The sequence below is a fragment of the Brevundimonas sp. KH_060 genome, assembly GCF_057838275.1.
Genome location: NZ_CM174463.1, coordinates 1173826 through 1619465, shown reverse-complemented (window position 1 = coordinate 1619465; position 445640 = coordinate 1173826). Strand labels below are relative to the sequence as shown.

Annotated in this window: 442 protein-coding genes, 9 tRNA genes and 2 pseudogenes (2 of these 453 only partly in view); 179 read left to right on the top strand and 274 right to left on the bottom strand. The window is 66.4% G+C overall.

Annotated features, from left to right (window positions below):
• A protein-coding gene (locus AC3IPP_RS07985; protein ID WP_256968171.1) for a YihY/virulence factor BrkB family protein crosses the window boundary here: on the top strand, positions 1-828 show its 3' portion. Its footprint begins 102 nt before the window's first position; the window shows 828 of its 930 coding nt (coding positions 103-930); its start codon lies beyond the left edge, outside the window; it ends in the stop codon at positions 826-828.
• On the opposite strand, the gene AC3IPP_RS07980 is transcribed toward AC3IPP_RS07985, so the two are convergent.
• The gene (locus AC3IPP_RS07980) at positions 794-1039 is read right to left on the bottom strand and encodes a sulfurtransferase TusA family protein (protein ID WP_489150910.1); all 246 of its coding nucleotides are present in this window, start codon (positions 1037-1039) and stop codon (positions 794-796) included. The genes AC3IPP_RS07985 and AC3IPP_RS07980 overlap by 35 nt on opposite strands.
• A complete protein-coding gene (locus AC3IPP_RS07975) occupies positions 1036-1530 on the bottom strand; it encodes a CinA family protein (protein WP_489150909.1) in 495 nt (164 codons plus the stop codon). Before AC3IPP_RS07975 ends, AC3IPP_RS07980 begins: the two co-directional genes overlap by 4 nt.
• Before the next feature lie 73 nt (positions 1531-1603).
• Between AC3IPP_RS07975 and AC3IPP_RS07970 the strand changes: the two genes are divergently transcribed.
• Positions 1604-3880: a spermidine synthase gene (locus AC3IPP_RS07970; RefSeq protein ID WP_489150908.1), complete on the top strand. Its 2277-nt coding sequence runs from the start codon at positions 1604-1606 to the stop codon at positions 3878-3880.
• A gap of 10 nt (positions 3881-3890) precedes the next feature.
• Here the strand turns inward: AC3IPP_RS07970 and mfd are convergent, their stop codons facing one another.
• Both mfd and AC3IPP_RS07960 read right to left on the bottom strand, forming a co-directional pair.
• Complete coding sequence (gene mfd, locus AC3IPP_RS07965) at positions 3891-7340, bottom strand: transcription-repair coupling factor (RefSeq protein WP_489150907.1); 3450 nt, start codon at positions 7338-7340, stop codon at positions 3891-3893.
• Positions 7340-7669, bottom strand: a complete 330-nt coding sequence (locus AC3IPP_RS07960) for an FAD assembly factor SdhE (protein ID WP_489150906.1) — start codon at positions 7667-7669, stop codon at positions 7340-7342. The genes mfd and AC3IPP_RS07960 overlap by 1 nt, the downstream gene beginning before the upstream one ends.
• 87 nt (positions 7670-7756) lie before the next feature.
• On the opposite strand from AC3IPP_RS07960, the gene recG reads away from it, so the two are divergent.
• Positions 7757-9847 (top strand): ATP-dependent DNA helicase RecG, encoded by a 2091-nt coding sequence (gene recG, locus AC3IPP_RS07955; RefSeq protein ID WP_489150905.1) that lies wholly within the window; start codon positions 7757-7759, stop codon positions 9845-9847.
• Positions 9848-9881: 34 nt separating this feature from the next.
• Here recG and AC3IPP_RS07950 read toward each other — a convergent pair whose 3' ends face one another.
• From AC3IPP_RS07950 to AC3IPP_RS07940, 3 genes are all read right to left on the bottom strand, one after another.
• A complete protein-coding gene (locus tag AC3IPP_RS07950; protein WP_489150904.1) occupies positions 9882-10454 on the bottom strand; it encodes a DUF2497 domain-containing protein in 573 nt (190 codons plus the stop codon).
• Positions 10455-10613: 159 nt separating this feature from the next.
• Positions 10614-12188: a TolC family outer membrane protein gene (locus AC3IPP_RS07945; protein ID WP_489150903.1), complete on the bottom strand. Its 1575-nt coding sequence runs from the start codon at positions 12186-12188 to the stop codon at positions 10614-10616.
• A 137-nt stretch (positions 12189-12325) separates the two neighbouring features.
• Complete coding sequence (locus AC3IPP_RS07940; RefSeq protein WP_489150902.1) at positions 12326-12955, bottom strand: protein-L-isoaspartate O-methyltransferase family protein; 630 nt, start codon at positions 12953-12955, stop codon at positions 12326-12328.
• Positions 12956-13086: 131 nt separating this feature from the next.
• Between AC3IPP_RS07940 and AC3IPP_RS07935 the strand changes: the two genes are divergently transcribed.
• Positions 13087-13160, top strand: a tRNA-Cys gene (locus tag AC3IPP_RS07935).
• A 53-nt stretch (positions 13161-13213) separates the two neighbouring features.
• On the opposite strand, the gene AC3IPP_RS07930 is transcribed toward AC3IPP_RS07935, so the two are convergent.
• Positions 13214-14023: a TrmH family RNA methyltransferase gene (locus AC3IPP_RS07930; RefSeq protein ID WP_489150901.1), complete on the bottom strand. Its 810-nt coding sequence runs from the start codon at positions 14021-14023 to the stop codon at positions 13214-13216.
• Between the two features lie 111 nt (positions 14024-14134).
• Here AC3IPP_RS07930 and AC3IPP_RS07925 point away from each other — a divergent pair.
• Positions 14135-14209, top strand: a tRNA-Asn gene (locus tag AC3IPP_RS07925).
• Here the strand turns inward: AC3IPP_RS07925 and AC3IPP_RS07920 are convergent.
• The 27 genes from AC3IPP_RS07920 to AC3IPP_RS07790 form a co-directional block, all read right to left on the bottom strand.
• Positions 14195-15748, bottom strand: a complete 1554-nt coding sequence (locus AC3IPP_RS07920) for a recombinase family protein (protein WP_223850731.1) — start codon at positions 15746-15748, stop codon at positions 14195-14197. The two genes, AC3IPP_RS07925 and AC3IPP_RS07920, sit on opposite strands and share 15 nt — an antisense overlap.
• A gap of 211 nt (positions 15749-15959) precedes the next feature.
• On the bottom strand, positions 15960-16220 hold the full coding sequence (locus AC3IPP_RS07915; RefSeq protein ID WP_128116160.1) for a hypothetical protein: 261 nt from the start codon (positions 16218-16220) through the stop codon (positions 15960-15962).
• Positions 16210-16548 (bottom strand): DUF736 domain-containing protein, encoded by a 339-nt coding sequence (locus tag AC3IPP_RS07910; RefSeq protein WP_003165138.1) that lies wholly within the window; start codon positions 16546-16548, stop codon positions 16210-16212. The genes AC3IPP_RS07915 and AC3IPP_RS07910 overlap by 11 nt, the downstream gene beginning before the upstream one ends.
• A gap of 1 nt (position 16549) precedes the next feature.
• A complete protein-coding gene (locus AC3IPP_RS07905; protein WP_003165139.1) occupies positions 16550-16765 on the bottom strand; it encodes a DUF2274 domain-containing protein in 216 nt (71 codons plus the stop codon).
• 13 nt (positions 16766-16778) lie between these two features.
• Positions 16779-18014 (bottom strand): TraB/TrbI/VirB10 family type IV secretion system protein, encoded by a 1236-nt coding sequence (locus AC3IPP_RS07900; protein ID WP_003169328.1) that lies wholly within the window; start codon positions 18012-18014, stop codon positions 16779-16781.
• Positions 18011-18997 carry a P-type conjugative transfer protein TrbG gene (gene trbG, locus AC3IPP_RS07895; protein ID WP_003163487.1) on the bottom strand — a complete coding sequence of 329 codons (987 nt, stop codon included), beginning with the start codon at positions 18995-18997 and terminating at the stop codon, positions 18011-18013. Before trbG ends, AC3IPP_RS07900 begins: the two co-directional genes overlap by 4 nt.
• Positions 18994-19758 (bottom strand): conjugal transfer protein TrbF, encoded by a 765-nt coding sequence (trbF, locus tag AC3IPP_RS07890; RefSeq protein WP_003163488.1) that lies wholly within the window; start codon positions 19756-19758, stop codon positions 18994-18996. Before trbF ends, trbG begins: the two co-directional genes overlap by 4 nt.
• Position 19759: 1 nt before the next feature.
• A complete protein-coding gene (trbL, locus tag AC3IPP_RS07885; RefSeq protein WP_076222609.1) occupies positions 19760-21115 on the bottom strand; it encodes a P-type conjugative transfer protein TrbL in 1356 nt (451 codons plus the stop codon).
• Positions 21116-21125: 10 nt separating this feature from the next.
• Positions 21126-21854: a P-type conjugative transfer protein TrbJ gene (gene trbJ / locus AC3IPP_RS07880; RefSeq protein ID WP_003165142.1), complete on the bottom strand. Its 729-nt coding sequence runs from the start codon at positions 21852-21854 to the stop codon at positions 21126-21128.
• A gap of 17 nt (positions 21855-21871) precedes the next feature.
• Positions 21872-24310: a conjugal transfer protein TrbE gene (gene trbE / locus AC3IPP_RS07875; RefSeq protein ID WP_003165143.1), complete on the bottom strand. Its 2439-nt coding sequence runs from the start codon at positions 24308-24310 to the stop codon at positions 21872-21874.
• A complete protein-coding gene (locus AC3IPP_RS07870; protein WP_003165144.1) occupies positions 24304-24561 on the bottom strand; it encodes a VirB3 family type IV secretion system protein in 258 nt (85 codons plus the stop codon). Before AC3IPP_RS07870 ends, trbE begins: the two co-directional genes overlap by 7 nt.
• Complete coding sequence (locus AC3IPP_RS07865) at positions 24558-24878, bottom strand: TrbC/VirB2 family type IV secretion system protein (protein ID WP_003168646.1); 321 nt, start codon at positions 24876-24878, stop codon at positions 24558-24560. The genes AC3IPP_RS07870 and AC3IPP_RS07865 overlap by 4 nt, the downstream gene beginning before the upstream one ends.
• Positions 24875-25840 (bottom strand): P-type conjugative transfer ATPase TrbB, encoded by a 966-nt coding sequence (trbB, locus tag AC3IPP_RS07860; RefSeq protein WP_003165146.1) that lies wholly within the window; start codon positions 25838-25840, stop codon positions 24875-24877. The genes AC3IPP_RS07865 and trbB overlap by 4 nt, the downstream gene beginning before the upstream one ends.
• 38 nt (positions 25841-25878) lie before the next feature.
• On the bottom strand, positions 25879-26280 hold the full coding sequence (locus AC3IPP_RS07855) for a ribbon-helix-helix domain-containing protein (protein WP_003168647.1): 402 nt from the start codon (positions 26278-26280) through the stop codon (positions 25879-25881).
• A gap of 199 nt (positions 26281-26479) precedes the next feature.
• Positions 26480-27514 carry a serine hydrolase domain-containing protein gene (locus AC3IPP_RS07850; protein ID WP_232623933.1) on the bottom strand — a complete coding sequence of 345 codons (1035 nt, stop codon included), beginning with the start codon at positions 27512-27514 and terminating at the stop codon, positions 26480-26482.
• Between the two features lie 158 nt (positions 27515-27672).
• Positions 27673-27948, bottom strand: coding sequence for an HU family DNA-binding protein (locus AC3IPP_RS07845; protein ID WP_003165149.1), 276 nt, complete (start codon positions 27946-27948; stop codon positions 27673-27675).
• A gap of 81 nt (positions 27949-28029) precedes the next feature.
• Positions 28030-30063, bottom strand: a complete 2034-nt coding sequence (locus AC3IPP_RS07840) for a conjugal transfer protein TraG (protein WP_003168650.1) — start codon at positions 30061-30063, stop codon at positions 28030-28032.
• 124 nt (positions 30064-30187) lie between these two features.
• The gene (locus tag AC3IPP_RS07835; protein WP_003168651.1) at positions 30188-30619 is read right to left on the bottom strand and encodes a hypothetical protein; all 432 of its coding nucleotides are present in this window, start codon (positions 30617-30619) and stop codon (positions 30188-30190) included.
• Positions 30620-30637: 18 nt separating this feature from the next.
• A complete protein-coding gene (rlxS, locus tag AC3IPP_RS07830) occupies positions 30638-32617 on the bottom strand; it encodes a relaxase/mobilization nuclease RlxS (protein WP_003168652.1) in 1980 nt (659 codons plus the stop codon).
• Positions 32618-32746: 129 nt separating this feature from the next.
• Positions 32747-33862, bottom strand: coding sequence for a TIR domain-containing protein (locus AC3IPP_RS07825; RefSeq protein WP_003165154.1), 1116 nt, complete (start codon positions 33860-33862; stop codon positions 32747-32749).
• Positions 33863-34206: 344 nt separating this feature from the next.
• Positions 34207-34437, bottom strand: coding sequence for a hypothetical protein (locus AC3IPP_RS07820; protein WP_003168653.1), 231 nt, complete (start codon positions 34435-34437; stop codon positions 34207-34209).
• Complete coding sequence (locus AC3IPP_RS07815) at positions 34437-34592, bottom strand: hypothetical protein (RefSeq protein ID WP_003168654.1); 156 nt, start codon at positions 34590-34592, stop codon at positions 34437-34439. The genes AC3IPP_RS07820 and AC3IPP_RS07815 overlap by 1 nt, the downstream gene beginning before the upstream one ends.
• A gap of 237 nt (positions 34593-34829) precedes the next feature.
• A complete protein-coding gene (locus AC3IPP_RS07810; protein WP_223850733.1) occupies positions 34830-35450 on the bottom strand; it encodes a lytic transglycosylase domain-containing protein in 621 nt (206 codons plus the stop codon).
• A 29-nt stretch (positions 35451-35479) separates the two neighbouring features.
• Positions 35480-36052 (bottom strand): S26 family signal peptidase, encoded by a 573-nt coding sequence (locus tag AC3IPP_RS07805; RefSeq protein WP_076222614.1) that lies wholly within the window; start codon positions 36050-36052, stop codon positions 35480-35482.
• Positions 36045-36293, bottom strand: coding sequence for a helix-turn-helix domain-containing protein (locus tag AC3IPP_RS07800; RefSeq protein ID WP_003169778.1), 249 nt, complete (start codon positions 36291-36293; stop codon positions 36045-36047). Before AC3IPP_RS07800 ends, AC3IPP_RS07805 begins: the two co-directional genes overlap by 8 nt.
• A gap of 174 nt (positions 36294-36467) precedes the next feature.
• Positions 36468-36797 (bottom strand): DUF736 family protein, encoded by a 330-nt coding sequence (locus AC3IPP_RS07795; protein WP_076222615.1) that lies wholly within the window; start codon positions 36795-36797, stop codon positions 36468-36470.
• Positions 36798-37189: 392 nt separating this feature from the next.
• Positions 37190-37699, bottom strand: coding sequence for a Ros/MucR family transcriptional regulator (locus tag AC3IPP_RS07790; protein WP_035285349.1), 510 nt, complete (start codon positions 37697-37699; stop codon positions 37190-37192).
• A gap of 409 nt (positions 37700-38108) precedes the next feature.
• Here AC3IPP_RS07790 and AC3IPP_RS07785 point away from each other — a divergent pair, with 409 nt between their 5' ends.
• Complete coding sequence (locus AC3IPP_RS07785) at positions 38109-38300, top strand: hypothetical protein (protein WP_003165159.1); 192 nt, start codon at positions 38109-38111, stop codon at positions 38298-38300.
• 102 nt (positions 38301-38402) lie between these two features.
• Here AC3IPP_RS07785 and AC3IPP_RS07780 read toward each other — a convergent pair whose 3' ends face one another.
• From AC3IPP_RS07780 to AC3IPP_RS07770, 3 genes are all read right to left on the bottom strand, one after another.
• The gene (locus tag AC3IPP_RS07780; RefSeq protein WP_003165160.1) at positions 38403-40184 is read right to left on the bottom strand and encodes a ParB/RepB/Spo0J family partition protein; all 1782 of its coding nucleotides are present in this window, start codon (positions 40182-40184) and stop codon (positions 38403-38405) included.
• A gap of 92 nt (positions 40185-40276) precedes the next feature.
• Positions 40277-40705 carry a DUF2958 domain-containing protein gene (locus AC3IPP_RS07775; RefSeq protein WP_003165161.1) on the bottom strand — a complete coding sequence of 143 codons (429 nt, stop codon included), beginning with the start codon at positions 40703-40705 and terminating at the stop codon, positions 40277-40279.
• Complete coding sequence (locus tag AC3IPP_RS07770) at positions 40702-41700, bottom strand: ArdC family protein (RefSeq protein WP_003165162.1); 999 nt, start codon at positions 41698-41700, stop codon at positions 40702-40704. Before AC3IPP_RS07770 ends, AC3IPP_RS07775 begins: the two co-directional genes overlap by 4 nt.
• 477 nt (positions 41701-42177) lie before the next feature.
• Here AC3IPP_RS07770 and AC3IPP_RS07765 point away from each other — a divergent pair, with 477 nt between their 5' ends.
• On the top strand, positions 42178-44016 hold the full coding sequence (locus tag AC3IPP_RS07765) for a reverse transcriptase family protein (protein WP_489177456.1): 1839 nt from the start codon (positions 42178-42180) through the stop codon (positions 44014-44016).
• Between the two features lie 178 nt (positions 44017-44194).
• Here the strand turns inward: AC3IPP_RS07765 and AC3IPP_RS07760 are convergent, their stop codons facing one another.
• The 6 genes from AC3IPP_RS07760 to AC3IPP_RS07735 form a co-directional block, all read right to left on the bottom strand.
• Entirely contained in the window at positions 44195-44572 is a 378-nt protein-coding gene (locus AC3IPP_RS07760) for a DUF2200 domain-containing protein (RefSeq protein WP_003169290.1), read from the bottom strand.
• Positions 44573-45296: 724 nt separating this feature from the next.
• A complete protein-coding gene (locus tag AC3IPP_RS07755) occupies positions 45297-46118 on the bottom strand; it encodes a hypothetical protein (RefSeq protein ID WP_003165165.1) in 822 nt (273 codons plus the stop codon).
• Between the two features lie 64 nt (positions 46119-46182).
• Positions 46183-46533 (bottom strand): hypothetical protein, encoded by a 351-nt coding sequence (locus tag AC3IPP_RS07750; protein ID WP_223850734.1) that lies wholly within the window; start codon positions 46531-46533, stop codon positions 46183-46185.
• Between the two features lie 87 nt (positions 46534-46620).
• Positions 46621-47499, bottom strand: coding sequence for a hypothetical protein (locus AC3IPP_RS07745; RefSeq protein WP_112999862.1), 879 nt, complete (start codon positions 47497-47499; stop codon positions 46621-46623).
• A 5-nt stretch (positions 47500-47504) separates the two neighbouring features.
• Complete coding sequence (locus tag AC3IPP_RS07740; RefSeq protein WP_003165168.1) at positions 47505-47822, bottom strand: hypothetical protein; 318 nt, start codon at positions 47820-47822, stop codon at positions 47505-47507.
• A 199-nt stretch (positions 47823-48021) separates the two neighbouring features.
• Entirely contained in the window at positions 48022-48690 is a 669-nt protein-coding gene (locus AC3IPP_RS07735; RefSeq protein ID WP_003169287.1) for a DUF2285 domain-containing protein, read from the bottom strand.
• 230 nt (positions 48691-48920) lie between these two features.
• On the opposite strand from AC3IPP_RS07735, the gene AC3IPP_RS07730 reads away from it, so the two are divergent.
• From AC3IPP_RS07730 to AC3IPP_RS07705, 6 genes and pseudogenes are all read left to right on the top strand, one after another.
• Positions 48921-49523, top strand: a complete 603-nt coding sequence (locus AC3IPP_RS07730; RefSeq protein WP_244911846.1) for a helix-turn-helix domain-containing protein — start codon at positions 48921-48923, stop codon at positions 49521-49523.
• Positions 49477-49632, top strand: a pseudogene (locus AC3IPP_RS07725) (LuxR C-terminal-related transcriptional regulator); the annotation flags it as partial. The gene AC3IPP_RS07730 and the pseudogene AC3IPP_RS07725, both read left to right, overlap by 47 nt.
• A gap of 172 nt (positions 49633-49804) precedes the next feature.
• Positions 49805-50044 carry a hypothetical protein gene (locus AC3IPP_RS07720; protein ID WP_003165171.1) on the top strand — a complete coding sequence of 80 codons (240 nt, stop codon included), beginning with the start codon at positions 49805-49807 and terminating at the stop codon, positions 50042-50044.
• A gap of 17 nt (positions 50045-50061) precedes the next feature.
• Positions 50062-50184 carry a hypothetical protein gene (locus tag AC3IPP_RS07715; RefSeq protein WP_003165172.1) on the top strand — a complete coding sequence of 41 codons (123 nt, stop codon included), beginning with the start codon at positions 50062-50064 and terminating at the stop codon, positions 50182-50184.
• 67 nt (positions 50185-50251) lie between these two features.
• Complete coding sequence (locus AC3IPP_RS07710; protein ID WP_003165173.1) at positions 50252-50611, top strand: hypothetical protein; 360 nt, start codon at positions 50252-50254, stop codon at positions 50609-50611.
• Between the two features lie 35 nt (positions 50612-50646).
• Entirely contained in the window at positions 50647-51102 is a 456-nt protein-coding gene (locus AC3IPP_RS07705) for a hypothetical protein (protein ID WP_003169286.1), read from the top strand.
• Positions 51103-51123: 21 nt separating this feature from the next.
• On the opposite strand, the gene AC3IPP_RS07700 is transcribed toward AC3IPP_RS07705, so the two are convergent.
• Entirely contained in the window at positions 51124-52374 is a 1251-nt protein-coding gene (locus AC3IPP_RS07700) for a type II toxin-antitoxin system HipA family toxin (RefSeq protein ID WP_003165175.1), read from the bottom strand.
• Between the two features lie 2 nt (positions 52375-52376).
• Complete coding sequence (locus AC3IPP_RS07695) at positions 52377-52700, bottom strand: helix-turn-helix domain-containing protein (protein WP_003165176.1); 324 nt, start codon at positions 52698-52700, stop codon at positions 52377-52379.
• A gap of 192 nt (positions 52701-52892) precedes the next feature.
• Between AC3IPP_RS07695 and AC3IPP_RS07690 the strand changes: the two genes are divergently transcribed.
• The 6 genes from AC3IPP_RS07690 to AC3IPP_RS07665 all read left to right on the top strand — a co-directional run bounded on the left by AC3IPP_RS07690 (position 52893) and on the right by AC3IPP_RS07665 (position 59923).
• Complete coding sequence (locus tag AC3IPP_RS07690) at positions 52893-54644, top strand: ABC transporter ATP-binding protein (protein WP_003165177.1); 1752 nt, start codon at positions 52893-52895, stop codon at positions 54642-54644.
• 289 nt (positions 54645-54933) lie between these two features.
• Positions 54934-55347, top strand: coding sequence for a hypothetical protein (locus AC3IPP_RS07685; RefSeq protein WP_128116156.1), 414 nt, complete (start codon positions 54934-54936; stop codon positions 55345-55347).
• Positions 55348-55514: 167 nt separating this feature from the next.
• Positions 55515-56177 carry a hypothetical protein gene (locus tag AC3IPP_RS07680; protein ID WP_003165178.1) on the top strand — a complete coding sequence of 221 codons (663 nt, stop codon included), beginning with the start codon at positions 55515-55517 and terminating at the stop codon, positions 56175-56177.
• A complete protein-coding gene (locus AC3IPP_RS07675) occupies positions 56174-56455 on the top strand; it encodes a hypothetical protein (RefSeq protein WP_003169279.1) in 282 nt (93 codons plus the stop codon). Before AC3IPP_RS07680 ends, AC3IPP_RS07675 begins: the two co-directional genes overlap by 4 nt.
• A gap of 94 nt (positions 56456-56549) precedes the next feature.
• Complete coding sequence (locus tag AC3IPP_RS07670; RefSeq protein ID WP_003169278.1) at positions 56550-58682, top strand: peptidase domain-containing ABC transporter; 2133 nt, start codon at positions 56550-56552, stop codon at positions 58680-58682.
• A gap of 116 nt (positions 58683-58798) precedes the next feature.
• Positions 58799-59923 (top strand): HlyD family secretion protein, encoded by a 1125-nt coding sequence (locus AC3IPP_RS07665; protein ID WP_232623931.1) that lies wholly within the window; start codon positions 58799-58801, stop codon positions 59921-59923.
• Positions 59924-59954: 31 nt separating this feature from the next.
• On the opposite strand, the gene AC3IPP_RS07660 is transcribed toward AC3IPP_RS07665, so the two are convergent.
• Positions 59955-60896: a FecR family protein gene (locus AC3IPP_RS07660; protein WP_003165182.1), complete on the bottom strand. Its 942-nt coding sequence runs from the start codon at positions 60894-60896 to the stop codon at positions 59955-59957.
• Complete coding sequence (locus AC3IPP_RS07655; protein WP_003165183.1) at positions 60893-61465, bottom strand: RNA polymerase sigma factor; 573 nt, start codon at positions 61463-61465, stop codon at positions 60893-60895. The genes AC3IPP_RS07660 and AC3IPP_RS07655 overlap by 4 nt, the downstream gene beginning before the upstream one ends.
• A gap of 320 nt (positions 61466-61785) precedes the next feature.
• Here AC3IPP_RS07655 and AC3IPP_RS07650 point away from each other — a divergent pair, with 320 nt between their 5' ends.
• Together AC3IPP_RS07650 and AC3IPP_RS07645 are read left to right on the top strand one after the other, a co-directional pair.
• Positions 61786-61914: a benenodin family lasso peptide gene (locus AC3IPP_RS07650; protein WP_003165184.1), complete on the top strand. Its 129-nt coding sequence runs from the start codon at positions 61786-61788 to the stop codon at positions 61912-61914.
• 63 nt (positions 61915-61977) lie between these two features.
• Positions 61978-62637 (top strand): lasso peptide biosynthesis B2 protein, encoded by a 660-nt coding sequence (locus AC3IPP_RS07645; RefSeq protein WP_040345549.1) that lies wholly within the window; start codon positions 61978-61980, stop codon positions 62635-62637.
• 248 nt (positions 62638-62885) lie between these two features.
• Here AC3IPP_RS07645 and AC3IPP_RS07640 read toward each other — a convergent pair whose 3' ends face one another.
• The 6 genes from AC3IPP_RS07640 to AC3IPP_RS07615 form a co-directional block, all read right to left on the bottom strand.
• A complete protein-coding gene (locus AC3IPP_RS07640) occupies positions 62886-64943 on the bottom strand; it encodes an Atxe2 family lasso peptide isopeptidase (RefSeq protein ID WP_003165187.1) in 2058 nt (685 codons plus the stop codon).
• Positions 64944-65009: 66 nt separating this feature from the next.
• Entirely contained in the window at positions 65010-67556 is a 2547-nt protein-coding gene (locus AC3IPP_RS07635) for a TonB-dependent receptor (RefSeq protein ID WP_003169272.1), read from the bottom strand.
• Positions 67557-67764: 208 nt separating this feature from the next.
• Complete coding sequence (locus AC3IPP_RS07630; RefSeq protein WP_003165189.1) at positions 67765-68187, bottom strand: type II toxin-antitoxin system VapC family toxin; 423 nt, start codon at positions 68185-68187, stop codon at positions 67765-67767.
• Positions 68184-68438 (bottom strand): FitA-like ribbon-helix-helix domain-containing protein, encoded by a 255-nt coding sequence (locus AC3IPP_RS07625; RefSeq protein WP_003165190.1) that lies wholly within the window; start codon positions 68436-68438, stop codon positions 68184-68186. The genes AC3IPP_RS07630 and AC3IPP_RS07625 overlap by 4 nt, the downstream gene beginning before the upstream one ends.
• 189 nt (positions 68439-68627) lie before the next feature.
• On the bottom strand, positions 68628-69578 hold the full coding sequence (locus AC3IPP_RS07620) for a FecR family protein (RefSeq protein WP_040345555.1): 951 nt from the start codon (positions 69576-69578) through the stop codon (positions 68628-68630).
• Positions 69578-70138, bottom strand: coding sequence for an RNA polymerase sigma factor (locus AC3IPP_RS07615; protein WP_003165192.1), 561 nt, complete (start codon positions 70136-70138; stop codon positions 69578-69580). Before AC3IPP_RS07615 ends, AC3IPP_RS07620 begins: the two co-directional genes overlap by 1 nt.
• A 436-nt stretch (positions 70139-70574) precedes the next feature.
• Here AC3IPP_RS07615 and AC3IPP_RS07610 point away from each other — a divergent pair, with 436 nt between their 5' ends.
• From AC3IPP_RS07610 to AC3IPP_RS07590, 5 genes are all read left to right on the top strand, one after another.
• Positions 70575-71507 carry a helix-turn-helix domain-containing protein gene (locus AC3IPP_RS07610; protein ID WP_003165193.1) on the top strand — a complete coding sequence of 311 codons (933 nt, stop codon included), beginning with the start codon at positions 70575-70577 and terminating at the stop codon, positions 71505-71507.
• A 119-nt stretch (positions 71508-71626) separates the two neighbouring features.
• A complete protein-coding gene (locus AC3IPP_RS07605) occupies positions 71627-72082 on the top strand; it encodes a response regulator transcription factor (RefSeq protein ID WP_003169270.1) in 456 nt (151 codons plus the stop codon).
• Between the two features lie 44 nt (positions 72083-72126).
• Complete coding sequence (locus tag AC3IPP_RS07600) at positions 72127-72771, top strand: nucleotidyl transferase AbiEii/AbiGii toxin family protein (RefSeq protein ID WP_198935244.1); 645 nt, start codon at positions 72127-72129, stop codon at positions 72769-72771.
• 445 nt (positions 72772-73216) lie between these two features.
• Positions 73217-73966 carry an IclR family transcriptional regulator gene (locus tag AC3IPP_RS07595; RefSeq protein WP_003165198.1) on the top strand — a complete coding sequence of 250 codons (750 nt, stop codon included), beginning with the start codon at positions 73217-73219 and terminating at the stop codon, positions 73964-73966.
• Positions 73967-75051: 1085 nt separating this feature from the next.
• On the top strand, positions 75052-75831 hold the full coding sequence (locus AC3IPP_RS07590; RefSeq protein ID WP_003165199.1) for an acetoin reductase: 780 nt from the start codon (positions 75052-75054) through the stop codon (positions 75829-75831).
• Between the two features lie 440 nt (positions 75832-76271).
• Here AC3IPP_RS07590 and AC3IPP_RS07585 read toward each other — a convergent pair whose 3' ends face one another.
• A complete protein-coding gene (locus tag AC3IPP_RS07585) occupies positions 76272-76703 on the bottom strand; it encodes a hypothetical protein (protein WP_223851008.1) in 432 nt (143 codons plus the stop codon).
• A 471-nt stretch (positions 76704-77174) separates the two neighbouring features.
• On the opposite strand from AC3IPP_RS07585, the gene AC3IPP_RS07580 reads away from it, so the two are divergent.
• The 10 genes from AC3IPP_RS07580 (at position 77175) to AC3IPP_RS07535 (ending at position 88563) form a co-directional block, all read left to right on the top strand.
• On the top strand, positions 77175-77480 hold the full coding sequence (locus AC3IPP_RS07580) for a hypothetical protein (RefSeq protein WP_233126665.1): 306 nt from the start codon (positions 77175-77177) through the stop codon (positions 77478-77480).
• A gap of 55 nt (positions 77481-77535) precedes the next feature.
• The gene (locus AC3IPP_RS07575) at positions 77536-78789 is read left to right on the top strand and encodes a TolC family protein (protein ID WP_035285038.1); all 1254 of its coding nucleotides are present in this window, start codon (positions 77536-77538) and stop codon (positions 78787-78789) included.
• Positions 78789-80000 carry an efflux RND transporter periplasmic adaptor subunit gene (locus AC3IPP_RS07570; RefSeq protein WP_003169264.1) on the top strand — a complete coding sequence of 404 codons (1212 nt, stop codon included), beginning with the start codon at positions 78789-78791 and terminating at the stop codon, positions 79998-80000. The genes AC3IPP_RS07575 and AC3IPP_RS07570 overlap by 1 nt, the downstream gene beginning before the upstream one ends.
• A gap of 11 nt (positions 80001-80011) precedes the next feature.
• The gene (locus AC3IPP_RS07565) at positions 80012-83233 is read left to right on the top strand and encodes an efflux RND transporter permease subunit (RefSeq protein ID WP_489150900.1); all 3222 of its coding nucleotides are present in this window, start codon (positions 80012-80014) and stop codon (positions 83231-83233) included.
• On the top strand, positions 83230-83829 hold the full coding sequence (locus tag AC3IPP_RS07560; protein ID WP_489150899.1) for a cation efflux transmembrane domain-containing protein: 600 nt from the start codon (positions 83230-83232) through the stop codon (positions 83827-83829). Before AC3IPP_RS07565 ends, AC3IPP_RS07560 begins: the two co-directional genes overlap by 4 nt.
• Positions 83826-84455: a methyltransferase family protein gene (locus AC3IPP_RS07555; RefSeq protein ID WP_003165205.1), complete on the top strand. Its 630-nt coding sequence runs from the start codon at positions 83826-83828 to the stop codon at positions 84453-84455. The genes AC3IPP_RS07560 and AC3IPP_RS07555 overlap by 4 nt, the downstream gene beginning before the upstream one ends.
• Before the next feature lie 173 nt (positions 84456-84628).
• Positions 84629-87139, top strand: a complete 2511-nt coding sequence (locus tag AC3IPP_RS07550; protein WP_035285029.1) for a heavy metal translocating P-type ATPase — start codon at positions 84629-84631, stop codon at positions 87137-87139.
• On the top strand, positions 87136-87588 hold the full coding sequence (locus AC3IPP_RS07545) for a DUF305 domain-containing protein (RefSeq protein WP_003169256.1): 453 nt from the start codon (positions 87136-87138) through the stop codon (positions 87586-87588). The genes AC3IPP_RS07550 and AC3IPP_RS07545 overlap by 4 nt, the downstream gene beginning before the upstream one ends.
• A gap of 162 nt (positions 87589-87750) precedes the next feature.
• A complete protein-coding gene (locus AC3IPP_RS07540; RefSeq protein WP_003165207.1) occupies positions 87751-88065 on the top strand; it encodes a hypothetical protein in 315 nt (104 codons plus the stop codon).
• A 66-nt stretch (positions 88066-88131) separates the two neighbouring features.
• Positions 88132-88563 (top strand): helix-turn-helix domain-containing protein, encoded by a 432-nt coding sequence (locus AC3IPP_RS07535; RefSeq protein ID WP_003165208.1) that lies wholly within the window; start codon positions 88132-88134, stop codon positions 88561-88563.
• Between the two features lie 58 nt (positions 88564-88621).
• Here AC3IPP_RS07535 and AC3IPP_RS07530 read toward each other — a convergent pair whose 3' ends face one another.
• Positions 88622-89575, bottom strand: a complete 954-nt coding sequence (locus tag AC3IPP_RS07530; protein ID WP_003165209.1) for a LysR family transcriptional regulator — start codon at positions 89573-89575, stop codon at positions 88622-88624.
• A 91-nt stretch (positions 89576-89666) separates the two neighbouring features.
• On the opposite strand from AC3IPP_RS07530, the gene AC3IPP_RS07525 reads away from it, so the two are divergent.
• The 4 genes from AC3IPP_RS07525 to AC3IPP_RS07510 all read left to right on the top strand — a co-directional run bounded on the left by AC3IPP_RS07525 (position 89667) and on the right by AC3IPP_RS07510 (position 94440).
• Entirely contained in the window at positions 89667-91001 is a 1335-nt protein-coding gene (locus AC3IPP_RS07525; RefSeq protein WP_003165210.1) for an acyclic terpene utilization AtuA family protein, read from the top strand.
• Positions 91001-91312, top strand: coding sequence for an AtuA-related protein (locus AC3IPP_RS07520; RefSeq protein WP_003165211.1), 312 nt, complete (start codon positions 91001-91003; stop codon positions 91310-91312). The genes AC3IPP_RS07525 and AC3IPP_RS07520 overlap by 1 nt, the downstream gene beginning before the upstream one ends.
• Before the next feature lie 100 nt (positions 91313-91412).
• Positions 91413-92750, top strand: a complete 1338-nt coding sequence (locus tag AC3IPP_RS07515; RefSeq protein WP_003165212.1) for a CitMHS family transporter — start codon at positions 91413-91415, stop codon at positions 92748-92750.
• A gap of 25 nt (positions 92751-92775) precedes the next feature.
• On the top strand, positions 92776-94440 hold the full coding sequence (locus AC3IPP_RS07510) for a tannase/feruloyl esterase family alpha/beta hydrolase (protein WP_081461881.1): 1665 nt from the start codon (positions 92776-92778) through the stop codon (positions 94438-94440).
• A gap of 93 nt (positions 94441-94533) precedes the next feature.
• On the opposite strand, the gene AC3IPP_RS07505 is transcribed toward AC3IPP_RS07510, so the two are convergent.
• Positions 94534-96600: an alpha/beta hydrolase domain-containing protein gene (locus AC3IPP_RS07505; protein ID WP_489150898.1), complete on the bottom strand. Its 2067-nt coding sequence runs from the start codon at positions 96598-96600 to the stop codon at positions 94534-94536.
• A gap of 19 nt (positions 96601-96619) precedes the next feature.
• Positions 96620-99535 carry a TonB-dependent receptor domain-containing protein gene (locus tag AC3IPP_RS07500; protein WP_003165215.1) on the bottom strand — a complete coding sequence of 972 codons (2916 nt, stop codon included), beginning with the start codon at positions 99533-99535 and terminating at the stop codon, positions 96620-96622.
• A gap of 504 nt (positions 99536-100039) precedes the next feature.
• Here AC3IPP_RS07500 and AC3IPP_RS07495 point away from each other — a divergent pair.
• Together AC3IPP_RS07495 and AC3IPP_RS07490 are read left to right on the top strand one after the other, a co-directional pair.
• Positions 100040-101086 carry a proline racemase family protein gene (locus AC3IPP_RS07495; RefSeq protein WP_003165218.1) on the top strand — a complete coding sequence of 349 codons (1047 nt, stop codon included), beginning with the start codon at positions 100040-100042 and terminating at the stop codon, positions 101084-101086.
• Positions 101087-101135: 49 nt separating this feature from the next.
• Entirely contained in the window at positions 101136-101747 is a 612-nt protein-coding gene (locus tag AC3IPP_RS07490) for a TetR/AcrR family transcriptional regulator (protein WP_040345568.1), read from the top strand.
• A gap of 317 nt (positions 101748-102064) precedes the next feature.
• Here AC3IPP_RS07490 and AC3IPP_RS07485 read toward each other — a convergent pair whose 3' ends face one another.
• Positions 102065-102187, bottom strand: coding sequence for a hypothetical protein (locus tag AC3IPP_RS07485; protein ID WP_003165222.1), 123 nt, complete (start codon positions 102185-102187; stop codon positions 102065-102067).
• A 360-nt stretch (positions 102188-102547) separates the two neighbouring features.
• On the opposite strand from AC3IPP_RS07485, the gene AC3IPP_RS07480 reads away from it, so the two are divergent.
• A complete protein-coding gene (locus AC3IPP_RS07480) occupies positions 102548-102871 on the top strand; it encodes a hypothetical protein (RefSeq protein ID WP_143255400.1) in 324 nt (107 codons plus the stop codon).
• 360 nt (positions 102872-103231) lie between these two features.
• Here the strand turns inward: AC3IPP_RS07480 and AC3IPP_RS07475 are convergent.
• Positions 103232-103858 (bottom strand): annotated as a pseudogene (locus AC3IPP_RS07475) (IS5 family transposase); the annotation flags it as partial.
• A gap of 16 nt (positions 103859-103874) precedes the next feature.
• Here AC3IPP_RS07475 and AC3IPP_RS07470 point away from each other — a divergent pair.
• Positions 103875-104069, top strand: coding sequence for a hypothetical protein (locus tag AC3IPP_RS07470; RefSeq protein ID WP_003165225.1), 195 nt, complete (start codon positions 103875-103877; stop codon positions 104067-104069).
• 17 nt (positions 104070-104086) lie between these two features.
• Positions 104087-104923, top strand: coding sequence for an alpha/beta fold hydrolase (locus tag AC3IPP_RS07465; RefSeq protein WP_003165226.1), 837 nt, complete (start codon positions 104087-104089; stop codon positions 104921-104923).
• Between the two features lie 567 nt (positions 104924-105490).
• Here the strand turns inward: AC3IPP_RS07465 and AC3IPP_RS07460 are convergent.
• The 3 genes from AC3IPP_RS07460 to AC3IPP_RS07450 form a co-directional block, all read right to left on the bottom strand.
• Positions 105491-107680: a TonB-dependent receptor gene (locus AC3IPP_RS07460; RefSeq protein WP_489150897.1), complete on the bottom strand. Its 2190-nt coding sequence runs from the start codon at positions 107678-107680 to the stop codon at positions 105491-105493.
• Between the two features lie 183 nt (positions 107681-107863).
• The gene (locus AC3IPP_RS07455; RefSeq protein ID WP_003165228.1) at positions 107864-108340 is read right to left on the bottom strand and encodes a hypothetical protein; all 477 of its coding nucleotides are present in this window, start codon (positions 108338-108340) and stop codon (positions 107864-107866) included.
• Between the two features lie 173 nt (positions 108341-108513).
• The gene (locus tag AC3IPP_RS07450; protein WP_489150896.1) at positions 108514-111480 is read right to left on the bottom strand and encodes a TonB-dependent receptor; all 2967 of its coding nucleotides are present in this window, start codon (positions 111478-111480) and stop codon (positions 108514-108516) included.
• A gap of 309 nt (positions 111481-111789) precedes the next feature.
• Between AC3IPP_RS07450 and AC3IPP_RS07445 the strand changes: the two genes are divergently transcribed.
• Positions 111790-113466: an FAD-binding dehydrogenase gene (locus AC3IPP_RS07445; RefSeq protein ID WP_128720146.1), complete on the top strand. Its 1677-nt coding sequence runs from the start codon at positions 111790-111792 to the stop codon at positions 113464-113466.
• 45 nt (positions 113467-113511) lie between these two features.
• Positions 113512-114375, top strand: a complete 864-nt coding sequence (locus tag AC3IPP_RS07440) for a bile acid:sodium symporter family protein (RefSeq protein ID WP_489150895.1) — start codon at positions 113512-113514, stop codon at positions 114373-114375.
• Here AC3IPP_RS07440 and AC3IPP_RS07435 read toward each other — a convergent pair.
• The 6 genes from AC3IPP_RS07435 to AC3IPP_RS07410 form a co-directional block, all read right to left on the bottom strand.
• Positions 114372-116102 (bottom strand): AMP-binding protein, encoded by a 1731-nt coding sequence (locus AC3IPP_RS07435; protein ID WP_128720148.1) that lies wholly within the window; start codon positions 116100-116102, stop codon positions 114372-114374. The genes AC3IPP_RS07440 and AC3IPP_RS07435 overlap by 4 nt on opposite strands.
• On the bottom strand, positions 116099-117385 hold the full coding sequence (locus tag AC3IPP_RS07430; RefSeq protein ID WP_128720149.1) for an acetyl-CoA C-acetyltransferase: 1287 nt from the start codon (positions 117383-117385) through the stop codon (positions 116099-116101). Before AC3IPP_RS07430 ends, AC3IPP_RS07435 begins: the two co-directional genes overlap by 4 nt.
• Positions 117385-118257: a MaoC family dehydratase gene (locus tag AC3IPP_RS07425; protein WP_223850857.1), complete on the bottom strand. Its 873-nt coding sequence runs from the start codon at positions 118255-118257 to the stop codon at positions 117385-117387. The genes AC3IPP_RS07430 and AC3IPP_RS07425 overlap by 1 nt, the downstream gene beginning before the upstream one ends.
• 20 nt (positions 118258-118277) lie before the next feature.
• Positions 118278-119588, bottom strand: a complete 1311-nt coding sequence (locus AC3IPP_RS07420) for a 3-oxoacyl-ACP reductase (protein WP_128720150.1) — start codon at positions 119586-119588, stop codon at positions 118278-118280.
• Positions 119588-121960: an acyl-CoA dehydrogenase gene (locus tag AC3IPP_RS07415; protein ID WP_128720151.1), complete on the bottom strand. Its 2373-nt coding sequence runs from the start codon at positions 121958-121960 to the stop codon at positions 119588-119590. Before AC3IPP_RS07415 ends, AC3IPP_RS07420 begins: the two co-directional genes overlap by 1 nt.
• Positions 121961-122065: 105 nt before the next feature.
• Positions 122066-122851 carry a Coq4 family protein gene (locus AC3IPP_RS07410; protein ID WP_489150894.1) on the bottom strand — a complete coding sequence of 262 codons (786 nt, stop codon included), beginning with the start codon at positions 122849-122851 and terminating at the stop codon, positions 122066-122068.
• Between the two features lie 62 nt (positions 122852-122913).
• Here AC3IPP_RS07410 and AC3IPP_RS07405 point away from each other — a divergent pair, with 62 nt between their 5' ends.
• A complete protein-coding gene (locus AC3IPP_RS07405; protein ID WP_128720152.1) occupies positions 122914-123534 on the top strand; it encodes a TetR/AcrR family transcriptional regulator in 621 nt (206 codons plus the stop codon).
• Between the two features lie 136 nt (positions 123535-123670).
• Here the strand turns inward: AC3IPP_RS07405 and AC3IPP_RS07400 are convergent, their stop codons facing one another.
• The gene (locus AC3IPP_RS07400; RefSeq protein ID WP_128720153.1) at positions 123671-124429 is read right to left on the bottom strand and encodes a hypothetical protein; all 759 of its coding nucleotides are present in this window, start codon (positions 124427-124429) and stop codon (positions 123671-123673) included.
• Positions 124430-124560: 131 nt separating this feature from the next.
• Between AC3IPP_RS07400 and AC3IPP_RS07395 the strand changes: the two genes are divergently transcribed.
• Together AC3IPP_RS07395 and AC3IPP_RS07390 are read left to right on the top strand one after the other, a co-directional pair.
• Complete coding sequence (locus tag AC3IPP_RS07395; RefSeq protein WP_076222622.1) at positions 124561-125166, top strand: LOG family protein; 606 nt, start codon at positions 124561-124563, stop codon at positions 125164-125166.
• Positions 125167-125281: 115 nt separating this feature from the next.
• Positions 125282-125575 carry a DUF8200 family protein gene (locus AC3IPP_RS07390; RefSeq protein WP_128720154.1) on the top strand — a complete coding sequence of 98 codons (294 nt, stop codon included), beginning with the start codon at positions 125282-125284 and terminating at the stop codon, positions 125573-125575.
• Positions 125576-125651: 76 nt separating this feature from the next.
• Here the strand turns inward: AC3IPP_RS07390 and gltX are convergent, their stop codons facing one another.
• The 4 genes from gltX to AC3IPP_RS07370 all read right to left on the bottom strand — a co-directional run bounded on the left by gltX (position 125652) and on the right by AC3IPP_RS07370 (position 128726).
• Entirely contained in the window at positions 125652-126986 is a 1335-nt protein-coding gene (gene gltX, locus AC3IPP_RS07385) for a glutamate--tRNA ligase (RefSeq protein ID WP_128720155.1), read from the bottom strand.
• Positions 126987-127177: 191 nt separating this feature from the next.
• Entirely contained in the window at positions 127178-127546 is a 369-nt protein-coding gene (locus AC3IPP_RS07380; protein WP_489150893.1) for a DUF4377 domain-containing protein, read from the bottom strand.
• A 130-nt stretch (positions 127547-127676) separates the two neighbouring features.
• Positions 127677-128111, bottom strand: a complete 435-nt coding sequence (gene dksA / locus AC3IPP_RS07375; RefSeq protein WP_076222624.1) for an RNA polymerase-binding protein DksA — start codon at positions 128109-128111, stop codon at positions 127677-127679.
• Between the two features lie 186 nt (positions 128112-128297).
• Positions 128298-128726 (bottom strand): flagellar assembly protein FliX, encoded by a 429-nt coding sequence (locus AC3IPP_RS07370; RefSeq protein ID WP_489150892.1) that lies wholly within the window; start codon positions 128724-128726, stop codon positions 128298-128300.
• A gap of 184 nt (positions 128727-128910) precedes the next feature.
• Here AC3IPP_RS07370 and AC3IPP_RS07365 point away from each other — a divergent pair, with 184 nt between their 5' ends.
• Genes AC3IPP_RS07365 through AC3IPP_RS07350 form a run of 4 tightly spaced genes read left to right on the top strand, consistent with a single transcriptional unit; the run spans position 128911 to position 132423 of the window.
• Positions 128911-130029, top strand: coding sequence for a flagellar basal body P-ring protein FlgI (locus AC3IPP_RS07365; protein ID WP_046654078.1), 1119 nt, complete (start codon positions 128911-128913; stop codon positions 130027-130029).
• Positions 130029-130379: a rod-binding protein gene (locus AC3IPP_RS07360; RefSeq protein ID WP_489150891.1), complete on the top strand. Its 351-nt coding sequence runs from the start codon at positions 130029-130031 to the stop codon at positions 130377-130379. The genes AC3IPP_RS07365 and AC3IPP_RS07360 overlap by 1 nt, the downstream gene beginning before the upstream one ends.
• A complete protein-coding gene (locus AC3IPP_RS07355; protein ID WP_489150890.1) occupies positions 130334-130774 on the top strand; it encodes a flagellar basal-body protein FlbY in 441 nt (146 codons plus the stop codon). Before AC3IPP_RS07360 ends, AC3IPP_RS07355 begins: the two co-directional genes overlap by 46 nt.
• A gap of 47 nt (positions 130775-130821) precedes the next feature.
• Entirely contained in the window at positions 130822-132423 is a 1602-nt protein-coding gene (locus tag AC3IPP_RS07350; protein WP_489150889.1) for an EAL domain-containing protein, read from the top strand.
• Here AC3IPP_RS07350 and AC3IPP_RS07345 read toward each other — a convergent pair.
• Together AC3IPP_RS07345 and AC3IPP_RS07340 are read right to left on the bottom strand one after the other, a co-directional pair.
• Complete coding sequence (locus AC3IPP_RS07345; protein ID WP_489150888.1) at positions 132396-133997, bottom strand: ABC-F family ATP-binding cassette domain-containing protein; 1602 nt, start codon at positions 133995-133997, stop codon at positions 132396-132398. The two genes, AC3IPP_RS07350 and AC3IPP_RS07345, sit on opposite strands and share 28 nt — an antisense overlap.
• Positions 133963-134100: a hypothetical protein gene (locus AC3IPP_RS07340; RefSeq protein ID WP_003165247.1), complete on the bottom strand. Its 138-nt coding sequence runs from the start codon at positions 134098-134100 to the stop codon at positions 133963-133965. The genes AC3IPP_RS07345 and AC3IPP_RS07340 overlap by 35 nt, the downstream gene beginning before the upstream one ends.
• A 128-nt stretch (positions 134101-134228) precedes the next feature.
• Between AC3IPP_RS07340 and AC3IPP_RS07335 the strand changes: the two genes are divergently transcribed.
• Positions 134229-134792: a group III truncated hemoglobin gene (locus AC3IPP_RS07335; RefSeq protein ID WP_489150887.1), complete on the top strand. Its 564-nt coding sequence runs from the start codon at positions 134229-134231 to the stop codon at positions 134790-134792.
• 95 nt (positions 134793-134887) lie between these two features.
• The gene (gene uvrA / locus AC3IPP_RS07330; RefSeq protein WP_489150886.1) at positions 134888-137827 is read left to right on the top strand and encodes an excinuclease ABC subunit UvrA; all 2940 of its coding nucleotides are present in this window, start codon (positions 134888-134890) and stop codon (positions 137825-137827) included.
• Between the two features lie 63 nt (positions 137828-137890).
• Here uvrA and AC3IPP_RS07325 read toward each other — a convergent pair whose 3' ends face one another.
• Both AC3IPP_RS07325 and AC3IPP_RS07320 read right to left on the bottom strand, forming a co-directional pair.
• Positions 137891-138781: a hypothetical protein gene (locus tag AC3IPP_RS07325; protein ID WP_312052548.1), complete on the bottom strand. Its 891-nt coding sequence runs from the start codon at positions 138779-138781 to the stop codon at positions 137891-137893.
• A gap of 20 nt (positions 138782-138801) precedes the next feature.
• A complete protein-coding gene (locus tag AC3IPP_RS07320; protein ID WP_489150885.1) occupies positions 138802-139740 on the bottom strand; it encodes a hypothetical protein in 939 nt (312 codons plus the stop codon).
• Between the two features lie 112 nt (positions 139741-139852).
• Between AC3IPP_RS07320 and trmFO the strand changes: the two genes are divergently transcribed.
• Positions 139853-141265, top strand: a complete 1413-nt coding sequence (trmFO, locus tag AC3IPP_RS07315) for a methylenetetrahydrofolate--tRNA-(uracil(54)-C(5))-methyltransferase (FADH(2)-oxidizing) TrmFO (RefSeq protein ID WP_489150884.1) — start codon at positions 139853-139855, stop codon at positions 141263-141265.
• Here the strand turns inward: trmFO and AC3IPP_RS07310 are convergent.
• Entirely contained in the window at positions 141262-142467 is a 1206-nt protein-coding gene (locus AC3IPP_RS07310; protein ID WP_489150883.1) for an MFS transporter, read from the bottom strand. The two genes, trmFO and AC3IPP_RS07310, sit on opposite strands and share 4 nt — an antisense overlap.
• 64 nt (positions 142468-142531) lie before the next feature.
• On the opposite strand from AC3IPP_RS07310, the gene AC3IPP_RS07305 reads away from it, so the two are divergent.
• Complete coding sequence (locus AC3IPP_RS07305) at positions 142532-143023, top strand: MarR family winged helix-turn-helix transcriptional regulator (protein WP_489150882.1); 492 nt, start codon at positions 142532-142534, stop codon at positions 143021-143023.
• Here AC3IPP_RS07305 and AC3IPP_RS07300 read toward each other — a convergent pair.
• The 12 genes from AC3IPP_RS07300 to AC3IPP_RS07245 form a co-directional block, all read right to left on the bottom strand.
• Entirely contained in the window at positions 143020-143553 is a 534-nt protein-coding gene (locus AC3IPP_RS07300) for a rhodanese family protein (protein WP_003165254.1), read from the bottom strand. The genes AC3IPP_RS07305 and AC3IPP_RS07300 overlap by 4 nt on opposite strands.
• 27 nt (positions 143554-143580) lie before the next feature.
• Positions 143581-143898: an ArsR/SmtB family transcription factor gene (locus tag AC3IPP_RS07295; RefSeq protein ID WP_003165255.1), complete on the bottom strand. Its 318-nt coding sequence runs from the start codon at positions 143896-143898 to the stop codon at positions 143581-143583.
• A gap of 65 nt (positions 143899-143963) precedes the next feature.
• Positions 143964-144590, bottom strand: coding sequence for a squalene/phytoene synthase family protein (locus AC3IPP_RS07290; RefSeq protein ID WP_489150881.1), 627 nt, complete (start codon positions 144588-144590; stop codon positions 143964-143966).
• Positions 144591-144696: 106 nt separating this feature from the next.
• Complete coding sequence (gene secF, locus AC3IPP_RS07285) at positions 144697-145689, bottom strand: protein translocase subunit SecF (protein WP_313634475.1); 993 nt, start codon at positions 145687-145689, stop codon at positions 144697-144699.
• On the bottom strand, positions 145689-147287 hold the full coding sequence (secD, locus tag AC3IPP_RS07280; RefSeq protein ID WP_003165258.1) for a protein translocase subunit SecD: 1599 nt from the start codon (positions 147285-147287) through the stop codon (positions 145689-145691). The genes secF and secD overlap by 1 nt, the downstream gene beginning before the upstream one ends.
• A gap of 48 nt (positions 147288-147335) precedes the next feature.
• Positions 147336-147650: a preprotein translocase subunit YajC gene (gene yajC / locus AC3IPP_RS07275; protein ID WP_003165259.1), complete on the bottom strand. Its 315-nt coding sequence runs from the start codon at positions 147648-147650 to the stop codon at positions 147336-147338.
• Between the two features lie 147 nt (positions 147651-147797).
• On the bottom strand, positions 147798-148904 hold the full coding sequence (locus tag AC3IPP_RS07270; protein WP_489150880.1) for a peptidoglycan DD-metalloendopeptidase family protein: 1107 nt from the start codon (positions 148902-148904) through the stop codon (positions 147798-147800).
• 127 nt (positions 148905-149031) lie between these two features.
• Positions 149032-149676, bottom strand: coding sequence for a protein-L-isoaspartate(D-aspartate) O-methyltransferase (locus AC3IPP_RS07265; protein WP_003165261.1), 645 nt, complete (start codon positions 149674-149676; stop codon positions 149032-149034).
• Complete coding sequence (surE, locus tag AC3IPP_RS07260) at positions 149673-150464, bottom strand: 5'/3'-nucleotidase SurE (protein WP_003165262.1); 792 nt, start codon at positions 150462-150464, stop codon at positions 149673-149675. Before surE ends, AC3IPP_RS07265 begins: the two co-directional genes overlap by 4 nt.
• Positions 150465-150635: 171 nt before the next feature.
• Positions 150636-151919, bottom strand: coding sequence for a serine--tRNA ligase (serS, locus tag AC3IPP_RS07255; RefSeq protein WP_489150879.1), 1284 nt, complete (start codon positions 151917-151919; stop codon positions 150636-150638).
• An 85-nt stretch (positions 151920-152004) separates the two neighbouring features.
• Positions 152005-153309 (bottom strand): YceI family protein, encoded by a 1305-nt coding sequence (locus AC3IPP_RS07250; RefSeq protein ID WP_489150878.1) that lies wholly within the window; start codon positions 153307-153309, stop codon positions 152005-152007.
• Between the two features lie 76 nt (positions 153310-153385).
• Positions 153386-154099 (bottom strand): YceI family protein, encoded by a 714-nt coding sequence (locus AC3IPP_RS07245; RefSeq protein ID WP_087140750.1) that lies wholly within the window; start codon positions 154097-154099, stop codon positions 153386-153388.
• Positions 154100-154312: 213 nt separating this feature from the next.
• Between AC3IPP_RS07245 and mutL the strand changes: the two genes are divergently transcribed.
• From mutL to AC3IPP_RS07230, 3 genes are all read left to right on the top strand, one after another.
• Positions 154313-156235 carry a DNA mismatch repair endonuclease MutL gene (mutL, locus tag AC3IPP_RS07240; RefSeq protein WP_489150877.1) on the top strand — a complete coding sequence of 641 codons (1923 nt, stop codon included), beginning with the start codon at positions 154313-154315 and terminating at the stop codon, positions 156233-156235.
• A 145-nt stretch (positions 156236-156380) separates the two neighbouring features.
• The gene (locus AC3IPP_RS07235) at positions 156381-156851 is read left to right on the top strand and encodes a low molecular weight protein-tyrosine-phosphatase (protein WP_489150876.1); all 471 of its coding nucleotides are present in this window, start codon (positions 156381-156383) and stop codon (positions 156849-156851) included.
• A gap of 185 nt (positions 156852-157036) precedes the next feature.
• Entirely contained in the window at positions 157037-157312 is a 276-nt protein-coding gene (locus AC3IPP_RS07230; RefSeq protein ID WP_003165268.1) for a YjhX family toxin, read from the top strand.
• Here AC3IPP_RS07230 and rsmD read toward each other — a convergent pair.
• Positions 157295-157870 (bottom strand): 16S rRNA (guanine(966)-N(2))-methyltransferase RsmD, encoded by a 576-nt coding sequence (gene rsmD / locus AC3IPP_RS07225; RefSeq protein ID WP_489150875.1) that lies wholly within the window; start codon positions 157868-157870, stop codon positions 157295-157297. The two genes, AC3IPP_RS07230 and rsmD, sit on opposite strands and share 18 nt — an antisense overlap.
• Before the next feature lie 46 nt (positions 157871-157916).
• On the opposite strand from rsmD, the gene AC3IPP_RS07220 reads away from it, so the two are divergent.
• The gene (locus AC3IPP_RS07220; protein WP_489150874.1) at positions 157917-158864 is read left to right on the top strand and encodes a CPBP family intramembrane glutamic endopeptidase; all 948 of its coding nucleotides are present in this window, start codon (positions 157917-157919) and stop codon (positions 158862-158864) included.
• On the opposite strand, the gene AC3IPP_RS07215 is transcribed toward AC3IPP_RS07220, so the two are convergent.
• Positions 158849-159265 (bottom strand): GFA family protein, encoded by a 417-nt coding sequence (locus AC3IPP_RS07215; RefSeq protein ID WP_489150873.1) that lies wholly within the window; start codon positions 159263-159265, stop codon positions 158849-158851. The two genes, AC3IPP_RS07220 and AC3IPP_RS07215, sit on opposite strands and share 16 nt — an antisense overlap.
• Positions 159266-159287: 22 nt before the next feature.
• Positions 159288-160778, bottom strand: coding sequence for a pseudouridine synthase (locus AC3IPP_RS07210; RefSeq protein ID WP_489150872.1), 1491 nt, complete (start codon positions 160776-160778; stop codon positions 159288-159290).
• Between AC3IPP_RS07210 and tadA the strand changes: the two genes are divergently transcribed.
• The gene (gene tadA / locus AC3IPP_RS07205; RefSeq protein ID WP_489150871.1) at positions 160767-161261 is read left to right on the top strand and encodes a tRNA adenosine(34) deaminase TadA; all 495 of its coding nucleotides are present in this window, start codon (positions 160767-160769) and stop codon (positions 161259-161261) included. The two genes, AC3IPP_RS07210 and tadA, sit on opposite strands and share 12 nt — an antisense overlap.
• A gap of 31 nt (positions 161262-161292) precedes the next feature.
• Positions 161293-161709, top strand: a complete 417-nt coding sequence (locus AC3IPP_RS07200) for an MliC family protein (RefSeq protein ID WP_489150870.1) — start codon at positions 161293-161295, stop codon at positions 161707-161709.
• Here AC3IPP_RS07200 and AC3IPP_RS07195 read toward each other — a convergent pair.
• From AC3IPP_RS07195 to AC3IPP_RS07185, 3 genes are read right to left on the bottom strand one after another with little or no spacing between them, the layout of a single operon-like run.
• Positions 161706-162293 carry a GNAT family N-acetyltransferase gene (locus tag AC3IPP_RS07195; RefSeq protein WP_489150869.1) on the bottom strand — a complete coding sequence of 196 codons (588 nt, stop codon included), beginning with the start codon at positions 162291-162293 and terminating at the stop codon, positions 161706-161708. The two genes, AC3IPP_RS07200 and AC3IPP_RS07195, sit on opposite strands and share 4 nt — an antisense overlap.
• On the bottom strand, positions 162290-163396 hold the full coding sequence (aroB, locus tag AC3IPP_RS07190) for a 3-dehydroquinate synthase (RefSeq protein WP_489150868.1): 1107 nt from the start codon (positions 163394-163396) through the stop codon (positions 162290-162292). Before aroB ends, AC3IPP_RS07195 begins: the two co-directional genes overlap by 4 nt.
• Positions 163393-163962: a shikimate kinase gene (locus AC3IPP_RS07185; RefSeq protein ID WP_489150867.1), complete on the bottom strand. Its 570-nt coding sequence runs from the start codon at positions 163960-163962 to the stop codon at positions 163393-163395. The genes aroB and AC3IPP_RS07185 overlap by 4 nt, the downstream gene beginning before the upstream one ends.
• Before the next feature lie 68 nt (positions 163963-164030).
• Here AC3IPP_RS07185 and AC3IPP_RS07180 point away from each other — a divergent pair, with 68 nt between their 5' ends.
• The 4 genes from AC3IPP_RS07180 to AC3IPP_RS07165 all read left to right on the top strand — a co-directional run bounded on the left by AC3IPP_RS07180 (position 164031) and on the right by AC3IPP_RS07165 (position 167117).
• Positions 164031-164933: a site-specific tyrosine recombinase XerD gene (locus tag AC3IPP_RS07180; RefSeq protein ID WP_489150866.1), complete on the top strand. Its 903-nt coding sequence runs from the start codon at positions 164031-164033 to the stop codon at positions 164931-164933.
• An 85-nt stretch (positions 164934-165018) separates the two neighbouring features.
• Positions 165019-165969 (top strand): acetyl-CoA carboxylase carboxyltransferase subunit alpha, encoded by a 951-nt coding sequence (locus AC3IPP_RS07175; protein ID WP_489150865.1) that lies wholly within the window; start codon positions 165019-165021, stop codon positions 165967-165969.
• A 96-nt stretch (positions 165970-166065) separates the two neighbouring features.
• A complete protein-coding gene (locus AC3IPP_RS07170) occupies positions 166066-166641 on the top strand; it encodes a response regulator (RefSeq protein WP_087141435.1) in 576 nt (191 codons plus the stop codon).
• The gene (locus AC3IPP_RS07165; protein WP_087141434.1) at positions 166638-167117 is read left to right on the top strand and encodes a chemotaxis protein CheE; all 480 of its coding nucleotides are present in this window, start codon (positions 166638-166640) and stop codon (positions 167115-167117) included. Before AC3IPP_RS07170 ends, AC3IPP_RS07165 begins: the two co-directional genes overlap by 4 nt.
• On the opposite strand, the gene AC3IPP_RS07160 is transcribed toward AC3IPP_RS07165, so the two are convergent.
• The 6 genes from AC3IPP_RS07160 to AC3IPP_RS07135 form a co-directional block, all read right to left on the bottom strand.
• Positions 167114-168994, bottom strand: a complete 1881-nt coding sequence (locus AC3IPP_RS07160) for an ABCB family ABC transporter ATP-binding protein/permease (protein ID WP_489150864.1) — start codon at positions 168992-168994, stop codon at positions 167114-167116. The genes AC3IPP_RS07165 and AC3IPP_RS07160 overlap by 4 nt on opposite strands.
• 50 nt (positions 168995-169044) lie before the next feature.
• Positions 169045-170061, bottom strand: a complete 1017-nt coding sequence (locus tag AC3IPP_RS07155) for a threonine aldolase family protein (RefSeq protein WP_489150863.1) — start codon at positions 170059-170061, stop codon at positions 169045-169047.
• A 3-nt stretch (positions 170062-170064) separates the two neighbouring features.
• Entirely contained in the window at positions 170065-171039 is a 975-nt protein-coding gene (locus AC3IPP_RS07150) for a mechanosensitive ion channel family protein (protein WP_489150862.1), read from the bottom strand.
• Between the two features lie 50 nt (positions 171040-171089).
• The gene (locus tag AC3IPP_RS07145; protein ID WP_489150861.1) at positions 171090-172787 is read right to left on the bottom strand and encodes a cisplatin damage response ATP-dependent DNA ligase; all 1698 of its coding nucleotides are present in this window, start codon (positions 172785-172787) and stop codon (positions 171090-171092) included.
• 76 nt (positions 172788-172863) lie between these two features.
• The gene (locus tag AC3IPP_RS07140) at positions 172864-174687 is read right to left on the bottom strand and encodes a response regulator (protein ID WP_489150860.1); all 1824 of its coding nucleotides are present in this window, start codon (positions 174685-174687) and stop codon (positions 172864-172866) included.
• Between the two features lie 116 nt (positions 174688-174803).
• On the bottom strand, positions 174804-175103 hold the full coding sequence (locus AC3IPP_RS07135) for a BolA family protein (protein WP_087141430.1): 300 nt from the start codon (positions 175101-175103) through the stop codon (positions 174804-174806).
• Between the two features lie 44 nt (positions 175104-175147).
• On the opposite strand from AC3IPP_RS07135, the gene AC3IPP_RS07130 reads away from it, so the two are divergent.
• Positions 175148-175822, top strand: coding sequence for a J domain-containing protein (locus tag AC3IPP_RS07130; RefSeq protein ID WP_087141429.1), 675 nt, complete (start codon positions 175148-175150; stop codon positions 175820-175822).
• On the opposite strand, the gene AC3IPP_RS07125 is transcribed toward AC3IPP_RS07130, so the two are convergent.
• Positions 175782-176054, bottom strand: a complete 273-nt coding sequence (locus AC3IPP_RS07125) for a hypothetical protein (protein ID WP_489150859.1) — start codon at positions 176052-176054, stop codon at positions 175782-175784. The genes AC3IPP_RS07130 and AC3IPP_RS07125 overlap by 41 nt on opposite strands.
• 142 nt (positions 176055-176196) lie before the next feature.
• Here AC3IPP_RS07125 and AC3IPP_RS07120 point away from each other — a divergent pair, with 142 nt between their 5' ends.
• Both AC3IPP_RS07120 and cobS read left to right on the top strand, forming a co-directional pair.
• On the top strand, positions 176197-176625 hold the full coding sequence (locus tag AC3IPP_RS07120; protein WP_087141427.1) for an organic hydroperoxide resistance protein: 429 nt from the start codon (positions 176197-176199) through the stop codon (positions 176623-176625).
• Positions 176626-176700: 75 nt separating this feature from the next.
• The gene (gene cobS / locus AC3IPP_RS07115; protein WP_489150858.1) at positions 176701-177711 is read left to right on the top strand and encodes a cobaltochelatase subunit CobS; all 1011 of its coding nucleotides are present in this window, start codon (positions 176701-176703) and stop codon (positions 177709-177711) included.
• A 59-nt stretch (positions 177712-177770) separates the two neighbouring features.
• On the opposite strand, the gene AC3IPP_RS07110 is transcribed toward cobS, so the two are convergent.
• Entirely contained in the window at positions 177771-178826 is a 1056-nt protein-coding gene (locus AC3IPP_RS07110) for a COX15/CtaA family protein (RefSeq protein ID WP_489150857.1), read from the bottom strand.
• Positions 178827-178967: 141 nt separating this feature from the next.
• Between AC3IPP_RS07110 and AC3IPP_RS07105 the strand changes: the two genes are divergently transcribed.
• Positions 178968-179219: a transglycosylase gene (locus AC3IPP_RS07105; RefSeq protein WP_087141425.1), complete on the top strand. Its 252-nt coding sequence runs from the start codon at positions 178968-178970 to the stop codon at positions 179217-179219.
• A complete protein-coding gene (locus tag AC3IPP_RS07100) occupies positions 179219-179434 on the top strand; it encodes a DUF2842 domain-containing protein (protein WP_489150856.1) in 216 nt (71 codons plus the stop codon). The genes AC3IPP_RS07105 and AC3IPP_RS07100 overlap by 1 nt, the downstream gene beginning before the upstream one ends.
• A 65-nt stretch (positions 179435-179499) precedes the next feature.
• On the opposite strand, the gene AC3IPP_RS07095 is transcribed toward AC3IPP_RS07100, so the two are convergent.
• The 7 genes from AC3IPP_RS07095 to AC3IPP_RS07065 all read right to left on the bottom strand — a co-directional run bounded on the left by AC3IPP_RS07095 (position 179500) and on the right by AC3IPP_RS07065 (position 183651).
• Positions 179500-179576: transfer RNA gene (locus AC3IPP_RS07095), tRNA-Pro, on the bottom strand.
• A gap of 72 nt (positions 179577-179648) precedes the next feature.
• Positions 179649-180065 carry a MerR family transcriptional regulator gene (locus AC3IPP_RS07090; protein WP_489150855.1) on the bottom strand — a complete coding sequence of 139 codons (417 nt, stop codon included), beginning with the start codon at positions 180063-180065 and terminating at the stop codon, positions 179649-179651.
• A gap of 5 nt (positions 180066-180070) precedes the next feature.
• Complete coding sequence (locus AC3IPP_RS07085) at positions 180071-180385, bottom strand: integration host factor subunit alpha (RefSeq protein WP_040345288.1); 315 nt, start codon at positions 180383-180385, stop codon at positions 180071-180073.
• Between the two features lie 68 nt (positions 180386-180453).
• A complete protein-coding gene (locus AC3IPP_RS07080) occupies positions 180454-181431 on the bottom strand; it encodes a beta-ketoacyl-ACP synthase III (RefSeq protein WP_489150854.1) in 978 nt (325 codons plus the stop codon).
• Positions 181428-182465 carry a phosphate acyltransferase PlsX gene (gene plsX / locus AC3IPP_RS07075; RefSeq protein ID WP_489177462.1) on the bottom strand — a complete coding sequence of 346 codons (1038 nt, stop codon included), beginning with the start codon at positions 182463-182465 and terminating at the stop codon, positions 181428-181430. Before plsX ends, AC3IPP_RS07080 begins: the two co-directional genes overlap by 4 nt.
• A gap of 134 nt (positions 182466-182599) precedes the next feature.
• The gene (locus tag AC3IPP_RS07070; RefSeq protein ID WP_087141420.1) at positions 182600-183127 is read right to left on the bottom strand and encodes a YceD family protein; all 528 of its coding nucleotides are present in this window, start codon (positions 183125-183127) and stop codon (positions 182600-182602) included.
• Positions 183124-183651 carry a ubiquinol-cytochrome C chaperone family protein gene (locus AC3IPP_RS07065; RefSeq protein WP_489150852.1) on the bottom strand — a complete coding sequence of 176 codons (528 nt, stop codon included), beginning with the start codon at positions 183649-183651 and terminating at the stop codon, positions 183124-183126. The genes AC3IPP_RS07070 and AC3IPP_RS07065 overlap by 4 nt, the downstream gene beginning before the upstream one ends.
• Before the next feature lie 89 nt (positions 183652-183740).
• Between AC3IPP_RS07065 and bamE the strand changes: the two genes are divergently transcribed.
• The gene (gene bamE / locus AC3IPP_RS07060; protein ID WP_087141418.1) at positions 183741-184220 is read left to right on the top strand and encodes an outer membrane protein assembly factor BamE domain-containing protein; all 480 of its coding nucleotides are present in this window, start codon (positions 183741-183743) and stop codon (positions 184218-184220) included.
• A gap of 118 nt (positions 184221-184338) precedes the next feature.
• On the opposite strand, the gene AC3IPP_RS07055 is transcribed toward bamE, so the two are convergent.
• From AC3IPP_RS07055 to hemA, 13 genes are all read right to left on the bottom strand, one after another.
• Positions 184339-186489 (bottom strand): sodium-translocating pyrophosphatase, encoded by a 2151-nt coding sequence (locus AC3IPP_RS07055; RefSeq protein WP_087141417.1) that lies wholly within the window; start codon positions 186487-186489, stop codon positions 184339-184341.
• Between the two features lie 174 nt (positions 186490-186663).
• The gene (locus AC3IPP_RS07050; RefSeq protein ID WP_489150851.1) at positions 186664-187089 is read right to left on the bottom strand and encodes a hypothetical protein; all 426 of its coding nucleotides are present in this window, start codon (positions 187087-187089) and stop codon (positions 186664-186666) included.
• Positions 187090-187129: 40 nt separating this feature from the next.
• A complete protein-coding gene (gene thiL / locus AC3IPP_RS07045) occupies positions 187130-188119 on the bottom strand; it encodes a thiamine-phosphate kinase (protein WP_489150850.1) in 990 nt (329 codons plus the stop codon).
• A complete protein-coding gene (nusB, locus tag AC3IPP_RS07040; RefSeq protein WP_087141445.1) occupies positions 188106-188600 on the bottom strand; it encodes a transcription antitermination factor NusB in 495 nt (164 codons plus the stop codon). Before nusB ends, thiL begins: the two co-directional genes overlap by 14 nt.
• Before the next feature lie 41 nt (positions 188601-188641).
• Positions 188642-189103: a 6,7-dimethyl-8-ribityllumazine synthase gene (gene ribH, locus AC3IPP_RS07035; protein WP_087141414.1), complete on the bottom strand. Its 462-nt coding sequence runs from the start codon at positions 189101-189103 to the stop codon at positions 188642-188644.
• Complete coding sequence (ribB, locus tag AC3IPP_RS07030; protein WP_489150849.1) at positions 189100-190236, bottom strand: 3,4-dihydroxy-2-butanone-4-phosphate synthase; 1137 nt, start codon at positions 190234-190236, stop codon at positions 189100-189102. Before ribB ends, ribH begins: the two co-directional genes overlap by 4 nt.
• Positions 190233-190835, bottom strand: coding sequence for a riboflavin synthase (locus AC3IPP_RS07025; protein ID WP_489177455.1), 603 nt, complete (start codon positions 190833-190835; stop codon positions 190233-190235). Before AC3IPP_RS07025 ends, ribB begins: the two co-directional genes overlap by 4 nt.
• A gap of 77 nt (positions 190836-190912) precedes the next feature.
• On the bottom strand, positions 190913-191674 hold the full coding sequence (locus AC3IPP_RS07020) for a RibD family protein (protein ID WP_489150847.1): 762 nt from the start codon (positions 191672-191674) through the stop codon (positions 190913-190915).
• Positions 191674-192147, bottom strand: a complete 474-nt coding sequence (nrdR, locus tag AC3IPP_RS07015) for a transcriptional regulator NrdR (RefSeq protein WP_024352817.1) — start codon at positions 192145-192147, stop codon at positions 191674-191676. Before nrdR ends, AC3IPP_RS07020 begins: the two co-directional genes overlap by 1 nt.
• 12 nt (positions 192148-192159) lie before the next feature.
• On the bottom strand, positions 192160-193443 hold the full coding sequence (glyA, locus tag AC3IPP_RS07010) for a serine hydroxymethyltransferase (protein WP_087138930.1): 1284 nt from the start codon (positions 193441-193443) through the stop codon (positions 192160-192162).
• A 126-nt stretch (positions 193444-193569) separates the two neighbouring features.
• Positions 193570-193971 (bottom strand): GFA family protein, encoded by a 402-nt coding sequence (locus AC3IPP_RS07005; RefSeq protein ID WP_489150846.1) that lies wholly within the window; start codon positions 193969-193971, stop codon positions 193570-193572.
• Between the two features lie 62 nt (positions 193972-194033).
• Complete coding sequence (locus tag AC3IPP_RS07000; RefSeq protein ID WP_489150845.1) at positions 194034-194219, bottom strand: DUF6898 family protein; 186 nt, start codon at positions 194217-194219, stop codon at positions 194034-194036.
• The gene (hemA, locus tag AC3IPP_RS06995; RefSeq protein WP_087138921.1) at positions 194216-195442 is read right to left on the bottom strand and encodes a 5-aminolevulinate synthase; all 1227 of its coding nucleotides are present in this window, start codon (positions 195440-195442) and stop codon (positions 194216-194218) included. The genes AC3IPP_RS07000 and hemA overlap by 4 nt, the downstream gene beginning before the upstream one ends.
• Before the next feature lie 178 nt (positions 195443-195620).
• Here hemA and AC3IPP_RS06990 point away from each other — a divergent pair, with 178 nt between their 5' ends.
• The gene (locus AC3IPP_RS06990; RefSeq protein ID WP_489150844.1) at positions 195621-196715 is read left to right on the top strand and encodes an agmatine deiminase family protein; all 1095 of its coding nucleotides are present in this window, start codon (positions 195621-195623) and stop codon (positions 196713-196715) included.
• On the opposite strand, the gene AC3IPP_RS06985 is transcribed toward AC3IPP_RS06990, so the two are convergent.
• The 6 genes from AC3IPP_RS06985 to glmU all read right to left on the bottom strand — a co-directional run bounded on the left by AC3IPP_RS06985 (position 196712) and on the right by glmU (position 202570).
• The gene (locus AC3IPP_RS06985) at positions 196712-197044 is read right to left on the bottom strand and encodes a hypothetical protein (RefSeq protein WP_087138919.1); all 333 of its coding nucleotides are present in this window, start codon (positions 197042-197044) and stop codon (positions 196712-196714) included. The two genes, AC3IPP_RS06990 and AC3IPP_RS06985, sit on opposite strands and share 4 nt — an antisense overlap.
• Positions 197041-197940: a 3-hydroxyisobutyrate dehydrogenase gene (gene mmsB / locus AC3IPP_RS06980; RefSeq protein WP_489150843.1), complete on the bottom strand. Its 900-nt coding sequence runs from the start codon at positions 197938-197940 to the stop codon at positions 197041-197043. The genes AC3IPP_RS06985 and mmsB overlap by 4 nt, the downstream gene beginning before the upstream one ends.
• 83 nt (positions 197941-198023) lie before the next feature.
• On the bottom strand, positions 198024-198770 hold the full coding sequence (locus AC3IPP_RS06975; protein WP_087138917.1) for a class I SAM-dependent methyltransferase: 747 nt from the start codon (positions 198768-198770) through the stop codon (positions 198024-198026).
• Positions 198771-198861: 91 nt separating this feature from the next.
• A complete protein-coding gene (gor, locus tag AC3IPP_RS06970; protein WP_489150842.1) occupies positions 198862-200259 on the bottom strand; it encodes a glutathione-disulfide reductase in 1398 nt (465 codons plus the stop codon).
• 278 nt (positions 200260-200537) lie between these two features.
• A complete protein-coding gene (gene rpiA, locus AC3IPP_RS06965) occupies positions 200538-201221 on the bottom strand; it encodes a ribose-5-phosphate isomerase RpiA (RefSeq protein ID WP_489150841.1) in 684 nt (227 codons plus the stop codon).
• Positions 201221-202570: a bifunctional UDP-N-acetylglucosamine diphosphorylase/glucosamine-1-phosphate N-acetyltransferase GlmU gene (gene glmU, locus AC3IPP_RS06960; RefSeq protein WP_489150840.1), complete on the bottom strand. Its 1350-nt coding sequence runs from the start codon at positions 202568-202570 to the stop codon at positions 201221-201223. Before glmU ends, rpiA begins: the two co-directional genes overlap by 1 nt.
• 75 nt (positions 202571-202645) lie before the next feature.
• Here glmU and AC3IPP_RS06955 point away from each other — a divergent pair, with 75 nt between their 5' ends.
• From AC3IPP_RS06955 to AC3IPP_RS06945, 3 genes are all read left to right on the top strand, one after another.
• Complete coding sequence (locus tag AC3IPP_RS06955; protein WP_489150839.1) at positions 202646-203335, top strand: HAD-IA family hydrolase; 690 nt, start codon at positions 202646-202648, stop codon at positions 203333-203335.
• A 150-nt stretch (positions 203336-203485) separates the two neighbouring features.
• Complete coding sequence (locus tag AC3IPP_RS06950) at positions 203486-204775, top strand: dicarboxylate/amino acid:cation symporter (RefSeq protein ID WP_489150838.1); 1290 nt, start codon at positions 203486-203488, stop codon at positions 204773-204775.
• A gap of 105 nt (positions 204776-204880) precedes the next feature.
• Positions 204881-204955 (top strand) — tRNA-Val (locus AC3IPP_RS06945).
• Between the two features lie 77 nt (positions 204956-205032).
• Here the strand turns inward: AC3IPP_RS06945 and AC3IPP_RS06940 are convergent.
• Positions 205033-205341 (bottom strand): DUF2834 domain-containing protein, encoded by a 309-nt coding sequence (locus tag AC3IPP_RS06940; protein ID WP_256968041.1) that lies wholly within the window; start codon positions 205339-205341, stop codon positions 205033-205035.
• A 414-nt stretch (positions 205342-205755) separates the two neighbouring features.
• Here AC3IPP_RS06940 and AC3IPP_RS06935 point away from each other — a divergent pair, with 414 nt between their 5' ends.
• From AC3IPP_RS06935 to AC3IPP_RS06905, 7 genes are all read left to right on the top strand, one after another.
• Complete coding sequence (locus AC3IPP_RS06935; protein ID WP_489150837.1) at positions 205756-206784, top strand: UDP-glucuronic acid decarboxylase family protein; 1029 nt, start codon at positions 205756-205758, stop codon at positions 206782-206784.
• A 78-nt stretch (positions 206785-206862) separates the two neighbouring features.
• A complete protein-coding gene (locus tag AC3IPP_RS06930) occupies positions 206863-208308 on the top strand; it encodes a glycosyltransferase family 2 protein (protein WP_256968040.1) in 1446 nt (481 codons plus the stop codon).
• Positions 208309-208318: 10 nt separating this feature from the next.
• Positions 208319-209455 (top strand): NAD-dependent epimerase/dehydratase family protein, encoded by a 1137-nt coding sequence (locus AC3IPP_RS06925; RefSeq protein ID WP_087138928.1) that lies wholly within the window; start codon positions 208319-208321, stop codon positions 209453-209455.
• Positions 209456-209548: 93 nt separating this feature from the next.
• Positions 209549-210274, top strand: a complete 726-nt coding sequence (bcsS, locus tag AC3IPP_RS06920) for a cellulose biosynthesis protein BcsS (RefSeq protein WP_489150836.1) — start codon at positions 209549-209551, stop codon at positions 210272-210274.
• A 160-nt stretch (positions 210275-210434) separates the two neighbouring features.
• Positions 210435-211565, top strand: coding sequence for an endo-1,4-beta-xylanase (locus AC3IPP_RS06915; protein ID WP_489150835.1), 1131 nt, complete (start codon positions 210435-210437; stop codon positions 211563-211565).
• Positions 211566-211658: 93 nt separating this feature from the next.
• Positions 211659-213164, top strand: a complete 1506-nt coding sequence (locus tag AC3IPP_RS06910) for an HWE histidine kinase domain-containing protein (protein ID WP_489150834.1) — start codon at positions 211659-211661, stop codon at positions 213162-213164.
• On the top strand, positions 213161-213538 hold the full coding sequence (locus tag AC3IPP_RS06905; RefSeq protein ID WP_489150833.1) for a response regulator: 378 nt from the start codon (positions 213161-213163) through the stop codon (positions 213536-213538). Before AC3IPP_RS06910 ends, AC3IPP_RS06905 begins: the two co-directional genes overlap by 4 nt.
• A 21-nt stretch (positions 213539-213559) precedes the next feature.
• Here AC3IPP_RS06905 and AC3IPP_RS06900 read toward each other — a convergent pair whose 3' ends face one another.
• The 4 genes from AC3IPP_RS06900 to kdsA are packed head-to-tail and all read right to left on the bottom strand — an operon-like array spanning position 213560 to position 218048.
• Positions 213560-214669, bottom strand: a complete 1110-nt coding sequence (locus tag AC3IPP_RS06900; RefSeq protein WP_489150832.1) for a DUF3089 domain-containing protein — start codon at positions 214667-214669, stop codon at positions 213560-213562.
• Positions 214669-215670: an ADP-glyceromanno-heptose 6-epimerase gene (gene rfaD, locus AC3IPP_RS06895; protein WP_489150831.1), complete on the bottom strand. Its 1002-nt coding sequence runs from the start codon at positions 215668-215670 to the stop codon at positions 214669-214671. Before rfaD ends, AC3IPP_RS06900 begins: the two co-directional genes overlap by 1 nt.
• A complete protein-coding gene (gene rfaE2 / locus AC3IPP_RS06890) occupies positions 215667-217127 on the bottom strand; it encodes a D-glycero-beta-D-manno-heptose 1-phosphate adenylyltransferase (RefSeq protein WP_489150830.1) in 1461 nt (486 codons plus the stop codon). Before rfaE2 ends, rfaD begins: the two co-directional genes overlap by 4 nt.
• A gap of 18 nt (positions 217128-217145) precedes the next feature.
• Positions 217146-218048, bottom strand: coding sequence for a 3-deoxy-8-phosphooctulonate synthase (kdsA, locus tag AC3IPP_RS06885; protein WP_489150829.1), 903 nt, complete (start codon positions 218046-218048; stop codon positions 217146-217148).
• A 141-nt stretch (positions 218049-218189) separates the two neighbouring features.
• On the opposite strand from kdsA, the gene sseA reads away from it, so the two are divergent.
• On the top strand, positions 218190-219032 hold the full coding sequence (sseA, locus tag AC3IPP_RS06880; protein ID WP_489150828.1) for a 3-mercaptopyruvate sulfurtransferase: 843 nt from the start codon (positions 218190-218192) through the stop codon (positions 219030-219032).
• Here sseA and AC3IPP_RS06875 read toward each other — a convergent pair whose 3' ends face one another.
• Entirely contained in the window at positions 219033-219917 is an 885-nt protein-coding gene (locus AC3IPP_RS06875; protein WP_489150827.1) for a DMT family transporter, read from the bottom strand.
• Positions 219918-220108: 191 nt separating this feature from the next.
• Here AC3IPP_RS06875 and AC3IPP_RS06870 point away from each other — a divergent pair, with 191 nt between their 5' ends.
• Genes AC3IPP_RS06870 through AC3IPP_RS06860 form a run of 3 tightly spaced genes read left to right on the top strand, consistent with a single transcriptional unit; the run spans position 220109 to position 221493 of the window.
• Complete coding sequence (locus AC3IPP_RS06870; protein ID WP_489150826.1) at positions 220109-220525, top strand: YbaY family lipoprotein; 417 nt, start codon at positions 220109-220111, stop codon at positions 220523-220525.
• A gap of 3 nt (positions 220526-220528) precedes the next feature.
• Positions 220529-220771 (top strand): ribbon-helix-helix domain-containing protein, encoded by a 243-nt coding sequence (locus AC3IPP_RS06865; protein WP_087138899.1) that lies wholly within the window; start codon positions 220529-220531, stop codon positions 220769-220771.
• Positions 220768-221493, top strand: a complete 726-nt coding sequence (locus tag AC3IPP_RS06860; RefSeq protein ID WP_087138898.1) for an SIMPL domain-containing protein — start codon at positions 220768-220770, stop codon at positions 221491-221493. The genes AC3IPP_RS06865 and AC3IPP_RS06860 overlap by 4 nt, the downstream gene beginning before the upstream one ends.
• Before the next feature lie 47 nt (positions 221494-221540).
• Here AC3IPP_RS06860 and AC3IPP_RS06855 read toward each other — a convergent pair whose 3' ends face one another.
• Positions 221541-221876, bottom strand: a complete 336-nt coding sequence (locus tag AC3IPP_RS06855; RefSeq protein WP_489177454.1) for a DUF488 domain-containing protein — start codon at positions 221874-221876, stop codon at positions 221541-221543.
• Positions 221877-221892: 16 nt separating this feature from the next.
• Positions 221893-222147 carry a hypothetical protein gene (locus tag AC3IPP_RS06850; protein WP_087138896.1) on the bottom strand — a complete coding sequence of 85 codons (255 nt, stop codon included), beginning with the start codon at positions 222145-222147 and terminating at the stop codon, positions 221893-221895.
• Between the two features lie 175 nt (positions 222148-222322).
• Here AC3IPP_RS06850 and AC3IPP_RS06845 point away from each other — a divergent pair, with 175 nt between their 5' ends.
• Positions 222323-224662 (top strand): ATP-dependent helicase, encoded by a 2340-nt coding sequence (locus AC3IPP_RS06845; protein ID WP_489150824.1) that lies wholly within the window; start codon positions 222323-222325, stop codon positions 224660-224662.
• On the opposite strand, the gene AC3IPP_RS06840 is transcribed toward AC3IPP_RS06845, so the two are convergent.
• Positions 224659-225819, bottom strand: a complete 1161-nt coding sequence (locus AC3IPP_RS06840; protein WP_489150823.1) for a low temperature requirement protein A — start codon at positions 225817-225819, stop codon at positions 224659-224661. The two genes, AC3IPP_RS06845 and AC3IPP_RS06840, sit on opposite strands and share 4 nt — an antisense overlap.
• Between AC3IPP_RS06840 and AC3IPP_RS06835 the strand changes: the two genes are divergently transcribed.
• Entirely contained in the window at positions 225818-227104 is a 1287-nt protein-coding gene (locus AC3IPP_RS06835; protein WP_489150822.1) for an O-antigen ligase family protein, read from the top strand. The two genes, AC3IPP_RS06840 and AC3IPP_RS06835, sit on opposite strands and share 2 nt — an antisense overlap.
• Positions 227105-227172: 68 nt before the next feature.
• Positions 227173-229269: a DNA topoisomerase IV subunit B gene (locus AC3IPP_RS06830; protein ID WP_489150821.1), complete on the top strand. Its 2097-nt coding sequence runs from the start codon at positions 227173-227175 to the stop codon at positions 229267-229269.
• Between the two features lie 62 nt (positions 229270-229331).
• Here the strand turns inward: AC3IPP_RS06830 and AC3IPP_RS06825 are convergent, their stop codons facing one another.
• From AC3IPP_RS06825 to tig, 4 genes are all read right to left on the bottom strand, one after another.
• On the bottom strand, positions 229332-229868 hold the full coding sequence (locus AC3IPP_RS06825) for a cytochrome b (protein WP_489150820.1): 537 nt from the start codon (positions 229866-229868) through the stop codon (positions 229332-229334).
• A gap of 111 nt (positions 229869-229979) precedes the next feature.
• The gene (locus AC3IPP_RS06820; RefSeq protein ID WP_003165321.1) at positions 229980-230621 is read right to left on the bottom strand and encodes an ATP-dependent Clp protease proteolytic subunit; all 642 of its coding nucleotides are present in this window, start codon (positions 230619-230621) and stop codon (positions 229980-229982) included.
• A gap of 113 nt (positions 230622-230734) precedes the next feature.
• Positions 230735-231628, bottom strand: coding sequence for a hypothetical protein (locus AC3IPP_RS06815; RefSeq protein WP_489150819.1), 894 nt, complete (start codon positions 231626-231628; stop codon positions 230735-230737).
• Positions 231629-231803: 175 nt separating this feature from the next.
• A complete protein-coding gene (tig, locus tag AC3IPP_RS06810) occupies positions 231804-233147 on the bottom strand; it encodes a trigger factor (protein WP_489150818.1) in 1344 nt (447 codons plus the stop codon).
• A gap of 172 nt (positions 233148-233319) precedes the next feature.
• Here tig and AC3IPP_RS06805 point away from each other — a divergent pair, with 172 nt between their 5' ends.
• Entirely contained in the window at positions 233320-234021 is a 702-nt protein-coding gene (locus AC3IPP_RS06805; protein WP_489150817.1) for an MBL fold metallo-hydrolase, read from the top strand.
• A 54-nt stretch (positions 234022-234075) separates the two neighbouring features.
• Here the strand turns inward: AC3IPP_RS06805 and AC3IPP_RS06800 are convergent, their stop codons facing one another.
• Positions 234076-234372, bottom strand: coding sequence for a hypothetical protein (locus tag AC3IPP_RS06800; RefSeq protein WP_087138887.1), 297 nt, complete (start codon positions 234370-234372; stop codon positions 234076-234078).
• Between the two features lie 185 nt (positions 234373-234557).
• Between AC3IPP_RS06800 and AC3IPP_RS06795 the strand changes: the two genes are divergently transcribed.
• The gene (locus tag AC3IPP_RS06795) at positions 234558-234791 is read left to right on the top strand and encodes a con-10 family general stress protein (protein ID WP_087138886.1); all 234 of its coding nucleotides are present in this window, start codon (positions 234558-234560) and stop codon (positions 234789-234791) included.
• A gap of 80 nt (positions 234792-234871) precedes the next feature.
• On the opposite strand, the gene egtB is transcribed toward AC3IPP_RS06795, so the two are convergent.
• Positions 234872-237037: an ergothioneine biosynthesis protein EgtB gene (gene egtB / locus AC3IPP_RS06790; RefSeq protein ID WP_489150816.1), complete on the bottom strand. Its 2166-nt coding sequence runs from the start codon at positions 237035-237037 to the stop codon at positions 234872-234874.
• Positions 237038-237233: 196 nt separating this feature from the next.
• On the opposite strand from egtB, the gene AC3IPP_RS06785 reads away from it, so the two are divergent.
• Both AC3IPP_RS06785 and AC3IPP_RS06780 read left to right on the top strand, forming a co-directional pair.
• Positions 237234-237845, top strand: coding sequence for a sigma-70 family RNA polymerase sigma factor (locus AC3IPP_RS06785; protein WP_489150815.1), 612 nt, complete (start codon positions 237234-237236; stop codon positions 237843-237845).
• Positions 237846-237904: 59 nt separating this feature from the next.
• Entirely contained in the window at positions 237905-238105 is a 201-nt protein-coding gene (locus tag AC3IPP_RS06780; protein ID WP_087138884.1) for a hypothetical protein, read from the top strand.
• Positions 238106-238118: 13 nt separating this feature from the next.
• Here AC3IPP_RS06780 and AC3IPP_RS06775 read toward each other — a convergent pair whose 3' ends face one another.
• Positions 238119-239321 (bottom strand): acyl-CoA dehydrogenase family protein, encoded by a 1203-nt coding sequence (locus AC3IPP_RS06775; RefSeq protein ID WP_489150814.1) that lies wholly within the window; start codon positions 239319-239321, stop codon positions 238119-238121.
• A 75-nt stretch (positions 239322-239396) separates the two neighbouring features.
• Complete coding sequence (locus AC3IPP_RS06770; RefSeq protein WP_024354161.1) at positions 239397-239702, bottom strand: SCP2 sterol-binding domain-containing protein; 306 nt, start codon at positions 239700-239702, stop codon at positions 239397-239399.
• Between the two features lie 200 nt (positions 239703-239902).
• Between AC3IPP_RS06770 and AC3IPP_RS06765 the strand changes: the two genes are divergently transcribed.
• Positions 239903-240085 carry a hypothetical protein gene (locus AC3IPP_RS06765; RefSeq protein ID WP_087138882.1) on the top strand — a complete coding sequence of 61 codons (183 nt, stop codon included), beginning with the start codon at positions 239903-239905 and terminating at the stop codon, positions 240083-240085.
• Between the two features lie 23 nt (positions 240086-240108).
• Here the strand turns inward: AC3IPP_RS06765 and AC3IPP_RS06760 are convergent.
• Positions 240109-240200, bottom strand: a tRNA-Ser gene (locus AC3IPP_RS06760).
• Between the two features lie 132 nt (positions 240201-240332).
• On the opposite strand from AC3IPP_RS06760, the gene AC3IPP_RS06755 reads away from it, so the two are divergent.
• Genes AC3IPP_RS06755 through AC3IPP_RS06740 form a run of 4 tightly spaced genes read left to right on the top strand, consistent with a single transcriptional unit; the run spans position 240333 to position 245225 of the window.
• Positions 240333-241892: an exopolysaccharide biosynthesis polyprenyl glycosylphosphotransferase gene (locus AC3IPP_RS06755; protein WP_489150813.1), complete on the top strand. Its 1560-nt coding sequence runs from the start codon at positions 240333-240335 to the stop codon at positions 241890-241892.
• A complete protein-coding gene (locus AC3IPP_RS06750; protein ID WP_489150812.1) occupies positions 241892-243343 on the top strand; it encodes a lipopolysaccharide biosynthesis protein in 1452 nt (483 codons plus the stop codon). Before AC3IPP_RS06755 ends, AC3IPP_RS06750 begins: the two co-directional genes overlap by 1 nt.
• Positions 243340-244275, top strand: coding sequence for a glycosyltransferase family 2 protein (locus AC3IPP_RS06745; protein WP_489150811.1), 936 nt, complete (start codon positions 243340-243342; stop codon positions 244273-244275). The genes AC3IPP_RS06750 and AC3IPP_RS06745 overlap by 4 nt, the downstream gene beginning before the upstream one ends.
• On the top strand, positions 244272-245225 hold the full coding sequence (locus AC3IPP_RS06740) for a glycosyltransferase family 2 protein (RefSeq protein WP_489150810.1): 954 nt from the start codon (positions 244272-244274) through the stop codon (positions 245223-245225). Before AC3IPP_RS06745 ends, AC3IPP_RS06740 begins: the two co-directional genes overlap by 4 nt.
• Here AC3IPP_RS06740 and AC3IPP_RS06735 read toward each other — a convergent pair.
• The gene (locus AC3IPP_RS06735) at positions 245222-245923 is read right to left on the bottom strand and encodes a P-loop NTPase family protein (protein ID WP_313423889.1); all 702 of its coding nucleotides are present in this window, start codon (positions 245921-245923) and stop codon (positions 245222-245224) included. The genes AC3IPP_RS06740 and AC3IPP_RS06735 overlap by 4 nt on opposite strands.
• 47 nt (positions 245924-245970) lie before the next feature.
• Positions 245971-247413, bottom strand: a complete 1443-nt coding sequence (locus AC3IPP_RS06730; protein WP_087138870.1) for a GumC family protein — start codon at positions 247411-247413, stop codon at positions 245971-245973.
• Between the two features lie 126 nt (positions 247414-247539).
• Between AC3IPP_RS06730 and AC3IPP_RS06725 the strand changes: the two genes are divergently transcribed.
• Positions 247540-248262, top strand: a complete 723-nt coding sequence (locus AC3IPP_RS06725) for a polysaccharide biosynthesis/export family protein (protein WP_087138869.1) — start codon at positions 247540-247542, stop codon at positions 248260-248262.
• 89 nt (positions 248263-248351) lie between these two features.
• On the opposite strand, the gene AC3IPP_RS06720 is transcribed toward AC3IPP_RS06725, so the two are convergent.
• From AC3IPP_RS06720 to AC3IPP_RS06685, 8 genes are all read right to left on the bottom strand, one after another.
• Positions 248352-248996 (bottom strand): TrmH family RNA methyltransferase, encoded by a 645-nt coding sequence (locus tag AC3IPP_RS06720; RefSeq protein WP_489150809.1) that lies wholly within the window; start codon positions 248994-248996, stop codon positions 248352-248354.
• A 110-nt stretch (positions 248997-249106) separates the two neighbouring features.
• Positions 249107-249183 (bottom strand) — tRNA-Pro (locus tag AC3IPP_RS06715).
• A gap of 67 nt (positions 249184-249250) precedes the next feature.
• Positions 249251-249727: a DUF192 domain-containing protein gene (locus AC3IPP_RS06710; RefSeq protein ID WP_489150808.1), complete on the bottom strand. Its 477-nt coding sequence runs from the start codon at positions 249725-249727 to the stop codon at positions 249251-249253.
• Between the two features lie 26 nt (positions 249728-249753).
• A complete protein-coding gene (locus tag AC3IPP_RS06705) occupies positions 249754-250275 on the bottom strand; it encodes a cold-shock protein (RefSeq protein WP_087138866.1) in 522 nt (173 codons plus the stop codon).
• Positions 250276-250477: 202 nt separating this feature from the next.
• Positions 250478-250552, bottom strand: a tRNA-Glu gene (locus AC3IPP_RS06700).
• 181 nt (positions 250553-250733) lie between these two features.
• Positions 250734-250808: transfer RNA gene (locus AC3IPP_RS06695), tRNA-Glu, on the bottom strand.
• A gap of 115 nt (positions 250809-250923) precedes the next feature.
• The gene (gene recJ / locus AC3IPP_RS06690) at positions 250924-252726 is read right to left on the bottom strand and encodes a single-stranded-DNA-specific exonuclease RecJ (protein WP_087138865.1); all 1803 of its coding nucleotides are present in this window, start codon (positions 252724-252726) and stop codon (positions 250924-250926) included.
• Between the two features lie 180 nt (positions 252727-252906).
• Positions 252907-253368 carry a hypothetical protein gene (locus tag AC3IPP_RS06685; RefSeq protein WP_489150807.1) on the bottom strand — a complete coding sequence of 154 codons (462 nt, stop codon included), beginning with the start codon at positions 253366-253368 and terminating at the stop codon, positions 252907-252909.
• A 76-nt stretch (positions 253369-253444) separates the two neighbouring features.
• On the opposite strand from AC3IPP_RS06685, the gene phaC reads away from it, so the two are divergent.
• Together phaC and AC3IPP_RS06675 are read left to right on the top strand one after the other, a co-directional pair.
• On the top strand, positions 253445-255424 hold the full coding sequence (phaC, locus tag AC3IPP_RS06680) for a class I poly(R)-hydroxyalkanoic acid synthase (protein ID WP_489150806.1): 1980 nt from the start codon (positions 253445-253447) through the stop codon (positions 255422-255424).
• On the top strand, positions 255421-255798 hold the full coding sequence (locus AC3IPP_RS06675) for a hypothetical protein (RefSeq protein WP_489150805.1): 378 nt from the start codon (positions 255421-255423) through the stop codon (positions 255796-255798). The genes phaC and AC3IPP_RS06675 overlap by 4 nt, the downstream gene beginning before the upstream one ends.
• Before the next feature lie 19 nt (positions 255799-255817).
• On the opposite strand, the gene argC is transcribed toward AC3IPP_RS06675, so the two are convergent.
• From argC to AC3IPP_RS06625, 10 genes are all read right to left on the bottom strand, one after another.
• Complete coding sequence (argC, locus tag AC3IPP_RS06670; protein ID WP_489150804.1) at positions 255818-256753, bottom strand: N-acetyl-gamma-glutamyl-phosphate reductase; 936 nt, start codon at positions 256751-256753, stop codon at positions 255818-255820.
• Positions 256754-256858: 105 nt separating this feature from the next.
• Positions 256859-257347: a 30S ribosomal protein S9 gene (gene rpsI, locus AC3IPP_RS06665; protein ID WP_087138861.1), complete on the bottom strand. Its 489-nt coding sequence runs from the start codon at positions 257345-257347 to the stop codon at positions 256859-256861.
• Positions 257348-257349: 2 nt separating this feature from the next.
• Positions 257350-257823 carry a 50S ribosomal protein L13 gene (rplM, locus tag AC3IPP_RS06660; protein ID WP_172575532.1) on the bottom strand — a complete coding sequence of 158 codons (474 nt, stop codon included), beginning with the start codon at positions 257821-257823 and terminating at the stop codon, positions 257350-257352.
• A gap of 344 nt (positions 257824-258167) precedes the next feature.
• Entirely contained in the window at positions 258168-258599 is a 432-nt protein-coding gene (locus AC3IPP_RS06655; RefSeq protein ID WP_489150803.1) for a J domain-containing protein, read from the bottom strand.
• A gap of 7 nt (positions 258600-258606) precedes the next feature.
• Positions 258607-259440 carry a division plane positioning ATPase MipZ gene (locus tag AC3IPP_RS06650; RefSeq protein WP_489150802.1) on the bottom strand — a complete coding sequence of 278 codons (834 nt, stop codon included), beginning with the start codon at positions 259438-259440 and terminating at the stop codon, positions 258607-258609.
• A 120-nt stretch (positions 259441-259560) separates the two neighbouring features.
• Positions 259561-260184, bottom strand: a complete 624-nt coding sequence (locus tag AC3IPP_RS06645) for an SPOR domain-containing protein (RefSeq protein ID WP_489150801.1) — start codon at positions 260182-260184, stop codon at positions 259561-259563.
• Positions 260185-260267: 83 nt separating this feature from the next.
• Complete coding sequence (locus tag AC3IPP_RS06640) at positions 260268-261029, bottom strand: chorismate mutase (protein WP_489150800.1); 762 nt, start codon at positions 261027-261029, stop codon at positions 260268-260270.
• A gap of 310 nt (positions 261030-261339) precedes the next feature.
• On the bottom strand, positions 261340-261906 hold the full coding sequence (locus AC3IPP_RS06635; protein WP_489150799.1) for a prephenate dehydratase domain-containing protein: 567 nt from the start codon (positions 261904-261906) through the stop codon (positions 261340-261342).
• The gene (locus AC3IPP_RS06630; protein WP_087140277.1) at positions 261903-263273 is read right to left on the bottom strand and encodes a class II 3-deoxy-7-phosphoheptulonate synthase; all 1371 of its coding nucleotides are present in this window, start codon (positions 263271-263273) and stop codon (positions 261903-261905) included. The genes AC3IPP_RS06635 and AC3IPP_RS06630 overlap by 4 nt, the downstream gene beginning before the upstream one ends.
• A 51-nt stretch (positions 263274-263324) precedes the next feature.
• Positions 263325-264380 (bottom strand): enoyl-CoA hydratase/isomerase family protein, encoded by a 1056-nt coding sequence (locus tag AC3IPP_RS06625; protein WP_489150798.1) that lies wholly within the window; start codon positions 264378-264380, stop codon positions 263325-263327.
• 110 nt (positions 264381-264490) lie between these two features.
• Between AC3IPP_RS06625 and AC3IPP_RS06620 the strand changes: the two genes are divergently transcribed.
• Positions 264491-264922 (top strand): hypothetical protein, encoded by a 432-nt coding sequence (locus AC3IPP_RS06620; RefSeq protein WP_489150797.1) that lies wholly within the window; start codon positions 264491-264493, stop codon positions 264920-264922.
• Between the two features lie 117 nt (positions 264923-265039).
• Here the strand turns inward: AC3IPP_RS06620 and AC3IPP_RS06615 are convergent, their stop codons facing one another.
• The gene (locus AC3IPP_RS06615) at positions 265040-266176 is read right to left on the bottom strand and encodes an isobutyryl-CoA dehydrogenase (protein WP_489150796.1); all 1137 of its coding nucleotides are present in this window, start codon (positions 266174-266176) and stop codon (positions 265040-265042) included.
• 154 nt (positions 266177-266330) lie between these two features.
• Between AC3IPP_RS06615 and hemB the strand changes: the two genes are divergently transcribed.
• A complete protein-coding gene (hemB, locus tag AC3IPP_RS06610; RefSeq protein WP_489150795.1) occupies positions 266331-267332 on the top strand; it encodes a porphobilinogen synthase in 1002 nt (333 codons plus the stop codon).
• Positions 267333-267360: 28 nt separating this feature from the next.
• On the opposite strand, the gene AC3IPP_RS06605 is transcribed toward hemB, so the two are convergent.
• Positions 267361-267867 carry a flavin reductase family protein gene (locus AC3IPP_RS06605; RefSeq protein WP_489177453.1) on the bottom strand — a complete coding sequence of 169 codons (507 nt, stop codon included), beginning with the start codon at positions 267865-267867 and terminating at the stop codon, positions 267361-267363.
• A gap of 128 nt (positions 267868-267995) precedes the next feature.
• Between AC3IPP_RS06605 and AC3IPP_RS06600 the strand changes: the two genes are divergently transcribed.
• Positions 267996-268898, top strand: coding sequence for a flagellar motor protein MotB (locus AC3IPP_RS06600; RefSeq protein ID WP_489150793.1), 903 nt, complete (start codon positions 267996-267998; stop codon positions 268896-268898).
• A gap of 133 nt (positions 268899-269031) precedes the next feature.
• The gene (locus tag AC3IPP_RS06595) at positions 269032-269769 is read left to right on the top strand and encodes an arginyltransferase (protein WP_489150792.1); all 738 of its coding nucleotides are present in this window, start codon (positions 269032-269034) and stop codon (positions 269767-269769) included.
• A gap of 73 nt (positions 269770-269842) precedes the next feature.
• On the opposite strand, the gene AC3IPP_RS06590 is transcribed toward AC3IPP_RS06595, so the two are convergent.
• The 3 genes from AC3IPP_RS06590 to parC all read right to left on the bottom strand — a co-directional run bounded on the left by AC3IPP_RS06590 (position 269843) and on the right by parC (position 273764).
• Entirely contained in the window at positions 269843-270871 is a 1029-nt protein-coding gene (locus tag AC3IPP_RS06590) for a M48 family metallopeptidase (protein ID WP_489150791.1), read from the bottom strand.
• Positions 270872-270877: 6 nt separating this feature from the next.
• Entirely contained in the window at positions 270878-271447 is a 570-nt protein-coding gene (locus AC3IPP_RS06585; RefSeq protein ID WP_489150790.1) for a LemA family protein, read from the bottom strand.
• 103 nt (positions 271448-271550) lie between these two features.
• Positions 271551-273764, bottom strand: a complete 2214-nt coding sequence (gene parC, locus AC3IPP_RS06580) for a DNA topoisomerase IV subunit A (RefSeq protein ID WP_489150789.1) — start codon at positions 273762-273764, stop codon at positions 271551-271553.
• A 103-nt stretch (positions 273765-273867) separates the two neighbouring features.
• Between parC and AC3IPP_RS06575 the strand changes: the two genes are divergently transcribed.
• Complete coding sequence (locus AC3IPP_RS06575) at positions 273868-274935, top strand: NAD(P)H-dependent flavin oxidoreductase (RefSeq protein ID WP_489150788.1); 1068 nt, start codon at positions 273868-273870, stop codon at positions 274933-274935.
• 26 nt (positions 274936-274961) lie between these two features.
• Here AC3IPP_RS06575 and recO read toward each other — a convergent pair whose 3' ends face one another.
• Both recO and AC3IPP_RS06565 read right to left on the bottom strand, forming a co-directional pair.
• On the bottom strand, positions 274962-275693 hold the full coding sequence (gene recO, locus AC3IPP_RS06570) for a DNA repair protein RecO (RefSeq protein ID WP_489150787.1): 732 nt from the start codon (positions 275691-275693) through the stop codon (positions 274962-274964).
• A complete protein-coding gene (locus AC3IPP_RS06565; protein WP_489150786.1) occupies positions 275693-276148 on the bottom strand; it encodes a nuclear transport factor 2 family protein in 456 nt (151 codons plus the stop codon). Before AC3IPP_RS06565 ends, recO begins: the two co-directional genes overlap by 1 nt.
• A gap of 121 nt (positions 276149-276269) precedes the next feature.
• On the opposite strand from AC3IPP_RS06565, the gene AC3IPP_RS06560 reads away from it, so the two are divergent.
• Both AC3IPP_RS06560 and scpC read left to right on the top strand, forming a co-directional pair.
• Positions 276270-276710: a VOC family protein gene (locus tag AC3IPP_RS06560; RefSeq protein ID WP_489150785.1), complete on the top strand. Its 441-nt coding sequence runs from the start codon at positions 276270-276272 to the stop codon at positions 276708-276710.
• 114 nt (positions 276711-276824) lie between these two features.
• On the top strand, positions 276825-278333 hold the full coding sequence (gene scpC, locus AC3IPP_RS06555) for a succinyl-CoA:acetate CoA-transferase ScpC (protein WP_087140291.1): 1509 nt from the start codon (positions 276825-276827) through the stop codon (positions 278331-278333).
• A 6-nt stretch (positions 278334-278339) separates the two neighbouring features.
• Here scpC and AC3IPP_RS06550 read toward each other — a convergent pair whose 3' ends face one another.
• The 12 genes from AC3IPP_RS06550 to folK form a co-directional block, all read right to left on the bottom strand.
• Positions 278340-279578, bottom strand: a complete 1239-nt coding sequence (locus AC3IPP_RS06550) for a serine hydrolase domain-containing protein (RefSeq protein WP_489150784.1) — start codon at positions 279576-279578, stop codon at positions 278340-278342.
• 4 nt (positions 279579-279582) lie between these two features.
• Complete coding sequence (era, locus tag AC3IPP_RS06545) at positions 279583-280548, bottom strand: GTPase Era (protein ID WP_087140293.1); 966 nt, start codon at positions 280546-280548, stop codon at positions 279583-279585.
• Positions 280545-281261 carry a ribonuclease III gene (gene rnc, locus AC3IPP_RS06540; RefSeq protein WP_489150783.1) on the bottom strand — a complete coding sequence of 239 codons (717 nt, stop codon included), beginning with the start codon at positions 281259-281261 and terminating at the stop codon, positions 280545-280547. Before rnc ends, era begins: the two co-directional genes overlap by 4 nt.
• Entirely contained in the window at positions 281261-282187 is a 927-nt protein-coding gene (gene lepB, locus AC3IPP_RS06535; protein ID WP_489150782.1) for a signal peptidase I, read from the bottom strand. Before lepB (AC3IPP_RS06535) ends, rnc begins: the two co-directional genes overlap by 1 nt.
• 115 nt (positions 282188-282302) lie before the next feature.
• Complete coding sequence (gene lepB / locus AC3IPP_RS06530; protein ID WP_489150781.1) at positions 282303-283052, bottom strand: signal peptidase I; 750 nt, start codon at positions 283050-283052, stop codon at positions 282303-282305.
• Positions 283053-283100: 48 nt separating this feature from the next.
• Positions 283101-283502 carry a holo-ACP synthase gene (gene acpS, locus AC3IPP_RS06525; protein ID WP_427792090.1) on the bottom strand — a complete coding sequence of 134 codons (402 nt, stop codon included), beginning with the start codon at positions 283500-283502 and terminating at the stop codon, positions 283101-283103.
• The gene (locus AC3IPP_RS06520) at positions 283499-284245 is read right to left on the bottom strand and encodes a pyridoxine 5'-phosphate synthase (protein WP_087140297.1); all 747 of its coding nucleotides are present in this window, start codon (positions 284243-284245) and stop codon (positions 283499-283501) included. Before AC3IPP_RS06520 ends, acpS begins: the two co-directional genes overlap by 4 nt.
• A gap of 15 nt (positions 284246-284260) precedes the next feature.
• Positions 284261-284845 (bottom strand): orotate phosphoribosyltransferase, encoded by a 585-nt coding sequence (gene pyrE, locus AC3IPP_RS06515; protein WP_087140298.1) that lies wholly within the window; start codon positions 284843-284845, stop codon positions 284261-284263.
• 45 nt (positions 284846-284890) lie between these two features.
• Positions 284891-285670, bottom strand: coding sequence for an LOG family protein (locus tag AC3IPP_RS06510; RefSeq protein ID WP_489150780.1), 780 nt, complete (start codon positions 285668-285670; stop codon positions 284891-284893).
• Positions 285671-285708: 38 nt separating this feature from the next.
• On the bottom strand, positions 285709-287862 hold the full coding sequence (locus tag AC3IPP_RS06505; RefSeq protein WP_489150779.1) for a RelA/SpoT family protein: 2154 nt from the start codon (positions 287860-287862) through the stop codon (positions 285709-285711).
• A 170-nt stretch (positions 287863-288032) separates the two neighbouring features.
• Positions 288033-288392, bottom strand: coding sequence for a DNA-directed RNA polymerase subunit omega (gene rpoZ, locus AC3IPP_RS06500; protein ID WP_087140301.1), 360 nt, complete (start codon positions 288390-288392; stop codon positions 288033-288035).
• A 130-nt stretch (positions 288393-288522) separates the two neighbouring features.
• Positions 288523-289110, bottom strand: a complete 588-nt coding sequence (folK, locus tag AC3IPP_RS06495) for a 2-amino-4-hydroxy-6-hydroxymethyldihydropteridine diphosphokinase (RefSeq protein ID WP_143276057.1) — start codon at positions 289108-289110, stop codon at positions 288523-288525.
• Between folK and AC3IPP_RS06490 the strand changes: the two genes are divergently transcribed.
• Positions 289109-289690, top strand: coding sequence for a LabA-like NYN domain-containing protein (locus tag AC3IPP_RS06490; RefSeq protein WP_087140302.1), 582 nt, complete (start codon positions 289109-289111; stop codon positions 289688-289690). The two genes, folK and AC3IPP_RS06490, sit on opposite strands and share 2 nt — an antisense overlap.
• A complete protein-coding gene (locus AC3IPP_RS06485) occupies positions 289687-290331 on the top strand; it encodes a uracil-DNA glycosylase (RefSeq protein ID WP_489150778.1) in 645 nt (214 codons plus the stop codon). The genes AC3IPP_RS06490 and AC3IPP_RS06485 overlap by 4 nt, the downstream gene beginning before the upstream one ends.
• Before the next feature lie 4 nt (positions 290332-290335).
• Here AC3IPP_RS06485 and AC3IPP_RS06480 read toward each other — a convergent pair whose 3' ends face one another.
• Complete coding sequence (locus AC3IPP_RS06480; protein WP_087140304.1) at positions 290336-291547, bottom strand: N-acetylmuramoyl-L-alanine amidase family protein; 1212 nt, start codon at positions 291545-291547, stop codon at positions 290336-290338.
• A gap of 454 nt (positions 291548-292001) precedes the next feature.
• Here AC3IPP_RS06480 and AC3IPP_RS06475 point away from each other — a divergent pair, with 454 nt between their 5' ends.
• Genes AC3IPP_RS06475 through AC3IPP_RS06465 form a run of 3 tightly spaced genes read left to right on the top strand, consistent with a single transcriptional unit; the run spans position 292002 to position 297039 of the window.
• Positions 292002-294689, top strand: coding sequence for an Rne/Rng family ribonuclease (locus AC3IPP_RS06475; RefSeq protein WP_489150777.1), 2688 nt, complete (start codon positions 292002-292004; stop codon positions 294687-294689).
• Positions 294690-294745: 56 nt separating this feature from the next.
• Positions 294746-296167 carry a M48 family metalloprotease gene (locus AC3IPP_RS06470; RefSeq protein WP_489150776.1) on the top strand — a complete coding sequence of 474 codons (1422 nt, stop codon included), beginning with the start codon at positions 294746-294748 and terminating at the stop codon, positions 296165-296167.
• A 41-nt stretch (positions 296168-296208) separates the two neighbouring features.
• On the top strand, positions 296209-297039 hold the full coding sequence (locus tag AC3IPP_RS06465) for a thioredoxin domain-containing protein (RefSeq protein ID WP_489150775.1): 831 nt from the start codon (positions 296209-296211) through the stop codon (positions 297037-297039).
• Between the two features lie 25 nt (positions 297040-297064).
• Here the strand turns inward: AC3IPP_RS06465 and AC3IPP_RS06460 are convergent, their stop codons facing one another.
• The 4 genes from AC3IPP_RS06460 to AC3IPP_RS06445 all read right to left on the bottom strand — a co-directional run bounded on the left by AC3IPP_RS06460 (position 297065) and on the right by AC3IPP_RS06445 (position 299996).
• Entirely contained in the window at positions 297065-297853 is a 789-nt protein-coding gene (locus AC3IPP_RS06460) for a thiazole synthase (RefSeq protein WP_003168099.1), read from the bottom strand.
• Positions 297854-297913: 60 nt separating this feature from the next.
• Entirely contained in the window at positions 297914-298111 is a 198-nt protein-coding gene (gene thiS / locus AC3IPP_RS06455) for a sulfur carrier protein ThiS (RefSeq protein ID WP_218779184.1), read from the bottom strand.
• A gap of 121 nt (positions 298112-298232) precedes the next feature.
• Entirely contained in the window at positions 298233-298688 is a 456-nt protein-coding gene (locus AC3IPP_RS06450; protein ID WP_489150774.1) for a MarR family winged helix-turn-helix transcriptional regulator, read from the bottom strand.
• Positions 298689-298703: 15 nt separating this feature from the next.
• Positions 298704-299996, bottom strand: coding sequence for a S41 family peptidase (locus tag AC3IPP_RS06445; protein WP_489150773.1), 1293 nt, complete (start codon positions 299994-299996; stop codon positions 298704-298706).
• 247 nt (positions 299997-300243) lie between these two features.
• On the opposite strand from AC3IPP_RS06445, the gene aroQ reads away from it, so the two are divergent.
• From aroQ to aat, 4 genes are read left to right on the top strand one after another with little or no spacing between them, the layout of a single operon-like run.
• Complete coding sequence (aroQ, locus tag AC3IPP_RS06440; protein ID WP_087140309.1) at positions 300244-300699, top strand: type II 3-dehydroquinate dehydratase; 456 nt, start codon at positions 300244-300246, stop codon at positions 300697-300699.
• Between the two features lie 40 nt (positions 300700-300739).
• Entirely contained in the window at positions 300740-301225 is a 486-nt protein-coding gene (gene accB, locus AC3IPP_RS06435; RefSeq protein ID WP_087140310.1) for an acetyl-CoA carboxylase biotin carboxyl carrier protein, read from the top strand.
• 5 nt (positions 301226-301230) lie between these two features.
• The gene (accC, locus tag AC3IPP_RS06430) at positions 301231-302583 is read left to right on the top strand and encodes an acetyl-CoA carboxylase biotin carboxylase subunit (protein WP_489150772.1); all 1353 of its coding nucleotides are present in this window, start codon (positions 301231-301233) and stop codon (positions 302581-302583) included.
• 9 nt (positions 302584-302592) lie between these two features.
• Positions 302593-303300 (top strand): leucyl/phenylalanyl-tRNA--protein transferase, encoded by a 708-nt coding sequence (aat, locus tag AC3IPP_RS06425; protein ID WP_489150771.1) that lies wholly within the window; start codon positions 302593-302595, stop codon positions 303298-303300.
• On the opposite strand, the gene AC3IPP_RS06420 is transcribed toward aat, so the two are convergent.
• Positions 303267-303965, bottom strand: coding sequence for a DUF2155 domain-containing protein (locus tag AC3IPP_RS06420; RefSeq protein ID WP_489150770.1), 699 nt, complete (start codon positions 303963-303965; stop codon positions 303267-303269). The genes aat and AC3IPP_RS06420 overlap by 34 nt on opposite strands.
• Positions 303962-304354: an NADH:ubiquinone oxidoreductase subunit NDUFA12 gene (locus AC3IPP_RS06415; protein WP_179205048.1), complete on the bottom strand. Its 393-nt coding sequence runs from the start codon at positions 304352-304354 to the stop codon at positions 303962-303964. Before AC3IPP_RS06415 ends, AC3IPP_RS06420 begins: the two co-directional genes overlap by 4 nt.
• 207 nt (positions 304355-304561) lie before the next feature.
• Between AC3IPP_RS06415 and AC3IPP_RS06410 the strand changes: the two genes are divergently transcribed.
• From AC3IPP_RS06410 to AC3IPP_RS06400, 3 genes are all read left to right on the top strand, one after another.
• Complete coding sequence (locus AC3IPP_RS06410; protein ID WP_489150769.1) at positions 304562-307171, top strand: TSCPD domain-containing protein; 2610 nt, start codon at positions 304562-304564, stop codon at positions 307169-307171.
• A gap of 89 nt (positions 307172-307260) precedes the next feature.
• Positions 307261-307755, top strand: coding sequence for a pentapeptide repeat-containing protein (locus AC3IPP_RS06405; RefSeq protein ID WP_087140316.1), 495 nt, complete (start codon positions 307261-307263; stop codon positions 307753-307755).
• A gap of 65 nt (positions 307756-307820) precedes the next feature.
• Complete coding sequence (locus tag AC3IPP_RS06400; RefSeq protein WP_489150768.1) at positions 307821-308720, top strand: pentapeptide repeat-containing protein; 900 nt, start codon at positions 307821-307823, stop codon at positions 308718-308720.
• Positions 308721-308784: 64 nt separating this feature from the next.
• Here the strand turns inward: AC3IPP_RS06400 and aspS are convergent, their stop codons facing one another.
• Positions 308785-310617: an aspartate--tRNA ligase gene (aspS, locus tag AC3IPP_RS06395; protein ID WP_489150767.1), complete on the bottom strand. Its 1833-nt coding sequence runs from the start codon at positions 310615-310617 to the stop codon at positions 308785-308787.
• 208 nt (positions 310618-310825) lie between these two features.
• Between aspS and AC3IPP_RS06390 the strand changes: the two genes are divergently transcribed.
• From AC3IPP_RS06390 to AC3IPP_RS06375, 4 genes are all read left to right on the top strand, one after another.
• Complete coding sequence (locus AC3IPP_RS06390) at positions 310826-311488, top strand: P-loop NTPase family protein (RefSeq protein WP_087140319.1); 663 nt, start codon at positions 310826-310828, stop codon at positions 311486-311488.
• Positions 311489-311686: 198 nt separating this feature from the next.
• Complete coding sequence (locus AC3IPP_RS06385) at positions 311687-313918, top strand: RNA degradosome polyphosphate kinase (protein ID WP_087139190.1); 2232 nt, start codon at positions 311687-311689, stop codon at positions 313916-313918.
• Positions 313918-315408 carry a Ppx/GppA phosphatase family protein gene (locus AC3IPP_RS06380; protein ID WP_489150766.1) on the top strand — a complete coding sequence of 497 codons (1491 nt, stop codon included), beginning with the start codon at positions 313918-313920 and terminating at the stop codon, positions 315406-315408. The genes AC3IPP_RS06385 and AC3IPP_RS06380 overlap by 1 nt, the downstream gene beginning before the upstream one ends.
• A 12-nt stretch (positions 315409-315420) precedes the next feature.
• A complete protein-coding gene (locus AC3IPP_RS06375) occupies positions 315421-315786 on the top strand; it encodes a VOC family protein (RefSeq protein WP_489150765.1) in 366 nt (121 codons plus the stop codon).
• Positions 315787-315792: 6 nt separating this feature from the next.
• Here AC3IPP_RS06375 and rnd read toward each other — a convergent pair whose 3' ends face one another.
• The gene (gene rnd / locus AC3IPP_RS06370) at positions 315793-316947 is read right to left on the bottom strand and encodes a ribonuclease D (protein ID WP_489177452.1); all 1155 of its coding nucleotides are present in this window, start codon (positions 316945-316947) and stop codon (positions 315793-315795) included.
• A gap of 81 nt (positions 316948-317028) precedes the next feature.
• On the opposite strand from rnd, the gene purM reads away from it, so the two are divergent.
• The gene (gene purM / locus AC3IPP_RS06365; protein ID WP_087139193.1) at positions 317029-318066 is read left to right on the top strand and encodes a phosphoribosylformylglycinamidine cyclo-ligase; all 1038 of its coding nucleotides are present in this window, start codon (positions 317029-317031) and stop codon (positions 318064-318066) included.
• 117 nt (positions 318067-318183) lie between these two features.
• On the opposite strand, the gene AC3IPP_RS06360 is transcribed toward purM, so the two are convergent.
• Entirely contained in the window at positions 318184-319776 is a 1593-nt protein-coding gene (locus tag AC3IPP_RS06360) for a S10 family peptidase (RefSeq protein ID WP_489150763.1), read from the bottom strand.
• A gap of 202 nt (positions 319777-319978) precedes the next feature.
• Between AC3IPP_RS06360 and purN the strand changes: the two genes are divergently transcribed.
• Both purN and AC3IPP_RS06350 read left to right on the top strand, forming a co-directional pair.
• Positions 319979-320563: a phosphoribosylglycinamide formyltransferase gene (purN, locus tag AC3IPP_RS06355; RefSeq protein WP_489150762.1), complete on the top strand. Its 585-nt coding sequence runs from the start codon at positions 319979-319981 to the stop codon at positions 320561-320563.
• A 116-nt stretch (positions 320564-320679) separates the two neighbouring features.
• Positions 320680-322737, top strand: coding sequence for a M13 family metallopeptidase (locus AC3IPP_RS06350; RefSeq protein WP_489150761.1), 2058 nt, complete (start codon positions 320680-320682; stop codon positions 322735-322737).
• An 81-nt stretch (positions 322738-322818) separates the two neighbouring features.
• Here AC3IPP_RS06350 and AC3IPP_RS06345 read toward each other — a convergent pair whose 3' ends face one another.
• Both AC3IPP_RS06345 and ndk read right to left on the bottom strand, forming a co-directional pair.
• The gene (locus tag AC3IPP_RS06345; RefSeq protein ID WP_373407951.1) at positions 322819-323040 is read right to left on the bottom strand and encodes a YMGG-like glycine zipper-containing protein; all 222 of its coding nucleotides are present in this window, start codon (positions 323038-323040) and stop codon (positions 322819-322821) included.
• A 208-nt stretch (positions 323041-323248) separates the two neighbouring features.
• Positions 323249-323668: a nucleoside-diphosphate kinase gene (gene ndk, locus AC3IPP_RS06340; protein ID WP_489150760.1), complete on the bottom strand. Its 420-nt coding sequence runs from the start codon at positions 323666-323668 to the stop codon at positions 323249-323251.
• A gap of 104 nt (positions 323669-323772) precedes the next feature.
• On the opposite strand from ndk, the gene AC3IPP_RS06335 reads away from it, so the two are divergent.
• Both AC3IPP_RS06335 and AC3IPP_RS06330 read left to right on the top strand, forming a co-directional pair.
• On the top strand, positions 323773-325659 hold the full coding sequence (locus AC3IPP_RS06335; RefSeq protein WP_489150759.1) for an ABC-F family ATP-binding cassette domain-containing protein: 1887 nt from the start codon (positions 323773-323775) through the stop codon (positions 325657-325659).
• Entirely contained in the window at positions 325659-325901 is a 243-nt protein-coding gene (locus AC3IPP_RS06330; RefSeq protein ID WP_087139199.1) for a DUF2164 family protein, read from the top strand. The genes AC3IPP_RS06335 and AC3IPP_RS06330 overlap by 1 nt, the downstream gene beginning before the upstream one ends.
• A 114-nt stretch (positions 325902-326015) precedes the next feature.
• Here AC3IPP_RS06330 and AC3IPP_RS06325 read toward each other — a convergent pair whose 3' ends face one another.
• The 4 genes from AC3IPP_RS06325 to AC3IPP_RS06310 are packed head-to-tail and all read right to left on the bottom strand — an operon-like array spanning position 326016 to position 328635.
• Positions 326016-326318 (bottom strand): hemolysin, encoded by a 303-nt coding sequence (locus tag AC3IPP_RS06325; protein WP_489150758.1) that lies wholly within the window; start codon positions 326316-326318, stop codon positions 326016-326018.
• A 16-nt stretch (positions 326319-326334) separates the two neighbouring features.
• On the bottom strand, positions 326335-326715 hold the full coding sequence (locus AC3IPP_RS06320) for a hypothetical protein (RefSeq protein WP_489150757.1): 381 nt from the start codon (positions 326713-326715) through the stop codon (positions 326335-326337).
• Positions 326673-327134 (bottom strand): DNA polymerase III subunit chi, encoded by a 462-nt coding sequence (locus AC3IPP_RS06315; protein ID WP_087139201.1) that lies wholly within the window; start codon positions 327132-327134, stop codon positions 326673-326675. The genes AC3IPP_RS06320 and AC3IPP_RS06315 overlap by 43 nt, the downstream gene beginning before the upstream one ends.
• 25 nt (positions 327135-327159) lie before the next feature.
• Entirely contained in the window at positions 327160-328635 is a 1476-nt protein-coding gene (locus AC3IPP_RS06310) for a leucyl aminopeptidase (protein ID WP_489150756.1), read from the bottom strand.
• Between the two features lie 158 nt (positions 328636-328793).
• Between AC3IPP_RS06310 and AC3IPP_RS06305 the strand changes: the two genes are divergently transcribed.
• From AC3IPP_RS06305 to AC3IPP_RS06265, 9 genes are all read left to right on the top strand, one after another.
• Positions 328794-329927, top strand: a complete 1134-nt coding sequence (locus AC3IPP_RS06305) for an LptF/LptG family permease (protein WP_489150755.1) — start codon at positions 328794-328796, stop codon at positions 329925-329927.
• Positions 329924-331027, top strand: coding sequence for an LPS export ABC transporter permease LptG (gene lptG / locus AC3IPP_RS06300; RefSeq protein ID WP_489150754.1), 1104 nt, complete (start codon positions 329924-329926; stop codon positions 331025-331027). The genes AC3IPP_RS06305 and lptG overlap by 4 nt, the downstream gene beginning before the upstream one ends.
• A 40-nt stretch (positions 331028-331067) precedes the next feature.
• Positions 331068-333560 carry an LPS-assembly protein LptD gene (locus AC3IPP_RS06295; protein ID WP_489150753.1) on the top strand — a complete coding sequence of 831 codons (2493 nt, stop codon included), beginning with the start codon at positions 331068-331070 and terminating at the stop codon, positions 333558-333560.
• Positions 333561-333672: 112 nt separating this feature from the next.
• Complete coding sequence (locus tag AC3IPP_RS06290; protein ID WP_489150752.1) at positions 333673-335034, top strand: peptidylprolyl isomerase; 1362 nt, start codon at positions 333673-333675, stop codon at positions 335032-335034.
• On the top strand, positions 335031-336050 hold the full coding sequence (pdxA, locus tag AC3IPP_RS06285; RefSeq protein WP_489150751.1) for a 4-hydroxythreonine-4-phosphate dehydrogenase PdxA: 1020 nt from the start codon (positions 335031-335033) through the stop codon (positions 336048-336050). The genes AC3IPP_RS06290 and pdxA overlap by 4 nt, the downstream gene beginning before the upstream one ends.
• Before the next feature lie 60 nt (positions 336051-336110).
• On the top strand, positions 336111-336524 hold the full coding sequence (locus tag AC3IPP_RS06280) for an endonuclease domain-containing protein (protein ID WP_489177451.1): 414 nt from the start codon (positions 336111-336113) through the stop codon (positions 336522-336524).
• Positions 336521-337327 carry a 16S rRNA (adenine(1518)-N(6)/adenine(1519)-N(6))-dimethyltransferase RsmA gene (gene rsmA, locus AC3IPP_RS06275; RefSeq protein WP_489150749.1) on the top strand — a complete coding sequence of 269 codons (807 nt, stop codon included), beginning with the start codon at positions 336521-336523 and terminating at the stop codon, positions 337325-337327. Before AC3IPP_RS06280 ends, rsmA begins: the two co-directional genes overlap by 4 nt.
• A complete protein-coding gene (locus AC3IPP_RS06270) occupies positions 337324-338481 on the top strand; it encodes a pyridoxal phosphate-dependent aminotransferase (protein WP_489150748.1) in 1158 nt (385 codons plus the stop codon). The genes rsmA and AC3IPP_RS06270 overlap by 4 nt, the downstream gene beginning before the upstream one ends.
• Before the next feature lie 36 nt (positions 338482-338517).
• The gene (locus tag AC3IPP_RS06265) at positions 338518-339558 is read left to right on the top strand and encodes a L,D-transpeptidase family protein (protein WP_489150747.1); all 1041 of its coding nucleotides are present in this window, start codon (positions 338518-338520) and stop codon (positions 339556-339558) included.
• Here AC3IPP_RS06265 and AC3IPP_RS06260 read toward each other — a convergent pair.
• The 11 genes from AC3IPP_RS06260 to AC3IPP_RS06210 form a co-directional block, all read right to left on the bottom strand.
• The gene (locus AC3IPP_RS06260; protein ID WP_489150746.1) at positions 339555-340007 is read right to left on the bottom strand and encodes a nucleoside deaminase; all 453 of its coding nucleotides are present in this window, start codon (positions 340005-340007) and stop codon (positions 339555-339557) included. The two genes, AC3IPP_RS06265 and AC3IPP_RS06260, sit on opposite strands and share 4 nt — an antisense overlap.
• Before the next feature lie 5 nt (positions 340008-340012).
• Positions 340013-340654: a guanylate kinase gene (gene gmk / locus AC3IPP_RS06255; RefSeq protein WP_087139212.1), complete on the bottom strand. Its 642-nt coding sequence runs from the start codon at positions 340652-340654 to the stop codon at positions 340013-340015.
• Positions 340644-341531, bottom strand: coding sequence for a YicC/YloC family endoribonuclease (locus AC3IPP_RS06250; protein ID WP_489150745.1), 888 nt, complete (start codon positions 341529-341531; stop codon positions 340644-340646). The genes gmk and AC3IPP_RS06250 overlap by 11 nt, the downstream gene beginning before the upstream one ends.
• The gene (gene mltG / locus AC3IPP_RS06245; protein WP_489150744.1) at positions 341528-342724 is read right to left on the bottom strand and encodes an endolytic transglycosylase MltG; all 1197 of its coding nucleotides are present in this window, start codon (positions 342722-342724) and stop codon (positions 341528-341530) included. The genes AC3IPP_RS06250 and mltG overlap by 4 nt, the downstream gene beginning before the upstream one ends.
• Position 342725: 1 nt before the next feature.
• On the bottom strand, positions 342726-344006 hold the full coding sequence (fabF, locus tag AC3IPP_RS06240; protein ID WP_489150743.1) for a beta-ketoacyl-ACP synthase II: 1281 nt from the start codon (positions 344004-344006) through the stop codon (positions 342726-342728).
• Positions 344007-344124: 118 nt separating this feature from the next.
• Positions 344125-344364, bottom strand: a complete 240-nt coding sequence (locus tag AC3IPP_RS06235; protein WP_003165440.1) for an acyl carrier protein — start codon at positions 344362-344364, stop codon at positions 344125-344127.
• Positions 344365-344549: 185 nt separating this feature from the next.
• Positions 344550-345290, bottom strand: coding sequence for a 3-oxoacyl-[acyl-carrier-protein] reductase (gene fabG / locus AC3IPP_RS06230; protein ID WP_489150742.1), 741 nt, complete (start codon positions 345288-345290; stop codon positions 344550-344552).
• Positions 345291-345307: 17 nt separating this feature from the next.
• Positions 345308-346252 carry an ACP S-malonyltransferase gene (gene fabD, locus AC3IPP_RS06225; protein ID WP_489150741.1) on the bottom strand — a complete coding sequence of 315 codons (945 nt, stop codon included), beginning with the start codon at positions 346250-346252 and terminating at the stop codon, positions 345308-345310.
• Between the two features lie 216 nt (positions 346253-346468).
• Positions 346469-346837 (bottom strand): hypothetical protein, encoded by a 369-nt coding sequence (locus AC3IPP_RS06220; RefSeq protein WP_087139218.1) that lies wholly within the window; start codon positions 346835-346837, stop codon positions 346469-346471.
• Between the two features lie 77 nt (positions 346838-346914).
• Positions 346915-348357, bottom strand: a complete 1443-nt coding sequence (locus tag AC3IPP_RS06215) for a purple acid phosphatase family protein (RefSeq protein ID WP_489150740.1) — start codon at positions 348355-348357, stop codon at positions 346915-346917.
• 102 nt (positions 348358-348459) lie between these two features.
• Positions 348460-349743 carry an Nramp family divalent metal transporter gene (locus AC3IPP_RS06210; RefSeq protein ID WP_489150739.1) on the bottom strand — a complete coding sequence of 428 codons (1284 nt, stop codon included), beginning with the start codon at positions 349741-349743 and terminating at the stop codon, positions 348460-348462.
• A 245-nt stretch (positions 349744-349988) separates the two neighbouring features.
• On the opposite strand from AC3IPP_RS06210, the gene rpsF reads away from it, so the two are divergent.
• The 8 genes from rpsF (at position 349989) to alr (ending at position 357928) form a co-directional block, all read left to right on the top strand.
• Entirely contained in the window at positions 349989-350366 is a 378-nt protein-coding gene (rpsF, locus tag AC3IPP_RS06205; protein ID WP_087139219.1) for a 30S ribosomal protein S6, read from the top strand.
• 11 nt (positions 350367-350377) lie between these two features.
• Positions 350378-350653 carry a 30S ribosomal protein S18 gene (gene rpsR, locus AC3IPP_RS06200; RefSeq protein WP_003167100.1) on the top strand — a complete coding sequence of 92 codons (276 nt, stop codon included), beginning with the start codon at positions 350378-350380 and terminating at the stop codon, positions 350651-350653.
• A gap of 1 nt (position 350654) precedes the next feature.
• A complete protein-coding gene (gene rplI, locus AC3IPP_RS06195) occupies positions 350655-351239 on the top strand; it encodes a 50S ribosomal protein L9 (RefSeq protein ID WP_087139220.1) in 585 nt (194 codons plus the stop codon).
• 402 nt (positions 351240-351641) lie between these two features.
• The gene (locus AC3IPP_RS06190) at positions 351642-354050 is read left to right on the top strand and encodes a TonB-dependent receptor plug domain-containing protein (RefSeq protein WP_489150738.1); all 2409 of its coding nucleotides are present in this window, start codon (positions 351642-351644) and stop codon (positions 354048-354050) included.
• 184 nt (positions 354051-354234) lie between these two features.
• A complete protein-coding gene (locus AC3IPP_RS06185) occupies positions 354235-354612 on the top strand; it encodes a hypothetical protein (RefSeq protein ID WP_489150737.1) in 378 nt (125 codons plus the stop codon).
• Positions 354613-354673: 61 nt separating this feature from the next.
• Entirely contained in the window at positions 354674-355075 is a 402-nt protein-coding gene (locus tag AC3IPP_RS06180) for a hypothetical protein (protein ID WP_087139223.1), read from the top strand.
• 119 nt (positions 355076-355194) lie between these two features.
• On the top strand, positions 355195-356697 hold the full coding sequence (locus tag AC3IPP_RS06175) for a replicative DNA helicase (protein WP_087139224.1): 1503 nt from the start codon (positions 355195-355197) through the stop codon (positions 356695-356697).
• Between the two features lie 181 nt (positions 356698-356878).
• Positions 356879-357928: an alanine racemase gene (gene alr / locus AC3IPP_RS06170; RefSeq protein WP_489151048.1), complete on the top strand. Its 1050-nt coding sequence runs from the start codon at positions 356879-356881 to the stop codon at positions 357926-357928.
• Between the two features lie 45 nt (positions 357929-357973).
• On the opposite strand, the gene AC3IPP_RS06165 is transcribed toward alr, so the two are convergent.
• Positions 357974-358591 (bottom strand): Yip1 family protein, encoded by a 618-nt coding sequence (locus AC3IPP_RS06165; RefSeq protein ID WP_087139225.1) that lies wholly within the window; start codon positions 358589-358591, stop codon positions 357974-357976.
• Between the two features lie 161 nt (positions 358592-358752).
• On the opposite strand from AC3IPP_RS06165, the gene radA reads away from it, so the two are divergent.
• The 6 genes from radA (at position 358753) to AC3IPP_RS06135 (ending at position 364771) form a co-directional block, all read left to right on the top strand.
• The gene (gene radA, locus AC3IPP_RS06160; protein WP_489150736.1) at positions 358753-360126 is read left to right on the top strand and encodes a DNA repair protein RadA; all 1374 of its coding nucleotides are present in this window, start codon (positions 358753-358755) and stop codon (positions 360124-360126) included.
• 33 nt (positions 360127-360159) lie between these two features.
• Positions 360160-360696: a CvpA family protein gene (locus AC3IPP_RS06155; RefSeq protein WP_489150735.1), complete on the top strand. Its 537-nt coding sequence runs from the start codon at positions 360160-360162 to the stop codon at positions 360694-360696.
• 81 nt (positions 360697-360777) lie between these two features.
• Positions 360778-362283, top strand: a complete 1506-nt coding sequence (purF, locus tag AC3IPP_RS06150) for an amidophosphoribosyltransferase (RefSeq protein WP_489177450.1) — start codon at positions 360778-360780, stop codon at positions 362281-362283.
• A 6-nt stretch (positions 362284-362289) separates the two neighbouring features.
• Positions 362290-362631: a VOC family protein gene (locus AC3IPP_RS06145; protein ID WP_489150734.1), complete on the top strand. Its 342-nt coding sequence runs from the start codon at positions 362290-362292 to the stop codon at positions 362629-362631.
• Between the two features lie 39 nt (positions 362632-362670).
• A complete protein-coding gene (locus tag AC3IPP_RS06140) occupies positions 362671-363432 on the top strand; it encodes an SDR family NAD(P)-dependent oxidoreductase (RefSeq protein WP_489150733.1) in 762 nt (253 codons plus the stop codon).
• A gap of 7 nt (positions 363433-363439) precedes the next feature.
• A complete protein-coding gene (locus AC3IPP_RS06135; RefSeq protein ID WP_489150732.1) occupies positions 363440-364771 on the top strand; it encodes an O-antigen ligase family protein in 1332 nt (443 codons plus the stop codon).
• A 6-nt stretch (positions 364772-364777) separates the two neighbouring features.
• Here the strand turns inward: AC3IPP_RS06135 and der are convergent, their stop codons facing one another.
• The 6 genes from der to AC3IPP_RS06105 form a co-directional block, all read right to left on the bottom strand.
• On the bottom strand, positions 364778-366403 hold the full coding sequence (gene der / locus AC3IPP_RS06130; protein ID WP_489150731.1) for a ribosome biogenesis GTPase Der: 1626 nt from the start codon (positions 366401-366403) through the stop codon (positions 364778-364780).
• 31 nt (positions 366404-366434) lie between these two features.
• Complete coding sequence (locus AC3IPP_RS06125) at positions 366435-367856, bottom strand: PQQ-like beta-propeller repeat protein (protein WP_087139233.1); 1422 nt, start codon at positions 367854-367856, stop codon at positions 366435-366437.
• 25 nt (positions 367857-367881) lie between these two features.
• The gene (locus tag AC3IPP_RS06120) at positions 367882-368664 is read right to left on the bottom strand and encodes a tetratricopeptide repeat protein (protein ID WP_489150730.1); all 783 of its coding nucleotides are present in this window, start codon (positions 368662-368664) and stop codon (positions 367882-367884) included.
• A 144-nt stretch (positions 368665-368808) separates the two neighbouring features.
• Positions 368809-369243, bottom strand: a complete 435-nt coding sequence (locus tag AC3IPP_RS06115; protein ID WP_489150729.1) for a hypothetical protein — start codon at positions 369241-369243, stop codon at positions 368809-368811.
• Positions 369233-369790: an RNA polymerase sigma factor gene (locus AC3IPP_RS06110; protein WP_489150728.1), complete on the bottom strand. Its 558-nt coding sequence runs from the start codon at positions 369788-369790 to the stop codon at positions 369233-369235. The genes AC3IPP_RS06115 and AC3IPP_RS06110 overlap by 11 nt, the downstream gene beginning before the upstream one ends.
• A 25-nt stretch (positions 369791-369815) precedes the next feature.
• Entirely contained in the window at positions 369816-370193 is a 378-nt protein-coding gene (locus tag AC3IPP_RS06105) for a DUF6249 domain-containing protein (RefSeq protein ID WP_489150727.1), read from the bottom strand.
• Positions 370194-370369: 176 nt separating this feature from the next.
• Between AC3IPP_RS06105 and AC3IPP_RS06100 the strand changes: the two genes are divergently transcribed.
• Entirely contained in the window at positions 370370-370606 is a 237-nt protein-coding gene (locus AC3IPP_RS06100; RefSeq protein ID WP_489150726.1) for a DUF2188 domain-containing protein, read from the top strand.
• A 3-nt stretch (positions 370607-370609) separates the two neighbouring features.
• On the opposite strand, the gene AC3IPP_RS06095 is transcribed toward AC3IPP_RS06100, so the two are convergent.
• From AC3IPP_RS06095 to AC3IPP_RS06075, 5 genes are all read right to left on the bottom strand, one after another.
• A complete protein-coding gene (locus AC3IPP_RS06095; RefSeq protein ID WP_489150725.1) occupies positions 370610-370963 on the bottom strand; it encodes an ArsC family reductase in 354 nt (117 codons plus the stop codon).
• A 72-nt stretch (positions 370964-371035) separates the two neighbouring features.
• On the bottom strand, positions 371036-371527 hold the full coding sequence (locus AC3IPP_RS06090) for a hypothetical protein (protein WP_489150724.1): 492 nt from the start codon (positions 371525-371527) through the stop codon (positions 371036-371038).
• A gap of 9 nt (positions 371528-371536) precedes the next feature.
• Complete coding sequence (locus AC3IPP_RS06085) at positions 371537-371878, bottom strand: ArsC/Spx/MgsR family protein (protein ID WP_489150723.1); 342 nt, start codon at positions 371876-371878, stop codon at positions 371537-371539.
• A gap of 2 nt (positions 371879-371880) precedes the next feature.
• Entirely contained in the window at positions 371881-372399 is a 519-nt protein-coding gene (locus AC3IPP_RS06080; RefSeq protein ID WP_489150722.1) for a hypothetical protein, read from the bottom strand.
• A gap of 36 nt (positions 372400-372435) precedes the next feature.
• Positions 372436-372900 (bottom strand): hypothetical protein, encoded by a 465-nt coding sequence (locus AC3IPP_RS06075; protein WP_489150721.1) that lies wholly within the window; start codon positions 372898-372900, stop codon positions 372436-372438.
• Positions 372901-373017: 117 nt separating this feature from the next.
• Between AC3IPP_RS06075 and AC3IPP_RS06070 the strand changes: the two genes are divergently transcribed.
• The 7 genes from AC3IPP_RS06070 (at position 373018) to AC3IPP_RS06040 (ending at position 380388) form a co-directional block, all read left to right on the top strand.
• Positions 373018-374274, top strand: a complete 1257-nt coding sequence (locus tag AC3IPP_RS06070) for a hydrolase (protein WP_489150720.1) — start codon at positions 373018-373020, stop codon at positions 374272-374274.
• A 4-nt stretch (positions 374275-374278) separates the two neighbouring features.
• The gene (locus tag AC3IPP_RS06065) at positions 374279-375286 is read left to right on the top strand and encodes an arginine N-succinyltransferase (protein WP_489150719.1); all 1008 of its coding nucleotides are present in this window, start codon (positions 374279-374281) and stop codon (positions 375284-375286) included.
• A 14-nt stretch (positions 375287-375300) separates the two neighbouring features.
• Entirely contained in the window at positions 375301-376719 is a 1419-nt protein-coding gene (gene astD / locus AC3IPP_RS06060; RefSeq protein ID WP_489150718.1) for a succinylglutamate-semialdehyde dehydrogenase, read from the top strand.
• A complete protein-coding gene (locus AC3IPP_RS06055) occupies positions 376716-377078 on the top strand; it encodes a hypothetical protein (protein ID WP_489150717.1) in 363 nt (120 codons plus the stop codon). The genes astD and AC3IPP_RS06055 overlap by 4 nt, the downstream gene beginning before the upstream one ends.
• Positions 377075-378409: an N-succinylarginine dihydrolase gene (gene astB, locus AC3IPP_RS06050; protein WP_489150716.1), complete on the top strand. Its 1335-nt coding sequence runs from the start codon at positions 377075-377077 to the stop codon at positions 378407-378409. The genes AC3IPP_RS06055 and astB overlap by 4 nt, the downstream gene beginning before the upstream one ends.
• A 14-nt stretch (positions 378410-378423) precedes the next feature.
• Complete coding sequence (locus tag AC3IPP_RS06045) at positions 378424-378873, top strand: hypothetical protein (protein WP_489150715.1); 450 nt, start codon at positions 378424-378426, stop codon at positions 378871-378873.
• Between the two features lie 84 nt (positions 378874-378957).
• Positions 378958-380388, top strand: coding sequence for an alkaline phosphatase PhoX (locus AC3IPP_RS06040; protein ID WP_489150714.1), 1431 nt, complete (start codon positions 378958-378960; stop codon positions 380386-380388).
• A gap of 258 nt (positions 380389-380646) precedes the next feature.
• Here the strand turns inward: AC3IPP_RS06040 and phhA are convergent, their stop codons facing one another.
• From phhA to AC3IPP_RS06005, 7 genes are all read right to left on the bottom strand, one after another.
• Positions 380647-381522 carry a phenylalanine 4-monooxygenase gene (gene phhA, locus AC3IPP_RS06035; RefSeq protein WP_489150713.1) on the bottom strand — a complete coding sequence of 292 codons (876 nt, stop codon included), beginning with the start codon at positions 381520-381522 and terminating at the stop codon, positions 380647-380649.
• Positions 381523-381721: 199 nt separating this feature from the next.
• Positions 381722-382102 (bottom strand): 50S ribosomal protein L7/L12, encoded by a 381-nt coding sequence (gene rplL, locus AC3IPP_RS06030; protein WP_087139252.1) that lies wholly within the window; start codon positions 382100-382102, stop codon positions 381722-381724.
• A gap of 55 nt (positions 382103-382157) precedes the next feature.
• On the bottom strand, positions 382158-382673 hold the full coding sequence (rplJ, locus tag AC3IPP_RS06025; protein WP_087139253.1) for a 50S ribosomal protein L10: 516 nt from the start codon (positions 382671-382673) through the stop codon (positions 382158-382160).
• A 295-nt stretch (positions 382674-382968) separates the two neighbouring features.
• Positions 382969-383523 (bottom strand): DUF2059 domain-containing protein, encoded by a 555-nt coding sequence (locus tag AC3IPP_RS06020; protein WP_489150712.1) that lies wholly within the window; start codon positions 383521-383523, stop codon positions 382969-382971.
• Between the two features lie 61 nt (positions 383524-383584).
• A complete protein-coding gene (locus tag AC3IPP_RS06015; protein WP_489150711.1) occupies positions 383585-384031 on the bottom strand; it encodes an NUDIX hydrolase in 447 nt (148 codons plus the stop codon).
• Positions 384031-385032: an inorganic phosphate transporter gene (locus tag AC3IPP_RS06010; RefSeq protein ID WP_489150710.1), complete on the bottom strand. Its 1002-nt coding sequence runs from the start codon at positions 385030-385032 to the stop codon at positions 384031-384033. Before AC3IPP_RS06010 ends, AC3IPP_RS06015 begins: the two co-directional genes overlap by 1 nt.
• 5 nt (positions 385033-385037) lie before the next feature.
• Complete coding sequence (locus AC3IPP_RS06005; protein ID WP_256968061.1) at positions 385038-385694, bottom strand: DUF47 domain-containing protein; 657 nt, start codon at positions 385692-385694, stop codon at positions 385038-385040.
• A gap of 190 nt (positions 385695-385884) precedes the next feature.
• Between AC3IPP_RS06005 and AC3IPP_RS06000 the strand changes: the two genes are divergently transcribed.
• Positions 385885-387066 carry an aspartyl/asparaginyl beta-hydroxylase domain-containing protein gene (locus tag AC3IPP_RS06000; RefSeq protein ID WP_489150709.1) on the top strand — a complete coding sequence of 394 codons (1182 nt, stop codon included), beginning with the start codon at positions 385885-385887 and terminating at the stop codon, positions 387064-387066.
• On the opposite strand, the gene AC3IPP_RS05995 is transcribed toward AC3IPP_RS06000, so the two are convergent.
• Positions 387045-387431 carry a winged helix-turn-helix transcriptional regulator gene (locus AC3IPP_RS05995; RefSeq protein WP_489150708.1) on the bottom strand — a complete coding sequence of 129 codons (387 nt, stop codon included), beginning with the start codon at positions 387429-387431 and terminating at the stop codon, positions 387045-387047. The genes AC3IPP_RS06000 and AC3IPP_RS05995 overlap by 22 nt on opposite strands.
• Before the next feature lie 93 nt (positions 387432-387524).
• Between AC3IPP_RS05995 and AC3IPP_RS05990 the strand changes: the two genes are divergently transcribed.
• Both AC3IPP_RS05990 and AC3IPP_RS05985 read left to right on the top strand, forming a co-directional pair.
• Complete coding sequence (locus AC3IPP_RS05990) at positions 387525-388136, top strand: NAD(P)-dependent oxidoreductase (RefSeq protein ID WP_087139259.1); 612 nt, start codon at positions 387525-387527, stop codon at positions 388134-388136.
• A gap of 13 nt (positions 388137-388149) precedes the next feature.
• On the top strand, positions 388150-388662 hold the full coding sequence (locus tag AC3IPP_RS05985) for a nuclear transport factor 2 family protein (protein WP_489150707.1): 513 nt from the start codon (positions 388150-388152) through the stop codon (positions 388660-388662).
• Between the two features lie 119 nt (positions 388663-388781).
• On the opposite strand, the gene rplA is transcribed toward AC3IPP_RS05985, so the two are convergent.
• From rplA to AC3IPP_RS05955, 6 genes are all read right to left on the bottom strand, one after another.
• The gene (gene rplA, locus AC3IPP_RS05980) at positions 388782-389471 is read right to left on the bottom strand and encodes a 50S ribosomal protein L1 (RefSeq protein WP_087139260.1); all 690 of its coding nucleotides are present in this window, start codon (positions 389469-389471) and stop codon (positions 388782-388784) included.
• A gap of 3 nt (positions 389472-389474) precedes the next feature.
• Positions 389475-389906, bottom strand: coding sequence for a 50S ribosomal protein L11 (rplK, locus tag AC3IPP_RS05975; RefSeq protein ID WP_003165488.1), 432 nt, complete (start codon positions 389904-389906; stop codon positions 389475-389477).
• A 197-nt stretch (positions 389907-390103) separates the two neighbouring features.
• Positions 390104-390679, bottom strand: coding sequence for a transcription termination/antitermination protein NusG (gene nusG, locus AC3IPP_RS05970; RefSeq protein ID WP_489150706.1), 576 nt, complete (start codon positions 390677-390679; stop codon positions 390104-390106).
• A 13-nt stretch (positions 390680-390692) separates the two neighbouring features.
• Positions 390693-390992, bottom strand: coding sequence for a preprotein translocase subunit SecE (secE, locus tag AC3IPP_RS05965; RefSeq protein ID WP_313574552.1), 300 nt, complete (start codon positions 390990-390992; stop codon positions 390693-390695).
• 70 nt (positions 390993-391062) lie between these two features.
• A tRNA-Trp gene (locus AC3IPP_RS05960) sits at positions 391063-391138 on the bottom strand.
• Between the two features lie 138 nt (positions 391139-391276).
• Entirely contained in the window at positions 391277-391807 is a 531-nt protein-coding gene (locus tag AC3IPP_RS05955) for a pyridoxamine 5'-phosphate oxidase family protein (RefSeq protein WP_087139262.1), read from the bottom strand.
• A 102-nt stretch (positions 391808-391909) separates the two neighbouring features.
• Here AC3IPP_RS05955 and AC3IPP_RS05950 point away from each other — a divergent pair, with 102 nt between their 5' ends.
• Together AC3IPP_RS05950 and AC3IPP_RS05945 are read left to right on the top strand one after the other, a co-directional pair.
• Positions 391910-392335, top strand: a complete 426-nt coding sequence (locus AC3IPP_RS05950; RefSeq protein ID WP_452111687.1) for a hypothetical protein — start codon at positions 391910-391912, stop codon at positions 392333-392335.
• A gap of 59 nt (positions 392336-392394) precedes the next feature.
• Positions 392395-393135 (top strand): helix-turn-helix domain-containing protein, encoded by a 741-nt coding sequence (locus tag AC3IPP_RS05945; RefSeq protein ID WP_489150705.1) that lies wholly within the window; start codon positions 392395-392397, stop codon positions 393133-393135.
• Between the two features lie 64 nt (positions 393136-393199).
• Here AC3IPP_RS05945 and AC3IPP_RS05940 read toward each other — a convergent pair whose 3' ends face one another.
• The 4 genes from AC3IPP_RS05940 to AC3IPP_RS05925 form a co-directional block, all read right to left on the bottom strand.
• Positions 393200-393853, bottom strand: coding sequence for an OmpW/AlkL family protein (locus AC3IPP_RS05940; RefSeq protein WP_346533080.1), 654 nt, complete (start codon positions 393851-393853; stop codon positions 393200-393202).
• 191 nt (positions 393854-394044) lie between these two features.
• Positions 394045-394164, bottom strand: coding sequence for a cytochrome bd-I oxidase subunit CydX (cydX, locus tag AC3IPP_RS05935; protein WP_087139265.1), 120 nt, complete (start codon positions 394162-394164; stop codon positions 394045-394047).
• 22 nt (positions 394165-394186) lie between these two features.
• On the bottom strand, positions 394187-395335 hold the full coding sequence (gene cydB / locus AC3IPP_RS05930; protein WP_489150704.1) for a cytochrome d ubiquinol oxidase subunit II: 1149 nt from the start codon (positions 395333-395335) through the stop codon (positions 394187-394189).
• 25 nt (positions 395336-395360) lie between these two features.
• Entirely contained in the window at positions 395361-396926 is a 1566-nt protein-coding gene (locus tag AC3IPP_RS05925; RefSeq protein ID WP_489151047.1) for a cytochrome ubiquinol oxidase subunit I, read from the bottom strand.
• A gap of 241 nt (positions 396927-397167) precedes the next feature.
• Between AC3IPP_RS05925 and cydD the strand changes: the two genes are divergently transcribed.
• The 3 genes from cydD (at position 397168) to AC3IPP_RS05910 (ending at position 401037) form a co-directional block, all read left to right on the top strand.
• Positions 397168-398811: a thiol reductant ABC exporter subunit CydD gene (gene cydD / locus AC3IPP_RS05920; protein WP_489150703.1), complete on the top strand. Its 1644-nt coding sequence runs from the start codon at positions 397168-397170 to the stop codon at positions 398809-398811.
• Positions 398808-400472: an amino acid ABC transporter ATP-binding/permease protein gene (locus tag AC3IPP_RS05915; protein WP_489150702.1), complete on the top strand. Its 1665-nt coding sequence runs from the start codon at positions 398808-398810 to the stop codon at positions 400470-400472. The genes cydD and AC3IPP_RS05915 overlap by 4 nt, the downstream gene beginning before the upstream one ends.
• A gap of 193 nt (positions 400473-400665) precedes the next feature.
• On the top strand, positions 400666-401037 hold the full coding sequence (locus AC3IPP_RS05910) for a hypothetical protein (RefSeq protein ID WP_489150701.1): 372 nt from the start codon (positions 400666-400668) through the stop codon (positions 401035-401037).
• Positions 401038-401062: 25 nt separating this feature from the next.
• Here the strand turns inward: AC3IPP_RS05910 and AC3IPP_RS05905 are convergent, their stop codons facing one another.
• From AC3IPP_RS05905 to rpsL, 6 genes are all read right to left on the bottom strand, one after another.
• Complete coding sequence (locus AC3IPP_RS05905) at positions 401063-402376, bottom strand: hemolysin family protein (protein WP_179205006.1); 1314 nt, start codon at positions 402374-402376, stop codon at positions 401063-401065.
• A gap of 125 nt (positions 402377-402501) precedes the next feature.
• Entirely contained in the window at positions 402502-404085 is a 1584-nt protein-coding gene (locus AC3IPP_RS05900) for a PAS domain-containing hybrid sensor histidine kinase/response regulator (RefSeq protein WP_489177449.1), read from the bottom strand.
• Positions 404086-404281: 196 nt separating this feature from the next.
• Positions 404282-405472: an elongation factor Tu gene (gene tuf, locus AC3IPP_RS05895; protein ID WP_087141476.1), complete on the bottom strand. Its 1191-nt coding sequence runs from the start codon at positions 405470-405472 to the stop codon at positions 404282-404284.
• Positions 405473-405582: 110 nt separating this feature from the next.
• Positions 405583-407661 (bottom strand): elongation factor G, encoded by a 2079-nt coding sequence (gene fusA / locus AC3IPP_RS05890; protein ID WP_087140772.1) that lies wholly within the window; start codon positions 407659-407661, stop codon positions 405583-405585.
• A gap of 135 nt (positions 407662-407796) precedes the next feature.
• On the bottom strand, positions 407797-408270 hold the full coding sequence (rpsG, locus tag AC3IPP_RS05885) for a 30S ribosomal protein S7 (protein ID WP_087140773.1): 474 nt from the start codon (positions 408268-408270) through the stop codon (positions 407797-407799).
• A 63-nt stretch (positions 408271-408333) separates the two neighbouring features.
• A complete protein-coding gene (gene rpsL / locus AC3IPP_RS05880; RefSeq protein ID WP_003165508.1) occupies positions 408334-408708 on the bottom strand; it encodes a 30S ribosomal protein S12 in 375 nt (124 codons plus the stop codon).
• 385 nt (positions 408709-409093) lie between these two features.
• On the opposite strand from rpsL, the gene AC3IPP_RS05875 reads away from it, so the two are divergent.
• Positions 409094-410134, top strand: a complete 1041-nt coding sequence (locus AC3IPP_RS05875) for a hypothetical protein (protein ID WP_489150699.1) — start codon at positions 409094-409096, stop codon at positions 410132-410134.
• A 133-nt stretch (positions 410135-410267) separates the two neighbouring features.
• Here AC3IPP_RS05875 and rpoC read toward each other — a convergent pair whose 3' ends face one another.
• Positions 410268-414461, bottom strand: a complete 4194-nt coding sequence (gene rpoC, locus AC3IPP_RS05870; RefSeq protein WP_489150698.1) for a DNA-directed RNA polymerase subunit beta' — start codon at positions 414459-414461, stop codon at positions 410268-410270.
• A gap of 99 nt (positions 414462-414560) precedes the next feature.
• Positions 414561-418676 (bottom strand): DNA-directed RNA polymerase subunit beta, encoded by a 4116-nt coding sequence (rpoB, locus tag AC3IPP_RS05865; RefSeq protein WP_087140776.1) that lies wholly within the window; start codon positions 418674-418676, stop codon positions 414561-414563.
• 321 nt (positions 418677-418997) lie between these two features.
• Here rpoB and AC3IPP_RS05860 point away from each other — a divergent pair, with 321 nt between their 5' ends.
• The gene (locus AC3IPP_RS05860) at positions 418998-419525 is read left to right on the top strand and encodes an FKBP-type peptidyl-prolyl cis-trans isomerase (protein ID WP_489150697.1); all 528 of its coding nucleotides are present in this window, start codon (positions 418998-419000) and stop codon (positions 419523-419525) included.
• On the opposite strand, the gene AC3IPP_RS05855 is transcribed toward AC3IPP_RS05860, so the two are convergent.
• Positions 419522-420463, bottom strand: a complete 942-nt coding sequence (locus tag AC3IPP_RS05855; protein ID WP_489150696.1) for a DUF2268 domain-containing putative Zn-dependent protease — start codon at positions 420461-420463, stop codon at positions 419522-419524. The two genes, AC3IPP_RS05860 and AC3IPP_RS05855, sit on opposite strands and share 4 nt — an antisense overlap.
• A 188-nt stretch (positions 420464-420651) precedes the next feature.
• Here AC3IPP_RS05855 and AC3IPP_RS05850 point away from each other — a divergent pair, with 188 nt between their 5' ends.
• The 3 genes from AC3IPP_RS05850 (at position 420652) to AC3IPP_RS05840 (ending at position 426025) form a co-directional block, all read left to right on the top strand.
• On the top strand, positions 420652-422601 hold the full coding sequence (locus AC3IPP_RS05850; protein ID WP_489151046.1) for a M61 family metallopeptidase: 1950 nt from the start codon (positions 420652-420654) through the stop codon (positions 422599-422601).
• A gap of 205 nt (positions 422602-422806) precedes the next feature.
• On the top strand, positions 422807-424804 hold the full coding sequence (locus tag AC3IPP_RS05845; RefSeq protein WP_489150695.1) for a M61 family metallopeptidase: 1998 nt from the start codon (positions 422807-422809) through the stop codon (positions 424802-424804).
• A 108-nt stretch (positions 424805-424912) separates the two neighbouring features.
• On the top strand, positions 424913-426025 hold the full coding sequence (locus AC3IPP_RS05840; RefSeq protein WP_489150694.1) for a Ppx/GppA phosphatase family protein: 1113 nt from the start codon (positions 424913-424915) through the stop codon (positions 426023-426025).
• Positions 426026-426032: 7 nt separating this feature from the next.
• Here the strand turns inward: AC3IPP_RS05840 and AC3IPP_RS05835 are convergent, their stop codons facing one another.
• The 5 genes from AC3IPP_RS05835 to gyrA are packed head-to-tail and all read right to left on the bottom strand — an operon-like array spanning position 426033 to position 431943.
• Positions 426033-426926 carry a peptidylprolyl isomerase gene (locus tag AC3IPP_RS05835; protein ID WP_489150693.1) on the bottom strand — a complete coding sequence of 298 codons (894 nt, stop codon included), beginning with the start codon at positions 426924-426926 and terminating at the stop codon, positions 426033-426035.
• A gap of 35 nt (positions 426927-426961) precedes the next feature.
• Positions 426962-427795, bottom strand: a complete 834-nt coding sequence (locus AC3IPP_RS05830) for a peptidylprolyl isomerase (protein ID WP_179205075.1) — start codon at positions 427793-427795, stop codon at positions 426962-426964.
• Positions 427796-427821: 26 nt separating this feature from the next.
• Complete coding sequence (gene coaD, locus AC3IPP_RS05825; protein WP_489150692.1) at positions 427822-428307, bottom strand: pantetheine-phosphate adenylyltransferase; 486 nt, start codon at positions 428305-428307, stop codon at positions 427822-427824.
• Between the two features lie 54 nt (positions 428308-428361).
• Positions 428362-429165, bottom strand: a complete 804-nt coding sequence (locus AC3IPP_RS05820; RefSeq protein ID WP_489150691.1) for an aminotransferase class IV — start codon at positions 429163-429165, stop codon at positions 428362-428364.
• A gap of 6 nt (positions 429166-429171) precedes the next feature.
• Positions 429172-431943, bottom strand: coding sequence for a DNA gyrase subunit A (gene gyrA, locus AC3IPP_RS05815; RefSeq protein ID WP_489150690.1), 2772 nt, complete (start codon positions 431941-431943; stop codon positions 429172-429174).
• Positions 431944-432192: 249 nt separating this feature from the next.
• Between gyrA and AC3IPP_RS05810 the strand changes: the two genes are divergently transcribed.
• Positions 432193-432678: a superoxide dismutase family protein gene (locus tag AC3IPP_RS05810; protein ID WP_489151045.1), complete on the top strand. Its 486-nt coding sequence runs from the start codon at positions 432193-432195 to the stop codon at positions 432676-432678.
• Between the two features lie 4 nt (positions 432679-432682).
• Here the strand turns inward: AC3IPP_RS05810 and AC3IPP_RS05805 are convergent, their stop codons facing one another.
• Entirely contained in the window at positions 432683-433597 is a 915-nt protein-coding gene (locus AC3IPP_RS05805; protein WP_489150689.1) for a DMT family transporter, read from the bottom strand.
• Between the two features lie 100 nt (positions 433598-433697).
• Here AC3IPP_RS05805 and AC3IPP_RS05800 point away from each other — a divergent pair, with 100 nt between their 5' ends.
• Complete coding sequence (locus tag AC3IPP_RS05800) at positions 433698-434264, top strand: nucleoside 2-deoxyribosyltransferase domain-containing protein (RefSeq protein WP_489150688.1); 567 nt, start codon at positions 433698-433700, stop codon at positions 434262-434264.
• Between the two features lie 64 nt (positions 434265-434328).
• Here AC3IPP_RS05800 and ssb read toward each other — a convergent pair whose 3' ends face one another.
• From ssb to AC3IPP_RS05730, 14 genes are all read right to left on the bottom strand, one after another.
• Positions 434329-434826, bottom strand: a complete 498-nt coding sequence (gene ssb / locus AC3IPP_RS05795) for a single-stranded DNA-binding protein (protein WP_489150687.1) — start codon at positions 434824-434826, stop codon at positions 434329-434331.
• An 87-nt stretch (positions 434827-434913) separates the two neighbouring features.
• Entirely contained in the window at positions 434914-435342 is a 429-nt protein-coding gene (locus AC3IPP_RS05790; RefSeq protein WP_489150686.1) for a hypothetical protein, read from the bottom strand.
• On the bottom strand, positions 435339-436007 hold the full coding sequence (locus AC3IPP_RS05785; RefSeq protein ID WP_489150685.1) for a hypothetical protein: 669 nt from the start codon (positions 436005-436007) through the stop codon (positions 435339-435341). The genes AC3IPP_RS05790 and AC3IPP_RS05785 overlap by 4 nt, the downstream gene beginning before the upstream one ends.
• Positions 436008-436086: 79 nt before the next feature.
• On the bottom strand, positions 436087-438804 hold the full coding sequence (locus AC3IPP_RS05780) for an NHL repeat-containing protein (RefSeq protein ID WP_489150684.1): 2718 nt from the start codon (positions 438802-438804) through the stop codon (positions 436087-436089).
• A gap of 246 nt (positions 438805-439050) precedes the next feature.
• Positions 439051-439989, bottom strand: a complete 939-nt coding sequence (locus tag AC3IPP_RS05775) for a flagellin N-terminal helical domain-containing protein (protein WP_087140796.1) — start codon at positions 439987-439989, stop codon at positions 439051-439053.
• A gap of 133 nt (positions 439990-440122) precedes the next feature.
• Positions 440123-440404, bottom strand: coding sequence for a flagellar protein FlaG (locus AC3IPP_RS05770; protein WP_489150683.1), 282 nt, complete (start codon positions 440402-440404; stop codon positions 440123-440125).
• A gap of 91 nt (positions 440405-440495) precedes the next feature.
• Complete coding sequence (locus AC3IPP_RS05765) at positions 440496-441299, bottom strand: flagellin (RefSeq protein ID WP_087140798.1); 804 nt, start codon at positions 441297-441299, stop codon at positions 440496-440498.
• A 111-nt stretch (positions 441300-441410) separates the two neighbouring features.
• Positions 441411-442217 (bottom strand): flagellin, encoded by an 807-nt coding sequence (locus tag AC3IPP_RS05760; RefSeq protein ID WP_087140799.1) that lies wholly within the window; start codon positions 442215-442217, stop codon positions 441411-441413.
• A gap of 210 nt (positions 442218-442427) precedes the next feature.
• Entirely contained in the window at positions 442428-442652 is a 225-nt protein-coding gene (locus AC3IPP_RS05755; protein ID WP_256968185.1) for a hypothetical protein, read from the bottom strand.
• On the bottom strand, positions 442639-443061 hold the full coding sequence (locus AC3IPP_RS05750) for a hypothetical protein (protein WP_489150682.1): 423 nt from the start codon (positions 443059-443061) through the stop codon (positions 442639-442641). Before AC3IPP_RS05750 ends, AC3IPP_RS05755 begins: the two co-directional genes overlap by 14 nt.
• The gene (locus AC3IPP_RS05745) at positions 443058-443441 is read right to left on the bottom strand and encodes a M15 family metallopeptidase (RefSeq protein ID WP_489150681.1); all 384 of its coding nucleotides are present in this window, start codon (positions 443439-443441) and stop codon (positions 443058-443060) included. Before AC3IPP_RS05745 ends, AC3IPP_RS05750 begins: the two co-directional genes overlap by 4 nt.
• A complete protein-coding gene (locus AC3IPP_RS05740; protein WP_489150680.1) occupies positions 443438-443704 on the bottom strand; it encodes a hypothetical protein in 267 nt (88 codons plus the stop codon). The genes AC3IPP_RS05745 and AC3IPP_RS05740 overlap by 4 nt, the downstream gene beginning before the upstream one ends.
• Complete coding sequence (locus tag AC3IPP_RS05735) at positions 443701-443886, bottom strand: hypothetical protein (RefSeq protein WP_489150679.1); 186 nt, start codon at positions 443884-443886, stop codon at positions 443701-443703. The genes AC3IPP_RS05740 and AC3IPP_RS05735 overlap by 4 nt, the downstream gene beginning before the upstream one ends.
• A gap of 5 nt (positions 443887-443891) precedes the next feature.
• Positions 443892-445367 (bottom strand): DUF2793 domain-containing protein, encoded by a 1476-nt coding sequence (locus AC3IPP_RS05730; RefSeq protein WP_489150678.1) that lies wholly within the window; start codon positions 445365-445367, stop codon positions 443892-443894.
• A 226-nt stretch (positions 445368-445593) separates the two neighbouring features.
• Here AC3IPP_RS05730 and AC3IPP_RS05725 point away from each other — a divergent pair, with 226 nt between their 5' ends.
• Positions 445594-445640: the 5' portion of an endonuclease/exonuclease/phosphatase family protein gene (locus AC3IPP_RS05725; protein WP_489150677.1), read on the top strand. It continues 901 nt past the right edge of the window; only the first 47 of its 948 coding nucleotides appear in the window; the start codon lies at positions 445594-445596; the stop codon falls past the right edge of the window.

Below are 445640 nucleotides of genomic sequence, written 5' to 3'. Positions count from 1 at the left end.
GGCGGCGTGTCCTTCTTCGCCCTGCTGGCGTTGTTCCCGGCCATCGCCATCCTGATCGGCTTCTACAAGGCCGTTCTGACTATCGGACAGGTCAGCGAGCAGGCCGCCGCCCTGGCGGATGTCATCCCTTCGGCCGCGCGCACTCTGTTCCTGAATGAAATCGACCGTCTGGCGAACGCCTCGGCCCGCACGGTCTCGGCTCAGAGCGCCATCGCCCTGGTGATCGGCGCCTATGCGGCGCACCGTGGATTCAAGGCCCTGCTGGCCGGATTGAACCTGATCCACGACGAGACCAACCCGCTCGGCTTCTTCAAGTTCAACATGCTGGCCTTCCTGGTCGCCCTGGCGGCCTTCGTGCTGTTCACTATCGTCTCGGGCGCCGTGGTGACTTCACGCCTGATGGAGCACGCCTATGCCGATCAGCCCGTCGGCTGGCTGGCCCTGCCGCTGGACGGCCTATGGCCTGCGCTGGGCCTGTGGCTGGGGCTGACCATGCTCTATCGCTACGCCATGGCCCACGCCAAACGCGTCGCCTGGAAGGCCGCCATCATCGGCGGACTGGTGGCCACCGTCATGTCCACCTTCTTCTCCTGGCTGTGCACCATCTATGTGGAGCAGATCGTTCACCTGGGCGCGACCTATGGCTCGGTCGGCGCCGTGGTGGTGCTGCTGATCTGGCTGTCGTGGAACGTCAACGCCGTCTTCTACGGCGGCGCCTTCGCAACAGAGCTGGAAATTGAGTGGGAGACACGCGCGGTTCCGCCCGAACCGACCGCCCTGCCCGACACGGTCGTCAACCTGTCGGAGCGGCGCCAGTCTCGACAGTGATGCTCAGGACGCCGTCCGTCTCGTCGATCTGAACCACGCGGCCGCCCAGTTCCTGCATCAGGAACGGCACATCGATCCGCGCCATGGCGTCCGTGGCCAGCAGGGTCAGCCGGACGCCCGACGCCCGCCCCTCCAGCGCCTTGCGAAGACGCAGGCTGGGGACCGGGCATTTGTGCCCGCGCGCATCCACCGTCATCACAGCCTCGCTCATTCCGACACGGCGTCCATCAGCAACCCCAGGGCCGTTCGCACGCTTTCCAACCGGATCGCATCGCGTCCGATGTCGCCGAAGCGTTTCTCCAGATGCACGGTCCGGCCGTTCGGGCCATGCGCGGCGAAATGCACCAGTCCCACAGGTTTCTGCGACGAGCCCCCTCCAGGCCCGGCGATGCCCGTCACAGACACGGCGATTGAGGCTCGCGAGCGTGTCACGGCGCCTTCCGCCATGGCGCGGGCCGTCGGTTCGGACACGGCGCCGAAGCTCGCCAACAGGTCGCTGTCCACGCCCAGCATCTCGACCTTGGCCTCGTTGCTGTAGGTGACGAACCCGCGATCCAGCACGGCGGACGATCCTGCAATCGCCGTCAACGCGCCCGACACCAGACCGCCGGTACAGCTTTCAGCCGTGGCGATCATCAGGCCAGCAGCTTCCGCTCGACGAATCACGGCCTCGGCGATCGCCTCGATGTCCTGCGGCAACATAGGAATTCGCTCCGTCCACGAGTCGTCATAGCCTCACCGGACGGAATCAGCCGCCCGACGTCGAAAGCAGCGAATGACCGATCAAACTCTGACGCCGGCGCATCGCAGCGTCGATGCGATAACACCTGCGGCCTTCGCCGTCGCGGTCTTCACCTCGGCCAGCCTGGTGTTCGTCGTTCAGCCGATGACGACCAAGCTGGTGTTGCCGCTGCTGGGCGGATCGCCGTCGGTGTGGAACACCGCCATGGTCTTCTTCCAGGCGGCGCTGCTGGCGGGCTATCTCTACGCCCACCTGCTGCAACGCATTCCGTCGATAAGGGCGCAGGCGACGATCCATCTGGTGTTGCTGGCGGCGGCGGCCGTCTTCCTGCCGCTCAGCATCACCCAGGCGCTTGGCGATCCTGATCCGGCCGCCCCGATCGGCTGGCTGCTCGGCGCGCTGGCGCTGTCGGTCGGCGCCCCGTTCGCGGTCCTGTCGGCCACGGCCCCCCTGTTGCAGGCCTGGTATGCGCGTGTTCGTGCAGGGCGACCCGACGGCGCGAACCCCTATGTCCTCTACGCCGCCTCCAACCTGGGAAGCTTCCTGGCCCTGTTGGCCTATCCCGCCCTGATCGAACCGCTGGCCTCCCTGTCGGGACAAAGATGGGGCTGGACGGTGGGTTACGGCGTCTTCGCGGTCATGCTGGTGGGCCTCACGATCCTCATGCCGCGCGCCGCGAGCATCGCCCAGCCCAAGAAAGCCGCTGACCGCAGCCCGCCCATTCCCTGGCGTCGGAAGATCGTACTGGTTCTGCTCGCGGCGGCTCCATCCAGCCTGATGCTGGGCGTCACCGCTCACCTTTCGACGGACGTGGCCTCCGCCCCCTTCCTCTGGGTTGCGCCGCTGGCGCTTTATCTGCTGACCTTCGTCATCGCCTTCCAGGCGAAGCCCTGGATTCCCCTGCACATCACCCTGATGCTGCAGGCCTTCCTCACGGTGCTGATCGCCGCCCTGGTCGGAATGACGACGGGTCAGTGGCTGGCGTTGCTGGGCCTGCACCTTCTGGGCTTCTTCTTCACCGCCCTGATGTGCCACCAACAAATGGCGGCGCGGCGTCCAGCGCCGGACCGATTGACTGAATTCTACCTGTTGCTGTCGCTGGGCGGAGTGCTGGGCGGCGCCTTCACCGCCCTGATCGCGCCGGTCGTGTTCGAGACGGTGCTGGAGTATCCGCTTGTCATGGTGCTGGTCTGCCTGGCCCGTCCCTGGCTGGGCGATCGTCCAGCCAAGCATGAATTTTGGTTGATGGCCGCCGGTTTGGTGATCGCCCTCTTCGTCCCCCTGCTGTTCGAGATGTTGCGCTACAACCCGCCTCTGAGAGCAGCTTTCAGCGAGTTCGGCCTGACCGCGACGGCTCAGATCATCCTGGGCGTCGCCGCCATCCTCGCCTTCGTGGTTCGGGATCGAGTGCTGATGTTCACGGCTGTGGTCGCAGCCATGACCCTGTCCGCCCATTACATCGGCCGCGGCTATGACTGGAGCCTGTCCGAGCGCAGCTTCTTCGGCGTCATGCGCGTGGCGGTCACGCCCGATCCCAAGATGGGCGGCGACATCCATGTGTTGATGCACGGCACCACCCTGCACGGCGCCCAGGCGCGCCATCCGAACTTCGCCTGCGCCCCGACCATGTACTACGCCCGCACCACGCCCCTGGGCCAGGCGGCGGAGCTGATCCAGGCTCGCAGCCCGGCCGCCGTCATCGGCGTCGTGGGTCAGGGTTCGGGCGCTATGGCGGCCTACAAGCGCGCCTCTGACCAAATGACCTTCTTCGAGATCGACCCCATGGTCGACCGCATTTCACGCGATCCGAACTGGTTCACCTTCATCTCGGATTGCGCCGACGGGCCTATCCGCACGGTGCTGGGCGATGCGCGGCTGACGCTGAACAAGGAGCCTCGCGGCACGTATGACCTGCTGGTCATCGACGCCTTCTCGTCCGACGCTGTGCCGACCCATCTGCTGACCCGCGAAGCGATCGAAGGCTATCTGAAGCTGTTGAAGCCGACAGGCGTCGTGGTGCTGCACCTGTCGAACCGCAATCTGGAGATCACCCTGCCCGCCGTCGCCGCCGCACGCGAATTGGGCGCTGCTGAACTACATCAGGTCTACGTCGAGAACCCCGAGGCCGCGCTGATGGCCGAGGCTTCGACCGAAGCTCTGGTCATCTCGCCGACCGCCGAGGGACTGGCCGACTTCAAGGCCGACGGTCGCTGGCGCAAGCTGGAGCCGACCGAGGTGCGGCCGTGGACCGATGACTACGTCAACCTGTTCGACGCCCTGATACGTAGCATGAAGGCCCGCGTCGGCTGAGGTGCGGGGGCTAGGCCGCCCCCGCCACCCGCGCCAGATCGGCGGTGATGCGCTCGGCCACCTTCAGGCGGTCCTCCGGCGTCGGCCAGTCGCCCTTCACCACGATCTTCTGATCCGGGCGGATCTTCCAGAAGGCGTGGTTCTTCTGGATCAGGCCGACCAGCCCCATCGGATTGGGGAAGGTGTTGTTGCGCAGGGTCAGCACCGCGCCCTTGGGCCCGATGTCGATCTTTTCGATCATGGCCGTGCGGCAGTTGGCCTTGATGCCGACGATCCGCAGAAGCTGCTGCGCCTCATCCGGCAGCGGCCCGAACCGGTCGATCAGCTCGGCGGCCATGGCCTCGCGATCCTCCATCTTCTCGGCGTCGGACAGGCGACGATACAGGCTCAGACGCACGTTCAGGTCTGGGACGTAATCCTCTGGAATCAAAACGGCCGCGCCGACATTGATCGAGGGCGACCAGCCGCGATCCGGCGTCGCCTCGCCTTGCTCGCGCAGTTCGGCGACAGCGTCTTCCAGCATCTGCTGATACAGTTCGACGCCGACCTCGCGGATATGGCCCGACTGTTCGTCGCCCAGCAGGTTGCCGCCGCCGCGCTGGTCCAGATCGTGGCTGGCCAACTGGAAGCCCGCGCCCAGATTATCCAGCGACTGCAGCACCTGCAGACGCCGCTCCGCCGACAGGCTCAACGGCTTGGTCGGATCGGTCGTCAGATAGGCGAAGGCCCGCGCCTTGGACCGGCCAATGCGGCCTCTGATCTGGTGAAGCTGGGCCAGGCCGAACATGTCGGCGCGATGCACGACAAGCGTGTTGGCCGTTGGAATGTCGATGCCGCTCTCGACGATGGTGGTCGAGACCAAGACGTCATATTCGCCGTCGTAGAAGGCGCTCATGACGGCTTCCAGTTGGGTCGGACTCATCTGGCCGTGGCCAACGACGAACTTCACTTCGGGCACCTGTTCGCGCAGGAACCGCTCGATGTCCGGCAGATCCTTCAGGCGCGGCGCGACGTAATAGGCCTGACCGCCGCGATACTTCTCGCGCAGCAAGGCCTCGCGCACCAGCACCGGATCCCACGGCGTGACATAGGTCCGCACCGCCAGACGATCGACCGGCGGGGTGGCGATGATCGACATCTCGCGGATGCCCGACAGCGCCATCTGCAGGGTGCGCGGGATGGGCGTGGCCGTCAGGGTCAGCAGGTGAACATCGGCCCGCAGGGACTTCAGCTTCTCCTTGTGCTTGACGCCGAAGTGCTGTTCCTCGTCCACGATGACGAGGCCTAAGTCCTTGAAGCCGACCTGATCGGCCAGCACCGCGTGGGTGCCCACGACGATCTCGAAACTGCCGTCCTTCAGGCCCGCGCGGGTTTCGTTTGCATCCTTGGCCGTGACCATCCGCGACAGGTGGCGCACCTTGATCGGCCAACCGGCGAAGCGTTCCGAGAAGGTCTTGAAGTGCTGACGCGCCAGCAGGGTCGTCGGGCAGACGATGGCGACCTGTTGGCCTGTCATGGCCACGACGAAGGCGGCGCGCAGGGCGACTTCCGTCTTGCCGAAGCCGACATCGCCGCAGATCAAGCGATCCATCGGCGTGCCCTTGCCGAGGTCTTCCAGCACGTCGCCGATGGCGTTCAGCTGATCGTCCGTTTCCTCATAGGGGAAGCGGGCGCAGAACTCGTCGAACAGGCCCGCGGGCGGCACGATGGCGTCAGACACGCGCAGCGCCCGCTTGGCGGCCAGGGCGATCAGCCCCTCGGCCATGGCGCGCAGGCGCTCTTTGGCCTTGGCCTTGCGCGCCTGCCAGCCCGCGCCGCCCAGTCGGTCCAGCTGAACCCCCTCTGCGTCCGTACCGTAGCGGGTCAGAAGGTCAATGTTTTCAACCGGCAGGTAGAGCTTGCTCTCACCGGCATAGAGGAGTTCGAGACAGTCGTGCGGCGCCTCTTGAATCTCCAGCGTCCGCAGACCCTCATAGCGGCCGATGCCGTGATCCAGGTGAACGACCAGATCGCCCGCCGTCAGGGCCGAGGCTTCGGCCAGGAAGTTGGACGCCCGCCGCTTGCGCTTGGGCCGCGCCAGCCGGTCGCCCAGAATGTCGGTCTCGGAAATGACGGCCAGATTGTCGGTGGCGAAGCCATGCTCGACCGGCAGCACCGCGCGTAGATAGATGCCGTCGGGCGCGCCCTGCACATCGGCCCAGTCGCGCACCGCCACGACGTGCGTCAGGCCGTGATCGCCCAGCATGGCGGCCAGACGCTCGGCCGAGCCTTCGGACCATGAGGCGAACAGGACGCGCTTGCCTTGCTCCTTCAGCGCCTCGGCGTGCTGCGCCACGGCGGCGAACAGGTTGACGCTGTCCTGCGATCGCTCGGCGGCGAAGCTGCGGCCCAGGCGGCCGCCCGCATCCTCGCCCGAACCGGCGGCCAGCGGCGACAGGCGGCGCACGGCGCGACCGGCCAGGGCGCTATTCCAGTCGCCGTCTTCCAGATAGAGCCGCGCGGGCGGCAGGGCGCGATAGGCCGCCCCGCCCTTGCCGCGCGCCGCCTCCTTGCGCGCCTCATAGGCGTCGACGGTCAGGTTCCAGCGCTCGCCGCGCGCTTGCTCCGCCTGACTGTCCAGGAAGACCGGCGCCGTGTCCGGCAGGTAGTCGAACAGCGTATCCAGTCGGTCGTAGAACAACGGCAGCCAGTGTTCGACGCCCTGACGGCGTGCGCCCTCGCTGACGGCGGCGTACATGGGTTCATCACCCGGCGCGCCGAACAGATTCAGATAGCCGCTGCGGAAACGCGAGATGGAATCTGCATCCATCAGCACTTCGGACACCGGCGATAGAGAGACAGCCTTCAACTGACGCGTCGAGCGCTGGGTCTCAGGATCGAAGGCGCGGATCGATTCCAGCTCGGAGCCGAACATGTCGAGGCGCACCGGCTCCTCGAATCCCGGCGGGAAGACGTCGATCACCCCGCCTCGAATGGCGTATTCGCCTCGCTCCGACACGGTCGAGGCGCGCACATAGCCGTTAGCCGCGACGTAGCGCTCAAGAGCGCCCGTATCGAGATCGGCGCCGACCTTGGCCGCGAACCCGGCGCCGGTCACGGCGCTACGCGGCGGCGTGCGCTGGGCGGCGGCCGCAACCGTGGCCACCACCAGCAGCGGCGTCCGTTCCGACGGATCACGCGCGGCCAGCCGCGTCAGCGTCGCCATACGCTGCGCCGCGACCGAGGCCGTCGGGCTCAACCGGTCATAGGGCAGACAGTCCCATGACGAATACTCAAGAACTTCAACATCCTTGGCGAAGAAACGGAATGCCTGGATGAAGTTTCCTGTGCGCTGATAGTCACGCGCGACGAACAGGGTGACGCCGCCCTGGGTCTTGATCCGCTCGGCGACGATCAGGGCGTCCAGCCCCTCCGGCGCGCCGCCCAGTTCCGCGTCGATCCGCGCCAGCGCCGCGTCCATCAACCGATGCCCTTGGCCACTTCGGCCGCAACATGTTCGCGCATGAAGGTGCGGATACGAGCCAACATGGGCCCTTCGAACTCGGGCGGGGTTGGTTCACGCTCGATGATCCAAGCGTAGAGGTACTGGTCCTCTTCATCCAGCAAACGCTCGAACTCGGTCAGTTCATCGTCGTTCAGCGTCGGCGCAACCTGATCGGCGAACGGGCCCAGCACCATGTCCGCCTCGCGGAAGCCCCGGCGCCAGGCGCGAAAGGCGATGCGGCCCAGGCGCGTCTTGCGGTCGTCAGAATTCAGGGCGTCCTCGGGACGTGCGTCGATATCGGCCACGCGGTTTCCTTGCCTGTCCGTTCACTTCGGTAAGAGGCCGATCAGATAGCGTTCCAGACGCCGCTTCGCCAGCTATGCTGTCCAATGATGAGGCCCGAGATTCTCTTTCCCCTGTTCGCGGACGTCACCACGCTGAAAGGCGTGGGGCCGCGCAGCGCCCCTCTGGTGCAGAAGGTGGCGGGTCCGCTGGTGCGCGACGTGCTGTTCCTGTCGCCCAGCGGCGTGATCCAACGTCGGCGCACCACGGCGATGGAGGCCGTCGACGGCGAGATCGGCGTCTTCGAGGTGACGATCGACCGTCTGATCCCCCCGCACAAACACGGCGCCCCCATCAAGGTGCGCGCCATCGATGACACGGGCTACATTCACCTGATCTGGTTCGCTGGTTCGCCGCGTCATATCGAGAGCCTGGCCCCGCGCGGGTCGCGCCGCTTGGTGACGGGCAAGGTCGAGCGCTTCAACAGCGAAGTCCAGATCGCCCATCCGGACTACATCCTGCCCGTCGAAAAGGCGGATGAAATTCCGTTGTCCGAGCCTGTCTATCCGGCGACGCAGGGGCTGACCTCGCGCCAGATCCGCAAGCTGGCGCAGGGCGCGCTGGCCCTCGCGCCCGAACTGCCGGAATGGCAGGAGCCGAACTGGCTGGCGGCGCGGCGCTGGGTCGGTTGGCGCGTGGCTCTGGAGGCGTTGCACGCCCCCGCGAACGAATCGGACCTCGCGCCCGACACGCCGGTGCGCCAGCGTCTGGCCTATGACGAACTGTTCGCCCACCAACTGGCCCTGGCGCGCCGTCGCCGCGCGCGCCAGATCACTCCGGCCGCCCGCATCACGCCCGGCGAGGCCTCTGCCCGACTGCTGGGCGCCCTGCCCTTCACCCTGACCGGCGCGCAGGAACAGGCAGTCGCGGAAATCCGCGCCGATCTGGCGTCCGGCGAACAGATGGGCCGGCTGCTTCAAGGCGATGTCGGCTCGGGCAAGACCGCCGTCGCGGCGCTGGCGCTGGCCGATGCGGCCTCCAGCGGCTTCCAGGCCGCCTTGATGGCGCCGACCGAGATCCTGGCGCGCCAGCATTATGACAAGCTGTCGCCCCTACTGGATCAGGCGGGCGTGTCCAGCCTGCTTCTGACCGGACGCGACACGGCGGCTGAGCGGCGTGGCAAACTGGCTGCTCTGGCCTCGGGCGACGCCCAGGTCGCCATCGGCACGCACGCCCTGTTCCAGGATGCGGTGCAATTCGACCGTCTGGCCCTGGCCGTCATCGATGAGCAGCATCGCTTCGGCGTGCGTGAGCGCCAACGACTACAGGCCAAGGGGGATTCCGCTCTGGGCGGCGTCCATCTGCTGACCATGTCGGCGACGCCGATCCCGCGCACGTTGGAACTGACGCAGTACGGCGAACTGGAGGTCAGCCGTCTGATGGAGAAGCCGCCCGGCCGCACGCCCGTGACCACGGCCGTCCTGCCGCTGGCGCGCATCAGCGAGGTGGCGAAGCGGCTGAAGGCGGCGGTCGAGGCCGGCGCGCAAGCCTATTGGATCTGCCCTCTGGTGGCCGAATCTGAAGCCATCGACCTGGCCGCCGCCGAGGATCGGGCGAATGACCTGCGCAAATACCTGGGAACCGAGGTCGGCCTGGCCCACGGCCAGATGCCGGGCGCCGAGCGCGAAGCCGTGATGGCCGAGTTCGCGCAGGGCCGCCTGCCCGTTCTGGTCGCCACGACCGTGGTCGAGGTCGGCGTCGACGTGCCCAACGCCTCCATCATGGTGATCGAACACGCCGATCGCTTCGGTCTGGCCCAGCTTCACCAGTTGCGCGGGCGTGTGGGACGCGGCGCCAAGGCCAGTTCCTGCATCCTGCTGTACGGCGGCGAGGACGGCGCGCTGGGCGAAACGGCGAAGGAGCGGCTGGAGACCCTGCGCCGCACTGAGGACGGCTTCGTCATCGCCGAGGAAGACTTCCGCTTGCGTGGCGGCGGCGACCCGCTGGGCCTGAAGCAGAGCGGCTTCCCGGCCTATCGCTTCGCAGACCCGATCCGCCATCGCTCGCTGCTGCTGGCGGCGGCCGACGATGCACGCCTGCTGTTGGGCCGCGATCCCGAGCTGGCTAGCGAGCGCGGTCAGGCCGTGCGCCTGCTGGAAGCCCTGTTCGACTGGAAAAACGAACGCCCCACAGCGGACTGAGGGGCGTCGTAAACTCAGCGAGATTTGGAAGCGATCAGCCTGCGTTGCGGGCGATGCGTTCGACTTCCTTGCGGACCTGCGCCTCGACGATGGTCGGCAGATTGGCGTCCAGCCAGTCCTTCAGCATCGGGCGCAGCATCTCACGGACCATGGCCTCGACCGTATTGCCGCTCATGAAGTTCATGTCGGCAGCCGACGCCACAGGCGCAGGTTCAGGCTTCTGGAAGCTGGCGGCCAGTCCTGCGAAGGCCGAGGCGGCGCTGGCGGCGGCCGTTTCACCGACCAGGGCCTCGACCTTTGCCGCATCGACTACAGGCTGCGGCGCAGCCGGCGTGGGCTCGATCGGGAACGGCGCGGCGTCCGCAACGTCCAGATCGCCGATGGCTTCAGCAGCCGGCGCCTCATACGGCTCGGTCAGTTCCAGCACTTCGTCTTCCGCCGGCACGGGCTCAGGTGCAGCAACGACGGGTTCTGGCTCCGGCGCGGGCTCAGGATCCGTTTCCGCTGCGGGAGCGGTTTCGGCCGGAGCGTCGTCTTCAGAGATAATCCGGCGGATCGACGCCAGAATCTCTTCCATCGTCGGTTCCTGGGCGGCTTGTTCGGTCATGTCGGAACCTCAACCTGGGCGCTCGAACGGGGACATTCGCCAACCGATGCGGACTAGGCAGGCGACGATGGGGACCGAGTTGTTAGACTCGCCTCCCCCTTGAATCCTGTCGTCGCATCAACGCCCGTCGGAATCAACGGACGTTTTGTCGTTCAGTCTTCAGCCCTGGGGAGCAGTGCGAACGACTTCGCCCTTCATCTGGCGGTCGACCGGGGCGTCTTCGACGTCGACGGCGGGCGTCGTCGCCGGAGCGGCCACGCGGTCGATGGCCTCGATCACGCCATCCCACGGCAGGGCGCCGCGATTACGCACCGCACGATAGTTGTCGGACGGATCATAGGCCTCGATCGTCGGATCCAGGTTGGGACCGCCCAGTCGGCCCATAGCCGCCAGAAGCTGGGCCTGAGCCACATACTCATTGCGACGAGCGCTGGTCAGGGCGACTTCTGCGCTTCGCAGTTCGAGCTCCTGGTTCAGCACGTCCAGGGTGGTGCGCAGGCCGACTTGCGCTTCCTGGCGCACGCCCTCGGCGGCGACCGAAGCGGCGCGCACCGCCTGTTCGCCCGCCTGAACGCTGGAACGCGCCGAAGTGCTCTGGGCATAGGCCGAACTGACCGATTGCAGAACCGTGCGACGCTCGCCCTCGACGTTGATCTGGGCGGCGTTGGCCCGCTCCAGAGCCTGGGCGACGCGCGAACGGTTCAAGCCGCCCGTGAACAAGGGCACCGAGACGGTGGCGCCGGCCGTAAAGCTGGTGCGATCTCCGAGGTCAAAGCCCGACAAGTCGTTGGCCGTCCCGCCGTAGGAGGCGTTCAGACGCGCCGAAGGCAGATATTCCGCCCGCGCGGCCGCCACATTGGCCTCGGCCGCGCGCTGTGCGTGAACGGCCGACAGCACGCCGGGATTCTCGGCAAGGCCGACGTCCATGGCGCTGTCGAAATCAGTCGGCAGGCCAGGCAGCGTCGGCAGAGTCTGCAGGTTGGACGGCGCCTGCCCCACCACGGCGGCGTAAGCCGCGCGCGACACCGACAGTTGCGCCTGAGCGCCGGCCAGATCGGATTCGGACTGCGCCAGACGGGCTTCGGACTGGGCGACGTCGGTGCGGGTGATCTCGCCGACCTCGAATCGAGCGTTCGATTCGTCCAGTTGGCGGCGCAACACCTTCAGGTTCTCCTGGCGGATGCGCAGGACTTCCAGATCGCGGGTGACATCGGCGTAGGCCTGAATGACCGTCACCATGACCTGCTGCTCGACCTGACGCAGGTTCTCGCGACCGGCCAGGACATTGGCCTCGGCCGCAGAAATGCCGTGCGACACGCGTCCGGCCGTCCAGATGTTCTGCGTCAGGCTGACGCTGGCGCTGGCGCCGTCGCTTTCGATCGTGCCGCCGCTGGTGCTGCTGTTGCCCGGCAACGTGCCGGTGGCGTCAGGCACGCCATCGCCATTGGTGTCGATCGGGAAGGTCTGGCCCGGGATCGTCGTCGTCACACGATCGGTGCGCGTCCGGCTGTAATCGACACCCGCCGACGCGTTGACGGTCGGGCGCAGGCCAGCGCGCGCCTGGACGATGCTCTCATCCAGAGCCCTTTGATTCGCCCGTTGCGCCAACAGGGTCGGGTTGGTGCGGTAGGCCAGACCGATGGCTTCCTGCAACGACTCGGCGAAGACCGGCGTCGCCCCCATCGTCAATGCGACCAGTGCGACCGAAGCGAGCGCGCGCGAGCGTTTCAACATGAACCTGTCCCTGCCTGACGCCCCCATCCGGCGCGCCTGTAGTGCCTTGTATCCGCGTAGTTGGAGGCTAGGCCCGCCCGACGCCAGTTAAGTTTTTTTCACGCAGAGCGACGCCCCTTCCGTCGCCGCGAATGGCCTTAAAGCGCAAACGCCGGCGCCGGGACCATTTCCGCCAGCAACTCCGGCGCAGCGTCGAACAGCTCGCGTCGCGAGACGCCTTCACGACCGCGCACATAAAGGACCGCCGCGCCGCTGGCGCCATCGCGCTCCACCACGGCAAGGCGGCCGCCCTGACGCAGAGCTGCAATCCACGATTCGGGGCGAGCGATGACCGCGCCTTCGCTGATGATCAGATCGTAGCCTTCGCCCTGCGGCTGGCTCAACGGCGCCACAACGGTCTCGACCCCAGCCTCAGCCAGGGCGGCGCCGACCACGTCGAATACGGCCGCGTCCGATTCCTGGGCCGTCACCGACAGGCCCATGTGCGCCAGGACAGCGGCGGCGTACGGCCCAGCGATCGCCAGCGCCTTTTCGCCAGCGCGGGCGTCCAGCCCCTGCAGCAGCTTGGCCACGTCGCGCGGCAGCATCAGACGGCGGTCGCCTGTGATTTCCGGCTCGACATCGGCGTAGGCCGAGAAGGCGCGGGCGGCAGCGCAGAATCGCTCGCGCTCCACAGCGCCGATGGCGGCGTGCAGTTGGCGGTCGGTGACGTCGTTCACGCGGACCTGCGAGTCCAGCATCACCTTGCGGGCGGCGGCGAAATCCATAATCCGAAGTCCTTCAGGTCGGCTTAGGCGAAGAAATGTGACGCGCTTATAGGTCCGTGCGTTGCAGCGGACAATCCGATCTGATAGCTGACGGCCCTCGCGATGGCGGGGCCTCTGAAATACGAGGTCACGGCCTGATGGCGGAGTGGTGACGCAGAGGACTGCAAATCCTTGCACCCGGGTTCGATTCCCGGTCAGGCCTCCATCGCGATGAACATCGAGAAAGCCGCCCTCCGGGGCGGCTTTCTTGTTTCTGATCTACCCCGCTCCCGCCGTCGTCAGATGATGCAGGGCGACAGCGCTGGTCGTGGCGACGTTCAGCGAATCGAATCCGCCCGCCATCCGGATGCCGACCGGACGACAGCGTGCGATGATCTCTCGCGGCAGCCCCGGCCCTTCGCTGCCCAACAGGAGCGCCGTGCGCCTCCCCGGCTTCAGCTCCGCCAACGTCTGTTCCGCCGCCGGCGTCAGCGCCAGCACCTCAAAGCCCCTGCCCCGCAACAGCTCGATCATGGCTTCAGCGTCCAGGCCCGTCGCCATGGGCGTCCGCAGCACGGCGCCGACCGAGACCCTGATCGCCTTGCGATAAAAGGGATCGCAGCAGGTCTGATCCAGCAGCACCGCTCCAGCTCCAAAGGCGGCGGCGTTGCGGAACAGCCCGCCCATATTGTCGTGATTGCCGATGCCACACGCCACGACCGCCACGGCCCGCTTCGGCAGACTGTCCAGCAGAGCGCCCGGTTCGACGGGCTCAGGCTTGCGCCCCAGGGCGAGAATGCCGCGATGCAGGTCAAAGCCCGCCACGGCGTTCAAGACGGCCTGCGACGCCACATGAACCGGCACGTCGTCCGGCAGACGCTCCAGCAGTTCTCGCAGGTTCTCCAGGCGCTTCTCAGCGATCAGAACGGACGCCGGCGTGCAGAGCGAGGCCTCGGACGCCAGCACGCGCAACACCACCTCGCCCTCAGCGATGAAAAGCCCCTGCCGACCGGTCAGATCGCGCTCCCTCACATCGCGAAAGGCGGCGATGCGTGGGTCCTCAGGGTCGTTCACATGGATTGGAGTCATGCGGAGCCTTGTAGCGCAGGGCTTTGCGAAAAAATTTGGCGATTTCTGCCTTTTACCCGTTGCATGAATCGAAAAGGCGCTGCTATACGCCGGCCTCCCCCGAGGGGATGTTCCGCGGTAGCTCAGTGGTAGAGCAGCCGACTGTTAATCGGCTGGTCGTAGGTTCGAATCCTACCCGCGGAGCCATTTCTCATTTTCGGGCAAATCGCCCGTTTTCTCCTTCTTTGAGAAGGTAGACTGGGCGATAGTTTCCGACAACAAATCAAATGGTTGGCGGAATTTTGCTGTAAGCTCTCCATGAGCCCACGAGCAGTTCGAAAGTACGAGATTCAGGACCCTTCGCTTCTCTGAAGCGGAGGCCTGCTCGAAGAGATCGTGCGCTTCCCGTCCGAGACGGATCAGCGCAATCCCGTTATCGATATACTCGTCATCAGCGCTATGGTGCCGCTCAATGTCCTTCAGGCAACGATCCCGCTCCTCGCGCCACACGATTTGCATCCGGCGATAGAAGTCGTCGGAGACCACCCCGTCGAGTTTGTCTTCGTACATCCGCTCGATGCGGGCCTGCAGCCGATCGGCCTCGCCGCGGAGCCGCTCGATTGCCGCCCTACGCTCCCGGGTTTCATCCTGAAGACTTTCGCGCAAGGCGCGTTGGATCAGTTCAAAAGCAGCATCATCGAATCGCAATTGCCGCAACAGGCCGGCGAATCGCTGCTCCAGGACCTCCTCGCGGACATACGGCTCGCCGCATTTTCCTTTGAAGCCCGTGCAGTGGTAATAAATGTATCGCTGCTTTTTGATCTCACCGACCATCGCGCAACCACAATGACCGCACGTCATCATGCCGGTGAACGGAAAGTCGTTTACGCTGGCGCGAATGTTGGCCGCCTTGCGCCCATCCAGGACATCCTGGACCGCGCCCCAAAGGTCCTCGGAAACCAACGGCGCGTGGGAGCCCTGATAGACCTTGTCCAGCCATTCGAAGGCGCCGGTATAAATTCGGTTCCGCAGGATCGTATGGACCGTGCTTACGCCTATGGGAGCGCCACTCTTCCGGTAGGTCAAGCCAGCCTGCCGAGCCTTCTTGGAGACCTCCTTTAGCGAGTACTGGCCTGTAGAATACCACTCATATAGGCGCTGAACGAGCGGACCGAGCGCCGGATCGATGGTGATGATCTTCTTACCGTTGGGACCTTCGACGTTCAGGTAGCCGATCGGTGCGACTGTCGGCCACAGGCCCTGTTCGGCCTTCTCCAACATGCCCTTTCGGGTTTCTTCCGACAGATTGTCGATATAGTTTTTCGCCATCAGCACCTTGATGCCGTGCATGAACTTTTCGGAAGAGCGGGAGTCCTGCGAGAGGACGACGCCCTCTTTTACGAAATGAATTTCGATGTCGAGGTCGTCGACCGTCACCCAGTCCTTGAGATTGCGATAGAGTCTGTCGGTCTTTTCGACCAGAAGCGTCCGAACTGTAGGGTGCCGGCGGACGTATTGCAGCATTTCGTTGAAGCTGGTGCGCCCGCTCTTCTTGGCGGTTTCAACGTCGACAAATTCCCGCGCCACCTGAATATCGTTGGCATCGGCGTAGTCTTTCATCAGCTTGGTTTGAGCCGGGATGGAAAATCCTTCCCGATCCTGCTCCTTCGATGAAACACGAGCATACATAACAGCCCGTCTTATCTCGATAACTGGTGCAGAACGCGCGACTTTCCGACTGGCCATATCTGTCTCCCGCTAAGGTCGCCGAGCAAAGGCGATAACGGCGCGGCAACGGCTCAATCCAGAAAAGAGCATCGACAACGCCGGACGCAGAATCCTAGCGAGCCGGGAGAACCAATCAAGCAAATAACTCGCAAAATTGCGAATGTTGCTATATATTTCAATTACATATGGAATTTTATTCCAACGCGACACCAAGGCAAGATCCGCCTCATCACTCCTTCTTGCGTGAATTTGGAATAGACCGTCCAGGCTTTGCTCTACGCTTCGAATCCCATTCGATGAGGATACGAAAGAAGTCCGTCAGATCGGCGAGCATCGCCCGCGCCTCGACTTCAGAAACTTCCCCTATCGACTGCTTCTGGAAGTGCGCTTGCGCGTCACGCGCGAGATCCGCGGAAAAGTGGCCGCCGCGCCGCGACGGACGAACGTCTTTCTCCGGAACGGACGACACAGATCGGCGGTCAGGGTTCATCGCCCCAATCCCGCATCCGATGCTGGCGGCTCCAGGCAAGCTCGGCGGTGGCGCCGTCCGGCGCTGGAAACAGGGTCGCACGCTTCGGCTCCGACCAGGGGTCGTTCAACCGAACGCGGAGATAGTCTCGCGGATTCTCTCCCCGCGACGTCGCCTTCCAGGCCTCGCCGACGCGCGACCAGCCGAGCATGACGACATAGTCCGGCGAGTTGTCGTTTCGGCGGTCGTCGTTTGGAACGAACCGGATTTTCCGGTCGATGAGAAGGGTTTCGATGCGGCCTTCCCAGCCGCCCTGCTTGGTCGGCTTGAACTTTCCTATGACGCCCATCTCAGCCTCCCTTCGCCTTCAGCGCCTTGGCGAACTCCCTGTCGCCGGCGAGGAAGGCCTCGAGCATCGCCGGGACAAGGTCCGCGATCTCGGCTTTATCGTCATAGGCCTCGCGATAGACGGCGGCGTAGTCGGACAGCGACCGATGAAGGTCCGGCGTGACGGTGACGGTGAGCTTGATCGGCGTCCGATCAGGCAGTTTGCCCAGCTTCAGCATGGGGTCTCTCCTCTCAGCGGTCCCACGGACGCAGCACGAGATCCTTGTGGACGATCACGCGCAGCGGAAATCCGGGGCGAATGGTGATGGTGGGTTGGACGTCGAGATTCCGGGTGACGATCTGTTGTCCGGCCTGGCTGCTGGACTGCTGCGTCGACTCGCGGACGGCCCGGACGAGGTCGCTCTCGCCGTCGACGGTCAGCTCCGTTCCGACCCCGAGCAGGGTGGAAAGCGCGACGCCCTTGAGGAGCCGCCATGTGTGGAAATCCACCTTGTCGGCGAGCCCGGCGTAGCCCGCAGCATCCGTCGCAGGGAGGTTGTCGAGTTGGATCGAAGCGCCGTCAGGCAGGATGATGCGCTGCCAGACCAGGAGCGCCCGGCTCTGACCAAAGGCCACGACGCTGTCATAGCTGCCTACCAGCCGCGCGCCTTGCGGGATAAGCAGGATGCGCCCCGTCGCGGAGTCGTAGACGTTCTCCGAGACCTGGGCGGTGACGAAGCCAGGAAGATCGGAGCGCAGACCCGTCATCAGGCTGGCCGCGATGACGCTGCCGGCCATGACCTGATACGGCGAAGCCGGCTCCTGAATGCGATGTGGGTTGATCGTCGAGGACGGCCCTTGCGCCACGAAATCGATCTTGCGCTGCTGGCCGTTCGGATCGCGTTGGGGATCGATGCCAGGCTGTCCCTCCCCTGCCCCGGCGGGCGCGACCGCCGTGGCCGTCCCCGTCTGGGCGACTTCGGCCGTGGCGGGTGCCTGACGCGGGAGCCGCACCATCACGCCGGACTCGCGCGCCTGACCCGCCTGCGTCGCCTGACGCTGGCGTTCCGCCTCAAGCGCCTGTTCCTCCGCTGACGGCGGCGGCGCTCCTGCATCGAGGGAAGCGCCGTCTCCTCCGCGCTCTTCATCCAGGATCGCCCGTCCGAGGTCGCCCGGAAGCGGAGGCCCCAGTTGCGGTACGGAGCCGTAGTCGCCGGGGAGATCCGCGACGGCGTCGGCGGTTGCGTGGCGATCCGTCACGACCGGCTCGTCGGCAGGCTCTGCGACCCGGAGCGTCGCTGGCCCCAGCGCGAGCCAGGCGACGCCGGCGATCGCCGCCGCCCCGGCCGCGGCGCCGCCGATGACGACGCTGCGCTTGAACCGGACGATGCGGCGCGGCGCGGCGCGCAGGGTAAAGGCGTCGGGGGACGACTTGGGAGCACCCTCGCGCGGCGGGGTCTCGCGGGGCGTGTCGGGCTCGTCGATCATTGCGACGCCCTCCGGCCCCGCCGCTGATCGCCATCGGTCCGGGTGATCCGCACGACCCGCTGCGGCGCTTCGCCCATGCGCAGTTCCGCCGCGGCGAACAGCCGGTCGACGATGTAATGGTGTCCGCTGACCCGGTAGTTCACGAGTTGGGCGTCGCCGAGCGGGCCGACGACGAACAACGGCGGCGCCTCCCCCTGATCGAGCCGGGCCGGAAACTCGATATAGACCTTCGCCCCGTCGTCCCAGGCGCGGAGCGGCCGCCACGGCGGCGCATCCCCGGTAATCGCATAGCGGAAGCGCAGGTTCTCGACGGCGACGGCGAGCGCGACGGTCTGCGCCGCCGCCGCTGCGTCATTTCCCCTTTGCAGCGCCAGCAACCGGTCCTGCGGATAGGTCCAGGAGATCGCCGCCATCGCGGTCGCATCGGTGCTTTCGAGCGCGAGGTGATAGGCGCGACGCGTCGTGGTGATGACCATGTTGGTGTGCAGCCCTGCCGCGAACGGCTTGACCAGGACATGCACCCGCCGATGGTCGCCGGCTCCGCTCACCGTATCGCCTATGACCCAACGCACTGTATCGCCGGCCGAGACCGCGATCAGTTCCTCGCCCTGCTGAAGCGCAATGTCGCTGACTCGTTCCGGCGCGGCGTAGAGCCGGTAGAGCGCCCCATCGGTCCAGGGGTAGACCTGCACGGCGTTGACGTAGCCCGAGCGTGACGGCTCCTGCGTCGCGGCGCGGTTTGCGGCCTCGACGCTGGCCGTGGGCGAGCCGGTCTCGCGGCGCGCGGAAGGCGCAGGCTGGAGTTGGCCCGGCAGCGGCAACGGAACCGGGGTTTCTACGATCTCGACCGGGGTCGGCGGTTCCGCCGCGACGACGGCGGGCTGGAAGTCGACGGGGTCGTAGGCGATGGCGGGCGGCGGGGTCTTCCCTGCGCACGCGGCGAGCGCCAGGGCGGAGACCCCGGCAAGCGGTAAACGGATCACGGCGTATCTCCTTCGATGGCGGTGATGGCTGGAACGAGAGGCGGCGCCGCTCCGACCGGCGGCTGCGTCGGCGCGGTCGTGTCGAGTTCGCGGGACCAGTCGATCGCGTTGACGAACAGACCAAGAGGGTTCTTGCGAAGCGCGTCGGCCGTCTTCGGGGTGCGAAAGACCGTCGTCAGGATCGCCGTCCAGCGCTCGGTCCTGGCGAGGCTGCCCCGCTCATAGGTCTGCTCGACCCATTTCACCTGGAACGACGAATCCGATGCGCGCACGACGCTAGTGACCTGCACCGACACGCTGCGCTCGCCGATCATGGCGAACGGGTCGTTGGTGCGGGCGTATTCATTGAGAAACCGCGCTCCACGGTCCGTGGCGAAGTCGTACGCCTCTAACCAGTTCTGTTTGACCAGCACGGGGTCGGTCGAGACGGAACGGACGTTGGCGACGAAGCGCGCGAGGTGCCAGATGATCTGGCCGTCGGTCGGACGATAGTTCTGGATAGCGGGCGCGACCGATCGCGCCTCGCCCAGCCGATCGACCTCGACCACATAGGGCGCCACGCGGCTCTGGGTCGACTGCCAGACATTGCCGGCCGCGAGACCGCCGCTGATCATCATGCAGCCGAAGGCCATCAGCCTCCAGTTGCGGGCCTGAACGCGAGCGGAGCCGATCCGGTCGTCCCACATCTGACCGGCCCGTTGGTAGGGCGTTTCCGGCTGAGGGGTCCGGCCATAGCGTTGGATGGGGCGCTTGAATTTCATGCTAGTCGTCCTTCTGGCTGATGTCGGGATTGGCGGGCGCGCCCGGACGGTCGCCGTCCTTCACGGCCTGCGCGATCATGTGCCTTCGGTGACGGGACGCCTGTTCGCTGCGCATGCGCTGCGCCCAGGCCGGAGCGCTGGAAGCGTCGGCATGAGCGCCGGCGCTCCCGCCTGGGACGGCTGCAGCGGGGGCGGAGCCAGCGGGCCGCGTGCTGTTCATCGCGTTCCACGCCGCGTCCTGTCCCTTCTGAGCGCTCTCGCGAAACGGCTGCGAAAGGCGCGATCCGGCGTTCCGGGCTCCCTTCTTCATCGCTCCCGCCGCGGCGCGAGCGACGCCTGACGCGCCGGCTCCGATGGTGGACTTTCCGGCGGCGTTCTGACCGAGTTGGTAAGAGGCGCGAGCCGCCGAGCCCATCGCCGTTCCCGCGCGCAGGCTCGCCATGCCGCCGGACGCCGCAGCGCCGAGCGCCCGTGCGCCGAGCGCGGCGCCGCCGGCTCCGAGAAGAGCCGCGCCCGCGACCGTGCCGACCGCGGCACCCGCCCCGAGTTGCGGCGCGCCGGACACGAGGCCGGAGGCGACGCCCGGTCCGAAGATGGCGAGACCGAGCAGCGAAAGAGCGGCGAGAACAAGCGTCATCGCCGAAGCCACGTCCGGCTCGCCCATCCCGGCGGAGAGAAACATTTCAAAGAAGCCGCCGCCGATGCCGACGATGACGGCCAGCACCATGACCTTGAGGCCCGACGAGACGACGTTGCCGAGCACCCGCTCGGCGAGAAAACTCGTCTTGTTGAACAGGGCGAACGGCACGAGCACGAAACCCGCCAGCGTCGTCAGCTTGAACTCGATGATCGTGAGGAAGAGCTGGATCGCGAGGATGAAGAAGGCCAGCACCACCACCAGCCAGGCGACGAACAGCACGAGGATTGACAGGGCGTTGCCGAAGAAGGCGGGGAAGCCGAGCATGTCCTTGATAGCCGTCAGCATCGGCTTGGCGGCGTCGAAGCCTACGGAAGCGAGCTTGCCCGGCTTCAGCAGGTCGTCGGGGCCGATCGTGCCCCCGCCCGCGGTGAGGCCGAGGCCGGCGAAACTGCGGAAGACGATCTCGCCGAGCTGTTGGAAGTTGCCGAGAATGAAGGCGAAGATTCCGACATAGAGAATCTTCTTCAGGAACCGGCCCAGGACATCCTTGTCCGCGTCCATCGCCCACCACAGACCGGCCAGCGTGATGTCGAGCCCGATCAGGATAGTGGTGAGAAAGGCGACGTCGCCGCCGAGCAGGCCGAACCCGCTGTCGATGTATTGCGAGAAGGCCGCCAGGAAGCGGTCGATGATGTTGAGGTCCGGGGCCGGGTCCATCGTGCGCGGCCTATTGCGGCGTATAGGCGGGGCGGGTTCCGATGAACCGCCGGGTCCGCTCGTGGGCCGCTTCCATGACCTGTCGCTGGCGCGCCTGTTCGATGGCGTCGGCGCGATACTGCGCCGCCATCATCGACTGAAGCTGAAGCTGCTGACGGGCGACGAGCGCCATCAGTTGATTGCCGGCCTGCTGCGCCTGCAAGCCGCCGGTGGCGACCTGGCTTTGCGCGACGAGATCGGTGAGCAAGGCGCCGTCGGCCCGGACGTTCTCGACGACCTGGGCCTGAACGCGCATCGCCTGACGATAGCCCTGCAAGGACGACTGGAGCCGGGCGCGCGCGCGCTGGACGATCTGGTCGGTGCTGAGGCTTCGATCGAATGTCTGCGGAAACTGTTCGCGCAGCGCCGCATCAGTGGCGGCGACGTCGAAGGCGATGCCTTCGGCGCGAGCCATCAGGCCGTCGATGCGCTCGATGGAGCGCGTGAGCTGGTCTAGCGAGGAGAAGTCCAGACGCTGAAGCTGGCGCGCCTGGTTCTGCAACATGGTCGCTTGGTTCTGGAGCGCCGTGATCTGGTTGTTGATCTGCTGGAGGGTGCGCGCGGCCGTCAGGACGTTCTGGCTGTAGTTGGTGACGTCGAAGACCTTGAGTTGGGCGTGGGCCGGCGAAACGGGCGCGAGCGCGCCGCCGGCGGCGACGGTCGAGGCCAGAACGGCGGCGATGAGGATGCGGGAATTCATGAGGTCGGCTCCTTCTGCTAGTTGAATGGCGCGGCTTCAGCCGCGCCGGGAAAATCGCTGAGGAGGTCGGCGGCCCAGGCAAGGCCGCGCTCGCGCAGGAAGGCCGCGCCGAAAGCGTCGGGCCCCGGTGCTTTCAGGAGGTCGTCGATCAAGGCTTGCGTCGCGGGGTCGGACGCGCCGCAAAGCGCGAGCGCGACCGGGCCGAGTGCAAGTTCGAACAGCCGGTTTCCGCCGCGCGACTGGAGATAGTAGTGCCGCTTGGGCGTCGCCCGGGCGATGAGTTCCACCTGACGCTCGTTCAGGCCGAAGCGTTCATAGGCGGCGCGGGACTGCGGCTCGACGGCCCGGTCGTTCGCAAGGAAGATGCGTTGCGGGCAGCTTTCGATGATGGCCGGCGCAATGCTGCTGTCGGCGATGTCCGCCAGCGACTGCGTGGCGAAGACGACGCTGACGTTCTTCTTTCGGAGCGTCTTCAGCCATTCGCGGATGCGTTGGGCGAAAGTCGGATTATCGAGATAGACCCAGGCTTCGTCGAGGATGAGCAGGGTCGGACGACCGTCGAACCGGGCTTCCAGGCGATGGAAGAGATAACTCAGCACGGGCAGGACAAGGCTGGGCGTGTCCATCAGGGTTTCGGTCTCGAAACACAGCACGTCGGTGAGCGTCAGCCGGTTTTCGGCGGCGTCGAGCAGTCGTCCGAACGGACCTTCCAGCGTCCACGGCGCGAGCGCGGATTTCAGCGCCTGGGATTGCAGCAGGACGGACAACCCGGTCAGGGTGCGCTCCTCGGACGGCGCGCTGGAAAGGCTCGTCAACGCCGACCAGAGCATCTCCTTCAGCTCCGGCGTCATGATCAGCTTCTCATGGCTGAGAAGTTCGGCGATCCAGTCGGCGGCCCACGCGCGTTCGGCGTCGTCGTCGATGTCGCGGAGCGGCTGGAACGCCAGCGCGTCCCCCTCCCCGAGCGCGATATGGTCGCCGCCCATCGCCAGCGTCGCCGCCCGCGCCGACAGCCCCTTGTCGAAGATATAGATCTGCGATCCGGCGTAGCGGCGAAACTGTAGGGCGAGCAGCGCCAACAGCACCGACTTGCCCGCGCCGGTCGGTCCGACGATGAGCATGTGGCCGACGTCGCCGACATGGGGCGACAGCCTGAACGGCGTCGCCCCGCTCGTCTCCGCATAGAGAAGCGGCGGGCCGTCGAGATGGACGTTTCGAACGGGACCGGACCAGACCGCCGATAACGGCATGAGGTGGGCGAGGTTCAGCGTGTGGACAAGCGGCTGACGGACGTTGGCGTAGACATGGCCGGGGAGGCTTCCGAGCCAGGCTTCGACGGCATTGACGGACTCGCGGATGCAGGTGAAGCCGAGCCCGTTGACGATCCGCTCGACGACGCGGACCTTTTCTTCGGCGGCACCGCGATCGACGTCGGACACGGTGACCGTCGTGGTCAGATAGCCGAAGGCGACATGGTCGCCGCCGAGCGCCTGCAAGGCGAGGTCCGCATCGACCACCTTGTTGTCGGCGTCGGTGTCGGTCAGCGGGACCGGCTCGTTGGTCATCACCTCGCGCATCAACTGCGCGATCGACTTGCGCTTGTTGAACCATTGGCGCCGGATCTTGGTCAGCGTCTTGTTCGCCTCCGTCTTGTCGAGACAGATGAAGCGGGTCGCCCAGCGATAGGCGAAGTCCTGATGATTGAGCGCGTCGAGCAGACCGGGACGGGTCGCGTTGGGAAAGCCCAGGATCGTGACGGTCCGCAGATGCTCGTCGCCCAGCATCGGCTCGATGCCGCCCGACAGCGGGGTGTCGACGATAAGACCGTCCAGATGCATCGGCGTCGACGGAGCGGCGACCAGATGGCGCCGCGTCGAGATCGTCGCGTGAAGAAATGACAGCGTCTCCGCATCGTCCAGGCCGCGCACCACGGGCATGAAACCGGAGAGAAGGTCTAGGACGCGATCGGTTTCGGCGACGAATGCCCGCAGTTCCTGACGCCAATCGCGACCGACGTCCGGGGTGTCCCGCTCCAGAAGCGCGCGCTCCGCGCGATTGACCTGATCGGCGGGCGGCAAGTAGCAGAGCGTAAGGTGATAGCGGCTCTCGAAATGCTGCCCGCGCCGTCCGTCGAAATGCGCCCGCCGCTCCTCATCCACCAGCCAGGACGCCGCATCGGGAAAGGCGCTGTCAGGATAACCGAGCGCTTCGGCGCGCACCGCATCGAAGAACAGCGCCCAGCCCGAGCCAAGCCGGCGCAAGGCGTTGTTCGCCCGCGCACAGACCGAAACCAGTTCGGCCTCCGTCGCGGATTCGAGATCGGGACCTCGAAAGCGCAAGGTGCGCTGGAACGCCCCATCCTTGTTGAGGACCACGCCGGGCGCGACCAGGGCCGCCCAGGGCAGATGATCGGCGAGAAGGTCGGCGGTGCGACGGTATTCTTTCAGGTTCAGCATGACCACCATCCCTTCTGCCGAAGGTGGCGGACGCCGACGGCGGCGAAGTCCGGGTCCCGCTTGGCGGCGAAGACCGCGAGGCTGTGTCCGACGAGCCAGATGATGAGGCCGGCGACCCACTGTTGGAGACCGAGCCCGATCGCGGCGGCCAGCGTCCCGTTGAGGATCGCCACGCCGCGCGGCGCGCCGCCGAGCAGGATCGGTTCGGTCAGCGCGCGATGCAGCGGAACCTCGAAGCCCTCGACGTTCATGCGATGAGCGCTCCGCCGCCGAAGGAGAAGAAGGACAGGAAGAAGCTCGACGCAGCGAAGGCGATCGACAGGCCGAACACGATCTGGATCAGCTTGCGGAAACCGCCCGAGGTTTCTCCGAACGCCAGGGCGAGCCCGGTCGTGATGATGATCAGAACCGCGACGATCTTGGCGACCGGCCCCTGAACCGACTCCAGCACCTTCTGGAGCGGTTCTTCCCAGGGCATGCCGGAGCCTGCCGCGAGAGCGACGACCGGGATCAGGACCCCGGCCAGGACGACCGAGGCGGACAGGCGCGGATTCACGGTAGGCGTCATGGGAGTTCTCCTCTGAGAAGGGCTTTGAGCTGAGGGGGATTGAGGTCGGTCACGGCGTAGGCGCCGTCGCTGTCGAGGCCCGACACCTCGGCGACGGTCTCGATCCGCCGCCCGACCCCGCGACCGCGGATGAAGACGACGAGATCGATCGCTTCGGCGATCAGGCGGCGCGGCACGGTGACGACGCCTTCGGCGACGAGCTGTTCGAGCCGGTAAAGCGCGGCGTGCGCCGAGTTGGCGTGCAGCGTGGCGATCCCGCCCGGATGGCCGGTATTCCAGGCCTTGAGCATGTCGAGCGCCTCGGCGCCCCGCACCTCCCCGACCACGATCCGGTCGGGCCGAAGGCGAAGGGTCGAGCGCACGAGTTCGGCCATGCCGACCACGCCGGGCCGTGTTCGCAGCGGGACGGTGTCCACCGCCGCGCATTGCAGCTCGCGGGTGTCCTCGATGAGGATGATCCGTTCGTCGAGCCCGGCCATTTCGGCGAGCAGCGCGTTCGCGAATGTCGTCTTTCCGGACGAGGTGCCGCCGGCGATCAGGATGTTCTTGCGATCCACGACCGCACGTCGAAGGACGTCGGCTTGAACCGGCGCGAGCATCCCGTCCGCGATATAGTCGATGAGGCGATGGACCTTCACGGCGGGCTTGCGGATGGCGAAGCAGGGCGCCGTGGCGATCGGAGGGAGAAGGCCTTCGAACCGTTCGCCGCCGCTCCCGTCGGGCGACGTCGGAAGTTCGGCCGAGACGATGGGCGCGTTCGGATGGACCTCCGCCCGGACATGATCGGCGACGAGACGGACAATCCGTTCAACGTCCTGCGGCGTCATTCTCACGCCGGTGTCGGTGCGGCCTTCACCCAGCCGATCCAGCCGCAACGCACCATCCGGATTGACCATGATCTCGATGACCACGGGATCGGCCAGTGCTTCGGCGATCGCCGGCCCCATCGCCGTGCGCAGCATGGCGCGGCGTCGACCGAAGGTGACGGGGTTGGCGCCGGTCACGCCGCGTCCTCCTGGACGGTCAGCATGTCGCTCGTCTCAGTCCCGGCGATCCGCCGTCCGACCTGATCGATGAATTTCTGGAATCGTTCGCGCCCGATCGCGCGGGCGGCCGCATCCGGCTCGGGAATCTGCGCGGTAAGGCTGAACTGGAAGCTGAGGAAGAGCGAGACGCTTTCCAGCAGCACGTTCATATCGCGGGCGAGACGCCGCTGATCGGCCGCCATCCGGTCGAGGCGCGGCTTCAGCAGCTCGTCGATCTCGCGCATTCCGCGGCGGCGGAAATGCTCGCGCAGCGCGCCGGCGACGATGGCGGATTTTGACGTCCCCGGTCCACGCGCGAGCCGATCGAGCTCGGCGGTGAGTTCGTCGTCGAGATACACGTGGTGGCGCGGCTTCATGCGCGTTCCACCGGGGCAGGAAGCCGGCTGGCTTGGGCGCCTTTGGCACGATTATTCATGAGCCTCGTCCGTCGGCCGTCGCGACGCGCGACGGGTCGACAGCGAAGATCAGACGAGGCGGCTCAGGCCGTTATCCCCGTTATTCTCACGCAAATGCACGGACGCAGTCGATGACGGCGCTTGTCATCATCCGCATTACTCAACCCTGGCAGCCACCTGCTGCGACTTCTGCGTCAAGGACGGATTTCAGGATCGCCTCCGATCGCCTCTGGCCATAGCCTCGGCCATAGGCGGAGGACGTGACCGCTGTCACGAGACGACAGGACGGGACGACGTAGATCTTGTTGCCCCCGTTCCCTGATGCGAACGAAACGGCAATGTCAGTGTCGGCGATCCGATAGGTTTTGCCGTACCAGAAATAACCATAGCTATCGGCGTAAGGATCGTCCGCCGCGATGTTCACCTTTGGCGCCAACATCTCGGCTATCCATCGCTCGCTTACGACCTGGCTATTTCCTGACCGCCCGCCGTTACGCACCATCTCGCCGATCGACGCCAGACCACGCGTCGTGAGCCAGAGATTGCCCTGCCCTTTCGTGACGCCCGCCGCGTCATCATCCCATCGCCAGCGCGCGACGCCTAACGGCGAAAACAGGTGGAGATCGGCGAACGCGCTCATTTTGGCGCCCATCGCCTCGGTGACGACGACGCCGGCCGTGTAGGCGGTCACGGAATTATAGCGATATCGCGAACCCGGAGGGTCGGCCTGCGGAACAGCTAGGACAAAAGCTAATGGATCGGGCGCGGCATCCATCCGATCCTCATTTCCGGGCGAGGCAGGGTCTTCGTCGAAGGCAGCCAAGCCCGACCGCATCGTCAGCACGTCGGCCAAAGACGCGGCCCCGATGGCGCTCCCCTCAGCGGCAGACCAGTATTGTGACACCGTGTCGTTCACCGAGCGAACCGCCCCGTCATCGATTGCGATGCCGAGGACCAGCGCCGTCACGCTTTTTCCGGCGGAGCGAACATCGTGAAGCTCCTCCGGCGTCGCACCATTGTAATAGCGTTCAGCGACCGACTGCCCGTCGCGCAGCACGACGACGCCTCTAAGGTCGGGATGCTCGTGTCTATCCCATTGCGCGAGGACAGCGGCGAGATCGGCCTTGTCGGCCGAACCCGTGTCCGCCGAAGCGACAAGGGCGGCAGCCATTCCTAAACCTGTCAGTACCTGCATCCACCCCCTCCGAAGGGCTCAGTATGTCCGGCACGATAGGCGGCCCCGGAAGATCGAACAATGAAGCAGCGCACGGGATCAACTCTCGCAAACGGGTTATTCAGCCCACGCAATCATCATTGGCGGAGCGCGCGCACATGGCGCGCGCTCCGTTGAGATCAGCCGTTCAGCTTATCCTTGACCGCTTTCGCGGGGCTGAACGTCAGCTTCTTGGACGCCGCGATCTTGATCGTTTCGCCCGTCGCCGGATTGCGGCCTTCGCGCGCAGGGCTATCCTTCACCTTGAACTTGCCGAAGCCGTTCAGTGCAATCTCGCTGCCGCCAGCGGCCGCATCGGCGATCGCGGCGAAAACCGCGTCGACGATTTTGCGGGCGTCGGCTTTCGAGGTCCCGTGCTCGGCCGCGATCTTGTCGGCCAGGTCGCTGTTGTTCATTGCTGTCTCCTGAGCGTTGTAGAGGCGCATCGCCTAGCGTGACGCACCGCCGCCGTCACCTGGGATCTGAGTACGCCAGGCCTAGAAATCGGGCAGCAGGTCGTCTCCTTTGCCCGTCGCCTCATTCATCGCGTGAGCGCGCGAGACATTCCTCAGCGCCGTCAGCGCGCGCCGGTCCAGCGCCGGATCGCCGTCGTCCTCGCCGGTCGCAGCCGCGTCGTGGACCTCGGGCTCCTGCGTCGCCTCGGCGCCTTCCTCGGCAAGGCCCGGATGCCGTTGCTGCTGGAGACCGCCCTCTTCTGCGATCGCCGCGATCAGTTCGTCCTCGTCCGGAGAGACGAGCGCGACATGCGGTTCGCGCACCTGACCGCCCCAGTCGTCGGAACGCGCAGCGGGGCGGTCGGCATACCCATCGTCTGCGAGTTCCGGAGGCCGCAGAACCCGTGATTTGAAGTTGCGGTCCTCATAGTAGCGCAGCTTCTTCGCCCGGATCGGCGCGAGGCCGGACACCATCACCAGTTCGTCGGCCGGCGGAAGCTGCATGATCTCCCCGGGCGTCAACAGCGGGCGGGCCGTCTCCTGTCGGCTGACCATCACATGGCTGAGCCAGGGGGCGAGGCGGTGGCCGGCGTAGTTGCGCTGGGCGCGCAGCTCGGTGGCGGTGCCGAGCGCGTCGGATATCCGCTTGGCGGTCCGTTCGTCGTTCGAACTGAAGGCGATGCGGACGTGGCAGTTGTCGAGAATGGCGTTGTTTTCGCCATAGGCCTTGGAAATCTGGTTGAGGCTCTGCGCGATCAGATAGGCGCGAATGCCGTAGCCGGCCATGAAGGCGAGCGCGGTCTCGAAGAAGTCCAGTCGCCCTAGGGCGGGAAACTCATCGAGCATCATCAGCAGGTCGTGTCGCCGTCTCTTCTGCGGATCGCCCTCCAGCCGTTCGGTCAGGCGCCGTCCGATCTGGTTGAGGATCAGGCGGACAAGGGGCTTGGTGCGGCTGATGTCCGACGGCGGAATGACGAGGTAGAGCGAGACCGGCGCCGCTGCGTCCACAAGGTCGGCGATGCGCCAATCACAGGCCGAGGTCGTCTCCGCCACAACCGGATCGCGGTAGAGGCCGAGAAACGACATCGCCGTGGACAGAACGCCGGACCGCTCGTTCTCCGACTTGTTCAGCACCTCCCGCGCCGCCGACGCCACGACCGGATGAACCATCGGATTTTCAGGCGCGCCGAGATGGTTGGTCTCCATCATCCGACGCAGGGTATGGGCGAAGCTGCGCTGAGGATCGGACAGGAAACTGGCGACGCGCGCGAGCGTCTTCTCCTCCTCCGCATAGAGGACGTGGAGAATCGCCCCGACCAGCAGGGAGTGGCTGGTTTTCTCCCAGTGGCTGCGCCGTTCGAGCGCCCCTTCCGGATCGACCAGGATGTCGGCGATGTTCTGAACGTCGCGCACCTCGTCCGGACCCTTGCGGACTTCGAGCAACGGATTGTAGCGCGCCGAGCGGGGGTCGGTCGGGTTGAACATCAGGCAATGCGAGAAACGGGCCCGCCACCCCGCGGTGAGCGTCCAGTTCTCGCCCTTGATGTCATGAATGACCGCCGAACCCGTCCACGACAGAAGGGTGGGCACGACCAGGCCGACGCCCTTGCCAGAACGGGTGGGCGCGAAGGCCATCACATGCTCGGGACCATCGTGGCGCAGATAGTCGCCGTCCTTGACGCCGAGGAAGACCCCGGACGGCTGCATCAATCCGGCGCGCGCGATCTCGCTGTGCGTGGCCCAGCGCGAGGAACCGTAAGTCGTCACCTTGCGGTTCTGCCGTGCGCGCCAGAGCGAGCCGGCGATCGCGGCCGCGCAGGCGAGGAAGCCTGACGCCCCCGCCAGCAGCCCCGCCCGGTCGAAGACGTCGGGCGCATAGGCCTCGTAATGGAACCACCAGCCGAACAGCGCCCAGGGACGATAGACCGGGACATCGAACAGGGTGAACATCGGCGGGCCGAGTTGCGGTTGATGGCCGAGCATCGCGGCCGCCCATTGCGTCGCCGCCCAGACGCCGAGGGTCACCATGGCGAAGCAGACGAGGATTTGGCCGACGAGAAGTTTGGTAGGGGTCACGGTGTTTCTCCGCCGCCGGCCAACGCGCGCGCGGGCGGCGAGGCGAGACTCCCGTCATGCGGATCGAATCGTTAGACTGCTTATCCGCATTCAAGCGCACGGACGCGCCAGGCTGCCCATCCGGTCAGGAACCGCGCCTCGCGATTGCGAGGTCGCCGTCTACGATCTCCAAAAGCCCGGCAAGCGCCGCGTGCGCGGCGGCGGGGGCGAAACAGACAGGAGAGCCAAGAAGAGACGGATAGCGCAGTTCCTGCCTGGAGTGGGGAGCGTCGAGCACTTCGATCAAGTGAGCGATGTCCCGTGGTATCGGGGCTGACGCCCCGTTTCGCACGACTGTCGTCATGGCTCTTTCAAGACTATGGCCGACCGACGACATCAGCCACGCCTCCTCGCCGTCGACACGCAGAATCTGGGCCTTGAGCGCCAACTCAAGGGCATGGGCGATCAAGTGCCAGTAGGAGCGCAGATCGGCCCGCTTTCCCAAGACGACGCCTGCCGCCTCGGCATAGTCGCGCGCCAACGCCAGGTAGGCGCCCGCCCTCTTGCAATCACTCATCAGCACATCGCCTCCTGCCTAGGTGATCGACGGCCCGCCCCGCCCACGCCCGATCGTCCAGTTGACGCCGTCACCCTTCATCACGCCCGACACCGTCCGGCCGACATGGCGGTCGAGAACCGGCCGCCAGGGCACGAGGGTAAATTCGCGGGACTTCTCGATCAGCGCGACGCGCCCCGAGGCCAGATCGACCGGCCGACGATAGACGCCCTCGATCCGGTCGCCCGACCGGCTCTCGACATAGCCCAGACCGAGTTCGTCCGAGAGGGTCCCGGCGATGCGGCTCATCTCGCGCCGCCTGAGCTGGGCGAGCATGTCCCGACGATAGACCATCTTGCCCTGATCCTCCTCGGCCAACTGCTGGCCCACGAGCCAACGCATCCGGCGGGCCTTCGTCTCTGCGATCTCCTGCCCGAACCCCGCGTCGCGCGTCGCCTCGGGCGCGGATGCAACCAGTTGGCGGTCGAGCCAGGTCGCACCGTCGAAAGTAGCCTGCCGTTCGAGCGGGATCGTGGAAAGCCTATCGACGGCCACCGGCGCGGCCTTGGCGCGCCCGGCCTCGAACGCCGCCGCCCGCGCGACATGGTCGGGCGCGATCGACCAGCGGCCGTCGGCTTCGCGCTCGACCCCGGCGCCGGCCTTGCGCATGGCCTCGAGCCGGCGAACGTGCGTCTCGGCGAAATCCTGCGTCGCGGACGCGTCGTGACGGAGATGAAGGTCGACGCTGTAGCGGCCTCCGTTCGCCGCCGCGATCTCGGCGACGGTGCGGTCGGCGGCGCGGGCGCCCGTGGGCGTCGCTCGGATGCGCACGACCGCGCCCGTCGGAAGCGTTTCCGTCGCCTCGCCGCGTCCGATGTCGACATAGTGGACGCGGCCGTCGGCGGCGTCGACGATCAGGTAGTGACGATCGTTGAGTTCGTCGGACAGGCCGCGCTCGATCACCCGTCCGACGATCGGCTGCATCGAGGACGGATCGGCGATCACCGCGTCCAGACCCGGACGTTCGACGCCATGGGCTGTGAAGGCGCGCTGCATCGTGCGGATGATGTCGCCGCGTTCGCCCATACGCCGCAAGGTCTCCTCGCAGTCCGGCGCAAGCGCCCAGCGCCCTGCCCCCAGCTCGCGCGCCAGGCCGAGACGGCCGAGCGTCTGCAACCGGCCAGCCCGCAAGGTCTGCTGGAACGGATCGCGCTCGAACGCCACGACGACGCCCCCGGCGTCGAGGTCGCGAAGGAGCCGCCGGTCGAGGCTCGTTAGCCGCTCCTGCGACACCTCCGCACCGAGCCTGTCTGTGATCTCGATGTCGCTGCGCGGACCCAAGTCGAGCGAGACGAGTTCGGCGGCGCGCTCGCGCATCCCGTGCGAGAGATAGTCGCGGGCGATGACGAGGTCCTTCCCGTGATCGTCCTTTCCGCGCACGATGATGTGGGTGTGCGGATGGGCGGTGTTGAAGTGATCGACCGCGACCCAATCGAGCTTCGTCCCGAGATCCTTTTCGACCTGCTCCATCAGGCGGCGCGTCAGGGATTTGAGATCGTCGTAGGATGCGCCGTCCTCGGGCGAGACGATGAAGCGCATGTGGTGCCGGTCGCCGTCCTGACGATCGAGAAAGGCCCGGCGGTCGGCACTGTCCGCATCCGCCGAATAGAGCCGGCCCGGTCCCCCGTCGCGCGTCGTTCCGTCACGCTCGACGTAGCGTAGGTGCGCGCGCGCCGGAGCGAATCCCTTGGGACCGTCGAGGCGCACGATGCGCGACTTGATGATCACCCGGCGCTGACGCAGCGCCGAGAAGCGGTCGCGTGAGGCGAGGACGCGGCCAACGCCTGCGCCGCGTCCGATCCGCGCCCCAGAGAAACCCCGCCTGCCCCATCCAGACGCTGCACCGCCGCGCGCCAGATTCGCCGCCTTCACGACGCGGCCGACATAGCTGCGACCGCGCGCCTTCCCGAGCGAACGGATGCGGCCTAGGCGCGGCTCAAGATCGTCCTCGTCGGACACAGCGTTAAACTCCGGCTAAGTCGAACACTCCCTATCGCCCCCGCCGGGCAAAACCGAAACGACACCTACATGCGTTCGAACGCACGGAAGCGTTTGACCCAGGCGAAATTTGCATCGCCGACTAGGCGCTCACGAAATGAGACCTTCACGCTCAAGCACCTGGCGGACATCCTCGAAGGCGGCCGAGATGCGGCCTTTAGGGTATCGAATCTGGCCCAATCCCTGAATGTTGGAGAATTCCTCGCATCCCTCCTCCAACATGACGATGCCGCGGGTGAATCCGAGACGTCCCTGGAACAGACCGACTTCATGGATGACATTCATCCTCGCCTGCATCGTGCCCTCAGCGGTTTCATCTTCAGCGGTCATGATGATGAAGGCGAAGGCGGCGGCGTCGAGCATTTCGGCGAGCCGGGCGATGTTTGTCACGCCAGCCACGGGCACCCGGTTAAACTCATCCGCAGGCAGATGAAGGCGGTCTTGGATGAAGTCTTTCAGCTCCCGCCATTGGGGCGAACGGCCGTGGCCGAGGAAGATGTTCGTTCCCACCCGGTCCACGCGGCGTGTCTTCCGAGCGTTCCGTTCCATGTGGGAGGCAGCCTGCCGCACGATTTCGGCGGCCTCCCGGCCGGCACGGAACACGGTGGCGATGGCCGTGATCTCTCCGAGCAACGCGATATGCGCCGGCGTCAATACGCCGCCAGCGGCGGCCTCGGAGTCTCGCGTCATATACTGACCGCTCGGCTGCCAGGCTTGAGCGGCTTCATGCGCTGAAAAGACCTTCACCTTTTCGAGGTCGGTCTTGAGCTTGGCGAGATAGGTGTCATCGCGTTCGGAAAGCGCGCTGGAAAGGATGGATATGGCCTGGCTTTTGAGCCGTTCGAAATCTCGCTCGATGATGCTGGCGCGATCGGGCAGTTCACCGAGCGAGTCATATCCGGCTTGCCCGAATATGTACCGACGGACAGCGTCGCGACCATACTGCACCCATCGGCCTGTCGTTCCGCTCAAGCCGCTCCCGCGTACTCCCCACTCGCTGTCGAAGCGTGCTCCGGGCTCAGCCTCAAAGCCTTCCTGGTACGTTCGAGCGTGATAGCCAATCCACGATCCGGAAAAGACTTCATGCACAGCGTTGCACGCGTCGCCGATCGCCTGGATCGATTTCCTTACCTCCGGCTCGTCGCTGACCGCCGCGATCTTCTCCAAAGCATCAACGACGGCAAACAGTTCTTCGACTTCAGACAATGAAAATCCCCCAACACGTCGCAGCCATCCCTACTCACGGCGGAGCTTAGATCAACACCGCCATGAGCTCACCCCGCGCTTAAGAGCCATGGCGCCGTCGGAAACCCAGCAGTTGCGGGCTTGTGGCGCCCTATGGCGCCATCGCGCCGAACATGGCGCCATTTCTCTTCTGAAAAAACGATGTGCAGACAATCACTTGCAGCGCCATCCCGAAGAGATGGCGCTGTTGCTTTATCTTGCCATAGCCTCCCCTTCCTCCTGCGCCCTCCCCAGCAGCCCGCACGGCTCCTTCCCCGTCCGCGGCACCAAGGGAAGCAACGCCGAAGCGCCGCCTCTCCGCTGGATCAGCCTCGCGCTTGTCTCAACCGCGCCTTGATGACCTCGATCTTCCAGTCGAGCGATACCCTCATCAGCATGAGAAGATAGAGATCGTCATTGATGGCGCTTCGGCGCCGAGCGCTGCGCGTCGTCCCGAACTCGGCTTCGAGCGCCATCGCATCGGCCTCCATTTCGGCCCGGCCCTTCAGGAGCCGGGCGAGTTCGCGCCGGTCTTCGGCGCGGTCGCAGGGGCTCATCACCCCTGCTCCAGAAGCTCGAGCGACGCCGTTTCGAGCATCGCCCGCTGGGCTTCAGCGGCTTCCAGTTCGGCCGCGATCTGACGCAGTTCGCGCGGATCAAGGACGCCCCGAAGCTCGGCGCGCAGTTCTTCGATATGCTGTTCCAAGGTCATTTGAACCTCCTGTCGAGTGAAAGACAGGGGTCGTTTCCGGCGCGGGGCGGGCCGGGTCAGGGACCGCGAAGCGGCCGCGCAGCGGCGATGGGGGAAACGATTTTTCCCGGCGCGCCCGGCGTTCGATCGGGAAGGCTGACGTCTGTCCGCCGGGAAAAATGGTGGGGCCCCGTCGTCCTTGAGGCGGTCCGCCCCGCGCCGGATGATGGGCGAGTCTGAGCGGACATCCCCCTCGCCTCACGGACGCTCGTCCAGCGGTCGCCGCACCGCGAACAGACTGTCGGACGCCATCCTGTCCGGCGGGGCGGAGGTCGACGCCGCCGGTCGGGTGAGCGCGAAGAACAGGCTCTCGCCGGACAGGATGGCGGGCGGCATCTCGGGCGTCGCAGGCCCGCGGGCGAGCTGGGCGATATAGGCGCGCGTCTCGCCGGGAAGCGGCCGCCCGGTCGCCAGATGCTCGACGTAGCGGCCAGGACCGGCGTTGTAGGCGGCGAACAGGCCGGGATAGCCGAAGCGGTCATGCATCAGCTTCAGATAGGCCGTCCCCGCCATGATGTTGTCGCGCGGATGGTGCGGATCGGACCCGAGTCCGTACCGCCGCCGTATCGCGGCGTAGGTGCCGGGCATCACCTGCATCAGGCCCATCGCGCCTGCGCGCGAGACGATCGGACGCCCGTCGAGATGGGTCCGGCCGCCGCTTTCGGCGCGCATCACGGCGGCGATCCACGCCTCGGGCACGCCGAACCGGCGCGATGCTTCGCGGATCAGCGGCGTCCATCGCGCGACGGCGGGCGGGATCGCGACGGCAGCGACCGGGGCGGCGGGCGCCGGGTCGGCGACGGCGGGCGCGCCGGTCATTCCGAGCACGAGCGCGAGCGCGACGCGCTTTAGCGCAGCCACAGCGGGGTCGCCTTTCCGATCACGGCGGCGCGCGGGACGGGTCCGAAATAGCGTCCGTCGAAGGAGTCCGGCGCGTCCATCAGCAGGAGGACCGCCCCGTTCTTCAGGCGGCGACATCCGCGCCACCAGGGCAGCGGTCGGCCGAGCCGGTCCGCCTCGCGGCGGGTCGCGACGAGGCGGGCGTTCACGTAGATCCACGGCCCGAGCGCGCAGACGAGGTCGCCGTCGGCGGCGGCCACGCGCTTGAGCAGCGGCACGTTCATGGGCAGGTAGCGGCGCTCGGCGGCGAGGCGGCGAACGCTCGCGGGCGGCGACGCCAGCACCATGTCGCCGACGCGAAAGGGCGCGCGCGGATCGATGCGCCAGAGGCCGACCGGCGCGCTGGCCGAGGCGTTCCAGACGAGGCGCGGCGCGGGCCGGACGCCGAAATCGAGCGCAGCGGACAGGCCGACGAGCGTCGCCCCGGCGGCGGCCGCGCCTAGCCAGCGGCGCGCCCGGCGGTCCGCGGCGCGGCTTCGCGCCAGCCAGCGGACGAACGGGAACGGGGCGCGATCAGACATCGAACCGCCCCCGCACCTTGCTGCGGTTGGTCAGCGACCAGTGGTCGAGATCGTCGATGTGATAGCGGACATAGCGCCCGTGGCGGCGGGCGCGCGGCCCCTCGCCGCGCCCGCGCATATTGTCGAGGGTGCGGCTGTCGAGGCCGAGATACCAGGCGGCCTGCGCGGTCGAGAGAAAGGGGCTTCCCTTGCGGGCGCGCGCGGCGCGCGCCACGGCGTCGTCTTCATCCTTGTCGGTCATGTCGGTCTCCTTTCGCGGGCCGGAGCGCCGAAAGGCGGGTCCGGCTGCGCGCGAAGGAAGACGGGATCGACGCCGTCCGGCAGGCCCGTTCAGGCGCCCCCGGCGAAACGTCCGGGGCGCGGACCGAACGCCGGAAAGGACCCCCGCGCCGGTCGGGCGCGGGGGCTGCGACGTTCAGACGACGCTGTTGGGGATGATGGCGAAGACGTCTTCATCATCCTGCCCGGCGGCCTTGCCGAGGGTGGCGTAGATGGGCTGGTCGCCGATCTGCGGGTGGAAGATGCGGACCGAGACATAGGGGCGCTTCGACTCGCGCCCTTCCCGCACCCACGCCCCGCCGAGTTCGCTGGGGCCGGACCAGATGCGGTAGTCGGGCTGGTTGTCGCGCTTCTTCTCCACATTGGGAACGATGGCGATGGGAAGCGGCTGGCGGCGGCCCAGGAGGGCGAGCCCGCCGGCATAGCTGTTGGTTTCGGGGTTCAAGACGACGGTTCCGAGCGACATGTTGCGGTTCCTTTCCGATCGTGCGTCGGGGCCGATCCCCGACGACAGGCGAACCGTCTCGGACGGGCGGGGCCGCACGAACCCCTTGGGGCCGGAGCGTAGCGGCGGACCGGAGGCGCGGGCCTGTTTTGGAGCGAAGCGGCCGCGAGGAAGCGGCGCAGCCGCCGGGGAAAAGAGGCCCGCGCCCCGGTTTCGGACGGCACGGCGCGGACGTAGGTTCAAGCCCAAGTCGGATGGATCGGCTCGCCCCGCATGGTCGGAGCTACCGCCATCACGCCGGATGACGGCGCATGACATGACCCCGTTGACGCTTCACGGCGCGCGCATCGCTGGTCCGGCGCGCCTCAACTCAATGACAGTCTTCCCCCCCGGGCGACGGCGCGGCGTTCCGGTCAGCCGCTCGTCTTGGCCCCGCGCGGCTTGCGGCCGGGTTTGGCGGGCGCTGGAGCGGCGGCCGCCTTCGCCGGTCGGCCCGCCTGCTTTGGCGTTTCACCGGGCTTGCGGCCGAGGCCGATGGCCTTGGCGGCGGCGCGGCGCTTCTCCGAATAGCCCGGCGCGACCATCGGATAGTCGGCGGCGAGACCATAGCGGGCGCGGTAGTCGTCAGGCGTCAGGTCGTGGGCGCGAAGGTGGCGGATGAGGCTGGCGTAGGGCTTGCCGTCGATCATCGAGAGGATGCGGTCGGGGTTCGCAAGGGACTTGCGAACCGTGACGGCGCGCACCGGCGCGGGTTCGTCGAGGACCGTTTCGGCAGGCGCGGCGGCCCCGGCGAGCGCCTCGTGAACCGAGGCGATCAGGCGCGGCAGTTCGGCGGCGGCGACCGTGTTGTTGGCGACATAGGCGGCGACAACATCGGCCGTCAGGTCGATGAGGCTGGCGGTCGGCGCAGCGTCGTCGGTCATGAACATTCCCCTTCCCAGCATTCGGAAGCGCGGACGCTAGACGAATGACGCGAGGTATCAACTGAAATACCGACGTCGCGGGGTGCATCCCGCCATGATGAGGGAACCCTCCCCCGCGCCCGAACGCTTAGCCGTTGCAGTTCCGCGCTCGGAAATGCGTGCGGCCCGGCGCGCCAGCTCGCCCCCCCTTGCGGCGCACCGGGCCGCTTCCCCATGGACCTTGCGATGATTTTCTCTAGGCTCGACGCGCCGCTGTTCCGGTACCGCGGCCGGCGGCTCGGAGCGTCCCCGCAGGACCCGCACTCCGAGCCGCCACCGGCCCGAGCGAACGCCTCGCGGCGCGCTACACTCCTTTGCAGTCTTCGGGCGCATTCTGACCTAGGGTCATGGCGAGCGGGGAAGCATCGACGTGACGGAAAGCTCGGATTTTGAATCCATCGCAGCGATGTGGCTGGAGCGGTTCGGGACGCCCATGCCGGTCGCAGGCGAGATCGAACTGGCCTGGCGCATCCTAAAAGAGAGCGGCGTCGATCTGCCTGCTCCAGCGCCGCCGCCTCCTCCTCCGACGAGCGATGGAGACGAACCACCTTCGGAGGATTGACCAAAAGAATGCGCCGCCCGGCGCCCCCTGCAGGGGCGCCGGGCGGCGCGCGATTTTTCGGGCCGATGAAACGGGCGGCGGAGGCCGCCGCCCGTCCCGTTGCTATTCCGCCGCGATGGCGTAGGGCGCAGGTTCGAGCGCATGCGGCGGCGGCAGCCGCCGCATGACGGTCTTGACCGCCCCCCACCGATCGACCGGAGCGTAAATCCGGTCGGTGTAGCGAGCGGGAGGAAAGGCCATCCACTTGGGCGTCCAGCCGTCCACCTTGGCGCGTCCGCCCGACCCGGCGAGGAAATCGCGCAGGATGGTCTTCTGCGTCTTCACCTTCTCCGCGACATTGGCGTCCGCGATCCGCTTGCCGCCGACATCGCGCAGCAGGGCGTTGGCGACGGCGCGGTCGCGCAGCAGGCCGAAGAAGGCGTCGTCGGGGGTCCACCACTCGGCCATATCGACCTTGAGGTAGGCCCCGACCGCCTCGACCAACGGGCCGCCGACCGCCAGCGTCTCGCCCATGATGACGGCGGCGACGGCGAACACCTCGTCGTCGGAGAGCTTCACCATCCGCGCGAAGAGTTCGACGACCGGCGTCTCGCGCGCCTGCGCGCGGGCGACGCTTTCGTCCTCGGCGTCGAAGCCGAGCAGGGCGAGGACGGCCCGGCGCTTGGCGTCGAAGACGGTTTCGGCGCTCGCGGTCTCGACGCTGTCGGCCATGGCCTCGTTGCGGACGCGGCGGTCGGCTGTCCGCACGGTCCACAGCGACGATCCGGAGACGGCGTGGGCGACGAGCAGCCGGAAGGCGACGGCGGGATGGTCCGCCAGCACCGTGCGCACGGCGGCGTGGCGGTGCAGGTCGATATAGTCCTGCATGACGCCGGTCGTCTCGGGCTTGCCTGCGCCCGGGGGCAGGCCTTGCGCCTGCGCCTCGGCCTTGGCGGCGGCGGCGCGGGCGCGCCGGGCCTCCTTGCCCGAAAGATAGCCCTCATGGACGGTCACGTCGCCGCGCCCGCTGACCGAAATGACCACCTTGCCGCCCTTGTCCTTGGGCGTCTTCTCATGGTCGTAGCTGTAGAAATGCTCGCCCGTATCCATGATCTCGACGGCGGACCAGCCGTCTTCAAGGTAGCGGTCGCGCAGCGCCGCCACCGCCTCGTTCTGCATCGTCCAAAAGGTGTCGGCGTCCTCGAAATAGCCGTCTTCCCCGAACAGGTCCGCCTTGATCCGGCCCGGATAGGCGTCGAGGTCGAAGATCGCGACCTTGGTCGGGATCGACTGGCCGCCGAACAGCCACGCCTTGAGGGACTGGCCGGTGGGCGCATATTGCTCGGGGTCGTCGTAGAGAGCGAGCCAGTCCTTCTGCTGGCTGCGGCTGGCGAGCGTCAGGTGACGAATGGTGGCCGCGTCGATCTTGTCGGCGGCGTAGAGGGCGCGGATGCCCGGCAGGAGATTGCCGAGCGCGAGGATGCGCCGGACGTAGAGCAGGGTCAGGCCGAAGGTCTGGCCGATCTGTTCGGGGGTGCGTCCCTTTCGGATCAGTCCGGCGAAGGTCTCCCACTGGTTCACCTCGCCGGGGTCGAGGCGGGCGATGTTCTCGATCAGCGAGGCTTCGAGCGCGGCGGCGTCGTCGCCGGGCTCCATGATGGCGCACGGCAGGGGTTCGACCTCCCCGCCTTCCTCGAGGACGGTGCGCGCCGCGAAATAGCGGCGACGGCCCGCGACGATCTCGAAAGTCTCGCCTTCGCCGGAGGGTCGGACGAGAAGCGGCACGAGGACGCCGCGCGCGCGCACGGTGGGCAGGATGTCCGACACGTCGGGCGGGGCCTTGCCGTTGCGCATGTTCAGCTTGGACACGCTGAGCTTGCCAAGGTCGATGTTTGCGAGTTGCATGACAGTCTCTCCTTCGGGAGTGACCGGCCCCGTCCGCTTGATCTCCTCCAGAGTGACGGGCGGGGCCGGGATACGCGGGAAGAGCCGCGCGCTCATCCTTGGCCGGGGTCGGCGCTCGGATCGGGGAACGCGCCGAGCGGGCTGGCCCGGCGCAGAAGGGCTTCGGCGCGGATGATCGACCCGGCGCGGCGCGCCCAGGCGGACCAGACCGACAGCCGGAAATGGGTCGAAAAATGCAGGTCGCGCTCGATGGCGAGCCCGAACGGCAGGCGGACGCTCTCGATCTCGGCAAGGTTGAACGATCCGAGTTCGGGGGTTCCGAAGCCGAGGTCGGCCAACCCGAACAGGGTGTCGCCGTCTTCATCCAGTTCGGTCGCGAGCCATGTCGCCGCGCCGACCGGACTGAAGAATTTGACGACGGGCACAGGGTCGGGCTCGACCGCGCCGGATTGGAGCGCGTGACGATGGGCGGCGGCGTTGGCGAGGAGCGCGGCGCGAAGCTCGGGGGTCAGGAGGATCATGCCGCCGCCCTCCCCATCTCACAGGCGACGCTCGCGGCGGCCTCGTCCGCCTCTGGCGCATAGGCCAAGAGATAGTCGGCGGCCTTGGACGCTTGCCCTGCGGCGCGGAAGATGGCGCGATTGTCGGAGCGCAGGACGGTCAGCCAACTGGCCAGATAGTCGGCGTGCCGCACGGTCGGGGCGACGCCGAGCGCGGCGCACAGGAAGGCGGAGCCGAGTTCGGCGGCCAGTTCCTCGCGGGCGTAGGCCGGGGTTCCGAAGCCGCCCGACTGGTCGCGACGGAGCCGGGTCGGGTGGCCGGTCCAGTGGATCAGTTCGTGCAGCGTCGTGCGGTAGTAGTTGATCTGGTCGAAGAAGGCGGGCTGCGGCGGGATGCGGATATAGTCCTCGCCGGGGTGGTAGTAGGCGCGTTCGCCGCCGATGCGGACATCGGCCCCGGTGGCGGCGATCAGGGCTTCGGCGCGCGGGACGATCTCGCGTTCGGGAAGCGGCGCAGGTTCGGGGACGAGCCGGTCCAGCCCTTCGCACTGGTCGAGGTTGAAGACGGTGAAGCGCTTGAGGAAGGGCACGACGCGGGCGTCCTCGCCGGTTTCGCGGGCGCGCTCCTTCTCGGCCTCGGGGGTGAAGCGGTCGGCGTAGACGACGGTCGTCCCGCGCTCGCCCTTGCGGACGCTCCCGCCCGCCGCGAGGGCCTGACGGAAGGTCAGCCAGTTCTGCGAGGCGTAGCCTTCGGAAAAGCCCGCGCCCCACAGGAGCAGGACGTTGACGCCCGAATAGCGGCGGCCGGTGGCGGCGTTTCTCGGCAGGCCGGGACGTCCCGCCCCGGCGCGGCCCCACGGCCGGACCCATGGAAAGGTCCCGGCTTCGAGTTCCGCGATGATCTTGGCCGTCACCTCGTCATAGAGGTTGGCGCGCGGTTCGGCGGCGGGCGAAGCCCGCCCCTTCCCTTTCCCTTTCCCTTTCGGGCGGCGCTGCGGCTGGCTGTCCTTACGCATGGCGATCCTCCTTCCCCGCCCCAAACCCCACAGCCTCTCCCGGAAGCGGGGGGTGGACGGCGAAGGCGTCCTGCCGGACGCGCCCTGCAAGGCGGGCGTCACCCACGGGGCCGAAGCGAAGCGGAGGAGCGGCCAACGGCCGCTTGGCGCGCGCCGGGGCGCGTCCAGAAGGGCGCGTCGGCCACCCCCCGCTTCAGGGAGAGGCCCAAACAAAGCCGCCGCGCGAACGCGCGGCGACCGTCAATGGGGGGCGTTGCGGGGGGCGAAGCCCCCTGCTCGAAGGGGTAGCGGGAGACCGCGGGCGGGCTCCCGCTCAGGGGAAGGCCTTCCCCTTACGATGACTTGCCTTGCAAAGAGCAGGCAGGCCCGGTCATGTGCTCGCCTTGAACTTCAGGGGTATGGGCCTATAAACGGCCGTGGGGGCGGCATGGCTATAAGGTTCAAGGCGCGAGTCGCGTCTGCTGTATTCAGCACCACTTGCTTCGTATCGCGTGCCGCCCCTCTCGGCGCGCGCCGTCCATGACGTTTCCCGCCGATTTTCGACGCGTCACGACCCGCGAAGCGCTGATCACGGCGATCGGAACCGACGAGGCGACATTCGAGGCCATCCTCGCCTTCGATCCTCCCAGGACCCGTGAAGAGCAGATCGAAGCCCTCCAGCGAGCCGCCGACGCCGCTTCAATCGAGGACATTCCGGTCTTCCTTCGCCACGACATTCCAAAGCGGAATCGCAGGCGCGGCCATCGAACGGTGTGGGAGCCGCTGCTGGGCAAGCCCGGATATCGGACGCTGGCGCGCCGGCTCGAGACCTTCTTCCGCATCGCCCTGCCCGGCTATCCGCACGACGCCGTCTACGGCTATCGCCCCGGCCGCAACATCCGGGAGAACGCTTCGGCTCACGCGGGGCGCTCGGCGCTGCTGAACGCCGACCTGGAGAATTTCTTCCCCTCGATCACGACGGATCGCGTCGCCGCCCTGTTCACCAAGCTGGGTTTAGTTCCCGACGTGGCCGAGCTGCTCGCGCGATTCGTCACGATCGGCGGCGGCCTGCCGCTGGGCCTGCCCACCAGCCCGGTGATCTCGAACGCCGTGGCGCTTCCTCTCGATCTCGCCTGCGCGGCCTTGGCGAGCGGAGCGAACGCGACCTACACGCGGTACGCCGACGATCTCACCTTCTCGGGGGATGACCAGCTCCCCGCCATCGATGCGCTGCGGTCGGTTGTCGAGGCGCAAGGCTTCGTGCTGGCGGAGGACAAGACGCGCCGGTCCAAGATCGGCCAGGCGCACTATGTGACCGGGCTGAGCATCAGCGACCCGGCGCAGCCTCACGTTCCGCGCGAACGAAAGCGCCGGCTGCGGCAGGAACTCTACTACGCCGGGAAATTCGGCATCGCCGACCACTTCCGGCATCGCGGCGTCAACGACGCGCGCGTCATCCAGCAGGAGGTCAACCGCGTCGACGGCCTGGTCCGGTTCGTCGCCCACCACGAGCCCGCGATGGCGCCCCGCCTGAGGACGCAGTGGCGCAAGGCGTTGCAGGATGAAGGCATGAAGCCGAGCTTCGCGCCGCGCGGTCAGCACCGGGCGCCCTTCTTCATCTTCGTGGACGAGGCGGAATTCGACCGCGGCGGACAAAAGGTCCTGGCGATCGGCATGGCGGTGAGCCAGCACGGCCCCCGAATGGCGATCGAGGCCGGCCAGGTTCTCGAAGCCGCGCTGGCGGACATGTATCTGGACGGAGACCCGGCGGCCCTGCGCAAGCGCGGCCTGCATTTCGTCGACGCCACCGAGGACCTTCGCATCGCCTATGTCAGGCGGCTCGAGGGGATGCGGTTCGAGGGCTATGTCGCCTTCGCCGACTGTGACGACCCCAGTCGTTACGAGGAGACCTATCTGCGACTGCTCGGCGCAATCATCGAGCGACGCCTGAAAGCCGCGGAAAGTCAGCTCGCGTCCTTTTACATCGAGCAGAACGAGAAGGTCTCGGCGCACAGGGTCAAAGGGCTGATCCAGGACGCCTTCGACCGTCTCAAGGCGCGCGACGACCGTCGCCCGGTGGACTTCGCCGTCCAGTTCGTCTCGAAGCCGCATCTGGGGATCAGCGCGCCGGATTTTCTGCTCGCCGTTCTCGGTCGATATCTCAAGTCGAAAGCGGCGAAACCGGGCAAGCCGGAGCCGCGCGACCGGCTGATGTTCGAGCGCTTGCGCGACAAATATCGGCTGATCCTCGACGTCACGACGTGGACCGAGTACTCGCGGCGACGTCCTATCCTTCCCTGGTCCGACCAGACCCCGCCGAGCGATGACGGCGCGTAAGCCGCGCGGTCCGTCACGCGCGGCCGAAGCTGGAACATGAACTGAGCGCACTGGTAAGGTGGATCGAGCCCGTGCTGCTGAACATGTCGCGCATAAGGCCCAGCGCACGTCTCTCAATTCGCCTATCTACAGCCGAGCGCTCGATTATCGGCGTGGTCGTCGCCTTAAGAGCGAAGCTTCAGAGCGCAGCCTCGGTCCGCAGGATCTTCTCCATCGCCTTGCCCTTGGCCAGCTCGTCGATCAGCTTGTCGAGGTATCGGATCTCTCGCATCAGCGGCTCGTCGATCGTCTCGACGCGGACGCCGCAGACGGCGCCGGTGATCCGGGAGCGGGCGGGATTGAGCGCAGGCGCCTTGGCGAAAAAGGTCTCGAAATCGGTTTGTGCGGCCAGCTCAGCCTCGAGTTCGACCTCGCTGAAACCGGTCAGCCAGCGAATGATCTGGTCGACCTGCGCCTTCGTCTTACCCTTCTTCTCCGCCTTGGCGACATAGTGCGGATACACGCTGGCGAAGCTCGTGGAGTAGATTCGGTGCTGCGTCACGGTCCTCTTCCTCATTATCGAGCCGTTCTTCGCCGCTCGCCTGTCGAACTACGACCCTGGCCTGATCCAGCATGGCCGCCGCCTCCGGTCATCCTCCTCCTATCAGGCTGTTTCGACAACAGCAGCCTGGGGTTTCTGCGGCGTCAGGCCTGGCGCGCGCCCGCGTTCGTCGCCCCTCTCGAACGGCGCGAAGCGGTGACCTTTCGCCCACGCATCGCCCCGGACTGTCCCACGGCGGCGACGTCGGCCGACGCTGCGAAGGCGCAGCGGCCGCGGCGTGAGCTGGCGCCGCGAGCGCCCGGCCATGAGACTGAGCCTACGGCTTGTCGTAGAGCGCCTGGCGGCTGAAGACCCGCACGGCGTCCGCCGCAGCCGGGTCGCCGGCAGCCGCCCACCCATCGCCAGCCCGCGCGGTCGCGAAACGCCACCCAGTCGCAAGGCGCCGTGCTCGCGGCCGGGGTTTCGCTGGCTTTTTTCTTCGGCGTTTTCGATGACGGGGGCAGTTCCCCGATCCTGTCGGGCAGCCACAGAATGCGGGCGTCGCCGATCGCCAGGACTTCGCACGCGATCACAGGCGCCGCTATCCTCTTGCCGATAAGGCTCCCATTCAGCGCAGCAGGCGTTCACCGCCGCGCGGTCGGCCTTGTTCGGGTCGAGACCCGTCGCCGTGCGGAAACTCGCGCGCGCGGCCTTCGGCTGGCCGGAAGCCGCCTCGGCCTCGAGAATCAGAACCGCGCCGCTATTGCGTCGTCTCCCTGACGACGATGTGCGTATCGGGGAACAGTGAGAACAAGAGCCGCCGATCCTCGTCGGTCGTTGGAAACCAGAAGGATCGAACCCTCACGCGGCCAAGCGCGGCGGCCGTAAAGGTCGGGTCGGCGAGCGCAAATCCCATCGGCCCGTAACCGCCTTCCGGTGTTGGGAATCCGGTGAGCGAGAACCATGCCGATGATACGCCCAAGTCCTCCCCATAGCGGCGGTGAGCGGCCACGATCGTGCGCACAAGGTCGCGCGTGAACACACGGGCCTCGGCGACCGTCGCCTCGTCGACGTCGGGCGCGACGGCTTTTTGCCGGGCGAGAATCTGGTCCACAGCCGCCTCATAGATCAGGTCCTCGTCATCGGCTCCGCCGTGGAGAAGGACCGCAGAGAAGGGCTCGACGGCGACCGCCCGCATCGCCGGAAGGATGTAGTTGGCGCACGCGGAAGCGCAGAGGCCGTGGACCTCCGCCGTCCAGTCCCGGCCTTGCAGCAGATACCCGGCGTCGATCCCCGTCTCGGCGTCGCCGCCCTGCGAGGAAATCGCGAGCGTGACGCCGCGTCGATCGGCGAGACCCGCGAGGCAGTCGGCCAGGCCGGCGTCGATCGGACCGATATAGCGTAGGCGATTGTCGGACTGGACCTCGCAGAGGCGGCGACCGGCGACGACGGCGTCCACGGCAGCCTTGGCGTTTCGCCAACCCGCCCGTTCCGTCTCGCCCGATTGCGCGAGCGCGTTGGCGGGCAGCATCAGGGCGACGGCGATGAGAAGGAAACTTTGGGCGTGGCGGCGTAAAAACATGAGGCGTGTCGTCGTTCCGAACGATGGCGGGTCGGGCGCCTGATCGCCCGCCCCGCCGTTCTGCTCAGTAGAGGCCGGCGAGATCCGCCGCGGGCTGCGTCTGCCGTGCGCCGTCCGACGGCCTGTTAATCTCGACAACAGGCATGTTGACGATGCCCGAGCCGCCGCCCATCGGCGCGCTCCGTCCGCCGCCTCCGCCGCCGGTCGACGGCCCGTCGCCCCAAGCGACCGACACATAAATGCGCCCCCCGGTGATCGAGCCGTCCGAGCCGATCGTCGCGTCAGCGCCGACGGTGACGGTGCGCGAGCTGCCGGTCGTGGTGGTGGTCGTCCCCGGCCCGTTCTGGTTTGCTGTGGTCGTGTTCGACTGGCCGCCGACGACCTGATCGAGTTCGAGATAATCGAGTGCACGCATGTTCATTCTCCTAGGATTAAGAAAGTAAATACAGCGGCTTCAGAACAACAAGCCGCCAAATGTATGCCACTCCATTCTTCGCCCAAATCACCCCGCGGGTTCGTACCCAGCGCGATAAATGATGCGCGTTCCTTCGATGACCTCAGCCAGGGCGTCCCGTTCCGCAGCGGAGGTTGGAAACCAGAAGCGCCCGATTTCGAGGTTGGGTAGACTGGATCGTAGAAAGTCAGGGTCGACGATGGCGAAGGTGCGTCCGCCGAACCCGCCCTCGGGCTGCGGGAAGGCGGAAAGATCGTACCAGCCTGAATCTACGGTCCTCTGACCCGCGAACGCCTTGTGCCGCTCGACGAGAAGACGCGCTTGTTCACGGGTGAAGCGCCGCGCCTGATCGATCATCGCATCGCTGACATTCGGGTTCGCCGCCCGCTGGCGTTCGAGAACGCCCGGAAGGAACCATTGATAGACACCCTCCTCATCGTAGGGCGCTCCGTGCAGCAGAACCGCCGAGTAAGGCTCAACCTCGATGCGCGCGGCGACGGGCAGCAGATAGTTCGCGCAGCTGGAGGAGCACATGCCGCGAACGATCACGGTCCAACCGCGCCCGGTCATGAGTTCGGCTGCCCGGATCGCATCCGCGGCATCGCCGCCCGGTGAACTGAGGATCAGGGTCATCCCGCTTCGCCCGGCGAAACGTTCGACGCAGGCGGTGAGCGACGGCCCGCTTTCCCCGATGAAACGAACGACGGAGTCGCCGGGGTAGCTGCATGTCACCTGGCCCGCCGCGATGGCGGCGACGGCTGAACGGGCCTGAACGAAGTCCGTTTCAGCATTCGCCTGCGCAGCCCAGGCGGGATGCTGGCAGCCTGCCGAAAGCGCGGCGAGCGCCAGTCCGGAAAGAAGGGTTGGTCGCACCATGGCCTGCACTTTGAACGCGCGGCGGCGGATATGGAATCCGCCGCCGCGCACGAGGCTCAATAAAGCCCAGCCAGATCGGCCGCCGGGCCGCGCTCATTGCCGCGAGGGAAGTTCGGAGTCGTGACGACGGTGACCGTCGTTTCCGACCGGCTCCAGCTGTAACTGCCCCCGACCGATCCGGTCACGCCTGTGGGGGTTTGGTTGATGTTGTAGTTCACCTGGCCGCCGCGCGTATTGTTGTGGGTGGTGGTGGTGGTCGTCTGGCCATTGTTATTCGAAGGCGGCGAGCTGGGCGCCGGGGTCTGGCCGCCGGTCTGGCCGCTGGATTGGCCTCCGACGACAAGGTCGAGTTCGCAATAGGACAATGCACGCATCAATCGTAACTCCATGTAAGGGGTGGTTGCGTCGGGCAGCGCTGCCGTTCGAAGCTCAGCAGAGCTCACGTAACGCCGCAATCCAAACGCTGTTCACATTCCTGTGACAACCTTGCGTTGGGGGCCACAACCCGCAGTAGCGGATCGTGCGCGGGGCGCGACACAAAGCCCGGCCGCCCGGCGGCAAGTCCCGTCCGGTTCACGGCGCCGTCCGGCGAAGCAACTCCGGCCCCGCTGCGGCGATCAGCCGCTCCCCGGTGCGGAGCAGGCGGACAATGCGCTTCCTCATGTCGTCGCCCGTCGACCAGTCGGTCGTCACGCGATCAGGACCGAACAGGGCGATGGCGATCTCGCGCTGGCTCGCGCCGTTTCGCCGACCGTCCCAGGCCCGAAGGGCCATCGCCCAACGGTGCGCCCGTGGTTCCCCCCGGAAGAGCGTGGGCAACAAACGGTCGAACCGGTGGAGGGCTTCGAGCTGGCCGAGCACCCGCAGTCCGATATCGAGATCGACGAACCCCGCGAGGTCGTAGGCCAGCCGGACCGGTCCGCTCAGCACGCTCCCTTCCCTCACTTCGATCCGGATGGACCGAACGCCTTCGCCGATGATGATCTGCTCCCGTCCGCCGCCGAAACGGCGGACGATCGCCCGGCACGGCAGTCGGTCCAACCGGAAGGCGTCGCCATCGGCCGCTGCGACGGGAGCGGCGCGCACGGTCAGTACGGCCGGGTCGAGATCGGCGCGCCAGAAGACCGACGCCGGCGACCGGCGGCCGCGGAAATCGCCAACCCCAAATCTCCGGTCCGTCTTCGGCTTGGGTCTCGAATACTCGTAGGGGCGGAGAGCGCCGCACCAGCCGAGTCCCGACAAGCGGAAGGATGCGGCCCGCGTCGTCGGGCCGACGACGCAGCGCCTCCCAAGTCCATCCCGCCAGGTCGAGCTCGAGCATCCGATCGTAGGCGTCGCGCTCTTTCCAAGCGGGAGGACAGCAATCGGTCCGCGCTTCGCGCATGCCCCTCCTTTCGGTCGCCGGTCGACGGCGCGCGGCATGTCGCCGCCGGCCAAGCATAAGCGTCAGCGTATGGAGCGATCTTCACGGATTGACCGGAATTTTCGCCAAATACCTGTCGGCGCATCATTTCTGGCGTCGCAAACTACAAGTTTTCGAACCCCGTGCGTCTCCCTCCAAGGGACATTGCGGGGGTTTGAAGCGCGGGCACGGCGGCGGCCGCAAGCTCGCAGGGTTGCCGCGGCAGGACGATGCGTGGCCAAATGGCCGATCGAGCGTCAGGAGAACCGACGTGCCGGATTCGCAAAGCAAACAGGACTATAATCGCGCGATCGGCGAGCGCGTTCGGCGACGGCGAAAGGAACTCGGCCTGAGCCAGACGGCGCTCGGCGCGAAGATCGGCGTCTCGTGCCAGCAGATCCAGAAGTATGAAAACGGACGCAACAGCGTCGCGGCCTCACGGCTGCACCAGCTCTCGCTCGCGCTGGCGACCACGGCGCCGGCGCTTATCGGCCTCAAGTCCTGGGACGAGGGCGAAGACGGCGGCGAACGCGCGCGGTTGCTCCAGGCCTGGTCGGTCCTGCCGAACCATCAGCGCGAACCCCTGCTCCGCTACGTCGAGGCGCTCGCTCTGTCGGCGGACCCACATGTCACAGGCCGGGCGGATGACGACCCGGGCGGCGGCGATGGTTGACCTCGACCGGCTCACCCCGCGCGAGGAGCAATGCCTTCGCGACGTCGCCGACGGCCTGACCTCCAAACAGATCGGTCGCCGACGGACGATGAGTCCGCGCACGGCCGACACCCACATCTACAATGCGCTGAAGAAGCTCGGCCTGCGCGACCGCGAGGAAGCCGCGGCGCTCTATCGCGCGGCGTTACGTATGGACTACGCAGACCGGTCTCCTAGGGAACCGGAAGCCCTTTCGTCCGGGTCGGGATCGGGTTTCGATCCCTCGGCGAAAGGAGGAGCCCATGCCCCAGCCGGTCATTCCGCTGCCGCGCTACACCTGGGGCGACGTGGAGACGGTGTTCGACGACCTGGCGCTGACACGAGCGCAGAAGGACGCGGTGGAGTATCTGCTGGACGAGACGCGGAGACACAGCCGCAACCTCTCGCCGCTCGATCTGCTTCGCGAGATCATCTGCATCGCATTCGTGCTGGGACCCGACAGCGACCGCCCTCCGAACGCGCCGCGCTTACGCCGGTCCTGAACCGGACGCTCGGCCGGTTGATCGTCACGGCCCTGGGAGCGGTCCTGCTCGGCGTCTGCCTCGTCGGCGCGCTCGCGGTCGCCCTCTCGCTCGGCCACCAGACCCAAGCCATCGACGCCGCCCTGCTGGCCCAGCGCTGACGGGCCCAGCGGCGCCCCATCCCTCTCTGACAAAGGACTTGCGCCGCCAGCGCGAGACGGACGCCCCATGCAACGACGCGACATCGCCCAATCCCTCGCCGACGCCCTGTTCGAGACCGAGGCGGCGCTTGATACGACCCTGGAAAAGGCCGCGCTGCTGATCGCGCAGGCTTCAGCGATCCGGCGCACCCATGGCTTCTCGGCCGTTCTCGGCCATGAGGCGGTCGCAGCCGCGACACGGACCGTCGAGGCCCTGGGCCAGGCCCGCGGCCATGCGATGACGATGCACGCGGCGCTGGCCGACGCCGCGCCGCACATCGGCGTCAGGCCAACGACGCTGCAGGGGACAGGCCTGGAAAAGCCTGACGCCGCCCAGATTCGCCCGACCGCCTCCATCGCACGCCCCCGCCTGGTCGCCGATGCTTGACATCGCGCCGCCGGCGCCGCGTCAATCGGCGTGGGATGGCGCTCGCGGTCGAACAATGGATGGGGGCGGCGGGCTTCTGGCTGACCCTCGCGGTGACGGGATTCGCGCTGTGGAAGGGCGGCCGGCCCGAACAGGCCGCCGTCATCGGCAATCTCCTCGCGGTGCTGATCTCGCCCCGGTTGCAGCCGCCGCCGAACGCCGCGCCGCCCTTCTGGGCCGTGGCCGTGGTCGATACGGCCGTGCTCCTGCTGCTGATCGTGCTGTTGATCCGCACGGGCGGTCGGCGGCGGTGGCTGTTCGCGGCGGGCGGGGTCCAGCTCCTGACCGTGCTGGTGCATGTCGGCGCCGCTCTGGACGTTTCCCTCCTGCCGCGCGGCTACATCGCAGCGCTGGAGACGCCCTATTTCGTGCTGCTCATCGTCTTCACGGCGGGCGTGATCGAGGCCTGGCGAAAAGGCGCGACGCAGCCCCTCTGCTTCAGAGGACCGTAGGATCGAGGCCACCCGCGCCTTTCAGTCGGCGCGGTCCGCGGGATCGGCCAATCCCTCGAGAATCATCGAGGCTCTGCGCCTTATTGCGGTTACGACCTCGTTCAGTCCGGCCCCGCCGGCAGCCATCGCCGTAACGTCCGCTTGAGCGGACGGGAGTTCCGCCAGCACCCGTGTCGCCAAGGCGTTAATGCGCCGCAGCATCGGCGCGGCGCCGAAGCCTGCCGCTTGCAGGAATCGCGTCCAGTGTCGGCGCCTGAGGTGATCGCCTCGGGTCTTACCGTCGATCGATTGCGCCAAATTCGGCGTGATCCCGTCGAATACGGAAGCGCACATGACGTCGTAGATCGGCGCTGATGTCGGACGACCATTCGTCACCATGAGCGAATAGTTCTTGGCGTGTGCGTCAGTATTGCATGCAAGGATGTTGAACACGATGGCGTCAAGGAGCGCGAGCACATCAGGCGCCAATGCATGTTTCCTGACGACCATCAGCATGTCGGCGGCGGAAGGTCCCTTCGGCCCGGTCCGGTTCCGCTCATATTTGGCGCTTGGCGGCAGGCCGAGCGCCTGACAGAAATCTTCCTGGTGGAGGCGCCTCCATTCGTCGCCGATCGCGCGCCTGTCGTAGCGCTCGATCAGGAGATAGGATCGTCCTCCGGCGCGTCCCGTGGTCACGGAAGGAACACGCAATCCGCAACGTCGCGCCAGGGTCAGGCAGAAGGCCTCGTTGGGTACGCTTCCGAGCAAACGATCGCTGTCGGGCTTGAGAATGTGGGTCGAGGGCGCGCCGTCTACCGGAATGTAGAGTCGGCCCTGCTCGTCGCGCCCGACGGCGATCTTGGACTGCACGCCCGCCAACGACATGGAGACCCCGTCGTCTCCTGCTAGAAACGGCTTCCTCGGCAGTTCGTCGATGATCCGCTCGAGGTCCTGATCGCGCGCGATGGGCGCCCAGCCGGACCGGGTGCGGCCGCCGGGCGCACCGAAAGACAAGGCGCCTGCGGTGTCGCGTCCGATTCGTTCCAAAAGACCGATCGTGTCGCCAGGCGACACGCCAAGGCTGCGCCCCACCATGACGAGCTGGTCAGCCTCCGGAAGCAGGTTCGCGGCCCAGGTGAGAAAGACGCTCGGCTCGACCTCCCGCTCGGCCAAGGGCATGGTGACGGACAACGGGAAGGCCCCGCGTCGTCCGCGCCAAGTTTGCGAATAGACAAAGCCGCCGTCGTCCTCGACGTGCCCGACCTCCTCGTTTTCATTATAGATGGTCAGCACGTCTACTGCTCCGGCGCGGGGTCACGGCGACGCGCCTCGTCCTCTTCCAGAAGGTCGATCAGATCGAGGCCGAGCGACGCGGCGACGGCCAGCGACCGCCCGAGCTGGCAACTCGGCTTTCCGGTTTCGAGGTCATGAATGAAGCGCACGCCGACGCCGGCAGCCCCTGCGAGATCTTCCATTCGCAGACCGACAGCCTCGCGGCGCGCTCGGATCAGAGCGCCGAGCCTACGGGCGTAGTCGTGAGCCTGTTCCTCAATCACCGTGAAACTCCTTTCCCGATCGGGAATCTCATAGGCGATTTCTTCATTTACCGCCACCCACATTCCCGATCGGGAAGGCAAACCCGTCAAACCGCCCGGTAGCCTAGCAGAATTCCCGATCGGGAAAGCGAGTATCAATGGAGACCGGAAGAATCGTGAAGCCGGGCAAGCCCCCTGCCCTGTAGCTTGGGCGCGCCGCCGTCGCCGAGTCCGCGTCCAGCGGACCGCAAGGCGAACGCGGCAGGAAAGGACGGCATGTCGACCCTGACGGTGATCCTTGCGCTCACGCGGCTGACGTTCGATCGCCGGCTGGAAGCGCGCGGCGACGCCGTCGCGGGAATAGCGATCGACCTGGCCGGCATCGGTCTGGGCGTCCTCGGTCCCTATCTGCTCAAGCTGCTGGTCGACCGGCTTTCAACCGGCCCCATTGATCCCTGGTCGCTCGCGCCGCTGGTCGCGGCCTTCGTTCTCGCTTGGTCCGGGACCGCGCCGCTGTCCGCGGCCCGCTACATCTTCACGACGCGCCAGCTCGGAGCGCTGTCGCGCCACCTGATCGAGCGCGCGACCGCGCAGCGGCTGCCGCAGATCGCGCGGCGGCGCGACGCCGACAGCGGGGAGATGTTGGGCGCGCTGGAACGCCTGCCGTTCAGCCTACAGATCGTCGTCGACGGGCTGATCAGCCGCGCCGCCTCGCTGATCATCCAGGTGGTCGCCTCGCTCGTCGTGGTCGCGACGCTGGTCCCACCGCTCTATGTCGCCCTGCTGGCGACGGTGCTGCTCGGCTATTTCCTCGCCTCACGCCTGACCGCGAAGCGCTTCCAGGCTCAGGCGCAGGCGACCAATCGATCCGCCGCCTCCGTGTCGCAGTTGCTGGGCGACATCCTCAGAAACGCACGTCGGGTGGTCTTCAACGGCAATCTCGATGGCGAGGTGGAGCGCGTCGCTGTCCTCGGCCGCGCGCGCCAGACCGAGGCTTCGCGCCTGGCGCTTCTGCTGTTCGGAACGGCGCTGGGACAGTATGTGGTGGTCGGGGCGGGCCTGGTGGCGATCCTCGTCCTCGGGGGTATGGATGTCGGACGCGGGCGATTGACGGTCGGCGATTTCGTATTGCTCCAGGCCTACGCCTTCCGACTCGCCCTGCCGCTGGGCGGGCTGGGATTCATCATCCGTCAGGCCGGCGTTGCGATCGAGAATATCGCCGAAGTGCTCGACCTCGCGATGGCGCGCGATCCCGCAGTCGAGAACCGAACAACGGCAATCTCCCCTGCCCCGCGCGCCGCAGCGATCCGGCTCGACGGCCTCTTCTACGCCTATGGCGATACTCCGGTTCTCACCGACGCGAACGCCGCCATTGCTCCGGGGAGTTTCGTGGTGATCGCGGGACCGAACGGCGCGGGCAAGTCGACGCTCGCCCGGCTGATGGCGGGCCTTCTCGATCCGTCGCGGGGCCGCGTTCTGATCGACGGCGCCGACATGGCGGCAGAGCCCATTGATGAGCGGCATCGGCGCGTTCTCTACGTTCCGCAGTTCGTGGGGCTGTTCAACCGGAGCCTGCGCGAAAACGCCCTGTATCCGCCGACCCGGCAGAGCGAGGCGGAACTGGCGGCGCTGCTCGCCGGGTGGGGTTTCTACGAGAGCGGCCGCGCGGTCGACTTCGACCAGGCCGTCGGCGAACAGGGCGAGCGGCTGTCAGGCGGACAGATCCAGAAGCTCGAGCTCGCGCGCCTGCTCGGGGTGTCCGTCCCTGCGGTCATTCTCGACGAGACGACGTCGTCTCTTGACGCCCCAAGCGAGAAGCGCGCCATCAAAGCGCTGCGTGAAAGTCATTGCGGCCGGACAACGCTCATCCTCATCACCCACCGACCCGGTCTCCTCGACGATGCGGACCAGATCCTGTTCCTGCGCCGCGGTCGATTGACCGCAGGAGGGCATGCTCATCTGCTCGCTGCCACGAGCGACTACCGCACCTTCTGGTCCGAGGCCCGCCGTGAAGCAAAAACATCCTGAGCATCGATCAATACGCCCGTTCATGCGGCCGTGGGAGACGTCCTTTCAATCCCGATGTGGCCGCGGCATCCGGGGCTTGGCGCGCATGATTCCGCCGCGCCTCAAAGCGACCGGCTCGCTGCCGGTCAGCCAAGCACCGTCCACGCGCAAGCCTTCTTCAGGCCTCGATAGGGACACAATGTCGCAACCCTAGGTCGTAAAACTCCCTACCCATCCCTTGACAACGTTCGCCGCTGAAAATGAATAATAAGTAGCTCAATAGGCGAGCATAATCATCGGGAGGCTGATAATGCGAACACTGACAATGGATGAATGTGAATACATCCATGGCGGAAGTGGAGGCGAACCGGCAACGCGGGTGGACGATATAGTTGTCACCGCGCAACGCAAAGTAGATGGCGGAAATCAGAACGTCTTTTTCGGTTCTTATACGACCGGCGCCTTTTACGGTGAAGTCGGCGTGGGAGGCCGCGACGTCTATGTCGGCGGCGGCGTCGGGGTCGGGCGCGGCTTGGGCGTGAGCATGGAGCAGCAGGAAGACGTCTCAACAGGCGTAAACGTCACTCCGACCAGCGCTGGCTTCCGGACCGGAATCGGGGAGTCCTACCAATTTCTCCGTGATGGCGCCCGAGACATGCTCAATGACTTCGTAAGGGACAGGGGGCTGGATCAAATCCCGTCCTTGCAGAATATCCAGCGATGAGATTGTCGTTAGGGCTGGATTGGCCAGCGTTCCTATTTGGCCCGTGTCTGGCCCTAGCGATCTCCGCTCTGGCGGGGTGCGCCCGATCGACGGAAGTTGAAGAGCCGCCCCGTTGCGCCCCCGGCGCAAGAAAGATCGACGGCGGGACGATCGAGGTTTGCGGGCAATTGACGCCCGATGTGATCGACGGGGCGATCGCTCTGATCGACGACGACACCAGGTCGATCCGGGTTTCCAGTCCGGGCGGCTCAGGTGTCGATGCGATCCGGCTCTCGGAGCAGATGATCGCCCGCAACCTACGTCTGGACGTCGTCGATATTTGCGCGTCAGCCTGCGCTCACTTTCTCTTTCTTCCCGCGCCTGCCGTATCTGTGGAGGACCAGTCAGTCGTGCTCCTTCACCACACCGACTTCGCTCTCGTGAGCGCGGCTGAAGCGTCAGGACTGAAGGCCACCGCAGAAACGCAGCGGCGCGCGGAACGGCAACGCGCCTTCTTTGTCGCGCGCGGGCTGCCGATCGCCCTGCTGACCGATGCTTTTGTCCGTACGGAACCGGTTTGCATCGGACAAACGCCCGACCAACGGCTGTTCGCGATGACTCGGTTGCGAACGCATATGCCGACCGTGGACATGGTGAACAACATCCGCGCCGCCGCCGTCGATGGCTACTGGCCCAAAAATGCAGCCGAGGCGGGTCCGATCGTGGAGACGTTCGCTCCCGAAGCCGTGCCTCTCGTTTATGGCGGTGAGGGCCTCATCGGCGTCGAGAGTCTTCCGAGCCTGCCGATATGCGACGAAACACACGGCGCCGGATCGAGGATGGGCGGATGAACGCCCTGAATGTGGTGCGCGAACTATCAGCCATCGTGGTCCTGGGCGTGATCGCCTTCGTCGTCTGGAAGGTGGTGCGGCGAGCGATGGGGACCCGGTTCGGTCATCCGGATGTGCCGACAGGAACCCTGTGGTGGGAATACGAGCGCCGCTTCTTTCCGCGCAAATCCGAGGAGCAAGCGCCGTCGCTCGACATGGACGCAGCCGATCAAATGGATCGAGGCGGCGATCAATGCTCGCGCTCAGAGAGCGGCGAACGGTCACAACAGAAAAAATAACACGGGTCCTCGACAGGACGCGCCGTCGGGCCTTCAATGACCGTCGCAATGGGGCGCAAGCGGTTCTCACCGGTTCAGTGCAGAAGGGACGGCGTTGCAGCATCCGTTCGGTAAAACACTTGTCCTGCAATCCGAGGCGGCCGAATGCGGCCTGGCCTGCCTCGCGATGGTGGCGGCCGCTCATGGTCGCAGGGAAACGCTGCCGGAGCTGCGTCGCCGCTTTCCGATTTCGCTGGGCGGAAGCAGTCTGAAGAGCCTCGTATCGATCGCCGACGCCCTGGGATTTACGGCACGGCCGGTCCGGTGCGAGCTGGACGAGCTTGCATTGCTCGAGACGCCAACCGTCCTGCACTGGAGTCTCGATCATTTCGTCGTTCTGCGCCGGGTCGACAAGCGACATGCCTGGATCGCCGATCCCGCACGCGGAGAACGCAAGCTGCCGCTGGACGAGGTGTCAAAACACTTCACCGGCGTCGCCCTCGAACTGACGCCGTCTCCGGACTTCGAGAAGAAATCGCGCGTCGACAAGGTCCGACTGGGAGATCTGTGGAGCCGCTTGTCCGGCTTCAAGCCGTTCCTGTTGCAGGTCTTCCTCCTGACGCTGCTGCTCCAGGGCATCGGCCTCATATCGCCGCTTGCCAGCCAGCTCGTGATCGACGACGTCATCGGCCGCGCCGACCGCGACCTTCTGGTGGCGATCGTCGTCGGGTTCGGCGCACTGGCCCTGGTCTCGACCGCGGTTGAGACGTTGCGCGGCTTCATTCAACTCCACGCCGGGCAGCGCCTGTCGATCCAGTTGTCCGGCAATTTGCTCAAGCATCTTCTTCGGCTGCCCACGGACTTTTTCGAGCGTCGCCATGTGGGCGACGTCCTCTCCCGGTTCGGATCTCTAGGGCCTGCACAGTCCTTTTTGACCGGCGGCCTGGTCGGCGTGGTGCTGGACGCCGTGATGGTCCTGCCGGTGGCGATCGTCATGGTCCTCTATTCGCCCATCCTCGCCGGTCTCGTTCTGATCAATCTCGTCGTGATCTTCCTGGTCAGGATGGCGGCCTTTCCAACCGTGCGTCGTTTCGCCGACGAGCAGTTGAACCTCTCGGCCAGGACTGACAGCGTCTTTCTGGAGACCGTCCGCGCCGCCCGCGCGATCAAGATCGGCGGTCGCGAGGCCGAGCGGCACGGCCTGTGGCAGAACGCCGTCGCAGAACAACAGAACGTCGCCTTCAGACAAGGCGCCTTCGGTCTCTGGGGTGGGTCAGGTCTCGGCATCTGGCAGACCCTCCACGGTCTCGCCATGCTCTACTTCGGCGCCCTCCAGGTCCTCGACGGTCACATGACCCTGGGCATGTTTTTCGCCTTCCAGAGTTACGCTGGACAGTTTTCCAGCCGGGTCAGCAGCCTGATCGGCGCCTTTTTCACCTTCCGTATGCTGGGGCTTCACCTCGAACGCCTCTCCGATATCGTGCACGCGGAAGCGGAGCGTGGGCTCGACGGTCCTGCACAGCTCTCCAAGCCGCTTTTGGGCGGCCTGGAAGTGCGTGGCCTGCGGTTTCGCTATGGCCAGTACGACCCCTGGGTGCTGGATGGCGCGGCGTTCTCGATACGGCCCGGCGAGGCGGTCGCCTTCGTCGGCCCGTCGGGCGGCGGCAAATCGACCCTTCTCAGGCTGTTGATCGGCATCTACGAACCGACCGAAGGGGACGTGCTGATTGACGGTCACCCCATGCGGGCCTTGGGACTACGCGCTGTTCGAGACCGGCTGGGCGTCGTCATGCAGGACGACCAACTCCTGTCCGGCACCATCGCTGACAATGTCGGCTTCTTCGACGCCCATATCGATATGGACAAGGTCGAACGGGTCTGCCGCCTGGCCCATGTCCATGACGACGTCATGCGGACGCCCATGGGCTATCACAGCCTGATCGGGGACATGGGTTCGATTCTCTCCGGCGGCCAGAAACAGCGCCTCCTGCTGGCGCGCGCGCTCTACAAGGACCCCGCCATACTTTTCATGGACGAGGGCACGGCCAACCTCGATCCCGAGCTTGAACGACAGGTGATGGCCACGCTGGCGGACCTCAAGATCACGCGCATCATGGTGGCGCACCGCGAAGCGGCCATTCTCGGCGCCGATCGCGTCTTTCTGGTCGACAAGGGCGCGATCACGGAGATCACCGACGCGAACCGCGCGCGCGTGCCGGTCGCCGCCAGCCTGATGGCCGACCAATGAGCCTGTTTCGCAACGAAGCGATCGAAGCCAAACGCCTCAGGCTCTGGGGCGAAGTCCGTCTGGCCCAACCCCCGTCCCTCACGATCTGGACGGTCGTCCTGACCCTGCTCTGCGCGGTGCTGGCGACGACCCTCATTTTCGGCCGATACACCCGAAAGGAGACGGTTCCCGGCTTTCTCATCCCCGAGGCCGGCGTCGTGCAGGTACGCACCGTCCAGTCGGGCCGGATCGCTCGCGTGCTGGTCCGCGACGGCCAGGCGGTCGCCGAGGGCGCTCCCCTGATCGAGTTCACCTCGGATATCGCCAGCATCGGCCAGGGCCCCATGCTCGACGTCCAGCTTGCCGAAACCGGACATCAGGAAGCATCGCTGGAAAGTCGCCGCGCGGCTGTCGCCCAGGGATATGCGGACGATCGGCGACGACTCGCCGATCAGGTCGCCGCTCACCGCAGAAGCCGAGCGATCCTGGAAAGCCAGCGCCGCGTCCAGGTTGAAGCGCTCGCGCTGTCCGAAGCCGACGCCGAGCGTCTTTCACAACTCCAGGCGCGCGGCTATGCCCCCCGCGCCCAGGTCGACGCCCGGCGCCGCACCGTTCTGGCGGAACGCCTGGCCGTCGCCGACATCGACAGCCGTTTGTCGGAGCTCGACCGCGCCGCGGCTGATCTTCAAGGTCAGATGGCCGCTATTCCTGCAAGGGAGGCCGAGGACCTCGCCGCGATCGCTCGGGACCGATCCAGCCTGGCGCAACGGCGCGCCGAGCTTGAAGTGGCGCGCGGCCATGTCCTCAGGGCTCCGGTCGCGGGCACGATCTCGGCCGTACAGGCGCGAGTCGGCATGCTGCCGTCCGGCGAGGTTCCCCTCCTCTCCATCGCGCCCGAAGGCTCGCCCCTGGAAGCTCGGTTGCTGGTGCCGACGCGCGCTGCGGGTTTTCTAGAGGTCGGCCAGGTCGCTCGCTTGCAGGTCGAGGCCTTCCCTTTCCAGCGATTTGGATTTGTCGAAGGGCGGATCGTCGAGATCGCCAGAACCGTAACGAGACCGGGCGAGGCGGCGTTCCTGATCGAACAGACCGCTCCCGTCTACGAGGTCCGCGTCTCGCTCGAACGGGACTATGTCACCGCCTATGGCGAGCGCCGCGCGCTCCAGCCGGGAATGGGGCTACGCGCCGACATTCCGATCGACCGCCGTCGCCTCTGGCAGCAATTGTTCGATCCGCTGCTGGCGGCGGCCAAGCGAACGGGATGACGGCGCCGTTGGCGGTTGACGCCGCCCCTCCTCATCGCGCCGTGGGTGCGGTCCACACGAGCCCGGCTGGCCGGAAGATGCGTGGCTGTCCCTCCCCGATGATGCGTCGATCGGAAAAGGCGCGCATGTCGCAATCCGCGACGACGATCTTGCGATCGTTGTAGCGGTTGAAGTCCGCGGCGATGTCGGCCAGCGCCGCACCGTCGAAACTCAACATGCCGTCGCGCCAGGCCAGGGCGCGTTCGACGCGTTCGCCATCGCCGATGCTGACAAGGGTCTCCGTCGGCCGAAGGATCGCCATCTGCCCGGCCCTCAGGACCGGTAGTTCATGGGCCGGTTTCGACGCCTGCGTATCGTCGACCCGCACGCGCCCTTCCAACACCGACACCGACACATCCTGACCGGATCGCTTCACGGAGAAGCTGGTCCCCAAGACCGTCACGCGATAGCGGCCAGCGTGGACGACGAAGGGGTGCGCCGTATCGTGGGCGACCTTGAAGAAGGCCTCGCCCTCGTCGAGCCAGACCTGGCGCGTGTCGTCAGTCGCCGCCGCCCGCACGCGGGTCGCGGTGTTGAGTTCGGCGACGCTGCCGTCCGCCAGCTCGATCGCCTCGTGGCCGCCGACCGGCGTCGCATAGGTCGCTGCCGCCAGGCGCGGCGCAGGATCGTCGTCGTCCGAGCTGAACGAGAGGATTTGCAGACCGATCAGGGCCAGCGCGGTCGCGCTGGCGAAACCCAGCGGCCCCTTTTGTCGCCACCACGGCCGCGCGGCGGATGGCGTGCGTTGCGGCCCCCTCGCCGCCAGCCGATCCGCGATCTCCCAGCTTCGCGACAAACGCCAGTAGACGGCCTTGTGCGCGTAGGATTCCGCAAGCCAGGCCTGAAGCTCTGCCTCGTCGGCAGCGCCCCATTCGGGCTCATCTCTGCGACTGACGAACAGGGCTGCGCGGTTGGCGATCTCTTCGTGGTTCATTGGACCCGCCTCCGCCGAGCATCGCCGCCGTCGCCCTCGCGCCCCTCCCCGACCCGGCCGCCGAAGATGAAGTCGGCCAGCGCGCGCATGCCCTTGCTGGTCTGTTGATTGACCGCGTCGACACCGATGCCGAGTTCGGCCGACACCTCCTTCGAGGACAGGCCGTCAATTTTGCGCATCTCCACGATCTGGCGACAGCGAGGCGGGAGGGCCTCGATACCGGCTTCGACACGGCGAAGTTCCTGGCGCGCCGTCGCGATCCGCTCCGGCGTCAGTTCATCGGCCGCCGGCATGATGTCGTCGAGATCGGCGACCAGGTCGAAGGACACGACCTGCTCGCGCCGGGCGCGGCTGATCAGATGGTTGCGGGCGACCTCATAGACATATCCCGAGACATGGCCGGGCAGTCCCCGCGCCGCGCCCGACAGAACTCGCTCATAAACATCCTGAAGCAAATCCACGACCTCGGCCTCCACCCTCCAGTTCCTGCGGATGAAGGCCGTGAGCGAGCGTTCGAGAGGAAGCACCTCCTTGCAGAACCAGTCCCTCAGCACGCCGTCATCGACCATCAATCAGGGCAGGGCTCCTTTCCGATAATCCGGTCCCAATATAGAAGACGCACGACACCCAAAAACCTGAGCGCCGGTCGTGCGAATATTTTCCAGCGACTCGGACGGGCGCTTTCGCTGTGAAACTCCGCGCTGCTCGGCCGCCCTCTCCCAACAATCGCTACCGATTTGGGAAGGTCTTTCGCAAGCTATTGTTTTTACCCGCGCACATCTAGCGCGCAGAGGTTGCGCGAGGTCTTTGTAACGAGACGCCGTCGCTTGCCTCCAGATAGAATTCAACGCGTCGTCATGCCCTGACGACAGCTTGATGGAGAGAAGAAATGGAACGCATCGAACAGCATGAAGACGTCGTGATCGACTTGGGCGCGGCAAGCCTCGAGACCCAGGGGCAGTTCCTCACCGTCGATGAACCTGACGAGCTGATGGAAATCACCGGCATCTCCGAGTGACCCGGTCGGATGGCGCGCGAGATTGTTTCGCGCGCCATTCAGACGCATGACCGTGGAGGTCCCATGAGCATTGCCCTAGCTGACAACGTCACCTTCTGCAGGTGCAGCGGCCAGACAGTGTTTCTTGACGAGAACCGAGATCGCTACTTCCGGTTGCGACCGCAAGCAGAGTTCGCTTTCTCGGAATGGCTGGCGTCGCCGATGGCGATTTCAAGCGAGCTCGCCAGCTTGGTCGACACGGGAGTTCTTGTCAGAACCAATCAAACGGCGTCCGAAGTACGGCCAGTCATGGTCGAACAACCGTCGCGATCCATCGTCGAACCCCGCACAAGTCGGGGTTTCTTCAATCGCCACGTTCTGGAGGTCGCGGCGACAGTCTGGCATGTATCAAGGCGGATGAAGAGTACATCCTTCCACGACTTGCTCGAAACCTACAGGCGGCGAAGGCAACAAATTTCCGAAACTGCGCCGTCGAGGACGAACATCGTCGAGCTGGCCTCGAATTTCGATCATGCGCTTAGGTTGGTGCCTGTGGAGCCGACGTGCTTGAGGGACTCCCTCGCATTGCTCGATTTTATCCATCGCCGCGGCCTCGGAGCCGATCTGGTCCTTGGCGTGAAGCTGGATCCATTCGCCGCGCACTGCTGGGTGCAATCCGGCGATCTCCTGCTGAACGAAGCCTCGGATCATGCCGCAATGTTCACGCCGATCTGCGTTGTATGACGACATTGCGATACCTTGCCATAGTTCCCGATGGAACGGAGAACGGCAGCAAAGCAGTTGAGCGGCTCGTAACCGCAATGCGCTGAGAGACTATCTACTCAAGGGCAACTTGGCGGGTGCCGGCCTCCTCGCGACAGACGCTGTTCAGGGTTACCTCGATAGTCCCGGCGCGCCCCGGAACAGCGACTTCAACAGGCTCCTGCGCTTGGGGTGTGCGGAGGCGTGGACGCGCAGTTGGGACCGACACCTCACGACAATTCACCAAGCGCGTGACGCCCCGCTCCGGCATGCTGTGGATCTCTGAGCTGCGTCCAGCGCCGATACTGATCATCTTTACGCGGGTCGGGATCTTCATATCCCAAAAGCCAGAAGCGGAACCAATCCAGGTTTCGCTCATAGGCCGCCAGCTTGTGACGCGGCTGGATTTTGACGTGAGGCTCGTGCGGAAAAACGAACATCTCTGCCGGATAGCCAGTCGACACGAGTTGGGAGTAGTATTCCATCGTCTGCAAATACTCCTGCTCCGGCATCTGCATGAGCAGCGGCGCATTAATCCGAGTGGGAACGAACTCCGCCCATCGGTCTGGCGTCTCATAAGGCGCCGCAAGCTGCCATCCCCGCTGAAGATGATCAGAGAAATCCGGCTGAAGGGCATGAAACCAATAGTACGTTGGTGTGACGGCCGTCGATGTCACCGACGCGGCGGTCAGCAGGTTCGTATTCTCGACGATCCAGAGGACGACCTCGCTTCCAAAGCTGAGTCCGCCCATTCCGATGCGCTGGGGATCGACGATGCCCTGCTCATCGAGTTGGCCCACAATTGCGCGGATTCCGGATGCTGCCAGCGCGAAATTGCCGGTTCGCTCGCCAGCAACTGCCGGCCCCTTGTTGACGCACATCGACGCGATGCCGGACGCGGCCAAGGACGCCAGCGGCCATTCGTCCCCGACGCCACCGCGAAGATAGCCTTGGCACACATAGTAGGTGATGAAGATCGGAAGCCGTTCGTCAGATTTGGAGTTCGCCGGCAGAAACAGCTGACCTGTGAACCTGTTGCCTTCGCTGTCTGACCAAGCGAGGGATCGTGTTTCGACGGTATCCACTTCGGCAAGTGAGCGGTTCGGATCGAACAGAACGGTTCGCACGCCGGAATTCAAGTCGATGGCCTCCACTCGCGGCGGCTGCCCCGCCGAGGCAGTTACGCAAGCAGCGAAATGGGAAGAGATTGAACAGGAGGATCGGTTCGGAGTTCGATTGCCGCTCAGTAAGCCGTCGGAAGCTACGATCAGCCTCACGTCATTCTCGACGGGGTTCCAGGCGTAGAGCGACTGGGCATACCCGCTGTCCCGCACGGTGACCGAGAAGACGACCTCGCCGGTGCTTTCGCGCCAAGCTATGCTCTCAATAGTGCCCGAACGGCAGGCATCTACATCACAAGAAATATCACTGGAGCGACCTCGAACGTGCAGCCTTCGTTCCGATCCGGCGCCCGACACATATGCGGTCATTGATCCGGAAAGCGTCGTCGTTGCGAGAAGGCGGTCTGAGCTTGGATCGGCGGTGCCTCGTTCGTCGGCGAAGCTTGCGAGATCGGCGGGTGCGCCGTCATTCACTGTGCCGGAATCGAGTTCGACAACGCGCAAATGACGAGGAGCGCTGTGCAGGAGCCCCGCCCTGGCCATCCAGTTGCCGGTGTACCTCTGCGTTGCAAGCCTGCCATTTACATATGCCGATCGGAAGACATTCTGACCGACTGGCACCGTCCCGTCGATTAGAATGCCAGCGTCGTACTCCTTCTCTTCTGCCGCTGAAATCTCTCGACGAGTCGCGCCGACGGAATACAGGAGCCGTCGCCCGTCTCGGCTGAGTTGGAAAGCATCGACGTCCGCTTCGTCGCTGGTGACCTGCTCCACACGGCTTCCGTCGGCCGCAGCGCGCCAAACCTGAACCTCTCCGTTCAGCAGGGCGCGGTAATAGATCCAGATAGAGTCGGGCGACCATTGGGGCGTGTCGCCGATCGAATAGCCGGACGAGTCGCGTAGCGGCTCCCCTCCGTCACCTACCGATACCGCCCCGGTCTGCGTTCGAAGAGACGCGACATACCAGCCGGAAGTGTATGAATTGCGCTCGATTGAGGCTCGCTCGACCCGAAACGCAACACGCCCACCGTCCGGTGAGATGACCGGATTGCTGATATCCCCGATTTCGACCAGCATCGTTGGGGAAGGAATAGTCTGTGCGTTCGCGTCGCTGGCCACTACCACTGAAGCGGCGGCGAGACAGGCGAACCGATTGAAGCGCGACATTAACACCTCGAAATAGATGGGGCGAGCAGCGATCGTCTCGTGATCACGACTGCCCGCTTCCTTTGCCTAGAAGCGCTTGCGGATATTGAGCGCTACGAACCGACCAACTGCGGATGCGGTTGTGGAATCGAAATAGAGACCCTGCTGTAGACGCGACGGACTGGCGGCGTAGGGGGGGGCTCGATCGAACAGATTTATCGCCGACAAGGCGATCTGAACGCCGGAGAGAGGGCCGTCGCTCTGCTGGAACGTGTACGAGACATTTGCATCGAATGTCGTCCAAGATCCGATCCCCACGGCAGGGACCACCCCCGTATCGGTGCTGTCAGACACATGGTTGATCGTTCCCGTTGCCGAGAGCCCGCCTTTCGACCAGGTCAGTCCCGCGCGGGCTCGGAGATCAGGTACGTTCCCAATTGTGCCCGATTTGGTGGCTTCCGGGGTGCCTGGGATGGTCTGTTGGACCACCTCCGTCCAAGTCATATTCGCGAACGCAGAGACCTCCCCCAAAGGCAGCTCAAACGACTGGCGGTAGGATAGGTCGACCCCGCTAATCTTCTGGGATGTGGCGTTCGCATAATTGTTGAAGAGAATGGCGACGACATTCGACGGGTCGTAAGGAGTGGTCGTCGAGTTCCTGAAGCTTGTGCCCGCCGCGATCACGGCGGCCTGCTCCTCCGGCGTGGGATTTCGTTGGATGAACGGCGCGAATTGCGCGTCGACCAAGGCCCGCGACGATGGCGAGATCGGAACGATCACTCGATCAGTATAGTCGATGTCGAAATAGGTCGCGGAGAATGTGGCGTCGCTTGTCTGCCAGGGTCGATACTCGCCACCGAGCGTCCAGGATGTTGATTCCTCTGGCCGCAGATTGGGATTGCTGCCTGTTACCCAAAGCGCTGTTCCCCCGCCGGTCCACCCAAACGTGCTAGCATTATAGAGTGAGATCGGCTGACCGCTGATCATCTGCGTGAACGATGGCGCCTTGAATGACTTTCCCCACGTCCCTCGCAGCGATAGTTGAGGAATTGGGACATACCGCAAGCCGACTTTCGGGTTCGTTGTCGATCCGAAGTCGCTGTAGTCTTCGACACGGGCCGACATACTGACCGCCAGTTCATTGAGGCCCACGCGAGTCGCGGATGGAGAGATCAGCGGCGCATAAAGTTCGCCGAAGAGGTAGCTCACGTTGCGCGACCCACTGACTACGGTCGCGCTTGTCTCGCTGCCCTGATCGAAGATTTCGTCACGGTATCCGCCCCCTACGGCAACGCGTAGGTCACCTCCTGGCAAACTGAGCGCAACGCCTTCGGCCGTGATCTCGAAATACTGTGTCGAGTTCTCCAGGTGAGTATTGCTTCGGATAGCTGGAGATACCTGCCAAAACTTGCTTTCACTGGAGGAATGAACGCCTGTCGTTGTGAGTTTCCATGTGTCACTGAGCGTAAAATCAACCGACCCGCCGACACTATAAGCCGGCGTCGTCACGTCGACTTGATACTGTGGCGCGGCCAGCGTCGATTGCGAAATGCTCGTCGCCCTCCGTTCGCTCGCGAGCACATCAAGCGTCGCCGAAATGCGGCTTGTTATGTCGGCGCCGAGACTCGAATAAAAGGAGGTGCGCTCCTCCGCCCGCAACAGGTCGACATCGGGTGGCATCTCATCCGTGAAGTCGCGGTCAGACGCCTTGATCGCGTCTTGCTTCGAGTATTCCGCATTCGCCAGCACGTGCCAGCTGTCGCGAGACACGCCGCCAAGCGCGGTATAGGTCTGCTGAAAGCCGCCGCCGTTGGTCGCGCCGCCGAACCGACCGGCGAGTTCCACGCCGTCGAAATCCCGGCGTAAGATAAAATTGACTACGCCAGCAACGGCGTCGGATCCATAAACCGCAGACGACCCGTCGGTCACAACTTCGATCCGGTCGATCGCGGAAAGCGGAATGCCGGAAATGTCAGCACCCTGGTAGAGAAAATCCCCGGACAGGCGGCGTCCGTTCACCAAGACCAGAGTTGCGTCCGTGCCAAGCCCACGCAGGTTCACCGTGGAGGCATTCGATTGGTTAGTGTTGTTGATGTTTCCAGCGGTTGCGCCAAGCACACCGGGGTTCTGGCCGCCTGAGAAGTTCTCTGGCAGGCTTCGGACGATCTCACCGGTTTGCCCAAATCCTGATCGGTCGATCTCCTCTCTGGTAACGAGACGCACTGGAGCCGTCGGAAGGGCTCCCCTTATGCGGCTGCCCGTAACCACGATGTCACCGACCTGGGTCGCGTCGCCGGTCGCGCCCTCCCCGGCCGTGCCGGGCTGGGGGCGAACGATCATCATGGCCCCCGTCGAATCCCGCGCGACGCGAAGACCCGTCCCGGCAAGCAGGCGGTCGAGCGCCTCTTCGGGCGTCAGCGAGCCCGACACCCGCGCGCTGCGACGGCCGCGAACATCGCTGGGCTGGTAGATGAGCTGAGCGCCGGACTGGCGGATATAGGCTTCGAGCGTGACGCTCAGATCGCCAGCCGGCAGATCGAATGGGCGCGGCGCCTGGGCATGCGCGGCCGTCGCCAATGCCAAGGCGCATACGCCGCCCGCCAAGGCCCCGCGCAGAATCGCGAGTCTCTTCATGTCGTCCCCTCCGAGCCGTTATGTCGGCTTCAGGAATTCAGACGATTTGCAGGCAAGAACCTTGCGACGGGTTCGGAGAATTTTTCGGCTCGATCTCTGCGCCTGCCCAGCAAACCGCGAGACTGTTCGTCTCCTGCCAGCGGTCATGGGGAGCCGGAACCGGGCCGCAGGGACGACGTCCCAGCGCGATCCCGGCGACATCGATCGTTCAGTTGGGTGACGCCCAGGGATTCATGACAGGCAGACCCGCGGCGGCGAACGCGCTGACGTCGCGTGTGGCGACAGCAAAACCGTGGGCAGCAGCGATGGCCGCAATATACCCATCTGGCGTCGGAAAGCCCTTGCCCGCCGTGCGCGCCTTGACCGCAAGCGCTGCGTGATGGCGGGCCGCTACGAGGTCAAAGGCAAGGATGCGGTCGCCAAAGAGAGCGACGATCCCGTCGACAGCCGCCGCGAGCCTGTCCTTGCGACGTCCCGCCGGCAGCACACCGATTCCGAACAGCATTTCCGCAACCGTGACGCTGGAAAGGTATAGGGTTTCGGCGGCTTGTTCATCGAGCCATCTGACGACGTCGGGATGGGGTTCCGGCCTCATCGTCTCGGAGATGACGTTGGTGTCGAGCAGGATCATTCGAAGCTCATCGGGGACGCGGGCTTGCGATCGCGATGCTGTTCGAGCGCTTCCACATCAGCGTTGGTGACGCCTGCCTGCCGCCCGGCCGCAGCCATCGCCGACCCCAGACGGACGCGTTTGGCGGGCCGAACAGCCCTCTCAAGAATGTCGCGGATTTCGGCTTCTGCGCTACGGCCATGACTGGCGGCCCGCAGCTTGAGGGCGCGATGGGTCTCCTCCGAGAGATTGCGAATGGTGACAGCAGCCATGATAGCAAAACTCCTATGGACGCCAGCGATGCTATCATTTTAGGCATTGTGATAGCATTCTTCAAGGGTGAAATATGGTCCCGCACGGCGCGCCTTCCGAGAGGCGGGATCGATAAGCCCTTCTTGAGCCGCCAGCAGTCCTGGATGCCGCGGGAACGGGTAGCGCGTCCCCTTGGAACGTCGCTCGTATCAGCGCGAGATCATCATCCGATCTTTGCCGTCGTCGACCTGAAGACCCATGCCCTCTCGCAGAAGACGGCCGAACGCGGCCGTGTTGCGGGCCTCGAACGCGCCCGAAATCCGCAGGTCGGCGGCGTCCGGCGCGACGACGATGGGCTTGGCGTTATAGCGGTTGAACTCGGCGGCGGCTTCGGCGAGCGTCGCCTGGTCGAGCGTGATCAGCCCCGCCCGCCAGCTCAGCGCCTTTTCGACCTTCTCTTCCGACGGCGGTGCGACGAAGATGGACGGACCGTCGGCGACGATCATCTCGCCGCGCGTCAGCAGTGCCGGCGGCGGCGCGGCGCCCGCGCCTTCGGAAGCGACTTTCACCCGCCCGTCGCGCACCGCCACAGTCACCCTGTCGCCGTCGCGGCGCACGCTGAACCGCGTCCCGAGAACGGTGATGGTGCGCGCCCCCGCATGAACGACGAAGGGGCGCCCAGGATCGTGCGCGACCTCGAAATAGGCCTCACCTTGCTCCAGCCATACCTCGCGGGCTTCGCGCGACACGTCAGCGCGCAGTTTCGTCGCGGTATTCAACTCCACGGCGCTGCCGTCCGCGAGCGAGATCAGGCGGCGCTCGCCGCTCGCCGTCTCGACATTCTCGCGATGCTCGAACCGGTGGCCGGACATCTCGCGGGCGCCGACGAAGACGCCGGTTATCAGCAGGGCCGCCAGACCGACGATCCACCACAGGCGGGGCGAGCTAGAGCGCGCGGGACGGGTCCCGGGCTTGCGCAGAGCCTTCAGTCGGTCCACCTCTTCCCAGACCTGCTCAAGCCGCCAATAGGCGAGCTTATGGTCGGGCGACGCCGCAATCCACGCGGCGAAAGCGTCCGCCTCGGCCTCTCGGGTCTCGGCGTCCGCGCGCCGCGCCACCCACAGCGCCGCCTCGTTCTCGATCTCTTCGCGCCGAGTCATCACAGTCGCGCCTCCCGACGGCGATCGCCCGCCCGCGTCGTGCGCGCGCCGCCATTCCATCCGTCGGCCAGCAAGCGAATGGCGCGGGCGAGTTGTTCATTCACCGTCGTCACCGTCACATTCATTCGTTCGGCGGCCTCGCGCGCGCTGAGATCTTCGATACGACGCAGTTTCACAACCTCGCGCAGCCGGGGCGGTAATCGCTCGACCGCGCTCTGCATCCGCCGAAGTTCATCGCGCGCGACGACATCGCGTTCCGGCGTCGGGAGGTCGTCGCTGAGGCCCAGCGCATCAAGGTCCGCCATGAGGTCGAAGGAGACGATGCGCTCCCGCCGTGCGCGATCGGCCAGATGGTTTCGCGCGGTCGCGAACAGGAACGCTCGCGGATGCAGCGGAAGCTCGGCGGCCGCCGCTTCATAGACCTTCATGAATATCTCCTGGCGCAGGTCCTCGGCTTCGCCCCGCTGACGCCAGTGTCGCCGCAAGAAACGCATGAGCGTCGCCTCCAGCGGAAAAATCTGCTGGGCGAACCACGCTTTCAATGTGGGGTCGTCGACCATGCGGGCGGACACCAACGCGCGGACCACCGCGCCTCCTGATCCTACCTCAGACGAACGGCGACCGGAATCCTTGCGGACTTTGTGGTTTGTCGGCTGCGCGGGTCGCGTCGCGCACCGCCTGCGCACCCCGCGCACAACAATCGCGCCCGTTTCGGGAAGCTTGGGCGGGTGATCGCCATGCCAAACGGAGATGATCTTCCCGCTTCGGGATTATCAGCGGTGCTGAGCGCCCTTCCCGATTGCTACCATCGGTATTGAAAATATAGTCCTGTTAGTCGTTAGTTTCAGATGGATAAGCGAGGCTCGCAGGGAGGTCGGCTGGCCCGATGAAGGGATCAATCCGTTTCGCGAATGACGCCCAGCTCGCTGGCAAGGCGATTCCGCCGCCGCGACGCGGCCGCGGTACGCGCGGTCCCGGCTGGGCGGGATAAACGCCATGGTTCCGAGACGACCAGTTCTGATCGATTTCGCGGACGATCCCCCGCCCTTGTTCGAGGTCCGTCAAGGACTGAGCTTCGACGGCTTCCATATCGCCCAGGGCACGCTTGCGCCCAACCCGGGCTGCCAGCTCGGTGCGCCGCAGATGACCGCCGTGATCCACGAAGGCGCTCCCTTCCTGTTCGAATGGCGTCGACCTGACAGCGGCCGTCTCGAGCAAACCGAGGTCCGCGCCGGCGGCATCCATATCAACGCGGGAAATCGGCCCTTCTATCAGCGATGGACGGGCCACCAGCGCATTCTCGTCATGGCGTTCGACCGCGCCCTGGTCGAGCAGGTCGGAAGCGCTTTCGGCGGCAAGACGGACGCCGACATCGAAACCGTCATCGGCGTGCGTGATCTGGAGATCGAAGCCGTCGGCCATCGGCTGCGACGCGAACTCGATCAGTCCTCACCCTCGGGCGGACTCGTCGTCCAGGCGGCCGCGACGCTGCTGCTCGTCCATCTCTTTCGGAACTATAGTCGGCCGCTGGGCGCCGAGCGCCCGGCCAAGGGCGGCCTCGATCCGCGGCGGCTCAGCCGGGTCCTAGACTATATCGATACGAACATTTCCGACGACATCACCCTCGGCAGCCTCGCCAAGGTCGCCGGCCTGAGCGCCAATCATTTCAGCGCGTGCTTCAAAGCCGCCACGGGAATGCCGCCCTATCGGTTTCTCCTTCGGAGGCGACTCGATCGCGCGGTCGAATATCTTGTCACCACCGATCGGACGATTTCAGACATCGCCCACGAGCTGCGCTTCCCGAGCCACGCCCATATGTCGACGCACTTCAAGCGCTTCCTCGGAACCCAGCCTTCGAGCCTGCGGCGGGAATGGCGCGCCAGGACGGAACCGCTCGACACTACGCGCTCCGCGACGGGAGGCTGCTGAAGACCCCGAGAAACGATCTTCAGCAGACCGACGCCAGCACGACACATCCCTTCAGACAATCGCACCCATTCTTGTCGGATATGCTGTTATAATCGCACCTTAAGTCTTATCTCATCTGCATGGGCGTTGAGACTCTGACAGAAAGGGAGCGCGAAATCCTTCGATTGCTTGTCCAGCCGATGCGACCGAAGGACATTGCGAGATCGCTGAACCTCTCCATCTACACCATCCACGATCATCTCAAGAGCGCGCGCGCAAAGCTGGGCGTCTCCGACAGTCTGTCGGCGGCCTATCTGCTTCGGGACCATGAGAACGGCACCCCCCAAAGCGTAGGGACGACGGATTCGGGATGGACCGACGGCGACCGCCCTGACGAGAACGGTCCTCGCGAAGGGTGGAAGGCGATCGTTCCTCCAAGACCCTTCGCCGTCAAAGGCAAGCCATGGAACCGGCTGAGCCTGGGATGGCGGATCGCGTGGCCGGTGCTGTTGTTCGGCGTCGTCGCGCTCGGCGCCGGGCTGCTCATCGGCTCCCTGGCATCGCTGTCTCAGCTCCTCCTTTCCATCAGCCGCTGACGCCACGTCAGAAGAGCCGGGATCGGCTCCGGGAAAGGATGGTCATGAAGATCGCACAGCTTCGTCGCAGCCATAATCGCCGTCATGAACTCGCGCAGGAAGTGGTCGAACATCTCGTGCTTCGCGGCACGGTCTACGCCCCCGTCATCACAGCCGTCGTTCCGATCGTCGAGGATATGTTCGGCTATGCCGAGATGCAGGTCGTATCGTCAGCGGATCTCTATGCCGGCAAGATCGTCGCAGCGCTTGATCGCCAGCACCCTCGCGACCTCTTCGATGTGCGCGATCTCCTGGCCAAGGACGGAATCAGCGACGAGCTGCGCCGGGCCTTTCTGGTCTATGTCGTCAGCCATAATCGGCCCATCGCGGAAATCCTTGTTCCGGGCCGTAAACCGCTGACGGAAGAGTTCGAGCGGGGATTTGTCGGCATGACGACGAAACCGGTCGAACTGACCGATCTGGAAGCCGCCCGCGAAGCGATCATCACGGCAATGGTCGGCGAGATGTCAGAAGAGCACCGGCGTTTTCTCCTGGGCTTCAGGCGCGGAAACCCTGACTGGGATTCCATGGGGATACCCGAGGCCCGGAATCTCCCCGCCGTCCGATGGAAGCAGCAAAATCTGGACAAGCCGGCTCCCGATCGACGAAAAGCACTGATCGATCGCCTAGAATACGTCCTGTCTCCATAACGGCGCCACCACGATTGCCGTTGTGAAAGCCTGCCGAGAAGGAGGAAGCGCGTGAGAGATGGAGAGGAATTCTCAGTGGGCGTCCAGATCGGCAAGTCTGACCTGAATGCCTCCGGATTTTACTATCCGAAGACCGACAAGATCACGCACGTCGAGCCCTGGGGAAAGCGAGAAGTCGCGGAAAAATTCCTGTAATTTGGAGCAGGGTTACGGTCGATCATTCGCCACGTTCTTCACTCGGCAAGGAGCAGGAGCACGCAGACATCGTCGTTGGGTGCGACATGATCATCGTGCGGGTTTTCGCGCCGAATCACTCACCGATATCCCAGCGCCTCATCTGCTCCATGCGCTGCGGGGCCGAGCCTGCCAGCACTGCCGGCACGGCCCCCGATAGAAGACCGGCAATTCTGAACAATCTCGGCCTCAAACGCGCTAAGTATGAGTCATGGAAGTATCCGATGTTACGAGCCTGGCTCCGCCAGCCGAGCTTTCCTCGAACCAGCCGATCGAGCGCGCGGCGGCGATCCTCGATATCATCGCGCGCGAGGGTGGTGCGGCCGCGCTCGACCTCATCGCCATGCGAGCCGGACTGAGCAGGACAACGGCGCACCCCATCCTCAAAACGCTGAACCGGTTAGGTTATGTCAGTCGCCGGATCGGCGACACGCGCTATTACCTGGGCGGCCGCCTCTTGAATCTCGCGCGCCTCGGCGGAGACAATGAGGCGCTGCGAATTCGCATCCGACCGGCCTTGGAGGCGATTGCAAGCAAGACGGGCGAGACGGTCTATCTTGCAGCGCCAAATGGCGACGAAACCTACTATCTCGACGCGATCGAATCCGACCGGACTTTGCGCACCACGTGCCGCGTAGGCGAACGCGAGCGACTTGAAGATTCGGCGATCGGCCTTGTCTTCCTCGCCTTCATGCGCGGGCTCAACAAGCGCGTATCGGTGGTCCGTCCTGACGCCCTCGGCCCGAACCTCCGATCGAGAATCAGCAAGATCGAGCGGATCGGCTTCGCCCTTGATCTCGAAGATCATCAACCGGATCTTCACTGCGTCGCCGTGCCTTGGCGGGAGAACGGCGAGGTCCGCGCCGCCCTGGGCCTCAGCGGCCCGTCTACCCGTCTGCCCTGCGATCAACTCACAGACATCGCCTGGATGATGATGAAGGAGGCGAAAAAGGTGCGGTGACGTAAGCGGCGGCGCCCGAACACCATATTCTGTCGACGCGACCTCTAGCTTCAATATCCCAACCTCCAGCCTTGGGATCGCGGCTCGTGCTCCGCCGACGTAAAGGTCATCGCAAAAGAGCGCAGAGGGCCCACGCTGACCCGCATGCGCTTGCGCGGATAACGAAAAGCGTCGGCGCCCCTCCACTGCGCCTAATGGCGATCCAGTCGATCACAAGTCCCGTGAAGCCGGACGGTACGCCGTGGCGCCATGTAAAAATCGCGGGGCGCCCCGGGACGGCACGGGCGCGACTGATGGCCCGCTGAGATCCCGACCGAACACGCCCCGTGCGAGTATCCGTGTCGAACGGAGCGCGATCCGAAGCGGTTCTTCAAGCCCGGGTCGCAAGGGATTGAGCAAAGCAGGCGGCGCGGCCGCGTCCAGACAAACCAACAGGGTCCGTTCGTCCTCAGTCAGCGCCGAAGCCGCCTGTTCCCCCGCATTGAAGCATTGGCCCGACCAAGCCTCGTACATCGCCATAAGAGCAGCGATGGCGGGAGCCAGAAGCGCCGCTCCGCGTATCTCAAGCCGGGCGTAAAGGGCCGGCATGACAGGGAGACGACGATCGGAAGCATCCCGCCAGCACCGCGCCGCGCCAACGATGAGGGCTTCCGGTGTGAGAGGATCGGCGAAAGCGGCGATACAGGACAAGGCGATTTCCTCTCAGCCCCCACCTCAAGCTGCCCACCCGGCATCTATCGGGACAATATTGCACCAACAAGGCGCCTGAACCGGAAGACCGCTCGGACCTTCCCCGGAGAGCCGCCCTCGCCCATTTTGGATGACCGTTCGGCCTTCGATCACGCTGCAATCGCACCGTGGCGTTTAAAGGGCGTTCTTACCTCAGCCCATGACGGCTAGCCCCCGCTCCGGCGACGGCGCCCCAGCAAATCGCATGTTCTCTCCGGTCAAAGAGCAGCTGCGACATATTGACTGTCGATAGATCTGGATCAAAGCGGAGAACATGCTTCGGTGTCATCGAGCCATCGCAAGCTGAAACTATTCGCCGCACAGACCCTTTGTAACAGATCGAAAGGATAAGGCTCATGACGGTCAAGCAAAAATCCGTTCTGGTCACTGGAGCGAGCCAGGGCATCGGTCGCGGCATCGCGCTGCGTCTGGCGCAGGATGGCGCCAATCTCGCACTCGTCGACATCAAGGCCGACAAGCTGGAACGTGTGGCCAGGGAGATTGAGGCGCTGGGCAGAAAGGCGACGACCTTCGTCGCCGACGTCAGCAACCGCGACGAGGTTTACGCCGCCGTCGACCATGCCGAGAAGGCGCTCGGCGGCTTCGACGTGATGGTCAACAACGCCGGCATCGCCCAGGTGAAACCGTTGACCGATGTGCAACCCGAGGATCTCGACCGCATCTTCCGCATCAATGTGGATGGCGTCGTCTGGGGCATCCAGGCCGCCGCCAAGAAGTTCCAGAGCCGCGGACACAAAGGCAAGATCATCAGCGCGTCCTCGATCGCTGGTCATGACGGCTTCGCCATGCTCGGCGTCTATTCCGCGACCAAGTTCGCAGTCCGCGCGCTGACCCAGGCCGCGGCCAAGGAATACGCCGCTCACGGCATCACGGTGAACGCCTATTGCCCCGGCATTGTCGGCACGGACATGTGGGTTGAGATCGATGAGCGCTTTTCGGATTTAACGGGCGCGCCGAAGGGCGAGACCTACAAGAAATATGTCGAAGGCATCGCGCTGGGCCGCGCGCAGACACCCGAAGACGTCGCCGCGCTTGTCGCCTTCCTCGCCAGCGACGATTCCGACTACATCACCGGCCAGGCCATTCTGACCGATGGCGGTCTCGTCTATCGCTGACCCGGGGAACTGGCGACGGCAGGCATCGCGAAGGAGGCGAGCGGCGCGATGCCTGCGATCCATCCGCGGAGCCGACCATTTCGCCTTAGAGCAAGCCCGGAGCGGCGTGTTCGACCCTGAACGCCAATGGTCGCGATGCAGCGCCCTCGCTCAGGCTGAGATCAACGACATCTTATGGATTCTCAATCCTTCCCTGCGGCCTTTTCATTCGTAGCGGACCGACCGCGCAGGGCATGCCGCTGGAAATCCATTGCTTCTCCACCACATCAGCCTGGACCGACGATGAAGAGATTCAGGCCGACATTATCGAGCATCTGCTGGCGATCCTCCCTGAATTCCACCTGCGCCGCTATCAGGCGCCGGGCGGACGCTGCCTCACGGAGACACAGCTTGAGCCAGCGACCGCGGCGCCTGAAGTCCCGCGGCTTCACACCCGGATTTCACCTGCGGCCCCGAACATAGAAGCGGCCGATCAGGGACAAGCCGAGCGGCAGAATCGCCAGAATGAGCAGGCCGATCAGCCAGACAACGACAACAGCGGCCTTGCCGGCGCCCTTGACCATCCCCAGCAACTGGCCCGCCCAACGGCTGGTGTCCAGCGCCGCCAGAACGTCGCCGGCAGGCGCGCCGCCCAAGGTCCTCGCGGCATCTTGTCCCTGGTTCACAACCAGTTCGAGAGAGGTTGCGAGCCAGGCCAGCACAGGGTCGGTGAAGCTGTAGAGGAGCCAAGCGAGCAGCGACCAGACCAGCATGGCCAGACCGACCAGAATCCAGACGAAAGGACGCAGCCTTCCGCTTCGAACCCTCCCTCTTCCGATGCGCGAAAAAGCCTCGGGCGAATGGCGATTCCTGCGTTTCGGGCCGTGCGACAAGGCGAAATCTCTATCGGTCAACCGGGACGCAAGCCCGCCAAGGAAGCCATCTTCACCCGCACACGACAAAAAGCCACAGAATACTGTCGCTGCAAGGCGTCTGCGACAGCATGGCGCGACATGATCTCGCCGGCTACCGTCGCGCTATGCTTCAAGTCTTCGCGTCTCGGCGCCTCATTTTGCATGATCCGGGCCTGAGATCGCCGCCGCAAGGCAAGCGATGATGACGGGCGACGCTCGCCGCGTGAGGGCGCATCCATCCGTTCGCAACATCCGGTTAGACAACGACTTCTGGGCGCCTCGGAGAGGTCGGAGCTCGCCTCAGGCCCCCCACAATTGTTCCGTCGCCATCGAAATAGCCCGTAACGCTCGTTTTTCGCGGACTTTATAACAGATTGCCATCCCGATCTCAGGCCGTTAGCTAGCCGAACTATGGTCTGGTCGATGGCGACTTTGGCGAGGATTTCGGCGGTGCTGACCTTGGTCATCGCCGCCTTTCTCGTCGCTCCCGTCACCGACGCCGCCGCCTGCGCGCCCGAGCCGCTGGCCGCTCATCAGAGCCTGGATCACGATCCTTCGGCCGGCGACCACAATGGGAGCGGCGGCGACATGGGTCTTTGCTCCCATGGTCATTGTCACCACACCGCCAGCGAGCGACACGTGACAGACGAAATCGACAGCGCTGAGCTGTCCGGTCATACGACACACGCCGCGCCCCTCAATGATGGCGCGGCCTCTTTCCCGAATAACGGACTGAAGCGGCCGCCTCGAGGCTGAGCAAAGGCCAGCGCTTCCGCGCGCCCTTTTCCGTTTCACTTCTGGAAATACCTACATGTCTTCGACACCTCGTCGTCGGCCGCGCCTTGCGGTCGGCTGCGCGCTCGCCGTCTTGGCCTGTGCGCTGGCAGGGCCGGCCTTCGCCGATCCCGCTCCCTCGTACACGGACCTCCTAGCCCGCCTGGACCAGACGCCCGCCGCCGCCGAATCCGGCGCCCTGGTCGATGCGGCCGAGGCGCGCGTGCGCCAGGCCCGCGTGCGGCCCAACCCCACCCTGTCGCTGACCGGAGAAAATCTCGGCGGCTCAGGCCCCTACTCCGGCGTCGACGCGGCCGACCTCAGCCTGTCGTTCAGCCAGGCCCTTGAGTTATGGGGCCGGCGACCGGCGCGTGTGAATGTCGCCCGCGCCGAGGCGGGAACCGCCGCCCTGCGCCGCGACCTGGCCATGATCGACACGGCCGGGCGGCTGGCCCTCACCTACGCCGAAGCCGAAGCCGCGCAGCGGCGCGCGACCTTGGCTGAAGAAGCCCTGTCCCTGGCCTTGGCCGACGCCCGCGCGGCCCTGGCCATGGTCGAGGAAGGGCGCGAGCCCCTGCTGCGCGGCATCCAGGCCGAGAGCGAGGCCGCCGCCGCCCGCGCCAGCTTGGACGAAGCCAGGGCCGAGCAGAACGCCGCCTTCGCGCGCCTCAGCGCCGTCGCCATGCTGCCGACGCCCGCCACCTCGGTCAGCGCCAGCCTGCTGGACGCCTCCGCAACGCTTTCCGCCCCGGAGATCGACGACGCTCCGACCGTGCGCGTCGCCGAGGCCGAGCGCACCGCCGCCGAACGCCGCATCACTGTTGAACGCATCAATGGTCGCCCTGACGTGACCGCCAGCGTCGGCGTGACACGGTTCGGGCTCGAGGAGGAGACCGCCCTCACCGTCGGTCTCAGCCTGCCATTGCCCCTGTTCGACCGCAACCGCGGGAACATCGACGCCGCACGCGCCGAATTTCGGGCCGCCGAGGCGCGGGTGATGCAGGCGCGTCAGGACGCCGGAGCCGACCGGGCCGCCGCCGTCGCTCGCCTGACGGCTTCGGCCAGCCGCGTCTCCGCCGCCGACGCTGGCGTCGCTTCAGCCGATGAGGCCTATCGCCTGTCGCGCATCGGCGCCGAGGCCGGGCGCATCTCCCAGCTTGAGCTGCGCGTGACCCGCACAGGCCTCATCAACGCCCGCGCCGCCGCGGTCGACGCCCGCTTGGCCCGCGTCCGCGCCGAGATCGATCTGGCGCGCCTCGACGGCCGCGCCCCCTTCCAAGGAAATCCCTGATGCGCAAAAGCACTTCCAACAAAACCCTCCTCATCGGCGGCGTCGCCGCACTCGTCCTGCTGGGCGGCGGGGGCCTCTACATGGCCCTGCAGCGCCCCGAAGCAGCCCCTCCCGCTGCCCCCGAAAAGGCTGCACCGGCGGGTGAAGCCGCGCCCGCCGAGGGAGAGGCCGGTCATGCCGAAGACGGCCAGGCCGCCGAGGGCGAGGTCGAACTGACCGTCGAACAACAACAGGCCGCCGGCATCGCGGTCGTCTCCGTCGCACGCGGCGGGGGTGGAGAAACGCGCCTGTCCGGCCGGGTCGAAGCCATGGTGGACGCGCGCGCCGCTGTCGGCGCCGTGGTCGGCGGCACGGTCGAGCGGGTGCTGGTCGCTCCGGGCCAGACGGTCCGCGCGGGCCAGGCTCTCGTCAGCCTGGTCAGCGGCGAAGGCGCCGCGCTCAGGGCCGAGATTGATGCGGCCTCCGCGGCCGCAGCCGTCGCGCGCCAAGCGCATCAACGCAACCAGAACCTGGCCGATCAGGGCGTCGTCGCCCGCCAGGAGGTCGAAACCTCCCAGGCCCAGGAACTGAGCGCCGAGGCGGCGGCCCGCGCCGCGCGGGCCCGGGCGACGGCGGCCGGCTCGCCCAATGCGTCCGGCCGGATGAGCGTGGTCAGCCCCATCTCCGGCGTCGTCACCAATGTTCAGGTCGGTCCCGGCGGCTTCGTCGCCCAGGGCGGCGTCGTGGCCGAAGTGACCAATCCGGCGCGGGTCGAACTCGTCTTCAACGCGCCGCCGCAACTGGCCGCCCAGGTGCGCCCCGGCTCACACGTGCGCGTTACCGGACCGCAGGGCGAGTTCGACGCCCTGGTCACGGGCGTCGCCGCCGACGCCGGGTTGCAGGACAGCGGCGCGACCGTGATCCGCGCCCGGGTCGAAAGCGGCCGCCTGCCGCCCGCTGGCTCGCCCGTCACCGGCGCCGTGGTCACGGAAGGCCAGTCCGGCGGCGCCCTGACCGTGCCGTCCGAGGCGGTGCAGACGGTCGACGGCGCCACGGTGGTCTTCATCAAGACCGATCACGGATTCCGCGCCCAGCCTGTGCTGGCCGGACGTCGAGCCGGCGGCTCCACGGAGATCCTGCGCGGCCTGACCGGGACCGAGCGCGTCGCCTCTACCAACGCCTTCCTCCTCAAGGCCGAACTGGCCAAGGGCGAAGCCGAGCACGGCCACTAAGGGAGGGGATCATGTTCAAAGCCATCATCGAGGCGTCCGTCCGCTTCCGCTGGTTCATCGTCCTGGCCACGACGCTGGTCGCCGCCTGGGGCCTGTTCCAGTTGACGAAGCTGCCGATCGACGCCGTGCCCGACATCACTAACCGCCAGGTGCAGATCAACACCGTGGCCCCCGCCCTGGCCCCCGAACAGATGGAGCGCCAGGTCACCTACCCGCTGGAAACGGCCATGGCCGGGATTCCAGGCCTTCAGAGCACCCGCTCCCTCAGCCGCAACGGTTTCAGCCAGGTGACGGTCATCTTCACCGACGCCACCGACATCTACTTCGCCCGCCAGCAGGTGGCCGAGCGGATGGCCCAGGCGCGCGAAAACCTGCCCGAAGGCGTCGAGCCCGGCCTGGCTCCGATCACCACGGGCCTGGGCGAAGTCCTGATGTGGACCGTCGACTTCAAGCCCTTCGACGCCAAGGCGGCGCGAGCTGGAAAGCCTGGCTGGCAGCCCGATGGCGCCTATCTGACGCCCGAAGGCGATCGGCTGGCGTCTCCCCAGGCGCAGGCGACCTATCTGCGCACTGTGCAGGACTGGATCATCGCGCCCCGGATGCGGACCGCGCGCGGTCTGGCGGGCGTCGACGTGAACGGCGGCTATGTGAAGGAATACGCCGTCCGACCCGACCCGGCTCGCCTGGCGGGCTACGGTCTGGGCCTGGGCGACCTGATGCAGGCGCTGGAGCGCGCCAACACCCAGGCGGGGGCCGGATACGTGCAGCGCGCGGGCGAAGCCCTGACCGTCCGCACCGACGCCTTGGCCCAAACCGTCGAGGATCTGGCTCAGGCGCCCGTGGCTAACCGCAACGGCCTGGTCGTGCGCGTCGCCGATGTGGCGACCGTGGAAATGGGCCAGGCGCCGCGCCTGGGCGGGGCCAGCCGCGACGGCCATGAAGCGGTCATCGGCACCGCCCTGATGCTGGCCGGCGAGAACAGCCGCACCGTGGCCCAGGCCGCCGCCGAACGGCTGGAAGAGATCGGCGCCAGCCTGCCGCCCGACATCGTGGCCGAGCCGGTGCTGAACCGCAGCGCCCTGGTCAACTCGACCATCAAGACGGTGGCCAAGAACCTGACCGAAGGCGCCCTGCTGGTCATCGTCGTGCTGTTCCTGCTGCTGGGGAACATCCGCGCGGCGACGATCACGGCCCTGATGATCCCGATCAGCTTCCTGTTCGCGGTCATCGGCATGAACCGCTTCGGCATCAGCGGAAACCTGATGAGCCTAGGGGCGCTGGACTTCGGCCTGCTGGTCGACGGCGCCGTGGTGGTGGTCGAGAACACCCTGCTGATGCTCAGCCAGCGCCGGGCGGATCTGGGTCGGGCCCTCACCCGACACGAACGCCTGGACGTCGCCGCCGGCGCCGCGCGGCAGATGGTCAAGCCCGCCGCCTTCGGCCAGCTGATCATCCTGCTGGTCTTCACCCCCCTGCTGATGCTGGAAGGAGTCGAGGGCAAGACCTTCATCCCCATGGGCGCCACGGTCATGCTGGCCCTGGTCGGCGCCTTCATCTTCTCCTTCACCTTCGTCCCAGCCATGACGGCCCTGCTGGTGCGAGATCCCAAGACCGTCCACGTCGACGAGAACGGCGAGGCGGAAGAGCATGAGACCTTCCTGCTGCGCCACGCGCGCCGCTGGATCGAACCGGCCATCCGTTCCGCCGTGTCGCACCCCAAGACGGTGCTGGCGGCGGCGCTCGGCGCCCTCGTCGTCGGCGGGTTCGCCTTCACCACCCTGGGCCGAGAGTTCATCCCGACGCTGGACGAGGGCGATATCGCCATGCAGGCCCTGCGCGTGCCCTCGGCCTCGCTGGAGCAGTCCCTCGCCATGCAGATGGCGCTGGAGCGGGCCATCAAGGCCCAGCCCGAGGTGAAGACCATGTTCTCGCGCACCGGCACGGCCGAGGCGGCGGTGGACCCCATGCCGCCGAACATCTCGGACGCCGTCATCGTGCTGAAGAAGCGCAAGGAATGGCCCGATCCGAAGCTGCCGAAGGAGGAGTTGATCGCCCGCATCGAAAAGGCCTCCGCCGCCCAGTTGGGCAACAGCTTCGAGTTCAGCCAGCCGATCGAACTGCGCTTCAACGAGCTGATCTCCGGGGTCCGCACCGATCTGGCGGTCATGGTCTATGGAGACGACTTCACCCAGCTTCAGGCGACGGCGGATCAGGTGGCCAACGCCCTGCGCGATACGCCCGGCTCGGCCGACGTGCGGGTGGAGCAGGCGTCCGGCCTGCCGACCCTGACGGTCAGCGTCGACCGCTTCGCCGCCGCCAACTACGGCCTGTCGGCGGCCGACGTGTCCGAAGCCGTCTCGGCGGCCATCGGCGGCGCCGAGTCTGGGCAAATCTTCGAGGGCGACCGCCGCTTCGACGTGGTGGTCCGCCTGTCGGACGCGGAGCGTAACGATCCCGCCGCCCTGAACGCCCTGCCCGTCACCACGGCCAGCGGCGCAGCCATCCCCCTGTCCTCGGTCGCCCGCATTCAGGTGAAGGAGGGCCAGAACCAGATCAGCCGCAACGACGGCAGCCGCCGCATGGTGGTTCAGGCCAATGTGCGCGGCCGCGATCTGGGCGGCTTCGTCGCCGACGCCCAGAAGCAGGTCGATCAGCAGGTCCAGCTGCCCGCGGGCTATTCGCTCAAATGGGGCGGGCAATTCGAGAACCTGAAGCGGGCCGAGCAGAGGCTGGGCCTGGTCATCCCCGTGGTCTTCGTCCTTATCGGCATCCTGCTGTTCATGGCGCTGGGATCGTTCGCGGAGGCCGGGCTGGTGTTCGCCTGCGTGCCGCTGGCCCTGGTCGGCGGGGCGCTGTCGCTGTTGCTGAGGGGGATGCCCTTCTCGGTCTCGGCGGCGGTCGGCTTCATCGCAGTGTCGGGCGTCGCGACCCTGAACGGCCTGGTGCTGATGCAGGCCATCCGCGAGCGGTTGCAGGCGGGCCAGACGCCGCGTGACGCCGCCCTGCTCGGCGCCTTCAGTCGTCTAAGGGCGGTGCTGACCACGGCCCTGGTCGCCATCGTCGGCTTCATCCCCATGGCCATCGCCACCGGGGCCGGCGCCGAGGTGCAGAAACCCCTAGCGACAGTAGTCATCGGCGGCCTTCTGACGGCGACCGCCCTGACGCTGCTGGTGCTGCCGACCTTCGCGGCTAAGGCCGTCAAACACCGCAAGACGGAAGGAATAGAGGATTGAGCGGATCTCATCATGGAGAGGGGCTTCAGCGCCGCACGCTGCTGATCGTGCTGGTGCTGAACGTCCTACTGTTCGTCATGCTCGGACTCGGCGGCCTGTTCGCCGAGTCCAGCGCCCTGCTGGCCAACGCCGCCGACAACGGATCGGACGCCATCGTCTACCTGATCAGCTTCCTGGCGGTCGGGCGGGCGATGGCGTGGAAGCGCGGCGCCGCTCGGTTGTCAGGGATCATGCTGCTGGTCTTCGCGGCCGGGGTGCTGATCGACGTGGGGCGGCGCTGGATCGTCGGGACCGAGCCGGTCGGTTGGACCATGATGGGCCTGGCCGTCATCGCGGCGGTGGTGAACCTGATCTGCCTGATGCTGATCCGGCGTCAGGGCGGCGACGACGTCAACATGCGCGCAGCCGAGACCTTCAGCTTCAATGACTTCGCCTCGAACGGCGGCATCCTCGTCGCCGGAGGCCTGGTCATGGCGCTAAACCAGGCATGGCCCGACCTTGTGGTCGGGCTGATCGTAGCGGCCATCGCCCTCAAAGGCGGTCTCGACATTCTCAAGGACGCCCGGGGCGTCGCCAATAAGGGACAAGCCCAATGAACGCCCCGGGCCGCCGCTCGGCCGCTCCGATCGATCTCCGCTCGGTTCAGCGGTGGCGCAAACTCTTCATTCTCGTGGGCCTCTTCGCCCTTCTGGCCTGGACGCTGATGGTGAAGGCCGAGCCACGGCTCGAACACGCGGTCGAGCATCTCGGTCTGATCGCCATCATGCTCTGCATCATCGGCCGCGCCTGGTGCTCCCTCTATATCGGTGGCCGCAAGAAACAGGAGATCGTGACGAGCGGCCCCTACTCCCTGTGCCGCAACCCCCTCTACGTTTTCAGCTTCATCGGCGCCTTCGGAGCCGGGGCGATGTCCGGCAGCCTGTCGGTCGGGCTGGTGTTCGTCCTTGCCTGCTGGATTGTGTTCCGCACCGTCGTCGGCCGGGAGGAGCGCTACCTGAGCGAGACGTTCGGGGAGACCTACGACGCCTATCGGCGGCGCACCCCGCGCTTCATGCCGAACCCGAGGCTCTGGCGTGATGAGGCCGAGCTTTGCATTCGTCCGACCTTCTTCGTGCGCACGATCCAGGACGGACTGTTCTTCCTTCTCGCCGTTCCGCTGTTCGAATTGCTCGAAGCGGCGCAGCAGTTCGGCTGGTTCGGCGCCGTCCTGCAATTGCCTTGAGCAAAACCTCATGGAACGCGCGCGCCTGGTGACATCCTTGACGGCTATACTAGCCGCAATCGCCTTTCTCGCCGGCGGCGCCGTGCAGGCCGCTTCCCTTGAAGCCGAGGCGAAGCGCGCCGCGCCGCAGATCGGCCCTCCACCCGCCCCCGTCTCACCTCCGGAGTTCAGACATGCCTAACACGGTCAGAATGGACATCCCCGTCCTGCTGCCGGAAGCCCCCGACGCGTCCGACGCCTGCGTCGAACGCCTCGTCAAGCGGCTCAGCAGCGCACCCGGCCTGTTCCAAGTCCATGTCGCCGAAACGAACGGCGCATCTCAACTCTGCCTCCACTACGACCCCGCTGCGCTTTCTCCAGCGGACGTCAGGCGCAAGGCGTTGCAGGCGGGCGCCGAGATCAGCCAGCGATTCGGCCATCTCATCGGTTGGGTGGAGGGCGTACGCCACGCCCGCCATGCCCGCAGGCTCGAAGCCGCCCTGGCCGAAGAACCCGGTGTTCTCGAAGCGGCTCTGGACGTGGCGGGCGCCTTGCGCCTGGAGTTCGATCACACTCGGACTAGCCGGGACGCCCTTCAGCAACGCCTCGCGGACCACAGGCTGAGATTTTCCCATTCTCCCTTCCCGCCCCCGCCCGAACGATTTGAACCCGAGAAAGGCGATCACGACCACGAAGGAACAGGCGAACATGCCGATCACGATCATGCCCATGGCGGGGTTTTCGGCGCCAACACCGAGCTCGTCTTCGCCCTGGGATCCGGCAGCGCGCTCGGCATCGGTTTCGCCCTGGAGAAACTGGTTCCGGGACTTTCCGGATGGGCGCCGCTGACGCTCTTCCTCGTCGCCTATGGGCTCGGAGGCTTCTTCACGGTCCGCGAAGCCATCGAGAACCTGAAACGCGGGCGTTTCGAGATCGACACCCTGATGTTGGTGGCGGCGGCGGGCGCGGCGGCGCTAGGCGCATGGGCGGAAGGAGCTCTACTCCTCTTTCTGTTCAGCCTGGGCCACGCGCTCGAACACTACGCTATGGGCCGCGCCAAACGGGCCATTGAGGCTCTGGCCGAACTGGCCCCGCGCACGGCGAGAGTGCGGCGGGGAGACGACCTCATAGAGACGCCGGTGGAACAGCTCGAGATCGGTGACGTGATCGTGGTGCGACCCAATGAACGCCTGCCCGCTGACGGCTTCGTCCTCTTGGGCACGACCAGCATCAACCAGGCTCCGGTCACAGGCGAAAGCATGCCGGTGGACAAGCAGCCGGTCGCCGATCCCGCAGAGGCGCGATCGGGGCGGTCCTCGATCGCCAATACCTCGGCCGTGTTCGCCGGCACCATCAACGGCGCCGGCGCCATCGAGATCGAGACCACACGCAAATCCAGCGACACCACCCTTGCCAAGGTGGTGCGGATGGTGAGCGAAGCCGAAACTCAGAAGTCGCCCACTCAAAGGTTTACCGACAAATTCGAACGCATCTTCGTGCCCGTGGTGCTCGGGCTCGCCTTCGTCCTGCTGTTCGCCTGGGTCGTGATCGACGAGCCCTTCCGCGACAGCTTCTACCGCGCCATGGCGGTGCTGGTCGCCGCCAGCCCCTGCGCCCTGGCCATCGCCACGCCTAGCGCCGTTCTGTCCGGGGTGGCGCGCGCAGCTCGGGCGGGCGTTCTGATCAAGGGCGGCGCCCCCTTGGAAAACCTCGGTTCACTCAACGCCATCGCCTTTGACAAGACCGGCACCCTGACGGAAGGCCGTCCGCGCATCACCGACATCATTCCCGTCCAAGGAACCCGCGAAGCCGATCTTCTGTCGGCGGCCGTCGCCGTCGAGCGCCTCAGCGACCATCCCCTGGCCGCCGCCATCGCGCGCGATGGCGCAGAACGTCTCGGCCAGTTCACCCCGTCTCCCGCCTCAGACCTCAGAAGCCTGACGGGGAAAGGCGTCACCGCCCGATGGGCGGGCGAGACGATCTGGATCGGCAAGCCCGAAATGTTCGGGGCGGACGGCGTCGCGCCGCTCAGCGACGAGACGACGCTCGCGGTCACCCGGCTGCGGCTCGAAGGGCGCACCCTGATGGTCGTCCGCGCCGGCGCGCGCGATCTCGGCGTGATCGGTCTTCTGGACACGCCCCGGCCGGCGGCCAGAGCGGCCTTGGCCGCGCTGCGCGATCTGGGCGTGCAACGCATGATCATGATCTCCGGCGATCATCAGAAGGCCGCCCAGGCCATCGCGGGACAGGTCGGGCTTACTGAGGCTTGGGGCGATCTCATGCCCGAAGATAAGGTGGACGCCATCAAGCGGCTTCGAGAGGAGACGAAGGTCGCTATGGTCGGCGACGGGGTCAACGACGCTCCCGCCATGGCGACCGCCACCGTCGGGATCGCCATGGGCGCCGCCGGCTCGGATGTCGCGCTGGAGACCGCGGACGTCGCTCTGATGTCCGACGACCTCGCCCAACTGCCCTTCACGGTCGGCCTAAGCCGGCGAACGCGGAGCGTCATCCGGCAAAACCTGGTCGTCAGCCTCGGCGTCGTGGCCTTTCTCGTTCCGGCCACCATCCTCGGGCTGGGCATCGGGCCCGCTGTGGCGGTCCACGAAGGCTCCACGCTGCTGGTCGTGTTTAACGCCCTGCGCCTGCTCGCCTATCAGGATCGACGCGGCACACGGCGCGCGTCGACGGAGACCCGCTCATGAAACGTATCAGCGGCCTCGCCATCATCGTCGTCTTCCTCGCTTTCTCAGCCTTCCTCTTGGGCGTGGTGACAAAGCGGGGGTCAACCGCCATCGATACAGCCGGCTCCGTCGACGCGCGCCCCATCGACGAACATGCCGGCCATGGCGACAGGCCCCAAGACAGCGCGGCGACCCGTTCCTTCAAGGAAGCGAACGAGCGGCTGCATCAGGCCATGAACATCAACTGGAGCGACAAGGCCGATGCGGACTTCATACGCCTCATGATCGCCCACAGCGAAGGCGCCGTCGCCATGGCCCGCATCGAGCTCGAACAGGGATCCGACCCTGAAGCCAAGGCGCTCGCCGAAGATGTGATCCGCAGCCGGGACGCTGAAATCCTCCGCATGCGCATCTGGCTGGCACAGCGCCAAAGGGCGGAAACGCTCGAGGGCGCCAGGCCCGGGAACTGAGGGATGAGGCGCAGGAAGTCTCCCATCCGAGGTCAGACTATCGCCTGGCGGCCTGGACGCTACGGCAAGCGGCTGCGGTCATATCGTATCCGCAGGAACACCAAACCCCGGCCGGTTATGGACAGCGTATACGCGAGCTTCAACGGCCTCGTGGGAGCAGGGGTGGTGCTCTATCTCGGCATCGTCCTGTTCAACGCGACCGGCTTGCCGCTCTACATCACTTACGGCGCAGCTCTCCCCCTGGTCGCGCTCGCCTGCGTGCTGCTGGCGCCCCGCGGCCGGACGATGCTGATCCTGAGCTTGCCATTCGCGGTGCTCTGGATCGCGGGAACCCTGTTTCTCTACGTGACGCGTCACGACATGAACCGGTCGCCTCACAATCACCCTTCCTCCGCTGCATCCGCGCAGCAGGCCGCCGAGCCCGTCGAGCGACGCGTCGCACCTCCCGGACGTTCCGGGCCGGTGTCCGTCAATTAGCGGTCACCGTCAGAGAAGCCCCTAGCGAGATCCAGCGTATCGACGTTCAAGATCAGGAGGACCGACGTGACCGAGCTGCAGGCGAAGCTGGATTACAATCGAGCCATCGGCCGACGCATCCGTGACCGACGAAAGGCGCTGGGCTTCAGCCAGGCCGCGCTCGGCAGCAAGGTCGGCTTGTCATTCCAACAGATCCAGAAGTATGAGAAGGGCCTGAACGGCCTTGCAGCCGTGCGCCTGGGCCAGCTGGCGCTGGCGCTGGCCACAACGGTTCCGCGACTCCTGGGGCTGGGGGAAGAGGACCACCCGGCGTCAGACGAACAGCGTCATCGTCTGCTTCAGGCCTGGGAGAGATTGACGCAAGCGCAGCGCGAGCCCCTGCTGCGGTATGTCGAAGCGCTCGCGCTGTCGCCATCCTCTGCGACGACAGCGGTCGAGACGACGCACATTGGCGCGGAGGCCGACGTCGATCCGACGGCGACGAGCGATAAGAAATAAGGCTTGTTCGGATGACCGGCTTGGAGGTTCCCCCTTGGAGCACCAACCGCTGAAGTTCTCAGCCCGCGTCCCCAGCACCGTCAGCTTGACTCAAATGCGCTTTGCATCTCCCCAAAACCGCATCGGAATGCCTGATGACGGTAGATATGAACGACGCGAGCGTGGGACTGACTGCCTGGTTACGACGCGTAATGATCCCCACCGACCGTTTCAGCGAAGGTTGCGACAACGATCTCCAAACCAGGCCGGACGCGGCGGTCAGTGGCATGGCCAGGCGCGGCAGGGCCGAAACGCCCAAGCCGTTCAGCACCAGGGCCCCGACTGTAGCCATCTGTGAACACTCATAGAGCGGCTTGACCGGTGATCGCACCTGGACGAAAGCGGCGTCCGTCATCAAGCGCACGCTGCTGTTGGACGCCATTGCAATGAAGGGGCGCATCTCGAAATCGCGCCAGGAAACGCGCGGGCCCACGGCCATGGGATCGTCCTCACGACAGACCAGGCCAAAACGGTCCAAGCCAATCTCCTCATAGTTGAAGAGATCATCCTTGATCGGCCGCAATGCCAAACCCAGATCCGCTCTCCCCTGAATGACTGCCTCAGCGATGTCACCCGACAGCGCGTCGATCAGTTCAAACTCGACATCCGGCGCAGTCTCGCGAAAGGCCGAGATGGCGCGAGGCAGCACAGTCGCCGAAAGGGACGGCAAACTGGCCACAACGATACGGCCACGCGCGCCCGAAGCCAACTGATCAAGAGAGTCCAGCCCCGCCTCGACCTCTCGCAGCACCCGCTCGGCGATCGGCAGCAGGTGACGACCATAGCTGCTCAACGCAACAGTTCTCGTGTCCCGATCGAACAATCGAACTCCCAACCGGTCCTCCATCAGCTTGATCGTGCGGCTAAGCGCCGGCTGGGAAATACCACAATGTTCAGCGCAAAGGCTGAAACTGCCGTGTTCTGCGACGCCCCGGAACAGCCGCAACTCCCGCAGTTCGATCTGATGCGACATAGTCCGCGCTCCCTTCGATCTATGCTAACGATGAATAAGTTGATCAGGCAATAGTCATTGTAATTCTATAAGCGACGCGAAACATAGCGTCATGTCCGATGCATACATCCGCGAAAAATCAGCTGTAAGAATCGGATCCGGAGCCGGCTTCTCCGGCGATCGGATCGAGCCGGCGGTCGTTCTGGCCGAATATGGCCGGCTGGACTATCTGGTCTTCGAATGCCTGGCCGAGCGCACGATCGCACGAGCCGTCCGATCACGCATGGCCGATCCCGATGGCGGGTACGACCCTCTGCTGATTGAGCGCATGACGGCTGTCCTGCCCACCTGCGCACGCCAGAATACGCGCATCATCAGCAATATGGGGGCGGCCAATCCCGTGGGCGCGGCCCGCGCGACGGCTGCAACAGCGCGAGGTCTAGGCTTGAGCGGCCTGAAGATCGCAGCCGTGATCGGCGACGACGTTCTGCAGATCGCCACGACACATGGCGCTCTCGACGGGTTGGCGGAGCGGGCGATCTCCGCCAACGCCTACATGGGCGCTGAGCCTGTAGTGGAGGCCCTGGCCGCAGGCGCTGACATTGTTCTGACGGGCCGGATAGCGGATTCCTCGCTGTTCCTGGCTCCGGCAGCGTTCGAGTTTGGCTGGGCTTTCGACGATTGGGAGAAGCTAGGTCGAGGCGCCATCATGGGGCATCTTCTGGAATGCGCCGGACAGGTCACCGGCGGCTATTTCGCGGACCCCGGCTACAAGACCGTGGAGGGCCTGGCCCGGCTCGGCTTCCCGCTCGCGGAGGTTTCGCCCGATGGAAGCCTCATCGTGACCAAAGTCCCAGGTACAGGCGGCGCCGTGACCGTGGCCGGCGTGAAGGAGCAGCTTCTGTATGAACTGCACGATCCTGGCAATTACCTGAGTCCCGACGTGACAGCCGACTTCTCCAGCGTGATCGTGCACCAAGCCGGACCGGACCGTGTTTCGGTCGAGCGCGGCGGCGGCCGCAAGCGCCCTGATCAACTCAAGGTTTCGGTAGGCTATCAGGACGGCTTCGTCGGCGAAGGGCAAATCTCATATGGCGGGCCGGGGGCGCAGATGCGCGGCCGGCTGGCGCTCGACATCATGCGGGAACGTCTGGATATGATGGGTGATGAAATCCTGGAGACGCGGTTTGACCTGATCGGCGTGGATTCGCTCCTGCCAGGTTCGACACGCAGAGACGACGCCGGCGAAGTTCGCGCCCGCATCGCGGCGCGCACACGAACGCTTACCGGCGCCCGCCAAGTGGGCCGAGAGGTAGACGCCCTTTACACAAACGGACCGGCAGGCGGCGGCGGCGTTTTCCAGACCGCCTATCCGGTGATCGCCATGACCTCGACCCTTCTGGATCGAAGCCTGGTCCGTCCGGATATCATCTGGGAGACCACCTGATGCGATTGCGCGAAATCGCTCACTCGAGAACCGGCGACAAGGGCGACATCTCCAATATCTCGGTCATCGCCTATGATCCGGCCGATTATGAACTGCTGGTTCGGGAGGTCACCGTCGAGCGCGTCGGAGCGTGCCTGGGAGGCACGGTGCAGGGTGAAATCGACCGTTTCGAGATCCCCGGCCTGAGCGCTCTCAATTTCGTTCTGCACAAGGCCCTGGGCGGCGGGGTGACCCGGTCCCTCGCGCTCGACGCCCACGGCAAAAGCCTGAGTTCCTATGTGCTCGCGATGGAGATCGACAAGAGCGCATAACATTGAAGTCTTAGACGTCTCCCGGCGAATAACGACGCCCCGACGGCTCAGCAGCCGGCGAGGAAGCGTCGGCGGCCGGTAAGGAACAGGGAGGAGCGGTATGGACCTTGCGCTGCAGGGCTTTTTGACGATCGGCGCCTTTCTGGGGCTGATCCTCTTTGCGCGCGTGCCGGTGACGGTGGCGCTGATCCTAGTTCCCCTGATCAGCGTCTTCATCGGCGGCCAGGCGGAGGACGTCGGCGTCATGGCGGTCGACGGACTGAAGACCGTGGCGCCCGTGGCTGCCATGATGATGTTCGCCATCCTGTATTTCGGCCTGATGATCGATGTCGGCCTGTTTGAACCCTTGGTGAAAGGGCTGTTGCGGCTGGTCCAAGACGATCCCGTCAGGCTGTGCGTTGTCACCGCCATCCTCCCCATGCTGGTGGCGCTGGACGGCGACGGAGCAACGACCTTTCTGATTTCGGTGACCGCCCTTCTGCCGGTCCATCGTCGCCTAGGCGTCAAGCCGCTCGTCCTGCCCACCATCATCGGACTGTCTGCCGGCGTGATGAATCTCCTACCCTGGGGCGGACCGACCGCGCGGGCCATGAGCGCCCTCGAGGCCGGAGTGGACGAGATATTCACGCCTGTCGCCCCGGCCATGCTGGCCGGGATCGCCTGGGTCCTTTTGGCAGCCGGCTTCCTCGGCTGGCGCGAACGCAGGCGGCTGGCCCCGGCGGGGGGGCTTCGAAACAACCGCCCTCCGCCGGAAGTCGGCGCGTCTGAGATCGACGGCTCCGCGCCGGCGGGACGCATGAACGCCCTGTTCTGGATCAATCTCGGCCTGACGGTCCTGCTCGTCGTCCTGCTGTTCCAGGACCTCTACGCCCAATGGGTTCCCCTGCCCAAGATGCCGGCGCCGCTCTTGTTCATGACGGCCTTCGTTATCGCCCTGCCTATCAACCGCCGCACGGCCAAGGCGCAGCAGGAACAATTGGCCGCCCACGCCGGGAATGTGGTGATGGTGATTACCATGATATGCGCCGCTGGCGTCTTCGCCGGAATAATGAACGGGGCCGGATTGATCACCGCCATGGCCCAGGCCGCGGCGACGAATATGCCGGCCTTCGCCGTTCCCTGGTTGAGCGGCATCGTCGCCGTCACCGGCATGCCGATGAGCCTCGTCTTCACGCCCGACGCCTATTATTTCGGCGTCCTGCCCGTTTTCGCGGAAACGGCCGCTGCCGTGGGCCACGACCCGGCTGCGATCGGCCGAGCGGCCATTCTGGGCCAGATGACCACCGGCTTCCCGCTGAGCCCGCTGACCGCCTCGACCTTCATCCTCATCGGTCTGTCCCAGGTCAGCCTGCGCGATCACCAGAAACACATGTTCCTCTGGGCGTTCGGAACAACCCTGGTGATGACCGCCGTCGCCGCCCTGACGGGCGCGCTGTGAAACCTTAAGCCACAAGGAGCCCACCATGCCCGATGACGCCACCTCCCCCGCCCCGCGACTCCACCGACGCATTGGGACCAGGCCGATGCTGGCGGGCGCCTCAGCCATTACCTTTCTGGTCGGAACTGCCGAGGCTTCCGCACCCGACAGCGCTACCCAGTGCCGCGCCATGGCCGAACAGCACCTGCCCGGCGCCCGGGTTATCGAGGCGACCGTGGTCCCCGCTGGCGAGTTGGCCGTTCCCGGACAGGCGGCCGTGGGCGACCTGCCAACATTGTGTCGCATCCAGGGTGTGGCGGAGCCGACGGATCGGTCGCGGATCGGCTTTGAGGTCTGGATGCCGCTCGCCGCCTGGAACGGACGCATCCACATGGTCGGCAACGGCGGCTACAGTTCCTCGATCCGATACAACCTGATGGGCAATCTTGTCCGTCGGGGAGACGTCGCGGTGGCGACCGACACCGGCCATGTGGGCGACGATCTGGAATTCGGCTTCGACAATCGCGAGGCCATCGCCGACTGGGGTCATCGCGCAGTCCATGAATCCATCCGCGCAGGCAAGGCGCTGACCCAGACCTATTACGGCGCCGCGCCGCGCCAGTCCTATTTCTCCGGCTGCTCGACAGGCGGCCATCAGGGGCTGACGGCGGCCCAACGCTATCCTGGTGATTTCGACGGCATCATCGCCGGCGCGCCAGGGGCTAACCGCACCAACTTGAATTTCGGCTTCCTGTGGCAATTTCTTCAGAACCATGCGCCAGGAGACAACCTCAATCCGATCCTCACCCGTGCCGACCTTCAACTGGTCAGCCGGAAGGCGCTTCGCGACTGCGACGGCCTGGACGGCGTCGCCGACGGGATAGTGGTCGACCCGCGCCGATGCACCGTCGATCTGGCGGACCTGCGTTGCCGACCGGGCGAGGAAGCCGCGACCTGCCTGACGGATCGCAAGATCAGCGCCTTGAGCGGCATGCGTCAAGGCGCCCGGCGCGCGGACACGGGCGAGACCATCTACCCCGCCTGGCCGGTCGGCAGCGAATATGTCGAGGGACAGGGTCTGGCCGAGGGCTGGGACGTCTACTGGGCCAACCCGCGCAAGCCGGACGAGCCGCAGCGCATCGACTATTTCCGCCGTTGGTCGCTGAACGACCCGGAATGGAACTGGTGGAGCTTCGACTGGTCGACCGGGGTGGATCGGATTCGCGCCGCCATGGCGCCGCTGACGGACGCGGTGAACCCAGACCTGTCGGCCTTCCGGGCGAGAGGCGGCAAGCTCATCCTGTTCATCGGCTGGCAGGACCCCGTGGTGTCCGCCTATGACACGATCGACTATTTCGACCGGGTGATCGATACGGCCGGCGGCGACGTCTCCGACTTCGCCCAACTGTATCTCGTCCCCGGCATGGGCCACTGCGCCCTGGGCGGCGGCGCCACCAACTTCTCGACCTCGACTCGCAACTCTATGCCGCTGGTCGCCGATGCCGATCACGACATGAGCCTCGCTTTGGAGCGATGGGTCGAGGAGGGCGTCGCTCCCCGGCGCATCGTAGCGGCGCGCTATCGCGGCAGCACGCCGGCCAGCGGGGTGGAACTGACCCGTCCGCTGTGCCCTTATCCGGCGGTCCCCGTCTATGACGGCCGAGGCGACCCCGCCCTCGCATCCAGCCACCAGTGCCGCCCCCCGACCTAAGGCTCCGCAATAGGATACGGAAAAGCCCGAGCCCGCATAGGCGAGCCCGGGCTTCTGCGTCGCCGGAAGTTCGGCGCCGATGGCCTGCAAGGATCAAGGCAGGACGGGATGACGACGCGCGTTCTCAATGTAGCGGTCGGCGTCCTCCTGAAGCATAAAACGCGCCTGGACCAGCCGGCGAGCGGAAGCCTCGACCGCCGCGACATAGCCCGCCTGATCGCCATAGCGTTCCTCCAACGACGGCCGCTCGTCGCCCGCAGACACCCGGGCGGCGCGCGTCTTGTGGAACGGGATGAAGGCGCCGTTCAGATTGTCCAGATCCTCAAAATCCGGGTTGGCGGCATAGTTGAAGCCGAGATTGGTGCCCAGGGGCGCTTCAATTGCGATTCCGCGAACGCCTGCGATATCATGACCGTCGCCGTCGACCTGAGGCACCAGGATCGCATAGTCGCGTCCGAGATTGTGCGGCGGCTGATAATCCATGATCCCGCTCTCGTCCTCGGCGCGATAACGCGGGCCGAAATTCAGAAGCGGACGCTGGACATAGAGGCCTCTATACTCGAAGTCCGGGATGGATCCCTTATGGCCCTCCCCGTCCCAGACCAGACCGCGCATGGCGGGAAAGCGCAGTTGATCAGGCCTGACCAAGGTGCCGTCCTCGATGCGGGGAATGCGGCTGGCCGGCGGCTCGCGTCCGTCGACGACCCATTCCTCCAGCGCCAGGAACAGGGCCCTTTGGTGAGAGTCGATGTATGTCGCCAGCGGCCCGATCGGATAGGCGGCGCGATCCGGGTTGAAGCGCGGCAGCGCGGCGTCCGGGTGCTGGGTGCTGGAGTGGAGATAGATGCGCAGATTGTCGGGCTGTTGCAGGTCCCGGAGGCCATAGGCGTCGGTCAGCCCCGAGGACCCCTGCAGCGCCCAGAGCTCTGAACTGCTCCAGCTCATGAACACCTTGGGACAGGTGTCGGACAGGCTGCAGCGGGCGAAGATTCCTCCCGTCCGGCCCGCGACATTGTCCACATAATCCGGCGCAAAGCCTCGCGGCCCGAGTTGGGCCGGCGCCGAAAAGTCCGTCCGCGCGCCCCCGCCGCCGCCCGGGATGGAGAAGCGGGCGTTCACATTGGTGAGCCGCGCCCCCACCAGGGAGTAAACGCCGTCAAACACGCGGCGCCCCCCAAGGTCCTCATTGAAACCCAGATGGATGAAGGTCTTCATGAAGTTGCCGGTCTGCGATCGGCCGGAGCCGATGGCGTAACGAACCAGGCCGCGTGCGGGATTGGCCAAACCTTCGCGATCCGCATCCTCGTAACGCAGAAACGAGACCAGGTCGCGGATCGCCGCCAACCCCAGTCCCATAACGATGGGATCTCGGGCGGTGTAAATGATCTCGTAGAAGGAATTCGGGTCGACGCCGCCCTTGACGCAGATGCGGGTCGGATCCGGCTTGCCCGGAAAAGGGTGGGAGGCGTCGCAGGCGGCAAAGGCCCAGTCGCTGTTGGCGATCGGAATACGAGCGTCTGAATATTTCACCCGGCGCGACAGGCGGTAATCGGGTCCGCTGTTGTCCATGGAGGCCGGGGCATAGGGTTTCATCGTGCCGTTGAACGGCCCGCCTGGCAGTCGTAGGTCCGTAGCGCCTGTCGTCGGGATCAGATCGGCGCGATAGGGACCCGTTATCGATGAGCCGTCGGGATTGCGCGCCACCGGCGCCGTAAGCGTCATCCGCTCCGGCCCGGTCTTGGGCACGTCGCCCTGCCAACCAGCGTAGAGGATGACCTCACCTCGCCGAAGAAAAAGAGGATCGGGCGGATAGTGGATCAGATTGCCCCGGTTCGGCGTGTTGTACTGAAGGACGCCGTTCGCACGCGATCCGTCCGCCGGCACATAGAGGATGAAGTCGGTAGAATACTCGACGTAGCCGCGCGCGTTGCGTGGGGCGAGGTTTAGGTCCTGAATGATGGCGTTTTGGCCTTCCGCCGGGTCGACCTCGCCGATCACCGCCCCTTTCAACACCTGATACGCGCCGGCTCCATCCTCGCCGGCCAAGGTCTCTCGGCTATCAATTCGGAAGGTGAAGGCGGGTTCCGCCAGAGCCGGCGCGGCCGTCGTCCACAACCCGACGACCATCATAAAAGCGACGGCGGCTGTATCGCATTTCATCAGCTTGCTTCCCTTGGGCTCAAAACGTCTGGCGAAGGGCCACGTAGAATCGACGGCCGATGACGTCGTACAGGGTGGCGTCGGTGCTGCCCGGCGTGCCGTTGATGGTGACCGGCTCGGGGTCGAAGGCGTTTATCACGCCGAAGCGTAAATCGGTCGCCTCGCTCAGCGACCAGCGCGCCTCGAGATCGACATAGCTGGCCGCCTTTGCAGACGGAGTCGTATTGGCTGGATTGGTGATCCGAGCCGTCGCCTTCATCTCGTCGATGAAGCGATGACGCGCCATAAACTGGAAATCACCGACGTCATACCGGGCCGTCGTGACCAGCTTCCACTCGGGCCGCCCTTGGAAGCCGGCGGAGTCGCGGAAGGGGTCGCCTGTGAAACTCTGTGTTTCGTACTTCTGCAGGCGGGTCGCCACCATATTGAGCGAGAGCGAGCCCGCATCCGGAAGGCCCAGATCGACAAGGTCCGCGCGCCAGTCCGCCTGCATGTCAAAGCCCGAGGTGCGGAAGGCGGCCAGATTCAGCATGGGCTGGCGAGACGCCTGAGTGATAACGCCCGTCGCCGGGTCGCGAGCGATCTGCTGACAGTAGATATTGCTGTTCGCAAAAGTCGGATTGTTGTCGAAACACTCCGACAGGCTGCTGCCGATCGTCAACGGTCCGATCGCATCTTCGACGCTGATGTCATAATAGTCGATGGAACCGGATATGTTGCTCAGCCAGGGCGTCTGGAACGGCGAACGGAACACCAGGCCGATCGCATAGGTGTCGGCCGTTTCGGGGATCAGGTTCAGGCCGCTGGTGGTTGTCGCTGTCACCGTGTTGATGTTGTAGACATAGCTGTCGATCAGCCCGACCGGGACGCCCTGCGCCAGACACAGCTCTCGCACCGAAGCCGCGTTTTCGCTTGCACGATAGCGCGATCGAATATCGCAGGGATCGCCTGCGCCCGTGGTGGTGGAGCCGATGGTTGAAGCCGTCTTCACTGACGGCGCAAACAGTTCGCCGGCGCTCGGCGCGCGGATGGCCCGGGCGACCCCGCCCCTGAATTCCAGCAGGTCGTTCACCCGCCAGTTGGCGGTCGCCTTATAGGTCGAGACTGTGTCGACGTCGGCGTAGTCCGACACACGATAGCCCAGGTTAAGCTCCAGGCTCCGGACCAGAGGCAGATTGGCCAGCACGGGGATCAACACCTCCCCATAAACTTCCTTCACCTGAGTCCGTCCTTGCGTCGGCATCGCCTGGTTCGGCGAAATCACGTCGCCGGAGATATGCAGAGAATCCGGGTTGAAGGCGTAGGTGTTGCGCCGGAAGGACAGGCCCGCCGCGAATCGCACCTCGCCTGCCGGCAAGGTGAGCAGACCGCCTTGCAGGTTCAGTTCGGCGTCCGTCTGGCTGTATTCGCTGGTGTCCTTGGGCGAACGCCGCAGGAAGTTCAGGCAGGAAGCAGACAGCGCGGTCATACCAAACGGATCGAACCCTCCGTCGCACAAGGACGCGCCGCCGTCTGGGGCGTTCAACAGCTGCTGGGTTCCCGACAGCGAGGTCCATCCCGTCAACTGACGCGTCTCGTCCGTCCGGCCATATGAGACGTGCCCCTGCCAGGACCAGTCGCGATACGGCAGGGCCCCGGAGAGACCCAACACCACCTGGCCGACGCCATAGCTGAGATCGGTGCGCCGAGGTCCCGCGTATAGCGTCCGTTTTTCAAACGAGAACGCAGCGTTGGGATCTGGTCGTGAAGCCAGAAGAGCGCGCAAGTCCGCCGGAATGAAGGGGTTCGTCACCGGCACGGTGAGACCGGTCGTCGCATCCGCCACCGCCGCCGCCAATTGGGTCGTTGAATCGTAAACGGTATAGTTGAACTGCAGCTGAGCCTTGACCGTGTCGGTGAGGTCGTAGTCGACCGCGCCGAAGATCGATCCGCGCGTCTGCGGCGTCTGCAAGTAGGTGTCGACCCCATTGAAGCCGACCGAAGAACCATTGTTGGTGAAGCCCATCTCGGCGCCCGGGCCGCGATAGTTGACCACGGAACGCCCCGTGGCGAACAAGGTGCCGTCATCATTGAAGCCGAAGGTGCTGGTAGCTTGGACGGTTCCCGGCGCCACTCCGTACTGGGCGAACACCATATCTACGGCAGACTGGCTCGGTCGATTGGCCGACGCCGGCAACAGGCCCTGGGGGATGGTCGCCGAAGCCGTCTGCTGACGCAGATAGAAGTCACGATCCACCGTCAGGATGGTCTCGCGCCGGCCATAGCCCGCCGACAGGACCGCATGGCCGCGACCGTCGGCGAAGGCCCCGCCGGCGGTGACATCCAAACGGAGGGTTTCGTCGTCGCCCTGACCAGACAGGCCATATTGAGCGTCGATCTGAAAGCCCTCGAAACGACGGTTGAGCTTGAAGTTCACCACCCCGGCCACGGCGTCGGATCCATAGGTCGAAGACGCGCCCCCCGTGATCACCTCGACGCCCGAAATGAGCGCGCGAGGGATGGTGGTGATATCCACGACATTGTTCCCCGAGGAGGGTTGCAGACGGCGGCCGTCCAGCAGCACCAGGGTCCGCGAAGCGCCCAAGCCGCGTAGATCCACCGTGCCCTGCGCGCTCCCGCGCAATTGACCGGAGGTCGACGTGTTCCCTGGCGTGAACTGGGGCATCTGCGCCAGCGCGGCCTCGACCGGCGCCCCTCCGGACGCCTCGATGAATTCCTTGCCGACTGTGACGACAGGGCTCTCCGCCTGGTAGTCTCGTCGCGAAATCCGGCTTCCGGTCACTACGATTTCACCGAGCTGGGTGGCTTGGTCAGCCGGCGCGGCGATCTCCGGCGGAGTGCTGTCGGAAGCCGCCTCCTGCCCACAAACTTGAGACGCAAAAAAGACGGTTGCAAAGGCTGCTGTCGACGACAGCAGATTCTGGCGCAGCTTCATGTCATCCTCCCACGGCGCGCTATTGTCGCGCGCTCAGATCAACCGCGTTGTTAAGACGCGGATAGAACTTGTTGGATCGAAGCTTTCGGAGATCTCGCCGCCCGGTCGCTCGACCTTTTATAAGGCCAACACGCGTGTTGCATCAGGACAAATGCTTTTTTGGTATAAGCTTATCGGATCGCCGCACCGAACGCGGACATCACCCGGATAAGGGGCAAAAAGGCGAGCGGGGGCACCTCACGAATCCAGCCAGCGCAGGCGCTCAGGCGCATTCGAACGACTTTGACGATAATCGGCGGACCGCTCGACGAGAGCATCGTAATTCAACTCTCGGTCGTTCTCAGATCGTGGAAGAAAAGTTGCGAGCCCGTGCGCATTCTGCTCCTCATCGACGACAAGCTCCATTTCGGCGCACGCTGAAACGGCGCAATCTGGCCGGCCCCTCCCGATCAAGGCGTGGAGCCGCCGCGATCTAACCAGGGTAAAGGAAGGATTAAGATTGATATGAACGCGCCGACCGAGGCCGTCACGCTCCGCACGCTCGACATGCACACGGCCGGAGAACCTGTCCGCATCGTGGAAGCGGGCTATCCTGAGTTGGTCGGAGCGACCCTTCTCGAAAAGCGACGCGACGCGCATCGGAATCATGACCACCTTCGGCGCGCCTTGATGCTCGAACCGCGCGGCCATGCCGACATGTATGGCGTCATCCCGACCTCAGCCTGTCACCCGGACGCCGATTTCGCCGCGCTGTTCACGCACCAGGAAGGCTACAGCACCATGTGCGGTCATGCCACGCTCGCCCTGGGCCGGTGGGCGGTCGACAGCGGCCGGGTCCGGATCGGGGATGACCGCGCCAGGTTCAAGCTGGAAGCGCCTTGCGGCGTGGTGGACGTGGAAGTCTGGAAAGACGCCGAAGAGGTGCGGGTGGCGTTTGAAAGCGTCGAGGCCTATTGCCCTGAGTTGGATCAGGCGGTCGAAGTGCCCGGGTTCGGATCCGTTCAACTCGACATCGCCTTCGGGGGCGCGTTCTACGCCGTGCTTCCCGCATCGAGGCTCGGCCTGTCCCTCATGGACACGCCCTTGGCCGAACTGGCGGCGGCAGCCGTCGCAATCACCGATGCAGTGCGCGCAACCCTGCCGGTGCGACATCCTTCAGAACCCGATCTCGGCTTCCTCTACGGGACGATCCTCACCGACGACACGCCGCTGGGCGATCACGGCGGGCTGCCGAGCTACAATCTGTGCGTTTTCGCCGAGGGGCAAATCGACCGTTCTCCGACCGGCAGCGGCGTAACGGCGCGCATCGCACTGTGCGCCGCGAGAGGCGAGATGCAGCCAGGCCAATCCTGCGAAATTCGCGGCGTCTCCGGCCAGGGCTTCACCGGGACCCTGGCGCGAGTCTCGGAGGACGAGCGGGGGATCGTCTCACGGGTCAGGGTGGAGGGAACCTCGCATTACATCGGACGCTCGGAGTTTGTCTGCGAACCTTCAGATCCATTCGCCTGGGGCTTTGAATTGCCCGTCAAGCTAAACGCGTTGTCCAGATGATCACGCCCTGCCCCAAACTCGATCCCTAAGCCCTTGCGAGACGCCTCCGATGATCAGAAAGGCGCGGAACCCTTCTCAACCCGGGCGCGCGGAGGGGCGCTGCAGGGATGCGGACGTCACGAGAAAGGCGCTGCTTCGGTCCGCGGCCGAACTGTTCGCCGAACACGGATTCGACAAGGTGCGCGTGCGCGCCATAGGCCACAGGGCGAATGTGGATCCTTCCCTGATCAACCGCTACTTCGGAGGGAAGGAAGATCTTTTCTCGGAGGTCGTGAAGGCTTGTCATTCCGGTTGGCGTGACAGCTGGAGCGAACGGGTCGCCCTCGCCGAAAAACTCGTCGACGAGGCGCTTTTCGGCGACGGAGCCACGCCGCTTCTTCTGGGTGCGCACATCCTGCTCCGTTCAAGCGGCTCTGAGCGTGCGCGTCGTATTATCGACGCTACACTCGGGACTGACGCCTACGCAGAGCTCGAAGCCTGGGTCGGAGGTGAAAACGCCGACATTCGCGCTCGGCTGCTCATGGCGACGATCGGGGGAGTCATGCTGGCGCGAGACTTGGGCGGCGATTTCGATATGTCGCCGGCAAGGCAGGACGCGCTTCGCGCCCAGCTTGTCCTTTCTCTGCAGCTCCTTCTCCACGTCAAACCGCCGAACATCTGAGGGCCGCTCGACGGTATCACGCCCACGAGCATTATGAGCATCCGCGACAAATGGCCGGATATCGTAAAGACGGTCAGCCGCCGCTCGCCCGTGTAGGGCGCCCAGTGCATTGAGCGAAAAGTGCAATCGCCCGATCGCAAACCGCACAATGGCCAGCACAGCAATCCCGCATCAGGAAGGCCAAGAGACCCGACAAGCGCGTGAAAGCCGCGCTGTAAATAATCCAGCGCCCGGCCCGACGGCTCTCGATCAGACCAGCCGCCTCGAGTTGCCCGAGGTGAAAGGACAGGCGCGACACAGGCGCGCCCTCGAGCGCGTCAGCGATAGAGCCCAGCCCGCAGCCCCTCGGCGCCTGCAACAATCAACAAGCGCACGATGCGCAGGCGCGTTTTGTTGGAGATGGCGGCAAGCGCCTTCACCGCTTGATCTTCGTCCACCATCGCCCCATCATTCGCCAATAATTGAAATGCCGCCCCCGCCTCCCCCACCAGTTCAGAGCGTGCGGCTTCCCCTCAACAAAGCCAAGCCGCCGGAACCAGAAGCGGCGGACGCTTCTGTCACTGGATTTAAAGTATGGTGCTACAAGCCCTTCGTGATCGACTCGAGTCCGGGCAGGTCGGCATCTATTTCCTGACCGTGGCGTGCGCAGCCGTGATCGGCTGGGCCGCCCCGGGAACCGAGAGTTGGGAATCTATCATCACTCCAGCCCTGGCGGTGATGCTATTCGCGACATTTCTCCAGGTACCTCTGGGCGACCTCGGAAGGGGATGCCCCCCACCCTTCCTCACATAGCGATCATCTTGAACACCAGTGAGATCGCGACGGCCCTGTTGGTTTCGCTATACAAACTCACCGGAGATAGCCTTGCCGACATCAAAGCTGCGGTGACAGGTCGTCGTCCGGTCGTGCAGGAAGATCTATTCAGCAACGCGTTTTATGATGATGGTATTTCGCGCTTGAGAGCCATCGTCGCGTTATTGCAAAATTCCGGTGTCGAGTTCGACATCTACGAAATCGGCGAGGGCGAGCGTTATGATGACGCGGACCTCGATAGGTGCAGGATCACAAGTGAAACACTGGGAAACATCCTTTCGGGATCACAACGAGAGCCTGAGCAAACATAGACCTTTCAACGCTTGAAATCATAAGTTTTGGCGGCTCGGTACAGGACGAGAACCCGACTTCACGGTTTTGAGCATTAACGGTGCATCAGACCCGAACCATGCCTTCACACTCATTCGGCCAGAGATCGAGCTGACCATAATCGAAAGCGGCATGTCGGCCCAATTCTCGAAGTCTCTCTGGATATGTTATCGCAGAAGAAGCATGATACGATCAGTGGGACGCTCATCCGTACAGCCGTGAAGAATTGGGATGAGGTGAGCGAATCCTACACGTTCGAGATGCACGGTGAGACTTGCAAGGCATCATTGCGCGACACCTTGAGCGACGAAGAAGAATTCTCAGAGTCCGTTTGAGAATGCTCAAGGATGGACGATCCTGCGCAGCATGAGGCTTCCGAGGGCGATGTGGATCATGGCTTCGGAGACGTCGAGGCGCTGTTCGTAGTCTCGGACGAGGCGCTTCCACCGGGTCATCCAGCCGAAGGTTCGCTCGACGACCCATCGCCGGGGGAGGACCTTGAAGCGGGGCTCTTTATCGGTGCGCCGCACGATCTCTAGGACGAAGTCGCGATAGGCGGCGGCGTCCATGAGGCGGGTGCGGTCATAGGCACCGTCGGCGAAAAGGTGCTTGAGCCAGGGCCAACGCTTTCGGATGGCTGCGACGATAGTCTGGGCACCGGCGCTGTCGGAGATGTCTGCGGTGGTGAGATTCACCATCAGCAGCCTGCCATCGGTGTCGACTGCGATATGCCGTTTGCGGCCAACGACTTTCTTGCCCGCATCGAAGCCGCGCTTTTCCGCCGCGGGCGCCTTGATTGACTGGCTGTCGACGACCGCTGCGGTCGGACTTTGCTCCCGGTTCTCGCGCTCGCGGTCAAGCATCAGCGCGACATCGTGGATCGTGCGAAACAGCAGTCGACGTACGAACCGCCGGAACCACCAGTAGACTGTTTGCCAGGGTGGGAAGTCGTTCGGCAGCATCCGCCAGTGGCGTCAGATCTCGGTGCAGTCGAACACCCTGTCCTTCGCTCAGAAGGTCATGCCGTCCGGGATCACGCTGCAGCGACAAGGGGGACTGCTGACGCAACTGCTCGACGGGCTGGGCGCTTCAACCCTGGTCCAGTTGGACGTCGTCAAGGACGCCCAGTTGGTCCTCCACATGCCGACGCCGATCACGGCCGCCGGTTCGTTCCGATAACGACAAGGAGACAGACCATGCCCTATGTGACCACCTCCGACGGCGTCGACATCTTCTACAAGGACTGGGGCCCCAAGGACGCCCAGCCGATGCACTTCCATCATGGCTGGCCCCTATCGGCGGACGACTGGGACAACCAGATGCTGTTCTTCCTGCAGCAGGGCTATCGCGTCGTCGCGCATGACCGGCGCGGGCATGGCCGTTCGGAACAGGTCGGCGACGGCCATGACATGGATCACTACGCCGCGGACGCCTCGGCGGTCGCCGAGCATCTGGATCTCAAGAACGCCATCCACATCGGTCACTCGACCGGCGGCGGACAGGTGGCGCGCTACGTCGCCCGGTTCGGCCAGCCTCAGGGCCGCGTCGCGAAGGCCGTGCTGGTCAGCGCGGTGCCGCCGCTGATGGTCAAGGCCGAAAACAATCCCAACGGCACGCCGATCGAGGTCTTCGACAGCTTCCGCGCCGCTCTGGCCGCCAACCGGGCGCAGTTCTTCATCGACGTGCCCGCCGGCCCCTTCTACGGCTACAACCGCCCCGGCGCCGAAATCTCGCAAGGCGTGATCGACAACTGGTGGCGTCAGGGCATGATGGGCAGCGCCAAGGCGCACTATGAAGGCATCAAGGCCTTCTCGGAAACCGACCAGACCGAGGACCTGAAGGCGATCACCGTACCCACGCTGGTGTTGGCGGGCGACGACGATCAGGTCGTCCCTTACAAGACCGGCGCCCTCATGCAGGACAAGCTGCTGCAGAACAGCAAGCTGATCATCCATCCCGGCTTCTCGCACGGCATGCTGACGGTGAACGCCGACGTGGTGAACGCGGACATCCTGGCTTTCATCAAGGGATGAAGGACGACGTCCACATGATCCCTCCGGACGCGGCGTGGCCGTACTGGACCGGCAAAGGCGCGCCTTCCTTCGGGACGGCGCCCCGCTGCTCCCCTGACCGATTGAAAATGGCCCAAAGACACTGCGCGGACACAGAAACGCAAAAACCCTGCAAGACACTGCTCTTGCAGGGTTTTTGTTGCCTAGATCGGTATAACCAGGGAGGTTGTGGGTGCGGGAGGGCGCTGTCCTTGTTGGTATTGGCCGATGATCCTGCCCGGCGAGAAATGTCGGTGCGTCCTCCTCGGCAAACACGGTCCCGCATGAGGAACACGATTCAAGTTGATGAGAGATCAGGAGCCTCCCGTCGTTCCTCATAGAAGAATCGTACCATCTCAAACAAAGCCCCTACTTCTCGATTTGGCAGAAGGCAGATAGTTCGAAAAGCTTCCGCGAAGCGGAGCCACTCGGGGGATTGAAATCCTTCCCCCATAAAAACTTCGTCGGAAAGCGGCAGATAGTGCCCAGCTTGGGCGATTCGGTTTTTCGTCGTTGATAACGGTGTTGCGGCGAATGCGCTGAAGGTGTTCAGAAGCGCCGCTGCAACGTCAACCGCACTGCGCGACCGATGGGGTCTTGTAGATCCCGGCCATAGCCAGGCGCTGGCGCACCATCCCCTAGGCGTGCTTGAGGCCTTTCATCGAACAGATTTGAAACCTCCAGGCTCACTTGTAGGCCCCCAGCCCTTCGGCGCATCGCTTCAGCATCAACGGCGGATGTCGCGCGAGTAGAGGGCATCTGAAAACTCAGCTTCAAATCCATTGATGCGAATGGCTTCAACAGCAAGTCCGTCGGCCCATCGGCGCCACTCAACCGTCGCGTGCGATAACCGTCTTGCCATCGCGCTGAAGCGTTTAGCGCCCAACGCCCGCGTCGTGCATCGATCAGCAAACGCGCGTCCTGCCTCGACACTCCGCCCCCGTCTCCCTTCAGTCGATTCAGCTCAGGGAGTCCGTTCGCCAGCGACAACGTGTTGCGCAAACGATAGCTATGACTCAGCGACACCCGCAGAATCGTCGCTTCGTCGCCAACAGCCCCAGAGGGGCGCGGCAGATTGAAGTTCAAACTGCTGGTCAGGCCTTCCGTCAGGTTGGCGCCGAAGTTAAGCGGGCGATAATCAACAGAGATCAGCCGCCCATCCAGATCTCGACGGAATCGCTCTGGAAAGGCCGCTTCGACATCCTCTGTCAGGTCTGGCAGGGAGCCGACCCCGTTCGTCGTCCTGTCGCGTTGATAGCCCAGGTTGGCGGATAGACTCCACCGCGTGAACGGTCCAAGCGACGTCGTCAGCGAAAGACGCTCCGAGCGCGGCTGTCGCAAGTCGGGGTTTCCTCCCATGATCGGTACGATCTCCACCGCTTGGCCGTTGCGGAAGTCGAACACTACTCGCGGCGTGTCATGATACAGGGGCTCGGACCTCAGATTGTTCGAAATGCCGTCGTTCGCAGCGGACCAGAGGCCATTAAGGCGCACCTTCTGACGCGGAACCCAGGTCAAGGCCGCGCTCATCTCATCGCCGGATCCTGCGCCCGTGTCCCGAACGCCGCCGCCTACCGTCGCCAGCAGATCGCCTAAGCCCCGCAACACGCCTTCACGCGCGCCCGCCTTGGCCAGCGGAACGGCCAAAGAGCCCCTCGCCTCCCGAGTCTGAAAGCGGCTTGTTGCGCGGCCCTGTTCGCGCTCGACCGTCGAGCGACTATCCATGAAATTGCCGTTGAAATTGGCGACCAGGGGACCGGCGGGCAGTTCCATCAACGTCCGCCCGACGGATCCGCTCAGGCCCATCATGCGGTTTTCACCACGTGTATCGCCAAAGCCGCTCTCGCGCGCTCGCGACGCCTGGCCAGTCGCATTCACCTGGACCCGCCACCCCTTCGCCTCGCCGCTGAGTCCGAAAGCTCCGCCCAGGCTGTTATTTCGCCTCAGACTCGCAACGATCTCGTCGCCGAAGCGAACGCGCGACGAGCTTTCCCTAGCCTGACCGTTCAAACTGACCACAGACGACCATTCGCCGAGCGGACGCGTCGCAGTCAGGTTCACCGCAGCCAGATCGACGCCGGGGCGCAGGGTGACCGCGTCACCCGCAAGCCTCTCGCCTTCCCCTCGATCGCGTTCATCGGCCCGCAGAGCGGTGTCGCGCAAAACGCGCGCGCCCATCTGCAAGGTCCGTTCGCCATTAATCGACGAGCGGCGCAGATCAATTGCCAGCGACGACATTCCGCTCTGTGTCGGCCGCTGTCCGGATACCTGACCGTCATGGCTTCGAAACTGCCGCTGCAAGACCAGGTTCACCACCCTTTGCCCCGGCGCGCCTCCATAAAGGGCCCCCGCCTCGGCAGGCAGCACCTCGGCCCGAATAAGGGCGTCCGGTGGGAAACCGGTGAAGGCGCCGGGATTGGCGACGCGCTTGCCGTTGATGACAACCATAGGCGCTTCGCCGACGCCATATGCTTGACCCAGCCGCTGCAGAACCTCGCTGATGTCCCAAGCGCCCAAGGCGTCGATCTCTACGCCGTCCAGCTCGACCACGGGCGGGACCAAGGCTGCGCCGCGGCGACCGCGAACTTCCACGTCATCGACCCTGACCGGTTCTTCTAGAGTTTGGCGCGCGGCTTGATCGGCTGCAGCTCTCGCTACGGTGGCGCGGCCCTGCTCCGTCTGCGCGACCTCCGTCTGCCCCACGACGGCTAGACTGACCAAGGGCAGCCACAACAGCATTCAATACTCCGTCGTACGCAGCACCTCGCCTGAAGGCTAATTCATATCAGGCGTCGGGTTCAGATAGATACGTTGTTGCTGAACTATCAGCGTCTAAACAAAAGAAACGCCGGGAGCTCTTGCGAACCCCCGGCGTCGGAAACGATGCAGTCATGGAAAAGACGACCGCACCATCAGGCATGATCAGGAAATTGTCAGGCCCGGCGAGCTCGTCAGCGTGCCCGTGATTTTGCACGGGTTCGGCGAACCAGGAATAGTGGAAGTAGGGAAATACACGCTACTGGTTCCATTGTTCCAGTTCGTCGTGATGACGCCATTGCAGCTGCCCAGGATCGAGCTGGCGCCGATGTTGGTGATGGTGATCGAACCACCTCCGTTGGGCGTGATCGTCCAGGGGAAGCCCGACGGCGAGACCAGCAGGCCGCACTGCCAGTCGCCTGGGCTGAAGCTGCCGCCGGTGATAGTGGCCGAACTACCGTCAGCAGCCACAGTCCCGTTCAGCGACACGTTACAGTTGATGGTCGTCGACTGCTCAAGGGTCAAGGCGCCTGACAAGACAAAAGACGTACCGGCTGGACTGATCGATTGCGCCATGGCCGGAGCGGCGAAGCCCGCGATGGCCAGAACGGCGGCTGAAGCAATAGAAGCAGCTTTAAACATGTCATCTCCTCCCAAATATTTCACCAGTTAATGGTGACGAAGACACAAGACAATTGAAACAGATGTAAGTCAAATTATAAATATGATTAATTTTATATTATTCACTTTAAATTCTATAAATCACAACAACAAGCGCCGCCACCTTATTAAAGATGGCGGCGTAGGATTTAAACTTAGAATCTCTTACTTACGCTTACAGCTATCAATCTAGGATCAAGCGTGAAAACATTCGTCGTCAAACCAGTATCATCACTATTCGTGAAGGCATCCGTGATTGGCGCGTCGTCAAACAGATTCTTGACGTACGCTTGGAAAACCAAGCCGCTCGACATATTTTCCAGCGTAACGTTGACATTAACATTATCCCATGCCTTCAGGCGATCATATTGCGTATTATAGACGCGAGAATAACTGCTTCCCTGATAGTAGTAATCGCCGCGCAGCGTCAGATCCCAATCTCCAAGGAAGAATGTGTACTGGGCGCCGATGTTGGCGGTGATGTTCGGCGCATTGGGCAGCTCATTGCCGCTGAGATCCGCCTCAAAACCACGCCCCCCGTTCGGCGCATCCTTGAATGGATCGTAGGTGATGCCGAACAGACGCCAGAAGGGAACGCTGGAGGTGTAGTTGGGATCAAACGTCCCCGTGCGAAGCGAACCGCCGCACAGCGCCTGAAGCGCGAGCGTCTTCGTAATCTCTGGAAACGCCGTACCTAAGATTTTTTCGACATGCTTGGTCGGCGCGATGCAGTTCGACGGCACCTGCAGCCAGGGCCGCAACACCATCCAGTCAGGATTGCCCTGGGTTCGATTCATAACGTCGATGGAACCTTCACCATCGCCGATCTTGGTGTCCAGATAGCCGATGTTCGCATCCAAGCGCAGGTTAGGCGTCGGCTGGAACACCGTTTCCAGCTCCAATCCCATCATGCGCGCATCAAAGTTCTCGTTCAGCGAGATACGATCGACGATCTGCGACACCTGATAGTCGGTGTAGTCGTAATAGAAGGCGGTCAGATTCAACCGCACTTTTCCATCATGGAAGGAGTTCTTCGTTCCGATCTCAAAAGCGTTGACGTATTCCGGCTCAAACAACTCGGCCAACGGCTGATACTGGATGACCGACGGATTGATGTCGACGCGAGGCGGGTTAGCGCCGCCGCCCTTATAGCCCCGAGCGTAGGAGGCGTAGATCAGGGTGTCGTCCGTAAAGGGCGTCACCGGCTTCCAGTCCAGCACCAGTCGCCCGGTCAGGGCGCCCCACTGCTGCTTGACGTCCGGCAGCGCCGGATAGCCACGGCTGACATAACCGCCCGACGACGGTCCCGGATTGCCGCGATCCGCACCCAGAAGGAGTTGGCTCGGATAGGGCGTGCTGATCTTGCGATCATCGGTGTAACGCAACCCCGCCGTCAGCCGCAGGTCAGACGTCAGATCCCAATACCCCTCGCCGAAGACCGCCCAGGAACGTGTATGAACAACATTCTTGCTACGGAAGTAGTTGTGCCCGTCGCCAGCCAACTGACTGATAGGCGTCGGATCGACATAGACACATTCTTTTGGAGTTTGAGGCGTACAAGGCTGCGTAACACGCCCCTGATTTACAGGAGCACCTACAACATTATTGTAATAATATTCAGCCAAGAAAGTAAAAACGTTATTAAAAACGTAGTAATCATCATTAGATTTAAAATCCAAATAATTAGCACCGATATTAAAATTAAATCTTCCATCAAGATTTGATTGAAGTCTTAGCTCTTGAGTCCATTGACGATTGTCAGACTTACTCAAGTCTGCAGAAATCATCCTATTGGATGTACCTAGTTGTGGATCTGTATAGTAACCACCAGGCAAAGGAGAGTTAACTATAGGCTGCCCATTAACATCAAAAAGATTGTCAGTGCTGTTGAATATAGGATTTGAAACAAATCTATTATAGTCTTGAGTTGAATAGTAACCATCCTTCGAGTACGCGGTTTGAGATATCAGCTTCAGTTTATCGCTGAAGTCATACTCTACATTAAATTGCGAAACATCGTTCTTGACCCGAAAGATTGGGTCATAACTGGTCGCTACTTCTCGCAAGTTCCGTGACTGGGTCAAACCTGCATAAGGGTCCGTTCCAAGCGGCACGCCCACCACCAGCCTTCTCGAAGCATCATAGCCAAATGACGTGGCGGCGAGAAAAATATGGGCGAACGCGCCGCCGTTCGGCGCGCCATAGGCCGCGTCATCATAGAGCGAGCCGGGCAGACATCCCTGGCTCAGACGGTTCCGGATCAGGTCGGAAGTAATATTGACCGCACCCACGCGCGTCGGCCCCGGATCCCGCGTACACAACTGCTTGCCCGTGCGGGAACGCTGATCGTCTTCCTCGAAATGCTCCCAGATAAAGCTGGTGCGGAAGCGGTCCGTCGGTTCCCAAAGGGTTGAAAAGCGCGTCGACCACATGTCGCGGTCGTTCACCTGGGTGTCGTTGAAGCTGTTGTAGTCGAACCCGTCGCGCTTGGTCGCCGATCCGGCTAGACGAACGGCGAAGGTGTCGGTGATCGGTACATTGACCATGGCCGACATGCGCCGGGTGTCATAGTTGCCCGCCTCGCCCTTGACGAAACCCTCGAAGTCAAAGCCCGGCAGGTTTGGGATCATGTTGACCACGCCGCCGGTAGCGTTGCGACCATACAGCGTACCTTGTGGCCCGCGCAGCACCTCGACGCGGTTCACATCCAGATACTCCTGCTCGAACAGACGGTTTCGGATCAACGGCGTGTTGTTGAAACTGACCGCCACGGCCGGGTCGCTACTGGCCGAAATCGCCTTAGTCCCGACCCCGCGGATCGAGAAGTTGTACATGGAGAAGTTGGCCTTGGAGAAACTGACGTTCGGGATCGCCCGCATCAATTCCGACCCGCCCTCGATCTTCATGGCGTCAAGGTTTTCCGCCGACAGCGCCGTCACGGCGATCGGCACGTCCTGAATCGATTGTTCACGCTTCTGGGCCGTAACAATGATGTCGCCGACGGTGGTTGCTTCCTGTGACGGCGCGACGTCCTGAGCCAGAGCGGGGCCGGCCGCTACAGCAAGAACAACGGCAGACGCGGTGACAGCCAGACGCGCGCGATTACAGGCCGCTGAAGCCATGAAACTTATCTCCCCAGACATCGAGCGCCCTTCCCCAGGCGCGCCGACACGTTTCCCCCGTCCCGATTTATCATCTCACGGTTGGACGGTGCGACCGCAGGACTAAGGCCACACGATCCATCTATTCACTGATCTGTCAATACACTACTTACATCATTGTTCGATGACGTAGCGGAAGCTTTTGCAGCTGCGTCGCTTATCTTGCGCAATGCAGCGCAGACCCAGGTATCACATTGTTCAAACTATTTTCCTTTCGCTAACATTATTGTTAGTAATGATGAGAGCGTATTATTTTTGGGGTGCAGGCCGATGAACACGGACATCGTTATAGTCGGCGGAGGATTGGCAGGGCTGGTCGCCGCACACGAGTTGACCCGCTCGGGCAAGTACGTCGCCCTGGTTGATCAAGAGAATGCCGCCAACCTAGGCGGTCAGGCATTCTGGTCCTTCGGCGGCCTGTTCCTGGTGAACTCGCCCGAGCAACGGCGGCTGGGCGTGCGTGACAGCTTCGACCTGGCGTGGCGCGACTGGCAAGGCAGCGCCGGCTGGGATCGCCTGGGCGCCCCCTTGGCTGAAGATGAGTGGGCTGTGCAATGGGGCCGCGCATACGTGGAATTCGCAGCCGGAGAAAAACGCAACTGGCTCAGTCGACACGACATCAAACTGACGCCCATGGTCGGCTGGGCCGAACGCGGCGCGGGCAAGGCGCTCGGTCACGGCAATTCCGTTCCGCGCTTCCATGTCGCCTGGGGCACGGGAACCGGCGTATCCGAACCGTTCGCCTGTCGTGCGCGAGAGGCGGCCAAGTCTGGTCGACTGGTCTTCTATCATCGCCATCGCGTCGATCATTTGCTGGTCGAGGCCGGACGCGTGAAGGGGGTGTCCGGCGTGACTCTGGCGCCCGACGACGCGGCGCGAGGCGCCCCCTCCAATCGTCAGGTCATCGGCGACTTCACCCTGAAAGCCGACGCCGTGATCCTGGCGACCGGCGGCATCGGCGGCAACCATGAGATGGTCCGGCGCTATTGGCCCGAGCGGCTGGGCGCGCCGCCGGCACGCATGATCACCGGCGTGCCCGCCCATGTGGATGGGCGGATGCTGGACATCGCGGCCAGGGCTGGCGCGCGACTCGTGAACCGGGACCGCATGTGGCACTATGTGGAGGGTGTGCGGAACTGGGCGCCGATCTGGCCCGACCATGCGATCCGCATCCTGCCGGGACCGTCGCCTCTGTGGTTCGACGCCCTGGGGCGGCGCCTGCCCTTCCCGGCCCTGCCCGGCTACGACACCATCGCCACGCTGAAATATCTGCGGACCACTCCTGATCTGGCTGAGCATGACCACTCCTGGTTCATCGTCACCGAGACCATGCTGGCCAAGGAGTTCGCCCTGTCGGGCTCGGAGCAGAACCAGGACATCACCAACCGCAACCTGCTGGGCGTCTTGCGTTCGCGCCTGGGCAAAGCCGCGCCTCGAGAAGTCGTCGCCTTCCGCGACAAGGGCGCCGACTTCGTGGTCGCCGACGATCTGGAGGCATTAGTCGGGAAGATGAACGGCCTGACCGACAGACCGCTGCTGGACGCCGCCCTGATCCGCGCCCAGATCGAGGACCGCGACGCCCAGACGGCCAATCCCTACGCCAAGGATGCGCAAGTTCAGGGCATTCACAACAGCCGGCGCTATCGCGGCGACCGCTGGGCGCGCACCTCGATGCCGCACAGGGTGCTGGACCCGACGGCCGGGCCGCTGATCGGGGTCAAGCTGCACATCCTGACGCGCAAGTCTCTGGGCGGACTGCAGACGGATCTCTCCAGCCGCGTGCTAACGCCGGACGGAACGCCGCTGGAAGGACTCTACGCCGCAGGCGAAGCTGCGGGCTTCGGCGGCGGCGGATTGCATGGTTACAATGCGCTGGAGGGCACCTTCCTGGGCGGCTGCATATTCTCGGGACGGGCGGCGGGGCGCGCGCTGGCGGGCCAGGCCTAAGAGGGACAATCGCGCCGCCATCTGGCGCACGGGGAGAAACGACGCATGGATTCCGCAATGGCCACCATCGGCCTGCCCGTCGCGCTGGGCATCATCATGTTCGGCCTGAGCCTCGGACTGACGCCCGCAGACTTCGCCCGCGTGGCCCAGAGGCCCAAGGCAGCCGGCGTGGCCCTGGCCTGCCAGTTGCTGTTGCTTCCGGTCATTTGCTTCGGGCTGGTGCTGCTGTTCCGCCTGCCGCCCGTCCTGGCGGTCGGCATGATGCTGCTGGCCGCCTCCCCCGGCGGGACGACGGCCAATCTCTACAGCCATTTGTTCCGGGGTGATGTGGCGCTGAACATCAGCCTGACGGCCATCAACTCGGTCATCGCCGTGGTGACCTTGCCGGTCGTGGTCAATCTGGCGATCGCCTTCTTTCAGCCGGGCGACCTGCATGTCGGCCTGCAGTTCAGGAAGACGATCGAGGTCTTCATGATCGTGCTGGCTCCGGTGGCGCTGGGGATGCTGGTGCGCGGATGGCGGCCCGCCTTCGCGGCCGCCATGGACAAGCCGGTGCGCATCGCCTCCATTCTGATCCTAGTGCTGGTCATCGTCGGCGCCGCCGCCTCCAGCTTCGATGTGTTGATGAGCCAGATCGGCAACCTAGCGGGCATCACCGTGGCCTTCTGCCTCCTCAGCCTGGGCGTCGGCTACGGCGTGCCGCGCCTGCTCAGGATCGAGCGCCCGCAAGCCGTCGCCAGCGCCTTCGAAGTCGGGCTGCATAACGCCACCCTGGCCATCGTCATCGCCCAATCCGTGCTGAACAGTTCTGAGATGACGCTGCCCGGCGCCGTTTATGGCGTACTGATGTTCCCGCTGGCGGCGGCCTTCGGCTTCCTGATCACGCGCGGGAAGACCGAACCCGCCTAATCCCGCAGTTCACGGCGCAGCACCTTGCCGACATTGGTCTTGGGCAAAGGCTCGTCGCGGAAGATGATGATGCGAGGGACTTTATAGGCCGTCAGCCGCTCGCGGCAGTGGGCGACGATCATCGCCTCCGTCAGTTCGGGCGAGCGCGGCACGATGACGACCTTGATCCGCTCGCCCTGAACCGGATCAGGAACGCCGACAGCGGCTACCTCGTCCACCAGGGGGTGGGCCGCCACCACATCCTCGACCTCGTTCGGATAGACGTTGAAGCCGGACACCAGGATCATGTCTTTGATCCGGTCGACTAGCCGCACCCGGCCGTCCGCCTGCATAACGCCCACGTCGCCTGTCGCCAGCCAGCCATCAAGCGTCAGAACCTTGGCCGTCTCCTCCGGTCGGTTCCAATAGCCGCGCATGACCTGGGGGCCGCGCACGTATAGTTCGCCCGGCTCGTCGATCCCGCACCAACTTCCGTCGTCACGACGCATCCGCACCTCGGTAGAAGGCACAGGAAGCCCGACCGTGCCGTCGAAGCCCATCGTCTCCGGCCGCTCGATATCCACATAGCCGATGCAGACCACCGGCGAGGTTTCGGTCAGGCCATAGCCTTCGATCAGCGGCGCGCCGGTCACGCTCTGCCAAGCCTCGGCCACCGACGCCTGGGTCGCCATGCCCCCGGCCACGGTCAGGCGCAGATCCGAGAAGTCGCGATCACGGAAGGCCTCATTCTTGAGCAACCCGGCGAACAGGGTGTTGAGGCCGGTAAAGGCCGCGAACCGCTCCTTCCTCAGCACCCACTCTACCCGCTTCGCATCGCGCGGATTAGCGATCAGGATGTTGCGTCCGCCCACGCCCACGAACATCAGCAGGTTCGCCGTCAGGGAGAAGATATGATAGAGCGGCAGCATGGTGACATTGCCCACCACCTGATCCTCAGGGATCTGGGCCATGATCCAGGCGCGCCCCTGCAGAACATTGGCGATGATGTTCCGATGGGTCAGCATGGCTCCTTTGGCCACGCCAGACGTACCCCCCGTATATTGCAGGAAGGCGAGGTCTTCCGCCTTCGTCTTGACCGGCTTCAGCGACAGTCGCCGCGCCCGACGCATCACGGCGGGCCAGCGTTCAGCCTGCGGGACGCACCACTTAGGCACCAGCTTTTCGACATGGCGCAGCAGGGCGGTGATCGCCGTCCCCTTCACCGGCCCCATCATGTCGCCCATGGCCGTGACGACGACATGGCGGATGTCCGTCCCCACGATCGCCTGTTCAAGAGTGGCGGCGAACATTTCCATCACGACGATGGCGACCGCGCCGCTGTCCTTGAGCTGATGCTGCAACTCGCGCGGCGTGTAGAGCGGGTTGACGTTGACCACCACCGCCCCGGCGAACAGCACGCCGAACAGCGCCACCGGATACTGCAGGCAATTCGGCATCATCAACGCCACCCGGTCGCCGGGCCGCACGCCCTTGGCCTGCAACCAAGCCGCAAAAGCTCGCGCTTCCGAAAGCGTCCGCCCATAGGTCACGCCCGAACCCATGCTGACGAAGCCGACGCGGTCCGCATATTTTCGGGCGTCCGCCGCGAACAATTCGCCGACCGAGGACCACTGCGCCAATTCGTCGTCGATCGTCGCCGGCACGTCGGGTCGATAGGCGCGCGTCCAGAATCGCTCAGCCCACAGGCGATCGGCGTCGGTCTGCGTCACATCCAGCGCCACGCTCATTTCTCGATCACGGCGACGACGCCCTGCCCCCCGGCTGCGCAGATTGAAATTAGGCCGCGCCCCTTGCCCGCCCGGTTCAGCATGTGCGCCAGATTGCCCAGGATACGCCCGCCCGTCGCCGCGAACGGATGCCCCGCCGCCAGGGACGAGCCGTGGATGTTCAACCGCTCCCGGTCGATGGGGCCCGGCGCCCGATCTAGTCCCAGCCGGGTGCGCGCATAGTCGTCGCTTTCCCAAGCCTTGAGGGTGCAGAGCACCTGGGCGGCGAAGGCCTCGTGGATTTCATAGAAGTCGAAATCCTGAAGCGTCAGTTCCAGCTTAGCCAGCATTCGCGGCACGGCGTAGGCAGGCGCCATCAGCAGGCCTTCCTCGCCGCTGACGAAATCCACGGCCGCCGTCTCGCCTGCCCTTATCCAGGCCAGGATCGGCAGTCCCCGCGCCTTCGCCCATTCCTCGCTGGCCAACAGCACTGTCGAGGCGCCGTCCGTCAGCGGGGTGGAATTGGCGGCCGTCAGCGTGCCGTTCTCACGATCAAAGACCGGCTTCATCGCCGTGACCTTGGCCGGGTCAATATCAGGCCGCAGATTGTTGTCGCGCTTCAACCCGTTGAAGGGAGAGACCATCTCGTCGAACAGCCCCGCCTCATAGGCCGCCGACATATTGCGATGGCTGCGGATCGCCAGGGCGTCCTGCTCCTCGCGCGGGATGGCCCAGTGCTTGGCCATCAGCTCGCAATGCTCGCCCATCGACAGGCCCGTGCGCGACTCGGCGTTGCGCGGCGGCTCAGGCCGGAAGGGCGCAGTCAATCCCGCTCGCGACAGGGCCCCCAACCGGCCCAACATCGTTTTCTCACGGTTGGCGGCCAACAAGGCGCGGCGGAAACCTTCATTCAGAGCGATCGGCGCATCCGAAGTGGTGTCCACTCCGCCCGCAATCCCGACCTCGATCTGGCCCAGGGCGATCTTGTTGGCGACCAGTATGGCCGCCTCCAGGCCGGTGCCGCAGGCCTGCTGCACGTCATAGGCGGGCGTGTCGTGGCCCAGCGTCGTCCCCAGCACGCTTTCGCGCGTCAGAGCGATGTCCCGCGAGAGCTTAAGCACAGCGCCCGCCGCCACCTCGCCCAGCCGCAGGCCATGAAGGTCATAGCGGTCGATCAGGCCCTGCAGGGCTGCTGTCAACATGTCCTGGTTCGACGCCTCGGCGTAGGCGGTGTTTGACCGGGCGAAGGGAATACGATTGGCGCCGATGATGGCGACACGGCGTGGCGAGGACAGGGTCAGCATCAGACGATGATCTCCAATGGGGCCAGGGCGCTCAGGCGTCCTCGCATATGAAGGCGCTCGCCCGTCGGATCGCGCACCTCGAAATCGCGATGGTTCGGCGCCGTGAACAACGCCGCCGCGCCGGGCAGCAGCAGCGGAGTGCGGAAGGAAACCTCGATCTCGGCCGCCTCCAGCCCATCGGGCGGCGTCAGGGCGGCCAGCGCCCGCGCCTGGGTCCACATGCCATGGGCGATGGCGCGCGGAAAGCCGAACAGCCGCGCCCCAAGGGCAGAGGTATGAATAGGGTTGGCGTCCCCGGACACCCGCGCATATCGACGCCCCAGATCGCCAGGAAGCGACCAAGACTGATGCTGCGTCATTTTGGCCGCCGCTTCCATCTCCGGCGCCGCAGCGCCGCACCCAGCGCCGCCGCGCTTCAAATAAAGGCTCTCGGCCTCCCAGACGACCACGCCGTCCCGCCCCATCGTGGTCAGGATGCTGAACGCCTGCCCGCGCTCATGCGACATCAGGCGACCGAAGCGGACATGCGGACTCAACGCCTCGCCCGGCCTCAGCCTCGCATATTGGCGAATGCGGTTATGCAGGTGCACCAAACCCGCCAAGGGAAACGGAAAGTCCGAGCGCATCATCAGACGCAAATGCATCGGAAAGGCCAGGATGTGCGGCCAGGTCAGGGGCACGCCCTGAGCGGTCACGAAACCGCACAGCCGTCCGTAGGCTCCGATCGCATCGGCATCCAGACGCAGCGGCTGCGCCGCTAGTTCCGCCTTCGGTAGGTCGCAGCCCCCCGTTTCACCACGCAACACGCCCCGTATCGCGCCGCCCGCCAATTGCAGCATGGAGACCGGGGCGGCCGCCTCTGCTCCCCTCATCTTTTCGCCCTCCGCATCCGTCAGGCCCCAAGCAGGCTCTGACCGCAGACGCGCACCACTGCGCCGTTCACGCCGCCGTTGTCCGCCTCCGCCAGCCACAAGGCGGTCTCGGCCACGTCGATCGGCTGGCCGCCCTGCCCCATACTGTTCATCCGTCGTCCCGCTTCACGAATGGCGAAGGGGATGGCGGCGGTCATGCGAGTCTCGATAAAGCCTGGTGCAATGGCGTTGACGGTGATCGCGTCGCCCGCCTCGGCCGCCAGCCGCCGCACCGCGCCGATCCACGCCGCCTTGGACAGGGCGTAGTTGGACTGGCCCTTGTTCCCCGCGATGCCGCTGAGCGAGGACACCGCTAAGATCCGCCCGTTAGGTCGAATCAGCCGAGCGCCCAATAAGGCGCGTGTCAGAGTTAGCGGCGCACCCAGGTTGACGGCCATGACGCTATCCCACTCGGGCGCCGACATTCTGGCCAGCGTGCGATCACGCGTAATCCCTGCGTTGTGGATCACCGCATCATAGCCGTCCGCCACCCGCGCCGCCTCAACCAGACGTTCCGCCGCATCGGCCGCAGTAATGTCGACGCTTAACGCCTCGGCCCCGATCTGGGCGGCTAAAGCATGCAAGTCAGCCTGCGCGCCAGGCGCGTCAAGCGCGGTCACTGCACAGCCTTCGGCTGCGAACAGCCGCGCCATGGCCGCACCGATCCCGCGCGACGCGCCGGTGATCAGGACTCGCCTCCGGTCAGCGGAAATCGACGTAGACGCCGCCGCGCCGATCGTAATCACCTGGCCCGAAACATAGGCCGAGCGCGGCGACAGGAAGAAGCCCAAGCTGGACGCCGCGGCCTCTTCCGCGTCCGACGCGATCCGCAGAAGTTGCGCCGTCCCGCCCTCGCGCGCCTCCTTGGCCAGGGAGCGGACAAAGCCCTCCACTCCCCGCTGAACCGCCTCCCCCTCGGCGTCCGTCATGCTTTCGGGCGGTCGGCCGATCACCACCATGCGACCGCAAGGTCCAAGGCGGCGCACCGCCTCATGAAAGAAGCGATAGAGGTCCGCGGCGCCGGACGTCTGGTCGATGTCGGAGGCGTCGAAGATCAACCCGCCATAGCGCGCGCCTTCATCAGGCGTCGTATGAAGATCGACGCCCCACTGGCCCGCCAGTCGATGCAGAAGCGATGACAACCGCCCGCCGCCGCCCAGCAGCAGGGGGCCGACAGGCGACGCTCCGGCCTCAGCCCTGCGGCGCAACGGCAAGGGGCGCGGCAAACCCAGAGCACCGGTCAACCAGCCGCCCATACCGCTGTTGGCGAAGTCCAGATAACGATCCGACATCAGGCGGCCTGCCGCCCCTTGCCCGTCGTCCCGGGACGATCCGACGCCGCCTCACGACCGGCCAGCCCCTCCGCCAGGCCGAAGTCCTGCGGAAAGTCGTCGACCATGATCGCCTGGATCGCCACCTCGGCATAGCGCGCGATCAGCACGCTTTCATCGGCGTCGATCAAGCCTTGCATCTCGGCCTCTCGCGCCCAGTCCGCCAGTCGTGTGAGATCCTGCGGCGCGCGAGACAAGCGCCCGGTCCTGATCGCCGATTTCAGCCGCGCTTCGACAGCCTCCACCTGCGGATACAGGTCGAAGGCCACGAGGACGGCGGCGATGGGATCGACCTCCAGGCTGGCGCTCCACGATCCAGCCACCAGCCGATCTCGCGCAGGGCCATGGCGCTGGATCAAACCCGCGACCTCGGCGGCGCACTTGTCGCTGGGCGTCGGCGACTTCAGGCCGAACGGCGCCCCCGCCAGTTTCAGGAACAGGGCCGCGCCCCGGCTCGGGTGATTGGCCAGCAGGTCACGCCAGGCCGTCGTCGCACGGTTCAATGCGTCCTGCACCGCCCAATGAATGAAAGGCAGGTCTTCGGCCGGACGCCCCTCGTCCTCAAAACGCTTCAGCGCCGCCGACAGGATGAAAAGCTGGGACAGCATATCGCCCAGTCGCCCCGTCAGAGCGCCCTTGCGCTTCAAGGTGCCGCCGACCGTCGCCATCGAGACGTCCGAGGCCAACGCCAGCAGGGTCGAAAGCCGCGTCGCCTGTCTGTAATAACGACGCAATTCAGGTGCGGCGTCGCGCGGCGCCGTGATCAGCGCGCCGCCGGTCAGGCTGAACCCGACCGCCCGCGCCATATTGCCCAGCACGAAGCCGACATAGCCGAACAGGGCGCGATCAAACGCCTTCAAGTCCTGCACCTCGGCTGTCCGCATCATCGGCAGGACATAGGGATGGCAACGGATCGCGCCTTGGCCGTAGATGATCAAGGTGCGCGTCATGATGTTGGCGCCCTCGACTGTGATGGCGACCGGAATCTGCTGATAGGCGCGGGCCAGGAAGTTGCCAGGGCCCATGCAGACGCCCTTGCCTCCGATCACGTCCATGCCGTCATTGACGATAATGCGAGCGCGTTCGGTCACATGATATTTGGCGATGGCCGAGACGACCGAAGGCTTCTCGCCCTGATCCAGCGCCGCCGCCGCCAACCGCCGCACGGAGTCCGTAGCGTAAAGATGCCCCGCCATCCGAGCCAGGGCCTCCTGCACGCCCTCAAAGGCGCCGATCGGCTGGTTGAACTGGCGACGGATGGCGACATAGGCGCCGACCATGCCCACGGCCAGCTTGGACATCCCCACGTTCGAGGACGGCAGGGAGATGGCCCGACCCGCCGCCAGACACTCCATCAGCATCCGCCAGCCGGCGCCGACCTGCTCACGCCCGCCGATAACCATCTCCATCGGCACGAAGACATCATCGCCCTCGATCGGACCGTTCTGGAAGACAGCGTTCAGGGGCCAATGGCGCCGCCCGATCCGCACGCCCGGATGCTCGCGCGGGATCAGGACGCAGGTGATCCCCGGTTCATCGCCCTGATCCAGCAGGCCGTCGGGATCAACCGCACGGAAGGCCAGGCCGATCACCGTCGCGATGGGCGCCAGGGTGATGTAGCGCTTGCGCCAGGTGATGCGGAAGCCCAACGTCTCTCGCCCCTTCCACATGGCCTTGCAGACCACGCCGGTGTCGGTGATCGAAGCGGCGTCTGAACCCGCAAAGGGGTTAGTCAGGGCAAAGCAAGGAATCTCTTCCCCGCGCGCCAGTCGCGGCAGATAGTGGTTCTTCTGCTCTTCCGTGCCGTAGTGCAGCAGCAGTTCGGCCGGTCCGAGAGAGTTCGGCACCATCACCGACACCGCCGCCGCCGAACAGCGCGTCGACAGCTTCTGAATCACCTGGCTGTGGGCGTAGGCCGAAAAGCCCAGACCGCCGTAGGCCCTTGGGATGATCATGCCCAAGAACCCCTTGTCCCGCGCATAGGCCCACGCCTCAGGCGACAGATCCTGCCAGACGGCGGTGCTGTCCCAGTCGTTGGACAGGTCGCACAGCCGTTCGGTCTCTACGTCGAGAAAGGTCTGCTCTTCATCCGTAAGGCGTGGCGCAGGCGTCGCCAGCAGACGCTTCCAGTCCGGCCGTCCCGAGAACAACTCGGCGTCCCACCAGACGTTGCCGGACTCGATCGCCGCCTGCTCGGTCGCGCTCATACGCGGCATAATGCGACGAAACACGCTCATCACCGGGCGAGACAGCAAGGTGCGGCGTACAGGCCGGATAAGCAGCAACACCAGCAGGGCCGCGACAGCCGCGCCCGACACGATCCAAATCCACATGAACGATCCTTCCGCCCCAGCGACAGGCGAAGTCGCTCAGACTGTCTTCCATTGTCCTGAAAGGAGGAAACGCGGCCGCCCCGCCCGCGCTCCCTCGCTCGCGCCTCAGCCCTTGCCGCCCAGGTAGGCGTTTCGAACCGCCGCAGGCACGCGTTCGTAGACGTCCGGCCTGCGAATACGCAGGCGAAGCCGCGCCTGATCCAACGGTTCTGCGAGCAAGGCTTCGTAGTCCTGTCCCGGAAGCCAGGCCGCACGGCGCCCGTCGCGCCAGGCCTGAAACACCGCCCGGGCGCATGGATAGCCGGTGCGCGCTCGCGCGAACTGCACAGCGATCGCCGCCGCGATCAGGCCAAAGCCGGAGCTCCGCGTCTGCGGCAGAGAAAAGGCCACAACGCAGGCTTCGCCCAGAGCGTCGGTGTGATAGCCCGTCAACACGTGCCAGATGTCGTGCACGTCTCGCAGGCGTCGCCCGTACCAGGCGCGCGGATGCGCGGCTTCGATCTCGCTGTCCGTCACCTTGCGGCTTTCTTCAGCGAGGCCATAAGCGGAGAAATCCTGCGAGACGATGAAATCTAGATAGGCCGCCCCGACGCTGCCTGCCGGCATGGTCTTCAACCACTCCCGATCCTGCAGTCGGTCCGCCAATTCCAAACGGCGATACGCCTGAACGCCGCCTTCGGAGGAGTTCAGCAACTTCGCATAGCCCCAGTCCACAGAACGTCCCGCCAAGGCGTTCATGATCTCGAACACCTGTTCGGTGTCATCCTTGTCCGCCACCAGCCGACGTATCGCGCGCGCTGCACGAACGGGCTGAACTCTACGTTTCAGCATACGAGAGGCTTCGCGAAAGCCCGTTATGGCTCCACTATCATCAAGCGCCGTCGCGACCATGGCTTGCAGTCTCCTTGGACGACTCGTAAGACACGTTACCTACATGGATGTCATTTACATAAATGTCAATTAAAATCGCTGATAAGCCGCGCCGCAGACGGCGATCGCCCGAGGAAGCCCGCCGCGAAGCCTTGGCGTCAGCGCGCGACCTCCTGCTCTCCGGCGGACCGAACGCCGTGACCCTGGCTGCGGTCGCGGGAGAAATAGGCGTCACCCACGCCAATCTGATCCACCATTTCGGCTCAGCCGCCGGACTGCAGTCGGCGCTCATGGGCTCAATGGTCGCCGATCTCAACGACGCCTTGGACGCCGCAGTCGCCAGGCTTCGGACAGACGAAGGCGCTCCATTGGAGCTCATCAACGCCGTCTTCGACGCCTTTTCGACCGGCGGCGCAGGCCGACTGGCGGCCTGGATCGCATTGTCTGGAGACCTGTCCCATCTCGAACCCGTTCGAGAGGCCGTTCAGAATTTGGTTGTCGCCATCCAGGAAAAGATCGGCCTGGGCGGCGATCGATCAGACGAGATCATCGGCTCGGCCGTTCTCTTCATTGCGCTCAGCGCATTCGGCGAAGCGATGATCGGCGACCCTTTACGGGAGATGCTGGGTCAATCGGACGATGCCAGCCGCCGCGTCGTGGCCAGCTTGCTGCCTGCCTTCCTCACCATGCATCCACGCACGTGAGATCAAAAGAAAGCCCGACGCAATGAGCATCGGGCCGAAAGTCGTTTGGTGATGGTGGGTGTCCTCGAAGAAAGAAGACTGCCCCTTGATCAACCGGTTTGGTTAATGCCGCATTAACGACGATCAGGCCTGAAATTCATGCGCCTGCATCAGGAAACCAGGTCGTCTGGCGCGCAGCGCCTGACAACTGGCGTGTGACCCGCCACCCTTCTCCTGCTCGCTCAACCCGATCAGGGGACGCGCCAGGGCCCGGATAGCGGAATATCCGCCCCTCTACCTCGATATCGCTCGCGCGATCTCCCACAGCAGGAACGACAACGCTCCAACGACCATGCGAATCCGCCACGCCCTGGGCCGTTCCTCCTCCGGCTTGGACCGCGACTTTTCGGCCAGGGTCAGCGCGGCCCGAGGCGATCAGACCGCGACCGTCGCCGTCCAAGGCGTCCAAGGTCGGTCCTGGCGTCAGGCGCAGGCTGGCGCCGCCGTCGGTCAACAAGGCGGCCAGACGCCCGCCTTCCCCGACCACCAGCAGACGTTGCGGTCCCGGCGTCGTCGCCTGCCCGATCTGGATCTCAGGCGTCAGAATCTGCCCGACCGCGGCAGGACCGACATGCAGCTCGAATCGCCCCTGCGCATCCGCGGCGGCGGCCACAGCAGAACCATCAGCGCCGCTGAGGATCACGCGCGCGCCAGGCGCGGCTTCTCCTCGCACCAAGACGCCTCCAGACGCCTGGGACAACACGCTGGTGATGCGCGGCGTCGCCATCCAGTCGCCGTCCTGCACTTCGGCCGTATCGGCTTCCGCATCGCTCTTGGGAGCGCCGCACGCCGAAAGCGCCGTCGCCAATCCCAGCGCCAGGCTCAAACTCAGTCGCAGGCCGATCCTTCGTTCCATCCTGTCCCGCATCGCTATAAGGCTGTGTGTCCAGATAGACGGCTCCGTTCGCTTGGCCCAGCCCCTTCAACCCGGCCCGCTTGGCGCTCCCCGCCTGTCTTCACTTGCCGCCCGAGGTCACCAAAGGTTCCATGTCCCTGCCCTCCGTCAACATCGCCCCGTTCGAGGGCCAATCCGTCTGCCTGTTCTGCGGCTCTTCCGACGGGACCGACCCGCGCTACATCCAGGCGGCCGCGGAGTTCGGCAAGGCTGTAGCCGAGGCGGGTTGGCGCTTCGTCTATGGCGGCGGCGGCGTGGGCCTGATGGGCGCTTCGGCTCGCGCAGCGCATGAAGCCGGCGGCCGCGTCGTCGGCATCATGCCCGCCTTCCTGCGCAGCCGTGAACGCCTGTTCGACGATGTGGAGACGATCGTCGTCACCTCCATGCACGAGCGCAAGCAGCTGATGTACGACGAATCCGACGTCTTCGTCGTCGCGCCCGGCGGCGTCGGCACGCTGGAAGAGGTCGTGGAGCTGCTGTCGTGGAAGCGGCTGGACCTGCACGCCAAACCCGTCATCTTCCTGAATCTGGACGGTTTCTGGGACGGCTTCTTCACCCTGATCGAACATACGGTCGAAAAGGGCATGACGCCGGCCAGCTTCCTGGAGGCCTATGTCAGCGTCGATTCGGTCGAGGGCGCGATCGAAGCCATGAAATCAGCTCAGGACACGCCCCACTTGCAACATGATCGTCGGTAAGTAAACGTGCGTCAGTAACGCCGGTCCGTCAGGCGAGAAGCTGGATTGACAGTTTTCTTAAAAAACGGCCTATGGCGATGCTGGGCGTGCGCCCCACCCTTATCGGAGACTGTTCATGCGTGCTCTTCTCGCCGCCGTCGCCCTGTTCGCGGCCGCCCCTGCCCTCGCCCAGGCCCCGGCCACCAGCGCCACCCTGGCTGACGCCGCCAAGGCCCCGACCGGCCGTGTGATCGTCGACGGCGCCACCTGGCGCTGCGAAGGCGACGCCTGCACCGCCACCGGCGGCTCCAACCAGCCCGCGACGCGCGCGTGCCGCCGCGTGGTCGCCAAGCTGGGTCCGGTGACCAGCTTCTCCTACAAGGGCCAGGCCCTGAGCGCAGAAGAGATCGCCGCCTGCAACGCGGGCTGATCCAGCTTCAACCCTGAACGAAAAAAGGCCGCCTTCACGACGAAGGCGGCCTTTCTTGTATCCGTTGGACGGACCGTCAGGCGGTTTCGCCCTTCAGGCGCTCGATCATGCGTTCGCGCCCGATCAGCGGGATCATGGCCGCCATGTCCGGTCCATGCGCCTGGCCCGTCAGAATCAGACGGAGCGGCATGAACAGACCCTTGCCCTTGGCGCCGGTCTTGTCCTTCACCGCCGAGGTCCAGGCCGACCAGGCGTCGGCGTCGATGGTTTCGGGCAGCAGTTCCAGAGCAGCGGCGGCGAAGGCGGCGTCCTCGATCACCGGCGTCACCGGTCCCGTGACGACCTTCGCCATCTCAACAACATCGCCGAACTTGCTGAGGTTGCCCTTCACCGTGTTCCAGAAGGCCTCGCCCAGATCGACGCCCAGGGCTTCCAGGCGCGGCTTGGCGGCGGCGTAGTCGATGGCGTGCACCGCCTGGGCGTTCAGGCGATCCAGATCGGCCGTGTCATAGCGGGCGGGCGAACGCCCCATCTTGGAGAAGGCGAAGGCCTCGCCCAGTTCCTGCAGCGAAGCGGCGACCTCCAGATTGTCCGAAGTGCCGATCTTGCCCAGATGGCTGGTGATGGCGATCGGCTCATAGCCATCGGCGCGCATGTCCATGATGGCCAGCGAGCCCAGACGCTTGGACAGGGCCGTGCCGTCAGCGCCGACCAGCAGCGGCATGTGAGCGAATCCGGGAACCCTGGCCCCCAGCGCCTCGAAGATCTCGATCTGGGCGCCGGTGTTGGTGACGTGGTCCTCGCCTCGGATGATGTGGGTGATCTCCATGTCGATGTCGTCGACGACCGACGGCAGCGTATAGAGGAACAGGCCGTCCTCGCGGATAAGCACCGGGTCGGACATGGAGGCGGTGTCCACCTCGGCGTGACCACGCGCCAGGTCTTCCCAGGCGACGCGCTTGCCTTCCAGCTTGAAGCGCCAGTGCGGACGGCGGCCCTCGGCCTCTAGCGCGGCCTTTTCAGCATCTGTTAGCGACAAGGCGGCGCGGTCATAGATGGGCGGCAGGCCGCGCGACAGCTGCACCTTGCGGCGGCGGTCCAGTTCATCGGCCGTCTCATAGCAGGGGTAGAGGCGGCCATCGGCCTTCAAGCGGGCGGCGGCCTCTTCATAACGGTCGAACCGCTTGGACTGGTTGTAGCGCTCGTCCCAGGTCAGGCCGAGCCACTTCAGGTCGATCTCGATGTTGTCTTCCGACTCCTGCGTCGAACGGACCAGGTCAGTGTCGTCGATGCGCAGCACGAAGGCGCCGCCCTGCCCCTTGGCGAACAGCCAGTTCACCAGAGCCGTGCGGACATTGCCGACGTGCAGCTTACCCGTGGGAGACGGAGCGAAACGAACCTTGACGGACATGAGGATCCTGCGAGCCTGAAAGCGAAGGCGGCCGGGCGGCCCGCCGCGAACCATGATGATCCGGGCAGAGCGTCCAGTCTCTGAAAACGTCGAAAAGGCGTCGCACCTGTGCAGGCGCGACGCCGTTCCGATAAGGGTCTAGGTCGATCACGGCCCCCTCGAAGTCAAGAGAGGCGCGTGCGGAAACCTGATCAGGACTGAGCGGGCTTCTGGTCTAGGATTTCGATCAGCGACCAGCGGATCGAAGACGCGTCGGCCGGGGGATTGGCGACCGGCGTACCGCGAACGCGCAGGCGGTATTCTACGCCCGGCTTATGCTCGAAGCCTTCGTAGCCGAAATAGTGCAGCTCCCAGGGCGCGCTCTCGGTCTCACGCACCTGCAGGCAGGTCGTCCGCGCCACGCCCGCCGTGCATGGGCGCACTTCAGAGGCCACGTAGACAACCTTCTCTACGACGCCGCCATGGCCCGCAGGACGCGTGGGGTCGACAGCAGATGTCTGGGCGCAGGCCCCAAGCGCCAACAAGGCGACAGCCGAAAGAGAGGCGAACGTACGGGTCATGAAACATCCTTGCATAAATTAAGTGCAACGACGGCAGATCAACGCCGTCGCAGCGCCTATCGCAGCGCAAAATGGCTCAAGCTTGGAGCAAACCCGAACTTTTCGTCATTTGACGAAAGTCTGCATCGCTTCAGTCGTCGCGGTGGACCCGCTCACGACGTTCATGCCGCTCCTGAGCCTCCACTGACAAGGTCGCCGTCGGGCGAGCCTCCAGACGACCCAGCCCGATCGGCTCGCCGGTATCCTCACAGTAGCCGTAGGTGCCGTCCTCGATCCGGCGCAGCGCATCATCGATCTTGGAGATCAGCTTGCGTTGCCGGTCGCGAGTCCGAAGCTCCAGCGCGCGATCGGATTCCGATGAGGCCCGATCCACCAAGTCAGGATGGTTCTCAGTCTCGGCTTTCAGATTGGTGACAGTGCCCTTCGACTCGCGAAGAATGTCGTCTTTCCAGGACAAAAGCTTGTTCTTGAAATAGGCGACCTGCCGTTCGTTCATGAACGGTTCGTCGTCGGTCGGCCGATAAACAGCCGTATCCCCGGACACTACAGAGGCCAATGCGGTCATCGCACTCACACTCGTTCTCTATCGCGCCCCCCTGCGGCGCATGGGCCGTATAGGCAAGCGCAAGAGTCGCGGCAATGGCGTTCGCGAGTCCGTGATATGGCTAAGCTGCGCTTCCGTAGGGGCAGTGTGGCGAATTATCCTCACAAAGCCCCGGAAATCGGGGGTTCAGCCGAAGTTTCAACGCCTTCAGGAGCGCGATCGACTCATTTCCGCTTTCGCCAATTCTACCGAAGCGCGCAGATCGATCTGATCCAGCACAGCCTTCAGGCCCGGCTCAGCCTCTTCATCGCGCTCTTCGCGCAGGTCGCGGGCCAAACGCCCAAGGGCCGTCGCCCCGTCCTGACCGCCCAACAGCGCCAGCTTCAGTTCGTCCAGTCGATCCAGCAGGCCCGAGCCCCGGCGAATGGCGCGGCGGCGGCGCTCCGTCGGGTCTTCCACGCCCTGCAACGCCATCAGAGCAGCAGCGCTCGCGACGCCTGACGCGGATGAGGTCGCGCCGGCCTGAGCCGCAGAGATTGCGCCTCCGGTCGTCGGCAGGGCGAAACCGCCCGCGCCACGCACAGCGGGTCGCGCAGCCGGCGTCGAAGCGGCGCCCAAGGGTCCGGTGACCTTCATGCAAGACGTCTCCTTCTACGTTTCGCACCCTGCACTCAGGGGCTGAAGTCTTGGTTAACAGCCCGGCAAAACCTGCCGTCAGGCGCCGGGCCGAAAATCGACCAATGTTGAATTCACTCGCATTTTTCTCCGGCACGATCCTCGCATGGTTAATGATGAACGCTCACGCAGGGACGTCTGTCGTATGCAGAAGTTGCTTACCGCCCTTATCGGCCCGGCCATCGCGGCCCTGGTTCTCGCCGCCCAGCCGGGCGTGGCTGAGGCCCAGTCGCGCATCAAGGACATCGTCTCCATCGAGGGCGTCCGCTCGAACCAGCTGGTCGGCTACGGCTTGGTGGTCGGCCTGAACGGCACCGGCGACAGCGTCCGCAACTCGCCCTTCACCCGCCAGTCGCTGGAGGGGATGATGGAGCGCCAGGGCGTCAACATCCGCGGCGCCAACCTGAACACCAAGAACGTGGCCGCCGTCATGGTCACGGCCGAGCTGCCGCCCTTCGCCACGCCCGGCTCACGGCTGGACGTCAGCGTTTCGGCCATGGGCGACGCCAAGAGCCTGCTGGGCGGCACGCTGCTGGTCACGGCTCTGCAGGGCGCTGACGGTGAAATCTACGCCGTGTCGCAAGGCTCGGTTCAGACCGGCGCCGTTTCGGCCTCGGGCGGCTCCGGCTCCTCGATCACCCGCGGCGTTCCCACGGCGGGCCGCATCGCCTCGGGCGGCGTGGTCGAGCGCGAGACCGGCTTCGACCTCGGCTCCATGCCGGTGGTGCGCCTGAACCTGCGCAATCCGGACTTCACCACGGCCCAGCGCATCGCCGCCGCCATCAACCAGACCTACCCCCAGAGCGCCTTCGCCGAAAACGGCACCGTGGTCGCCATCCGCGCGCCCCAGAACTTCGGCATGGCCGGCTTCCTCAGCCGGGTCGAGAACCTGCCGGTCCAGATCGATTCCCCGGCCAAGGTCATTATCGACGAGGTCAACGGCGTCATCGTCATGGGCGAGGCCGTGCGCATCTCCACCGTCGCCGTGGCGCAGGGCAATCTGACCGTCTCGGTGCAGGAGACGCCCCTGGTGAGCCAGCCCGAGCCCTTCAGCCGCGGCGGCCAGACGGTGGTCGTGCCCCAGTCTGACATCAGCATTTCCGAAGAGACCGGCCGTCAGATGCGGATCGTGGGCGGCTCGACCTCCTTGTCCACCCTGGTCAACGGCCTGAACGCCCTGGGCGTCAGCCCGCGCGACATGATCAGCATCCTGCAGGCCATCAAGGCCGCCGGCGCCCTGCAGGCCGAAATCGAGGTGATCTGATGAGCCCCCTCGCCGCCTCCCCCGATCTGCTGCGCGCCAACCTTCCAGCCGACGCATCTCCTTCAAAGGATCGCGAAGCCATGCGCCGCACGGCCGAGGCCTTCGAGGCCAGCTTCCTGTCGCAGATGATGAAGCCCATGTTCGAGGGCCTGAGCACCGAAGCGCCCTTCGGCGGCGGCGCGGGCGAAGCCGGCTGGCGCGGCTTCCTGGTCGACGCCATGGCCCAGCAGACGGTAAAGGCGGGCGGCGTCGGCCTGGCCGATAGCGTTCTGGCCCAGATGATCAAGATGCAGGAGCAAAGCGCATGTCCGCCGACGTCGAAACCGCCGCCCTGCGCGTACAGCACCTGACGCGCCTGACCCGCGACCTGACCGAGCGACTGTCGTTGGAAATGGAGGCTCTGCGCGCCCACCGCGCTCAGGATCTGAATGAGGGCATGGCCCAGACGCAGGAGATGGCCAACCTCTATCGTCGCGAGTCGGCGCAAGTGAAAGCCAATCCCGCCGCCATCGCCATCGCCCCGGAGGCTGACCGCCGCGCCCTGATCGAGGCGACCGAGGCCTTTGAAACGGTGCTGGCTGAACACGCCGTCACCGTGGAAGCGGCGCGCCAGGTTTCCGAAGGTCTGGTCCGCACCATCGCGGCCGAGGTGGCGGGCGCCCGCGCGCAGGGCGTGGGCTACGGCGCTTCGGGCCAGGCCATGCAGGGCGACGGGCGGGCCGTAGCCTTGAATCGCACCGCCTGACCCCAGCCGTCGCTATTCCTTAACAGCCTGCGTCTTATGGCTTCGGCATGAACCTGACCCCGCGCCTCCTGGGCCTGGCCTTCGCCGCCGCCGACGCCCTGATCGAAGTCGATCAGCACGGCGTGGTGCGTTTCGCCCTAGGTTCCGGCGCCGTCGCGGGCCAGCAGACGGCCGCCTGGGTCGGCCATCCCCTCAGCGATCGCCTGTCGATCAACAGCGCAACCGTTCTTCAGAACCTGCTGGCAGAGCTGCGTCCAGGCCAGCGCAGCCCGGCTGCCGAAGTCCTGGTCGACTGCGGCGACGGCCGCATGCGTCGGGCCACCCTGCGCGCCTTCGCCCTGCCTGACATCGCCCCGGCGCAATCCTGCGCCCTGTCCTATGAAGGCGAGCCCTTCGTCGTCGAGGACGCGCCCCTGCCCGCCGGCACCCCGACCAGAGACGCCGAGGGCTTCCTCAATCATGCCCGCGCCAGTTTAGCAGGCGGCGAGGCCGGCGCCCTGCAGCGGTTGGCGCTGGCCTTCATCGACGTGAACGGCCTGCAGGGCGTCGATCCCGCCACGCTGGAACGCGCCCACGGCCGCATCGGCGCCTCTCTGAACGCCGCCTCGCACGACGGCGCCAGCGCGGGTCAGCTGACGTCCGATCGCTACGCCCTGATCCGCAACCTGGACGATACGCGCGACCTTGCGGCGGAAATGCAGAAGGCCGGTCAGGCCGAGGGTCTGGCCCTGTCCGCTGTCGCGACGCAGAGCACCCTGGGCAGCGACGCGGCTTCGGCCCTGCGCGCCATGCGGTTCGCCATCGAGGGTTGCCTGAAGGAAGGCGGGCTGGATCAGCCCGAACTGTCCTTCGCCGATTCCCTGCAACGCACGCTGAAGGACGCCGACCGTTTCCGCAGCATCGTGCGCGACCGCGAGTTCGCCCTCTACTACCAGCCCATCGTCGACCTGAAGACGCGGGCCGTGCACCATTTCGAAGCCCTGGCCCGCTTCGGCAAGGGATCAGGCCCCGCCGCCGCCATCCGCATGGCCGAGGAGTTGGCCCTGATCGACGGCTTCGACCTGGCCGTGGCGGAGAAGGCGGTGCGCCGCCTGCGCGAGCCGGGCGGCGGCCTGCTGAAGATCGCCGTCAACGTCTCGGGCGCGTCCCTGGCGAACGACGCCTATGTCGCCGCCCTGTTGAAGATGACCGCCTCGGCGCCCGACGACCGACGTCGCCTGATGGTCGAGGTGACGGAGACCGCCGCCCTAGCCGACCTGGCCGCCGCCGACCGGCGCCTGGGCGCTCTGCGCAACGCCGGGATCAAGGTCTGCATCGACGATTTCGGCGCAGGTTCGGCCTCCTTCGACTATCTGCGCGGCCTGTCGGTGGATGCGGTGAAGATCGACGGCGCCCTGGTGCGCGATATCGACATCGACGCCCGCACCCGCACCCTGGTCGCCCACCTGGTCGAGCTGTGCGGCTCGCTGGAGCTGGAGACCATCGCCGAGATGATCGAGACGGATCAGGTCGCCGACGCCCTGCACGATCTGGGCGTCACCCATGGCCAGGGCTGGCTGTTCGGCCGGGCAGAGGCCGAGCCGCGCACCACGCTGAACACCCCCGCGATCCGCGGCCGCCGTCAGGGCGTGGTCGAGGGCTGGAGTTGACCGTTCTTCAGCACGATCGTCCGTTTGACGCCCAGATTCTCCAGAAAATCAGCGTCGTGGCTGACCACGACCAAGGCGCCGTCATAGCCTGACAGGGCGGCCTCGACCGCCTCGACGGAATCGATATCCAGGTGGTTGGTGGGTTCGTCCAGCACCAGCAGCTGCGGCGGCTCCGCGCCCGTCATGATACAGGCCAGCGCCGCGCGCAGACGCTCTCCGCCCGACAGTTCGCCCACACGTCGGTCCGCCTGCACATTGCGGAACAGAAAGCGCGCCAGAGCCGCCCGCGCGGCGTTCGGCGAGCCCTGCGGGTTCAACCTCAGCCAGGCGTCCACCAGGGTTTCGTCGGACTTCAGCATGGCCGCCTGTTGATCCAGCAGAGCCGCGCGGACCGGCCGCTCGACCGTCCCCGACGAAGGCTCTGACAAGCCGGCTATCAGTTTCAGGAGCGTCGTCTTGCCCGCCCCGTTGGGCCCGATCACAGCGACACGCTCAGGCCCGGTCAGACGCAGCGAAAGCGGCCCCAGCAAGCGGCGTCCGTCATTGGCCGTCGCGACCGCATCACTCAGGTTCAGCACCGTGCGCCCGCCAGGCAGGCCCGTCGACGGCATGGCCAGGGCCATCTGGCGCACGCGCTCGACCCGCTCACGCGCCTCGGTCAGGTCGGCCTCGACCGCCTGCCGCTTGCGCTCGGCCAGGCGCTGGCCGCGCGCGCCGCTCTCCTCGGCCCGCTGGGCCTGAGCGTCGAGCAATATCTTCGGATCAGAGCTGTTGGCGCGCGCCGATTTGCCCGCGCGGTCGCGCCGAGCCTGACGCTCCTGCGCCGCCTGATTTTCGCGCTGCACGCGGCCGATGGCGCGCTCGGCCTGCTCCAGATCGCGTTCGGCGGCGGCCCGTTCGGCGTCGCGGCGCTCGACATACAGATCCCAACCGCCGCCATGCATCCGCGCGCCCAGACTGGACAGCTCCACGATGCGATCCACGCGGCGCAGAAGGGCGCGGTCGTGGCTTACCAACACCACCCCGCCCGGCCATCCGGCCACGACATCGGCGATCATGGCGCGGGCCTCGGCGTCCAGATGGTTGGTCGGTTCGTCCAGCACCAGCAGGTCCGGCGCGGCCAGCTTCAGGCCCGCCAGCCGCAGCCGCGTCTGTTCGCCGCCGCTCAAGTCCGCCGTGCGGCGATCCAGCGCCAGATCGGCCAGACCGACCTCGGTCAGAGCCGCCTGCATCCGCTCTTCCAGCGTCCAGTCCGCCTCGGCCATGTCATCCAGCGAGCCATCCCCCGCCAGCACGCGATGCAGGACGGCCAGAGGCTCGGCCACGCCCAGCGTATCCGCCACAGTCTCGTCATCAGCCGGAGTCTGGGCCTGCGCCAGCCAGCCGACCGTTCCAGCGCGCGCGACCGCGCCCTCGGCAGGCTCAGCCAGACCGGCGACAAGGCTCAGCAGCGTGGTCTTGCCCACGCCGTTGCGGCCCACGACGGCCGTGCGTTCTCGCCCGAAGGCGAGCGTCAGATTGTCGAAAAGGCCTCTACCGTCAGGCGTGCGGGCCGCGACGCTGTTGAGCGTCACGAGCGCGGATGCGGACCGGTTTGGGCTTGGGTTGAGCGAGGACATAGGCGAACACGAGCAGCGGCACGGAAAGGGCGAAACCGATTTCCAGGGTGCTGATCATGATCGTCGCGCCTCCTCACTGATGCGTTGGCTGAGTGAAGGATGGGGACGGACGTTTGGTAACGCAACCCCCAATTTGCGGCGCAGCTTTCGCAATGCAGCAACGGGACGCCTTGGACAATCGGCGTCATGGCCTTCCGCGACGCCGCTTCCTATCTTGCCGATATGAGCACGCCCGACCGCCCCGTCGCCTTTCGCATCGACCGTCCCGCGCCGGACCGGGCCCAAGCCGCCGCCCGTCGCGAAGCCGCCGTCGCCCGCATCCGCGCCGAAACGGGCATCGACGAGACCATGATCGACGCCTTGGTCGAAGGCTTCTACGCCAAGGTGCGCGAGGATGATTTCATCGGCCCGATCTTCGCCGCCCGCATCGACGACTGGGGTCCGCATCTGGAGCAGATGAAGCTGTTCTGGTCGTCCGTCGCCCTGTCGACCGGCGTCTATCAGGGGCGGCCCATGCCCAAACACCTGCCCCTGCCGATCGACGCGCGTCATTTCGATCACTGGCTAGGCTTGTTCGAGACGACTGCCCGCGAACTATGCCCGCCCGTCGCCGCCGAACATTTCATCGTCCGCGCCCGCCGCATCGCCGAAAGCCTTGAGCTGGGCGTCGCCAACGCCCACGGCGTCCTGGTCGGCCCCGGCGAACGCTATCGCCGCTCAGGAACGCCGTGGGCGCCTGAAGCAGACTAAAGTTCTCATATTGTTCTTGCTGTTTCCGGCGAATTGATCCCCATATAGCGTCGTCGCCCCGGACCGTTTCGGGGTCTTCCGCGTTCCCGGATTCCATGACCGAAAAGCACAACTTCATCCGCGTTCGCGGCGCCCGCGAGCACAACCTCAAGGGCGTCGATCTCGACATTCCGCGCGAGCAGCTGGTGGTCATGACCGGCCTGTCCGGGTCGGGCAAATCCTCGCTGGCGTTCGACACCATCTACGCCGAGGGTCAGCGCCGCTATGTCGAGAGCCTGTCAGCCTACGCGCGCCAGTTCCTGGAGCTGATGGGCAAGCCGGACGTAGACCTGATCGAGGGCCTGTCCCCGGCCATCTCCATCGAGCAGAAGACGACATCGAAGAACCCGCGCTCGACCGTCGGCACCGTCACCGAGATCCACGACTACATGCGCCTGTTGTGGGCGCGCGTGGGCGTGCCCTATTCGCCCGCCACCGGCCTGCCGATTGAAAGCCAGACCGTCAGCCAGATGGTCGACAAGCTGACCGCCCTGCCCGACGGCGAGCGTATCCTGCTGCTGGCGCCGGTCGTTCGCGGCCGCAAGGGCGAGTACAAGAAGGAAATGGCCGAGTGGCAGCGTCAGGGCTTCCAGAGGCTGAAGATCGACGGCGAATTCTACGCCATCGAGGACGCTCCCGCGCTCGACAAAAAGTTCAAGCACGACATCGATATCGTCGTCGATCGCATTGTAACCAAAGAAGGCCTTGAAGGCCGCTACGCCGACAGCATCCAGACCGCACTCGGTCTGGCTGAGGGCATAGCCACGGCGGAATGGGCTAGCGCGCCTGAAGGCGAAGAGCCGCGCCGGATCGTCTTTTCCGAGAAATTCGCCTGCCCCGTCTCAGGCTTCACCATCAGCGAGATCGAGCCCAGGCTGTTCTCGTTCAACAACCCCTTCGGCGCCTGTCCGGCCTGTGACGGCCTGGGGGTCAAGCTGGCCTTCGACGCCGACCTGGTGATCCCCGACCGCGACAAGACCCTGCACAAGGGCGCGGTGGCGCCGTGGGCGCGCGGCCCCTCGCCGCTCTATACGCAGACGCTGCAGTCGCTGGCGCTGCACTACGGCTTCTCGATGGACAAGGCGTGGCGCGACCTGCCGGAGAAGGCGCAATCCGTCGTCCTGCGCGGCTCGGGCGGCGAGAAGATCAAGTTCGTCTATGACGACAACGCCCGCAAATACGAGGTCTCCAAGCCGTTCGAGGGCGTGCTGCCGAACCTGGAGCGCCGCTGGCGCGAGACCGACAGCGCCTGGGTGCGCGAGGAGCTGGGCCGCTATCAATCCGAAACCCCGTGCGAGGTCTGCGGCGGCAAGCGCCTGAAACCCGAGGCCCTGGCGGTCAAGGTCGGGGGCGAGGACATCGCCGACATCTCCAACCTGTCCATCTCCAAGGCCTTCCTGTGGTTCTCGACGCTGGAAGACGGCCTGACCGAGAAGCAGATCGAGATCGCCCGACGCATCCTGAAGGAGATCACCGACCGGCTGCGTTTCCTGAACAACGTCGGGCTGGACTATCTGAACCTGTCGCGTTCGTCCGGCACCCTGTCGGGCGGCGAGAGCCAGCGCATCCGTCTGGCCTCGCAGATCGGCTCGGGCCTGACCGGCGTCCTCTATGTGCTGGACGAGCCGTCCATCGGCCTGCACCAGCGCGACAACACCCGTCTGCTGGACAGCCTGAAAGGGCTGCGCGACTTGGGGAACTCCGTGCTGGTGGTCGAGCACGATGAAGAAGCGATCCTGACGGCCGACTACGTCATCGACATGGGCCCGGCCGCCGGCGTCCACGGCGGCACGGTCTGCGCCGAAGGCACGCCCGCACAGGTCATGGCCAACCCCAACTCCCTGACCGGCCAGTATCTGACCGGCGCGCGCGAGATCGAACTGCCGCCCGAAGGCCGCCGTCCGATCAACCGCAAGCGGATGCTCAAGGTCTCGGGCGCCACGGGCAACAACCTGAAGAACGTCACGGGCGAGATTCCGGTCGGCGTCTTCACCTGCGTCACAGGCGTCTCGGGCGGCGGAAAGTCGACCTTCACCATCGAGACCCTGTACAAGGCCGCCGCGCGCCGCCTGAACAATGCGTCCGACGCCCCCGCCCCCTTCGACCGCATCGAGGGGCTGGAGCATTTCGACAAGGTCATCGACATCGACCAGTCGCCCATCGGCCGCACCCCGCGCTCGAACCCCGCCACCTACACCGGCGCCTTCGGCCCGATCCGCGACTGGTATGCGGGCCTGCCCGAGGCCAAGGCGCGCGGCTACGGCCCCGGCCGCTTCAGCTTCAACGTCAAGGGCGGCCGCTGCGAGGCCTGCCAGGGCGACGGCGTCATCAAGATCGAGATGCACTTCCTGCCCGACGTCTACGTCACCTGCGACGTCTGCAAGGGCAAGCGCTACAACCGCGAAACGCTGGAAATCGTCTTCAAAGGCAAGAGCATATCCGACGTTCTGGACATGACGGTTGAAGAGGCGGCGCGCTTCTTCACCGCTGTGCCCTCGATCCGCGACAAGATGCTGACGCTGGAGCGCGTGGGTCTGGGCTACGTCAAGGTCGGCCAGCCGGCCACCACCCTGTCCGGCGGCGAGGCCCAGCGAGTCAAGCTGTCGAAGGAGCTGTCGAAGCGGGCGACCGGCAAGACGCTCTACATCCTGGACGAACCTACGACCGGCCTGCACTTCGAGGACACGCGCAAGCTGCTGGAGGTGCTGCAGGAACTGGTCGAGAACGGCAACACTATCGTCGTGATCGAGCACAACCTCGACGTCATCAAGGTGGCCGACCACCTGCTGGACTTCGGCCCCGAGGGCGGCGACGGCGGGGGCGAGATCGTCGCCGTCGGTACGCCGGAACAGGTAGCCGACAACCCCGCCAGCTGGACCGGCCGCTACCTCAAGGAAGTGCTGGACCGGCACGAGGAACGCCGCAAGGGCCGCATCGCCGCCCTGACCGCCGAACCCGCGCCCGCCAAGCGCGCCAAAGCCCGCAAGAGCGCCTGACCCAAAAAGAACGCCGCGCCCCTATCGGAGCGCGGCGTTTTCATTTCCGCCGACGCCGTCGGATCAGACGCGCGGCACGCCCTTGATGCCCAGATAGGCGGCCGAGAACGGCGCATAGATGATGGCCGCCTGGGCCGCCGACAGCAGGGCGTTGACCACGCCCCACACCAGCAGGGCCGGCCAGAACTTCACGAGCAGCGTGGCGATATTGGTCGTCTCCGCCCCCGCCAGGCTCTCCAGACCGCCGAAGATCAGGTTTAACGGCGCAATGACGATGGAGCCCAAAAGCCCCACCAGCATGGACATGACACCCGCCAGCACCGCCATGCCGAGCAGCGGCCAGAAGCGGCCCTTGGTCATGGCCCAGCTTTCCTTGATGGCGATCTTCTGCTCCGCAAAAGTCATCGGCGCGACCAGGCTGAGGCGCACGGCCAGCCAGACGGCGACCGCCGCGCCCCCGAGCCCCGCCAGCACCGCCGGCAGGATCAGGAAGGGCGCGCCCATGCTAGCGGCCAGCCCCACGAAGACGCTCACCAGCGCCGTTCCCCCCATCACGACGCCGAACATCAGCAGCGCCACGAGCAGGGTGGCCCCCAGGATACGCAACTCATCGCGGCCCAGGCGCAGATAGCCGAACCGCTTTTCCTCAGGCCGGATGACGGAACGCGCCACCGCCGCCGTCAGCACGGCGCTGAACAGAAGCGACAGCGGCAGGGCCAGCCCCATCATGGCGCCATAGGCCTGCCCCAGGCTGGTCAGGTCGCTCATCGACGGTTCGGCGCTCTGCTCGATCTGCTCGGCCAGGTTGATGATGTTGATCAGGCTGCCGCCCGCCACCGCGAAGAAGACCGCGAAGAAGACAATATAGGCTGCGGCCCAGGCCAGAAGGGCCATCGGCGCCCGACGGGCCAGACGGAAGCCCTCAAAGGCGGATTCGGTGGCGTTGAAACTCATGCTGGCTCCTCGATTCTCGCTCAGCTTAACGCAGCTGCGCCGGTTTCGTCCTGTTTCTGCGTCGCCAGCATCTGCCGGCAGGCCGACACGCCGGGCGCGATCCAGATGGCGACGATGATTCCGTAGTAGATCGCGATCATCACAAAGGCCGCAACGCCCACAGCCACGGCCACGCCGAGGTTGAAGTCAGGAACCCCGCCCTGTGCGCTCTCGACCCATGCCGCCAACTGGGGCCAGAAGGGAATGCTGACGCCCAGCGCGATCAAGCCGGCTATTACCAGAAACAGCACATGGATTACGAGGGTGATGGCGATGGTCGCTGCGAACAGGCCCAGCAGAACGCCGACTCGTCCCTTCGTCATCTTCCACCCCGACACGAAGGCGAAGTCCTGCGAAGCGATGCTCAGCGGCATGATCATGGATGTCCGAAGAGCCGCCCAGACAATGCCCACGATCCCCGCCAGTCCCACCGCCACGCCCATGATCACGGCCGCCGTTTCAGACACCATCCAGAAGGCCGCCCCAAAGGCGAAAGCCAGCAGAACAACGACCAGCATCACGCCATAGCAGCCCGCCATGACGGCCAGCCCGGCTACAGCCACCCTCGCCTCATCCATGCCGACGCGAAGATCGAAGAAGCGACCCGGCGCGCGCTCGGGCCACAGCACAGCGCGGCAGATGGCGGCGATGATCAGCACATAGCCGATCAGTTGCACCACATTGATCAGCATGGACCAGGCCTGCATCCGCATCATGGCGGCGAGCGCCTGCGGGCTGGGGTCCGCATCCTCGGCCATCGCGTCAAGACCAATGCTCATGAACAGGTCGATCATGACGATGGCGGACAGCAACAGAGGCAGGGCCAGGATGACGCCCCAGGCCAATACGCTGCCCGGCCGACGCAGGATCAGACGGAAACCATCCGCCAGCGCTTCATCGATCTGGAATCCATGGGTCATGAACAGCCTCCGCCGTTTTCTATACGGGGGAAGGCGCCGCTGCGACACCCCGCGCTGCTTCAGCTTCCACAGCCTGCATGACAGGACCACGGCGGACGGCTATTAGGCCGCCATGTCGAATGCGCCCACCACTCCCCGCCCCGCTCCCGTGCACGTCATCGGCGGAGGTCTCGCCGGATCCGAAGCGGCCTGGCAGATCGCCCAGGCGGGCGTGCCCGTCATCCTGCACGAAATGCGCCGGGACGAGCCGGAGCAGGTGCGGACCGACGCCCACCACACCACGGGCCTGGCCGAGCTGGTCTGCTCCAACTCCTTCCGGTCGGACGACTGGGAGTTCAACGCCGTCGGCCTGTTGCATGCCGAGATGCGGGCGCTGGACAGCCTGATCATGGCCTCCGGCGACGCCAATCAGGTGCCGGCGGGCGGCGCCCTGGCGGTCGACCGCATCGGCTTCTCGGATGCTGTCACGGCCAAGCTGGAAGCCCACCCCCTCGTGACCATCGTGCGTGAAGAGATCGCGGGCATTCCGCCGGAAGACTGGGACAACGTCATCGTCGCCACCGGCCCGCTGACCTCGCCCGCCCTGGCCGACGCCATCCTGAAGGCGACGGGCGAAGAAAGCCTCAGCTTCTTCGACGCCATCGCGCCGATCCTGCACGCCGACAGCATCGACTTCGACGTCGCCTGGCGCCAGTCGCGCTATGACAAGGAAGGCCCCGGCGGCGACAAGGCGGCCTACGTCAACTGCCCGATGGACAAGGCCCAGTACGAAGCCTTCATCGACGCCCTGCTGGACGGCCCCAAGGCCGACTTCAAGGAGTGGGAAAACGTCCCCTATTTTGACGGCTGCCTGCCGATCGAGGTCATGGCCGAGCGCGGCCGCGAGACCCTGCGCCACGGCCCGATGAAGCCGGTCGGCCTGACCAATCAGCACAACCCGACGGTCAAGCCCTACGCCATCGTCCAACTGCGTCAGGATAATGCGCTGGGCACCCTGTTCAACATGGTCGGCTTCCAGACCAAGCTGAAGTACGGCGCCCAGACCGACGTCTTCCGCATGATCCCTGGTCTGGAGAACGCCCAGTTCGCGCGTCTGGGGGGCCTGCACCGCAACACCTTCCTGAACAGCCCTAAGCTGCTGGACAAGCAGATGCGGCTGAAGGCCATTCCGCGCATGCGCTTCGCCGGCCAGGTGACCGGGGTCGAGGGCTATGTCGAGAGCGCGGCCATGGGCCTGCTGACCGGCCGTCTGGCCGCCGCCCAGGCGCTGGGCCGCGATCTGACGCCGCCGCCGCCGGAAACCGCCATGGGCGCCCTGGTCGAACACATCACCGGCGGGCATCTGGAAGGCTCCAAATTCCAGCCGATGAACATCAACTACGGCCTGCTGCCGCCGCTGGAGGCGCCCAAGGTCGATGAGGACGGCAAGCGCATTCACCCCAAGGAACGCGGCCGCGCCAAGAAACGCCTGCAGAGCATCCGCGCGCTGGACGCCCTGAAAGCCTGGCGGGACGCGGCGGCTTAACGCAGCTTCGCGCCGCCGGGCCTGAAGGTCAGGGTCATCAGGGCCATGGCGACGAGCCCCAGCCCCATCAGCAGCCAGGCCTGGCTGAGGTCCGACAGGCGGTCGCGCAGCAGCCCGGCCGCCAGCGGCGACAGGCTGGCGATGATGTAGCCTCCGCCCTGGACGAAGGCGAGCAGATCGCCCGATCGCACCGGGTCGTCGATCTGGTCCATGGCCAGGATCAGGGTCAGCGGAAACACCGCCCCGATACCCAGCCCCAGCAGCAGCATGACCGGGACCGCCAGGCTGACCGGCGTCAGCACCAGTCCGGCCAGCCCAACCAGCGCCAGAGCCACCGCCATCAGCATCGGTCCGCGCCGGTCAGGGAAACGGGCGATGAACAGAGACACCAGCACGCCCGCCGCGACCTCGGCTCCCGTCATGCCGCTGAGCAGAAAGCCCGCCGTCGCACGCGTCTGCCCCATGTCGACGTAGTAGGGCGGCAACCAGGCCAGCACGAGCGTATAGGCCGAGGTGCCCAGCCCCAGGATCGGGACCAACGCCCAGGCCCTGGGCTGCTTCCAGAACGGAACCTCGGGGTGGGTTCCTTCGGCCATGGCCGCGCGGTTCGGCTCTTCAGCCGCCGGGACGCGCGAGGCGACGATCCAGACAACGGCCGCCAGAAAGGCCGGGACCGCCCACAACGCTAGGGCTCCAGCCCAGCCGACCGCCTCGGCCAGTCCCGCCGCCGTCGCCGCCGCCACGGCGGCGCCGCCCATGATGCCGGTCGTATAGACGCCCATGACCGTGCCGAAACGCGTCGGAAAGGCCCGTTTGACGACCACGGGCGCCAGGGCCTGAATCAGGGCCACCCCGACGCCGACCACCACGGCGCTGGCGATCAGACCAGCTGTCCCGTCAAAGACCGCACGCGCCAAACAGGCCAAGCCGATCAGGACGGCGCCCAACAGGACGCCTTTGCGCTCGCCCAGCCGTCGCCGCAGCGGACGGATCGACAAGGCGCCGACGCCGATCATCGCCACCGGCAGGGTGGTCAGCAGGCTGGCCGTGGTCGAACCCATGCCGGTCGCCGCTTCGATCAGATCCAGCAGAGGCCCGACCGCCGCCATCGCCGGGCGCAGGTTCAGCGCCAGGGCGAAGATGGCCGCGATCAACAGCAGACCCGCGCCGCGCGAAGGTTGCGGGGCGTTCGACTGATCCATCCGAGGTGACTCCGGCTGCGGAAGACGATAATGTCTCGCCATCAAGTATCTTGATGTCAAGACAATGACTGATCGCGCTTCCCGCGCCGCCGCCCAATGGGCGGTCGCGCGCCCCGACCTCGACCTGCTGGCCATGGAGACGCTGGGGCGTCTGCACGAGGCCTCCATTCTGGTGACGCGTGAGCGGCAGGCGCCGCTCTACGCTCGCCACGGGCTTCAGCATGGCGAATTCGATGTTCTGGCCACCCTGCGGCGCGCGCCCTCGTCGGACGGCCTGACGCCGACGGCGCTTTATGAGGCGACGATGATGTCGTCGGGCGGCATGACGGCGCGGCTGGACCGGCTGCAGAAGTCAGGTCTGATCGAGCGCATGCCCCACCCCAGCGACCGCCGCGCCTCCCTGGTTAGGCTGACAGCCAAGGGGTTCGACCTGATCGACACGCTGATGCCGCTGCACATGGCCGAAAGCCAGGCCATGCTGGCCGACCTGTCGCGCGACGAGCAGGCCGCGTTGAGCGCCCTGCTCGCCCGGTTGATCGGCGCGCTGGAGGCCTAGGCTCGCTTCATCCGGCGGTTCCAGGGCATCACCGCCAGCAAGCGCGCCATGCCGCAGAATCCGGTCGCGCCCGCCACGAACAGGCCCGCGCCGACGAAGGCGCTGATCCCCCAGAAACCAGGGTGGACCATAACGCCCAGCGCCCCGCCCAACAGGATCAGGCCGCCCGCCGCCATCTGCACCTGACGCATCAGCTCCAGCGGCTGCTTGCGGTCGGCGACGACCGGCAGGCCCGCCTTCTTCCATCCATCCAGACCGCCCGCCAGAACGTGCGCCGGGCCGTCGATGCGGGCAGCCAGCCGGTCGCAGTTCCCCGCCGTGCGGTTGCCGCTGCGGCACATGAAGATCACGTCGCCGCCGGGCTTGAGGCCCAGATCGGCGCTCTCAAAAGCCGACAGCGGCGCGGCGACGGCGCCGGCAATATGTTCGCGTGCGTGCTCGTCCGGCTCACGAACATCGATCAGAACGGCCTGACCGGCCTTCAGACGGGCGGCGACATCGGCGGGCGTCAGAGAGATCAGCGTATTCATCGTTTTTCCTTAGGAGAGAGGCGGCGCTCAACGCGCCTCGGGCGGGCAGAAAATCTCGGCCAACACCCCGATCACCTTCAGGGCGGCGGGATCGGCTATGCGGTAAAAGACGGCGGTGCCGCTCTTGCGCGTGCTGACCAGACCATCTTCGCGCAGACGCGCCAGATGCTGCGACAGCGCCGATTGCGACAGACCGACCTGTAGATCGGACACTTGCCGTTCGCCCTCGCCGATCTGGCACAGGATCATCAGGCGATGTTCGTTTGACAGGGCCTTCAGCAGACGGGACGCATCGCCCGCGCTGGCTTGAAAGCGCTCCAGTCCCATACGTTCGAGATCAACCATGGCGCCAATATATGCCGTGCTTCTAAATTAGCAATAACTAATATATTGAGATCTAGCGCAATGCGTCAGACACGCCCGCGCAAGACGGCCCAGAACAGGCGCAACCGCTTGAAGGCTTCGGGTTCATCCGCGCGCATCAACGTCGCGGCGGCCACGGCGGGGAAAGCCGCGACGGGCAACGTCCTAAGCATTTGGTTGGCCTCAGCGCGCGCGGCTTGGGCCTCATCCGTTCGTCCGGTCTGGGCCAGGCCTCGCAGCCGTCCAGCGACGGTTGCCGACGCCTCATGCCCCTTGCCTGCCAGAATACGCACCGCCGCCTGCATGGGACCGACATAGAAGGCGTCCAGATCATGTGGTTCGCCATGCACGCGGCCGATATGGGCCTCGATCAGAGCGTCGAACGGCGCCCGCTCCAGGCCATGACGCGTCACCGCCGCCGTCAGGGCCTCCAGCACCGGATGACCTACGCGGGGCGTGTCGGTGAAGACGCCCTCCATCTGCTCGCCCCACCAGGCGTAGCGCATCTCGGCCAACAGCGGCTGGGTCACTCGCGTCGGAATGGCCAACAGTTCCGCCTCGAAGGCGTAGAGGGCGATCAGATCGGCCCGCGCCTGTTCGTCCGCGACGAAGCGGCTGGCCAGCCAGCGGTCGAGGTCGGCGGCGCGAACCTGGGCATCAAGATCAACAGTCATGGCGACAGGCCCTTCGACCATTGACGCGCCCGCATCAAGCCCCAGAACGCACACGGCCCGCCTCCCTTTCGGAAGACGGGCCGTGGTTCAGACGCAGGCGACGCCTTTACGGGCGGCTGGCCATGCCAAACTTGACCGGAGTCGTGTCCGCCTTGCCGCCGCCGCTGCGATCCACGCCCCACAGCAGGATGATCGGCGCGCCCACATAGATGGACGAGAAGGTGCCGATCACGACGCCGAAGGCCAGGGTGATCGAGAAGCCGCGCAGGGCCTCGCCGCCGAAGACGGCCAGGACGATCAGCACGATCACGGTCGTCAGACCGGTGATGATGGTTCGCGACAGGGTCTCGTTGATCGACAGGTCGATCACCTCGCGCAGAGGCATGACCTTGTACTTGCGCAGGTTCTCCCGCAGGCGGTCGAACACGACGACGGTGTCGTTCATCGAATAGCCGATGACCGTCAGCAGGGCCGCGACCAGGTTCAGGCTGAACTCCATCCGCAAGGCGACGATCAGGCCGAAGGTCAAGGCCACGTCGTGCAGCAGGCCCGCCACGGCGCCGATGCCAAACTGCCAGGGGAAGCGGAAGGCGATGTAGAGGAACATCAGCACCACAGCCACCAGCAGGGCCATCACGCCGTTGGTCAGCAGTTCGCCCGAAACCTTGGAGCCCACGACGCTGACGCCCGAATAGGCGACGTCGCCGACCGCTTCGCTGATCGCGCCCTCGACCTTCTGAACGACGGCCGTCTGGTCTTCGTTATCGGGCACCTGGAAGCGGACGATGGCGGTCGAACCGTCGTCCAGGTTGCTGTCGCGTCGCGCAATGCCCTGCACCTGAACATCGCCCAGATCCAGACCGCTGACGGCGCCGCGAAGCTTGTCCAGCTCCAGCGTCTGACCTGCGGGCTTGGCGACTTCCATCGAGGCGCCGCCCCGGAAGTCGATGCCAAGGTTCAGGCCGGGATAGAAGCAGCCGATGATCGCCGCCACCGTCAGGATCGCCGACAGCACGGCGAAGCCCTTGGCGTATTTGACGAACTGGAAGTTCGTCTTGTGCGGCAGCAGTTTGATAAGAGGCCAACCCTTCATCGACATCACTCCGCGATCGGCAGTTTCTTCGGCTTGGCGATCTTGAGCCAATAGCCGAGCAGGACTTGGGCCGTCAGCACCGAAGAGAAGACGGAGGTGAAGACGCCGATGGTCAGGGTCCAGGCGAAGCCGCGCACGGGACCGGCGCCGAACATGAACATGATCAACGCGGCCACCAGGGTGGTCAGGTTGGCGTCGATGATGGTGCCCATGGCGCGGTTGAAGCCCGCGTCCATCGAGGCTACCACGGAACGTCCCTGACGCGCCTCGTCGCGCATCCGCTCATAGATCAGCACGTTGGCGTCAACGGCCACGGCGAAGGTCAGGATCAGACCGGCGATCCCCGGCAGCGTCAGCGTGGCCTGGGTCAGCGACATGGCCGCGACGATCAGGATGCCGTTCAGGATCAGGCCGATCACCGAAATGCCGCCGAACAGGAAGCCGTAGGCCAGGATCATGAAGATCACGATGACCGCGAAGCCCAGGGCGGTCGACAAGGCGCCCGCAGCCACGGCGTCGGCGCCCAGCTCGGCGGTGACGACGCGGCGTTCCTCGACCTTCAGCGGCGCCGGAAGGGCGCCGCCGTTCAGCAGATTCACCAGCTCAGACGCCGAAGCGATGGTGAAGTTGCCGGTGATCTGACCTCGCCCGCCGGTGATGGCCGACTGGATGGTCGGGGCCGAAATGACCTTGCCGTCCAGGATGATGGCGAAGGGCTTGCCGAGGTTCTGGGCCGTCGCCTCGCCGAAACGACGCGAGCCCTGGCTGTCGAACTGGAAGTCGATGGCCGGGCGGTTGTTCTGATCGGCGCCGACGCCGGCGCGGGTCAGGTTCTCGCCCGAGACCAGGATGCGGCGCTTGACCAGATAGGGAGTGCCAAGATCGTCGACCAACAATTCTGCGTCGGGCGGCACGCGACCGGCCAGGGCGTCGTTCAGCCCCGTCGGCGAGGTGTCGACCATCTGGAAGGTCAGTTGAGCCGTACGACCCACCAGACGCTCCAGCTCCGCCGGATCGCTCTGGCCCGGCGCCTGGATGACGATGCGGTCCGCGCCCTGGCGGGTGATGGCGATTTCCTTGGTGCCCGAGCTGTCCAGACGACGGCGCACGACTTCGATCGATTGATCGACGGCGGTCGCGCCCATGCTGGCCAGAGCCGCGTCGGTGAAGGCGTAGCGGATACGGCCGCCGCCCAGCTTGGTCGCCACGCGGTCCGGCTGTCCCGTAGGGCCGACGCCCTGCTGGGCCATGGTGCGCAGGGTGTTGAAGGCCGTGTCATAGGCCGCGCCCTCGGCGACGGTCACGACGACGCCGCCTGCTTCGCGCTGCATGCCCATGATGTTGACCTGGTCTTCCCGCAGGGAAACCCGAACGTCTTCCATCAGGTTGGAGATGCGCTTGGTGCGCATCTCGGGCACATCGACCTCGAGCAGGAGGTAGGAGCCCCCCTGAAGGTCCAGGCCCAGGTTCAGGCCGTTGCTGGGCAGCCAGCTCGGCAGAGCTTCGCGCTGCGCCGGCGACAGCACGCTCGGATAGGCCAGGAACAACCCGAGGACGAGCGACAGCGCGACCAGGGTGATTTTCCAGCGTGAAAGCTGAATCATGTCTCGGTTCTCTTCAGGGCCGGCGCGCGCCGCGCCGAGGCGAGGCTATCAGCCCTTGTCGTTGGCCGCGATGGCGGTGCGGTTGCGGACTTCAGCGATCATCGCCTTGACCACGCGGACGTTCACGCCCTGCGAGATCTCGACCATGGCCTCGGCGTCCTCGACGCGGGTGACCTTGCCGACCATGCCGTTGGACAGGACGACTTCGTCGCCGCGCTTGACGCCGGCGATCAGGGCCTGATGCGCCTTCATCCGCTTTTGCTGCGGGCGGATCATCAGGAAGTAGAACAGGATGAAGATCGCGACGATCGGCGCGATCTGGATGACAAGGGCCATCAGGCCGCCGTCTTGGGTTGCAGTCATTAGAAACTCCCCGACGCGGGCCGCGCCTTCATCGGGGGCCCTTCGAAAAACAAGGCGCGGAACCTAGGGCGCGCCGGGCCGATTTGCAACGCGACGCAATAACAAGAGCATCCGGGCGTCGCCGCCCGGACACGCCTTTTCACGCAATCAGCGCGGAAGGACCGTCAGCGGGTCCAGAGCGACCGGATCATCGCCGCGCATCTGACGCACTTCATAGTGGATCGACGGACGCCCATCGCCCGCCGTCAGACCCACCGTGCCGATGGCTTGACCGGCCCGAACCTGCGCCCCGTCGCGCACCGTGGCCGAGCCCAGATGCCCGTAAACCGTGCGCCATCCGTCGCGGTGGACGATCAGGACCGTCAGCCCCTGCCCCACGATATCGTCGCCAACGTAGGCCACCGTGCCGTCGGCCGAGGCCTTGACCTCGGTTCCTGCCGAAGCGCCGATGTTGATGCCGTTGTTACGCTCGCCCATGCCCACCGGGCCGAAACGACGCAGAATATCCCCCCGCACCGGCCATTGCAGGGCCAGCGGTTGACCGACCGCCGTCGACGGCGGGCGCGACGGCGCAGCCGCGGCAGGCGGCGTGGCGGGCGTACGCGACGGCGGCGGCAGAGGCGCATTGCCGCTGGGCGGCGGCGGCGGCGGCGGCGGCGGCGCGACGCCGTTGTTCGGCGTCCTCACCCCGACCGGCGACGGCCCCGTGGCGTAAGGATCGGCGCCCGCGTCCACCGCGCTGTCCGGCAGAATGATGCGTTGTCCCGCAGAGATCGCGCCCCGCGGCCCCAGGCCGTTCAGGTCGATCAAAATCTGCACCGGCGTACGGAAACGACGCCCCACGCCCGAAATGGTGTCGCCCGGTTGAATCACATAGGTCGCGCCCGGCATCGCCGGATTGCCCGCAGCGGGCGGCGGCGTCACCGTGCTCGGCGTTCCGGTCGAGGGATAGGCAGGACCGCCCGCAGGGGGCAGGCCGCCGCCTTCGATATTGCCAGCCGGCGCGCGCGGTCCTTCCTGGATCGGCGGTTGAGCTGGCTGCTGCGGCTGCGTCGCCGGCCCTTGGTAATAGGGATTGTTCGGATAGGCGCCGGGCTGCTGGCCCTGGGGTTGCCCCGACTGTTGCGGATAACCCCCCGCCCCCATCGGCCGGGTCGAGTAGCGCGGCTCGTTCGGATAGGTCGAACACGCCGTCACCGCCAGCGCCCCGCCGACGACCGCCGCCGCCCTGATCCAGCCTGTGAAGCCGCTCATGCGTCTCTCCGTATTAACCTTGTTCAGCATTCAGAAGCCGGTTTGCCCCGACCCGTGGCCGAATCCAACCCGGCAACCCGCGCGAAAGTGGGGCGGAAAGGTTAATGGAGCGGTGAGATTTCGCCCCTCACCCTTCTTTCGCCGTCCCTTCGACCAGGGGAACGAAGCGGACCTCGCACAGGCTTTCCCGCTGGAAACTGCCGTCGGGCTGGCCGGTGTAGCGGTTCAGCATCTGCACCGAGGTGCGTCCCACCGGCGCGACCAGGACGCCGCCCGGCTTCAGTTGCTTCAGCAGTTCCGTCGGCTCATGCGGCGAGGCCGCCGTGACCATGATCCGGTCGAACGGCGCCTGCTCCGGCCAACCCTGTCCGCCGTCGCCGTGGCGAGTGAAGACATTATCGATCCCAAGGATTTTCAATCGGTTCTCAGCCTCATTTAAGAGGCTCTTGTAACGCTCGACCGAATAGACGAAGCGCGCCATGCGGCTCAGCACCGCGCACTGGTAGCCGCTGCCGGTGCCGATCTCGAGCACGCGATGGCGCGGCTGAACGTCCAGCGCCTGGGTCATCAGGCCGACGATGAAGGGCTGGCTGATCGTCTGGGCGCAGTCGATCGGCAGGGCCTGATCCTCCCACGCCTGATCGAGGAATTTCTCATGGACGAAGACGGCGCGGTCGATGGACTCCATCGCCTTCAGAACCCGCGCGTCCGTCACCCCCTGACGCCGCAGCGACAGGATCAACCGGCCCGCGCGGTCGTCCTTGAGACTCATTTTTCCTGCGGCCCCTTGGGCGGGGCGCCGCCCAGCACCTTCTTCAGATCGTTGACCGACTGCATGTGCGTCAGGTCGATGTGCAGCGGCGTGACCGAGATGCGACCCTCGTCCATGGCGCGCAGGTCGGTGCCGTCAGCGTGCTCCTGCGGCGCGCCGCGGAAGGCCATCCAGTAGTAGTCGCGGCCGCGCAGGTCGGTGCGGCGGATGGCGTGCATCTCGCCGATGTCGCGGAAGCCTTGGCGCGTCACCTCGACCGTCTTGACCAGTTCCGGCGGCAGGCGCGGGAAGTTGACGTTCATGACCACGCCTTCCCCCCATTTCTGCTCCAGCAGGCGGGCGACGATGCCGGGACCGAAGGCCTCGGCCGTTTCCCAATGAGCGATCGCTTCGTCGTGGAACCGCTCCAGCGACTGCGACAGGGCGATGGAGCGGATGCCGAAGGCCATGCCCTGAAGGGCGCCCGCCACCGTGCCGGAATAGCTGACGTCCTCGCCCACGTTGTGGCCGCGATTGACGCCCGACAGCACCAGATCAGGCTTCTCGGGCATGATGTCGTTGACGGCCAGGATGACGCAGTCGGTCGGGGTGCCGGTCACGGCGAACCGCTTGTCGCCCAGCTGATTGACGCGCAGCGGCTCGGTCAGGGTGATGCCCCGCCCCTTGGCCGACTGCTCGGTCTGCGGCGCGACGACCCAGACGTCGTCCGACAGGGCGCGGGCGATCTTTTCCAGACAGGCCAGGCCCTCGGCCTCGATGCCGTCGTCGTTGGTGAGGAGGATACGCATCAGGCTTCCTTCTCCCCTTGCGGGAGAAGGTGGCTGGCGAAGCCAGACGGATGAGGGGTCGAACCCCGGCCGGTAATCATGTCGTCTGAACTCGCCACTAGCATCTTCTGTCTGAGCAACCCCTCATCCGAGCCGCTGCGCGGCCCACCTTCTCCCACAAGGGGAGAAGGATCAGCCCACCTGTTTCAACCCGCCCATATAGGGCTGCAAGGCGGCCGGAACCGCGATGGCGCCGTCCTCCTGCTGATAGTTTTCCATCACCGCAACCAGGGTGCGGCCGACCGCCAGACCCGAACCGTTCAGGGTGTGCAGGAACTCGGTCTTCTTCTCGCCTGCGCGCTTGAACCGGGCGTCCATGCGCCGGGCCTGAAAGTCGCCGCAGTTCGAGCAGGAGCTGATCTCGCGATAGGTGTTCTGCGACGGCAGCCAGACCTCGAGGTCATAGGTCTTCTGCGCCGAGAAACCCATGTCGCCCTTGCACAGCAGCACCTTGCGATATGGCAGCTCCAGCGCCTGAAGCACCGCCTCGGCGCAGCCGGTCATGCGTTCATGCTCGGCCTCGGAATCCTCGGGACGGCAGATGGAGACCATCTCGACCTTGGAGAACTGGTGCTGGCGGATCAGGCCGCGCGTATCGCGTCCCGCCGACCCCGCTTCGGCGCGGAAGCAAGGCGTCAGGGCGGTCATACGCAGGGGCTGGGCGACCTCGTCCTCGGACAGGATCTGCTCACGCACCAGGTTGGTCAGGGAGACTTCAGCGGTAGGGATGAGCAGGTGCTCGCCAGCGCGGAACAGATCTTCCTCGAACTTCGGCAACTGGCCGGTGCCGAACATGGCGTCGTCCTTGACCATGTAGGGCGGCGCGACTTCCTGATACCCGTGCTTGTCCGTCTGCAGGTCCAGCATGAACTGACCGATGGCGCGTTCCAGACGCGCCAGATGGCCCTTCAGCACGGCGAAGCGCGAACCGGACATCTTGGCGGCAGCCTCGAAGTCCAGCAGGCCCAGCGCCTCGCCCAGATCGGCGTGGCCCTTGGCCGGCCCCGTCGTGCGCGGCACGCCCCACTTCACGACTTCGACGTTGTCGTTTTCGTCCTCGCCGTCCGGCACATTGGCAGCGGCTAGGTTCTTCAATCCGGCCAGCAGGTCTCGCAGTTCGGCGCCTTTAGCGGTCTCGGCCTCGCCCGCCTCGGCGATCTCGCCTTTGAGGGTCTCGACCTCGGCCTTCAGGCGGTCGGCCTCGGCCATGTCCTTCTGGCCCATGGCGGCGCCGATGGCCTTGGAGGCGGCGTTGCGCTTGGCCAGGGCGTCCTGGCCGCGCGTCTGGGCGGCGCGCAGTTCGACGTCCAGCGCCAGAATGAGCGCGACGACATCGGCGGCGTCATCCACGCCGCGCGACGACCAGCCCGCAACGAAGGCTTCGGGATTGTCGCGAATGGCTCGGATATCGTGCATGGCGTCGCTCTTTCGGCGCTCAAGGAAGGAGAGCCGAAGGCTGTAGCGCCCCACGCGGAGTCGGGCAAACCCCGCGCCCCATTTCTTAACCCTGACGCGTCGCCTTCACGTTGATCTCGACGCCGATGGCCTTGGACACCCAGTCGCCGCCCGCATCGGACGCCATGCCCATGTTCAGCGCCGTGCGGTCCAGCTCCAGCTTGCCCGCGACCGTGGCCGCGCCGTTCGCCTCGTCGAAGGTGAAGGGCAGGACGACCGGGACCGTCGTCGTCTTGATCCGCAGGGTTCCGGTCGCCTCATAACGGTTGCCGCCCAGCGCCTTGAACGCCGTCGCCTCAAAGCGTGCGGTCGGATAGGTCGAGGTGTCGAACCATTCGGCGCCCGGCAGGCTGCCTTCCTGCGTCGCATCGCCGGTCTTGGCCGTGCCGGTCTGGACCGTCACCACGGCCTTGGAGCCGGCCAGATCGGCCGGATCGAACCAGACTTGCGCATCCCACTGCTCGAACCGGCCGGTGAAGGCCTTGCCGGTGTGGGTTCCTGTGAACTGGATGGTCGAGGCGGCCTTGTCCACGGTCCAGGCGGCGGCTGTGCCCGGCGTCACGGCGGCGTCGGCCGCAGGCGCAGCGGCGGGGGCCGAGGCGACCGCCTGCCCTTCCACCTTGGGCGCCGGCCTGGCGGCCAAGCCGAAGGCGGCGCCGATCACAACCACGAAGGCCACGCCCGCTAGTCGCTCGGCCCAGCGCAGGGCCAGCGTCGGTTCCGGCGCAAGACCGTGGCTATCGTCGCCATGCGGCAGGACCGGGATCATGTGCGACAGCACCCCGTCGCGGTCAAAGAACTGGTGCTTCAGCGCCGCCCCGACATGCAGGGCGACTAGCACGATCGCGCCCCAGGCCAGCTTGCTGTGCGCGCCCATGGCCATCCAGGCCGTCGCGCGGCGGGCGGCTTCGGAAGCGTGCTCGATGAAAGGCAGGCGCGGAATGGTGAACAGGCCGAACCAGCTGGTCGCCACGGCCAGCGGCGTGTCCGTGACCACGGCCCATCCGGTCGAGACATAGACCCACCCCGTCAGCGGCAGGGCCAGCATCAGGGCGTAGAAGGCGGCGTGCGTCGCCCGCGCGGCGAACTGCTCCCACCCCTTCATGGCGCCCGGCAGAGCCGGAACCGGGTGCGTCAGCCGCCACACGATCCGCAGCACCGTCAGCGCCAGGATCAGGAAGCCGATCGACTTGTGAATCTGGAAAACGCGATAGGCCAGCGCCTGGCTGTCGGGCTGAACGATGGCGTCGCTCATCCACCAGCCCATCGGGATCATCGACAGGATGGCGATCGCGATCAGCCAGTGCAGGGCGATGGCGACGGCGCTGTATCGGCTCGGGCGGCGGGTCATGGGAAGTCTCGCGTTCGGTCTGAACATGAAGAGGGCGGGACCCAACGGCCCCGCCCCTTCGTCGTGCTTTCGCCTATCAGGCGGCGGGAGCCGCCGGGGCCGCCGGGGCGACTTCCTGGATGAACTCGGCGTCGAAGCGGATCGTCACCTCATCGCCGACCGGGCCCAGCGCCATGCCGAAATCGGTGCGCTTGAACTTGCCTTCAGCCGAGAAGCCGATGGCCGGCGCCGGCACGAACGGGTGCTTCTCCAGATCGCCGTTGAACGTCGCGTCCAGCGTCACCGGCTTGGTCACGCCCAGGAAGGTCAGGTCGCCCGTCACCTTGGCGGTGCGCGTGCCCGTCAGCTCGACCTTGGTCGACTTGAAGGTGATCTGCGGGAAGGCGCCGGCGTTCAGGAAGTTCTTGTTCTTGGCGATGTCCTCGCTCCAGCTCTTGAAGCCGGTGGCGGCGTGGGTGCCGACGTAGTCGCCCTGATAGTTGGCGTCGACCGAGGTCGGATCGATGGTCGCCTCAACCGTGCTGTTGGCCAGGTTGGCGGTGTCCAGGGTGATCTTGGCGTCGAACTTGTTGAAGCGCGCCGTGTAGTTCGAGATCGAGTTGTGCGGCAGCGACCACTGCAGCGAAGCGTGGGTCGGGTCCATCACATAGACGCCCGAGGTGGCCTTCAGCGCCACTGGGGCGGTCGAGGCGGCGTCGGTCGTCGGGGCGCCGGCGGTGTCAGCGGGCTGGCTGCAGGCGGCCAGCAGGGCAGCGGCCGATACGGCGATCAGGGCGGCTTTGATCTTCATGGGAGAGGAAACCTCAATCAAACGGTTGAAACGAAAACTGGACAGACAGTCCGGAAACAGGTCGAGTGTCCATCCGGCCTCGCCGTCGGACTGCAACAGTATAAGTTGCCATTCACGCGCTTCAACCCCCCTGATCACGAAATCCGCCTCAGGCCTCACGAAAAAAGGATTGAGGTGCGTCCTTGGGCGACGGCGCCTATCTTCGCGACTCACATGACCATCCGCCGTCTCCCCCCCGAAACCGTCAACCGCATCGCCGCCGGCGAAGTGGTCGAACGCCCGGCCAGCGCCATCAAGGAACTGGTTGAGAACGCCATCGACGCCGACGCCCGCAGCATCGAGATTCAGGCGGACGGCGGCGGCCTGACCCGCATCCTGATCGCCGACGACGGCAAGGGCATCCCGCGCGATGAACTGCCCGTCGCCATCGAGCGCCACGCCACGTCGAAGCTTGAGCCGGACGACGCAGGCGACGTGGACCTGCTGCGCATCTTCACCCTGGGCTTCCGGGGGGAGGCCCTGCCCTCCATCGGTTCGGTCGCCCGGTTGAACATCACCACACGCGCCAAGGTCGAGACGGGCCAGCCCCAGAACGACGCCTGGGCCATCTCCGTCGAGGGCGGGGCCCAGCGCCCCCTGTCGCCTGCCGCCTTCCCCGGCCCGCACGGCGCGCGGGTCGAGGTGCGCGACCTCTTCTACGCCACCCCTGCCCGGCTGAAGTTCATGAAGTCCGAACGGGCCGAGGCCATGGCCATCTCAGAAGAGATCAAGCGCCAGGCCATGGCGCACGAAGCCGTGGCCTTCACCCTCAGCCTGGACGGCAAGACGACCCTGCGACTCCCCGCCGAACATCCCGGCGACGAAGGACGGCTGAAGCGGCTCGGCGCCCTGCTGGGCCGCGACTTCGAGGCCAACGCCCTGCTGATCGATCAGGAGCGCGACGGCGTGCGCCTGTCCGGCTATGCGGGCCTGCCGACCTATTCGCGGGGCAATGCGGCGCACCAGTTCCTGTTCGTCAACGGCCGCCCGGTGCGGGACCGCCTGCTGCAAGGGGCCCTGCGCGGCGCCTACGCCGACTTCCTGGCGCGCGACCGGCACCCGGCGGCGGCCCTCTTCATCGACATCGACCCGCTGTATGTCGACGTGAACGTCCACCCGGCCAAGGCGGAGGTGCGTTTTCGCGATCCGGCGCTGGTGCGAGGCCTGATCGTCGGCGCCCTGCGTCACGCCCTGCACGCGGCGGGACACCGCGCCTCGACCACGGTCGCCGCCGACGCCCTGTCCGGCTTCCGTCCTCACACCGGCGAGGCGCTCTACAACCCGGCCGCGCCGCAGTCGTTCAGCAACGCCGCGCAGGGCTGGAGCGGCTGGCAAGGCTGGTCGCAACCGGCCGCCGCCGCCCAGAACCTGCCCGGCCTCAACGAACGCTCCGGGCGCGTCGAACACACGTGGAGCGGCGAAGCCGCCGCCCCCAGCTTCCGCACCTTGGGCGAAATCCAGGCCGAACACGCCGGTCAGATCGCGCCTGGCGCTTCGGCCCCCGTCGATTTGATCGACTATCCGCTAGGCGCCGCGCGGGCGCAGCTTCACGCCAACTACATCGTGGCCCAGACCCGCGACGGCCTGATCATCGTCGACCAGCACGCCGCGCATGAACGCCTCGTCTATGAGCGCATGAAGGCCCAGATGGCCGACGGCGCCGTCACCCGTCAGGCCCTTCTGACGCCCGAAGTCGTCGAACTGGACCCCGCCGAGGCCGAGCGCGTCGCCGCCAAGGCCGAGGAACTGGCCGAGATGGGCCTGATCGTCGAAGCCTTCGGCGCAGGCGCGGTGCTGGTGCGCGAAACCCCGGCCCTTCTGGGCGACACCGACGTTCAGGGACTGATCCGCGACATCGCCGACGACCTGTCCGAACACGGCGCCGCCCTGTCGTTGAAGGAACGGATGGCCGAGGTCTGCGGCACCATGGCCTGCCACGGCTCGGTGCGCTCGGGCCGCGTCCTGTCGGCGCCTGAGATGAACGCCCTGCTGCGCCAGATGGAGGCCACACCTCACTCCGGCCAGTGCAACCACGGCCGCCCGACTTATGTGGAGTTGAAGCTGCACGATCTCGAAAAGCTGTTCGGGCGACGCTGACCCTACCCTCGCTCATCCCGGCGAAGGCCGGGATCCAGATTAAAGGACTGAGGATCTCGGGAATCTGGCCGCAGCAATCCTTCAACCAACCGTGACGTTTGCATCTGGATCCCGGCCTTCGCTGGGATGAGCGAATAAGACCAGCATGACCTACAGCATCCTCTTCGTCTGCCTCGGCAATATCTGTCGCTCGCCGCTGGCCGAGGCCGCCTTCCGTGAAGAAGCGCGTCGCCTGAAGCTGGACGCCATCACGGATTCCGCAGGGACAGGAAACTGGCACGTCGGCTCCCCACCCGATCCGCGCGCACAGGCTGTCGCGCTTAAGAACGGCGTCGACATCTCAGCCCTGCGCGGTCGTCAGGTGAAGCCTGCCGACTTCCGCCGCTTCACCCATCTGGTGGCGATGGATCACGACAACCTGGCGAACCTGCGCCACCTCGCCCCGCCCGACGCCACGGCCGAGTTGTCCCTGCTGCTGGATCACGTCGAGGGCCGCGCAGGCCAGGCCGTGGCCGACCCCTATTTCGGCGAGGACGACGGCTTTGACGTCACCTGGGCGGACGTCACGACCGGTGCCCGCGCGCTGGCCGCCAAGCTTCAGCGCCATAGGGGCTGAGCGCCTAGTCGTCGGCGTCTTCACCGTGTTATAGGCCGCGCCTTCCCCCAATGGGATCGAACCATGTTTGAGATTGTAGCCACGGCATAGGCCCCGGACGCTGATCGTCCCGAGGCCTCCTGAGCCCGCCCCGCGCCGCGTTGCGCCGGGCGCGTGTCTTCTCATGCCTTGGAAATCTCAATCCCATGAACCTGTCACGTGCGGAGCAACGCACGCTCCACGCCCTCGCCCAGGGCGGTCGCATCCTGCTGGAACGCGACGAACAGGGCCGAATCCTGGCCGCCCGCTGCTTCACCCGCGAAGGCTGGGTGCTGGACGGCTGTAACCTGGATCAATGGCGCAGCCTGAAGCGCAAGGGTGTCATCAAGTCGCGAAACGGCGGCCCCTACGTCGTCAACCGCGACGGCCTCAGCCGCCTGCGCAGCCGGGCCGACAACCGGACCTCAGGCCGAAGCTTCTGACGCCCTGAGGAACAGGACGCGCGCGGCGCCATAGTCGCGTGCGTCCAACCGCTCATAGCCAGGCGTGTCGATCTCGGGCTCGTCCGAGCCGCGCTCGAACACCACGATCGCGCCCGGCGCCAGCCAGTCGCCCTCCAACAGCCGCGCCAGCGTCTGTTCCCCCAACCCCTTGGCATAGGGCGGGTCCAGAAACGCCAGGGTGAAGGCCTCGCCGGCCGAGCCCGGACGCGGCCCCATGTCGGTCGCGCTGCGCCGATGCACCCGACACCGACCGAACAGACCATAGGCGTCCATGTTCTCGCGGATCGCGCCGCGCGCGCCGTCGTCCGTATCCACAAACAGGCAGAAGGCCGCACCGCGCGACAGCGCCTCGAACCCCAACGCGCCCGATCCGGCATAGAGGTCGATCACCCGCGCCTCGTGCAGACCTTCGGCCCACGGCGCGTGCTCCAGCACGTTGAAGGTCGCCTGACGCGCCCGATCCGACGTCGGCCGCGTGTTCTGTCCCTCGGGCGTAACGATGGCCCGACCACGATATTGTCCAGCGACGATTCTCATGGCCCCGCCTCTGGACCGACCAAGCGCGCAATGCAACGGTCGCCCCATGTCGAACGCCGGATTCTCAAGCTCCAGCCCTTCGCTTTTCCTCACCGCGGTCGAGGAAGCGCGAAACAGTCCGCTGATCGTCGGCGTCAGGCCCGCTGCGCGCTGGAAGCGGCTGGCAAGCTTCATCGCCCTGTCGTTCGTGTTGATGATCGCCGCTTCCATCGTCATCGCCCTGGCTATGACCGCCATCGAAGCGACAGGCGTTGTTCAGGCAGGTGTCCTTGACCCTGTGCCGGAAGGACCGAACCGACTGTATGGCGAAGTCATATCCGTGCTGGGCCTGGGCGCCTTCCTCGGCTTGTTGGCGGGCGCCGTCCTGCTCAGCGCCAAGATCGCGTATGGCGCGCCGACAACGGCCTTCCTGTGGCCCGGCCGCCCCTTCGCGCAGCGCCTACTATGGCTAGGTTTCGTCATCATGGCCGTCGTGGGAAGCGCCAGCGTCCTGATCTACAACCTGATCGACCCCACGGGGCCGGCGCCGATCCTGAATCCCGCCTATTCGGTCGAAAGCCGCCTGTTCTACGTCGCCGCCGCAGCTCTCGGCCTGTTCGTCGCAGCCGCCGCCGAAGAAGTCGTTTTTCGCGGCGTCCTGCTCCGGGTGACAGGCGGATTCACAGGCAGCCTGATCATTTTATGCCTGTTCAACGCCATCGTGTTTTCCGCCATTCACCTGGACCCCGATCCGGTGGCCTTCGTCGCACGCGCCCTGTCAGGCCTGATCTGGACCTGGGCCGCCTTGCGCCTTGGAGGGCTAGAGTTCGCCATCGGCGCCCACTGGGCAGGCAACCTCGCCATCGCTCTGCTGGGCGAACCGCTATCGGCGGAAGCGGTTTCCCAAGAGCCCACGCCGCTGTCGGCGCTTGCCTATGAAGCCGTCGCCCTGATCGTCGTGCTGTTCGTCGTCGAGCGGATCGTGCGCGCCCGACGCGCTCAGCCCTCCGCGTAGAGGGCTTCGACCTCGGCGCCGGTCATGCGTGTGCGATCGCCGGCGAAGGCATAGTTGGCGGGCTTGGCGTCGATGTAGATTTCGCTGGCGAAGGCGAAGGCCGACGGGTCGTCGAACGCCTGGACCGAGACCATGACCATGCCGCCCGCCTTCAACCGCCAGAACAGGTTGGAGCCGCAGGCCGAGCAGAACTGCCGCTCGGCCCAATCGGACGAGGCGTAGGTCGTCAGCGGTCCCTCGACTTCGACGGTATCGCCGCAGTCGACGCTGAGCGACACCCCGCCCGAGGTCCGGCGACACCGTTCGCAGTGGCAGGCATGCATCCCGCCCTTGGGCATGGCGGTGAAGCGCACCGCGCCGCACAGACAGCGGCCGTTCAACTGCTTTTCAACGTCCGCCATGTCCTGCGCCTTCGTTCACTGTTCAGTTGCGCCCGCGCGGGCCGCCGCGTCCGCCTGTTCCGCCCGAAGGCTTGCCGCCGAAGGGTTTGCCTCCAAAGGGCTTGCCGCCGCCACGAGGGCCGCCCGGCCGGTCGCCCGAGCGCGTATCAGGACGATCGCCGGTTCCGCCAGGACGACCGAACGGCTTGCCGCCAGGCTTCCCACCGGGACGGGCGCCCTTGGGCGGGCCGCGACGGTCGTCGATGAACTGGTCCGCGCGCGGTTCGCGCGGCGTGAACGGACGGCGCGGACGATCGCCGCCTTCCGTCCCTTCGCCATCGCCCGGACGGGCGCGCGGCTTGAAGGTCTTCTTGTGCTCGAACTTCGGCTTGGCCTTGGCCCAGCCTTCCTTGCGAGCGGGTTTACCGAACTCGGCGCCCTCTTCCGCAGCCGTCTCGGCGGCGCGCACGCGGCTGGGCTTGCGCGAGGGGTCCGACATGGCCGAGCCCGACTTGCCGCGCACGATCGGCGTGTTGGCGCGACGACCGGGAATCGGCGCCGGAGTCGCGACCGTATTGCCGGTCGGCAGATTCTCGGGGCGGATATGCTCGGCCAGCATTTCGCGGATCACGCGCGGGCCGACTTCCTCAACCGCGCCCACCGGCAGGGTGCCGAGCTGGAACGGACCATAGGCTAGGCGGATCAGGCGGTTGACCGTCAGGCCGACGCTCTCCAGCACCTTACGGACCTCACGGTTCTTGCCCTCGGTGATCTGGACGCTGAGCCACAGGTTAGCCGACGACTTCTCGCCCTCGGCCTTTTCCTTGGCCTTGTCGATGGTGGCTTCCACGGGGCCATAGCGCACGCCGTCGACGACCACGCCGTCCTTCAGCTTGTCCAGTTGCTCCTGGGTGATGCGGCCACGCGCACGGGCGCGATACTGGCGCACCAGGGCCGTGTCCGGCAGCTCCAGCGCCCGGCTCAGTTCGCCGTCGTTGGTCAGCAGCAGCAGGCCTTCAGTCGCCAGATCGAGACGACCGACCGAGATCACGCGCGGCAGGCCGCTGGGCAGGGCGTCGAACACGGTCGGACGGCCCGCCGGGTCGTTGTGGCTGGTGATGAGGCCCGCAGGCTTGTGATAGCGCCAGACGCGCGTCGCCTGGGCGGCCCCGATCGGCTTGCCGTCAACAGTGATCTTGTCGTCGCGTTTCACCAGCACGGCGGGCGTGGCCAGGATGCGGCCGTTCACCGCCACCTTGCCCAGACCGATCAGCCGTTCGACCTCACGACGCGAGGCGATGCCCGCGCGGGCCATGGCCTTGGCGATTCGTTCGGTGCGTTCGGGGCCCTTGGCCTCCGGCGCAGATTTGTCGCCCGGCTTGCCCCCGGCGCGGTCGCGAGGCTTGCCGCCCGGCTTTCCGTCCTTGTCGAAGGACTTTCGCGGGCCTTTATCGGCGAAATTGCGGGGGCCGCGCGGTCCGTCGTCTTGACGGGAGCGGGGCTTCTTGTCGTTGTCTTTGGGATGGCGATCCATGATGAGCGGTTCATGAGCATGGCGCTCGATCTGGCGCAAGCGGCGGCTGAAGCCGGCGAGGTGCCCGTCGGCGCGGTGATCGTGGACGAAAACACCGGCGAAGTGCTTGGGCGCGGGCAAAATGGGCCCATCACGGCCCATGATCCGACCGCCCATGCCGAGATCGTCGCCCTGCGCGATGCGGCGGCGAAGTTGCAGAATTATCGCCTTACGGACCTGACTCTTTATGTCACGCTGGAGCCATGCGCCATGTGCGCGGGCGCCATCAGCCACGCCCGCATCGGTCGCGTGGTCTGGGGGGCGGACGATCCCAAGGGCGGCGCCGTGCTCCACGGCGGGCGTTTCTTCGATCAGCCGACCTGCCACTGGCGTCCCGAAACCGAGAGCGGGGTCATGGCCGATCCCGCCGCTGAAATGCTGCGCGGCTTCTTCCGCGCTCGCCGGAAAACACGATCAGGAACGTCGGGCGACGCCGGGCGTTGAGCCTCCAAGCTTGACCTTGAGAGGGCCACCCTTGCCGACCCGTATCCTCTGGCCGACCATCGCCGTCTCCACCCTGGTTTTGTTGTCCGCCTGCGGCCAGGAGCCGCGCGAGGCCCCAACCGATGGCGACGCAGTGCGCGAACGCGCCGTCGAGGCCCAGACCGCGCGTCGCCGCACTGGCGCCGAGCTTCAGGATCGCGCCCTGAACCGCGTCGTCCACGCCGTCTATCTGTGCAACAATTCCGAGCGCCTGTCGGTCGACTTCGACAACCCGCGCCAAATGGCCACCGTGCGCAACTCCAATGGCGAGGCGGTGGACCTGTATCAGGAGCGCGCAGCCGACGGCATCTGGTATCGCGCCTCGGGCTATGAACTGCGCGGCAAGGGCGTCATGGCCACATGGACCGCCGCCGACCGCGAACCCACCGAATGCCGGGCCGTCGATTAGGCGAAGGCCGCCAACCGTTCGTCCAGCCGCCGCCGCACCTCGGGCCAATCATCGTCCAGTACGGCGAACTGCGCCGTATCCCGTGTCCGCCCGGTCCAGGTCGTCTTGTGCTTGCGCAGCACGCCCTCATGAGTCGCGCCCAGCTTGCGAATGGCCGCCTGACTGGCGGCGTTCAGGGCGTCCGTAATGATCTCGACCCGGATCGCCCCGTTTGAGAAGGCGTACTCCAGCAGCAGACGCTTGCACGCCGGGTTGATCGCCCCGCCCCGCGCCTCGGGCCGATAGAAGGTCGAGCCGACCTCGCAACGCCGATGCTCGGGTTTGATTTCATAAAGGCTGGTCGTGCCGACCACGGCGCCGTCACTTCGACGACGCACGGCGTAGGCGATGCGCGTGCCCGCCGCCATCGCCTTCAGCGCCGCGTCCCACCAATCGTCGAAATGCGGACCATAGGCGGCGGCGACCATGCCGCCCCAGGCGTCCGCGTCGCAGTCCAGCGCCGCCCTCACCTCGTCCTTCAGCGCCCCGATGAACGGCTCCAGCCGCACGAAGGCGTCCTCAAGGATGGCGGGCGACAGCTTCACGCCGCGCCTTCCTCGATCAGGAAGGCCCGCACCGTCTCGGCGTCCACGTCCTTGTCGGTGAAGGCGTCGCCCACGGCCCGCGCCAGGATCAGGGTCAGGCGCCCGCCCTCGGCCTTCTTGTCCCCGGCCATGCGCGCGATCAGAGCATCGGCCGCGAAGGCGTGATCCACGTCAGCCAACCGCGTCGGCAGACCCGCCGCGCGGATGCCTGCCTCGGCGCGCTCGGCCTCGGCCGCCGGACACAGCCCCTGCCGCGCCGAATAGCGGAAGGCCATGGCGCAACCCAGCGCCACCGCCTCACCGTGAGTCAGGGTCTCGTCGAACGCCAGTTCAGCCTCCAGCGCGTGGCCGAAGGTGTGGCCCAGGTTCAGCAAGGCGCGACGGCCCGCCTCCTTCTCATCCTCACCGACGATCTGGGCCTTGATCTCGACCGAGCGGATCACCGCCCGCTCCAGCGCATCCGGGTCGCCCAGCGCCCCAGCAGCCCCCTCTCCGCCCAGCCAGTCGAAGAAGGCCGCATCGCAGATCAGCCCGTGCTTCAGCACCTCGGCCCAGCCCGAACGCACCTGCCGCACCGGCAAGGTGGCCAGGGCCTCGATATCGGCCAGCACCCGGCGCGGCTGGTGAAAGGCGCCGATCAGGTTCTTGCCGCGCGGGGTGTCGATCGCCGTCTTGCCGCCCACCGAAGAATCCACCTGAGCCAGCAGGGTCGTCGGAATCTGCACAAAGTCGATCCCACGCATGAACAGAGCCGCCGCCAGCCCGGCCAGGTCGCCCACCACGCCGCCGCCCAGGGCGACGACCAGGCTCTTGCGATCCAGCCCTTCGGCCAGCAGCCGGTCCAGCACGGCCTCCAGCTGTTCAAACGACTTGGACGCCTCGCCTGCGGGCACGCTTACGATCCCGGTCGCCAGCCCCGCGCCTACCAGCGACGCACGCACCGTCTCGCCGTGGATCGCCGCCACCGTCTCGTCGCTGACGATGAAGACGCGCGTCGGCTTCAGGGCCGCAACCTCGGCGCCCGCCGCCTTCAGCAGACCGCGCCCAACGACGACCTCATAGGGGGCGAAAGCGCCGCCCGCGACCGGGATCGTCGTGGTCATGTCTGGGTCTCCTGCCGTCCAAACCGGCGCAACTGTCTAAGGATGGCTTCAACGGCCTGAGCGTGCGAGCCGCCGCCCACGTCGACCGTCAGATCAGCCTCGCCGTAGATGGGATAGCGCGCCTTGGCCAAATCACTGAGGGCGACCAAAGGATCGCGATTGCGCAGCAAGGGTCGCGTATCGCGTCGCCCCACCCGCTCGGCGATCACCTTCAGATCCGCGCGCATCCAGATACTGACGGCGTGCCGCTTCATCAGGGCTCGGGTGTCGGGATTGAGCACCGCCCCGCCCCCGGTCGCCAGCACGATCGGCGGCCCTTCCAACAGACGCTTCATGACCCGCGCCTCGCCAGCTCGGAACTCGACCTCGCCGCGCGTGGCGAAGATTTCGCTGACGGTCATGCCCGCCGCTTCCTCGATCACATGATCGCCGTCGGCGAACGGCAGGCCCAGCCGCGCGGCCAAGCGCCGCCCTACAGTCGATTTCCCGACGCCCATCAGCCCCACCAAGGCTATGGTGCGGACCGAAGACAGCGGGAAGGAATCAGGCGAGGCGTCGGAAGGCATGGTCCGTACACCCTCTACACCAGACGCCGCCCGGCTCCACACCCAGAAGCGATGACCTGACGCCCAGCATGACCCCGCAGATCGAAGCCTTTCTGGAGATGATGGCGGTGGAGCGCGACGCCTCGCCCCACACCCTGGCCGCCTATGGCCGCGATCTGGCGGATGCTGAGACCTGGCTGGGCGACGCCGGGGGCCTGATGAACGCGCCGCAAGAGGCGCTGGAGGCCTGGTTCGCCGACCTGTCGCGACGCGGGCTGTCCGCCGCCACAGCCGCACGGCGGCGCGCCTCGGTGCGGCAGTTCTATCGCTTCGCCCTGGGCGAGGGTTGGCGGGCTGACGATCCCTCGCGCCGCCTCGACGCGCCCAAGCAGGGCCGCAGCCTGCCCAAGACCCTCAGCCGCGACGAGATAGAGGCCCTGCTGACCGCCGCGGCCGTTCATGACGGCGCGGCGGGCCTTCGCCTGATCGCCCTGGTCGAGATGGCCTACGCCTCAGGTCTGCGCGTGTCGGAGCTGCTGGCGCTTAAGGTCGAGGCCGTGCGCCGCGACCCCGCCTATCTGATCGTACGCGGCAAGGGCGGCAAGGAGCGTCTGGCCCCGCTGAACACAGCCGCGCGCGAGGCGATCAAGGCCTGGCTGGACGCCCGCGACGCCGTCCGAAAGCCGAACACGCCCGACAGCGCCTGGCTGTTTCCTTCCCACGGCAAGAGCGGCCATCTGACGCCGCGCCGGTTCGCCCAACTTCTGGATCAGGCGGCCGTCATGGCGGGCATCGAGCCGGCGCGCGTCAGCCCCCACGTCCTGCGTCACGCCTTCGCCACCCACCTGCTGGAAGGCGGCGCCGACCTGCGCGTGGTGCAGACCCTGCTGGGCCACGCCGACATCTCGACCACCCAGATCTACACCCACGTCGCTGTCGACCGCCTGTCCCAGGTGGTCCACGCCAACCACCCCTTGGCGAAGGACGACTGAACCCGCGCTTGCTCCGAGGCGTTCCGCGCTCTAGGTTCCGCCGCCTTCCGTAGCGCCAAGCGCGCTTCTTCCTCACGGACGCCTTATGGCCACGCACTATCTCGAATTCGAAAAGCCGATCGCCGAACTGGACGCCAAGATCGCCGAGCTGTCGCTGCTGGCGCCGACCAGCGGATCGTTCGAGACCGAGATCGCCGCCCTGCGCAAGAAGGCCGACGCCATGCGCACCAAGGCCTACGCCAACCTGGATCCGTGGATGCGCACCCAGGTCGCGCGCCACCCGCAGCGCCCGCACTTCGTGGATTACGTCGACGGTCTGTTCAGCGACTTCGTGGAACTGCACGGCGACCGTCAGTTCGGCGACGACCAGGCCATCCTGGGCGGTCTGGCCCGCTTCCGCGGACAGCCGGTCGTAATCATGGGGCATGAAAAGGGCCATGACACCCAGACCCGCATCACCCACAACTTCGGCATGGCTCGCCCCGAGGGCTATCGCAAGGCCGTCCGCCTGATGGACATGGCCGAGCAGTTCGGCCTGCCGGTCCTGACCTTCGTCGACACCGCCGGCGCCTATCCCGGCCTGGGCGCCGAAGAGCGCGGCCAGGCCGAGGCCATCGCCCGCTCGACCGAGCGCGGCCTGACCCTGGGCGTCCCCTCCATCGCCACGGTGACGGGCGAAGGCGGTTCGGGCGGCGCCATCGCCATCGCCGCGGCCAGCCGCGTGCTGATGCTGGAGCACTCCATCTATTCGGTCATCTCGCCGGAAGGCGCGGCGGGCATCCTGTGGCGCGACGGCACGCGCGCCAAGGACGCAGCCAACGCGATGAAGATCACTGCACCCGACCTGATCGAGCTGAAGATCGTCGACCGTGTGATCCCCGAACCCCTGGGCGGCGCCCACGCCGACCGCGAAAAGGCGATCCAGAACGTCGGCCAGGTTCTGGAAGAAGAACTGAAGGCCATGTCCGGCCTGTCCGCCGAACAGCTCAAGAAGCAGCGCGCCGACCGATTCTACGCCATCGGCCGTTTGGGTTGATCCGGGGCTGATCGCGATTGCGCGGCGTCGCAACGCCGCCGAAGCTGACGTTATGCGATTCGTTCTGTTTTCCTCCGCTCGCATCGGCAGGCCCCCATGCGCAGCATGAACGGGGTCGGCGAATCCCTGCGCGAGAGCGCGGTGTTCAACTTCGACGGCGCGGTGACGATGGTCATCGACGATTCGCCCTTTTCGCTGGAGCTGACCGCCCAGGCTCTGCTCGGCTTCGGCATGAAGGTGCGACACGCCTGCGAGAGCGCGGCCGAGGCCATCTCCATCCTGCAAACTCATCCGGTCGACCTGATCCTGGTCGACTGCGAAATGCCGGGCATGAGCGGATATGAATTCGTGCGCTGGCTGCGCCGTTCCGGGCTGGAGCCCAACGCTTATACGCCCGTCATCATGACCGCCGCCCACGTTCGCCGCTCCAAGGTGTCGGACGCGCGCGACTGCGGCGCCAACTTCCTGATCACCAAGCCGTTCAGCGCAGGCGTCCTGCTGGAACGCATCGTCTGGGTGTCGCGGGACAATCGCCCCTTCCTGGAGGTCGGCGACTATTTCGGCCCCGATCGGCGCTTCCGCAGCGAACCTTGGCCCGGCCCGGAACGCCGGGCCGAAGAACGCCGCAAGACGGCCTTTGAAAAAGAACGCAGGGCGGCGGTGGAGCTATGACGGTCATCACGCACAATCGTCGTCGCAGCCGCCTGTCGACCCTGGTCGACCAGCCTGGCGGCGTCAGCGTCGGCGTCGCCTTGAATCAGGCCCGCGCCAATCTGGCCGGGCTGGAGAGCCGCAGCCGAGAGATCATTCAGGAACAGGTCACGGCGCTAGCGGCCATGCCCGCTCCTGTCGGCGTCGACGAAACCGCTCTGGACAAGGCCTATGCCCACGCCAGCGCCGTGATCGACGCCGCCGGGCCGTTTGAACTCAACGACCTGTGCGCAGCAGCAGCCAATCTGTGCGATCTGATCGACGCCGCGCCTGAGGGCCGGTCCTTTGACTGGCGTGTCGTCACCGTCCACGCTCAAGCCCTGCGCCTGTTGCTGACCCTGCCGGCCGAGGCCGCTGACGCCCGCGCCAAGGTGCTGGACAGCCTCAAGGACGTGCTGAAGGCCAAGGTTCCCGGCGCCGGAGAGCCCGAAGCCTAACCAGCCTGGGTCTTCGCCCCGCGCGTCTGCTTGCGCCACAGGGCCGCGTACTCTCCGCCCTGACGCGCGACCAGCTCATGATGGGCGCCGCGCTCGACGATACGGCCTGCCTTCAACACCAGGATCTGATCGGCATCCGCCACAGTCGACAGACGGTGCGCCACGACCAGGGTCGTGCGGCCAGTCCGCGCTCGCCGCAGGGTCTTCTGGATCGCCGCCTCAGTCCGGCTGTCCAGGGCGCTGGTCGCCTCGTCCAGGATCAGGATGCAGGGATCAGCCAGCAGCGCGCGCGCGATGCCGACCCGCTGACGCTCGCCGCCCGATAGCTTCAGCCCCCGTTCGCCGACGCGCGTATCCATGCCTTCGGGCAGGTTGCGGATGAAATCCGCCAGTTCAGCCGCTTCCGCCGCCGCCCAGATCGCCGCCTCGTCCGCGTCGGGTCGAGCGAAGGCGATGTTGGCGGCGATGGTGTCGTTGAACAGGGCCACGTCCTGCGGCACCAGGGCCACGGCCGCACGCAGCGACGCCTGGGTCACGCTGCGCGCGTCCCGGCCGTCGATCAGCACCGCGCCTTCCTGTGGGTCGAGCAATCGCAAGGCCAGCTTGACGATGGTGGACTTGCCCGCCCCCGACGGCCCGACCAGGGCGGTCGTGGCGCCCGCCGGCGTGACGAAGCTGACGTCGTCCAGCCCCGCCGCCCGTGCGTCATGCCGGAATCCGACATGGTCAAACACGACCTCGGCGCCCCGCCCGCTTTCAGGGCGCGGCAGATCAATGGCGTCGGGCGCATCCGCCACCTGCGGCGCCTGACGCGTCACCTTAAGCATCTCCTCCATGTCGATGAAGGATTGGCGGATTTCGCGATAGGCGAAGCCCAGAATGTTCAGCGGCGCATAGAGGGAGATCATGATCAGCACCGCCGCCGTCACATCGCCCGGCCCCATGCGCCCCGCCGCCGCCTCGAACCCGGCCATGACGGCCATGACGCCCAGGCCGACGTTCATGATCAGGCCCTGGATCAGGTTCAAGGTCGCCAGCGAAGTGTTCGCCTTCAGCGACGCCTTCGCATAGGTCGCCAGAGACGCCTCATAGGCCTGCGCAGCCCGACCCTCGGCGCCGAACGACTTGACGGTTTCATAGTTCAGCAGGGCGTCGACCGACAGGCCCGCCGCCTCGCTGTCAGCCGCGTTCATGGCGCGCCGGTGCTCCAGCCGCCAGTTGGCCATGGCGAAGGTCGTGACCGCATAAACCAGCACCACGGCCACCGCCACGGCGCCGAATCGCCAGTCGTATTTACCGCCCAGAACCGCCGCCGCCAGCACCAGCTCCAGCACCGTCGGACCCAGATTGAACATCAGGATGCGCAGCAGGAAATCGACCGCGCGCGAGCCCCGGTCCATCACCCGCGACAGAGCGCCGGAGCGCTTGGTCTGGTGGAAGTCCAGCGACAGGCTGAGGGCGTGAGCAAACGTCTCGGCCGCCGTCTTGCGTTGGGCCGCCGCGCGGACCGGGGCGAACACCACGTCCGACAACTGCGGCGTCGCCGCCGACAGAAAGCGCACCAGGGCCCAGCCCACGGCGAAGGCCGCAAAACCCAGACCCACCGACGCCGCCGGCCCCTGCCCCGCCGCCAGATGATTGACCGCCGCGCCCAGCACCAGCGGCGCCAGCACGCCCAACCCCTTGCCCGCCAGGGTCAGCAGGATCGCGCCCGCCACGCGCCACGGCAGTTGCGGCGCACCCGAACGAGCCACCACGCCGATCAGGTTCTTCAGCGCCTCAATCGTAGGCGGCGCCTCCAGTTGCGCGGGGTCTGTCCCGGCGTTCATGGCCTTGCTTGCGACGTCGCCGCGCCGTCCCGAGCGTTCACCGCGCATCTTCACGTCCCGCCGCCATCATGCCACCCAGGCGGAACGCGCCCGCCACGTCAATCCAGGCTCGCCACGGCGTCGACCAAGGCGTCGACCGACGCCTCGTCCGTGGCCCAGGAGCAGACGAACCGCACCGAGCCGTCGTCGAATTGATAGCAGGCCCAGCCCGCCGCATTCAGTTGAGCATGAACCTCGTCCGGCATCCGCACGAAGACCGTGTTGGACTCCACCGGGTGGGCCAGCACGAAGGGCGTCTTCGCCTCGATTCCGTCGGCCAGGCGCTGCGCCATCAGATTGGCGTGGGCGGCGCCCACCAGCCAGTCGCCGGATTCCAGCAGTCCCATCAGCGGCGCGACCAGCAGGCGCCCTTTGGACGCCGTCTGACCCGCTTGTTTCAGGCGATTGTCGATGCGTCGCGTCAACGTCTTGTCGAAGATCACCAGGGCCTCGACGCAATGCGCGCCCGCCTTGGCCCCGCCGAACGACAGCACATCGACGCCCAGACGTGGAATGTCCTTGGGATCGAAGCCCGCCGCCACGGCGTTGGCCAACCGCGCGCCGTCCATATGCACGCCCAGACCCGCTCGCTTGGAAGGCTCGATCAGATGGCGCAGCTCTTCCTCGGAGTACACGGCGCCGTATTCCGTCGCCTGAGTGAGGCTGAGCGCCGCCGGCGGCTGGCGATGGCCCACTACCGGCTCTTCCAGAGCGGCGTAAAGCGCGGCCACATCGACCTTGCCTGAATAGCCCGGCAAGCCGATCAGGCCGACGCCCTGGCCGAAGAAACCGGGCGCCCCCGTCTCATCCGTGCAGACATGGGCCGCATGGTGCGCCAGCACCGCCTCATAGGGGCGCGCCAGCATCGACAGGCCGATGGCGTTGGCCGCCGTGCCGCTGAAGACGAAGCGCACCTCGGCGTCGGCGTCCAGCGTCTGGCGGATCAGGTCGGCGGCGCGCGCCGAAGTCTCATCTGCGCCATAGGCCCGCGCGAACCCTGCATTGGCGGCGACCAGAGCCTGAAGTGCTGAAGGCGCCATGCCCGTCGTGTTGTCGGAACCGAAATCAAAACGCACGGCTCATTCTCCCCCTTGGTCCGAGGCCTCGCCCTGGACCGCACCATCCGGGATCGGTGCCATAACGACCCGCGCAAATTTGGCGTCCTTCGCGGGCACCTCGACCTGGTGCGGGAAGGGAATTTCGATACCGGCCTCGTCCAGAGCTTCCTTGCCGGCCTGCATCAGGTCAGCCTGGGTCTGCCACCAGTCGGCGTTGTTCACCCAGGCATGCAGGGTGATCTCGACCGCGCTGTCCAGCAGCGCCGTCACCCCTGTCCAGGTCGCGGGGTCATCCAGCACCTTGTCGTGAAGCCGTGCGACCGCCGCCAGCACCTCACGCGCCTCCTTCAGGTTCTCGCCGTAACCGACGGTGAACTTGATCTCGATGCGGCGCGTCCGCTGGCCCGTCAGGTTGATGATGACGTCGCTGAGCACCTTGGAGTTCGGGATGACGATCTTGTGGTTGTTGGCGTTCGACAACTGGGTGGTGAACAGGTCCAGCTTCTGCACCGTGCCCGAAGCGCCGCCCACATCGATGACTTCGCCGACGCGATAGGGCCGCAGGACCAGCAGCATCACCCCCGCCGCCACGTTCGACAGCGTGCCTTGCAGCGCAAGGCCGACCGCCAGGGAGGCGGCGCCCAGAACGGCGATGATGGAGGTCGTCTGCACGCCCAGGCGCTGCAGCACGGCGATCATGCCGATGATGATGACCACCACCCGCACGATCTGGACCATGAAGGCCAGCACCGTCGGGTCGCGCCGGACGGCCTTGGTGCGGCCCAACAGCTTGCGCGCCGCCCCCGAAGCCCAGCGCGCCGCCACCAGGGTCAGGGCGAAGATGATCGCGGCGACCGTCAGGTTGATGGCGAAATCACCCAGCATGTCCATGGCCTTGGCCAGGATGGCGGCGTCCACGGTCAGCTTCTGCTCGCCAGCGGCCACGACCTGAGCCAAGGGCTCAGCGAGAACGGCGGGGGTATGCAGGAAATTCATGAGCATGAGCCGGGTCTAACGCTTGTGCAGCCGATTGGAAGCCCCGCCGGTCAAGCTTTTTCACCAGCGTTTACCCGCCCGCCGCCGCGTTCGATGGCGTCCAGCAGATCCAGAACGGACTCAAGGGTGTCGGCCTCGCGCGCCGGTTTGTCCCAGCGGATGCGGCTGACGCGCGGAAAGCGCATGGCTACCCCCGATTTATGGCGCGTAGAGCGCTGCAATCCCTCGAAGGCGATCTCCAGCACCAAGCCGAATTCGCGCTCGGCGCGAACGGCGCGGACAGGGCCGAAGCGATCCGTCGTGTGATCGCGCACGAATTTGTCGATCTGCTTCAACTCTTCGTCGGTGAAGCCGAAATAGGCCTTCCCGACCGGCGCCAGCGCCCCCTCCTCCGTCCAGACGCCGAAGGTGTAGTCAGAATAGTAGCCGGAGCGCTTCCCATGCCCGCGCTGGGCGTACATCAACACGGCGTCGATGACATGCGGGTCACGCTTCCACTTGAACCAGGGCCCCTTGGGACGGCCCGCCACATACAGGCTGTCACGACGCTTCAGCATCACCCCTTCAGCGGCGGCGCCGACCGGCGGGTCGGCGCGCAAGGCCGCCAGTTCGTCCCAGCCCGCATATTCCAGCAATGGCGACAGGCCCAGCCGTTCGCCTTCATGCCTGGCCGCCAACTGCTCCAGCCGCTTCCTACGCTCGGTCAGGGGCAGATTGCGCAGATCCGTCGCCCCCTCGGCCAACAAATCATAAGCCAGGATGCCCGCTGGGTAGTCCTGCATCAGTCTGGCGCTCGCCGTCTTGCGGTTCAGCCGCTGTTGCAGGTCGCCGAACGGCGCCACCACCCCGCCGCGGATCACCAGAAGCTCGCCGTCCACAGCTCCCTCGAAGTCCAGGGCCGCCGCCACATCGGGAAAGGCGGCTGAAATCTCGTCTCCGGTGCGGGAATACAGGCGCGTCTCCCCGCCCTCGCGCACTGCCTGGACGCGAATGCCGTCCCACTTCCATTCAGCGACGAAATCAGCCGGTTCGAGGCGTGGCAGGTCCAGCTCTTCATCCAGAGCCGTCGCCAGCATGACGGGACGAAACCGGCCGGGCGCGTCCGCGCTGGGCCGCTCAGCCCGCCCCTCCACCCAGGCGAACAAATCCTCATAGGGCGGCCGCAGCGCGTGCCAGACTTCCTCGATGTCGCCGACCGTGATCGGCGGCAGGCTTTCCGCCGCCTCCCGGCCATCCGGCCTGGGCGGATCGATCACGGTCGCCGGACGCATCATGGCCACGGCCGTGCGCGCCAGCCGCGCCGACAAGCCCACCCGAAGCCCGCCCGTCACCAGCTTCAGCAAAGCCCAGCGCCCCTTGGGCTCAAGCGCATCCAGCCAGCCTTCGATCAGCGACGGCGCTTCCACGCGGTTCGCCCGCATAAGGGCGTCCACCACCTCGGCCAGTTCCGGTTCGCGATTGGCGCGATGCATCGGATCGCGCGGCCAGATCAGGGCCGTCGTCTCGGCCAGATCGCCGACATAGTCATAGGACCAGCCGAACAGCACCAAATCGACCCGCGCCTCGACCGCCTTGCGGATCATGGCCGGCTTGGCCGTGGCGAAGCTCAGATCCCCGGTCAGCGCGGCTAGCGCCCAGCCGCGATCAGGATCAGGCGTCGCCTTCAGATAGTCGCGTAGCAGGACCAGCTTCGCATTGCGCGAGGTCGTCAGCGACAGGCGATCCAACAATTCGGCGAAGGGACGCAATCGGGCTCCAGCTCTTCAGACGTCCCTGCACAACGACGTAGAAGCCACAGGTTTCCCTCAGCTTCTGTTTGGAAGGTCAAGCGGCCGCCGCTTCGTCGCCTACTTCCTGCTCCGCGAGGCGACGCAACGCAGCCCGTCCGCCTTGAGCGTGGACCATCAGCGCCGAAAGACTGCGGAAATCGATCGGCTTGTTCAGATAGGCGTCAGCGCCCGCCGCCAGGCCCGCCTCGTGGTCTTCGTTCCGCGCAGAAGCCGACAGAAAGATGATGGGCGTCTCGGCGTTGGCGCCCCCGGCTTCGCGGATCAGACGGGTCGCGGCCAGTCCGTCCATGACCGGCATGTTGACGTCCATAACGATCAGATCGAACCGCTGGTCGCGAGCGGCGTCAACCGCCTCCTGCCCATTCTCGGCCATGCTGGTGCGCCGCCCCGTGGACGCCATCCAGGCCTCCAGGATCATGCGATTGACGGGGTGATCCTCGACCACCAGCACTTCCATCCCGTCGCCTGCCATGACGTCGCCTGCAACAACGGCCGCGGTCTCGGCGGCGCGCCAGGCCACCACTTCGCCCTCAACAGCAAAAGTGAAAGTGGAGCCTTCGCCCAGGCGAGAGGTCACGGAGATCTCTCCGCCCATGATGTTAGCAAGGCGCCGCGAGATCGTCAGCCCCAGGCCCGTTCCCCCGAACCGTCGCGTCGAGGAGGCATCCACCTGGGTGAAGGGCTGAAACAATTGATCCATATCGTCGTCGGAAATACCCGCGCCGCTGTCGATCACCGCGAACTCAAAGGCCACGCGACGCTCCGAGACACGACGCCCACGGGTCACGAACCGCACCGCACCCTGATCCGTGAACTTGACGGCGTTGGACAGGAGGTTCTGCACAACCTGGCAGACTCGCAAAGGGTCGCCCCGCACCACATCGGGAACATCGCCCTCGAATTCGGTGATGAACTCAAGACCCTTCGCTTCAGCCTGGGCCTCGAAGGGGCCGACGATGCGGCGGTGCAAATCTTCCAGATTCACGTCTACCGCTTCAAAATTCATGCGCCCCGCCTCGATCTTCGTCATGTCGAGGATGTCGTTCAGCAGGCTCAGCAGATTGTCGCCCGAGTTGCGAATGATGGCCAGATACTCGCGCTGCGCCCCTTCCAGCCGAGTGGCGCTGAGCAGTTGCGCTGCGCCCAACACCCCGTTCATCGGCGTGCGCAACTCGTGGGAGATGACGCCCAGGAAGTTGGATTTCGCCTCATTGGCCTCATCGGCCCTGTCGCGGGCGGCTTCCAGTTCCTCGATCAGATGGGCCTGATGTTCCTGGAAGGCGCGGATGCGCTCTTCACGCAGCATGGTCATGGTGACCAGAACGAACAGGCTAGCCGCCGTAAACGGAGCCAAGGCCACAAACGGCCAGAAAATGGGATCCCCCAGCAGATTGACGGCGATGATCGCCGCCGCCGCACCATAGGGGGAGGAAATCAGGATCGCCTGTCGCGGCGAATTCCGCAGCTGGGCGAACACCAACACATAGCCCGACATCAAAAAGGCGATGGCCAGTTCGCGCCCGAACAGCGATGGCGAAAACCAGGCCAGCAGAGGCGCCACGGCCCAGACCGCTGTGGTGGCCGTAGCTACAGCCGGAAACACCAAGCCCCAGCCGCTGCCTGCACTCTGGCTGACACGCTTTTCGACTTCGCCGCGCAGGGCGCCCGCCGCCAGGGTGGCGACGAACCAGATCAGACCGTGCGCCAGGCCGACCGTTGCGATCAAGCCCAGCGCCCAGCTGACGATAATGAGGTAACGCAGATAGTGAGTCTGCAGGATGGCGGTCAGAGCCTGGGCCGCTTCGCCCGGCGCCTGCGCCCCTTCCATCCCCTTTGTGAACCCGTCAGATCCAACCATCGCGACGCCCCCGCCCGCTACAAAATGCTTCGGGTGCGGACGCTAAGGCGAAAGGTTCTAAGACGATATGAATGCGGATAACTACGTAATCCGAATCTTTTACGCGCCTGCTCCCATCAGGGTTGAGCCTCTTGCGGCGTCTGCGCCCGGATCGAAAGCGCGTGAACCGGCCCGGCCAGCTCCGCCTTCAGCACAGCGTTGACGGCCCGCTGGCGCGCCACGCGGCTCTGCCCCGAGAAGGCCTCGGAAACGATGGTCAGCTGAAAATGACTTTCGCCGCCATCGCGAGCGTCGATTCCGCCCTCATGGTGGTGACCGGCGTGTTTCCAGCTGTCATCCTCCAGGTCCAGACGCACCGGGGCGAAGGCCGCAGTCAGTTTTTCGCGCATAACCGTCGCGATCGGGCCGTCAGACATGGGAACTCCTTGAAGCTGTCCAATTCGGCCTTACACTTCGGGGGATGTCTGCGTCTTTTCAATACAAGCCTCGCTTCACCGACATTCGGGTGAAGCCGCCGCGTCCCGACGAGGAACAGGAAGCGGCGGAGGATGTCCTGCGCCTCAAGCCGGGCGAGAAACCCTGCGACTGGGCTGATTGCACGCGTCCGGCGACGGCTCGCGCCCCGAAGTCGCGCGAGCAATTGAACGACTTCTACAACTTCTGCCAGGTGCACGCTGGCCAGTACAACAAGAGCTGGAACTTCTACGCCGGCATGAACGAGGGCCAGATTCGCGCCGCTCAGGAAAACGAGGCCATGACCGGCGGCCGCCCCACCTGGCAGATGAAGGCGGGACCGCAGACGCGCGAGGCCGCCGCCTTTGCAGCGAAGTTCGGCACGAACAACAACTCGGGCGCCGGCTCATGGCGCGACAGCTTCGGTCTGTTCGGTCGGCGCGTTAACGCCGAGGGGCCAATCCAGGATGATCCGCATCACCGGCTAGGCAAGCTGGAACGCACCGCCCTGGCCGATCTGGGCCTGGAGCCGGGTGCCGACAAGGCGGCCATCAAGGCTCGCTATCACGAGATGCTCAAGCGCTTTCATCCCGACACCAACGGCGGCGATCGCGGCGCGGAAGCCAAGCTTCAGAGCGTTATCAAGGCCTGGAAAACCTTGAAAAAGGCCGGGCACGCCTGAGCGACCGCAACAGCCCGCCGTCACCCGGCAAGGCGTCGACGCGAGTCATGGCCTGACCGGCGGCCGAGGAATCCCAGATTTCCGCAAAGACTTCGGCCCCGGATTCGTCCAGCATCATGCGCCGCGTTTCCTGGATCGCCTCGGTGAAGCTGTCGGCCTCCAAGGGGAACATCTGAGGCGTCCTTCCAGGCGCATCATAGACGTAGCAAAAATATTGCGTGTGCGTTTCCATGTCCCTCTCCCCCGACGGGAGCGATGCCTAATTGTTAACACCCTATTGCCGAATTTTCGAATCACAGAACCGTTGTTTCTGACAGGCGTTGCCTCTGCATCATCCCCCATTCGTCCCCAGCCTGGGGATAAGGAGTCCACAGATGGAAGTCTTGTACCGCGCCCACGCCACAGCCTCCGGCGGAGGCCGTGACGAAGGCCGATCGGCCACTGACGACGGCAAAATCGACGTTCGGCTGTCCGTTCCCACCGAAATGGGCGGCAAGGGCGGCGACGGCACCAATCCCGAGCAGCTTTTCGCTACGGGCTACGCCGCCTGCTACCTGGGCGCCCTGCGGCTGGTCTCAGGCAAGGCGGGCACGCCTGTCGGCCCCGACACCAAGGTCGCGGCCGGGATCGGCTTCGGCAAGAACACCCGCGGTGAGGGCTTCAATCTCGATGTGACCTTACGGGTGTCGGATCACGGTCTGGATCGCGCGGTGATCGACGACCTGATCCAGAAAGCACACCAGGTTTGCCCCTATTCCAACGCCACGCGCGGCAACGTCGACGTGGACCTGTCGGCGGAATAGACCGACCGGCCCATGGCGAATAATCCATCCGGCCCCTCGCGCGTGTTGAGCCGCGCGCGCGAGGGCGCTAGGTGGATGGCCATGACCTCTCCGCTCGACGCCTCCCCCGACCCGCTCGTCATCCTGGAACCGCACCGCAAGGTCACGCTGAAGGAGGCGTTCGGCGTCGATTCCGACATGGTCGTGCCGGCCTTCGACACGCGCGACAGCCATGTGCCCGAGATCGACGAGTCCTATCGCTTCGATCCTCAGACCACGATCGCCATCTGCGCGGGCTTCGCCTACGATCGTCGCGTGATGGTTCAGGGCTATCACGGCACCGGCAAGTCGACCCACATCGAACAGGTCGCCGCCCGTCTGAACTGGCCGCTGGTCCGCATCAACCTGGACAGCCATGTCAGCCGCATCGACCTGATCGGCAAGGACGCCATCGTCCTGAAGGACGGCAAGCAGATCACCGAATTCCGCGAAGGCATCCTGCCCTGGGCGCTGCAACGGCCTGTCGCCCTGGTGTTCGACGAATATGACGCGGGCCGCCCGGATGTCATGTTCGTCATCCAGCGCGTGCTGGAGGCTCAAGGCCGCCTGACCCTGCTGGACCAGAACCGCGTCATCCGTCCGAACAAGTGGTTCCGCCTGTTCGCCACCTCGAACACGGTCGGCCTTGGCGACACGACGGGCCTGTATCACGGCGCCCAGCAGATCAACCAGGCGCAGCTGGACCGCTGGAACATCGTCACCACGCTGAACTATCTCGACCACGACGTGGAAGCTGAGATCGTCGCCGCCAAGGTGCCCGAGTGGAACGACGCCGAGGGCAAGCGCCGCATCGCCGCCATGGTCCGCGTCGCCGACATGACCCGCAACGCCTTCATGAACGGCGACATCTCGACCGTCATGTCGCCCCGTACGGTCATCACCTGGGCCCAGAACGCCATCATCTTCGACGGCGATGTCGCCTTGAGCTTCCGCCTGACCTTCCTGAACAAGTGCGACGAGCTGGAGCGGCCGACCATCGCCGAATTCTATCAGCGCGCCTTCGGCGAAGACCTGCCGGAATCCGCCACGCGCGTGAAGATCGGCTAGGGGCTCCCCCTCGCACAATTGAGAAGGCCGCCTTCCGATCAGGAAGGCGGCCTTTTTTCTTAGCGAAGTCCCGAGGCGAACAGTCTTGGCCGCGAGCGCCGCACCAGCCACAGGTTCACCGTGGCCGCGGCCAGCACCAGCGCCGCCACAGCCTGGTGCAGCACGCCGAGCGTCAGCGGCACGGCATGGATCAGGGTCAGGACGCCCAGCCCCGCCTGCAGCCACAGCGCGCCCGCCAGCATCAGGGCCGAGGCTCCCAATCCTTCGCCAAGGCGCCCGCGCAGGGCCTGCACCGCATAGAAGGTGCCCGCAAACAGCAGCACATAGGCGCCGATCCGGTGGTTCAGCTGCACCAGCCCCTGATCGTGCAGGAAGGTCAGCGCCCCCTGCCCCCACTCGACCGGCGGGAACAGGGCGCCGTTCATCATCGGCCAGTCGGTGTAGATCATGCCCGCTTTGGCTCCGGCCACCAGGCCGCCGAGCAGGCACTGGAAGAAGACGCCGCCCAACAGCAGGCCCGCGCCCCAGCTCCAGCCGCGCGGCGCGCGCGTGAAGTCCGAACCGGACCAGGCCTCAAGCCCGGTCCAGATCAGTCCGGCGAAGATCAGGAAGGCCAAGCCCAGGTGGGTCGTCAGCCGTTCCGGCGCCACGTCGATGCGCTCAGCCAGGCCGCTGGACACCATCCACCAGCCGATCAGCCCCTGCAGACCGCCTAGAGCCAACAGGATCGCGCAGCGTCCGATCAGGCGGCGCGGAATGGCGCGGAAGGCCAGGAACAGGACGAAGGGCACGGCGAAGACCACGCCGATCAGACGCCCCAGCAGGCGGTGCGCCCATTCCCACCAGAAGATGTACTGGAACTCCGCCATGCTCATGCCGGCGTTGACTTCGACATATTGGGGGATGGCCTTGTACTTGTCGAACGCCTCGACCCAGTCGGCATGGCTCATCGGCGGCAGAGCGCCCATGATGGGCTTCCATTCCGTGATCGACAGCCCCGAGCCGGTCAGACGCGTCGCGCCCCCGACCACCACCATGGCGAACACCAAGGTCGCGCAGAAAAACAGCCACAGCGCCACCGCGCGGCTGCGGTCCAATTCACCAATACGCTTCATTCGACGCCTGCCGTTCGCCCCGATATGCTTGCCGCCTCTTTCGCAGGCGGCGGAACCGAGGGATATGCCCCTCCCGCGTGGCAAGATCGAGTCGGTTTCTACGCCAAAGCGTCGCACAACATTCAAGGGGAGCGCCAAGCGGTGCAATATGTCGAGATCGCCATCGCCCTGGCCGGGGCCCTGGGCCTGGCCTGGATCGCCGACTTGCTGACGGGTCGTCGCGGCCTGGGCGGGACCGTTCTGGTCGCCCTGGTCAGCGGCGCCTGCGGCGCCTTCCTGGCCGTGCGGGTGTTCGCCGTGGCCACCCTGGCCGACTGGGAGTGGCTGCCCTGGGCCTTTGCGGCCGTCGTCCTGGGACTGGTCGCCTTCTTCCTGTTCCGGAGCAAGCGCTGATGCCGCCTCGCGCCCGCCGTTTCGTCGCCACCCTGGCTGTCGTCTTCTTTCTGGCCTTCTGGGTGTGGGGCGCCGTGACCCTGCATGACCATCTACCGGACGCCTGGTGGATCGACCTGATCTTCTTCGCCGTGGCGGGGATCGGCTGGGGCGTGCCGCTCATTCCCCTGCTGCGCTGGGCCGAGCGCGAGCCCGAGGACAAGACAAAGGTCTGAACAGCAGAACGGCCGGTGAGGTTTCCCTCACCGGCCGTTTCAGCCTGCTGATAACCCTCAGCAAATGGTCGGAGCGACAGGATTCGAACCTGCGACCCCTTGACCCCCAGTCAAGTGCGCTACCAGGCTGCGCCACGCTCCGAAGGCGCTCCCTATAGACGGCGGTTCGGTGCTCCGCAAACCCTAAAACGCTCTATCGACAACAACTTCCGTCTTAGCGGCGCAGAACGGCCTCCAAGCGGGCCTTGGCCGCTTCCAGTTCGCTTAGCAGGGCCTCCAGACGCGCCGAATCCGCCGGAATCGCCGTCGCTTCCAAGGTCGTTTCAGCGCGATCACCCGAATCGATCTCGAGCGTAGCGGTCGGATCGGCATAGGCCGTCAGCCGCGCCAGGCCCTGATCCTGCACCAGGCGCTGCACGCCGCGAATCGTCAGCCCCTCGTCGTGCAGCAGGCGCCGCACGGCCTTCAGCACCATGACGTCGTCAGGACGATAGAAACGGCGGCCGCCAGCACGCTTCACCGGAGCGACGAATTCGAACTTCGTCTCCCAGAACCTCAGCACATGCTGGGGGGCGCCGACTTCATCGGCCGCTTCAGAAATGGTGCGGAAGGCTTTGGGGCTTTTGGCCAAGGGTCTTAGGTCTCGACGACGGCGTCGTGCACCCGGCTCTTCATGATCTGGGAGGCGCGGAAGCTGATGACGCGGCGGGGGTTGATGGCGGCTGGTTCACCGGTCTTGGGGTTGCGGCCCATGCGGGCGCGTTTCTCACGAACCTGAAAGACGCCGAAGCCCGACAGCTTGACCGTCTCGCCCTGCTCAAGAGAATCGACGATCAGGTCCAGCGTGCGCTCGACCAGCCCGGAGCATTCCTGTCGGGACAACCCGACCTCTTCGTGGACTGCTTCGCACAAATCCGCACGGGTAAGCGTCTGATGTCCGGCCACTTGCATCTCCCCGCAATCAATTGGCGGGGCATTGAAGGGCAAAACGGCCGGAAATCAAAGTCCTCAATGCAAATCTAGAATCGGAAGGCGCACGCGCCCCACGTCAGGCCGCCGCCCATGGCTTCGACGAGCACCAGATCGCCCTTCTTGATTCGCCCATCCTTGATGGCGACGTCCATCGCCAGGGGGATGGAGGCGGCCGAGGTGTTGGCGTGCATGGCTACGGTCGAGATGACCTTGTCCTCATCCAGACCCAGCCGGTCGCCCACCCCCTTGATGATGCGCTGGTTGGCCTGGTGAGGCACGAACCAGTCGATCTCGGGGATGCCGACGCCCGCGACCTCGGCGGCGGCGGTGATGGCCTCCGCGATGTTCACCACAGCGTGGCGGAAGACCTGATTGCCCAGCATCCGCAGATGGCCGACCGTACCCGTCGTGGCCGGGCCGCCGTCGACATAGAGCATGTCGGCCTTGGCGCCCTCGCAGCGCAGGGCGAAGCCCAGCACGCCGCGATCATCCTTGGTCCCCTGCCCTTCGCCCGGCTCCAGCACGAAGGCGCCGGCGCCGTCGCCGAACAGGACGCAGGTCGTGCGGTCCGTCCAGTCCATCAGCCGGGTCATTTCCTCGGCGCCGATCACCAGGGCGCATTTGGCCTGGCCGCGCGCGACGAAGCCGTCCGCCACGCTCATCGCATAGACGAAGCCCGAGCAGACCGCCTGAATATCGAAAGCGATGCCCACCGGCGCGCCCAGCTTGCGCTGGACGATGGCGGCCGTCGCGGGGAAGGTCTGGTCCGGCGTCGTGGTCGCGACGATGATCAGGTCGACATCCGCCGCCGTCTTGCCGGCGTCGGCCAGGGCGCGCTCGGCGGCCTTGACCGCAAGGTCGCTGGTCGGTTGGTCATCGCGGGCCTTGTGGCGCTGACGGATGCCGGTGCGCTCGATGATCCATTCGTCGGAGGTGTCGACGATCTTGGCCAGATCGGAGTTGGTGACCACCTGCTCGGGCAGGAAGGAGCCGACCCCGGTGACGACGCTGCGGATGACGCTCACTGTTCGGTCTCTCCAATGACGACGGGCGCAGGTTCGTCCATCGCGGCCGCCAGACGTGCGAAATTGGCGCTGACCTTGGTCAGATAGTCACTACGGGCCAGTTCGACAGCCACACGGATAGCGTTTGCATAACCCTCGGCCGTGGCGCCGCCGTGGCTTTTCACCACGATGCCGTTCAGGCCCAGCAAGGGGCCGCCGTTGACGCTGCTGGGGTCGATACGGCGCGCCATCTTCTTCAACGCCGGCATGGCGATCAGGGCGCCCAGCTTGGCCAGCGGACCGGAGGTCAGCGCCTCCTTCAGCAGATCCGAGATGAAGCGCGCGGTGCCCTCGGCCGTCTTCAGGGCGATGTTGCCGGTGAATCCGTCCGTCACCACCACATCCACGGTTCCGGCGGCGATGTCATGTCCCTCGACAAAGCCGGTGTAGTTCACGGGCACGGCGTCGGTGCGCAGCACGGCGTGGGCCTCGCGCACTTCTTCGTGGCCCTTCATCTCTTCCGAGCCGACGTTCAGCAGGCCAACGGTCGGCCGCTCGATCCCATGCACAGCAGCCTGGAAGGCTTCACCCATGATGGCGAACTCGACCAGTTGGCGAGCATCGCTGCCGATGTTGGCGCCCACGTCCAGAACGGCGGTGACGCCGCGTTTGGTCGGCCAGCTGGCGACGATGGCCGGGCGCTCCAGTCCGTCGACCGCCATACGCAGAACCAGTTTGGAGATCGCCATCAAGGCGCCGGTGTTGCCGGCGGACACAGCCCCCTGGGCCTCGCCCGTCTTGACCGCTTCGATCGCGTTCCAAAGGCTGGAGCCCTTGCCCCGGCGCATGGCCTGGGCGGGCTTCTCGTCCATGGACACGACCTTGTCGGTGTGCCGAACCTGGCAAAGATCGTCCGATACGTGCAGGCGCGCCATCTCGGCGCGGATCGCCGCCTCGTCCCCATGCAGCAGGAAACGGACGCCGTCGCCGCCATACAGCGAATAGTAAGCCTTCACGCCGCCGATCACGACGGAAGGACCGTGGTCGCCTCCCATGGCGTCGAGCGAGATCAATGTGGATGATGCCAAGTGGAAATCGACTCCGTCGCCGTCTTGTCGCGGCGCTTCAATGTTAGGGCGTGCGGACGCAAATGTCGCACCCCCGTGGATGCAACCGGGGCGCCCTTAGGTCAACTCTTGTCGGCGTCGTTCGGCTTCAAGGCCCGCAGCACGCCGAAAGGCGAGATCTCGCCCGGCTCGGGCGGCTGCTCGAACACCGCACCGTCCTTGCGGGGATAGGGGTCCAACTGCAGGGCCAACTGCTCGACCGCATACTGCCCCAGATCGATCTGACCGTTCTCCGCCACGTCAGGCGAATCGTCGTCCAACTCCAGGTCGATCTCGCCATCATCCGATGGCGGCGTGTCCACGGCCTCAACCAGGTTGACCTCGAACCGCTCGTCGACATGAACCGGCAAGGGCTCCAGCGTGAGCACGCAGGATTGAACGGCGTCAGCGACGACGCGCCCGGTCAGGCGCCAGCCCGAAACCGTCGCCGTAATCTCCATATCCGCCTCGAAACGATCCAGCGACTTCAGGTTCAGCGCGCGTGCGATGCGCTGACGCGCCTCGGCGTCCGGCTCCAGCCGTCGGGACAGGCTCGCCCCGATCTGATGCAGGCGGACGGGATCACTGTAAGGCAGGGCGGGAATCGTCATGCGACGATCATGGCCCAGTCCGGCGCCTTTTCCACGGCGGAAATAGGCTGACGCCCCAGGCGTTCATGTGATTCCAGCGCGTAGCGGGTCAGCTCGGCGCCGGCTGCGGGGTCTTCGCTCTCGAACACATTGCGCGCGATCGAGGCCTGGAAGCCGTCGTGGTCGCCTTCGCGCAGCGCCTTCTCATAGGCGCTCATGCGGCCATAGAGGGCCTCGCCCAGCTTGCGCATCTTCTTGCCGACGGACACGTCACCCACGCCCAGTTCGCGCAGAACGTTGTCGAGAGCCGAGACATAGGCGTCGAACATTTTCTGGGCCAGGTCGGCCCCGCGCTCGCCCTCGGCCTTGGTCCGTACGAACAGCAGAAGGACGTGCAAGGTGTAGAGCTCGAACCGCGCATCGATTCGATCCGCCACGCCCAGGCGGGCGTAAAAATCGGGCTGACGCGCCTGTTCCACCGCCAGGGCGTATAGGCCCTGAGCCTGGCGCTCTTGCGTCTGTCGTCTGAAGAGTGTCTTGAACATAGGTTTTACGGCCCCTTTTCCGCCGCGCCGTTGCACTAGGACGCAGCGACGGTTAGGTCAAAGACCTTGTTTCTAGAGGCCCATCGCCGATGCCCCGTTTTACGTCGCTCATCATCGCCGCCTCGCTCGCCGCCGCTGCAGGCGCCTGCGCCCCGGTCGTCGCCACCCAGGGCTTCCAGGCCGTGGACGCCAAGCCCCAGGATATCGAGGCGGGCGTCGACACCCGCGAGACCGTCCTGGCCAAGCTGGGCACGCCTTCAACCACCTCGACCTTCGAGACCGACAACGTCTGGTACTACCTGACCCAGACGACCCAGCGCTACACCTACAACAAGCCTGAAGTGTCGCAGCGGACGATCACGGAGGTCACCTTCGCCGATGGCGGTGAAAAGGTCGCCAGCGTGCGGACCCTGGGCCTGGAAGACGGTCGCCAGATCGCCATGGAGCGCCGCGAGACCCCGACCCGCGGCCGCCAGCTGACCATCCTCGAACAGTTGCTCGGCAACGTCGGCCGCGGCCAACTGCCGCGCACCGAGGACGACGTCCCCGGCCAGCGCCGCCCGGACTAACAGCCCCAGCATACAGGCGCCCTCAAGTCCTGAGCGACCGCGTCGCGAACGTAGGGCGCAAAAAGATAACGCCCCGGAGATCGCTCTCCGGGGCGTTTTCAGTTTCAGCCGATCGCTGTCAGACGATCTTGCCGCTCGCCAGCACCGCCAGCAGCAACAGGGCCACGATGTTGGTGATCTTGATCATCGGGTTCACCGCCGGACCGGAGGTGTCCTTGTAAGGGTCGCCCACAGTGTCGCCGGTGACGGCGGCCTTGTGCGCTTCGGAGCCCTTGCCGTGGACCACGCCGTTCTTGTCGGTGAAGCCTTCCTCGATCACCTTCTTGGCGTTGTCCCAGGCGCCGCCGCCCGACGTCATGGAGATGGCGACGAACAGGCCCGTCACGATCACCCCCATCAACATGGCCCCCAGGGCGGCGAAGGCGTTGGCCTTGTCCGGCTGGATGAACAGGATGACGACGAACAGGACGATCGGCGACAGCACCGGCAACAGCGACGGCACGATCATTTCGCGAATGGCCGCGCTGGTCAGGATGTCGACCGCCCGTCCGTATTCCGGCTTGGTCTCGAACGTCATGATGCCGGGGTTCTCGCGGAACTGACGCCGGACCTCGGCAACGACAGCCTCGGCCGCGCGCCCCACGGCCGTCATCGCCAGCCCTCCGAACAGGAAGGGCAGCAGACCGCCGAACAACAGGCCGACCACGACGTAGGGGTTGGACAGATCAAACGCGACCGTCCCCAAGCCGTAGAAGAAGCTGCCCGGCGCCGCCTCGGCCGCGAAGAACTTCAGATCCTCCACATAGGCGGCGAACAGGACCAATGCCCCCAGACCCGCCGAACCGATGGCATAGCCCTTGGTCACGGCCTTGGTGGTGTTGCCCACAGCATCCAGTGCGTCGGTCGAGACGCGGACTTCCGGCGGCAGGCCCGCCATCTCGGCGATACCGCCCGCGTTGTCCGTGACCGGCCCGAAGGCGTCCAGCGCCACGATCATCCCCGCCACGCCCAGCATGGTGGTGGTGGCGATGGCGATGCCGAACAGACCTGCCAACTGGTAAGCCGCGACAATACCGACGATGATGGTCAGGGCCGGAAGCGCCGTGGCCTCCAGCGACATGGCCAGCCCCTGGATGACGTTGGTGCCGTGCCCAGAGACCGAGGCGTTGGCCACCGACTTAACCGGCCGGAAGCCCGTGCCGGTGTAGTATTCGGTGATCACCACGATCGCCGCCGTCACCACCAGCCCCACAGCTCCTGCCCAGAACAGGTTCATCGGCTGGATCAGCAGGCCCCCTGAGGTCTCGACCGCCCCCGGCAACAGGGTGTTGATCACCCACCAGACGGCGACCAGCGACAGCAAGCCGGTCACGATCAGCCCCTGATACAGGGCCCCCATGATGTTGCCGCTCTTGCCCAGACGGACAAAGAAGGTGCCGATGATCGAGGTCACGATGCAGACGCCGCAGATCGCCAGCGGCAGCAGCATCAGCACATCCACATAGGGCTGGTTGCGGAAGAAGATGGCCGCCAGCACCATGGTCGCCACCGTCGTCACCGCATAGGTCTCGAACAGGTCGGCGGCCATGCCGGCGCAGTCGCCGACGTTGTCGCCCACATTGTCCGCGATGGTGGCGGCGTTGCGGGGATCATCCTCGGGGATGCCGGCCTCGACCTTGCCCACCATGTCACCGCCGACGTCGGCCCCCTTGGTGAAGATGCCGCCGCCCAGTCGTGCGAAGATGGAGATCAGCGAGGCGCCGAAGCCCAGCGCCACCAGGCCGTCGATGACCTCGCGGCTGGTCGAGGCGTGACCCAGACCCTGCGTCATGAAGGCGTAGTAGCCGGACACGCCCAGAAGCGCGCCGCCCGCCACGAACATGCCGGTGATGGCGCCCGAGCGGAAGGCCAGGTCCAGACCCTTGGACAGGCTCTGTGACGCCGCCTGCGCCGTGCGGACGTTGGCCCGAACGGAGATCAGCATCCCCGCATAGCCCGCCGCGCCCGAAAGGACCGCGCCGATCAGGAAACCGAGCGCCGCCCAGGTCCCGATAAGAAAATAGGCCGCGACCAAGATCACGACCCCTACAATGCCAATCGTTGTGTACTGACGCTTCAGATAGGCGGATGCCCCTTCCTGGATCGCTGCGGCGATCTCACGCATCCGTTCATTACCACTGTCGGCCTTCATCAGGGCGGCGGTCTGAACGGCGCCGTAAAGCACCCCCAGAGCGCCGGCCGCGATGACCAGCCAAAGATATGACGTCATGGCGTTTCCAAGCCCTATGCAACTGGGCGCGCGGATCCATGGGCAGCGCTACGGGCGTTGTCGCCTCTCGGCCGCCTTCCGGTCCCCCCGTGCGCTTACGGACGCAAATTCACGCCCCTCGGGAATTGCGGCTAAATCGTGCCAAAAGCAGAGCCGTGGCGCAACAGCGCTCTTTTAGACGCCGCGAACAGTTGTGCGACGGCGCGCGGCCTGGCTGACAACCTCCACGCGGGCGATCGCGCCCTTGCCGATCAGCGTATCGGCCGAGCGGATCAGGCTGGCGCTCAGAGCCTGGGCGTCCAACTGGTTCCAGTCATCGGCCAGGACGAAGGGCGTGCGGTGCCCGGCCCGGACCAGGGCGTCGCGGAGATAGGGCTCCTTGGCCTTCACCGCGTCCAGGGCGTGCCCTTGGCCCAGATGCAGTTTCAGCACCACGAAGATGTAGTTTCGGACCCGGCCGCCCGCGATGATGGGCAGGCCGACGCCGGTCAGGTTGAAACTCGCCGGTTGGGCGGGCGTCTCCGCCGAAGGCGAGGCTGCCACGGCCGCCCCCGACAGGGCGGCGCCGGCGACGGCGAGGATCAGGGCGCGGCGGTTCATGGCGGCAGTCTGGCCCTGTCCCGTTAGGATTCCGTTGCTCTCAGCCGTGGGTCCAGCCCGTGCGGGTCGGGGTGATGACCTGGCCCAGATAGCGGGGGGACAGCCCCCTGCCCTCGGCCACCCGGCCCACGCAGGTCAGGCGCAGGTGGCGGTGCTCGGCCTCGCGGCGCAGGGCGTTTTCGGCGCCCGCCGGGACGGTCAGCAGGATCTCATAGTCATCGCCGCCGCTGGCCAGCAGCTCCAGCGCCGCCTGCGGATCGACGCGCCCGTCGAACCAGGCCTGGGCCGCGGCGGACAGGGGCAGGCGCTCTAGGTCGATCTCAAGGCTGACGCGGCTGGCCTCGGCGATATGGGCGGCGTCGGCCAAGAGGCCGTCGGACACGTCGGCGCTGGCGGTCGCCAGGCCCAGGACCACAGGTGCGAACTCCACGCGCGGCATGGGCGTGCGATAGGCGGCCTCCAGCGCGTCCATGCGTTCGGGCTCCAGGCTCAGGGTCGCCTGGGCGGCCTGAAGACCCAGCCAGCCGTCGCCGATCGTGCCGGTGACGAAGACCAGATCGCCGGGCCGCGCGCCCGCCCGACTGACCGCCGCTCCCGTCGGCGCCCAGCCGAGCAGGGTGGCCGAGAAGCTAGCCGGTCCCGGCGTCTTCACCGTGTCGCCGCCCAGCAGGGATATGTCGAAAATGGCCTGATCCCGCCGTAGCCCGGCGACGAAGGCCTCGCGCTCGGGCCAGCCGCAGCGCTCGGACCAGTGGCAGGCCAGCAGATAGCCGAACGGCTCGGCGCCCTTGGCGGCCAGGTCAGACAGGTTCACGCGCAGCAGCTTCTGCGCCACCGTGTCCAGCGGGTCGTCGGGCAGGAAGTGGACGCCCTCGACGATCGCATCCTTGGTCAGGATCAGGTCGTGTCCCGGACGCGAGGGAAGCGCGGCCACATCGTCGGCCAGCCCCCTCGCCCATTCCGGATGGGCCAGCGGCTTCAGCAGCCGCTGGATGGTCTCGAATTCACCTGCGACGTCAATCGCGGGCATCACGCGCCACGCCGTCGAGCGCCGCGTTCACGAACTTCGCCTCCGCATCGTCGAAGAAGGCCTTGGCCAGCTCGACGTATTCGTCGATCACGATTTCACGCGGCACGTCGGGCTTGTGCTTCAGCTCCCAGGCGCCGCAGCGCAGCAGGGCGCGCAGGGTCGCGTCCAGACGCTCCAGCCGCCAGTTGGAGGCCAGGCGCGCCTTGACCGCCTCGTCCACCGCGCGTTGGTCCTCGACCACGCCGTGCACGACAGCGGCGAACCAGTCTTCGTCTGCCTCGGCCAGAGGGGCGCCGTCGATGTCGGCGTCGAAACGGTGATTGCGGAACTCGCGCACGACGCTGTCGACGCCCTCACCCGCCAGTTCCATCTGATACAGGGCCTGAACGGCGGCCAGGCGGGCGACCGTGCGGGCGCGGCGCTGGCGGCTGGTCAGTTGGGGCTCGGCGCGGGCCTTATCGGCCTCGGCCAGTTGGGCCATGACTTCGGCGACGGTCGCCGGGGTGGTGTTGGTCGGTTCGCTCACGAGGCCAGCCCTCCGCGCAGACGCTTGCGGATAGCGATCAGGTCCAGGCAGGCGCGGGCCGCGAAGCCGCCCTTGTCGCCCTCGCTGAGGCGGGCGCGGGCCCAGGCCTGCTCCTCGTCCTCGGTCGTCAGGATGCCGTTGCCGATGGCCAGGCCCTTCAGGCCCAGATTGCGGATGCCGGCGGCTGACTGATCCGAGACGATCTCGAAATGATAGGTCTCGCCGCGGATGATGCAGCCCAGGGCGACATAGCCGTCATAGCGCGGCGCGGTCGGATAGCGTCCGGCCTCCTCGGCCATGGCGATCACGGTCGGCACTTCCAGGGCGCCGGGCACGGTCACGACGTCATACTGGACGCCTTGCGCGCGCAGGGCGTCCTTCGCCCCTTCCAGAAGGGCGTCGGCCAGTTCGTCGTAAAAGCGCGCCTCGACGATGAGGACGCGAGTGGGGTCGTTCAAGATTGGTCTTCTCCGTCCATGTCGCGCCAACCGACGATGCGCAGGCCGTAACCTTCCAGCGCCGTCGGATTGGGTCGCGTCGAACTCATCACGATCATGTCTTTGACGCCGAGGTCGAGCAGAATCTGCGCCCCGACGCCATAGGCTTTCAGCGAACGATCCACGGCGGCGGGCTTGCTGGTCGCGCCCAGCCGCTCGGCCAGGCCTTGCAGGCCGGGATCACGCAGGAAGACGACGACGCCCGGCCCGTCCTGAGCCGCCAGCGCCTGCATCGCCTTTGGAATATAGTCCTGGCGGGCCTCGACGTGGCCCAGCAGGTCGGCGGCGAAGTCGACCTGGTGCATCCGCACGACGGTCGGCTTGGCCGGGTCGATATCGCCGCGCACCAGGGCGACATGCTCGGCGCCCTCGATGGTGTTGCGGTACAGGATCAGCTTGAACGCGCCGCCGTGGACGCTTTCGAACGGCGTCTCCATCACGCGCTCGACAAAGCGCTCGGTGCGGCGGCGATAGGCGATCAGGTCGGCGATGGTGCCGATCTTCAGCCCGTGCAGCTGGGCGAAGGCGATCAGGTCGGGCATCCGCGCCATCGTCCCGTCGTCCTTGATGATCTCGCAGATCACCCCGGCGGGGATCAAGCCGGCCATGCGGCTGATATCCACGGCCGCCTCGGTGTGGCCGGTGCGGACCAGGACGCCGCCGTCGCGCGCGACCAGCGGGAAGATGTGGCCCGGCGAGACGATGTCGTCGGCGGTACGCGACGGATCGGCCGCCACCTGGACCGTATGGGCGCGGTCAGCGGCCGAGATGCCGGTCGTGACGCCTTCCTTGGCCTCGATCGAGATGGTGAAGGCCGTGCCCATGCTCTCGCGGTTCTCGGCGGCCATCGGCGGCAGGCGCAGTTGCTTGGCGCGCTCGGACGTCAGGGCCAGGCAGACCAGGCCCCGCGCATAGCGGATCATGAAGTTGATCTGGTCCGGCGTGGCGAACTGGGCCGGAATGACGATGTCGCCCTCGTTCTCGCGGTCCTCAGCGTCCACCAGGATGTAGGGGCGGCCGTTGCGGGCGTCCTCGATAATGTCCTCGATCGAACTGATCGGGCTGTCGGTGTTGTAGACGGCCAGTTTCATCATGCGGTCTCCTGCCACCGCGCGAGGTAACGCGCCAGCATGTCGATCTCCAGATTGACCTTCTCGCCGACCTTCAGGCCGCCGAGGGTGGTCGCATCCCACGTGTGCGGGATGATGTTCACGTCGAAGCGGCGCTCATGCACCCCATTCACCGTCAAAGAAACCCCATCGACCGTGATTGAGCCCTTCGGGGCGATGAATTTGTGCAGGGGCGCGGGCGCCTCGATCACGATCCGGCGCGACCCGCCCTCGGGCGTGATGGAGATCACCTCGCCCAGACCATCGACGTGGCCGGAAACGATGTGGCCGCCCAGTTCATCGCCGAGTTTCGCCGCGCGCTCCAGATTGATCCGGCTGCCCTCGCTCCAGTCGCCCAATTTGGTCTTGGACAAGGTCTCGCCCGAGACCTCGACGGCGAACCAGCCCCCCCTTTCATCGTGCCCCTTCTCAGTCACCGTCAGGCAACAGCCCGCATGGCTGATGGAGGCGCCCAGGTCGATGGTCGCCGTGTCCCACATGGTCTCGACCTCATAACGACGGTCGCGGTTGGTTTCACGGACGCTGCGAACGCGGCCGATGTCGGTGACGATGCCGGTGAACATGAAAGCTCCGGTCCCTTCGGACCCAAAAAACAGAGTCTAATTAGTCTAATTCGTCTGAAATCGCGCCTGAGGAGGCCTCACGCGCGGGCGTAGCGTTCCCACAGATCGTCTCCGACAGGCTCGACGCCCAGACGACGGAACTTGGGGGCGTCGGCCAGCTTTGCAAGCGCCAGGGAGGCGACACAGGGCCGCCCCTCGCCGCCCAGCAGGATCGAGGCGCGGAACCATTCGATGGCGTCCACCGCGCCGGCCTGGATGAAAGAGGCGGCGACACGGCCTCCGCCCTCGATCAGGACGGAGCCGACGCCGCGTGCAGCCAGGGCTTCCAAGACGGCTGAAATGGCGGGGCGGCCGTCGTCGTCGGCGACCGCGACGACCTCGGCCTGGCCGATGGCGCGGGGTTGGGCTGTGGTGAAGATCAGAGTGTTGCCAGATGCGACCTTGGCCGTCGCGAGGGTACGGAGACGGCTATCGAGGACGACTCTCAACGGATTCCTTCTCCCCTCGGGGGAGAAGGTGTCGTGCGGAGCCGCTCGGATGAGGGGGGCGTCGGCTGCACCCTCGTCGTCCGCCTTTGAGTGCGAGGACAGAGCCCCCTCATCCGTCATGCTCCGCACGACACCTTCTCCCCCGAGGGGAGAAGGTGAAAGGCGCACGGTCAGTTCGGGATCGTCGGCCAGCACCGTCTCGACGCCGACCAGGATGGCGTCATGCGCCGCGCGAAGGCGGTGGCCTTGCTGGCGCGCCTCCGGCCCGGTGATCCACTGGCTTTCGCCCGTGGCCGTGGCGATGCGGCCATCCAGCGAAGTCGCCAGCTTCAGGGTGACGCGCGGGCGCATCAGTCCTGGCCGGACTTGGTCTCGTCGAAACCCTCGTCGCCGAGGAATTTGGCGAAATCGCTGGTGTGGCGGAAATCCTTGTAAACCGAGGCGTAGCGGACGTAGGCGACCTCATCGACCGACTTCAGCGCCTTCATGATGAAGTCGCCGACGATGCTGGACGGGATCTCGGTCTCGCCCAGGCTTTCCAGCTGGCGCACGATGCGGCTGACCAGCAGCTCGACCTGATCGGGCTGGACCGGACGTTTCCTCAAGGCGATGCCCAGCGAGCGTTCCAGCTTGTCGCGGTCGAAGGGGGTGCGGCGGCCGTTCCGTTTCAGGATGACCAGTTCGCGCAGCTGCACCCGCTCGAAGGTGGTGAAGCGCCCGTTGCACTGCGGACAGGACCGACGGCGACGGATGGCCGCGCCGTCATCAGACGGGCGGCTGTCCTTCACCTGAGTATCGGCGTTTCCACAGAACGGGCACTTCATCCGATGGGCCTCTTAGCGATAGATCGGGAAGCGCGCGGTCAGTTCGCGCACCTGAGCGGCGACGCCCGCGACGACGGCCGGATCGGCTTCATCGCCGCCGTTCATCGACGAGACGACGTCGGCGATCCAGTGGCCGATCTGCTTGAACTCTTCCTCGCCGAAGCCGCGCGTGGTGCCCGCCGGGGTGCCCAGGCGGACACCCGAGGTGACGGTGAAGGGGGCGGTGTCGAAGGGCACGCCGTTCTTGTTGCAGGTCATCAGGGCCTTCTCGAGCTCATGCTCGGTGGCCTTGCCGGTCACGCCCTTGGGACGCAGGTCGACCAGCATCAGGTGGCTGTCGGTGCCGCCCGAGACGATGGCCAGGCCGCGTTCTATCAGCACACCAGACAGGGCCTGGGCGTTCTTCACGACCTGCTGGGCGTAGAGCTTGAACTCAGGCTTCAGCGCCTCGCCGAAGGCCACAGCCTTGGCCGCGATGACGTGCTCCAGCGGGCCGCCCTGCAGGCCGGGGAAGACGGCCGAGTTGATCTTCTTGCCCAGGTCCAGGTCGTTGGACAGGATCATGCCGCCGCGCGGACCGCGCAGGGTCTTGTGCGTCGTGGTGGTGACGACGTGGGCGTGCGGGATCGGGTCGGGGTAGACGCCGCCGGCGATCAGGCCCGCATAGTGAGCCATGTCGACCATCAGATAGGCGCCGACCGAATCCGCGATCTCACGGAAACGCTTGAAGTCGATGTGGCGCGAATAGGCCGAGGCGCCGGCCAGGATCAGCTTGGGCTTTTCCTTCTGGGCCATTTCGGCGACGTGATCATAATCAATGAGATGATCGTCTTCATTCACCTTATAGGTGACAGGACGAAACCACTTGCCTGACTGGTTGGCGGGGGAGCCGTGGGTCAGGTGCCCGCCGCAGGCCAGGTCCATGCCCAGGAACGTATCGCCCGGTTGCAGCAGGGAGAAGAAGACGGCCTGGTTGGCCTGGGCGCCCGAGTGGGGCTGGACGTTGACGAAAGCGGCGCCGAACAGTTCCTTGGCGCGCTCGCGGGCCAGGTCTTCAGTGACGTCCACGAACTCGCAGCCGCCGTAGTAGCGACGGCCCGGATAGCCCTCAGCGTATTTGTTGGTCAGGACCGAGCCCTGCGCGTCCAGCACCGCCTGAGAGACGATGTTCTCGGAGGCGATCAGCTCGATCTGCTCCTTCTGGCGGCCCAGTTCGCCCTGAATGCCCTTGAAGATCGCCGGATCGGCGTCAGCGAGGCTCTTGGAGAAGTAGGAATCGTGCGTGAAGGCGGTCACAGGCGGCACCCCGAAGGCTGAAAGCGAAAACGGCGGAACCTATCTAGGCCGCGCCGCTGAACACCACAACATCTAGGGGCGCGCGAGCCCGCCGACTACGTCATCGCGGACGCTGACCGATCTCTCTCACCAGTTGTTGCGGCCGTCCACGCGCTCGACCTGGATCGTGGACAGGTCGAGGTCGAGCGCCATGCGCAGGTTGATCGCCGCGATCCGGGTGGTGGGGAGGTCGCCGGCCTGATGACCTTCCTTCGGGGTCCCGTCCGAGTTGTAGACAGAGCCGAAATCCGGCGAGAAGCCATGCGTATTGCCGCCGCAGGTCGCACAGAAGTGATGATGATTCATGCCGTTGGGCGCATAGTCGCCCACCGGCCCCGTCGTAGTGATCGTCAGTTCTTCCGGACTGTAATAACCCCAGACCGCGCCGGTCCGGCAGCACCAGGTACAGTTACAGGATGCGGCCTGCCTGGGCAGGTCCGGGGCCTCGATCTTCACGGCTCCGCAATAGCAGGCGGCGTTCAGGGTCATGTGAGCTTCTCCGTCATACCGAAGGATAAGCCCCGACTGCTGTCAGAAAGCGACAGCAGCGATCACCTCTGGCTTAACGCTCGCTTCAGCTTGGCCAGAGCCACCCGTTCAACGGACTTCGGCTCATTGACCGGTCCCATAGCGCTGACCTCGCGCCCGGTGGCCACGTGGACGGCTGAGCATTTCACAAAAGGGCCGTTGCGGACGAACTCGACGATGACTTCGCCGAGCTCAGCGTCGATCGTCATGCGGCGACCGGTTGACGCGCCACGTTGCAGTGGGACCAGAGCTTGTCCATCGCCACGACCAGCTTGTCGATCATCGCGTCGTCATGATCGGGCGAGGGCGTGAAGCGCAGGCGCTCGGTTCCCTTGGGCACGGTCGGATAGTTGATCGGCTGGACGTAGATGCCGTGCTCTTCCAGCAGCATGTCCGAGATCAGCTTGCAGTGCACCGGATTGCCGACGTGAACTGGCACGATGTGGCTGACGCTGGGCAGGACGGGAATGCCTGCCTCGGTCAGACGGCGCTTCAGGGTGGCGGCGCGCTCCTGATGGGCGTCGCGCAGTTCCGGGTGCGCCTTCAAGTGGCGGACCGAGGCCAGGGCGCCGGCGGTCAGCGCGGGCGGCAGGCTGGTGGTGAAGATAAAGCCCGAAGCCCAGCTGCGCACCGCATCCACGATCACCGCGTCGGCGGCGATGTAGCCGCCCATGACGCCGATGGCCTTGCCCAGGGTGCATTCGACGATGTCGATGCCGTCCAGCACGCCGTCACGCTCGGCCACGCCCGCGCCGGTCGCGCCGTACAGGCCCACGGCATGAACTTCGTCCAGATAGGTCAGGGCGCCATATTTCTTCGCCAGGGCGATGGTGCCGGCGATGTCGGCGATGTCGCCATCCATCGAATAGACGCTCTCGAAGGCGACCAGCTTGGGCGCATCTGCAGGCGCGGCGGCCAGCAGTTCCTCGAGGTGTTCCAGGTCGTTATGGCGGAAGATGTGGCGCTCGCCGCCGCCGTTGCGGATGCCCGCGATCATGGAGGCGTGGTTCAGCGCGTCCGAGAAAGTGATCAGGCCCGGCAGGATCTTCTGCAGGGTCGACAGCGTCGCCTCATTGGCCACGTAGCCCGAGGTGAACAGCAGCGCCGCTTCCTTCTGGTGCCAGCTGGCCAGCTCGGCTTCCAGATCCACGGCCGAGCGCGTGGTGCCCGAGATGTTGCGCGTGCCCCCTGCTCCGGCGCCGGTCTTCTCGACCTCGGCCTGCATGGCGTCGATCACCGCCGGATGCTGACCCATGCCCAGATAGTCGTTGGAGCACCAGACGACGACGTCCTGCTGCGTGCCGTCCTCGCGACGCCGCATCGCCCGAGGAAACTGGCCGCGCACCCGCTTCAGATCGGCGAAGACGCGATAGCGCCCCTCGCTGCGGACCTGCTCCACAGAGTTCTGAAAGGCGGACTTATAGTCGAACAAGGCGGCGCTTCTTTCGCTTATGCAGCTTTCGCGGCCTAATTGCGCGCGCCGCCCGGTCTTGTCCATGTCAGGAGCCGGACAAAACGTCCCAACCCCTTAATTGATAACGATTCTCAGACTTCATTCATGTGCAACGGCTACGCTTTGTCCAGCCGTGCATAAGGCGTAGTCTAGGGGCATGAACAGACGACACATGATCCAGACGGGACTGGCGGCGTTCGGGGCCGGAACAACAGGTTGCGCAGCGCCGACGTCGCCCCTGCCCCATCGCGCAGGCTATGAAATGCCTATGGAAAGCGCGCCGCACGAACGCACCCTGATGCAGTGGCCCGTCAGCGTGGATGTCTATGGCGCGCGCGACCTGGCCGCCGTGCAGGCGAACATTCTCGCTATCGCCAATGCAATCGGCGAGCACGAACCCGTGGCCATGATGGCGGCGCCCGACGCGCGAGGCCTGGATCGCGCGAAGTTCAGCAGTGCGGTCGAATTCTGGGACATTCCGACCGACGACCTGTGGTGCCGGGACAGCGGACCGACCTTCGTCAAGGGCGCCGACGGTCAGATGGCCGTCGCTCACATTCGCTTCAACGGCTGGGGGAACAAGCAGCGCCACCGCAACGACGGCTTGATCGCCGAGCGCGTGGCGGCGCGCCTGGGTCTGCCGTTGATCGACAGCGGCGTGATCGGGGAACAGGGCGGTCTGGAGCATGACGGCGCCGGGACCATGCTGGCCCACGCCAGTTGCTGGGTAAACGACAACCGCAACCCTGGCCTGAGCGCGGATGAAATCGCGGATCGGCTGGGCGCCGCTGTCGGCGCCACGAAGATGATCTGGGCGCCGGGCATCAAGGGCGAGGACATCACCGACTATCATATCGACGCCCTGGCGCGGTTCACGGCGCCGGGACAGGTGCTGATCCAGATCGACGACGAGATGGACCCCGACGATCCCTGGTCGGCCGCCGCCCACGAGACGCTGGAGATCATCCAGCAGGCCACGGACGCACGGGATCGTCCCCTGAAGATGGTGCGCCTGCCCGAACCGATCGACATTCGCGGAACGTCGGACGACTTCGTGTCCAGCTACGTCAACTACTACGTCTGCAACGGAGCGGTGATCGCCGCGCAGTTTGGCGATCAGGCCGCGGACGACGAGGCGCGCCAAGTTCTGGCCTCGCTCTATCCGGGACGCCGGATCGTCCAACTGAACATCGACGCACTGGGCGCATCGGGCGGCGGCATCCACTGCGCGACGCAGCAGCAGCCGGCCTAGATGATCAGGGCGGCGATCAGTCCCGCCAGTCCGACGGCCATCGAGGCGATGTAGAGCCGATAGGTCGTGTGATAGCGACGGCCGACGCCTTCCCGCACCCGATTGTCGAGCAAGCGAGCCAGGGTGACGACCATCAGCGAAATGCTGACCAGGATGGTGACGGCGACCAGCCAGTCCACCGCATCCTGAAGCACCCGCCCCTCCTGCTCGCTGACCGCCCAGTTAGCCATGAAGGCCAGGAGGAAGCCCATGATGATGCCGATGGACGTCACCATCGGCTGGCGATAGCCGGCGACATCATCGTGGTAGAGGGGCGGCTCTTCGGTCATTGCGCCAGCGTATCGATGCGGCCGCGCAACATCTGGACCATGGCGGAGAAGTCCTTGCCGCCGTAGCCGAGGCCGTTGAACAGGGCGTAGAGGGCCTCGGCCTGGGCGCCAAGCGGGGTCGTGGCGCCCGCCTTGGCGGCGGCGTCCTGGGCCAGTTTCAGATCCTTCAGCATCATGGCAGTGGCGAAGCCGCCTTCGTATTCGCGGTTCGACGGCGCGGTCGGCACCGGGCCGGGCCAGGGGTAGTAGTTGCTGACGCTCCAGCACTGGCCCGAGGACTTGGACGCGATCTCGAAGAAGCGTTCCGGCTCCAGACCCAGCTTCTCGGCCAGGGCGATGGCCTCGCACGTGCCGATCATCGAAATGCCCAGCAGCATGTTGTTGCAGATCTTGGCCGCCTGCCCGGCGCCGTGATCGCCCGCGCGGATGGTGATGCGGCTCATGGGATCGAGCGCCGGTTCGACGCGGGCGAAGTCGGCTTCGTCGCAGCCGACCATGAAGGCCAGGGTGCCGGCGTCGGCGGCCGCCGTGCCGCCTGAAACCGGGGCGTCGGCGAAGGCGTAGCCCGCTTCCTTGGCCAGACCGGCGACCTTGCGCGCCGTCTCGACGTCGATGGTCGAGCAGTCCAGCAGCAGGGCGCTGGCCGGAGCCACGCCGATGATCTGGTCGGAATAGACGCTGAGCACATGCGGCCCGGCGGGCAGCATGGTGATGACCACCTCGGCGTCCTTCACGGCCTCGGCGACCGAGGCGACGGTGCGGCACCCAGCCTCGGCGGCGCGTTCCAGCGCGGCGGGCGACAGGTCGAAGGCGGCCACGTCATGCCCGGCCTTGGCCTGATTGGCGGCCATGCCGCCGCCCATGTTGCCGAGACCGATGAAGGCGATGCGAGTCATCTGTGCGTTTCCCTTATGGATTTTGGCCGAGGGTTAGCGCCGCCCGTCTCGCTTCGCCAGTCACCAATTTGAGACGAGACGCCTCAGTTCGGCTTGCGGAAGCGATAGACGAACTGATCGGTCTTGCCGCGAATCGCCTCGTCGAAGACGTTCAGGCTGTGGTCGTCGGCCGTGTTGGCGACGGCCGTGCTTTCACCATCGAAGACGAAACCGGCGGCCTCGACCTCCTTGCGGAGCTGGGCGCCCTCAATGCGGTGCAGGCTTTCGACCACGGTGTTGGCGGCGCCCGGCGCGGCCTGATGGTCGATGACGACATAGAGACCGCCAGGCTTCAGCGCCTTGAAGATGTCGGCGTTCATCTTGGCCACGTCCACGCCGAAACGGGGAATGTGGAAGTCGTGATATTCCTGGCTCATGAAGACCAGATCCAGCGGCTGGTCGAAGCTCATGGCGTCCAGGTCGCCGTTGACGCGGCTGACGTTGGGATAGGCGGCGACCAGGGCGTCGGCGCGCGGATTCTCGCGCTCGGCCGTGCGGTTCGGCACGAAGGCGTAGACGTGACCGCTCTCGCCCACGACGCGCGCGAACAGGCGGCTGAAGTAACCCGCGCCGGGACGGATGTCGGCGATGCGCTGACCCGGCTTCACCTGGGCGAAGGCCAGCATCTCGGCCGGATGACGCAAGGGGTCGCGGGCGACCTCGTCGGCCGGACGCAGGGTGTCGGCGACAGCGGCCCGATAGGCGGGCGCGGCCGCATCCTGGGCCAAGGCGGGCGATCCGCCAAGAAGAACAGCAGCGACAGCGGCGGCGGCGAGCAGATGCGGCTTCATGGCGACTTCCTGATCTTGCGGCTCCGTTCGGGGCCTTCGGACGGCATAAGGCGCGCGGATGAGGCGGCTGGCAAGCCGCCCCGGCTCACATTCACCCGGCGGACATGGAGGCCGGGGCCTGCTTCTCCTTCAGCGTGACCAGTTCCTCGGCCATGGTGGGGTGGACGGCGCAGGTGGCGTCCCACTGAGCCTTGGTCAGGCCCGCCTTCACGGCGATGGCGGCCAACTGGATCATCTCGGGACTGTCCGGGCCGACGATATGGCAGCCGACCACGCGCTGGCTCTCTGCATCCACCACCAGCTTCATCAGCACCCGCTCGTCCGAGCCGGTGAAGGCGTATTTCATCGGGCGGAAGCGAGTGACGTAGACGTCCACCTCACCCGGACAGGCGTGGCGGGCCTCGGCCTCGGTCAGACCGACGGTGCCGACCGGCGGCTGGCTGAAGACCGCCGTGGCGACGGCTTCATAGTCGAAGCTTTGCGGGTTGTTCCTATAGACCGTTTCATGGAAGGCCACAGCCTCGCGGATGGCGACGGGGGTCAGGTTCATGCGATCAGTGACGTCGCCGATGGCCCAGATGTTGTCGGCCGTGGTCTTGGAATGCTGATCGACCTTGATCGCGCCGTCGTCGTTCAGCTCGACACCGGCCGTTTCGAGGCCCAGCCCATTGACGTGGGGCGCGCGGCCGGTGGCGAACATGACCACGTCGGTCTCGATCTTCATGCCGTTTTCGAGATGGTTGACCAGGCCGGTGTCGGTCTTCTCGATCGAGGAATGCTGGCAACCCAGGATGACCTTGACGCCACGCTTCTCGATCTCGCCCGCCAGGTGGGCGCGCACATCGTCGTCGAAGCCGCGCAGGATGTTGGGGCCGCGATAGATCAGGCTCGTCTCCACGCCGAGACCGGCGAAGATGCCGGCGAACTCGACCGCGATATAGCCGCCGCCCGCGATCAGGATGCGTTTGGGCAATTCAGGCAGGTGGAAGGCCTCTTCCGAGGTGATGGCGTGTTCGATGCCCGTCAGACCTTCCGGCTTCCACGGGCGGCCGCCGGTGGCGATCAGGATCTTCTCGGCGGTGATGGTCTGAGCCTTGCCCCCCTCCTTGGCGAGAATCTCGACGGTGTGGGCGTCTTTGAGGATGGCGCGGCCGTGGACCAGATCAACGCCCGCCTTGGCCAGGTTGGCGGCGTAGATGCCCGACAAGCGGGCGATCTCGACATCCTTGGCGTGTCGGAAGGTCGGCCAGTCGAACTTCGCATTGTCGAAGGACCAGCCATAGCCCTCGGCGATCTCAAGCGCGTGGCTGACCTCGGAGGCCATGACCATGAACTTCTTGGGCACGCAGCCGCGCACGACGCAGGTGCCGCCGACACGGTATTCCTCAGCGACAGCGACCTTCTTGCCGCCCAGCGCCGTCAGCCGCGCCGCCCGAACCCCGCCTGAACCGGCGCCGATGACAAAGAGGTCGTAGTCGTACTGGGTCATCGAGGGCTCCGGGAATGGACCCGAAAAAGAGAGTCCAATTCGTCTGAATCGTCTGAAATCTGTGCGGCTGAACCGCAGCGCTGACCCGACTTAGGCGCCGGGGCGCGAGGGGGCAAGGCGGTGCCCCCTCCATCACTCGTCCCGGCGAAGGCCGGGATCCAGATACAAACTCCGCCGTCAGCCTGTTGAAGCAAGCGGACAGCGCCCAAAATCTTAGAGGCAGCGCCCTACAATCTGGATCCCGGCCTTCGCCGGGATGAGCGGAGTTTGGGGGTGGATCAGGGCGCGAGCGTCTCGAACCCGTCATCCGTGCCGATGATGGCCAGGTCGGTAAGGTCGAGGAAGAGGCCGTGTTCGACCACGCCGGTCAGGCTTTTCAGGTCGGCGGCGAGGCGGGCCGGATCGTTGATGACCTTACAGGCGGCGTCGTAGATCAGGTTGCCGCCGTCGGTGCGGATCAGGCCGCGCTCGGCCTCGCGCACGCGGGCGGGCGAGGCGATGTCGTGGTCGGCCAGAACATCGGCGATGCGGTTGGCGGTCGTCTTGTGGCCGAACGCGACGACCTCGATCGGCAGGGGGAAGGTTCCCAGCGCAGGAACCACCTTGGCCGCGTCGGCGATGCAGATGCAGCGGGCGGACGCCTCCCACACCAGCTTTTCGCGCAGCAGGGCCGCGCCGCCGCCCTTGATGAGGGCCAGGCCCGGACCGATCTCGTCGGCGCCGTCGACGGTCAGATCGATACGCGGCGTGTCTTCCAGCGTCGACAGGGGCAGGCCCAGTTCACGCGCCAGATCGGCGGTGCGCTCGGACGTCGGGACGCAGCGCAGGTCCGGCAGGTTGCGCGCGGCCAGCGCCTTGACGAACCAAGCGGCGGTGGAGCCAGTGCCGAGCCCGACCACCATGCCGGCCTCGACATGGGCGGCGGCGGCTTCGCCGGCGTGCTTCTTCTGCAGGTCGCTCATTAGGATTTCGCCGCCTTCTTCGCGCGCATGGTTTCCATGAAGCGGGCGGCCCAGCCCGTCTTGGTCGTCTGCTGACCGCGAACCAGGGCCAGGTCGCCAGGCGCGACGTCCTTCGTCACCACCGAGCCGGAGCCGACCATGGCGCCCGCGCCGATGGTCACGGGGGCGACCAGCGAACTGTTCGAGCCGACGAAAGCCCCCTCGCCCACCGTGGTGCGGTGTTTGAAGAAGCCGTCGTAGTTGCAGAAGATGGTCCCTGCGCCGATGTTGGCTTTCGCGCCGACATGGCCGTCGCCGAGATAAGCCAGATGGTTGGCCTTGGCGCCCGCATCCATGCGGACGTTCTTGACCTCGACGAAGTTGCCGACCTTGACGCCCTCGCCCAGATCCGCGCCGGGGCGCAGACGGGCATAGGGGCCGATTTCGGCCTTCGTGGCGACCTTGGCGCCCTCGATGTGGCTGAAGCTGCGGATGCGCGCGCCCTCGGCCACGACCGCGCCGGGGCCGAAGACGACGAAGGGTTCGATGGTCGTGCCCGCGCCGATGTCCGTATCCCAGGCGAAGTGGACGGTGTCGGGGGCGCTCATGGTCACGCCCTGCGCCAGGAAATGCTCGCGCTGGGTCTTCTGGAACAGGGCCTCGGCCTGGGCCAGTTCGGACTGAGCGTTGACGCCCATGACCAAATCCTCAGCGGCAAAGACGGCGCGGGTCGGGGCGCCGCGCTTGCGGGCCAGCTCGACCACGTCGGTCAGATAAAACTCTCCCTTGGCGTTGTCGTTCGTGACCTCAGCCAACAGCTCAAACAGCAGGCCGACCGGAGCGGCCATGACGCCCGAGTTGCAGGCGGTGATCGCCAGCACGTCCGCTGACGCCTCCTTGGCCTCGGTGATGGCCAGCAGGGCGTCGCCGTCGAGGATCAGACGGCCGTAGGCGCCGGGATCGCGGGCCTCGAAGCCGATGACGGTGACGCCTTCATGGGCGGCGAAGACCGGCTCGATATCGGCGGCCTTCAGCAGGGGCACATCGCCGTAGGTGACGACCACCTGGCCGATGAAGTCGCCCAGAACAGCCTCGGCGGCGCGCACGGCGTGGCCGGTGCCCAGCGGCGGATCCTGAACGGCGATGCTGTCGGCGCCGAGACGTTTCTCGACATGGGCGCGGACTTCCGGTGAGTGTGAGCCGACCACGACGACGATGCGTTCGCAGCCCAGAGCCTCGGCCGCGTCGATGGCGTGATCCAGCATGGCGCGCGCGCCGACCGGGTGCAGCACCTTGGGCAGGGGCGACTTCATGCGCGTGCCCTGACCGGCGGCGAGAATGATGGCGGCGCGAGGATGGGGTGCGGTCATGAATCGATCCGGCGGCTTGTCGTTGCCTGCGATCTAGCCCATTGCCGGGGTCTTCGCGAGCCGGGAGACAGATGAGTGAGCATTGAGCGTGACCTGGAAGGCTGGACCATCGCCTTCGACCTGGACGGGACTCTGGTGGATTCGGCGCCCGATCTGATCGGCACGCTGAACCGGATGCTGGCGGAGTATGAGTTGCCGCCCGTGCCCATGTCCTCGACCCGGCATCTGGTCGGCCACGGCGCCATGGCCATGCTGCGTCACGGCTTCATGGAAGCGGGAGCCGTCTGGGACGAGGCCCACGCCCCCGGCCTGTTCGAGCGCTTCATCGAGGTTTATCTGGCTCACATCGCCGATGAGAGCCGCCCGTTCGACGGCTGCGTCGCGGCGCTGGATCGGCTGAGCGCGCGCGGTGCGATCCTGTGCGTGGCGACCAACAAGCGCACGGACCTGTCGGTGGCGCTGATCGAGGCGCTGAACCTGACGCGCCACTTCGCCTTCGTCGCCGGACCGGATGCGGTTTCGGCCCGCAAGCCCAGCGGCGCCCACATCATCGAGGCGGTGCGCAAGGCTGGCGGCGACCCGGCGCGCTGCGTCATGGTCGGCGACAGCACGACCGACACCAAGGCGGCCAAGGACGCAGGCGTGCCCTGCATCGCCGTCAGCTTCGGCTACAACGACGTGCCGCACGCGGAACTGGGCGGCGACGTGATGATCGACCACTATGACAGGTTCGAGGACGCCCTGGCCGAGGTGATGCGGGGGTAATACCCCAATTCCGCTCATCCCGGCGAAGGCAGGCCGCAGGAAAGCTAAAGGCGACATTAGAACTTCTAACCCTCAACCGCCCTTGCTGCTGTTGCCGTTTTCGCGCCTGCGAAACACATAGGTCGACCTGTTTCTCCTCCCAGGGTCGTCATGCTCCGTCGCTTCTTCGCTATTCCCCTGTGGCAACGCACCGCCGCCGGGTTCGCCCTGGGCATCATCGCCGGACTGATTCTGCGCGAGCAGGCGCCGGTCTGGCTGCAGCCGATCGGCGACGTCTATCTGAACCTGATCCGCATGGTGGTGGCGCCGCTGGTGTTGTTCACCATCGCCAGTTCGATCGCCAAGCTGGGCGAAGGGGTCGGCGCGGTGCGGCTGGGGGTGCGGACCATCGTCTGGTTCGCCATCACCTCCCTGCTGGCCGTGCTGGTCGGCTTCGCCTTCGGCCACATCATCAATCCGGGCGTCGGCCTGTCAAACCTGCCGCTGGGCGAGGTGAAGGCCCGAGAGATTCCGACGCCGTTGCAGGTGCTTCTGAGCGTCGTGCCGACCAACCCCTTCGCCGCCCTGGCCGAGGGCAAGGTGCTGCAGATCATCTTCTTCTCGGCGCTGGTAGGCGCGGCCCTGGTGGCGCTGGGCGACCGGGCGCAGAACGCGCGCCGACTGGTGGATGAAGGCGCGGCCCTGATCTTCCGCATCACCCGCTGGGTGATCCAGCTGACGCCCTTCGGCGTGTTCGGCCTGATCGGCTCGGTCGTCGGCGGCTATGGCTGGGAGGCGCTGCTGCCGCTGGGCAAGTTCATCTTCGCCATCTATGCGGCCTGCCTGTTCCACATCTTCGTCGTCTATTCCGGCCTGCTGAAGCTGCACGGGCTGAAGGTGGTCAGCTTCTTCCGCGGCGCGGGCGCAGCGATGCAGACGGCCTTCGCCACCTCGTCGTCGCTGGGCACCCTGCCCGTCACCCTGCGCCAGACGGTCGAGCGACTGGGCGTGCCGCAGGCCTACGCCGCCTTCGCCGTGCCGCTGGGCGCCAATGTGAAGATGGATGGGTGCGGCGCCATCTATCCGGCCATCGCCTCGATCTTCATCGCCCAGTATTTCCAGATCGACCTGACGGTGACGCAATACATCCTGATCGGCCTGACGGCGGTGCTGGGGTCGCTGGGCACGGCGGGCGTGCCGGGGACCAGCATCGTCATGCTGACCCTGACGCTGTCGACGGCGGGCCTGCCGCTGGAAGGCGTCGGCTACATCATCGCCATCGACCGCATCATCGACATGATGCGCACGGCCACCAACGTCACCGGCCAGATGGTCGTGCCGGTCCTGGTCGCCAAGGAGGAAGGCATCCTGAACGAGGACATCTACAACGGCCACGTCGCCTGGCTGCCGGGCGATCCGGACAGCGAAACGCCGGAAGGCGCGCGGGCGGCGGGAATCTGAGCAAGCGACGCTGCTATTTGATGAATTGAGGCTTGCCGTCGTCGGAAACGCGGGCTATGTCCCCGCCTCCCGACGGCGCAGTCACTGACCGCCCCGTTCCCAGGCGGACGCGTAGCTCAGCGGGAGAGCACCTCGTTCACACCGAGGGGGTCACAGGTTCAATCCCTGTCGCGTCCACCATTCTCTTTCCTGTATCTTGACGTTGATGACTGCGCGCCAGGCATGCGTCTTGGCCTGATCGGCTCACGTGAACCTGGTCAGTCTCGCTCGCGCAGATAGAGATACAGCGGCAGGGAAAGCGAGAGACCGACCAGGAAACTCGCCGGAAGCACCAGCCACCAACGCCTCACATTGTTCCTGGACGCGTCTCGCCATGACCAGACCAGGAAGACCGCTATCGAGATGAGAACGTCCGCGGAGAATCCGCCGGCGGCGCCGTTCGCAAACAGCGACTTCAAGAACAATGGAACATCCGGCCCGTTCTCGAAGAAGAATGAGCCGAAGAGCAGCCAAGGGACGATGGCGCCGACCACCGCCATGGCCAGGTAGAAGTGTCTGACGGTCACACCGCGCTCCCTTGAAGCCAGAAGCGTCACCTTAGGCGTCGAACGGCCTTTTGAACCAGTCTCCATGCGGCGAGAAGCCTAGTATTTCCGACAAGATGACGCCGCGCCGCGTCAGATGATTACATGGCGTCGCCTCAGGGTGAGAGGCGGAAGTCCCAGGCCCGGCGATCCCAACCGCTATACAGCGTTCGTCGGGCCTGTCGCCCCCACGCTACGCCGCTTTCGCCGTCAACTACGGCAGATTCGGGCAAAAATTTGGCGCATATGCGGCGCTGAAATGGAACCCAATTCTTAACAAACGGTTAACGCCATTGTCGACGGCGTCGGGGGTCATGCGATCTCCCCTGTCACGCGAATACAGTAAGCAAGTAGCGTTGTTCAAGAAATTGTAAACAACCAGCAAGGCTGAAGGCGATGACAGACGATCGCTTTTCTTATGCGCCGAAGCACGACGCCAAAACCGCCAAGCGGATCGCCGTATCCGGCGGCGCAGGCTTCCTGGGTTCACACCTGTGCGGGCGGCTGGTCGACGCGGGTCATCATGTGACGTGCATCGACAATTTTCATACGGGCCGGCACGCCAACGTCGCTCATTTGATGAGTTCGGATCGCTTCCATCTGGTGGCGCAGGACATCAATGAGCCGCTGGACGACGCGCTTGGCCGGTTCGATCAGATCTACAATCTGGCCTGCCCCGCCTCCCCGGTTCATTACCAGTATGACCGGGTGAAGACGGCCACGACCTGCGCGCTCGGCACGCTGAACCTGCTGAAGCGAGCGGCGGCGGACGGCGCGCGGTTCTTTCAGGCCTCGACCTCGGAAATCTATGGCGACCCGGAAATCCACCCGCAGGTGGAGAGCTATCGTGGCAACGTCAACACGGTCGGCCCCCGCTCCTGCTACGACGAAGGCAAGCGGTTCGCCGAGACCCTGGTGACCGACTTCGGCCAGCAGCACGGCCTGACCACGCGGATCGTGCGCATCTTCAACACCTATGGGCCGCGGATGCATCCCGACGACGGACGGGTGGTGTCGAACTTCATCGTTCAGGCCCTGGAGGGCAACGACATCACCATCTACGGCTCGGGCGAACAGACGCGCTCCTTCTGCTTTGTCGACGATCTGATCGAAGGCTTCATCCGTCTGATGGACACAGACGAGGAGATCGACGGGCCGGTCAACATCGGCAACCCGAGCGAGATCACGGTCAATGAACTGGCCCAGCGGGTCATCGCCCTGTCCGGCTCACGCTCGCGGCTGGTCTATCATCCGCTGCCGATCGACGATCCGCGCCGTCGGAAGCCCGACATCTCCAGAGCGCTGACCCATCTGCAGTGGTCGCCCCAGGTGCCGCTGCAGGACGGACTGGAGCAAACCATCGCCTATTTCACCGCCGAACTTCGAGGCGAAAGCGTCGTCCCGCGCGGCGCCACCGCGTCGTGAAACGACGGGCAGACGGAACACCACAGGACAGAGCAACCACCACCGACTTATTGGGCAAATAACTGGGCGAGCGGCGTGATGAACACTCAAGATCCAAACTGGGCGACCCTGCTGGTCTGGTTGTTCGCTCTTTCCCAGATCCTGTATCTCGGCAGCTTCCTGCTGGAGATGTATTTCCGTTCGCTGCGCGTCGAGCGCGTGGACATGAACGAGCCTCTTCCGGCCAGCGAGGCGGACCATCCCTTCATCGTCCTGCTCTATCCCGTGCTGCGGGAGTTGGAGAGCACCATGGAGACGACCTTCACGGCGCTGGCCAAGCTGGACTATCCCGCCAGCCGCTATCGCGTCCTGGCCATTCCAAACAGCAACGACGCCGAGACCATCGCCAGCCTGCAACGGCTGAGCCGGGCCTTTCCCTTTGTCGAGATCCTGGCGGTGCCGCCGACCAGCGACGCCAGCTGGGACATGGTGTGGAACGCCTGGGACCGGAATCCAAAAGCCTACTGGTGGCACAACGGCAAGCGGGCCGGGGTCAAGGATCTGCCGCCCAAGAAGACACGTCAGCTGATCTACGCCACCTATCACGTGGCCGAGACCTATAAGGACAAGAGCGGGCTGACGATCGACTATATCGACGCCGACAGCTGCCCCCCGGCGGATCACTTCAAGGCCGCGGCTATCGGCCTGCGCCGGTTCGACGTGCTGCAGGCGCGCAATGTGGCGGGTAATCTGAACGCCAGCCTGGCCGCCGCCTTCCACGCCTTCGACCACATGACCTGGGACGGCGCCAAATACGGCCATCTGTCCGATCCGAAGCAACCTTACTGGGTGCTGGGCAAAGGCCTGTTCTTCAAGGTCGACGACCTGATCGAACTGGGCAGCTTCCACCCCTGGATCGCCATCGAAGACCCCGAGGTCGGCCAGCGGTTCTGGAAGAATGGCCGGACGCTGGGCATCATTGAAGGCTCCCTGATCGAAGAGGTGCCCGAGACCTTCCGCGAAGGGATCACGCAGAGGAAGCGCTGGGTCGCCGGCTTCTTCCAGAGCCTGACGACGCCGCTGAAGGAGATGGACTTCAGCTTCGGCGAGCGGGTCCGCGTGTGGATGAACTTCCTGCCCTGCATGTCCATGTGGGTGAACACCCTGGGCATTCCCCTGGGCGTCTGGGCGGCCTGGCGCTTCTTCCAGGGCGCGGACTTCCTGCCGCTGTGGCTGGTGATCCTGTCGATCTTCAACATCGTCGCCTTCTCGATCCTGATGGTCGGCCTCTACATCAAGACGTGGCGGCGGACCGACCTGGTGCTGGACGGCGCAGGCGCGCGCCTCGGCTACATGCTGATGGTCAATCCCATCTTCATCATGGTCTGGTGGTGCGTCTGGATCATCCCGCTGACGCTGGGCTTCGTCATGTATCTGCGGGACAGCGGCCTGGCCTGGCAGAGAACCGAGAAGATCGACGCCAACAACACCCTCGTCCGCACCAAGCTGGATGAGTTCGGCGCCCTTCGTCACCACCAGCACTAAGCAGACGATCATGGACAAGCACATTCTCATCACGGGCGGGGCGGGCTTCATCGGCTCGCACCTGGTCGACGCCATGCTGGCGCGCGGCTATCGGGTGACGGTTCTGGACAGTCTGTCGCCCCAGGTTCACGGCGACGCCGAACTGGATGCGGACGGGTGGCCCGTCTACCTCGACGCGCGGGCCCGCCGCATCAAGGGCGACCTGCTGGAAGACGGGGTGTTCGAGGCGGCCCTGAACGGCGTGACCCATCTGGCCCACCTCGCCGCCTCGGTCGGCGTCGGCCAGAGCATGACCAACATCGTCGACTACACCCGCAACAACGTCATGGCGGCGGCCGTCGTGCTGGAGACCCTGTCCCAACGCCCGCACACGGTCGAACGGATCGCCGTCGCCTCCTCGATGTCGATCTATGGCGAGGGGGATTACGTCCGCCCCTCGACCGGCGCCCATGTGACCACCGACATCCGTCCGCACGCCCAACTGGAGGCGCGTCATTGGGATCTGATGGTCGATGGAGAGCCGCTGGAGCCCTGCCCCACGCCGGAAGAGAAGCTGCTTCAGCCCAACTCCATCTATGCGGTGAACAAGCGCGACCATGAGGAGATGTTCCTGTCGGTCGGCCGAGCCCTGCGCATCCCCACCGTGGCCCTGCGGCTGTTCAACGCATATGGCTCGCGCCAAGCGCTGAGCAATCCCTATACGGGCGTGGCGGCCATCTTCATCTCGCGGCTGATGAACGACCAGCCGCCGCTGGTCTTCGAGGACGGTCGGCAGATGCGCGACTTCGTCCATGTGCAGGACGTGGCCGAAGCCTTCGCCACCGTGCTGGATGACGACCGCGAGATCTGGGACGTGTTCAATGTCGGCAGCGGCGCGCCCGTCTCGATCAATGAGATCGCGGGCACCCTGGCCCGACTGCTGGGAAAGAACATCGCGCCGGAGGTGCTCAACCGTTACCGGGTCGGGGACATCCGTCACTGCTTCGGCGACATCTCCAAGATCGAGCGCACCTTCGGCTTCACGCCCCGCCGCTCCATGGATCAAGGCATGGAGGAATTGATCGCCTGGGTATCCCATGCACGCGCCCCCGTTGACCGCAGCGCCGAAAGTCTGGAACAACTGGCCAGGGGAAGGTTGGTCGTCTGACAGCACTCGCTCCCTGTTCTGTATGCGTTTGAAGTGCCTGCCGCCGGCGTCGCCAGCATCTGGCGCGTTCGATACTTCGCAAGGAACCGACCCATGCCTCACCATCGACGCCCGATGACTTCCCTGCCCGCCCTGGCGGCGGCGACCTTGGCGTGCGCGGGCGTCGCCTGGGCCGCGCCGGCCTCGGCGCAAAACGATGTGACCGTGTTCGCGGGCGGCCAGTTGGACGTCGCCGACAGCGCCTATGCCGGGGCGACGATCGGCCTGCCCGGCTCGGTCGACTCCAAGGGCTTTGCGGTGCGGGGGTCCGTCTATACCGGCAGCTACGATTACAACTCGGGTCCGAACGAGATCGATGCCGATTTCACCGGCGCCCAGGCCGAGCTGATCTATCGCTTCGGCAACGGCCCGACCTGGGGCAGCGTCGGCGTCGGCTATCGCTATGTCGATACGGACCTCAGCCCCGCCGATCCCGGCAATCGACGCGACGGCGGCCAGGGCGGCGTCATCATTTCGCTGGACGGCGGCCATGTCGCCGGTCCCTGGCGGGTCGACTGGTATGGCTCCTACGGCTTTGAGGTGGACGATTACAACGCCCTGGCCAGTCTGACCCATCAGGTCGGATCCTCCGGCCGCGTGCGCCTGGGCATGGAGGTCGCGGCCGAAGGCGACACCAACTACAACGCCTATCACATCGGCCCTGTCGCCGGGTTCAAGTTGAATGATCGCTCAGAAATCCAAGTTTCTGTCGGCCTGAGCGACGGCGACGAGCGAGATTCACAGGCCTATCTGCGGGTCGGTTTCTATCGCAGCTTCTAGAGCAGCCGGCGAAGCGGACCGTGGATAAAGCGGCTCAGCTCATGGAAACACCATTTTCGCGCCCAACTTCCTTTCCCTGACGCCTCTTAAGATTGCGCCTTAACGAGAAGTTAGGCGTAGTAAGGCAGCCTTCTCGCGTTCCTCGAGGAGGTGCAGCCGAATGCTGCCGCGACCCACCAGACGAGCCTTCATCGGCGCCGCCGCGCTCGCGCCCGCCCTGGGGTTGGCCGCGTGGCGTCCCGTGCGCGAAGGCCTTCCGCTGGACCCTCCGCCCGTGAAGACCGCCGCCACGCTCGCCGACGCCGCCAGCGCGCAGGGTCGATATTTCGGCGCCGCCGTTCGGGCCGAGCAACTGCATCAGAACGCCGAACTGCGCGGCGCGGTCCTGCGAGACTGCCAGGTGCTGACGCCTGAAATCCATCTGAAATGGAACTCGCTGGAGTGGCGCAAGGGGGAGTTCAACTTCGCCCCGGTCGATGACCTGCTCGACTTCTCGCAACATCATGGGATGCAGGTTCGCGGTCACACGCTGCTGTGGGACCAAGGCACGCCGGACTGGGCCAGGCAGGAAATGCTGCGACGGCGCGACTGGTCGCTGATGTCCGGCCATCTGGAGCGGGTGCTCAAGCGATATGGCGACCGCATCGCCGACTGGGACGTCATCAACGAACCGATCGACACCCAGGGCGGAGCCGGCGGCCTGAAACGCAACGTCTTCCATCGCGCCTTCGGCCCGACCTACATCGAGCGCGTGCTGGAAGAGGCGCGCGCTCTCGCACCCAAGGCCCATCTGGTCGTCAACGACTACGGCTTTGAATACGACAACCCCGTGGACCAGGCCCGACGCAAGGCCATCGTCGCACTAGCGCGACGGCTGCGGGCCTCGGGCACGCCGCTGGACGGCATCGGCGTTCAGGCGCACCTGGACCTGTCCAAGGGCCCCCTGGCGGCCGAGGGTCTGCGCGACATGACGCAGCAACTGGTCGATCTGGGGCTGGAAATCACCGTGACTGAACTGGACGTCAAGGAATCCAGCTTCCACGGCACGGCGGCCGCGCGCGATCAGAAGGTGGCCGATGAGACGCGTCGTTATCTAGAGACCATGCTGGCCTTCCCCCAGGTGCGCGGCGTCGTCACCTGGGGCCTCAGCGACCGCCACTCCTGGCTGTCCGAGCCGCCGCAACGTCAGTATGCGGACGCTCCGCCCAACCGCGGCCTGCCTTATGACGTCGATTACCGGCCCAAGCCGATGTACCACGCCCTATCTGATGCGCTGCGCCTGAGCGCCTAGTCCTCAACCTTTACTTTTGCTGCATTTTCAGGCCAGGAAACAGGCACCCTTTCCGCTCATCCTGCGTTAGGGACGCAGTAAGAGGGGTTGGATTTGCGGAAGCTCGCCAAAACAATCGATCTGGTGGCGGCGTTCGACTCCTCTCCCAATCCCTATATGCTGCTGGATCGCGACCTGCGCTTCGCCGGCATGAACCAGGCCTATCTCGACGTCACCCATCGCCAGCGCGAGGCGTTGATCGGCCATCACGTCATGGAAATGTTCGCGCCGGGCGACGCCCCCGACAGCGAAGAGGAAGGCCGTCGCCTCCGCGCTTCCTTCGAAAAGGTGCTGGCCACGGGCGAGCCAGATCATCTGGCGGTCCTGCACTACCCCGTTCTGACGCCTGGCCCCGACGGAGAGCCCGTCTTCGATGATCGGTTCTGGAGCTGCACCCATACGCCGATCAAGAATGAGAACGGCCAGGTCACCCACATCCTTCAGCACACCAGCGATGTCACCGACCTTTTGCGTCTGCGCCAAAAGACCGTCAGTCAGGCGGGCCAGTCGTCCGCTCTGGACGCCATGGTGGGCGGCGAAGTGTTCCGACGAGCCGTAAAGATCGAGGCCAACAACCAGCGCCTCGAGGCCGAACGCAAACAACTCACCGACATGCTGATGAATGCGCCGGGCTTTGTCGCCGTGCTGAACGGCCCCGACCACATGATTCAGTTCTGCAATGACGCCTGCTATCGCCTGGTCAGCCATCGCGACATTCTGGGTCAGCCGGTGCGCGACGCCCTGCCCGAACTGAGCGACCAGGGCCACCTGGACTTCCTCAACGATGTCTATGAGACGGGCGAACCGGTCTATGGCCGCCAGCGCGCCTTCGCCCTGCGACACGCGCAGGATGGTCCGCTGGACCACCGCTACATCGACTTCGCCTATCAACCCATTCGCGACGATGTAGGCCAGATCGTCGGCATCTTCGTCCAAGGGCATGACGTGACCGACGTGGTGCTGGCCGCAGAGCGCCAGAAGCTGATGATCGACGAGCTGAACCACCGGGTGAAGAACACCCTGGCCACGGTCCAGTCGATCGCCATGCAGACTGCGCGCACGCACCAGGATCCCGGCTCCTTCGCCGCCGCCTTCCAGTCGCGCATCCTGGCCCTGTCGCATACCCACGACCTGCTGACCCGCAGCCACTGGGAAGGCGCCGACCTGCGCGCCGTGCTGGAGCATGAGACCCAGGCCCACGGCATCGGGCGATTGACGATGAACGGGCCGCACGTCGCCCTGTCGCCGGCGCGCGCGGTGTCCCTGGGCATGGTTTTCCACGAACTGGCCACCAACGCCGCCAAATACGGCGCCCTGGCCAGCGGCGACGGCCGCGTCATGGTCGACTGGCGCCTGATCGATCAAAAGTCGCCCTATCTTGAGATCACCTGGCGCGAGGCGGGCGGCGAGCCTATCCCCGAGCCGGAACGGCGTGGCTTCGGCACCCGCCTGATCGAGCGCAATGTGCGCCACGATCTGCACGGGACGGTGCAGCTCTCCTACCCGCCCGAAGGCTTCTGCGCCGAGATCAGCCTGCCCCTGGAAACGGAAACCCTATGACCGACGTGCTTGTAGGCCGCCGCGTGCTGATCGTGGAGGACGAGTCCCTGGTCGCGATGCTGCTGGAGACCATTCTCAGCGACATGGGATGCACCGTCATCGGCCCGGAATCGAACGTCGGCGATGGCCTGCGCGTCGTGACCAGCGAGACGGATCTCGACGCCGCCCTGCTGGACGTCAATGTAGCGGGCCAGGAGGTGTTTCCTATCGCCGAAGCTCTGAAGGCGCGGGGCGTCCCCTTCGTCTTCTCGACCGGCTATGGCGAAAGCGGTCTGCCCGAGCACTGGCGCGGCAATCCTACGGTGCAGAAGCCTTTCACCGACGCCGCCATTCGCGACGCCCTGATGGTCGCGCTGAACGTGAGCATGGTCTGACGGCGGCCGCCTGCTGTTCCCTCAGGCGGCTGCGGCCGGTCGCGCCTCTTCCCAGGCCTTGAGGCGGCGCAGAACGTCCGCCTCAATGTCGGCGTAGAAGAGGTTGTAGGCGGGAATCCGGCGCTGATCGGCCCAGGACACCGGCGTCCGGAAGGACTCCGAACTCAGGCGCGAGCGCCACAGGATGCCTTCGCGGCACTCGGCCGCGACCAGGCGACGCTGCAGCGCGGGCCGCGCGCCCCATTCCAGATTGGTGGCGTTGGTGGCGCCTCGGCTCTCGCGCGCTTCGGACACGGGTGCAGCGACCGATCCCGTCACCGGGTTGACGCAGGCGATAGGCGCGCCCTCCGCCTCGATCAGAGCCCCGCGATTGTCCCAGGTCAGGGCGCGGCGGATGACGCGCTTGGCCTCGCCCTCGCCATTCTCCTCGACCGCCCGCCAGGACAGGGCGCAGCCGACTTCATCGTCCGCGCGGCACAGGGGCGTGTGGGTGAAGCGGCTGACCGGCGTCACGCCTTCGACCAGATAGGCAGCGACCAGACGCGCCTTGAGCGAAGCGTCCCTGGCCACCCGGTCATGCAGCAGGCGGTCGACCAGATCAGCGCCCTGCTCCACGCCGACCAGGACGATCGGGCCGTCTGGACGCTGCGCCAGCCAATGATCAAAGGCGGTCTCGATGTCGCCATAGGCGAAGGCCCGCGCCTCGCGCGCGTCCTCGCGCAGCGTCAGGCGGCTGTAGAGGCTGGCCTGGCGATACAGGGGCACGCTGACGTCGCCGGCCGAGGCGAACGGCCCGGCGTAGTTGGGCAGGACGACGGTCCGCAGCTTGGTCAAGGCCCGGCGGTCGTCAATGGCCCCGTTCCAGTCGCTGCCGCCGTCATAGGTGGTGGAATGGACGAAGAAGACATGGGCCGGCCCAGCGCCCGGCGCGCGGGCGTTCAGCAGCGCCCAGGCGCTCTGGGCCCCGTAGTCGGGCGCCGTCGGGGGCTTATAGGTCTGGAACGGGATCTGCGGGTCCAGGCCAGCGCGCAGGATGTCCCCGCGCCAGACGGCAACCGCCGCCGTCAGCACAAGAACGAGCGCAAAGCCCGTGTAGCCGACCCACTGGCGAAAGGTCAGCTGCGGCCGCATCAGCGGTACGGGTCCGACTGGGTCAGGAAGTCCTGGACGTAGCGGCGCACGCCTTCTTCCAGCGGCGTCGATTGACCGCCGTAGCCGAGCGCGCGGATGCGATCCATGCTGGCCTCGGTGAAGTACTGATAGCGGTCGCGGATCGCCTCAGGCATGTCGATATAGGCGATGGACGGCTCCTTGCCCGCCGCCGCGAAGGTGGCGCGCGCCAGGTCGGCGAAGGAACGCGCCTGACCCGATCCCGCGTTGAACACGCCCGAGATATCCTCGCGCTCCAGCAGCCACAGGATGATGTTCACCACGTCGTCGACGAAGACGAAGTCGCGCAGCTGGCCGCCGTCGGGGTAGTTCGGGTTGTGCGAGCGGAACAGGCTGACCGTCTCGCCTGCCTGCACCTTGGGCCAGATCTGGGCGACGACCGACTTCATGCCGCCCTTGTGGCCCTCGTTCGGGCCATAGACGTTGAAGAACTTCAGCCCAGCCCACTGAGGCGGCGCCTCGTCACGATCAGCCTGGCGCACGGCATACTGGTCGAACAGATATTTTGAGAAGCCATAGGCGTTTAGCGGACGCAATGCATTCAGGCTCTCAGGATCGTCGCGATCCTCGAACCCGGCCTCGCCGTCGCCATAGGTGGCGGCCGAGGAGGCGTAGATCATCCGCACGTTACGCACCGCGCACCAGTTCCAGATGTCGCGCGACAGGCTGAAGTTAGTGCGCAGGATCAGGTCGGCGTCCGGCTCGGTCGTCGAGGAGATGGCGCCCATGTGGATCACCGCTTCGATGCGATCAGCGTGACGCTCCAGTTGGTCGAACAGCTCTTCGGGCGCCCACAGGTCGGCGATGGGGTGTTTGGCGATATTCTTCCACTTGGCGAGATCGGCCGTCTCCAGCCGGTCGCAGACGACCACGTCCCAGGCGCCGCTCTCGCACAGGCGGGCGACGATGTTGGAGCCGATGAAGCCCGCGCCGCCCGTGACGACGATCATTCGCGGGGTCATGCTTTGTCTCCAGTCATCTTCTCGATGGTCTTGGTCGTGGAATAGCCGTTGGCGAAGTCGGCCAGACGGACTTCGCCGCCCCAGCTTTCGACCTCGGCGGCGCCGACGACCTTGTCCTTGGTGTAGTCCGAGCCCTTGATCAGCACGTCGGGCTTCAGCCGCTCGATCAGGGCGATGGGCGTCGGGTCGTCGAAGGCCGTCACACGATCCACGCTGGCCAGACCGCCGATGACGGCGGCGCGGCTGTCCAGATCATTGACCGGGCGCCCGTCGCCCTTCAGGCGACGCACCGAGGCGTCGGTGTTCAGCGCCACCACCAGCCGGTCGCACCAACCGCGCGCCTGGGCCAGATAGGCGACATGACCGCGGTGCAGGATGTCGAAGCAGCCGTTGGTGAAGCCGACCTTCAGGCCCTGACGCTTCCACGCCTCGACCTGATCGGCCAGTTCGTCCAGCGGCGTGACCTTGGACTGGGCGAGCGCCGCGTGCTGGCTCATCTCGGCCTCGATCAGTTCGGCGGGCGTGACGACGGCGGTGCCGCTCTTGCCCACCACCACGCCCGAGGCGAGGATGGCGAACTGCACCGCCTGTTCCAGCGTCGCGCCCGCGCCCAGCGCGAGGCCTAGCGCGGCGAGGCAGGTATCGCCCGCGCCCGACACGTCGAACACTTCACGCGCCCGGCCCGGGAAGTGGGTGACGCCGCCGCCTCTGCGCGCCAGGGTCATGCCCTTGCCCGCGCGGGTAACGATGACGGCCTTGGCTGTGGTGGCGGACAACAGAGCGGCCAGCGCCGCCTCGACCTGTTCGTCCGTCTCAGTCGGCAGGCCGGTGGCGCCCGCCAGTTCGCTGGCGTTCGGCTTGATGACGTCCACCGCGCCATAGCGGGCGAAGTCGCGGCCTTTCGGGTCAACGATGACCGGCGCGCCGTATTCGGTCCCGGCCCACAGCGCCGCCTGAATGGCGCCGTCGTCCACCACGCCCTTGGCGTAGTCGGACAGGAGGATGGCCCCCGCGCTCTGGAACACGCCTTTGTCGGCATAGCCGGAATGGAGCGCAGCCTCATCGTCCAGACGCAGCAGTTGCTGGCCGGCGGCGACGAAGCGCGTCTTGACGATGGTGGCGGCGCCTTGGGGACGGATCAGGGCGTCCTCGATCCGATCCTCGGCGACGATCAGCTCGGCCAGTTCGGCGCCCGCTGCGTCATCGCCCGCCACCGCGCCCAGACGGGCCTGACCCCCCAGAGCCGCGACGTTGCGGGCGACATTGCCCACGCCGCCGGGCATGGCCACGGTGCGGCGCGCGCGCAGAACGGGGATCGGCGCCTCGGGCGAGATGCGGCTGACCTCGCCATAGACATAGCGATCCAGCATCAGATCGCCGACGCAGGCGACCTTCAGGTCGCGCACGCGCTCCAGCAGGGACTGCAGGGCGCCGAGATCAAGAGAACGTTCAGCCATGACGCCGAACTAGCGGATTCACGCCGTCTTCGCCATCGGCCCCTTGTGGCCGAGCTTGATAGCCAGGTCGTCGAAGGCGATCAGTTCGGCGGCCAGGGCTTCGAACTGGCTCAGCGGCACCATGTTGGGGCCGTCGGACGGGGCGTTGTCCGGGTCTTCGTGCGTCTCCATGAAGACGGCGTCGACGCCGACCGCGACGGCGGCGCGGGCCAGCACCGGCACGAACTCGCGCTGGCCGCCCGAGGAGGTGCCCTGCCCGCCCGGCTGCTGGACGCTGTGGGTCGCGTCGAAGACCACCGGGCAACCGATCTCGCGCAGGATCGGCAGGGCGCGCATGTCGCTGACCAGGGTGTTGTAGCCGAAGCTGGCGCCGCGCTCGCAGGCCATGACGTTGGGGTTGCCCGCGCCCGTGACCTTGGCGATGACGTTCTTCATGTCCCAGGGGGCGAGGAACTGCCCCTTCTTGATGTTGATGGCCTTGCCCGTGGCGGCGGCGGCCAGCAGTAGGTCGGTCTGGCGCGACAGGAAGGCCGGGATCTGCAGCACGTCCACGACCTCGCCGACCAGGCCGCACTGGGCCTCGGAGTGGACGTCGGTCAGGGTCGGCAGTCCGGTGACTTCACGGATTTCAGCGAAGATCGGCAGGGCGTCCTTCAGGCCGATGCCGCGCGCGGCGCTGGCGCTGGTGCGGTTCGCCTTATCGAAGCTGGTCTTGTAGATGATGCCGAGGTTCAGCCGCTCGCCAATCTCCTTCAGCGCATGGGCGGTTTCCAGCGCGTGCTGACGGCTTTCCATCTGACACGGGCCGGCGATGAAGACGATGCGGGCGCCGCCGCCGATGACGACGGGGGTCTTGAGGCCTTCGGACAGGGTGATGACGGCGTTCGGAGAGGTCACGGCGGCGCTTTCGACTGGTTTCAACGGCGGTTCGCGGGCCTATGCCGCGACTTTGAGTCGGACAGGTGGCGTCGAACCCTCGGCTTCGCAACCTACAAGGCGACTCAGCGCCTGACCACAGGGGCTACAGGCCCTGATATTCGCGCATTGTGGTAGCATGATCATATGACCGCTTATCCCCCGCTGATCTCTACTGCTGACCTCGAATCCCGGCTCGAGGATCCGAAGCTGCGCATCGTGGACGGCAGTTGGCATCTCGACGGACGGGACGGACGGCCTGATTTCGAAGCCCAGCGCCTGCCGGGAGCAGTCTTCTTCGATCTGGAAGCCAGTTCTGAGCAGAACTCTCATCTTCCCCACATGATGCCCTCTGCCGAGGCGTTCGCCGCCCGAATGGCCGCCTTGGGACTGAGCGAGACCAACCACATCGTGGTCTACGACACCGTAGGAATCCGTTCTGCACCAAGGGTGTGGTGGATGCTGCGGACAATGGGCGCGCATCATGTCCAGGTCCTCGATGGAGGGCTGCCCAAATGGCGTTCCGAAGGGCGTCACCTGGTTCAGACCCCCTCCACGGCGCTTGCACCTGTCTGCTTCCTGCCCCGTCCCGACGTCGCAGCGACTGCGGACCTGGATCAGGTGCGGGCCGCCCTGAGCGGGAGCTCGCAGATCCTCGACGCGCGCGCCGCTGCGCGTTTTCGCGGAGAAGCGCCCGAACCGCGCGCCGGCCTGCGCTCCGGCCACATGCCGGGCGCGCTCAACCTTCCCTTCCCCAACCTGCTGAACGCGGACGGGACGCTGAAGCAGGGCGCGGCGCTGGAAGAGGCCTTCCACGCGGCGGGCGTGGATCTGGACCAGCCCGTCATCACCAGTTGCGGTTCGGGCGTGACGGCGGCGATCCTGACCCTTGGTCTGGCCGTTCTGGGGCGGCCGTCTCGGCTCTATGACGGTTCATGGGCCGAATGGGGCGCGCGGGCCGATACGCCGGTCGTGACCGGCGCCGCCTGATCAGGCGGCCGAGCGTTTCGGCGCGCGGATCAGGAACAACTGCCCCGCCAGCACCAGAGCCAAACCGACCAGCGCCAGGACGCCGAAGCGCGCCCCTTCGAACATCACCGACACCAGCATGGCGATCGGCGGCGTCAGGGCCGAGATATAGCTGGCGGTCGCATATCCCCTCGCGCGGGCGATGGTGAAATACAGGCCGAAGGCGATGACTGAGCCGAACACCGCCAGATACAGCAAGGAAATGACATAGGCCGGGCTCCACGCCACCGACCAGGACACGCCCGTGACCAGGGCGTACAGCGTCAGCGTCCCCGTGCCGTAGGCCATGGCCCAGGCGGTCGACGGCAGCACCTGCGAGCCGGCCTGCTGTCCGCGCCAGGCGAACCAGTTGCCGAAGGCCGAGGCGACGACGGCGATCACGGCGAAGCTGACGCCCGCGACCGCATGGGCGCCCAGGCCTGCGCCCATCACCTCGCCCGCAGACAGGACGCCGACCCCGACCACGCCCAGCCCTGCGCCCAGCCAGGCGGCGCCGGCGGCTTTCTGACCCGAGGCGACGCGGAACAGGATCAGGTTCAGGAAGGCCAGGGCGGCGAAGATCACCGCCACAACGGCCGAGGCGATCTTTTCCTCCGAGGCATAGACGAAGGCGTAGCTGACGGCGAAGGAGAACAGCCCTTGCCCCAGCGCCGCCAGATGCTGGCTGCGCGTCAGGGCCAACCGCCCGCCTGTCGCCTTGACGATCAGCGCCAGCAGGGCCGAGGCGATGCCGAACCGCAGCACCACAGAAATCACCGGATCGACGGCGCCGAGCTGGAAGGTGATGGCGTACCAGGTCGTGCCCCAGATCAGGGCGCAGATCCCGACGCCGCCGAAGGCCAGCATGGCAGGCGACGAAAACCGTGACGACGCGGTTTCGGAATGAGGAGATTCAGACTGTGACACGCCGGCGACTCGGTCGAAACGAAACAGGAACTTTCGATAGCACCGCTTTATGCCCGGCGTCTCTCAACTGTTGCAGCCTTATGTGACGTTGGCGCGTTCTGCTAAGCTAGCCGCTCATGAAGGATACGCTGATGCGCCTGCTCCTCGCTCCCCTCGTTCTGGCCCCGGCCCTGATGGCCGCCGCCTGCTCCACCCTGCCGGAGGCTTCCGACAACATGACTGAAGTTCAGGTCAGCGCCCGGTATCGCGAGCGCATCATGCTGCCGCCGGGCCACGTTCTGACCGTCCGGGTCGAAGACGTCAGCCGCATGGACGCCCCTGCCCGCGTCGTCGCCGAGACCACTCAGCGCCTGGACGGTCGCGGCCCGCCCTACGCCGTCACCCTGTCGGTGCCGAACGACAAGATCGACAGCCGAATGGAATACGCCGCCCGCGCCGAAATCCGCGATCCGTCCGGCGCCCTGCGCTTCACCACGGACACGCGCCATTCGGTGCTGACGCGCGGCGCGCCGAACAGCGTCGAGATCGTCATGGTAGGCGTGCGCTAAGCCTTGAGCGGCCTCGCCAAGCGATCGGTGCTGCTGTCCGGCCACGCCACCTCGGTGGCGCTGGAGCCTGAGTTCTGGGCCGTGCTGGACGCCATCGCAGCCGAACTAGCGCTCAGCCGGTCCGGCCTGCTGATCCGCATCGACGACTGGCGGGGCCGTCGTCCCCTGGCCTCCGCCTGCCGCATCCTGGCCCTGCAATGGACCGGCGGCGACCGCAGCTTCGCAGAAGAAGAGACGACGTCATGAGCGATACGAACGCTAACCGCCTGATCCCCGCCGCCGTCTTCGGCGGACTGGTGGCCGTGGGCCTGATCGGCGGCGGCGCCCTGATCGGTCAGGGCGTGGTCAACGCCCGCGCGGGCGACCGCTCCGTCACCGTGCGCGGCCTGGCCGAAAAGGACGTGAAGGCCGATCTGGCCGTCCTGCCGGTCCGCTTCACCGCCTCGGGCGACGTGCTGTCGGAGGTGCAGGCGCGTATCGACGGCGACCTGGCCATCGTGCGCCAGTTCCTGAAGGCCCAGGGCTATCCCGACGACGCCGTGGACCTGGGCCAGTTGGGCGTGGCCGACACCCGTTCGCGCGAATACGCCAGCCAGACCGGCGGGCCGCGCTTCATCCTGACCCAGACCGTGATCGTGCGCACCACGGACGTGGATCGGGTGCAGACCACGACCCGCAACCTGAACGATCTAGTGCGCCAGGGCGTGGTGCTGCAGGACTTCAACGGCCCGTCCTACATCTTCACCAAACTGAACGACGTGCGTCCGGCCATGATCGCCGAGGCCACCGCCGCCGCCCGCAGCGGCGCCGAACAGTTCGCCAAGGATTCCGGCGCGCCTCTGGGGCCGATCAAGACAGCGGGACAGGGCTCGTTCGAGATCCTGTCGCGCGACGGTACGGGCGATGAAGCTAGCAGCCCGAACAAGAAGGTGCGGGTCGTCACGACGATCAGCTATCGGCTGAAGTAATCATGCCCCGCTCATCCCGGCGAAGGCCGGGACGAGCGGTTAAAGAGTCAGGACGCGGTCAGATAAGCTTGCAGCACAACGGCATCGTTGCGTTCCTCGTCCTTGGCCCCATAGACGAGCGTCACGCAACCGGACTTCAGCTCCGCCTTCAGTTCGGCCACCGCGTCGGGGTTGCCGTCCAGTTCGGCCCGATACCGCCGCTGGAACTCATCCCATTTCGCCGGGTCGTGGGCGAACCACTGCCTTAACGCCGTCGTCGGCGCGATCTCTTTCAGCCACAGATCGACGCGGGCCCGGTCCTTGCTCAGCCCGCGCGGCCACAGACGATCCACCAGAATACGTGTGCCGTCCGCATCCGACGGCGGCTCATAGACCCGCTTCAAGGCGACCTTCACGACCTCAAGCCTTGGGCTCGGGCGCGGCCACCTGCGGCGGTTCGGTCGGGCTGGGCAGTTTGGGCGGCGCGGGACGATCCGGCGCCTCGGGCAGGCGCGGCGCCGGTACATTGATGTCCACGTTCAGGTTGGGCGTTTCCGGGCGCATCGGCCCGCCTCGCCCGAGCAGAAACCACGCCAGAACAGCAACGACCACCACCAAGGCGCCCACGATGAAGGCGAGGCCGACGTTCGCGCCGCCGCTGGAACTGTTCGCCATCAGACGCTCCTCCCTTGCTTGCCCTGTCAGCCGCAAAACGGCGCTCGCTGTTCACGGTTCCAACCACAGATCGTGCGAATGGGACTGACTTTGGTCGCTGTGCTGCTTATGTTCTCCCTTTGAGATTCCGGCGGCTCGCCCGCCCGTCCCCGTCGCCGCCCGAGTATCCGCCCCTGTGACCGACCTGCCCGCTCCCCGCATTTCCGACCTCGCCCGCGCTCAGGCTCCGCAAGGTACGGCGCCCGACTATCTGTCGGGCTTGAACCCCGAACAGCGCGAGGCGGTGGAGACGACCGAGGGGCCGGTGCTGGTGCTCGCCGGCGCGGGCACGGGCAAGACGCGCGTCCTGACCACCCGTCTGGCGCATATTCTGGCGACCGGCCGGGCCAAGCCGTGGGAACTGCTGGTCGTCACCTTCACCAACAAGGCCGCGCGCGAGATGCGCGAACGGATCGGCCATCTGATCGGCCCGTCGTCCGAGGGGCTGCGCTGGCTGGGCACCTTCCACTCGGTCGCGGCGCAGATCCTGCGTCGCCATGCGGAGCTGGTCGGGCTGAAGTCCAGCTTCACCATCCTGGACACCGACGACCAGGAGCGGCTGCTGAAGCAGCTTTTGGAAGCGGCCAACATCGACACCAAGCGGTTCACGCCCAAGTCGCTGGCCCATATGATCGACCACTGGAAGAACCGCGGCTGGACGCCCGACAAGCTGCCGCCGGGCGAGGACTTCGCCAACGGCAAGGGCCCGGCGCTGTACGCCGCCTATCAGGCGCGACTGGCGACGCTGAACGCCTGCGACTTCGGCGATCTGCTTCTGCACAACATCACCATTCTGTCGAAACATGCTGATCTGGCAGAGGAATATCGTCGCCGCTTTCGCTACATCCTGGTGGACGAGTATCAGGACACCAACGTCGCCCAGTATCTGTGGCTGCGGCTGCTGACGTCCTCGACCGGCAATGTCTGCTGCGTGGGCGACGACGATCAGTCGATCTATGGCTGGCGCGGGGCCGAGGTGGACAACATCCTGCGCTTCGAGCGCGACTTCCCCGGCGCCAAGGTCATCCGGCTGGAGCGCAACTACCGCTCGACCAAGCACATTCTCGGCGCCGCCTCGGCCCTGATCGCGGCCAATCAGGACCGGCTGGGCAAGACCCTGTGGACCGAGGACGACAGCGGCGACAAGGTGCGCGTGCGCGGCGTCTGGGACGGCGAGGCCGAGGCCCGCCTGATCGCCGACGAGATCGAGACCGCGCGCAAGCAGGACATGAATTACAAGGACATGGCCGTTCTTGTTCGCGCGTCATTCCAGATGCGAGCGTTTGAAGAACGCTTCCTGATGCTGGCCATTCCCTATGTCGTCATCGGCGGGCCGCGCTTCTTCGAGCGGGCGGAAATCCGCGACGCCCACGCCTATCTGCGGCTGATCCAGTCCGAGGACGACGATCTGGCGTTCGAGCGCATCGTCAACGTCCCCAAGCGCGGCATCGGCGACACCTCGGTCCAGAAGATCCTTCACATCGCGCGCGAGAATGGCGTCTCGGCCATGCAGGCGGTGCGCCATCTGATCACCACGGACGAGCTTCAGGCCCGCACCCGCACGCCGCTAGCCAACTTCGTGCGCGATCTGGACCGCTGGCGCGACCTGATGGCCATGGGCACGCCGCACTGGCAGGTGACGGAGACCCTGCTGGACGAGAGCGGCTACACCGCCATGCAGAAGGCCGACCGCACCAGCGGCCAGACGCGGTTGGACAACCTCAAGGAGCTGACCCAGTCGATGCAGTCGTTCGAGACGCTGCAGGCCTATCTGGAGCATGTTTCACTGGTCATGGATCTGGAGCGCCGCGACGAGAACGCCGACGGTTCAGGCTCGGTGCAGATCATGACGCTGCACGGCGCCAAGGGGCTGGAGTTCCCGCTGGTCTTCCTGCCGGGCTGGGAGGAAGGCGTCTTCCCCAGCCAGCGGAGCATCGACGAGAAGGGCGTGAAGGGCCTCGAGGAGGAACGCCGCCTCGCCTATGTCGGCGTCACCCGCGCCAAGCAGGACGCGCGCATCAGCTTCGCCGCCAACCGCATGGTCTATGGCCGCTGGACCTCTCAGTTGCCCAGCCGCTTCGTCGATGAACTGCCCATCGCCCACGTCGAGCCGCAGTCGGACACCGGCTATTACGGCGCCTCGACCGGCATGAAGGAGGCCAAGAGCCGCTGGGACGAGGCCCCCTCCTTCGGTAGCGGCTATTCCAGCCCCGGCTGGAAGCGCGCCCAGACCTATACTGCCGCCCAGACGCCCAAGCCCGCCTACGCCCGCCGCGCCGTGATCGAGGGCGAAGGCCGCCTGATCGCCACGGCCGATCCCAAGGCGGCGTCCGGCTGGGCGCGCGGCGACCGAGTGTTCCACCAGAAGTTCGGCTATGGCTCCGTTCGTGCGGTGGAGGGCAACAAGCTGGTGGTCAGCTTCGACAAGGCGGGCGAGAAGAAGGTCATCGACACCTTCGTGGAGAAGGCGCCCTAGGCGCGCTGCCCTCGCGGGGCGAAGGACTCCCACAGCCCCGTCACCACCAGAACAATGGTCGACGCCATCGTCAGCGCCAGCGGCGACCACTGTCGCCCGATCAGGAAAACGGCTCCCAGAACCGCCCCCCCGATCACGCGCGGCCACGCCACCTTGCCCCAGATGCTGAAGACCGACAGGGCCGTGCCCAGCAGGAACAGCAGAGGACCGCCGATCAGCACGGCCGCACTCGCCGCGCCCGCCACGCCCAACGGATGCGCCAGGGCCAGCTCATCGCCGACCGCCGTCACCACGATCCCCGCCACCACGATGATCGGGCAATAGGTATAGGTTCTTCGGGCGATGGCGCCGGGGTCAGCGGCGTGGCTGATGGTTTCCGATCCCGCCTCGTGCGCCTCGCTGAAGAACAGCCACCACATGGCGATGGTGGTGACGAAGGCGGACACGAAGGCCGCGACCACCGGCGCCGTCCACGTCAGTTCCGCAAACGTCGCTCCGGTGATGATGATCGACTCGCCCAGGCAGATGATGACGAACAGGCCGACTCGCTCGGCCAGGTGCGCGCCCTCGACGTCCCAGTCCGTCGTGCTGGATCGTCCCAAGCCCGGCACGAAGAAGGCCAGAGCCGGGCCTGTGAACTCCAGCGCCAGGGCGATCAGCCAGATCAGCAGCCGCGTCTGCCCCTCGGCCAGGCCGCCGCTGATCCAGAATACGGCGCCCAGCAGGGCCCATAACGATATCCTCTGGAAGTTCGCCCTCTGCGCTGGCGAACTGCGCACCGCCCACAGGGTGAACAGGCTGCGTCCCACCTGAATGGCGGCGAAGGCGCAAGCGAACGTCAATCCCCTGTCGCCGAACGCCGTGGGCAGGGACATCGACATGACCAGGCCCGCCGCCATCAGGGCGAACATCATCAACCGTACGGGACCGCGCTCGGGATCCAGCCAGTTGGTGATCCAGCTGGTGTCGATCCACACCCACCAGACCGCCGCCAGCAAGACGGCCGCCTCCAGCGCGCCCAGCGGCGTCAGGTGCGCCAGCAGCAGATGGCTGACCTGGGTGATGGCGAAGACAAAGACGAGATCGAAGAATAGCTCGACAAAGCTGACCCGTGCATGCTCTCCGGGCCGTCGAACGCGCATCAGACTGGCGGCCATGCCCCACCCTTCCTTAACCCTGTTCCGCGAACGTGCGCCCGTGCGCGCCGTTCGTCCAGAACCTCAGACATCCTCAGTCGCGCCGCGCCTTTGGGAACAGGTCGCGGCGGCCTTCATCCTATTCCTTCTGACCGGGGCGCTGATCGGACCGATCTTTGCACCGCAGCAGCAAGAACTTCCGGCGCTTCGACTGATCTGGCCGCCGGTCTATCTGATCATACTGGGACTTATGGCGTTTCGGGCGCGCCAGATGGCGGCGGCCTGGCCCGCCTTCATCCTGCTCGCGCTGATGGTGATCCTGGCCTTGGCGTCCGGCTTATGGTCGCAAGCGCCGGACGTAACCCAACGACGGGTTCTGGCCCTGGCCCTGACCGGCGGCTTCTCCATCTATCTCGGCATCGCATTCCAGGGCGCGGAACTGCCGCGCCTGCTGACCTGGACCTTCCTTGCCCTCGGCATCGGCAGCCTGATCGCCGTCTTCCTGTTTCCGAGTCTGGGCGTCCATCACAGCGCCAACGCCGGGTTGTGGCGCGGCCTATGGTACGAAAAGAACCACATGGGAATGATCATGGCGGTCGGCCTGATCGCCGCCTCGGCCCTGCTGGCCGCGGGCGCGCCGCAGGATCGACGCATCGCCGTGGCGGCCATCGGCGTCTGCGCGCTGGCCCTGCTGGGCTCGCAGTCCAAGACCGCCCTGATCATGGCCATGCTGGGCGGCGGGCTGATCGCCATGTGCCGTTTGATCGCCCGCATGGGGCCGGTGTTCGGGGTCGTCATCGTATGGAGCCTGGGGCTGACCGCCGTCATCAGCCTGTGGGTCTGGAGCCAGTACTCCGTCGAAATTCTGGCCTTGTTCGGCAAGGATCCGACGCTGACCGGCCGCACCGAGATCTGGGCCGCGATCGAGCGCATGGCGGCGCAGAGACCCTGGCTCGGCTATGGTTACGGCGCCTTCTGGGTGCTGGATACCGAACCGATGGAGTGGATTCGTCACGAGACCGGCTGGCGCGTGCCCTCGGCGCACCACGGTTGGTTGGACCTGCGCGTTCAACTGGGCTGGACGGGGACGTGGCTGGTGGGCGCGGTCATAGCTCTGACGGCGACTGCGATACTGTTCCGCCTGAATAGCCTGGGGCGACGCGAAGGTTACTTGAGCCTGGCCTATCTGGCCGCCTTCCTGCTGCTCAGCGTGTCGGAAAGCGTCTTGATGAGCCACCAGGATCTGCCCTGGACCCTGTTCGTCGCGGTTTTGGCGCGCAACCTGGCTTCCGATCGAACAGCCTGAAGCGGGCCTTGCCCCCGCCGTGTTCGAAGCCTACCAGACCCTGCCCCGAATCGCCGCAAAATGCCCTGATGGACGACCTGTTTTCCAATCTCGACGACGCCGAACCGGCCAAGCCCGCCGCCCCTGCGCCCGCACCCGTTGCGGCGACGCCTCCGGCTGCGGCCCAGCCTGCGCCACCCGTGCATCAGCCCAAGGTCGAGCTGACGTCCCACGCCAGCGCCGCGACGGCGGCCGCCACCGGCTACTCCGCCTCCTCGATCGAGGTGCTGGAGGGGCTGGAGCCTGTCCGCAAGCGCCCCGGCATGTACATCGGCGGCACCGACGAACGCGCCCTGCACCATCTGTTCGCCGAAGTGCTCGACAACGCGATGGACGAGGCCGTCGCCAAGCACGCCAAGCTGATCACTGTCGATCTGGACGCCGAAGGCTATCTGTCGGTGCGCGACGATGGGCGCGGCATTCCGGTCGACCCGCATCCCAAGCACCCCGGCAAGTCGGCGCTGGAAGTCGTCATGACGGTGCTGCACTCGGGCGGCAAATTCTCGGGCAAGGCCTATGAGACCTCAGGCGGCCTGCACGGCGTCGGCGTCTCGGTCGTCAACGCCCTGTCGGAAAGCCTGGACGTTACCGTCTGGCGCGACGGCTTCGAATGGCGTCAGTCCTTCAGCCGCGGCCATGTGCAGGCGCCGATCCAGCAGGTCGGGCCGTCGAAAAAGAAGGGCACCCTGATCCGGTTCAAGCCGGACGATCAGATTTTCGGCGCCGGCGCGACCTTCAAGCCCGCTCGCCTGTTCCGCATGACGCGGGCCAAGGCCTATCTGTTCCGCGGCGTCGAAATCCGCTGGACCTGCGCGCCGGAACGCATCACCGACGCCACCCCTGCCCAGGCGACCCTGCACTTCCCCGGCGGTCTGGCCGACGCCCTGGCCGAGCGCGTGGGCGAGCTGGAAACCGTCACCCCCGTTTTCGCCGGTCGCGTCGAGCGCAAGGGCGAGGCGGGCGCGCTGGAATGGGCCGTCACCTGGTCCCCGATCGGCTTCGGCGACGCCGACAGCTTCGTCGCCTCCTACTGCAACACCGTCTCGACCCCCGACGGCGGCACGCACGAAGCAGGCTTCCGCGCCGCCCTGGTCAAGGGGCTGAAAGCCTACGGCGAGCTGATCAACGAGAAGCGCGCCGCCCAGATCACGGCCGAGGACGTCATCGCCAATGCGGGCGCCCTGATCTCCGTCTTCATCCGCAATCCGGAATTCCAGGGCCAGACCAAGGACCGCCTGTCCTCGCCAGAGGGCCAACGCCTGACGGAACAGTTGCTGCGCGACCCGTTCGACCACTGGCTGACCGAAAGCCCGAAACAGGCCAACGCCCTGCTCGGCTTCGTCGTCGACCGCGCTGAAGACCGCCTGCGCCGCCGCAAGGACAAGGAAGTCCAGCGCGCCGCCGCCACGCGCAAACTGCGCCTGCCCGGCAAGCTGTCGGACTGCTCACGGCAAGCCGCCGAGGGCACCGAACTGTTCATCGTCGAGGGCGACTCGGCCGGCGGCTCGGCCAAGCAGGCGCGCGACCGCACCACCCAGGCCATCCTGCCCCTGCGCGGCAAGATCCTGAACGTCGCCTCGGCCACGGCGGACAAGCTGCGCGCCAACGTCGAACTGTCCGATCTGGCGCTGGCGCTGGGCGTTCAGCCGGGCAACCGGTTCAACATCGAAGACCTGCGCTATGAGCGTATCGTCATCATGACCGACGCCGACGTGGACGGCGCTCACATCGCGGCGCTGTTGATCACCTTCTTCTACCGCTCCATGCCCGAGACGATCCGTCAGGGCCGTCTGTTCATGGCGCTGCCGCCGCTCTATCGCATCAGCGCAGGCCCGCTGTCGGAATACGCCCGCGACGACGCCCACCGCGACGAGCTGCTGGCCACCGTGTTCAAGGGCAAGAAGGTGGAGATCGGCCGGTTCAAGGGCCTGGGCGAGATGATGGCCTCCCAGCTGAAGGAGACCACCATGGATCCGAAGAAGCGGACCCTGGCGCGCGTCTCCCTGCCCGACAGCGAGGAAGAGATCGAGGATCTGGTCGAGCGCCTGATGGGCCGCAAGGCCGAGGCCCGCTATCAGTTCATTCAGGAAAACGCCCGCTTCGCCCAGGCTGACCTGGACGTCTGATTGCGCCTTACGCTGTCACTCTGGCCGCTGTCACCCTGGTGATGACGGCGGGCTGAACAAGGCTAGCCGATCATCCGGCTGACCGTGCCGTCCTTCCAGATGAAGCGGTGGACCAGCACCATCAGGATGTGACCCGCGATGGCCGCCAGCAGCACCCAGGCCAGTAGGCCGTGGACTGCGTTGGCCGGTGCGGTCATCCACGGAACTTCGGCCCAGCCGCCGTCGATCAGGCGCACGCCGAACACATCCAGCGGCTTGCCCGATCCATATTGGCGCAGCAAAGCCAGCGCCGGGACGATCAGCATCAGAGCGTAGAGCGCCAGATGCCCGACCTTGGCGGCTAGGCCCCAGAAGCCCCCGCCGTGCGCCGGACGCGTCTTCATGTTGTAGAGGCCCCACAGGGCGCGCAGCACGATCAGGGTCAGCAGGATGACGCCGATCCCTTTATGCGTGCCGACCCAGAAGGCGGTGATCGGCGCCTTGCCGACGATGATCTTCACCGCCATGCCCGTGAACTGCCACGCCAGCAGCAGAGCCATCGCCCAGTGCAGCACGCGCGTGACGACGCCATATCGGAACCCGTCGTCTCTCCACTGCATCGCCATTGAAGCGCCCTCTCCGCTGATAACCAGTCTCAAACACGATTCGAGGCGGAATCCGTCGCCGGATCCCGCCTCGCAAATTGTCGCAGCCGAAGCGGCGTCTAAGGCTTATGGAGCCTTCACGCCGTCGTCGTCGGCCTGGGTGCGCTTGTCATAGACGTGATCGACGATGCCCCAGGCCTTGGCTTCTTCCGCCGTCATGAAGTGGTCGCGGTCTAGGGTGCGCTCGACCTCTTCATAGGTGCGGCCCGTGTGCTGGACGTAGATTTCGTTCAGGCGGCGCTTGGTGGCGATGATGTCCTCGGCGTGGCGCTCGATGTCCGACGCCGTGCCGCGGAAGCCGCCCGAAGGCTGGTGCACCATGACCCGCGCGTTCGGCAGGGCGATGCGCTGGCCCGCTTCACCGGCCGTCAGGATCAGCGACCCGGCCGAGGCGGCCATGCCCATGACCACGGTCGAGACCGGCGACTTGATGTATTGCATGGTGTCATAGATCGCGAGCGCCGAGGTCACCTGACCGCCGGGGCTGTTGATGTACATGCTGATTTCCTTCTTCGGGTTTTCCGATTCCAGGAACAGCAGCTGGGCGCAGATCAGCGAGGCCATACCGTCCTCGAACGGGCCGGTCAGGAAGATGATCCGCTCGCGCAGCAGACGCGAAAAGATGTCGAACGACCGTTCGCCGCGGCTGGATTGCTCCACCACCATCGGCACCAGGTTGTTGGAGATGTAGTCGATCGGATCGCGCATGGGAGCCTTCTTCACATTCTGCCGACGCGACTCGCTGTCACCGCCGTATGCAGGGAGATATCGCCACCCAGGCGGCTGTGCGCAAGACCAGCAAAGATCGAGAAGTCATGCCCTCAAGGCTCATCGACCTCGAGGCCTTCATTCTGTTTTCGATCCCGCGCCATCAGGCGCCGCAGTTCTGCCAACTGATGGCTCGCCGCCGACTGATTGAGTTCCGCTGCATAAAGCGCCTTCAGATAGGCCTTGTCCCAGTCTGTAAGCCCTTGGACTTCGGCGTTTGCGAAGAGCCCCAGAACAGAATCATAACCGTTTACATCGGCGTCGGGATCCACCTGCGCCAAGGCCACCATGGCGGCGTAGTCAGCAAGTTGCTGAAAATTCAGACCTTCGGCATGCACCAAGTCCAGGATGATGACGACCCAGCTCAGATCGTTCCGAATGACGGTCCTTAGTCGGCTGGCGCCGATGCGTGAGTTCATCATCGGCGCCCGTTCATCCGGCAGGCGAGCAGCCCGCTGCCCCGTGTCCGAGTCGGTGGGCGTGCTGACGTGCCACCAACGCACGGCGCGATCGCCCTGCTGGAAGGCTGTGAGCGCCGCTCGACTGCGATTCATCCCTGATCCGCCGGGCAAGAAGACGCTTCGACGCGTCTCGACCAGCCCACGCGCCATGGCGGCGCCGTCTGACGCGCCAATGATCAGGATGTTGGGCCGGCACCCCGGCTCGCCTGGATTAAGGCCGATATCGAGCGCGGCTTGGGACACGCGATCAAGAACATACTGAGCCTCTTCGCGCCTGATGTTGGCGACACCCACGCAAATTCGGTCCCGCCAACGCGCCGGCCCGCGCCCGGTCGGAGGCGCAGCGACCTCGTCAATAAAATGCCGAACCTGCTCGTCGATGCGACCTCCCTGCACGACGACATCCTCAACCTGGGTAGCCGTCTCCGGCTCCTGGGGCACGCTCCCCGCCAAGGCCAAGCCCATCAGCATCGCCAGAAACGCCATCACCCCACCCTTGAAAAATATCGTTCGAGAAACACCGTTCGATAGATATCAGAAAATGATCGTGATGCAGGCTTAAATTCCATCCGTCCGTACGCAGGCACGGAAACCCGCCAAAAGAAAAACCCCGCGCCATGAATGGCGCGGGGTCATCATCAGACTAAGACCGAAGCTAGAATCAGGCCTCGTCTTCTTCCTTCAGCAGCTCTTCCTTGGAGATGGCTTCGTCCTTCACCTCGGCGATCGAGACGATCAGGTCGACGACCTTCTCTTCATAGATCGGCGCGCGCAGCTGGGCGGCGGCGTTCGGGTTCTGGCGATAGAAGTCCAGGACCATCTTTTCCTGACCCGGATAGTTGCGGGCCTCAGCCATGATGGCGTTCGACAGTTCCTGATCCGTCACGCCGACGTTGTTGGCGCGGCCGATCTCGGCCAGGACCAGACCCAGGCGCACGCGGCGCTCGGCGATCTTCTTGTACTCGGCCTTCAGTTCGTCTTCCGACTTCTTGGCGTCTTCTTCCGGCAGCTGGCCGGCGTCCTTGTCGGCCGAAACCTGGGCCCAGATGCCTTCGAACTCGGCGTCGACCATCTTCGGCGGCAGGGCGAAGTCGTGGCCTTCGTCCAGCACGTCCAGCAGGGCGCGCTTCAGCTTGAAGCGGGTGGCGCCGGCGTATTGCTGGTTCAGGTTGGACTTCAGCAGTTCCTTCAGCTGGTCCAGCGACTCCAGGCCGATGCGCTTGGCGAACTCGTCGTCGATCGTGGATTCGACCTCGGCCTTGATGGCCTTGACGGTGACGTCGAAGGTCGCGGCCTTACCGGCCAGGTGCTTGGCCTGGTACTCTTCCGGGAAGGTCGCTTCGATGGTCTTCTCTTCGCCGACCTTCGCGCCCTTCAGCTGCTCTTCGAAGCCGGGGATGAAGCGGCCCGAGCCGATGACTAGGTCCGCGTCGGTGGCGGCGCCGCCGTCGAAGGCCTCGCCGTCGATCTTGCCCAGGAAGTCGATGGTCAGTTGGTCGCCGTCGGCGGCCTTGACCGTCTTGCCCTTCTTGTCCTCGTAGGACTTGGCTTGCGAAGCCAGTTCCTTCAGCGCCTCGTCCAGGTCCTCTTCCGAGGCCTCATAGGTCGGGCGGGTCAGCTTCAGGGTCTTGGGGTCGACCGGGGTGAATTCCGGCATGACTTCCAGCGACATTTCATAGGCCAGGTCTTCCTGACCGGCGATGACCTTGTCCATGTCGGAGGTCAGGTTCATCTCGGCCGGAGCGGCCGGACGCAGCTTCAGCTCGTCCAGAGCGCCCTGGCTGGTCTCGTTCAGCGAGGCGTTGATGATTTCGCCCATGAAGTCACGGCCAAAGGTCTTCTTGACGTACGAGGCCGGCACCTTGCCCGGACGGAAGCCTTTCAGCTTCATCTGGGGAGCCACTTCCTTGATGCGGGCTTCGAGCTTCTCATTCAGCTCAGCGACTGGAATGGTCACCGCGATCACGCGGCTGAGGCCTTCGTTCGACTTTTCGACGACTTGCATGGTCGGATATCTGACGCTCTGTGGCGACGCCGCAAAGGCGCGCGGTGGATAAAGCAACAGGGCCGCCCCTTTCGGGAGCGGCACCTCGGAGCCCGCCCTTATGTCGAGAAGGGGCCGAAACGTCAACGCAACGCGGTTCCTTTGTGAGCATCGGGCCGCTATCTCATGACGCATGAGCCAGCCTTCAGCCCCCATCGGCGTCTTCGTCACGCCCGTCACCCCGCTTCAGCAGAACTGCACGACGGTCTGGTGCACGCAGACGAAGAAGGCCGCCGTCATCGACCCCGGCGGCTCGGTCGACACCATTCTGGGAGAGGTCGCGCGGCGGGGCCTGACGCTGGACGCCATCTGGATCACCCACGGCCACCTGGACCATGCCGGCGCCGCCGCCGAGATGCAGGAGAAGACCGGCCTCGACATCGTCGGCCCGCACCCTGAAGACCAGTTCTGGATCGACCTGATTCCCACCCAGGGCCAGAAGTACGGCCTGCCCGAAGCGCGCAGCTTCACCCCCACGCGGTGGCTGGACGACGGCGACGTTCTGACGTTGGGCGAGACGACCTGGGAGGTCTTCCACTGCCCCGGCCACACGCCCGGCCATGTGATCTTCTTCAACCGCGAGGCCCGATTCGCCCAGGTCGGCGACGTGCTGTTCCAGGGCTCGGTCGGGCGCACCGACTTTCCGCGCAGCGACCATCAGGCCCTTCTGACGGCGATCACCACCAAGCTGTGGCCGCTGGGCGACGACGTGACCTTCGTGCCGGGCCACGGGCCGCATTCGACCTTTGGGGCCGAACGCCGCAGCAACCCCTTCGTCTCGGATCAGGCGATGCAGGCGGCGCCGATCGCGCGCCCGGCTTCCGGCCCGGCCTGACGTCGTTGATGACGCGCCCTTGTTCGGATTGTTTCGATCCGAACCGATAAGGGTCTAGCGCGCGGCCAGCAGGCCGATCAGAACGCCGATCCCGAGCGCATAGAGCGTCATGCGGATCGGCTCATCGCGAATCGCCTCGCAGGCCTGAGAGCCGCGATGACGCGCCCAGTCGCGCACTTCGGCTGCATCCTCTCGCACGGCCCGACGCAAGGGACGCGGACGCGCGCCTCTCGCCAGAATCTCATCGGCGGCCCCTTCAAGGCGGTTGCTGCGCGTCGAGCGGCCCTCGGTAATGTCCTCAGGCGAAGGGGCGCCGTCGGCGCGTGGGGTCGGATCGTTGGAAGCCGGCATGGGCTGAACTCCTGAATTCTGCACTCAGAGCCTCGATGAACCCGCCGGAATCGTCGCGGTTCCGCCGCCGAACGACCCGCGCGGCCCCGGTTTGACGAACAGGGTTTTAATCCTTTCTCGGAACCTCCGCGCCGGCGCCGGGTTCTTTTGCGCAAGCGCCACCGTCTACGAAAGGAACATCTGAAATGGCCGAAGGTCAGCCCACCCGCGGCTCCGGTGTTTCCAAGCGAGGCTTCGCCTCCATGGACCCGGAACGTCAGCGCGAAATCGCCCGCAAGGGCGGCGCGAGCGTGCCCAGCGAGAAGCGCAGCTTCTCTCAGGATCGCTCCCTCGCAGCCCAGGCCGGACGCAAGGGCGGCGAAGCCTCCCACGGCGCCCGGAACAAGACCGGGCAGGACCCGGCGCCGCCGAAGCGCTGATCCCCGCGATCGATTTCAGAACTTTTCGACGGCGCGGGAAACCTCGCCGTTTTTCTTTGCCTGACGAGCGGACCGTGCGTTCAGCAGGCCAGAAGGGCCAGAGCCACCCGCGGGGTCTCGCTGACCTCGAACGCTTCGACGCGCCAGCCGGCGGCTTCGGCCAAGGCGCGCACGCGGGCCTCGTCGAACTTGCGCGAGTTCTCGGTATGGATCGTCTCGCCCTCGGCCAGGCGGAAGACCAGCTTGCCCAGCCGCACCGTCATGGGGCGCAGGGCCTGCAGATGCATCTCCATCCGCGCCTCGGCCGCGTTCCAGACCGCGCGATGAGCAAAGGCGTCCAGATCGAAGTCCGCGCCCAGGTCGCGGTTGGCGCGCGCCAGGACATTCAGATTGAAGCGGGCCGTCACGCCTTCGGCGTCGTCATAGGCCGCGATCAGGGTCGAGGGCTCCTTGATCAGATCGACGCCCAGAATGAACAGGGCGTCCGGTCCCAGCATGTCGCGCATGCCGCGCAACAGCGTCTCGGCCGTCTGCGGCGCCAGGTTACCGATGGTCGAACCAGGGAAGAAACCGATGCGACGTCCCTGCCCTGCCTCAGGCGGCAGAACGCCCAGGTGTTCGAAATCGCCGACGATGGGCAGCACTTTCAGGTCGGGATAGGCCTGCCTCAGACGCGCGGCCGCCTCATCCAGCGCCGAGGGACTGATGTCGATGGGAACATAGGCGGCCAGGTCCGACGCGGCGTCCAGCACGATCCGCGTCTTCTCGCTGGCGCCTGATCCCAGCTCGACCAGAACGGCGTCGGGGCCGAAGCGGTCGGCCCAGTGCGGAGCGACCCGGCGCAACAGGGCCGCCTCCTGCCGGGTCGGATAATATTCCGGCAAGCGGGTGATGGCCTCGAACAACGCCGATCCGCGCGCGTCATAGAACCATTTGGGCGGCAGGTTCTTGGGCGACGACGCCAGACCCGCGACCAGATCGCGGCGGAAGGCCTCGTGCTCGTGGTCGGTCTCAGTGCTGTAAGCGTCGTCGCCAGGGGCGGCGGCGAGGCGGACGCCCGCAAAGGCCCAGCGCTGATCCGGGTAGAAGAAGTTGCGATAGGTCGGGCGTGCATGCCCCGGCGCCGTGGCGAAGGCGCCGCCGCGCAGCACCATCTGATTGGCCATGAACTTGCCGTTGTACTCGGCCGCCGCGCCTTCAGTCGGGCGAAAGCCGGGATAGGGGCCATAGGCGCTGGCCGTCCACTGCCAAACCTCGCCATCCAGGTTGGAGAAGGCGTCGGGACGACTGCGCGCCGCGTGCTCCCACTCCGCCTCTGTCGGCAGACGACGGCCCGACCACCGCGCGAAGGCGTCGGCCTCGTAAAAGCTGACGTGGCGCACCGGCGCGGCCGGGTCGACCGGCCGTCGTCCCGCCAGGGTCAGGACCGTCCAGCCCTCCCCTTCTTCTCGACGCCAGTAGAGGGGCGCGCTCCAACCGCGCGCCTGAACCGTCGTCCAGCCGTCGCTCAGCCACAGTTCGGGCCTCGCGTAGCCGCCGTCATCCATGAAGGCCAGCCAGTCGCCGTTGGTCGTCAGGTCGGCGGCCAGGGCGAAGGGTTCCAGCCACACGCGATGCGCGGGCCGCTCATTGTCGAAGGCGAAGCCCTCAAGCGGAGCGCCTGCCTCGGCAAGGCCGCCCTCGAACGTCTGCCAGCCGCCGCGCGCCGGTTGCAGCGACGCCGCGCGCGGTTCGACCGCATAGGCCGCCGGGTCCAGCGGCGAACGCGACATCAGATGCAGCAGGTCCATCAAGAACAGCTCCTGATGCTGCTGTTCGTGGCTCAGACCCAGTTCGAACAGATAGCGCTCATGTCCTTGAAGCGGCGCCGAGGCGTCGGCCAGGCGCGCCTCCATCCTCCGGTCGACCTCGACGCGATAGGCCATGACCTCGGCCAGCGACGGACGAGTCATCAGGCCGCGTTCCGCCCGGCCGATGCGTTCGCCCAGAGCCTCATAATAGGAATTCAGGATCAACTTCAGCCGAGGGTCGATCGGCTCATAGTCTGGCCCGCTCAGCAGCATGGTTTCGAAGAACCAGCTGACATGCCCCAGATGCCATTTGCCGGGACTGGCCTCGGCCATCGACTGCGCCTGCAGGTCTTCGGCGGACAAGGATGCCGCCAGGGCCGGCATCACCGCGCGCACGCGACGATATCGCTCCAGTTCCCCGGCGGCGCGCGCCGGTCTGCGCTGCGTTCCGGCCATGATCCCGCCTGCCCCTGGGTGAGTGTTCGCTGTGGTCACCCTGTAGAAATGCGGCCTGAGACGAGGCGGTTCCGCAAGAGGCGAACCCGTCTGCGCGCGCCTTCACGGTCATGTTTCAGAGGAACAGTCGCAGCCAGACGGCGTTCTGATTCAGTCCAGCCGCCGAAACGGCGCAGGTTTTTCAGGATCCCGCCGCATGCCCGAAGTTCGCATGCCAGAGGGGCCGAACGCCATCGAGCCCCCGCCATCGCCGCCATCGCTTGACCGGGCGCCGGACCTGGCCGATCCGGCCAACTGGCGCGCCATGCTGGCGTGCCAGATACCGGCGTTGCGGGCCTTCGCCTTTTCACTGGCGCGCAACCGGGCGGATGCGGACGACCTGGTTCAGGAAACCCTGGTCAAGGCCTGGGCGCACCGGGCGCGGTTCGAGACCGGGACCAATCTGCGGGCCTGGCTGTTCACCATCCTGCGGAACAGTTGGTACACCGGCGCCGCCCGCCGTCGCCGCGAAGTGGCCGACGAAGAGGGCCGCCACGCCGCCAGCCTGACCTCCGAGGCCAGCCAGGAATGGACCGCCGAGTTGACGGCGCTGCAACAAGCGCTGAACACCCTGCCGCCTGAACACCGCGAGGCCATCATCATGGTCGGCGCCGCCGGGCTTTCCTATCAGGAGGCGGCCGACATCGCCGGCTGCGCCGTGGGCACGGTCAAGAGCCGGGTCAATCGCGCGCGGCGTCGCCTGGCCCTTCTTCTGGCCCGCGACCTTTCCTTATGCGGCGATGAAAATAATGAGGACGACGACAGCTAGGCTGAGGGAACAGAGGAAACGGCGAAGGGGTTCAATTCCCGATCTCAGGAGAGCCGGTCATGAAGACTCCGCAACGCCCCCCCGCTCCCGAAGCTCCGCGCACGGGCAAGCGCGGCTTCATGGACTGGCTGTTCGGTCGCACGCCGCCGCCGCCCAGCAAGGCCAGTTCCAACCTCTATCTGGGCGACATCGTCGACGGCGACTTCAGTTCGCCCTCGGTCCACCATCATCACAAGCGTCCCCCCAGCGACGAATTATGAGCCCCGCGACAGCCTAGCGCCCCGCCCGCGCGGCGTATTCCAGCCGGGCGATGGTGCGGTTGTGCACCTCGTCCGGGCCGTCGGCGATCCGCAGGGTCCGCACCATGGCGTAAATCTCGGCCAGCGGCGTATCGCCCGACACCCCGGCGCCGCCGAACGCCTGAATGGCGTCGTCGATGACCTTCAGGGCCATGCGCGGCGCGGCGACCTTGATCTGGGCGATTTCGGACTTGGCGCCCTTGGCCCCGACCTCGTCCATCATCCAGGCGGCCTTCAGCACCAGCAGACGGCACATCTCGATATTGGTGCGCGCCTCGGCCACCCGCTGTTCCCACACCGAATGCTCGGCGATGGTCTTGCGGAAGGCGGTGCGGCTGAGCAGGCGGTCGACCATCAGCTCCAGCGCCTTTTCGGCCGCGCCGATGGTCCGCATGCAGTGATGGATGCGGCCCGGCCCCAGACGGCCCTGGGCGATCTCGAAGCCGCGTCCCTCGCCCGCGATCAGGTTCGAGGCCGGGACGCGGACGTTCTCCAGCACCACCTCGGCGTGGCCGATCGGCGCCTCGTCATAGCCGAACACAGACAGCATCCGCTCGACGCGGAAGCCGGGCGTGTCAACCGGAACGATGATCTGGCTCTGCTGCTGGTGAACGGCGGCGTCGGGATCCGTCTTGCCCATGACGATGGTCACGGCGACGTTCGGGTGCGCCATATTGGTCGACCACCATTTACGGCCGTTGACGACATAGTGGTCGCCGTCCCGCTCGATCCGGGTCTGGATGTTGGTGGCGTCGGATGACGCAACCTCAGGCTCGGTCATCAGGAAGGCCGAACGGATTTCACCCGCCATCAGCGGCTTGAGCCACCGCTCCTGCTGAGCGGCGTCGCCGTACATGTGCAGGACTTCCATATTGCCGGTGTCGGGCGCGTTGCAGTTGAACGCCTCGGCCGACCACAGCGCCCGCCCCATCAACTCGGCGATGGGCGCGTATTCCAGGTTCGACAGCCCCGCCCCATGCTCGCCTGGCAGGAACATGTTCCACAGGCCCTCGGCCTTCGCCTTGGCCTTCAGCGCCTCCATCACCGGCGGCTGACGCTTGGGATCGGCGCGGACCTCGGCGCGATACTCCGCCTCGCGCGGCAGAACCTCCGCCTCCATGAATCGACGCACCCGCTCGCGCCAGTGCTCGCCCCGCTCGCTCAGCCGGAAATCCATCTACGCCTCTCCCTACATGAAAACGGCGCGGCCCCGTCGGAGCCGCGCCGTTGAACATCAAGCCTCAGCCCGCCGTCAGCCCTTGAGCAGCGGAGCCAGCTTCTGAGCGATCATCATGTCGCCCGCGATCTTCAGCTTGCCCTGCATGAAGGCCATCATCGGGTCCAGGCGACCCTCGGCCAGTGCGACGAAGTCGTCCCACTTGATCGAGACGGTGGCGTCCGCCGGCTTATCGTCGTTGCTGACGGTGTTCGGAGCCGAGGCGCCGTCGATGAAGATCTTGCCGTCATCGCCGAAGTCCAGCTTCACGGTCTTGCCCAGACCCGAGTTTTCGCCGACGGCGGCGCGAATCTTGTCGGTGGCGAGGGCCAGATCGGCCATGTGCGTCTCTCCCGTTGAGAAGGTTGAACCACACGCCTAACCCGCGCGCCGGGCGGCGCCAAGATCACGCAAGGGAAGGCGCGCACCGGAAACCCCCTATCGCGCCGGTTCCATCACATATGGCTCAGCTTACATGAGTTTGCGTTCGGCCGTGACGAGATGGCCTAGAAGTTGCGCGTTTGCGTAACAAGGACTCGCCAATGACCCGCCTGCTCACTCCGGAGGAAGTTCGCCTGGACCAGTTGTGGCGCGAGCACTTCGGCCAGCCCCTGCCCATGATCGGCGCACCTGAGGTCGCCCGGCGCATCCTGCGTCAACACGGCGTCGCCGTGCGCCGCCCCAGCGAAGCCAAGGCCAGCGGCCCTTCGGAGGGCCGCGACTGACTTCTGATTTTCGGAAAGAATTCTGGCGGAGACGGAGGGATTCGAACCCTCGGTACCCCTTACAGGGTACGACGATTTAGCAAACCGTTGCCTTCAGCCACTCGGCCACGTCTCCGGCAGGCCGCGTGGATAGCGAGTCGCGCGACGCTTCGCAATGCGGAACTGACGCCCTTTGTGTTAACCCGGCATAAGAGTGGCATGTGACACGGGGTTCGCACCTCATTTTGCTCGATATCGGGAAAAAGACTTGGCTATCACCCCTGCTGACACTCTGGGCTCCGCGACCGAAGGCGCACGCGCGAATCGCGCAGCGCTGGTCGAATCGCGCGCCTCGGCGGCGGAGACAGGGCGTACGGGCCGGGCTCGACGCGGCCCCTTGCGGCCGGACGTGTGGCTGAACACCCGGCAGCGGGCGGCGGCGCGGCGGCGCGTCTTCTACTTCCGCGGCGTCGACATCGTCGCATCGAGCTTCCTGTGCCTTGTGGCTATCGGCCGCATGAACGCCGGCGGGCTGGCGCAGGTCACCCTGTTCGAAGCCATGCCCATTCTGATCGGCGCGCTGATGACCCTGGGCCTGATGCGATCGCTGGGTCTGTATCGTTTTGACAATAGCCGGGCGCCTGTGCGCCATCTGGCCGGGGTCGCCGCCGTGGCGAGCCTGGGCGGCGCCTTCGCCTGCCTGCTGGCCCTGGCCCTGCCCAATGGCGAGACGCCGCTCGCCGAGTACGGCTGGTGGGCGATCGCTTCGGCGGTGCTGCTGACGGGACTGCACACCATCTGGCGCATGCTGGTGGCCCAATGGCGCAGCCGGGGCGACCTGACGCCCAACGTCGTCGTGGTCGGCGCCACCCGTCACGCCGAATCCCTGATCCGCGAGGCGCTGGACCGGCGCGACTTGAACATTCTGGGCGTCTTCGACGACCGCCTGGCCCGCACGCCCGACGCCCTGGCTGGCGTGCCGGTTCTGGGCGGCACCGACGCTCTGCTGGAACACAGGCTGACGCCCTATATCGACCGGGTCATCCTGGCCATCGATCCCAAGGCCGAGGCGCGCGTCCGCGCCCTGACCCACCGCCTTGAGGTTCTGCCCATTCCCTTGACCCTGCTGGTCGACCCTAAGGGCGCGGCCCAGCGGAACGAGGCGCTGGAGAAGCTGGCTTCCTCCTCCCTGCCCCTGCTGGGCGGCGCCGTGGACGGCGAACGGCGGGCGTTCAACAAGCGCATCCTGGACATCATCCTGTCGGCGCTGGCGCTGGTCGTGCTCAGCCCTGTGCTGTTCCTGATCGGCCTGGCCGTGCGGATGGACAGCAAGGGCCCGGCCCTGTTCCGCCAGCGCCGCCACGGCTTCAATCAGGAAGAGATCGTAGTGTGGAAGTTCCGCACCATGCGTCAGGAAGCCTCTGACGCCACCGCCAGCCGCCAGGTGACCGCCGGCGACGACCGGGTGACGAAGCTCGGCAAGTTCCTGCGCGCCACCAGTTTGGACGAACTGCCGCAGCTGGTGAACGTACTGCGCGGCGAGATGTCGCTGGTCGGGCCGCGCCCGCACGCCATCGGCATGAAGACCGGAGACGCCGAGTCAGCGCGTCTGGTCGCCGAATACGCCCACCGTCACCGCATCAAGCCCGGCATGACCGGCTGGGCCGCCATCAAGGGCTCGCGCGGGCCGCTGCATACGGCGGATGAAGTGCGTCGCCGGGTTCAGCTCGACATCGAATATATTGAGCGCCAGTCCTTCTGGCTCGACCTGTGGATCATCGCCGTGACCGTTCCTGTTCTGCTGGGCGACCGGATGGCCGTGCGCTGATGTTCTGGAGGGGGGTGTTCGGCTACCTGCCGGCCAATATCGTGCAGGGCGTGGTCGGGTTTCTGACCATCATCATCTTTACGCGCCTGCTGTCGCCCGAGGACTTCGGGCGCTATGCGCTGGCCTATGCGGTGCTGACGCTGGCCCATGTGGCGACGTTCAGCTGGCTGGAAGCCTCCATGGCCCGCTTCTGGGCGGCCCAGTCCGACGAAACGCAGATGGCCGAGCATTTCGCCAGCCTGTATCGCGCGGCCTTCCTGATCACCGCCGTTTTCGTGCCGGTGGCCGGGCTTCTGGTGTGGCTGTGGCCCATGCCGGACAGCTTCCGTCTGCCGCTGGCCGTGGCGCTGGCGGGGATTCCCGTGCGCTGCTTCCTGAAGCTGGCGCAGGAGCGGTTCCGCGCGGCGGGCGAGGTCGGCCCCGCCGCCGCCATCGACATCTGGAGCGCGGTCGCGGGCCTGGCCTTCGGCGTGGGTCTGGCCCTGCTGGGAATGGGCGCGGAAGCGCCGCTGGCGGGGATGTTGCTGGCGCCGCTGGTCGCCCTGCCCTTCGTCCTGCCCGCCGAACTACGCGAGGCGAAACGCGGACGGCTGGATCGTCAGCGACTGAAGTCCTACGCCGTCTACGGCTATCCGATCGCCGTGGGCCTGGGGCTGACCGTGGTGCTGGCCTCGACGGACCGCTTCCTGCTGGCCTTGTTCATGAACGAGGCGGCGGTCGGCGCCTATCACGCGGCCTACAGCATCGCCAACCGGACGCTGGACGTCATGTTCGTCTGGCTGGGGGCGGCCGGGGCGCCGGCGCTGGTCATGGCGCTGGAGCGCGGCGGACGCGAGGATCTTCAAGTGGCTGCCCGCGAACAGGCCTCGACCCTGGTGCTGATCGGCCTACCCGCCGCCGTGGGCGTGGCCCTGGTCGCGCGGCCGCTGGCCGAGTTCATGATCGGCGAAGACCTGCGCACCGTCGCCGCCTCGGTCACGCCGTGGGTGGCGCTGGGCGCCTTCCTGTCGGGCATGACGACCTATTATTTCGGGCAGGCGTTCACGCTGGGTCGCCGCACCGGCTGGCTGCTGCTGGCCATGAGCATTCCGGCGGGCAGCAACATCATCCTGAATATCCTGCTGATCCCGCGCTTCGGCGTCATGGGCGCGGCCTGGGCGACGGCGATCAGCTTTGCGCTGGGCCTGATGGCCTCGATGCTGATCGGTCGGCGCATCCTGCCCCTGCCCGTGCCGTGGAACGCCCTGGTGCGCTGCGGCGCCGCCGCCGCCGTCATGGCGGGCGTGGTGATGATGATGCCGCCGATCGGAGGCTTCCTTGAACTGATGCTGGACGCGGGCGTGGGCATGATCGTCTACGGCGTCGTGGCCTATGGCCTGAACGCCGCCGGGGTGCGCGACCTGAGCGTGCGGCTGAAAGCCTTCCTGCGCGCGCGGAGGCAGGCGGCATGAGCCACGCTCTTCACCACGACAGCCTCGCATGGGCCGAGGCTCAACCGATCCTGTCGGTGCTTATCCCCTTCCTGCGCGATGATCCGACCGACCTGTTGCAGCGCCTGGACGCCGAGGCGCAGGCCCTGGCCGGACAGGCCGAACTGATCGTGCTGGACGACGGCACCAATGACGCCGCCTTGACCGCGCGCCTGAACGCCCTGATCGACCGCATGGCCCTGCCGGTTCGCCTGATCAGCCTCAGCGCCAATCAAGGCCGTTCGGGAGGCCGCAACCGCCTGGCCCAGGCCGCGCGCGGTCAAACCTTCCTGTTCCTCGACAGCGACATGAGGCCCGACCATCCCGGCTTCCTGAAGACGTGGGTCGATCTGGCCCGCGACGCGCACCCGGCCGTGGCCTTCGGCGGCTTTTCCCTGTTGCAGGCGCCGCAGGACGCGCGCTTCGCCGTCCATCGCCATATGGCGGCCCGGTCCGACTGCATCCCCGCCGCCCAGCGCGCCGAACAGCCCGAGAAATACGTCTTCACCTCCAACCTGCTGGTCCGCCGCGACGTCTTCGATACGGAGACCTTCGATTCCGGCTTCAGCGGCTGGGGCTGGGAGGACGTGGAGTGGGCCATGCGCGTCTCGCGCCGGTTCGAGGTCGTCCATCTGGACAACCCCGCCACCCATATGGGTCTGGACACAGTCGAGGCCCTGGCCGCGAAATACGAACAGTCGGCGCCGAACTTCGCCCGCGTCGTGGCCCGCCATCCCGACTTCGTCTCGGCCTACCCCAGCTATCGCGTCGCCAAGGCGTTGAAGGCCGTGCCGGGACTGAAGGCGCTGCGCCCCCTTATCAAAGCCGCCGCCCGCGCGCCGATCCTGCCGACCGGCCTGCGAGCCTTCGCCCTGCGTCTGTATCGCGCGGCCCTCTATGCGGAGGCGATATGAGCGCGCCCGACGTCGCCGTCGTCATCCCCACCATGCGCCGTCTGGACAGCCTGACGCGCGCCCTGCGCTCGGTTTTCGCTCAGGAAAGCGTGGCGACGCGCCTGCGCGAGATCGTCGTCGTCGACAACGACCCCGAGGCCAGTTCGCGCGAAACGGTCGAGGCTCTGCGGCCCGAAGCACCTGTGCCGCTGATCTGGACCCATGCGCCACGCCCCGGCGTCGCCACCGCACGCAACACCGGACTGGCCGCCACCTCCGCGCCCCTGATCGCCTTCCTTGACGATGACGAGGCCGCATCAACCGGCTGGCTGGCCGCCCTGTTGAGCGCCCAGGCGACGACCGGCGCCGACGCCGTCTTCGGCCCCATCCGCGGGCGCGTGCCCGAGGGGACCGGCTGGACCACGCCCTATCTGGAGCGGTTCTTCGGCCGTCAGGGACCGGATCGGGACGGCGTGCTGGATCACGCCCACGGCTGCGGAAACTCTCTTCTGGTGCGGGCCACAGCCCTACCCGGCGACCAGCCTTTCCACGTCGGATCGGATCAGATCGGCGGCGAGGACGATGTGCTGTTCGCGGCCCTTCAGATGCGTGGGGGGCGTTTCGCCTGGGCCGCCGACGCCTGGGTGGACGAGTTCGCCCCGCCCCACCGCGCCACCCTGCGCTACGCCCTGACGCGCGCCTTCGCCTATGGCCAAGGGCCGAGCCAGACCGCCGCCGAAGCGAAGAACTGGCCCAGCGTCGCGCGCTGGATGGCCGTCGGCGCGGCGCAGACGGCGGTCTGGGGCGCGGCGACGCTGGCCTTCAGCCTGATCCGTAACGCCAGGCGCGCCGAGATGGCCGACCGCACGGCGCGGGGACTGGGCAAGATCCTCTGGATGAAGGGCTTCGAGCCGCAGTTCTACGGCCAGCGCGAACTCGATCGACTGCAACGTGCGGCGGAGCGGACCTAGCCAATAAACCGCTTGAGCAAGGCGGGCGGCTTCCACTTGGCCCGGTTCATCACCACCCCGGCGATGCGTCCGCCCTGGGCGTCGATCTCGTCACGCAGGGCGACAGGTCCGGCCGCGTCGGTCGTCTCCGCCGCGACCACCAGGACAGTAGCGTCGGCCAGCGGCGCCAGGGTCAGGATCATGTCGCTGCGATCCGCCGCCGGAGCGTCGATGACGACCGTGTCGGCGTGGGCGCGCAGGCGGGTCCAGTAGCGGGCGTCGTTGATCGCCTCGGCCCGCTGGCCGGCGCGCAAGATTTCATTGTGGAAACGCGTGACGTAAAGGCGCCCGCCCAGGCAGGTCTTGGCCGTCATCAGCCGTCCCGGCGCCACCGGCCGTCCTTCCCGATCCCGCATCGGCGGCGTCACGGCATAAAAGGCCGATCCGTCCGGCGAAGCCTGGACCGCCGGCCCCAGTCGCCCGAAGCGGTCCGGCTGCGCCGCCACCTGCTCCATCTGCGCCTGTTGCGTCAGGTCGCCATCGACCAGCCACGCCGGGCGACGGCCGCGCACGGCCGCCATGCGGGCGAACTCGCGCGCGACGGTCGAGACGCCCTCGCCCGTCTGGGCGGCGGCGAACAGAATCACGCGGCCGCGATGAGCCGGCGCTGGTCCCAGCGCCGCCCACAGTCCCGCCATTTCCGTCGTCAGATCGACCATGCGAATCGTTACGTGCGCCCTTTGACCCAGCCTAGCACGAGCAAGGCTCAGGCGCTCTTGGCGGGGGCCACGGCCAGGACCGGAGCCTGAAGCGTGCGGCTGAGGGTCGTCGGCATGACGAAGCCGCGCTGCAGGAAGACCCGCAGCAGACCGACGCACAGGGCCGTGAAGCCGGCGAAGGCCAGAACCGCGACCATCAGGGGGAAGCGCAGGCTCTTGCCCTTCGACGGCGGCTGGGCGCGTTCGATGACGGTGACGTTGTCGGCGCCCGCCTTGACCAGTTCGTTGTCGGCGCGGCTCTGGGTCTCGCGCTGCTGGAACTCGCGGATCGAGGCGGTCAGCACCTCGCGATTGCCGGCGAGCGTCGAGTTACGCGACTCCAGCTCGGTCAGGCGCGTCTGGCGCGAGCGCAGGTCGCCCAGCTGACGATCCAGCACCGCCAGGCGGGCGCCCAGGGCGTCGCGTTCAGCCTGGGCGTTGATGCGGGTGGTCTCCAGCTCGACCCAGACCGGGTTCGGACCGGTGCGGACTTCCTTGGCGCCGACGGCCGTGCCGGAACCGACATAGGCCTGAAGCTGGGCGATCTTGGAATCGATTTCACGTACCGGCTGGGCGTCGGGTTGATAGCGGGCCAGCAGGCTCTCGCGCTCGGTGCGCAACTGCAGGATCAGGTCCTGAGCCGAGACGTTCAGATCCTGATACAGGGCCACCTCGGCCGGGGTGCGCGCCAGCTGGGCCACCAGGGTCGTCAGCCGCTGCGAGGCTTGCTGCAACTGGGCCTGGACGCCCATCCGCTCGGTGAAGACGGACTGATAGGTGTTGGCGACCGTGGACTTGGCCGTGGTGAAATCGCCGATGGCGTTGGTGCGCAGGAACTCTTCATAGGCGCGATCGGCGTCAGCCAGTTCCTGCTCGAACGTCTGGCGCTGGGTGCGAATGGCCGAGGTCGCGCGGTCCTGGAACACCTCGCGCCGATAGGTCAGATACTGGTCGATCACCGTGTTCAACACGCGCGCCGACAGGGCCGGATCGCCGCTCTTGTAGCTCAGACCCACGACCGGGCTGAGCGGCGTGACTTCGACGCCCAGGCCCGACGCCACGGAGCGGATGGCGGCCGCTTCCTGACGCGCCGGGCTTTCGGTCGAGGGTACGCCGCCCTGGAAGCTCTCGACGCCCAGGGCGCGCACCACGCGGCGCTTGACCTCAAGGCTGTTCAGGATGGCGGCCTCGGACTGAGCCACCTCGCTGGCCGAGGGCGGCATGGCGCGTTCGCCCATGCCCACGCGCGGCTGATAGACGTATTCCTGGCCCACCCCGACGAACAAGCTGGCGCCCGCCGTGTAGGTCTTCTTCATCGTCATGACGACGGCCGCGCCGATGGCGGCGATCACCAGGAAGATCACGATCATCAGCAGCAGTTCGCGGAACAGCAGGGCCACGACGTCGACGACGCCGTAACGGGGACGAGCTGCTGCGAGTGAGGAACGCATGAAGATCGAATTTCTCGGTCAATGACTGTTGTGCGCCACACTGAGGGTCACGCGTTAACCACGCGTTACCTATAAGCCGTCAGCTTTGCCGAAGACGAAATTTCTCCGCCTGGACCGTCCCCGACCATGGAATTTGATCGCCGCCTCATCCTCATGGCGCTGGCCGCCGGACTGGCCGGATGCGCCAGCGGCGCCCCTGCGGGCGGCGCCCGGCCGCGCCCGACCGTGGTCGACGACTTCCCGCCTGGCCTGCCTTTCGCCGACTGGACCGAGGTCGAGCCGGAGTATCGGCTCTATCCCGGCGACGACATCGAGGTCGCCCTGCCGACCGCGTCGGAGCTGACGCGCCAGTTGAAGATCGCGCCGGACGGCCGGGTGTCGCTGCCGCTGCTGGGCCATGTCATGGCGGCGGACCGCAGCCTGTCTGAGCTGGAGGCCGACATCTCCCACGGCTACGCCCCTCACCTGCTGCGACCCGAGGTCGAGGTGACGCTGCGCCAGGCCGGCCCGCTGAAGGTCTGGATCGACGGCGAGGTGCGCAATCCCGGCATGTTCGACATGCCCGGCGACATCGACGCCTATCAGGCCGTCATCATGGCCGGCGGCGTCCTGCCGTCCGCCAGATCCTCGCGCTGCGCCCTGATTCGACGCGGCCCCGGCGACGTCCGCATGATGAAGGTGATCGACCTGAGCGCGCCCCGCGCCGAAATCACGCCGATGCGGCGCGGCGACATCATCTTCGTGCCGCGCTCGACGCTGGGTGAACTGGCTGCCTTCTTCACCCAGTTCCGCGCCGCCCTGCCGATCGGCTTCTCCTACGCCATCAACGGCGGCTACGCCTCGACCTGACCGTCGTTGGAGATGGCGCTGCACCGGGTAGATCGGCCTTTAAGCCAAGCTTGAGGGCCAATGGACGCTTCAAAGCAGACGCTGCGCGCTTACTCGCTCGCGAGAAGCACTGTCGGCAATGGTGCTTGGCGCTCGCCTCTCTGGTTCCGCAACCTGTACTTGCTTTGATACGAACGCCGTTGTTTCGCGATTTCGTACAGGACGATCCCCGAGCACGTCCCGAGGTTTAAGCTCTCAATCATGCCGAACATCGGCACGCTGACGCACATCTCGCTTCGCTCAACGGCCCGCTCACTGATCCCTATATTTTCACTTCCGAACCAGACAGCAAGCTTAGGGTAAATCGCGTAATCGCCTTCATCCAGGAAGATGCTGGTCTTGCCTTTCACATGCGGCGACGTAACGATCGATTTGAATCCAGCCTCCTCCAAGTGGTCGAAGCATTCATCGGTGGTGTCAAAGCGCTTTACGAACGTCCATTTCACTGCTGAAACAGAGATTTTCGAGGCTACCTTATCGCTACGCAAATCCTTCCAGTCGTCCGGAAGCAAGCGACGAGAGTCTACAACATAGACTTTCTCAACGCCCAAGGCGTTCACGTTCCGAATTACCGTCCCGATGTTTTTGACATCAGCAGGGTTCTCGATCACCGCGATGAGATTCTTACAGCGAAAGGGCTTGATCGCATCAGCGCGTGTGCGAACCGTTCTTTTGGTCTGAGACGCTTCTTCCATCCCGAACTCCCTCATCGGCCCGACGCCCGCCAACCGCTCTCAGCTGACACCAGCTACAGTCGCATATCGGCTATCAGATGGAAGGCCTCCGCCTGAAGGAGGCTAAACCGTGGTCGGGGCGAGAGGATTCGAACCTCCGACCCTCTGGTCCCAAACCAGATGCGCTACCAGGCTGCGCCACACCCCGGACCGACGGAGCGCTCTCATGACACGAGCCGACGGCCTCCGCAACGGATGAGGCGGCCTATTATCGCTCAAGGGCGAAAGAAGGGGTGTTTAACCTGGTCGCCGGGCTGAGCGCCGATCTCATCCGCCCGTCCGGCCCGCAATTCGAGCACGCCATTGGCCGCGCCGTTCGAGGGAATCGGCGCATCAGAGTTGGGGGTCGCGTGCTTGGCGATCGAAATGATTCGCCCACGCGGGTCGATGTAGATGATGTCCAGCGAGCTGGGCGTGTTGCGCATCCAGAAGCTCTGTTCGCCCGCCACGGGGAACTGGAACAGCATCCCCCGGTCATCAGGCAAAGGCGGACGGTACATCAGGCCGCGCTGCCGCCTTTCATCGTCGTCGGCGATCTCGACCATGAACCTGTGCTCGCCCGAGGCCGTGACGATCGCCAGCGGCTCCAGCGGGCGGCCGGTCGCATCCAGCGGCCCCTTCTGCGCGCAGGCCGCCGTTGCAGCGGCCGCGGAAAGGGCCAGGATCAAAAGGATGCGCCGGCTGTAATCCATGTCTTCGTCCTTCTATCGGACGAAGATCACCCGCCCGGTCTGATATCGGCCACGACCAGCCCCTTGGGGCCTTCCGCGAAGCGCACGTTCACCGGGTCGCCCGGCAGCAGGTCGTCCAGACCGCAGCGACGCAATGTCTCGACGTGGACAAAAATATCGCCCGCCTGACCGTCGCGCACGACGAATCCATAGCCCTTGGTGCGATTGAACCATTTGACGACGGCGGCTTCCAGCGGCCCTTCGGGCGCGCCTTCCGTCCAGGCATGGGCCGAACTGCGCACCGGCTCACGACGAACCAACGCGGCGCTGGCTTCCAGCTCGACGATATTGACCACCTGCCAGCCCTTGGCCCGCTTGGCGCACTCGCAAACGATAGATGCGCCCTCGCCCGCCAACTCATGACCTGCGTCGCGCAGGCTGGTGACGTGCAGCAACACGTCCCTCTCTTCGGTCAGCTCCGGCTGGTCCGGTACGATGAAGCCGTACCCCTTGCCGGCATCGAACCATTTGACCCTTCCGACGACCTTTACGGTCTCAATCGGCTCCATCACGTCACTACTCGCCACCTTGAACCCCCGCCCGCAACACTACGGGTCAGCTACACTAACACGGTTCTTTTAACTCGGACAGACAAGTTGCCCTTTTTGCGCCATATTGTCGACAAGCAAATGTCGCGCACGCGAAAAGGCCGCGCGAAGGCGGTCGACGAAGAAAATAACGATGGCGGGGGAAAGGGTTATTCGCTCCGCGTGGCAGTCCCTAGGGGAATCGAACCCCTCTTTTCAGGTTGAAAACCTGACGTCCTAACCGATAGACGAAGGGACCGCTGCGCGGAGGAGCGGCCTGATAGCCGTCCCTTTTCGGCGATGCAAGAGGGCGTCGCGCGCTTTTGCAAAAAAACGACAGACGCGCCGTTTCGATGCTGAATCCTGGGCGCCGCAGACATACAGGCGTGCGAAATCGCCGAGGAAAACGCATTTGAATGTCGGGGGAGATAAACTCCGCGTGGCAGTCCCTAGGGGAGTCGAACCCCTCTTTTCAGGTTGAAAACCTGACGTCCTAACCGATAGACGAAGGGACCGCTGCGCGGAGGACCGTGTAGATAGCCGCCGATTCCGCTTATGGCAAGCGCGCCGAGACGGATTTGTGCGACTTTTTCAAAGACCTGCGTCGTTTCACGGCCAAGGCTGACGGTTTCAGGCCATGCGCGGGTCGGCGACGTCCTCGATCTCGAACTGGACCCCGCGGCGGCCGTTCCAATCGTCGGCCCTGAGCCGCCCGACCACATTCAATCCGCCCTGCCCCGCCAGCAGCGCCTTGCCTGTCGGCAGGTCGGCGCAACGCCAGGCGATGGCCCGCACCGAGGCGCCGTCCGGACCGACCAGGCGACACCGCACATGGCCGCCGTTCATGGCGGCCGGCTCGCGCGCCTGAACGCCCTCCAGCGCGAACAGAGGCTCCGGGTTGGCCGGGCCATAGGGGGCCAGTTGCTCGAACGCCTCGAACAGGTCGCGGGTGGCGGCGCGCGGATCAATCAGGGCGTCGACCTCGACCCAGTCCTGGGCCACGGCTTCGACGCGCTCGGCCGACAGGCGTTCATTGAGGAAGGCGCGCAACTCGTCGATGCGATCGGCCGCCACCGTCAGCCCCGCCGCCATGGCGTGGCCGCCGCCCGCGATCAGCAGGCCCTCGTTCCATGCGGCCTGCACCGCCCGGCCCAGGTTCATGCCAGGCTGCGACCGGCCCGACCCCTTACCTACGCCGTTGATGGCGTCGACGCCGATGACGATGACCGGCTTTCTCCAGCGTTCGCGCAGGCGTCCGGCGACGATGCCGACCACGCCGGGGTGCCAGTCCTCGCCGCTGACGACCACGACGGCGCTGTCGTCAGAGTGGGCGCCGGTCGCCTCGACGCGGCGGACGGCCTGTTCCGTGACCTCGGCCTCGACCTCGCGCCGGGCGATGTTCAAGGCGTCCAGTTCTTGAGCCAACACCCGCGCCTCGTCAGGGTCGTCGGTGGACAGCAGGCGCGCGCCCAGATCCGACTTGCCGATGCGCCCACCCGCATTGATGCGCGGGCCGAGGATGAAGCCCGCGTGATTGGTCTTGGCCGGTCCCGGCTCGGCGCCCGCCGCCGCGAGCAGGGCGCGCAAGCCCGGATTGCGCCAGTGCGACATGACCCCCAGCCCCAGACTGGTCAGGGCGCGGTTGAAGCCGGTCAGGCCCGTCACGTCGCAGATAGCGCCCATGGCGGCCAGGTCCAGCCACTGGCGGATGTCCGGCTCGGCCTTGCCCTCGAACAGGCCGCGACCGCGCGCCTCGCGGTTCAGGGCGGCCAGCAGGACGAAGACCACGCCCGCCGCCGCCAGATTGCCCTGTCCCGAGCCGCAGCCCGGCCGGTTCGGATTGACCACGGCCAGACAGGCGGGCGGCTCTTCGCGCATCATGTGATGGTCGATGACCACGACCTTTAAGCCGATGGCCGCCGCATGGGCCACGGCTTCGTTGGCCGCCGCGCCGCAGTCGACGGTGATGACCAGATCGGCGCCCCGCGCCTTCAGCGTGTCGAAGGCCCGCGCGCTGGGGCCGTAACCCTCGGTCAGGCGATCAGGCACATAGATGGGCAGGTCGGCGCCCAGGGTGCGGAACCAGCGCACCAGCAGAGCCGCGCTGGACGCCCCGTCCACGTCGTAGTCGGCGAAGACGTGGATGCTGGCCTGGGCCTGCAACGCATCGACGATGGCGGCGGCGGCGGCGTCCATATCCATGAAGCTGGACGGATTGGGAAACAGCGCCTTCAGCGTCGGCTTCAGGAAGTCGGCGCCTTGCTCGCCCGCCACGCCGCGCGACGCCAGCGCCCGCGCCAGCGGCTCGTCCAGACCCAGCGCCTGCATATGGGCGCGGGTCGTCGCCGTCTCGGCCGGACGCTGTCGCCAGGCTCGCCCGGACAGGGAGCGGCTGACGCCGAGGAAGGCCGGCGAAGCGGCGCCGTCCGCCATCAGGAGGCTCGGCCGGTGATGGAAAAGGCGGCTGGGATGATGCGGGCCATGACGGACCTTCGGGACAAGAGCGGACGACGGCCTTTCGGCGCCCTGAGGATCGCGGGATTCGAGCCGGGACGCGACGTTCGCCCGCTTCAAGACCTTAAGGCCGGGCTGCGCCTGTTGCGGTCACAGACCTCAGCGACGCGGGCGGTCGATCGGCGGCGGGGCCTTGGCGCGACGACGCAGTTCCTCGGCGTAGGCCTCGACCTGTTCAGCGGTGCGCAGGGTCTGGGGCGACATCTGACTGGCGTCCACGCGACGGTTGACCTGCGCGACGAAGGCGGCCGGATCGGTGTTCAGCGTCCAGTCGATGCGCGCCGTCTCGGCGGTCAGGGCGGCGTTGCGGCTTTCCAGACGACCGACATTGGCGGCGATCTCGGCCGGAGCGGGCAAGGGCGAGCTGCTGCGCGGAAAATCGGCCCAGCGCGGATACTGGCGATTCTCATCGACCAACTGCTGCACCCTGGGCGCCAGAGGCGACGTCGGGTCGGTCTTCGGCTCGAAGGCGCTGACGCAACCGCCCAAAACCAAGGCCGAGCCCAGGGCCATGCCCCAAGCCGCCGCCTGTCCCGTCTTTTTCAGCACAATCGCGTTCATTTCAGTCACTGATATATGCCATCATCGCGTCGGGAGGAAGGCGCGCAAATTTGCTCGTCCCCATCGGAGGTTCGCCATGGCCAAGCGCCCGACCAAGGCTTCGTCCCCAGATGCGCCCGACGGCGCGCCCGAAAAGACGGCCGCCCCACGCAAGGCCGGACGCCCGACCTCGGCCAAGCCGCGCCTGAGAAAAGCCGCCGCCCCGGTTGAAAGGCCCGAACCGGCGCCCGCCGCGCCCCCAGCGCCCGAGGCCGAAGCCGCCTCTCCCGCGCCCGACTTCATGGCCTTCAGCGCCGAACAGCGTCAGCAACTGGAGACGCTGTCCCTGAACCTGGCCAAGGCGGCGATGATGGCCCAGACCGCGGTTGCCGAAGCGGCCCTGTCGCAGGCCGACCGCCCCGCCGCCCTGTCGCCCGACCCGTTCAATGTCGGCCCGGCCATGTCCTCGGTCATGACCAGCCTGGCCGCCCGCCCCGAAAAGCTGTTCCAGGCCCAGGCCGACCTGTTCGGCCGCTATATGGAGTTGTGGTCGACCACGACCCGCCGGGCGATGGGCGAGACGGTCGACAGTCCCGCCCCGTCGGACAAGCGGTTCCGCGACCCGGCGTGGTCCGAAAACCCCATGTTCGACATGATGCGCCAGTCCTATCTGGCCACCTCGGACTGGATGAACAGCCTGGTCTCCAGCGTCGAGGACGTGGACCCGCGCGTGAAGCGCCGGGCCGAGTTCTTCACCCGCCTGCTGACCGACGCCTTCTCGCCCGCCAACTTCCTGGCATCGAACCCGGTGGCGCTGAAGGCCCTGGCAGAGACGAGCGGCGAATCCCTGGTGCGCGGGATGCAGAACTTCGCCGCCGATCTGGAGCGCGGCGCCGGGTCGCTGAAGATCAGTCAGGCCGACTATGGCCGCTTCGTCCTGGGCGAGAACGTCGCCACGGCGCCGGGCCAGGTCGTCTGGCGCGACGAACTGTTCGAGCTGATCCAGTACGACGCCGCGACCGATCAGCAGCACGCCGTCCCGCTGCTGATCTTCCCGCCGTGGATCAACAAATTCTACATCATGGACCTGCAGCCGGCGAACTCCCTGATCCGCTGGCTGAGCGCGCAGGGCTTCACCGTCTTCGTCTGCTCATGGGTCAACCCGGACCGCGACAAGGCGGAGTTCGGCCTCGACGATTACATGAAGAAGGGCGTCTATCGCGCCGTCGAGAAGACGCTGGAGCAGACCGGCCAGCCGCATGTGAACACCGTCGGCTACTGCATCGGCGGCACCATGCTGGGCGCCAGCCTGGCGCACATGGCGGCCAAGGGGGATGACCGCATCGCCTCCGCCACCTTCTTCGCCGCCCAGCACGACTTCGCCGAGGCGGGCGACCTGCTGCTGTTCACCGACGAGCACTGGCTGGCCGAGATCGAGCGCATGATGGACGAGGCGGGCGGCGTCCTGCCCGGCACGGCGATGGCCGACACCTTCAACGCCCTGAGGGCCAACGACCTGATCTGGTCCTTCTTCGTGTCCAACTATCTGATGGGCAAGGCGCCGCCCGCCTTCGATCTGCTGTCGTGGAACGCTGACCAGACGCGGATGCCCAAGCGGCTGCACCTGCAATACCTGCGCCTGATGTACGGCCAGAACGCCCTGTCCAAGGGGGAGCTGGAGATCGACGGCGAGCGCATCGACCTGTCGAAGGTCCGCATCCCCCTCTATTTCCAGGCCAGCCGCGAGGACCACATCGCGCCGATGAACTCGGTCTATCGCTCGGCCCGGCTGTTCGGCGGGCCGGTCACCTATACCCTGGCGGGATCGGGCCATATCGCCGGGGTCATCAACCCGCCGTCGGCCAACAAGTATCAGCACTGGGTCAACGCCGCCCTTCCCGAAACGCTTCAGGAATGGCAAGCGGAGGCGGAACAGCATCCCGGAAGCTGGTGGTCGCACTGGGCCGACTGGCTGGGCGCGAAGTCGGGCGAGAAAATCGCTGCGGGCGATCCCAAGACCGGGACGTTGAAGCCCATCGAACCGGCGCCCGGCGCCTATGTGAAAGTGAAGTCTTGAAGCGTATCGAGCCCAACCTGCTGCTGGCGATCGCCACAGCCATTCCGCTGATCCTGCTGATCGCCACGGCCACCTTGTTCGGCATGCCGGGACAGTTGGTGAAGTATGTGATGATCGCGCTGATCGTGCCTGCGGCTTTCGTGCCGCTGAACGGCTTGATGGCGAAGCGAATGGGCATGCGCCGCCCGCCGATGATCCACCCCAACGCCGCCTCGACTGCCGTCTGGGCCAGCCTGTTTCCGGCGCTGATCATCCTGGCGGCGGGCGTGCCGCTGATCTTCCCCGGCCACGATTACGGCCTGCTGCTCATCATCGCCGCCGTCTTCTTCGGCGGAACGGTGGAGTCGGCCGTCAAGGCCGCGCGGGCGCGCTGATCGCTCGCCCTGACCGGCTTCACTTGAGGCCGGTCGTCTCGTCCAGTCCCAGCATGATGTTGAGGTTCTGGACCGCCGCGCCCGAGGCGCCTTTGCCCAGGTTATCCAGCAGAGCGACCAGACGCGCCTGCTCCCCGCCGCGATCGCCAAAGACGTGCAGACGCATCCGGTTGGTGCCGTTCAGGCCCTCGGGCTCGATGCCGATCATGGCCTCGGTCTCGTCGATCTCGGCCACCTCGACGAAATGTTGGCCCTCATAGGCCTCAACCAGGGCGCCATGCAGCCGCTCGACCGACGGCGTCTCCGGCAGGGCCGACAGGTGCAGCGGGACCTCGACCAGCATCCCCTGGCGATAGTTCCCCACGGCCGGCGAGAACAGCACCGAACGCGACAGCCCCGCGTGCTTCGTCATTTCCGGCACATGCTTGTGCTTCAGCGTCAGGCCGTAGGCGCGGAAGGCGGTCGAAGCGCCCTCAGCTTCAAACTCGGCGATCATGGCCTTGCCGCCGCCGGAATAGCCGGACACCGCATTGATCGTGACGGGCCAGTCGGCCGGGACCAGTCCCGCCCTCACCAGCGGTCGCATCAGGCCGATGAAGCCGGTCGGATAACAACCGGGGTTCGACACCCGCGTCGAGGCGGTGATGGCCGCGCGCTGGATCGCGTCCATCTCGGCGAAGCCATAGGTCCAGCCGTCCGCTGTGCGATAGGCGGTCGAGGCGTCGATGACCCGCACCGCCGGATTCTCGATCATCGACACGGCTTCAATGGCCGCGTCGTCAGGCAGGCACAGGATGACCGCATCGGCGCTGTTCAGCGCTTCGCGACGCGCCTCGACATCGCGACGACGGTCGCCCAGCAGCATCAGCTCCAGATCGCCGCGCGCCTCCAGACGCTCGCGGATCTCCAGTCCCGTGGTCCCGGCCTCGCCGTCGATGAAGATGGTGTGGGTCATCTCATGCTCCTGAAATGCCCTTCAACCAGAGTGGAAGAAGGGCAAAGAAAAAGGCGCCTCGGGTTTCCCCGAAGCGCCCTTTGTATTCCCAGTCGCGGTTGCGACTTAGCGCTTCGAGAACTGGAAGCTGCGGCGAGCCTTGGCGCGGCCGTACTTCTTACGCTCAACGACGCGGCTGTCGCGGGTCAGGAAGCCGTGCGGCTTCAGAACCTTGCGCAGTTCCGGCTCGTAGTGGGTCAGGGCGTGCGACAGGCCATGGCGGATGGCGCCGGCCTGGCCCGACAGGCCCGAACCTTCAACGGTGCAGATCACGTCATATTGCGTGGCGCGGTCCGAGACGTTCAGCGGCTGGGCGACCATCATCTGCAGCACGGGACGGGCGAAATAGGCAGCCACATCCTTGCCGTTGACGGTGATCTTGCCGGTGCCGCGCTTCACCCACACGCGGGCGATGGCGTTCTTACGCTTGCCGGTCGAGTACGAACGGCCGAGGGCGTCGATCTTCGGCTCGCGGACGATTTCCTCGGCAGCAGCGGTGCCCAGGCCCTTCAGGGCGTCAAAGCCGGCGGCGGTGTCTTGAGTCACGTCGGTCATGCTCAGGCGCTCCGGGTGTTCTTGGACGACATCGACTTGAAGTCGATGGTCGTGGGCTGTTGGGCTTCATGTTCGTGAGCCGCGCCGGCGAACAGGCGCAGGTGGGTCATCTGCTTGCGAGCCAGCGGCGACTCCTTGGGCAGCATCCGCTCAACGGCCTTCTCGAGCACGCGCTCGGGGAAACGACCGCCCAGAACCTTCTCCGGGGTGGTTTCCTTGATGCCGCCGGGGTGGCCGGTGTGGCGATAGTAGACCTTGTCGGTGGTCTTCTTGCCGGTGAACACCACCTTGTCGACGTTGGTGACGACGACGTAGTCGCCGCAGTCAACGTGCGGGGTGTAGGTCGGCAGGTGCTTGCCGCGCAGGCGGTTGGCGATGAAGGTCGCGAGGCGGCCCACGACGACGCCTTCGGCGTCGATGTGGATCCACTTCTTCTCGACCTCGGCCGGCTTCAGCGAAGCCGTGGTGCTCTTCAGCATGATGAGGGTCCTGGAAGACGAAAAACGCGGCCCGAACCAGATGGATCGGGCGGAGGCCGGGGTGATAGAGGGTCGCGCGCCGAAGGTCAATGTCGGTTGCGGCAGTGATTTTGATATAGATATTTGATTTTATTGAATATTTTAAATGCGGTATTAAAATACCCGCCCCTCTTCCTTCTCCCCTTGAGGGAGAAGGTGGCCCGTCAGGGCCGGATGAGGGGTGTTGACGCGACATACAGCGATTTCCCTCCGCTAGATTCTTCGGCAGACGAGGCGCTCACACCCCTCATCCGTCTGCCTCCGGCAGCCACCTTCTCCCTCAAGGGGAGAAGGAAAGCCCACTAACCTTTCAGCAGGCGGTCGCGCGCAGCGTTGACGCGGGCGGCCAGCCCCTCGGTGCCGCCTTGATCGGGATGGGCGCGCGCCATCAGCCTGCGCCATGCCGCGTGGATCGTCTGAGCGTCCGCATCGGCCGCGACGCCCAGAATAGCGCGCGCCTCGGCCTTGCTCATGGGCTCGGCGGGTTGAGCCGCCCTGCCCGCCACAGGTCGGATGCGCGACTGCACGGCCAACCAGACGCCTGCCGACGCCATCCCGCCCGCGATCAGCCAGGCTCCGCGCGCAGCCGCGAACACCGCTCCGGCCAGCAGGGCGGCGCTCAATATGGTCGCAGAGATGCGCCAGTGGCCGCGCCGGGCGCGTTCGGTCTGGCGGCCCAGACGCACCATGGCCCACAGGGCCACGGCGGCCAGCCCCAGCCAGATCAGGCCCATGAAGCGATCAGGCCGCCGCGTCCATGGCGGCGATGGCGTCGTCCAGGCCCAGTGCCTGCATCAGATTGCGCATCTCCTGGCGCGCGGCGACGTGGGCCAGAGAGACCGACACCGGGCGGATGTCGTTCGACAGGTCCGCCACGGTCAGGCCGAAGGGGAAGAGCTCGCGATAGATAACCCGGTCGCGCAGACCCGGCCCGACGCGGAAACCGACCCGCTTGGCCAGCTTGTTCATGCGCGAGGCCAGACGACGACGGTTGCGCGCCTCGGCCACGGCCAGGCGGTTGGTGACGACGATCCAGTCGATGGTCACCTGACGGCCCTCGGTGATGGCGCGGTGCTTGCGCGCCTCCCAGACGCTTTCAGAATAGATGGAGGGTCGGATCAGATCCAGCGTCACCGGATCCACCTCGCCCAGCAGGTCGAAGTCGACGAAGCTGTCGTTCATCGGCGTGACGATCTGGTCAGCGCGGCCATGCGCGGCGCGTGACAGAGCCGTATCGCCGCCCGGCGTGTCGATCAGGATGACGTCAGCCACGGCCTTGGCCTCGGCGAAGGCGGCCTCGAAGCGGGCCATCTGCTCGGCTTCATCAGCCTTGTGCAGAGCCTTGCCGTCGCCCATGTCCGGCACGATCGGCTGCGGCAGTTCATGGCCGTTGGCCTTGGTCCAGGCGAGGCGGTTGGCGAAGAACCGCTCCAGCGAGCGCTGGCGCAGGTCCAGGTCGATGACCGCAACCTTGCGCCCGGCGTGCAGAAGGCCGGTGACGATGTGAATGGCCAGGGTGGACTTGCCCGCCCCGCCCTTTTCATTGCCGATGACGATGACCTGAGGCTGCGCCATGTGAAATCCCACTGTGATCAGCAGGCGCGACTCATCTTCGTCCGCCGCCCGCCCATGGGCCGCAAGATCAGCCTCCGGGCGGCAATCGTCAACGAAACCTTAAGCTGAGCCTGTGGACGATCAGACCGAGGCCGCGCCGGATCGTGCGCACCACGGGTCCGAAGCCGCCAGATCGCGGCACAGGGCCTGAGCCTGTCCGGCGGTGGCGGCGACCTTCAGCCGGAACAGGCGACGCCCGCCGACCTCGACCGCCTCATAGACGGGCTGAAGTCCCGACAGCACCGTCCCGCCCGGCCCTCGGCTCAACCGCATCCAGGCCGCGCGGGCGCCGTCCTCGCTGGAATAGGCGCCCAGTTGCACATGGCGGGCAGCGACTATCATGGGCTTGGGCGCCGTCACGGCCGGCGGCGGAGCCTCGGGATCGGGATAGGCTGTCGGCGTAGGCCCAGGCGTAGGTCCAGGCGCAGAGGCCAGGCGGACCTTGGCGGTCAGGCCTTCGCGCGCGTCCCACAGTTCATGCGGGGTCATCAGCTCGACCTTCAGCGGAGCGGCGCGCTCACGCGGACGATCCGACGCAGCGACCGAATGCGCGTTCCCCGCCTCCTCGCCGGACAAGGGAATGGCGGCGATCCGTTCGGCGGCGCTCTCGAACCGATTGGGGTCGCTTTCCACCACGCCGCAACCGATCAGCAGCCCAGCAAGGACGCAGATCGGCGCAAGACGCAGGAGGACGGAGGCGTTCATACCGCCACATTGGACGACGGATTTTGAGACAGGGTTGAGGAACAGGCTTAACGTCGATTTACCCTGTTCCTCAGCCGGGCCTGTCAGCCGATGGCGCCGACGCCGCCCTCGACATCGCCCGGCGCCACATCGGCGTCGGTCAGGGCCAGGGTCCAGCCGTGGTGGGTGTTCAGGCCCCAGCGACGCGCGCCCGAGCCGTCGCCCGCGTCGCCGCCCGCCGTCACCACGACGCGGCGGCCCTTCGGCAGGGCCGGCGGATCGATCTTGCCCACGGCCAGAGACGTCGGCGTCTCGCCGCCGTAGCCGTCGAAGACGCTGAGCATCGACCATTCGCGGCGCAGGCCGATCCACCAGGGATCGTCGCCGCTGATCGACAGGACGGCCACGCCCTTGCCCTCAGCCGCATGGGCCAAAGCCGCCTGCGGGTCGAGCACCAGCTTGATGTCCGCGGCGGCGCCGAAGCGCAGGCGGGCGCCGTCCACGGCCTTGGCCGGGTCGATGGGGGCCCAGACCTGGACCTGCAGGCGGCCCTGGCGCGCCAGACCCCAGCCGACGATCTCGCGCCACAGATGCTCGACCGCCTCGCGGTTCTCAGGGTCGCACTGTTTCAGCAGGCGAGCCTGGACGGCCTGCTCGCGGTCAGGACGCAGCTTGGTGTGGGGGCCGGTCGGGGCATCCTTGGCCTTGCCCACCTGGGCGGCGACGGACAGGCGGCGCTCGAACAGTTCGAGGATCTGATCGTCCAGGCTGTCGATTTCGGCGCGCAGGGCGGCCAGCGCCTTCTGTTCGGCGCTCAGTTCAATGGTTTCGGCGGGCCAGACTTGCTGGATGGCGGATTGCGACATGGAAGATGGCTTTCGGCATGGGGATTTCGATAGGGAGGTCGCGTCCGCCGATAAAGACTCAGGCAGGGACGCGCAGAATGGCCGCTTGGGAAGAAGCGGTCGCCAGTGAGACGGTCAGGGTTGGTTAGAAGCCCGACGCCTCAGCCGGCGTATCGAAAGCCGTAATAGCCGTAGCCAAAATAGAAGCCGGCCACCGCGCGCGTGGTGGTTTCAACGGTCATTTGTGCGCGCAGCGAGGACATGAATCCGGTCCGGTTTCTGGATCAAGGTCGATCCGACCGGACCTTAAAGCCGCAAACTTTATGCGCGGTCAACCCTGAGGGGCCGTGAACAGGACAAAACGCGTCCGGTTGTCGCTGAAATCCTGCAAATCGTTGCGCAGAACCACCAATCCATAGACCTCAGCGGCGCGAGCGGGCGCTACGGCGGCGCGGGTCACGTCGTCCGCCTCGGCCACGGCGGCGGCGGCGCCCCCGGTGTCAAACGCCTCGACCGCCGCGATCTTCATCTCATTCAACGCCTTGGAGCATTGCTGCAGGGCGACAGGATGGCTTTCAGCCGTCTTCACATCAGACAAGCGCGCTTCAGGCGCGCCCAGCAGCGCCAGGCGGATCGGCCGCCAGGCCTCGCTGACCGCGACCAGCCTGGCCTGCCGCACCAGGGTGGCGGCGGGTTCGACCACGCCCACGGTTGAGTTCTCGACGGGGATCAGGGCGCAATGGCAGTCGCCGCCCAGGACGGCGTCGATCGCGCCCTGAAAGGTCTCAAAGCCGACCGCCTCGTCCCACGGGCGCAGGTCGAGGCAAGCCTCATGGCTGAAGGCGCCCGGCGCGCCCTGATAGGCGACGCGGCCGGGCGTTTCGTCTTCTGCCGTCATGCGGCCTCGGACCGGGCCTGCCGCCCGGCCTTGAGGCGCTCGGCGACCAGGAAGGCCATCTCCAGCGCCTGATCCGCGTTCAGACGCGGATCGCAGTGGGTGTGATAACGGCTCGACAGGTCGTCCTCGGTCACCGCCTGGGCGCCGCCGATGCATTCGGTGACGTTCTGGCCGGTCATCTCCAGGTGGACGCCGCCGGGGTGGACGCCCTCGGCCTCGGCCACATCGATGAAGCTGCGGACTTCGCCCATGACACGGTCGAACGGCCGGGTCTTGTAGCCGTTGCCGGCCTTCAGCGTATTGCCGTGCATCGGGTCGATCGACCAGATGACGCGCTTGCCCGCCGCCTTCACCGCCCGCATCAGACCCGGCAGGCGGTCGCCCACCTTGTCGTGACCGAAACGGCCGATCAGCGTCAGGCGGCCCGGGATGTTGTTCGGGTTCAGGGCATCGATCAGCGGCAGCAGGTCGTCGGCCGTCATGGTCGGCCCGCACTTGACCCCGATGGGGTTGGAGATGCCGCGCATGAACTCGATGTGGGCGCCGTCCAACTGACGCGTGCGCTCGCCGATCCACAGCATGTGGGCCGAGGTGTCGAACCATTCGCCGGTCGAACCGTCCAGGCGCGTCAGGGCGCTCTCGACGTTCAGCAGCAAGGCTTCGTGGCTGGTGAAGACCTCAACGCGCGACAAATCAGGATGCGTCTCAGGGGTGACGCCGACCGCCTCCATGAAGGCCAGGGCCTCGGTGATCTTGTCGGCCAGTTCGCGGTAGGCCGCGCCCGCGCCGTCGTCGGCGAAGCCCAGCGTCCAGCGGTGGATGTTGTACAGGTCGGCATAACCCCCGCCCGCGAAGGCGCGCAGCAGGTTCAGCGTCGAGGCCGACTGGTTATAGGCGCGGATCAGGCGCTGCGGGTCAGGCATCCGCTCTTCCGGCGTGAAGCCCATGCCGTTGATGATGTCGCCGCGATAGGACGGCAACTCGACCCCGCCGATCTCCTCGACCGGAGACGAGCGCGGCTTGGCGAACTGACCAGCGATGCGGCCGACCTTCACCACCGGCTTGCGGCCGGCGAAGGTCAGCACCACCGCCATCTGCAGGATCAGGCGGAAGGTGTCGCGGATGTTGTCGGTCGAAAACTCCTTGAAGCTCTCGGCGCAGTCGCCGCCCTGCAACAGGAAGGCGTTCCCCGCCTCGACCTGGGCCAGATGGTCGGTAAGCTTGCGCGCCTCGCCCGCAAAGACGAGGGGCGGCATCGCGCGCAGCTCGTCTTCGACGCGCGCCAGTTCGGCGGCGTCCGGATAGTCCGTCGGCATATGCAGGACGGGCTTGTTTCTCCAGGATTCGGGGGTCCAGCGCTTACTCATGCCGGCAAGATAGGCCTTTCCCCCGCCTTGAACAATGAAGCTTGCGCGAAATCAGCCGTTAAGCGGTTTCCATGCCTCATCGGCGGGCAGTGGCGCGAACAGGGCCTCGATCTGGGCGTCCGAAACCGAACAAAGCTCGGCCGGCGACCATTGGGGGGCGTTGTCCTTGTCGATGATGACGGCGCGCACGCCTTCCTGGAAGTCATGCGTCTGAACCACGCGCCCGCCCAGGGCGTATTCCATCGCCATGTTGTCGGCGAAGTCGGTCAGCGTCGCCCCGGTGCGAATCTGGCGCAGCGACACCTTCAACGACTGCGGCGACTTGGTCTTCAGGATGTCGAGTTGCTTCAGCGCCCAGTCCGAACCGTCGGCCGCAAGGGCGGCGACGATCTCTTCCACCGTGTCGAAGGCGAAAAGGCGGTCGATGGCTTCGCGGTGCGGAGCCAGCGGCGACGGCCCGGCGTCGCCGGCGATGCGATCGGCGACCGCTTTCGGGTCGGCGGGCGCGGCCAGAAGTTCGGTCTTCAACGCCTCGACGCCCTCGCTCGGCGCAAAGTGGGTGTGAATGCCCAGCGCCACCGTATCCGCCGCCTTCAGACGCGCGCCGGTCAGCGCCAGCCACACGCCCGTCTGGCCCGGCAGGCGCGGCAGGAACCAGCCGCCGCCCACATCGGGGAACAAACCGATGCCCGTCTCGGGCATGGCGTAGGTGGTGCGCTCGGTGGCGATGCGGACGTCGGCGGGCTCGCTGATGCCCACGCCGCCGCCCATGACGATGCCGTCCACCACCGCCGTGATCGGCTTGGGATAGACGAACATCAGATGGTTCAGCTGGTATTCGGTGCTGAAGAAGGCCTTGGCCTCCGAGGCGTCCCCTGCCCCGCTCTCGGCGATCATGCGGATGTCGCCCCCGGCGCAGAAGCCGCGCTCCCCTGCATGGTCGATCAGCACCGACTTCACCGCGTCGTCAGCGCGCCAGGTCAGCAGCGCCTCGATCATCGCCTCGCACATAGGTCGGTTCAGGGCGTGGATCGCCTTCGGCCTGTTCAGGGTGATGCGGCCGACACCATTTTCGATGCGGGTGATGACTTCGGATTCAGTGCTCATGCCTTGGGTCTAGAGCCGGCGCCGTCGCGGGTAAAGCCGAAGAGCCGTCTTGCATTCGCGCTGCAGCAGCGTTGGTATGGCCCCGCCTGGTTCACGAAAGACAGCACTCCATGCTCATCGCCGCGATGACAGCCGCCCTGACCCTGACCACCGCTCCCGCCGATGAAAGGGGCGCTCAGTGGGTGACGCACGACGTATCGGGCGAAGGCGCGGTCGCCAGCTTCCTGAACTGGAACTTCACCGGCGTCATCACCCGCGCGCACTGTGCGGGCGGCCAGGTCACATTCCAGTATTTCTATGACTTTCCGGGATCGCCCGCCCCCGGCCAGCGCGCCCTGACCCTGACGGTCGACGGCGCGGACTACCGGCTGACGCCCTCGGTCGATGAGATGGACCGGCAGGTCTACACCCTGTCGTCCGACGGCAAGGCCGCGCTTAGACAGGCGCGCAACGTCGATCTCGACGCCCCGAACGAGGCGGACGAGCCCTGGTATCTGGGCCAGTCCGCCGCGCTGGTGAACCTGGCGAGGCGCTGCGGCTGAGGCCTAGACCATTATCGATTTGGATTGGATCAATCCGAACTCGGATCAATGCTCCAGCATCAATGCCTTGAGCGAATATCTGGGTTCACATGCGATCGCATGTGAACCGATCTCGCTCTAGCGCGCCAGCTCGCGCGCCACGATCACGCGCATGATCTCATTGGTGCCTTCCAGGATGCGGTGAACGCGCAGGTCGCGCACGATCCGCTCCAGCGGGTAGTCCTTCAGATAGCCGTAGCCGCCGTGCAGCTGCAGCGCCTGATCGGCGATCTGGAAGCAGGCGTCAGTCGTCAGGCGCTTGGCCATGGCGCACCATTTGGTCTTCTCCGGATGGCCGGTGTCGATGGCCCAGGCGCCGCGCAGCACCATCAGGCGGGCGGCCTCAAGGTCCGTCGCCATGTCCGCCAACTCGAACTGGGTGTTCTGGAACTGGCCGATGGCCTGTCCGAACTGCTTGCGGCTGGCGACGTAGTCCTGCGCCGTCTCCAGCGCCAGACGCGCCCCGCCCAGCGAGCAGGCGGCGATGTTCAGACGCCCGCCGTCCAGACCGGCCATGGCGTATTTGAAGCCCGCGCCTTCCTCACCCACCAGGTTGGCGACCGGCACCCGGCAGTCGTCGAAGCTGACCACGGCGGTCGGCTGGGCGTTCCAGCCCATCTTTTTCTCATTGGCGCCGAACGACAGGCCGGGCGTGCCCGCCTCGACCACCAGGGTCGAGATGCCCTTCGGCCCCTCACCGCCCGTGCGGACCATGACGACATAGACATCCGACGTCCCGGCGCCGGAAATGAAGGCCTTGGCGCCGTTCAGCACATAATGGTCGCCGTCGCGCACCGCCGTCGTCCGCAGCGCCGCCGCGTCAGAGCCCGAGCCCGGCTCAGTCAGGCAGTAGCTGGCGATCTTCTCCATCCCGACCAGCGACGGCACGAAGCGCGCCCGCAACTCGTCCGAGCCAAAGCTGTCGATCATCCACGTCGCCATATTGTGGATCGAGATAAAGGCCGCCGTCGCCACGTCGCCGCGCGACAGCTCTTCAAAGATCAGCGCCGCCTCGATGCGGCCCAGGCCCATGCCGCCGTGTTCCTCGCCCGTGTAGATGCCGGCGAAGCCCATCTCGGCGGCGGACTTCAGCACGTCGACCGGGAAATGCTTATCTTCGTCCCAGCGAGCCGAATGCGGGGCCAGCTCGGCCTCAGCGAAGGCGCGGGCCGCGTCCTGAATGGCGCGTTGATCGTCGGTGAGGGCGAAGTCCATGAAAGCTCCCGCATTACAACCTGCCCTCTGACGGGGCGTTCGGGGCGCTTCTAACGGCTGGCGGCGCGCACGTCACCCCGTCCCCGCATGGGAGCGCGCCCGCTTGGACAGTTCGTCTTTTGCCTCTACCCGCGCTTTGTTTTAAGCCGCGCGCATGACCATGCCCTTCCAGCCCGCCGCCTTTCCCTACGCCCGCCCGCGTCGCCTGCGCTCGCAGCCTTGGGTGCGCCGTCTGGTCGCCGAGACGACCCTGACGCCTGCCGATCTGATCTGGCCGCTGATCGTCCATGACGGCCCGGAAGACCGCCAGCCGGTCGCCTCCATGCCGGGCGTCTTCCGCCTGTCGCCCAAGGAGGCCGCCAAGGCCGCCGTCGAGGCGCGCGATCTGGGCATTCCGATGGTCGCCCTGTTTCCGAACGTGAACGACGGGCTGAAGGACAATGTCGCCACCGCCGCCACCGACCCGGACGGCCTGATCCCCGACTGCATCCGCGCCATCAAGGACGCCGCGCCCGAGATCGGCGTCATGACCGACGTGGCGCTGGACTGCTACACCGACCACGGCCACGACGGCGTTCTGGAAGACGGCCGCATCGTCAACGACCCGACGCTGGAACGTCTGGCCGAACAGGCCTTCATCCACGCCCACGCCGGCGCAGACGCCGTGGCGCCGTCCGACATGATGGACGGTCGCGTTCAGGCCATCCGCGAGGCGCTGGAAGCCAACGGCCTGAGCGATACGTTGATCATCAGCTATGCGGCCAAATACGCCTCGGCCTTCTATGGCCCGTATCGCGACGCGGTCGGCTCGTCCAAGTCGCTGACCGGCGACAAGAAGACCTATCAGATGGACTTCGCCAACGCGGAGGAGGCTCTGCGCGAGGTGGCGATGGATCTGTCGGAGGGCGCCGACGCCCTGATCGTCAAGCCGGGCCTGCCCTATCTGGATATCGTCCGGCTGGTGTCGCAGACGTTCAAGGTTCCGACCTTCGCCTATCAGGTGTCCGGCGAGTACGCGATGATGCAGGCCGCCTTCGCCAACGGCTGGCTGGACCCGGACCGCGCCATTCTGGAAAGCCTGCACGCCTTCAAGCGCGCGGGGGCGTCCGGCGTCATCAGCTATTTCGCGCCGCAAGCCGCGCGGATGATGGGCTAAATCCCTTCTCCCCTGGGAGAAGGACGCGTCAGGCGGTCGGATCGACCGCCTTGCCGTATTTCCCGCGGAAATAGGTCAGCGCGTCGCCGGGCCGGGTGTCGAACGCCTCGACCCGGCCGACGATAACCAGATGGTCGCCCATGACGATGCGCTCGTGGGTCCGGCAGGTCAGACGCGTCACCGCATTCAGCAGGCGCGGCGGTTCGGGATCATCCACCGCGAACTCATCGTCCGACAAACGGCACACGCCCCAGGCGAAGCGATCGGACATGGCCTGATCCTCGACCGGCAGCATGTGCACGGCGAAGCGGTCCGCTCCGGCGAAGGCGTCGTGGCGGTCGGACTTGATGTCCATGCACCACAGCACCAGCGGCGGATCCAGCGAGACCGAGGTGAAGCTGTTCACCGTGATCCCCAACGGCCCGTCGGCGGTGTGAGCCGTCACCACGCACACCCCGGTCGCGAACCCGCCCAGCGCCCTGCGATAGGCGCGAGGGTCGAAATCATCGGCGGGTGAGGCAGGCGACTGTGACATGGCCATCAGCTAGGCCGTGAATCCCGCATCGGCAAGGGCGCGGCGCGCCGTCGCAGCGCACCGCAACCGCTTCTTAAGCCCCGCATGGGATTTAGGGCGAACGAACACGGTTAAGACGGACCCGCCCCATGGCGCTGAACGATCGCCCGATCCTGATCAAGAAGGTGAAGAAGGTTGCCGGACACGGCCACCACGGCGGCGCGTGGAAGGTGGCCTACGCCGACTTCGTCACGGCCATGATGGCCTTCTTCCTGCTGATGTGGCTGATCAATACGACTGATCCGGAGCAGAAGCGCGGCATCGCCGAATACTTCGCCCCGGCCAACGTGTCGGCCTCGACCTCGGGGTCCGGCGGCATCCTGGGCGGCACGTCGCTGGGCGATTCCGAAGGCGCCAAGGGCGCGGGCTCCAACGCCGTGATCGAACAACTGGCCCCCGAGGCCCCCGACGCGCCGCAGGAAGCGGGCCAGAATTCCAACCTGGCCTCGGCCAGCGAGGCCGCCCTGCGCGCCGAGATCGCGCGGCGCGAGGCCGCAGATTTCGCCAGCGCCGCCGAATCTCTGCGCCAAGCCATGCAGTCCATGCCGGAACTGGCCGAACTGTCGAAACAGCTGATTATCGATCAGACGCCCGAAGGCCTGCGCATCCAGCTGGTGGATCAGGAAGGCCGCTCGATGTTCGAGAACGGCTCTTCGCGTCCCAATCCACGCGCCCAACTGCTGCTGCGCGCCGTGGCCAAGGTCATCAACCAACTGCCCAACCGCATCTCCATCACCGGCCACACCAGCGCCGTCGCAGGCTCCAGCCGCGCCAGCAGCGCCGGCGACTGGCCCCTGTCTTCGGCACGCGCCGACGCATCGCGCCTGACGCTGCAGGGTGCGGGCGTGAACACCGACCGGGTCTATTCCGTCGCGGGCAAGGCGGGGTCCGATCCGCTGTATCCCGACGACCCGTCGCTGGCGGGCAACCGCCGCATCGCCATCGTCCTGCTGCGAGAGGCGCCGGTCCTGCCTACGGACACCAGCCTGTGAGGCCGTGCGGCGACACCCTCGCCGCACGAAGAAGGCTTGCGAAAACGGCTGGTTGCGCGCCAAATCAGATCATGAGCCGCGCGTATCCATCCGGCCCCTGTGCGGGCGCTGAAACCGTCACGGAGCGACAGCCGTGACCCAGCACTTCTTCTCGCGCCAACTCCGCTTCTTCATGACGGCCAGCGCGCCCTGCCCCTATCTGCCGGGTCAGTTCGAACGCAAGGTCTTCGCCAACCTGCCGTTCAACGACGGGGCCGACGTCAACGACGCCCTGACCCAGGCCGGGTTCCGCCGCAGTCAGAACATCGCCTACCGCCCGGCCTGCGAGGCCTGCGCGGCCTGCGTCTCGGTGCGGATTCCGGTGGCGGATTTTGAACTCTCGCGCTCGCGCCGCCGCATCCTGGCCCGCAACGCCGACCTGTCGCGCGGCCTGGTCGAGGCCGAGGCGACGATGGAACAGTTCGACCTGCTGCGCCGCTATCTGAACGCCCGCCACCCCGGCGGCGGCATGAGCGACATGAGTTGGCTGGACTATGTGTCGATGGTCGAGGACACCGCCGTCCGCACCCATTTGATCGAATACCGCCTGCCCAGCGAGGATGACGGCCCCGGCCGCCTGGTCGGCGTCTGCCTGACCGACCTGCTGCATGACGGCCTGTCGATGGTCTACAGCTTCTTCGACCCGGAGCTGGAGCGCCGCAGCCTGGGCCGCTTCGCCATCCTGGATCACCTGCATCAGGCCCAGACGGTGGGGCTGCCGTATGTGTATCTAGGCTACTGGGTCCAGGGCTCGCCCAAGATGGACTACAAGGCCGAGTTCCGCCCGCTGGAGGCCCTGCGCCCCTGGGGCTGGGAGCGGCTGGAGGAATAGACGCCACGCCTCTCCCTCCCCTTCATGGGGACGGTGGTCGCGCAGCGACCGGGTGGGGAGGGAGAAGACTGCGTCAGGTCGTCGGCACCGCCGTGCCTGCGGCCTGAGGCGCTCCGCCCCACGGCCCGTCGTCCCGACCGCCGGCGAACTGCACCAGGGCCGCGATCCTTTTCTCGATCGGCGGATGAGTGGCGAACAGGCCCGAGAACCCCGCCTTCTCCGCCGTATTATCCAGGAACATGCCCCTCAGTTCATCCGGCGCCTCCAGCTTCGACTGGCCCGACACCTTGCGCAGGGCCGAGATCATGGCGTCCGGGTTCTTGGTCAGCTCCACCGCCCCGGCGTCGGCCACATACTCCCGCGTCCGCGACAGGGTCATGCGGATGACGGCGGCCAGGCCGAAGCCGATCACCCCGATGGCCAGGCCGATCAGGATCAGCGGCATGGCGTTCTTGTTGTTCCCGCCGCGGCCGCCGCGCACATAGAACAGGCTGCGGAACACCAGTTCAGCCACCACGCTGATAATCCCCGCGAAGATCGAGGCGATCACCATGGTCCGCACGTCCTTGTTGATGACGTGGGTCAGCTCGTGCGCCAGGACGCACTCCATCTCGTCGCGGTTCAAGGTCTGCATCAGGCCGCGCGTGACGGTGACGCTGTAGTTGCCCTCGTGCAGGCCGGACGCATAGGCGTTCAGCGACGGGCTTTCGATGATGCGCAGGGCGGGCGTCTTCATCCCGCGCGAGATCGCCAGGTTCTCCAGCAGATTATAGAGGTCCGGCTCGCTCCGACGCTCAACCTTTCGCGCTCCGGTCATGACGTCGATCATCATCTGATTGCCGAAATAGGCGATGACGAACCAGATCGCCGCCGCGATGGCGGCGAAGGGCACTGTCCAGCCCAGCATGGACGCCGCCAGCGCCAGATCCTGACCCAGGTCGCCGCCCGAATTGGGCAGAAGGCCGAACCCCATCATCAGCACCTGAATGCCGAACAATATGCCGACCAGCAGCACCGGGAACCCGGCCAGCAGGATCGCCGACCGGGTGTTGTTCCGCCAGATGTGGGTCTTGAGGCCGACGGCCTGGCCGAAAACCGCCATTGGGGCTTAGAACTTCACCGTCGGCGGGGCGGCGTTCAGCGCGGCGCGTTCGCCCTCGCCCACGTCGAAGAAGGGCTTGTCCGCGCCGAAGCCGAACATCCCGGCGAACAGGACCGTCGGGAACTGACGGCGCACGGCGTTAAATTCGCTGACGGCGTTGTTGAAGAAGCGGCGCGCGGCGGCCAGCTTGTTCTCGATGTCCGACAGGTCCATCTGCAGCTGCTGGAAGTTGGCGTTGGCCTTCAGGTCCGGATAGGCCTCGGACACGGCGAACAGACGGCCCAGGGTCGCCGTCAGCATGTTCTCGGCCTGCACCTTCTCATCCACAGTGCGAGCGCCCGCAGCGGCGGCGCGCGCCTGGGTCACGGCGTCCAGGGTGCCGCGCTCGTGCGTGGCGTAGCCCTTCACCGTCTCGACCAGGTTGGGGATCAGATCCTGGCGTTGCTTCAACTGCACGTCGATGTCGGCGAACGACTGGTTCGCCGTCTGATCCAGCTTCACCAGCTTGTTGTACGCGCCGACCACGACGAACAGCAGAATGACGACGATGACGCCGATGATGATCCAGGTGATCATTGAGCCTCCTCCGAAAGATCAGCCGCGACTATGCGAGCCGGAAGTCGCCGCAACCAATGAATTCGGCGTCACCCTTCCCTCTCCCGCCGGGAGAGGGTTGAACTCAGCGGAACTTGCGCAGGCCGCGCGGACCCTGACGGCCGGCGCCGGCGCGTTTGCCCAGCCAGTCCTTCCAGTCCGGCCAGTTGCGGCGGCGGCCGCCGCCGTCGGCCCATTCCGGCCCCGCTTCGGCGTTGAACACCGCCACATCGGCCAGGCCGCCCTGCTTGTAGTTCTGCAGCTTCACGCCCTTGCCCCGGCCCATTTCGGGCAGTTCGGCCAAGGGGAAGATCAGCGCCTTGATGTTCTCGCCGATGACGGCGACGTGGTCGCCCTGCGGCTGGCTGGGCACGCGCAGCATGGCCAGCATCTCGCCGTTCAGCACCTGCTTGCCGCCGCGCTTCTGGGCCAGAAGGTCGTTCTCGGGCGCCACAAAACCGTAGCCCGCCTTTGAGGCGACCAGCAGCTTGGCGTTCGGCTCATGCGCCACGACGTTGATGATCTCGGCCTTCTCGTCGAGATCGATCATCAGACGCAGCGGCTCGCCGTGGCCGCGCCCCGACGCCAGCTTGTCGGCGCCGATGGTGAAGATGCGCCCGTCCGACGCCCCGACCAGCAGCTTGTCCGTCGTATAGGCGGGAACCAGGAAGCCCAGCTTGTCGCCTTCCTTGAACTTCAGTTCGGAGGGATCGTCGACCTTGCCCTTGGCGGCGCGGATCCAGCCGCGATCGGACAGGATGACGGTGATCGCTTCGCGCGGAATGAAGGCTTCCGGCGCGACGAAGGCCGAGGCGTCGACCGCCTCTCCCATCAGGGTGCGGCGCGGCGAGACCAGCGCCTTGCGCACGGCCTCCAGCTCCTTGCCGATGGCCTTCCACTGCTTGGCCTCGGAGGAGGTCAGCGCCTGCAGCGCTGCAAGTTCTTCCGACAGCTCATTGAATTCCTTCTCGATCGTCATCTCTTCGAGACGGGCCAGCTGACGCAGGCGGGTGTCGAGGATGAAGTCGGCCTGAAGCTCGCTCAGTCCGAAGGTCGCGATCAGGGCCGCCTTGGGCTGCTCTTCCTCGCGGACGATGCGGATGACCTCGTCCAGGTTCAGGAAGACGATGCGAAGGCCTTCCAACAGGTGCAGGCGCTTCTCGACGCGGGCGATGCGCCACTGGCTGCGGCGGTTCAGCACTACGCGGCGGTGATCGAGGAAGGCCTGCAGGCATTCCTTCAGCCCCATGACGCGCGGCGTGCCGGTGGCGTCCAGCACGTTCATGTTGATAGGGAAGCGCACCTCGAGATCGGACAGCTTGAACAGGCTTTCCATCAGCATTTCAGGCTCGATGGTGCGGTTCTTCGGTTCGAGGATCAGGCGGATATCCTCCGCCGACTCGTCGCGCACGTCGCCCAGCAGGGGCGCCTTCTTGTTCTCGATCAGGTCGGCCAGGGCCTCGATCAGGCGCGACTTCTGCACCTGATACGGCATCTCGGTGATGACGATCTGATAGGCGCCGCGATCGAGCTTTTCCTCGACCCATTTGGCCCGCAGCCGAACACCGCCACGGCCGGTCTCATAGGCGTCCAGAATGGCGGCCTGGCTTTCGACCGACACGCCGCCCGTCGGGAAGTCCGGCCCCGGCACGATCTGCATCAGATCGACGGTCGTGGCGTCCGGCCGCTCCAGCAACAGATGGCAGGCGTCGATCAGTTCGCCCACGTTATGCGGCGGGATGGAGGTCGCCATGCCCACGGCGATGCCCGACGATCCGTTGGCCAACAGGTTTGGAAAGCCCGCCGGCAGGACTACCGGCTCTTCGTCCTGATCGTCATAGGTGGGGCGGAAGTCGACCGCGTCCTGATCAATGCCGTCCAGCAGCAGGACGGCGGCAGACGTCAGCTTGCACTCGGTATAGCGCATGGCCGCCGCGCTATCGCCGTCGATGTTGCCGAAGTTCCCTTGCCCGTCCACCAGCGGATAGCGCTGGGCGAAGTCCTGAGCCAGACGGACCAGGGCCTCATAGATGGAGGCGTCCCCGTGCGGGTGATAGCCGCCCATGACCTCGCCGACGACCTTGGCGCATTTGCGCGCGGCCGCCTGCGGGTTCAGCCGCATCTGGTGCATGGCGTACATGATGCGCCTGTGCACCGGCTTGAAGCCGTCGCGCACGTCGGGCAGCGCTCGGTTGGTGATCGTCGACAGGGCGTAGGCCAGATAGCGCTTGGACAGCGCATCGCCCATCGGCTCTTCGACGATGCGGCCGCCTTCGGGCGTCGGGGTGTGGATGGTCATACGGCTTCGAATCAATGATCGGACGAGGAAAGTCTAGCGCAGCCGGGGCCTGACGCAGGGATTGTCAGCGCCTATCTGTGCAGAAACGCGCGAAGGAGCCCCGATGAAGACCGCCCTGACCGACCGCCTCGGCCTGACCGTCCCCCTGATCCAGGCGCCGATGGCGGGAACCTCGACCGCCGAACTGGCCGCCGCCGTGTCGAATGCCGGGGCGCTGGGCTCCATCGCCCTGGGGGCCATCGACGCCGAGGCGAGCCGTAAGGCCATCCGCGCGGTGAAGGCGCTGACCGACCGGCCGTTCAACGTCAATCTGTTCTGCCATGCGCCGATCGCGGCCGATCCAGCGCGCGACGCCGTCTGGATCGACAGCCTGCGTCCGATCTTCACCGAGTTCGACGCGGCGCCGCCCGAGCGCCTCAACGACATCTACCAGAGCTTCCTGACCGACGACGCCAAGCTGGCCGTGCTGGTCGAGGAACGGCCTGCCGTGGTCAGCGTCCATTTCGGCCTGCCGCGCGCCGATCAGGTGGCGGCGCTGAAGGCGGCGGGCTGCGTCCTGGTCGCCAGCGCCACCACGCCCGAGGAAGGCCGCGCCGCTGTCGCCGCCGGGTTCGACATGGTGATCGCCCAAGGGGTCGAGGCGGGCGGTCATCGCGGTGTCTTCGACCCTGCCGACGATCCGCGCTTTGCGGCCTTGCCGCTGACGCGCCTGCTGGCGCGCGACCTGCCGGTTCCGGTCATCGCGGCGGGCGGGATCATGGACGGCGCCGGGATCGCGGCGGCGCTGGCGCTGGGCGCGGCCGGGGCGCAGATGGGCACGGCCTTCGCATCGTGCCCGGAGTCGGCGGCGGATGGCGCCTATCGAGCGGCCTTGGCAGGAGTCGAGGCCGGGCGCACGCGGGTCAGCGCAGCCATCTCCGGCCGCCCGGCGCGCGGGGTGGAGAACGCCTTCATGCGCCGCGCCGATGAGACGAAGATCGCCGCCTATCCTTACGCCTACGACCTCGGCAAGGCGCTGAACGCCGCGGCCAGGGCCAAGGGAGACAACGGCTATGCTCCGCACTGGGCCGGGCAAGGCGCGCCGCTGGGCCGGGCGCTGCCTGCCGCCGAACTGGTCGCGATGTTGGAAAGGGAAACGCGCGAGGCGATTGCGGGGCTGACCCGCCTCTGACCCTCCCGCTCATCCCGGCGAAGGCGTTACAGCCGCCCGGCGTCGCCCAGCTTGTCGATCATCCAGACCCGCGCAGGCGGCAGGGGCTTGTTCAAGGCGTGGAAGACGAACCGCTCAAGAAAATGTCCCGTCAGCTCCAGCCCTGCCTTCACATCGCCTGCGCCCAGCCCGGCCTGCGCGCCCAGCATGAAGGGCGGCAGGGCCAATAGCTTGTCGGCATAGGGCGCGCCCGCCTCGCGGCTGACGGCGCGGCCGGTGCGGGGGCTGACCCAGACCAGATCATCCATCGACCCTGTTGAGGCGCAGCGCGACAGGTCGAGGCCAAAGCCCAAATCTTCCAGCAACCCCGCCTCGAAACGCACGAAGATGGCGGGCCAGACCTCGGGCACGGCGAACGCCCCCATCAGCGCCTCGAAGGCGTAGAAGGCGCCGGGATGCGGCTCACGCTCCGGCAGGGCGCCTTGCGCCACCGCCGCGGCGGCGCTGAGGCCGGTTAGGGCCAACGGGTCGTCGAACAAGGCGGCCGGGCCTTCGCCCACCGGCTCCAGCCGCGCCGAACCCAGCTGATCCGAGGTCCGCGACCGCAGATCGGCCACGACCCGCGCACCGGGTTGAAGGAAGGGCCGCATCCGACGCGACGCCCCGCCCGCGACATAGGCGGCGCGGCGGCCGTGCCGCTCGGTCAGCAGATCTACCACCGCCCCCGTATCGCCATGCGCCCGCGCCGACAGCACGAAGGCGTCGTCCTGAACTTCCATCAGTCGGCCTTGATGGCGTCGACGACGGCGCGCGCCTTGTCGTTCGGCACGGCGAAGCTGAGGACGTATTGCTCGATCTTCCAGCCCTCGTCGGTCAGGCGCAGCACGCCCGAACCGCGCGTGGTCCCATAGGCGTCGTTTTCCAGAACCTCGTCGAACCAGGCGACGCAGCGGCAATCGATCGGGGCGATGGTCACGGTCCGCGCCGTCGGCCGATAGGTCCAGCCCTTGCCCTGCGAGAAGTAGGGCGTGGCGTAGGCGCGGAACTCTGGCAACGTCCACCGCTCGCCCGCGTCCGTGCCGATGAAGCGGGCGTCCGGCGTGAAGGTCGCGAAATAGGCCTCGCCGTCCGCTACCGAGGCGGCGGCGTGCATGGCGTCCAGCGTGCGCTCGACAGGCGCAGTCTCGGCGGACGCGGCGGACAGTTGGAGCATCATCAGAGCGGCGGTGATCATGAAGATGTTCTAGTCCTGTTCCGAAGTTCGTGAAAGCTCCCACACATCCGCTCATCCCGGCCCCAAGAAACGGAAACCTCGCTCGCCCTGTGCGTTCCGCCTCCATCCGAAGGAGGGTCTCATGAAGATCGTCACCAGTCTCAGCTTCCAGGGCCAGTGCCGCGAGGCGCTGGAGTTCTACGCCCGCATCCTGGGCGGCAAGGTCACGGCCGCCTTTCCGTTCGGCGACGGCCCGCCCGACATGCCGGTCGATCCCAAATACAAGGACTGGTTGATGCACGGCTGGTTGGAGATCGGGGACCAGGCCATCATGGGCGCCGACCTGCCGCCAGAGTTCGCCCCGAACATCGACAAGCCCAAGAACGGCTTTGACGTGTCGTATCACACCGACGACCTCGCCAAGGCGCGCGAAGTCTTCGACGCACTGTCCGAAGGGGGCAAGGTCGGCATGGCTTTCGCCGAAACCTTCTGGTCGCCCGGCTTCGGCAGCCTGACGGACAGGTTCGGCATCCCGTGGATGGTCAACACCAACCCGGCGGCGGACTGGAAACCCAGCGGTTGACGCCTTTGTGATCACGGACTGTTACGACCAAAGCCGTATTGGAATCAGGGTGATGCGGCGCCTATGTCCGCGTCGTTCCTTGAGCCCTCCCCGGCTCCAGCCGTCAGGTTTGCGATGTCCCGCGTCCGTAACGCCGCCCTCAAGTCGAAGATCATGTCCGCCCAGGACGCCGCCGCCCTGATCCCGGCCAACTCGACCGTGGGCATGAGCGGCTTCACCGGCTCGGGCTATCCCAAGGTCGTGCCGATGGCGCTGGCCGAGCGGATCGAGGCCGAGCATGCGGCAGGCAATCCCTTCAAGCTGAAGGTCTGGACCGGCGCCTCGACCGGGCCGGAACTGGACGGCGCCCTGGCCAAGGCCGACGGCATCGAGTTCCGCCTGCCCTACAACTCCGACCCCATCGCCCGCGAGAAGATCAACAAGGGCGAGATGGAATACCTGGACATGCACCTGTCGCAGGTGGCGCCGGTGGCCTGGCAGGGTTTCCTCGGCCCGCTGGAGACGGCGGTGGTCGAGGTGTCGGGCATCCGCGAGGACGGGGCGCTGATTCCTTCGTCCTCCATCGGCAACAACAAGACCTGGCTGGACCGCGCCGACCAGATCATCCTTGAGGTCAACAGCTGGCAGAACGCCGCGCTGGAGGGGATGCACGACATCTATTACGGCACCGCCCTGCCGCCCGCGCGGGTGCCGATCCCGCTGACCAAGCCGACCGACCTGATCGGCGAGACCGTCTTCCGCGTCGATCCGTCCAGGATCGCCGCCATCGTCGAGACGGACAGCCCCGACCGCAACCTGCCCTTCGCCGCGCCCGACGCCAGCGCCACGGCCATCGCGGGGCATTTGATCGAGTTCCTGCAGCATGAGGTGAAGCTGGGCCGCCTGCCCGCCCATCTGCTGCCGCTGCAATCGGGCGTGGGCAATGTCGCCAACGCCGTGCTGGCGGGTCTGGCCGACAGCCCGTTTGAAAACCTGACAGCCTATACGGAGGTGCTGCAGGACGGGATGCTGGACCTGCTGGACTCAGGGAAACTGACCGTCGCCTCGGCCACCGCCTTTTCGCTCAGCCCCGAGGCCGCCGCCGATTTGAACAGCCGCATGGAGCAGTTCCGCGGCAAGATCATCCTGCGCCCGCAGGAGATTTCGAACCACCCGGAGATCATCCGCCGCCTGGGCTGCATCGCCATGAACGGCCTGATCGAGGCCGACATCTACGGCAACGTCAACTCGACCCACGTCATGGGCTCGCGCATCCAGAACGGCATCGGCGGCTCGGGCGACTTTGCGCGCAACGCCTATATTTCCTGCTTCGTCACGCCCTCGACGGCCAAGGGCGGCAAGATCTCGGCCATCGTCCCCATGGCCAGCCACGTCGACCACATCACCCAGGACGTGCAGGTCATCGTCACGGAGCAGGGTCTGGCCGACCTGCGCGGCCTGTCGCCCAAGCAGCGCGCGAAGGTCATCATCGCCAACTGCGCCCACCCCGACTATCGCGACGCGCTCAGCGACTATTACGCCCGCGCGCTGAAGGGTTCCTACGGCCTGCAGTCGCCGCACCTGCTGACCGAGGCGCTGTCGTGGCACCAGCGGTTCATTGAGACAGGCTCGATGAAGGCCTGATCGGCCTCAGCGCGCCAGCGCCGTCGGGAACGGACGGCCCAGAGCCTCGGCCATCGCCTGTTGATTGATGAGCAGCACCTGATCGCGCAGGTGGTAGTTGTTCGACAGCACCACCACCGTCACCTCCTGATCGGGCTGGTAGGACACCAGGTTGCGGAACCCCGCCCAACTGCCGGTGTGATAGATCTGGCGATCGCTGAACGGCGAAGAGGTCCGCTCGCCCAGGGCGCTGACGTAGATGCCGTAGCCATAGGCCCGATGCGGGCCGCGCCGCTCGGGCATGTCGTCCGGGGCATGATCGGCGATCAGGTCGGCATAGGCCTTGTCGCTCAGGATGTGCCCCTGATGCAGGGAGCGGTTCCAGGCCAGCACGTCGTCCAGCGTCGAATACAGCGCCCCGGCGCCCGCAACGACGCTAACGTTGGCGATGGGCTGCGGCGTCAGACCGGCCGGAAACAGGCCGTAGCCCATGGCCAGACCCTGAGCGTCGTTATTCACGTCCGAGCCGGTGTCCTTCATGCCCAGGGGCTTGAGGATCGCCTGCTCCATATAGGTTTCGAACGGTTGGCCGCTGGCCCTGGACACGATCTCGGCCGCCAGGTTGAAGGCGGCGTTATTGTAACGAACCTTCGTCCCCGGCTCGAACTGCAGGCCATAGCGGGCCGAGGTCTCGGTCAGTTCCTGCGGCGTGCGGTGGGTGACGCGGATACGCCCCCACTCCGCCTGAGCCATCACGTCCGGAATGCCCGACGTATGCGACAGCAGGTGATGAATACGTAGCGGCCGCCAGGCGTCGGGGCACGGCTCGATCCATTTGCAGACCGGATCATCGACCGACAGCTTGCCCTCGTCCTGAAGCTTCAGGACGGCGACGGCGGTGAACTGCTTGGACACCGAGGCCAGGCGGAAACGCGTGTCCAGAGCGAAGGGCGTGTCCGTCTCATAGTTCGCCTTACCATAGACCTGACGGAACAGGATCTGATCGCCCTTGGCCACCAGCACGGCGCCCGTGAACTGCTTGCTGGCCGCCATCTCATCCAGCCGCGCCTTGAGGTGCGGCAGGGCCTCGACCACCTCGACCGGCGGGCGCTTGGGCAGGTCTGTCCGATAGACGGCGGCCGCCTGGGTCTCCGGCGCGACGGCCTTGACGAACCATGCGCCCGCTCCGGCCGAGATCAGGCCGGCGGCGACAAGGGAACCGAGGAACCAGGGCCTTCCGCCCGCGGTCTTGGGAACGATGAACACGAGACTAGACGTCAAACTCCAGGCCGAACTGGGCGTACAATGCCTTTGAGTCTTGCCATTTGGGATCGACTTTGACGGTCAAAAACAGGTGAACGGGCCGATCCAGGATCTCGATCAGCTCCTCGCGCGCCTTCTGGCCGATCCATTTCAGGGTCTGGCCGCCCTTGCCCAGGACGATCGGGCGCTGGCTTTCACGCTCGACGTAGATGGTCTGTTCGATGCGGGCCGAACCGTCCGCCTTGTCCTCGAACGAGGTGGTCTCGACCGCCGCCGAATAGGGCAGTTCCTCATGAACGCGCAGATAGACCTTCTCGCGCGTGATCTCGGCGGCCAGAACGCGCAGGGGCACATCCGCCGACTGGTCTTCGGGATACAGCCAAGGCCCCTCGGGCATGGCCAGGGCCAGGCGCGTCTTCAGGTCGTCCACGCCGTCGCCGCTGAGCGCCGAGATCATGAAGACCTCGGAATAGACGCCCGTCTCGAACAGGCGCTGCGACAGGGCCAGCAGGGTGTCGCGACGCATCCCGTCGATCTTGTTCAACGCCAGGATGACCTTGGTGTCGGTCGCCTTCAGATTGGCGATGATGGTCTCAGTGTCCTCGGCCGAGCGACGGTCGGCGGCGGTGCCTTCGCGACCTTCAGCGTCGATATGCGACTGGGCGTCGATCAGGTGGACGACCACGTCGGCGTCCTGCGCCCCGCCCCAGGCCGAGGCGACCATGGCGCGATCCAGACGGCGGCGCGGCGTGAAGATGCCGGGCGTGTCCACCAGCACGATCTGGGCGTCGCCCTTGATAGCGATGCCGCGCACGGGAAAGCGCGTGGTCTGAACCTTCTGGGTGACGATGGAGACCTTGGAGCCGGTCAACCGGTTCACCAGCGTCGACTTGCCCGCATTGGGCGCGCCGATGATGGCCGCGAAGCCCGCGCGCTGGCCGGTGATCTCGGTGGTTTCGGGGGTCTCGGTCAAATTACGTCTTCTCGTTTCAATAGGGCGATGGCGGCGGCCTTTTCCGCCTCCTGTCGCGAACGTCCCTGGGCGCGGGCCGGTTCATAGCCGGTCACCGTCGCCTCGACCGTGAAGGTCGGCGCATGATCCGAGCCGGTGCGCTGGACCACTTCATAGGTCGGCAGCGGACGGCCCTGGCCCTGCGCCCATTCCTGCAGGGCGGACTTGGGATTGGTCACGGCCGGCGCCGGGGGCGCGGCCAATTCTTCGGCCCAGGCGCGTTCGAACACGGCCTGAGCGGCGATCAGACCGCCGTCGCGATAAACGGCCGCCAGGATCGCTTCCACAGCATCGGCGATGACTCCGGCCTTTCTGCGGCCGCCGGTCTTGGTCTCGCCGGGCGACAGGCGCAGGGCGTCGCCGACGCCCAGCCGTTCGCCCACGCGGGCGCAGGCGCTCTTGTCCACCAGGGCGTGCAGGCGGGCGGACAACTGTCCCTCGTCCGCCGACGGGTAATCCCGCACCAGACGGTCCGCGACCAGCAGGCCCAGCACCCGGTCGCCCAGGAACTCGAGCCGCTCGTTGTCGGCGGGAACCTGCGGGCCTGCGCCTTCGCCCACGCTGGAGTGGGTCAGGGCGCGTTCCAGCAGCTCAGGCTCAGCGAAAGCGTGGCCCAGGCGCTGGCGCAGGGCCGCCACGGCCTCGGCGCGCACGTTCGTGCGTCCGCCGGCCATCAGTCGAGGATCTTGAAGAACCGGCTGAAGCGCACATTGGCGAACCAGCTGACCGGGTTGAACAGCGAGGCGCCCGGCGTCCACGAGAACATGATGATCTCGGCCTTGCCGACCAGGTTCTCGGCCGGGACCATGCCCACGCCCGCCGACATCTCGACGCGGCTGTCGATCGAGTTGTCGCGGTTGTCGCCCATCATGAAGTAGTGGCCGGCCGGAACCTCATACAGCGGGGTGTCGTCCAGATCGCCGCCGGGGCCGAAGTCCTGCGTCATGAAGGTGCGGCCGCCCGGTAGGGTCTCACGCACCTGGGTCACGGCGCGCGGGCCGAACATGTCGGCCATCTGGGCGCGGTTGACCACCACGTCCTGAACCGGCGCGCCGTTGATGTAGAGCTTGTTGGCGATCATCTGCACCTTGTCGCCCGGCAGGCCGATCACGCGCTTGATGTAGTCTGTCTTGTTGTCGCGCGGCAGCTTGAACACGGCGATGTCGCCGCGCTCGGGCCCCTTGCCCAGGATGCGGCCGTTGAACACCGGCGGGCTGAACGGGATCGAGTGTTTCGAGTAGCCGTACGACCACTTCGACACGACGATGTAGTCGCCCTCGTACAGGTTCGGCTCCATCGACGCCGACGGGATGGTGAAGGGCTGGAACAGCAGCACTCGCAGCACCAGCGCGATCAGCAGGGCGAAAACGACGGTCTTGATGATCTCGACCGTTTCGTTGCTCGCGGACTTTTCTTTCTTCACTCGCTTGGCCTTCCTGGAGCGCCTGGGCGCATAGATCGGGGTCTCGCTGTCGAGGGCTTCGGGGTCGTCCCCCATGTCGAAGGGCGCATCGCCGTCATCACTCCAGATCGGCCGTGTCACAGCCTGATCGAGGGCCGGACTGGCCGCACCGCCGTTCGCCTTGGGGTCGTCGCTCATCGTCTGCTCGAATCCCCCGCCGAACGCGGGGTTTGAAGGTCGAGGCGTAGTCGCTGAACCCGCCGCGAGCAAGACTCTGGATGATGAAGGAACCGCAACCTCTTGGGAGCAAACCCTAGTCGAGGATCTTGAAGAACCGGCTGAAGCGCACATTGGCGAACCAGCTGACCGGGTTGAACAGCGAGGCGCCCGGCGTCCACGAGAACATGATGATCTCGGCCTTGCCGACCAGGTTCTCGGCCGGGACCATGCCCACGCCCGCCGACATCTCGACGCGGCTGTCGATCGAGTTGTCGCGGTTGTCGCCCATCATGAAGTAGTGGCCGGCCGGAACCTCATACAGCGGGGTGTCGTCCAGATCGCCGCCGGGGCCGAAGTCCTGCGTCATGAAGGTGCGGCCGCCCGGTAGGGTCTCACGCACCTGGGTCACGGCGCGCGGGCCGAACATGTCGGCCATCTGGGCGCGGTTGACCACCACGTCCTGAACCGGCGCGCCGTTGATGTAGAGCTTGTTGGCGATCATCTGCACCTTGTCGCCCGGCAGGCCGATCACGCGCTTGATGTAGTCTGTCTTGTTGTCGCGCGGCAGCTTGAACACGGCGATGTCGCCGCGCTCGGGCCCCTTGCCCAGGATGCGGCCGTTGAACACCGGCGGGCTGAACGGGATCGAGTGTTTCGAGTAGCCGTACGACCACTTCGACACGACGATGTAGTCGCCCTCGTACAGGTTCGGCTCCATCGACGCCGACGGGATGGTGAAGGGCTGGAACAGCAGCACTCGCAGCACTAGCGCGATCAGCAGAAAGATCAACAGGACACGAAATGTATCGATCCATTCGGCCAACGCCGTCTGCGATTTGCTCATTGTCGGCCCCTATAAAAACCAGCGATCTATCTAGCCGACGCTATGCGCCTAAGCCAACGGCAAGGCTTCGATCACCACGAAAGCGAGCGCATAGGGATGTTCGTCGCTGAGGGTCAGGTGGATGCGCGCCTCATGCCCCGGCGGGGTCAGGCGGGCCAGATGCTCGGCCGCGTGGCCCGTCAGGGCCAGGGTCGGCTGACCCGAAGGCAGGTTCACCACCCCCATGTCGCGCCAATAGACATCCGATCGCATCCCGGTTCCCAGCGCCTTGGCGCAGGCCTCTTTCGCCGCGAACCGCTTGGCGTAGCTCCACGCCGGATCGGCCTTGCGGTCGGAGCGGGTGCGTTCCAACTCGGTGAAAACGCGCTGTTTGAAGCGGTCGCCGAAACGGTCCAGCGAGGCCTGAATGCGGCGGATGTCCGACAGGTCGGCGCCGACGCCGATGATCATGACACAGCCTCGTCCATGGCCGCGCGCATCCGACGGATGGCGGCGTCCAGGCCGACGAAGACCGCCTCGCCGATCAGGAAGTGGCCGATGTTCAGCTCGACGATCTCGCGAATGGCCAGAACCTCGCCGGCCGTGGCGTAGTCGAGGCCGTGGCCCGCATGGACCTCCAGCCCCAGAATGTCGGCCTGGGCTGCGGCGGCGGCCAGACGATCAAATTCGACCGCGCGCTCGGCCGGGTCGGTCAGGTGGCAGTAGCGGCCAGTGTGGAACTCGACCACCTGGGCGCCGACGGCGGCGGCGGCCTCGACCTGATCTTCGGACGGTTCGATGAACAGGCTGACGCGGATGCCGGCGTCCGATAGCGCCTTCACCACCGGAGCGATGCGGGCCTCGTGACCGGCGACGGCCAAGCCGCCTTCGGTCGTCACTTCCTCACGACGTTCCGGCACCAGACAGGCGGCGTGCGGGCGGTGGCGCAGGGCGATGGCCAGCATCTCCTCCGTTACCGCCATCTCGAAGTTCAGCGGCTTGTCCGCACGGCGGCACAGGGCCGTCAGCACGTCGATGTCGGCGTCGGTGATGTGGCGGCGGTCTTCGCGCAGGTGGGCGGTGATGCCGTCGGCTCCGGCCGCCAACGCCGCCTCGGCCGCACGGGCCGGATCGGGATGAGCGCCGCCGCGCGCGTTACGAACCGTGGCGACGTGGTCGATATTGACGCCCAGACGAACCCGCTGACGCTTCATCCCGTTCTCTCTTCTCTACTTCGACAGGCGGCGGCTGCCCGGATCCTCGACCGGCAGGGCGGCCAGTTCCGGCGGCAGGGCGTCGGCCGGATAGGCCGGCACTTCCATCGAGGCCAGGGCGATCAGGGGCACGCCCACATCGACCTTGCCGCCCGAACGGTCGACGATGCAGGCGGCGGCGACGACTTCGCCGCCCGCCTTCTGGATCGCGGCGATGCATTCGCGCGAAGAAAGCCCCGTGGTGACGATGTCCTCGACCATGACGATCTTCTCACCCGGCTCGACCGAGAAGCCGCGACGCAATTTGAACTCGCCGCCCTCGCGCTCGACATACATGGAGCGCACATTCAGGTGCTTGGCCGTCTCATAGCCGGGGATGATGCCGCCGACGGCAGGCGAGATCGCCGCATCGACCGGGCCGACCGTGGCGATGATCTTTTCCGCCAGCGCCTTGCACAGGCGCTCGCAGCGGGCGCCGTCCATGAAGACCAGGTTCTTCTGCAGGAAGACCGGGCTGTGCAGGCCGGAAGAGAGGACGAAATGGCCTTCGCGCAGGGCGCCGGCGTCGCGGAATTCGTTGAGGACGTCTTCAGTGTTCATGAAAGCCGTCCTTAGACCCTGCAGCGGCCGCCCTCAACCCGCGCCCTATTTGATCTCGCAGTTGGGCTTCAGTCCGCCTTCGAGAAGCTTGGTCCACACGGTCTCGGCGTCGTCGGCGAAGGCGAACAGGTTCATGTCCGACGCCTTGACCATGCCGTGCTCGATCAGGGCGTCGAAGTTGATGATCGAGCGCCAATAGGCCTCGTCGAACAGGACGATGGGAATCGGCGGCGCCTTGTCCGTCTGACGCAGGGTCAGGATCTCGAACAACTCGTCCAGCGTGCCGAAGCCGCCGGGGAAGACCACCAGGGCGTTGGCCCGCATCGCCAGGTGCATCTTGCGCATGGCGAAGTAGTGGAACTGGAACGTCAGTTCGGGCGTGGACCAGGGATTCGGGAACTGCTCGTGCGGCAGGGTGACGTTGAAGCCGATGGACGGCGCCCCCGCCTCGTACGCGCCCTGGTTGGCGGCCTGCATGATGCCCGGACCGCCGCCGGTGGCGATGACGTTGTCGCGCACCTCGCCCGGTTCGCCCCGGAAGGCGCCGCCGCGTTCCGAGGCGATGCGGCCAAACTCGCGCGCCTGCTCGTACCAATAGGCGTGGCGGCCGTCGCCATTCACGCCAACGCGGGCGCTGCCGAAGACGACGATGGTCGAGCGGACGCCCCAGGCCTTCAGCGCCTGCTCGGCCTTCTCATACTCCATCAGGAAGCGCACGCCGCGCATCGACTCGCCCAGCAGGAAGTCCTGATCCAGGGCGGCCAGACGATAGGAGGGCGAGGCCATCTGGGCCTCGTTGGCGAGCTTCTGTTGTTCGGGAGACATTTCGGCCTTGTCGTAAAACACTAAAGAGGCGGCGGCGATCAGCCGCGTGCGCGGTCGACGGTGTCGACGGACGGATTGGCCCGAAGGGCCGCGATGATCATGGTCGCGTGGCGGGCGTCTTCAACCTCTACGTCGATATCGACGTCGAAGAAGTCCTGCTGACGATGCGCCATGCTGAGATTAAGGATGTTGCCGCCCGCCTCGCCGATGATGGTGGCGACCTGGCCCAGAACGCCTGGAGCGTTCTTCATCGTAGCGTGCAACTTGACCGCGCCGACAGCGCTGCGTTCAGCCTGCGGCGTCCATTGCAGATCCTGCCAGACGGAGTCGTCGTCCGCGAAATCGGCCAGGGTCTGGCAGTCGATGGTGTGGACCGTCAGCCCCTTGTCCGGCTCAAGGATGCCGACGATGCGATCGCCGGGCACGGGGGAGCAACACTGGCCGAAGTGGATGCTGACGCCAGGCGTCAGGCCGCTGCCGCGCACGAAAAGGCGCGGCGATTCCGCGCCGATGCGCTTGCGCTCCGGTCCCGCTTTCAATTGACCCTTCAGCGCCGGGAACAGGGTCTCGGCCACGCGCGTCGCGGTCAGACGCCCCCGACCGATAGCGTCGAACATGTCTTCTTCGGACGGCATGGCGAAGGTCTTGAGCGTCTCGGTCAGCTTGACCTCTGTCAGCGCCTTGCCCGCGCGCTCCAGCGTCTGTTCCAGCGTCGTCTTGCCCAGACGCACGAACTCTTCGCGCTCCGAGGTCCGGATGTGGCGGCGGATGGCCGAACGGGCGCGGCCCGTGACCGTCAGGCTGCGCCAGTCGGTCGGCACCTCGCGCTTGGTCCCGCGGATGATCTCGACCACGTCGCCGTTCTGAAGCGCGGTGCGCATGGGCTTCAACTCGCCGTTGATCTTCACCCCGACGGCGGTGTCGCCGACCTCGGTGTGGACCGCATAGGCAAAGTCCAGCGGCATCCCGCCGCGCGGCAGAGTGATCAGCGTCCCCTTGGGCGTGAAGACGAAGACCTGGTCCAGATACATTTCGAGCTTGGCGTGCTCGACCCAGTCCTCGCCCCCCTCCCCGTGCTCGATCACCTGAACCAGATGGCGCAGGTTCAGCAGGGGGTCGCGGCCGCCGTCCGCCTCCATCGCCTCGCGGTCGAAGCCGTAGGACTGGTTCTTGTAGGCCCAGTGCGCCGCCACGCCGTCCTCGGCCACACGATCCATGATCTCGGTGCGGATCTGCATCTCGATGCGCAGACCACCCGGCCCGACCACCGTGGTGTGCAGCGAGCGATAGTTGTTCGACTTGGGCGTCGAGATGAAGTCCTTGAACCGCTCGGGCACCATCGGCCAGGCGCGGTGGATGACGCCAAGGGCGCGGTAACAGTCGTCCTCGCTCTCGACGATGACGCGGAAGCCGTAGATGTCCGACAGGGACGAGAAGCCGACGGTCTTCCTCTGCAGCTTGCGCCAGATGGAATAGGGCGTCTTCTCTCGGCCCTTGACCCGGGCGCTAAGCCCCGCCTCGGACAGGACGCGTTCGATCTCGGGCGAGACGGCCTCGATGGCGCTGCCGTTTTCGAGTTTCAGGGCTTCCAGACGGCGCTGGATGGCGACGCGCGCCGTGGCGTTCAGATGTTCGAACGCCAACTCCTCCAGTTCGGCGGCGATGGAGTGGATGCCGATCGACCGGCCCAGCGGAGCGTAGACTTCCAGCGTCTCGCGGCTGATGCGCTCGCGCTTCTCCGGCTTCACGAAGTGAAGAGTGCGCATGTTGTGCAGGCGGTCAGCCAGCTTGACCAGCAGCACCCGCACGTCGCGCGAAATGGCCAGAATGAACTTCCGCAGGTTCTCGGCCTGGCGCGTATGCTCGGCCTGAAGCTCCAGCCGCGACAGCTTGGTCACGCCCTCGACCAGGACGGCGACCTCTTCGCCGAACATCTCGGCGATGTCCTCGCGCGTAGCCGAAGTGTCCTCGACCACATCATGCAGCAGGGCGGTGACGATGGTGGCCGTATCCAGGCGATAGTCGGTCAGGATTCCCGCGACCTGGATCGGATGGGCGAAATAGGGATCGCCGGAGGCTCGCAGCTGCGAGCCGTGCATCTTCATCGCATAGACATAGGCGCGGTTCAGCAGCGCCTCATCGGCGGTCGGGTCATAGGCCTTGACCGCCTCGATCAATTCGAACTGGCGCATGATCGGTGCGCGTTTGGGTTCAGACAATACAGGGCCTTCAGACGACTTCGGCGCCGCCTCGGGAAGAGACGACGCCGATGTGTTGTCCAGCAGATTCGCGGCGGGGTCCATCGGCGTGTCCGTCTGAGGCCGCGCCGTCCGCCTTGCTACCTTGGTGACCAGGTCGGTCGTCAGTAGCGTTCCTCCTGGCCCCCGTCGCGGTCGCTCTGCAGCGCGCGGATCAGTTCGGCCTCGGCCATGTTCATGTGCTGCGGCTCGGCCAGCAGGGCCACGACTTCGGCTTCATCCTCAGCCTCGGTGCGTTCATCGACGCGCTGCAGGGTGGTGATGATGTTCTCGCGCAGTTCGTCCGGCACGACGGTTTCGTCGGCCAGTTCGCGCAGCGCCACGACCGGGTTCTTGTCGTTGTCGCGGTCCAGCGTCAGCGGCGCGCCGTTGGCGATGTTGCGGGCGCGGTGGCCGGCCAGCAGAACCAGACCAAAGCGGTTCGGCACCTTCTCGATGCAGTCTTCGACAGTGACGCGGGCCATGAAATTCCTCTGGCGGCAGGGAGAACCGCACAAAATATAGGTTGAAAGCCGATTGTGCAACGCCGCGAAGGCGGGATTGGGGCGGATCGGCGTGAGTTAAGCCTCCCCTCGCCCGATAGTCCGCCTCGCGTCAAGCCCTGGGCAGAGGGCGCGCGTCTCGGCCGACCTCGGCTTGCGCCGCCAGATCGCCAGCCCGACGGCCGCAGACAGGGTGCGTCCACTCCGGCGCCACCTCGGCCAGCGGTCCCATGACGAACAGCCGGTCCGCCGCGCGCGGATGCGGTAGAATCAGCCCGCTTAGGTCACCGCTGAGACGCCCATAGGCGATCAGGTCCAGGTCGAGCGTCCGCGGCGCATTGCGCGCGGTCCGTACGCGACCGAACAGATCCTCGATCCGCCCCAGGGTCCGCATCAGGGTCGAGGGGTCATGGGCGGTGCTGACCACGGCCACGCCGTTCAGGAAAGGCGGGTCGGTCGGGTCGGGCCAGGCCTGGGACGACCACCAAGACGAACGGGCCAGCACATCCAGCCCCTCGGCGCGGAACCGGGCCAGCGCCGCCTCTAGCGCCTCCACGCAAGAGGACCAATCGCCCTTGTCATTGCACCCCAGTGCGACGATGACTGCCGCGTCCAGATCGATCTCGCGCCAGGATTCGCCTGCGGCGTCGGTCGGGGCTTTCATTTTCTCGACCATATCGACGGACTCATATTGGTTCATGACTGATCACCCAGACGACCGCATCGCCCTGTTCATCGACGGCGCCAACCTCTATTCGGCGGCCCGCGCCCTGAACTGCGACCTCGACTTCAAGAAACTCTCGACCTGGTTCGTCGGCGAAGGCCGATTGATCCGCGCCTATTATTACACGGCCATCATCGAGGGCGAAGAATTCTCGCCCGTGCGGCCGCTGGTCGACTGGCTCGATTACAACGGCTTCACCGTCGTGACCAAGCCGGTCAAACGCTTCACCGACGCCCAGGGCCACAGCCGCACCAAGGGCAATATGGACATGGAGATCGCCGTCGACATGCTGGAGCTGGCGCCGCGCCTGGATCAGGCGGTGCTGTTCTCGGGCGACGGCGACTTCCGCCGCGTGGTGCAGGCCCTGCAGGCCAAGGGCGTGCGCGTCACCGTCGTCTCGACGGTCAAGAGCCAGCCGCCCCAGATTTCCGACGACCTGCGTCGCCAGGCCGACGCCTTCATCGACCTGGCCGACATCATGACCCAGGTCGGCAAACCCAAGGCCGCGATGAATCAGGGCGTGACCCGCACCCTGGACCGGAGCGATCGCGCGTGAACGCAGCGTTGAACCCGGAACCGGCGCGCGACTGCCCCCTGTGCCCGCGCCTGGTCGAGTATCGGGCCGAGAACGCGCGCCAGAACCCGGACTGGTGGAACGGCCCCGCGCCGTCGTTCGGCGATCCGAACGCGCGCCTGCTGATCGCGGGCCTGGCGCCGGGCCGCACCGGCGCCAACCGGACCGGCCGCCCCTTCACCGGGGACCATGCGGGCTGGCTGCTGTACGACACACTGAAGAAGACGGGCTTCGCGCAGGGCCGCTATGACCCTGACGGGCATGACGACCTGACGCTGATCGACTGCATGATCACCAACGCCGTGCGCTGCGCCCCGCCGCAGAACAAGCCGACGGCGACTGAAGAGAACACCTGCCGTCCCTTCCTAGTGGATCGGCTGAGCGCCCTGCCCCGGTTGAAGGTGATCGTGACCCTGGGCGACGTGTCGCGACGCAGCATCCTGCGAACGCTGGGCTACCCCGGCTCGGCCATTCCGGCGGGACACGGGGTCGAGGGCCAAGTCGGCCGCTACACCCTGATCAACAGCTATCACTGCTCGCGGTTGAACACGAATACGGGACGGCTGACGGCCGAAATGTTCGAGGACATCTTCGTTCGCGCCAGAGCGGCGCTGGAGACCTGAGGCCTCAGCCGCCGGCGATGTCCCCGGCGACCATCACCGGTGCAGCCGGCTCGCGGAAATAGCGGTCGATGCCCTCGGCGACCGAGCGCATCAGGCGGCGGCGGGCGCGTTCGTCGTTCAGGACGCGCTCGTCTTCCGGATTGGTGATGAAGCCCATCTCCAGCAGAATGGCCGGAACGTCAGGCGCCAACAGCACGGCCAGACCCGCATCGCGGTGGCTGCGCCGCAGCAGCGGATGGTCAGCCCCCTCCAGATGGGTCAACAGCACCCGCGCGAACTGGGCCGAGCGGTTCTGGGTGGCGCGCTGGGTCATGTCCAGCAGGATGCGATCGACCGAAGGGTCGCGCCCCGGCAGGCGCAGATCGCGTTGCCAGTCGTCGCCCTTGGTGAACTCGCGCACGGCGCGACCGGCGCCCTGTTCGGACAGGGTGTAGACGCTGGCGCCGCGCAGGGCCGGGTCGGAACCGGCGTCGGCGTGCAGCGAGATGAACAGGTCGGCGCCCGCGTCACGCGCGATCTGCACCCGACGGCCGTGAACCACATAGACGTCGCCGTCGCGGGTCAGGCGCACGCGATAGCGGCCGGTGCGCTCCAGCGCCGTCTTCAGCTCGCGGGCGGCGGCCAGGGTGACGGCCTTTTCCTGAACATGCTGGCCCTGTGCGCCGGGATCGCGACCGCCGTGGCCGGCGTCGATGACGATCAGGGGCTTTTCAGCCCGCGCCTGTTCGCGGCGCGGCGCGGCGACCGGGACCGCAGCGGCGGCGCCCGTGGCCTTCAGGTCGATGACGTAACGATAGTGGTCCACCCCGTCGCCCGGCGGCAGCAGGAAGCGACGCTCGATCTCGGCGCCGCGCGCCAGATCCAGACGCACGCGCGACGCGCCCGAGGCCGCGCTGACCTCATAGCCGCGCACCAGGCCCGAGCCGCTGCCTTCCAATCCACGCGCAGGGCTGACACCCGCCAGCGACAGGATCACCCGCCCGGCCGAGCCGTCCTCGACCACCTGCCCTCGGGTCGTGCGGCCCAGATCCAGAACCACGCGGGTCCGCTGGCTGTCGCCGCCGAAGCGCAGACGCACGATTTCGCCGTCCGGACCGAAGGCCAGACCGCGCGTCGCCGTGAGCGCGACAAGGCAGATGACGACGAACGCCAGGCCGGTCATCGACCATTCGCGCACGCCCCAACGGCTCAGATTGTCACGCCACCGACCCAACATCAGAGGGAATTCGCCCTGCAGTTTAGAAGTCAGGATGGGCCCAGGGTTTAAGGATTTCGTTAAGACCTCTTACCGGCGCGCGGTTCTTTTATTTTCCGCAACATCTGCCTATTATCGGTTCCGCATGCGATCGATCGCGCCGCCCGTCATCTGTTGGGCTCAGGCGCGCCCTCCTCGCGGCGTTGAACTTTTCACCAATTCCGAGGATCGCGCGGCCTGGCCGTCGATCCGAAGATACGGGTTCGGGATGCAGCCTTGATCGGCGCGTCTGGGCCCAGGACCGACAACCTTATGGGCCGACCCGCCTGCGCTCCCGAACGGCAAGATCATGCCGCTCTCGCTTTCTGCGAGGGGATGACGCGCGCCCTGGCCCCCATTTCCATTCGGCGAGCCGCCCCTATTCCCGCGACTGAGTTCGCGGCGCACGGCCTGGCGCGCCTGAGAGAGACCTTCAATGTCAAAAACCATGTTGATAGACGCGGCGCACGCGGAAGAGACGCGCGTCGCGATCGTGGACGGCCGCCAGGTTGAGGAATTCGATTTCGAATCCCGCGCGCGCCGCCAGCTTCGCGGGAACATCTACCTCGCCAAGGTCACCCGCGTAGAGCCCAGCCTGCAGGCCGCCTTCGTTGAATACGGCGGCAACCGCCACGGCTTCCTGGCCTTCAACGAAATCCACCCGGACTATTATCAGATCCCGGTCGCCGACCGCGAAGCCATCATGGCCGAGGCGCACGACGACGCGGACGAAGACGATCTGGGCCGTGAATCCGACGACGCCGATTCCGACGGCAAGCTGGCCGACGAAGAGCGCCTGAAGCGCCGCCTGATGCGTCGCTACAAGATCCAGGACGTCATCAAGCGCCGCCAGATCCTGCTGGTGCAGGTCGTCAAGGACGAGCGCGGCGCCAAGGGCGCGGCCCTGACCACCTGGCTGTCGCTGGCTGGCCGCTACTGCGTGCTGATGCCGAACACCGGCAAGGGCGGCGGCATCTCGCGCAAGATCACCAACACCTCGGACCGTCGCCGGCTCAAGTCCGCCGCCGCCGCGCTGAAGGTGCCGCAGGGCATGGGCCTGATCATCCGCACGGCGGGCGCCAAGCGCACGCGGGCCGAGATCAAGCGCGACTATGAATATCTGCTGCGCCTGTGGGAGACGATCCGCGAACTGACCCTGCGCTCCAACGCGCCGGCGATGATCCACGAAGAAGAGAACCTGGTCCGCCGCGCCGTGCGCGACATGTACGACAAGGACTTCGACGGCATTCAGGTCGAGGGCGTCGAGGGCTTCAAGCAGGCCCGCGACTTCATGCGCGTGCTGATGCCGTCCCAGGCCAAGAAGATCCACCTCTATCAGGGCTCGCGCCCGCTGTTCGCCGCGAACGGCATCGAAGAGGTGCTGACCCAGATTCACCAGCCGGTCGTGCCGCTGAAGTCGGGCGGCTATCTGGTCATCAACCAGACCGAAGCCCTGGTCGCCATCGACGTGAACTCGGGCCGCGCCACCAAGGAGCGCAACGTCGAGGCCACGGCCACCAAGACCAACCTGGAAGCCGCCGTCGAGGCCGCCCGCCAGTTGCGCCTGCGCGACCTGGCCGGCCTGATCGTCATCGACTTCATCGACATGGACGAGGGCAAGAACAACCGCGCGGTTGAGAAGGCCCTCAAGGACGCCCTGGCCAAGGACCGCGCCCGCATCCAGATGGGCCGCATCTCGGGCTTCGGCCTGATGGAGATCAGCCGTCAGCGTCGCCGCCTGGGCGTGATCGAAGGCGCGACCGAGGTCTGCGAATGCTGCCAGGGCGCCGGGCGCGTCCGCTCGGCTGAATCGGCGGCCCTGACCACCCTGCGCGCCGTCGACATCGAGGCCGGAAAGAACGGCGCCGGTTCGGTGAACCTGCGCGTCTCGACGGTCGTGGCCCTGTATATCCTGAACCACAAGCGCGACTATCTGCAGTTCCTGCTGGAGCAGCGCGGCGTCAACGTCGTCATCCAGATCGACGACAGCCTGGCCCAGGGCGAACACTCGATCGAGCGCACCGAGACCAACGAAGACTTCGTCGCGCCGGAAAGCCACATCGACCTGGCTGACCTCGACGACGGCTTCGACGACAGCGCCTATGACGACGAGGACGAAGACGCCCAGGACGAAGACGACTTCGGCGACGACGAAGACGAGGCCGATCTCGACCGTGAGGACGAGGACGACGACGAGGCCCGCGCCCGTTCCGAACAGGACGACGACAGCCGCAGCGGCGGTCGCCGCCGTCGCCGTCGCGGCGGTCGCCGTGACGAGGAAACCGAAGCCGTCGCTTCTGACGATGACGATGACAGCCGGGGCGGACGCCGCCGTCGTGGCCGTCGCGGCGGTCGCCGGATGCGCGAAGAAGGCGAACGCGACGTCTACGCCTGGGTGCGCGGCCGCACCCCGTCGCTGCAAGACCCCTACGTCTGGTTCGACCCGATCAACCCCGAAGCCGCCCGCCCCGAGCGCAAGCCCGAGCGCGTTCAGGAAGAAACGGATCAGGAGGTCAGCCTCGATCAGGTCGCCGCGTCGGAAGAAGGCCGCAACGGCCGTTCGCGCCGTCGTCGCGGTCGCGGTCGCGGCCGTGGTCAGGGCGACCTGGCGCACGAGGCCAAGGTCGAGGACCGCGCCGCCAATGAAGGCCTGCCGCCCGTCGGCTCGCCCGATACGCCCATCGCCGTCCTGATCGAGGATGAAGCGACCGAAGCCGCCCCGTCGGCCGATACCGCCCCTGCCCCGCAGACGATCGAGGCGCCGAAGCGTCGTCGTGTTCGCCGCAAGGTGACGAGCGCCGCCGCCGCGGAATCGACTACGGCCGCCGTTGAGCAAGACGCCGAACCGACCGTCATCGAGGCTGAGACCGAAGTAGAAGCCGCTCCGGTCCCTGTCGAACTGGACGTCACGCCCGCCGTGGCCGCCCGTATCGAACAGGCGATCGAAGAAGCCCTGGTCGATGAGGCCCCGATTGAAGACGTCGTGGCCGAGGAAGCCGTCGTCATGGCCGAACCGGCCCCGTCGCCGACGGCCGAGGTCGACATCGCGGCCATCATCGCCGACGATCCGAACCAGATCGGCGCCGCGCCCGCCAAGCCCAAGCGGGGCTGGTGGCGCCGTTGATCGGACACGATTAAGCTGGAAGCTGCGGGGGAGAGACCATCGCTCTGGAGTTCGTCATGACCAGGACGCCCCCCGCCGCAACCCGCTTTCGGCGCTATCTGGCCGCCGGCGTCGGCGCCCTCGCGGTGCTGGCCTCGGCCGCTGCGGCCCAGGCGCAGAGCCTGATCCGGGATACCGAGATCGAGGGCATCATCCATGAGTGGTCCGAGCCCGTGCTCGACGCCATGGGCCTGGACCCGAACGAGGTCGAGATCCTGCTGGTCAACGACAATGACCTGAACGCCTTCGCCACGCGCGGGCGGATCATGGGGTTGAACACCGGCCTGATCCTGCGGACCAAGAACCCCAATCAGCTTCTGGGCGTGATCGCCCACGAAGCGGGGCACATCAAGAACCGCCACACCCTGCGCGACGGCGCCCAGAACGCCGGAATGCAGCCGATGATCATGACCATGGCGCTGGGCGCCCTGGCCGCGATCGCGGGCGCCCCGGATGCGGGCGCGGCCCTTTTGGCCTCCAGCCAGTATTTCGGCACGCTGGGCGCCCTGCGCTACATGCAGAGCCAGGAGGGCGAGGCTGACATCACCGGCGCCCGCGCCCTGGAGCGCGCGGGGGAATCCGGCCGCGGCATGGTCGAGTTCTTCGAGAATTTCCGCGCCCAGGAAATCTTCTCGGATCAGCGCCGCTATCCCTATTTCCGCAGCCACCCCCTGTCCTCGCAGCGGATCGAGGCCCTGCGCCCAGCGGTCGAGGCGGCCTCCCATTACGACAAACGCGACAGTGACGAGCGCATGGCTCAGCACACGCTCGTCGTGGCCAAGATCCGCGCCTTCATGGACGCGCCCAACGCCACCTTGCGCGACTATCCGTCCAGCGACGTCTCCCTGCCCGCCCGCTACGCCCGCGCCATCGCCTGGTATCGCGACGGCCAGACGCAGAAGGCGCTGGACGCAGTCGACGTTCTCTTGGCCGAACAGCCTGAAAACCCCTACTTCTGGGAGCTGAAGGGCCAGATCCTGTTCGAGGAAGGCCGCCCCGCCGAGGCTCTGGGCGCGCATGAGAAATCGGTCGAACTGAAGCCGGACGCCCCCCTGCTTCGCATCAATCTGGCCCATGCCCTGATCGAAACCAGCGACGCCTCCAAGCTGACTGAAGCCGAGAACCAGTTGAAGCGCGCCCTGGCGCTGGAGCCGGACAACACCATGGGCTGGCGCCTGCTGTCCCAGGCCTACGCCAGCCAGAACAAGGAGGGCGAGGCCCGCCTGGCCTCCGCCGAGTACTGGTTCGCCCTGCGTCGCCCGGAACAGGCCGCCCAGTTCGCCATGCGCGCCCGCGACATGCTGGACCGCAGTTCGATCGAATGGCGCCGGGCCACCGACATCGTCCTGGCCTCGGGCGCGACCGAAAAAGACATCACCGACGCCGAGCGCCGCAACGAACAGCGCAGCCGCTCAGGCGTCATTCCGCCCGGCGCCTGACGCCGAAACCGCCTTCCTCTTTTGCGCCTGACGAGACCTTGATGACCGACGACGCCCCCCGATCTGGCCAGACGCCGGACCAGACGACCGACCAGCCCGTCGTGACGCCGCCCGCCGCCGCCAAGGGCCGCTTCGCCCTGTCGGGAACGGTGCTCGGCGGCGCCGCCGTGGCCATGTCGGCGGTCGCCCTGGCGTTGTCGGCCGCGCCCTATTTGAGCGGCGGATTCGGCGGCAAGGTGCGCGACTATCTGGTCAGCAACCCCCAGGTGCTGGACGAAGTCCTGGCCGCGCGCGAGACGATGGAATCCCAATCGCGCGTCCAGACCATCAACGCCGCCGCCGCCGCCAATCCGGCCCTGCTGGCCGTCGATGCGCGCGACCCGGCCTTCGGCCCGGCGAACGCCAAGGTGACGGTGATCGAGTTCTTCGACTTCCGCTGCCCCGGCTGTAAGGCCGTAGCGCCTGAATATCGCGCCCTGATGGCCGCCCACCCCGAGGTGCGTTTCGTCTTCAAGGACTGGCCGATCCTGGACCGGGGCGACGACGTGTCCTCGCAATACGCCGCCCGCGCCGCCCTGGCCGCGCATCAGCAGGGCAAATATCTGGCCGTCTATGACGCCCTGATGGCCGAACGGGCGCTGGACCGCGCCTCCATCGACCGCATTCTGGCCGACAGCGGCGTCGACATGGCCAAGGCCAACGCCGCCATCTCCGCCCCGGAGATGACCCGCCACGTCACCGACATCCACGCCTCGGCCGCAGCGCTCGGCCTGCAGGGCACGCCGACCTTCTTCATCAACGGCGTCGCCAGCCCCGGCATCGACCCGCGCGAAGTCGGCGCCCTGATCGAAGCCGCCAAGAAAAAGGGCTGACCTTTCGATCAGCCCCTCGGCATTTTCAGATCAACCCCGCCAGCGGCGAGGACGGATCGGCGTAAAACCGCTTCTTCATCCGTCCCGCCAGGTAGGATTCACGCCCGGCGATGACCGCGTGCTTCATGGCGCTGGCCATCAGCAGGGGGTCGCGCGCCTCGGCGATGGCGGTGTTCATCAGCACGCCGTCGCAGCCCAGTTCCATGGCAATGGCTGCGTCCGACGCCGTGCCGACGCCTGCGTCGACCAGCACCGGCACCTTGGACTGCTCCACAATCAGGCGGATGTTGATCGGGTTCTGCACGCCCAGACCCGAGCCGATCGGCGCGCCCAGCGGCATGATGGCCACGGCGCCCGCGTCCTCTAGCTTGCGCGCATAGACGGGGTCGTCGGTGCAATAGACCATGACCTCGAAGCCCTCGGCGGTCAGCAGCTTCAGCGACCGCAGGGTCTCTTCCATGTCGGGGAACAGGGTCTTGGGGTCCGCCAGAACCTCCAGCTTGACCAGGGTCCAACCGCCGGCCTCGCGCGCAAGGCGCAGGGTCCGCACGGCGTCCTCGCCGGTGAAGCAGCCCGCCGTGTTCGGCAGATAGGTGTATTTCTTCGGATCGATGAAGTCTGTCAGCACCGGCTGGTTCGGATCGGTCAGATTCACCCGGCGCACGGCCACGGTGACCATCTCGGCGCCCGAAGCCTCGGCCGCCGCCGCGTTCTGGGCGTAGTCACGATACTTGCCGGTGCCCACGATCAGGCGCGAGTTGAAGGTGCGGCCGGCGACGGTCCAGCTGTCGGTGCGGGGAGCGGTGTCAGTCATGGTTTAACGACCTAGCGCCGCCATGCGTCGGGGGGAAGCGCCGTTGCGGGATTTGATCGGTCAGCCCCCGCCTACGAACTGCACCAGTTCGATCTTGTCGCCCTCGGCCAACGCCGTCTCGCCGTGCAGCGAGCGCGGCACGATCTCCAGGTTGCGCTCGACCGCTACCTTCTTGGGGTCCAGCGACAACTCCTGAACCAGGTCCAGAATGGTCGTGGCTGTGGTTTGCCGAACCTCGCCGTTGACTTCGATACGCATCACATCTTTCCGAGCAGCAATAAGCACATATTGCAGACGCGCCCCTCTTTCGGGCCCGCCGCTGATGGCGGAGATATAGCGCGTTTGCGCACGACGGGCATCAGTCGGCGCCAGACGCCTTTCAGACGATCATACGGTCGCTCAAGGCGCAGGTCTTAAGCGAGCGGATCGCGCGGCCTATCGTATCGAACACGGGACCGGCCTCCTCCTCCATTTCAGCATAGGCGCGTTCGAACTCTGGGGTCAGCCTGTCCAGCATGGCCAATTGCTCGCGCCCCCTGTCGGTGATCTCGATCAGGTTGACGCGCTGGTCGTTGGGATCGGGACGGCGGCTGACCAGATCCAGGGCCAGCAGCTTGGGCATCTTCTGCTGAATGAGCTGGTGCGAACGGTCCAGCGCCCGCACCAGATCGGCCACGGAGACCGGACCAAGCGTCGCGATGGCGCCCAGCAGAGATGAAGACTTCACCGGAATGACAATGCCCGCGCGCTTGAACACCTCGGCCGACTGCTGCTCGATCAGCTCGCTTAGCTGCTCGCTGAGCCGGCCCAGGAAGGTGCGATCCAACTCGATCATTCGTTCAACCACTCCTCAGTCCAGGCGGCGATAGGTTTCCCGCTCGCCGGACTTCCACACTCGCTCCAAGCCGCTCACACGGCCATTCTCGCGCACCAGACGGAATCGGTAGTCGTCTGTTCCCTGCACTGCAAACAGCGCCTTCTCGATCGGCTCAAGGGCCAAAACGAAGCGATCGCGCCAATGGTAGGCCAGACCGCCGGCGGTGCGCGTCAGGGTGCGTCCCTCATAGGTTCCGACCGCGGCGTCCAGCTCCGCGTTGCTCGGGGACTGGCCGGTCAGCGCAGCCTCAACCGGAACCAAGGCCCATTCAGCCTCTGCGTCGCCTGCATCCGCGCGGCTCTTCAGCAGGAATTTCTGCGCCGCCAACAGAGCCTCCGAAGCTGGAACAACCAGATCAGGGGTCACGCCGACACCCTCGAAATCCTTACCGTCGATCGGATCGCGGATCTGACCGAACGGAACCTGCAGCATGAAGCGATCATCAATCGGCACGCGGGTGACGGGATGCGCGCCGCCGGCGGTCTGTTCCCCGATCACGGTCGCCCGACCCAGACGTTGCAGTGAAAACGCCATCCATTCGGCCGATGAAAAGGACGTCGATCCGGTCAGGACCACCACGGGAATATCCGCTGACCGCCAGCCCGACACCGCAGGCAGGCTCCATTGGCTCCGCACCACCTGCGCCCCCTTGTCATTGTAGTTGTAGTCGAAGAATTCCTGATCCTTGCCCGCTGGATAGAGGTAGCTCATCAGGAACTGCGCCATCTCCAGGACGCCGCCGTTGTTGTAGCGAAGGTCGAAGATCAGCCCCTTGGCCCCTTCGGCGAAACGCATGGCCGCCTCCGCCGTCTCCTGGGCGTATTGCGGGTCGGCGAAGAAATCGAAGCGCACATAGGCCAGATCGCCGTCCAGCCGCCGCGCCTCGCGAAACCCGAAATTCGCCGCGCGCTCGCTGTCGCGTTGGGCCTGGGTCGTCGTCTCGCCGCTCGCCTTGGCTCGGCGATCAGCCGCGACCTCGTCAGGATCGAAAGCCACCGAGAAGTGCAGATCCTCGCTCGCCTTGACCAGGCCTTGAGACAAGCTCTCGGCGAAGCGATCGGCTTCCATCGGCTGCGATTGAATCAGCCTGTCCAGCTCAGCGGATATGGCCGGAATCCGGTCGGGAAAAACATAGTTCTGCTGCAACGCCGTCTCGAGGCGAGCAACGACTTCTCGCTGCTCCCCTTGGTTCAGGGTCTGCGCATCGACCGAAGCCGGAGCCAGGACAGCGACGCTCAGTAGCGAGAGAAAAACTCGAGAAATCACGTCCAGACCTCACAATGAAATATATTGCGCAATATGTTGTAATTATTTCTGACGTCAACCGCCCACGGCAGGACCGGACACGAAACGCGCGCGAGCTCGTTCCCGCATCGCTGTCCTGAGACGGCGCCTTGCAGCTCGCCTCCTGTGCCCTTAGGTCAACTTATCGTCGGCCCGCTTTGCGTCGCGCCATACCTGAGCTACAACGCCCGACCGAATCCGCGCGGCGGCGCGCCTGTTTTGCGAGCGAATGCCCGAAACTCTCACCCTCTATGTCCTGAACGGCCCCAACCTGAACCTTCTCGGGGTTCGGGAGCCGGACATCTACGGACACGAGACCCTGGCCGACGTCCAGGCGATGTGCGAGGCGGCGGCCGAGGGCGCGCGCGTGGTGTTCCGCCAGTCGAACCATGAAGGTCAGCTGGTCGACTGGATCCAGGAGGCTAGGGCCGAGGCCGACGCCCTGGTCATCAATCCGGCCGCCTTCACCCATACCTCGGTGGCCCTGCTGGACGCGCTGAAGACGCTGAGCATCCCCGTGGTCGAGTGTCACCTGTCGAACCCCGCCGCGCGCGAGGCGTTTCGGCATCACTCCTATGTGTCCCTGGCCGCGACCGGCGTGATCGCCGGCTTCGGTCCCCGCAGCTATGAATTGGCCGTCCGGGCCGCTCTGGACCTGGCGCGCCGCGCCGGGGCCAAGGGCTGACCGCCGCGCGCCGTCTGAAGATCAAGTAGAAGAGACCCCCATGTCCGACGACAAGAACAAGAACATCGACGCCGACCTGGTCCGCAGCCTGGCCGACATCCTGAACGACACCGACCTGACCGAGATCGAGGTCGAGCGCGGCGATCTGAAGATCAAGGTGAAGCGCGAAATCACTGTCGCCGCCGCCCCGATCCAGTACGCCGCCGCTCCGGCTGCGGTCGCCCACGCCGCGCCGGCCGCCGCGCCGCTCTCCATGCCGTCGGACCCCGCCACCATCGTCGCCCGCGCCGGCGAAGAGGTGAAGTCGCCGATGGTCGGCACCGCCTATCTGCAGCCCGCGCCGGGCGCCGATCCCTTCATCAAGGTCGGCGACAAGGTGAAGAAGGGTCAGACCCTGGTCATCGTCGAAGCCATGAAGACCATGAACCCGATCCAGTCGCCGCGCGACGGCGTGGTGACTGAAATCCTGGTGGGCGACGCCCAGCCGGTCGAGTTCGGCGAAGCCCTGGTCGTTCTGGAAGCCTGAGCCCCATGTTCACCAAGGTCCTGATCGCCAACCGGGGCGAGATCGCGCTGCGCATCCACCGCGCATGCAAGGAGATGGGAATCTCCACCGTCGCCGTGCACTCCGAAGCCGACCGCGGCGCCATGTGGGTGCGCCTGGCCGACGAGAGCGTCTGCATCGGCCCCGCGCCGGCGGCCAAGTCCTATCTGAACATCCCCTCGATCATCGCGGCGGCGGAAATCACCGGCGCCCAGGCGATCCACCCCGGCTACGGCTTCCTGTCGGAGAACGCTCGCTTCGCCGAGATCGTCGAGGCCCACGGCCTGGCCTTCATCGGCCCCAAGCCTGAGCATATCCGGGTGATGGGCGACAAGATCACCGCCAAGCAGACGGTCAAGGAGGCGGGCATCCCCGTCGTCCCCGGCTCTGACGGCGAAGTCGAGACGGTCGAACAGGCCATCGAAGCCTCCAAGACCATCGGCTTCCCCCTGATCGTCAAGGCGGCCGCCGGCGGCGGCGGTCGCGGCATGAAGGTGGCGATGACGGCCGACGACCTGGTCGAAGCCGTGCAGACGGCCCAGACCGAGGCCCTGGCCGCCTTCGGCAACGGCGCCGTCTATATGGAGCGCTACCTCCAGAAGCCGCGCCACATCGAGATTCAGGTCATCGCCGACAGCCACGGCAACGTCGTCCACCTGGGCGAACGCGACTGCTCGCTGCAACGCCGCCACCAGAAGGTGCTGGAAGAGGCCCCCTCGCCCGCCCTGTCGGCCGAGGGCCGCGCCAAGATCGGCGAGACGGTCAACAAGGCCATCGCCGCCATCGGCTACCTGGGCGCCGGGACCATCGAGTTTCTGTGGGAGGACGGCGAGTTCTTCTTCATCGAGATGAACACCCGCCTGCAGGTCGAGCATCCGGTCACAGAGATGATCACCGGCGTCGATCTGGTGCGCGAACAGATCCGCATCGCCGCAGGCCTGCCGCTGTCGTTCACCCAGGACGATATCGAGTTCAAGGGCCACGCCATCGAGGTGCGGATCAACGCCGAGAACTCGGAAACCTTCACCCCGTCGCCGGGCACGATCACCGAGTTCCACGCACCGGGCGGTCTGGGCGTGCGTCTGGATAGCGCCATCTACGCCGGCTATTCGATCCCGCCCTATTACGACAGCCTGATCGGCAAGCTGATCGTCCACGGCCGCGACCGCGAGGAGGCGCTGGCCCGCCTGAAGCGTTCGCTGGGCGAGACGGTCATCAGCGGCGTCGACACCACCATCCCCCTGTTCCAGAAGCTGCTGCAGGAGCCGGACATCCTGTCGGGCGACTATGACATCCACTGGCTGGAGAAGTGGGCGGCGGCGCAGAAGGCCAAGGCCTAAGCGCCCGCCTTGCCCAAGGCTCCCGAAGAGCCGGGTTTCAGCGCGAGCGGCCCTTCCGACGTCTTCGGACCGGAGGCGCTGCTCGCCTGCTACGCGCGGGGCGTCTTCCCCATGGCCGAGGCGCACGACGATCCGCGCGTCTTCCTGGTCGAGCCGGACCAGCGGGGCGTCATACCGCTGGATCGCTTCCACATTCCCTCGCGCCTGCGCCGCACCGTGCGGAGCGAGCCGTTTGAAGTGCGGGTGAACACGGCCTTCGCCGCCGTTCTGGACGCCTGCGCCGCGCCCGCGCCGGGGCGCGAGGACACCTGGATCAACGCCCCGATCCGTCGCCTCTATGTCGAACTGCATCAACGGGGCTTCGCCCACAGCGTCGAATGCTGGCGCGACGAAGCCCTGGTCGGCGGCCTGTACGGCGTCACGCTGGGCGGCGCCTTCTTCGGCGAAAGCATGTTCAGCCGCGCCACGGACGCATCCAAGGTCGCCCTGGTTCACCTGGTCGCGCGGCTAAGGAAAGGCGGCTGGCGCCTGCTGGACGCGCAGTTCCTGACCGAGCATCTCAGCCAGTTCGGCGCCGTGGAGACGCCGCAGGAAGCCTATCTGCGGATGCTGCCCTGGGCCTTGCAGGCGTCGCCCGACATAGCCGCCTTCACCGCGCCGTTGAGCGGGGCCGAAGCCGTAGCCTACGCCTTACAGCCCACAACCCAGGCGTCGTAGACCGGGTGTTGCAGCCCGCTGACGCTGGGCGATGAGGCGAACATCCAGCCCTTGAAGACCTGACGCGCCTCGGTCGGCACAGCCAGGCCGCGCGGCTGAACGCCGACCTCCATATAGGCGATGGCGTCTTCGGTCATTTCGTCAGAGGCGGAGACCTCGCAGGCGCGGGCCTTGAACAACAGAGTCCTGCCGAAGCGCACCGGGCGACCGCCGACCTCGACCTCGAAACGCATGGTCTCGGCCGTCGTCTTGTCCACCGCCTGGATGACGGCGATGCGGCGACGCTGACGCACGCCCGGCGGCGTGGTCGGAGCGGCCGGCGCGGGCGCAGCCTCTTCTTCGGCGGTCAGGTCTTCAGGCACTTCTTCCTGAACGGCGACTTCCTGTCCCTGGACCGCGACGGTCGGGACGCCGGGCTGCGCGGGCGCCGCCGGGTTCGTCGCAGGGTTGGCCCCCGGAGCCTGGCCGCCGTTGGCGGGCGGAGTCTGCGGTTGCGTCGGTTGCAGCGGCGTGCGGCCGGTGTCGCGCAGCAGGTCGCCGATCGGGTCGGCCGGAGCCGGCGTCGCGTCTTGCGGCAGGTCCATCAGGGCGCTGGCCACGCCGACGCCCGAGATCGCCAGTCCCGCGACGACCACCCCGGCCAGCAGGACATGGCGAAGGGTCATTCCGGGCTCCAGGCCTGATAGTCGCCGGTGGCGGCCGGGCGTTGGCCCAGGGCGGCCAGAGAGCCTTGCGGACGGCGCGCCATCGGCGTGCCCGTCATGTTCGGCAGGTGATCCTTTTCCCACGCCTGACGCGGCAGCGGGCGCTCGGCCGGGCTCTCGTCATAGGTATAGCGCAGCCAGCCCTGCCATTCCGGCGGAACCTTCGTCGCTTCGGCGTAGCCGTCATAGATGACCCAGCGTCGCTTGCGGCCGTCATAGCTGACGGTGTCGCGGGATTCGTAATAGCGGTTGCCGAACTCGTCCGTGCCGACCAGCTGGCCGCGTTTGCCGACGGTGAACAAGGTGCCGATCGTGGCGCCGTTCCACCAGGTGAAGATCTTGCTCAGCACGTCGTCGAACTCACTCGAATCCACCGCCCAGGGAAGGTCCGGCGGCGCAGCCCGATCATAGAAACCGCGACGCCCTACGTCCAGCATGGAGCGCAAGGGAAACGCCTCAACATCTTGTGGGCAACCCCTGCGCGACCCACAACATACGTTGAACGCCCGTCAGATCTGCCGGTAAGCTGGTTCAGACGACATGCGTGGAGACGTGGAATGCGCTTCAAGGCTCGCTTTGCTCCTCTCGCCGCGACGCTCGCTTTTGAGCCCCGCGAGATCGAGCGCGGCCGCGCCCTGGCGCCGGTCTCGGCGCCCGCCGGGTGGACCGACGTCCGCGTCGAGGCCTGGCTGGACTGGGCTGAAAGCCAAGCGCTGTCGCAGTCCGACGCCCTGGACGCCGCCATTCACGACTGGGCCGCGCGACTGGCGTCCGAGGGGCAGGAAAGCGGCGGCCTGGCCACAGCCGCCGAGGCCGAGCGATTCGCCGCTGAACTGGCGGCGTCCGTGTTGCTGGGCCTCGCCGCGCCCGCCCTGCCGACGACGAACGCCTTCCTGCCGCTGATCGACCTGTCCGAACCGAATGCGCCGCAGGCCTTGGCGGCCCAGGCCGCCGCCTGGCGTGGGCGCCGCCTGTCCGGGCGCGCGACCGAAGCTCTGGCCAAGGCGCTGGATGAGGTCGCCGACGCCGTGTCCCGTTGCGAAGGCCCGCGCGAAGCCTGCGCCGATCCCGCCGCCAACCCGGCCCTGGCCCGCGCCGCCGTGACCGCACGCCGCTGCGGCGCAGGCGACGCCGACATCCTGCGCGCCACTCAGGGCGAGGCCGCCGATCTCGTGGTCGAGGCCGCCGAACAGCCCGCGACCCTGCCCGTGCTGGCGGCGCGCGATACGACCGCCTCTGGCGATCCCCGAACCGCCGCCGTGGCCGAGGCCATGCAGGAAGGCCCGGTCGTCGTCGCCTTTTCGCCTGCCGACGCCGAAGCCATGGCCGCCGTTGAGGCGAGCGCACGAACGGTCCTAAACCTGCCCGCCCTGGCGGCGCTGGCAGGGGCGGACTTCGACGCCGCCCTGGATGCTCTGGTCGCCTTGTGGACCACGGCGCTGGATATCGAACTGGACCAAACCGGCCGCGCCGAGGCGCAGGCCTCTCGGCCCATCGCCCTGGGCCTCGGCGGCCTAGCGGATTGGGCCGTCAGCCAGGACGCGACCGACCCGGCCGCGCAGGCGTCCGCGCTCGGGCGCCGCGTCTCTGACATAGCGTCCCAGACCTCCTGCGACCTGGCGATGCAACTGGCCCCCTGCCCCGAATGGGGCGCCGCTAAGGACGACGTCATCGCCACGCTACAGGCGCAAGGGCGCGACGCCGCCGCGCTGGAGCAGAACGGACGACGCAACGCCGTGATCGGCCTGTTCGTCGACGAGGCCGAACTGGACCTGCGGCTGGGCCTGTCGCCGTTCGGCGCGACGGATGGGTTCCAGACCGCCGACGACGAGGTCGCCCGGCGACTGAGGCCCGCCGTGGCCGCCGCCATCATCGCGGCGGGCGGCGACGTCGAGGCGGCGGAGCGCCATCTGTTCGGCCGTCGCACCCTGGCCGAGGCGCCGTGCGTGAGCCACGGGCGTCTGCGCGAACTGGGCTTCACCGATCTGGAGTTGGAAGCCATCGAGCGCGCCCTGGCCCTGGTCGAGGATTTCGGCCCCGCCTTCGCCCCGCCGGTGCTGGATGCGGGCTTCATCGGCGACGTACTGGGGCTGACGCCGAACGAAGGCGCCCTGCTGCCCCGCCTGGGCTTCACGGCCGACGAGATCGAGGCCGCGACCGCCTATGTCTTCGGTCGACCGGACCTGTCGGACTGGGATCAGGCGCCGCCGTCGCTGACGACCCTGCTGGCGACGCCGAGCGCCGATCTGGAGGCGGCGCTGCGCCAGGCGGTCGAGCTGTTCAGCGACGCGCCCGACGCCCGCCCTCGCCTGCTGGACTGGCGCTCCGACGCCATGCAGATCAGCCGCGCCATCGCCGACGGCGCGCGCGACGATCGCCGCGTCGTGGCTTTACGTCGCGCCGAAGCCCCGCACAGCTTCCGCCTGGACCTGCCCGAGGTCGAAGCCCCCCGCCGCGCCGAAGCCCCGCCGCAAGCCGCGCCCCAGACCGTCGAGCGCGTGGTCGAGAAGGTGGTCGAGCGCGACCGCACCCGCCGTCGCCTGCCCGACCGTCGCAAGGGCTATATCCAGAAGGCCTCGGTCGGCGGCCACAAGGTCTACATCCACACCGGCGAATACGAAGACGGCGAACTGGGCGAGATCTTCATCGACATGCACAAGGAAGGCGCCGCCTTCCGCTCGATGATGAACAACTTCGCCATCGCCATCTCCATCGGCCTGCAATACGGCGTGCCGCTGGACGAGTTCGTGGACGCCTTCGTCTTCACCCGGTTCGAGCCGTCGGGGCGGGTCACGGGCAATGACTCCATCCGCTCGGCGACCTCCATCCTCGACTATGTGTTCCGCGAGCTGGGCGTCTCCTATCTGGACCGGCGCGAACTGGCGCAGGTCACACCCGAAGCCGCCAATCTGGACGGCATGGACGGCGCCCCCGCCGATGCGCCCCAGCCCGTGCCCGCCGCCCGCTTCATCTCCAAGGGTTTCGCCAGAGGCGCAGCGCCAGACAATCTGATCGTCGCCCCCTTCGGCCGGAAGGAGCCGTCGCCGCGCACCACGCCGCAAGCCCAGGCCGGCCCCTGTCCCGAGTGCGGCGACCTGATGCTGACGGATCGGAACGGGACGCCCGTGTGCGGCGCCTGCGGTGCGACGCCCAAGGTTCAGGGCTAGGTCTCGTTCATGCGTTGAAACGGGACGCACTGTCCCGAAACGGCGGCCCGCTTCTTGCTGCAACAGGCGCAAAGTCTGGAGCCATTCGCATGATCCGTCCCGCAATCGCCCTTCTCGCCGCCGTCGGCCTGACGCTGACGGCCCTGCCCGCCTCGGCGCAGAACGCCTCTCAGATCAGCCAGGTGCGTCGCGGCGCCTCCTGCCCCGGCTGCAACCTGTTCCAGGGCGACTTCTCGGGCCTGGAGCGCACAGGCCTGAACCTGGCGGGCGCCCGCGTCCGTCAGGCGGATATCAGCCTGTCGGTGATGAACCGCACCAACTTCAGCCGCGCCGACCTGCGCGACGTCGAGGCCTATGGCGCTGTCCTGTCCAGCTCGAACTTCACCGGGGCGGACCTGACCAACGCCAGCTTCGTCGGAACCTATCTGGAAGGCGCCGCCTTCGCCGGGGCCAAGCTGAACGGAACCAATCTGTCGGGCGCCGAGATGTCGCGCGCGCGCGGCCTGACCCAGTCGCAGCTCAATCAGGCCTGCGGCGACCAGAACACGGTTCTGCCTTCAGGCCTACGCATTCCCGCCTGTTGAGCGTCGCCTTCGTTACCACGATTTAAGTAGGGTTTTTACGGACTAAGGCGCATTCAGGAGGGGTGATGAAACGCTCCATTTCACCCCTGCGCCGTCTGGCCCTCGCCGCCTCAGCCCTTGTGGGAATGACGACGGCCGCCCCCGCCCTGGCCGGCGTCGTGGACACGACCTGGACCCAGGACCGCGACGTCGCCCGCATGGTGTCCCTGGGCGGCAGTTGCGTCCGTTGCGAACTGTCGGGCCGCGATCTGTCCGGCGCCACCCTGACCGGCGCCAATTTCGCCAACGCCACCCTGGTCGGGGCCAATCTGCGCGGCGCCGAACTGGTCGGCTCGAACTTCGTCGGCGCCGACTTCAGCCGGGCCGACATGCGCGGGATCGAGATGGTCGGCTCGACCTTCACCACCGCCAACCTGGCGGGTGCCCAACTGATGGGTGCAGAGGCGACCGGCGCGGTCCTGATCCGGGCCAATCTGACCGGCGCCAATCTGACCGGCGCCGAGCTTCAGGGCGTCAACATGAACAGCGCCGTCCTGGTCCGCGCCCGTCTGAACGATGCGGAGATCTTCGGCGCCACCCTGGCCAATGTGAACGCCAGCGGCGCTGACTTCACGGGCGCCGACATCAAGGCGTCCAACCTGTCGGGCGGCAACTTCGACAACGCCTCCTTCCGAGACGCAGACTTGGACAGCGCGCGCCTGTCCGGCGGCAGCTTCAATCGCACCGACTTCCGCGACGCCTCCCTGCGCCGCACCGACATTCGCGGCCTGGACCTGTCCCGTGCGCGCGGCCTGACCGCCGGTCAGGTCGAAGAGGCCTGCGGAGACGCCTCGACCCGCTTGCCGGGCGGCCTGACGGCCCGCAACTGCCGTGGCGGCGTCCGTGTCATCCGCACGCCGCCTGCGCCTCCAGTCCCTCCGGTTCCGCCGCGCCAGCGCAACCTGGTCATCACCTCGGGCAACTAAGCCCCGGACGCAAAAAAGGGAGGGGTCGCCCCCTCCCTTTTCCAATTCAGCCCTATGGCTCCGATCAGATCTTGATCGGCAGCTGGGTGCGGATCGACAGCTCTTTCAGCTGACGCTCCTCAGCCTCGGCCGGAGCGCTCATCAGCAGGTCCTGGCCCTGTTGGTTCAGCGGGAAGGCGATGACCTCGCGGATGGCCTGCTCGCCGGCCAGCAGCATGACGATGCGGTCGATGCCCGGCGCCAGACCGCCGTGCGGCGGCGCGCCGTAGCGGAAGGCATTCAGCATGCCGCCGAACTGTTCTTCGACCACCGAGGCGTCGTAGCCGGCGATCTCGAAGGCCTTCAGCATGATCTCGGCCTTGTGGTTCCGGATCGCGCCCGAGCACAGCTCATAGCCATTGCAGACGATGTCATACTGGTAGGCGCGGATGGTCAGCGGGTCCTGCGTCTCCAGCGCTTCCATGCCGCCCTGCGGCATCGAGAACGGGTTGTGGCTGAAGTCGACCTTCTTCTCTTCTTCCGACCATTCGAACATCGGGAAGTCGACGATCCAGCAGAACTTGAACTGGTCTTCGTCGACCAGCTTCAGCTCCGTGCCGACGCGGGTGCGCGCCAGGCCGGCGAACTTGGCGAAGACCGACGGCAGGCCGGCGGTGAAGAAGGCGGCGTCGCCCTTGCCCAGACCCAGCGAGGTCATCAGGGCCTCGGTCGGCTCCTGACCCAGGTTCTTGGCGATCGGGCCGCCCCACGACTGCTGATCGTCCGACCAGAAGATGTAGCCCAGGCCCGGCTGCCCCTCGCCCTGCGCCCAGGAGTTCATGCGGTCGCAGAAGGCGCGCGAGCCGCCCGTCGGCGCCGGGATGGCCCAGACGGCGTTCTTCTCGTCGGCGCCCAGGATCTTGGCGAACAGGCCGAACCCGCCGTCGCGGAAGTGTTCCGACACGTCCTGCATCTTGATCGGGTTGCGCAGGTCCGGCTTGTCCGAGCCGTACCACTTCATCGACTGTTCGAACGTCAGGCGCTCGAAGCCCTTGTGCTCCATCGTCTGACCGAAGTCGTTGGTGAAGGTTTGCACGGCGTCGATCGGCGAAACCGGCTTGCCCTCGCCGAACTCGGTGAACAGGCCGTGCATCAGCGGCTCGATCGCCTGGAAGACGTCTTCCTGGGTGACGAAGCTCATTTCCACGTCGAGCTGATAGAATTCCAGCGAGCGATCAGCGCGCAGGTCTTCGTCGCGGAAGCAGGGCGCGATCTGGAAATAGCGGTCGAAGCCCGACACCATCAGCAGTTGCTTGAACTGCTGCGGGGCCTGCGGCAGGGCGTAGAACTTGCCGGGGTGCATCCGCGAGGGCACCAGGAAGTCGCGCGCGCCTTCCGGCGACGAGGCCGTCAGGATCGGCGTCTGATACTCAAGGAAGCCCTGGGCGCACATGCGGTTGCGGATCGACTGGATCACGCGCGAACGCAGGACGATGTTCTTGTGCAGACGCTCGCGACGCAGGTCGAGGAAGCGGTTGCTCAGGCGAATCTCTTCCGGGTATTCCTGCTCGCCGAAGACGGGCATCGGCAGTTCGGCGGCTTCCGACAGAACCTCGACGGCCTGGACGCGCACCTCGACCTCGCCGGTCGGCAGGTTGGCGTTGACGGTCGAGCCTTCGCGCAGAACCACTTCGCCGTCGATCTTGATGACGCTCTCGGCGCGCAGGCGCTCGACCACTTCAAAGCCCGGCGTTTCAGGATGCAGGACCAGTTGGGTCAGGCCGTAGTGGTCGCGCAGGTCGATGAACAGCAGACCGCCGTGGTCGCGCTTGCGGTGGATCCAGCCCGACAGACGAACATTCGCGCCCGCATCCGTCGAACGGAGGGCGCCGCAGGTGTGGGTGCGATAGGCGTGCATGATCGGATTTCGTCTGAAAACGGCTGTCGAACAGCGTGAATTAGGAGCGGGGAAAGGCCCATCATCGCCCCCGAAAGTCAAGGCTGACGCCCGATCGCCCAGATGAATCGCCCCTGATACGCCATCCACAGGGCGAGGCAGGTTGTCCCCGTGATCCCGCCCTATCAACAGAGACGCCCACGGCTCGGCCCGGCTAGGGTCCATCCTCATGAACGCCTCGGCCGCCGAAATCCGTCAACTGCGCCTGCCGCTGCAGCAGGAGACGCCGCAGCGCGCCTCCGATCTGGCGATCTCGGAAGCGAACGCCGCAGGCGTGGCCGCTCTGACCACCTGGCCGGAAGCGCCCGGCGCCATCCTGGCCCTGTTCGGTCCGGCGGGCTGCGGCAAGAGCCACCTGGCCGCCGCCTGGGTCGAGCGCACCGGCGCCATCGCCCTGCACGGCGCCGAGGCCGCCCTGGTCGACCCGCTGGAGCTTGAGGGCCGCCCCGTCCTGCTAGACCGGGCCCAGGATGCGGACGACGAAAGCCTGTTCCACCTGATCAACCTGACCCAGTCGGGCGGCGGGGCCCTGCTGCTGGTGTCGCGCGATCCGCCCGCATCGTGGGCCACCGACCTGCCGGATCTGCGCTCGCGCTTGAACGCCATCCGCACAGTGGGAATAGAGGCGCCCGACGACGTGGTCTTCGCCGCCATGCTGCGCCGCGCCTTCGCCAGCAGGAACATCACCCCCGCCGACGAGCTGATCGACTATCTGGTCCGCCGCATCGACCGCTCGGCCGACGCCGCCGAGGCCGTGGTCGACCGTCTGGACGCCCTGCACCGCCCGGTGACGCGCGTATTGGCCCGTCAGGTGCTGGACGGAGAACCCTAACCCCGCTCATCCCCGCGGAGGCGGGGACCCAGTGAGAGCCACGAGCGCTCGGCTCAAAGGTCTTCATGGTCCCAAGCGCGAGCTTGAAGCCAAAGCACTTGGTCCCCGCCTCCGCGGGGATGAGCGGAATCGTGATGTCTCGCCTGCCGCGACACAATCGCGGTTGCAGCCGTCACAGGCGCGAGCGACAACGGAATCATGACTGATCTCGCGCCTATCGCCGTCGACACCACCGGCGAGGAAGTCCCTTCCTCGCGCGCGCCGCAGCTAGAGCTGTCCGAGGCGTTGATGGCCTCGCCCGAGCGGTTCATCAATCGTGAGCAGTCGTGGCTAGCCTTCAACGGTCGGGTGCTGGAAGAGGCGGCGAACGAAGGTCACCCCCTGCTGGAGCGGGTGCGCTTCCTGTCCATCTCGGCCAACAACCTGGACGAGTTCTTCATGACCCGCGTGGCGGGCCTGAAGGGTCAGGTGCGCGAGCGGGTGCGCGTCGTCTCGCCCGACGGCCTGACGCCCGCCGAACAGCTGGAACAGGTCAATGCGGCGGCGGGCGGCCTGATGGCCGAGCAGCAGCGTCAGTGGCGCGTCCTGCGCAAGGAGATGGCCGCCGCCGGCATCGAGATCGTCGAGCGCAGTCGCATCACCAAGACCGAGCGCGAACGGCTGGAGCCGGAATTCCTGAACCAGCTGTTCGCCGTGCTGACGCCAATGGCGATCGACCCGGCGCACCCCTTCCCCTTCCTACCGAACCTGGGCTTCTCGCTGGCGCTGAAGCTGCGGCGCAACAGCGACAACCGCGTCCTCTACGCCCTGGTGCCGGTGCCGACCCAGGTGCGGCGCTTCTGGGCGCTGGCGACGGACGGGCGCTCGACGCCGGGGCGGGCGCGCTACGTCTCGCTGGAAAACCTGCTGCTGCTTTTCATCGACCACATGTTTCCGGGCTGCGAGATCCTGGAAAAGGGTCTGTTCCGCCTGATCCGCGATTCCGACATCGAGATCGAGGAAGAAGCCGAAGATCTGGTCATGGAGTTCGAGGAGGCGTTGAAGCAGCGCCGCATGGGCTCGGTCGTCCGCATCAAGATTCAGGCGGACATGCCCGACGACCTGCGCGACTTCATCATCGCCCAGCTTCACGCCCAGCCGCAGGACGTGGTGCTGGTCGACGGCATGCTGGGGCTGGCCCAACTTTCCGAACTGATCCCCGGCGGCCACCCCGACCTGAAGTTCAAGGGCTATGAGCCGCGCTACCCTGAACGGGTGCGCGACAACGGCGGCGACATCTTCGCGGCAGTCCGAGAAAAGGACATGCTGATCCACCACCCGTTCGAAAGCTTCGACGTAGTGGTCCAGTTCCTGCGTCAGGCCGCGCGCGACCCGCACGTCATCGCCATCAAGCAGACGCTGTATCGCACCTCCAAGGACAGCCCCATCGTCGCCGCCCTGATCGAGGCGGCCGAGAACGGCAAGAACGTCACTGCCCTGGTCGAACTGAAGGCGCGCTTTGACGAAGAGGCCAATCTGCGCTGGGCGCGCCAGATGGAGCGGGCGGGCGTCCACGTCGTCTTCGGTTTCGTGGAGTACAAGACCCACGCCAAGATGAGCGTCGTCGTCCGGCGCGAGGGCGACAACCTGCGCACCTACTGCCACTTCGGCACCGGCAACTATCATCCAGTCACGGCCAAGATCTACACGGACCTGAGCCTGTTCACCTGCGATCAGGCGCTGGGCCGCGATGCAACGCGGGTGTTCAACTACATCACCGGCTATGCGGCGCCGGACGAGTTGGAGGCGCTGGTCGTCTCACCGCTGAACATGAAGACCAGTCTGATCGAGATGATCGGGCGCGAAATGGCCGCCGCCGCCAAGGGCAAGCCCGCCGCCATCTGGGCCAAGATGAACGCCCTGGTCGATCCCGAGATCATCGACGCCCTTTATCGCGCCAGCCAGCAGGGCGTGCGCATCGAACTGGTCATCCGGGGCATCTGCTGCCTGCGCCCCGGCGTGACGGGCCTGTCGGAGAACATCCGGGTCAAGTCGATCGTCGGCCGCTTCCTGGAGCACAGCCGAATCGTCGCCTTCGCCAACGGCCACGACCTGCCCAGCAACCGGGCGCGGGTCTACATCTCCTCAGCCGACTGGATGCCGCGCAACCTGGACCGCCGGGTGGAGGTGATGACGCCGATCCTGAACGCCACCGTCCACGATCAGGTGCTGGATCAGATCATGGTCGCCAATCTGAAGGACGACGCCCAGAGCTGGGTGCTGGCCCCGGACGGCTCCTATCGACGGGTGATCCCCAGCGGGTCGGAGCGGCCCTTCTCGGCGCACAAATACTTCATGACCAACCCCAGCCTGTCGGGCCGCGGCCGCAAGGTAAAGACACTGCCCGGCGCCCTGTCCTATCCGGGCCTCAAGCCGCGGAAGCGCCGCTGATGAGCCCCGAGCGCGAATACGAGTCGAAACAGATCGCCGTCATCGACATCGGCTCCAACTCGGTGCGTCTGGTGCTGTACCGGCTGGAAGGCCGCGCGGTCTGGACCATGTTCAACGAGAAGGTGCTGGCGGGCCTGGGCCGCGATCTGGCCGCCACCCGGCGCCTGTCCGAACCGGGCGTGGTCATGGCCATGACGGCGCTGCGCCGCTTCGCCGCCGTGATCGAGGGCGTCCAGCCGGATCAGGTGCTGGTCGCCGCCACCGCCGCCGTGCGCGAAGCCGAGGACGGACCCCTGTTCTGCGAGCGCGTGGCCGCCGAGACGGGGCTGCGCATCCGCGTCCTCAGCGGCGAGGAAGAGGCGAAGTATTCGGCGCTGGGCGTGCTGGCGGGCGACCCCGGCGCGTGCGGCGTGGCCGCCGACATGGGCGGCGCCAGTCTGGAGCTGACGCGCATCGGCGACGGTCCGCGCGGCAAGGGCGTGACCCTGCCCCTAGGCCCCTTCGCCCTGCTGGACGCCAAGGGCTTCGACGCCGATCGCCTGCGCGGCCGCATCGCCAAACGGCTGGAGCCGATCCAGGACGACTATGCGACCTCGACGCTCTACGCCGTCGGCGGCGCCTGGCGCAGCCTGGCCCAGATGCACATGGCCATGATCGAGCACCCGATCCGCATCGTCCACCAGTATGTCCTGAACGCCGCTGACGCCCGCGATATGGCCCGTCTGGTCGCGCGTCAGTCCCGCGCCTCGCTGGAGAAGCTGCCCGGCCTGTCCAAGCGTCGCGCCGAAACCCTGCCCTACGCCGCCCTGGTGCTGGAAGGGCTGATCGACCGGCTGGGGCTTGGCTCGATCATCTTCTCTGCCTGGGGCGTGCGCGAGGGGCTGCTGTACCACGGCATGGAGCCCGCCATGCGGGCCGTCGACCCCCTGCTGGCCGGGTGTTCAGCCTGGGGCGGCCGCCAGGGCGTGGACCCCGCCCTGCCCCGCGCTCTGGACGGCTGGCTGCAATCGGTCGCCTCGGCGCTGCCTGAAGTGTTCGGCGAGGAGCGTGACGCCCTGCTGACCTCCTCGGTGTGTCGCCTGGCCGATCTGGGCGCACGCCTGCACCCGGACCACCGCACCAATCTGGTGTTCGATCAGGTGCTGTGGTCGCCCATTCCCGGCCAGACCCACGCCGAGCGCGCCTTCATGGCCGTGGCGATAAACGCCCGCTATGGCGGCGAGGCGCGCACGCCCGCGCCGGACACGGTCAACCGCCTGCTGTCGGAGAAGGGCCAGAAGCGCGCTCGCGCCCTGGGCCTAGCCATGCGGTTGGCCTGCGACCTGTCGGGCCGCTCGCCCCAGTTGCTGGCCAACGCCACGGCCACGGTCGAGAAAGGCGCCCTGCGCGTCACGGCCGCCAACGGCTATGCCGACATGCTGCTGGGCGAACAGACGAAACGCCGGGCCAAGGCCCTGGCCGAAGCGATGGATCTGGCGCTGAAAATCTAAGGAGCGACCCTCATGCCCGTGACCGGAATCGGCGGCTTCTTCTTCCGCTCGAAAGACCCCGAGGGTCTGGCCAGATGGTATCTGGATCACCTGGGCGTCGGCGCGCCGGAGGGCGTCTACATCTGGAACCAGGAAGCGGGGCCGACGGTCTTCTCACCATTCAAGGAAGACAGCAACTATTTCGCTGCCGACCATCGCTGGATGCTGAACCTGCGCGTCACCGATCTGGACAGCATGGTCGCCGGTTTCCAGGCGGCGGGCATAGAGGTGCGCGCCGACCCGGACTGGAACGTGCCCGAGATCGGCCGCTTCGTGCGTATCCACGACCCCGAGGGCAATCCCATCGAGCTGTGGGAGCCGGCGTCGCCGCCGGCCTGACGCCCCTCAGCCTTCGATCTCGACCACTTCGACGCGGGCGCCGTTCAGCACCAGGGCGATCTCGCCCTTCTTGAGCTTCAGCGCGTCCTCGCCGAACAGCTGGCGGCGCCAGCCCTTCATGGCTTCGACGTCGGCGTTATCGTTCAGCGCGATCTTCTCCAGATCGGAGACCGTGGCGATCAGCTTGGCCGCCACGCCCGCATTGTCGCTCTTGGCCTTCAGCAGCACCTTCAGCAGTTCGACCACCGAGGGCGGCGCCGGCTGGTTGTTGGCCGGGCGCTCCAGCTTGGGCGCGTGGGCTTCCGGGTCGGCCAGGACGCGCTTCAGCTCCGCCGCCAGCTCCAGCCCCAGACGCGATCCGCCGAAGCCCTTGGGCACCGAGCGCAGGCGATTGAAGGCGTCCGGGTCCGTCGGGGCCTGGACGGCGATCTCGTCGATGGCCTCATCCTTCAGGATGCGGCCGCGCGGTTGATCGCGCTCCTGGGCCGCGCGCTCGCGCCAGACGGCGGTGGCGACGAATGCCGCCAGATATTTGGCGTTGAACTTCTTCGGCTTCAGCCGCTTCCAAGCGTTCTCCGGCGAGGTGTCGTAGAGCGCCGGGTCCGTGACCGCGCTCATTTCCGACATGACCCACTCCAGGCGGCCGTCTTTTTCCAGGCGGTCACGCAGCTTGGGATAGAGCGCCGACAGGTGCGTCACGTCGCCCAGCGCATAGATCAGCTGCGCGTCCGACAGCGGGCGGCGCGCCCAGTCGGTGAAGCGGCTGCCCTTGTCCAGTTCCTGACGCAGCATCTGGCGGACTAGGGCCTCATAGCTGACCTGGTCGCCGAACCCGGCGGCCATGGCGGCGACCTGGGTGTCGAACAGCGGACGCGGCATGGCGCCCAGCTTGTTGAAGATCTCCACGTCCTGTCGGGCGGCGTGGAAGACCTTCAGAATCAATTCGTCCCGCAGGATGTCGAGGAAGGGCGTCATATCCAGCCCCTCCGCCATCGGATCGATGATGGCGGCGTCCGTAGGGGAAGCCGCAGCCTGAATCAGGCACAGCTTGGGCCAGTAGGTCGTTTCCCGCATAAATTCCGTATCAACGGTGATGTACGGGGCCTTGGCCAAACGATCGCAGAAGGCGATCAGCGCGTCATTGGTGGTGATTGGCGTCATTCCGATGCTATAGCCCCGCGCGACGCCGTCGTGGCAAGAGCGCCGCGACATATTTTCGCCCCCGATTTCGAGCCGTGACCGATGAGCGACACCCCTGAGGCCCTGAAAAACGGTCTGACCTACGCCGACGCAGGCGTGGATATCGACGCCGGAGAACAGCTGGTCGACGCGATCAAGCCCCTGGCCAAGTCCACGCGCCGCCCCGGCGCAGAGGCCTCGCTGGGCGGTTTCGGCGCCCTGTTCGACCTGAAGGCCGCCGGTTTTGAAGACCCGCTGATCGTCACCACCACGGACGGCGTCGGCACCAAGCTGAAGATCGCCATCGAAACCGGCCGTCATGACGGCGTGGGCGTCGATCTGGTCGCCATGTGCGTCAACGACCTGCTGGCGCAGGGCGCAGAGCCGCTGATGTTCCTGGACTACTACGCCACCGGCAAACTGGACGTGGACGCCGCGCGCCGCGTCGTCGCCGGCATCGCCGAGGGCTGCCGTCAGTCGGGTAGCGCCCTGGTCGGCGGCGAGACGGCCGAAATGCCGGGCATGTATTCGGGCGGCGACTATGACTTGGCCGGCTTCTCGGTCGGCGCCGTCGAGCGCGGCAAGGTGCTGCCCTATCTGGACCAGCAGAAGCCGGGCGACGTCATCATCGGCCTGGCCTCCTCGGGTCCGCACTCGAACGGCTATTCGCTGATCCGCAAGGTGGTCGAGAAGTCCGGCCTAGCCTGGGGCGACGACGCCCCCTTCGCCAAGGACTGCACCCTGGCCCAGGCCCTGATGGAGCCGACCCGCATCTATGTGAAGCCGGTCCTGCCGCTGATGAAGGCGGACCTGATCAAGGGCGCAGCCCACATCACGGGCGGCGGCCTGATCGAGAACCCGCCGCGCTGCATCGCCGAGGGCCTGGAAGCCAACTTCGACTGGGACGCCTGGCCGATGCCCGCCGTCTTCCAGTGGCTGGGCGAGACGGGCGGCGTTTCGGATCACGAAATGCGCCGTACTTTCAACTGCGGCGTGGGCTTCATCCTGATCGTCGCGCCGGAGAACGTCGAGCCGGTGCTGGCTGCCCTGCTGAACGCAGGCGAAACGGCCTTCGTCTGCGGACAACTGCAGGCGGCGTAAGGCGTCGCCGCTTCGGATAAGACAAAGGCCCCAGTCAGCGACTGGGGCCTTTTTTTGCGCCCGCATTTCTCTACCGCTCACCCCGGCGTCCGCCGGGATGAGCGGAGAGAGGTATCCTTAGCGCAGGCCGCCGTTCTGCGTCTCGTCGTAGAACTTGGCCATGTCGGTGTAGAGCTGCTCCAGCGCCGGGCGGGCCGTGTACATCATGTGGCCGCCTTCATAGTAGGTGAACTCCAGGTTCCCACGCAGGTGCGGCTCCAGCATCATCTGGGCCAGGTCGTATTCCGTGCTGAAGAAGGGCGTGGCGGCGTCGTAATAGCCGTTCAGCGCCAGCACCTTCAGGTGCGGATTGCGGCGGATGGTCGTGGCCAGATCGACCGCCGTGTTCGGCGTGGTCTGCGGACCGCCGACCGGCGGGCGGTGGCTCCAGTCCCAATCGAAGCCCGGCAGGCCGCGCGCCGACTGGCGATAATCCATATCCGTCCGATAGTTCAGCGTCGTGGCCACATAGTCGCGGAAGATGCTGAAATAGGCGCCCGTGATGGCGCTGCTGGAGGGGTCTTCCTCGGGCGCGCCGCCGACCGCATTGGCGTCAATGCCCAGATAGCGGGTGTCCAGACGGCCGACCGTCTGACGACGATCGCGCAGCAACTCCTTGCGGAAGGGGCTGAGTTCAAGACGCAGATTGGCCTGATCCAGCACCGTCGGCGAAATGCCGATCAGGGCGCTCATCTGCTGGGCGATCTGAGCGCGCTCGGCGTCCGAGATCAGATGTCCCTTCGACAGGGCCGCCGCATAGGGGCCGATGGCGAATTCGCGGGCGCGCTGGACGTGTTCTTCCAGGCTGGGCTTGTTCGGGATCTTGTTGTGATACCAGGCCGTCGCCGCATAGGTCGGCAGCAGGGTGACGAAGTTCTGCGGATAGCCCGGCTGGCGCACGCCATAGTTCATGATCGACGACAGCAGGACCACGCCGTTCAGCGACATCCCGCGATCTTCCAGCTGATGCACCAGGGCGCCGGCGCGCAGGGTGCCATAGCTTTCGCCCAGGACGTATTTCGGGCTGGACCAGCGGTCGAACTTGGTCGTGTAGCGCATGATGGCGCGAGCGAACGTATCCGCGTCCTGATCCACGCCCCAGAAAGCCGAGCCCGGCGTCTCGCCCAGCGGACGCGAATAACCGGCGCCGACCATGTCGATGAAGACCAGATCGGTCTTGTCCAGCAGGGTCATGTCGTTGGGCGCGAGGTTGAACGGCCCCGGACGCTCGACCACCGGGGCGTCGGTCTGGACCCGCATCGGGCCGAAGGCGCCCATGTGCAGCCACACCGTCGGCGAGCCCGGCCCGCCGTTGAACATATAGGTGATCGGGCGACGGCCGACCGGCTGACCGTCCAGCGTATAGGCCACGTAAAACAGGCTGGCCGTCGGCATGCCCGCGTCGTTGCGGACCGTCAGAGTGCCCGCCGTGGCCTTGTAGCGCATGGCGCGGCCGTGGGCGGTGATCGAGTGGCTGGTCGTCACCGTCTGCTCATCGGCGCTGGCGCGGGCCCAGTTCTTCTCGATCTGTTCGGCGTTGGCGTTGCGCAGACGTTCGGCCGCCGAGCGGATCGGACCCGAACCGCCGCTGGACGCGGCTTCCTGAGCCATGGAAACGGCCGGCGCGGCCAACAGGGCCGCAGCGCAGGCGGCGGTCAACAGACGACGCATATAGGATACTCCCCCTAGGATGCCGGACTCTCCGGCGGATCGACGCTAGCGCCGCCGTTTCCGAAGAAGCAACGGAGTTTGCGTCAGTTGATCGACATTCATTCGGCGGCGCTGCGCCCTCCCCTTCGCCTTGCAGTCCCTCTTGCTAAGTCGCCTTCGGGGCCGCATGGCAGTCGCGCCTTTTTCAACGCGTGAGCCGCCCATGTCCGTCGCCAAAACCCGCGTCGCCGTCCTGATCTCGGGAACCGGCTCGAACATGGCCAGCCTGATTGCGGCGAGCCAGACGGCGGACGCACCGTATGAGGTCGTGGTCGTCGTCTCCAACATCGCGGGCGCAGGCGGTCTGGCCAAGGCCGAGGCGGCGGGCGTCGAAGCGTTGACCGTCGAACACAAGCCCTTCGGCAAGGACCGAGAAGCGCATGAACGCGCCATCGACGCCCTGCTGGTCGAGCGCGGCGTTCAGGTCGTGGCCCTGGCCGGATACATGCGCCTGCTGACGCCGTGGCTGGTCGGGAAATGGGCGGATCGGATGCTGAACATCCACCCGTCGCTGCTGCCGCTCTATCCCGGCCTGAACACCCACGCCCGCGCCATCGAGGCCGGCGACCTTGAGGCGGGCTGCACCGTCCACATCGTCACCGAGGGCGTCGACGAAGGCCCTGTGCTGGGGCAGGCGCGCGTGCCGATCCTGCCGGGCGACACGCCCGACATCCTGGCCGAACGGGTCAAGGCGGCGGAGCACGGCCTTTATCCCCAGGCGCTCGCCGATTTCGTCCGCCGCGCCTGATCCTTAACGATTTTTAATGCGACAGCCGGTCGCAGGCGGGCGCAGGTTGCCCGCAAGCACGAATGCACCGGCCTTGCGGCGCAATCGCGCATGTCTGCACCACTGGGAAAGACCCGATGATGAAAACCCGCCTGATGGGCGCCGCCGCCATGGCCCTCGCCCTCGCCTTCACGGCTCAACCGACCCTCGCCCAACACGCCCACGCTTCCACGACCGCATCGACCGCCCCCGAAATCAAGCCGTGGGGCTTTGATCTGGACGGCCGCGACCTGACGGTGAAGCCGGGCGACGACTTCAACGCCTACGCCAACGGCGTCTATCTGCGCGACACCGAGATTCCGGCCGACAAGGCCCGTTTCGGCCCGTTCGACGTCCTCTATGAGAACTCGCAGGCCCAGCTCCGCGCCATCATCGAAGCCAGCGCCGCCAACCCCGTCAACGACAACGCCCGCAAGGTCGGCGCCCTGTACGCCAGCTTCATGGACGAAGCCCGCGTCAACCAGCTGGGCGCCCAGCCGCTGGCCGCCGACCTGGCCGCCATCCGCGCCGTGGCGAACCACAGCGACATGGCCCGCCTGATGGGCGCAAGCCACGAAGGTTTCGGCGGCTCCCTGTTCGGGGTGGCCGTGTTCGAAGACCTGCAAGACCCCAACGTCAACTCGGCCTATCTGGGTCAGGGCGGTCTGGGCCTGCCGGATCGCGACTATTACCTGAAGCCCGACTTCGCCACGCAGCGCGAAGCCTATGTCGTCTATGTGACCCGCGCCCTGACCGCCGCCGGTTGGGACAACCCGGCCCAGGCCGCCGCCGACATCCTGGCCTTCGAGATCAAGGTGGCCGAAAAGCACTGGACCACAGTCGAGCGTCGCCAGATCGACAAGATCTACAACCCGACCGCCGTCTCGCAACTGTCAACCTTCGCGCCGGGCTTCGACTGGGCCGCCTTCCTGCAGGCGTCGAAGGTCGAAAGCGTGCCGACCCTGGTGCTGATGGAAAACACCGCCATCCCCGGCATCGCCCAGGTGTTCGCCGACACCCCAATCGAGACGCTGAAGGCCTGGCAGGCCTTCCAGACCGTCGATCAGGCCAGCCCCTATCTGTCCGACGCCTTCGTCGACTCGCGCTTCGAGTTCCGCGGCAAGACCCTGCGCGGTCAGCCCGAGAACCGCCCGCGCTGGAACCGCGGCGTCGCCCTGGTCGACGGCCAGCTGGGCGAGGTGCTGGGTCAGGAATACGTCCGCCTGCACTTCCCGGCTTCGTCCAAGACGCAGATGGAGCAGTTGGTCGCCAACCTCAGCGCCGCCATGACCGAGCGCCTGAAGGCCCTGGACTGGATGAGCGAGCCTACGCGCGAACAGGCTCTGCTGAAGATGTCCAAGTTCGGCGTGAAGATCGGCTATCCCGAGAAATGGCGCAGCTATGACGGGCTGGAGCTGACGGCGGGCGACCTCTACGGCAACGTCGAGCGCGCCTCCGCCTTCGACTGGGCCTGGAACCGCAGCAAGATCGGCCAGCCGGTCGATCCGCTGGAGTGGGGCATGACGCCCCAGACGGTGAACGCCTATTACAACCCGCCGCGCAACGAGATCGTCTTCCCGGCCGCCATCCTGCAGGCGCCCTTCTTCGACCCGAACGCCGATCCGGCGGTCAACTACGGCGGTATCGGCGCCGTGATCGGCCACGAGATCACCCACGGCTTCGACGACCAGGGCCGCAAGACCGACGCCAACGGCGTGCTGCGCGACTGGTGGACGCCCGAGGACGCCGCCCGCTTCGAGGAACGCGCCAAGACCCTGGGCGCCATCTACGCCGCTGAAGAGCCGATCCCCGGCACGCCCATCAACGGCGACCTGACCATGGGCGAGAACATCGCCGACCTGGGCGGCCTGCTGATGGCGCTGGACGCCTACAACCGCAGCCTGAACGGCCAGCCGGCCCCGGTGATCGACGGCCTGACCGGCGAGCAGCGCGTCTTCCTGGGCTGGGCCCAGGTGTGGCGTGAGAAGTCGCGTGAAGAGGCTCTGAAAGAGCAGCTGACCACCGACCCGCACTCGCCCGGCATGGCGCGCGCCGCCACCCCGCCGCGCAACATCGACGCCTGGTACGCCGCCTTCGGCGTCACCCCGGATCAGGCCGAGTTCATCGCCCCCGAAAAGCGCGCCCGCATCTGGTAAGCGGCGCGTCCGGCGACGGACAAAAGGAAAGGGCGTCGGCTTCGCGGCCGACGCCCTTTTTCTTGCCGTGCGGCGAAAGCCTTATTCGTGCGGCTTCCTCGGCGTGGTGGCGGCGCCCGCGACAGCGCCGATGACGCCGCCGGCGACCGTCGCGCCGGTGTTGCCGCCGATAGCCTGTCCGGCGACCGCGCCGCCCAGAGCGCCCGTGGCGGCGCGTTGTTCCGTTGTCGTGCCGCAGGCGGCCAGCAAGGCCGTCAGGCCGATCACCGGGGCGAGTTTCAGCATCGTCTTCATAATGGTCATCCTTGTTCTTATTCGAGAGACAGCGTGACCATGAAAACGAAACGGCCCGCCCCCGGTTCCGGGAGCGGGCCGAATTGTCACACAGCTTGACCGCAAACGATCAGGCCGCGTCGGGTCGAAAAGGCGAAGCCTTTTGACCGCGGCCCATAAATCAGGGCCGCGTCGGGTCGGGAGCTCCCGAAGGGCCGACGAGCGCGGCCCTTCAAGATCAGCCGACGATGTCGGCGTCCGTGAAGAACTGGGCGATCTCGATGCCGGCGTTTTCCAGCGAGTCCGAACCGTGGACCGAGTTCTCGCCGATCGACAGGGCGAACAGCTTGCGGATGGTGCCTTCAGCGGCGTCGTTCGGGTTGGTGGCGCCCATGACTTCGCGGTACTTGGCGACGGCGTTGTCGCCTTCCAGCACCTGCACGACGACCGGCTCGGCGATCATCTGCGAAACCAGTTCGCCGTAGAAGGGACGCTCGGCGTGCACTTCATAGAATTTCTTGGCTTGAGCTTCGGTCAGCTTGATGCGGCGTTGAGCCACGATACGCAGGCCAGCGCCTTCGATGACGGCGTTGATGGCGCCCGTCAGGTTGCGGCGGGTGGCGTCCGGCTTGATGATCGAGAACGTACGTTCGGTCATGGGAGTGACTTCTTGTTTGGGAGTTTGAGGGTCGGCGGCTTATAGCGAGCGCCGCACATCTTTCCAATATCCCCGCGCGTACGCCTTTTTTCTTTCCGGTTGCCATGCTGCAGATCAAAAACCTGACCTACAACGCCTGGGGCCGCGAGTTCCTGGACGACGCCTCCGTCAGCCTGCCGCCGGGGTCCAAGGTGGGCCTGGTCGGCCGCAACGGCATCGGCAAGTCGACGCTGTTCAAGCTGATCCTGGGCGAGCTGGCCGCCAACGGCGACGAAATCTCCCTGCCCAAGACCGCGCGCATCGGCTCGGTCGATCAGGAACACCCCGCAACGCCCGTCAGCGTGCTGGACACCATTCTGGAAGCCGACGTCGAACGCCACGACCTGCTGACCCGGCTGGAAACCGCCGAGCCCGAGGACATGGGCGAGATCTGGGGCCGCCTGATCGAGATCGACGCCGACAGCGCCCCTGCCCGCGCGTCCGAAATCCTGGCCGGTCTGGGCTTCAGCCACGACGACATCCTGCGCCCGATGGCCGAGTTCTCGGGCGGGTGGCGGATGCGCGTCGCATTGGCCGCCGCCCTGTTCGCCGAGCCGGACATGCTGCTGCTGGACGAACCGACCAACTACCTCGATCTGGAAGGCGCCCTGTGGCTGGAGCAGCGGCTGAAGCGCTATCCGCACACCGCCCTGATCATCAGCCACGACCGCGAACTGCTGAACGGCGTCTGCACCCACATCCTGCAACTGTCGAACCGCAAGCTGGAACTCTACACCGGCAACTACGACACCTTCGAAAAGACGCGGGCCGAGAAGCTGCGCCTGATGGAGGCCAACAAGTCCAAGCAGGACGCCGAGCGCGCCCACCTGCAGAAGTTCATCGACCGCTTCAAGGCCAAGGCGTCCAAGGCCACCCAGGCCCAGTCGCGCGTCAAGCGGCTGGAGAAGATGCAGCGCATCGAACTGCCGCCGGAAGAACGCGTCGCCCCCTTCACCCTGCCCTCGCCGGAACGCCCCCTGCCCCCGCCGCTGATCCGGCTGGAGAAGGCCAACGTCGGCTATGAGCCGGGCAAGCCGATCCTGAAGAACCTGAACCTGCGGATGGACCTGGACGACCGCATCGGCCTGCTGGGCGTCAACGGGGCGGGCAAGTCGACCTTCGCCAAACTGATCGCCAAGGCCCTGACCGTCGAGACGGGCGAGTTCCATCGCGACGGCAAGATGCGCGTGGGCTGGTTCCACCAGCACCAGATCGAGGCGATGGACCCGACCGACACGCCGCTGGAGATCATCCGCCGCGCCATGCCGGACGCCTCGGAAAGCAGCCGCCGCAGCCGTCTGGCGCAGTTCGGCCTGCCGTTCGAGAAGCAGGAGACCACCGTCGCATCGCTGTCGGGCGGCGAGCGGGCGCGCCTGCTGCTGAACCTGGTGGCGATGGATGCGCCGCACATCCTGATTCTGGACGAACCGACCAACCACCTGGACATCGACAGCCGCCGCGCCCTGCTGGACGCGCTGAACGAATATACCGGCGCTGTGATCCTGATCACCCACGACCGCTCGCTGATGGAGCTGGTGGCCGACCGCCTGTGGCTGGCCGCCGACGGGTCGGTGAAGCCGTTCGACGGCGACATGGACGACTATCAGAAGTTCGTCCTCGACCGCGCCAAACAGGCGGGCATGAAGCCCAGCCAGGTCAAGCATGAGGAAGCCGTGGCCGAGGCGTCCGCGCCCGCCCCCACGCCCAAGGCCGAGAAGAAGAAGGGACCGTCGCCCTCAACCCTGCGTCATGCGGTGAAGAAGGCGGAAGAGAAGATGGCCCAGCTGACCGCCGATCTGGCGCGTCTGGACGACGACCTGGCCAACGCCGCCGTCAATGATCCGAAAAAGCTGGAAGGCCTGACCCGTTCGCGCGCCAAGACCCAGACCGATCTGGATCAGGCCGAGGTCGACTGGATCGCTGCCGAAGAGGCCCTGGCCGAGGTGTCCTGATGAGCAAGACGCCGCCCCTGCTGACCAAGGACGAGATGCAGGAAGCGTCCGCCCGGCTGCGCGCCTACCTGCGCGACGAGCTGGAGGTGGAGGTTGGCCAGTTGCCCGCCGAAATGCTGGTGGAGTTCATCGGCCGGGACATCGGCCGTCTGTTCTACAATCGCGGCCTGCGCGATGCGGAGACCGTGGTGCGCCAGAAGGTAGAGGACGTCGCCGACGCCCTCTACGGCCTGGAGCGATAGTCATCCCGCTCACCCCGGCGGACGCCGGGGCCCAGTGAGAACTTCATCCTCTGCGCTTGCAGCCAAAGCACTGGATCCCGGCGTCCGCCGGGATGAGCGGATATTCTATGAGCTTCAGCCGCAGCTGACGCGCGTCACGACGTTGGTCTTATCGTCGTAGGTGAAGGTCACACGGTTGTCGCGATAATCCATGGTCGCCGCGCAAGTGCTGCACAGGACGCGGAAGATGCGGCCTTCCGGCGCGGTCGGAATGGTCGAACGATTGCGGCCGACATAGTCCTGATAGTCGCTGGCCTTGCAGGCGACGGGCGTCGCTTCGCCGCCGGGCGTCGGCGTCGCGCCGCCGCCCTGGGTCGGGGCGCAGGCGGCCAGGGCGAGGAAGCTCACAGCGGCGCTCAGGGTCAGAATCGTCTTCATGGCGGCGTCCTTTCGATCAGCCGCAGCGAACCTGTTCGACCAGGCCCGTCTGCTGATTGTAGAAAATATTCAAGCGGTAAGGCGAATAATCTTCGGTCACGGGACAGGTCGTGCAAGCAACGCGACGGTTCACCACATCCACCGGAACGGGAATCTGGCTGCGCGGTTTCCCGACCAGCCACTGAAGCTCGCCGGCCTTGCACATGTCGCCGTCGATGCTGCGGACGCCCGGTTCGGAAAGATAGGGCCGTTCGGTCGAGGAGACCGGCGTCCTGATGGGCGCCGTCGGCTGGCCGGCGTGCCGGGCGGGCGGCGAGGCGCAGGCCGACAGGGCGACGAGGCCTACGCCCAGGATCAGGCCGCCTTTTCCCAGCGGCCCTCGTCCGATTGTTTCCAATAGGCCAGGTCGGCGCCGTCCGCCTTCAGCGTCCGCCAGCGCCCGCGCGCATGGTTCAGCGCCTGCTCGTCCCGACCGTCGAAGATGATGAAGCAACGTGCGAACTCCTGCGTGGCCCCAAGCTCTGAGTCATCGACGATGAACAGCGCCTGAGCGCCATTCAGATTCTCGCCTGATTCGGACAGGAGCACAGGTTGGCGCGCGGCATGGTCGCCGTCAGCCCGTCCGTGAGGCAGGAAGCTGTCGTCGCGATAGGTCCACAACAGCTCGTCGATGTCGTCGAGCCGGTGCGAGGCCGCTCCGCGGATCAGGGCGCGCCAGCCCCGCTGAAGCGTGCGCTCCAGCAAGGTCGGCAGCACCTGATCCAGCGTCGAGCGCTCCAGGTGGTAGAACCAGATTTCCGGCTTGGCGTCAGACACCCGGCCCTACCTTCCTGAACTGAGATCAGCCTTCGTAATGGTCGGCGACCATGCGGTCGAGCAGACGCACGCCATAGCCCACGGCGCCGTCCGGCACGGTCGGGTTCTTGGAGTCCTTCACCCAGGCGGTCGACGCGATATCGATGTGCGCCCACGGCGTGCCGTTGGTGAAGCGTTGCAGGAACAGGGCGGCGGTGATCGAGCCGCCGGCGCGGCCGTTGCCCATGTTCTTCACATCGGCGATCGGGCTGTCGATGTGACGCTCGTATTCCGCCGGGATCGGCAGGAGCCAGGACTTCTCGCCCACCTTCGGACCGGCGTCGGCGATGTTGGCGGCCAGTTCGTCGCTGTTGGTGAAGACGCCCGCGTATTCCAGGCCCAGCGAGATGATGATGGCGCCCGTCAGGGTGGCCAGGTCGATCATGAACTTCGGCTTGAAGCGATCCTGCGTGTACCAGAGGGCGTCGGCCAGAACGAGGCGGCCCTCGGCGTCGGTGTTCAGCACTTCGATGGTCTGGCCCGACATGGAGGTGACCACGTCGCCCGGACGCTGGGCGGCGCCGTCAGGCATGTTCTCGACCAGGCCGAGGACGCCGACGACGTTGACCTTGGCCTTGCGGCCCGCCAGGGCGTGCATCAGGCCGGCCACGGCGGCGGCGCCGCCCATGTCCCACTTCATCTCTTCCATGCCGTCGGCGGGCTTCAGGCTGATGCCGCCGGTGTCGAAGCAGACGCCCTTGCCGACGAAGGCGATGGGGGCCTCGCCTTCCTTGCCGCCGTTCCACTGGATCACGGCCAGCTGGCTTTCACGCACCGAGCCCATGCCGACGCCGAGCAGCGAGCCCATGCCCAGCTTCTCCATCTCGGCCTCGCCCAGGATCTCCACCTTGGCGCCCAGGACCTCAAGCTCCTTCACGCGGCGCGCGAACTCAGCCGGGTACAGGATGTTGGCGGGCTCAGACACCAGATCGCGCGAGAACAGCACGGCGTCGGCCACGGCCGACAGCGGGGCGAAGGCGGCCTCGGCGGCCTTCACATCCGAGGTCACGACGCGCACGGTCGTCACCGACGGGATTTTCTCGGCCTTCTGCTTGGTCAGGTATTTGGCGAAGCGGTAGGCGGCCAGGCGCACGGCGAAACCGGCGCGGGCGGCCAGTTCCGGCGACAGATGCGAGGCGTCAATGGTCAGGACTTCGGCGCCCGACATCTTGGCGGCGTGATAGGCGGCGGCGGCGGCGGTTTCGATCGCCAGATCGTCCAGCTTGTCGGCCGCGCCTGCGCCGACCAGCAGAACCGCGTTGGCGTCGATGCCGGCCGGAGCGGCGACGTTCAGGCTGCTGTTGGCGGCGCCGGTGAAGCGGCTGTTCTTCATCGCCTTGGCCAGAGCGCCCGAGGCGGCCTGATCCAGCGCCGAACCGGCGCCCGCGAGGGCTCTTCCTTCATGCACCAGCACGGCAAGAATTTCGGCGGCGCTCGACGAAGCGACGAATTCGATTTTCATGAAACTGACTCCAGACCGAGAAAACACGCCTCGGCCACGCTTGAATTTGCCATGGTCGCGGCGACGGTTTCGTCGGGGCGGCCGGATGTGTATTACATGGCTCGCATCGCCCTGGGCTGCAACACGTTCGCAGCCGATTATACGACCTTACCCGCCGCATGACCCTGATTCAGAGGTATCTTTTCCGCCAGATCGGCCTGCCCATCGTGGCGGCGGTCGCGGCGCTGGCCGGGATCGGCCTGCTGAGTCAGAGCCTTGACCAATTGGAGGTCATCGTCGAGCGCGGCCAAAGCGTCTGGGTCATGGTCAAATTGACCCTGCTGGCCCTGCCGCAGCTGATCGCAGTCATCCTGCCCATCGGCCTGTTCGTCGGCGCCCTGATCGCCCTGACGCGGCTGCAGCGCGAGCAGGAGCTGACCGCCGCCTACGCCGCCGGGGTCAGCCGCTGGGCCCTGATCCGGCCCGCTCTGCAGATCGCCCTGATCGTCACGGTCGTCGCCCTGCTGGTGAATGTCTTCGTCCAGCCCTGGGCCCAGCGCGAGGGCCGGCGCCAAGCCTTCGCCATCCGCACCGACCTGGCCGCCCTGCTGGTCGAGGAAGGCCGTTTTGTTCAAGGACCGGACGGCCTGACCGTCTACGTCCAGCAGATCGAGCAGAACGGTCTGATGAAGAACCTCTTCGTCTATCTGGACAACGGCAAGACGGTCACGACCTGGGACGCCGAGACGGCGCGCTTCGGCCGCGTCGACGGCCTGCCGGTGCTGACCATGCAGAACGGGTCGATGCAGCGCTATTCCTCACGCGAGGTGCTGAACCAGCTGTCGTTCGACCAGCAGGTGTTCGACCTGTCGCCCTACGCCAAGACCACCGAGCGCATCCGCTTCAAGCCGTCGGACCTGTGGCTGACGGACCTGTTCGACCCGACCCCCGCCCTGCTGGAAAGCGCCGGAACGCGCGGCGAGCTGGCGGCCGAGGGCCATTCGCGTCTGGCCTCGCCCCTCTACGCCCTGGCGGCCATGGCTTTTGCTCTGGCGGCCATCCTGGGCGGCGCCTTCAGCCGCAGCGGCTACGCCGGGCGCATCGCCAAGGCCGCGGGAGCCTTCCTGGTCCTGCGCGTCATCGGTTACGGCCTGGTGGCGGGCAGCGCCTGGAACGGCTCGCTGAACATCCTGCAATACGTCGTGCCGCTGGCCGCTACCTTCCTGGCGCTGCGCGTCCTGTTCCGCGCGCTGAAGCCGCGCCGTCGCCGCACCTGGGCGCCGCTGGACCGCCTGAAGGCGAGGTTCGCATGAAGCTCCGCCTCGGACGTATCGAACGCTATGTGCTGATCCAGCAGATGAAGTCGCTGGGCATGGCGCTGGCCGTCATCGCCGCCCTGGTCATGCTGATCGACTTCGTCGAGGTGTCGCGCGGGCTGAACTCGTCCGGCGAACTGTCAGGCGGGCGCATCCTGGGTCTGGTGCTGGTCAAATCGCCTTCGGTGATCGTGCAGCTTCTGCCCTTCGTCTTCCTGTTCGGGACGCTGGGCGCCTTCGTCAGCCTGAACCGGCGCAGCGAGTTGATCGCCATGCGGGCGGCGGGCGTCTCGGCCTGGCGCTTCGTGCTGCCGGCGGCGGGCGCGGCCGTGGCGCTAGGCGTTCTGACCGTCACGGTGCTGGGACCGATGGCGGCCGCCGGCGACGGCATCTGGCAGCGTGAGCGCGCGCGTATCTCCGGCTCAGTTCCCGGCAGCGAATCGGGCGAAGCGGTCTGGCTGCGCGAAGGCGACGCCAACCGGCAGATGATCATTCGCGGCAGCCGTCAGGAGCAGGCCAGCGGGCGCCTGCTGGACGCGACCTTCTTCATCTACACCACGACCTCGACCGGCCGCCGTGTCTTCACCGAGCGAATCGACGCCGCCACCGCCACGCTCAACGCCGGTCGCTGGCGCCTGACCGACGCGGCGGGCGCGCAGACGGGCCAGCGGGCCGTGCGCTACGCCACCCTCGACCTGCCGTCCAACCTGGCCGACGAAGAGGCCTTCCAGCGCTTCGCCCGACCGCAGTCGACGCCCTTCTGGTCCCTACCCAATCAGATTCGCCGCATCGAGGACGCGGGCTTCGCCTCGACCGCCTATCAGCTGCGGCTGCAACAGCTCCTGGCCACGCCGCTGATCTTCGGCGCCATGTCGATTCTGGCGGCGGCCTTCTCGCTGCGGCTGATGCGACTAGGCGATCTGGCGCGCATGACGGTGGCGGCCGTGGTGCTGGGCTTCGCCTTCTTCTTCCTGAACCAGTTCTCTTCGGCCATGGGCTCGGCCGAGGTCGTTCCTCCGATCGTCGCCGCCTGGCTGCCGCCTATATTGACGGCTCTCGCCGCCTTTACCTTGCTGTTCTATACCGAAGACGGCTAATCGAGCGGTTTCCGCCCGGCCGGTAATGAGTGGACACCGCATGACCCATCGCCGTCTCCCCCGCATGGGAGCCCTGCGCCTTCGGCTGCTGACCGGCGCGGCGTTGGTCATAGGCGCGCCCCTGTCTCAGCTGGCGTTCGCCCAGGTCGCCCAGGCCCAGGAGACCCCCGCCTCTGCTTCGGCGCAGCCGGCGACCGCAACGCCTCAATCCACGCCCCAAACGCCGGGCGCCGACGGCCTGACGCCCGATGCCGTCTTCGTCGATGCGGATTCGGCTCAGCGCCAGGGCGACGTCGTCTCGGCCCAGGGTTCGCCCGAGGATCGGGTCATGGCCCGGTTCCAGGACCACAGCCTGCGCGCCCAGGACGTCACCTATGACCTGCAAAGCCGGATCGCCACGGCCTCGGGCGGCGCAGAACTGACGGCGCCGGACGGCTCGGTCGTTCACGCCGAGCGCATCGAACTGGATTCTGACCTCAAGGCGGGCGTGGCCGTCGACCTGGCCACGCGCCTGTCGAACGGCTCCAGCCTGATGGCCGCCACCGCCGTCCGCCGTTCCGAAACGGTCAGCGAGCTGAACCGCGTCATCTTCACCCCCTGCCCCATCTGCACCGTGGACGGCGCGGCCAAGACGCCCAGCGTCTCCATCCAGGCCTCCAAGGCGGTGCAGAACGAAGAACTGCGCGCGATCCTGTATCGTGACGTGGTGTTCCGCCTGGGCGGGGTGCCGATCTTCTACCTGCCGGCCTTCTCGCACCCCGATCCGACGGTGGACCGAGCCTCGGGCTTCCTTGTGCCGTGGGGCGACTATCAGGCCGGTCGGGGCGTCTCGCTCGAACTTCCCTATCTGCACGTCATCTCGCCATCGGAAGACGTGCTGGTCAGCCCGCAGTTCAACACCAAGGTCGCCCCCCTGCTGAACCTGCAATGGCGCAAGCGGTTCGCGGACGGCATGATCGTGGCGCGCGGCGGCGCCACCTATGGCCGCAGCTTCGGCGACTTCGACCTGGACGGCGACGGCGATGCGGAAAGCAACGTCCGCTTCGGCGACACGACGGCCCGCAGCTATCTGCTGGCCCATGGTGCCTTCGATCCCGACGGTCCGTGGCGCTGGGGCTTTACGGCCGAGCGCGTGTCGGACAAGACCCTGTTCGACCGCTACGACGTGCGCGACGCCTATCAGGACAACGGTCTCTATTACGGCGACAGCCGCCGCCTGATCAGCCAGATCTACGCCGAACGTCAGACCGAGCGCTCCTATCTGTCGGTCGCGGCCTTCACCATGCAGAGTCTGCGGGTGGCCCAGTTCGATCCCGTCACCCCGGCCCTGAACGTCTTCGAGGACGACAAGACCCTGCCTCTGGTGGCGCCCCTGATCGAGGCGCGGTGGGAGCCGGAAGGCCCTGTCTTCGGCGGTCGCCTGCGCCTGCGCGGTTCGGCCGTGGCCCTGACCCGCGACGCCTATGTCGGCTTCCCCACCCTGGCGCCTGAGCTGATTCCAGGCGGCCCGACCGACGGCCTGCCCGGCGTCGACAGCCGCCGCGTCACCGGCCAGGCGGAATGGCGCCGGGCGATGATCTCGCCCATCGGCGTGCGCTGGGAGCCGTTCGTGGACCTGCGCGCCGACGTCTATTCGGTAGACGACCTGCCGCCCTCCATGGGGGTCGAGAACGAGACCTACACCCGCGCGCGCGCCAGCGCCGGCGTCGACGTCAGCTACCCCCTGTATCGTCGCCTCAGCGCCTCGTCCGACCTGATCCTGGAGCCGATGGGCCAGGTATCGATCTCCAACAAGGCGGACCTGGATCGGCGCATTCCGAACGAGGACAGCCAGATCACGGAACTGGACCACCTGTCCCTGTTCCGCATGGACCGCTTCCCCGGCTACGACCTGTTGGAAGGCGGTCTGCGCTTCACCGCGGGCGTTCGCGCCACCTTGCGCTGGGACGAGACGCGTTCGGCCAGCCTGTTCATCGGCCGCAGCATGCGCGCCGACGATCAGGACGAATATCTGACGCCGATCCCGGACGATCCGACGCGCCTCTACGACCCCTCGGGTCTGGCCAGCCGGACTTCGGACTGGGTAGTTCAGGGGTCGTTCAATCCCTCGGATCGCATGCGCGGCTGGTTCCATGCCACCATCGACGGCAATGGCGAAATTCGCCGCGCCGAGACGACCGTAGACGGCCGCTGGGGACGCCGAAATCTGGCCAGCCTGAGCTATATCGTGGACCGCTCGAACCCCTTGGACGGACCGGAAAACCGCAACTACGAGTTCGTCCAGCTCTCCGGCCACCAGTTCATCTACGGCAACTGGGGCGTCGCGGTGACGGGCATCGCCGACCTGGAGCGCGATATCGTCACCCGATCGGAGGTCGGCCTTCTGTTTGACGACGACTGCTTCCGCATCGAGCTGGGCTGGCGTCGCGACAACACGCGCGTCCGGCCGACCGGCCCGGCGGAAGGCGTTTACATCCGTCTTAACCTCGCCACTTTTGGGTCTTCAGGCTATGATCGCAATGATATGCGGTAGGCAGGGCGCGCATTGCGGCGTAGTGGGACGTGCGCCCTGGCGCTGTGGCGCGGCCAACGCCGCCGACCGGCTCGGGACCGCTTTAGGGAATCAGGACTGATCGATGGGTTTGATGCGTTACTCTACGGGAGCCGCCCTGGCCGCCCTTATGGTCGTGGCCGCCGTGGAGCCTTCCTCGGCGCAGACCGCGTCTGCGCCCGCCGCCCAGGCTGCTCCCCAGGTTCCGGCCGCAGGCGCGCTGAACCCCGCCGCTGAGGAAGCGCCCCAGCGCGTCGCCCCAGCGCCGCAGTTCCGCCTGTCCGACGGCATCATCGCCACGGTCAACGACCGCATCATCACCGGCTTCGACCTGCGCCAGCGAATGCTGGTGCTGATGGCCATGACCCAGGTGCAGCCGACCGAAGAAACCATCGCCGCCATCCAGCAACAGGCGCTGAACGACCTGATCGATCAGCACCTGCAGGCCGCCGAACTGGCCAAGTTCGAGCAGCTCAAGATCGGCGACGCCGAAGTCGATCAGGAAATCGCCGACATGGCCCGCCAGGCGGGCACGACCCCGGCCAGCTACATCAGCTTCCTGGAACAGGGCGGCATCAGCATCCCCGCCTTCCGTGAACAGATGCGTACCGAGATCGGCTGGCGCGAACTGGTCGGCGGCCGTTTCCGCGACCGCGCCCGTGTCGGCAAGAGCCAGGTCGATCAGACCATGCGCCAGATGACCGAATCGGCGACCAAGCCTCAATATCTGATCGGCGAAATCTACCTGGAGGCCGCCCGCGTCGGCGGCATGCAGGAGGCCGTGAACGGCGCGCGGCAGCTGGTTCAGCAGATGATCCAGGGCGCCCCCTTCATGGCCGTGGCCCGACAGTTCTCGGCCGCCCCTTCGGCCGCCCGCGGCGGCGACGCCGGCTGGGTGGTTCAGGGCACGGTCCAGCCTGCGCTGCAAACGGTCATGGACACGCTGGAAGCCGGCCAATTGTCGAACCCCATCCCGGTCGATGGCGGCGTCTACATCCTCTACATGCGCGACAAGCGTTCGGGCGCATCGACCAGCATGGTCAAGATGAAGCAGGTCATGGTCGAGCTGCCCGAGACCGCCGACGAAGCCCAGGTCGCCGCCGCGACTCAGCGCCTCGAGGCCCTGCGCGGCCAGCTGACGTGCGACAACATCCTGACCCGCGCGCGTTCGGAACCGGGCCTGCTGGGCGCCGATCTGGGCGAGAGCGACGTCGCGGACCTGTTGCCGCAGTTCCAGCAGGTCGCCCGCTCGGCCGAAATCGGCTCGGTCAGCACGGCGGTCCGCACCCCGCTGGGCGTCCACCTGCTGGCCGTCTGTGATCGGCGCCTGGGCGGCCCTGACGCCCCCTCGGCGCAACAGGTCGAAGCCCGCCTGCAGAACCAAAACTACGCCATGCTGGGCCGCCGCTACCTGCGCGACCTGCGGGCCGACGCCCTGATCGAAATCAAACAATGACGATGATCCGGCCGCTCATCGTTACGATGGGCGACCCCGCCGGGGTGGGGCCGGAAATCATCGCGCGCGCCTGGTCGGTGCTGGGCTCCGCGCCCGGCCCGCTGGCGCCGGTCGTGCCCTTCGTCGTCGTCGGCGACGCCGATGTTCTGAAGGCGCAGGGCCAGCCGGTCGAGGCTGTCATCAACCCGGCTGACGCCGCCGGCGTCTTCAGCCGCGCCATCCCCGTCCTGCATCATCCAGCCCCCGCATCCGTGACGGCGGGTCAGCCTGAGCCCGCCAACGCCGTCGCTGTGGCCGACTGGATCGAACGCGGCGTCGACCTGGTGCTGTCAGGCGAAGGCTGCGGGCTAGTGACGGCCCCCATCGCCAAGGCGCCTATGTACGCCTCCGGCTTCCGCTTTCCGGGCCACACCGAGTTCATCGCCGAACTGACCGCCGACGTCCCGTTCAGCGGCACGCGCGGCCCGGTGATGATGCTGACGGCGCAGAACCTGCGCGCCTGCCTCGTCACCATCCATGTGCCGATCGACCAGCTGCCCGAACTGGTGACGGGCGAGCGCGTCGCCCGCGTCGCCCGCGTCGTCCACGAATCGATGAAGCGCGATTTCGGCATCGCCGCCCCGCGCCTGGCCATGGCCGCGCTGAACCCCCACGCGGGCGAAGGCGGCGCCATCGGCCTGCAGGAGGCGACGGTTCTGCGTCCCGCCGCCGAAGCCCTGCGCGCCGAGGGGCTGAACATCACCGATCCCCTGCCCGCCGACACCCTGTTCCATGAGGAAGCGCGGGCGCGCTACGACGCCGTCGTCTGCCTCTATCACGATCAGGCGCTGATCCCGGTGAAGACGCTGGACTTCTGGGGCGGGGTCAACGCCACCCTCGGCCTGCCCATCGTCCGCACCTCGCCCGACCACGGCACCGGCTTCGACATCGCGGGCAAGGGCGTCGCCCGCGCCGACAGCTTCATCGCCGCCGTCCGCCTGGCTTCCGAGATGGCGTCCGCGCGCGCCAACCGATAGCCTTCTCCCCTCGGGGGAGAAGGTGGGCGCCTTAGGCGCTCGGATGAGGGGCGGCCAGCCATGTGGCAGACGCCAGACAGGACGAAGCGCGCCCGTCGACAGCGCCGGGCCCTCACCCACGCCGAAGAAATATTTTGGCGGATCGTCCGCGACCGCCGCTTCGATAATCTCAAGTTTCGCCGACAGACGCCTGTCTGCGGCGTGATCTGCGACTTCGCCTGCACGGAAATTCGACTCGTCGTAGAACTGGACGGCGGCGTCCATAAGCTTCATGAGGCACGGGATGCTGAACGTGACGCCAGACTGGAGCAGGCGGAATTCATGGTGCTGAGATCGGGCAATGAGGCCTTCCTGTCCGACCCCAACGTCCTGCTGGGTGCGATCCGCCTTCGTGCGTCGCAGATGCGGACGCAGCCCCCTCATCCGTCTCGCTCCGCGAGCCACCTTCTCCCCCGAGGGGAGAAGGGCGAATGACCTTGCCCTCCCTACGTGAAACGCTCGACGCCCACGGCCTGTCGGCCAAGAAGAGCTTCGGCCAGCACTTCCTGCTGGACCTGAACGTCACGCGAAAAATCGTCCGCTACGCCGGGCCATTCGACGGCCGCGCCGTCATCGAGGTCGGCCCCGGCCCCGGCGGCCTGACCCGCGCCCTGCTGGAGAGCGATACAGGCAAGGTGGTGCTGGTCGAAAAAGATCCGCGCTTCATCCCCTTGCTGTCCGAACTCGACGACGGCTCGGGCCGTCTGAGCATCGTCGAGGCCGACGCCCTGAAGGTGAAAGAGGCCGAACTGGTCGAGGGACCGGCGCATCTGGTCTCCAACCTGCCCTACAACGTTGGCACCCCGCTGCTGATCAAATGGCTGACGGGGCCGTGGACGCCCTGCGCCCTGACACTGATGTTCCAGAAGGAAGTCGCCGAGCGCGTGGTGGCCCAGCCGGGCGAGGACGCCTATGGCCGCCTGGCCGTCATCACCCAGGCCGTGGCCGAGGCGCGCATCGTCATGCACCTGCCCGCCGCCGCCTTCACCCCGCCGCCCAAGGTGGCCTCGGCCGTGGTGCATCTGATACCCTTGGCCGAGCGCCCCGCCCCCGACCGTCTGAAGCGGCTGGAACGGGTCACGGCGGCCGCCTTTGGCCAGCGTCGCAAGATGCTGCGCTCCAGCCTGAAACAACTCGGCGGCGCCGCCCTGTGCGAAGCCGCTGGAATCGAACCCGACGCCCGCGCCGAGACCATCGACGTGGCGGGCTTCCTCAGATTGGCCGATGCTTTGACATGACAGTAGAAATCGAACCCTTCCGCGCCATCGCCATCAGCCGCATCGCCCATGCGATGAAGGCCGAAGGTCAATCGGTCATCCACATGGAGTTCGGCCAGCCGTCGACCGGAGCCCCCGCCCCCGCCATCGCAGAGGCGCACCGCATCCTGGACGCCGAAGCGGGCGGCTACTGGGAAAGCCCCTTGCTGCGCGCCCGCGTGGCCAAGCTGTACAAGGACCGCTACGGCGTCGTCATCGACCCCGAGCGCGTCATCATGACCGCCGGCGCCTCGCCCGCCCTGGTGGTGGCGTTGAACATGCGATTCGCACCCGGCGACCGGGTGGCCATCGCGCGTCCTGGCTATGTCGCCTATCGCAACACGATGAAGGCCCTGCACATCGTCCCGCAGGAGATCGACTGCGGCCCCGACGTGCGCTTCCAGCTGACCGCCAAGGCCCTGCGCGATCTGGACCCGGCGCCGCAGGGCGTCATCATCGCCAGCCCCGCCAACCCGACCGGCACCGTCATCGCCGAGAACGAGCTGAAGGCCATCGTCGAGGTCTGCCGCGAGCGCAACATCAGCATCATCTCGGACGAGATTTATCACGGCATCACCTACGGCCACGACACGCCCTGCATGCTGCAGTTCGACGACAAGGCCATGATCGTAAACAGCTTCTCCAAATACTGGAGCATGGCGGGCTGGCGCCTGGGCTGGCTGATCCTGCCGGAAGAAGAGGTCCAGCAGGCCCGCGCGCGCATGGGCAACATGTTCCTGACGCCGCCGACGCTCAGCCAGTTCGCAGGTCTGGCCGCCATGGACTGCGAAGAAGAGCTGGAAGCCAACATCGACGTCTATCGCGCCAACCGCGAGCTGATGCTGGAAGCCCTGCCCGCCATGGGCCTGCGCTCGATCGCTCCGCCGGACGGCGCCTTCTACATCTATGCTGATATCGGCCACCTGACGAACGACAGCATGGCCTTCTGCGAGACCCTGGTGCGTGAGACGGGCGTGGCGACGGCGCCGGGCGTGGACTTCGACCCGGTCAACGGCAACCGCTTCATCCGCTTCAGCTTCGCCGTCTCGACGCCCGAGATCGAGGACGCCCTGGCGCGCATGAAGCCCTTCTTCGCCGCCCGCACGGAAGCCGCGCAGGAACAGCAGACAGCCTAGGAGCGTTCGACAAGCCCCGGAACCTTCGGAGCTTTCATGTCGAAATCACGCCTCGCCGTCTCGGCCCTGCCCTTCGTCCTGGCCGCCCTCACGGCCTGCGGATCACCGGCCGAGACGCCGAAGCCCGAACAGCCGACGGCCGCAGAAGCCGTCGCCTCGCCCATGACCCGCGAGGCGGTCGAGACCGCTGTGTTCGAGACCGTCGTCGCCCCCGTCGAGGGTCAGCCCGCGCGGCCTGACGCAGCGACGGCGCGCGCCCAGATCCTGCTGGACCGCGCCAACTTCTCGCCCGGCGTGATCGACGGCCTGGGCGGCGACAACACCCGCCAGGCCATCGCGGCCTTCGAAAAGGCCGCCGGCTTGCCTCAGGACGGCGTGCTGGACGCCGAGGTCTTCCGCCGCCTGACCGCCGGCGATAACGGCCGCGTTCTGACCGACTACACGATCACCGCCGCTGACCTGGCGGGCCCTTTCATCGGCCAGGTTCCGACCAATCTGACCGACATGACCAGGCTCCAGACCGTCGGCTACGCCACGCCGCTGGAGATGCTGGCCGAGAAGTTCCACATGACCGAGGGCCTGTTGCAGGCGCTCAACCCCGGCGTCGACTTCGGCAAGGCGGGCCAGACCATCGTCGTCGCCGCCGTGGCCCAGACCGAGCTGGCGGGCGACGTGGCCCACATCGTCGTGGACAAGGCGGAGCGGTCGGTGCGGGTCTATGACGAGGCGGACAGGCTGCTGGCCTTTTATCCGGCCACCATCGGCAGTTCGGCGCGCCCGGCGCCCTCGGGCGATCTGACCGTCGTCGGCGTCGCGCCAGAGCCGAACTATACCTACGATCCGGACCGGGTCAGCTACGACCGGGGCGACCGCAAGGTCATCGTGCCGCCGGGACCGAACAATCCGGTCGGCTCGGTGTGGATCGACCTGTCGCGCGACACCTACGGCATCCACGGCACGCCGGACCCGTCCAAGGTCGGCAAGACCTTTTCCAGCGGCTGCGTCCGCCTGACCAACTGGGACGCCGAACAACTGGCCTCCAAGGTCAAGCCGGGCGTGCGCGTGACCTTCCGCTAGTCGGCGTAAAGATCGGCCGCCGTTCGTCCCGGCACATCCAGTTGCGTCAACGGCAACGGCGGCGGGTCCAGCGTCACGCCCAGCGCCTGATAGGTCGCCGCACTGGAGAAGCCGTAGGGCTCGGCGTCCGCATTGCTGAAGGCGTAGTAGACGGCGCTGACCCGCGTCATCACCGCCGCCGCCAGACACATGGGGCACGGATGGCCGCTGGCGTAGAGCACCGCGCCCGACAGATCGACGCCGCCCAGCGCCGGCCCCGCCTGACGCAGGGCCTCCATCTCAGCGTGTGAACTGGGATCGTTCGTCGCCAGCATCCGGTTGACGCCGCTGGCGATCAGGGCGCCGTCCTTGACCAGAACCGCGCCGAACGGCCGACCGCCCGCCCTGACGTTGTCCAGCGCCAGATCAACGGCCTGGACCAGCCAGCGGCGGTGCTCGGCGTCGCTCATGGTCTTCAGACCACTTCCTTCATCAGCGCGCTCTTATAGGCTTCGACCCACAGGTTGCGGTGACGGCGGCTGCGCTCGGCGTGATAGATGTGAGCCAGCTCGGCGTAAGAGCGGTCGAAGTCCTCATTGACCAGCACATAATCGAACTCGTCGCAGTGCTCGATCTCGCCCTTGGCGTTGGCGACGCGACGCTCGATCACATCTTCGGCGTCCTGCGAGCGCGTCACCAGGCGGCGGCGCAGTTCCTCCAGGCTCGGCGGCATGACGAAGACACGCACGGCGTCGCCGGGGCATTTCTCGGCCACGTCGCGGGCGCCCTGCCAGTCGATGTCGAACAGAACGTCGCGCCCCTCGGCCAGGGCGCGGTCGACAGGCGCGCGCGGCGAGCCGTAGCGATTGCCGTGCACGTCGGCCCATTCCAGGAAGGCGTCGGCGTCGATCAGACGCTGGAACTCCTCATGGGTGACGAAGTGATAGTCGCGGCCGTCCACCTCGCCCGGACGGATGCCGCGGGTGGTCATGGAGACCGACAGCTCCAACCCCTTGTGGTCGGCCATCAGGCGGCGGCACAGCGAGGTCTTTCCGGCCCCCGACGGACTGGCCACGATCAGCAGGACGCCACGGCGGGGGGTGCGGTTATTCGACATTCTGAACTTGTTCTCGAAGCTGCTCGATGACGGCCTTCAACTCCAGGCCGATTCCGGTGAGCGCGGTCGTAGCGGATTTCGAACAGAGGGTGTTCGCCTCGCGCATGAATTCCTGCATCAGGAAGTCGAGTTTTCGACCGGCGGGGGGTTGCTGCAACAGTGCGCGGGCCGAGGCGACGTGGGCCGTCAGCCGGTCCAGCTCCTCGCGCACGTCTGCCTTAGTGGCTAGGGCGGCCGCCTCGAGGAAGACGCGCTCGTCCAGACCGGGCGCATCAGGCGCCAGTTCGCTGATGCGTCGCGTGAAGCGTTCGCGGATGGCCTCGACCTGAGCCGACGCCTCAAGCTCGGCGCGTGCGACCAGGGCCTCGATGGTCCCGACGAAGTCGTGGATCACCGGCGTCAGCTGTTCGCCTTCGTGCTGACGCGACTCCTTCAGCGCATCCAGCGCCTGTTCGACCGTGGCGGCCATGGCGGCCTCAAGGGCGGCGCGGGCTTCCACGTCCTCGTCCTCTTCGGCGACCTCGATGACACCGCGCAGGGCCAGCAGGCCGTCAGCCGAGGGCGGCGTCGCCCCCTCCTCCGCCAACTGGTTCGCCAGCCGCAGATAGGTCGTCAGCACCGCCTCATTGACGCGCGGCGCGGGCTCCATGCCCTCGGCGCGCTTGGCCTGAAGACCCAGCGTCACCTGCCCCCGATTCAGCCGCGCCTGAGCCGCCGCCTTGGCCAGTCGCTCCAGATTGTCGAAGCCGTGCGGGCCGCGATAGCGCGTCTCCAGCGAGCGGCCGTTGACCGAGCGCGCCTCGACCGTCCAGGTCCAGCCGTCCAGCGCCCCGTCCGCCCGGCCGAAGCCGGTCATGCCCGAGATCGAGTTGCTCATCGTCCGGCCTCCGTCGGCACCCGAATGACCTTGGCGCCCGGCGGGATGGCGATGGCCGGGCCGGCCGCTTCATCCGTCATCGGCGCGGGCGAAGTCTCCGGCGCGGTTTCGCCCGCCGCCAGACCGGCCTTGCGGCGCTCGATCTCGCGCCAGCGCGCCACGTTCAGCAGATGCTCCTGATAGGTGCGGGCGAAGACGTGACCGCCCGTGCCGTCGGCGACGAAGAAGACGTATTCCGAGCGCGGCGGGTTCAGCACGGCCTTCAGCGCCTCCTCGCCCGGATTGGCGATCGGCGTCGGCGGCAGGCCGTCGATCAGATAGGTGTTCCACGGCGTCGGATTGCGCAGCTCGGACAACAGGATGCCGCGTCCCAGCGGCCGCCCCTTGGTCACGCCGTAGACGATGGTCGGATCGCTCTCCAGCCGCATCCCCAGCCGCAGGCGGTTGGTGAAGACGGCCGCTACCTCGGGCCGTTCAGAGGCGATGCCCGTCTCCTTCTCGACGATGGAGGCCAAAATGACCGCCTCTTCCGGCGTCGTGACCACCGTGGCGGGCGAGCGGGCGGCCCACAGCGTCTCCAGCTTGGTCTTGGCGGCGCGCTGCATCCGGGCGACGACGGCGGCGCGGGTCTCGCCGCGCGTGACCTCATAGGTTTCGGGCCACAGGCTGCCCTCGGGCGGAACCTCGACCTCGCCGGTCAGGACCGGCTGCTTCATCAGGATGTCGACCGCCTGGGCGCTGGACCAGCCCTCGGGCAGGGTCACGTAGTGGCGTACCGCCTTGCCGTCGACCAGCAGGCCCACCACCGTCGCCAAAGAAGCGCCCGACGGCACCTCATACTCGCCCGCGCGGATCTTGCGGTCGGCGCCGGTCAGGCTGATCGCTGCGCGGAACAGGTCGGTGGAGCGGATCACCCCCGCCGATTTCAGATTGGCCGCAATGGCCGGAACGCCTGCCCCGGATGGCAGGGTGACGACCGTCGCCTCGCCTTCCGCCGCCTTAGGCCCCGGTCCCCAGTAGATGGCCCAGAACGCCACCAGAGCCGCGACCAGGAACAGGCCCAGCGTCCCGGCGGCGGTGATCAGACCGACGCCGAGACCGGAACGCCCCGCCCCGCCCCCGCCGCCCTTTTTCGGAACGCGCGACTTGGGAATGCGAACCTTGGGGGTGCGGGGGGACGGAGCCTTGGCCAAATCAGTCGACCTTCTTGAAGATCACGGCCGCATTGGTGCCGCCGAAACCGAAGCTGTTGGACATGGCGACATCGATCTTCTTGGCCTTGCCCTTGTGGGGGATCAGGTCGATCGGCGTCTCCATCTCCGGGTCGTCCAGATTGATGGTCGGCGGCGCCATCTGGTCGCGGATGGCCAGCACCGAGAAGATGCTCTCGATCGCCCCGGCGGCGCCCAGCAGGTGGCCCGTCATCGACTTGGTGGACGACACGGCCAGATCCTTGGCGTGATCGCCGACCAGACGCTCAACCGCCTTCAGCTCGATCCAGTCGGCCATGGTCGAGGTGCCGTGAGTGTTGACGTAGTCGAGGTCTGAGGGCTGCATCCCGGCGCGTTTCAGCGCCGCCTTCATGGCCCGCAGGCCGCCGTCGCCGTCTTCCGACGGGGCGGTGATGTGATAGGCGTCGCCGCTCATGCCGTAGCCGACGACCTCGGCGTAGATTTTGGCGCCGCGCGCCTTGGCGTGTTCGTATTCTTCCAGAACCATGACGCCCGCGCCCTCGCCCATGACGAAGCCCGCATGGCCGCGATCATAGGGACGCGAGGCCTTCTCCGGCGTGTCGTTATAGGCGGTGCACAGCGCCTTGCAGGCCAGGAAGCCCGCGATGCCGATCGGCACGACCGAGCTTTCGGCGCCGCCCGCCACCATGACGTCGGCGTCGCCCAGGGCGATCATCCGGGCCGCGTCGCCGATGGCGTGGGCGCCCGTGGCGCAGGCCGTGACGACCGAGTGGTTCGGGCCCTTCAGGCCGTGGCGGATCGAAATCTGGCCGGACGCCAGGTTGATCAGGGCCGAAGGGATGAAGAAGGGGCTGACCCGGCGCGGACCCTGTTCCTTCAGGATGATGGCTGTGTCGGCGATGGGGCCCAGGCCGCCGATGCCCGAACCGACCATGACGCCGGTCGCTTCCTTGTCGTCTTCCGATTCCGGCTTCCAGTTCGCGTCGGCCAGCGCCTCGTCCGCCGCTGCGATGGCGTACAGGATGAAGTCGTCGACACGCTTGCGGTCCTTGGCCGACATCACCTGATCGGGGTCGAAGACGCCCGGCTGACCGGCCTCGCCGCCGCCGCGTCCGTCGACGCTGGGGACTTCGCCCGCGATGGTGCAGCCGTAGCCTTCGGTGTCGAAGGCGGTGATGGGACGGATGCCCGAACGACCGTCCAGAATGCCTTTCCAGACGTGCTCGACGCCCGAGCCCAGCGGAGTGACCAGGCCCAGGCCCGTGATGACGACGCGGCGCATGGTTCGCGCTCCTTCTTGGTCAGAATCGTAGCCAGAAACACTAATGGCCGCCGGACGGTCCCGCTAGGGGTCCGTCACGGCGGCCATCAGCTGGTAAGTGCGACGAATCGCAGCCGGATCAGGCGGCCAGCTTCTCGTCGATGAACTTCACCGCGTCGCCGACGGTCTGGATGTGCTCGGCGGCGTCATCCGGGATTTCGACGTCGAATTCTTCTTCGAAGGCCATGACCAGTTCGACGTTGTCGAGCGAGTCGGCGCCCAGGTCGTCGATGAAGGAAGCCTTCTCGGTGACCTTGTCCGGATCGGCGTCCAGGTGGTCGATCACGATCTTGCGGACGCGTTCGAGGGTGTCGGACATGAGTGTCTCTCTGCCTGTTTGAAATCGCCGTGAAGGCGGGTCTTGGGTTGTTTCGCCGTGTCACGGCTGCCTGCCGGGATCAAGCCTCAATGAGACTCACCCCCGAAAGACGTTCGTGCCCTTTAGCACAGGGTGACGGCGTGGAAATAGTCTGTTGCGCGTCGTGATGACGCCGCGCAACAGGTTCAGATCATCGCCATGCCGCCGTTGACGTGCAGGGTCTGGCCGGTGACGTAGGCCGCTTCATCCGACGACAGATAGACGGCGGCCGAGGCGATTTCGTCGCCTGCGCCCAGGCGTCCGGCCGGAATCTTCGACAGAATGGCGTCGCGCTGCTGGTCGTTCAGCACGTCGGTCATCGGCGAGGCGATGAAGCCCGGCGCGATGCAGTTGACCGTGATCCCGCGCGAGCCGACTTCCTGGGCCAGCGACTTGGAGAAGCCGATCATCCCGGCCTTGGAGGCGGAATAGTTGGTCTGGCCGGGGTTGCCCGTGACGCCGACCACCGAGGTGACGCCGATGATGCGGCCCGAACGGCGCTTCATCATCCCCTTCACCGCCGCGCGGGTCAGGCGGAAATAGGACTCCAGGTTGATCTGGATGACCGACTGGAAGTCCTCGTCCTTCATCCGCATCAGCAGGCCGTCCTTGGTGATGCCCGCGTTGGCGACCAGGATGTCCAGCGGAGCGCCCGCCGCCGTCTCGGCCGCGTTCACCAGATTGTCGACCGATTCCGGGTCCGACAGGTTCGCCGTGGCGAAGTGCGCGCGCTCGCCCAGTTCTTTGGCCAGATCGGCCAGCACGGCTTCACGCGTGCCGGACAGGACGACGGTCGCCCCTTGCGCGTGCAGGGCGCGAGCGATGGCCCCGCCGATGCCGCCGGTGGCGCCGGTCACGAGGGCGGTCTTGCCGGTAAGGTTGAACATGGTTTCTTCCTATCTGTTCAGAGCGACTTGGCGAAGGCTTCCAGCTCTTCAGCCGTGTTCAGCGCCAGAGCCTCGGCATCGGGGGCGATGCGCTTGGCCATGCCGGTCAGCACCTTGCCCGAGCCGACCTCGACGAAGCGGGTCACGCCGCCTTCCGAAGCCATCCACTCCATGCTCTCGCGCCAGCGCACGCGGCCCGTCACCTGCTCGACCAGCAGGCGGCGGATGACCTCGGCATCGGTTTCCGGGCGGGCGGTGACGTTGGCGACCACCGAAACAGCGGGCGCAACAATCTTCGCATCGGCCAGAGCGGCCGCCATCTCGTCGGCGGCAGGCTGCATCAGCGGGCAATGGAAGGGCGCCGAGACGTTCAGCGGAATGGCGCGCGCGCCCAGTTCCTTGGCCTTTTCGATAGCCAGGTCCACGGCGGCCTTGTCGCCCGAGATGACGACGTTGCCCTTGTTGTTGTCGTTGGCGACGACGCAGACGCCTGCGGCCGAACCGGCCTTGGCCGCTTCTTCAGCCAACGCCAGGTCGGTCTTGGGGCCGATCAGCGAAGCCATCGCGCCCTTGCCCACCGGCACGGCGCGCTGCATGGCCTGACCGCGCAGCTTCAGCAGGCGCGCGGTGTCCGACAGGCTGATCGCGCCCGCCGCGGCCAGAGCCGAATATTCGCCCAGCGAGTGACCGGCAACGAAGGCGGCGCGCGCCACGTCGACGCCGAACTCGGCCTTCAGCACCCGCGCCGTGGCGACCGACACGGCCATCAGGGCCGGCTGGGCGTTCTCGGTCAGGGTCAGCTGATCTTCCGGCCCTTCACGCATCAGCTCGAACAGCTTCTGGTTCAGGGCGTCGTCCACCTCGGCGAAGACCTCGCGCGCGCTGGCGAAGGCCTCCGACAGGGCGACGCCCATGCCCACCGACTGGCTGCCCTGACCGGGAAAGAGAAGCGCGAGGCTCATCCGGGATCGTCCGTCATCCGTTGAATCAAGCCGCGAGGGGTAGGCGAATCCCTCCCCTACGGCAAGAAGGACGCCGCCGCTTTACCCCCGCTCATCCCGACGGACGCCGGGCTCCAGTGCTTTGACTGCAAGGTGCTGAGGCCGACAGGACATGGCTCAGGCCGGCGTTCTCACTGGATCCCGGTGCAAGCCCAGCGGCGCTGGACCCTGTCTCGATCAGCTGCTCGCGGCCGGCATGGGACGGAACTGCATCACCACCTTGCCTCGTCCGCTGAGGTCGAAGCCGCCATTGTCGCCCACAGGCGCTTCATCCATGCAGACCTCGCGCGGGCGCGCCGTATCATTCAGGCAGAACTGCCCGTCGGCGCGACGCCAGGTTCCTTCACGCGCCACCGGACCGCCGGGTTCCGACATGGTGAAGGAGCCGTCGGCCTTCAGATCGACGTCGACTGCCGTCCCGTCCATCATCGTGACCTTGTAGGCTCCGCTAGGAGAGCGACCTTGATCGTTCTGACTTTTGGCCGGGTTGCCGCAAGCGGCCAGAGCGACGAAGGCGGCCATGCAGGCCAGGGTGGTGATACGCATAAATCCCCCTTGAGCGTTAAGGCGACGAGCGTCGCCGTTGATCAAGCCAATGCCGCTGTTCGCGTCGAAGTTCCCCGTTAGTCCTTGATCTCCGCCGTGCAGGGGCGGTCGTCCGGCCCGGCCGCGCCGTCGCAACGGCGCAGGGCCAGCAGGGTGTCCTCGGTCTCGATCAGCCGCTTCGTCCCATCGGCCTGCCGCACCAGCGTGAAGGCGTCATACAGCCCGCCCGTCGCCGTGAAAGCGCGGAACGACAGGCGGTCGGCCTCGACGTCGATCAGCTGATACAGTTCGGTGTTCTCGGCCGCACGCACCGGCTGCGTATCCGCCCGGTCGTTCAGCCCGTACATCTTGGAGCCGGTGACGGAGACGACATAGACCGGCCCCTGCGGACGGCCCGCCGCGCTGTCGGCGCGCGACGCCTCGGCCCCGGCGGGATTGGAGACGCGGCCGTAGCAATGGTCATGTCCCTGCAGCACCAGATCGATGTTGCGGGCGTCGAAGATCGGTTTCCAGGCGGCCTTCAGCGCTTCGGTGTCCTGCGGCCGGGCGCAGGTATAGATCGGCTGGTGGAACAGGGCGACGTTCCAGCGCGCCGGGCTTTCGGCCAGTACACGGTCCAGCCAGCGCGTCTGGCTTTCCCCGGCGCCCAGATCAATAGCCGCCGTGCCGTCCAGCACGATGAAGCGCACGCCCTGATAATCGACGTAGTAGCTGGTCGCCTTCGCCCCCTCGGCGCCGTTGTCCGGCAGGGCGAACTGCAACGGCCAGTGTGGGCCGAGAACGCGCGATTCTTCGCCGTTCGGCAGCACATGGTCGACGTATTCATGGTTGCCGCTGGCGGGCAGTTGCGGCGTCATGGCGAAGGCGCGGCCGCCCGCCTCGGTCCATTCGCCCCATTCGTCGTCGTGAACCTTGACCTCGCGTTGGGCCACCAGATCGCCTGCGTGGACGACCAGAGCCGCCGGACCGGCTTCCTTGAAGGCCGAACGGATCACGCGCGAGCCGATCTCCAGAATGTCGTTCTGCGTGTCGCCCAGATAGATGAAGCGGAACGGCGCGAACTCGGCTTTCGCCGTGCGGAACGGCAGCCACTCGCTCCAGCCGTCGGCCGCGCGCACGCGATAGACATAGCGCGTGTCCGGCTTCAGCCCGTCGAAGCGCGCCTGATGATAGAGGGCGCGCCCGTTCTCGTTCTCGATCGGCGCCGTGGTCCCGGCCACGGTGCGGGCGGCGAAGCCCAGCAGAGGGCCGTCGATCTCCTCGGCGATCTGGGCCTCGGCGGCGGTCTGGCGCGTGTCGGTGCGCCAGGCGACGGCGGCGCCGCGCGCGGCGTCGGCGGCGGGGCTCAACACGATACGGTCGGCCCAGCCCTTGGCCGCCCAGCGGCCGTTCGGCGCGTGCAGCGGCGGCGGCAGCGGATCGGGGTCCGGCGGCGCGACGACCTGAGCCATCGAGGGCGCGGCGGCCAGCAGGGCGGCGGCGGCCAAGGCGGCGGCCTGAGCAGCGACGGACAGCTTCATGATGATGTTTCCCCGAACCTCACGTGGTTGAGGGCGAGGCCTAACGGCCCAATGCGACGGTTCGCCGGGGCTTTTGTGAAACTCCTGCGAGGAATAGGCCGCCTACGATGGGATCAGGCCCAGCAGCTCCTTGCCCGCCAGCACGGCGAACAGCAGGGCCGCCGCTCCCAGCAACAGGTTGGAAATCCAGCCGCTGCGCCATTCCTGCGGGGTCCGCGAACTGTTCAGCAGCCACAACAACGTCCCGGCCAGGAAGGGCATGAACAGGCTGCCCAGCACCCCATATGCGACAATCAGCCCGAACGGCCGATCCATGAACAGCAGCAACATCGGCGGGAAGGTCAGCCACAGGGCGTAGGCGCGGAACGCCCGGCTCTTGTCGCCGCGCGCCTTCGGATCGTCCGAGCGGCCGCGCACATGGGCGGTGAAGTCCGCGAACATCAGGCTGACGCCCTGCCACACGCCCAGCAGGCTGGAGAAGCTGGTGGCCCAGAAGCCGACCAGGAACAGGATGGAGATCGGCCGCCCGAACCGCTCACGCAGCACCTGATCCAGGTCCAGCAGGCCCCGGTCGCCGCCCTGCAAGGCGATGCCCGCGCTATAGAGCAGCTCGGCCCCGACGATCAGCATGGCGACGACGAAGACGCCGGTGACGAGATAGGCCACCCGGTTGTCCAGCCGCATGACCGCCATCCAGCCCGGCCCCTTCCAGCCCTTGGCGTTCAGCCAATAGCCATAGGCCGCCATGGTGATGGTGCCCCCCACCCCGCCGATCAGACCCAGCGTATAGAAGGCCGACCCTTCGGGCAGGCTCGGCCACAGGCCGGTCAGCAATTCCGGCAGATTGGGCGTGACGATCACGGCCAGGCCCACGACGGTGACGAACATCACCCCGACGCAGGCCGTCATCACCTTCTCGAACAGGCCGTAACCGCCGAACCAGACGAAGATCAGCCCGGCGACCCCGCTCAGCATCCCCCAGGCCTTCAGGTCCAGCACGGGGAACAGCGCCGCCAGCGGCAGGGCCGTCGAGGTCATGGCCGCCGCCCCATAGACGAAGCCCCACACCACCACATAGACGCCGAAATAAAGCCCGGCCCAGTTCAACCGCCCGTCCAGCCAGCCGCCGCCCAGACGCGACCGCCCCAGGCTGGACCAGCCCTCGAACATCGTCCGCTCGCTGGACAGGGTCCACCGGCCCACGGCCTCGGCCAGGGCGATCTTCAGCACGGTTCCGATGACGGCGGCCCACAGCAGGGCGTAGCCGAAGCGCGATCCGGCGATCAGGGTAGCCACCAGGTCGCCCGCGCCCACCCCGGTCGCGGCCACCACGATTCCCGGCCCGATCAGCGACCAGCGGTTCCTCGGCGTCGGCGTTTGCGTCATCCTGAAGGCTCCGGTTACGTGAGCCGCAACCGTGCCGCGCTTCGCCGCTGCTGCCAATCGCCGGCGCAAAGGCCGCCGCGCCTTGCCCTGACGGGGTTTTTCCCGTATAGGCGCGCCCTTTCCAGGGCTTCGGTCCTGCTGCGGAACGTCAAAGGGTCGGGAAACTCCCGTCCGCCGCGTCAGGAGCCATCGTGGACGAACTACCCGGTTCGCCTGCGCCGATGTCCGCCAAGGGAGAATACCGCATGGCTCTTTATGAGCACACGGTCATGACGCGCCAGGATATCTCGGCGCAACAGGCCGAAGCGCTGAACGACACCATCAAGGCTCTGATCGAAGAAGGCGGCGGCTCCGTCGCCAAGATCGAGTACTGGGGTCTGCGCAACCTGACCTACCGGGTCAAGAAGAACCGCAAGGCTCACTATTCGCTGATGGCCGTTGATTGCCCGCCGGCCGCCATGGCCGAAGTCGAGCGTCAGCTGTCGATCAACGAAGACGTGCTGCGCTGGCTGACCATCCGCGTCGAGGAACTCGACCTGGAGCTGTCGCCCCTGCTGGCTCGCCGCGAACGCGAACGTGACCGCAGCGGCCCGCGCACCGACGACGCCGCGGCTTCGGAATAAGGAACCGGATCATGACCGATACGACTGCTCCCATCCCGGGCGCTCCGGCCGGCTCCGGCCCGGCCCGTCGCCCCTTCTATCGTCGCCGCAAGGTTTGCCCGTTCTCGGGCGCCAACGCGCCGAAGATCGACTACAAGGACGTGAAGCTGCTGCAGCGTTACGTCTCCGAACGCGGCAAGATCGTGCCCTCGCGCATCACCGCCGTTTCCGCCAAGAAGCAACGCGAACTGGCCAAGGCCATCAAGCGCGCCCGCTACCTGGCCCTCCTGCCGTACGTGGTGAAGTAAGATGAAGGTCGTTCTGCTGGAACGCGTCGAGAACCTCGGCGCCATCGGCGACGTCGTCACCGTCAAGGACGGCTTCGCCCGTAACTTCCTCCTGCCGCGCGACAAGGCGCGTCGGGCCACGGAAGCCAACCTGAAGGCCTTCGAAATCGAGCGCGTCGCCATTGAGGCCCGCAACGAGAAGAACAAGGCTGAGTCGCAGAAGATCGCCGACAAGATCGACGGTCAGAGCTACATCATGATCCGTCAGGCTGGTGAAACCGGCCAGCTGTACGGCTCGGTCGCCGGTCGCGACGTTGCTGAGGCCGTTCGCGCCGAAGGCGGCAAGATCGAGCGTTCGCAGGTCGTGCTGAACACGGCGATCAAGACGCTGGGCGTCCACGAAGTGCTGGTTCGCCTGCACCCCGAGGTCTCGGCCACCGTCAAGATCAACATCGCTCGTTCGGCCGACGAAGCCGAGCGTCAAGCGAAGGGCGAGGACGTGATCCGCGCTCAGTTCGACGACGAGCGTAACGCCGCCGACCAGGCCGCTCAGGAGCTGCTGGAAGGCGGCGCCGGCCAACAGGAAGGCTTCGGCGACGAAGCCTGATCCTGTCGCTTCGGCGAGATGATCGAGGGGCGCTTCCGCAAGGAAGCGCCCCTTTTTCTTGCCTGCCCAACACCCGCTCACTCTTTAGTTTTTCTCACAACCTCCTCACATAATCTCGATAGGCGTCGCCGCTTTCGCACCGCAATATCGCCATGGCTCGTCGCCCTCGACGGGCAGGAGATGACGATGCGCCCCGGCCTTTACGCTCAACTGCATCGCCCGGTGATCCGACCGGCGCGATGTCCGTGCCAGCGACCCTGAAACCGCCTTCCCTGACCGGTCCGCCGCCGGTCCGTGGTTTCCATCCGCTACCAGACTTCCGTTTCCAGACGCAGCCGGCGTTCGCCCTCCCGCGACGGCGAACCCTGACGCGCGTCCAATCAGAAAAGACGACCTCTCGAGATGACCTCCCGCTTCCCCCGCCGCCCCGCCCTTCTGGCCGCCGTATCCGGCGCCGCCCTGCTGATCGCAGGCGCCGTCTCGGCCCAAACCGTTCCTGACGACGCCACCTCAGTCGACGACATCGTAGTGACGGGCACCCGCGCTCCGGCCCGCTCGCGCCTGGACACCCTGGCCCCTGTCGACGTGGTGACGGCCGAAACCCTCCAGAACCGCGGCACGACCGAGTTCGCCGCCGCCCTGGCCCAGACGGTGCCGTCGCTGACCTTCCAGCGGCCCTCGGCCAACGACGGCACGGACTCGATCCGTCCCGCCACCCTGCGCGGCCTGTCGCCAGACCAGACCTTGGTGCTGGTCAACGGCACGCGCCGTCACGCCTCGGCCCTGGTCAACGTCAACGGCACGGTCGGGCGCGGCTCGGCCGCCGTCGATCTGAACGCCATCCCCAGCGGCGCCCTGGACCGAGTCGAGGTGCTGCGTGACGGCGCTTCGGCGCAATACGGCTCGGACGCCATCGCCGGGGTGGTCAACCTGCGCCTCAAGGAAGCCCGCGAGGGCGGCGGCGCCAGCGTCACCTACGGCCAGTACTTCACCAATGTGGAGACCGCGCGCGGCAAGCGGGACGAGCAGGACGGCCGCGCCGTCACCGTCTCGGCCTGGCAGGGCTTCGGCCTGGGCTCGGACGGCTTCCTGACCCTGTCGGCGGAATATTCCGACCGCGACCCGACCAACCGTTCGGACTACGACCCGCGTCCCGCCGCCAACGGCGCGATCACCGCCCGCTTCGGCGATCCCAAGGTCGAGCAGTGGAGCGTCTTCGCCAATGCCGGCAAGCCGCTGAACGCCGACTGGGAGGCCTACGGCTGGGCTGGCTATCAGGAGCGCGACAGTTCTTCCGCCGCCTTCCCGCGCCTGTCGAACAACCCCAACAATGTGACGTCCATCTATCCCAACGGCTTCCTGCCCAAGATCGCCATCAACTCCCAGGACGTTTCGGCGGCCGGCGGCGTGCGCGGGACGTTGGCCGGATGGGACGCGGACTTCAGCCTGGTCTACGGCCGCAACGCCCTGGAATTCCGCACCGAGGATTCGCTGAACGCCACCTACGGCGCAAACTCCCTGACCAGCTTCGATTCCGGCGGCCTGACCTATGACCAACTGGTCTTCGGCGCCGACTTCACCCGCCAGTTCGAGATCGGCCTGGACGGCGGTCCGCTAAACTTCGCCTGGGGTCTGGAGGCCCGCAAGGAGAACTACAAGATCGACGCCGGTCAGCCGGAATCGTGGAACCGCGGCCCGCTGGGATCGAACACGGCCCTGGCCGGCGGCGCCCAGGGCTTCCCCGGCTTCCAGCCCTCGAACGCGGTCGATGAGGACCGCGACGCCGTCGCCCTCTACGCCGACGTCGAAATCCCGCTGACCGAAAAGCTGACGGTCGAGGGCGCGCTGCGCGTTGAGGACTATTCCGACTTCGGCGACGCCCAGACGGGCAAGTTCGCCGCCCGCTACGACTTCACCCCGAACTTCGCCCTGCGCGGCTCGGTGTCCACCGGCTTCCGCGCCCCGTCGCTGCAGCAGAGCTTCTTCACCTCGACCTCCTCGGTCGTGCAGAACGGCGGCTTCGTCGAAACCGGCACCTTCCCCGCCACCAGCGAGGTCGCCTCGGTCCTGGGCGCCCGCCCGCTGAAGGCGGAGACCTCGACCAACTACACGCTCGGCGCCGTGATCCGTCTGGGGAATTTCGACCTGACGATCGACGCCTATCGCATCGAGATCGAGAACCAGATCGTCCTGTCGGAACTGATCAACCGCAGCTTCTCGCCCCAGGTCGCCGGTCTGCTGGACCCGCTGGGCGTCCAGGCCGCGCGCTTCTTCCTCAACGGGGTGTCGACCGAGACCGAAGGCGTCGACATCGTCGGCCGCTACCGCCTGCGGACCGAGACGGCGGGCGACTGGGACTTCACCGTCGCCGCCAACGTCAACGACGTCAGCGTGACCAAGATCCCGACCTCCTCCTCGGTGCTGAACCCGGTCCCGACCCTGTTCGCGCGCCAACGCATCCTGACCATCGAGGAGGGCACGCCGGACACCAAGGTCGCCGCCTCGGCCGACTGGAGCCAGGGCCGTTGGGGCGCGACGGCGCGGGCGACCTACTACGCCAGCGTGCTGCAACCCGGCTCGACGTCCGCCAACGACTATTCGACCGGCGACAAGACCACCATCGACCTGGAAGGCCGCTTCCAGATCACCGACCGGGTCGGCCTGGCGATCGGCGTCGACAACGTCTTCGACGAATACCCGGACTTCGTGCCGGCCAACCTGAACAACAACGGCGTGCTGGGCTTCCCCTACTACTCGCCGTTCGGGTTCAACGGCCGTTACGGCTACGCCCGGTTGAACGTGAAGTGGTGATCGGCTTGGAGCGCGCGCGCCGGGGCTTCCTCCCTGTCCTTTGAGCGCGCCTCCCTCGTCAGACGCGGCGGCCCGCGGGGAGCCGCCGCGTCTGACGAAAACTTAATGCGCGACACCGTTCGTCGGTCATGGTTCGGCTACGACCCGCGCGCTAGGCTTCACCGTCTCAAGGGAGGGAAAGCCCATGAAAACCGCCACGTTCGCCGCCGTCGCCGCCCTGGCGCTGTCCGCCCTGCCCGGCGCGGCCGCCGCCATGACGGTGCAGGAGTTCCTGACCTCAGCCAACCGTATCCCTCGCAATCCCACGGCGCTGCTGCGGTCGGACACGCGGCGGCTGATGAATGAGATGAACGGGGCCTTCAAAGCGGTGCGCGACGATCAGGCCGCCGCCAAGGCCGCAGGACGGCGCTCCGCGACCTGCATCCCCGAAGGCGCCAAGATCAGCCTCTCGCCCGACATGATCCTGAATCGCTTCAACGCCATCCCGGCCCAGCGGCGCAACATCAGCGTCAATCAGGCCGTCCGCGAATGGATGGCTGAGGACTACCCCTGCCCCGCCTGATCAAAGCCTGATCAGCCGCCGATAACTTGCGAAGCGGCGCAGGCGAGCGCATCTAGCCCCCATGTCGCGTTCCGTTCACATCCTATTCGCCGCGTCGTTAGGCGCCCTGACGCTGCTCGCCTCCGCGCCTCTGGCCCTGGCCCAGTCGTCCGACATGACCGTTCAGCAGTTTCTGACGATCGGCAAAGACATCCCGCGCAACCGCGCCGTGGCCATGATGCGCCCGGACACCCGCCGCCTGATCCGCGTCGTCACCGGCGCCGTCAGCACGGTCAAGGCCGAGCAGGCTTCGGCCGTCTCGGCGGGCCGCACGCCCGCGCACTGCATCCCTGCCTCAGGCACCGGCATCACGCCCGAGGCCCTGGTCGCGCGCTTCGAGACCATGCCGGAGTCGCGCCGTCGCATCACCGTGACCCAGGCCGTGCGCGACTGGATGGCCGAGCGCTACCCCTGCCGCGCCTGACGACCTCCTACTGATCCGACAGCGGTTTTCCGGCCCGTCCACAGGCGTCGGCGACTGTCCACGACCACGACCCCGCCCGCGTCTGACGTAGGGCGCGCCTATGCGTATTGATGATGTCGATGAACGCCTTCGCCCCGATGCCCTATGATTCCGCCAACGACGCCGTGCAGGTGTCGTCCATGCCCCACAACCTGGAGGCGGAGCAGGCCCTTCTGGGCTCGCTGATGTTCGACAACGCCGTGTTCGAGCGCCTGTCTGACCGTCTGCGCGGCAGCCATTTCTACGAGCCCTTCCACCAGCGCCTGTTCGACGCCATCGAGGATCACATCCGTCAGGGCCTGCTGGCCGAGCCGACCATCCTGATGGAGCGGTTCAAGCAGGACCCGGCGTTCCAGGAGTTCGGCGGCCTGCGCTATCTCGCAGACTTGGTGGATCGGGCGCCGCCCGCGGCCAACGCCCCCGACTATGCGCGCGTCGTCTATGACCTGGCCCTGCGCCGCGACCTGATCCGCATCGGCGGCGAGATCATCAAGGAGGCGCCCAATCCCGAGACGCCCGCCGACGAACAGATCGAACAGGCCGAGCAGACGCTTTATTCGTTGGCCGAGACGGGCAAGCCGTCGTCGGGCTTCGTCAGCTTCTCCCACGCCCTGTCCGGCGCGGTCGAGATGGCGGGCGAGGCCTATCAGCGCGAGGGCAAGCTGGCCGGTCTGGCCACCCGTCTGGACGATCTGGACCAGAAGCTGGGCGGCCTGCACCCCTCCGACCTTCTGATCCTGGCTGGTCGTCCGTCGATGGGTAAGACGGCGTTGGCCACCAACATCGCCTTCAACGTCGCGCGCAACTATCGCTGGGAGCCGACGCCGGAGGGCGGGCGCAAGACCGTCGACGGCGGCGTCGTCGCCTTCTACTCGCTGGAAATGAGCGCCGAGCAGCTGGCCATGCGTATCCTGGCCGATGCGTCGGGCGTGTCCTCGGACAAGCTGCGTAAGGGCGAGATCGACGCCTCGGACTTCGGCAAGATCCGCGACGCGGCCATCGAGATCGGCGAAAGCCCCCTCTACATCGACGCCACCGGCGGCCTGTCCATCTCCAAGCTGGCCGCGCGCGCGCGACGCCTGAAGCGGATGGAGAACGGCCTGGACCTGATCGTGGTCGACTACCTCCAGCTCGTGACGACCGGCGACAACAGCCAGAAGAACCGGGTGCAGGAAGTGTCCGAAATCACCGGCGGCCTGAAGGCCCTGGCCAAGGAACTGAACGTCCCCATCATCGCCCTGTCGCAGCTGTCGCGTCAGGTCGAGCAGCGCGAGGACAAGCGGCCCCAGTTGTCCGACCTGCGTGAATCCGGCTCGATCGAGCAGGACGCCGACTGCGTCATGTTCGTCTATCGCGAAAGCTACTACCTGGGCCGGGCCGAGCCGCGCGAAGGCACCGAAGAACACCTGAAGTGGCAGGAAGACATGGACCGCCTGCAGCATCAGGCCGAAGTGGTCATCGGCAAGCAGCGTCACGGCCCCATCGGCATCGTCAAGCTGGCGTTCGATTCCAACACCACCCGCTTCGGCAATCTGGCGAACGACGGCCGCTACGGCAGCGCCTATGCGGATATTCCAGAGTAGGCTCTCCTTCTCTGCCGTCATCGTCGGGCTTGACCCGACGATCCAGCCGCGCCGACGCCTGCCGCATCCCCGCGCTGCGCTTGCTGGATGCTCGGATCAAGTCCGAGCATGACGGCGATGGAAGGGGCCGATGGTCGCGCAAAGACTGGCGCCGCCTGAACTGCGGATTATAACCGTCGCCATGACCTCCCCCGCGCTTGCTCCCGCTGCCCTGCACGTCGATCTGGACGCGCTCGCCCGCAACTACCACACCCTGGGCGCCGTCAGCGGCTCGCCGGTCAATCCGGTCGTGAAGGCCGACGGCTACGGCCTGGGGGCCGCTGCCGTGGCCAAGCGGTTGATGGCCGAGGGCGCGCGCACCTTCTTCGTCGCCCGCGCGGCCGAGGGCGTACGCCTGCGCGAGGCGATCGGGCCGGAGCCGGTCATCTATATTCTGGACGGCTGCCATGGAGACGGCGCGGCCATGCTCAAGGCGTCCAACCTGCGGCCCGTCATCAATCACCCGACCCAGCTTCAGACCTGGCAGGCGGCGGGCGGCGGCGCCTGCGGGCTTCAGATCGACACCGGCATGAACCGGCTGGGCTTCCGCGTCGAGGACGCGCCGGAGCCGTTCGCGGGCCTCGAACTGGTCATGACCCACCTGGCCTGCGCCGACGAGCCGTCGAACCCGCTGAACCGCGGCCAGCGCGACGCCTATGCGGCGGCAGCCCAGCGCTATCCGGGCATGACGCGCTCCTTCGCCAACTCGGGCGGCTGCTTCCTGGGGCCGGACTTCGCCTTCGACGTGGTGCGGCCGGGCATCTGTCTCTACGGCGGCGGGCCGGAAGGCCGTCCCCATGACAAGATCGCTCCCGTCGCCAGCCTGATCGCCCAGGCGGTGCAGGTGCGCGACGTGCCCGCGGGCGAAACCGTCGGCTATTCGCAAGGCTATAAGGCGGAGCGGCCGATGCGCGTGGCCACCTGCGGCGCGGGCTACGCCGACGGCGTTCTGCGCAGCTACAGCCCCAAGGGACAGGTCTTCATCGCGGGCGAGATGCGGCCGATCATCGGCCGGGTGTCGATGGACGTGCTGGCGGTCGATGTGACCGGCCTCGACGTCAAGGCGGGCGATCCGGTCGAGATCTTCGGCGCCAACCGCCTGATCGACGACGCGGCGGCGGCGGCGGGCACCATCAGCTATGAACTGCTGACCTCGATCACGCCGCGCGTGCCGCGCGTCTATCAGGGCTGAACAGCAAAGGGCTGAGGCGCAAGGCCCCAGCCCTTCTCTTCAGACTTAGCTCAGGGCGAACGCCGTCGCGCCTGCGCCCACGATGACGAAGCTGGCGATCACCGCCCCGACGATGGCGAAGACGATGGCGTTCAGGATGATGGCCGCGACCACCACGACGATGGTGTAGCCCAGCGCCTTGTCGGCGGCGGTCTTCATCAACGTCGGCAGGCCCAGATACATCAGGTAGAAGCCGTACAAGCCCAGCAGGCCCGCCAGCCAGGCCAACATCGGCAGCACGTTCAGCACGCCCGCCACCCAGGCGGCGGTCATGGAATAGACGGCGACCTGCATCGCCTTCACCGGGTTCTTGGTCCCGCCGAAGGTCGGGGCTAGGGCGTCGATGATCAGGCCCAGCACATAGACGCTGACCAGGCTCAGCACATAGCTGAGCGCACCGCCCAGCAGCGGGCCGACCAGGCCGCGATGACCAAAGGCGATCTGGCCCACGATGGTCGCCACCGCCGGAATGGCCGCCAGGATGACGGCGTAGCTGGTGAACAGCCCCTTGATGCTGGCGCTTTCGGCGTCGATCACCGGCCATTCGAACTTGGGCCGTGTCAGGATGTATTTGGCCCGCGAGACGAGCGAGGGGTCGACGGCGGGGGGATTTTCAAGGGTCATTCGTTAGCCTTCTGGGCGGTTGAGTCGGATCACGGCCTTATCATGTCAGAATGACGGCTGTGTGGATGCGGGCGCAACCCCGCAGTCTTCTTATGACAGTTTCGGACGCAGGGCGTTCCAAGCCGCCTGCCCTCGCCCGCCTGATCTGCTAGGTCTGACGCATGGCGCGCGACTCTCTTCTCTTCGTCTGCAAATCCTGCGGGGCGGTTCATTCCAAATGGGCCGGGCAGTGCTCGTCATGCGGCGAGTGGAACGCTTTAGTCGAGGAATCCAAGGCCGCCCCGCCGGGCGCCATGAAGCCTGCCTCGACCGCGCGCGGCCGCGGGGTGCAGTTCGAGACGTTGCAGTCCGACACGCCCGAGCCGCCGCGCATCGTCACCGGCGTGACCGAGTTCGACCGCGTCTGCGGCGGCGGCGTGGTGCCGGGCTCGGCCATCCTGCTGGGCGGCGACCCCGGCGTCGGCAAGTCGACCCTGCTGCTGGAGGTCACGGCCAAGGCGGCCCGCAACGGCGCCAAGGTCGCCTATATCTCGGGCGAAGAAGCGATCGAGCAGATCCGCGCCCGCGCCAAACGCATGGGCGTGGCCGACGCCGATGTGTCGCTGGCCTCCGCCACCGCGCTGCGCGACATCCTGACGACGCTGAAGCGCGATCCGTTCGACATCGTCATCATCGACTCCATCCAGACGCTGTGGAGCGACGCGCACGACGCCGGGCCGGGCTCCATCACCCAGGTGCGCGCCTGCGCCGCCGAACTGGTGCGGCTGGCCAAGAACGGCGGCCCGGCCATCGTCCTGGTCGGCCACGTCACCAAGGACGGCCAGATCGCCGGGCCGCGCGTGGTCGAACACATGGTCGACGCCGTTCTCAGCTTCGAAGGCGAGCGGGGCTATCCCTTCCGCATCCTGCGCGCAGGCAAGAACCGTTTCGGCGCCACCGACGAGATCGGCGTGTTCGAGATGGGCGACGCCGGCCTGCGCGAAGTGCCCAACCCATCGGCCCTGTTCCTAGGCGAAGGCAAGGACCGGGCGCCCGGCGCCGCCGTCTTCGCCGGGATCGAGGGATCGCGCCCGGTTCTGGTGGAAATTCAGGCTCTTGTTGCACCCTCTGCATATGGCACGCCAAGACGGGCCGTCGTCGGCTGGGACTCTGGCCGCCTGGCCATGCTGCTGGCGGTGCTGGAGGCGCGCTGCGGTCTGGGGTTCGGAGACAAGGACGTCTATCTGAACGTCGCGGGCGGCATGCGGATCAACGAACCCGCCGCCGACCTGGCCGCCGCCGCCGCCCTGATCTCATCGGCGCTGGACATGCCCCTGCCGCAGGGCTGCGTCGTCTTTGGCGAGATCGGCCTGTCGGGCGAGGTCCGCGCCGTTGGCCGCGCCGAGGCCCGCCTGCGCGAGGCGAAGAAGCTGGGCTTCGAGCGCGCCCTCGCGCCGCCACAAGCCAATGGCAAGGTGAAGAAGGGCGATGTCGCCCTGACCGTCGTCACCCGCCTGACCGACGCGGTCGAGCGAATCTCCCAGAACCGCTACTAAGGCGCGTTCCCATCCCTTGAGGCCGCAGAGCGCGTGACCGGCTACGACGTCTTCGTGATCCTGGCCCTGCTGGCCTCGGGCGCCGCCGGATGGTTCCGGGGCGGCATGCGCGAGATCACGGCCCTGCTCAGTTTTCTTCTGGCGGCGCTGCTGGCGCTCATCACCCTGCCGTGGACGGCGCCGATCGGGCGCGGCCTGGTCGATCCGGACTGGGCTGGGTCGGTGCTGGCCGTGGGGCTGGTCTTCGTCATCCTCTATTTCGGCCTGCGCTTCCTCGGTTCGGCCATTTCGCAGGGCGCGCGCGGCCACGCACTAGGCGTGCTGGACCAGACGCTGGGCCTTGTTGTCGGCCTGGTTCGCGCCCTGGGCCTGATCGGCGCGGTGCACCTGGTCATCATGGGCGCCATGCAGGACAACCCGCCGCGCTGGCTGTCCGAAGCCGCGACGGCGCCCGTCAGCGAAGGCGCCGCCCGCGCCATCCAGATCGTGCTGCCGACCCTGGGCAAGGGCGCCGACGCCCTGACTCCCGTCGTCGGTTCTTCCGTTCGCGAAGGGTTTTCCGACCAATGAGGCTTGCCCCGGACGCCTGGGCGGCTTACGTGCGCGGCGCCGCCCTTTGAGTTATCCTTCCCCGGTCATCGGAGCCTGACGATGCGCCACCATATCGCCGAACCCGTCGTTCACCGTGAGCATTGGCGTGAGCCGGAAGACGACCAGCTGCGCCTCGAATGCGGCGTCTGCGGCGTCTGGGGCGCGCCCGAGAACGAGGCGTCCTCCATCGTCGCCCTGGGCCTGCACGCCCTGCAGCATCGGGGCCAGGAAGCCTGCGGCATCGCCAGCGTCCATGACGACCGCTTCTACACCGAACGGCACCAGGGACTCGTCGGCGACGCCTTCGGCAACGCCGAACTGACGAAACGCCTGCCGGGCCAGGCCTCCATCGGCCACACCCGCTACTCCACCGCCGGCGGCAGCTTCCTGCGCAACATCCAGCCGATGTTCGCCGATCTGGATCAGGGCGGCATCGCCATCGCCCACAACGGCAACCTGACGAATTTCAAATACCTGCACGCACAACTTGTCTCCGAAGGCGCGATCTTCCAGTCGACCTCGGACTCCGAGGCCATCCTTCACCTGATCGCCCGCAGCCGTAAGGCCAAGATCGTCGACCGCTTCATCGACGCCCTGAGCCGGATCGAGGGCGGCTACGCCCTGGTGGCCCAGACCCGCTACAAGATGATCGGCGCGCGCGACCCGCTGGGCATCCGCCCGCTGGTTCTGGGCAAGGTCGGCGAGGCCTGGGTGCTGGCGTCCGAGACCTGCGCCCTCGACACCATCGGCGCCACCTTCGTGCGCGATGTCGAACACGGCGAGGTCGTGGTCATCGACGAGGAAGGCCTGACCTCGATCAAGCCCTTCGCCGCACGCGCCGCTCGCCCCTGCCTGTTCGAATACGTCTACTTCGCCCGTCCCGATTCCGTCGTGAACGGCCTGTCGGTCTATGACGTCCGCAAGGAGATGGGCCGTCGCCTGGCGCGCGAACACACGGTCGAGGCCGACATCGTGGTGCCGGTGCCCGACTTAGGCGTCCCCGCCGCCCTCGGCTACGCCCAGGAAAGCGGCCTGCCCTATGAAATGGGCATCATCCGCAGCCACTATCTGGGCCGCACCTTCATCCAGCCCAGCCAGGGCGCCCGTCAGAAGGGCGTGCGGATGAAGCACAGCCCCAACCGCGCCGCTCTTGAAGGCAAGCGCGTCGTGCTGATCGACGATTCCATCGTGCGCGGCACCACCTCGCTGAAGCTGGTCCGCGCCGTGCGCGCGGCGGGCGCCAAGGAGGTTCACCTGCGCTCGGCCAGCCCGCAGATCCTCTTCCCCGACTTCTACGGCATCGACATGCCCGAGCGGTCGCAGCTGATGGCCGCCACCCACAGCATGGAAGAAATGCGCGCGGTGCTGGAGGTCGACTCCCTCGGCTTCCTGTCCATCGACGGCCTGTATGACGCCCTGGGCGCCGGACCGCGCAACGCCGCCAGCCCGCAGTACACCGACCACTATTTCACCGGCGACTATCCGACCCGCCTGCTGGACCGTGAGATCGAGGAAGGCGGCCGCGATCCGCGTGGTAAGCAACTTTCTCTGCTGGTGACCGCTTAAGGCTGGATGATCCAGCTCGGCTACTTCACGCTCGACACCCCTGACGTCGACAAGGCCCGCGCCTTCTACGCGGGCCTGTTCGGCTGGCGCTTCGATGAGGCCTCGTCCAGCCCGACCTACGCCCATGTGGTCGAGTCCGACCCGGCCTTCGGCCTCACCAAGGGCGAGCACAAGGCCTTCCCCAACCTCTATTTCCGCGTGGACGACATCCACGCCGCCTGCGCCCGCGTGACCGAGCTGGGCGGCCGTGCGGCCGTGCCCGCCGAAAGCCCGTCCGGCCTGTCCGTCGTGGTCAGCGACGATCAGGGCGTCAGCTTCAGCCTGTGGCAGGCCGCGCCGGGCTACTGAGCCTTTCGCCGGACGTCGGGCCGCGCTATCAGCGGCCCCATGTCCGAACACGCTTCCCTCCCCCTCGCCAACCGCGTCGCCCTGGTTGTCGGCGCTTCGCGCGGCATCGGCCGCGAATCCGCTCTGGCCCTGGCCAAGGCCGGCGCCCATGTGGTCGCCGCCGCGCGCACCCAGGGCGCCCTCGAGGAACTGGACGACGAAATCTTCGCCGCCACCGGCCAGCACGCCAGCCTGGTTCCGTTCGACCTGGTGGACGGTGGCGCCATCGACCGCCTGGGCGGCGCCCTGTTCCAACGCTTCGGCAAGCTGGACATCTGGGTCCAGGCGGCCGCCACCATGGGCCCGTCGGGCCTGACCCCGGTCGCCCACGCCGAGCCGCGCGAGTTCGCCAAGGTTGAGAAGATCAACTTCACCGGCGTCTATCGCCTGATCCGCTCGCTGGAGCCGCTGCTGCGCGCCTCCGACGCCGGACGCGCCATCCATCTGACCACCAGCGTCGCCAGCCAGCCGCGCGCCTTCTGGGGCATGTACGCCGCGACCAAGGCGGGCGCCGAAGCCCTGGTCAAATGCTGGGCCGACGAGATCGAAAGCACCCCCGTGCGCGCCTGCATCGTCGATCCGGGCCGGATGCAGACGCAGTTGCGCGCCCAGGCGTTTCCGGGCGAAGATCCCAGCGTTCTTCCGCATCCCTCGGAGATCGGTCCCCTGATCGTCGAACTGGCCCGCCCTGATCTCACCCCGCCTCTGACGGTCAGCTTCAAGGAATGGAAGCAAGGCCTGTCGGCGGACGCCCTGGTCTGATCTGCGCGTGATCGAGGGGCTGGATCCGGGCGCACGGTCGCTAGCGAACCCGGCGGCGAAACGCCCCTCGCTTCCACTTGTGCGCGCCGCCCCCCTGACCGACATCGTCGCCGTGGTCGCTTCGGTCGGGCTGATCCTCACCTACGTCGGTTTCTGGAGCGCGCCGCTGACCGGCTACGGCGCGAGGTCCGCAGACTTCCTGCGCAATTTCTACTACCCGGCCTATCTGCTGGCGCTGATTCTGGTCTGCCTGCGGCCTGAGCGCGCGCTCAAAGGCCTGATACGATCGCCGCTTCTGATCGCGCTCCTGCTGCTGACGGCGGCGACCTACTTCTGGTCGATCATGCCGGAGCTTACCGCACGGCGCATACCCGCCCTGGCCTTCACCACCCTGGCGGGCGTCGCGCTGGCCTCGCGGTGGAGCTGGCGCAGCCTGACGGAAATCATCGCCGGAACCCTGGCGGTCCTGGCGATCCTGTCCTTTCTTGTCGGGGCGCTGCTGCCTCAGATGGGACGGATGGACGAGATCTTCCCCGGCGCCTGGCGCGGCCTGTGGCTGGAGAAGAACTCCATGGGCAACGTCATGGTCAAGACGACCGTCTTCCTGCTGGCGGCCGGCGTGATGGCTCCCGAGCGGCGCAAGTTGTGGTTCGGTCTCGCCGTCGTCCCCGTCATGCTGATCCTGCTGTCGACGTCGAAGACCGCCCTGGTCGTCCTGGTCCTGTCACTGGCGTCCATGGGCTTTGTCGCCGTGGTCAAGTCTGGACCCCTGCGTGCGGTCGTCGCCACCTGGCTGGCCGTCGTCTTCGTCATCGGCGGGGGTCTGCTGATCGCGATGGAAACCGACACCTTCTTCGCCCTGCTCGGCAAGGACGCGACCTTGACCGGGCGAACCGAAATCTGGTCAGGCATCATGCAGCAGATGGCCGAGCACCCCTGGAAAGGCTTCGGCTACGGCGCCGTATGGGACGATCCCAGCTTCACCGGCCCCAAGGCCTGGATCGGCTATCAGGCTCACTTTACGCCCGCCGATGCACACAGCGGCTGGCTGGAGCTGTACATCGCCTTGGGCCTGGGCGGCGTCATCCTGTTCGCCCTGTTCCTGACCCAGATATGGGCGCAGTCCCTGTGGGCGGCCTACACCAGCCCTGGCGGCTGGCTGGCCCTGCCGCTGATCGCGTCTTTCACCGTGACGATGCTGACCGAGAGCATCGCCATGAACTGGCATGAACTGCGTTGGGTGATCGTCGTGGCGCTGGCGCTGAAGCTGGCGTTGGGGGACGAACCGACAGTCCCATCCCGGCCGCACCTCAAGAGAGGCGCGACCGGGCAGGTCTGATGTGAATCAGCGCTTGGCGCCGCCCTTCTGGCCCGTCCGGACGCGGCCCGAGCGGGACACCTGACGCGCGCCGCCGCGTGCGCCCTTGCCGATGAAGGCGTTGGAGCCCGCCTTCTTCGACGCGCTGGCCTTCAATCCGCCCAGGGGCTTCACCTTGGGTTTGATGCCGGCCTTGGCCTTCTGCTCCAGCGCCTTGCCGGGCAGGTTGGACAGTTTCTCGGCCTTCTCGGCCTTGATCACCCGGCGCGGGGCGGTCTTGGCGTCGCCCTTGAAGCGTTCCGGCCCCGACTTGGCGCCGCCATCCGCATAAGGGTTGGCCGAGCCCGACTTGACGTTCAGGCGGATCGGCGTGCCTGGCAGGTCGAAGCTCTCGCGCAGCGAGTTGACCAGATAGCGCTTGTAGTGCTCCGGCATCGCCTCAGCCCGGCTGGCCATCAGCACGAACGTCGGAGGGCGCGCCTTGGTCTGGGCCATGTATTTCGGCTTGATACGCTTGCCGTCCACGGCGGGCGGCGGGTGTCTCTGGGTCGCCAGGGACAGCCAGTCGTTCAGATCCTTGGTCTTCACCTTGACCGACCAGGTGTCATAGGCCTGAAGCACGGCGGGCATCAGACGCTCGACGCCCCGCCCGTTGAACGACGACAGGGCCACGAAGGGCGAGCCGCGCAACTGCGGCAGCTTGTCGTCAGCCAGGCGCTTCAGTTCGGCCAGGCGCGCCTGCGGCTCTTCTTCCAGATCCCATTTGGACGCGACATAGATCAGCGCCCGCCCTTCCCGCTCGACCAGATCGGCCAGTTGCAGGTCCTGGGTGTCAAAGGCGTCGTCCTTGTCCATCATCATGATCACCACCTCGGCGAAGGTGATGGCGCGGATGGTGTCGGCGACCGACAGCTTTTCCAGTTTTTCCTGAACGCGCGCCTTGCGCCGCATCCCGGCGGTGTCGACCAGGCGGATGTTCTTGCCTTCATAGACCCAGTCCACCGAGATGGAGTCGCGGGTGATGCCGGCTTCCGGCCCGGTCAACAGGCGGTCATCGCCGATCAGGCGGTTGATCAAGGTGGACTTGCCGGCGTTCGGGCGGCCGATGACCGCGATGCGGATCGGTTTCTCCAGCTCGTCGATCTCTTCGATGAAGATGTCTTCCGACGCGGCCACGAGGGCCTGATACAGGTCGGCCATGCCCTCGCCATGCTCGGCCGAGATCGGCACAGGCTCGCCGAAGCCCAGGCCATGCGCCTCGCCCACGCCGCCGCCGCTCTCACGGCTCTCGGACTTATTGGCCAGCAGGACGATAGGCTTGTGCACCTTACGCAGGCGATCGGCGAAGATGCGGTCCAGCGACGTCACGCCTTCGCGCGCGTCCATCATGAACATGATCAGGTCCGCGTCCTCGATCGCCGCCTCGGTCTGCTCGCGCATCCGGGCTTCCAGGCTTTCGTCGGTGACGTCCTCATACCCTGCGGTGTCGATCAGGGTCAGATCCATGTCGCCGATCACGCCGTCGGCGTAGCGGCGGTCACGGGTCACGCCGGGGCGATCATCGACCAGCGCAAGGCGCTTGCCGACGAGGCGATTGAACAGTGTCGACTTGCCCACATTGGGGCGGCCGACGATGGCGACCTTCAGAGCCATGCCGGCCTTCTAGCTTAAATCAGTGAAAAGGTCAGCGGATGCTGACCAGTTGGCCCTTGTCGGTCAGGACATAAAGGGCGCCGTTGTAGGCGGCCGGAGCAATATAGGCCGCCGCGCCCAGCTTCAGGCTGCCGGTCTGCGCGCCGGTTTTCGGATCGAAAGCCACAGCCTCGCCGTCCGAATTGACCAGGACCAGACGGTTCGACGCCAGGATCGGGCCCGACCAGGTCGGACGCACGGTGCGCTTGCCGAAGCCCAGGAAGCCGCCTTCCTTGCGGACGCGGCCCTCGTTCAGATCACGCGACCAATAGACCTGGCCCGTCTCGCGGTTGACCACGGTCAATTCGCCCGCCTGGGACACCACATAGACCACGTCGCCGACCGGCAGGGGCTGGTTCACCCCGACGATGGGCAGAGACCATTTCGGCTGGCCGCTGCGCAGATCCATCACCTGCATCACGCCCGACTGGCTGATGGCGTAGACCTGACCGCGGCTGACGACCGGACGACCGGCGATGTCGCGCAGCTCCGACAGGGCGCTGGTGCGGCTGGTGCGCGACAGCACCTGCTCCCACACCGGCTGGCCGTTGGTCGCCTGCAGGGCCACGATCTGACCCGAGGAGAAAGGCGCCACCACCGTGCCGCCGCTGACCGCCGGGCTGGAGGCGCGCATGATGCGGGCCGGCTCGGTGATGCCGCGATAGGACCAGTCCTGCTGACCGTTGGCCACGTTGAAGGCCATCAGCTGGTTGTCGATGTCGACGACATAGACGCGCTGGCCCGCCACCGTCGGCGCGCCGTGGATCGGCAGGTCGACCGGCGTGCGCCACAGCTCGGCGCCCGTATTGGCGTCAAACGCCGTCATGACGCGATAGCCCGACGAAACGAAGACCTTGCCGCCGCTGACGGCCACGCCGCCGCCGAAGCCGCCGCCGCCCGATCCGCCGCCCAGGCCGATGCCCATGAAGCGACGGCCGCGATCAGCCTCCTCGACCTTGACGCTGGCCTTCCACAGGACAGCGCCGGTGCCGGCGTCCACGGCGGTCACGCCCGCTTCGCCGTCCAGCACGAAGAGCTTGCCGTCTTCGGCCACCACCGGGGACATGACCTGGCGATCGTTCGCCGAACCGGCGCCGATGTCGCGCCGCCAGGCGACGGTGAATTCAGGCGCGGCGATCACATGTTCGACCGCATTCTCGGCGTTGCCGCCGGGCTGGCTCCAGGCGGTCGCCGCCTGCGGACCCGGCAGGAAGAAGTCACGACCCGACAGGGCCGCCGAAGGCGCGAGCTGCTGCTCGAACTCAAGGATGGAGACACGTTGCCCCTCGGTCGCCGTCGCAACCGGTTCCTTGTCTCCGCCCAGGCCGAACGGCAGGGCGTTGCGGACCGTGCCGCACGACGCGACGGTCAGGGCCAGACCGCTCAACAGGGCGACTTTAAGGGTTTTGGTCATTTGTTGGCGTCCCGAGGGAGTCAAATCAGGGGGCAGGCGTCGGGGCCGGCGCTTGAGCCGGGGCCGCAGCCTCGGCCGGAGCGGCGACGGCGGCGGGAGCCGCCTGGCCCGGAGCCGGCGTCGGCAGCGCAGCGGCGGCCTTGACGATGGCGGCCAGATTGGCGGCCGTGCCGGTATCGACCGCCTGAACGGCGGCCTGGGCGCGCTGGCGCACCGGGTCCGGCACGTCCTGGCCGAGTTGCAGTTGCACGAAGGTCTGGCGCGCCTCGGCGGTCTTGCCGTGCTGCAGCTGGGCCATGGCCAGGGCTTCCTGGGCGAAGGCCTGCATCGGGCGCTTGTCGCCGGTCAGCGGCTCCAGACGCTTCTGCACGTCTTCCAGCGAGGCTGTGTCCATGACCAGGAAGACCGCCTTCAGGGCGGCGATGTCGGACAGGATCGGATCCTTGGCGGCCTTGGCGGCTTCATCCAGCAGGGCCACGGCGTCGGCCGTCTTGTTCTCGGCCTGGGCCAGACCCGCCTGCTGCATCAGGGCCAGGGCCTTGTAGCCGCCGCCGGCCTTGGCCGACTCGGCGAAGGCGGTCTTGGCTTCAGCGGGCTTGCCCGCCTGCAGCGCCTGAACGCCCTGCTCATAGGCGGCCGAGGCCTTGTCAGCCTGCGAGCTCACATAGGATTGCCAGCCCCACCAGGCCAGCGCAGCGACCAGGGCGACCGCCAGCAGACCGCCCAGAATGGGCAGCCAGGTACGGGCCATACGCTTATAGCGTTCGGAGCGAAGCTCCTCCTCGACCTGCTCGAAGACATCAACCACGAAACGTCGCCCCAAAAATGCAGCCAAGGCCGATCATAAAACCGCCGCGACCCTAGAGGTTCGGCGTCACGGCCGCAACGCAGGCGTTGGGCGCGAAACGGCTTTTTCCAGCCCTAAGCCGTGACTGGGGCGGGAAAACGGCGCTCAGATCTGTTGCGACAGCTTCACCACGCCCGCCGCCAGCAAGGCGACCAGCACCCCGGCCGTCGCCCAGAACACCTGCATCCCGCCCATGGAGCCCATGGCGTTGAAGGCCGCATCGCCCAGTCCGGTCCGCTCCAGCAGGGACTGAACCGCCAGGCCGCCCTGAATCCCAGCCTGGGCGCCGGCCGAATCGATCCCGCCGCCGCCCGCCTGGGCCGTGAAGCCGTCCGGTCCCAGATGGAAGTTGACGTTCAGCAGTTCGCGCACCGCGATCAGCCCGCCGATCAGCCCCGCCGCCGACAGAGCCACAGACCGCACGCGCGAGGCCTTGTTCAGCCGCGCGGCCACGTCCGCTTCAAAGAAGACCGAATCGGCGAAGTGCGGCGTCTGCGCGAACAGGCGCTCAATCGTGGGATCGAATTCGTCAGCCGACATGGGATGCGCTCCCGATTGCAACCGGCCCCGGCTGGAGCCGGGCCCGAAGTTTATCCAGACCACGCTTGACATGAGATTTCACCGTTCCAAGCGGCAAATTCATGGCCGCGGCGATTTCCGGGTGCGACAGCCCCGCGCCATGACACAGGGAGACGCACAGGCGTTCGACCTCGCTGAGCCCCTTCAAGGCCTCGTCCAGGTCCACGCGGCCGATGCTGTCGACAGCGGGCGCGATGTTTTCCGTTTCGCTTTCCGCCACATAACGCGCCTCTTTCGAGATGCGTCTCAGGTACATGCGGGCGGCGATACGCTTGATCCAGGCGGCGAAAGTGCCCTCGCCCCGGAACTCTGCGCATTTCTCGAACGCCAGCAGAAAGGCGTCCTGAGCCACGTCGTCGGCCAGGGCCGGCTGGGCGCCCATGCGGCGCAGCAGACCCCGCACCGCCGAGCCGTGGCGACGGACCAGTTCGCCGAACTCGCGGCGGCCGCCGCCGGCCGCAAGCCCGGCCAGCTCGACGTCGTGCAGATCACGTAAGTCTCGGGCCATGACGGCTTCCCTGCTCCGGTCCGCCTCAGCCTTTGTTCTTGTTGAAGAAGCTCAGGATGATGAAGGCCAGGCCGATCATGCCTGGGATCGCGGCGCCGCCGACGATGGGATAGAAGGCGTCGAAGTCGGCGAAGCTGACCGCATAGCCCAACAGGGCGATGCCGATTGCGACCGACAGCAGGATCACGCCCGCTCTCAGGTCGCGCGCCGCCGTTGCGACCGGCTTCGCATTGTCCTTGCTGATGGCTTCGATCACTTCCGGCGGCAGGGACTGCCCCTTCTCGATGGAGGCCCGCAGCGTCGCCTGCATCTCGCGCCGCTCACGACTCTTGAGCCACGTCGGCACAAGAACGATCCCCGCGATCATTGCAAAGAACGCCAGCGGAATGAGAACGTCGTCCATGAGTTTGATCCCTGTTCGGCCAAGCCTGATGCGGCGGCCTTCTGATCACAAGAGGCGGCGATGATCGCTTACGGATGCAGTTGCGCGCATGAACTCTTCGTAATGCGTCACCACAGCGTGACTCGACACGCCCGAAGCGGCGTTCAACGGTGCCGTCGAACCCTTCGGAGCGCCGCATGAACATCACCTATCGCATCGTCCAGCACGACGGCGGCTGGGCCTACAAGCTCGGCGACAGCTATTCAGAGACCTTCGCCAGCCACGCGGCCGCGCTGGCGGCGGCCACGGCCGCGGCGCGCGAGCAGCGCGTGCCGGACCGCACCTCCTGGATCGAATATGAGGACGCCGCGGGCCAGTGGGTCACTGAGCGCGCCGACGGCCACGACCGCCCGACCACGGCCGTCGAGGACTGAGCCTCAGCCCTTCAGGGCCTCGGCGTAGATGTCCGGCTTGAAGCCCAGCAGCGTCCGCCCGTCGCCCAGATCCAGCACCGGCCGCTTGATCATCGACGGCTGGGCCAGCATCAGATCCACCGCCTTGGCGGCGTCGATGCCGGCCTTGTCGGCGTCCGACAGCTTGCGGAAGGTGGTGCCCCCGCGGTTCAGCACCTTCTCCCAGCCATGCTCGGCGACCCAGCGCTCCACATCGGCGCGGTTCGCCCCTGCGGCCTTGTAGTCATGGAAGTCATAGGCCACGCCGTTCTGATCCAGCCAGACGCGCGCCTTCTTCATCGTGTCGCAGGCCTTGATGCCATACAGGGTGCGGGTCATGGGCGAACTCCAAGCGTGACGAACAGCCGGGGTCTGGCATCGAGACGCAAGAGGGTCAAATCCATCGTCACCCTACAATGCCGCGGCGGCTGATACGAAGACTCGATCAGGAGCGCGGTCGAGATACACAATCACTGGTCGCTTCTTGTAGGGAAAACAGCCCAAACCGCCCGCAAATACATTCAGATCATCGCCGAGACGCTCAACGGTCACACGAGCGTTGGGTGACGGAAACACCGCGCGGACTAGATAGGGCCTCGTATTCGCAGGCATGTCGCCAGGCTCGGCGCCGCCGAAGCGCAACACTTGATCGACAGAGATAGGAATGGCATCCGCCTTCACCAAAAGCTGAGCGGCTTCGGTAGCGGCATCAAGCGACACCATCGTCACTAGGCGAGGATCAAGAGCTTCGGCCGCCCTCCAGCCTCTGTCCGTCGGCGACACAAGCCACTCATCAGCAGTAGACAGGTCACAACGCTGCACAGAGGTTACGTCACTCTTGGCCTGCTCAGACGCCGATACACCGAGTGTCAAAACGGCATAAAACAAACTAACCCAGACCATCCTCATCTCCTATAAAACCCCCAGCACCGCCTCGACCGGCCGCCCGATCGCCGCGCCCTTGGGCGTCTCGACGATGGGGCGTTCGACCAGGACCGGGCTCTCGATCATGGCGGCCAGGACCGTCGCGTCGTCCGCGTCGGCGGCCAGAAGTTCGGCGGCCTTCGCCTCCTTCTTCCGCAACAGGCCCTTCAGCCCGCCACCCGTCCCGCGCGCCAAACGGTGCAGCGTCTCGGCGTCCCAGCCGGTCTTCAGATACTCGACCACCGTCGGCTCGATCCCGCGTTCGCGCAGCAGCTCCAGCGCCTTGCGCGAGGTCGAGCATTTCGGGTTGTGGTAAAGAGTGACGGTCATGATCAGAAGCTCCGTTTCAGCCGGCTCAACATCAGGCCGCCGCGCACGGCGGCCGCATACAGAAAACCTGTCGCCAGCATGATGATCCACTGCACGATGGCGAGAGGCCCATACAACTGGCCCGCATTTTCGCCCAGCAGGGCGAAACCGTTGACCACGCTGACCAGGCTGTAGGCCAGCAACGCCAGCATGAGGGCCGGGATCACCCAGGTCATCTTGCGCCATTGCACCACGGCCAGCACCAGATAGACCGCCGACATGACAACGACGCCCCCGACCATGACCGGCGCCATGGCGGTCATGACGCCCTCGAACATCGCCTGATCGCTGGCCGGAACGGCGCCGCCCTCCATCATCAATGCGGCGGACTGCCCCATTTTTTTAGACACCGTCGGCAGACCGGCCAAACCTTGAACGGCGCCGACGACCAGGGCGGCCGCGCCGACACGCGCCGACCTCTGCGCCTCGGCCATGCCGCGCGGCGGCGTGAAAGGATTGGCCGCACGCAGCCACAGTTTCATGTTCTGGCTCACTTCACCCCCCTTTTTGTCGTGCGCTCAGGCCCTGGTCGCCGGCGCGAACCGCGCCATGCCCGCCGCCCCGCGCAGGCCGCCGATGTGCAGCAGCAGGCACAGCACCATGCCGGCCCCCGCCACGCCGACGCTCCAGCCCGGCAGACCCGGCGCGGCCGGCGACGCTCCGACCATCAGGCTGACCGACATCGCGCTCAGCTCATAAAGCGCCCAGGCCAGGCCGAAGACCGGCAGGATGCGGTTCGGACGGCGCCACTGCACCAGGCCCAGCACGACGGCCACGCCCGAAAAGACCACGGCGAACCCCGTCGTCGCCCCGCGGAACTGCGCCTGTTCGGGCGCGCTCAGGAACCAGACCAGCCCCGCCTGCATCAGGCCCACCGCCGCCCAGATCCAGAACGCCCAGGCGCTGCCCCGCGCCAGCGCCATCGCCGTCTCGGCCGAATCGACCGGAGCGAACGGTTGAGGCGGTGCGATCCGACGGTTCATGCGCGACTCCCTGACTGAGGCGGCGAAACTATCCCGCCCGAGGCCGAAATCCCAAGTGCGTGAGAGAGATATCGCCCCGCCTTCACCTTTTTCCTCGCCCCGTCTAGGGTCGCCGCCATGCGGATCGAACCTCAAGATCAGGCCGTGCTCGACCACGTCGCGGCCCAAGGCGACGCCATTGTCCAGCGCGCCATCGACTGGTCCAACATCAACTCAGGCAGCCGCCACGCCGAAGGGCTGGCGCGGGTTCTCGACGTTCTGGACGCCACGGCGCGCGACGCCTTCACCCAGGTGACGGTCGAGCGCGTGCCGACCCAAGGCTCCACCACCGTCGCCGACAGCGGCGCGGTGATCGCCGAGAGCTACGCCGACTGCCTGAAGATCACCGCCCGCCCCGAAGCCCCGCTTCAGGTCGTGCTGACCGGCCATTACGACACCGTCTTCCCCGCCGACAGCGCCTTCCAGACCGTCGTCACGCGCGACGACGGCGCCCTGAACGGGCCAGGCGTCGCCGACATGAAGGGCGGGATCAGCGTCATGCTGGCCGCGCTTGAGGCCTTCGAATCCCATCCTCTCCGCCAGAATGTCGGTTGGACCGTCCTTCTGTCCCCCGACGAAGAGATCGGCTCGCCCGCCTCGGCCCCCCTGCTGGCGGAGCTGGGCGCGTGCGGCCACGTCGGCCTGACCTATGAACCCGCCCTGTCCGACGGCACGCTGGCGGGCGAGCGCAAGGGCAGCGGCAACTTCCACCTGATCGTCACCGGCAAGGCCGCCCACGCGGGCCGCGCCTTCCACGAGGGCGCCAACGCCGTCGCGGGCGCCGCCATCATCGCCGCCCGCCTGCATGGCCTGAACGGCCAACGCGAGGGCGTCACCGTCAATGTCGCCAAGATCGCCGGCGGCGGCCCCCTGAACGTCGTGGCCGACAACGCCGTGGTCCGCTTCAACGTTCGCGTGCCGGACGCCCAGAGCGCCGCCTGGATCGACGAGACGGTGCGCGCCCTCGCCGCCGAGCCGCCCTTCCCCGGCCTGACGCTGGACCTGCACGGCGGCATGACCCGCGCGCCCAAGCCGATGGACGCATCGCAGACCGCCCTGTTCCACGCTGTGCGCGACGCCGGCGACCTGCTGGGCCAGACCATCGCCTGGAAGCCCTCCGGCGGCGTCTGCGAGGGCAACAACCTGCACGCCGCGGGCCTGCCCAACGTCGACACCCTGGGCGTCGTCGGCGGCGAGATCCATTCGGATCAGGAATTCGCCTGGCCCGCCAGCTTCGTCGAACGGGCGCAGTTGTCGGCCCTGATCCTGTGCAAGATCGCCTCGGGCGAGATCGACGCCCTCAAACTGAAACAGCTCCGACTGGAGACGATGTAACCGCATGCTCGTTGTTCGCCCCGCCGGCCCCGCCGACCTTCATCACCTGCTCGAACTGGCCATCCTGTCCGGCCCCGGCTTCACCAGCCTGCCGGAAGACGCCGATGTCCTCAGCGAGCGCCTGGAACTGAGCCAGGCGAGCTTCGAAGGCCGCATCCCGCCGCAGGAAGCCTGGTACACCCTGATGCTGGAAGACGGCGACACGGGCGACATCGACGGCGTCGGCTCGGTCAAGGCGACCGTAGGACTGAAGCGCCCCTTCTTCTCGTTCCGCGTGGTCAACAACACGGTCCAGTCGCCCTCGCTGGGCATCAAGCTGAACCATCAGACCCTGGTGCTGGTGAACGAGTGCACCGGCTGGACCGAGGTGGGCTCCCTGTTCCTCAAGGCCGACCGTCGCAAGGGCGGCGCCGGGCGCCTGCTCAGCCAGTCGCGTTACATGCTGATCGGGGCCCAGCCGGACCTGTTCGCCGACAACGTTCTGGCCGAACTGCGCGGCGTCTTCACCCCCGACGGCTACTGCCCTTTCTGGGACCATGTGGCGCACAAGTTCTTCCCGATGGACTTCGACGACGCCGACCGCATGAGCGGCTCCACCGACAAGCAGTTCATCCTCGACCTGGCGCCGCGCCACCCCATCTACATCGACCTGCTGCCCGAGCCGGCCCGCGCCGTGATCGGCAAGGTCCACCCGCAGGGCGTGCCGGCCATGGCCCTGCTGGAATCCGAGGGCTTCCGCCCCAACGGCCTGGTCGACATCTTCGACGCCGGTCCGACCGTGGCCTGCGGCCGCGACAACATCCGCACCGTCCGCGACGCCCGCGTCCTGACCGCCCGCATCGAGAAGGAGGTCGAGGTCGAACTGCCCAGCCTCGTCTCGACTGACAGCGTCGCCGCCTTCCGCGCCGTCCGCGCCCGTGTCCTGGTGGACGGCGACACCGTCCGCATGACCCCCGACGTCGCCGCCGCCCTGAAGATCAAGGACGGCGCTGTCGTCCGCGTGAAATCCTGAACCGAGTACCCGCCATGACCCGTTTCACCTCCACCAACCCCGCCACCGGCGAAACCGTCTGGGAAGGCGAAGCCGCCTCCGTCGAGCAGGTCGGCGCCGCCGTCGAAGCCGCCAGCAAAGCCTTCCCCGACTGGGCCGACCGCCCGCGAGGTGATCGCATCGACGCTGTGAAACGCTATCAGGCCATCCTGAAAGAGCGCGCCCCCGAAATGGCCGAGGCCATCAGCCGCGAAACCGGCAAGGCCCTGTGGGAGACCAAGACCGAACTGGCCTCGATGGCCGGCAAGGTCGACATCTCGATCCGCGCCTATGACGAGCGCACCGGCGAGCGCACCACCGAAACCGCCTTCGGCCGCGCCACCCTGCGTCACCGCCCGCACGGCGTCTCGGCGGTGCTCGGTCCGTTCAACTTCCCCGGCCACCTGCCTAACGGCCACATCGTCCCGGCCCTGCTGGCGGGCGACACGGTCGTGTTCAAACCGTCCGAGGAAACGCCCCTGACCGGCCAGCTGATGGCCGAATGCCTGGACGCCGCCGACCTGCCCAAGGGCGTGTTCAACATGGTGCAAGGCGGACGCGACACCGGCGCAGCCCTGCTGGACCAGCCCATCGACGCCCTGATGTTCACCGGCTCGGGCGCGGCGGGCGCGCACTTCCGTCGCAAGTTCGCCGACGATCCCCACGTCATCCTGGCGTTGGAGCTGGGCGGCAACAACCCGCTGGTCGTCTGGGACGCCGCCGACGCCGAGGCTGTTGCAGGCATCGTGGTCCAGTCCGCCTTCGTCACCACTGGCCAGCGTTGCTCCTGCGCGCGCCGCCTGATCGTGCCGGAAGGCGCCCAGGGCGACGCCATCGTCGAGGCCGTCGCCGCCATGTCCGACCGCCTGAACTTCGCCCCGTGGGACAGCGATCCTGAGCCCTACGCCGGGCCGCTGATCTCGGAGAAGGCCGCCAGCGCCGCCCTCGCCGCCCTGCAACAACGCATCGACGCGGGCGCGCGCGTGATCCGCGCCTCCGGTCCGGTCGACAACCTGCCGGGCGCCTTCGTGAAGCCCGCGATCATCGACGTCACCGGCGTCGCGGTCGAGGATGAGGAAATGTTCGCCCCCTTCCTGCAGGTGCTGCGCGTCCCGAGCTTCGACGCCGCCATCGCCGCCGCCAACGCCACCAAATACGGCCTGTCCGCCGGTCTGGTCAGCGACGATGCGAAGAACTGGGATCGCTTCATCAACCGCATCCGCGCGGGCGTGGTGAACTTCAACCGCCCGACCACGGGCGCGGCGGGCGACATGCCCTTCGGCGGCCTGGGCGCCAGCGGCAACCACCGCCCCAGCGCCTATTACGCCGCCGACTACTGCGCCTATCCGGTCGCCAGCTTCGAGGCCGGCGCGGTCAAGAACATCGAAAGCGAGATCAAGGGCCTTCGGGGATGATCCGTGGGTGGCGTTCAGATCGCCGTATCGGTCCTCCCAGCCTTAAAGAACGGCTGCGCGAAAATGTGCGCTGGCCGATCATCACCACCTGCAGCGGCGCCATTATGGCGACGATTTCAGTATTGTTGAAATTTGATGACCTCTGGACCCAGATAAATTACTGGCCGATTACATTCACTATATACTCGATCGGATTCTCTATTATATCACTAATAATGATTCGTTGGAATTTTTACGAAATACTTATCACAACACCGATCACTGTCGCAGTATTTCTTTTGGCATCAAAGTTAAAACTCATCATTTACAGCGCCATCCTCGGCTATGAACCTGCAATGATCATTCCTGTAACGCCATGACCCACGCCATCGAAGCCAACGCCGACGGTCTGATCGGGCCGACGCACTCCTACGCCGGGCTGTCGCCGGGCAATCTGGCGTCCAGCCTGAATAAGGGCGAGGCGTCGAACCCGCGCGCGGCGGTCTTACAAGGCCTCGACAAGATGAAGACCCTGGCCGACCTGGGCCTGCCCCAGTTCGTCCTGCCCCCGCACGAGCGGCCGAACATCCCCTTCCTGCGCGGCCTCGGCTTCTCGGGCTCCGACGCCCAGGTGCTGGAGCGCGCATGGAAGGACGCGCCGTCGTTCGCCGCCGCCGCCTGTTCGGCCTCGCCCATGTGGGCCGCCAACGCCGCGACGGTGACGCCCAGCGCCGACGCCGCCGACGGTCGCGTTCACTTCACCCCCGCCAACCTGATCACCAACCTGCACCGCAGTCTGGAGCATGATCAGACCAGGCGCGCGCTGGACGCCCTCTTCCCCGACACCAGCCGGTTCGCCGTTCACGACGCCCTGCCCTCGGTCGCCCACCTGGCGGACGAAGGCGCGGCCAACCACGTCCGCCTGTGCCGCGACCACGGCGAGGCAGGCGTCAATCTGATGGTCTGGGGCCGAGAGGCCTGGGAGCACTGGGACGGCCCCTACCCCGCCCGCCAGACGCGCGAGGCGTCCGAGGCGATCATGCGCCGCCACGAAGCGACCGGCGCCGTCCTGGTGCGTCAGGGCAAGGCGGCCATCGCGGGCGGCACCTTCCACAACGACGTGGTCTGCGTCGGCGCCCTGGACACTCTCTTCTTCCACGAGCTGGCGTTCGAGGACACGGACGGGACCAAGGCCGCCATCCGCGCCGCCGCCGACGGCTTCGAGCCGCAGTTCGTCGAGGTCTCGGCCGCCGACCTGCCGCTGGCCGACGCCATCAGCTCCTACCTGTTCAACTCCATGCTGATCCGGGTTCCGGGGCAGGACCGCCTGACCCTGATCTGCCCGACCGAGACGCGCGACAACCCGCGCAGTCATGCGGTCGCGCAAAGCCTCGCCGCCTCCAACGGCCCGATCGGCCATGTCGAATACGTCGACGTGCGCCAGTCGATGCGCAACGGCGGCGGTCCGGCCTGTCTCCGTCTCAGGGTCGTCCTGACCGAGGCCGAGCTGGCGGCGACCAACCCGGCCATGCGCCTGACCGACGCCCTGCACGCCCGCCTGTCCGACTGGGGCCGCCGCTGGTATCGCGACAGCCTGACCGCGCGAGACCTGGCCGACCCCGCCCTGCTGGATGAGACGCGCGGCGCGCTCGACGCGCTGACGCAGATCCTGAATCTGGGCGGCGGCTTCTATCCGTTCCAGAGGGTCTGACCCGGAGGTCCGGCATGTCGCGCGCCCGCAATCCCTGGCTGATCACGGGCGGCGTCTTGAGCCTTCTGGCCGCCGTCCTGCACCTCGCAGTGATCGTCATCGGGCCGGACGGCTACCGCTTCTTCGGCGCGGGCGAACAGATGGCGCGGATGGCCGAGGCGGGGCATTGGTATCCGCCGCTCGTCACGACGGGGATAGCGATGATTCTGGCGGTCTGGGCCGCCTACGCCTTCTCCGGCGCAGGCCTCCTTCCCCGGCTTCCGCTGCTGAGAACAGGGCTGATCCTCATCAGCCTCATCTACCTGGCGCGCGGCCTGGTGCTGGTCCCGGCCGTGATCCTGAACCCCCAGGGCCCGGCGGGGATCACCCCCTTCATCTGGTGGAGCTCGCTGATCGTCCTCGCCTATGGCGTCGCCTACGCCGTCGGAACCTGGACCGCCTGGCCGCGGCTGAGCCGCCGCTAGGCAGGACCATCGGCCGCAGCACTCGTCACGCTGTGGTCAAGCCGCCGTCATCGGACCGTAATGCGCCGCTCGTAAGCACGGGGCATGATCGCTTCACGCCGCGCCTTCATGGCCTCCGCCGCCGCCCTCGCCCTGTCGGGCTACGCCAAACGCGCCCACGCCGTGGCCGCCGAACCGGGCGGCTTCGTCGACGGCCCTTCGCGCAACGAGGTGTTCGGCTACGGCCCGATGAAGGCCGACCCCTACGGCCTGCTGGACCTGCCCGAGGGCTTCTCCTACCGCGTGGCGTCCCAGGCCGGCGAGACGATGGCCGACGACCTGCTGACCCCCGACAAGTTCGACGGCATGGGCTGTTTCGGGCTGGACGAGGACCGGGTGATCCTGGTCCGCAACCACGAGGTCAATCCGCTGGAGTTCAACGCCAGCGCCTGGGGCGCCAACCACCGTCTGGTCGGCGACCTGGACCGCGCCCGCGTTTACGGCGTCTATCCCGATACGGACGGCGCACTGGCCCCGCTGGGCGGCGGAACGACCACCGTCGTCTACAACCTCAAGACCGGCCGCACCGAGCGCCAGCACCTCAGCCTGGGCGGCACGGCGGTCAACTGCGCCGGGGGCGTCACCCCCTGGGGCTCGTGGCTCAGCTGCGAGGAGATCGTCGCCGGGACGAAGGACGGCCTGCCCCAGGACCACGGCTGGGTGTTCGAGGTGCCCTCGCTCGCCACCGGCCTGGTCGATCCCACGCCGATCCGCGCCATGGGCCGCTTCAAGCACGAAGCCGCCTGCATCGATCCGCGCACCGGCGTCGTCTACATGACCGAGGACACGGGCGAGAGCCTCTTCTACCGCTACCTGCCGACTGACCCGCGCCGCCTGCACGCCGGCGGCCGCCTTCAGGCCCTGGCCCTGGTCGATCAGGCGCGCGGCGACACCCGCAACTGGAACAACGTCCTCTGGCGTCAGGGCCAGCGCCTGGCCGTGCGCTGGGTCGACCTTGATCACGTCGAAAGCCCTGACGGCGACCTGGCCCAGCGCGGTCACGCCTCGGGCGCGGCTGTCTTCGCGCGCGGCGAAGGCGTCCACTGGGCGGGCGATCACCTCTATTTCACCTGCACCTCGGGCGGCGTCGGCCGCCACGGCCAGATCATGCGCTACGTCCCCAGCCCGCGCGAGGGCCAGTCGGACGAGGCGAGCCAGCCGGGCATGCTGGAGCTGTTCGTCGAGGCGGGCGACCGCGCCGTGCTGGACTATGTCGACAACATCGCCATCGCCCCGAACGGCCACGTCATCGGCTGCGAGGACAAGCAGGTCGGCACCCAGCATGTGAAGGGCGTCACCCCCGACGGCCGCGTCTACGCCATCGCCCGCAACGCCATGCGCCACGACGCCGATGAGTCGAACACCGAGTTCGCGGGCGTCTGCTGGGCCCCGAACGGCCGGACCATGTTCGTGAACCTGTACTCCCCCGGCATGACTCTGGCCGTCACCGGCCCGTGGGAGCGGTTCAGGGTCTAGATTCCCGCCCCTACACCTCGTCACCTTCGGGCTTGTCCCGAGGGTGAGGGAAAACAAGGGTGTGCCAGCGCGTCCTCACCTTCCAAACGCTGGAAATTCCCGGCGTCGGCGCACGCGGACCCGCGCTTTCACACCCGCGCCCAGACGCATGTCATCATCCCTCCCCCGCGGAACCGCAGAGGAGAGATTCAGACGATTCAGACGAATTGGACTCTGTTTTTCTCCCTCCCCTTCATGAGGAGGGAGAAGGCGCGCCGCCTATGCCGCGAACCGCCCGCCCTTTGCGGCGTAGGCCTGGGTGCCGCGCGTGAAGACGTCATCCGTCGGCAGGACGGCCTCGATCGGCAGCCCCTCAGCGCCCTTCAGCCGCTCATAGACAGGGCCGAAGTCCTGCAACGTCACCGTCTTCAGCGCCTCGATGCTGTCGATGACGAAATAGACCTGCTGGAAGTCGTCGATGCGGTACAGGGTCTTCATCACCCGCTCCAGGTCGAAGCCCAGACGGTTCGGCGAAGGGTCTTCCAGGCTGAAGACGCTCTCGGTGGCCGAAGAGACGATGCCCGCGCCATAGATGCGAAGGCCGCCTGCCTCCTGCATCAGGCCGAACTCGACCGTGTACCAATACAGGCGCGCCAGGTTCGGCAGCATCCCCAGCGACGCCGCCCGCTGCCCGCCCTTGCCGTAGGCTTCCATATAGGCGGCGAAGTCAGGGTCGGTCAGCATCGGGACGTGGCCGAACACGTCGTGGAAGATGTCCGGCTCCTGCAGGTAATCCAGCTGGTCCGGCTTGCGGATGAACTGGCCCGAGACGAAGCGTCGGTTGGCCAGCTGGTCGAAGAAGACCTCGTCCGGCACCAGCCCCGGCACGCAGACCACGGTCCAGCCGGTCAGGGCCTGAAGCTTGGGATTGATGACCTCGAAGTCGGGGATGCCGCCCGCATTCAGGTCCAGCGCGTCCAGGCCGCGCATGAAGGCTTCGCACGCCCGGCCCGGCAGGATCTTCATCTGCCGCTCGTACAGGGTGTTCCAGGTCTGGTGCTCGACCTCGGTATAGGCCGACCAGTTCTGAGGGATGGTCCAGTCGGCGGCGGCGCCTTCCGGCGGCTGCTCGAAAACGTGCTCGAAGTCGGACATGGGGACGCTCCTCACGGCTCTGATGGCCTTTCGGGGCAGATTAGCGCGCCAACTCGCCCGCGTCACGCACGACCGTTTCAGGGATGGAATGACCTCCGCCCAAAAGAAAACGGGCCGGAGGTTTCCCTCCGACCCGCTTCGCTTTGAAAGCTGTCTCTGGTCCAGCCGGATCGGCGAACCAGAGGCCAGATCCGAAATCTTACTTGATTTCGACCTTGGCGCCGGCTTCTTCCAGCTTCTTCTTCAGCTCTTCAGCGACTTGCTTCGAGACGTTCTCGACGACCGGCTGCGGAGCGCCTTCGACCAGGTCCTTGGCTTCCTTCAGACCCAGGTCGGTGCGGACGCCACGGACTTCCTTGATGACGTTGATCTTCTTGTCGCCGCCGTCAACCAGGACAACGGTGAACTCGGTTTGCTCTTCAGCGGCTTCAGCCGGAGCAGCGCCACCGGCGACAGCAGCGACGGCGACCGGAGCAGCAGCCGAGACGCCCCACTTGTCTTCCAGCAGCTTCGACAGTTCAGCGGCTTCCAGGACGGTCAGGGCCGACAGTTCTTCAACGATTTTGGCGAGATCAGCCATTTTAGTCTTCCTTCGGTAGGATGAGGTTCAGAGAGATATGCAGAGATGACGGGGCTTAGGCGGCGTCTTTGGTCGCGTACGCGTTGAAGACGCGCGCCAGTTGGCCGGCCGGCGCCTGCAGGACGCCAGCAACCTTGGTCGCCGGGGCTTGCAGCAGGCCGATGAGCTTGCCGCGCAGTTGGTCCAGCGACGGCAGCTTGGACAGGGCCTCGACGCCCTTGGCGTCCAGAACCTTGTCGCCCATGAAACCACCCATGATAGCGAACTTGTCGTTACCCTTGGCGAATTCGGCCGTGACCTTGGCGGCGGTGACGGGATCAGCGGCGTAAGCAATGCCCACGGGGCCCTTGAACAGGCTGTGGTACTCGCTGCCTTCCTCGACGCCCAGCGCCTTGAGCGCCAGACGGTTCTTCACCACCTTGAACGCGCCGCCTTCTTTACGAAGGCGACCACGCAGGTCTTCCATCTCCACAACGGTCAGACCCAGGTTGTGGGTCACGACCACGGCGCCCGCGTCGGCGAACACGCTCTTCAGCGATTCGATCGACTCGGCTTTTTGTGCGCGGTCCATTGTGGTCTCCAGTTTTGGTATTCGCCGCCGAGCTTATTCCCAGCGACGGATTGGCCATTGCGCCATGCATTGCTGCACAGCGTTCAAGCCGGTCGTATTGTCCGAAGGAAGCGTGGCCCGCCCGCCGGATACCGGCAGGCAAAAGGTCTTTGCATCCCCATCTCCCCACGGCGCCAGAGGGCTCTCTGGACGATTATGACGCGGGCGACCCCCGCATCCCGAAGTTCTCGGACAGGCATCGTCAGAACCAAGGCCCTGACGAGATGCGGGCTCTATACACGGCCCGGCGGGAAAATCAACGCTTGGCTGGTTTGGCGGCGCCCGTCGCTTCCTGCTCCATGGCCCCGCAGTCGAAGGCGCCGCAGAACTTGGTCATCAGATCCTGCAGATAGGACATCTGGAAGCTCTCCATGGCTTGACCCATGGCGCCGCCCATCTCCAGTTGCTTGGCGGCGATCGCGCGTCCCTGGGGGGTGTCGTAGAAGCCGATCAAAGCCTCCAATTCGGCCTCGGTGAAACGCGTCTGGATGTCATCGCTCAAGCTGCGGATCAGTCCATCCATATGGGGCTGCATGATAGTGACGGTATTGGCGCGGAACCAGGCAAGCTGTTCGGCCGGCAGGTTATCGGCCATGGCCGTGATCTCGTCATCGATCAGTTTTTGCACGATCTTGTCGATGCCGCCCGTGGTCAATTCCAGATAGCGACGGGTCAGGGCCGCGCGGTTGTCCGAAACCTGCACCGACGCCTTGGCCTGTCCCTCGAGCGACGTATGCGCCTGGGCGGGCGCCGAGATGGTCACCCCTGTCACGACAAGGGCAAAACAGGCGGCGGACAGAACGGACGACATCGGATTCTCCATAGCGGCGTTCACGCATAACGAACAATGTTCGCCAATGGAAGCCTGCGCCCTACTCCGCTCCCCGGCCCGGCTTGAAATCGCGGATCAGTTCGGCCAGTTCGACCTCGTCCACTGCGGCGGCGGCGTCTTCGGTCGACATCCAGCGGCGTTCGCGCTGGGCGTCCTCGGGCCAGGCGCCCAGTTGGATGAAGACCTCCAGCGGATAGACGCTGGCGATGGTGGCCTGGACCCGCCCCGACTTCAGCCGCTTGCCATAGCGGAACCAGCCGATGGGCGCGCCCATGACGTCGCCTTGAACGCCCGCCTCCTCATAGGCCTCGACCACGGCGGCCTCGGCGTCGGTCTTGCCCGCCATGCGGTTGCCCTTGGGGATGACCCAGCGCCGCGTCTCGCGCGAGGTGATCATCATGATCTCCACGCCGTCCGCGCCGTGTCGCCACGGCAGGGCCGCGACCTGGCGCGTCTCGGACGAAAGGGTGCGGGGCTTGCTCGACATCAGGTCAGGAACAGCCCGCCGAGGGCGTAGAACAGGGCGCCGATGGCGGCGGCCGCCGGCATGGTGATGAACCAGGCGGTGACGATGCTGCGCGCCACGCTCCAGCGCACGGCCGAGACGCGCTTGGCCGCGCCCACGCCGACGATGGCGCCGGTGATGGTGTGGGTAGTCGACACCGGAATGCCCATGCTGGTCGCCGCGAACAGGGTGATGGCCCCGCCCGTCTCAGCGCAGAAGCCCTGCTGGGGCGAAAGGCGCGTAATCCGCGACCCCATAGTGTGAACGATCTTCCAGCCGCCGAACAGGGTGCCCAGGGCGATGGCCGCCTGACAGGTGATGACCACCCAGAACGGCACATGGAACTCGCCGCCCAGCATGCCGCGTGAATAGAGCAGGATGGCGATGATCCCCATCGTCTTCTGGGCGTCGTTGCCCCCGTGGCCCAGGGAATAGGCCGAGGCCGATACGAACTGCAAACCGCGGAAGACCCGATCGGCGAAGTTGGGATTGGCCTTGGCGAACAGCCAGGACACGATCAGCACCAACAGTAGGGCCAGCAGGAAGCCGATGGCGGGCGACATGAAGATGGCGCCCACCGTCTTCAGCACCCCGGCGATGACCACAGCGCTGGTCCCCGCCTTGGCGATGCCCGCCCCCAGCAGGCCGCCGATCAGGGCGTGCGAGCTGGACGACGGAATCCCGCCCAGCCAGGTGATGACGTTCCAGCTGATGGCCCCCATCAGGGCGCCGAAAATCACCTGATCCGAGATCACGTCCGGCGAAATGATGCCGCGCCCGATGGTGTCGGCGACATGCAGGCCGAAGAACAGAAAGGCGATAAAGTTGAAGAAGGCCGCCCACCCCACCGCATAGATCGGCGGCAGGACGCGGGTGGCGACGATGGTGGCGATCGAGTTGGCCGCGTCGTGCAGGCCGTTCAGAAAATCGAACAGCAGGGCGACGCCGATCAGGAAGATCAGGATCAGGAGGGCGTGATCCATGAGGTTTACAGGTGCTCGACCAGAACGCCGTTGATGCGGTTGGCCACGTCCTCGAACCGGTCGACCACCTTCTCCAGATGATCCAGAAGCTGACTGCCGATGATGAAGCCCAGGGTGTTGCCGCCCGTCATGTCGTGCCGGTGCGCCTCATAAAGCGCCTTCATGCCCGCGTCATAGAGGTCGTCGCTGCGAGCTTCCAGATTGGTGATCTGCTCCGTCAGGATCGCCAGCCGCTCATGGTTCTTGCGCATGGCCGGCAGCAGGGTGAAGGCCTCCTGCGTCAGGGCCGCGCATTCGACGGCGATGTCGGCCAGTTCCTGCATCTTGGGCGAAAAGTCGCGCATCTCATACAGGGTGACGATCTTGGCCGCCTTCTGCATCTGGTCGATGGTGTCATCCAGCGAGTTGGTCAGGCCGCGAATGTCCGAACGGTCGAACGGAGTGATGAAGCTGCGGCGCACGGCGAACAGCACCTCGCGCGCGATCTCGTCGGCCTCTTCCTCGTGGGCGACCACCTTGGCGCACCACTCGCCGGTTGCGGGTCCGCCGTTCATCATCTGACGCAGGGCGCCTGCGCCATGAACCAGCGTCAGCGCATGGGCGTCGAACAACCGGAAAAAGTTGTCTTCCTTCGGCAACAGCGCCTGGAACCAGTTGAGCATGGGTCGTCTCCGCAAGGCCGCCTCGCGCATACCGAGGACCGAGCCGGCGCCCCAAGTCCCGGCTTCCAGCCTCTTCGTCAAGTCATCCGCATACGGATTCTCGGATTTCTCCCCCGGCCATTGACGCCGTTCCAGCCGAGGCGCATGAAGAAAATGTCATCTTTGTGTTCGAATAACGGCCTAAATTGTCATGACCTACCCTGCGGAGCAGGAGCGCCTGCTCGTCGAAGCCGGCCAGGCCCTCGCTCGTCGCGACCCTCGCTCCGCCTTGCGGCTGCTGGATCAGGCGGATCAATTCGGCAAGACGCACAACGCCACCTTGAACCGCGCCGTCGCCCTGCGCCTTCTGGGCGACTACCACGCCTCCCTTCGCGTCCTGGACGACGCGCTCGACATGCGGCCCTACGACTTCATGGCGCTGCTGGCCAAGGGCGCCATGCTGGAGAAGATCAATCAGACCAAGGCGGCGGTCGAAGTCTATCGCAACGCCCTGAAAATCGCCCCGCCGCGCGCCTCCTGCCCGCCCGGCGTCGTCAGCCAGATGGACTACGCCAGCAGCCTGATCGACCGGCACGCTCAGGCCCTGGCCGATTTCATGAAGGACCGCATTGCACCGCTAAAGGCCGAACTGGGTGAAGCCAACCGAGACCGCTTTGAGGAAGGCCTGGAGATCTACGCCGGCCTGAAACAACCGCCCAAGCAGCAGCCCCTCCTGCTCAACTACCCGCGCCTTCCCATCATTCCCTTCTATGACCGCACCTTGTTCCCATGGCTGGCGCGGCTGGAAGAGGCGACCCCTGTCATTCAGGCCGAACTGGCGACCCTGCTTGAGACCGCTTTCGACGAGTTCTCGCCCTACATCGCCTATCCCAAGGGCGCGCCGGTCAATCAGTGGGAGGAGTTGAACCACTCGCGCAAATGGAGCTCCCTCTTCCTATGGAAGGATGGCCGCCGCCAGGACGAAGTCTGCGCCCGCGCGCCCAAGACCGCCGCCTTGCTGGAAAGCCTGCCCATGGCCGATCAGGAAGGCTTCGCCCCTACCGCCATGTTCTCGGCGCTTCAGCCTAAGACGCATATTCCAGCGCATACAGGCTCATCGAACGTGCGCCTGCTGACACACCTGCCGCTGATCCTGCCGGGAACGGCGCGTTTCCGCGTGGGCAATACGGTGCGCGAATGGGAGATGGGCCGCGCCTGGGTCTTTGACGACACCATTGAGCACGAGGCGTGGAACGATGCCGACGCCATGCGCGTCATCCTGATCTTCGATGTCTGGAACCCCTACCTCGACGATGGCGAGAAACGGCTGATCACCGAGATGATGAAGGCGCAACGCGAGTTCACTATCGATCAGGCGCCCTCTCGCAACTGATCATAAGCTGATTGCGCCGCCGCCACCTCGCCCATGCGCGTCTCGGCCCAGTCGATCATCGGCCGCAACGATCGAACCAGTCCCAGCCCGAGGGGCGTGATCGCATAGGTGACGGACACCGGCACAGCGGCCTCGACCGTGCGTGTGACCAGGCCGTCGCGCTCGATCTGGCGTAGGGTCTGGCTCAACATCTTCTGCGACACGCCCTCGATCCGGCGCTTGAGCGCATTGAAACGCATCGGCCCGTCCGCGAGGGTGGTCAGCAGAAGCACCGTCCACTTGTCGGCGATCCGATCCAGCAACAGACGGGTCGGGCAGTCGGCGGCGTAGACGTTTCCACGCTCGACGTCGCTGGAAGCGGTCACCGCCGGGGAACCTGGTGAGAGAAAAGTGCCTTCTTGCATAGTCACTCCCTTTAGCACACCTGGTTTCCATTGGTAACTACAAGGAACATTCCCATGAACATCACCGTCCTGGGCGCCAGCGGCCGCGTCGGATCAGAGATCGTCAAGGAACTGGCTCGGCGCGGGCATCAGGTGACGGGCGTGGCACGCCAGCCGGATCGCGTGCCCGCCGCTTCCGGCGTGACCCCTGTCGCAGGCGACGTGAACCAGCCCGCCTCCCTCGCCCCAGCCCTGGCCGGCGCCGACGCCGTGGTCAGCGCCATCATGTTCGTGGACAGCGATCCGAGCCTGCTGATCCAGGCGATCAAGGAGGCAGGCGTTCCGCGTTACCTGGTCGTCGGCGGGGCCGGCAGCCTGGAGATCGCGCCGGGTCAACGCCTTGTCGACACGCCCGCCTTCCCCGAAGCCTATAAGGCCGAAGCCCTGGCTGGCGGACGATTTCTGGACGCCCTTCGCACCGAGCCTGAGTTGAACTGGACCTTCCTGTCGCCCTCGGCCCTGTTCGACGGGTCGGAGCGCACCGGCGTCTTCCGCCTGGGCGGCGACGCCCTGCTGACGGACGACCAGGGGAACAGCCGCATCTCCTTCCCCGACTACGCCATCGCCATGGCTGACGAGATCGAGACGCCGAAGCACCCCCGCGCCCGCTTCACCGTCGGCTACTGAGAAAGGCGCACAGATGAAACCGTTCACGATGGCCGCCCTGGCCGCCCTAGCCTTCAGCGCCGCAGCCGCTCCAGTTAGCGCCGGTGAAGCGGCTCCCGCTCCAACGCAGACATCCGCTGCGCGCACCCCGACCGAGGCCGAGAACGCCCGGATCGTTGTCGCCTTCTACGATCTGGCCTTCAATCAGCATCGCCCGACCGAGGCGGCGCGGCTTTACATCGGCGACCGCTACATCCAGCACAATCCGGCCGTTCCGAACGGCGCCGCCGCCTTCTACGGCTATTTCGAAGGCTTCTTCCGCGACAATCCCCAGTCGCGCGCCACGATCCATCGTGTCATCGTGGATGGCGACCTGGTCGCCCTGCATGTTCATTCGCAGGAGACGCCCGACGACCCCGGCCGCGCCATCGTCGACATCTTCCGCGTCGAGAACGGCAAGATCGTCGAGCATTTCGACGTCATACAGTCGGTTCCAGCCGCCACCGCCAACGGCAACACCATGTTCAGCGGCGACAAGGCCGACTGACCGAAGCCGCGAATCCACGCCTCAAGCAGCGCAAAGCGCGGCAGGCGTAATCAACAAAGAAAACGGCCCCGGAAGATCGCTCTTCCGGGGCCGTCGTCATTCTTAGCCGTGAAGCCGGATCAGGCGCCCAGCGAAGCCGGGTCGATCTTGAAGCCCGGGCCCATCGTCGAGGACAGGGCGATGCGCTTCACATAGGTGCCCTTGGCGCCCGACGGCTTGGCGCGGACGAGGGCGTCCACGATGGCCTTGACGTTGGCTTCCAGGGCGTCCTGGGTGAAGGAGGCTTTGCCGATGCCGGCGTGGACGATGCCCGCCTTCTCGACGCGGAACTCAACGGCGCCGCCCTTAGCGTCCTTGACGGCCTGAGCGACGTTCGGGGTCACGGTGCCGACCTTCGGGTTCGGCATCAGGCCGCGCGGGCCCAGCACCTTACCCAGACGACCGACCAGGGCCATCATGTCCGGCGACGCGATCACGCGGTCGAAGTCCATGAAGCCGCCAGCGATCTTCTCGTACAGGTCTTCAGCGCCGACGTGCTCGGCGCCTGCCGCCTTGGCTTCATCAGCCTTGGCGTCCTTGGCGAAGACGGCGACGCGGACGTCACGGCCGGTGCCCGAGGGCAGGTTCACCACGCCGCGGACCTGTTGGTCGGCGTGACGCGGGTCGACGCCCAGGTTGATGGCGATTTCGATCGACTCGTCGAACTTGGCCTTGGCGTTGTCTTTCACCAGCTTGATGGCGTCCGAGAAGACCAGCAGGTCTTCGGTGACGCCCGTGCGGGCCTTATGGGCTTTGGTCAGCTTAGCCATGTCTTAGCCCTCCACCACTTGAATGCCGATGGCGCGGGCCGAGCCCTCGATGATGCGCGACGCGGCGTCCAGGTCGTTCGCGTTCAGGTCTTTCATCTTCTTCTCGGCGATTTCGCGCAGTTGCGTCTGCGTGATCTTGCCGGCGAACTCGCGGCCGACGAGCTTGGCGCCCGACTTGATGCCAGCGGCTTGCTTCAGATACCAGGTCGCCGGCGGCGTCTTGGTGATGAAGGTGAACGACTTGTCCTGATAGACGGTGATGACGGTCGGAAGCGGGGTGCCCTTGGCTTCCTTCTCGGTCCGCGCGTTGAACTCCTTGCAGAAGCCCATGATGTTCACGCCGCGTTGACCCAGAGCCGGGCCGATCGGGGGCGAAGGCGTGGCCGAACCGGCCGGCACTTGCAGCTTGATATAGCCGAGAATCTTCTTGGCCATTGGTCTCTCCTATGAATGACCCGGCGACGATGCGCCCGGCCGGTGAGCCGTGGTGCGGCATGGCTGCCTTCCACGGATTTGACGCCGAGCGACTCGAAGGCCGTCCAGCGAAGGCGCGCGTTTAGCAGGCAGACCCTGAAAACGCAAACGGGACCGCCCGAAGACGGTCCCGATCTCTGCGTGGCGTCAGCAGCCGATCAGGCGCTGACCTTCTCCACCTGATTGTATTCCAGCTCGACCGGGGTCGGGCGGCCGAAGATGGAGACAGCCACGCGCAGACGGGCGTTCTCTTCGTCGACGCTTTCGACCTGGCCGTCGAAGCTGGCGAACGGGCCGTCGATGACCTTGACGTTCTCGCCGATGTCGAAGCGGATGGTGGGCTTCGGACGCTCGACGCCCTCTTCCACCTGGCCGATGATGTTCTGAACTTCACGTTCCGAAACCGGCAGGGGCTTGGTGCCGCCCGCGGCGCCCAGGAAGCCCGTGACCTTCGGCGTGTTCTTGACCAGGTGATAGGCCTCGTCGGTCATCTCCATCTTCACCAGCACATAACCGGGGAAGAATTTGCGTTCGGCGTTGACCTTCTTGCCGCGGCGGATCTCGATGACATCCTCGGTCGGAACCAGGATTTCAGAGAAGGCGTCTTCCAGGCCCTGTTGCTTGGCCTGGTCGCGCAGTTGCTCGGCGACCTTCTTCTCGAAGTTCGAATAGGCGTGGACGATGTACCACTTGTGGCGGGGATTGGCCGCCAGCTTGGGCGCTGCATCAGTCATGTGCGCGTCTCCTTTATTGGCCAAGGCCGAGGATGAAGCGGGACGCGAAGCCGAGACCCGTGTCGACGATCCAGAAGAAGGCGGCCGCGATCAGCACCATGATGAAGACCATCACCGAGGTGATCCAGGTCTCCTTGCGGCTGGGCCACACGATCTTGCGGGCCTCAGCGCGGACTTCGCTGATGAACTGCGGGATGGACGTCTTTTTCTTCGGCGCGGGCGCGTCGACGGCCACGGTCGCTGCGCCTTGCGCGGCTGCTGCGGTCTTGGTCCCCGTGGAGCGGCGGCCGCCCGGGGTCTTCGCCTTGGCCATTTGACGTCTCTTCAACCTCTGGATCCTGCTGCTCCACATGGGAAGTCCCAGGCGATCGCAACAGGGGGAATGGCAGGAGTGGAGGGACTCGAACCCCCGGCCCTCGGTTTTGGAGACCGATGCTCTACCAGCTGAGCTACACTCCTAGTGTCCCGGACAAAGATCAGCGCGCCGTGGATATCAACCCAGCGGCGCGACCCTCGCCAGAGGGGGGCGTATGCCCGAGCGCCACGGTCATTTCAAGGGCCATCTGCGCCGCAAACGCGCGAAGTCGCGGAATTTCCTCAGAACAGACGCGCCACGGCGCTGGGCTCATAGCTCAGCCCTTTCACCAGGGCGTCTGAATCGCCGATCGAGAAGGTCTGGGCCCGGCTGCGGCCGTCAACCACCGCCACCGCCTCGATCTCTTCGGGAATCACCTTGACCACCGCCACGGCGTCGCCGCCGGGCGCCCAGGGGCTGATGTCGGGCGAGCGAGCGATGATCAGGTCGTTCAGCCGCTTCACCTCGTCGCCGTCCGTGACCTCCTCGGCGCGGCCGTCGATAGAGACGCCGACCGCCTCCCCTTCCTCGCCCACGCCGCGCACGGCCACGCCGACGCGCGGGTCGGCGGTCAGGTTCTTCAGCTTTTCGCTGTCGCGGGCGGTGACGAAGTAGAGGTTCAGCCCGTCGTTCAGATAGCCCAGCGTCGCCGCCTGCGGCCGACCGTCAGCCCGGTTCACGGCCAGAGTCATCAGCTTCTGGCTGTCCAGCAGTTTGAGGATGGCGGCCACCGCGCCGCCGTGGATCGGGGTGATGCGCGAGGTCGAGCTCATGGCGATTCTCCAGAAGATGACGAGGCAGATTGGCTGGGCAGCTTCGGCGCGGCCTTGACGCAGATCAAGGCGGCTAGACCCCGCTTCGGTTCCAATGCCGCCATGACAGAGTCCCGCTTCGCGTCCGATGCGCCTCGCCTGGAGGTGGCCCCCCTCAGCGAAGCCGAGGCGCCCGCCGCCTTCGCCCTGGCGCGGCTGTGGCGGCCCAATCTGGAGCCGGCCCAGTGGGACGCCTTCCTGACCGCATGGCGCGCCGCCCCGGAAAGCCGGGGCATCCTCAGCGCGCGCAACCAGCGCGGCGGGGTGCTGGGCTTCGTCAGCTGGTGGCGCCAGCCCGATCTGGAGTACCGCGAGACCCTGTGGGCCGGTCCCTTCGTGGTGCGTGAAATGGGCGTGCGCCCCCTGGTGCGGCAGAGCCTGGCCGTCGAACTGACCGCCCTGGCCTGCCAGTTGGGCGCCCGGCTGCGCTACGCCGAGGAAGCCGCCGCGCCGGACTGCGCCGCCGAACTGACGGCTAGGACAGGCTGACCTATTCGGAATCAGCCCCTTATCGCCTAGACTGCCGCGCTATTCGGGAGACGACGTTCGTGAACACCGCTGCGGCCCAGGCCGAAATCGAAGAGGTGCGTCTGGAAGACGTCCATCCATGCTCCACCTGCGGCGCCCGTCCGCTGGGCGTGTGCGCGGACCTCAAGGGCCATGAGTTGCAGAGCATGGCCTGCGCCAGCGAGAACGTCGCCGCCCAGCCGGGCCAGGCCCTGTTCCACGAAGGCGATCCGAACCCCTATGTCTTCAACGTCGTGGACGGGGCGGTGAAGCTGTATCGCCTGCTGCCCGACGGACGACGCCAGATCACCGGCTTCCTGTTCCAGGGCGACTTCCTGGGCCTGGGCGGGCGCGGGCCGTCCAGCTTCACGGCCGAAGCCCTGACGCCGCTGAACGCCTGCCGTTTCCGGCGCGGCGACTTCGATCAACTGCTGAACGCCCTGCCCGCGCTGGAGCATCGCCTGGTGGCCCTGGCTGGGGACGAGCTGATGGCGGCGCAGGAACAGATCGTCCTTCTGGGCCGCAAGACGGCGCGCGAGCGGCTGGCCAGCTTCCTAACCCGCCTGTCCGAGCGTCAGGTGCAGTTGGGCGGCGCCGTGGGCCACGTCCACCTGCCGATGACGCGGCTGGACATCGCCGACTATCTGGGCCTGACGATCGAGACGGTCAGCCGGGTCTTCACCCAGTTCAAGACGTCCGGCCTGATCCAGCTTCTGCCGGGCAATGACGTCGCCCTGCCCGATCCGGCCGCGCTGAAGGCCCTGGGCGAAGGCGCCGCCTGATCCATTCCGGCTAAAGGGATAAGGGGGCGCGGCCTGACGTTCCGCGCCCCTCCCCGCATCGGCTTCAGAACTTGCGGCCGACGCCCACCGACACGACCCAGGGATCCAGGCTGACGCTGCTCTTCAGCGCGCCGCCGTTGATCTTGGCGTCCGTGTCGAACCACACCTTCTTGGCGTCCAGGTTCAGCGTCCACGGGCCGGAAATGTTCCAGTCGGCGCCGGCCTGCAGCGCCACGCCGAAGCCGTTGTCCAGATCGACCTCAAAGCCGTTTTTGTCCTTGCCGCTGAAGAAGGCCATGTAGCTGACGCCCGCCCCGACATAGGGGCTGACCGTCGCGTTCGGCGTCGGCCGGTATTGCAGCGTCACCACCGGCGGCAGAACCCAGGTCTCATGCACGGCCACATCGGTCGCCCCGCCCTTGGCGCGCACCTCGTGCTGGGTGGCGCCCAGGATGGCCTCGACGGCCCAGTGGTCGGCGACGAAATAGGTGAAGCCCAGCGTCGGCATCCAGTCGTCGCCCACGTCGACCTTCAGGCCGCTGTCCGCCCCGGCGGCGGTGACGATCGCGTCATCCGCCTGAGGCAGAACGCCCGTCATGCGCGCGGTGACGATCAACGAACCCTTGCCCACCGGTTCAGGCGCGGCGTTCTGGGCCGAAGCGGCGCCCGCGACGGCCAGAAGGCTGACGGAGGCGATAAGGGCGGCGGCGGTTTTCATCGGTTCAATCCCCGACATTCGCCGGGTCGGGAGAGGGCCCGGCTTCGATGTCTGAATGACCTTGCGCCCGCCCTCATCACCCCGCCTTGATCCAGCGCAAGCTACGGATATTTCTTCTATTTCATCCAAGAAAAATCCCCTCCGGCCTGCGCCGAAGGGGATCATTCAGTCAGTCCGTCAGATGACGGGGATCAGGATTCCGAGTGACCCTCGTCCCCTTCGTCGAACAGGCGGAACTCGTGCCACAGGCCGTTCAGGACGCCGAAGGCCACCGCCAGGCCGAGGCCCAGGATCCAGGCGAAATACCACATGAGATGATCTCCTTTCGCGGGATCAGTAGAGGTCGGGGTTGGTCTTCAGCTCAGCCTCGGTCGAACGGCCCCACAGCACCTTATAGACCCAGGAGGTGTAGAGCAGGACGAAGGGCAGGAAGACCGCCACCACGATCAGCATGATGAACAGGGTCGTATGGCTGGACGACGCGTTCCACACGGTCAGGCTGGACTGGGCGTTGATCGAGCTGGGCAGGATGAAGGGGAACATCGACAGACCGACCGTCGAGATGATCCCGACCGCCGAAGCCGATGAACCGCCGAAGGCCAGGGCCGCCGACTTGCGCCACATCCCCAGCAGACCGATCGCGGCGCCGGCGAAGCCCAGGACCGGAGCGATGATCATCCACGGATAGCGCCCGTAGTTGTCCAGCCAGGCGCCGGGCGCGGCCTCGACGGCCGTGCGCAGCGGGTTGGAGGCGCCCGCCGTGTCGACCACGCCGGTGATGCGGAAGCCCATATCGCCGAACGCCACCATGGCGCCGCCGATGGCGAACAGCACCAGACTGGCCGCACCGGCGACGGTGCCGATGGCGCGAGCGCGCTTCAGCACCGGACCTTCTTCGCCCTTGACCGACAGCCAGGCCGCGCCGTGCAGAACCAGCATGGACACCGACAGCAGGCCGCAGATCAGAGTGAAGGGGGTGAACAGGCCCAGCAGGCTGCCTTCATAGAAGCTGCGCAGATCGCTATCCAGGCGGAAGGGCGCGCCCATCAGGACGTTGCCGACGGCCACGCCGAACACCAGGGTCGGGACGAAGCTGCCGATGAACAGGCCCCAGTCCCACATGGAGCGCCAGCGCGCTTCAGGCCGCTTGGAGCGATATTTGAACGACACGGGCCGCAATATCATCGCGGACAGCACCAGGAACATCGCCAGGTAGAAGCCCGAGAAGCTGACGGCGTAAACCTGCGGCCAGGCGGCGAAGATCGCCGCCCCGCCGACGATGAACCAGACCTGGTTGCCTTCCCAGGTCGCGCTCACGGTGTTGATGACCATACGGCGCTCTGCGTCCGTCTTGGCGACGAAGGGCAGCAGGGCGCCGACGCCCATGTCGAACCCGTCGGTCAGGGCGAAGCCGATCAACAGCACGCCCAGCAGTCCCCACCAGATCAGGCGGAGGGTGGTGTAGTCGAGGGGAAGTTCCATCTCTCTTTTTCCTTCAACGACCGGGTCAGGCGACCGCGGGCTCGCCTTCCGCGCTGGCGTCGGCTTCACGGGCTTCCTGTTCGGCGAACGGTCCCTTCTTGACCGTGCGCAGGATCAGCCCGACCTCGACCACGGCGAGCACGCCGTACAGCAGGGTGAAGCAGATGATCGTGGTGAGCAGTTGCGGCACGCCCAGGCTGGACACGCCCAGGAAGGTCGGCAGAACGCCTTCCACGGCCCAGGGCTGACGCCCCACTTCGGCCAGCAGCCAGCCGGACTCAATGGCGATCCACGGCAGCGGAATGGCCAGAACGGCCAGACGCAGGAACCACTTCGTCTCATGCTTGCGCAGGGTGCACAGGATGAAGGCCGTACCGAACAGGCCGATCATCAGGAAGCCGATGCCCGCCATGAAGCGGAAGACCCAGAACATCAGCGGCACGTTCGGCACCGTCGACCATGCGGCCTGCTGGATCTGCTGCGGCGTGGCCGTGCGCGGATCTTCAACGTAACGCTTCAGCAGCAGGCCGTAGCCCAGATCGTTGCGGACCGTCTCGAACTGGCCGCGCGCGGCCATGTCCGTGGGATCGGCCTTGACCTTCTCCAGAGCGTCATAGGCGACGACGCCGCGCTCGATGCGGTCCTCGGCGACGGCGACCAGCTCAAGGATGCCCTCGACGGGCTTGTCGATGCTGCGCGTCGAGATCAGGCCCAGGACGTAGGGCACCTTGACCTCGAAGTGGGTGTGACGGTCCTCAAGGCTGGGCAGGCCGAACAGGGTCAGACCGGCCGGCGCCTCTTCGGTGCGCCACATGGCTTCCAGAGCGGCCAGCTTCATCTTCTGGTTGTCGGTCAGGGCGTAGCCCGACTCATCGCCCAGAACGACCACCGACAGCGACGACAGCAGACCGAACGCCGCGGCGACCGTCATCGATCGCTTGGCGAAGCCGACGTGATTACCCTTCAGCAGATAGAAGGCCGAGATGCCCAGCACGACCACGGCGGCGCAGACATAGCCGGCCGACACGGTGTGCACGAACTTGGCCTGAGCCACCGGGTTGAAGATCACCGCCATGAAGTCGGTGACTTCCATACGCATGGTGTCGGGGTTGAAGGCGGCGCCGACCGGGTTCTGCATCCAGCCGTTGGCCGCCAGAATCCACAGGGCCGACAGGTTGGTGCCCAAGGCCACCATGAAGGTGACGAACAGGTGGGCGTGCGGCTTCAGCTTGTCCCAGCCGAAGAACATCAGGCCGACGAAGGTCGCCTCCATGAAGAAGGCCATCAGGCCCTCGATCGCCAGCGGCGCCCCGAAGATGTCCCCGACGTAGTGGGAATAGTAGCTCCAGTTCATGCCGAACTGGAATTCCATCGTCAGGCCGGTAGCGACGCCCAGCACGAAGTTGATGCCGAATATCGCGCCCCAGAAACGGGTGATCGTCCGCCAGATCGGCCGACGGGTCATCACATAGATGCTCTCCATGATGACCAGCATGAAGGAGAGGCCCAAGGTGAGGGGCACGAATAGAAAGTGGTATAGCGCCGTCAGTGCGAACTGAAGGCGCGAAAGGTCTACGACCGCCAGGTCGATCATCGTTCCAGGCTCCTGACCGCCAGCCCCCATCGACCGGCGTTCTACTCTAACCTAAAGCAGCGCCCTCTGGCGCGCCTTGATCCTGATCAAAGCCGCGCGCGCCGACTTGAACTAGACGGCGTTTCGCCCAAGGGCCTTTCGCCACATAGGCTTTTTGCCCCATCCTCTATTGTCGCCGGTTGCAGTGGATGAGGCCGGTTCAGGCCCACATTCCCAGAATGGCGCACCAGGAGACGTGATGACGGCCCAGCCGGTCGAGCCTCAACAAGCGGATTCGCGACGAATCGCAGAGACGGCGACAGCCGCCGCCTGGCTGAAATCCGCCCTGTCTCCCTGGCGCCGTCTGATGAGCCTGGGCGGCGCCCTGGTGATTGCGGACACGGTTCCCGCCATCGGCTTCGCCGCTGGACTGGCCCTGGCCGTCGGCGCCCTGCCCCAGGGCTTGGCTGAAGCCGTTCCCGGCCTGATTCTGGCGGCCGCCGCCTTGATCGTGCGCGCTGCGCTCAATCAGGGCGCAGTCTTCGTCAACACCCGCGCCGCCCGCGCCGCCAAGAACGGCCTGCGCCGCCGGGTGCTGACAGGCGCCCTCGGAGGCCGCCTGTCCGACGCCGCCGCCATGACCGCCGCCGCCGAGGGCGTCGAGGCGCTGGACGGCCACATCGCCCGCTTCACCCCCGCCCGCACGGCCGCCGCCGCCTCGCCCATCATCCTGATCGTGGCGGCGGGCGTGGTCAGCCCCTTCACCGCCGGCATTCTGATCTTCACCCTGCTGCCCTTCGTGCTGGGCATGGCCCTGACCGGCATGGCCGCGGGCGCTGAGAGCCGCCGTCAGTTTCAAGCGCTGGAGCGTCTGTCGGGCCTGTTCCTGGACCGGGTGCGCGCCCTGCCCGCCATCCTGTCTTTCCAGGCCGAGGCGCAGCAGACCCGCGTCATCGCCCGCGCCTCGGATGATCTGGCCCGCCGCACCGGCAAGGTGCTGAAGGTCGCCTTCCTGTCCTCGGCGGTTCTGGAGTTCTTCTCGGCGCTGGCCGTGGCGCTGGTCGCCGTCTACTGCGGGTTCAACCTGCTGAAGCTGCTGCCGTTTCCGGCGCCCGACGAACTGAGTCTGGCGCAGGCCTTCTTCGTCCTGGCCCTGGCGCCCGAGGTCTATCAGCCCATGCGCCGCCTCGCCGCCGCCTATCACGACCGTCAAGCCGCCGAGTCCGCCGTCCCCAGCCTCAGCCGCCTGGATCAGGCCGACGAGACGCCCCGCGCGCGGCCCTCCCCGCCCGTCTCAGCGCCCACCGTGCGCTTCCATGACGTGGCCATCGCCTATGACGGCGCGCCGGTGCTCAGCGGCTTCGATCTGACGGTCGCGCCCGGCGCCATCGTCGCCCTGACCGGCCTCAGCGGCGCGGGCAAGACCAGCCTGCTCAACCTGTTCCTGGGTCTGGCGCCGCTGTCCGGCGGCGAGGTCGAGGTCGGCGACGTGCGCCTGTCGGACCATCCCGACCTGACCGCCTGGATCGCCTGGGCCGGTCAGGCGCCGGTCGTAATCCGAGGGACGCTGGCCGAGAACATCGCCCTGGCTCAACGCAGCGCTTCGCCCGAAGAGGTCGAACAGGCCGCGCGCAAGGCGGGCCTAGACGGCGCGCTGGACCGTCTGATCGATGAGCGCGGCGGCGGCCTGTCGGGCGGCGAGCGGCGGCGTCTGGGTCTGGCCCGCGCCTTCCTCAAACCCGCGCCCCTGCTGCTGCTGGACGAGCCGACCGCCAATCTGGACGCCGAGGCCGAAGCCGCCCTGCTGCCGTTCATCCGCGAGGCGGCGCGCGGGCGCACGACCCTGATCGCGACCCATTCCGACGCCGTGGCCGAACTGGCCGATGTGGTGGTGCGCCTGTGAAGCCTCAAACCTCTCCCGGCGTCGCCCGCCTCAAGGCCATGATCCGCGCTCAGGAGCGCGCCCAGTTCCCGCGCCTGCTGGCCGCATCCATCACGGGGGCGCTGGTCTCGGCCGGAGCCGTGGCCCTGCTGGGCGTGTCGGGCTGGTTCATCACCGCATCCGCCCTGGCCGGAGCGGCCGGGCCCGCCGTGGCCCATGTGTTCAACTATCTGGTGCCCAGCGCAGTCATCCGCTTTCTGGCCATCGTCCGCACCGCCTCCCGCTATGGCGAGCGCGTCACCGGGCATGAGGCCGCGCTGAAGGCCCTGGCCGCCCTGCGCCCCCAACTGTTCGACGGTCTGGCGCGCGGTTCGACGGCGCACGCCCTGTCGCTGGCGGGCGGCGAGGCTTCGGCCCGGCTGGTGCAGGACGTGGACGCCGTTCAGGACCGCTTCGTGCGCCTGTCCGCGCCGTGGAGCGCGGGCGCGGGCCTGCTGACCGGCATGGTGATGGCCTCGCTGGCCGGATGGCGCGCCGCCGCCGCCGTCGCTCTGGCCGCGATGCTCAGCGTGGGTGTGGGCGTCATCCTGGGCCGCCGCCTAGCCGAGCCCGCAGGCCGTCGCCTGCAGGAGGCCATGGGCGACTTCAAGACCGACTTCGCCGCCATGGCCGCCGCCGCGCCTGAACTTCAGGCCTATGGCATGAAGGACTGGGCCGTCGATCGCCTGGCCCGTCAAGGCGCCGCCGTCGAGGCCGCCGCAGAGGCCCTGGCCCGCGCCGGGGGCTGGCTGATGGTCGCGCAGACCCTGGCGATGGCGCTGGGCGTCACGGGCGCCGCCCTGGCGGCCGGCTCCGCCTCCCCCGCTTTGACGGCCCTGGCCATGCTGGCCGCCGTCGCCACGATCGAGAGCGCGGGCAATCTGCTGAACGCCCTGCGCCAGAACGGCGCCGTCGCCGTCGCCGTCCAGCGCCTGGGCGAACTGCTGGGCGATGAGGCGCCCGTCGCGGCGTCAGCGCCCGCCGCCCCCGCCTTGCGCTTGTCGGCGGCCGACCTGCGTCTGGCTCCGCCGCAACGCCTGGCCGTCGTCGGCCGCTCCGGCGCGGGCAAGACCACCCTGGTCGAGCGGATGATGCATCTGCGCACGCCCGTGCCGGGCGAGGTCGCCTTCGCCGATGTCGACGGCGCCGCCCTGTCTGCGGATGCGGTGCGCCCCCTGTTCGCCTATGCGCCGCAACAGGCGGTGCTGATGGCCGGAACGGTGCGCGAGAACCTGCGCCTGGCCGCCCCCACAGCGGATGACGACCAGCTCTGGGCCGTGCTGGAAGACGCCGGACTGGCCGAGCGCATCCGCGCCGCGCCCGGCGGGCTGGACGTCGCCCTGGGTGAAAACGGCGCGCGGCTGTCGGGCGGCGAGCGGCGGCGCCTCGGCCTGGCCCGCGCCTATCTGCGTCCTGCGCCCTGGCTGGTGCTGGACGAGCCGACCGAAGGTCTGGACGCGGCCACCGAGGCCAAGGTGCTGGATCGGCTGTCGCAGCGCCTCCAACGCACCGGACAAGGCCTGATCCTGGTCAGCCACCGCCCGGCGCCGCTGGCCCTGTGCGATCAAGCCCTAACGATCAGCGGCATCGCCCCGGACGGCCATGTCCAGGCCAGCATAGGACCGTTACGGGCCGCCGCCTGATCTGCGAGACCTTTGATCTCCATCAAGGCGGGGAGAGCCGCGATAAGCTCTGCTGTCGGCATAGGAGAACTGCCATGCCTTCAGAAATCGTCGCCCCCGTCGTCGCCATGGGCGCCTTCTTCCTCACCTTCATGGCCGCCATGGCCTATGGGGTGATCAGCAGCAATCTGGCCGAGCGGAAGGCGCGCTGACCATGACGCTGCATCACATTCGACTGGAGCTGGCCCGCGAGGCCGATGCGCCCCACGGCGACCCGCGTGACGGCTATGATCTGGTCATGACGCTGGACCAGCAGGCGCGACTGGACGCCCCGGCTCTGCTCGCTGCGCCCGAGCGCACGCGTGTCCGCCGCTTCCGCGACGGCGAAACTCTGGCGGTCGGCCAATTGACCCAAGGCGCCGACGGCCGCTGGGTGCTGGATTTCCCCAGCGAAGACGCCGACGCCGTAGGCTTCCGCCTTGAGAGCGAACACTTCGTGCCGGGGGAATATGTTTCCCTGGCCGAGCCAGGCGGCCCCATGCGTCCCTATCGGGTCGCCCTGGTTCAGCCGCTGGATCGCGCCTGAACCATCATGGTCGACGCCGCCTGGATCAGGCGGCGTCGGTCTCTCCGCCCTTGATCACCGGGCGGAACAGAAGCTTGTCGATACGACGGTCGTCCATGTCGATGACCTCGACCTCAAAGCGGCCCAGTTGCAGGATGTCGCCTTCGTTCGGCACGCGCGACAGATGGTGCAGCACCAGACCCGCCACTGTGTGGAAGCCTTCGTGTTCGCCGAAGTCCTCGCCCAGAGCCTCACCCAGTTCATCCAGATCGATCTGACCATCGACGGCCCAGGTGCCGTCGGCGCGCTTGCGCACGGCCGTCTCGGTCTCGTCGTGGCTCTCGTTGAAATCGCCGGCGATCATCTCCAGCAGGTCCGTCGCCGTGACCACGCCTTCAAAGGCGCCGTATTCATCGACCACGAAGGCCATGTGGACCTTCGAGCCCTTCAGGATCTCCAGCGCCTTCAGCACCGAGGTCGACTGCGGAATGAAGGCCGGCTCGGCCACCAGTTTCTCGACGTTGAACTCGCCGTTGTCGAGCAGGCTGTCCAGCAGGTCCTTCTTGTGGACCACGCCCAGCGGATTATCGATGTCGTTGTCGCGCGCCACCACGATGCGCGAATAGGGACAGGTGCGGATCTCTTCGCGCAGTATCTCTTCGGAATCGTCCAGGGCGATCCAGTAGACCTCGTGACGCGGCGTCATGGCCACGCGCACGGCCCGGTCGCCCAGGCGCAGGATCTCTTCGATCATCTCCTGCTCTTCCGGCTCGATCAGGCCCGCGGACGTGCCTTCGGCCAGGATGCTCTCGACTTCTTCCTGAGTGACGTCCGAACCGTCGCGGTCCTTGACGCCCAGCAGCTTGAGGATGCCCGAGGTCGAAGCCGTCAGCAGCAGCACGAACGGCTTCATCGCCAGGGCCAGGGTCGAGATCGGGCCGGCCATCTTGGAGGCGATGGTCTCGGGGAAGATCAGGGCCAGGCGCTTGGGCACCAGTTCGCCGATGATCAGCGAGACATAGGTGATCAGCACCACGACCACGCCGGTGGCGATGATCTGCGAATAAGGGGCCAGGGCGGGAATGTTCGCCGTCAGGATGTCGTCCAGCTCGCCCGCGATGGCGGCCTGACCATAGGCGCCCGCCAGAATGCCGATCAGAGTGATGCCCACCTGAACCGCCGAAAGGAACTGGGTCGGCTCCTCAGCCAGTTTCAACGCGGCGCGGGCGCCGCGATCGCCTCGTTCGGCGCGGCTCTGAAGCTTGGATTTGCGGGAGGACACGACCGCGAGTTCGGTCATGGCGAAAAGGCCGTTCAGCACCACAAGCAGCAGCACGACGACGATAGCGATGGTCAACATCGAAAAGGGAGAAGCCCTGAGCGCGGCGCGACTAACGGCGTCCGCGCAGCCGATAGTAAAGGTGAAGCCGTGCCTGCGCCAGCTTTGTTGTCGAAACCGCGGCGTTCACCGCGCGCGCTCGGGCGTCAGGCCGCCGAAAGGGCGCGTTCGCTCGACCATTCGGCGGCTGCGGCGGCCCCCTGCTCCATGCCCTGCACCAGAATATCCAAGGTGACGGGCTTGGCGACCAGATGATCGGCGCCGGCTTGCACCGCCTTCAGGTGGTGCGCCTCGGTCGTGTTCGCGGTCAGCATGACGATGGGGGTGCGCGCGGCGCCTAGACGCGCTTCGTCGGCGCGGATGCGACGCATGGCGTCCAGCCCGTCCATGACCGGCATCTGCATGTCCATCAACACCATGTCGAAGCGCTCCTGCTGGAAACGCAGAACGCCTTCCAGCCCGTTGTCGGCGGTGACGATCTCGAAGCCCAGCGGCTCCAGCAGGCAGCGCACGACCATCTGATTGGCCGGGTTGTCCTCGACAGCGAGGATGCGAAGGCGCGTGGCCTCCTCCAGCGCGCGCTCATCTTCGGCCGAAGTCGACGCAGGTTCGGCTACAGCCGCCACCGCCCGTTCGACCGGCAGCACGACCCGGAACAGGCTGCCTTCTCCCGGCGCCGACTCGGCGGCGATCTGTCCGCCCATCAGTTCGGCCAGCGACTTGCAGATGGAGAGGCCCAGGCCGGTGCCTCCGTACTGACGAGAGATGGCGTCGTCCGCCTGAACGAAGGGCTTGAACAGGCGCTGCGCCGCCTCGGCGTCGAAGCCCATGCCCGTGTCCTCGACCTCGATCACCAGACCCTCGTCGTCCCGCACATCGACCCGCACGGACACGCGTCCCTCGGTCGTGAACTTGACCGCATTGGACACCAGGTTGGAGACGATCTGGGTGATGCGGACGCCGTCGCCGATCACCTTCCCCTCGGCGCTCGGCGTAAAGGCGACGTCCAGCGTCAGACCCTTGTCCTCAGCGACCGCCCGGCGCATCTCGACCACGGTCTCGATGTCGGTTCTGAGATCAAACGGCGTCAGCGACAGGCTGAACTGCCCCGCCTGCATCTTCGACAGGTCCAGCATGTCGTCCAGAACCCGACGCAGCGCGTCCCCTGCCCCCGTGATCAGCTTCAACATCTCGGTCTGGCGCGGCGTCAGCGCCGTGTGCGCCAGGGCCGAGGCCAGGCCCAGCACCGCATTCAGCGGGGTGCGCACCTCATGGCTGATGTTGGCGAAGAAGCGATCCCGCACCTCGGCGGCCTGTCGCGCTTCGGCCTGCGCCAGCTCCAGCGCCTTGAGCGCGCGGACGTGGTCCGACACCTCGAAGCGAATGGCCGTATAGGTCTCGGGCCGTCCGTCAGCTCCCAGGTTCGGCACGATGGTCGTATCGACCCAATAGGGCTCGCCCGACTTGGTGCGGTTCTGAATGGTGCCGCGCCACACCTCGCCTCGCGCAATGGTGCGATACAGATTGCGGAAATAGTCGCGCGCGTGGACGCCCGAGTTCACCACCCTGTGCGTCTGACCGATCAGTTCCTCGCGCGAGTAGCCGCTGACAGCTTCGAACTTGTCGTTGCAGTACAGGATGCGGCCGGCGCGATCCGTGATCGCCACGATGGCGGCCTCGTCCAGCGCGGCGGAGAGGCCGGCGCGGCGGGGCCAGTCAACGTCAGTCATAGAGGGTCCTTTCAGCGGCGTCTCATGGCGCGCGCATGGCTGAGAAACCCTTAACCGCCCCGCTAGACCAAAGTCGGGCGCCCCGTTTTGATTCAACGCAATAGCGCACGGCAAAACGGCCCCCGGATTTCTCCGGGGGCCGCTCTGTTACGCTTACGCTTACACTTACTGTGCGACCTCAAGGGCCGCCCGTCGATTACTCGACGATCTTGGCCACGACGCCGGCGCCGACGGTGCGGCCGCCTTCACGGATGGCGAAGCGCAGCTTCTCTTCCATCGCGATCGGCGTGATCAGCTCGACGTCCAGCTCGGCGTTGTCGCCCGGCATGATCATCTCGACGCCTTCCTTCAGGCGCACGATGCCGGTCACGTCCGTCGTGCGGAAGTAGAACTGCGGGCGGTAGTTCGTGAAGAACGGCGTGTGACGGCCGCCTTCTTCCTTGTTCAGGATGTAGGCTTCAGCCACGAACTTCGTGTGCGGAGTGATCGAACCCGGCTTGCACAGCACCTGGCCGCGCTCGACGTCTTCACGCTTGGTGCCGCGCAGCAGCACGCCCACGTTGTCGCCGGCTTGACCCTGGTCCAGCAGCTTGCGGAACATTTCAACGCCCGTGCAGGTCGTCTTCTGAACCGGACGGATGCCGACGATTTCGACTTCTTCACCGACCTTGACGATGCCGCGCTCGACGCGACCCGTCACCACGGTGCCGCGGCCCGAGATCGAGAACACGTCTTCCACCGGCATCAGGAACGGCATGTCGATCGGACGTTCCGGCTGCGGGATGTAGGCGTCGACCGCCGCCATCAGCTCCAGAACGCGCTCGGCGCCGATGTGCGGGTCACGGTCTTCAACCGCGGCCAGGGCCGAGCCCTTGACGACCGGCAGGTCGTCGCCCGGGAACTGGTACGAGCTGAGCAGCTCGCGCACTTCCATTTCCACCAGCTCCAGCAGTTCCTCGTCGTCGACCATGTCGACCTTGTTCAGGAACACCACCAGGGCCGGAACGCCGACCTGACGCGACAGCAGGATGTGCTCGCGCGTCTGCGGCATCGGGCCGTCAGCAGCCGAGCAAACCAGGATCGCGCCGTCCATCTGAGCCGCGCCCGTGATCATGTTCTTCACGTAGTCGGCGTGGCCCGGGCAGTCCACGTGCGCGTAGTGACGGTTGGCCGTCTCATACTCGACGTGCGACGTGTTGATCGTGATGCCGCGCGCTTTTTCTTCCGGCGCGTTGTCGATGTCGGCGTAGTTCATCGCCTTGCCGCCGCCGGCCTTCGCCAGCGTCATCGAGATCGCCGCCGTCAGCGTCGTCTTGCCGTGGTCAACGTGACCGATCGTGCCGATGTTCACGTGCGGCTTCGTGCGTTCGAACTTTTCCTTGGCCATTCTCTAGCTCCTGGTGTCCCCAAACTGGGGTCCAAATGGGTTTGGGGATAGGTGGGGCGATTTGTGGTCAAACCGCCCCGTTTTCAAGTGCGTCCGTCAGAAAGACGGATTTAGGCGTACTTCTTGATCACTTCGTCGGCGACGTGTTGCGGCACCGATTCATAGTGATCGTACTGCATGGTGAACTGGGCGCGGCCCTGCGACATGCCGCGCAGCGTGTTCACGTAGCCGAACATGTTGGCCAGCGGCACGAAGGCGTTCACGACGACGGCGTTGCCGCGCATGTCCTGCCCCTGGATCATGCCGCGACGGCCGTTCAGGTCGCCGATGATCGAACCCAGGTACTCTTCCGGGGTCACGACCTCGACCGCCATGATCGGCTCGAGCAGCTTCGGTCCGCCCTTTTCCTTCAGCTCGCGGAACGCAGCGCGCGACGCGATTTCGAAGGCCAGAACCGAGGAGTCGACGTCGTGGAAGGCGCCGTCGATCAGCGTCGCCTTGACGTCGATCACCGGGAAGCCGGCCAGCAGGCCGTTGTCCTTGGCCGACTTCAGGCCCTTTTCGACGCCCGGAATGTATTCCTTGGGCACCGCACCGCCGACGATGGCCGACTCGAAGACGAAGTCCGAACCCGGCTCGCCCGGCTCGAACACCAGCTTGACGCGGGCGAACTGGCCCGTACCGCCGGTCTGCTTCTTGTGCGTGTAGTCGATCTCGACCTTGCGGCTGATCGATTCACGATAGGCCACCTGCGGCGCGCCGATGGTCGCTTCGACCTTGTAGGTGCGCTTCAGAATGTCGATCTTGATGTCCAGGTGCAGCTCGCCCATGCCCTTCAGGATCGTCTGGCCCGACTCGTGGTCGGTCGAGACGGTGAAGGACGGATCTTCCGAAGCCAGCTTGGCCAGGGCGACGCCCAGCTTCTCCTGGTCGGCCTTGGTCTTGGGCTCGACGGCGATCTCGATGACCGGTGCCGGGAATTCCATCTTCTCGAGGATGACCGGCGACTTCAGCGGGTCGCACAGGGTGTCGCCCGTGCGGGTTTCCTTCAGGCCGGCCAGGGCGACGATGTCGCCTGCGTAGGCTTCCTTGATGTCCTCGCGGTTGTTGGAGTGCATCAGCAGCATGCGGCCGACACGCTCGCGCTTGTCGCGCGACGAGTTCAGCAGCGACTGACCGGTCTCCATCTTGCCCGAGTACAGGCGGCAGAAGGTGATCGAACCGACGAAGGGGTCGTCCATGATCTTGAACGCCAGAACCGACAGGGGCTCTTCGTCCGAAGCCTTGCGGACGATCGGCTCTTCGGTCTTGAAGTCGATGCCCGGCGTCGGCGGGATGTCCACCGGCGACGGCAGGTAGTCGACGACGGCGTCCAGCAGGGGCTGCACGCCCTTGTTCTTGAAGGCCGAGCCAGCGAGGATCGGGTAGAAGTGACCTTCGATCACGGCCTTGCGGATGCAGCGCTTCAGCACTTCAACCGAGGGCTCGTTGCCTTCGAGGTAGGCTTCCATGGCCTCGTCGTCGATCTCGACGGCGTTGTCGACCAGGTACTGGCGAGCGGCGGCCACGGCGTCAGCCATGTCAGCCGGGATGTCGCGCACGTCGGCCGAGGCGCCGACTTGGTCGGTTTCCCAGACCAGGGCCTTCATCTCGACCAGGTCGACCACGCCCTTCAGGTTCGATTCCGAACCGATCGGCAGTTGGATCGGCACAGCCTTGGCGCCCAGACGATCGCGGATCGACTCGACGGACTTCTCGAAGTCGGCGCCGATCTTGTCCATCTTGTTGACGAAGACGATACGCGGAACGTTGTACTTGTCGGCCTGGCGCCAGACGGTTTCCGTCTGCGGCTCAACGCCGGCGTTGCCGTCCAGCACCGTCACGGCGCCGTCGAGCACGCGCAGCGAACGCTCGACTTCAATGGTGAAGTCCACGTGGCCGGGGGTGTCGATGATGTTCAGGCGCTTTTCGCGCCAGAAAGCGGTCGTCGCGGCCGACGTGATGGTGATGCCGCGTTCCTGCTCCTGGTCCATCCAGTCCATGGTGGACGCGCCATCGTGCGTCTCGCCCATTTTGTGGTTCTTGCCGGTGTAGAACAGGATCCGCTCGGTCGTCGTCGTCTTGCCCGCGTCGATGTGGGCCATGATGCCGAAGTTGCGGTAGTCTTCGATGTTGTGTGTGCGGGGCATTGAAGTTGCCTTCCGGGAGCTTCGCGGACGCGGCGAGCGCCCTGGGGTGTCGGATATGACGGCGCGGGCGATTCCGAAAAAACGCCCGCGCCAGATCGTCTTAAATAGTCGCCGCCATTGGCGGTTTTAAGACGCTTACCAGCGGTAGTGGCTGAAGGCGCGGTTGGCTTCGGCCATCTTGTGGGTGTCTTCGCGCTTCTTGACTGCGGTGCCGCGGTTGTTCGAGGCGTCCAGCAGCTCAGCGGCCAGCTTTTCCGTCATGGTGTTTTCGCCGCGGTTGCGGGCGGCGTTGACCAGCCAACGGATGGCCAGGGCGCGACGACGGTCCGGACGGACTTCGACCGGCACCTGATAGGTGGCGCCGCCGACGCGACGCGAACGGACTTCGACCGACGGGGCGACGTTTTCCAGGGCGGCGTGGAAGGTCTCGACCGCAGTCTGCTCCTTCTTCTTGTCCGCCAGGATGTCGAAGGCGCCGTAAACGATGTTTTCGGCGACGGCCTTCTTACCTTCGTACATGACGTAGTTCATGAACTTGGTGACGATCAGATCGCCGAACTTGGGATCCGGCAGAACTTCACGCTTCTGGGCGCGGTGACGACGCGACATGGGTTATTCCTTCTCGGGCCCGACTGACGTCGGGGAAATCTCTGAAACGTAGGCCGGGGCCGATTACTTCGGACGCTTGGCGCCGTAGTGCGAACGACGCTGCTTGCGGTCCTTGACGCCTTGCGTATCGAGCACGCCGCGCAGGATGTGGTAACGCACGCCGGGCAAGTCCTTCACGCGGCCGCCGCGGATCAGCACAACCGAGTGCTCCTGCAGGTTGTGGCCTTCGCCGGGGATGTAGCACACGGCTTCGACGCCGTTCTTGGCCAGACGGACCTTGGCGACCTTACGCAGAGCCGAGTTCGGCTTCTTCGGGGTCGTCGTGTACACGCGGGTGCAGACGCCGCGACGCTGGGGCGAACCCTCCAGGGCCGGGACCTTGTTGCGAACCGGCTTCGGCTTGCGGGGCTTGCGGATCAGTTGGTTGATCGTGGGCATTCGAATTCGTCTCTTTTCGATGTGGAGGCGTGTGTCTTTCGACCGGAGCGCCTCATGAGCCTTCTTTTGAACGGGACCGAAGCCCCGCCCGGGTGTTATCGAGCCGAGGTCACGACGCCCAAACAGAAAAACCGGAACGCGCGCTTCGGGCGTTCCGGCGGGACACAGCCCGTCCGTTCAATTGTCACGATCTCAACGGACGGCGAACCGCCCACGTCTCGAAAGTGCGCGGCTTCTACGCTCGATCCGTTAACAGGTCAAGGGATTCGCACAGGCCGACGCCCGAGGCCCCGCATTCGCACCCTGTTCAGGGATCGATGATATTGCGCCTATATATCGCCATGCTTGACTAGGCATCATTCGTTCGGACGATGGGGGAGCCTTCATGAGCATCGCCGTTCTGCCCGACGGCCCCGCAAAACGGGCGCGGCCGGGTCTCAAGCGAACCCTGACGGCAGGAGCCTCCCTGTTGTTGCATGCGATCCTCCTGGGCAGCATGGCCCATTACGCCGCGAGCGACCGGCGCGAAGCCCCCCCCTCGCCGCCGACCCCGCCGATCATCCAGCTTGAACTCGAGCGTCCGTTCGTTCCGCCGCAACCGCTGCCGCCCCTGCCCGCACCGACACGCGTCCCGACGCCCCCGCCGACACCCGTAGAATCGCAGCCGCCTCAGAGCGCCGCAGCCCAACCTTCGCCCGCGCCGGTCGCCGTTCAGGCGACGCCGGCCCCTCGGACTGCGCCGCAAGCCGCGCCCCTGCCGACTCCTGCGCCCAAGACGGCGCCCACGCGCCCCGCCGCAGCGCTGGAGCAGGCGCCCGCAGCCCCCGCCGTGATCGCGCCCATACGCCCACGCAAGAAGGACGAAGAGGATGGCCGCGACGGCCTGCCCGCCCCGCCAGCGCCGCGGCTGGCCAATCCGGCGCCGGGCGCGCCTTCCGCCGCCGCCTCAGGCGTGGACGGCGTGTCCGACGCCTGGCGGGTGACGTCGGAAGGTCAGACCGGGCGCAACGCACGCGCCTTGCGCACCTCGCCCGCCGGATGCCCCGCCGGCCAGTTGTTGCGGCGAGGCGAAGAGATCATCTGCGAGGAAAGGTTCAACGCCCGCGCGGCGCAGGGCGCAGAGAACGGCCGCATCACAGGCTCCGGCAACGCCGGACGCGACGCCAGGTTCGCCCGCGAAGGCGCGCGCGAGATGCAGCGCTACGAGGCCCAGCGACGCCCGCTCAGCGGCGGCGTCGGCGTTCTGGCGCCCCAGGACTGCCCCGGCTCCAACTTCGGCACGGGCTGCGCCGGCGCGCACCTGGATTCCTCGATGCAGATGGACTCCAACCGCAACGTCCAGACCCGCCGCGACGGCGCCCCGGCCTCTGGCCGCCCGATGACCCCCGGCGCCGCCGGACCGCGCGAACCGATGCGTCCTCAGTAAACGTCCGGCACGCAGCCCCATCGGCCATCGGCTGCCCAACGGGCTCAAGCAGCGCGAAGCGCGATAGGCCAACAAAAAAGAGCGGCGCCTTTCGACGCCGCCCTCTTCAGTCTTTGCAGGTCCGAGACCCGGATCAGTCGGCCGACTGCTCCAGCTCCAGGGCCAGATCCGCGGGAAGCGGTTCGACCGCATCTTCGCGGGCCTGGGTCAGCTCAGCGTCACGCTCGTTGGCGATCTTCTGCAGGCTGCGCAGGTAGGAGCCCGTGCCCGCCGGGATCAGACGACCCACGATCACGTTTTCCTTCAGGCCTTCCAGCGTGTCCTTCTTACCGTGGACCGAAGCCTCGGTGAGGACGCGGGTGGTCTCCTGGAACGAAGCCGCCGAGATGAAGCTGCGGGTCTGCAGCGACGCCTTGGTAATGCCCAGCAGGACCGGCTGCACGGTGGCGATACGGCCGCCGCGCTTCTCGACCTTGGCGTTCTCGATGTCGACTTCGACCCGATCGACGTGGTCGCCCTTGATGAGCGTCGTCTCGGCGGAATCGAGGACTTCAACCTTCTGCAGCATCTGGCGAACGATCACCTCGATGTGCTTGTCGTTGATCGGCACGCCCTGCAGTCGGTAGACCTCCTGCACTTCGTTCACCAGATACTCGGCCAGCGCCTCGACGCCCTGGATGCGCAGCAGGTCGTGCGGATCCGGGTTGCCGTCGATGATGTAGTCGCCCTTCTGGATCAGATCGCCGTCGTGGACGGAGATGTGCTTGCCCTTCGGGATCAGGAACTCGACCGCTTCGCCCTGGTTGCCGTCTGCATCAACTTCCGGGGTGATCTTGATGCGGCGCTTGTTCTTGTAGTCGCGACCGAATTCGACGCGGCCGTCCATCTCGGCGATGACCGCGCAGTCCTTCGGACGACGGGCTTCGAACAGTTCGGCCACGCGCGGCAGACCGCCGGTGATGTCGCGGGTCTTGGCGCCTTCGGTCGGGATACGAGCGACGATGTCGCCCGGCTTGACCTCATCGCCGTTCGCCACCGACAGGATGGCGCCCACGGGCAGCAGGTAACGCGCGTCAGAACCGCTCGACAGCTTGGCGTAGCTGTCGCCCTGGGTGACGCCGACGGCCGGACGCAGGTCCGAACCGCGCGGGCTGGCGCGCCAGTCCGACACGACGCGCTGGGCGATGCCGGTGGCTTCGTCGGTCTCTTCCTTGACCGACAGGCCTTCGACCAGGTCCTCGAAGCGCACCACGCCGCCGACTTCCGTCAGGATCGGGGTGGTGTAGGGGTCCCACTCGGCCAGGCGCTGGTTCTTGACCACCTCGCCGCCGTCCTTGACGCGCAGGCGCGCGCCGTAAGGCACCTTGTAGGATTCGCGGTCCTTGCCGTCGACGGTCACGGTGACCACGACGTTGCGGCTCATGGACACCGGATCGCCGTGGGCGGCGATAACGGTCGGGCCGACCACCTTGATGATACCGGCGTTGGTCGCCTCGAAGAACGAGGTTTCCGCCACCTGGGCCGTACCGCCGATGTGGAAGGTACGCATCGTCAGCTGGGTGCCCGGCTCGCCGATCGACTGGGCGGCGATGACGCCGACCGCTTCGCCGATGTTGACGTTGGTGCCGCGCGCCAGGTCACGGCCGTAGCACATGCCGCAGATGCCGGCGTCGGCTTCACACGTCAGGGCCGAACGGACCTTGATGGACTGGACGCCGACCTTGTCGATCAGCTCGACTTCCTCTTCCTGCAGATAGGTGTCCGCAGGGAACAGGAGTTCGCCGCCCGGCTCCTTGATGTCCTCGGCCGCATAACGACCCAGGACGCGTTGGCCCAGCGAGACCAGCACGTCGCCGCCTTCGACCACGGCGCGCAGGGTGATGCCGCGCGTCGAGCCGCAGTCTTCCTCGGTGACGATGGAGTCCTGCGCCACGTCCACCAGACGACGGGTCAGGTAACCCGAGTTGGCGGTCTTCAGCGCGGTGTCGGCCAGACCCTTACGGGCGCCGTGGGTCGAGTTGAAGTATTCAAGGACGGTCAGGCCTTCCTTGAAGTTCGAGATGATCGGCGTCTCGATGATCTCGCCCGAGGGCTTGGCCATCAGGCCGCGCATCCCGCCCAGTTGCTTCATCTGGGCCTGCGAGCCACGAGCGCCCGAGTTGGCCATCATGAAGACCGAGTTGATGTCGGGCTCCTGGCCCTTGATCAGGACGCGGGGCTGAGCGATTTCGCCCATCATCTCGTCAGCGATCTTGTCCGTGGCCTTAGCCCAGGCGTCGACGACCTTGTTGTACTTCTCGCCCTTGGTGATGAGGCCGTCAGCATATTGCTGCTCGTACTCTTCGACCTGGGTGCGGGTTTCGTTGACCAGCTGTTCCTTCTTGGCCGGGATGACGATGTCGTCCTTGCCCACCGAGATGCCGGCCTTGGCCGCTTCGCGGAAGCCCATCTGCATCATCTGGTCGGCGAAGATGACCGTCGCCTTCTGACCACAGTGACGGTAGACCTGATCGATCAGGTTGCCGATTTCCTTCTTGGTCAGGTTCTTCTCGAGCAGACGGTAGCCGATGTTCCGGTTCAGCGGCAGCAGCGCGCCCAGCTTCATCCGGCCCGGCGTCGTGTCGATCACCTTGGTCACGACTTCGCCGTCCGAGTTCATCTCGGTCCAGCGCGCCTTGATCTTGGTGTGCAGCTTGACGACCTGGGCGTCCAGCGCGGCGTCGATTTCACCCATGTTGGCGAACAGCTTGCCTTCGCCCGGCTGGTTCTCCTTGACCAGCGACAGGTAGTACAGGCCCAGGACGATGTCCTGCGACGGCACGATGATCGGCTTGCCGTTGGCGGGCGACAGGATGTTGTTCGTCGACATCATCAGGACGCGCGCTTCCAGCTGGGCCTCAAGGCTCAGCGGGACGTGCACGGCCATCTGGTCGCCGTCGAAGTCAGCGTTGAACGCCGTACAGACCAGCGGGTGCAGGCGGATGGCCTTGCCCTCGATCAGCTTGGGCTCGAACGCCTGGATGCCCAGACGGTGAAGCGTCGGCGCGCGGTTCAGCAGGACCGGGTGCTCGCGGATGACCTCGTCCAGGATGTCCCAGACGGCGGGCTGTTCGCGCTCGACCATGCGCTTGGACTGCTTGACGGTGCCCGACAGGCCCTTGGCGTCCAGACGCGCGTAGATGAACGGCTTGAACAGCTCCAGCGCCATCTTCTTTGGAAGGCCGCACTCGTGCAGCTTCAGCTCGGGGCCCACGGTGATGACCGAACGGCCCGAGTAGTCGACGCGCTTGCCCAGCAGGTTCTGACGGAAGCGGCCCTGCTTGCCCTTCAGCATGTCGGCCAGCGACTTCAGCGGACGCTTGTTCGCGCCGGTGATGACGCGACCGCGGCGACCGTTGTCGAACAGGGCGTCGACGGATTCCTGCAGCATCCGCTTTTCGTTGCGGATGATGATGTCCGGCGCGCGCAGCTCGATCAGGCGCTTCAGGCGGTTGTTACGGTTGATGACCCGGCGATACAGGTCGTTCAGGTCCGACGTCGCGAAACGGCCGCCGTCCAGCGGCACCAGCGGGCGCAGTTCCGGCGGGATGACCGGCACGATGGTCAGGATCATCCACTCGGGCTTATTGCCCGACTCGATGAAGGCTTCCATCAGCTTCAGACGCTTGGAGGCCTTCTTGGCCTTCAGCTCCGACGGGCTGTCGGCCAGTTCGGCGCGGTGCTTTTCAGCCTCGGCGTTCAGGTCGATCGCCATCAGCAGGTTGCGGACCGCCTCGGCGCCGATCTCGGCGGTGAAGCCGTCGTCGCCGAACTCTTCCTGATAGTGATAGAACTCGTCTTCCGTCAGCAGTTGGTTCTGCTTCAGCGGGGTCAGGCCCGGCTCGGTGACGATGTAGTTCTCGAAGTACAGGACGCGCTCGACGTCCTTCAGCGCCATGTCCAGCATCAGCGAGATGCGCGACGGCAGCGACTTCAGGAACCAGATGTGGGCGACCGGAGCGGCCAGGTCGATGTGACCCATGCGCTCGCGGCGAACGCGAGCCAGCGTGACTTCAACGCCGCACTTCTCGCAGATGATGCCCTTGTACTTCATGCGCTTGTACTTGCCGCACAGGCATTCGTAGTCCTTGGTCGGGCCAAAGATACGGGCGCAGAACAGGCCGTCACGCTCAGGCTTGAACGTGCGGTAGTTGATGGTTTCCGGCTTCTTGATCTCGCCGAACGACCACGACCGGATCTTCTCCGGCGAGGCCAGGGCGATCTTGATCTGGTCGAAGGTCGGGGTGACCGGGACCGGGTTGAAGATGTTCAGGACTTCCTGGTTCATCTTTATTCCTTCTGCGGGAATGCCCCGCGAAAATCATTCAGAGAGGAGAACAGGCGGACCGCCCTCCCCCGCCGGGGCGAGGAAGGGCGCTTGATCCGGTCAGCTGTTTTCCAGCTCCACGTTCAGGCCCAGCGAGCGCATTTCCTTCACCAGCACGTTGAAGGACTCGGGGATGCCGGCCTCGAAGCTGTCGTCGCCGCGGACGATGGCCTCGTAGACCTTGGTCCGGCCGGCCACGTCGTCCGACTTCACCGTCAGCATTTCCTGCAGGGTGTAGGCGGCGCCGTAAGCTTCCAGAGCCCAGACCTCCATTTCCCCGAAGCGCTGACCGCCGAACTGCGCCTTACCGCCCAGCGGCTGCTGGGTGACGAGCGAGTACGGGCCGATCGAGCGGGCGTGGATCTTGTCGTCGACCAGGTGGTGCAGCTTCAGCATGTACACATAGCCGACCGTGACCGGACGCTTGAACTGCTCGCCCGTCTGACCGTCGAACAGGATCGACTGACCCGAACGATCCAGATCCGCCGATTCCAGCAGGTCCTCGATGTCCGAGATGTGCGCGCCGTCGAAGACCGGAGTCGCGAACGGAACGCCCTTGGACAGGTTCTGAGCCAGTTCGATCAGCTCTTCGTCGCTCTGCGGCAGCGGGGTGTCGGCGCCGTAGATCTCGGTCAGGCGCGACACCAGGGCGTCGCGCATGCCGCCGTCCATCCACTGCTCAAGCAAGCCCTTGATCTGCTTGCCGAGGCCGGCGGCGGCCCAACCCAGGTGGGTCTCGAAGATCTGGCCGATGTTCATGCGCGACGGCACGCCCAGCGGGTTCAGAACGATGTCGACGTGGGTGCCGTCGTCCAGGTGCGGCATATCCTCGATCGGCAGGATCTTGGAAATGACGCCCTTGTTCCCGTGACGGCCGGCCATCTTGTCGCCCGGCTGCAGCTTGCGCTTCACGGCCACGAAGACCTTGACCATCTTCATGACGCCAGGCGGCATCTCGTCGCCGCGCTGCAGCTTCTCGACCTTGTCTTCGAAGCGACGGTCGAGGGCCTTACGGGCGTCCTCGAACTGCTTCTTCATGGCCTCCAGCTCGCCCATCGCCTTCTCGTCGTCGAGGGCGACCTGCCACCACAGACCCTTGGACACTTCGGCCAGCTTCTCTTCGGTCACGTCGCCGCGGCCCATGCCCTTCGGGCCGGACACGGCGGTCTTGCCGAGGAGCAGCGGCTTCACGCGGCCGTAGACGTTACGCTCAAGGATCTTGAGCTCGTCGTCGCGGTCCTTGCCCAGACGCTCGATCTCGGCGCGCTCGATCGCCATGGCGCGCTCGTCCTTGTCGATGCCGTGGCGGTTGAACACGCGCACATCGACGATGGTGCCGGCGACGCCCGGCGGCAGGCGCAGCGAGGTGTCGCGCACGTCCGAAGCCTTCTCGCCGAAGATGGCGCGCAGCAGCTTCTCTTCCGGGGTCATCGGGCTTTCGCCCTTCGGCGTCACCTTGCCGACCAGGATGTCGCCCGGCTGGACTTCGGCGCCGATGGCCACGATGCCCGCTTCGTCGAGGTTGCGCAGGGCTTCCTCGCCGACGTTCGGGATGTCGCGGGTGATTTCTTCCGGGCCCAGCTTGGTGTCGCGGGCCATGACCTCGAACTCTTCCAGGTGGATCGAGGTGAAGATGTCGTCACGCACGATGCGCTCGGAGATCAGGATGGAGTCTTCGAAGTTGTAGCCGTTCCAGGGCATGTAGGCGACCAGGACGTTGCGGCCCAGAGCCAGTTCGCCCAGGTCCGTCGACGGACCGTCGGCGATGACGTCGCCGGTCTTCACTTCATCGCCCACGCGCACGATCGGGCGCTGGTTGATGCAGGTCGACTGGTTGGAGCGCTGGAACTTCGACAGGCGATAGATGTCAACGCCCGAACGGCCGGCGTCCACGTCGCCCGTCGCGCGGACGACGATGCGGGTGCCGTCGATCTGCTCGACCACGCCGTCACGACGGGCGATCACCACAGCGCCCGAGTCCACGGCCACGACTGCTTCCATGCCGGTGCCGACCAGCGGCGCGTCCGACTGCACCAGCGGCACGGCCTGACGTTGCATGTTGGCGCCCATCAGCGCGCGGTTGGCGTCATCGTTTTCCAGGAAGGGGATCAGGGCGGCAGCGACCGAAACGACCTGTTTCGGCGACACGTCCATCATGTCGACCGTTTCCTTGGTCAGCAGCTGGGAGTCGCCGTTGATACGGCCCGGCACCAGCTCCTCGACGATCTCGCCGTCCTTCAGCTCGATGTTGGCCTGGGCGATGACGTGCTTCGCCTCTTCCATGGCCGAGATGTAGACCACCTCGTCCGTCGCCTTGCCTTCGACCACGCGACGGTACGGGCTTTCGATGAAGCCGTACTTGTTGACGCGGGCGTGGGTGGCCAGCGAGTTGATCAGACCGATGTTCGGGCCTTCCGGCGTTTCGATCGGGCAGATGCGGCCGTAGTGCGTCGGGTGAACGTCGCGGACTTCAAAGCCCGCGCGCTCGCGCGTCAGACCGCCCGGGCCAAGCGCCGAAAGGCGACGCTTGTGGGTGATTTCCGACAGCGGGTTCGTTTGGTCCATGAACTGCGACAGCTGCGACGAGCCGAAGAATTCACGCACCGCAGCGGCGGCCGGTTTGGCGTTGATCAGGTCGTGCGGCATGACCGTGTCGATATCGACGCTGCTCATGCGCTCCTTGATGGCGCGCTCCATGCGCAGCAGGCCGACGCGGTACTGGTTTTCCAGCAGCTCGCCCACCGAACGAACCCGGCGGTTGCCCAGGTTGTCGATGTCGTCGATCTCGCCGCGGCCGTCCTTCAGGCCGACCAGGATCTGCAGGACCTTCAGCACGTCGTCCTTTTGCAGGACGCGGATTTCGTCCGAAACCTCAGGGGTTTCCAGACGCATGTTCATCTTCACGCGGCCCACGGCCGACAGGTCGTAGCGCTCGGCGTCGAAGAACAGGGAGTTGAACATGGCCTCGGCCGCTTCCGGCGTCGGGGGTTCGCCTGGGCGCATGACGCGATAGACGTCGAACAGCGCGTCTTCGCGGCCCGTGTTCTTGTCCACGCGCAGGGTGTTGCGCATATAGGCGCCGACCGTAACGTGGTCGATGTCCAGCACGTCGATGGTGGTGAAGCCGTTGGCTTCCAGCAGCTCGATCGCGGCGGCGTCCAGCTCGTCGCCCGCCTCGGCGTAAATTTCGCCGGTCTGGAAGTTGACGGCGTCCGAAGCCAGATACTTGGTCAGCAGGGCGTCAGCCGCCAGCGACAGCGACTTCAGGCCGCCATCAGCCAGCTTCTTGGCGGCGCGGGCGCTGATCTTCTGGCCAGCGGGAGCGACCACTTCGCCGGTGTCGGCGTCGACCAGGTCGAACTCCGGCTTCACGCCGCGCCAGCGTTCCGGCTTGTAGGGCGTGACCCAGCCTTCGCCGCGCTTCTCGTAGGGGACGGTTTCGTAGAAGGTCTTGAGGATCTCCTCGCCGTCCATGCCGAGGGCCAGCAGGAAGGTCGAGGCCGGCAGCTTACGGCGACGGTCGATACGGACGAAGACGATGTCCTTGGCGTCGAACTCGAAGTCCAGCCACGAGCCGCGATACGGGATCACGCGGGCGGCGAACAGCAGCTTGCCCGATGAGTGGGTCTTGCCCTTGTCGTGGTCGAAGAAGACGCCCGGCGAACGGTGCATCTGCGAGACGATCACGCGCTCGGTGCCGTTGACGATGAAGGTGCCCTTGTCCGTCATGAGCGGGATATCGCCCATGTAGACGTCCTGCTCCTTGATGTCCTTGACCGAACGGGCGCCCGTTTCTTCCTCGGTCTCAAAGACGATCAGACGCAGCTTGACCTTCAGCGGCGCGGCATAGGTCATGTCGCGCTGGATGCATTCCTCGACGTCGTACTTCGGCTCCTCGAACTCGTAGGAGACGTATTCCAGGACGGCGCGCTCGTTGAAGTCCTTGATCGGGAAGACCGACTTGAAGACCGCTTCGATGCCCTCGTCCCGGCGCAGACCCGGACGCGACTCGCGCTGCAGGAACTGCTCGTAGGAAGCGCGCTGAACCTCGATCAGGTTCGGCATCTGCACGGCTTCGGGGATGCGCCCGAAGCTGTAGCGAATGCGCTTCTTGCCGGTAAACGACGTGGCGGCAGCGATCTTACCCAAGGCGAGACCGTCGGTGGACTTGGCCATTCTGTTTTCCCAATCGCGGCCCCTTGCGAGGCCCGCTCTCAATGCAGCAGCCACGGCGCGCCGATCGGCGATCCGTGACCGTTAAATGTCTCTCGGCGCCCACCCTCGATCCGCTAAGAGATCAGGACGCCTGGATGTATCCGCCCCCTTGGGGAGGGGCGACGCCTTCGCACCGGTCGGAGGGCGACAAACCGGGCCTCGGCGCTTTCGCGCGGGATTCAGGGAATCTGCGAACGCGCATATATACGCCCTTCTTGGGCGAAATAAAGACCCCTCACGCGACTAGGTGACAGTTTCGATCAGCGTGATAAGCCTAGCCTTATGAAGCACATCGCCCTGCCCGTTCTCGCCGCCCTGTCGGGCGCACTGTCGCTGACCGCCTGCGCCTCGACGTCCGACGTCGACTTCGCCGAGCCGCGCATCCCGGTCGGCCCCGCGACCCAGGAGAATTGGGAGGTCGGCCAGGCCGCCTATCTGATGTGGAACAGCCAGCGTCGCGGCTGGACCTCGACCCCGTCGGGCCTGCAGTACCGCCTTGTCGGCAAGGCCAATCCCAAGGGCGAGCAGCCGACGGCGACCGACACGGTCAAGGTCCACTATCGCGGCACATTCATCGACGGGCGCGAGTTCGACAGCTCCTATTCCCGCAACGAACCGGCCAGCTTCCCGCTCAACCGTGTCATCAAGGGCTGGACCGAGGGCGTCGCCCTGATGCGCGAGGGCGAAACCTATGAGTTCGTCATCCCCGCCGACCTGGCCTACGGCCCGCGCTGGATGGGGACCGAGATTCCCGCCAACTCGGCCCTGCGCTTCACGGTCGAGCTGTTGGACGTGAATCCGGCGGACTAGCTCAGGTCCATGCCGGGCCGCCAACCGCTCGCCGCCACGAAGGCCTTGACGTCCGTGAGCTGCAAGATCTGCCGCAAGGCCTCGCGCTTGTCCGGGGCGTTCCTGTAATAGGCCTTGGCGATGCGGTAGCCGACCCAATAGCCGAGATCGCCAGGCTTCTCGGGCGTTGAATTATAGACCCAGGCTGACAGGTCGGTCTTGTCCTGATCAGCGACAAAGGCGGTCTCGATCTCGAGTTCACGCCCTCGGGTCTGCGGCGCGAGATAGGCATAGGCCGGCGCGCCAATCATCAGCTCGGTCACGAACTCCGCGACACCTTCGGCCAACGACACCTCGAGAACCGTGTACTGCTCCTTTTCGGTGAGCTCCGGCGCCTGCTGAGTATGGACATACTCGTGGATCAGAACCCCCACGAACCGGTCCTCGATATCGGGATTGATGAAGTCCGTGGCGCAGAGCGCTTCCAGCCCCACCTGGATGCCGTCCACCGGACTGCCCACCGCGACCGGACGGCCGCGACCAATCACAAAGGTCGCCGAGGGAAACTGCGCCTCGGGATACTGATCGATGAAACGGGCCAGCCCCTCCGCGACTCGCGCACGGACGCGCGGCAGATGGCCGGCGCAGGCGCGCGCCTCGACATAAATCTCGGGCCGGGCGGCCATGGCGTCCGCCATCCTCGCGCCCGTCACCCTGCGGACCTTCGCCAGGTGCGTCAGACCGGTGGAGCCCTCATCCAGATAGGCCTGAAGCTGCTCGGCGGTCGGCTGCCCGGCGGTGCTGTCGTAAAGCGCATAGAAGCGGTCAACGTCGCCGGTCTCGATCACGGGTTCGTGGCTGGCGCGATCCGGCGCGGCCATCTGAGCCGCACTGGCCGGAGACGACGCTGAAATCGCCATCGCCGCGGCGACGCTCGCCAGAATCCGCTTCCCGTCCATGTGATCCCCTTCGCCTTGTGATGCCGCTGTCAGGCTAGTACGCAACCGTAGCCGACGATGAAATGCGCCTCAGCGCAGGCGACCCAAACATGACGGCGAATTCATCCGCCCACGTCGGGCTTGACCATAGCCGCGACGCACAGTGATCTGCTGCGTCCTCGCCGCCTTGCCGGAAAGTCCCCCTGATGATGCGTCCCGCCACACGCCTGCTTGTCACCGCCTGCGCGTCCGCCTTGCTGTTCAGCGCCGGTTCGGCACTGGCCCAGGTGGGCACGCCCGCCCTGCCCGTCGCCCTGGCGCCGATCCCGGCGGCCAAGGACGAAGCCTATCCCGGCGTCATCAAGCTGGATGTCGACGCGACCGACATCGACCGCCGCCTGATCCAGGTGCGCCAGACCATTCCGGTCAGCGGCCCCGGCCCTCTGATCCTCTTCTATCCGCAGTGGATTCCCGGCAACCACGGCCCGGTCGGCCCCGTCGCCAACGTCGGCGGCCTGACCTTCACCGCCGAGGGCCGGCGCCTGGAGTGGGTGCGCAACACCGTCCAGCCCTGGGCCTATCAGATCGAGGTTCCGGCCGGCGTCACCGAGGTCGAGGCCGCCTTCCAGTGGCTGACGCCCATCGAAGGCAATCAGGGCCGCGTCGTCGTCACGCCCGAGATGCTGAACATCCAGTGGGAGAAGGCCCTGCTCTATCCGGCGGGCTATTATTCTCGCCAGATCACCTTCCAGCCGACGCTGAAGCTGCCCCAGGGCTGGAATTACGGCGTCGCCCTGGACACCGTCAGCTTCGAGAACGGCCTGGCGACCTTCGCCCCCATCACGCTGGAGCATCTGGCCGATAGCCCCGTCTTCGCCGGCGCCCACTATCGCCAGATCGATCTCGACCCGGGCGGCCGCTCGCCGGTGCGCCTGAACGTCGTGGCCGATGACGCCAAGATGCTGGGAGCGACGGACGAGCACGTCCAGCTGCACCGCAACCTGGTGCAGCAGGCCGACCGCCTGTTCGGCGCGCGCCACTTCAACCACTACGACTTCCTGCTGGCCGTGACGGACAAGCTGGGCGGCATCGGCCTGGAGCATCACCGCTCGTCCGAGAACAGCGTCGATGTGAAGTACTTCACCGACCGCGAGGCGACCCTGGCCGACCGCGACCTGCTGGGTCACGAGTACACCCACAGCTGGAACGGCAAATGGCGCCGTCCGGCCGACCAGCTGACGCCCAATCTGAACGAACCGCTGCAGAACTCCCTGATGTGGGTCTATGAGGGCCAGACGCAGTATTGGGGCCTGGTCCTGACCGCCCGCGCCGGGCTGATGTCCAAGCAGCAGGCCCTGGACGTCCTGGCCATGAGCGCCGCCAGCTTCCAGCACATCCCCGGCCGCCAGTGGCGCGCCATGCAGGACACCACCAACGACCCGATCATCAGCCAGCGCCGCCCACAGCCCTGGAGCAGCTATCAGCGCAGCGAGGATTACTACCGCGAAGGCGCGCTGGTCTGGCTGGACGCCGACACCCTGATCCGCGAGCGCACAGGCGGGAAGAAGTCGCTGGATGACTTCGCCAAGGCCTTCTTCGGCGTCGAGGACGGGAACTGGGACCCGGCCCCCTATACCTTCGCCGATGTGGCCTCGACCCTGAACGGGGTGCAGGCGAACGACTGGGCCGCCTTCCTGCGCGAGCGACTGGACGCGGTCGGCCCCGACTCGCGTGGGCCGCTCGACGGGTTCGAACGCGGCGGCTACCGCCTGGTCTTCAAGGAAGAACCGTCCGGCTATATGGGCGCCCTCTATAAAGAGCTGGGCCGCAACGACTTCACCTATTCGCTCGGCTTCATGATGAACGGGTCGAACAAGATCACCTCCGTTCTGTGGGGCGGTCCGGCGTTCGAGCAGGGGCTGACCTCAGGCTGGGAAGTCGTCGCCGTCGGCGGCCGCGCCACCTCGGCCGATGTGCTGAAGGAGGCCGTGTCCGCCGCCAAGGGGACGTCGGAGCCGATCGAGCTGATCCTGAAGAACGGCGACCGCTTCAAGACGGTGCGTTTCGATTACCACGACGGCCTGCGCTATCCGCATCTTGAGCGGATCGAGGGAACGCCCGACCGCCTGGGCGACATCCTGTCGCCTCGCCGTCGATAACACGCGCACACGCCTCTCCCTCCCCGTCCCGGGGAGGGTGGCTGAGGCCGCAGGCCGAAGCCGGGTGGGGGCGGCCAGGTTGCTCAAACGCCGCGCCCTGATCACCAAGCCCTCCCCACCCGGTCTTCGCTTCGCTTCGACCACCCTCCCCATGAAGGGGAGGGAGAAGGTCGCTCCCAGACAAAAACGCCGCTACAGAACCGACATGACCCTGACTCGACGCCTGCCCGCCGCCGCCCTCGCCCTGCTGCTCACCTCGGCCGCCTCGACCGCGCTTGCTCAGCAATGGACCGGCTCGCAGGCGCCGTCCGCGCCGACGCCTCAGAACACGCCGCTGGCCCTGCCCCGCGCCCTGCCGCCGATCCCGGCGCCGACGGCCGAGGCCTATCCCGGCGTCATCCGCTATGAGGTCGACGCCACCGACATCGAGAAGAAGATCGTCCGCGTGCGCCAGACCATCCCGGTCACGCCCGGCCCCCTGGTCCTGCTCTATCCGAAATTCCTGCCCGGCAACCATGCGGCGACCGGCCCGATCCAGCTGGTATCGGGCGTGACCATCCAGGGCGGCGGGCAGCGCATCGACTGGCTGCGCGACACCATCGATCCCTACGCCTTCCACATCGAGGTGCCGCAGGGCGTCAGCGAGATCACCGTCGACTTCCAGTGGCTGACCCAGCCGGACAGCTCGACCTGGCGCGTGGTCATGACGCCCGAGATGGTCAATCTGCAGTGGGAGAAGGCCCTGCTCTATCCGGCGGGCTATCGCTCGACAGGCATCACCTTCGCCCCGTCGATCCGCCTGCCGCAGGGCTGGAAATACGGCGTGGCGCTGGATACCGAAAGCTTCGTCGACGGCCTGGCCACCTTCAAGCCGACCGACCTCTACACCCTGATCGACAGCCCCCTGTTCGGCGGCGCCAACTTCCAGCGCATCGCCATCGACCCGCGCCGGGGCGACGGCGAAGGCGCGGTCCACCTGAACATTGTCGCCGATGCGGCCAAGGATCTGGCCCCCACGGCCGAGCAGCTGGGCTGGTTCGAGAACCTGGTCACGCAGTCCGACCGCCTGTTCGGCGCCCGCCCCTATGACCGTTACGACTTCCTGGTGGCCGCCACGGCGAAGATGGGCGGCATCGGGCTGGAGCATCACCGCTCGTCCGAGAACTCGGTCCCGACCGATTTCTTCACCAGCTGGGGCAAGAATCTGGGCGCCGTCGGCCTGCTGCCGCACGAGTTCGTCCACGCCTGGAACGGCAAGCGCCAGCGCCCGGTCGATGAACTGACCGCCAACCACAACATCCCGACCCAGAACACGCTTCTGTGGGTCTATGAGGGCCAGACGGAATACTGGGGCGACGTGCTGACGGCGCGCTCAGGGCTGGCGTCCAAGGCCGACATCCTGACCAGCTTCGCCGAGGTCGCGGCCTTCTACGACAACCAGCCGGGCCGCGAATGGCGCCCGCTGCAGGATACGAACAACCACAACCTGCTCGGCTACCGCACCTCGAACCCCTATTCGTCGTGGATGCGCGGCACCGGCGACTACTACCGCGAGGCCCTGCTGATCTGGCTGGACGCCGACACCCTGATCCGCGAGGCGACGGGCGGCAAGAACTCGCTGGACGACTTCGCCAAGGGCTTCTTCGGCGGCGACAACGGCTCCTGGGCGCCGCGCGGCTATACGTTCGACGACGTGGTGGCGGCGCTGAACGCGGTCCACCCGCACGACTGGGCGACCTTCCTGCGCACGCGCCTGGACGCTGCCGGCCCAGACGCCAGGGCCCCGCTGGACGGTCTGGCGCGCGGCGGCTACCGCCTGACCTACACGGACAGCCTGACGGCGGACGAGAAACGCATCCAGTCGGGCTGGGCCAACGACTTCCAGTATTCCCTGGGCTTCACCCTGTCCTCGTCGAACAAGCTGACCGGCGTCCGCTGGGGCGGCCGCGCCTTCGAGGCCGACATCGGGCCGGGTTGGGAGCTGGTCGCCGTCAACGACGTGGCCGCCTCGGCCGAGAAGCTGCGCGACGCCGTCACCGCCGCCAAGGGAACCGACGCCCCGATCCGTCTGCTGCTCAAGAACGGCGACCGCTACCGCACCGTCGATTTCGACTATCACGACGGCCTGCGCTACCCGCGCCTGGAACGGATTCCCGGCACGCCGGATCGGCTGGGCGACATTCTCAGCCCCCGCCGCCGCTAAGGGTCTCGAGGCGCGCCGAGCAGATGACGGCTTGGCGCGATGGGCCGGGGCGGTTTAACCTGTCGGAGACGGGCGCCGCTTCGGACCGCCCACATGAGAACTCGGCCCATGCCGGAGACCCCTGGCGCGCCCGGACGGCGCGACACGCGGTCCCTGCCTCGGAGGCCCCGCAACAGCGGAGCTTTCGATCGAGACGCGCCCCTCTACGGCGCGCTCGACCTGGGGACCAATAATTGCCGCCTGCTGATCGCGCGTCCGGCGCGTGACGGCTTTCGCGTGGTGGATTCGTTCAGCCGCATCGTGCGCCTGGGCGAGAGCCTGTCGCGCACTGGCCGCCTGGATGATCGGGCGATGGACCGGGCCTATGACGCCCTAGCCCTGTGCGCCGAGCGCCTGGTGCGCAAAGGCGTCGATCCCAACCGCCTGACCGCCGTCGCCACCCAGGCCTGCCGCATGGCTGAAAACGGCCCCGCCTTCGTCGAGCGGGTGCGGCGCGGGACCGGCCTGCGGCTCAGGATCATCGATCCGTCCGAGGAAGCCGCCCTGTCGGTTGCGGGCTGCCTGAACCTGTTCGATCCGCGCGCCGAGGCGGTGCTGGTGATCGACGTGGGCGGCGGCTCGACCGAACTGTCCTGGCTGATGAAGGGGCCGCGCGGTTTCGAGACCGCAGCCTGGATGTCGGCGCCGCTGGGCGTGGTCAGCCTGGCCGAACGCCACCCCGAACCGGATGGCAGCCCGCCCGAGTGGTATGAAGCCATGGTCGCCGACTTCGGCGCCGCCATCGCCACGGGCGGTCCCGAAGGCTCCGACTTCCTGGCGCGCGTCGGCGCCGGGCGCGGCCATCTGGTCGGCACCTCCGGCGCCATCACCAGCCTGGCGGGCATTCACCTGGAGCTGAAACGCTATCAGCGCGATCTGGTCGACGGCCTCTGGATGACGCGCGGCGACTGCGAAAGGGCGGCCGACCGCCTGATCGCCCTCGGTCCCGCCGGGCGCGCGGCGGAGAACTGCATCGGGCCGGACCGCGCCGATCTGGTGCTGGCGGGCGCGGCGATTCTGGAAGCGGTTCAGCGCGCCTGGCCGTGCGAACGGGTGCGCGTGGCCGACCGCGGCCTGCGCGAAGGCCTGCTGCTGCAGAAGATGCGCGAAGACCGGCAACCGAAACCGCGTCGGCGCCGGCGTCGCAAACGCAGCGGCGGGAGCGGCGCTTCAAGCGAATAGGCGCGGGTCAGTCCACCTCGACCGGCAGGTCGATGTCGCACACCGAAAAGTCCGCGCCCCTGGCCGCCCGCGTGGTCTCCACCAGGGCGCGGAACGGCGCGCTCGAGGCGCTCAACACCCGCACTGACGGCCGCTCGCCCTCGGCCACGTCGCCCGCCACGCGCACGCGCGTCATGCGGTCAGGCTCGGTCACGATGCCATCCGGATTGGGGCTGAACTTCAGGGCGCGCACGACGTCCAGACCAGACACGACCCGTCCCCAGACCGTGTAGCGTTTGTCCAGCGCCGGATAGGGCTGGCGCATCAGGAAGAACTGGCTGTTGGCGCTGTCGGGCGCATCGTCGCGCGCCATGCCCGCGACGCCGGGACAATACAGGCCCCAGGCGTGGACCTTGCCGTCCGCCGTCGTCCTCATCACGGCGTCAGGCTGGGTCTGCACCGGCAAGGACTGGACGAAACCGACCAGAGCGCCCGCAGGGGCCGCCACGGCGACGAACGGCGTCTGCGCGTCACGGCGGAAGGTGAACTCGGCCTTCAGGTCCGGATGCCAGCTCTGGCCCTCGCCCGTGCCCAGCGGATCGCCGGTCTGGGCCATGAAGGCGTCGATGACCCGGTGCCACGGCACGCCGTCATAGAAACCCGCCTTGGCCAACAGGCGGATACGGGCGACATGGCCGGGCGCGGCCTCGGGCGTCATCTCCACCAGGATGCGGCCCTTGCTGGTGTCGATGACCAGCAGATTGTCCGGCGCCACCGTCCGCCATTCGTCGGCGGTGATCGCTGGAGCCGCCTCACGCGGCGCAGCGTCGCTGGGCGCCGGCGCCGCGTCCTGGGCCGTCGCCGCGCTCGCCATCAAGGCCGCGAGCAGCGCCGCCCCGGTCATCCGAAGTTGGTACCTCATGTTCCGCGCCCCTCCCCTGGCGTGGATGATCGCCGTCAGCCGCCTTGCACCGGCAGTTGGACATCGCAGATGCCGAAGGACGCGCCCTTCTCGGCCCGCGCCGCCTCGACGGCGGCGTTGAACGGCGCCGAACCGGGCACGGCGACACGGATCGTCGGCCGCTCGGCCTCCGGCATGGCCGAGGCCAGCCGCGCCCGCGTCATGACGTCCGCGTCGGCGCCGACAGCGCCGTCGTTGGCGTCATTGCCCGCCTTGAGCGCCTTGACCACGTCCAGGCCCTGCACCACTCGGCCGAAGACCGTATAGGCGCCGTTCAGATTATCGTTCTGGCCCATCATCAGATAGAATTGGCTGTTGGCGCTGTCGGGCGAACCGGCGCGCGCCATGCCCGCCACGCCGGGGCAGAACAGCCCCTGGGCCGAGGTCTTGAAGTCCGCCGTGACGAACATCTGGGCGTCGGGCTGGGTCACCACCGGGATTGAGCCCATGATGCCGCGCAGGCCCGGCCCGCTGTTCTCGACCGGGGCGAAGCCGCTGTCGCGGCCGCGACGGAAGGTGAACTCGCCCTTCAGGTCGGGCAGTTCGCTGCCGCCCGCGCCGGTGCCCTGGGGGTCGCCGGTCTGGGCCATGAAGTTCGGAATGACGCGATGGAACTTCAGCCCGTCATAAAAGCCCTGATTGGTCAGGGTGCGAATGCGCTCGATGTGGTTCGGCGCCGCGCGCGGCTCCAGCTCCACCAGGATGCGGCCCTTGGCCGTGTCGATCACCCACAGGTTCTCGGGCGACACCGTGCGCCAATCACTCGACATGGCGCTCGACTGAGCCATTGCTCCGCCGGCCAGCAGGGCCATGCCCGCCGCCAGCGCCATCACAGACTTGATCTTCAAACCCGACCTCAACCCTTCTTGACCTTGGTCAACACGCTCGCGGCAACCGCCGGACTGACGAAGCTGTCGATCCGGCCGTCCAGCCGGGCGATTTCCTTCACCAGTCGCGAGGCGATGGCCTGATGCCGCGGATCGGCCATCAGGAACACCGTCTCTATGTCGCTGTTGAGGCGCTGATTCATCGCCGTCATCTGGAACTCATACTCGAAATCGGCGACCGCGCGCAGGCCGCGTATGATGACGCTGGCGTCCAGTTCCTCGGCGAAGTGCATCAGCAGGCTGGAAAAGGGCCGCACTTCGATGTCGGCGTTGAAACGCGCCACCTCGGCCTTGAGCATCTCGACCCGCTCGGCGGTGGTGAACAGCGGGCCCTTGTCGTCGTTCTGGGCGACGCCGATGACCAGTCGGTCCACCAGCTTGACCGCCCGCCCGATGATATCGAGATGACCGTTGGTGACCGGATCGAAGGTGCCCGGATAAAGTCCGATACGCATGGCCAGCGGCCTCCCCATCGTTTGGGTCCGTTTAGCAGGTGCGAAATGAACGGCCTAGATTTTCTGACACGGCTGTGATCGCCAAAGGGCGCCTATCTGCTGCACCGCATCCGTCGCGCCGGTGAAAACATGGCCGTCGATGGCGGCGATTTCCGCCGCGGGCGTGGCGCTGTTGCACAGAAAAGCGCCGTCAAAACGCGCCAAGTCCGAAAGACGCACGATCTCGATCCGCTGCGGCGATCCGGCGCGGTCCAGCGTCTCGCGGATCAGGGCCTGCGCCACGCCGTCCAGCATGGGCGCGTCCGGCCAGACCACCGTCTCGCCCTGAATGAAGCCGACATTCCACAGCGAGCCTTCGGAAACCCGGCCCTCGTCGTCGGTGAACAGGGCGTCGTCATAGCCCGCCAGTCGCGCCAGACGCCGCGCTCGCAACAAGCCCATCGCGGCCACATGCTTCAGATGCGGCGTCTCGCGCATATGAACCTGGCTTTGCAGGCGCACCCCGTGCGGCAGGGGCGTCGGCGCCGCCGAAACGCTGATCATCACCTGCGGCGCGCCGATCCAGTCCGGCCGGCGCAGGGAAAGTTCATTTGAAAACAGGCTGATGCGCAGCCACGCGTCCATCCGCCCCGCCAGGGCTGCGCGCACCAGATCGCGCAGGCGTTCTTCGGCGACCGCCTCGCCGAACAGCTCGATCGCCGAGCGGTTGAGGCGATCCAGATGGCGATCCAGCCCGCGAACTTCGCCCCCTTCCACGCGGAAAGAGGTCAGGGCGCCGTAGTTGATCAGAGCCTGATGGCCCAGATCTTCAATCCCGGCAGGACGGCCGTCGATCCAGAGTTCAGGAGCGACGGCCATGCAGGATCAGGCCTCGCCGCCCTCGTCGGTCGACGCCTCGCTGACGTCGCCGTCGTCGTCGCCGCCCGTATCCGCCAGACGCTCGACCGAGACGACCTTCTCGTCCTTGCCGGTGCGGAAGATGGTCACGCCCTGGCTGGAGCGGCCGACGATGCGGACCTGGCCGACCGGGGTGCGGATCATCTGGCCGCCGTCCGTGACCAGCATCAGATCGTCGCTCTCCTCGACCGGGAAGGCCGCGGCCAGGCGCATGCCCGCGCGACCGCCCAGACCGTGGGCCGTCAGCCCCTGTCCGCCGCGACCCGTGCGGCGATACTCATAGGCCGAGGACCGCTTGCCGAAGCCGGTTTCCGTGACCGTCAGAATGAACTGCTCGGCCGCGCCCAAGGCGGCGATACGCTCGGGCGAGATCGGGGCGTCGCCGGCCTCTTCGTCGTCGGCCTCGACCGCAACGACATCCTCTTCTGCGTCGGCCCCGGCCAGCGCCTTACGCATGGCGTTGGCGTGTTTGACATAGGCGGCGCGTTCTTCCGGCGTCGCGTCCACACGGCCCAGGATGGCCATGGAGATGACAGTATCCCCGTCCTGCAGGCGGATGCCCCGCACGCCGGTCGAGTCGCGGCCCTTGAACACGCGCACGTCGTCGGCCTTGAAGCGAATGGCCCGGCCCAGAGCGGTCGTCAGCAGCACGTCGTCCTCGGCCGTGCATAGACCGACGCCGACCATGCCGTCGCCGTCTTCCAGCTTCATGGCGATCTTGCCCGCGCGGTTCACCGTGGCGAAGTCGCTGAGCTTGTTGCGGCGCACGTCGCCCGACTGGGTGGCGAACATGATGTCGTAGTCGCCCCAGGTCGTTTCGTCTTCCGGCAGGGGCAGCACGTTCATGATGCTGTCGCCCGGCTCGATGGGCAGCAGGTTGACGAAGGCCTTGCCGCGCGACTGCGGGTTGCCCAGCGGCAGGCGCCAAGTCTTCAGCTTATAGGCCTTGCCGTTGGTGGCGAAGAACAGGACCGGCGTGTGGGTCGAGGCGCTGAAGACGCTGGTGACGGCGTCCTCGTCCTTCATCGACATGCCGCTGCGACCCTTGCCGCCGCGATGCTGGGTCCGATAGGCGTTCAGCGCCACCCGCTTGACGTAGCCCGAGTGGGTCACGGTCACGACCATGTCCTCGCGCGGGATCAGGTCTTCGTCCTCCATCTCGGCGTCGCCTTCGCCGATCAGGGTGCGACGCTCGACGCCGAACTGATCCTTCACCAGCAACAGGTCTTCGCGGATGATGGCCAGGACGTTCTTGCGATCCGACAGAATGGTCAGGTGGCCCTGAATGGTGTCGGCCAGGCCACGCGCCTCGCCGAAGATGTCGTCACGCCCCAGACCCGTCAGACGCGACAGCGTCAGGGCCAGGATGGCGCGAGCCTGTTCATCGGTCAGGCGGATCTTGTCACCCTCGACCAGCACGGTGCGCGGGTCGGCGATCAGTTCGACCAGGGCCATCATGTCCCCGACCGGCCAGGCCTTGGCCTGCAGCCGCTCGCGCGCCTCGGCCGGGTCGGCCGAGCTGCGGATGATGTGGATCACCTCGTCGATATTGGCGACCGCGACCGCCAGACCGACCAGGACGTGGCCGCGATCGCGGGCCTTGGCCAGTTCGAACTTGACCCGGCGGACGACCACTTCCTCGCGGAATTCGAGGAACAGCTCCAGCAGCTTGCGCAGGCCCATCTGCTCGGGACGGCCGTGGTTCAGCGCCAGCATGTTGACGCCGAACGAGCTTTGCAGCGCCGTGTAGCGATACAGCTGGTTCAGGATCACATCGCCCGAAGCGTCGCGCTTCAGCTCGATGACGATGCGCATGCCCAGACGGTCGGACTCGTCGCGGACGTCGGAAATGCCTTCCAGACGCTTCTCACGCACCATTTCGGCGATGCGTTCGATCAGGGTCTGCTTGTTCACCTGGAACGGCAGTTCGGTGATGACGATGGCGTCGCGATCCTTGCGGATCTCCTCAACCGAGGCGCGCCCGCGCACAATGACCGAGCCGCGCCCGTCGCGCAGGGCGTTCCGCGGAGCCGTGCGGCCCATGATCTCGCCGCCCGTGGGGAAATCCGGTCCCGGCACGATGTCCAGCAGGGCGTCGTCCGACACGTCCGGGTCGTCCAGCAGGGCGACCGCGGCGTCGATCACTTCGCGCAGATTGTGCGGCGGGATGTTGGTCGCCATGCCGACGGCGATGCCGCCCGCGCCGTTGAGCAGCAGGTTCGGAATCCGCGCCGGCAGGACGACGGGCTCCAGCTCCTTCTCGTCGTAGTTCGGCTGGAAATCGACCGTGTCTTTTTCGATATCGGTCAGCAAGGCCACCGCCGCCGGGGCCATCTTGGCCTCGGTGTAACGCATGGAGGCCGGCATATCGCCGTCGACCGAGCCGAAGTTGCCCTGACCGTCGACCAGCATCAGCCCCATCGAGAAGGGCTGCGCCATCCGCACCAACGCCATGTAGACCGAGGCGTCGCCGTGCGGGTGGAACCGGCCCAGCACGTCGCCGACCACGCGGGCGCACTTCGAATACGACCGCTCGGGCGTCATGTTCAGGTCGTGCATCGAGTACAGGATGCGGCGGTGAACAGGCTTCAGACCGTCGCGCGCGTCAGGCAGGGCGCGGCTGACGATCACGCTCATGGCGTAGTCGAGGTAGGAGCGTTTCAGCTCATCCTCGATGGTGATGGTCGAAATATCGCCCGGCGCCGAAGGGGCGGCGTTTTGGTAGCTGTCGTCGGTCAAGGAAATCAGGCTTTAGATGGCCGGAATCGGAACGTGATCCGCTATTCAGGTTTCTATCATCAGGGGGCCGTGGTGGCAAAGAAACGCCGCTGAAATCCCCGCATATAAAAGGACAGGAAATTCATGCGTTTGACCCCAGCCGTTTTCATCGCTCCCAGCGTTCTGGCGATCGCTCTCGTCGCCGGCGCCGCCTCGGCGCAACAGCATGCGGGCCATGCAGGCCATACGCCGGATCAACACGCCTCGCACATGGCCATGATGCGCGCTGCGCCCGGCCAGACCTCGCAGGTTGCCATCATCAACGGCCAGGGCGCCGACATCGGCAAGGCCACCCTGACGCAAGGCTCGACCGGCCTGCTGATCAAGGTCGAGGCTGCGGGCCTGACGCCCGGCTGGCACGGCATCCACATCCACGCCACGGGCCAGTGCGAGGCGCCCTTCACCTCGGCCGGCGCACACATCAATCACGGCGATCCCAAGAAGCCCCACGGTCTGCTGAACGCCGAGGGCCCCGATGACGGCGACCTGCCCAACGTCTTCGCCGACGCCGCCGGCGCCGTGAACGCCGAGGTCTTCACCAGCCACGCCCGCCTGTCGCAGAACGGCCCCGGCCAGTGGCTGCTGGACGCCGACGGCTCGGCCCTGGTGATCCACGCCAACGCCGACGACCATTCCAGCCAGCCGATCGGCGGCGCGGGCGACCGCGTGGCCTGCGCGGTCATCAAGGCGCAGTAAGCAACTAAACCTTGGCGGGAGCGCCGGCGCGCAAGCCGCGCTCCCCCAGGGCCACCGTGACCACGCCCGCCAGGGCGATCGCCACGCCGGTCAGAATCTGCGGCGTCAGCACATCGCCCATGAACAGCCCGCCGATCATGATCGACACCAGAGGCGAGCCCAGCAGATAGGGCGTCACCCGCCCGGCCTCGCGCCGCTGCACCAGCCAGAACATCAGGCTGGTCGCGAACACGGACGAAATCACCCCCGCCCAGACCAGCGTGCCCCACACCAGCGGCGTCGCCGCCTTGGCCGCCTCCCACTGCCCCGTCTCGAACAGGGCCGAGCCGAGGGTTAGGGCCGGAAACGCCATCAGCGCCAGCAGGCCCTGCATCTTCAGCGGCGGGATCGAGGTCGTGCGCCGCGCGATCACCGTCGTCAGCGCCCAGGCCGAGGCGCCAAGCGCCCCCACCAGGATGGCCTTCCAGTCCTGCAGGGCATGGGGGTCCAGCGTCATCCAGGCCACGCCCAGGAAGGCGATCACCAGGCCGACTGTCCCCATCCGTGAAATCCGCTCGCCCAGCAGCAGGAAGGCGAACAGCGACGTCAGCGGAATCCAAAGCTGGGTCGCCACCGTCACCGGGCTGACGTCATTGGCCAGCCAAAAGGCCAGGTAGATCAGACCGTAGTGGATCGGCCCGCCCACCACGGCGATGATCAGCAGGCTCTTCCAGTTTGGGAACGGCGGCCGCACGAACCAGACTAGGCAAGCGGCGGCGATGGCGAAACGCAGCGCCCCCGTCATCAGCGGCGGCAACACCTCTGTCGCGACCTTGGCGGCGGCGTTATTCACCCCCCAGATGACCAGAACGGCCACGATGGCGGCGATCTCGAGCGGCGTCAGCGCGTGCGGTGCGGAGGAAGAGGAGGAACTGGACACGCCTCCATGCTTGCCACAGGGCGCGACGATTGGCCTCTCACGAAGCATGACCGCAGGTTACCCTGCACAACCGCCCGCCCTGTCGGCTATAGAGGCCGCCATGAAGACCCCTGCCCTGCTGTCCGCCCTCGCCGTCCTGTCCGCCTGCATAGCCGCAGCGCCCGCAACCGCGGAGCCGACAGTCGTGGTCTCGCCCCAGCCCCTGCCGATCGACGCCTCACGGCCCCGCGTCTTTCTGGGCGGCAGCATCGACATGGGCGGCGCGCCCGACTGGCAGGCGGCGCTGACGCAAGCTCTGGGCGACATGGACGTCACGGTCTTGAATCCGCGCCGTCCCGACTGGAACCCCGCCTGGCGGCCCGAGGCGGACGAGCCGGAGTTCCGCCGCCAGGTCGAGTGGGAGCTGGCCGCGCTGGAAAACGCCGACGTCATCGTCATGTATTTCGCGCCAGGCACGCAAAGCCCGATCAGCCTGCTGGAAATGGGCCTGCACGCGCGCGGCGGAAAGCTGATCGTGCTGGCCCCCGAAGGCTTCTGGCGCAAGGGCAACGTCGACATCACCGCCCGCGCCTATGGCGTGCGTCAGGTGCAGACCATGGACGAACTGACCGCCGCCGTCCGTCAGGCCCTGACCGAAGCCGCCGAGAAGGGCCGCTTCGCGCGTTGATCCTTCATTGAAAAAGGCCGCGCCCCCAGCAGAGGCGCGGCCTTCATGTTCCGCTGAACGAACCTTAGAACGGAATGTCGTCGTTCAGGTCGTAGCTTTCCTTCGGACCCGAGGGCTTGTTGGCGCCGCCGGTCGAGAAGCCCGAGGAATAGTCGTCGTCGCGACCGCCGCCATAGCCGCCGCGATCACCGCCGCCGCCCTGGCTGTCGCTACGGCCGCCCAGCATGGTCAGCTGGCCGTTGAAACGCTGGATGACGATCTCGGTCGAATACTTTTCGACGCCCTGCTGATCGGTCCACTTGCGGGTCTGCAGCGAGCCTTCGACGTAAACGGTCGAACCCTTCTTCAGATAGCTCTCGGCCACCTTGACGATGTTGTCGTTGAAGATGACGACCGAGTGCCACTCGGTCTTTTCCTTACGCTCGCCCGTGGCCTTGTCGCGCCAGGTTTCCGAGGTGGCGATACGCAGGTTGGCGACGCGATCGCCGTTGTTCAGCGAGCGGATTTCCGGGTCGCGACCCAGGTTGCCGACCAGAATGACCTTGTTGACGCTGCCCGCCATGACCGATGTCCTTTATTCGTCTTGTCGTCCGTTCCTTAACCGAAACGGACGCGATGTTCTAGTTTCGTTCGCCCGCGCGAAGGCGGATTAGTTGGGCGCCACGGCGACCGGGCGGCCGTCGATCTGGCGCTGGATGGCGCCGGGAATGGCCAGACGGCCGTCGCCGGTCCGCGCCAGGGCGAAGAACCGTGCGCCATCCAGGCTCTTGCTGAATTTGACGCCTGCGCGATCGATGAAGATGAACTGCCCCTGATAGGCGCCGACCATCTCATTGTTGCTGCCGCCTAGGCTCAGAAACTTCAGGCGCATCTCTTCCAGTCGCGCGGCGCAGAACTCGATCTGCGGCTGATCGCGCGCCACCACGTTAAAGCGCGGCGCCTCGCTGGCCAGTTCGCCGACGTGATAGCAGACGCCCTTGTCGGTCGGCGCCTTGAGCTGAGGCGTGCCGCAAGCCGCCAAGGCGGTCGAGCCGAGCACGACGGCCAATCCAGAAGTCAGAACACGCACCTTCGTCACAGCTCCGGGAACTGACAGTTGCGGTCCTGCTGGGCCAGGGTGCGGAAGCGGTTGTTGTCGCTGGACTGCTCGACGCGGCGCGGCACCAGACGCAGGGTGGTGTCGCCCCAGCGCCCGTACTGGGCGTCGCCCGGCCGCACGCAGGTTCCAGCGTAGAGGGCCTGAACGCAGGCGCCCAGGCTCATATTGCCCGACACCTGCCGCCATTCCGAACCCGTGTGGCGCAGACAGGCCGTGCCCGATGCGGCGGTCGCAGGACGCGCGGCGTCGGCGGCGCTGGGCTGACCGACAGGCGCGGCGTCGGCCATCGCCACGGCGGGAACCTCGGGCGGGGGCGCGAAGGAGGCCGTCGGCGCCGCGACCAGGGAGCCAGTCGAATCCAGGCCGACGTCCAGGGCGCTGGTGGCCACGCCGTTCTTCTGGGCGCAGTCGGCCAGGGTGGCCAGGCCGACGAACTGTCCGTCGACGAAGCAACGCAGCTCGCGCGTCGGCTCCAGGGTCGGGGCCTCGGCGACGTCGATGGTCAGCCCCCCCTTGGACGCCGGCGGCGCCTCGACAGGTCCGTCGCGCCCGCCGCTGAACACCAGGGCGGCCGCCACCGCGCCGACGACGGCCAGGCCGGCGCCGACGATCAGGACCGTGCGATTGTCTTTGGAAAGGGCCATGCAGCTCTCAACGCTAACGAAGGCCCCACTAACCCCGTCCGCCCCACGGCCGTCAACCGAAAGCGCCGTTCATCCCGGCTTAGCCTGTGAGTCGCGCCAGTGCGGCCTGATAGTTGGCCAGCTGCGCCTGCAGATAGGCCGGCGCCTGCCCCGTGACCGGCGGCTTGGACGCTTCGGGCGACAGGGCGCGATAGGCGTCGCGCATGGCCTTGATCGCCAGTTGCACCTGATCCTTGGACTTGGCGATGGCTTCAGCGCTGGACAGGTTGAGCAGCGGCGACAGGTCGACGCCGAAGGTCTTCTTCTTGTCGTCCGCCGACTTGCCGATGAATCCGGGCGTCAGGCCCAGCCCCGCCAGGGCGTCGCGCCCCCCTTCACCGGGGATCAGCACGGCCCCCGCCCGCCCATCGGCGCTGGTGATCGACAGGCGCTGGACACCGCCGCTGGTCACACGCGTGTCGCCGTCCATGCCCGTCAGATAGTCCCGGTCCGTCTTGATCGTGACCTTGAGATGGCGGCCCGAGGCCAGTTCGATCTTGCGCGCCAGGGACTGCAGCGTGTCCTTGGCCTCGATGGTTACAGCGGTCTGCCGCCCGGTCGTCGGGTTCTGCACATAGAAGCGATCGCCGGCGCGAACGGCGGTGGCGTCCACCAGGGCCTTGGAATCGCTCTGGTCGATCTCGCCTTGCGGCAGCCCCAAGCGATCCAGAACGCTGGCGCCGCCGGACGAAACCGTCAGAGCCAGCGGCTTGGCCTGCCCCTCGGCCGCCGTCCAGGTCTGGCTCCATTCCACCTGACCGGTCTGAGCGTCCAGCCGCGCCAGATAACCGCGCGTGGCGTCCTCTTTCTTGGCGCCGATTGGGCGGTCCGAAACGCCAGTCAGCCAGACCTTGCCGTCATGCACCTTGACGTCAGCGGCCGTGTCGTCGCCCTCGCCGCCGTAATAGGTCAGCCGATCCGCGCCCGAAGCGACCAGATCCGTGGACAGCGTGGCGACGAAGGCGTCCTGGCCTCCCGCGTGCGCGTTGGCGGCCTGACCCGCGTTCAGAGCGCCGTTGCCGGTCGCGCCCGACACGATCAGCCGCCCGTCCGCCACCGCCAGACCGGCGATCTCGCCGCCCGAGGACGCGCCCAGATCGCGCACGCTCAGCAGTTCAGGCGCGCCCGTCGGACCGACGCGGAAATGGCGCAGCACGAAGGCGCCGTTCTCGACCCCCGCCGTATAAAGGTTGTCGCCATCGACGGTCATGGCCTGCACGTTGTCGTCGCCCGCCGTGCCGAACTGGGCGGCGCCCGTCGCTGTCGCCTTGATCGGCGCCAGGCTGTGGATCTGGCTTTCGCTGAAGGCCTGAACGTAGCCGTCCCAGCCGCCCACGGCCGAGGTTCCCGGCATGGCTGACTTGGCCCGGCCCGCCACATAGACCCGGCCGTCAGCGCCGAATGAGACGGCCGTCGCCTCGTCCTCGGCCCTGGCGCCGCGCCTCTGGGTCCACTGCTCGCGGCCCTCGGCGTCGAAGACGGTGACGAAGCTGTCCGCCGTCGTGGCCGAGGCTCCCGCTTCACCCGGAACCAGGGCGCCGACCACCGAGCCGGCCACCGCCACCCGTCCGTCCGCATCCACGGCGATGGCGTAGCCGCTGGCTTTGGAGGCCGCGCCCAGAGCCCGGCTGACCACCACATTGCCCGCCGAATCCAGCTTCATCAGGACGACGTCGGCCTGTCCCTTGATCGGTTGCGTCGAGGAACCGGCGTTAACGTCGGCCACGATCCACATGGAGCCGTCCGGCCCTGCGGCGCTGGCGCGCACCGTCTCAACGCCGTCCGGCAGGTTGGAGACGCCGCTACGTCCCTCGACCCAGAAACTCTCGCCGCCCGCTCCGGCGACCGGATTGCCGTCGGGATCGAACTTCAGCACCTCATGAGCGCCCTTGGTTCCGACGCCCTGCACCACTTGGATCGAATCGCGCGCCACGGCGGGAACGAAGCTGATCGTCTCCACCGAGGTTCCGCCGACCGTCAGTCCCCAGCGCGTCGGCCCGGCCGGCAGGGTGATGGTCTTGTCGCCAGCCTTCACGGTCCGCGGCTCGGCCTCAATCATCTGGCGGTGGATGCGGGTCTGCACGCCCGCCGCTTCCAGCTTGCCGTTGATGTGCTCCAGCACCGCATCCATCGTGCGCGGCGTCGTCCCCATCTCGGCCAGGTCGATATTGACGGTCTGGGTTCCCGCCATGGTCTTCACCGTGACGCCGAAGCGCACGTCGCCCTGGAAGGCGGCGACCGGGTCGGTCAGGGCGCCGTCATGGATCGGGCCGGTCAGATATTTCGAGTTGTCGCGCGCGACGGCCGCCGTGGACTGGCTCTGCGAGGCCGAGACGCCCTGTACGATGCGAACGCCGTCGAACTGGGCCGAAGCCAGGAAGTCCGTCATCTCGGCCACGCCCGAGGCGAAACGGCGCGACAACTGGTCCGCCTCCAGCCTGCCCACGCCGCGCTCGCCCGCCCGCGTCGTCAGGGCTTCCAGCATGGTGAGCCCCTGATACATGGCGAAAATCTTGCGATAGTCGCCAGACGAGGCGCCTTTGACGTCAAGGACCGCATTCTCTTCGTTGACGAGTTTGCGTCCGCTCAGCGCCGCGCGCAGCAGGTCCGATTGGCTCGGCTTTTCCTTGGGCGTCAGCGTCCAGGGCGCAGTCGGCTGCGTCTTGGGCTTTGGCGCAGGCGCGGCCGAAGGCAGGCCGCCGAGACCCGTCCCCGTGCCGAAAAGACCGAGCAGATAGCTGTTGTTGATCGCCGCCACGCAAACCTCCGCCCGTCAGCATCGCCCACTGCGGTAACGAACTGTTTAACCGTCGCCAGGAACCGGCGTCCGACGGCGTCGTTTTCGCCTCGCCACAGCCGAGGTGAGACCACCCATGTCACGCGTGCGCTGGATATTGTTGAGGCTGATGAGCCTCTATGGCCTGATCCCCCGACCGACCCGCCGTCGGCCGCCTCCCCTGTCGCTAGGACACGGCGCGCACCGGCGGCTGGGCTAGGGCCGCGATCAGCCCTTGAACAGCGACAGGATGATCTGCGGCGCCTGGTTGGCGATCGACAGCGCCTGAGCGCCCAGTTGCTGCTGAACCTGCAGAGCCTGCAGGCGCGCGCTTTCACGGGCCATGTCCGCATCGACCAGATTGCCGACGCCGACCTCCAACGAGTCCATCAGCTTGGTGACGAACAGGGTGTGCTTCTCGATCTGCTTGGACTGAGCGCCCAGTTCGGCGAGCCTGGAGTTGGCCGTCGCAAGCGCGGTCTCGACCGCGGCCAGCACCTCTGTCGCATTCGCTTCCGTCAGCAGGCTGGGCGCAGCCGTTCCGGGCACCGCCGCCACGTCGTCCGCATTACCCGCAATGCCATCCGGACCAGCGTTGCCGGGGGTGCCGCCGAAAACATCATTCAGCCCGAGCCCCTCCAGCGTCATGTCCTGACGGTTCATGGTGATCGTCTCAGACGCATCCGCATTGGCCAGGAAGTTCAGGGGCGTCAGCGGGTTCGGCGTAGGCGTCACGCCGGGGACCTTGCCGTTCAGAATGTTCTCGCCGTCGAAGGCGGCGTTGTCCGCGAACGACTGTAGCGACTTCAGCAGCGACTGGAACTCGTCGTTGTAGGCCTTGCGGGTCGCGTCGGAGGCCGACGGATCAGCCGCCGCCGTGGCCTTCTGACGCAGCTCCACCAGGATGTCGGAAATCTGCTGACCGGCCGCCAGGGCGACATCGGCGATGGAAGTGGCGCGGTTCAGGCTGGTCTTGACCGATTCCAGCGCATTCATGTCGGCGCGCTGGTTCTGGGCGACAGCCCAGGTCGCGGCGTTGTCGCGCGCGCCCTGCACCTTCAGGCCCGTATTCACTCGGCTCTGGGTCGCCGCCAGCTTGGAGTTGGTGGCGTTCAGGTTCTGAAGCGCGACAAGCGCCGACGCATTGGTGATTACGCTGTTGCTCATGGCTGTTCTCGCCTCAGTCCGATTCTGGCGAGCATTAGTGACGCTGATTCCTGAGCGTATGGTTAACGCCGTCGCAACGCCTGTTAACGCCGCCCGGCCATGCCGAGGGGCGCTGCAGTCCTGGACGCGAAGCTCAAGCCTCGGTCTTGATGATCTTCCCGACGTCGTAGGCTGGGCTTTGGCGCAGTTTCAGCACTTCCTCGCGGGGAAACTGGCGGATCACCTCGCCCGTCACGCGGTCCAGGGTCTTGTAGACATAGCCCGTCGCCTCACGTTCGATCGTCAGTCGGTAACGGCCGGCGTCATCGGCGGCGTCTTGCTGCGCCTGAACGGCAGGCCTCGGCTCGATCGCTAGGCCCTGCGGCTCGCGATCAAGGTAGGTTACGCTGGATACTCCTGCGACATTGTCAGCCATATCCCTCTGCGCGGACCTGCCGCGCCTCCCGTCTCAACGACGCGAGAAAGGGGCGAACCCAGCGGCTCGCCCCTTCCCTAACCGCGTCGGATTAGCGGAACAGGCCCAGCAGGATCGAGCTGGACTGGTTCGCGATCGACAGCGCCTGCACGCCCAGCTGCTGCTTGGTCTGCAGAGCCGTCAGGCGAGCGCTTTCCTTGGCCAGGTCGGCGTCCACCAGGTTGCCGATGCCGACTTCCAGCGAGTCCTGCATCTTGCTGACGAAGGTCAACTGACGATCCATGGACTTGGACTTGGTGCCCAGGTCGCCCAGCACGGCGGTGAAGGCCGTGATGGCGCCCTCGACCGCAGCGGTCGTGGCGGTGGCCACGGTCGCTGCGCCGCCTGCGGTGGCGACGGCGGTGTCCGCTGCGGCGATCGCCTTCACGGTGAAGGTGTCGGCCGCGCCGGTGCCGGTGCGGACATCCACAGCCGCCGCGTTGGCCTTGAACAGGTTCACGCCGTCGAAGCTCGCGCCGCCCAGGGCCTTGGTGATTTCATTGCCCAGGGCGTTGAAGTCGGCCAGGTAAGCCGTTTGAGCTGCGCCGGTCGACGAAGCAATGGCGACCGCCAGACCCTTCTGTTCTTCCAGAGCCTTGGTGACGATCTCGCCGGCGGCCAGGGCCACGTCGACGATCGACTGACCGCGCTGGATCGACTGCTTCACCGAGTCCAGAGCGCCCATTTCGGCGCGCTGCGACGTGGCGATGGCGAAGATGGCGCCGTTGTCCTTGGCCGTGGAGACCTTCAGGCCGGTGTTGACGCGGTTCTGCGTGACGTTGAGGTCGCGGTTCGTCGCGTTCAGGTTTTGCAGGGCGATGAGAGCGCCCGCATTGGTGTTGATGCTGTTAGCCATTTTGGCTGTCCTTTGTCTTCAGACGATGGCCGACGCCGTTTTGGCGTCGGTGAGCATTCTGCTCGGTAGCGAGAGGTGGTCAGGCGGCGGCCTCAACCGCCGCCTTCAGCGTTAGCGGAACAGGCCCAGCAGGATCGAGCTGGACTGGTTCGCGATCGACAGCGCCTGCACGCCCAGCTGCTGCTTGGTCTGCAGAGCCGTCAGGCGGGCGCTTTCCTTGGCCAGGTCGGCGTCGACCAGGTTGCCGATGCCGACTTCCAGCGAGTCCTGCATCTTGCTGACGAAGGTCAGCTGACGCTCCATCGACTTCGACTGGGTGCCCAGCTTGCCGAGTTCGGCGGTGAAGCCGCTGATGGCCGTGTTCACCGCAGTGATGGCGGCCTGAGCGGCCGTGGCGTCGGCCGGCGCCGTCAGCGTAGCCGTAGTGGCGACGGTGATCGCCGCGCCCGTGCCGATGTTCTGGGTCGCGCCCGAGGTGCTGGTCAGAACCGACTGCTGGGTCGTGTTGGAGAACAGGTTCACGCCGTCGAAGGTCGCGCCGGCCAGAGCCTTGGTGATTTCACCGCCCAGGGCGTTGTAGTCGGCCAGGTAAGCCGTCTGGGCAGCGCCGCTCGACGAAGCGATGGCGACCGCCAGGCTCTTCTGTTCTTCCAGGGCCTTGGTGATGGTTTCGCCGGCGGCCAGGGCCACGTCGACGATCGACTGACCGCGCTGGATCGACTGCTTCACCGAGTCCAGAGCGCCCATTTCGGCGCGCTGTGCGGTGGCGATGGCGAAGATCGCGCCGTTGTCCTTGGCCGTAGAGACCTTCAGACCCGTGTTCACGCGGTTTTGCGCGACGTTCAGGTCACGATTCGTCGCGTTCAGGTTTTGCAGGGCGATGAGAGCGCCAGCATTGGTGTTGATGCTGTTAGCCATTTTGGCTGTCCTTTGTCTTCAGACGATGTCCGACGCCATTTTGGCTGTCGGGAGCTTTCTGCTCGGCCGCTCACGCCGCAAGGAACGGGCCAGACGCCGACGACCCCGCATGGAGCGTACAGCATTGATTTTTCAACATTAGCGCTTGAAGAGCACGCCGCCGAACCCGGCAATATTTGCCGGTCAGGCCGTCAACTCGGCGCTTTTTGCCTAGTCGCCCGGCAATATCGGCCCAGCCGCACCTCGTCCCTGCGCCCAGGCATCTATCAAGTCGCGTTCAGCCCTCAGCGTCTCAACCGCCAGGCGCCGGGCAGCGTCGCACGCCGTCACCTGCGCGCCGCGCCGTACATAGGCCGCCTCCAGATCCGCCGCCGTCGGACGCTCGGGCAGCACGGCCAGTTCGCAAGGCTGCGTCGCCGCCTCAGCCAGGATCAACCGGGGCGGCGCAACCGGCGATAACGGGCGCAAGGCGGCACAACTCGCGGTCATGATCGCGCAGGCGCTGAGCACGATCAGGGTCCAGGGGCGTATCAGCATCATCAGCGGTCCTCGCTCGAATTTCAGCCGCGACAGTCGCCTGCGTCACGGCCTTGGCGTTGCGGTGAAAGGCGTCGAGACTCTCGACCTGGCGGCCGCGTGCGGCGGCCTCCAGACTGCGGGCGGACGCCTCGGCTTCCGCCCGGCTGAGGCGCTGCTGGATCGCCTCCATCCGGCGCGCCTGAAGGTGCAGAGGATCCCAGCGCAAACCCAGTCCCCGCCCGACGATCAGCAACAATACGCCGACCGCCAGCATCGTCGCCCACCAGCCGAACGGCGTCAGAACCCGCAGGAAGCGGCCCGTCATGGATAGGCCCTCCGATCCAGTTCGAAATGCGGTCCGTCACGCAGGCGCGGCCAGTCCCCGCCCCAGATCAGCGGCGCGCCCGTAGCCGCAGCCGCCGCCTTGAACGCCCCGGCGATGCGCGGATACAGCGGCCAGTCCCAGCGCACCTGACCGTCGACCCAGGCGGCCACGTCCACCGCATGGCCTGTCAGGTGACGCGAGTTCAACGTCCGACTGGCTCCGGTCCGCACCAGTTCCGCCTGACGCGCGGGCGTGCGCAACCCTTCCGTGATCATGAAGTCCACCGGCGTCAGGCGGATCGCCGCCTCGACCACGGCGACCAGATCGGGATGGACGCCCTTCAGCCGCTCGCGTGAGCGTTGCGACAGGTGAAAGCTCATGGCCGCCCTCCCGCACGCAACCGCGCCAGATTGACGATCTGCTGCGCGCTGGGCGCCACCAGATAGAGCAGCAGCATCAGGGCGATCAGCCCCATCAGCCCCTCGGCGATGCGCGGCAGGTCCGCCGCCGTCGCCCGCGTCACCGCCAGCCGCAACAGCAGCCACAGCGCCAGGCTGGCGGCATAGACATAGAGGCGCCGCCACAGCCAGCGGCCCTCGGCCAGTTCAGCGGATTGCGCCGCCGGTTGATGCTCAAAGGTCATTGCCCGTCCTCCGGGTCATGGGGCGCGGCCGAGCTTCGCCAGTCGCCGCCCAGATGGTCGAAACAGTCATCCGCCGAGAGGCGCTCGGGCGCAGCCCAGGCCTCTGCGTCCAACAGCGGGTCCAACTCGCCCAACGACAGGGCGTCCTCAGCGTCGATGATGCGATGCAGGCGTCGGATCATGGCGTTCACCCCACCGCCGTCAGCCAGACCACGCCGGCCGCGCCCGCGCCGCCCGCGCCCGCCGCCGTCACGCCGCCGCCGCCGCCGCCTCCGCCGCCGCCATGAAGGCCGCCGGGTCCGCCCGCATGGCCGGAGCCGGACGCCACCGCACCGCCGCCTGCGCCGCCTCCTCCAGCCCAGTGCAGGTCCGGCCAGGGCGCCGCCTGCCCCAGAGCCCCATCGGCCGCTCCTCCCGCCGCCTTCAAAAGCAGAAGAGCGCCGTCGCCGCCTGCGCCTCCGGCCTGCGCCGCATTGGCCGCGCTAAGGCCGCCGCCCGCGCCGCCTGCGCCAGGGCCATCGGGACGCGCCGTCGCCTGCCCGGCTTCACCCGCCGCCGAAATGGAAGAGGCTCCGCCTGCGTTGGAGGGCGGCAGGCCGCCGCCCTCGCCGCCGATCCCCGACGCCGCAGAGCCGCCGGCGCCGCCCCGTCCGCCCTCGCCGGTCAGCAGGATCTGGGCGCCGGTCTTCACCAAACTCGCCGCGCCCTGGCCGCCCGCCACGCCCGATACGGCGCCGCCTGCGCCGCCCGCGCCCACAGTGACGTCCAGCCCTCCCGACAGATTCACAGCCGGCCACCAGGTCGTCATGACGCCGCCTGCGCCGCCGCCGCCGCCGCCATACCGAGCCGTGCCGAAGGCTCCGGCCAGACCGGCGCCGCCGCCCCCGCCGCCGCCTACGCAGACCGCCTCGATCCAGCGCGCCCAGACCGGCGGCGTCCAACTGGCCGAGGTCGTCAGCACCGTCGTCTCGCGCCGCGTCGCGCCCTGTCCGAACCAGGCGCGGCCCGTGCTGCGGTCGATCCGCAGCGCCTCATGCCAGGCGCCGCCGTCGGGGCTGACCTTCAGCCGCAGATCGTCATCGCCGACCAGCCCCAGTTCGGCCCGTCCGCCCCAGCCGCTCTGGAACAGCAGGGACAGGACATCGCCCGCCGTCTGCTTGTTGAAGGTGAAGCGCAGATCGCCGTCGCCGCCGCTCTCGCTCTCCAGCGCGGTCCACAGCGCCTTGTTGGCGCGCACGGCGACGACATTCGTCGCATCCGCCGTCGTGTTCACGCCGAGGCGCGTGATCTGCTGAACCTCCTCCGGCGGGCCGAAGGACAGGGGCGTCCAGACGCCTGCGCGCCGGACCAGAATCTCCTCGCTGTCCAGCACCACGGCCAGCAGGCCGTCCGGCGCCGGGACAGAAATCCAGCCGCCCCGCTCATGCCGCAGCAGACTGCCTGCCGAATGCGCTGCCCAGTCCGCGCCCGTCGCCGCCTCCGGCAGGATGTAGAGCGCGCCCTCGGCCGGATCGGCGGGCTGCTGCGTCGTGGTGCGGCTGACCACCGCCGTCTGGATCAAGGCGTCCAGGCGGGTCAGGGCCTCGTTCAGGGTCACATGTTTCTGCAACTGCCCGGCCGCCAGATAAGGCAGGCCCAGCCGCGCGCTGGCGTCATCGCTCATGAGCGGTCTCCAAAGGTTGAGACCGCAGTCTGCTCAGGCGGCGAACCCCGGCGCGCCGATCCGCCCCGGCGTGCGTCAAAGCCGGGAATTTTCAGGGATTGGCTGCGCCAGGCGCGCTATCGCCTCACGCTCCGCCCGCGCATTCAGCCGCATGAGGCCACGCTCGACAGGTCTGGCGCCGACGCGCTAACCGACGCCTCCACACGTTTTCACCAAAGGTCGCAGCATGACCCTGACCCAGGCCCTGATGCGGCTGACCGCCCTGGCCCTGCT

Bases quoted from the DNA above. Each gene is read 5' to 3' on its own strand.
- AC3IPP_RS07980 (WP_489150910.1), bottom strand. From the start codon at position 1,039: ATGAGCGAGGCTGTGATGACGGTGGATGCGCGCGGGCACAAATGCCCG.
- AC3IPP_RS07975 (WP_489150909.1), bottom strand. From the start codon at position 1,530: ATGTTGCCGCAGGACATCGAGGCGATCGCCGAGGCCGTGATTCGTCGA.
- AC3IPP_RS07970 (WP_489150908.1), top strand. From the start codon at position 1,604: ATGACCGATCAAACTCTGACGCCGGCGCATCGCAGCGTCGATGCGATA.
- mfd (WP_489150907.1), bottom strand. From the start codon at position 7,340: ATGGACGCGGCGCTGGCGCGGATCGACGCGGAACTGGGCGGCGCGCCG.
- recG (WP_489150905.1), top strand. From the start codon at position 7,757: ATGAGGCCCGAGATTCTCTTTCCCCTGTTCGCGGACGTCACCACGCTG.
- AC3IPP_RS07950 (WP_489150904.1), bottom strand. From the start codon at position 10,454: ATGACCGAACAAGCCGCCCAGGAACCGACGATGGAAGAGATTCTGGCG.
- AC3IPP_RS07945 (WP_489150903.1), bottom strand. From the start codon at position 12,188: ATGTTGAAACGCTCGCGCGCGCTCGCTTCGGTCGCACTGGTCGCATTG.
- AC3IPP_RS07940 (WP_489150902.1), bottom strand. From the start codon at position 12,955: ATGGATTTCGCCGCCGCCCGCAAGGTGATGCTGGACTCGCAGGTCCGC.
- AC3IPP_RS07930 (WP_489150901.1), bottom strand. From the start codon at position 14,023: ATGACTCCAATCCATGTGAACGACCCTGAGGACCCACGCATCGCCGCC.
- AC3IPP_RS07920 (WP_223850731.1), bottom strand. From the start codon at position 15,748: ATGGCCAGTCGGAAAGTCGCGCGTTCTGCACCAGTTATCGAGATAAGA.
- AC3IPP_RS07915 (WP_128116160.1), bottom strand. From the start codon at position 16,220: ATGAACCCTGACCGCCGATCTGTGTCGTCCGTTCCGGAGAAAGACGTT.
- AC3IPP_RS07910 (WP_003165138.1), bottom strand. From the start codon at position 16,548: ATGGGCGTCATAGGAAAGTTCAAGCCGACCAAGCAGGGCGGCTGGGAA.
- AC3IPP_RS07905 (WP_003165139.1), bottom strand. From the start codon at position 16,765: ATGCTGAAGCTGGGCAAACTGCCTGATCGGACGCCGATCAAGCTCACC.
- AC3IPP_RS07900 (WP_003169328.1), bottom strand. From the start codon at position 18,014: ATGATCGACGAGCCCGACACGCCCCGCGAGACCCCGCCGCGCGAGGGT.
- trbF (WP_003163488.1), bottom strand. From the start codon at position 19,758: ATGAAATTCAAGCGCCCCATCCAACGCTATGGCCGGACCCCTCAGCCG.
- trbL (WP_076222609.1), bottom strand. From the start codon at position 21,115: ATGGACCCGGCCCCGGACCTCAACATCATCGACCGCTTCCTGGCGGCC.
- trbJ (WP_003165142.1), bottom strand. From the start codon at position 21,854: ATGAATTCCCGCATCCTCATCGCCGCCGTTCTGGCCTCGACCGTCGCC.
- trbE (WP_003165143.1), bottom strand. From the start codon at position 24,310: ATGCTGAACCTGAAAGAATACCGTCGCACCGCCGACCTTCTCGCCGAT.
- AC3IPP_RS07870 (WP_003165144.1), bottom strand. From the start codon at position 24,561: ATGAACGTCGAGGGCTTCGAGGTTCCGCTGCATCGCGCGCTGACCGAA.
- AC3IPP_RS07865 (WP_003168646.1), bottom strand. From the start codon at position 24,878: ATGACGCCTACCGTGAATCCGCGCCTGTCCGCCTCGGTCGTCCTGGCC.
- trbB (WP_003165146.1), bottom strand. From the start codon at position 25,840: ATGCTGCGCACGGCGATGGGGCCGGCGATCGCCGAAGCACTGGCCGAT.
- AC3IPP_RS07855 (WP_003168647.1), bottom strand. From the start codon at position 26,280: ATGAAGCCGCGCCACCACGTGTATCTCGACGACGAACTCACCGCCGAG.
- AC3IPP_RS07850 (WP_232623933.1), bottom strand. From the start codon at position 27,514: ATGCAGGTACTGACAGGTTTAGGAATGGCTGCCGCCCTTGTCGCTTCG.
- AC3IPP_RS07845 (WP_003165149.1), bottom strand. From the start codon at position 27,948: ATGAACAACAGCGACCTGGCCGACAAGATCGCGGCCGAGCACGGGACC.
- AC3IPP_RS07835 (WP_003168651.1), bottom strand. From the start codon at position 30,619: ATGAGTGATTGCAAGAGGGCGGGCGCCTACCTGGCGTTGGCGCGCGAC.
- AC3IPP_RS07820 (WP_003168653.1), bottom strand. From the start codon at position 34,437: ATGAGCCCCTGCGACCGCGCCGAAGACCGGCGCGAACTCGCCCGGCTC.
- AC3IPP_RS07815 (WP_003168654.1), bottom strand. From the start codon at position 34,592: ATGACCTTGGAACAGCATATCGAAGAACTGCGCGCCGAGCTTCGGGGC.
- AC3IPP_RS07810 (WP_223850733.1), bottom strand. From the start codon at position 35,450: ATGACCGGCGCGCCCGCCGTCGCCGACCCGGCGCCCGCCGCCCCGGTC.
- AC3IPP_RS07805 (WP_076222614.1), bottom strand. From the start codon at position 36,052: ATGTCTGATCGCGCCCCGTTCCCGTTCGTCCGCTGGCTGGCGCGAAGC.
- AC3IPP_RS07800 (WP_003169778.1), bottom strand. From the start codon at position 36,293: ATGACCGACAAGGATGAAGACGACGCCGTGGCGCGCGCCGCGCGCGCC.
- AC3IPP_RS07795 (WP_076222615.1), bottom strand. From the start codon at position 36,797: ATGTCGCTCGGAACCGTCGTCTTGAACCCCGAAACCAACAGCTATGCC.
- AC3IPP_RS07790 (WP_035285349.1), bottom strand. From the start codon at position 37,699: ATGACCGACGACGCTGCGCCGACCGCCAGCCTCATCGACCTGACGGCC.
- AC3IPP_RS07780 (WP_003165160.1), bottom strand. From the start codon at position 40,184: ATGCAACTCGCAAACATCGACCTTGGCAAGCTCAGCGTGTCCAAGCTG.
- AC3IPP_RS07775 (WP_003165161.1), bottom strand. From the start codon at position 40,705: ATGATCCTCCTGACCCCCGAGCTTCGCGCCGCGCTCCTCGCCAACGCC.
- AC3IPP_RS07770 (WP_003165162.1), bottom strand. From the start codon at position 41,700: ATGCGTAAGGACAGCCAGCCGCAGCGCCGCCCGAAAGGGAAAGGGAAA.
- AC3IPP_RS07760 (WP_003169290.1), bottom strand. From the start codon at position 44,572: ATGAGGAAGAGGACCGTGACGCAGCACCGAATCTACTCCACGAGCTTC.
- AC3IPP_RS07755 (WP_003165165.1), bottom strand. From the start codon at position 46,118: ATGTTTTTACGCCGCCACGCCCAAAGTTTCCTTCTCATCGCCGTCGCC.
- AC3IPP_RS07750 (WP_223850734.1), bottom strand. From the start codon at position 46,533: ATGCGTGCACTCGATTATCTCGAACTCGATCAGGTCGTCGGCGGCCAG.
- AC3IPP_RS07740 (WP_003165168.1), bottom strand. From the start codon at position 47,822: ATGCGTGCATTGTCCTATTGCGAACTCGACCTTGTCGTCGGAGGCCAA.
- AC3IPP_RS07720 (WP_003165171.1), top strand. From the start codon at position 49,805: ATGCCCCAGCCGGTCATTCCGCTGCCGCGCTACACCTGGGGCGACGTG.
- AC3IPP_RS07710 (WP_003165173.1), top strand. From the start codon at position 50,252: ATGCAACGACGCGACATCGCCCAATCCCTCGCCGACGCCCTGTTCGAG.
- AC3IPP_RS07705 (WP_003169286.1), top strand. From the start codon at position 50,647: ATGGCGCTCGCGGTCGAACAATGGATGGGGGCGGCGGGCTTCTGGCTG.
- AC3IPP_RS07695 (WP_003165176.1), bottom strand. From the start codon at position 52,700: ATGTGGGTGGCGGTAAATGAAGAAATCGCCTATGAGATTCCCGATCGG.
- AC3IPP_RS07690 (WP_003165177.1), top strand. From the start codon at position 52,893: ATGTCGACCCTGACGGTGATCCTTGCGCTCACGCGGCTGACGTTCGAT.
- AC3IPP_RS07685 (WP_128116156.1), top strand. From the start codon at position 54,934: ATGCGAACACTGACAATGGATGAATGTGAATACATCCATGGCGGAAGT.
- AC3IPP_RS07675 (WP_003169279.1), top strand. From the start codon at position 56,174: ATGAACGCCCTGAATGTGGTGCGCGAACTATCAGCCATCGTGGTCCTG.
- AC3IPP_RS07660 (WP_003165182.1), bottom strand. From the start codon at position 60,896: ATGAACCACGAAGAGATCGCCAACCGCGCAGCCCTGTTCGTCAGTCGC.
- AC3IPP_RS07655 (WP_003165183.1), bottom strand. From the start codon at position 61,465: ATGGTCGATGACGGCGTGCTGAGGGACTGGTTCTGCAAGGAGGTGCTT.
- AC3IPP_RS07650 (WP_003165184.1), top strand. From the start codon at position 61,786: ATGGAACGCATCGAACAGCATGAAGACGTCGTGATCGACTTGGGCGCG.
- AC3IPP_RS07645 (WP_040345549.1), top strand. From the start codon at position 61,978: ATGAGCATTGCCCTAGCTGACAACGTCACCTTCTGCAGGTGCAGCGGC.
- AC3IPP_RS07640 (WP_003165187.1), bottom strand. From the start codon at position 64,943: ATGTCGCGCTTCAATCGGTTCGCCTGTCTCGCCGCCGCTTCAGTGGTA.
- AC3IPP_RS07635 (WP_003169272.1), bottom strand. From the start codon at position 67,556: ATGAAGAGACTCGCGATTCTGCGCGGGGCCTTGGCGGGCGGCGTATGC.
- AC3IPP_RS07630 (WP_003165189.1), bottom strand. From the start codon at position 68,187: ATGATCCTGCTCGACACCAACGTCATCTCCGAGACGATGAGGCCGGAA.
- AC3IPP_RS07625 (WP_003165190.1), bottom strand. From the start codon at position 68,438: ATGGCTGCTGTCACCATTCGCAATCTCTCGGAGGAGACCCATCGCGCC.
- AC3IPP_RS07620 (WP_040345555.1), bottom strand. From the start codon at position 69,578: ATGACTCGGCGCGAAGAGATCGAGAACGAGGCGGCGCTGTGGGTGGCG.
- AC3IPP_RS07615 (WP_003165192.1), bottom strand. From the start codon at position 70,138: ATGGTCGACGACCCCACATTGAAAGCGTGGTTCGCCCAGCAGATTTTT.
- AC3IPP_RS07610 (WP_003165193.1), top strand. From the start codon at position 70,575: ATGGTTCCGAGACGACCAGTTCTGATCGATTTCGCGGACGATCCCCCG.
- AC3IPP_RS07605 (WP_003169270.1), top strand. From the start codon at position 71,627: ATGGGCGTTGAGACTCTGACAGAAAGGGAGCGCGAAATCCTTCGATTG.
- AC3IPP_RS07600 (WP_198935244.1), top strand. From the start codon at position 72,127: ATGAAGATCGCACAGCTTCGTCGCAGCCATAATCGCCGTCATGAACTC.
- AC3IPP_RS07595 (WP_003165198.1), top strand. From the start codon at position 73,217: ATGGAAGTATCCGATGTTACGAGCCTGGCTCCGCCAGCCGAGCTTTCC.
- AC3IPP_RS07590 (WP_003165199.1), top strand. From the start codon at position 75,052: ATGACGGTCAAGCAAAAATCCGTTCTGGTCACTGGAGCGAGCCAGGGC.
- AC3IPP_RS07575 (WP_035285038.1), top strand. From the start codon at position 77,536: ATGTCTTCGACACCTCGTCGTCGGCCGCGCCTTGCGGTCGGCTGCGCG.
- AC3IPP_RS07570 (WP_003169264.1), top strand. From the start codon at position 78,789: ATGCGCAAAAGCACTTCCAACAAAACCCTCCTCATCGGCGGCGTCGCC.
- AC3IPP_RS07565 (WP_489150900.1), top strand. From the start codon at position 80,012: ATGTTCAAAGCCATCATCGAGGCGTCCGTCCGCTTCCGCTGGTTCATC.
- AC3IPP_RS07555 (WP_003165205.1), top strand. From the start codon at position 83,826: ATGAACGCCCCGGGCCGCCGCTCGGCCGCTCCGATCGATCTCCGCTCG.
- AC3IPP_RS07550 (WP_035285029.1), top strand. From the start codon at position 84,629: ATGCCTAACACGGTCAGAATGGACATCCCCGTCCTGCTGCCGGAAGCC.
- AC3IPP_RS07545 (WP_003169256.1), top strand. From the start codon at position 87,136: ATGAAACGTATCAGCGGCCTCGCCATCATCGTCGTCTTCCTCGCTTTC.
- AC3IPP_RS07530 (WP_003165209.1), bottom strand. From the start codon at position 89,575: ATGTCGCATCAGATCGAACTGCGGGAGTTGCGGCTGTTCCGGGGCGTC.
- AC3IPP_RS07525 (WP_003165210.1), top strand. From the start codon at position 89,667: ATGTCCGATGCATACATCCGCGAAAAATCAGCTGTAAGAATCGGATCC.
- AC3IPP_RS07520 (WP_003165211.1), top strand. From the start codon at position 91,001: ATGCGATTGCGCGAAATCGCTCACTCGAGAACCGGCGACAAGGGCGAC.
- AC3IPP_RS07515 (WP_003165212.1), top strand. From the start codon at position 91,413: ATGGACCTTGCGCTGCAGGGCTTTTTGACGATCGGCGCCTTTCTGGGG.
- AC3IPP_RS07510 (WP_081461881.1), top strand. From the start codon at position 92,776: ATGCCCGATGACGCCACCTCCCCCGCCCCGCGACTCCACCGACGCATT.
- AC3IPP_RS07505 (WP_489150898.1), bottom strand. From the start codon at position 96,600: ATGAAATGCGATACAGCCGCCGTCGCTTTTATGATGGTCGTCGGGTTG.
- AC3IPP_RS07500 (WP_003165215.1), bottom strand. From the start codon at position 99,535: ATGAAGCTGCGCCAGAATCTGCTGTCGTCGACAGCAGCCTTTGCAACC.
- AC3IPP_RS07495 (WP_003165218.1), top strand. From the start codon at position 100,040: ATGAACGCGCCGACCGAGGCCGTCACGCTCCGCACGCTCGACATGCAC.
- AC3IPP_RS07490 (WP_040345568.1), top strand. From the start codon at position 101,136: ATGATCAGAAAGGCGCGGAACCCTTCTCAACCCGGGCGCGCGGAGGGG.
- AC3IPP_RS07485 (WP_003165222.1), bottom strand. From the start codon at position 102,187: ATGGTGGACGAAGATCAAGCGGTGAAGGCGCTTGCCGCCATCTCCAAC.
- AC3IPP_RS07465 (WP_003165226.1), top strand. From the start codon at position 104,087: ATGCCCTATGTGACCACCTCCGACGGCGTCGACATCTTCTACAAGGAC.
- AC3IPP_RS07460 (WP_489150897.1), bottom strand. From the start codon at position 107,680: ATGCTGTTGTGGCTGCCCTTGGTCAGTCTAGCCGTCGTGGGGCAGACG.
- AC3IPP_RS07455 (WP_003165228.1), bottom strand. From the start codon at position 108,340: ATGTTTAAAGCTGCTTCTATTGCTTCAGCCGCCGTTCTGGCCATCGCG.
- AC3IPP_RS07450 (WP_489150896.1), bottom strand. From the start codon at position 111,480: ATGGCTTCAGCGGCCTGTAATCGCGCGCGTCTGGCTGTCACCGCGTCT.
- AC3IPP_RS07445 (WP_128720146.1), top strand. From the start codon at position 111,790: ATGAACACGGACATCGTTATAGTCGGCGGAGGATTGGCAGGGCTGGTC.
- AC3IPP_RS07440 (WP_489150895.1), top strand. From the start codon at position 113,512: ATGGATTCCGCAATGGCCACCATCGGCCTGCCCGTCGCGCTGGGCATC.
- AC3IPP_RS07435 (WP_128720148.1), bottom strand. From the start codon at position 116,102: ATGAGCGTGGCGCTGGATGTGACGCAGACCGACGCCGATCGCCTGTGG.
- AC3IPP_RS07430 (WP_128720149.1), bottom strand. From the start codon at position 117,385: ATGCTGACCCTGTCCTCGCCACGCCGTGTCGCCATCATCGGCGCCAAT.
- AC3IPP_RS07425 (WP_223850857.1), bottom strand. From the start codon at position 118,257: ATGAGGGGAGCAGAGGCGGCCGCCCCGGTCTCCATGCTGCAATTGGCG.
- AC3IPP_RS07420 (WP_128720150.1), bottom strand. From the start codon at position 119,588: ATGTCGGATCGTTATCTGGACTTCGCCAACAGCGGTATGGGCGGCTGG.
- AC3IPP_RS07415 (WP_128720151.1), bottom strand. From the start codon at position 121,960: ATGTGGATTTGGATCGTGTCGGGCGCGGCTGTCGCGGCCCTGCTGGTG.
- AC3IPP_RS07410 (WP_489150894.1), bottom strand. From the start codon at position 122,851: ATGGTCGCGACGGCGCTTGATGATAGTGGAGCCATAACGGGCTTTCGC.
- AC3IPP_RS07405 (WP_128720152.1), top strand. From the start codon at position 122,914: ATGTCAATTAAAATCGCTGATAAGCCGCGCCGCAGACGGCGATCGCCC.
- AC3IPP_RS07400 (WP_128720153.1), bottom strand. From the start codon at position 124,429: ATGGAACGAAGGATCGGCCTGCGACTGAGTTTGAGCCTGGCGCTGGGA.
- AC3IPP_RS07395 (WP_076222622.1), top strand. From the start codon at position 124,561: ATGTCCCTGCCCTCCGTCAACATCGCCCCGTTCGAGGGCCAATCCGTC.
- AC3IPP_RS07390 (WP_128720154.1), top strand. From the start codon at position 125,282: ATGCGTGCTCTTCTCGCCGCCGTCGCCCTGTTCGCGGCCGCCCCTGCC.
- gltX (WP_128720155.1), bottom strand. From the start codon at position 126,986: ATGTCCGTCAAGGTTCGTTTCGCTCCGTCTCCCACGGGTAAGCTGCAC.
- AC3IPP_RS07380 (WP_489150893.1), bottom strand. From the start codon at position 127,546: ATGACCCGTACGTTCGCCTCTCTTTCGGCTGTCGCCTTGTTGGCGCTT.
- dksA (WP_076222624.1), bottom strand. From the start codon at position 128,111: ATGACCGCATTGGCCTCTGTAGTGTCCGGGGATACGGCTGTTTATCGG.
- AC3IPP_RS07370 (WP_489150892.1), bottom strand. From the start codon at position 128,726: ATGAAGGTCACCGGACCCTTGGGCGCCGCTTCGACGCCGGCTGCGCGA.
- AC3IPP_RS07365 (WP_046654078.1), top strand. From the start codon at position 128,911: ATGCAGAAGTTGCTTACCGCCCTTATCGGCCCGGCCATCGCGGCCCTG.
- AC3IPP_RS07360 (WP_489150891.1), top strand. From the start codon at position 130,029: ATGAGCCCCCTCGCCGCCTCCCCCGATCTGCTGCGCGCCAACCTTCCA.
- AC3IPP_RS07355 (WP_489150890.1), top strand. From the start codon at position 130,334: ATGTCCGCCGACGTCGAAACCGCCGCCCTGCGCGTACAGCACCTGACG.
- AC3IPP_RS07350 (WP_489150889.1), top strand. From the start codon at position 130,822: ATGAACCTGACCCCGCGCCTCCTGGGCCTGGCCTTCGCCGCCGCCGAC.
- AC3IPP_RS07340 (WP_003165247.1), bottom strand. From the start codon at position 134,100: ATGATCAGCACCCTGGAAATCGGTTTCGCCCTTTCCGTGCCGCTGCTC.
- AC3IPP_RS07335 (WP_489150887.1), top strand. From the start codon at position 134,229: ATGGCCTTCCGCGACGCCGCTTCCTATCTTGCCGATATGAGCACGCCC.
- uvrA (WP_489150886.1), top strand. From the start codon at position 134,888: ATGACCGAAAAGCACAACTTCATCCGCGTTCGCGGCGCCCGCGAGCAC.
- AC3IPP_RS07325 (WP_312052548.1), bottom strand. From the start codon at position 138,781: ATGAGTTTCAACGCCACCGAATCCGCCTTTGAGGGCTTCCGTCTGGCC.
- AC3IPP_RS07320 (WP_489150885.1), bottom strand. From the start codon at position 139,740: ATGACCCATGGATTCCAGATCGATGAAGCGCTGGCGGATGGTTTCCGT.
- trmFO (WP_489150884.1), top strand. From the start codon at position 139,853: ATGTCGAATGCGCCCACCACTCCCCGCCCCGCTCCCGTGCACGTCATC.
- AC3IPP_RS07310 (WP_489150883.1), bottom strand. From the start codon at position 142,467: ATGGATCAGTCGAACGCCCCGCAACCTTCGCGCGGCGCGGGTCTGCTG.
- AC3IPP_RS07305 (WP_489150882.1), top strand. From the start codon at position 142,532: ATGACTGATCGCGCTTCCCGCGCCGCCGCCCAATGGGCGGTCGCGCGC.
- AC3IPP_RS07300 (WP_003165254.1), bottom strand. From the start codon at position 143,553: ATGAATACGCTGATCTCTCTGACGCCCGCCGATGTCGCCGCCCGTCTG.
- AC3IPP_RS07295 (WP_003165255.1), bottom strand. From the start codon at position 143,898: ATGGTTGATCTCGAACGTATGGGACTGGAGCGCTTTCAAGCCAGCGCG.
- AC3IPP_RS07290 (WP_489150881.1), bottom strand. From the start codon at position 144,590: ATGACTGTTGATCTTGATGCCCAGGTTCGCGCCGCCGACCTCGACCGC.
- secF (WP_313634475.1), bottom strand. From the start codon at position 145,689: ATGTCGATGAAGGGTTGGCCTCTTATCAAACTGCTGCCGCACAAGACG.
- secD (WP_003165258.1), bottom strand. From the start codon at position 147,287: ATGATTCAGCTTTCACGCTGGAAAATCACCCTGGTCGCGCTGTCGCTC.
- yajC (WP_003165259.1), bottom strand. From the start codon at position 147,650: ATGACTGCAACCCAAGACGGCGGCCTGATGGCCCTTGTCATCCAGATC.
- AC3IPP_RS07270 (WP_489150880.1), bottom strand. From the start codon at position 148,904: ATGAGCGGCTTCACAGGCTGGATCAGGGCGGCGGCGGTCGTCGGCGGG.
- AC3IPP_RS07265 (WP_003165261.1), bottom strand. From the start codon at position 149,676: ATGAGTCTCAAGGACGACCGCGCGGGCCGGTTGATCCTGTCGCTGCGG.
- surE (WP_003165262.1), bottom strand. From the start codon at position 150,464: ATGCGTATCCTCCTCACCAACGACGACGGCATCGAGGCCGAGGGCCTG.
- serS (WP_489150879.1), bottom strand. From the start codon at position 151,919: ATGCACGATATCCGAGCCATTCGCGACAATCCCGAAGCCTTCGTTGCG.
- AC3IPP_RS07250 (WP_489150878.1), bottom strand. From the start codon at position 153,309: ATGACCCGCCGCCCGAGCCGATACAGCGCCGTCGCCATCGCCCTGCAC.
- AC3IPP_RS07245 (WP_087140750.1), bottom strand. From the start codon at position 154,099: ATGAAGATCAAAGCCGCCCTGATCGCCGTATCGGCCGCTGCCCTGCTG.
- mutL (WP_489150877.1), top strand. From the start codon at position 154,313: ATGACCATCCGCCGTCTCCCCCCCGAAACCGTCAACCGCATCGCCGCC.
- AC3IPP_RS07235 (WP_489150876.1), top strand. From the start codon at position 156,381: ATGACCTACAGCATCCTCTTCGTCTGCCTCGGCAATATCTGTCGCTCG.
- AC3IPP_RS07230 (WP_003165268.1), top strand. From the start codon at position 157,037: ATGAACCTGTCACGTGCGGAGCAACGCACGCTCCACGCCCTCGCCCAG.
- rsmD (WP_489150875.1), bottom strand. From the start codon at position 157,870: ATGAGAATCGTCGCTGGACAATATCGTGGTCGGGCCATCGTTACGCCC.
- AC3IPP_RS07220 (WP_489150874.1), top strand. From the start codon at position 157,917: ATGTCGAACGCCGGATTCTCAAGCTCCAGCCCTTCGCTTTTCCTCACC.
- AC3IPP_RS07215 (WP_489150873.1), bottom strand. From the start codon at position 159,265: ATGGCGGACGTTGAAAAGCAGTTGAACGGCCGCTGTCTGTGCGGCGCG.
- tadA (WP_489150871.1), top strand. From the start codon at position 160,767: ATGGCGATCCATGATGAGCGGTTCATGAGCATGGCGCTCGATCTGGCG.
- AC3IPP_RS07210 (WP_489150872.1), bottom strand. From the start codon at position 160,778: ATGGATCGCCATCCCAAAGACAACGACAAGAAGCCCCGCTCCCGTCAA.
- aroB (WP_489150868.1), bottom strand. From the start codon at position 163,396: ATGACCACGACGATCCCGGTCGCGGGCGGCGCTTTCGCCCCCTATGAG.
- AC3IPP_RS07185 (WP_489150867.1), bottom strand. From the start codon at position 163,962: ATGCCTTCCGACGCCTCGCCTGATTCCTTCCCGCTGTCTTCGGTCCGC.
- AC3IPP_RS07180 (WP_489150866.1), top strand. From the start codon at position 164,031: ATGACCCCGCAGATCGAAGCCTTTCTGGAGATGATGGCGGTGGAGCGC.
- AC3IPP_RS07175 (WP_489150865.1), top strand. From the start codon at position 165,019: ATGGCCACGCACTATCTCGAATTCGAAAAGCCGATCGCCGAACTGGAC.
- AC3IPP_RS07170 (WP_087141435.1), top strand. From the start codon at position 166,066: ATGCGCAGCATGAACGGGGTCGGCGAATCCCTGCGCGAGAGCGCGGTG.
- AC3IPP_RS07165 (WP_087141434.1), top strand. From the start codon at position 166,638: ATGACGGTCATCACGCACAATCGTCGTCGCAGCCGCCTGTCGACCCTG.
- AC3IPP_RS07160 (WP_489150864.1), bottom strand. From the start codon at position 168,994: ATGCGCGGTGAACGCTCGGGACGGCGCGGCGACGTCGCAAGCAAGGCC.
- AC3IPP_RS07150 (WP_489150862.1), bottom strand. From the start codon at position 171,039: ATGAATTTCCTGCATACCCCCGCCGTTCTCGCTGAGCCCTTGGCTCAG.
- AC3IPP_RS07140 (WP_489150860.1), bottom strand. From the start codon at position 174,687: ATGGTTGGATCTGACGGGTTCACAAAGGGGATGGAAGGGGCGCAGGCG.
- AC3IPP_RS07135 (WP_087141430.1), bottom strand. From the start codon at position 175,103: ATGTCTGACGGCCCGATCGCGACGGTTATGCGCGAAAAACTGACTGCG.
- AC3IPP_RS07130 (WP_087141429.1), top strand. From the start codon at position 175,148: ATGTCTGCGTCTTTTCAATACAAGCCTCGCTTCACCGACATTCGGGTG.
- AC3IPP_RS07125 (WP_489150859.1), bottom strand. From the start codon at position 176,054: ATGGAAACGCACACGCAATATTTTTGCTACGTCTATGATGCGCCTGGA.
- AC3IPP_RS07120 (WP_087141427.1), top strand. From the start codon at position 176,197: ATGGAAGTCTTGTACCGCGCCCACGCCACAGCCTCCGGCGGAGGCCGT.
- cobS (WP_489150858.1), top strand. From the start codon at position 176,701: ATGGCCATGACCTCTCCGCTCGACGCCTCCCCCGACCCGCTCGTCATC.
- AC3IPP_RS07110 (WP_489150857.1), bottom strand. From the start codon at position 178,826: ATGAAGCGTATTGGTGAATTGGACCGCAGCCGCGCGGTGGCGCTGTGG.
- AC3IPP_RS07100 (WP_489150856.1), top strand. From the start codon at position 179,219: ATGCCGCCTCGCGCCCGCCGTTTCGTCGCCACCCTGGCTGTCGTCTTC.
- AC3IPP_RS07085 (WP_040345288.1), bottom strand. From the start codon at position 180,385: ATGCAAGTGGCCGGACATCAGACGCTTACCCGTGCGGATTTGTGCGAA.
- plsX (WP_489177462.1), bottom strand. From the start codon at position 182,465: ATGGGAGGCGACCACGGTCCTTCCGTCGTGATCGGCGGCGTGAAGGCT.
- AC3IPP_RS07070 (WP_087141420.1), bottom strand. From the start codon at position 183,127: ATGACGATTCCCGCCCTGCCTTACAGTGATCCCGTCCGCCTGCATCAG.
- AC3IPP_RS07065 (WP_489150852.1), bottom strand. From the start codon at position 183,651: ATGTTCAAGACACTCTTCAGACGACAGACGCAAGAGCGCCAGGCTCAG.
- bamE (WP_087141418.1), top strand. From the start codon at position 183,741: ATGCCCCGTTTTACGTCGCTCATCATCGCCGCCTCGCTCGCCGCCGCT.
- AC3IPP_RS07055 (WP_087141417.1), bottom strand. From the start codon at position 186,489: ATGACGTCATATCTTTGGCTGGTCATCGCGGCCGGCGCTCTGGGGGTG.
- AC3IPP_RS07050 (WP_489150851.1), bottom strand. From the start codon at position 187,089: ATGAACCGCCGCGCCCTGATCCTCGCCGTCGCCGGCGCCGCCCTGTCG.
- thiL (WP_489150850.1), bottom strand. From the start codon at position 188,119: ATGCCCGCGATTGACGTCGCAGGTGAATTCGAGACCATCCAGCGGCTG.
- nusB (WP_087141445.1), bottom strand. From the start codon at position 188,600: ATGGCCCAACTGGCCGAGGCCGATAAGGCCCGCGCCGAGCCCCAACTG.
- ribB (WP_489150849.1), bottom strand. From the start codon at position 190,236: ATGATGAAACTGGCCGTCTACAACACCGACAGCCCGATCAGTTCGATC.
- AC3IPP_RS07025 (WP_489177455.1), bottom strand. From the start codon at position 190,835: ATGTTCACCGGCATCGTCACCGACATCGGCCGCGTTCGCAGCGTCCGT.
- AC3IPP_RS07020 (WP_489150847.1), bottom strand. From the start codon at position 191,674: ATGCGCCCGCGCGTCACCCTGAAGCTGGCGACTTCGCTGGATGGCCGC.
- nrdR (WP_024352817.1), bottom strand. From the start codon at position 192,147: ATGAAGTGCCCGTTCTGTGGAAACGCCGATACTCAGGTGAAGGACAGC.
- AC3IPP_RS07005 (WP_489150846.1), bottom strand. From the start codon at position 193,971: ATGACCCTGAACGCCGCCTGCTATTGCGGAGCCGTGAAGATCGAGGCC.
- AC3IPP_RS07000 (WP_489150845.1), bottom strand. From the start codon at position 194,219: ATGACGATCGACGCTGAGCTCGGCGAAGTCATCGTCGAGTTCGTCCGC.
- AC3IPP_RS06990 (WP_489150844.1), top strand. From the start codon at position 195,621: ATGAACAGACGACACATGATCCAGACGGGACTGGCGGCGTTCGGGGCC.
- AC3IPP_RS06985 (WP_087138919.1), bottom strand. From the start codon at position 197,044: ATGACCGAAGAGCCGCCCCTCTACCACGATGATGTCGCCGGCTATCGC.
- mmsB (WP_489150843.1), bottom strand. From the start codon at position 197,940: ATGACTCGCATCGCCTTCATCGGTCTCGGCAACATGGGCGGCGGCATG.
- AC3IPP_RS06975 (WP_087138917.1), bottom strand. From the start codon at position 198,770: ATGAAGCCGCATCTGCTCGCCGCCGCCGCTGTCGCTGCTGTTCTTCTT.
- gor (WP_489150842.1), bottom strand. From the start codon at position 200,259: ATGACCCAGTACGACTACGACCTCTTTGTCATCGGCGCCGGTTCAGGC.
- rpiA (WP_489150841.1), bottom strand. From the start codon at position 201,221: ATGAGCGACCTGCAGAAGAAGCACGCCGGCGAAGCCGCCGCCGCCCAT.
- glmU (WP_489150840.1), bottom strand. From the start codon at position 202,570: ATGACCGCACCCCATCCTCGCGCCGCCATCATTCTCGCCGCCGGTCAG.
- AC3IPP_RS06950 (WP_489150838.1), top strand. From the start codon at position 203,486: ATGCTCCGTCGCTTCTTCGCTATTCCCCTGTGGCAACGCACCGCCGCC.
- AC3IPP_RS06935 (WP_489150837.1), top strand. From the start codon at position 205,756: ATGACAGACGATCGCTTTTCTTATGCGCCGAAGCACGACGCCAAAACC.
- AC3IPP_RS06930 (WP_256968040.1), top strand. From the start codon at position 206,863: ATGAACACTCAAGATCCAAACTGGGCGACCCTGCTGGTCTGGTTGTTC.
- AC3IPP_RS06925 (WP_087138928.1), top strand. From the start codon at position 208,319: ATGGACAAGCACATTCTCATCACGGGCGGGGCGGGCTTCATCGGCTCG.
- bcsS (WP_489150836.1), top strand. From the start codon at position 209,549: ATGCCTCACCATCGACGCCCGATGACTTCCCTGCCCGCCCTGGCGGCG.
- AC3IPP_RS06915 (WP_489150835.1), top strand. From the start codon at position 210,435: ATGCTGCCGCGACCCACCAGACGAGCCTTCATCGGCGCCGCCGCGCTC.
- AC3IPP_RS06905 (WP_489150833.1), top strand. From the start codon at position 213,161: ATGACCGACGTGCTTGTAGGCCGCCGCGTGCTGATCGTGGAGGACGAG.
- AC3IPP_RS06900 (WP_489150832.1), bottom strand. From the start codon at position 214,669: ATGCGGCCGCAGCTGACCTTTCGCCAGTGGGTCGGCTACACGGGCTTT.
- rfaD (WP_489150831.1), bottom strand. From the start codon at position 215,670: ATGACCCCGCGAATGATCGTCGTCACGGGCGGCGCGGGCTTCATCGGC.
- rfaE2 (WP_489150830.1), bottom strand. From the start codon at position 217,127: ATGGCTGAACGTTCTCTTGATCTCGGCGCCCTGCAGTCCCTGCTGGAG.
- sseA (WP_489150828.1), top strand. From the start codon at position 218,190: ATGACCGCTTATCCCCCGCTGATCTCTACTGCTGACCTCGAATCCCGG.
- AC3IPP_RS06875 (WP_489150827.1), bottom strand. From the start codon at position 219,917: ATGCTGGCCTTCGGCGGCGTCGGGATCTGCGCCCTGATCTGGGGCACG.
- AC3IPP_RS06870 (WP_489150826.1), top strand. From the start codon at position 220,109: ATGCGCCTGCTCCTCGCTCCCCTCGTTCTGGCCCCGGCCCTGATGGCC.
- AC3IPP_RS06860 (WP_087138898.1), top strand. From the start codon at position 220,768: ATGAGCGATACGAACGCTAACCGCCTGATCCCCGCCGCCGTCTTCGGC.
- AC3IPP_RS06850 (WP_087138896.1), bottom strand. From the start codon at position 222,147: ATGGCGAACAGTTCCAGCGGCGGCGCGAACGTCGGCCTCGCCTTCATC.
- AC3IPP_RS06835 (WP_489150822.1), top strand. From the start codon at position 225,818: ATGCCCCACCCTTCCTTAACCCTGTTCCGCGAACGTGCGCCCGTGCGC.
- AC3IPP_RS06840 (WP_489150823.1), bottom strand. From the start codon at position 225,819: ATGGCCGCCAGTCTGATGCGCGTTCGACGGCCCGGAGAGCATGCACGG.
- AC3IPP_RS06830 (WP_489150821.1), top strand. From the start codon at position 227,173: ATGGACGACCTGTTTTCCAATCTCGACGACGCCGAACCGGCCAAGCCC.
- AC3IPP_RS06825 (WP_489150820.1), bottom strand. From the start codon at position 229,868: ATGCAGTGGAGAGACGACGGGTTCCGATATGGCGTCGTCACGCGCGTG.
- AC3IPP_RS06820 (WP_003165321.1), bottom strand. From the start codon at position 230,621: ATGCGCGATCCGATCGACTACATCTCCAACAACCTGGTGCCGATGGTG.
- AC3IPP_RS06815 (WP_489150819.1), bottom strand. From the start codon at position 231,628: ATGGCGTTTCTGGCGATGCTGATGGGCTTGGCCTTGGCGGGGAGCGTG.
- tig (WP_489150818.1), bottom strand. From the start codon at position 233,147: ATGCAAGTCGTCGAAAAGTCGAACGAAGGCCTCAGCCGCGTGATCGCG.
- AC3IPP_RS06805 (WP_489150817.1), top strand. From the start codon at position 233,320: ATGAGCCAGCCTTCAGCCCCCATCGGCGTCTTCGTCACGCCCGTCACC.
- AC3IPP_RS06800 (WP_087138887.1), bottom strand. From the start codon at position 234,372: ATGCCGGCTTCCAACGATCCGACCCCACGCGCCGACGGCGCCCCTTCG.
- AC3IPP_RS06795 (WP_087138886.1), top strand. From the start codon at position 234,558: ATGGCCGAAGGTCAGCCCACCCGCGGCTCCGGTGTTTCCAAGCGAGGC.
- egtB (WP_489150816.1), bottom strand. From the start codon at position 237,037: ATGGCCGGAACGCAGCGCAGACCGGCGCGCGCCGCCGGGGAACTGGAG.
- AC3IPP_RS06785 (WP_489150815.1), top strand. From the start codon at position 237,234: ATGCCCGAAGTTCGCATGCCAGAGGGGCCGAACGCCATCGAGCCCCCG.
- AC3IPP_RS06780 (WP_087138884.1), top strand. From the start codon at position 237,905: ATGAAGACTCCGCAACGCCCCCCCGCTCCCGAAGCTCCGCGCACGGGC.
- AC3IPP_RS06775 (WP_489150814.1), bottom strand. From the start codon at position 239,321: ATGGATTTCCGGCTGAGCGAGCGGGGCGAGCACTGGCGCGAGCGGGTG.
- AC3IPP_RS06770 (WP_024354161.1), bottom strand. From the start codon at position 239,702: ATGGCCGATCTGGCCCTCGCCACCGACAAGATTCGCGCCGCCGTCGGC.
- AC3IPP_RS06765 (WP_087138882.1), top strand. From the start codon at position 239,903: ATGACCCGCCTGCTCACTCCGGAGGAAGTTCGCCTGGACCAGTTGTGG.
- AC3IPP_RS06750 (WP_489150812.1), top strand. From the start codon at position 241,892: ATGTTCTGGAGGGGGGTGTTCGGCTACCTGCCGGCCAATATCGTGCAG.
- AC3IPP_RS06745 (WP_489150811.1), top strand. From the start codon at position 243,340: ATGAGCCACGCTCTTCACCACGACAGCCTCGCATGGGCCGAGGCTCAA.
- AC3IPP_RS06740 (WP_489150810.1), top strand. From the start codon at position 244,272: ATGAGCGCGCCCGACGTCGCCGTCGTCATCCCCACCATGCGCCGTCTG.
- AC3IPP_RS06735 (WP_313423889.1), bottom strand. From the start codon at position 245,923: ATGGTCGATCTGACGACGGAAATGGCGGGACTGTGGGCGGCGCTGGGA.
- AC3IPP_RS06730 (WP_087138870.1), bottom strand. From the start codon at position 247,413: ATGCGTTCCTCACTCGCAGCAGCTCGTCCCCGTTACGGCGTCGTCGAC.
- AC3IPP_RS06725 (WP_087138869.1), top strand. From the start codon at position 247,540: ATGGAATTTGATCGCCGCCTCATCCTCATGGCGCTGGCCGCCGGACTG.
- AC3IPP_RS06720 (WP_489150809.1), bottom strand. From the start codon at position 248,996: ATGGAAGAAGCGTCTCAGACCAAAAGAACGGTTCGCACACGCGCTGAT.
- AC3IPP_RS06710 (WP_489150808.1), bottom strand. From the start codon at position 249,727: ATGGATTACAGCCGGCGCATCCTTTTGATCCTGGCCCTTTCCGCGGCC.
- AC3IPP_RS06705 (WP_087138866.1), bottom strand. From the start codon at position 250,275: ATGGAGCCGATTGAGACCGTAAAGGTCGTCGGAAGGGTCAAATGGTTC.
- recJ (WP_087138865.1), bottom strand. From the start codon at position 252,726: ATGGCGGACGGCGCCGCTTCGCCGGCCTTCCTCGGCGTCAGCCGCTCC.
- AC3IPP_RS06685 (WP_489150807.1), bottom strand. From the start codon at position 253,368: ATGAACGCGATTGTGCTGAAAAAGACGGGACAGGCGGCGGCTTGGGGC.
- phaC (WP_489150806.1), top strand. From the start codon at position 253,445: ATGGCCAAGCGCCCGACCAAGGCTTCGTCCCCAGATGCGCCCGACGGC.
- argC (WP_489150804.1), bottom strand. From the start codon at position 256,753: ATGACCCACACCATCTTCATCGACGGCGAGGCCGGGACCACGGGACTG.
- rpsI (WP_087138861.1), bottom strand. From the start codon at position 257,347: ATGACCGACGTGACTCAAGACACCGCCGCCGGCTTTGACGCCCTGAAG.
- AC3IPP_RS06655 (WP_489150803.1), bottom strand. From the start codon at position 258,599: ATGGGCCTGATCTGGCTGGGGCTGGCCGCCGTGGCCCTGTGGGCCATG.
- AC3IPP_RS06650 (WP_489150802.1), bottom strand. From the start codon at position 259,440: ATGGCGCAGCCTCAGGTCATCGTCATCGGCAATGAAAAGGGCGGGGCG.
- AC3IPP_RS06645 (WP_489150801.1), bottom strand. From the start codon at position 260,184: ATGAACGCCTCCGTCCTCCTGCGTCTTGCGCCGATCTGCGTCCTTGCT.
- AC3IPP_RS06640 (WP_489150800.1), bottom strand. From the start codon at position 261,029: ATGTCGCAATCCGCCATCCAGCAAGTCTGGCCCGCCGAAACCATTGAA.
- AC3IPP_RS06635 (WP_489150799.1), bottom strand. From the start codon at position 261,906: ATGACGGCAGAAGACGAAACGCCCGGCCGCGTCGCCTATCAGGGCGCG.
- AC3IPP_RS06630 (WP_087140277.1), bottom strand. From the start codon at position 263,273: ATGAGTAAGCGCTGGACCCCCGAATCCTGGAGAAACAAGCCCGTCCTG.
- AC3IPP_RS06625 (WP_489150798.1), bottom strand. From the start codon at position 264,380: ATGAGCACTGAATCCGAAGTCATCACCCGCATCGAAAATGGTGTCGGC.
- AC3IPP_RS06620 (WP_489150797.1), top strand. From the start codon at position 264,491: ATGCTCATCGCCGCGATGACAGCCGCCCTGACCCTGACCACCGCTCCC.
- AC3IPP_RS06615 (WP_489150796.1), bottom strand. From the start codon at position 266,176: ATGGACTTCGCCCTCACCGACGATCAACGCGCCATTCAGGACGCGGCC.
- hemB (WP_489150795.1), top strand. From the start codon at position 266,331: ATGACCATGCCCTTCCAGCCCGCCGCCTTTCCCTACGCCCGCCCGCGT.
- AC3IPP_RS06605 (WP_489177453.1), bottom strand. From the start codon at position 267,867: ATGTCACAGTCGCCTGCCTCACCCGCCGATGATTTCGACCCTCGCGCC.
- AC3IPP_RS06600 (WP_489150793.1), top strand. From the start codon at position 267,996: ATGGCGCTGAACGATCGCCCGATCCTGATCAAGAAGGTGAAGAAGGTT.
- AC3IPP_RS06590 (WP_489150791.1), bottom strand. From the start codon at position 270,871: ATGGCGGTTTTCGGCCAGGCCGTCGGCCTCAAGACCCACATCTGGCGG.
- AC3IPP_RS06585 (WP_489150790.1), bottom strand. From the start codon at position 271,447: ATGATCACCTGGATCATCATCGGCGTCATCGTCGTCATTCTGCTGTTC.
- parC (WP_489150789.1), bottom strand. From the start codon at position 273,764: ATGACCATCCACACCCCGACGCCCGAAGGCGGCCGCATCGTCGAAGAG.
- AC3IPP_RS06575 (WP_489150788.1), top strand. From the start codon at position 273,868: ATGAAGACCGCCCTGACCGACCGCCTCGGCCTGACCGTCCCCCTGATC.
- recO (WP_489150787.1), bottom strand. From the start codon at position 275,693: ATGGAAGTTCAGGACGACGCCTTCGTGCTGTCGGCGCGGGCGCATGGC.
- AC3IPP_RS06565 (WP_489150786.1), bottom strand. From the start codon at position 276,148: ATGATCACCGCCGCTCTGATGATGCTCCAACTGTCCGCCGCGTCCGCC.
- AC3IPP_RS06560 (WP_489150785.1), top strand. From the start codon at position 276,270: ATGAAGATCGTCACCAGTCTCAGCTTCCAGGGCCAGTGCCGCGAGGCG.
- scpC (WP_087140291.1), top strand. From the start codon at position 276,825: ATGTCCCGCGTCCGTAACGCCGCCCTCAAGTCGAAGATCATGTCCGCC.
- rnc (WP_489150783.1), bottom strand. From the start codon at position 281,261: ATGGCCGGCGGACGCACGAACGTGCGCGCCGAGGCCGTGGCGGCCCTG.
- lepB (WP_489150782.1), bottom strand. From the start codon at position 282,187: ATGAGCGACGACCCCAAGGCGAACGGCGGTGCGGCCAGTCCGGCCCTC.
- lepB (WP_489150781.1), bottom strand. From the start codon at position 283,052: ATGAGCAAATCGCAGACGGCGTTGGCCGAATGGATCGATACATTTCGT.
- acpS (WP_427792090.1), bottom strand. From the start codon at position 283,502: ATGATCATCGGCGTCGGCGCCGACCTGTCGGACATCCGCCGCATTCAG.
- AC3IPP_RS06520 (WP_087140297.1), bottom strand. From the start codon at position 284,245: ATGAAGCGTCAGCGGGTTCGTCTGGGCGTCAATATCGACCACGTCGCC.
- pyrE (WP_087140298.1), bottom strand. From the start codon at position 284,845: ATGAACACTGAAGACGTCCTCAACGAATTCCGCGACGCCGGCGCCCTG.
- AC3IPP_RS06510 (WP_489150780.1), bottom strand. From the start codon at position 285,670: ATGTCTCCCGAACAACAGAAGCTCGCCAACGAGGCCCAGATGGCCTCG.
- AC3IPP_RS06505 (WP_489150779.1), bottom strand. From the start codon at position 287,862: ATGCGCCAGTTCGAATTGATCGAGGCGGTCAAGGCCTATGACCCGACC.
- rpoZ (WP_087140301.1), bottom strand. From the start codon at position 288,392: ATGGCCCGCGTCACTGTCGAAGACTGCATCGAGAAGGTGCCGAACCGC.
- AC3IPP_RS06490 (WP_087140302.1), top strand. From the start codon at position 289,109: ATGACTGATCACCCAGACGACCGCATCGCCCTGTTCATCGACGGCGCC.
- folK (WP_143276057.1), bottom strand. From the start codon at position 289,110: ATGAACCAATATGAGTCCGTCGATATGGTCGAGAAAATGAAAGCCCCG.
- AC3IPP_RS06480 (WP_087140304.1), bottom strand. From the start codon at position 291,547: ATGTTGGGTCGGTGGCGTGACAATCTGAGCCGTTGGGGCGTGCGCGAA.
- AC3IPP_RS06475 (WP_489150777.1), top strand. From the start codon at position 292,002: ATGTCAAAAACCATGTTGATAGACGCGGCGCACGCGGAAGAGACGCGC.
- AC3IPP_RS06470 (WP_489150776.1), top strand. From the start codon at position 294,746: ATGACCAGGACGCCCCCCGCCGCAACCCGCTTTCGGCGCTATCTGGCC.
- AC3IPP_RS06465 (WP_489150775.1), top strand. From the start codon at position 296,209: ATGACCGACGACGCCCCCCGATCTGGCCAGACGCCGGACCAGACGACC.
- AC3IPP_RS06460 (WP_003168099.1), bottom strand. From the start codon at position 297,853: ATGACTGACACCGCTCCCCGCACCGACAGCTGGACCGTCGCCGGCCGC.
- thiS (WP_218779184.1), bottom strand. From the start codon at position 298,111: ATGCGTATCGAAGTCAACGGCGAGGTTCGGCAAACCACAGCCACGACC.
- AC3IPP_RS06450 (WP_489150774.1), bottom strand. From the start codon at position 298,688: ATGATCGAGTTGGATCGCACCTTCCTGGGCCGGCTCAGCGAGCAGCTA.
- aroQ (WP_087140309.1), top strand. From the start codon at position 300,244: ATGCCCGAAACTCTCACCCTCTATGTCCTGAACGGCCCCAACCTGAAC.
- accB (WP_087140310.1), top strand. From the start codon at position 300,740: ATGTCCGACGACAAGAACAAGAACATCGACGCCGACCTGGTCCGCAGC.
- accC (WP_489150772.1), top strand. From the start codon at position 301,231: ATGTTCACCAAGGTCCTGATCGCCAACCGGGGCGAGATCGCGCTGCGC.
- AC3IPP_RS06420 (WP_489150770.1), bottom strand. From the start codon at position 303,965: ATGACCCTTCGCCATGTCCTGCTGGCCGGGGTGGTCGTCGCGGGACTG.
- AC3IPP_RS06410 (WP_489150769.1), top strand. From the start codon at position 304,562: ATGCGCTTCAAGGCTCGCTTTGCTCCTCTCGCCGCGACGCTCGCTTTT.
- AC3IPP_RS06405 (WP_087140316.1), top strand. From the start codon at position 307,261: ATGATCCGTCCCGCAATCGCCCTTCTCGCCGCCGTCGGCCTGACGCTG.
- AC3IPP_RS06400 (WP_489150768.1), top strand. From the start codon at position 307,821: ATGAAACGCTCCATTTCACCCCTGCGCCGTCTGGCCCTCGCCGCCTCA.
- aspS (WP_489150767.1), bottom strand. From the start codon at position 310,617: ATGCACGCCTATCGCACCCACACCTGCGGCGCCCTCCGTTCGACGGAT.
- AC3IPP_RS06390 (WP_087140319.1), top strand. From the start codon at position 310,826: ATGAACGCCTCGGCCGCCGAAATCCGTCAACTGCGCCTGCCGCTGCAG.
- AC3IPP_RS06385 (WP_087139190.1), top strand. From the start codon at position 311,687: ATGACTGATCTCGCGCCTATCGCCGTCGACACCACCGGCGAGGAAGTC.
- AC3IPP_RS06380 (WP_489150766.1), top strand. From the start codon at position 313,918: ATGAGCCCCGAGCGCGAATACGAGTCGAAACAGATCGCCGTCATCGAC.
- AC3IPP_RS06375 (WP_489150765.1), top strand. From the start codon at position 315,421: ATGCCCGTGACCGGAATCGGCGGCTTCTTCTTCCGCTCGAAAGACCCC.
- rnd (WP_489177452.1), bottom strand. From the start codon at position 316,947: ATGACGCCAATCACCACCAATGACGCGCTGATCGCCTTCTGCGATCGT.
- purM (WP_087139193.1), top strand. From the start codon at position 317,029: ATGAGCGACACCCCTGAGGCCCTGAAAAACGGTCTGACCTACGCCGAC.
- AC3IPP_RS06360 (WP_489150763.1), bottom strand. From the start codon at position 319,776: ATGCGTCGTCTGTTGACCGCCGCCTGCGCTGCGGCCCTGTTGGCCGCG.
- purN (WP_489150762.1), top strand. From the start codon at position 319,979: ATGTCCGTCGCCAAAACCCGCGTCGCCGTCCTGATCTCGGGAACCGGC.
- AC3IPP_RS06350 (WP_489150761.1), top strand. From the start codon at position 320,680: ATGATGAAAACCCGCCTGATGGGCGCCGCCGCCATGGCCCTCGCCCTC.
- AC3IPP_RS06345 (WP_373407951.1), bottom strand. From the start codon at position 323,040: ATGACCATTATGAAGACGATGCTGAAACTCGCCCCGGTGATCGGCCTG.
- ndk (WP_489150760.1), bottom strand. From the start codon at position 323,668: ATGACCGAACGTACGTTCTCGATCATCAAGCCGGACGCCACCCGCCGC.
- AC3IPP_RS06335 (WP_489150759.1), top strand. From the start codon at position 323,773: ATGCTGCAGATCAAAAACCTGACCTACAACGCCTGGGGCCGCGAGTTC.
- AC3IPP_RS06330 (WP_087139199.1), top strand. From the start codon at position 325,659: ATGAGCAAGACGCCGCCCCTGCTGACCAAGGACGAGATGCAGGAAGCG.
- AC3IPP_RS06325 (WP_489150758.1), bottom strand. From the start codon at position 326,318: ATGAAGACGATTCTGACCCTGAGCGCCGCTGTGAGCTTCCTCGCCCTG.
- AC3IPP_RS06310 (WP_489150756.1), bottom strand. From the start codon at position 328,635: ATGAAAATCGAATTCGTCGCTTCGTCGAGCGCCGCCGAAATTCTTGCC.
- AC3IPP_RS06305 (WP_489150755.1), top strand. From the start codon at position 328,794: ATGACCCTGATTCAGAGGTATCTTTTCCGCCAGATCGGCCTGCCCATC.
- lptG (WP_489150754.1), top strand. From the start codon at position 329,924: ATGAAGCTCCGCCTCGGACGTATCGAACGCTATGTGCTGATCCAGCAG.
- AC3IPP_RS06295 (WP_489150753.1), top strand. From the start codon at position 331,068: ATGACCCATCGCCGTCTCCCCCGCATGGGAGCCCTGCGCCTTCGGCTG.
- AC3IPP_RS06290 (WP_489150752.1), top strand. From the start codon at position 333,673: ATGCGTTACTCTACGGGAGCCGCCCTGGCCGCCCTTATGGTCGTGGCC.
- pdxA (WP_489150751.1), top strand. From the start codon at position 335,031: ATGACGATGATCCGGCCGCTCATCGTTACGATGGGCGACCCCGCCGGG.
- AC3IPP_RS06280 (WP_489177451.1), top strand. From the start codon at position 336,111: ATGTGGCAGACGCCAGACAGGACGAAGCGCGCCCGTCGACAGCGCCGG.
- rsmA (WP_489150749.1), top strand. From the start codon at position 336,521: ATGACCTTGCCCTCCCTACGTGAAACGCTCGACGCCCACGGCCTGTCG.
- AC3IPP_RS06270 (WP_489150748.1), top strand. From the start codon at position 337,324: ATGACAGTAGAAATCGAACCCTTCCGCGCCATCGCCATCAGCCGCATC.
- AC3IPP_RS06265 (WP_489150747.1), top strand. From the start codon at position 338,518: ATGTCGAAATCACGCCTCGCCGTCTCGGCCCTGCCCTTCGTCCTGGCC.
- AC3IPP_RS06260 (WP_489150746.1), bottom strand. From the start codon at position 340,007: ATGAGCGACGCCGAGCACCGCCGCTGGCTGGTCCAGGCCGTTGATCTG.
- gmk (WP_087139212.1), bottom strand. From the start codon at position 340,654: ATGTCGAATAACCGCACCCCCCGCCGTGGCGTCCTGCTGATCGTGGCC.
- AC3IPP_RS06250 (WP_489150745.1), bottom strand. From the start codon at position 341,531: ATGAGCAACTCGATCTCGGGCATGACCGGCTTCGGCCGGGCGGACGGG.
- fabF (WP_489150743.1), bottom strand. From the start codon at position 344,006: ATGCGCCGCGTCGTCATCACGGGCCTGGGCCTGGTCACTCCGCTGGGC.
- AC3IPP_RS06235 (WP_003165440.1), bottom strand. From the start codon at position 344,364: ATGTCCGACACCCTCGAACGCGTCCGCAAGATCGTGATCGACCACCTG.
- fabG (WP_489150742.1), bottom strand. From the start codon at position 345,290: ATGTTCAACCTTACCGGCAAGACCGCCCTCGTGACCGGCGCCACCGGC.
- fabD (WP_489150741.1), bottom strand. From the start codon at position 346,252: ATGAGCCTCGCGCTTCTCTTTCCCGGTCAGGGCAGCCAGTCGGTGGGC.
- AC3IPP_RS06220 (WP_087139218.1), bottom strand. From the start codon at position 346,837: ATGCGTATCACCACCCTGGCCTGCATGGCCGCCTTCGTCGCTCTGGCC.
- AC3IPP_RS06215 (WP_489150740.1), bottom strand. From the start codon at position 348,357: ATGAAGCTGTCCGTCGCTGCTCAGGCCGCCGCCTTGGCCGCCGCCGCC.
- AC3IPP_RS06210 (WP_489150739.1), bottom strand. From the start codon at position 349,743: ATGACGCAAACGCCGACGCCGAGGAACCGCTGGTCGCTGATCGGGCCG.
- rpsF (WP_087139219.1), top strand. From the start codon at position 349,989: ATGGCTCTTTATGAGCACACGGTCATGACGCGCCAGGATATCTCGGCG.
- rpsR (WP_003167100.1), top strand. From the start codon at position 350,378: ATGACCGATACGACTGCTCCCATCCCGGGCGCTCCGGCCGGCTCCGGC.
- rplI (WP_087139220.1), top strand. From the start codon at position 350,655: ATGAAGGTCGTTCTGCTGGAACGCGTCGAGAACCTCGGCGCCATCGGC.
- AC3IPP_RS06190 (WP_489150738.1), top strand. From the start codon at position 351,642: ATGACCTCCCGCTTCCCCCGCCGCCCCGCCCTTCTGGCCGCCGTATCC.
- AC3IPP_RS06185 (WP_489150737.1), top strand. From the start codon at position 354,235: ATGAAAACCGCCACGTTCGCCGCCGTCGCCGCCCTGGCGCTGTCCGCC.
- AC3IPP_RS06180 (WP_087139223.1), top strand. From the start codon at position 354,674: ATGTCGCGTTCCGTTCACATCCTATTCGCCGCGTCGTTAGGCGCCCTG.
- AC3IPP_RS06175 (WP_087139224.1), top strand. From the start codon at position 355,195: ATGAACGCCTTCGCCCCGATGCCCTATGATTCCGCCAACGACGCCGTG.
- alr (WP_489151048.1), top strand. From the start codon at position 356,879: ATGACCTCCCCCGCGCTTGCTCCCGCTGCCCTGCACGTCGATCTGGAC.
- AC3IPP_RS06165 (WP_087139225.1), bottom strand. From the start codon at position 358,591: ATGACCCTTGAAAATCCCCCCGCCGTCGACCCCTCGCTCGTCTCGCGG.
- radA (WP_489150736.1), top strand. From the start codon at position 358,753: ATGGCGCGCGACTCTCTTCTCTTCGTCTGCAAATCCTGCGGGGCGGTT.
- purF (WP_489177450.1), top strand. From the start codon at position 360,778: ATGCGCCACCATATCGCCGAACCCGTCGTTCACCGTGAGCATTGGCGT.
- AC3IPP_RS06145 (WP_489150734.1), top strand. From the start codon at position 362,290: ATGATCCAGCTCGGCTACTTCACGCTCGACACCCCTGACGTCGACAAG.
- AC3IPP_RS06140 (WP_489150733.1), top strand. From the start codon at position 362,671: ATGTCCGAACACGCTTCCCTCCCCCTCGCCAACCGCGTCGCCCTGGTT.
- der (WP_489150731.1), bottom strand. From the start codon at position 366,403: ATGGCTCTGAAGGTCGCCATCGTCGGCCGCCCCAATGTGGGCAAGTCG.
- AC3IPP_RS06125 (WP_087139233.1), bottom strand. From the start codon at position 367,856: ATGACCAAAACCCTTAAAGTCGCCCTGTTGAGCGGTCTGGCCCTGACC.
- AC3IPP_RS06115 (WP_489150729.1), bottom strand. From the start codon at position 369,243: ATGTCGGCTGACGAATTCGATCCCACGATTGAGCGCCTGTTCGCGCAG.
- AC3IPP_RS06110 (WP_489150728.1), bottom strand. From the start codon at position 369,790: ATGGCCCGAGACTTACGTGATCTGCACGACGTCGAGCTGGCCGGGCTT.
- AC3IPP_RS06105 (WP_489150727.1), bottom strand. From the start codon at position 370,193: ATGGACGACGTTCTCATTCCGCTGGCGTTCTTTGCAATGATCGCGGGG.
- AC3IPP_RS06100 (WP_489150726.1), top strand. From the start codon at position 370,370: ATGAACATCACCTATCGCATCGTCCAGCACGACGGCGGCTGGGCCTAC.
- AC3IPP_RS06095 (WP_489150725.1), bottom strand. From the start codon at position 370,963: ATGACCCGCACCCTGTATGGCATCAAGGCCTGCGACACGATGAAGAAG.
- AC3IPP_RS06090 (WP_489150724.1), bottom strand. From the start codon at position 371,527: ATGGTCTGGGTTAGTTTGTTTTATGCCGTTTTGACACTCGGTGTATCG.
- AC3IPP_RS06085 (WP_489150723.1), bottom strand. From the start codon at position 371,878: ATGACCGTCACTCTTTACCACAACCCGAAATGCTCGACCTCGCGCAAG.
- AC3IPP_RS06080 (WP_489150722.1), bottom strand. From the start codon at position 372,399: ATGAAACTGTGGCTGCGTGCGGCCAATCCTTTCACGCCGCCGCGCGGC.
- AC3IPP_RS06075 (WP_489150721.1), bottom strand. From the start codon at position 372,900: ATGAACCGTCGGATCGCACCGCCTCAACCGTTCGCTCCGGTCGATTCG.
- AC3IPP_RS06070 (WP_489150720.1), top strand. From the start codon at position 373,018: ATGCGGATCGAACCTCAAGATCAGGCCGTGCTCGACCACGTCGCGGCC.
- AC3IPP_RS06065 (WP_489150719.1), top strand. From the start codon at position 374,279: ATGCTCGTTGTTCGCCCCGCCGGCCCCGCCGACCTTCATCACCTGCTC.
- astD (WP_489150718.1), top strand. From the start codon at position 375,301: ATGACCCGTTTCACCTCCACCAACCCCGCCACCGGCGAAACCGTCTGG.
- AC3IPP_RS06055 (WP_489150717.1), top strand. From the start codon at position 376,716: ATGATCCGTGGGTGGCGTTCAGATCGCCGTATCGGTCCTCCCAGCCTT.
- astB (WP_489150716.1), top strand. From the start codon at position 377,075: ATGACCCACGCCATCGAAGCCAACGCCGACGGTCTGATCGGGCCGACG.
- AC3IPP_RS06045 (WP_489150715.1), top strand. From the start codon at position 378,424: ATGTCGCGCGCCCGCAATCCCTGGCTGATCACGGGCGGCGTCTTGAGC.
- AC3IPP_RS06040 (WP_489150714.1), top strand. From the start codon at position 378,958: ATGATCGCTTCACGCCGCGCCTTCATGGCCTCCGCCGCCGCCCTCGCC.
- phhA (WP_489150713.1), bottom strand. From the start codon at position 381,522: ATGTCCGACTTCGAGCACGTTTTCGAGCAGCCGCCGGAAGGCGCCGCC.
- rplL (WP_087139252.1), bottom strand. From the start codon at position 382,102: ATGGCTGATCTCGCCAAAATCGTTGAAGAACTGTCGGCCCTGACCGTC.
- rplJ (WP_087139253.1), bottom strand. From the start codon at position 382,673: ATGGACCGCGCACAAAAAGCCGAGTCGATCGAATCGCTGAAGAGCGTG.
- AC3IPP_RS06020 (WP_489150712.1), bottom strand. From the start codon at position 383,523: ATGTCGTCCGTTCTGTCCGCCGCCTGTTTTGCCCTTGTCGTGACAGGG.
- AC3IPP_RS06015 (WP_489150711.1), bottom strand. From the start codon at position 384,031: ATGTCGAGCAAGCCCCGCACCCTTTCGTCCGAGACGCGCCAGGTCGCG.
- AC3IPP_RS06010 (WP_489150710.1), bottom strand. From the start codon at position 385,032: ATGGATCACGCCCTCCTGATCCTGATCTTCCTGATCGGCGTCGCCCTG.
- AC3IPP_RS06005 (WP_256968061.1), bottom strand. From the start codon at position 385,694: ATGCTCAACTGGTTCCAGGCGCTGTTGCCGAAGGAAGACAACTTTTTC.
- AC3IPP_RS06000 (WP_489150709.1), top strand. From the start codon at position 385,885: ATGACCTACCCTGCGGAGCAGGAGCGCCTGCTCGTCGAAGCCGGCCAG.
- AC3IPP_RS05990 (WP_087139259.1), top strand. From the start codon at position 387,525: ATGAACATCACCGTCCTGGGCGCCAGCGGCCGCGTCGGATCAGAGATC.
- AC3IPP_RS05985 (WP_489150707.1), top strand. From the start codon at position 388,150: ATGAAACCGTTCACGATGGCCGCCCTGGCCGCCCTAGCCTTCAGCGCC.
- rplA (WP_087139260.1), bottom strand. From the start codon at position 389,471: ATGGCTAAGCTGACCAAAGCCCATAAGGCCCGCACGGGCGTCACCGAA.
- rplK (WP_003165488.1), bottom strand. From the start codon at position 389,906: ATGGCCAAGAAGATTCTCGGCTATATCAAGCTGCAAGTGCCGGCCGGT.
- nusG (WP_489150706.1), bottom strand. From the start codon at position 390,679: ATGACTGATGCAGCGCCCAAGCTGGCGGCCAATCCCCGCCACAAGTGG.
- secE (WP_313574552.1), bottom strand. From the start codon at position 390,992: ATGGCCAAGGCGAAGACCCCGGGCGGCCGCCGCTCCACGGGGACCAAG.
- AC3IPP_RS05955 (WP_087139262.1), bottom strand. From the start codon at position 391,807: ATGAGCTCGACCTCGCGCATCACCCCGATCCACGGCGGCGCGGTGGCC.
- AC3IPP_RS05950 (WP_452111687.1), top strand. From the start codon at position 391,910: ATGACAGAGTCCCGCTTCGCGTCCGATGCGCCTCGCCTGGAGGTGGCC.
- AC3IPP_RS05940 (WP_346533080.1), bottom strand. From the start codon at position 393,853: ATGAAAACCGCCGCCGCCCTTATCGCCTCCGTCAGCCTTCTGGCCGTC.
- cydX (WP_087139265.1), bottom strand. From the start codon at position 394,164: ATGTGGTATTTCGCCTGGATCCTGGGCCTCGGCCTGGCGGTGGCCTTC.
- cydB (WP_489150704.1), bottom strand. From the start codon at position 395,335: ATGGAACTTCCCCTCGACTACACCACCCTCCGCCTGATCTGGTGGGGA.
- cydD (WP_489150703.1), top strand. From the start codon at position 397,168: ATGACGGCCCAGCCGGTCGAGCCTCAACAAGCGGATTCGCGACGAATC.
- AC3IPP_RS05910 (WP_489150701.1), top strand. From the start codon at position 400,666: ATGACGCTGCATCACATTCGACTGGAGCTGGCCCGCGAGGCCGATGCG.
- AC3IPP_RS05905 (WP_179205006.1), bottom strand. From the start codon at position 402,376: ATGTTGACCATCGCTATCGTCGTCGTGCTGCTGCTTGTGGTGCTGAAC.
- AC3IPP_RS05900 (WP_489177449.1), bottom strand. From the start codon at position 404,085: ATGACTGACGTTGACTGGCCCCGCCGCGCCGGCCTCTCCGCCGCGCTG.
- tuf (WP_087141476.1), bottom strand. From the start codon at position 405,472: ATGGCCAAGGAAAAGTTCGAACGCACGAAGCCGCACGTGAACATCGGC.
- fusA (WP_087140772.1), bottom strand. From the start codon at position 407,661: ATGCCCCGCACACACAACATCGAAGACTACCGCAACTTCGGCATCATG.
- rpsG (WP_087140773.1), bottom strand. From the start codon at position 408,270: ATGTCGCGTCGTCACCGCGCCCAGAAGCGTGAAGTTCTGCCGGATCCC.
- rpsL (WP_003165508.1), bottom strand. From the start codon at position 408,708: ATGCCCACGATCAACCAACTGATCCGCAAGCCCCGCAAGCCGAAGCCG.
- AC3IPP_RS05875 (WP_489150699.1), top strand. From the start codon at position 409,094: ATGAGCATCGCCGTTCTGCCCGACGGCCCCGCAAAACGGGCGCGGCCG.
- rpoC (WP_489150698.1), bottom strand. From the start codon at position 414,461: ATGAACCAGGAAGTCCTGAACATCTTCAACCCGGTCCCGGTCACCCCG.
- rpoB (WP_087140776.1), bottom strand. From the start codon at position 418,676: ATGGCCAAGTCCACCGACGGTCTCGCCTTGGGTAAGATCGCTGCCGCC.
- AC3IPP_RS05860 (WP_489150697.1), top strand. From the start codon at position 418,998: ATGAAGCACATCGCCCTGCCCGTTCTCGCCGCCCTGTCGGGCGCACTG.
- AC3IPP_RS05855 (WP_489150696.1), bottom strand. From the start codon at position 420,463: ATGGACGGGAAGCGGATTCTGGCGAGCGTCGCCGCGGCGATGGCGATT.
- AC3IPP_RS05850 (WP_489151046.1), top strand. From the start codon at position 420,652: ATGCGTCCCGCCACACGCCTGCTTGTCACCGCCTGCGCGTCCGCCTTG.
- AC3IPP_RS05845 (WP_489150695.1), top strand. From the start codon at position 422,807: ATGACCCTGACTCGACGCCTGCCCGCCGCCGCCCTCGCCCTGCTGCTC.
- AC3IPP_RS05840 (WP_489150694.1), top strand. From the start codon at position 424,913: ATGCCGGAGACCCCTGGCGCGCCCGGACGGCGCGACACGCGGTCCCTG.
- AC3IPP_RS05835 (WP_489150693.1), bottom strand. From the start codon at position 426,926: ATGAGGTACCAACTTCGGATGACCGGGGCGGCGCTGCTCGCGGCCTTG.
- AC3IPP_RS05830 (WP_179205075.1), bottom strand. From the start codon at position 427,795: ATGGCGCTGGCGGCGGGCATGGCCCTGCTGGCCGGCGGAGCAATGGCT.
- coaD (WP_489150692.1), bottom strand. From the start codon at position 428,307: ATGCGTATCGGACTTTATCCGGGCACCTTCGATCCGGTCACCAACGGT.
- AC3IPP_RS05820 (WP_489150691.1), bottom strand. From the start codon at position 429,165: ATGGCCGTCGCTCCTGAACTCTGGATCGACGGCCGTCCTGCCGGGATT.
- AC3IPP_RS05810 (WP_489151045.1), top strand. From the start codon at position 432,193: ATGGCCATGATGCGCGCTGCGCCCGGCCAGACCTCGCAGGTTGCCATC.
- AC3IPP_RS05800 (WP_489150688.1), top strand. From the start codon at position 433,698: ATGAAGACCCCTGCCCTGCTGTCCGCCCTCGCCGTCCTGTCCGCCTGC.
- ssb (WP_489150687.1), bottom strand. From the start codon at position 434,826: ATGGCGGGCAGCGTCAACAAGGTCATTCTGGTCGGCAACCTGGGTCGC.
- AC3IPP_RS05785 (WP_489150685.1), bottom strand. From the start codon at position 436,007: ATGGCCCTTTCCAAAGACAATCGCACGGTCCTGATCGTCGGCGCCGGC.
- AC3IPP_RS05775 (WP_087140796.1), bottom strand. From the start codon at position 439,989: ATGAGCAACAGCGTAATCACCAATGCGTCGGCGCTTGTCGCGCTTCAG.
- AC3IPP_RS05770 (WP_489150683.1), bottom strand. From the start codon at position 440,404: ATGGCTGACAATGTCGCAGGAGTATCCAGCGTAACCTACCTTGATCGC.
- AC3IPP_RS05765 (WP_087140798.1), bottom strand. From the start codon at position 441,299: ATGGCTAACAGCATCAACACCAATGCGGGCGCTCTCATCGCCCTGCAA.
- AC3IPP_RS05760 (WP_087140799.1), bottom strand. From the start codon at position 442,217: ATGGCTAACAGCATCAACACCAATGCTGGCGCTCTCATCGCCCTGCAA.
- AC3IPP_RS05750 (WP_489150682.1), bottom strand. From the start codon at position 443,061: ATGACGGGCCGCTTCCTGCGGGTTCTGACGCCGTTCGGCTGGTGGGCG.
- AC3IPP_RS05745 (WP_489150681.1), bottom strand. From the start codon at position 443,441: ATGAGCTTTCACCTGTCGCAACGCTCACGCGAGCGGCTGAAGGGCGTC.
- AC3IPP_RS05740 (WP_489150680.1), bottom strand. From the start codon at position 443,704: ATGACCTTTGAGCATCAACCGGCGGCGCAATCCGCTGAACTGGCCGAG.
- AC3IPP_RS05735 (WP_489150679.1), bottom strand. From the start codon at position 443,886: ATGATCCGACGCCTGCATCGCATCATCGACGCTGAGGACGCCCTGTCG.
- AC3IPP_RS05730 (WP_489150678.1), bottom strand. From the start codon at position 445,367: ATGAGCGATGACGCCAGCGCGCGGCTGGGCCTGCCTTATCTGGCGGCC.